We start from the raw sequence: 449,308 nt of genomic DNA, 5'->3' as shown, positions 1-449,308 counted from the left end.
CGTTGGCCGCCTCGGGCGCGCCGTTCGCCTCGACCGTTCCCGTCGCTCCGTGGAACACCACGCGCAGCGGGACCTCTCCCGCAAGATTAGCATCTCCGACCAGAAGAAACAGCGTCATGCCCGCGCAATAGCCGTGCAGCCGGGCCACGATCTCCTCCGGCTCGTCGGAAATCGCGAGCAGGGCCGAGATATCGAGCACCGCGATCTGCGGTGCCTTGACCAGCGCCTGCACCAGCGGCACGGCCTGCCGCAGCCGGGCCGGCAGGAAGCGCCCGCGGATGCCGCTCTCGGTATCGAGCCCAAGCCGGTACAGCGCATCGCCCAAGCCGGAACGGGAGAGCGCCTGCAGCACGATCTCGCCGACCTTGCGGGCGGCATCGGGCACGCCGTAGCCGATGCGCCCGAACATCAGGTTGTCGCGCACGCTGGCGCCGACCATCACCTTGTCGGGATCGTAGAAATCGACATCGTCGGCCGCATCGGCCGGCAGATGCTTGCGGAAGCTCTCGCGCGCCCGGAGGATGCGCCGTTCCAGCCGGGCGTCGATCAGGTTCAGCCTGTGCTTGGGCTCGATATAGCCGAGTGCCAGCGCCACGAGATCGCGCTCGGTCTCCTGGTCGAGCGGGTTGCGCATGTCGTGCTTGCCCAGCAGATCGGCCAGCTCGTTCAGGCGCTCGAACTCGAAATTGGCGCCGAAGGAATAGCGCTCGAACAGCGCGTGGCCCTGCGGCAGTCCCGCGAAGATTTCGACGACCGTCGCGACGATGCGCCCGCCCATCTCGGCCAAGGGTTCGACCAGCGACTCCGCCTTGAGGATCGACTGGGCATAGGGCTCGAACAGCAGGGTCGCGCTGTCGAAGCGCGTCGTCGTCCGCGTGCCGAAGATCAGGTTCTCGATGATCGGCGCATTGCGGTTGTAGCGGTCGAGCACGAAAGGCTCGATCAGGTCGCTCTGCTGAATCCGCGCGAGCTCGGCGGCGACCACGCGGCGCGCCGTGATGATGCGCTCGATCGCCTGCTCGCTGACGGGCCGTATCACCTTGCCGCCGAGACCGAGCTCGTAGACTTCCTGCGTGCAGCCGAAGACGTCGAGCAACTCATGGACCCGCCCCGCGAGCTCTGCCGCATCGGCCACGCCGACCCCTTCATAGTCGGTCCAGTCCGCCTCGAACGGAAAGGGTGAATTGCCCGAGCGGATCGCCTCGACGAAGCGGCGATGCTCCGGCTGCGAGACCGTGCCGCCCGTCTTCAGGTCGGGGCGCCGGCGCCGCAGCGGCAGCAGGATGTTGTCGCGCATCGAGCCGGCGATGATCTCGGGCTCGTCGCCGGAATAGCCGATGAGATGGCTTGCCCGCTCCACCGACATACCCGCCAGCGGCTCGCCATCGATCAGCACGCGCCCGGTATAGCTCGTCGCCTGCCGGCCGAGGATGCGGCCGAGCACGTCCTTGCCGCCGCCTTGCGGACCGACCACCGCGACCATGCCGGGTCGTTGCAGGCTGAACGAGAGCGGCGTCAGCAGCGGCTGGCCGCGATTGTCCAGCATCTGCACGGATTCGAGCCGGACCTCGCCCTTGGCCGGCAGGACCGAGACGCCGTTCTCCTCCTCGAGGACCAGCGTCTCGTCGCTGTTGAACTGCTGGATCACCTGGTCGTACTTGATCGTGACGTCGTTGCGCTGCTGGTCCCAGTCGATCAGTTCCTTGATCGGCGGCGGCAGGTCGCGATAGGCGGCGATCACCGCAACGAGCTGGCCGATATCGAGCCGCCCCTGCAGGGCGAAGAAGCCGCCGATGGCGTAGAAGAAGAACGGCGTGATCTGGGCCAGCAGGTTGTTCAGGAATTTGACCGCGAATTTGCGCTTGTAGAGCGCGTAGCGGATGTCGAAGAGCCGCCCGAGCCGACCGGCGATGTCGGACTGCACATAGGCCGTCGCGCCATGGCCCTGGATCATCGGCCCGGCATCGACGATCTCGCCGATCCGGCCCGCGAGCTGGCGCGAGGCGATCTGGCGCTCACGGCCGAGCCGGAGCTGCTCGCGCCGCAGGATCGGGATGATGATCGCCTGCGCCAGCACGATCAGCAGCGCGATCGAGCCCAGCCAGAAGCTCTGCGCCATGATGAAGACGAGCGCCGTCAGCGCCTGGCTCAGCAGGAAGACCGGCTGGATGAAGGCATCGCCGACGAAGCCGCCGATCGGCTCGACCTCGTCCTTGATCATGCTGGCGACCTCGGCCGGCTTGACCGATCGGATCTCCTCCGGCCGGAAGCGCATCAATTGGCTGAACAGGTCGTAGCGCATCCGCCTGAGCATCCGCTCGCCAAGGATGCCCTTGCGCACGTTGATGACGTATTTGAAACCGCCATTGATCAGGACCAGCACCAGGAAATAGCTGCTCAGGCCGATCAGCAGCCCGTATTGGCCGACCTGGATGCCGTCTGAAATCTTGTAGCTGGCCCCGCCCAGCCATGACGGCAGGTGCAGGGTGAAGTCCATCAGCGTGGCGGTGGTCCTGCCGTCCTTGAAGGCGCCGCCCTGGATCGCATCGTTGACGATGCGCTTGGGCACGTCGAACGAGGCCCAGTTGAAGGGAATCGAGACAAGGATGATCAGCAGGACGACGACCTGCTCTGCCCGGCTCTTCTGCCAGATGTAACGGAAGAGATTGGACTCCAAAGGGCAACCCTGTACCGAAGCGCTCGCAGCGCAAGCTCGACCGGGTCCGGCGGGCCCGAAACGACCATATGTGGTGAGGTTGCGGCCGAGTGCAATGCGCGCCACGCTGCCGCCGTGCCGGCATTGCAGGGTGGAGGCGAGGTCGATCGTCGGGGGAAGCGTGAACAGGATCGTCGCATCGGGAATGCTGTGCTGCGCGGCGATGATCGGCCTTGCCGGTGCGTTGACGGCCCCGGCGCGCGCCGAAGCCGGCGCCGATCCCAGGCAGCGCATCCTGCGCGACGGCTTCGAACAGGGCGGCTTCGCCCCGGAAGGCGGGCTTTTCTATAAGACCAACCCCGAGCAGCGTTTCGGGCGCGTGATTTTCAACGGCGCGGCGCCCTATAGCGGCGCCGGTGCCGTCACCCTGATCGCGACGCCGTCCTGTCTTCCGCATGCGGTGGGATGCAGCGAGCGGGCCGAGATCTGGGAGCGCCCGGAGGTGCTCGTCCCCTTCTACAGCACGGTCTGGTACGGCTTCGCGCTGCGCCTCAACGATCCGCTCGCCCAGGACGATCGCAGATATGTGATCGCCCAGTGGAAGCGCGAGATTCTGCCGGAGGCCGTCGGCGACTACTCGCCCTTTCTGGCTTTGCGCCTCTATCGCGGCCGGCTCGGCATCACCGTCGAGACCGATCTGATTCCCTCCTACCCGATCGGCAGCAGCGAACGCCCCGCAGGCTGCCTGCCGGGCGAAGCGCTCGTCATCAGCCGCACAGAGGCGCAGCAGACGCGCGCGCTCGTCGCCATCGAGAGCGGCACGACCACGGAGAATTACCCGAGCTATTTCAATGCCTGCGCACCTGGAATCCAGGTCCAGCATCATGCCGACCTGCCCTCGGCACAGCAGGGCTGGATCGATTTCGTCGTCCGCTCCGGGCCCGGCCCCGACGGCGATGGCCGTATCGAGATCATCGCCGACGGCGTCCATATCGTGACCGTCACGGGCCATATCGGCCATGGCGGCCCGGGGCTCGACGACAACCAGTATTTCAAGATGGGCCCCTACCGCGCACCGGCCCCCTTGCCCTGGAGCATCAGCTACGACGATTTCCGACGCGGCCCCCGTTGCAGCGATGTCATCCGCATCGGGCAATGCCCGCCCGAACCGCCACAGGCGTCGAAAGCGATTGGCAAGCCGCCGCTTTCGACGTCTAGTGACGTGAAGAAAGCCAAGGAGCCATAGGTTCCCGGGGACGTGCCGCTGCAGACCATGGATATCCTGCGCATCAACGACCTGCGTATCGGCTTCACGATCCACGGCCTCGCCCGTGACGTCGTGAAGGGCGTCAGCCTGCGCGTTCCCGCCGGCAAGACCGTCGCGCTGGTCGGCGAATCCGGTTCCGGCAAATCGGTGATCTCGCAGGCCATCATGGGGCTCCTGCCCCGCGCCGGCGGCATCACCGGCGGCGAGATCCTGTTCCGCGACCCGCAGGCGCCCGAGACCGTCGTCGACATCGCGACGCTGCCCGCCGAGGGCGAAGGCATCAGGGCGCTGCGCGGCGGCCGCATCGGCATGATCTTCCAGGAGCCGATGTCGTCGCTCTCGCCGGTCCACACCATCGGCGACCAGATCGAGGAAGCGCTGCTCCTGCACCGGCCGATGCCGAAAGCGGAAGCCCGCGAATTGATCGAGGCGATGCTGAGGCGCGTCGGCTTTAAGGACCCGAAGCGCGCCTTCGGACTCTATTCCTTCGAGCTCTCCGGCGGCCTGCGCCAGCGTGCCATGCTCGCGATGGCGCTGATCTGCCAGCCGGCCCTGCTGATCGCCGACGAGCCGACCACCGCGCTCGACGTCACCATTCAGGCCCAGGTGCTCGACCTGATGCGCGATCTCCAGGCCGAGATGGGCATGGCGATCCTGCTCATCACCCATGATCTCGGCGTCGTCGCCAACATGGCCGACGAGGTCGTCGTGATCTTCCACGGCGAAATCATGGAGCGCGGCCCGGTCGAGGACATCTTCCGGCGCCCGCGCCATCCCTATCTCAAGGCCCTGCTCGACGCCTCCCCGCATTTCGACATGCAGGATGGCGAGCGGCTGGTCGCGCTCAGAGAGGCGCGCCCGCGCCCGGTTGTCGCCGCGCCCCCGCCGAAGCCCGCTGCGGACGCAGCCCCGCTGCTCAGCGTCCGCGGCCTGCACAAGACCTATGTCACCGGGTCGCGCGGATTCTTCGGCAAAGGCAGCCAGACCAGCGTCAAGGCCGTCGATGATGTCTCTTTCGATATCAGGCGCGGCGAATGCCTTGGCCTCGTCGGCGAAAGCGGCTGCGGCAAGACCACCGTCAGCAAGATCATCATGCGCGCTGTCACGCCCGATTCCGGCGAGATCGTCTTCGACGACGGGCGCCAGCGGGTCGACGTGCTCGGGCTCGACGGCGAGGATCTCCGCAGGTTCCGCCCGCGCGTCCAGATGATCTTCCAGGACCCGGTCTCGTCGCTGTCGCCACGCATGACCGTGATGAACATCCTGCGCGAGCCGTTGGTCATTCATGACCGGGGCGATGCGGCAGAACAGGACGAGCGGGTGCGCAATCTGATGCAGGATGTCGGGCTCGATACCCGCTTCCTCAACCGCTATCCGCATTCCTTCTCGGGCGGACAGCGCCAGCGGATCGGCATCGCCCGTGCGCTCGCGCTCGATCCGGAACTGATCATCTGCGACGAGCCCGTCTCGGCGCTCGACGTCTCCGTTCAGGCCCAGATCCTCAACCTGCTCAAGGACCTGCAGGCCGAGCGCGGCCTGACCTTCCTCTTCATCTCGCACAATCTCGCCGTGGTGAACTACATGGCGGACCGGATCGCGGTGATGGCCAATGGCAGGATCGTCGAACTGGCGCCGCGCCACGCCCTCTTCACCCGTCCGACCCACCCCTACACCAAGGCATTGCTGCGCTCGGTACCCTTCGCGGATCTCGACCGCAGACTCGACTTCAAGCTGGCGGCGCCCGGCGGGGCCTCCGACGACAGCCACTGGGACAAGGCGTTCAAGGCCGGAGCGGACGAGGACGCACTGGCGCATCTGCCACTCGGCGACGGCCATTACGTGCTGGCGCGGCGCAATGCCGATATCCGGGAGCTGGTGCCATGACGCAGCGCCGCCGCCATCCGACCCGCCGCACCGCCCTGCTGCTCGGCACCGCCGCCCTGGCCGGAGCGAGCCTGCCGCGCCCGTCGCGTGCCGCGCCCTTCTCCGGCCCGGTGATCGACAGCCCGTTCTTCGCGGAGCGTGTCGCAGCCGGCACCCTGCCGCAGGCCGCGGCGCGCCTGCCCGCCAATCCGCGCATCATCGATCTCGCGCAGCGCGGCCGGCAGCCCGGCCGCCATGGCGGCAATATCCGGCTGCTCATGGGCGACCAGCGCGACATCCGCATGATGACGCTCTACGGCTACACGCGCCTGATGGTCTATGACGACAACCTGGAGCTCGTGCCCGATATCCTCGAGAGCTGCGACGTCGAGGAAGGCCGCATCTTCACGCTCAAGCTGCGTGAGGGCCATCGCTGGTCTGATGGATCGCCCTTCACCTCGGAAGATTTCCGCTACTGGTGGGAGGATATCGCCAACAACAAGCGGCTCTCGCCGGGCGGCCCTCCGCAGGCCCTGCTCTCGGCCGGCGAGCCGCCCGTCTTCGAAATCCTGAGCGAGCGGGAGATCCGCTATAGCTGGAGGGTCCCGAACCCGGTCTTCCTGCCGGCGCTGGCGGGCGCCCAGCCGACCTATCTCTTCATGCCCTCGGGCTATCTCAAGCAGTTCCACGAGAAGCACGCCCCCAAGCACGAGCTGGCCCAGCGCGTGAAGGAACACAGGGTGCGGGACTGGGGGGCGCTGCACGAGCGGCTGTCGCGCATGTACCGGCCGGAGAATCCGAAGCTGCCGACGCTGGAACCCTGGCGCAGCACCACGCCGCTCCCGGCCGAACAGTTCGTCTTCGAGCGCAACCCCTATTTCCACCGGGTCGACGAGAACGGCCGGCAATTGCCCTATGCCGACCAGGTGACGATAACGATCGGCACCAGCGCGCTCGTCCCGGCCAAGACCGCGGCCGGCGAGGCCGATCTCCAGGCCCGCTACATCCGCTTCGACAACTACACCTTCCTGAAGGAAGCCTCGAAGCGGATGAATTTCGACGTCAAGCTGTGGAAGCGGGCCGAGGGTGCCTATTTCGCCCTGCTCCCCAACCTGAACGCGATCGACCCGGTCTGGCGCGACCTCAACCGCGATATCCGCTACCGCCAGGCGATCTCGGTCGCGATCAGCCGCAAGGACGTCAACAAGGTCATCTTTTTCGGGCTGGCCCGCGAGAGCGGCAACACCGCCCTCCCTGAAAGCCCTCTCTACGATGCAAGGCTGGCGGAGCTCTGGACCCAGCACGACCCGGCGCTGGCGAACCGGCTGCTCGACGAGATCGGCCTGACCAAGCGCGATGATGACGGCATCCGCCTTTTCCCGGACGGACGCCGGCTCGAATTCACCATCGAGACCGCCGGCGAGAGCACCGAGGAGACCGACATCCTCGACCTGCTGAAGCAGGATTTCATCGATGTCGGCATCAAGATCTATCCGCGCTCGACCCAGCGCGACGTCTTCCGCCGCCGCATCCTCGCCGGCCAGACCGTGATGTCGGCCTGGGCGGGCATGGACAATGCGCTCGTCACCTCCGACATGGAACCGGACGCGCTGGCGCCGACCTCCTCGGCCCAGTTCCAGTGGCCGCGCTGGGGCCAGTTCATCGAGAGCGGCGGCCGCGAGGGCGAACGGCCCGCTTTGGCCGAGGTCAACGAGCTCGTGCGGCTCTACGAGGAATGGCGCGTGAGCTCGACCCGCGACCAGCGCCGCGCCATCTGGCACAAGATGCTGGCGATCAATGCCGAGCAGCTCTTCACCATCGGCGTGATCAACAGCACCTTGCAGCCGATCGTCGTCTCGAACGACCTTCGCAACGTGCCCGAGAAGGGCCTCTACAGCTTCGAGCCCGGCGCCTTCATCGGCCGCTACATGCCTGACACCTTCTGGTTCGACAGGCCAGAAACGAAAGCCTGACGCGTGCTGATCCGCTACATCCTCAAGCGCATCCTGATCATGATCCCGACGCTGATCGTCACCAGCGCGCTGATCTTCACCGTGATCAACCTGCCCGAAGGCGATTATTTCGAGACGCTCGCCGCCGAGATGCAGGCCCAGGGCGAGAAGGCGGACATGAGCCGCATCGAGTTCCTGAAGAAGGAATACGGCTTCGACAAGCCGCCGGTGGAACGCTATGTCCGCTGGGTCGCCGGCCTGCTCCAGGGCGACATGGGCTATTCCTTCGAGTACCAGCGCCCGGTGCGCGAGATCGTCGGCGACCGCCTGATCCTGACGATGATGGTCTCCTTCGCCACCATCATCTTCACCTGGGTCGTCGCCTTCCCGATCGGCATCTACTCGGCCACGCACCAGTATAGCTGGGGCGATTACGGCCTGACCTTCCTCGGCCTCGTCGGGCTTGCCGTGCCGCATTTCCTGCTGGCGCTGGTCTTCATGTATTTCGCCAATATCTGGTTCGGCACCTCGATCGGCGGACTCGTCGACCCCGCCTATCTCAACCAGCCGATGAGCTGGGCCAAGCTCAAGTCGGTGCTCGAGCATCTCTGGATTCCCGTCATCATCATCGGCGCCGGCGGTACCGCCGGCATGATCCGGGCGCTGCGAGCCAACCTCCTCGACGAATTGCAGAAGCAGTACTACGTCACCGCCCGCGCCAAGGGGCTGCCGCCAGGCAAGGCCCTGCGCAAGTATCCGCTGCGCATGTCGCTCAACTTCTTCATCTCGGATATCGGCGACATCCTGCCCTCCATCGTCTCGGGCGCAGAGGTCGTCGCCATCGTGCTCTCCCTGCAGACCACCGGCCCGCTGCTGATCCGCGCCCTGCAGAGCCAGGACATGTATCTTGCCGGCTCCTTCCTGATGTTCCTCTCCTTCCTGACCGTGATCGGCGTGCTGATATCGGACATTGCGCTCGCCATCCTGGATCCCCGCATCCGTCTCCAGGGAGCGGCGACCAAGTGAAGGCGACGACGCTCAACCATCTGCCACCGGACGGCGCAGCCCTGCCCCACGAGGTCTCGACGGCGCCGTTCGAGCCCTATGCCACCGAGGCGATGACGCCGGAGCAGGAGCGGGTCTACCTCGCCTCGCAATGGCAGTTGATGTGGTGGAAGTTCCGCAAGCACAAGCTCGCGGTCATCTCCGCCTTCGTGATCGTCGCCATCTACGCGATGGCGGCCTTTGCCGAATTCCTCGCGCCCTATCACTACACGACGCGCAATACCGATTTCATCCGGGCGCCGGCCCAGAGCATCAATCTCTTCCACGAAGGCAATTTCGTCGGGCCGTTCGTCTACCCGTACACGCTGCGCCTCAACATGGAGAACCTGAAGCGCGAATACGAGGTCGACACGACCCGCCCGCAGAAGCTGCGCTTTTTCTGCAAGGGCGACGACTATAATTTCTGGGGCCTGATCCCCGGCAACACGCATCTCGTCTGCGCACCCGAGGGCGGCACGCTTTACCTGCTCGGCTCCGACCGGCTCGGCCGCGACATGCTCTCGCGTATCCTCTATGGCGGGCGCATCTCGCTCTCGATCGGCCTGCTCGGCGTCTCCGTCTCCTTCGTGCTCGGCGTCATCATCGGCGGCATCGCCGGCTATTATGGCGGCCGCGTCGATCTCTTCATCCAGCGCATCATCGAGATCGTGCAGTCGTTGCCGCATATCCCGCTCTGGCTGGCGCTGGCCTCGATCCTGCCGCCGACCTGGAGCCCGCTGCTGGTCTATTTCGGCATCACCGTGATCCTCGGCCTGATGGACTGGACCGGCCTTGCCCGCTCCGTGCGCTCGAAGCTGCTCTCGCTGCGCGAGGAGGATTACGTCGTCGCCGCCCAGCTCATGGGAGCGAAGCCGCGCCGCATCATCGCACTGCATCTCGTGCCCGGCTTCATGAGCCACCTCATCGCCTCCGCCACGATCACCATCCCCAAGACCATCCTGGGCGAGACGGCGCTGTCCTTCCTCGGCTTGGGCTTGCGGCCACCGATCACGAGCTGGGGCGTGATGCTCAACGAAGCCCAGAACATCAATGTGGTGGCGCTCTATCCCTGGCTGCTCTATCCGGTCGTCCCCGTGATCGTGATCATCCTCGCCTTCAACTTCCTCGGCGACGGCCTGCGCGACGCGGCCGATCCCTACCGCTGACAGCATCACCGACCCCGAAGACCATCTTGCGCATCGCTTTCCACACCCCGCTCAATCCGGTCGGAGACGGCGGCGTCTCCGGCGACCGCCGCATGGCCAGCCAGCTCATGGCGGCGCTCGAAAGCCTCGGCCATGTCGTCGAGCCGGTCGCGGCACCGAAGACCTATTTTCGCGAACCTGATTCCGCCCGCTTCGCCAGTGCCTCGGCCGATGCCGCCCACCTGCGCGATGCCCTGCTCGCCGGCTACGGTGAGGGTCGGCCGCGCCCCGATCTCTGGTTCACATACCACAACTACTATCGCTCGCCGGACTTCCTCGGTCCCGGGATCGCGGCAGTGCTCGGCATCCCCTATGTCACCGCCGAATCCAGCGATTCCGCCCGGCGTGCCACCGGCCAATGGGCAGAGTACACCGCCGTCGTGCGACAAGCCCTGGCCGCCGGCGACGTCCATTTCTACTTCACCGACCGTGACAGGCAGGGGCTCGTGCGCTGGGAGAACGAAGGCACGGCGCTGCTCGCCCTGCCTCCCTTCGTCGCGATCGGCCCCGACCATCAGCCCCGGACCGACGGGCCAGGCCCGCCGCGCCTCGTCACGGTCGCCATGATGCGCGAGGGCGTCAAGCTGGAGAGCTATCTTACGCTCGCCCGCATCCTCGACCGCTGCCGGAAAGAAGACTGGACGCTCAGCATCATCGGCGACGGCCCGCGCCGCGCCGAGGTCGCCGGGGCTTTCGCCAGCTTCTCCGAAGGCCGCATCGACTGGCGCGGCCAGCGCGACCGCGATGCCATCCAGGCCGAGCTCGCCCGACACGACATCTTCCTTTGGCCGGGCATCGGCGAGGCCTACGGATTGGTCTATCTCGAAGCCCAGGCCGCGGGACTGCCGGTCGTCGCCTTCGACAGCGGCGGCGTCGCCGAGACGGTGAAGGCCGACGAAACTGCCTTGCTCGCCCCGGAGCGCGACGAAGAGGCTCTCGCAGCGGCACTCGCCAGCTTGCTGCGCGACAAGGCGCTGCGTGCAGACATGGGCGCCGCCGCACGCCGCTTTATCGTGACGGAGCGCACGATCGCCCGCGCCGCCGAAAGGCTGGCCCAAGGTCTCGCCCTCGCCATGAGGAATCACCGCGCCAAGTCGCAATCGTCCGCCGGGAAAGCCATGCCATGACGGCCTCGCACTGGCAGGCGCTCACCGGCGAGCTCGATCACTGGAGCACGTCCGGCCGCACGATCCGCCTCTGGCTGCGCGACGATGACGCCGTGGCGCCAAGCCCCGCACTCGACCGCCTGACTGGCCTCGCCGAGCGTTTCGCCGTCCCGGTCCTGCTCGCGGTCATTCCCCTGCTGGCCGAGTCCGCACTGGCGACGGCTTTGCGCGGCATGCCGCTGCTTCGGCCCTGCCAGCACGGCAGCAGCCACCGCAACCACGCCCCTGCCGGCAGCAAGAAATCGGAGTTCGGCGCAGAACGCGCCCCCACCGATGTCGATGCAGACATCATGCACGGCCGGCAGCGCCTGCATGATCTCCTCGGAGACGCCGTTCTGCCGGTCTTCGTGCCGCCATGGAATCGGATCGCCCAGAGCCATGCCGCGCGGCTCGGCGCCCTCGGCTTCGCCGGCCTCTCCTGCTTCCGCACCTATCGCCATGGCCCGGAGGGAGGCCCGCGCCTGCTCAACACCCATGTCGACATCATGGACTGGCATGGTGGCCGCGTCGGCCGCCCGGCGCCGGACATCCTCGCCGAACTCGTCGCTCTGCTGGCACAGCGGCGGCAAGCCGAAGCCGGCGACTGCGAGCTGGGCCTGCTCCTGCATCACCGCGACCACGATGACACCGCCTGGTCCGCCCTCGCCGACCTCCTCCAGGCCGCCAGTCACCCAGCCATCCACCTGACCGATCCGGCAAGCTTCGTCCGACCGGCGGATAGCGACCGGCAAGGCGATTCCGAGCCGCGATGACCGCTGCGACCCGCCAAGGTTTTTCTCGTTCGGCGACAGGTCGATGGGCTTGGATCGTCCCCGGCGACCCGTTATAATCACTACAGAGTTTTCCAACTGCGTTCGTCCTCGCCAAGAGGTCGTCTGGCCTTTTCCGGAGGGCGGCGTTCCGATGCCTTCAAACGTCGTCGACCTTGCCGGCGCCGAACGCGCGCCGCGTAGCCCCCATGCTCCGCGCGTCCTGATCTACAGCCACGACACCTTCGGGCTCGGCCATATCCGCCGGTGCCGCGCCATCGCCAATGCGCTGATCGCGAGCTTTCCGCATATCTCGGTGATCATCGTCTCCGGCTCGTCGGTGATCTCGAGCTTCCAGTTCGGCGACGGCGTCGACTATGTCCGCATCCCCGGCGTCGAGAAGCAGAGCGACGGCAGTTACGAGCCGCACCATCTCAATCTCGACCTCGGCGACACGATCCGCCTGCGGGCCGACATCATCAAGCAGACCGTGCTGTCCTTCGATCCCGACGTGGTCATCGTCGACAAGGAACCGGTCGGCCTGCGCGGCGAGCTCAAGCCCTCGCTCGACATCCTGCGCCGGCGCGGCGCCCGCATCGTGCTCGGCCTGCGCGACGTGCTCGACGAACCCGCCGCAGTGCTGGAGGAATGGAGCCGCAACGGCGCGCTGGAAGCGCTCGACACGGTCTATGACGACATTTTCGTCTACGGTCTGGAGAACGTCTATCAGCCCCTGATCGGCCTGCCGGACCAGCACCGCTTCGCCGACAAGCTCCGCTACATGGGCTATCTCAAGCGCGCGGTGCCGAGCCCGATGCCGCCGAACCGCTATCCGCGCATCACCAAGCAGCCCTTTATCCTCGTCACGCCGGGCGGCGGCGGCGATGGCGCCGGCGTGATCGACTGGGTGATCTCGGCCTATGAGACCGATCCGACGATCGAATTGCCTGCGCTCATCGTCTTCGGCCCCTTCATGTCGCGCGAGAAGCGCAAGGAATTCGCCGAGCGCATCGCCCGCAATCCCAAGCTCGAAGGCCTCGGCTTCGAGCCGCGCCTCGAATTGCTGATGAACCGCGCCCACTGCGTCGTGGCGATGGGCGGCTACAACACCTTCTGCGAGATCCTCTCCTTCGACAAACCGGCGCTGATCGTGCCGCGCGTCCGGCCGCGCCTCGAACAGGCGATCCGCGCCGGCCGGGCCGACGAGCTCAAGCTGGTCGATGCCCTCTACGACCCCTCCCAGACCGGCGAGGGCGAACGCGACCCGCGGGTGATGGCCGCAGCGCTCCATGCCCTGCCGCGCCGCCCGCCCCCATCGCAAGCCTTCGTGCCCGATCTGCTCGACGGCCTTCCCGCGATCAGCCGCGCTCTTGCCGGCGACCTCTCCATGCCCGTCCGTGGCCGTGCGCTCGCGCAGACGGCTGCGACGAGCTGACCCACCGTTCGGGCCACGCCGGGCGCGTCGCGGCGCTGGTCAAGCTCCTCTCATGGTCCTAAGCCTGTCGCCATGACGTTTTCCAACACCCTCGTGTCCGTCGCGGTCGGCGCCGTCGCCGTCGTCCTGCTGGTCGGGCTGATCAACATGTTGCGCGGCGGCAGCGCCAACACCTCGCAGCGATTGATGCGCCTGCGCGTCATCCTGCAGTTCGTCGCAATCGTTCTGATCGTCATCGTGCTGTGGTGGCGCAACGGCTGAGCACCTGCGACACTGCGCGCAAGCCTTTGAAATAATTGAATCGAGCTTCCTGCCCGGCTGTGGATGAGAGCCCGACTTTCCGGGCTCCGCCACATTCCGGACACGAGTATGTGTGTTTCACTAACGTCTGCTCACACACCAATTGCCGAAGGCCCATGGTCCGCGTCGCGTTGCTGTCACTTGCCGTCTGCCTGGCCGCCTCTGCCGCTCCCGCGCAGACCCGGTCCCTCTCTGGCAGTGTCTCCAGCTACGCCCCCGCCGCCGAAGCGCCCGCCCCTGCCTGGGAGGCCCGCATAGGCGCCGGCCTCGCCAATCCCGGCGGCCGGGAGAGCGGCCTGCCCAACCTGAGCGCGGACCTGCTGTCGCCACGCCTCATTCCGTTGAGCGACCGCATCGCCGCGGCCTTCATCCCGCGCTTCAACATGGGTGCGAACGTCAATCTCAACGGCACGCGCTATGCCTATGCCGGCGCGACCTGGTCCTTCGACGTGACCCGGGACATCTTCGTCGAGGCGAGCCTCGGCGCCGCCCTGAACGACGGCAAGACCGGGCTGGTCGTCCCCGAGAATCGCCTCGCCGTCGGCTGCAATAGCGGCACGCGCGAAGCCGCCGCCCTCGGTTTCCGGCTCTCGGACCGCTGGAGCCTCGTCACCACGCTCGAGCATTTCAGCACGGTCGGCTGCTCCGACAAGCCCGGCACCGGCAACCGCGGCCCCGCCAATATCGGCGCAAGGCTCGGCTACACTTTCTGACGGCCGGCCCCGGCGCAAACGCGCTTCCGTCCGGCCGCCGCCGCGTTATAAGCGTGGCATGGTCAAGCTCAACCGCATCTACACGCGCACCGGCGACAATGGCACGACCGGACTGACGAGCGGCCCGCGCCGCCCCAAGTGCGACCTGCGCGTCGCCGCCTACGGCACCGTCGACGAGACCAATGCCTGCCTAGGCCTCGCCCGCCTGCATGCAGCCACGGAAGACGCCCTGGTCGATGCCATGCTCGGCCGGATCAGCAACGACCTCTTCGATCTCGGCGCCGATCTCTCGACGCCCGAGACCGACAAGCCCCTGGCTTTCGAGCCCCTGCGCATCGTCCAGGCCCAGGTCGACCGGATCGAGGCCGAGATCGACGCGTTGAATGCCGATCTCGCTCCCTTGCGCTCTTTCGTCCTGCCGGGCGGCACGCCGGCCGCGACCCATCTTCATCTCGCCCGCACCGTGAGCCGCCGGGCCGAGCGCCTGATGACGGAGCTTGCCGCGACCGAGGGCGAGGCGGTCGCCGCGCCCGCCCTGAAATACATCAATCGCCTCTCGGACTTCCTGTTCGTCGCCTCCCGCTACCTCAATGCCAAGGCAGCCGGCGACGTGCTCTGGGTGCCCGGCCAGAACCGCTGAGATCAGCCATGTTCGTCCCCCTGCATGACGGCGTGCCGCTGCGTTTCATGCGAACGCCCTACATCACGTATGGGCTGATCGGGGCCTGCCTCGCCCTGCAGATCGTGCTGCAGCTCTGGCCGGGCCAGGAGGCGGAGCTGGCGATTATGGCCGGCTTCGGCATGATTCCCTCGGTGCTGTTCGGCACGGCGCAACTGCCGGAAGGCCTCGCCCATGTCCCGGCATGGGCGACCCTGTTCAGCAACATCCTGCTGCACGCCAATCTCGCCCATCTCGTCGGGAACATGCTGTTCCTCTGGGTCTTCGGCGACAATGTCGAGGACGCGATGGGCCACGCCCGCTTCCTCGCCTTCTTCTTCCTCTGCGGGCTCGGCGGCTCGCTCTTCCATGCCGGCATGTATCCGGATTCGCAGCAGCCGTTGATCGGCGCATCCGGCGCCATCTCCGGCGTCATCGCCTCCTATCTGATGATCTATCCGCAGGTCCGGATCTGGGGCCTCGCCTTCAACTGGATTCCGATCCACATCCCGGCGCTCTATGCGCTCGGCGGCTGGATCCTGCTGCAAGCCGCCGCCGCGCTGCTCGGCGCCGACGGCAATGTCGGCTGGTGGGCGCATCTCGGCGGGCTGGCGACGGGCGCCGCACTGACCCCGCTCTTCGTGCACCGCAGCATCGCCCTGTTCGGACGTAAGCCCGCCCGTGGCTGAAGCCGCGCTGTTTTGCCCCCGAGCCGTGTCTGGCCGGGCGTTGACAAGCGCAAACGGGCGTCGTTACGGTCCCAACGCATTCCAGCCGAGGGCCGCGATGCCGCTGTCCTGCCGTCAGGTACGCTGCGGTGTGAGGCTCATCTTTTCTGAACGGTGATCTGGCGATGAAGATCTTGGTGCCCGTCAAGCGGGTTGTCGATTACAACGTGAAGATCCGCGTGAAGGCGGACGGGTCGGGCGTCGAGCTCGCGAACGTCAAGATGTCGATGAACCCGTTCGACGAGATCGCCGTCGAGGAGGCCCTGCGCCTCAAGGAAGCCGGCAAGGCGACCGAGGTGGTCGTGGTTTCGATCGGCCCGGCGCAGGCTGCCGAGACGATCCGCACCGGCCTCGCCATGGGCGCCGATCGCGGCATCCTGGTGAAGGTCGAGGGCATCGTCGAGCCGCTCGCCGTCGCCAAGCTCCTGAAGAAGGTCGTCGAGCAGGAAGGCCCCGGCCTCGTCATCCTCGGCAAGCAGGCGATCGACGACGATTGCAACCAGACCGGCCAGATGCTCGCCGCGCTGCTCGGCTGGGGCCAGGGCACGTTCGCTTCCAAGGTCGAGCTGGCCGCGGATTCGGTCGACGTCACCCGCGAGGTCGATGGCGGCCTGCAGACGGTGACGCTCAAGCTCCCCGCGATCGTCACGACGGACCTGCGCCTGAACGAGCCGCGCTATGCCTCGCTGCCGAACATCATGAAGGCGAAGAAGAAGCCGCTCGACGAGACCACGGCCGAAGCGCTCGGCGTCGATGTCGCGCCGCGTCTCAAGGTGCTGAAGACGGTCGAGCCCGCCGGCCGCTCCGCCGGCGTCAAGGTGGCCAATGCCGCCGAACTCGTCTCCAAGCTCAAGACCGCCGGGGTGATCTGATGACCACGTTGCTGATCGCCGAACACGACAACGCCTCGATCAAGGACGCCACCGCCAAGGCGCTGACCGCTGCCGCCAAGCTCGGCGGACCGGTCCACATCCTCGTCGCCGGCCAGGGCTCGAAGGGCGCGGCCGATGCCGCCGCCAAGCTCACCGGCGTCGAGAAGGTGCTGCTCGCCGATGACGCGGCTTACGGCCATGCGCTGGCCGAGCCGCTGGCGGCGCTGATCGTCAAGCTCGCGGGGGCTTACGACGCCATCGCCGCCCCCTCGACCACCACCGGCAAGAACGTGCTGCCGCGCGTCGCCGCCCTGCTCGACGTGATGCAGGTCTCGGATGTCAGCGCGATCGTCTCGCCCGATACGTTCGAGCGCCCGGTCTATGCCGGCAATGCCATCCAGACCGTGCAGTCGACCGACGCCAAGAAGCTGCTCACCATCCGCACGGCCTCCTTCGCGGCGGCAGGCGAAGGCGGCTCGGCCCCGGTCGAGAGCGTCTCGGCCGCCGAGAACTCCGGCAACTCGTCCTTCAAGGGCGAGGAGGTCGCGAAGTCCGACCGTCCGGAGCTGGCCTCGGCCAAGATCATCATCTCGGGCGGCCGCGCGCTGGCCTCGGCCGAGAATTTCGGCAAGGTGATCGAGCCTGTCGCCGACAAGCTCGGCGCCGCGATGGGCGCCTCGCGCGCCGCGGTCGATGCCGGCTACGCTCCCAACGACTGGCAGGTCGGCCAGACCGGCAAGGTCGTCGCCCCCGAGCTCTACATCGCGGTCGGCATCTCCGGCGCGATCCAGCATCTCGCCGGCATGAAGGACTCCAAGGTCATCGTCGCCATCAACAAGGACGAGGAAGCGCCGATCTTCCAGATCGCCGATTACGGCCTCGTCGGCGACCTCTTTACCGTCCTGCCGGAGCTCGACGCAGAACTCGCCAAAGCCGGCAAGTAAGGCCGGCACCACCCTTCCGGGCCGCCCCAGGGCGGCCCGTTCCGCTCCTGCGGGAGCCTGAAAGTTCATCCGGGATCAAACCATGTCGGACCACGCGATCAAGACGATCGGCATCATCGGTGCAGGCCAGATGGGCAACGGCATCGCCCATGTCGCGGCGGCGGCCGGCTTCGATATCCGGCTGCACGACATCGCCGAGGAGCGGATCAACGCCGCGCTCGCGACGATCGACGGCAACATGGCCCGTCAGGTCTCGAAGGGCGCCCTTGCCGAGGAGGAACGCCGCGCTGCGATCGCGCGCATCCGCCCCGCCGTCGGGCTCGCCGATCTCGGCGATTGCGATCTCGTCATCGAGGCCGCGACCGAGAACGAGGAGGTCAAGCGCAAGATCTTCACGGCGGTCTGCCCGCATCTGCGCTCCGATGCGATCCTCGCCTCCAACACCTCCTCGATCTCGATCACGCGCCTCGCCGCCGCAACCGACCGGCCCGAGCACTTCATCGGCATCCATTTCATGAATCCGGTCCCGCTGATGCAGCTCGTCGAGCTGATCCGCGGCATCGCCACCGACGACGGCACCTTCGAGCGCGCCAAGAACCTCGTCGGCAGCCTGCACAAGACCGTTTCGGTCTCCGAGGATTTCCCGGCCTTCATCGTCAACCGCATCCTGCTGCCGATGATCAACGAGGCCGTCTACACGCTCTATGAGGGCGTCGGCTCGGTCGAGGCGATCGACACCGCGATGCGGCTCGGCGCCAACCATCCGATGGGCCCGCTCCAGCTCGCCGACTTCATCGGCCTCGATACCTGCCTCTCGGTGATGCAGGTGCTCCATGACGGGCTGGCCGATTCGAAATACCGCCCCTGCCCGCTGCTTGTGAAATATGTCGAGGCCGGCTGGCTCGGCCGCAAGACCAAGCGCGGTTTCTATGACTACCGCGGCGAGAAGCCGGTCCCGACCCGCTGACGAATCAGGGCGACGGCACAAGAACGGCCAGAAGCCGGCCAGAAGCCATCACAATCCTGCGTTTCACTGCCGCTGACGAGGACAATCCTCGCCGGCGCGCAGGCGCTTGTTTCAGCCGCAACAAGTTCCTTCACATTCCTGTCGTCTCGCGCTTACATTGATCCTTGGACGGGATTCGTCCCGCTCGACGAAGCGGAGGTGCGACGGGTTTGACGGCGCATGTGATGCATCCGATGGCATCGCCGGACGGCTGTCCGGCCTTGGTGCTGAACGCCGATTTCCGGCCGCTCAGCTACTATCCCCTGTCGCTGTGGAGCTGGCAGGACGCGATCAAGGCGGTCTTCATGGACCGCGTCAACATCGTCTCCGAATACGACACCGTGGTCCGCAGCCCGAGCTTCGACATGCGGCTGCCCTCGGTGGTCTCGCTCAAGAGTTATATCAAGCCCTCGCGCACCCCCGCCTTCACCCGCTTCAACGTCTTCCTGCGCGATCGCTTCGCCTGCCAGTACTGCAATACGCGCGAGGAGCTGACCTTCGACCACGTCATACCGCGCTCCAAGGGCGGCCTGACCACCTGGGAGAACGTCGTTGCCGCCTGCTCGCCCTGCAACCTGCGCAAGGGCGACAAGATGCCGGCCGCTGTCGAGATGTTTCCCGCCCAGAAGCCCTATGCGCCGACCGTCAACGACCTCCACCGCAACGGCAAGCTCTTCCCGCCGAACTACCTGCACGAGAGCTGGCTGGACTATCTCTACTGGGATTCCGAGCTGGAGCCGTAAGGCTCGCATCCCGGCTGTTGATGATTGTTACGCACCCCATAAATCCGTCATTCTCCCTATAAGAGCGTGCTGTGGTACCCGATAACTGCGTAACGATTTCGCGTGGTTTCGAGCGTCACACGCTCCGGGCACGCACTGGAACGCATGGCCGGCTGCTATCGACGAACCGACACTTTCGCCGTTGAGGCCCAGCCCCTAAATTCGGTTCCAACACCGTCACTGGCCTTGGACACCGATCAATGACCGCCGCGACCACCGAGCACCGCAGCTTTGAAGCTGACGTCTCCCGCCTTCTGCATATGATGGTTCACTCGGTCTATTCGGACCGAGACGTCTTCCTTCGGGAGCTCATCTCAAACGCCGCGGACGCCTGCGAAAAGCTGCGCTATGAGGCGATCGCCAGGCCGGAACTTCTCGGCGACGAACCTAAGCTCGCGATTACAATTTCCGCTGATGCCGAGGCAGCCAAACTGATCATCGCCGATAATGGCATCGGCATGAGCCGCGACGAGATGATCGAGGCTCTGGGGACGATCGCCCGATCGGGCACGCGCAACTTCATGGAGCGCGTCGCGGCCGCAGAGGGCAAGGAAGGCGCTCAGCTCATCGGTCAGTTCGGCGTCGGCTTCTACTCGGCTTTCATGGTCGCGGGAGAGGTCGAGGTCATCAGCCGTCGCGCGGGTAGCGACGAGGCCTGGGCCTGGTCGTCGAATGGCAAGGGTGAGTTCATCGTGGCGCCGGTCGCGGAGGACGACATCCCTTCTCGCGGCACTAAGGTGACGCTGCAGTTGCTAGACGACGCCAAGACCTATGCGGAGCGCTGGACGCTGGAGCGTATCGTCAGGGAGCAGTCTGGCCATGTCCCGGTCCCGATCACGCTGATTGAGAAGCCTGGAGCGGAGGCCACAACGCTTGCGGACGGCGCGGCGCTTTGGACCAAGCCGAAAGGACAGATCTCGAAGGAGGACTACGCCGACTTCTATCGCGGTGTTGCCGGACAATATGACGAGCCCGCTGCCACGATCCATTTTCGCGCGGAAGGCCTGCACGAATATACCGCGCTAGCCTTCGTACCGGGCGCCCGACCATTCGACCTCTTCGACGCCGACCGCAAGGGCCGGATCAAGCTTTATGTGAAGCGCGTCTTCATCACGGACGAAGCCGAGTTGATGCCGCGCTACCTGCGGTTCGTTCGCGGCATCGTCGACACGACCGATCTCCCGCTGAATGTCTCTCGCGAGATGATCCAGGATAGCCCCCTGCTCGGCGCCATCAAGAAAGGCGTGACCAATCGGGTGCTGTCCGACCTGACCAAACTCACGGACCAGGACGCAGACGCCTTCGCGAAGATCTGGGAGAACTTCGGCGCTGTCATCAAGGAAGGCCTTTACGAGGATTACGAGCGCCGCGCACAGCTGCTCGGCCTCGCGCGGTTCCGGAGCACCGCCTCAGGTGAGGGTTTGCGCAGCCTCAAGGACTATGTTGGCAGTCTCAAGGAGAACCAGACGGCGATCTACTATATCGCCGGCGATGATGCCGGCCGGATTGCGTCCTCGCCACAGCTCGAAGGGTTCCGTGCGCGTGGCATCGAGGTGCTGCTACTTTCCGATCCGGTGGACAGCTTCTGGGCCTCTGCTGCGCCTGAATTCGAAGGGAAGCCCTTCAAGTCGGCAACGCAAGGTTCGGCCGATCTCGGTCTGATTCCGCTTCTCGACGGTGTTGCACCACCCTCATCGGAAATCAGCGAGGAGATCGCATCCCTACTCGCCTCGATGAAAGAAACCTTGGCGAACGAAGTCGCAGATGTCCGATCCTCCGATCGGCTGACCGACAGCGCGGTATGCCTTGTTGCGTCGGACAAGGGCCCGGATCGTCAATTCGAACGCCTGCTCAGCGCAGCTGGCCGCATCGACAGTGCGGCCAAGCCAATCCTCGAGGTGAACCCACGCCATACGATGGTCACGGCCCTCGCGGCGGTGAAGGAAGATGCGTTGCGCACTGACATCGCTCATCTGCTCCTTGATACCGCACGCGTCCTGGACGGCGAGCGCCCAGCCGATGCAGGCGGATTCGCCGATCGGCTCGGCCGCGTGATCGCGAAAAGCCTCGGCAGTTAATCGCGTCTGGAAGCTTTGGGACAAAGTAGGCCCGCCGTCGGGAAAACGGCGGGCCTCTGACCTTCTGTCAGGACTAGGCGGATCCGGCCATCGCCGGGAAATTGGCTATGCCCTCCTGTCGGTTGCGGCCGGTACATCCGCGGCAACGCATCCAACCGGAGAGCAGGCAGGCGCCATGATGGCACCGCGCTGACAACGAGATGGTGATGCCTTTGGTTCCCGCAAGGTGTCCTGCCGCCGGTTTCGTGGACACCGAGATTGGGTGTTTCATGAAACCGGAGGTGACGTATGCAGCGACGACAGTTTGGGCGTGAGTTCAAGATCGAGGCGGTCCGCCTGATCAAGGATCGCGGAGTGAGTGTGGCGCAGGCGTCTCGGGACCTGGATGTCCATGAGAACCAGTTGCGCAAATGGGTGAAGCTCTTTTCTGCCGATCCAGCGCAAGCCTTTCCTGGCCACGGCCAGATGAAGCCGGAGCAGCTTGAGATCGAGAAGCTGCGGCGCGAGGTGGCCAAACTCAAGGCGGAGCGCGATATCCTAAAAAAGGCCGCAGCCTACTTCGCGAAGGCCGAGCGGATTAGAGGCAAGGTGTATCGGACACGTGACGATGCTCGTGCCGACGTGTTCGATTACATCGAGCGCTTCTACAATGCCGTTCGCAGGCACTCGACCATCGGCTACATCAGCCCGGTCGAGTTCGAAAAGAAGGCCGGGTTAGCTTAACTGAGCGTCCACGAGACCGGCAGCAGGACAAGATCCGACTTTTTCACGCCAGTGGTGAAGGGTGGCGGCGATCGCCATGAGTATGCGTTTCATCGCGATGACATCGAAGGGTTTCTCGAACTCCTCGGAAAGGGCGCTCCTGTGATCACTGCCTGCCCGGACGAAGCCCTGCCGCTTCAACGGGCTGCGCGCACCTACGCCACGCCCCTCGACCGGCTGTGTATGAGTATCATCATCGGCCATACTGAGCTGGCCGGGCGAATTGAAGACTCTGGCGGTCTTGGACAATTCGTCATTACGAGGGCGGCCATTAAAAACTTCAAACGCCAGTTCCGCGAGGAAAGGGAGGACTACCTCCTAGAGGGCATGTTCCAATTTCGGCATATGCAGCAGCTGGAGCTTGATCTCGGTGGAAAGGTATTGCGGCCGGTGGCCTAGGCGACGCCAAATGCAATCATGATCCGCAGCATACTGCGAGCGCCAACAGCCCCTTTCGTTCAGGTGCGGATATCTAGGCGTACGCTCGAACCCACGAGATTGATCGATCACACCGCAGGGGCGATAGCCCGAGCCTTGAAGCCCTGACAGAAGTCAGAGGCCCGCCGCCCCACCGACGGCGGGCTAAGTGATTTCCGGCCTTCCGGCGATACCCCAAAACCAAAATGGATGCTGATCGCGAAGCGGCTCGTGTTCCTAAAACCAGATATTCGTCTAACCACCACGGCCATAGGCCGTGTTAGATCGCCCCCGTTTAATGAAGCGAATTAGGTCTCGACCGGCCAGGTATCCCCGATCCGGTAGCCGACAGGGAAGGGATCTGTGGGATCAAGCACGTATTGGTGAAACGCAGTAATCCAGGCCCGACCGGTGATGCTTGGAACGATGCCGGCGAGCCCGCCGACATCGACTGTTTCTTCGATCCGACCGCGGAACTCCGTATCGATGATCGAGCGATGGACGAATGTTTCGCCCTGCTTGACCTGCCCGCGCGCGTGGAGGACGGCCAGACGCGCACTGGTTCCGGTCCCGCAAGGCGACCGATCCAGGCGGCCAGGTGAAACGATCACCGTATTCTTCGACGTGCAGCCACCTGCATTCCTCTCAAGAGGGCCAGCGAACAGCGTCTGATTGATCGTGTGGATTTCCGGATTCTCAGGATGGACCGCCGGAATCTGGATAGCGGCCGCAGCCTTGATCTTCTCGCCGATCGTGACGAGGTCACGTGCCTCGGACGGATCGATCGCAAAACCAACCGACGCGGCATCGACCAAGACATAGTTCATGCCGCCGTAGGCCGCATCCACCTTGACCGTGCCGAGCCCTTCGACCTCGATCGGGATGTCGAGTCCGAAAACGAAGCACGGGACGTTGCGGAAAGTGACGTTCTTGACCCGCCCGCCTTCACACTCGGCCCGCACGCGGATGAGGCCGCCAGGTGCCTCGAGGGTAACTTCGGTGACCGGCTCGACCATCGGAAGCATTCCGGTTTCGAGCAGCGCGGTCACTGTGCAGATTGTGTTGGAGCCGGACATTGGCGGATAGGACGCCGACTCCATGATGATGTAGCCGGCATCCGCTTCCGGATGCTGGGACGGCAGCACGAGGTTGACGCACTGGGTGACCTTCCCCCGCGGTTCGTGGAGGAGGAATTGCCGAAGCTCGTCGCCCTTCGTTTCCAGGTGACGAGCCTTCTCGAACATCGTTTTGCCCGGAACGTCGATGACGCCACCGGTGATAACCTCGTTGAGTTCGCCTTCGGCATGGACACCGACGACGTTGATCATACGGCTGAAGCGCATGGTCCACTGATCTCCATGCTATCTCGGGAGCTATTGAGCGGTCATGCCGCCGTCCACGGTGAACGTGGACCCAGTAGCGAAGACGGCGTCGTCCGAAGCGAGCCAGAGGATGATCGACGAGATATCCTCGGGTTTGCCCATCTGGTTCAGGGGCGAGCGCGCCTTGAGACCGGCGACGAAAGCATCAGGATCAGGTACCTGCGTCAGCATGCGCTCGTAGTATTTGGACCAGATAACCCCCGGGGCAACCGCGTTCACCCGGATATTGTCCTTCGCGTGGTCCAGGGCCATCGCTCTGGTCAGAGCGTCGACGCCGCCCTTGGCTGCCACATAAGCAGCGCGCTCACGAATTCCTACATGAGCGACATTCGAGGCGGTGTTGACGATCGCACCACCGCCGGCCTTGCGCATGACGGGGATGACGAATTTCGAGCAAAGATAGACGCTTTTCAGATTGATAGAGACGATATCGTCCCAATCTTCCTCAGCGATCGTCACCACATCGCCCAATGAGCCCTTGCCAGCATTGTTTACCAGCACGTCAATCCGGCCGAATGCATCAAGCGTGGCCATGACCATCTGGTCTACTGCGGCTGAATTCCGAACGTCCACCGTGACAGCAAGCGCTGAAGGCCCGATCTCGGCAGCAATGGCTTTGGCGCCCTCCCCATCCCAGTCTGCGACGACGACCTTCGCACCCTCGGCTGCAAACTGGCGCGCGGTGGCAGCACCGATGCCGGCTGCAGCGCCCGTGATGATCGCGACTTTATTCTCGAAACGCATGTGACCCTCTCAGAGAGCTAAAACTTGGGCAACTCGGCGCACTTCCAGCTCAAGGCTGAGTGCGGCGAGCATCGACGTCTTGGGGTTTTCAGGCAGGGGTACGTTGCGCAGCCGGATGTTGATCTCTCCGAAAGCCCCGCGCGCACTGATTTCGTGCTCGTTGCGATCCGCCGTTGGATCGGCAAGCAGCCGGACTGTCGTATCGTCGAAGCCCGCTCCGGCTAGAGCGACTGCTGCAGTCACATTGGCATTCTTGGGATAAAGCCTGGCCGCCTCTCGCGCAGACCCCTCGAAAATTGTCGTCGGTGAAACGATCGCATCGAGATCGAACGCATCCGACGCTGGTGTCTCAGCCCAAGCGCGCGGTGGCTTTTTCCCCGTATAGACGACGCGATCGAGGCCTGTGTCGCGAGCAGCGCGAAGCGCGTCGAGCCCACCGACCGCCCCAGAAGGCACGATCAATCGTCCACCACCGTCTTGGGAGGCTTGCATCAGGTGCGATAGCAGCCGGTCGTCCGACAAGGCTCCTACCGACGCGATTACAACGTCAATACCAGCCCCCAAGAGATGGGGAACAACATCGGTGACAGCTGAGTGCCCGGCGCACTCGGCGACGAGTGTCGGCCGCCAGTCCAGCAGCTGATCAATGCGAGAGAATTCAAGCAAAGGCGGCTCGACGACGCCAGTCTCCTGAACGAGCACCGCCCCCACATCCAGGGTTGGCGTGCCATGAGCCAACCTTTGCTGGAGGGCCCGGGCCATCGCACCGTAGCCAATGAGTGCCAGTCGGACAGGGTTTTTCACGCCGCCGACTCCGTCAGAAATGCGAGATCCTGAACAAACCGGGCCGGATCGACGCGAGGGAAAAAATGACCTCCATCTCTCGCCAACAGCCGTGCGCCCCGAATCTGCTTCGCAAGAGCCTCCGAGCGGCCAAAGGCAATAATCATGTCGTCCCGCGAGCCAATGACCAGAGTTGGCGCCACGATCCGATCCAGATCCGCAGAACGGTCAAACCGGAAAAGCATCCGTAGACGTTCCATGGCTACCGATATGGGATGCAGGTCGGCGGCGGCCGCCGCGACCGCGTCCCGAAGAATCCTGGGGTTCTGATCGATCCAATCAGGTGGGAAGCCGATCAACTGGGTCAGCCGCGCGTAGGCTTCAGGACCATCAACCTCAAGCATTCTCAGCCTTGCAGCGAAGAGAGCCTCGAAGTGAAGGGTCGGTTTGTCCCATGTCGCAGACAGGACCAAACGATTGACGCGATCGGCATGATCGATCGCCATGACCTGTGCGATGGCACCACCAGTCGAATGGCCGACAAGATGCGCGCTATCGATCGAGAGCTGGTCCAGAATATCAACCAGATCGGCGGCTAGCCCCTCGACGGAATAGGTCGCCACCGGCCGGTCGCTGCGTCCGGCGCCACGGTGGTCGAACTGCACCACGCGAAAGCGTTCGGACAGCTTCGGTGCGATACCAGACCAGAAATTCGCCGACCCACCAAGGCCAGGGATCAGGACAACGGGCTGCCCCTCCCCAGTAACCTCCACATGAAGCTTGTAGCCATCGCGCGTCTGAATAGCGGGCACGGCTGTCAGACTTTCTCGCTACCAGCGGCGAAGACGGTTCGACGCTCAATCTCCAGCACATTCTCGGGACGCGGGAATGGCGTAGGATCCTCCCCGCCCTCGACCTTTCGCCGGCCGATCGCTTCGAAGAAATCTTCGAGACCATTGGGAACAATCAACCACATCCAATGCAGTTCGACCGAACCCGTATTGATGAATTTATGGCGACGGTTCTTGCCGACGAAGATGGTTGTGCCTGGCGTAATGGCATGCTCGACACCATCGACGATCGCCGTTCCCGTGCCCGAAATGAAGTGCAGCACCTCTTCATTCTGGTCGTGCGCGTGCTCGCGGACGAACCCTCCCGGCGGCAGGGTCTGCGTGCCCAATCCGATAGGGTGCTCCATGTCGATCAGCTTCGGCGCAACACGAACCGAAATGTAGCCGTTTGCCGGCTCGGGCTGCCAATGATTGTCGCCTTCACGCGGCGAGAGAACCATTGTGGCGCCGCCGTTTTCGTCAGCAGCAGTGATGATTGGCATCGAAATGCTCCACTCGGCCCGTAGATCGGACGTTGAGGCCCTTGCAGATCTTCTCAGCGCTCCTCGGCCCAACTTATCGGAGCCAGCATCAATGTAAAGCTTTTCATTCAAACTTGAGTGCAGATTCCAACGCTGACTCGAGCGCAGTTAAAAGGGGGCGGATTGCCAGGGTGTCAGGTTTAAGCTTTTGGCCGCCCGGTGGAACTGCGGATCGCCAGCGTAGTGGGCAGGCAGACCGGCCTTAGGGCACGCTGCTCATCGAGAGCTCCGGCGATGCTCTCGCCTGCCAGCCTGCCCATTTCCTCTGCGCCGATCACGACCGTTGTCAGCGGTGGATCCATCAGCGCAGCAAAATCGAGATCGTCGAAGCCTGTCACAGACAGATCCTCAGGCACCCGGATACCGAGTTGCCGGCATGCGTGAAGAACACCGAACGCGAGGATGTCGCTGCTGCAGACCACGGCAGTTACGTCTGGATGACTGGCGTGCAGTTCCTTCATCGCCTCGATGCCGTCAGCCAATGAGTAGGCCTTCTCGATAACCGGCGCGTCTTCGCTCAGGCCATTTTTCCCAAGCGCCTCTCGGAAGGCTGCCACACGGGCCAATTGCCGGTCATTGCCCTTCAACGGCCCCGAGATCATGGCCAACCGCTCGTGCCCGAGCGCCAACAGATGATCGATCGGCTGAGAGATCGCAGCTTTGTTGTCGAACCCGATCGCTGGTTGCGCCGCGCCCGGCGTGAAGGAGTAGGTCTGCACCCAGGGCGTGCCCTTGATCCGCAGAAAATTCAGCAGATTCTCATCTTCGACCTTGCCGACGACCATGAGGGCTTCGGCACCACGCTCGACGACTTGCATGACCGCCGGCAGGATGTGCGCGTTATCAAAGCCGACCGTCAGAACGACGACAGTGTAGCCCGCCTTGGCGAGGCTGGCCTGAAATGCATTGACCAGTCGAGCATAGATCGCGTGATCGAGCGTCGGAATGACGGCGCCCACAATATGGGTCCGTTGCAGTCGCAGCGCTTTGGCCGCAGAATTGGGAACATAGCCGACGGCCGCCGCCGCCTTGATAACACGTTTGCGGACATCCTCACGGACCAGGTCCGGCTCGTTGAATGTACGCGATACCGTCGCGATCGAAACGCCAGCATCTTCCGCGACACGGAAGACCCCTCGTTTGGGCGCAGGCTTTGTTTCAACCATCACTGATCAACCATTGTCTGCGGACCATGGGGGCAGCGGCTGTCGAGGTCCGAACAATCGCTCAAAGCATAGCTTACGAAGGAATGGCAACCCGCTCGCGACATAGACCTCAGAACAGCACAGGGGCCGGCGCAACAACGGTAGCGCCACGCCAGCACCAACTCCGGCTAGCGCAGCTTATCATGTGCCGTATTCCGCAAGGTCAGAATGACCACTGTCGAAGTGGCAGCCGCCCCGGTACATACCAAGTCGGCGATAGCGGCGAGCCAGTCTGATTGTTCAGCCAGGTTGAGATGAACGTAGAGAAGCCGCCGAAGATCGCCGTCGCGAGCCCATAGCCCACCGACATACCGGTGGTGCGCAGATCGGTCGGAAACATTTCCGACATCGTCGCCGGAGCCACGCCAGCGAAGATCGTGACAAGCAGCCCCGCCCCCTCACCGCCGGGAAGGACAAAGTTGGCGAAGCCTGGGTTACGAGCATGTTGAACACGGGGTACGGAATGACCACGAACGCAGCAGCCGCGATGAGAAGGAGCGGCTCGCGGCCGATTTGATCAGACAGCCATCCCCTGAAGGGAAGGCGCCAGCCCCAGATCTCCAGATCCTGCGTCGACAGCGTCGACGTCAGCAGCGCCGCTGCACCGGAGCCAACGAGTGTTTCGAAGATCGTGCTGCATTGCTGCATGCTGCTGAACAGCGCACGACGCCTTTCCGGTGTCCATTCGACGAGGAAGGCAACGCCGTTTCCAAGCTCTCCACCGGCGGAGAAGCCCTGGGGCAACCTGCCGACGACGAGCAGTATCGGAGCCCTAACTCTAATCGCCGCATAAGGCAGCAGTATGCCCATCAGCAGCGTTCCGAGGCCCATCATGGGCATAGCGATGAGCAGGGAGAGCTTGCGACCCCGGGAATCACCCAGCCTGCCGAAGAAGACCGCTCCGAGCGGCCTGGCAACGAAGCCAATCCCGAAAGCGACAAGTGTGCTCATCAGAGCAGCCGTTTCGTTCTCGCCCGGAAGAAATTCTTCGCGATGCTGGTCGCAAGGAAGGCATAGATCGCGAAATCGAACCATTCGAGCGCGTTTCCCACCACGGTCGCGATTGCGGCTCGTTTACGCGAGACGTTGCCCTCACCCGCGCCTCCGGCGGCGCGGAATCCCGTTGGAGCCAGCACTTCCCAATCCCAACTTCAATTTATCAACACCCGCATTAATTCGGAAAACGTTTTCATTGGCCGCCAATGCGCCGCTAACCCAAAAAATCACCGTTGACTTCGTCCGTAAACGTTTTCAGAAATAGCTACTCCTGAGCTGCCGCTTAGGGGTAGCTGACGCACTCACTAGTCAGAACGATCGGCCACATGCTCGCATTTGTTATCAGGCGCATTGTCACGATTGTTGGCAGACATGCGTTGAGCTGGACGACCTGGATGTCAGACGGACCGCTCGGATCGGTATCGAGGAGGGCCATGGGGTGGACGGGCCACGAGGCCACCGGGTTGCTCCTCCTGTCGGCGATACGCGACCGCCTCAACGGTGGTGCTTGAGGATCTCGGGGCTGCTGCAATGGTAATGCCGCAGGCGTTGCACGCCGCCGCGCAGCATGGACCTGACGGCCTTCCGGCCTCCGGGTTGCCGTGCCCATGTTGGTGTTGGCTCGCTGTGATTTTCGATGCGTCGACCTGGGAGAACCCAGCCGTCGGCTCCTCCAGGCAATGGACGGGATGGGCGCTGATCGTCGGTACCGCGATCAGCACGAACGCGAGCGCCACGATCAGCGCTCTTCTCAGTCCGGCAATGGTCTTCGCCAAAGTCCGCATCCGCTCAACGGTGGATCCTCGGACCCAAAGCTAGCGCAATGCCCGACGTCGCGAATTAACCCCGATCAAGGATTCGGAGTGCCCAGGAGGCCCGCCCACTCGAAATGCGGCAAGGTGACGAATGCCGCGTAACCCAACGCAGCCGCGACGATCGTGGCGCCGATGTATGGCAACCAGAAGCGGACAGGTCCGGTTGCGATCGCGACCGAGATGCGCCCGACAGCATTGCTCGCGAGCGCCAGCAGGACAGCGTGGCCGACGGCCTCGGGCGATGCCGACTGCCCGAGAAGCCGCAAGGCGCTGAGCACGGCGACGTCCACGTCGAAAAGCCCCGAGATCGCGGAGGTCGCGATCATTCCGCGGCTGCTTCCGATCGACAGCACGGCGCTGATCGTCGAGACGACGCCGAAGAGCACGGCGAAGGCCAGGAGCGGTCCGAGCTCGAAGGGATTTCGGGGCGGTTCCGTACCGTCTCCGTCCACCCGTCCCCGCGACAGAAAGAGGGCGCCGGATGCCCCGAAGCCGACAATCGCGGCAAGCATCGCGGTGCCGGAAACGCCGAGCAGCGATGGCGCGACGATGGTCACGATCCCCGCCACGCGCAGCACGGAAACGCCCGCGGCGAGCGCAGCCGCTCCGGCGAGCGGCCAGGGACTTCCTCCCGCTGCCGCCGTTCGCGCCAGCGCGACGGTGACGGCGGTCGAGGAGACGATCGCGCCTGCCAGGCCGCCTACCAGGACGCCGCGAGCGGTACCGAGGGCCCGGACGGCGATATAGCCGAGATAGGAAATCGCGGCCGTCAGCACCGTGAACAGCCACACTTGCCGGGGGTTGAAGCCTCCCCATGGATCGATCGTACGCGCAGGCAGGAGGGGCAGGACGATCGCGGTCATCACGGCGAGCACGAGTGCCGAGCGCAGTTCGATCCAGGAAATCCTCCTGAGCAGCCCGTGCAGGAGATCGCGACTGGCAAGAACGGCCGCGAGCGCGGCTCCGCCCGCCGCCGCGACGCGTTGATCGCCCGTGACCGCGAGGGCGCCGAGCGCGAACACGCCGAGAGCGGCGATGACACCGGTCACGCTGAAGCTCTCGTCGTGCATGGATTCGCGCGCCTGGTACCACGCAAAGACGGCGGTGAAGGCCAGGAACGTGGCGATGAGGACCGCGGGCGTGTTCAGGCTGAGGCTGAGGGCCGCGGCGACGCCGCCCAGCAGTCCAGAGATCCCAAAGGTGCGTATACCCGCCGTCCGGCCGCCATCGGGCGTGTCGCGTTCTCGCCACCCACGCTCCAGTCCGACGAGCAAGCCGATGGCCAGAGCAAGGCCGAGCTGCGGGATCAACGAGTCCATTGTGCGTCCGCTCCGGAGCCGATCTCCGACGCCCGGTTCCTGGCGACGGCACGCCTCATCAGCCCTTGATCATCCTGCGCAAGACGTCGTCGCGGCGATAGAGGTGATGCCAGAGCGCAGCGACGATGTGGATGAGGACCAATGCCAGGAGCAACCAGCTCAGGTATCTATGGAGAGGCGCGACCCGGAAGGTGAGATACATCGCGATCGTTCCGGTCACCGGCAGCGCGATCAAGAGGCCGTACAGCGCTATGTGTGTGGCTGAAGCTACCCGAGCTTCCAATCGCGAGGTGCCATCGGGAGGAAGGGGCTTGCCGCGGACGAGCCGGATCGCAAGCTGTAGCAGCGCCATCAGCAGGATCAGCCATCCGCTCCAGGCGTGAACCTGATGCAGGAACAAGTCGATGGGAGCAGGCTTGAGGAAGCCGTGCGCCAGGTGCGTGCGCTGGATCGCCCAGGCCGTCGGCACCTGGATGATGCAAAGGAGCGGCACGATCCAATGCATGGTTCGTTGGTAGACGTTGAACGCCTGCGTCCCGGGACAAGCCAGCGTGGAAGGCCATAGCTCGAGCCTCACGGCTCGACCTTGACGATGTCTCCGGCACGCGAGGCGTAGTCGAGCGCGTAGGATAATTCCGAAGCCGTTTCGGCGTGGACATGCAGGAGGGGCTGGCCCCTGTCGATCGTCGCGCCCAACCGGACCTCCATATGGACGCCCGCGGCCTTGGCCTCCGGCGCTCCCGCCAGCTTGGCAAGCCTGGCGACCTTGCGGTTGTCGATATGAACCACGCGACCAGCGCTTGGGGCGACGAGCGCGTGGACGCTCGATGCCTTTGGCGGTGCGCGCAACCCGCCCTGCGCCCGGCAGATTGCCTCGAACTTCGTCCAGGCCTTGCCGCTGCTCAACGTTTCAAGGGCCATCACGGTGCCGCGTCCTTGTTCGGCCTTGCCACCGATCTCAAGGGCCGCGCCCGCGAGCAGGGCGGCACGCTGGCGCAGATCGTCGGGGGCATCGGGCGCGTTCTGGAGCACGGCGAGGACATCGAAAGCCTCGAGGGCCGGGCCGATACCTCGCCCCACGGGCTGTGCCCCGTCGGTCTGGAGACATGTCGCGCTGAGGCCGAAACGTGCCGCGACCGCGCTCATGCGATCCGCGAGATGATCGGCGGCCTCGCCGCTGCGGACCTTGGCGGTCGGCCCGACGGGGATGTCGATGACGACATGGGTCGAGCCCGCGGCGATCTTCTTCGAGAGGACCGATGCGATGAGCTGACCTTCGGTGTCGACGTCGAGTTCACGCTCGACGCGAACGAAGATGTCGTCCGCGGGGCTGAGGTGCACGGCGCCGCCCCATGCCACGCATCCGCCCTCGGCCTCGACCACTCGCCGTAGCTTCGCCATGTCGAGATCGACCGGCGCGAGCGTCTCCATGGTATCGGCCGTTCCAGCCGGAGAGGTGATGGCGCGGGAGGAGGTCTTGGGCATGACCAAGCCGTTCGCCGCAACGATGGCGACGACGATCGGGGTCGTTCGGTTGCCGGGAAGGCCGCCGACGCAGTGCTTGTCGACCACGATCGGTGCATCCCATCGCAGATGGTCACCGACCTTGACCATCGCATCCGTCAGATCGGCCGTCTCGCCCTCGTTCAGCGGCAACGCGGCACTGGCCGTCAGGAAGGCTGCGAGATGGACGTCGGTGTAGCGCCCGGCGACCACGTCCCCGACGATAGCGGAGAACGCCTGCGCATCGAGCCGGTTGCCGTAGATGCGCCGGCGCACGCTTGCCAACGACGAGATGGCGGGCGGATGGCTGACGGTGATCGCCTCGCCCTCCGTGATGCCGAGAAGGTCCCAGGCCGTCTCGGAAAGCCCGGCCTCATCGAGGGCGAGGAGCGAGTCCCCTTCGACCTGGAACAGCGTCGCCTGGACATGCCGCTCGCCATTGGAAAGCAGAACCTGTGATCGGGCGGCCAATCCCTCGGAGCGACAGACGTGGCAGTCGGTCCGCATGACGACGACCGCCTGGTGCTGCGAGTGCAGGTGTAGCCGCCTGGCTCGCAACGTCGGTTGGGTGACGGCGGGATCGTTGGGCATCGTCATAGGTCGAAGGACTGGTTCATGCGAGGGATGGTGGCGTTCCAGCCGAGCTCGCGGTCGATTCGCACGCGCAAGGCTTCCGAAGCATCATCCTCACCGTGAACGATGAAGGCGCGGCTTGGCGCGCGCCGAAAGCCCGACAACCAGCGCATCAATTCGTTCGCGTCAGCGTGCGCGGAGAGCATCGACAACTCGGCGACTTCCGCCTGGACGGGGATCCACTCGCCATGGATCTTGGTCTCGTGTGCGCCTTGCAGCATGGCGCGGCCGCGAGTGCCCGCAGACTGGAAGCCGGAGAACAGGATCGTATTCTTCGAGTCGGGGGCAAACGCCTTGAGATGGTGGAGGACGCGCCCGCCGGTCGCCATCCCGCTCGCCGAGATCACCACCTTGGGATAGGGGCTGGCCGTGATCGCCTTGGAACCCTCGACGTCCCGAGTATAGGTCGCGACCGCACAGACGGCGGTGCACACCTCCACAGGCAGCCGATGGTCGGCGCGATGGGCGTGCAGCAGATTGGTTGCATCGATCGCCATGGGGCTGTCCAGGTAGATCGGGACGTTGGCAAGCTGCCCATTCGTCTTGAGCTTCCACAGATGGTAGAGCAGCGATTGGGCGCGCCCGACCGCGAAGGCCGGGATCACCAGCGTTCCGCCCCGCTCGACCGTTCTCTTGACGATCGCACCGAGCGCTTCGGTGGGATCGGCCGGGTCATGGACGCGGTTGCCGTAGGTCGATTCCACGAGAACATAGTCCGCTTCGGGCACGGCTTCGGGGTCGGGGAGAACCGGGTCGTCATAGCGCCCTATGTCGCCGGAGAAGGCGATACGGCGTCCGCCCCATTCGATATCGGCGGTGGCGGCACCCAGGATGTGCCCGGCGTGCCGGAACCTCAGCGTGGCGCCACCGGGAAGCCGAACGACCTCGCCGAATGGAACCGATGTGAAGAATTCGAGAGCGCGCTCGGCATCATGGCTTCCGTACAGCGGCAGGGCTGGCTTGTGCTTAGAAAATCCCTTCCTGTTGGCGTATTCGGCGTCCTTCTCGTTGAGGTGGGCGCTGTCCATCAGGATCAATTCGGCGATGTCGCTCGTGGCGGCGGTCGCGAAGATCTTGCCGCGAAAGCCCTCTCGAACCAGCCTCGGCAGATAGCCGGAATGATCGAGGTGGGCGTGCGTTAGCACCACCGCATCGATGCTCGACGGGTCGATGGGCAGCGGTTCCCAGTTCAGATCGCGCAGGTTCTTGAGACCCTGGAACAGGCCGCAATCGATCAGGATGCGGGTGTCGTTGTGGGCAAGGAGATGCTTGGAGCCGGTAACCGTACCGGCGCCGCCGAGGGAGGTGAGCGTGAGCATGAGCGTGACGGCCCTTCAGGTCGTTGAGATTAGGAGGTGGGCCGGGTCGCCGCGTCCATTGATGGCGTCGCGCTCGGCGGGTGTGAGCAAGTCGACTTGGGACCAGCCAGCGAGCGGCGCCGCCGCATCCACCAGATGCGCCCACGAGCAACGATTGGCGAAGAGCATCCCGGGCACGTCGAACGTGCCGCCGCGGCTGATATAGCCGAGCGCCGTGGTCCGCCGTGGTCCGCCGTCCAGCCGCCGCAACAGGCCAAGCATGGGTTCAGGCCTCGTATGGGTCACGATCACGCGCGGCAGATCCGGCGGGAACAACGCCGCGACTGCATCGTCGCCTGCCGTAAAGGCCGCCTCGATAGGATCGCGCGGCTGACGAAAGCGTCCGGGTTCGCAGATTCCTGTGACCAGGACTCGATGACCGTGCCGTCCAAGTCGGCTGGCGGCCTTCAGCGCCTCTTCCAACTGATAGGCGCCGATCGCGACGATCTGTAGGTCGGCTGCGTCCGGCACGCCCTCGAAATGGGCCGCGCCGTCCTCCACGAACCGGGTGGCCGTCTCGGCGTCGAGCCGATGCGGCATGTCGCGCTTGGAGACGATCAGGCAGGCCACCTGTCCGCGGCCGCCATAGACCGAGCGCAAGGCGGCCATGGCGGTGTTGGCGTCGACCGGGAACAGGACGCGTGCGGTGTCCGACATCTCGCCGAGTAGTGCCTCGCCGATCGTGGGATCCTGATGCGACTGCTCGTTCTTGGAATTCTCCCAGGTGTGGGAGGTGACGACGAGCGGCACGGATATCCAGCCTGGCTGCCGTCCGATCTCGCGCTGTCGCCGGGCGAAGACGATTTCCTGTCGCAGGCCGCCGAGCATCTTCATGGCGAAGGCCTCGTAACTGACGATCAGGTTGAGGCCACCTTTGTTGGCAAGCGCCGCGCCCGCCACCGCTTCCTCGTTTAGAGCGGTGATGACCGCTCCGTCCACGGCCTCCGCGGTCCCGGGTTCGCAGACGTTCACGCGATGGCGCAGGCGATCGAGCGTAGCGCCCATGTGATTGGATCGCAGTTCGTCGGGGTTTCCGACGCGCGGCCTCAGTTCCGGGTTGTGGTCGACCAGGCGCACGAACCACCGGTCGAGCGCATGCATAGCGCAATCTGCCGGGCTGCCGGCCCTCGTCCAATCGGGCTCAGGAAGTCGAGGGGAGGGCGGGTGCCGGAACGCCAGCGGGTGCCGGCTCTCGGGCGGGCGGTTCTGTTTCCCGTGAACCGCCAGCGCGCCGATGGCACGATCGAGCTCGTCCGACGGCACGAAGAGGGACCGCGCGGCATCGTTGAACGCTTGGCGCGCGACCTCGTCGTTCGACGGGTTGCCGCCGAGCGGCAGGTTATGCGCGGCGTTGGTGCCCGCTCCAGGGAACCCGAAGCCCTTGACCGTCTCGGCGATGACGTAGGGGATCGGCGCGGGATAGCGGCGGTCCGGGCGGGCCGCGAAGCGTTCGAGCCGCTCCTCCGCCGTGAGGATCGCCCAGGCAAAGGCTGCTGGATCCCGCCCGTCGATCGTGAAAGGGTCGAACCCATTATGGCGCAGATGGGAGGCGAGCCAGTCTGAGCCACCCTGCTGTGCGATTTGGGCTCGCTCCTCGATCCTGCGACCGTTGAGGATCATCACCGGGACCGCGATGCCGGAATCCTCGGCGCGCCACCAGCGCGGCGTCCAATCGGAACCTCGTTGTTCCTCGAAGGCGCCGTCGCTCAAGAACGCGACCAGCCGCTCGCCGGGGAGCGGCATGTGAACGTATTGTACCTCGGCAAAGCCGAGGTACCCTCCCTCCGAGATCGCACCGGCCGTGTTGGGGCCGGCGTGGCTTCCGAGCGGAACCGAGGCGTGTCCGTTTCCGTCGATCGCATAGGAATAGAAGTCGGTGGCAAGCCTCGAAAGCCCGGCTTCGCTACGATCGTAGCGGCCCTTTTGGACGGCGGACACGTCGCCGGTAAGGGCGTTGATCGCCTCTATGGAGGCGACGCAATGCCCCTGTCCCATGAGCCAGGAGCGCGTCGTCGCGGTGATCGCGTTGGCGACGAGATAGCCGACGAATGCGGGAACCATATTGAGCGAGCCGCCGGTATGTCCCTCCGGTGTGGCCTTGAAGGCCTCCGGCGGCAAAGGCGCGCCGGAGAGGTCCATCCTTCGGGCATAGGTCATGTGGACGACGGCCCACATGGCGGCCGACGCGAGGCGGTCCGCCGCCGCGAGCAAGCGGTAATACGCATCCACTTCGGTCGTTCTGCCGGCCGCGATCAGCCGCGCCCCCAGGGCCCGGACGCGATCCCTGGTTTCGGACGAGTGCTCGATGACGCCATAGCCATTGGCCCAACGCAGAAATTCGGGAGATGGATCGTGGTTCACTCGCTGGACCTTTCTGCGCGGATTGCTCTCAGGAGAGAAGTGCGCCTGCTGCTGCGCGAGCGGATACCTGGACCGAAGCCGCATAGAGGAGCGCTCTCAGAATGATCGTGAGAGCCACGCCCGCCAGAACCAGCCAGCACAGCCAGTACAACGCCCTCATCCACGGCGCCTCGGGCCGTCCCAGGTCCCGCTCGATTGCGTGCTTGTCGTACATTCCCCAAGCATGCATGAGCGCTCCCGCCAGCAGTAAGGGAACCGTAAGGTCGGCAACGTAGCGGGCGACCAGCAATCCGAGGCCGCCGCCGAACAGAGCGGCGCCGAAAGTCGAGGCCAATTCGGATCGCTTGAGCCTCGCGCTCGTCACCGCATTCTGCCCGCCCGGGACCTCGATTTGCGTGCGAGGCTTCATCGGCCGGACGTCCAGGGTGGCGGGTCACTGGCCGGAAAGGAGTCATATCCGGCTTGCTCAACCTCGTCGCGCGGTTCGGGCGGCCTGCGCCGCCGCACGAGTTGTTCCGCTGCATCTTCCGCGACCGACAACTCGCCTGCAATCAGTGAGGAAAGACCGATGGCATTGCTCTCGTGCTCGACTGCGTCCGTGGAGACGATCCTTTCGGATAGCGTGCGCAGGCGAGCATAGGAATCGTCGGCGAAGATGGCATGGACGACCGCAATGACGGGCTTGGGAAATGCTTGCAGCGGGAGCTTGCGCGCCGCCTCGATCAGGGTGTGGCCGGACGAGGCGATATCGTCGACGAGAACGGGTTGGCGCCCCTGCCATGCGGACAGGTCGGGCACATCGACATCGACGCTGCGATCCCCATGCCTCACCTTGCGAAGCACCGTCCAGGGAGCGCGGGCTCGTTCGGCAATCGCCGAAACCCATTGCTCGCTTTCCTCGTCCGGGCCGATGACGAGGGGCGAATGGACTTCCGCCGCGATCCAGTCGGCGAGAAGCGGGGCCGCATGCAGCGTGCTCGTGGCGATGGAATAGAGGGAGGAAAGCGCCGGATATCGGTGCAGGTGCGGGTCGACGGTAACCAGCCTGTCGAAGCTCGACGAGATGAGCCGCGCAAAGCTTCTCGAGGTCACGGCCTCTCCGGCCCTGAAACGCCGATCCTGCCGCATATAGGAGAGGTAAGGCGCAATCAGCGTCACCGTCCGCGCTCCGAGCGAGCGAGCCGCATCCGCAGCGAAGACCAGGCGCAGGAAGCCCTCGTCGGGCCTGGCCAGCGTGCCAACGAGATCGACCGGCCTGCCTGCGACATCCGACAGGAGGCGCACATAGCTCTCACCATCGGGAAAGCGGCGCGTTTCGAGCGCGCCGAACTCCCATCCTCCGGCATCCGCCAGCCGTTGCGCGAAGGCCTCGTTGCCGGGCAGGGGAAGGATCAGCCGCATCGCGGAACGCTTTCCTGTCGGTTCGTCGAAGTCATGCCTGGCGCCTGTAGAAGCGCAGGAACTGCGCGTTGATAGCGACGATCACGGTGCTGGCGGACATGAAGACGGCAGCCACGGCCGGGGTCATCAGGAAGCCTGTGCCAAAGGAAATGCCGGCGGCCATCGGGATGGCGATGGTGTTGTACCCGGTCGCCCAGATCAGGTTCTGAACCATCTTGCGATAGGTCGCGCGCGACAGGCCCAGGATCGCCCCGACATCGCGCGGATCGCTTCTGACAAGAACCACGTCGGCCGATTCCACGGCGACGTCAGTCCCGGCGCCGATGGCGACGCCCAGATCGGCCTGGACGAGGGCCGGTGCGTCGTTGACGCCGTCGCCGACCATGGCGACCGAGAGCCCGCGCGCCTGAAGCTCCTTGATCTTCTCGGACTTCTGGTCGGGGAGCACCTCGGCGAAGAACTCGGTGATGCCGAGTTCCTTGGAGACGGTCTCTGCAACACCCCTGGCATCGCCCGTCAGCATCACCGACCTGATGCCGAGGCGGGTGAGCTCGGCTATCGCCTCCCTCGATTCCGGCCTGACGATGTCGGCGAGTGCGAACAGGGCCCGGGGTGTGCCCTCCCTGACAAGCACGACGACCGTCTTGCCCTCGGCCTCGAGTCGCTTGAGCTCCGGGTGCTCGACGGGCTGGCCCTGCCGGGCGAGATGGCCGGGACTGACGATGCGCACGCCCTGGTCGCCGACCTTGGCGACGATGCCTTCGCCGGTGATGTTGCTGACCTCGGTCGCCTTCGGCAGCACGATGTTCCGCGCCTTCGCCTCGGCAACGATCCCGTGGGCGATCGGGTGCTCGGACTGGCTTTCGGCTGCGGCCGCGAAGGCCAGCTCGTCATCGACCTTGCCCTCGCCGAGCAACACGATGTCGCTGACCCCGAAGCGGCCCTCGGTCAGGGTGCCCGTCTTGTCGAAGACAGCAGCATTGAGATTGCGCGCGCGTTCGAAGGCGGCGCGGTCGCGGATCAGCAGGCCATTGCTGGCGCTGAGCGAGGTACTGACGGCGACAACGAGCGGGACGGCCAGGCCGAGCGCATGCGGGCAGGCCACGACCATCACCGTGACCATCCGCTCGAGCGCGAATTCGAGAGGGGCGGACAGGAGGAACCACCAGACGAAGAGCGTTCCGAAGCCGACGATGAGGGCGATGTAGGTCAGCCAGGCCGCAGCCCGGTTGGCGACGTCCTGCGTGCGCGAGCGTGTCGCCTGGGCCTTCTTCACGAGATCGATGACCTGAGCGAGATAGGTCGAGTCGCCCGTCGCGGTCACCTCGATCGTCACCGCGTTGGCGCCGTTGATCGCGCCACCGATCGCCGTCGCGCCGACCGTCTTGGTGACGGGCCTGGACTCGCCCGTAAGCATGGCCTCGTTGAAGCCTGAGGAACCCTCCAGGATCCTGCCGTCGACGGGGACCTTGGCGCCCGGCCGGACGATCACGCGATCGCCCGGCTTCAGCGCCGAGATCGGAACCTCGCGCGTGCTGCCGTCGGCCTCGATCCTCGTTGCGCTGTCCGGCAGGAGCCGCACCAACTCCTCGAGGGCGCGTGAGGCGCCCATGACGGAGCGCATCTCCACCCAGTGCCCGAGCAGCATGATGACGATGAGCGTCACCAGCTCCCAGTAGAAGGCCTCTCCGGGAAAGCCGAAGGTGACGGCGGCGGAGAAGAAATAGGCTGCCGAGATCGCCAGCGCGATCAGGGTCATCATTCCGGGCTGCCCCTTACGCAGCTCGGAGGCGAAGCCTGTCAGGAACGGCCAGCCGCCGTAGAGATAGGCGGCCGTGGACAGCGCAAAGAGAACATAGCCGTCACCCGGAAAAGCGAGGGCGCTGGTAATGCCGAGCCAGTGCTGGATCATCGGCGACAGCAGCAGAACCGGCGGTGTCAGGACTAACGTTACCCAGAAACGTCGGCGAAAATCGGCGACCATGGCGCCATGGTCGTGTCCGCCATGTCCAGCATGCTCGGAATGGCTCGATCCGGCTGCCATGACCACCTTCGGGCTGTCGTGACGGTCGTGGACCGAGTGCCCGCTCGCCTGGTGACCCTCATGGCCGCGATGCCCGTGATGGCCATGGTCAGAATGCGGCGAACTCATAGTCTGTTCCTTGGCACGGCTGCGGAGGATAACGCAGGACAGCGCTACAGCGGCGAGCATTTCGGAGGCCGCGAGGGTCGCCATTTCGCGACCGGAAATCTTTGATCGAGATTAAGGTCCAGTGCCGGGGGGCTTTCTCGCACTGTCGCTGCCGCCGCAGGGATTGGTGAGGAGCAACCGCCGGCGTCGGGTGGTCCTCCTTCCGTCATGCTGCGATGGGAAGCGTTGCGGATGCACGATATCGTTTTCTCGCAACCTTGCTCCCTTTGTACGTGGAGGTCGCGGGGCGCCTACCTGCGCTTGGACCGCAAATCCGGGGCCACCGACCACTATGCAACTCTCCGAACCCGTCCTGTGCGGAGACGCTCCTCGAAAGCGGTCCCTCTATCGCTCGAGCGGAGTCCGCAGTTCGTTGTGTCCGCCGACCGAGTATCGGTTGGCGTTCCGTTGCTCACTTAGACTTGGATACAGACAGCTCGAAATTCTTAGGCAGCGGCGGAATTCCGAGGTTCGATAACGGGACCGGAGGGCCGCTCGCCTAGCTCTTCACGCTCGACTTCCGCGCGATCAGCGATCTTTTCCGTTGCACCTGCGATCCGCTTAATCGGCGTGATCACATCGGGGATATCGATCAGTGCAAGAAGCAAACCTGCGATCCAGAATATGTGCATGTGGGTGAACATGGCCAGCAGACCCAACACGCAAGTGACTTCTAACTGCACTTTATTGTGCGCGAGGCGATCGGGCAGCGCATGCAGTCGAAGATAGAGGATGCCAACCGCGAGGACGAAAAGAAGCAGAAACATGCCCATTGCAATCATGAGCCAGTCTGTCTCGCCGGGGGCCGTAATGAATGCCGGCAAGTGCGTGGAGGCTGCGGCTGGATGAACGGATTGGCCCACAAGCTCTCCTGTGCTGGAACCGATCAGCCCCCTAGGCAGATTCAGTATGAATGCTAACGCATGCACGGTGATGCCGCCAGCGCTGACGAACGGCTGCATCCCGTGAAATCCGCGTCGGGCAACTCCGGGTGCGGCGGCGTGCCGGGCTATCAAGGTCGAAGCATTGCTCGCCGTTAGACCCTCAGATCAAACCACGCCGGGAACTCGATTTGGCTAGCGGCTCGTCGTTTCGGTCGGATGGGACGAAAGTCGCGGAAAGTAGCCGGGCACGTCCTGCATGTATCGCGCATAGGCCTCGCCGTGCTCGGCTAGTGCTTCCTGCTCCTCGTGCCGCGCGAGCCGCCAGTACATGAAGGCCAGGACGGGGAACATCGCGACCGTCAGCAGCGTCGGCCATTGCAGCAGGAAGCCGAACATCACGAGGACGAAGCCGACGTATTGCGGATGCCTGATCCGGGCGTAGATGCCAGTGGTGGCGAGCGTGCCGCGTCGCTGAGCCTCGTAGAGCACCCTCCAACCGGCCGCGATCAACATGAAGCCGCCGCCGATGAACAGGAAGCTCAGCAGGTGAAAGGGGCCGAAATGCGGGTTCGCTCGCCAGCCGAAGAGTTCCTCGAGAAGATGCCCTGCGTCGTGGGAGAGCCAGTTGACGTCCGGATATCTGGACTGCAACCAACCGGATAGGAGGTAGATCGTCAGCGGGAAGCCGTACATTTCCGTAAAGAGGGCCAGGATGAAGGCGCTGAAGGCTCCGAATGAGCGCCAGTCGCGCGGTGACTTCGGCTTGAAGAAGCTGAAAGCAAAAAAGATGAAGACTGCGGAGTTCAGAAGAACAAGGGACCAAAGCCCGTAGGCGGGAACGTTGTCGTGCATGGGAGCGCTCCGAGAGCCTGATCAGTGTTCGTGCGGAGGCTGCCGCCAACCTGAGGACGGCTGGATTGATTGGTTGCCGTGGCCTCCATGTCTTCCATGCATGAACACATGAAGCAGCGGGCATGCGAGGAATATTAGCAACGGGAGCCAGCCGAGGAGATGGGCGCGGTGCTCCGCAATCAGATAGAAGGCCGCGACTGCCAGAAACCCGACGAGAGCGATCTTGAACGACGTGGATCGGCGCTTCTGATCCTGGGCGTTGGGGTGGTCTGCACTGTGTTCCATGAGGTCGCGTCCGCTGGAGGCCATCGATGGTAGGAGCTGCCTCTGCGGATCACCGTAGGGTCCCGAATCTGGCGGGCCACGGGAGCCTTCGACGTGCGGTGGCGTGATCCTGGCTCAACAGATGAGGCGAACCGGGACGCAAATCCTTGATCTCGGTTAAGCTGACGCGGCGAAGTGACCCAGCTTTCTGGAAGCCCGGATATGGCGTGCTCGGGCGGGATGTTCGAGTCGATCCTGCGCCCGGCGAAGCCTCAAGCCTTCGGCAGGACGTCAAATTCGCGTGCCAGCAGGGTCACAGGCCGTGAACAGGAGCCGAGCCGGATATCCACCCCGAACGCTGAAAGGCGGTTGCGATCGGCTTCGTCGATGAACCCGCATATGAGCTTAGTGATGCCGGTTGCGAGCACCAGGTCACAGATGGCTTCGCCGGTTCGTTCGCAGTTCGCGCGGAACTCATGTTCCTGTGCTTCGTCAGGGTCGATCAGTAGCACCCCATCGCATTTGGCGAAGAACGGACTGAGCATCGCCTTGCGTCGTCCCCGCGCGACGAGCACTGCTATCCGGTGCCTTCGATCAATTCGGGGCAGGGCTATTGGTGCCATCTTGGCCCGCGCGAGAAATCTTCTACACCGCAAGAGATCAGCACAGCTTTCTGCGCGACACCTTAATTTCGATCAATCGCGCATCCGGGCAGCGATTTCGACGTGGCCACGTGTAAGCAGCGCTTTTGACCTCGATCAAAGCAAACGGCATCCTGTCGTAGTGGAATGGATACGCGGGCTTGCACGCATCGCGTATCTGGATCACTCGACCCCCGGATCCGCGGCTGACGTTCAGCGCAAACGAACTTTCGACGGCTATGGTGCGGATGTTCAGGTTCATTGCATTGGTTGTCGTCTGCATGGTTTCCCTACTGTGGCTGGGGGAAGCATCGTGGGCGCACGAGAACCGTGCGGCACGAGAGCAGGCCAGTCCGGCGATATATTCGACCGTCATCGTGACGTCCGCGGGCGAAGACGGTTGTCTGCCCCGGCACGCTTGCTGCCGGACAGTCTGCGCGCAATGTCAGGTATCTCAGCATCCATATCGCTGTGACATCATTCGAGCGTCGCTCACGTCTGCGGTAATCGTGGTTTCTCGCGAAGATCACGTACACTCGGTTATTGTCGGTCGCGATCCGCCCGTCCCCAAAGCCTATCTCTATTAGGCCGCTGCGCTCGCCTTCGATGCGTCCCCTGCCGACATAGGTCGGCCAGCACACGATCGTGAGCCGTGTCGTGCCGACCGAGGGTGTCGGACGCGCTGAGCCGGCGAGCTCGGGATTTCATCCAGAATGCTGATGGGCTGCCAAGGCAGCCGCCGCAACGGGCCAGGTGCGCCCGGGAGGTGCAATATGAATTTGGATCGAGCGTCTATTTCTGAGGAGATGGCCCGGTCGCTCCCTCGCAACGATTGGGAAAATATCAAGTGCGAGCGGAATGGGCCGACCTTTCGTGAATTGGCATTGCGTGAACTGGCCGACGGGGCGAGTGCGTCGGTTCACGACTTGAGCAGACGTCCGCGCCGTAGCCTGACGGGCGCTGACGGTGCACCGCGGCCCGCTGCCGATGCACCTTCGTCAACCGAGGGGTATCGGTTGTTGCCGCGCTACCGATCGGGCGATCGAAAAATCGAAGCGGGCCGCGACCTCTTCAGCGTTGGGTCGACGGGCAACGCCATCTTCAACCTGATCGATGGCTGGGTGGCTCTCTATACCCAGCTTGAGGATGGCAGGCGCCAGATCGTCCAGTTCGCATTGCCCGGCGCCATACTGGGCGTCTTGCCATCAAATCGGTCGCAGGCAACGTTCGGGGCGCTGGCGCTGACCGACGTGGTGGCGTCCGTGATCCCGACCTCGATGCTTGCGACACTGTCCCGCGATGAGCCGGAGCTGACCATGCGTCTGGCGCGCTCGCTGGCCCGCGATTGCAGCCTGGCGTTTGATCACCTGACGAGCATCGGGCGCCGGTCCGCGCGAGAGCGGGTCGCCCACCTCATATTGGAGCTATTTGCCCGCTACCGCGCTCAATGGCCGGGCAATCGCATTGAGGAAATGCCGCTCCCGCTCACGCAGGAGCAGATCGGCGACGCGACGGGGCTGACGTCGGTTCACGTCAATCGGGTCCTCAGCGGGCTGCGGAAGGAACGCATCGTCGAGTTCCATTATCGTCGGCTTCGGATCCTTGATCCCGATAGGCTAATTGAAGTGGCAGGTGTTGAACCGGAAATTGTGACGGCATGGCTTGAGCGGCAGCCCTAGCCGCTCAATTTAGATTTCGGTTGCCGCCATTGACCTCGAATCATCCTGCTTGCGAGGCCGACTGGCTTGGCTGGTTCTGGCGTAATCGCGGTTCGAAGGACGTGACGCCATCGGGGCTGCGCATAGACTCTTCCCTGGCGGGCATTGCCGCAGCGGTTGCGGGGGTGAAATCCGAACCCTTAGCGCGCCGCTCTGCAAGGAGCTCGCCCGAGCGGTTTACCGCAGCAGCGGCCAGGCTCCAAGGGTGACGATGGCCAGTGCTGCGGCGATTTCCAACCCGAAGCCAACCCGCGATCGCCAGCCAGCGGTTCGGTCCAGCAAGCTTACCAACTGGGTGCGGGGCAGGATCGCGAGCAACAGGAAGGCGACGATCGTCAGGAACTTGAAATACGGAAAAAGGCGTTCAGCTTGGAAGTCGACGAGGCCCCAATCCCGTCTGCACTGAAAGCAGTGGCGGCTGAACGTGGATGGATATTAATGCAGACGTTCGCGGCGCGCGGATTACGGTCATGTGAATGATGGGCTCCTGCCGCCAACGTCCTGGTGCGGGTCACTTCGGGGCGGAGTCAGAGGCTGCGCCAGTAATGACCAATGGTAACCGAAAGCCTTCCCCTTTGGTGGCTAGAGCTCTCAGGAACTCCACGCCCCGATCTTCTAGCGCCTGCTGAACCATTGCGGCGCCCTTCAGATAGCGGTCGGAGCGAGGATGGGTTTCGACCCGCCCGAGAGTCCGTCGGCTGATGCCTGCTTGCTTGGCCAGTTCGTCTGGGCTCAATCCGAGCGCAATTCTTGCCGCTTTCAATACGTTAGCGCCAGGGACCATGCCCATGGCATCGCACGCGCGGGTCCCGGAATCCAGCTTGTCAACAATTGTCCGATATAGGACTCATGTGTCCTGAATAGGCCCTATATGGCCATTTTTGGACAAACGTTATGGACGGACCTACTGCGCTTCGATAGGGTGCGGCGAATCGCCAAGGCCCCTGAATTGGAAGGCAAGGTATGGAAGTCTTTGTTTGTGCAGGTTCCGGGCAGGGCATCGGACGGACAACGGCCAGTCTGTTGCTCGCCTGCGGATTCTTCGAGATGGGATTGGAGCCTCTGCTGATCCAGGTGTTGGCCTCCGGGGAGCCACCGGCGTTGCGGGCGGACGAAGAGGCCCCCTTTGAGACGGCTCGGCTTGTCCTTGCCGATGCATCCTCGATCGGGAGCGAAATCAAGGATCTTGCCGGTCGGCATACCGAACTCGGTCCGGTCATCGTTGATCTACCGGCCCAGCTCTTTCCCGAGGAACTTCTTTGCGATCCTAGGTCTCGGTTTCTGCTGCCGATGATGACGGATAAGGCCGCGATTCAGCGCGTTGTTGGCGACATGCTCGATGTGTGCACGGCGGTGAGAAAACCATCCAGTGGAGCGCCGGCGTTTGTGCCGGCGCGGGCGGCGTAAAAGTCGGCCACTGGATAGGCTGACCCCTTTCGGGGTTGGCGGGGATGTTCGCTGTGGAGATTTACGCGGCGGTTCGCGATTTCGTTTTCAACCAGGAGAAGAGCCGGCGGGAAGCGGCTCGCGTGTTCGGGCTGAGCCGCGAGACGGTTGCGAAGATGTGCCGGTTCTCGCTGCCGCCGGGCTACACACGCACGAAGCCGGTCGAGAAGCCGAAGCTGGGTCCGCTTCTGCCGGTGATCGAAGCGATCCTGGAGGCAGATCGGACATCACCGGTGAAGCAGCGTCATACGGCGAAGCGGATCTTCGAGCGCCTTCGTGACGAGCACGGCTTTGCCGGCGGCTACACGGTGGTGAAGGACCATGTGCGGCTCTGCCGGGCGCGGGGCCGGGAGACCTTTGTTCCGCTGGCGCATCCGCCCGGGCACGCCCAGGTCGATTTTGGCGAGGCGACCGCGGTGATTGGCGGTGTGCGGCAGAAGATCCACTTCTTCTGCTTGGACCTGCCACAGTCGGACGGCTGTTTCGTAAAGGCCTATCCACGCGAGACGACGGAAGCGTTCCTGGACGGTCACGTCTCGGCTTTTGGCTTCTTCGGCGGTGTGCCGCTGTCGATCCTCTATGACAACACGCGCATCGCGGTGGCGAAGATCTGCGGCGACGGCCGGCGTGAGCGGACGCGGGCCTTCACCGAGCTGGTGAGCCACTATCTGTTCCGGGATCGGTTCGGGCGCCCGGGCAAGGGCAACGACAAGGGCAAGGTCGAAGGGCTGGTGAAGCATGCCCGCTCGAACTTCCTGACGCCGATCCCGGTGGCGGCGAGCTTCGCCGAACTGAACGTGATGCTGGCAGAGCGCTGCCGCCGGCGGCAGGGCGAGCGGGCCGGTCGGCATGCGAAGACGATTGGCGAACGGCTCGTGGCCGATCTTGAAGCCCTGCGCTCCTTGCCGGCTGTGCCGCTGGAGCCGTGCGAGAAGCGTGGCGGGCGGGTCTCGTCGACGGCGCTGGTCCGCTATCGGTCGAACGACTACTCGGTGCCGACGGCCTATGGCTTCCAGGACGTGGTGGCGAAGGGCTTCGTCGAGGAGGTCGTGATCCTGTGCCGGGGCGAGGAGATCGCCCGGCACCCGCGCAGCTACGGGACCGGCGTGTTCGTCGCCGATCCGCTGCACTATCTGGCGCTGATTGAGAGCAAGCCGAACGCGCTCGACCAGGCGGCGGCGCTCCAGGGCTGGGACCTGCCCGAGACATTCCAGCACCTGCGCCATCTTCTGGAAGCGCGGATGGGCAATCGCGGCAAGCGTGAGTTCATCCAGGTGCTGCGGCTGATGGAGGCCCTTCCGCGCGAGGTCGTGAGCTTTGCCGTGGGCGAGGCCATCCGACTGGGTGCGATCGGCTTCGATGCAGTGAAGCTGATCGCCCTGGCGCGTCTGGAGCGGCGCCCGGCCCGTCTCAACCTGGCGGCCTATCCGCACCTGCCGAAGACGGCAGTGAAGACGACCTCGGCCGCCGATTATGCCGTTCTCCTGCCTGGAGCGGCGGCATGACGGGCCCGGCGAAGGAGGTGATGCCGGCGGGCACCACCGCGGGAACGCCGCAGGTGCTGCTGGCCCATCACCTCAAGCATCTGAAGCTGCCGACGGTCCTGCGCGAATACGACAAGGTCGCGCGGGAATGCGCCCGGGACGGCGTCGATCATCCCCGCTACCTGCTGCGGCTGGTCGAACTCGAACTGATCGACCGGGAACGGCGCATGGTCGAGCGGCGGATCCGGGCGGCGCGGTTCCCGGCGGTGAAGAGCTTCGACACCTTCGACTTCACGGCGATCCCGAGCCTCAACAAGATGCTCGTGCTGGAACTGGCGCGCTGCGGCTACATCCTGCGCCGGGAGAACATCATCGCGCTCGGCAACAGTGGCACGGGCAAGACCCATGTCGCTCTCGCGCTCGGGCTGGCCGCTTGCCAGAAGGGCTTCTCCGTCGCCTTCACCACGGCGGCTTCGCTGGTCAGCCAGCTCCTCGAGGCCCGCGACGAGAAGCGCCTGCTCAGGCTCCAGCGCGAGTTGCAGGCGGTCAAGCTGCTGATCGTTGACGAGCTCGGCTATGTGCCGCTGTCGCCGACCGGCGCCGAGCTTCTGTTCGAGGTCTTCTCGCAGCGCTACGAGCGTGGCTCGACCATCGTCACCTCGAACCTGCCCTTCGAGGACTGGACCTCGGTCCTGGGGTCGGAGCGGCTGACCGGTGCGCTTCTCGACCGGCTGACCCACCACGTCAGCATCCTGGCCATGAACGGCGACAGCTACCGCCTCAGGCAATCCGCCGGCCGTCGCCGCGCCACCGCCGCGGCGGAGCAAAACCAGGCCACCGCCGACGAAGCCGATCCCGAAACCGGCGAGATCATCGCCTGAGCAATCCCGGCAGCGCGATATGGCGAGGGCCCCGATCGGGGCCCTCGCCATATCCGCCGCTCCCCAACGCCAGTGGCCTGCTTTTACTCCGCCACGCTGGCCTGGAATCCGACCGCCGTTGACAACGGCGCCAGCCTCAACCCCTGGCTCCACAACCATCGTGACGATGCTCTCGGCGCTGACGTGGATTTCGACCGTGATGATGTCGTTAGCACCTCGCAGCCCGCGAATGATCCACTGGCGACCGAAAGCGTCGCCCTCGTCGAAGATGGACCACGTCGAGCAATTCACGGACAGCTGTCCGGGGCCGGGCTCCGGTGGCAATCCCTGGCCGCCTGCAATCTGGACTTCTGGCATGGTTTAGCTCCCTGGTCGCCCCAGCCGTCGTCAAGTTTGTTCTCTTTATGTTCCTTTTCTGTTATGCACGCAATCCCGGGGCGGCAGACAACGCACAGGGCAGCGCGACAGGCGCCACGATCGGAAGCGAACATCGGCAACCAAGATCGGCAAATGATTGCCCTTCTGCGCCGTAAGGGTATTGTTTCAAACAATATTCTTCCCGAGCGGATCCGGCAAAAATGATCGAAACTCCCAGCCGCATTGAGCCTGTCTTCTTCGAAGATCAGATCCCACAGGTTCTCGCGGACCTATCCATCGAGATTCAAAGGGAAGCGGGAAATCTTGGCCGAGGGCTTCATCCCGAGTCCGCAGCCGAGCTCGCCGACCTCGTTCGCATGATGAATTCCTACTACTCGAATCTGATTGAAGGGCACAACACCCGGCCGAAAGACATCGAGCGTGCCCTTGCCGGCGCCGAGCTGGAGCCGGAGACTCGCCCGCTTGCACTTGAGGCCAAGGCCCACGTGATGGTGCAACGCGAGATCGACGAAATGCACCTAAAAGGGACCCTATCAAGCCCAACGTCCGTAGATTTCCTACGCTGGTCGCATCGCGCATTCTACGACGAGATGCCCGAAGAGTTTAGGTTCATTAAGCGGCCGGACGGGATTCTGGCGGAAATCGTTCCGGGGGAGTTTCGTCAGAAGGCTGCCGACGACGTCGAGGTGGGGAGACATCTTCCACCCTCTTCGTCCCAGGTCCAGCCATTCATGGAGCACTTCGCAAAGCGATTTGGCGCAGCCGAGAACTGGCCCAGCACCAGGATCATCGCCATTGCCTCCGCTCACCACCGCCTGAACTACATCCATCCATTTCCCGACGGAAACGGTCGCGTCAGCCGCCTGATGTCGCATGCCATGGCACAGCGTGCGGGAATCGGGGGCTTTGGCCTCTGGTCCATTTCTCGGGGGTTGGCGCGAGGACTAAGAGATCGCGGCGAATACAAGAGGATGATGGACCACGCAGACAGCCCGCGCCGCGGCGATCTCGATGGTAGAGGAAATCTGTCGGCCGCTGCGCTGAAGGATTATTGCGAATGGTTCCTCTCGGTCGTACTCGACCAGATTCGATTTTCCGCCTTCATGTTTGACATCGAGCGGCTTGAAACCCGCTTCCGGATGCTGGTGCGCGATGTCCTCGACGATAAGCGTGCGCCGGATCTGATAGGTGTCATCCTAAAGCACGGCTCCCTGGATAGGGGTGACGCGCACCTTGCGCTGAAAACATCGGAGAGAACCGCCCGCAACACCATGGCCGACTTGCTCAAGGCTGGATTTTTAAGGTCTCCGTCGCCAAAAACGCCGGTCCGCATTGCGTTTCCACTCGACTATCGCGAAAGGCTGTTTCCAAACCTCTTCACTGATGCGGAGATATCGCCCCCAGAGCCGCCCCGCCTGAGTTCCGGGTGATCGCCACGTGGTTCCTCGTCGACGGGAGGCACTCGCGGCGCGGACGCCCTAGCGAGAATTGGCGGACTGCTCCCCGACAATGAGAGCCTGCTGTAGGGCTCTCACCTTGACCTCGTGCACCTCATCGCGAATCCGCATGATGGTCTGCCGACTGACATCGAAGCGCTTGGCCAACGGCGCGACCTTCTGGCCATCGTCTAGGGCCGATTTGATCTCGGTGCGCTGAGAGGAGGAGAGGGCGGTCGGCCTTCCGAGCTTCCTTCCCTCCGACTTCGCGCGGCGCAGGCCGGCGTTTGTCCGCTCGATGAGAAGATCTCGTTCGAATTGCGCGACGGCATTGATGACGTTCATGGTCATCTTCCCGGCCGGGCTCGCGAGGTCGACGCCTCCGAGGGCCAGGCAGTGAACGCGGACGCCCAACTCCTCGAGCTTGTGCACCGTGGAGCTGACGTCGATCGCATTTCGACCGAGCCGATCCATCTTCGTGACGATCAGGATATCGCCTCGCTCCAGTCGATCCAGCAGGCGGGTAAAGCCTGGACGGGCGGAAATTGCCACGCTCCCCGAAATGGTCTCGGAAATTACCCGGTGTGGCTCGACCCGAAAGCCGGCCGCCTCAATTTCCTGAATTTGGTTTTCGGTGGTCTGCCCGTTGGTGGAGACCCGGACATATGCGAAAGCGCGAGACATGGATTTTAGTCCGAAAAGGGTAGGGCGAGAATCGGACATGACCGGAAATCGCGCAAGCTAATTTATGAACAGCAGCGGGGGATAGTGTCCGAAATCGCTCGTTTTTGGACAGCATCAAGAGACCGGGTGACAGGGCCGGGCAAATTGCCCAGCGGATGCCACCTCGCACCCCGTTTCCCAACATGCGTGCTCCCGCTACGGTCCCGCTATGAACTACGATCGCAAGACCGTGCTTCCCGCCTTGGAAGGCATGAAATCGAAAGCGGACAAGATCCGTGCGCTCGCGTTGGCAGGCTATCTCAGGACCGAGATCGCCGAGCTGCTCGGTATCAAGTACCAGCATGCCAGGCATGTGCTCGAGCGCTCCGGCATCAGCCTCGGGCGCACACGGGACGTCGTGCTCGACCGCGAGCCCGTAGAAGTCGAGGTCGAGACCGATGTTGGCGAGCAAGGACTCCAGCCGACTCGGGCCGAATATCTGATCAAGTCCGGCGGATTCCGCCGCATCGGCGAATGGCGCCTGGTTGCTGCTGATGATGGTTTCGAGCTGAGCGGCCCTGCACCCAAGGAGCCCGGAGTCTATGCATTCGTGGTCGACGACGTGGTCAGCTATATCGGCGTCACGCTCACCACGTTGCATACGCGCTTGGGGCATTACCGGCGCGGCAACGAGGCGATGCGAACGAGCCAGCGCGTGAAGGGCCTGATCCTGGAGGCGCTCCGTGCCGGCAGCGCTGTTGACGTGCTGGTGGCAATCCCGAAGCCAGCCGAGTGGCACAGCATGCCCGTCAACATGGCGGCCGGTCTTGAGGCCGGATTGATCAGCCACATCCTACCGGCTTGGAACATCCGTGGCGCTCGGCGCTAGCACTTGACGGAGACGCCGGCGCACGCTGCTATGGTCTCGCACCCGGAAAGAAGGTGCCGGCATCTGCCGAGCTAACCGACGGCGGACCAATCCGAACGTCGAAGAGAACGAGAACAGCCCCGGCGCCAGCCGCGTAGCGCTGCCAGTCCACCATTCGAAAACAGCAACAAACTCGCGCTCGCGCGCGACTGATGTCGTATGGAGACAGCTATGCGCTTTGCCCATGTTGGCGGCGATCGAAGACTCGCATCACCCGGTCTGGTCGGCGTCTGCCCATCCTGCGAAGTTGCCGTAATTCCGAAATGCGGCCCGATCAGGGTTCATCATTGGGCTCACAGGGGCGACCGAGATTGTGATCACTGGTGGGAACCGCGGACGGAATGGCATGTTCGATGGCAGGACCAGTTCCCCGCCGTCTGGCAGGAGGTCATTAGGTACGGACCATCCGGCGAGAAGCACATCGCCGACGTCCACACTCCAAATGGCCTGACGATCGAGTTCCAATATTCACATATGCGGGCCGAGGAGCGAGCGGCGCGGGAAGCCTTCTATAGCAATCTGATATGGGTGGTCGCGTGCACCAGGCTGAAAACAGCTTTGCCGCGCTTCGCCGCAGCCGGCCAATTGTTCCGACGCGTCGACCAAGGAATTTATCTAGTTCCCAATTCCAGGGAAGCATTTCCGGCAACCTGGCTGTCATGCCGGGCTCCAGTCTTTTTTGATTTCGAGGGAGCTCCTGGTTTGGCCGACGAGACGAAATCGATTGTCGCGCCGCTGTGGTGCCTGCTCCCCACTACCAATGATGGCGAAACCGTCCTGCTCAGATTCAACCGGGATGATTTTGTTCGGCTCGCGCACCAAAGTGCGCAGATGCCGCCGGCCCGGGTACTGCAGAGGGTCACGGCGACGGTGAGTCATTGGGAGCAAGCAGAGCGCCGACGCGCCGCCCGCTTCTGGAGGGAATTCGCCCACCGAGCAAAAGAGCGCGATCGCAACCCTCGCAAGTGGCGGCCGCGGGGCCCGGCTCGATTTTGAATTGGTCTTGTTATTACCACTTTCGCAGAAGTGGTAATAACTCGCGCTGATGTGGAATGCCTGCCGGTTTGCATCGCGTCCGATCGTGCCGTTGAATAGCTCATGGCCCATCACCCCGACAGCCACGAACTCTACGACTGGCCAGAATACGGCCCAAAAAACCCGGCCATCTCCAACCTGGTCTGGCGGCTCGCCCATGATCGCGGCATGCGCGTTGTCGAGATCGAGCTCATCATTGAGCGAGCACTTCGCGACGAGCTGGCGAAAGGGCAGGGCGATGTAACAGCGGATGCGAGGGACCAGAACTCGCCTCGCTGAGCCTGTTACTGCTCGACGAACACAATCGACCTTAGAATTGGGGACGCCTTGAGCAGGGGCAGACTTCCGAGCAGTTTGCGGAAATAGGGCCCTGGGCCGCTTGAGATAGTGCGGCCTGGCCAACTATCGTGCTCCCGGAAGTGGGGGACGGAATGTTCGGCTGGTTCAAGAACAAGAAATCAGAGGCAGACGAGAAGGAGGCCATCCGTCGCCTGTTGGCGCCGATCATCGAGGCGCAATCCACCGCTGTCGCTATCGCTCAGACCGCGGCCGAGCACATAAAGCAGGTTTCGGCGGGCGCCATCTCCGCGCCTGCCGTGAACTGGAAAGGGCAGGGCAAGAACGTTCAGAGGGTCTGGAGCGCCACGAGACTTGAGACCGTGAGCCACGCGTTTAATTTCGGGCAGTCGAGCCTGATGCTCCTTGCCGACCTCAAACATCAGCACGTCCTAATCGACGCATGGCTCGATCGGCGGCCGCAGTTCGAGTTCCCCCAGCCTCGCGGCGAGCCCATCGCCGACACGCTCCAGGGCGTTTGGCAGTGCTACGTCTACCTTTCAAAACTCGGCGACGCGACCATGGATCGAGAGACCTACTCCGGCGATCTGAAACGCCGCGGAACATCGATCGAGGCCGGCTTCACCGGGCGACTAAGAGCACTGAGAGATCCTTGGCGGCTCTATGCGAACGAGACGACGCGCACCGACCCGGCGCGGATGCCGAGATTCCTGATCCACGAGTTCTGGGAGGATATCACGTTGAAATCGAAATCGCTGGCCATGAGCTCAGTCTTCGGCCCCTCGATCGAGGCAGGCATCGCAAACTTAGAGAATCTGATCGGAAACGACCCTGCTGGCCTCGCCGCACTCCGGCAGAGCGTCGCCCGCCTAAAGGTGGCTACCGATCCTGATACGATAGGGCGCTAGCCGCCGACTACCGCCCAAACCATCCCCGCTTTTTCGAGGGCTCCGCGTTGGCCGTCGTTGCTTTCGTCGCAGCCTCAGTCATCCGCGCGCGATGCGCCGCCTCCTCGTCTTGCCGGCGCCAATCCTCGAGCATCTCTTCGGTGGGCTGGTCGCCGTATCGCTGTGGATCCTCTTTGGCCATTCGCGCTAGCCGGAACTTCATGGTCCCTTGAATATCGTCGTGGTTCGTCTCAAGCCGGCGAGCCGCCGCGCGAACATCGCGCTGGATCTCGCAATTCGTCTTGAGGTAGAGGCTGTTGTTGTTGGAGATCGCGTCGAGGAAGACTAAGCCGTCGCGCTCAATGTACTCGTCGACGGGCCAACTCGGGTCAACGGTTGCGCCCTGATAGTAGCCAATCCGGAAGGCTTGATCGCGATGGTTCGCGATCCGCATCCGATCGTCGTGCGCATAGGCTGACCGAACGTAGGCTTCAGCGAAAGCTCGCCGCGCCCAGGCGAACGCCGACAGCTTATCCTCTTTCTCCAGCCCAGCCGGATCAATCCATTTCTCCTCGGCCGCCTTCCAGAGTAGCTCGCGATATGCCTCGTGGCGCCGGGTCGCCGTTTTCTTCCAGTCCTCGCGGCCCTCTTCGGTCTTCATGTCTGGCATAAAGCGCTCGGGAAGGCTGAGGATGAACGGAATCGGAGCGGCATTGATCAGCGCGTTAGCCCACTTGGGTGTCGGCTCCGCCGTCAAATAGAGATCCCATACCGCGTTTATTGGCTTTTCGTGCTCCCACACCTCGATTTGTTCATCGAAGGTGTCCGCTTCCCGCTTCTCGCGTAGGCGAGGATTCATGATCGCCGACGTGGTAGCGTTCCACCACGCCTCATCCGACAGTCCCAGCCGGTTCGAGATTACCGCCGCGAGCCAATCGGGCGGCATCGTCGGGTTCGTCATCATTCCGTGGACCAGATCGCGCGAGCCGGTTTTGAGGATCGACGAGAGATCAGCAGTACGGGGTTTGAAGATTTGGAACCGGTTGGTCAGCAGCGCCATCCGCACTACGTCACCGCGCTCCCAGAGCGGCTCGAGAACACGATCGTTCGTCGTGAAGCGGGCTAGACCTAGATCGATGAGCGGATCGTTGCGGCCGACTAGACGCTCGATCAGGAAATCGGGCAGTCGAGGGCGCCAACGATGTTCGGGAGGCTCCAGCTTCGACAGGTAGTCGTAGACCGTGTCCGGCGTCGATAGCATCAGCCGCTCGGCCTCAAGCTGCCCTTCCCAATCGTCCATCCGCTCCCCCTACGACTTTTGGCCAGCGTGCCCCGTTTACTCGGGGGCTGTCCATGTGTCGCAAGGCAGGGCCGTGGATATGTTGCTCGCCGATACGTTCCGATAGGGGAATTCGAGCGAGGAGGCAGATACGGTAATTGAGCGCTATCCGTCCTCAGGCCGGGATCTCCGCAACTAGCTCCGGGTCGAAGCTCGAATTCTCTCTGGTTCCTCCTTGCGTCGGATATCCGGCCTGGTTCGCGAGGATCCTCGTCTGGCCGACCATATAGTCATGCGATCCGTGATCGTGGCCGTGGATCCAGAGCTCGGGCTGATGCTGTGAAATGACCGCGCTTAGGTCCGACGCGAAGGCGGCCGTCAGCGGCTGCCCGGCATAGCGCTTCGCAACTGAGCCCGGGTGAGGGGCATGATGGGTGACAACGATCGTTGGGCCCGCATGCGGCTCCGACAACTGGTCGACGATGAACGACAGATCGCGACGATGAAGCATTTCAGCGTGCGACGGCGTGAACCGCATGGACCTGCCTCCCTCGGAGAAGCGGATCAGCCGGTGATCGTTGAGATCGGCCTGGGCCGTCATCTTCGCTGACCGTGCATCGCCGTTCAGGGCGTAGTCAGTCCAGAGCGTGGCGCCGATGAAGCGGACATTGCCGATCGTCACGGCGCCAGGCGCCAACAATGAAATTCCCAGCGCCTTCGCCAGTTGCTCTGCCTCCGGCATTTGCCTGGCGATATGCGATTTGTAGAACTCGTGGTTGCCGGGGACGAAGATCACCGGGCGCCCTGCGAAGGCACCGCCATCGCGTTCCCGGGCGATCCACTCGAGCGATCGCGTCAGGGGCCGATAAATGTCGCCGGCGAGCACCGCCACATCGAATTCAGCAGCAACGGGAGGAAGCCGGTATCCGTCGGGCAGGAATTCAAGGTGGAGGTCGGAGAGGACGAGAAGCTTCATGGTCCGGAATCGAAGGTGTTGTCCTGCTACAACGGCACTGGCCCATCCGGAGACGTTTCCCGCAAACAACTTTGGGAGGCCAAGGACCAAAATCGGGAATTGCCCGACAAAACTCGACCTCGTCGGTAGGGAGTCAGGCCTGGATCTTGGCCCAGGTCTCTGGGCGCCAGCGACGAATGATTTCTTTGATCTCTAGCTCGCGGTCCTCGGGATATTCCGCGTTCGACCGCGTGGCCAAATAGTTGAAAACGCGAGCCATATCTCGCGCGATCGCGGCATCGACAGCGAAGAGGTCGGCGATGTCGAAGCCACCGTGCTCTTCAGCATTCCACTAGGCGAGCAGAAAGTTGGCGATGCGTCGGGCCTGACCGGTATCGCTTTGGGCCAGCTTCAGCAGCCTGTCGACGGCATCTTGGGTGACTTCGTCCATGGGGTCCTCCTGAGTTGAGACTATGCGACGTCGCGGTGCGCGCCAAGGTCAGGAGCAAGCCAGGCCTTAGCCTCAGGGACGCGATTCGCAGAAGGTTTGTTATGGAACTAAGATATTGAAATCATTGCACATTATTGACGTAGGGCGCCAGCCTCGTCGACGGTTCGACGGCACGCTGAAAATTCGATCGAAATCAGTTTGAAGAAGCATAGGCTCAACCTGCGATACGCATGCGCAACGAGCTCCGATTTCCAGGTTGTCCGCTGAGGCAATTTGCGGGTAGCAGGGCAGAACGCACTCGCATTCTACGCCTAGCAATGAACCGCAATTTTATCCTTGGCGCTCTCATCATTTCGTTTGGCGTCGGGGCTGGCCAAATAGTCCCATGGTATGTTGATCGTCGGGACCGGATGATCCTCGCAGAGCAGCAGGAGGCCGAGCGCCTGGCCAAGGAAACGCGCCGCGTCGAACGGATTAGGCAAGCCGAGATCGAACGCGCAGCCGAAGAAGCTTCGCGGCGGGCGGACACCGCAAAGGCGAATGATCTAGCAGCCGCGGCAATTCAGGAGGCCCGGTCGAGATTTGAATACGAAGTGCGGCCGCTGACAGAGCGGTATCTCGCCGCCTATTGGCGGACCCTTGCCGAGTTGACGAACAGCCGGGAGTGGCGAAGCTTCAAGGGTCGTCTCGCGCAGGTCGAGCTCGCTGACGAAAACCTCGGCGCCGCCATCGCGAGGATGAATTTTGATCCCACCTGGGCTTCTGGTGAGAAAAATCGCATCAATGGCGAGCGGGCGGCCGCCCACCAGGACAATGCTCTGATTTCCATGATCGACGCGTTCATCGCGTCCGGGCGGGCGAAGGCCTCCCCCTCTGCGGCCGCTTCCCGCATCAACCTCGAACTGGCACGCAAGCCTGGGCAACTATATTCTCTCGGTGATTTTTCAGCCCTCTACGGCATCACCAGCCAACAGCGCGCCGTAGCGCTTCGCGATTTTAAGGCACAGATCGTCGGGAAATTAGGGACAACTTTCGATCCAAGCGCCGTGCGGACCGTGAACCGCGTTTGGCTCGCCGGCATCGTCCTTGCCGACACCACCATTGAGGTAGGCTCGGTGAAAACGCGTCTTGGGCCGGAGACACCTGACAATGTCATCGCCCCTCTCTGCGAAGATCCCCGTTTCGTCGACATGGTGAGGCCGGTCGTCAGGGGCAACGACGCGTGCTCCTATCGCCTCATTGATTTAAGTGAACGGTGAGGTCCGCGACGATGCTGCTGAATGACCTCCTCGGCAACGTAGGTATCGACCCGGCCCGCACCCTTGTGCTGCGTCACAAACCAATGGAATCTCAGCTTGCTCGTGCGCTGCCGCTAATCGCGAGCGAGCGCCCGCAACTCTTCAACGTCTTCCAGTCGTACCAGGGTCCGTCTGTCGAACGTTCGATGCTCGCTCTTCGCGGAGGCTGGCTGGCGAGCTTTATCGCTTATGGGCCGGCGAAGGCCGCTTTTGTCGGCATCTACGAAATCGGGGATGCGGAACCGCATTCCCGAGAGCAGTTCTGGGCCTGCCCTGAGAACCAGGCTTTGGCCGAGCACGGGTACTCGGGATTTACGGACGCCGAGACGAGGACGCGTCAGATGCGCTTCGATCTCCGGGAGACTGAGAACTATGCCGATTGGCGCGGCAAGCTGATTGTCGGATGGCCCCCTCCTGACCGCGGCTGGTACCGGCGCTCGCACAACAACAGGATGCCGGTGATGGCAATTCGCGAAGAGAGCGCCTTCGCGCCGCCCCTGCCGGCGTGGGATGAAGTCGAGTTCACATGGCCTGAACTCGCGATCCTGCCGCAGCGTTGGCGATCAGCCTTGGAGCAGTGGCGCGGGGTATATGCAGTCTGGGATTCCACCGACGCAAAGACCTACGTCGGCTCGGCGTACGGCAGCACGAACATCTTAGGTCGGTGGCTCGCCTACGGCGCGACGGGACACGGTGGCAATAAGCTGTTGCGTGATCGCGACCCGACAGCGTTTCGATTCTCCATCCTGCAGCGCGTGTCGCCCGACATGCTCGCCGATGACGTCATCCGCCTCGAGTCATCGTGGAAAACCCGGCTGCACACCCGCGCTCCCCACGGACTGAACGAGAATTGAGCTGACCTCTGCCATCAAAAGTAGAGCAGACCCCATTCCACCTACATCGAGAATTCAGCTTCGCGACGGGATTCGCGGCTACGATCTGGATCACGCGCCTTCGTCTGCTCGGTCTCGGCGATCCGCGTTCTAGCCGTGATAAACTGCAGGCGGCGCTCCTCGATCTCAGCCGGCGACGATTGCAGCGCCTTCGCGATGGGATTGGCCACGGCATGCCTAGTCCGTTCGCGAAGCCAGGCTACCGCCTTTTCTGGGGCGAGATCCCTTACCTTCGCAACTAGATCGGCGACGCCGCGCCTGGTCGCGTCGCTGATGGTTGACCAGGTCCACCGGCCGGTGCGCTCGGATTTTGCAATCTGCACCGGCTCCGGGTGATCGGCGAACTGAACCCGGTGGTTCCGGTTCGAATTCCAGGATCGCAGGATTCGGCCACCGAGATGTTCGGTGGCAACTTGGATCATGCTCTGGCGCTCAATGAGCAACATATCGACTGGGCTGACGCGAGCCGCCTCCACCCGGGAGAAAGGTGATCCCGTCCGCGCGGTGCCGGCTACGCGGCCGCCTTCGCTAACATCTGCTCTATTGCCATTTCCCGACCATCGCAGGCGGTCAGCGCGTTCGGCTCCTCCATGGTGTAGACTAGAACGTGCATCACCCTGCAAAAGGCTCGCAATTCGCCGGGAAGAACGTGCCAAACGGCTGCTGGACAGGTTTCGCAGACTGAGGAGGGACTTGGCCTGCGGTCCGCCGCCAAACGAGAGATCGTAGGACTCTCGTAGATATTTCCGAAGGCCGACGTCTCGCTGCTCAGGTCGCTGATAGGGACCAAGCTGGATTCGTTCATTGTTTCTGTTGTGGTCATTTCTCTCTCCATTGATGTTGTCGCGGGCCGGAATTGGTCCGTGTTTGTGATCCCTGCCTCGCAGAACCGTCGCCAGGTCGACTGGCGGCAGCGGGTATTTCGATTCCGAATGAAGCCGGGAATTCATGCGCTGTTTCAGCTGCTCCGTCGGCGAGACCGGGGGCGCCTGCTCTCCCGCTTCGGACTGTGCCCGGTTGGGCTTGCCCTCGACAAAATCCGATACGGAACGCCAATAATCCGCCGCGTTGGACTTGCGGTCCGATTTCATCGACTCCGCGATCGCGGCCTTCTTAATGGCAGCGTCCGTGACCTCAGCTGGGGGGAGATCGTCGGCGTCGAAGGTCCGCGCTATCCGCTTCCCGGTCCGAACGATGCCCGGCACCGCCGCCTCGAGGCGATCGCGAATACGGGAGGTGTCGAAATAGAGCTGCACGGTCTCCCGATGACGGGTCATCGCGACATAGGATGCCGAGCGCCCCATTCCGCGCAGGTTAGCGACGAACACGTTGTCTACCGTGATGCCCTGGCTCGCGTGAACGGTCATGGCATAGGAGTGCTGGATCTTCGGCGCGACAGGCTCGTTTCCGAAACGTTTTCCGACCAGATCGCTCAACCGGGCGGTGACCAGCTCGCTCGCATTCTTGTTCAGCCGGAACGTGAGGAGAGGGTCCGGCTCATTTGAAATGCTCTCGATCTTGGCGAGATCGGCGTTCCGGATCGTGACGGATTCGAGTTCGACCGACTCCCCGAAGATGATGTCGTCGCCTGCCGCAAATTCAATTTCCTCAGCCTTTTCGAGGCCACGAGGAATTGTCCTCACCACGACCCCGCCGCTCAGCGCGCCGCGCCGGAAGAGTTTCTCCCGGATCAGGCCGTTGATGAACCGGGCATCTGAATTCCACCCGGTCAGAATTGCCCTCGTCTTGGGTCGGCCGTCGGCAGCAACCGCACCTAGCGAGGCGAGGTAATCGGAGACGAGCTTCGCGATTGCTGCATTGCGATCATCCATCCAGTCGATTGCGCCGGCGCGATCGTACGCTTCTAGCGCCCGGTCAGTGTGGCCCGCGGCGAAATCCATCGACGCAGCGCGCATCCATTTGCCTTCGTGATCGTCACGGCCGCGCTGGCGCTGAATCTTGCTTATCCGGACTGAGCCGATCGCTTCGATCAGCAATGCCATCGGCGATCCAGCCTCGACGGACTGAAGCTGTTTCGTGTCGCCTGTGAGGATTAGTTTTGCCTTGGCCTTCACGCAGGCGACGACGAGCGCCGACAGGTCCTTTGTGCTCATCATGCCGGCTTCGTCGGCGATGATGACTGTATTCTCGTCGATCTTCACCTCACCCGTCTTGAGCATTTTCACGAGCATGCCTTGGGCGGAGTACGAGAGGTTCTCAGCCAATCCAATCTCATTGCGAAGGCTGTCGACCGCCTTCCAGGATGGCGCGATGCCCCAGACCCTTTTCCCGTTGGCGCGGGCCTCCGCGATCTCGCGAACCGCGCCCATCGAGAAGCTCTTGCCCGCGCCGGCCGACCCTTCGACGATCGAGACTATGTCGTTGTTGAGCGCGTGGCGCACGGCGACCGCCTGTTCGGCTGACATTCGCTTCGTCTGCGCGGGGTCCATCTTATCCGCGAGGACCTGTTCCAGAGACTCGGCCGTCACATAGTCACGAGCGCCCTTCCCCGCAGTCGCTGCAGCGAGCATCTCGCGCTCGGCATCGATGATGGCTTGTGTCGTGAAGACGGGGATACGGCTCTTGTCATGCCGGCCGATTTCGATGATCTGGCCACCGGCGATGACCTGCTCGACCAGCTCCTGGGCCTCGTCGGCGTCGACCTCACATTGGACTGCCTCGAAAACTTCCCGCAGAACGTCGGCACGGGTGAACACGCTTTCGGTTTCCGAGAGCGAGTCGATCGCTTCGAGAGCGAGCCGCGTCAGGCGCTCCGATCTGTCACCATCGACCAGGCGCTCGGCGCAAGCCTGAGCGGACTGGACCTCGACCGAGCGGAACAACGCTTCCGGGTTCCAGCCAGCCGCGCCGAGTTCGCCGAGCCACTGCTTCTGCAGTTCCGAGAGCGGGGTTTCTCGATCCTTATCGTCGCGAGACTGATAGGCAGCATGTTGCGCCGAGTCACGGTTTTGGGCGGTGGAAAAGCCCCGCTCACTCGCGATCCGCTCGATTTCCTTCCTGCGTTTGGAAAATTGGGTGACCAGGGTTTCTGGAACGCCCGACACCTTAAAGTTCCGGCCGTCTCGCTCGGTCTCAATGCCAAGCTGGCGACGAAGCTCAGACGCTAGCTCAGCACGATAGAGGGCAGCAATTGCTCCTCTAAAACTCATGACTGTGGCGTTATCGATGCTGCCGGTGGTTCCGTCCTCACGCACCGCTAGGTTGATTAGGACACAATGCGAATGTAGCTGCGGGTCGTTCGCACGCGACGTGAAATGTCGATAGACGGCTGCGGCAATCTCAGCCGGTGGAGCGTTGTCGCCAATGCCATCTTTACCGCGGCCGCCCTCGCCTCGCCGAGCATCGATCAACCCGGCTTCATGAACAAACCTCAGCGCTCGGCGAATAGATTTGTCGTGAGCCTGTTCGATCTTCCGGCGGGTCTCGTCATCGGCAAAGGCCGCAAGGACAGACACCGGTTTAGGCGGGCCAATCTGGATGTCAAAGCCTGCTGATCTCTTGCCGTTTGCGCTCTGGCGCACGAGAGCAGCGCCTGTCTCCGGATCGCGGCCCGCGCAAAGGTCTCGCAATAGCCGGCCATCAACTGCCTCCCCGTTCTTGCAAAACCGGAAGGGCGACAGCGTGGGGAGTGGGTAGTCATCAGCAGGACCACCCGCCCGCCACCAGACACCGCAGGTCTCGTTCTCCTGATAGTAGGCGACCTGGTCGCGTTCTTGGCCCGCGATTTCGCTCTGCTTCTCGTAGTACTCGACGCTCGCGACGCGGGTGATGCTGATGACCACTAGCCCCTCCCGACGCCGGCATTTGCGCGGTGAGCATCGACGATGAAATCGGAAATGGCCTGCAGCTGCGACGATACCTCGGACGCACTTAATTGCATCGAGCGAGCGGCGATGGCCGCATTTTTTAATAGGTCGAAGTGGTCGACCGCGACGCGTAGGGCGTCCTCGACGTACACCTGAACCGGCACGCCCTTCGCGGCCGCGGCGGCTTCAATGGCAGTCCACAGAGTAGTATCAACGCTAATTCGCTTCTGCTCTCTCGCCATAATCGAATTATCCTGCCTATTTTTGAGCTTTGAATTTCAGGTAATTAGCAATCAATCTGACTACGAACAAGGCACTAACAGTGCGTAGTGTGTCCAGAATAAATAACCGGCACTCAATTCCACTTGATTAACCACCACCATTTCATTGCCAATCTCAACTCAAATTCACCCCGCTCTCATCACTAAATCGGCCTGCGGTCACTGCGAGTCGATCACTCATTAATTTCCAATTCGCAATTGACTGAAGCGATACCAACCACTAAATGAGGAATTGCGCAACACGATTTTCAAGCGCGTTCCAATTTTTAATGAGGCACAATTCGATGTCCGCCGACGACAGCCCCCCACGCGTCGACCCGAAGGCCCTGCTTGCTGCCGTCGACAAGGCACTGGAGCGCGAGCTCAAGAAAGGGCCGGGGCGAGCGCTATCCGCCTATGAAGTGATCGTCTCGAATATCAATCGGATCCGCGAGATGAAGATCGCTCGGTTCACCGACGCCCAGATCGTCAGGTTCCTCTCCGAAATCGGGATTACCGTCTCCCTCGGCACCTTCGCCAATTACTATTCGAAGGCACTCGCCCAAACCGGCAAGGCAATCCCCCGCAAGCGCGGCCGACCTGCCCGCGACACCTACGACCCTCCCTCGAGCCGACCCGCGGTGCCGCGGCAGCCTCAAGCAAACCCGATCTCCCGGCTAGCCGCCCCGCAAAAGCCGCCAATACCGGCGCCCAGCCCAGTGTTGAGCTCAGTCACGCCCCGCACTGCCCCGTCCGTACAATCCACGACCCAGCATCAGGATCTAATGAGGCGAATTGCTGATGAAGGGGATGAAGTAGAGCAGCAGCGGAACGCCAGAATAGCTCCAAGACGCAAGCTCAGCCGCCCGCTCTAAGCAATATTGGAAAACAGTAGCCGCCTGCCGCAGTCAAACCTCCAAACCTGGTTAGGCCAGGAAGCAAACTGGCGGTCTCGCAATCACGACACAATTTGAGGACCAACCTATATGAAAATCGACCTAAACACGGATTTGAAACGCGTAATTCTGATGATCTCCGAGAAGGGCGGGGTTGGGAAGACCCACACCGCCTGCGCCCTCGTCGATTACGCTCGTAGCACCAACCAGCGCATTGCCGCCTACGACGGTGATATGCAAGGCGACTGGAAACTCTCGAAAATGTTCGCCCAATGCGATGAGGATGGCGATTTACCTGACGAGCAGAATCCAACCGCTGAGGTAGTGAGCTACGACTGTTCCAATGAGGAAGACCGCGCGATCATCGTAAACGCTTGCTCGACGGCCGATCCTGTCATTCTTCACGACATCTCCGCGGGAGGCCTTGGCCATCTCATGAAGGTTCAGGATGGCGGCGGAGGTCTCAAGCGCCTGCTCCGAGCGTTCGCTTCCGTCGGCTACCGCGTCACCATCATACACGTGGTGACGGTGGAAGATGGGACAACTAGGTCAGTTGCTGACGTTCTCGACGAGCTTGAGCTCGCTGGAGCCGCTGCCGAGATCGTAGACCACATCGTCGTCCTGAATCGAAGGGATGGAAAGAAGAATTCCGCCTTCAAGACGTGGTTCGAAGGTTCCCGCGATGCGACAACGAAAGACCGTGTGAGTGGTCCCGTAACACGGAATCGCTTTCTCGCAGCAGGTGGAAAGGAGATTGAGCTTCCAATGCTTGATCCGACGACTTGCAACGAGATTGCTGGTCTCCGTATCTCATTCTCTGAAGCGGAGAGGAGCCGGTATCTTACCCTGAATGAACAACAGTATGCGAAAAACTTTCGGATGGATTTTGCGGAAGCGATCGAGCCGGTAAAAAACCTGCTCGGCCTAGCCTAATTCGCAGCGGGCAACACCATGGTAGATCGCAATGACCCCGAGCGGCTGAAAAGCCGCTTGGATCAGGCCGCCGAAGCCTGTGGGCTCTCGAAGGAGAACCACGACCTCACCGTCAAGCAGTGTTTTGAATCGTCGATGTCACCTGATGAACCGACGATCGTTATGGCAGTGATGGCAAATTACGTGGGGCAGGTTCAGAAGCCGCTACTCACGGCGTTGAATGACGTTCCCGCGCGCATAGAGGACGCCGCCGCCCGCGCTGTCGGCCCGGTAGCGGAGGCGGCAACAGCGACGGTTGAGGCGGCTCATGCTGCCTTGACTGCGGACGTCGGCCAGCGCGTCAGCGAGCTCACTGAAAGGCGCCTCGCCATTTATGAGCGCGAGCGCGCCCGCAAGTGGAACGTCACTCTCGTCGCCGGCGGCGCAAGTCTCCTCGCCGCAGGCTGTCTGATCGGGTACGGGATCGGCGCCGCCGACGTCTCCGGCCTCGCCGCCGATATCGCGGTGTTTGCCAAGCGCGCCGATGCGGCGACCTGGCTGCAGCTGATGTCGACCACGCCCGACCTGACCGGAAATGTCGAGAAGTTCTGCACTCCTGACTCTCCTGAGACTTTCAAAGTGCTCACGGGAAGGCAGGCGTGCGGAATTTGGTTTTGGATGGATGGAAACGCGGCGCCCCAGCTAAAATCGATCGCGCGCGGTCTTACGAAAACAACATCCGACGCCGCGTCTATTTTACCCTGGTATGTCGTCGGCGTGTTTTGGATGGCGGTGCCTCTGGCAATTCGATGGGCGCTTAAGAAAATGAATGCCGGAGCCTGGCTTGAGGGCCTTTCCAAGGCGCTCAAAAACTAATATAGAAATAATTGGCCAAATTAGAAATTTTCTGGCCCAAAACCCGTTTCAGCTCCGTGGTGGGATGCTCCCCAACCTCCAATAGGAAAATTGCATAATGGCAATCGAAGACACTACCGATACCGGCTATGCGCTCAGTTCGATTTTCGAGCGACTGTCGCCAAAGGCCAAGGACCTCCTGCATTCGGGGATTACGCGATTTGACCAGCCAGCGCGCCACATCGTTGGTCGATTGGCGCACGAGGGCTTGACCCTCGAGGAGTCTGTCGAAATCTGCAAACGCCTTGCTGGTCCTTGGCGCGGTCAGTTTAACTCTGCCATTACCGATGCGGAGTTCGCTTCGGAGATCGAAACCGTATGGCGCGAAGGCGATTTCGATACGATTTACGGCGCGGAGCGCGAGAAGTTCCACGACGTTTCTGCCCGCGAGGCGATGGCCGAGGTAGTGTACCCGGTCGGCGAAAGGTCGGCATCGCAGGATCCAACAGCAGCCTGGGTGAACCAGGAAGAGGCAGCCCAGGAGATCGCAAGCGCTGCCGGCGTCCGGATCGAGCAACAGCCGGCACCTGCAAAAGCCGGGGAGGCTGAAGCTCGTCTCGGTGAGCGCGGTCAGGAGCTGGTCGAGGAGGTTGGTGATGCGACGGTGCGCGTGCCGCGCGACCGCAATTTCTTCGATCGACATGCCGTCAATCAGTTCACGGCTATTCAGTCGCAGGTGCGCCAGCGCGAGTCACAGGCGATCGCCTCGATGCTCGGCCGTGACCAACGCGATCAGGTTCGTATCGCAGACGGTAAGACCTGGGCATCCCTAATTGTCAGCGAGCGTGCAGCTCGCGAATTCAAGGCGGAGCGCCCGCGCCGAATGGACCTCGATGAGTCGACGCGGAAGGCTCACGAGGCGGCCGTTGCGAGTTCGAAGCTCAGCCAAAGCGCCATTCGGTGGATCGCCGTCGGAATGAAGGCGAAAGAGTCGTTCTTTGAGGGATTGGCTCGCGGCGACGGCCGTTATCATCGCACAGCACTGTCGCATCAGCAGCTCGCGGCAAAAATCGTCGCTCGCGAGCTCCTTCGCTATGACGTTGCCCTCGCAAAGGCCGGCATCAGCCGCGAGCAGCGCCGCGAGATGGTGGTACGTGAGGCGAGAATTCGCGCGGCAGAGTACGGTATCGGCCTCGACGTCGCCCAGAAAGGATTCGACGGCCGGTTGCGCGGGTACCAGGCCAGTGTTGCCAGATCGGAGCGCCGCCTTGCGAAGCAGGTCGAGCAGATTGACCGTCAGCTATCACGCGCGCCGGCCCGTGACCTTTCCGGTCTTTCTCCAGTAGAGTTTGAAGCGCATCGCGAGGCGAGTTTTGCTGCACTGCGGGCGCCAAAGCTCCTGACCTTGAAGGGCGTCGAAGAGCACCGAGCCTATCGCAGCGCCGATGCTGGCGAGGCAGCGATGGAAGCTCGCGGCCGTACGAAGCTCACCAGGGTCGAGGCGGCTCAGATCCTTGTCGCCACGGGAATGCAGAACTATGAAGCCAGCCTTCGTCGATCTGGTCTGGATGACAAATCCGTTTCCGCCATGGTCCAGCGCGAGCGCCAGCACCGCGAAGATGCTGTCGGCCTGAAGCCTGACCGCTCGGCCGATCGGGCGATGGCCGTCCAAAGCCTGAGCGTGAGCCAGCAGCATGGTGCAAATGCGGGTGTCACCGAGACGGAAGTCCAAATCAGCACACGCAATCATGCTCGTGTCGACGCGCTCGCGCAGCGGATTGCTCAACGCAATCCTAATGCGGCCGACCTGGCCAGCCTGAACCTGAGCGATCGCGAGCGCGGCATTCACGACCAGGCGCTCGCTACATCGCGGATCGAGACGGCGCATCTCGCCGGCATGATCAAGAACGAGGAGGTGGATCGCACCCGAATATTTCTCGGCGACCGCGAACAGACGGCCAACCGCGACTTCCTCGAGGCATGGAGTAAGAACGCGCTTTCGCAGGAAGAAGCTGCACGCATCATCCATGCAGCCGAGTTGCAGGGTTACGCCAATCACCTGAAGGCCGCTGGCCTCAGCGAAGAGCGGGTTGACCGCCTCGTGGCTTACGAGGACGAAGCCCGCCGTGCGGATCTCGGTTTGCCCAGTTTCGTGAACGATAGCCGGGCTGGCCAGCAGCAGCTTGAATCTGCTCGGGATCATTTCGACCGGTTCGAGCGATTGGCCGATCAGTCGTCGTCGATCGCGATCGGAAACGAATCTCAGGATTCTCACCGCATGAATCGAGAAGAGATCAAGAGCCTTGCGGGCGAACTCGAATTCGCCGCACGCGAGGCCTATTCTCGCGATCACAAAGTCACGCTCGGCGAGGCGGCTGCCGTTGTGAAAATCAGCCCGGAAGAGGTTCGTGCCGTTGTCGTCGATATCGAGCGCCATCGGCTAGCCGAACTGCGCGAGCAGGAGCGGTCCGCTGAAGAGGATCGGCAGATTGAGACTGAATTTCAGGCTGTCCGAGAGGACCACGTCGAGGTGATTCAAGGAAAACTAGCCGAGTTCCAGCAGTCGTACGGCGTCACCTATGACATCGGCGATCGCACCCGGCTCGCACTGCAGATTGCCACTGAGTTCGAGCGCAACGAGGCGGGAGGTGTCCTTGACGAGGCGCGAGAAGCCGAAATCGCGCGTGAGTACGAGCCCATCATCTGGAACACGGAACTCGATAAGCTCGCCGAGATGAACCGCAATGACAGCGACCTAAACCAGGCCGCCAAGATTAAAGCGGAGGCTGGCATTGCCGTCGAGTGGATGAAGGCGAACGACGTCGAACCGCGCAGCAAGGCGGCGAAGGCGCTTTACGCCGGGCTCTCCGAGACGCTTTGGGCGGATAAAGAGGCTAACATTGACAAGACTTTGCTCTCTCAGGAGACCTCCGAAGCCAATCGCACGCACATGGAGGACGCGCGAGCGCAGCACCCTGATGTGCTTGATGATCTCGAATGGAAGGCCAACGAAGTGAATCAGATGAGCGATGCCGAGCTCGCCGCTCTTGATGATGCACGCCAAACCGAGAAAGTAGAGCAGGCCAAGGCAGAATTGGCGGAATTTTGGAAGGAAAATGGCATTAGCTTCTCGAGCGATGAGCTTGAAGAGTACGCACTGCGGATGGTGAACGATACGGCCGAACACCAGCGCATTGACGAGGCGCATGAAATGTACCTCGAGAAGATCGAAATGCGCTACTCTGCGTCGAAATATTCAAATGACGCACTCGAGCGTATTGCGATCGAGCAAAAGCAGCTGGACCCTATCCGGGACGGCGCGAAGCTCCGGGAACTCGGGGCGGAGGCAAAAACGCATTACGATTGGCTGAAATTCAATGACGTCAAACCGCGGGATGGCGCTGCGAAGGAGCTCTATACGAGGTTCGAGCGCTCCGAGGCGCGAAAGGAGCGTGACCGGTCGGCCGACATGTCGATGGGCATGTGACCGTCGGACCAGGATCTGAATTGCGAGAGGGGCTGAAAAGCCCCTCTTTGCGCATCTGGCCCTGCTATCGGAGCATCCCGAATAATTGGGAATTTTCCTCGGCGACCACCCTGCACCACACTTCGCTTGTCAACCACAAATTCGGAACTTTTATCCGATTTATTTCTTGCTCTTCGCAATTTTATCCTTGATCAGCCGCCACGGCATCGCCATTATGTATTCGAGAGTTGATTAGCTCTCATCCCCCGCCACAGAGGTATAGGGAGTCTCTGATGCTTTTTATTCCGAGATTCATTGCCAACAAGATCAGCCTCCCCACCCTCATGCTTATGCTCGGCTTCGTGTTTGGTGCCGGAGCGCACGATTACCGATGGAGGCTGCCGCTCATTAATATTTCGCCTGCCGAGCTTCAGAACTCGGTGACTACGTCAATGCGTTCTGCGCAGACGTATATCCAGATCGCCCGTCGTGGGCTGGATGGGTCGGCGCTGCGCTTCTAGTGCCGACCCCGATCATTCCCCACACGAAGACAGGAAATTCGACAATGCATATTCGCCGTTCCATTGAAGGCACGATCTACGACACGAGGAAAGCCGACTGGGCTTGGAACGTGGTATCTCGGGATCTCGGGTCGGACGACTTTTACACGGAACGCACCGATCTATACCGCACTGCCGCCGGCCAATGGTTCCTCGCCGGCCGCGGCGGGGCGTGCACGCGCTGGCGCCAGGACCACCCGCACAATCGCGAAGCGACGATTGCGGGCGAAGGCATCGAACTCATCGACAGCGACGAAGCGCTCGAACTTATGATTAATTCCAACGGACCGGTCGAAGCCTACTTCGAGCTCGAAGCGGCCTGACGCGCTCCCCCGATAATTCTCATGGGAGCGCACAGACATTCGGCGTTCCCTTTCCTTTCCGGCAAATTGAGCATGAACCCTATTTTCTCAACGACCTGCGCTATCGCATCTTATATTTTCGAGATTGCTCAGACGCTTGGACGGAACCCTGCGCGGAAGACGCGAGGGGTCTTTTTTGTTCCCGAAGGCGCCAGTGAACATCTTCGTGCGTTGATCGCTGAGGCAATGCAGCGGCCAGATGAGGTATGTCACATACTTGAACCGGAGGGGGCATTCAAGAAATTCCGCTATTTGCTGCCATTCTCGGACCAGTATTCTAGTTGTGTCCGGCACTTGGCTGAGCGGATAAGCAACAGCCCTGATGCTATTGTTGAAGTCGGCGGATTCGACAATCTAAATCCATGGGAAAAGGAGTCCCTGCTCGAATCCCTTGCGGAAGGGCAGTTGGGCACCATCTTCTCCCCGAATCGGGTGTCGCTTGTAGGCGTAACCTTCGTTGTGCGCATCAACGCCGGATTTCCAGCTCAGTCGCTTTCCTTCCAAGACTTCTTGAGGAACAATCGGATTTCCCTCGACGAGGCGGCCCGGGTGCATTTTTACGGATGCTTTGAATAATTACGGCCCAGCCAACCTCTAACCTCATTTATGGCTTCGCGCACACTTTCATATCTAACCTTTCTCTTCTCTCTTCAATTTCATTCGGCAATTTCGCCAACACCACCCGGATTGATTGCCGGGCATTAAATATTCGGAGCATCATCTTGAAATCGAATTGGTTGACCGGCAGAACGTCGGTCCGCGCGCTCGCAATCGCGGGGGCGCTCCTCTCGTCGTCGGTATCTGCCGTCGCTCAGAATTCCTGGACCGGCGGCGATGGCAATTGGTCCGATCCGTTGAATTGGTCAGCCGGCGTTCCAACCTCTGCCGATCGCGTCGAAATCGGCTCTGGAACCGTGAGCGTCGACTCTGCCGCGAGCGCAGAGAAGCTGACGCTCGGCGCGGGCTCTACGCTCTTAGTTACCGCGCTCGGCATGCCCACCATTGCCGCGCTCGATATGGCAGCCGCATCCTCGATCGCGGCGAACGGTGGAACGCTGCGCTTCGCAATGACCCCGACGGCGGGCCAGACAGCCGTGAACGGGCTAATGCGAATCGAGAATGGCGGGCAACTCGTCGCGACTGGTAACGGCGCCGATCCGGCTTTGAGCTTGGCCGGTCTGCTCGTCGGGCACGGTGCCGCAGGCAGGCTTGAGCTCGATGGGTCGACCGCCTCGATAATGCCCACCCTCCAGATTGGCCGAGGGCCGGGCGGAAACGGCGTCGTGAGCGTCGAAAATGGCTCCACTGTCACCGCGTCCAGCGTGCTCGTCGGCGATGGTGGTACTGGGCGCCTGGAAATCATTGGTGGCTCGACGATGCAGGCCCAGGGCGTTTCGCTGGGTCTGAATCGCTTCGAGGCCGGCAGTCTCCGGCGCGGTGAAGGGTCGATCGACGTCGCAGGCGCAGGGTCTCGGCTGGCAACAAATTTCCTCACCGCAAATGGCGATGCCACGATGACCATTCAGTCGGGCGCGACGGTCGACGTTGGTAGTCCCGCCGTCAATTTGCCGCCCGGCTTCTCGGTTCTCGCCTTGGGCACTGTCACATTCGATCCGATGCCTGGAACGGTGGTGCCTGATGTTGTCGCCCGCAACTCGGTAGAAGTTACCGGCGCCGGGTCGTCCTTGATCGTCAATGGCGAGGCAGCGCTTGGCGACGGCGGCGAAGTTGATCTTCGCGTTGGAGCCGGCGCCAGCATGCAGGTGACCAAGCTGCTGACGCTCGGCGGCGCGACGATCACGCCGTCACATGGTGTCAGATTCGCCGGAAAGGCGGCGGTCACGGCCGCCGGCACGCTGAATGCAGCGGAAATCCAGCTTGGCCGTGACGCTGGAAGCATCGGCGAGCTGACGGCGAGCGGCGTGGTCCAGACCAGCGACCTGACCGTTGGTGTCGGCGGCACTGGCGCTGTGCGGGTCTTGGGTGGTGGCGTGCTTGATGCTTCGAACATTGTGCTCGGCCGAGACACCGGGTCGACAGGTTCGTTGCTGATCGACGGTTCTGGTTCGATTGCCCGCACTCCAAACCTCACTATTGGTGACGCCGGCGTAGGTTCTGCCCGAGTTGCAAACGCTGGCGTCCTTGAGGCTAACCAGATCGCTTTTGGCTCAACCGGCGGGCGCCTGACCATCGGCGGCGAGAGTGCACCGGAAGCGCCTGGCGTCGTTCGCTCGACCGGCATCACTGCGACCGGCGCGGGTGGGGAGGTTTTCTTCAATCACAAGAGCTCCAATTATCGCTTCGACACCCCGATCGCGGGCGGAGTGTCGGTCATTGCCGCGGCAGGCACGACGCGACTTTACGGCGATCAGGCGTTCTCTGGTGCGGTCAACATCCGAGCGGGCGCAGGGCTCGGTGTCGAAGGCTCTGTTGCAAGCAGCGTTGTCAACGCCGGAACGCTATCCGGCGGCGGTACGATCGGCGGCAACCTCTCGAATTCCGGTCGGATTGAACCAGGCGCTTTCAACGCACCTGGCCAGTTCTCGACCATGACGGTTCGCGGCGCCTATTCCAGCTTGGCGGGCAGCTCACTGGTCCTCAACACCACACTGGGTGATAGCAGCTCGCCATCGGATCGGCTTTCGGTCGGTTCGGCGGTCAAGGGCAACGGCTCGACGGAGGTGATCGTCAACAAAGCCGGAGGCCTCGGCGCAGCGACCACCGGAAAAGGAATTCAGCTGATCGAAGTGAAGGGCGGCGCTGCGGCAAGCGAGGCAGGCGTTTTCACGAGCGGCCGGCGAATTGCGGCCGGCGCCTACGACTACAACTTCGGTCGGAATGCTGAGGATGGCTCGTACTATCTGACGACCGAGCCAGAGAAGCGCATTGAGGTCCACAACTTCGCTGCGGTTCCGGACCTCGCGCGAATTTACGACCTCAACACGCTCGGCACGCTCGAGGCGAGGAAGAATGCCCTTCCCTCGGCTGGCGAGATTCCGTGGTGGGTCCGGGTGTATGGCGCTGGCGGTCTGCACAATGGCGGTCTGGAAAAGGGCCGCGGGGCACATTTCGACTACGCCTTGGGCGGGATGCAGGTCGGTGCCGATCTGTACCAGGTGGAGTCCTTCGCTGGCTCGCTCGCAACGAGTGGCCTCTATGCTGCTATCGGCACTGGCTCTGCCGATGTGTCGCGAGCTTCTGGTCGGCTTGCAAATGGCAAGTTCGATTTGAATGGCTACACGGTCGGCGGTTACACGACTTACCGTTGGGATCGGGCCTATCTCGATGTTGTGGCTCAGGCCACGCGTTTCGACGGCAAGTCGGGTTCGAACCTTGGCCAGTCGAGCTCGGTGAATGGCTGGGGTTTCACCGGCTCGGTTGAAGCCGGTTATCACCTCGGCGACATGGCCGGCTGGAAGATCGAGCCGCAGGCGCAGCTTGTCTATCAGCACATTGCGCTCAGCGACATGCAGGACGGCTTCGGCCGGGCCCGCTTTGGCGATCAGAATGTCGCCACCGGCAAACTGAGCCTGAAGGGCTCGCGTTCCTTCCTCGTCGGAGATGGCACGCTCATCAACACCTGGGGGCGCATTTCGTTCGGCTATGTCGCCGGCGACCTCGGCTCTCTCACCGTCACCAATCTCGATGGTGCCTTCCCGGCTAGATTTGCGCTGGGCAAGACCGGCGCATTCGGCAGCCTCGAGGCCGGGTTCGACACGAAGCTGTCCGAGAGCACGACGGCGTTCGCTTCGGTGAGCTACGAGGCCGGTCTATCAGCCGGGCGCCGCGGCGATCAGGCGTTCGCCGGCCGGGCTGGGCTGCAGGTGAAATTCTGACGCGACAAAAGTGGGAGCCGGCGCAAGGCCGGCTCTTCAACTCCCCGAAAACCGAGAACATAACATGACAAATCAAAATCGCGCATCGACACTGGACATGCCAAAGTCAGCAACCTCAATCGCTTTGTGGCAACTGCCAATTATGCTGACGGCACTTTCTGTAGCCGAATTCGTGATATTTGCGGCTGTCCTCTGTAATATGTTCCCCTACGACCCAGATAATCCCGAGCATCGTCCAGCCATCTATTACCACACTTATATAACGATGTTTGCACCGATTGTGTACCATGCCTTGGTTTGGGCAATCAGTTCCCACGCTTGGAGACGTGGTTTCGAACGACATCTGCTCTTCATCCAGACTGCATGTGCATTTCTTATTGGACTGCCAATCGACGCGATGGCGAGGCGGATCGACGGGATGGGATATGAGAGCTTTCACCCTGTCGGCGGGATCATACTGGTCCTCCTGGCCGCATCTATTTTTTGCGCCTGCCGCCTGATCCTGCGAGCTTCGCTGCGAGTCCTTCGGATTCTTAGGAGGTAATTTTTCGACGAGTTCGGGCGCATTGCCTAGAGCGGGAAATGCGGATCGGTTCGCGGCCTGCTTCTCATCCGAGCCGATCGCCTGGGCCGGCACACCGCCGGCTTCGGCGCAAACCTAAATCTCGAATTCCAAAGCGATTATTTTCCGCATTTCGCAATCTTTTTGATTGAGTCGCGACCGAGATCCTAGTAGGTTGGTCCTATCGAAGTGGCAAATAATTGCTTCGCTGATAGCGGCCCCGAGCGCCGCCCCAATGGATTCCCCACACTCGATATTGAGACCGCAAATGTCAGAGATCATCGCCAAACTTCATCGTCGAATTGAAACAATCGCGGCGCGCCGAAAGCCGCAACTACTCCTCCTCGTGATGCTGTGTTTTGCGACGGCTAGTCTGTGGGCGCAGCCCGGAGCAAAGCTCATTGCAATAATTCTGGCGGCCGGCGTCGTTCTAGCCTCCGCCTCACTGACCGTAGACGGCTTCGAGGCACTCGCCGCGCCAACGACGACGGAGGGCGCGGCAAATGGAATGCTCATTTCCGTGCTCTCCTACTTCGCCGCCAGGGACCTTGTCCGGGCGGTAGGCAAGTCGATCACTATCCCCGTCGCCAGCGAGCTCGCACTTATCAGCTTCATTCAGAGTTACGGCATCGCGCTGTTTATCATTTCGAGCGCATGCGCAGTGACAGCGTTCGTCTCAAGGCAGCTCGACTGGACGAGGTCTTGATTATGCGCGCGGCCCCCGAAAATCAGCGCGCGATTTCGGCTAACGACGCTATCTCGACCCCGGCCAGTAAAATTGGCTCCCCCCACAAACTCACCCGCCGCCTCGTCGGCGCCGGAGCCCTCGCCGCCGTAGCGGTCGGCGGCCTGGCGCTCATCGCCGGCAAAGGCACCAAGGCATCGTCCGGCCCGCAGCCCCTTCGACTCTCCCAAATGGAGCTCAGCGAGCGGATGAACGTCTGGGCTTCGCCTCCTGCGACGCATTACACCGCCGAGGAAATTGCACCCGGCGAGCTGGAGCGCGCCATCCTTGGTCTCGGCCTCGATCATTCGGCCGCCAATGCGCTCAGATTCAACCTGGATGACGGCACGCAGCGGGTTGGCCTTTTTTACGCGTGGGATCCCGATGGCGATCGCGGCTCGAAGGCCAGTTTCTCGACGCTCGGAAACACCACGACCGTTGAGCTCACCTCGTCGCCAACCAAGGTCTACGTGCTGCTTTCTAAAGCCGGCACCGAGACCATGTTGCTGATCAACACGCTGTCGCGGCAGATGTCCGTCGGGATGGGCTTTCGAAATGGGCAGATCGTGACGCCGTTCCGGGAAAGCCCGGACGATTTCCGCAAGAGCGTTTGGTAGGACCCTGCAATGGGAATGCTCATCGGCGGGATGGTCGCTCAGGTCATCATGGCGTTCATCCTGCCATTCATCCCCCTCCTCCTGCTGCCCTTGAAATGGGCTCGTCCTTTCATAGTCGCCTACCTGCTGTTCCTTCTGGCCCAATGGCTGGTCGGACAGTTCATCGTGGCGACGTACGCGATCTGCGCGATCGCCTGGTTGGTCACGCTCATCCTCGTGGCCCACGCCTACAAGCTCACCAGCAGCGGCCCGCTCGGGGCCATGCTCGACCGTCTCCCCGGAAGTTGGAAATTGCGAATTATGGATATTCTAGACATCATCGCTGACAAGGAAGCTCTCGAGGAGCGGCTGCAGCAAAAACCCAAGGCGGAGATCATCGACAACGTTGCAATTGCGAAGAAGATCAAGTCCGAGCTTATCGGCCAGGATCGAGTAGTCGACGATTTCACTGCTCAAATGCGGCGCGCCATGTCGAAGGAGAAGCGGAAGCTACCGGTCTCGGTTCTATTTTTCGCGGGCCCTCCCGGTGTTGGGAAGACCATGGCGGCCGAGTTGATCGCGCCAGCGCTGGGCCGCAATTTCAAGGCGTTTGCGATGTCGCGCTTTACGACCAGGGAAAACGCCTCGACCCTATTTGGCATCGGCAAAGGCTACGTTGGATCAGATTCCTGGGGGCAGTTGCCAGCTACGCTCAGAGATTACCCCGACTCGGTAATTCTCTTCGACGAAGTCGAGAAGGCGGACAAATCGATCTACGATCAGTTCCTGACGGCATTCGAAAGCGGTTTCCTCTCCGAGGCGAGCACTGGCAAGAATGTCTATGTGAACCGAGCTATATTCGTCTTCACAAGCAACTCGAAGTCCGACGAAATTGGCGACGCGGCCTTGAAATACAAGGATGATCGCGATCAGTTGCGCAAAGTCGCTACAAACTTGCTCGTTGAGGACGGATTCCGGCCGGAGTTTCTCGACCGATTTGATGGCATTTTTAGCTTCGCCCAACTCGAAGGCCTGGATGTCGCTCGCGTGGCGGCGCACTTCATCAAAAAAGAAGTAGAAAGCCACGGCCTCAAAATCAAAGCCGGGAAGGATGGCATCAATACCGACATTCTGTTCGACTTCATCGAGCGATCCAAAAAGCGCGGGACTGGCAACCGCGATATGCGACGACGCATTGAAGAGGTCATCGCGGATGGCTGCATTGATGCGAAGCAAGGTGGCTTCTCGACTGTTCGCATTGACCTGTCGGACAATCGATTCATCGTCGAGCCGGTGGCGTAAGCGCTATGGGAGAGCGACGACACTTTTTGACACGGGCGTTTGACTACGCGCCGCGGGAACTTCGGAACCTCTGGAACAAGTCGACGCTCCACATCTGGAAGGTCGCGAGCGTCACCGCCGTCGCCACCACGCTCGGCATCGCGATAGCGGATCGACCGAAGCCCCCTCCCCCGCCTGTGCCTGAGAAGCCATTTCGGGAGGATAGCTGGAGGCGAGACTATCCGCGGTCGCCGGAGCCAGCACCGCGGAAGGAACAGGTCGCACAACCCGCTCCTGCGCCTGAGCCACCCAGGGTACAACCTGCTCCGAGCGCACCACCGTCATTGCCTGCGCCGCCGGTTCGAGCAGCTCCCCTTCCCCCAGCGGTTGAACCGGTATTCCAGGCACGCCCAGCCGCCGCGGCTCAGAAGCCAAAGCAATCGCAGATGGGTAATTACAATTACGTGGGCCAGTGAGCCCTGATTTAAATTAGGACGACCCGCACATGATGCCAAAATCAATTCCGCAGGCCTTCATTTATTTGTGCCTGCTGATGCTCGCGGCCGCAGTGATTGCTTTCGGCTATAACGGGTACATTTCACCATATATCCCATACCCGTATCTTAAGCTGATCTGGGAGGCCTCGCCGGCGATCCTAGTGCTCGTCATTGCCGTTCTTGGAAACGAGAAGTTCCGGTTGGTGTCCGCCATCCTCTCCATCGTCGCCATCTGGTGGGGTATCTCGGCACTCAGCGGGCTCTATGGTGCGGCGGCCACGGTCCATGTGCGTCATAGCTACAGCTACTGGCAGATTCTGAGCTCCTATTGGTACTGGTTCCCCGCGCTCGTGTCGGCCGGCACGACAATAATCGGCGTCGGGGGCCTCATTAAATCGTCAAAGCTCCTGTCTAAGGGGTGGGACTTCGCATTGCGATCGGCGAAAGGTGTTGCTCGCGATCGCGGCCTCGTGCGCGACTCGGATAGTGATCTCTACGGCCAGGCGAAATGGATGGATCCCAAAAAGGCGATCTCGCTCTGCGAGGGTCGACGCGGGATTCTGCTGGGCCAGATCGAGTACAAGAAGAAGATGCGGCTCGTCCACTATCCACTCGAGGCACATGGAATGACCATCGCGCCGACGCGAAGCGGAAAAGGCGTCTCGGCGATCATTCCCAATATCCTCGCTGCAACCGCTAACTCGTGGGAGGGCCCCGTGGTCGTCATCGAGCCGAAAGGCGAGAGTTGGAGCGTTTGCGTGCGCCGGAGACGGGAGCTTGGGCGAAAGACAATTCTCCTCGATCCATTCGGGGTGATCAAAGGCGAGACGTCTGCGAAGTACAATCCGTTAGATTTCGTTCGGCGCTCCAAAGAAGGCGTCCGGGATTTGGCCGCAATGATCTCGCCGCTCCTCGGAGCTTCCAGCTCGAAGTCCGGTGGGGGTGACAATAGCTTCTTTGAAAAGTCGGCCCGTACCGTGATCATGGGATTTTTCGCGTGGGCCATTGTGAATCCCAATCCTGCGAATAGGAACATGGCCTATGCCCGACGCCTTCTGCAGTTGCCCTGGAGTGATCCGGACGGCGTCTCGCTTGAGGCGGAATGCGAGAAGATGTCCGCAAGCGCCGAGTTCTACAATTTGCCTGCAGACGCTGCTTCTGTTCTGGTGAAGCTGAGGGATTCCGAAAGGACGCTGGCGAGCCTCGTCGCGGAATGCCTGAACACCCTGAATTGGATGATCATCCCCGAACTCAGCGAACAGGTTTCGGAGTCCACATTCAACGTCGAGGATATTTGCGCGGGTGATACAGATCTATTCGTATTTGTTCCCCCGAGCGCCCTTGAGGAAGATAGTGAGGCTAAGCTGTGGCTAAGAATGTGGGCTTCGATTCCGCTCATTGTTGCCGAGCGAACCCGTCCAAAATCTCGACTGTTGGTGCTCCTCGACGAAGCGGCGGCGATCGGAAAATTGAACGCGGTCGTGAGTGCCTATCAATTGGCGGCTGGCTACAACATTTCCATGTGGCTGTTCTCGCAGGACTGGGCCGGTTTGAAGGAAGCCTATGGCGATAACAAAGTCGAGATTATGCGGTCAAACTCCGACTTCTTGCAGGTCTACAAGCCGTCCGACACCGCCCCGCCAAGCACTTTCAATGATATCGCCGAATCCCTTGGCAATAAGACGGTGATGGAGGTTAGCAATAGCGAAAATTCAGGCGACAGCTCTAAGATAACCGACTTCGTAGCAAACCACAGTCGGGGTACATCGACTTCTGAGAAGCAAACTAAGCGGCACCTGATGACGCCTGAAGACATTCGCGCGATGGATAGAGACGAGCTGATCGTGTTCCACCGGCACGAAAAAGAGAAAGGATCGCTGCGCCTTCGCCAGGTGCGATATTACAAGCATCCCGATTTCAAGGGGATGTTCGGCCAAAACCCGCACCACCCAGGGAAGGCAGCGTAGCTCGACCACACCTCCCTCAGCACAACAAGGGCGGGCGACCATCACGGTCATCCGCCCAACTATTTTATGAATTCGCAATATTTTTGCTGACAGACATTTCCGAATTTCGTATCGTCTGAGCGTCGCAAATGACTTGCGGCGAGCCAAGCCAACGCCATTCGCGTATGTCGGCGTACATTTCGGACTTGGCTGTGACGTTCCAATAAAATTCGCAATTAAACACCCCCTATTTCAGCGTGGATTCCAAATGCAGCAGCCCACAGAAATTGCCAGCCGAAGCCTTCGGTCGTTCCGTTCCGTGCTTCATGATCGCTGCCCCGGCCAACATGATATCGTCGACGAGATCTCCGGCGCGCTATTCCGGCGTCTCAGTGCGGACCGCGGCGATCGCCCCATCGCGACCTTTGTTCTCGCCGATGCGTTCAGCCGGCTCCGCAAGCGAACCCGGCGATTTGGCAAGCAGCTCAAGCTGTGCCTGTCCCTCGCGAATGCGCTCCGGGTGGCAACCATCGTCGAGTACATGTCGGCCGATCGCCCATCCTCTGCCGCAGACGTAGCCGAGCGGATCCGCGCCAAACCCGACGCAATCGTGGTCCTGGTCGAGCTTGAGGAGGCGCATCCCGGCGTCGTCGCGGGTTTTAAATCAGCTTGGGAGCGCGGCTTCCTGCTTGATCGCGACGGAAACGAGGTGTCCTGCCGGTCGGCAATCATCGTGCTCGTGACGGACGGCGGTGCCGAGGAATTCGCGGAGCTCGCCACGGTCAACGACCGCGATGTGCTCAACCGCTCGTCGCTGCAACTCCTGCGGAAGTCCGGATTTCCCCGCGAGATCCTTGAGCACGTCGACGGCGTGTTCCTCCCCTAATGGCCGCTCAGACAAACTGGAAACTCTACAATGATGAACATTGATCGCAGCTCACAAAGTACGCCGGCCCCCTCCTCTCATCTCCTATTTGGCCTCCAGGATCTGGTGCGCGAGGTCCGAGCCGTTGTCATCGGCAGCGGCAACCGGGACAAGCCGCTTGTCATTGCCATCACCGGCGCCCCAGGCTCCGGAAAAACGGCGGCCGCCGAGGCTATTGCCGGCAACACCGCCTTGAAACTCGTGATGGCAGATTGCAGCCACGCCGATGCGGTGCAGACCATGTTGGGTGCGAGGCGTGGTTTCGTGGGATCGGATCGCTGGGGGCGTCTGACGGACTACCTGCGCAACCATCCTAACGGCTGCATCGTCCTCGACGAGTTCGAAAAGGCACACCCCGAAGTTCAATCTGCCATTCTGAATGTCTGGACCGAGGGAGTTGCCATCGAGCGATCGTCGGGCGACGCTGTTTCCAGCGCGCGAAGCACGTTCATTCTTCCGGTGCATTCACTCAACAACCTGACGGCAGACATCCGAGCCGCAGTTTCGCGTACCTTCGCCGTCCCGGCTCTGAGCGCTCGGGACCAGGCGCAATTGATCCTCGCGCAGATTGAGCGGTCCGCCTCGACCTATCGTGTTCACGTCGACCTCCATGATCCGGCACTGATCGAAATCCTCGAGAAGCTACTCGGCACGCACGGCCTGATCACCTTCGCCGATCTGCAGCGCAAGCTTCATCGAAAGGCGGACGATCTCTTTCTCCAGGCCGCGCAGCAGGGTCGGGAATCGGCCGTTGTCACCGCCGCTGACCTCGGTCTCTCGCACTGATGCACTCATTCGGCGGTTCGACGACGCCTTGTTGTGTCGCCCCCACCGCCATCAACGCAGGCAACGCCATGAAGAACACCTCGCCCTCCCTGTACGCCCTTCGACTCGCGCTCGTCATGTCAGCATTCGCAGCAGCTTTCGCTGTCTTCGCAATCCCCCGCCTGAAGGCTGAGTCATCAAACGCCGCAAACGCCCAAGTCGATCGCTCGATGGATAGGTCGCGGCCGCCGACCCTGCTGAGTCCCAAAGATGAACCTCGTTTTCAGGCCGCTCGCGAGTGCCTCACCCACGAGCGCTCTCGCACGATCGCAGAATGCATGGATCGAGCGCTCAAGTAATTCACGGGCCAACCTTCACGACGAGATTTGCAATGACGAAACTGAGAATTGCCCTACCTACCGCCGCCGCGGCCCTCGCGTTGTCATGTGCCGCGATGGCTGCCGACAATATTCCGGGCCCCTATGGGCCGAACTCCATGGAGGAACCACAATCCGTGGCTGCGCCGACTAAAGTTCGCCCCATGGCGCAGCTACCCGGCCAGTCTCCCTCTCCCTCAAGACCGCCCCCTGTCGCGGCGCCGGTGCCAGCGGCCAACCCTGCGGTGCAAAAGACGGCACACGCTCCAGACGCCGACAAGGATGCGACGATCCAGAAATTGAAGGCCGAGATAGAAAAGCTCCGCGCCGAGAAGCCTGGCTCCGCGGCTTCGCCCACGGCGTCCGGCGACGCCAAGGCAACCGACAACTACCAGGGAGGTCTCGTCGGCCGTATTTTTAAGGTCGTGATCGGAGGCGGCACTTTCGGCACCGAGTTGTCGTACCTGCCTGAGCCGGATGCACTCTATAGCTTCCCGCTCAATGCGACCCGCTACAACCTGGGTGAGCAGCGCAAAGGCACCAATGTCCCGCGGAACGAGATGATCGCGTACCGCAACATTGGTTTCTATCATGCCAAGGAAGGCGGCCGTCACGTCTTCAGGACTACGATTGAACGCGACGGGCGCGTCACGCCGGAGCATTCCGGCCAAGCGAAATGCATGCTTGGCGTGCTGATCGGCGATCAGGCAATCTCGGCTCTATCCGGCAACATCGAATTCAATCCGCGAGCCGCGAAGACCGCGATAACGACGGCCGGCGGAATTGATCTCGAGCCTGGCTTCTACGCCATCGAGTGGGACGCGTTCTGCTCGGTCAGGAACGATTATCTCGATCTCCTGTCGACCACCCTCGAGATCCAGACGCCCTCAGATCTGTCGCCCGTGGCACCCGCACCAGGCATGCTCCAGCGCAGGGAGATCAAGCAGGCGCCGCAGCCCCAGAAGCGGATCAGCGCCAGGCGCTGATCCCGATTGCCCCAGTCCCACAATTTCTGAACCAGGAACGCAATTATGCAGACGATTAAACACGCCCTCATCGCAGCCGCAGCGGTCGCAGCAGCAATCGTGTCCCCCGCCGCCATTGCCTCTGATCGCGCATTTACGGCCCGCGAGATTTCCGAAGCAATTATGACCTCTCCGCTCCGCGCGGACCTGCAGGGGCACGCAAATATCATCGGCCGCTTCGCCGCGATTGTCGCCGGAGGCCAGCCCCGGGACGGGCGGTTTGGTGTCATGTCACTCAATCGCTCGGCCGTCGCGTCCGTCGGGTTGACTCCGGGCGAGCTCATCGCCTCAGACCTTCAACGGCAGGTAGACCTCTGGGCGGGTCTCGCGAACCATCGTTTCGAGCAGCTAACCCCGGCGCAGCGGCGCGGGCTCTCCGCAAAGGGCGGCCCCTATTGCGTTTTCGACCTCGACGCCGCCTGTCTCACCCGGAAGGGGGCACCGCTCGCACGCTGGGCGTCGCTGGAGAAAAGCAGCTATTTCCGCGCTGAGATCGCAGACGCCATCAAGGCGTCCGACCTTCATCCTGTGCTGAAGTTCCATGCCGATGCCGTAGCACGCCTGGCTCTCTCACACCGCGGAAAGGCAGATTGTTGCGTTGGCCGACTGCGGGTTCACCGCGCGGATCTGGCTGAGCACGGCCTCGGCGCCAGCGAGTTCGAGTACATGAGCCTCCAGGAGCAAGTCGACGTTTGGGCGGCGATCGCCAATAGGCGGTTTGCGGCCGACCAGATTGGCCCGATCTACGCCACCCCGGAAATGCTGCTCCGTCTCCGCTCAGGCGCGTGACGCTTGCCGCCGGTGCCCTTCGGGGCGCCCCCTTCAATTCAGTGAGCCATTTCGAATGATCAATTCCACAATCCTGCTCGCGATTGCCCTTGCGATTGCGATGTTCAGCGTCGTCAGCTGGATCATGGGTCGGATCTTCACGATCGTGAAGTACGCGGTTTTTGCGGGCGTTCTCTGGGTCGGTGCCGCCCTCTCGACCGGCTCAATGCCAAATCTGCCTGTCGCGCCGATGACTATTATGAGCTGGGCGGAAGGTCTCTCCAATCCGTTGAAGGGCAGGGACTGGACCGATCTAGCGACGACGGTTCAGGAGATGCTCGGTCTGCAGCCTGACGCCGCAGGCCAGGCGGCGGACTCTCCGCCCAAACGGTCGCCGGCTGACGATAGACGCGCCCGACATATCCAACGCGACATGCAAACGGAGTTCGACTTCCGGTAGACATCGCGTGAAAAATTGCCGATTAAAAATTACAAAATAATTGCCCGTGGTGCGGGTTTAATTTCAGATAGGTGACCATTGTCCGACGCCAATGTGGATTCGAACGAATCTGGAAAAATGCCATATCTAAAAAAGCAGCGTCGCACCGAGATCCTGGCGGAGCTGAAGGCGAAATTTCAGGATGGCGCGACATTCAACACGCATACCGTCCTGGAGCTATATCCCGAATTCCGCAACTATCACCGCGCATTTGAATTTTTGAGTGCAGCAGTCCAACGGGACGAGCTCAAGAGGATGGCCCGCGGCGAATTTGCGTTCGGTTCGCCGCCGGGCGCTGCAGCAAATGTTGAGGCGGGTGAAGCTGAGGAGCGTCAAAGGCGGCCGCGGCTCCTGAAGGCCCGGCGCATCGAGATATTCTCAGGCCTGGCCGCGCGCTTTCCGCATCCGAAGCCGTTCACCTATGACGACATGCTGACCCTTTTCCCCGAAGTAGGGCCCAGGAACAACGTCTATAGCATCGTTGCAGCGGCCATCGAACGCGGTGATCTCGTCAGGCTCGAAGACAACCGACTTGCCTTCAGCGCGAGCTTCGTTCCCGCTCCGCTGAAAGCCGCTCCTGAACTTCCAGTCGACGAGTACATGGCCGTGGTTGACTCCGTCGGGCAGCGGTACTCAAAGCCGAAACTGCTCAAGGTCGGAGACATCCTCCGCCCTGCCGAGCATTTCCGAACCGCGATCTACGGAGAGAATTTCGATTTGGGCACGCCAAGCGAGCTATATCCGCGATGTGTTGTGATCGACCTTCTAGACGATGGCTCGTCGGACGATAGAGTTCCGCCGTTCGACATTCTCGTTTGCTACCTGGATTCAAACCACCAGGCGCATGTGAAGGCCGCGGGAAGCTGGCAGTTCGACTATTTCGATTCCAAGGGTGCCTGATTGAAGCTCTGGCTCTTGTCCGATCTCCATCTTGAGACGGTTCCTTTTCCTTCCGCATTCAACCCAAAGCGCCCCGACTTCGACGTGTTGCTGTCCGCCGGCGACACTTGGCAGGGCAATATCGCCGGGGGATTTCAATTTCTCCGAGGCCTTGCCGGCCGGAAGCCCATCTTCGCTGTGCTCGGCAATCATGAGCACTTCCGAGGCGAGCTGCATCAGAACCTGGCAGCTGCGCGCCAGGCTGCCAAAAAATTTGGTGTGACTCTGCTCGAGGGCGATGCAGTCGAGCTCGGCGGCTGTCGATTCATCGGCGCCACACTCTGGTCAGACTATCAGCTGGGCGGTGATGTTGACCCCGCCAGCTTGACCGGAGAGACCATCGAGGTTCGCGACGAGGCTGGCGCTCGCGCGTTCGCCGTCGCGGATGCGAGGCGCCTCCACGCTGAAGCGGTCGCGAGCTTGCGATCGCACCTGAACGCAGTCAGCCGGTTGCCCACGGTTGTCGTGACGCACCACGCCCCGCTGGCCGACTGCCTGCCGCCGCCCATTCGAGGCAAATGGATCGCAGGGAATTCCGCGTCGGATCTCTCTGATCTGACGGACGCAGGCACGGTCACACTCTGGGTCCACGGCCATATCCACGCCAGTATCGACATTCAGCGATCGTCCGGAGCGCGGATTGTCTGCAATCCGGCGGGGCCTCTGTTCTCCAACACCCGCTTCGTCGAGGACCTAGTGCTGACAGTGGGGCAGTAGCGCGCGATGACCGCTGCGACAAACTGTCAAGGCCAACCTTCCAAAAGGATTTGACCGCGGCGGTCCAGCAGCCTACCAAAATAGCGTGAAGTTTTCACCGGAGCGGAGGCCTCCACCCAGCCCGCCCGTTAGCGCATTCGTGCGATTAAGTGGGGCGCTGAGCGGGTCCGGCTTTCTGCATTTACCCCCGCTTGATGCAAATGCACAGCGCGGCCTTCGCTGAATAAAAATGGCCATCTCAACAAACTGAGGTGGACCGTGATTCAACACTCACAATACTTCCAATCGTCGGCTGGCTCTCCAACCCTGCCCCGCAAGAGCACCGTATGGACGGGCGTCGCTCGCGCGTTCGCGGCGAGAAATTTTTGACGCTCGCCACAGATCGCCTTGCGATTCCCTTTTTTAAGGGATACTAGTCTTTCAACGGCCAGCGAGCCTACCGTCCATGGGGCAAAATATGTCTATCCGTAATATCGCACCTAGCGCGCCGACGCGCGCAGAGTGCAGAGCACTCGCAAAGCAGTATTTTGACACGCTTTCGTTTGATAATGTGATCGCCTTCGAAGGCACTAGCATAGTTACTGCTCTAGCATTTGGAAAGGCAGTTCAGTTGCCAACTTGGGATGCGGAGCGATTTGCTTTCGATGAAGAAGCTTCTCAGTTGAGGGCCGAGTTTGAGCCTCACCACCTGATTGGCGATGCCCGGGGCGAAGTGGAGGCCGAGATCGCCTATTGCGATGAGATTGAAGCGGACTGCAATTGGCAACTGGACTGCGTCCTTTTCGCGGACGAGTTTCCAGCGGCGGCTCTCCAAATGAAGCGGTTTTATTTTGAGCGCCTCCGAAAGCGCTTGGAACGGGATTTCTCGATCCGCATTTTCGAAGCTTGCCGGGGCCGAGCGACATCGCACCGGAACGACGCTAGATAGGCTTTCAGGATAGCGCTGCGAGGGGTCCGCATGGATTTTTATGCAATGGTAGATAAGGCCCTCGACGCAGCTGCAGAAGCCATTCGGAATGACATTCTAGTCTTGCGGGGCACCGAGACGGAACGAGCCAGGATCGACCTCCCCCTTGGCGAGGACACCATCTCTTTTCCAATCGGAATGACCTCTCCGGAATTCGATCGATGTGTCAATGATGCCGTTCAGTTCCTGAACGTAGATGGGCTGTCGCCGGCAGCAAAAGCTGTCGTCCGGCGAGCCGGCAAGAAGGCTTTTTTCGACTGGCGAGGACGAAACGAAAACTATGGAGAAACGATTGCCGAAGAAATTTGGAGTGCGATCTGCATCTATATTTCGTCTGGATATGACGATGAAGGCACCCTTCTTCATAACATCGGGCTCGAACTTGATGCCTACATTACGCACACATGGCAGGTTCGGGCGTTGGATGAAATCGGAAGCTGCCTATTCGGGTCTACGTGGCAAACCTCGCTAGCGCGCGCTTTGGAGCCCTATAGCCCTAAGAAGAAGCTGGACACCGCCACTTTGCGCCGGTGGCTACGCGGTGAGTATCGCGCTCCGCCCTGGGCGTGGTCCGCAATGGTCGAACTACTTCGACGGAAGGCTACGGAGCAATCGCTTTTGGCCGATCGCCTTCAGCGGCTGCAGAACCCGCCTTCTTCGCCGCCAGCACTCGCATCGCCCGCGGCTGAAACGTCAGGCCGTTAAGGATCCTCGTACCACCCCGATTCTACAACACGGACTGGCCAGCTGAGACGAATATGACCGACGACGACGACACCGCCGCAAGGCCCGCTAGCAAGCCCGACTGGACGCTCTACGGCCTGCTCGCCCTCTTGGCCCTGATCATCGGCTTCGAGAAGGGATACGGCTTTGAGCGCGCTCTCGCCGTACTCCAGGACCTCCTCGGTCAGGCGCTCGCTTGGGCGATGACGGGCGTGTGGGTTGCTCTGGCCGTCACACTGTTCTGGCCGTGGATCCGCCTCTGGATGATGTACGTCGTAATGATCGCCGTCGTTTGGGCGACTTGGCGGATCGGCGGGTACTAGGCCATGGCAGCGGGGATATCGATTGTTCGTCCGTAAAATCCGCTCGTGGGCCGTTGGGGTGACAATCGCGGTGTACGGCGCTGCGCCCCTAGCTCGAGCCGAAATGAGATCCGCAAATGCATTCGAGAATCCATTCGCCGCGTCACTCCAGATCGCGGCCGGTGAGGGGGCTCGGATGACCGGGCAGTTCCTCGACCTTCAAGCGTCGGTAGCACCGCTCTTCGCCGGGCGAACGGTCCCAGAGATCGCGGATCAGTTGCACGAGGTCCTGCTGCTCGACGCGGCCGCGCGGACCCGGAAGCTGGATAGTCGCGCGATTGAGCAAGAGCTCGCCGCAGGCCGTGAGATCGCCGTCGGCTTCTCAGCAGCGCAGATCCGGTTGATCACCAGGTCGGCCGCCATCCTCCACGATGACGACCTGATTGTGATCGTGCTGGCATCCGATCCAGCCGAGGGCACTGTCTCTGTGAAAAGCGCGACGCTGCGCAACATGACCATCTACCCCTAGTACCCGGCTCGCCCAGCCCGACAAATTTGGCAATTTATCCCCGCCGCTTCATTCGCCAAAGCGCCGAAATTACCCAAAATTCGCTCATCAAGACCTCAGATCATGATATAGATTGCTAATAGCGCTTGATCCGGCAATTAGATTGTGATGACATGTGAACATGATCGATTCCGGTGAGACTTCTCCCCTATCGCGACGCGCAGCGTGCACCGCCTCAACGAGGCGGATGCGAGCTCGGCAACGGGCAGCTGGCATGGTCAATGTCAGCTTCCCGATGAGCGGGGACGTGGTCGCGGCGGTCGATCGGTTGAAAATGCAGCTCGGAATGCCGGCCCGCGCTGAAATCTTTGAAATGGCCGTCCGGCGGCTCATCAGCTCGGAATGCAGCAAGACGTGAGTGAAAAAATTCGGCCGCCGAGCTGGTAACTCGACGGCCGCATTGACGAGTAAAACAGACTGTGCCTGCTACCGTCGTGGTGGATATGTAGTAGCGCAGCCCAGAGAATTTATCAAGGGCTCGCGTGTACCCGCATGAAAAAGCGGGACAATGCCAGTTCCAATACTTTCAATGTTCGATCCGTCCGCGCACGTCCCAGCCTATTGGGACAAAAATGCAGGAAATTGCCAACTCTGGCGCGCAAATCGCCAGGGGGATGCTGGCGCGCGCGGCGCGCACGATCGTCCTCGGCTTTGCCGCCGAACAGCTTGCGAAGGCGATCAGCGACGCCCAGACCGCCACCTCGCTCGACGAGATGATGCGTCTCGTATGGCGGGGCCTCGCCGAAGGTGCCCTCGATGACGCGGCGGCAGAGGAGTTGTCGTCGCGAATTGAAGCACGACGCCGGCCGCTATCGCAGAATGGACCAGCGCCGGGCAAACAGCCTCGTCCACTTTCAATCTTCCCGCCGCGCCGTCCTCAGCCGTCGCGCCGATCAGCAGCGTCCTTGGCCCGCCGGCGTCAGCTCGTTGCTGCTGGCCCGATGCCACCTCGCCTGGCCGCTCATTTTACGTCGGCCGAGCTCGCTGCACTGATGATCATTCGCGAGGAGGTCCGGTTGCGCGGAACATGTACCAGCTTCATCAGCGAGATTGCGGCCCGGGCTGGTGTCGGCCGCACGACGGTGCAGAACGCGACGCGGCGAGCGGCGGAGCTCGGTTTGATCACGATCCAGGAGCGGCGCCGCCCGGGTCAGAAGAACCTCACGAATGTCATCCGGATCGTGAGCCAGGAGTGGCTGGCGTGGATCGCGAGCTGGAAGGCGGCGAAGAACGGCGCCCTGATAGGGTTCAAAAGTGCGAACCCCACGGGCAAAGGAAAAAAAATAGGCTTTCCGATGGGGCCTAATCGGGTGATTGCCGGCGTCCCCCGCCATCCCGGTCGAGATAAGGGATCGCGACAGAGGCCAGGCAGTGTTCGGGGAGCAGGGTCCGCTGTTTGAAACGAACCGCCGTTGCGAAGGAATCGATCTATGGCCGAAAGTACTGAGCCTACCTCCAGCCCGACGGACGTTGTCGTTAATGTCCGCGTCGAGATCAGCCCAGAGGATCTCAAGCTAATTGATCAAGCGGCGGCCATCGAGGGAACTGATCGCGAGCTCTACCTTCGGCGCGCAGCGCCATTGGAATCCGAGACTCGCTTCGGCATGCAGCGGTTGTCGTAGGATTTTCCGACCTCGACCGCGGGTCCGCATAGAAGCCGAGGGGTTCCCTTGCCATCTGCGAGCAATCGTCCGTCTAGATTCCCGAGTTTGCCCGCATTTCCTCGACGGTCGCCGCGCTCAGCAGCTCTGCCGGCGCTACAAGAACACCACCCTTCATCACCGTGCATGCAGTGACGCCAGCCCGGGCCTGGATATCCTTGAGGCGGCGAAGGGCATCGGTCGCCGACGCGGCGCGCTCGCTAACTTTGCTGCCGCGGATCACGGCCTTGATCTGAAACACGTCAATTCCTCTGGTGTGCGAAATTCAAAGGGCGGGGAGAGTCGGCCGCCGGTGAAGCACAATCCCGGGTCCCTCGACAAGGCCGGTATAGCAACCGCCATCACCACTCCGACTCGGGACGCCCAATTTTCGATCGGCCTGGCTGCAATCCGGTACGAGCAGCAACAATCCGCGCAACTCTCGACCACAGACGGGCGGCATCGCGATCGCCAATCTCTCGAGCCTTCCGAGCAACCGACCGAGCGGTGTAATAGCCTGCGGCCCCCTCCCCTCCGATGAGATTGGTCGCCTCCATCTCGGCCAACCGAGAAATCTCCCGCCGACGGGCCAGCCAACGCAGCATCAGATGTCCACGCAACGCACTTGAACGCCGTCCACCTTTTCGAGGCGAGGATGGCGCCCGGGCTCGAAGCCAGGCGAATAGAAGAATGCGTAGCGATGGCGGGCGGGGTCTGCGGCGAGCCGCTTCAGGTCCTTGTCGAGTTTGTTGTTGGATCGCGGGCTGGTCGCGGCAAAGGCCTCGGCACCGACAAGGTCAGGTTCGACGCTCATGATATCGAGCCGCTGCGCCGCGTGAGCGCCAGGTGCGAGCGAGAAGCCGCCGGCGTCGGGATGGGCCTCGAGCAACCATCTCGCCGCGTTCAGCGCCACCAAATACGAGAACGTCTGATTGATCTGCTCGACAAAATTCAGCGCGCGGTCTTCGATCGGGTGACGTCCGACGGTCTCGAATTTCATCTGCCGCAGCGTTTCCTTGGGATTGGTGAGAGCGGCTATCCCTTCGATCGCCCGCTTCGTCGACGCATCGATCGTCGCGATATGATGCTCGATTTCCTGGATGCCCCTCACGATCATCATTCGGAATGTCCATCGCGCAGCCAATGCGGTTCGGGTTCGAAGGTGCCCGGCGCACTGATGTACCGTAAATCTCTCCGAGCAATTTTCACTATTGAATTTTGCGGCCCGTCAATCCGATCCGAATAGGTTCGCCGTGCGACAGGAGTTTTCGATGAATTTCAAGATCATTGCTGCGTTTGCATTGCTGGGAGTCTCACCCGCGCTGGCCGACGAATTTCTCACGATTCATCCAAAGATGCCGTACGCCGCCATATATGCGAAGGGCGGCTATAACGGCGAGAATGCATTTGCCAGAGCTCGCATCGGGCGGGCGGAGATGAAGGAATGGTGTGAGAACTGGCGACCGGGCGATAGGGCTTGCGTCAAGGACTTTGGCCCGGGATTCGAAAACAAGGAAATCGCGATCAGCGCTGATTGCTCAAAGGGATCTTTGACGGTGGACGCCCGTCGATACCAGGCCGACGGCGTCTGGGCAGGTGGCGACGGCCACGGTCGCGTGAAATTTCGCTCAACTGCTGGTGGCGAAATTGTCGGAACCGACAACGCTTCCGGCGGCCTTACCCTCGCCGTGCAGTTTGAGACGCTGTGTCCGCTGGGACTCGGCGGGGTGAAGCCCGTGAGCCACGAGAAGATGGTCCTCGGAGAAGACGACTACTCCGGAATGCAGAGCGTCTGGGATCACAACGGATCGCTCGTCCATGTCGATGGAGGGACTGGTATTATCGCCTATGACGAACCGAAGGCAGCGTTGAAGGGAACGGTAGCTCCCCGCGCCATCCTATTCCGCGGCACGATCGAACAGGGCGGCCGCATCGAGGGCACCGCCTACGCCTTCAAGAAGGGCTGCGCGCCGGCACCTTACAAGGTTTCGGGTCGCTATAGCGCCAGCCGCGATCAGATCGTTCTGAAGGGAGATGGGCCGACGCGAAACGGTTGCGAGGTATCGGGCTATTCAGCGCGCAGCCCGCATTCCACTCTGAAGTTTCGGAGCATGATGAGCGACTGAGGCTTCGGATGACCAGCGTTCTCCGGCATGGACATCCAATGTCCATGCCGTGGACCACTTGCCTCCTATAGTCTTATGCACGTCCGGTCCCGACATCCAAGTCTAGGTCTTCGAAATCATCAAGAATGTCTCGTGCTCGGCGGGGTAGCATTGCAAACATCTCGTCCGTTTCAAGCCTAACCTTCCTGAGGTGAAAGGTGCCCGGCATCGCAATCATCTCGTAAAGTTTGATCGGCCGCTTGCGATCGAGTAACGCGCGCGCCACAGCAAATTTGACGTCCACTTGGCATCTAATACCAAAAATAATCTCCTCGAGCTCGAGTGAAGAGTCGCGTACACCGCGCTTATCGATCAAACGCCATTCCCGCTCGTAGCTCCAACTGCGCGCCTTCACCCCCAGCACGGCCGCGTCGAGATTCCCACCTGCCTCGGGATTATCTTGAAGCATGCTTTCGACCAAGCTCGTTCGGACTGCTCGATCTCCTCCGTATTTTACCTTCAGCAACGAGCCCTCGATGCCTCCTGGCACGGAGTAGCCGATGCAAACCCCGCGATGTTGATCGCCATAATGGCTCCACATAAGCGGACACGTCGCACGTTCTCCGAGCGAAACAATTCCGCGCTCATATCGACGGAGCAATTCCGATTGGATGTAGTTCGCTAGGATCAGCGTATGGCCATCGACCCCGTCGAAATCTGGGTTTGTAGCCTCGTACTTGGCCTCTGCGATCAGTGCTGCTGCCTGACGAACTGCTTTCTCGTCGATGTGGGCGATTGTCTTCAGGCCTGAGTATCGCAGCGTTTTTGCTGCTGCGGTCATCTCTGCGCGCACGCGCCTTTGAACCAAGTCCTGTAGGATTCGCTCCAACTGATCAGGGTTGAGGTCCGGAACGACTGTTGGCTTAGTGTCGAGCGGATCATTGAATGTGCTCGGATCTGCGAAATACAACTCGTCCGATATGAGCATACTCAATGTGCGATCGCTGAACGCCCGGTATTTGTAGAGACGGCGCGGCGGTCGCGCGCCTAGGCTAATTTCAGGCTTCACGCCGCTCATCTCCAGATCAAATCTTCATCCGTATAAGGCCTGAAATCCTTGTCGATCTCATTTGGAGCCTCACCTGCCCCGTGTTCCTTGGCGAGCAAGTAACGGCGCACATCCATCAGCCCTGGATCGAAGCCCGACAGCATCAGCTCGATCGGAGCTCTGCCGTTGAAGGGATTCCCACGGTTGGCGTCTCGAAGCCAGGCTAAGCCATCGCGCTCTGAGCCGTAGAGCACGCGAAGCGACTGGTAGATGCCGAGCGCGGCCGAGATCCGCATCAGGACGTCGGTTTCAAGCGTGAGCTGCTCCTCCGCACGAGCGGCATCGTACCATGCTTGAAACTGGATCGCCGCCGGCATCCCCAACAGAGTTCGAACAGCAGCAAAATCGAGCTCCCAAACCCGCGCGATATTCAGAAAGGTTCGCATAGCAGCGCCGCTCACCCGGGCCCGATTTTCGGGGCTAGTGTCGATCGGCGTGGGTGGCTTCCAGTCCATCGTGCAATCCTCGTCAAGCAGGTCCTTTGTACCAGATTTACGCCGGCCACGATCCCGGCATGTCAGCAATCTGCGGCTCGCTTACGCCCGTTTCGGTTCGCGCCGGCGGCTTCCGATCAGCGCCATCAGCATCGGCCCAATCGAGAACTCATTGGCCTCAGCTTTTCGGGTCAGGCCGCGCAAATACCCGCCGGCGCTGGAAATCGCTTCGCCGCGCTGCAGGATCGCCGCGACCACGATCGAAGCTTCGGTTTCGCCCATTGCATTCTGCGCATCGAACCAGGCGCTGGGACTGATCCCGAGCATCGATCGCACCATGGCCGCAGTCGCGAGGAAGTCTCGCCAGTTGGAAATTCCGCCGCGGGCGTAGTCGATGATATCTGGGCAGGCGTCGAGCACCATCCCCAGGGGGAATGCCCGTTCTGGCTTCCTCACCGGCTCAGGAGCAGTCTCGACTTCGCCACCCCTGCTTTCTGGAAAGCTAGGTTCAAGATCAGTAGGAAGGTCTGGTTTTGAATTCTGTTTGTGGCGCTCAGAATGAGACTCATTGGCGCTTAGATTCTGAGCTTTTGTATGGATTTCCAGAAGGTTGAGGATTTCATCGGCCAGCATCGACAACTCATCGGCAATCGGCTCCAGCGCCTCCCGCGGAGCAGTGCGAGGAATCCGGCCAATGATAGCCCGATAGAGAGCGTGGATCTCCTGCCAAGTCGAAGGTCCCTGCCCCGCCCGGTGAGCCGGCACGCCCTCCTCCATCGCTGTCGCGATCATCTTGGCGATATCGCGCCGGCAGATGGTGATGCGCTCACGCACGAGCTTCAGGCCTCGCTCCTCGAGCCTGACGTCCTCGGCCGAGCTCTCGATCTCCGCGGATCGAACGACCAAGGGAGACAGATCGAAGCCGAAGGCGAGTTCAATGTCCCCTCCCCTGCCCTTCCGAGCGTAGCGCTTCCCGTTAGGGCTATCGCGACGAATGATCAGCCCCGCGTCGACGAGGACTGCCAGGTGCCTGCGGAGCGTCGCTGGCGACATGCCGTGTGCCCTGAGAGCCAGCTGCTGGTTCGACGGGAAGACGACGAGTTGCTCGCCCGTCAGCACCGTCTCCGGATGAAAGGTCAGCAAGGCGTCTAGAACCGCCAGGGCGCGCTCGTTCACGCCCAGCCGAGCCTTCGCCGTGCAGATATCCCGGAATAGATTCCACTTATGGACCGCCTTTTCGGGCAGCCGTTCCTTCGCGAGCGCTTGGCTAGCCACGTGGGCGAGCGTCAGCGTCCGCCGCCCAAAGGGCGTCGTTGAGATATGGGAAACCATCTTCCTTCACCTATCGCTAGGCAAAAGAAATCCGCTCGCCGAAACGGCGTTCAATCTCTCGCGAGACTCTTGACGGTGATTCGTGGAAGTGCGATTCTCGGTTTGCTTATGACTGAGAAGGGCTTCCGGAACTCCGTTTCGGGGGCCTTTTTCTTTTGCGGTTTATCTCCTGGGATTGCGGGAACGCAGCTTACGCATCTCCGCGGCGCTTAAACGACGCGTAGATTTCTGGCAGGGCTTCGACCAGGTACGCTCCAAAGTCGGCCGTGATCCTCTTATCGATGACCAGCGTTGTGGCCTTGGCGTCATCCTTGATTTTTGCAATCCGAGTGCCTTCCGATGTCGCCCAAGAGCTCGGCGCCTTGCGCCGCTCCTGCTTCGCCGAGACAGCCTTAAGGACTGCATTAAAACGTTCATCGGAGGTCAACTGAGAGAATTTGGGGTTCGCGACGGCCTGGTCGACGGACGTGAGGCTGCGCGCTTTCTCAATTTGCGCGGCCAGTTCGATCCATCGATCGCGACCCGTCTTGGGTGCCGCTCCGATCGCCTCAATAATTCGCGCGGGGATTTTTACGGCGGATGAGATCAACCGAGACAATCCGGTCTTATCCACCGACAGAGCGGACATAATCACCGATCGGTCGTACCCGCCCTCCTCCAAGCGCGACGCAAAGAGTGCGCGCTCGATAAACGACAAGTCCTTCCGCGCGCTATTCTCCTGCCCCTGCGCAACCACGAGCTCGTCATCAGAGAGAGGCTTGACGACAGAGCGCACCTTGCGGCCGAGGACACCCGCTGCTCGTACGCGCCGGCGGCCGTAAGCAATCTGATAGCGGCCCTCATTTGTCGGATGCGGTCGAACCAGAATAGGAACCTGCTGGCCTCGTTCCCTCATCGACTCGACGAGATCCTGAATATCGTCGTCCGAATTCGCCAGTCGATCCGCGATTGGCGAAGCGTCAATGAGCGCAGGATCGATCTCGATGACAGCCTGAGACAAGACCTGCTCGAAGCCTCGTGCTACGGCGCCGACTGCTCCCGGCCTCGAGGCCATTCCGCTGAGAGCAGCGAACCTGCTAGCGGGCATGGGAGCAGCCTCTTGCGAAAAGTTGCCGGCCGGCAACTCGCCCTGATTCAAGTTCGTAAAGTCGTGCTTTCGAGCCATTACTGCCGACCCCAAGCCTTCAAAATCAGATGCTCAATTTCCCCGTTCACGCTGTCGAGGGCTTCGAGAGCGCGGTCGTAGGTTGATCGAGTGAATTGCTCGCGACTTACCTCGTACAGCGTTTGCTTCGTAATGCCGGCGTCGGAAATTGCCGTGCTCTTCAGCATTGGAAAGTTGAGGACATGGTCGCCGAACATCGAGCGCATGAACGAGACCATCTGGTTCTGCGGACCGTCACCAGGCTCGTAACGCGTGATCAGGTACCGCATCCAATCGTAGCTCATATTGCCGCCGGCATTCGCCACGACACTGAGCAAGTCGGAGGTCATAATCAGAAACTGGCACATCGACATGACGTCGAGCATCTGCGGGTGCACAGTCACAAGCACCGCGGTGGCCGCGCACAGCGCCGAGATTGTCAGGAAGCCGAGTTGGGGCGGGCAATCGAAAACGACTAAGTCGTAGTTCTCAGCAACAGTGGCGAGGGCGGAATCCATCCGCGTGAAGAACATGCCATTGCCGCGGCCATCCTCGAGGAGCGCTTTCGGCGTCTCGTGTTCAAATTCCATCAGCTCGAGGTTGCCGGGGACGAGGTCCAGATTGGTGAAATAGGTTTTCTGGACGATGTCCTTCAGCTCCCGCCGCTGCCCGTCGTATCGGATCGCACCGTAGATTGTCTGATTGTCGCCGACATCGAACTCCGGCTGAAAGCCGTGCAAGGCGGAAAGGCTCGCTTGGGGATCCAGGTCAACCGCCAGAACCCGATATCCGCGGAGTGCATGGTACTGGGCGAGATGGGCAGCCGTGGTGGTCTTCCCGCTTCCACCCTTGAAGTTCACCACAGCGATAACCTGCAGGTGTTCTCGGCCGGAACGAGTTGGCACATACCTTCGGTCTGCCTTCCCGTTCGCATCGAGAAGCACGCGAAGCGCTTGGATGTCGTCGATGGTGTAGGATCGCCTGCCCTGTTTATTGACGTCGATCTCCGGCCCTTTGCCGTCGAGCGAGAGCCGCCGCAAATATCCGTCGTTGATCCCAATCAGCTTGGCCGCCTCAGTGGAGGAGAATCGGCGTAGTGTCTTCTGGGCTCGTGGAGGAAATAGCTGGACGCGGTGAGCTTGGAGCTTCGACGAAAGCTCGCGAGCATGCGCTCCCACCAGCTTGTGGATCGCACTCGCCGCCTCTTGGGCACTGGGGATCGTGTTCACATCAAACTCGCGTATACACGGAAGATGGCGAATATCGCCTTACTTGCCGTGCATAGTGTCTCCGCCGCAGTGATTCTGGCAAGCGATATTGGGTAAACGAAACCTTAACGCGAAGGCCTGCCCAGATCAGCGAACTACAAAGTTGCCGGCCGGCAACTTAGCAGGGGCGCGCCACGAATTACCCGCTGTTGCGTTCCGTCAGGTCCACGATGAGATTCGAGCGAAAGCCATTAGCCCGCCCTGGGCTGTATCCCGCTGGGTTGCACACCACTCGTGTCTCGAAAGCGCTGTAATCGACCGCCTCGTGAGTGTGCCCGTGAATCCAGATATCGGGAGATGTCTCACGAAGGAGCCATTCGAGGTTAGAGGCGAAGGTTGGATTAAGCGCTGATCCCAAAAAGCGCGCCGCGATCGAGGCGGAGGAAGGCAAATGGTGAGTGATCACGACAGTCGGGCCAGCGTGCGGCTTTGACAGTTCGTCGACGAGGAACGCGAGATCGCGGCGATGCTCTGCAGCAGCGAGCCAGGGCATAAAGCGGCTGATGTGTCCGCCGGCTTCACGATACCGGATGAGTCTGTGATCATCCAATTCCTCGCCCGCCAGCACCATTGATGCCTTTGGCGCCCCGAGCAGTCGATAATCGGTCCAGAGCGTGCAGCCCACGAAGCGGATCGCGTCGATCGTCACCTGGGCTCTATGGAGGAGGCGAACCCGCCCCGCGGTTCGGGCTGCCGCCTGGATGCCTGCGGCGAGGTTGTCCTGCAGTACCGAGCCGAAAAACTCATGGTTGCCCGGAACGAAAATGACGGCCTTTCCCTGCAACTGCGGGGCCGCCGCCAACCATTCCACGGCGGCCGTGCAACTGCCATGCACGTCGCCGGCGATCACTGCGACATCGAATTCCCCTTCAGGATTCGGAAGAGCGACGGGGGCGCTTTGCTCGGCGTGGAGATCGGATAGAATCCATAGGCGCATTCTACGGAGATACCGCGATTGGCGATTCCTGAAAATCTGCAAGCGGGCAGGGGAGGCATCAAAGCCATTTGCTTCGACGCCTTCGGCACGGTGGTTGAAATAGGCGACAAACGCCGGCCCTTCCGGACTCTTCTCCGCGAACGTCCTGAGGGCGACCTCGCCAATGTGGTCCTAACGCAGGCTCTCGATATCCGATCAGTCGCCAAGCTGCTGACGGCTGAACTCGACGAGAATCGCCTTGTCGAACTTGAGCGGGATCTTCAGGCGGAAATTGCCTCGATCCAGATGCGCAACGGCATCGGCGAAATCTGGGAGAAACTACGTGCGGAAGGAATCCGAATCGGACTTTGTTCAAATCTTGCAATGCCTTACGGAAATCCACTCGTTGCCGCGTTGCCTGGCAAACCGGATGCCTTGGTGCTTTCCTATGAGGTGGGCCTAGCCAAACCGGACCCGGCGATCTTTCACTTGGTGTGCGATCGGTTGGGGCTTTCTCCAGCGGAAATCCTGTTCGTGGGCGACACGCCGTCGGCCGATATTGAAGGCCCCAGGAAGATAGGGATGCCGGCAATGCACATTTCAGAGTTTATAGCGCGCGACCTGGCCGATAGCCTCGAGCTTGCTTCAACCTGACAAATTCGTTTTTGGCTGTCTGGGCCTCTGCCTCCGTATCGAAGAGATCGACTCGCCGCCGCCCAATCGATCCGATCCTTCCCCATTCCCGAACTAGGGAAGCGCCACCGAAGAGGGTAGGGGAGGTCGATAGCGAATAGAACCGCTGCATGTTGTGCTCGCGGTCAATTCGATAGAGCGTCGACGGGCTTGAATATTCGAAGCTTGCCATGTCCGGATGTGATCCGGGATCAGGTGGCGTGACTAATTGAATTATTGAATCAAGATTGCTGAGATGATTCAAATTGTTGATGCGCGCCGCGCGGAGAAATCGCGCGCCCATCGGGCAGTTCCACTAGCTACTTAGATTTGACATCTTTGCCCGGACTGTGCAGGAGCGCGTATCAATCCGGCTAGGGGAAACCAATGTCCGAGAACAACACTGACTTCATCGAGCTCACGGCATCCATCGTCAGCGCCTTCGTTGCCAACAATAGCGTACCGGCTTCGGAATTGCCGACGCTGATTGCGTCGACTCACGCGGCCATGCTTGGCCTCGACGGAAACACAGCCCCGGCCGTCGAGCCTGAGAAGCTCGTTCCTGCAGTCTCGGTCAAAAAGTCGATCACACCTGACTTCCTGATCTGCCTCGAGGACGGGAAGAAATTCAAATCGCTGAAGCGCCATCTTCGGACTGCCTACGGTATGTCGCCCGAGGAGTACCGCGCGAAATGGAGCCTCCCGAACGACTATCCGATGGTCGCGCCCGCCTACGCCGAGGCGCGCTCCTCCCTCGCCAAAAAGATGGGCCTGGGACAGCAGCGCCGGAAGCGCTGAGCCGCCGACAGGCCCCACAGCTCGCTTTGGGTCCCCTCGCTCTTGCAGCGAGAAGGCTTAGGCCGTTTCTTTCTGCCTCTGGAATTTTTGCCTGATGATCATCATCCCGGAAGACGCAAAAGCAAAGCTGCTCGCCAATGGCGAGCTAGCCAAGGCCCGGACCGATATCGACCCGATGCCGGTCCTGAAGCTTTTCGCGCCTTGGGATCAGCGAGTTTGGCTCATTTCTGAAATGAGCCCGGACGACAATGACGTCCTTTTCGGGCTGGTCGATCTCGGAGTGGGTGATCCTGAAGTTGGCATGATCATCTTGAGCGAGCTCGGCGCCATCGAAGGACTCGGCGGGCTCCGGGTGGAAATCGATCGCTATTTCAGACCCAATCGCACTCTAAATGCATATGCCAGCGATGCTGCAGAGGCGGGCAGGTACGTTCCTTAGGAATCTCCGACCACGGCCCTGGGTCGAAGCTCAAACACGGAAGCCTCATCCGCGCTGTCGCGCAATCCCTTGTAGGAAGCGTGGCGCAGCTTGCTGTCGTCGGTCCAGCCACGGAACGCAATTTCTGCGATTAGCTCCGGCGTGATCCATCGATAGCCGCGCCTTTGCTCTTTCATCACCGCCGCGGGCGCAGGGATGATCAGTTTATCCATCTGCTTGCGCAGGGCCTGGCCGGTAGATTGTGTGAAGCCGGTCCCGACTCCGCCGACATAGACCAAGTGGTCAGCTTCCCGCGCAGCGAGCAACACCCTTCCAATTCCGCCTAGAGCAATGCTCGATGGCTCGTAGCCGATGATGGCGAAGCTCTCGGACCGCACGCATTTGATCTTCTGCCACTCGCCACCGCGACCCGATCGATACGGAGCGGAACGCCGCTTGGCGATAATTCCTTCAAGGCCCATTTCGCATGCGAGTTTCAGAAAGGGAGCCCCTCAGCGTCGACCTCCTCGCTTAGCCGGATCGAACTGTGCTGCGGCCCGGACAATATGTCTTCCAGCATTCCGCGCCGCTCGTCCAACGACATCCCGCGGAGGTCGTGTCCGTTGAGATAGAGCAGGTCAAAGGCATAGAGCAGCGCTTCGGAGGCGAAGCGCTTGCCGCCCCGGCCGCCCAGCGCCTTCTGCAGCGCGCCGAAATCGGATGCTCCGCGCTCGTCGAGCACGACTGCCTCGCCGTCGAGGATCGCGCTATCCAAGCCCAACTCCGAGGCGTCATGCGCGATCGACGGAAACCGGCTTGTCCAGTCGTGTCCGCCGCGGGTGATAATTCGGACCGTGCGACCAGGGCCGATATGAACAGCCAGGCGGTAGCCGTCCCATTCCCTCGAACGCCCAGTCTTGGCCGCTGGGAGCCTTCGAAGCCAACAGAGCCAAGCACGGCTCAACGCGCTCAGGCATGGGGTCGGAAAATAGATCGCGTTTCGGCTTTTCCCGCCGGGTGAGCGGCCCCTTGACCGTATCCCCGCCCAGCCCGGCTCTCAGAACCCGACGCGCACACATGAACGCAACTCCGCAACGCACGACTCGAGAACTGGTCTACTGGGACCTAGTTCCGCTGCGGAGCCGCTGGCCGCGGGCGTTAGGCTGCGGCCGACTGCCTGTACTGCAGGAGCACGTTCTGCCTCAGGTCGTCTTCATCCAGCGCGAGCGGTGCGCACCCGGCTATCAGATATGCAATTCGCGTTCGCTCCCTTTCCTGCTCAGCGTCGGGAATTGTCCTCTTTACCTCGCTCCATATGGCTTCCAATGCCGCGTAAGCCCGGGCCAGATCCGCCGGATCACTCAGCGACGAGAATGGCATTTCGTATCCCTCCAATCACATTCCCAGATCCGATTTAGGACGCCACGCATCGTTCTCAAGAACCCGGAACGAACCTCAGGGCGCCAGTGTTGATGGAGCAGCTTAATATCGAATTGGACACAAGAAGATGACCCCCAGCGACGACGCGACGGTGATGCAGCCGATCATCCATAACGAAGCGGACCTCGCCGCGGCCTATGCCCGGGCTGAAGAGCTTATGGGCTGCACGCCGGATAGCGAAGAGGAGCGCGAACTCGCCGCGATCGCGGACGCAGTGGCAAAACACGAGGAAGCCATCGCGAGAATGAGGAAGATGGCCACCGGTGCAACGGGTTATTCGGCGACGTGACGCCTTGTGTGAACAAGGGATTTGATTATGCTTCCTGCGTGGCCGGCGGGCGCGGGAACGCCCACCGGCCGTTTGGCTACATATGAAGAATGGAGATCCGGACGGTGGCTTCCCAGCCCGTCCAGGTCTTTTCGCTGTCCGTCAAACACGGAAACTCGAACATCTAAGCTCGAAAACGGCGGCCTATCCTGTATCCTAAGAATGCCAATAGCGCGATCGTTCCGACGGCCCAATAGAGGGGTTGTCCTGGGAGCGCGATGCCATAGAAATCGATGTAGCTTCCCAGCGCCTTCCCCTCGCGGATTACCGCAGGGACCTGTTCTGGAGGAATGAAGCCGCTCACGATCGGCGAGCCGTCAATTGTCTGCACGATGTTTAGACCCGGCAGCCCGATCAGCATAAAGCCGAGAAGTGCTCCAAATCCGGCGAGAAGTGCCGGCAGGACCCAGTTTCTGATAATACGCATGCGTTCCCCAGGTTCATGCGGGTCCTTCCAGCCAAATCTTAAAGACAAAGGGCCTCGCTAGAACTCTAGCTGGAGCTGGTTGCTGCTGTCATGCTGCTCATCATCGAAGGTCGAGATCGTGACGCCCAGAAGCCGCACGCTGCGTCGGAACGGAAAAGCTTGGCCCAGCAGCCACTCGGAAGCCGCCTTCAGGTCGTCTAGGCTCGCGATCGGGCTCTCGGCCGTGCGGCTGCGCGTGATCTGCTCGAAATCCGAGAATTTGATTTTGACGGTGACGGTGCGGCCGCGAACGGATTTTCCCTCGCAATGCCGCCAGACCTTTTCGGCTAATTCGCCGAGCTTCTCGCGCGCCGGTTCGAGGTCGACGACGTCGACTGCGAAGGTGTCCTCGGCGCCGATCGATTTCCTCGGACGGTCGGGCTGTACAGCGCGCTCGTCGATGCCGCGGGCAATTCGATAATACCAGGCGCCTGACTTCCCGAAATGCTCCTGCAGGAAGGGGAGGGGCTTTGCTTTCAGATCGGCGCCGGTGAGAATTCCGAGCCCCTCCATTTTCGCTGCGGTCGCCGGCCCTACGCCGTGGAACTTCTTCACGGGAAGCGCTTCGACAAAACCGGGGCCCGCCCGTGGCGTGATCACGGCCTGGCCATTCGGCTTATTGAGGTCGCTCGCCATCTTCGCCAGGAATTTTACAGCCGAATTGGATATGTAAATATACCACGTAAATATCTGGAAAGAAGTTTCTTTTCGAAAAGATCTGTGGATTAACGTAAACAGTTTGGCATTTTGGACGCGTCTCGGCCCCCGGCTTTGGAGCTCGACGGCGAGGGCTGTGCACAGGCTGGCCCGGCGCGCCCCCAAATAGCGCTGTAGCCGGGCCAGCCTGTGTGCAGGCCGGATTATTGTTGCGAGCGAGTGTCGTTCGACGACTAACGCGCACAAGGCGCACAGCTCTATCGGAGCTGGGAGGCAGAATTTCATATGGGGTTTCGTCTTGTGCTCCCAAAGCGGAGGCTGCGGCCGCTGCCAGCTCGGAGCTCGAGCCGTGGATTGTCCCCTTCGATAGCCGTCGGTGGATCGAGAAAGTTTGACTGCACTCTCCCCGGAGAACGGCGCGAAGTACGGCGTCGGGCCGGAACTCAATGGCCTGTTCGGGCGGAATTCCGGATCAGTCGAGGGCTTTAGTTATTTGAGAGCCAATAAGAACTCAGGAATCACCTGGGACGAGGTGACGCTCGCCGTCAACATCAAGGATCCAAGGGGAGGACCTCAGGGATCAAAATGGTCTTTGCAGGCATCAAGGACGAACAGGAGGTCTAGGATCTGGCGGCCTTCCTCAAGCGTTCGGCAAGGATGGTAAGAAGGCTCGGCGAGCAAGTACCCCATTCGTGTTTGCCATTTCCGGACCTTGTGGATTGCGGTTCCTGGCAGATCAGCTTGGCGGCAAGTGGCAAAGTTAAATTTGAATCCTATCGCAGTTCGACATCGCACCTTGTAGATTCAAGCTTGATCCGTCGTTATCTCCCAAGCTTGATTCCTCGTTATCCAACGATACCGGCGATTGCAGCCGACAGCACGGCGGCGATCATGTGCCGGCTGATCCGCTTCAGCGAAGGCGGATTTGCGCGGCGCAACCGCATATTCCGCGCCTATCAGGGTGAGGAAGGTTATCAGAAAGGCCTGTTGTAACCCTAGAGAAAGTGGATAGTTTTTCTCTCGCGAGGATTGCGAAGGTTCGGCGCTGGGGGGCGAGTGAGCGAGATCGAGACGCGTGTCGATGAAATGTCCGTGCCGGATGCAGGTGATGACACTCAACGACGTTTCCGCTACCAGATCAACTTTACGGCGCTTAAATGCCTTCAGATCTTGAGAGACGGCTCTGATGTCAGAGCGGTCTATTGCGAGCATGTTGAAGATGTCCTCATTGAGCACGTCGACGGCAGTTTAACGGGTATTCAGGTCAAGAGCCGCGAACTCAACCAGAAGCCATTTCGATCGAACGACCAAGCCGTACGGGGGTCTTTGATTCGGTTCTGCGTCCGCGATGCTCGCTATCCCGGTCGCTTCAGACAGTTTGTCCTGGTTACAAACTTCGTCTTCTTTGCTGGTGATGGCGTCGACGACTTGCGCAACGTGCTCAAGCGCTGCCGCGAAAACCCAAGGCACGAAGGATGCGGTACTCGTGACAGGATCGTCGCCTATCTCAAGCTTGTCGCCGGCGCGGCGGGGGTTCCCGTTGAGGGTGTTGTTCGAACCCTTGCGAGGGTGGTCCTAGAGGAACGGCGAACCGGCATCGATCAGCCGGATATCGAGATCGTTCATGCCTTGGGTGAGTTTCCTGCACTTAGAGAGCTGCCGTGGGCGGAGTTGGCTGTGATGGCCAAGGGACTTCGAGCCCACGTCTGGGAAGTTTCTTCGCTCGGGTTGTCAGGCTTCATTCTCGACGTTCACGACGTCGTCGAAAACTTGCCTCAACATTTGGACCGGCTCCGGACGGCCCGAAAGCGGGTCGATGGAGAGGTCCTTCGCAGCTTGATGCAGCCGCAGTCCGTCAGCGGCGAACTGCTAGCGATCGCAGGATTCACGACGCGTGAGTCGATACCGCCGGGTCTAGGCAAAATGGAGCTCAAAATGGCAGCCGGCTCCATCAGCTATGCCGATATCGACGAAATGAAGGACGATGTGTCCTCACTCGATACCGCCTTCCTCCGTTGGAAGGAAAAGTACGGCCTGACCGAGGCAAACAAGAGGCTGGCCCATTTTCAGCACTTCGCCAAACGGGCCGCGCGCGATGCCGAGAAGACCGCCGAGCGTACCGGCGCACCGTACGGCCCGGCAATGTTCGAGGCATTGAAAGTCCAGGCGGGTGCGATCAGCCAAGCGGAAGCGAGTACCCTATTCGGCTGCCGCGCCGAGCATCTGATTGGCGCGGCCGGTCTGCTCTCCGAAGAATGCCGGGTCTGGTGGGATCCATCGCGGACGCTCCCGCTTACGGAGACGGAGTAGCGTGGCCACCTTGCCCGAGATCGTGAACTATCTGGAGGGGGACGATGCGCTTCATCTCGGGCGTCTACTTGTCCTCATCGATACGTTTGGCGGCCGCAACGGCGAGAAACAGATTGAAGGGCTGACGAAGCTCGCCAAGCTCGATTTCCTGCTCCGATACCCCGATTATCTCGAGCGGGCGCTTTTGGCCCGCGACGTGCTCGACCCGTCGACCGGCGCCCACGATTTCGAGCGCCACTCGATCGAAGCGCGCATGGTGCGGTTCAAGTATGGCCCCTGGGACCATCGATACCGCCGATTCCTCAACACTCTTGCCGGCCGTGGGCTGGTTGCGGTCGGCGCCAGTGGTCGGACGATCATGATTGGGCTCACGGAGCGCGGGCGCCGGGCGGCCTCGTCGCTGCGTGAAGAGCCTGAGTACGCCGCAATCGCTCAACGTGCGATTCTTCTCAAACGCCATCTGGACCTGTCGGCCAGTACGCTGATGGAGTTCGTCTACAAGACTTTCCCCGAACTGGCGTCACTTCGCATGGGTGAGACCATCGAGCAATGAAAATTCTGCTTGAAACGCTCAAATTATACTGCCGTAAAAGCGAAGAAATTGTCCATTTTGGACGAAATATCACATTTATACATGGAACTTTGAGTCTCGGAAAGTCGACGATCGCCCGCTTGGTCGATTTTTGTTTTGGCGGATCCCTCGAGCTCACGACCGCAGTTCAACGAGAACTTCTGTCGGTCCAGCTTACCCTCACGATTGGCGAGAGGCAGGTGCTGATCGAGCGCGACAAGGGAGACGGGGTGGCGAAGGTCTCGTGGATTGAAGACGATGGTGAGCCCATCACTCTTCTGATCCGGACGAAGGGGGATGGCCCCGTCGTGTATGGTGACGACGTGGTCAACCTGAGCGACCTTCTCTTGCGGCTGCTCGGATACCCGATCATCCGAGTTCGAAAGCGAACCGGCGATGACGACTCTCCCATGGTACGTCTCAGCTTCCGAGACTTACTGAAATTCTGCTACCTTGAGCAAGAACAACTGGACTCCTCCTTTTTTCGCCTGGGCCAACCGGTTCTTGCGGAAAAGAGCAAGGACGCTCTTAATTTTTTCGCGGGCTATTACAGTGAGCGGCTGAGCACGTTGCAGGCCGAGTTCGATCAGGCACGCACCGATCAGAGGTCGAAAACCGAAGCGGCAGAGCGTATCCGTGTGTTCCTAGCACAGTTCGGCTTTGCGTCCGCCTCCCAGATCGACGCCGAGATCGTGAAAAATCAATTCCGGCTCGTCGATGTGCAAGCCGACCTGACCGCGAGCACGAACGATTTCTTCAGGCAGACCCATTTCGTGGACGAACAACGCGTCCGCCTGCGTCAAATGTCGAACCAGCTCGATGCCGAGCAGGAGACCTTGGAAGATCTCGATCGCCGGGTCCAGGAGCAGAGAGAACTCCGCGCTGAACTCATGTCCATGAAGTTCAAGGTGGCGCGTGCAGATCGAGCTCGGTCCGTTCTATCCGGAAGCGCATTCGAAAATTGCCCGCAATGCGGCCAGCCCCTCGCGGTTCATCGGGCCACGGAGGGAAGTTGCTATCTGTGCCTTCAGGTCGTGCTTCCGAGCAGCGATGAGATCAATCCCGCGAGCATCAGCAGCGATCTGGAAGCTAGGCTTACGGACATCGAACAGGCGATTCGTCGGCACGCCATCGCACGCAAGCGGCAGTTGGAGCGGATCGTAAAGCTCGTAGAAGACAAGGACCGGCTGGACCGCGACGTGTCGGAGTTATTGAGCGGCTACGAGACGGATCGCGCTGCCCGTTCGCGGCAAGCGGAACGTGAGGTTGCTGAAATTGAAGAACGCATAAGGTTTCTCAACCGGGTCAAGGCTATGCCCGGCGCCGTTACCGAAATGCTCGCCGAAGCCGACAAGCTGTCCGAGGTTATTTCGCGGCTGGAACGTGAGATCCGACAGGAGCAGATGCGGCTCAGCAAGGCCGATGAGAATTTCAGCGCGTTGGGCGCAAACTTCCTCGAAGCGTTGATCGCGACGCATGTTCCTGGGGTGGGACCCAAGGACACCGTCAACATCAACCGCAGGACGCTGATCCCGGAGATCTGGCCCGAAGGCGACGAAACGGCCGCCTATAGCTTTTTCACGGCCGGCAGCGGGGGAAAGAAGACTCTTTTCACGATCTGTTTCGCCTTGGCTCTCCACCGAACGGCGGCGATCAAGGGCATGCCGGTGCCCTCGCTGCTCATCATCGACACTCCGCTCAAGAACATCACTCCGGACATCAATCCCGAGCTGGTGGCGGCCTTCTACAAATACCTTTATCGGATCGCCGAGACGGACCTGCTGAATCATCAGATAGTGATTATCGATCAGGCGCTGGTCGAGCCGTCGCCAGAAAGCGCGTTGGATTTCGTCGATCGGCTGATGACGGAGGACGATCCCGAACATCCGCCGCTGATTTCGTATTATCACGGACCTTGAGCATTGCTTGAGCGCGCCTGGGCGAACTGAATGGCTAACCGATGACTTTTTACGATATGCCTGACAGTTGGCTGGAGCGTGCTCGGCTTCTTGAGAACGTCATGCGGGAGAGCTGCACCGGCGGCGAACGCGACGAGCCGATGTATTCGGCCTTGCGCAGCGAATTTATGCAGGACGACCAGCTCAAAGCCTTGTTGCCGGAGATGGTGCGGACGAACCGGACCCTCGCGTCCCTCTGGGGAGAGCTCGGCGAGATCGCGGGTTATAAGGGGCGGCGAAAGCACCTCAACGACGCCTTCACCCCGATCATCGATCACCTCGAAGGAGCGAACCGTGCGCCCCTCGATGTCGTCGCTGGTGATGCGTTGTCGACTTTCGACAGCGATGGCGTGCATACGGTCTGGACCAAAGCCTTGGCGCGGCGAACAACGGATCCCGAGGGCGCGATCACCATGGCCCGAACTCTGCTGGAGACGGTCTGCAAGCGCGTGCTCGACGAGCGGAATGAGACCTATGACGATCGGGCGGATCTGCCGGATCTGTACAAGGCGGTGGCCACCTCACTAAATCTAGCGCCTGACCAGCACACTGAGGCACCGATCAAGGCGATCCTTGGCAGCGCCATGAATTTGGTCAACGGCCTCGGCACTCTGCGGAACAGGCTGTCGGATTCGCACGGCCGCGGCGGCAAGATTCCAGTGAAACCCTCGCAGCGCCATGCCAGCCTTGCAGTCAACATGGCCGGAGCCCTGGCGGCCTTCATCGTGGAGACGCATCAAGAAAAAGCAGCCACCTAAATCGGCGGCAGCCTGGATGCGAAGTAATCGAAGTCGGCTGCGGCTTTCTCAAGCTCCGACCTTGCATTGAGGCTCTTGAATTCCGCGAACGCCCGGGCCGGGCAGTTGACCTGCTTCTCGGGGTTGAACTCATGAACGTCCTGCTCGGCGGCATCCTCTGGATCCAAAGCGACCGATCGCATTCCGCATAGCGGGCCACGGCAATCGCTCGATCTGGGGAAGCGAGGCAGGGCGAGATGTTGATCTTTCCCGGAAGAGGAGAGGCGGGAACTGGCCAGCGCCTCATAGGCACCTATCGAGGTCCGCCTGACATTCCCCCGCCGGAGCCATCACCATCATCCGGTTCATCGTGGATATTGAGGTGATCTTCCAACCCCGCCACGAGCACATCCGGGCTTGGGAGTGCTCTCGCAATTTCCGGCGGCAGCACCGTGTACTCCGATACGGCCATCGGCTTGTTCACGCCCCGCAGTGCATATTCCACGACGAGGCCGTTCTTCCCCCGGCAAAGGATCAGCCCGATGCTGGGGCTATCGCCTTCGGTCCGCAGCTTGTCGTCGACCCCCGCCAGGTAAAAGTTCATCTTCCCGGCGAACTCCGGTTCGAACTCGCCCATCTTCAGGTCGATGACAACGTGGCTGTGAAGCTTGGTGTGGTAGAAAAGGAGATCGAGGTAGTAGTCCTGGCCTCCAATATCGAGATGATACTGGCTTCCCATGAAGGAGAAGCCCTTCCCGAGTTCGAGCAGAAGATCCTTGATGCGATCGATCAGTGTCTTCTCGAGATGTCGTTCGTGCGCATCGCCTGCAATCTCGACGAAGTCGAGAACGTAGGGATCCTTGAACAGATTGATCGGCATCGGCCGGGAGACGTCATGGTCGATGTGAAGTTCGTGATCGCGCGACCTTGGCGATCATAGAGCTTCGTTTCAATTTGGTGCTTAAGGATATTGCGGCTCCAGCCGTGCTCGACCGCCGCTCGTGCGTACCAGAGCCGCTGCGCTTCGTCGGGGACGCTGTCGAGAAGCAGAACGTTCTGGCCCCAAGGCAATTGTGCAACAACCTGTTGCACAATTGCGGAATCTCCCCATTCCTGGGCGAATTTCCTCATATATTTCAGATTTCTAGGGGAGAACCCTTTGACGTCCGGGAACTCCGAATGAAGATCGGCGGCGAGTTGATCGATGACGCGGGCACCCCAGCCATGGGTGGCCTGGCGCTCGAGAATCTCTCGCCCAATCCGCCAGTAAAGCAGGATCAGTTCGCTGTTGACGGCGAGGGCAGCACGATGCCGGGCCTGCTGGATCTCGCCCTTCAGGTTGCGTAGCCATTCGAGGTATTCGGGCGGGGTCGTCTGGAGAGGCATGCTTCGCTTTCGCGCTATTTTCCGCGCCATCATGCCATCCGGTTCGGCATCAGACCACGGGTCTGACCGCTGCTGGAACCGCGCTGGCAGTCTCGTGGTCGGAAAACCGCTCCATTGGCCAACCCGAAATCAGGCACTGCCTCGGCAAAGCGCCGATGCGACCCGGATCAGACGCGGTTCACGCCGCGGTAGCGCGCGAAGCTTGTCCGGCCCGACGATCCGAACAGGACGACCTCGTAGCTGTCCGGCGCCTTGCCGACGACCTCCATGCCGGGAGAACCCATCGGCATTCCCCGAACGGCGAGGCCGCGAGCCTGCGGCTTCTCGGCCAGGAGGCGCTTGACGGCGTCAGCCGGCACATGACCCTCGACGACGTAACCGGACACCTCCGCCGTGTGACAGGAGGCAAGGTCGCCCGGCACGCCGAGGCGGAGCTTCACTTGGTCGACGTCGGAGGATGTGACGACCTCGACGGGGAAGCCGGCGGCCTTCATGTGCTCCACCCAGCCACCGCAGCAGCCGCAGTTCGGATCCTTGGTCACGATCACCTTCGGCAGGTTGGCCTGCGCAAAGGCTCGTCCGGCCATCATCGCGGCCCCAGAGGTTCCGAGAACGGCGAGGAAGCTGCGGCGGTTGAGCATGAGCATCTCCTTCAGGCTGCGACCGGGGTATAGCCGGCCTTGGCGACGAGAGCCTTGATGGATGCCAGGTCGCTGCTCCCGCGGACGGACACCAACTTGGAAGCCGGATCGGCTTCGACCTGCGTGCCGGGCAGGCCCGTCTCGATCGCGTTCTTGATCGTGCCAGCGCAGTGACCGCAGGTCATGTCCTCGACCCGCAAGGTCAGGGCATTCGGATCACGTTCGGCCGCCTGATCCGGCCGGGAGGAGTGGTTGTTGCATCCGCACATGGAATGATCTCCGTTTCTCATCGACGTTGAGAGCAGCCTGCACCTTCCCATTATGGCAAGGTCAAGCGGCGTTTCATCACGACGCGCCGATGTCGCGACGGCACGTACCTTTCGAGGATGCCCTTGCGAGGCGCCAACCCCGTGTCCGCCCGCTTTCATCGGTTCGGAGCAGGACCTCGTTGCGAGCCAGGCTCCATCCGGGGTGGCGTATCAATGCTTGTTCGCGGTGTCGTCGTCAGAGCCGTCGGATCCGGGCATCATGGCGCCGCCGGGTCCCATCATTCCCCGACCCATCATGCCTTGCCCCATCATGCCTCGGCTGCCCATCCGGACGAGTGCCGGCAGCCGCCGCTTTTGGGCCTCGTCGAGGGTCGCGTGGAGCGGCGCGGCAGCGTCCGCGAGCTTGCGCATGGCGTCGGATCCCTGGCTCATATGGTCGGCCATGGTGCGCAGCATGTTCACCGGATCGTTTGCCGTCATCCCTCCTGTCTGGCGCATGGCCTGCATATGGCTGAGGTGGAGGGTCGCCAGGTTCCGGAGCGCGGTTTCGACAGGGGGCCATAGCTTTTCCTGGTCGGCGGTCAGCCTCAGCCCGGCATGGATGGACGCGATATGGGCTTCGGCGAAGGCACTCATATCCTCCGCCGAGAATTGGCCCATCATCCCTTGGCTGCCGCCGAGCATGCCTTGACCCTGCATCATCTGGCCCATGGGCATCGGCATTCCGGATTGGCCGGGCATCGCCTGAGGTTTTCCCGGCGCCGTGGATTGGGCCTGCGCCTTGGGGGCTTTACCTGGATGGTGCGGGTCACTGGAAGTCGGCGCCTGGGCCAGCGCGGGCCCGGCAAGGGTAACCAGGACGGTCGCGAGAACGGACATCTTCATGGCGGTGTCTCCTTTGAGCGGTCAAAAAGGGCAAGAACGGCGTCGGCGCAGCTTTCGCGGAATGGCCGCAGGCAGCGCCGATCAGGTTTTCGTCGGGCGCAGCCATTGGTCCCGGGGCCGCAAGGGCCCCAATGTTCCCGGCCGGGCCGCAGACGGCCCGGCCTTGGGCGGTCACTCCCGCTTGTCGTGGTGGCCGTGGCCGCCGTGCATGAACAGATGCATCAGGGGGCAGGCCAGCAGCAGGAGGTAGGGCAGTGCGGTCACGATGTGGCCGCCGTGGTTCGCGAGGAGGTAGATGCCGAGAGCGGCCAACGCGAGCGAGCAGACCCAACCCAGGGGCGTGTTGATCAGCAGGGTCCGCCAGGTTCGTGGCGACTCGGGGGCAGGAGTCGGTGTGGTGGGCATGTCGATCTCTCCCGGTGCGGAGCGTGCCGATCTTGGACCTTGCTTGCGAATGGCGCCTTGAGCGAAATCAAGCGAGGTACCGGAAAGGCTCGTTCCGCCCACCCGGTCTGCTCCCGCTTCCTGACACCTAGCGGGCGGCGATGCCGTTCGGCCCCTTGCCCACCGGATAGGCCTTCCCGGCCGAGAGGCTGCCGAGATCGATCGCGGAGATGGTGTTGGCGTAGGTGTTCGTGACGTAGGCCGTGCGACCGTCGCGAGCGATGACGATGCCGTGCGCTCCCTTGCCGACCGTCACGTTCCGGATCAGCTTGCCGTCCTCGAGCGCGACGACCGACACCCGGTTGTCCGGCTTCGCCGCCGAGCCCTGGTTCGCGACCAGGGCGGCCTTGCCGTCCGGCGTAACGTAGACCTGCACGGGTCCGTTTCCGACGGAGGCCTTCCGCAGCACCTTGCGAGCGTCGACGTCGATGATGGCGACCTTGTCCTCGCCGTTGAGCGAGACCACGAGGATGCGGCCGCTCCGGTCGAACGCGACCTGGACCGGCCGCTTTCCGACGGAGATATGCATGGCCTTCTCCGGATTGCGCGTATCCACCAACGAGACCGTGTCGCTCTTCATGTTGGCGACCGCGAGCAGGTTGCCGTCCGGCGATAGGCGCAGTCCATGCGGGTAGTTCTGCACGGGGATGCGACCGGTTACCCTACGCCCCGGGATATCGACCACCACCACCGAGTTGGTTTCGGCGTCGGTCAGGTAGGCGAAATGCCCTTGTGCGTCGGGGACGACATGCGCCGGATGCCCTCCCACGGTCACGACCTGCGGCGCGCCGGGCGCGTCGCCAGCGACGTCCATGAGAATGAGCTGCCCGCCCGCGGAGCCGTGAGCCGCATGGCTGCCGGACTGTGCCGCAGGCATGCCGGTCGCCAGGATGAGGCGGCCATCGGCGGTGACGTCGACGTTGTGCGGCGAGATCGGAATCGCCGCCGTGGTGGTTTTCGAGGTCTGGGAGTCGATGATGGAGAGGCTCTGCCCGTTCTCGTTGGCGACGACGATCGTGTCGGCCCGGGCGCCGGCGGCACCAAGGGATGTGACGAGGGCGAGTGCAATCTGGGTTCTGCGTGCGAACATCGCATTGTCCTTCCGAAATTCGAATTGAACTGGGTCCCGGTGCCCACGCAGGCCGCGACATCACGGAAGCGGCGGGGTCGGGATTCGGTTGGGTTACGCGATGGATTTTGGCGGTTTGAATCGCACCTCCGGGATTGCCCCGGCCAGCATCAGGTCATTCCCGGGCTGGAGGCAGATGGGTTCGGGCCATCCCGGGAAAGGGGCACCGGCACGGATCATCGCCGGGGGCACGACGAGGCAGCTCGAGGAAGCGCCGAGACAGTCCTGGTCACAGGAAGGGCCGCCCGCCGTTCCCTCGGCGCTGTCTTGATCCGCGTTTCGGCCGTGATGGATGGAGGCCGCCGCCGGGTCGACGTGCCCATGCTCCATGACCAAGGACAGGTGCGTGGCAGGACCGGGCGCCGAAAAGGCAGGCGTCGCCATGCGACCGACCACGAGAACCATCGCGGCGACCGCGAGGAGCATGGCCATCAGCGGAGACAGAGCTTTTTTGCGACGCCTCTTCATTGCAGGAAGTCTACCCGGTTGGCGGACCGAAACCTTGCGCTGCATCAAACAGCCGGACGGACCGGGCGGCTCCCGATGGAACTGCCCGGCCCGGCAACTACAGTCGTACCGTGCGCAGGCGGATCGCGTTGCCGATCACGCTGACCGACGACAGGGCCATCGCGGCCGCCGCGATGATCGGCGACAGCAGGATGCCGAAGAACGGGAAGAGCACTCCCGCCGCCACCGGCACGCCGAGCGCGTTGTAGATGAAGGCGAAGAACAGGTTCTGACGGATGTTGCGCATCACGGCCTGCGACAGCCGTCGCGCCCGCACGATTCCGGTCAGGTCACCTTTCAGCAGGGTCACGCCCGCACTTTCCATCGCCACGTCGGTGCCCGTGCCCATGGCGATGCCGACATCCGCCGCCGCCAGCGCCGGCGCGTCGTTGACGCCGTCGCCCGCCATGGCGACCACCCTGCCGTCCGCCTTGTAACGCTGGACCACGGCACTCTTCTGGTCGGGCAGGACCTCGGCCTCGACCTCGTCGATTCCGAGCCGCCTGGCGACCGCCTTCGCGGTCGTCCAGTTGTCGCCGGTGAGCATCACGACCCGGATGCCTTCCGCCCTGAGCCCGGCGAGCGCCTCCGGCGTCGAAGTCTTGACCGGATCCGCAATGGCGATGGCACCCGCCGCCTTCCCGCCGATTCCGGCGAAGATCACCGTGGCGCCGTCCTCGCGCAACTTGTCCGCCTGGTCCGCCAGGCGAGCGGGATCGATGCCATGCTCGGTCAGGAAGGCCGCGTTGCCGAGCACGACGCGCCGTCCCTCGACGGTACCCAGCGCTCCCTTGCCGGTGGGCGAATCGAAATCGGCGACCGGCGCAGTGGCGATGCCTTGCTTGTCGGCGGCCGCGACGATGGCCAGCGCCAACGGATGTTCGCTCGCTCGCTCCACGCTGGCTGCCAGGCGCAGGATTTCGGCTTCGTCAAAGCCCGGAGCCGGAACCACGGCAGTCACGGATGGCTTGCCCTCCGTGAGGGTTCCGGTCTTGTCGACCACGAGGGTGTCGACCTTCTCCATGTGTTCCAAGGCCTCGGCATTCTTGATCAGAACGCCCGCCTGGGCGCCGCGGCCGACCCCCACCATGATCGACATCGGCGTGGCGAGACCAAGCGCGCATGGACAGGCGATGATGAGCACCGCCACGGCCGCAACGAGGCCGTAGGAAAACCGCGGCTCGGGACCCCAGAACGCCCATGCGATGAAGGCGAGTGCCGCAATGCCGATGACCGCGGGCACGAAGTAGCCCGAGACGTGATCGGCCAATCGCTGGATCGGGGCGCGGCTGCGCTGGGCCTCCGCCACCAGTTGGACGATCCGCGACAGCATCGTGTCGTGCCCAACCTTCTGCGCCTCGATCACGAGGCCGCCGGACTGGTTCATCGTGCCCCCGATGGCCGCGGCGCCGACTTCCTTGGTGACTGGCATCGACTCGCCAGTGACCATCGACTCGTCGACCGCGCTGCGCCCCTCGACGACGACACCATCGACGGGAACCTTCTCGCCCGGCCTCACCCGCAGGCGGTCGCCGACCTGCACGGTGTCGAGCTGGACCTCCTGCTCGGTGCCGTCGGGCATGATCCTGCGGGCCGTCTTGGGCGCGAGGTCGAGCAGGGCGCGAATGGCCCCGCTGGTGCTCTCCCGGGCCCGCAGTTCGAGCACCTGCCCGAGCAGGACGAGAACCGTGATGACGGAAGCCGCTTCGAAGTACACGGCCACCGAACCGTCATGGCCTCGGAACGCGGCCGGGAAGATCCCGGGCGCCAGCGTCGCCACCATGCTGTAGATCCAGGCCACGCCCGTGCCCATGGCGATGAGCGTGAACATGTTGAGGTTGCGCGAAACCAGCGACTGCCAGCCACGCTCGAAGAACGGCCAGCCTGCCCACAGCACGACAGGAGTCGCGAGCAGCATCTGGATCCAGTTCGAGGTCTGCTGGCCGACATAGTGGCCCAGACCCGTCAGGTGCCCGCCCATTTCCAACACGACCACGGGCAGGGAAAGCGCGAGTCCGATCCAGAACCGGCGCGTCATGTCGATCAGTTCGTGGCTGGGACCGGTCTCCGCCGTCGCGAGCACGGGTTCGAGCGCCATGCCGCAGATCGGGCAGGAACCCGGTCCCACCTGTCTGATCTGGGGATGCATCGGGCAGGTGTAGATCGTGCCTTCCGGCACGGGTTCAGCCTTCCGGGCCGCCGCCGGCTCGACGTATTTGGCGGGCTCAGCCATGAATTTCGACTGGCAGCCGGAGGAGCAGAAGTAATAGGGCTTGCCCTCGTACTGCGCCCGGTGCGTGGTCGCGTGCGGGTCGACCGTCATCCCGCAGACCGGGTCCTTCACCTGCCCGGCTGCTCCCTCATGCTCATGATGATGTCCCCCATGGAGGCCATGGTCATGATGATGGCCATGGTCCTTGCTGGTTGGGGTGTCGGTCATGACGGTTCTCCGGGCAGGCATCGATAAGCTGCGGCAAGGTTGGGGCTTCCCATGATGGGAAGGTCAAGCGCGTGCCTCCGGGGCTCCAGCCATCGACGCGATCGAGGCGGGTCTCGACCTCCGTGAACCACCTCAAGACTTGCCGCATCAAGGTGTCCCGAAGGGCCGATCCAGCGCAAGCAAACCGGTGAATGCCTGTGACCCGGATCGGCCGTTTAGGTCACTTCGCCTTTTGAAGCTTGGTGACCGTGATCTGGCCGTTGACGCGGTCTGCGTCGAACTTGATCTTGTCTCCGGCCTTCAGCCCTTTGAGCATGGCGGGATCGCCCGCGCGGAACACCATGGTCATGGCATCCATGTCGAGGTTCTTGATGGCGCCGTGGTTGATGGTGAGCTTGCCCTGGGCCTCGTCGACCTTGGTGACGGTGCCATTGACCGACTGGGCGGCAGCCGGCAGCGCGACCATCAGGAATGCGAGGGTGGCGGTGGTCTTCAGCATGGGATGATCCTTTCCTCTGACGCTTACTTGACGATGATCTTGCCGGTCATGCCCGCTTCGCGATGGCCGGGGATCAGGCAGGAGAAGTCGAACTCGCCCGCCTTGGTGAAGGCCCAGACGATCTCGCCCGTCTTCTTCGGCGCGAGCCGCTTGGCGTTCGGATCGTCGTGTTCCATGTCGGGATTCTTCTGCATCTCGATGGCATGCTTGAGGTTCTCCTCCAGCGTGGCCAGCACCAGCTCGTGGTCGAGTTCGCCGTTGGGGCGTCCTACAGCCGACCTCTTATCGCCTCCATCTGCTGGATCTCCTCGCGTTGTGCCTTCGTGATCGCCTCGCACAACCTCCTCAGATCCGGATTGGCGAGCTTCGCCTCACGACACATGAGGATCGCGCCGGAGTGATGCGGGATCATCGAGTCGACGAACTGGCGATCGTCGATCAGGGTCTGGCTTCGCGTTCCGTAAAACGATGCGACGGTGAGAAACGCAAGGGCGACGTAGTGAATGGTGTTGGCACTCTTGTTCGGGAACATGCCCGGCATCGTCGCCAGCATGAGGATGCCCATCGGCGCCCACATCGTGACCGCCATGTAGAACATGTTCAGATTGTTCCGGAAGTCGCGCCAGCCGTCGATCATCGAGAACATCACGACGTACATGACGATCAGGCCGAGGATCATGTTCAGCCAGAACATCAGATAAGATCTGCCATGCGAGCCGTGACCGCCTTGGGAAGGGCTGCCGGGGGCCCGGTGGTGGTTTTGCATATCCGTCTCCACTGGGCGTGAAAGCGGACGCCACACCCGTCGCGATGAGAACGAAGGTGGCCAGCGCCCGCAGGAAGCAGGGGCTACTGGCCCTTGGCTTTCAGCCATTGCTCGATCGTTTCGACCTCGCGCTGTTGACTGCTGACGATCTCACCCGCCAGCTTTTTGACCGATGGATCCTTGCCGTTCGCGAGTACGACCTTGGCCATCTCGATCGCGCCCTGGTGGTGAGCCTTCATCTGCGTCATGAAATCGACGTCGGCATCGCCCGTGAAGGTCGTCGGCATGGACTGCATCATGTGCATCATCGCCGCCTTGTATTCCTTGGTCGACGCGGAGTCCGAGGCATCCGGCATGATCATCTTCATGGGCATGTCGTGGCCCGTATCGGGCTTGGGAGCTGGCTGGGCGAATGCCACGGTCACGATCGATGCCGCAAGGCAGGCAATCACTGTGAGGTTTCTCATGTGAGTTCTCCCTAGGATAAGGAGGCGAGCGGCTATGCCGCCATCTTCCGGCAACTTTCGGCACACCGCCGACAGGCCCGGACGCAGTCGTCCATATCTCCGATCCGTTCGCATTCGTTGGCGCAGTCCTCGCAGATATCGGCGCACTCGGCGCAGAGATGCTTGTGATGCCGCGAGCCGATGATCATGACCTGGGCGCTGGCGCGACAAGTCTCGGCACAGGCGAGCATCAATTGGATGTGATCCGGGCTGGCATGGTCGCCACCGAGCTTGAGGCAATGGTTGGTGCTCATGCCCAGGCAGGCCTGGTAGCAGCGCAAACATTCGTCAATGCATGCCTGCATCTCGGGGGACGTTTGGTGCACGATCGTTCTCCCTGAAGCTGTTGCGGTTCCATTGAAGGGCTACTCGGGGAAGACGCGTGCGACTGTGAGGAGTTCCTGTCTGAAACAATCTGTAACAATGCGGCGCGGGACGCCCTCGACGGTTATTGACGAGCCGCAACGACGACGGTCGAAGGCCCTGCGATGACGAACTGTTGAAAGTTCCCTCCTTCCTCTGTTTTGGGCGCTGTGCCATTTTCGGTGTCATGAAGCTTCGGCTCGTTGCGCATTGTCTGATTCTGGCCCTGTTCGTCGCGGCCACCACGTTGGCTGCCTTCGTCAGCCCGGCGAGGGCCGGATTCGAGCGGGCCGATACCGTTGAAATGGCGATGCTGATGGACGGTGCCATGCCGTGCTGTCCGACGGATCACGACAAGGCCAAGGACTGCACGACCAACTGTCCGGCGCTGAGCTTCTGCCTGACCAAGTGCTTCGCCAGCGAGCCGACGTCGTTCGTCACGCTCGCCAGGGCGTTCGTCGCCGAGCTCGGCCTGACCGGAGACGAGGCCACGCGTCAGTCTCGTCCGTTCGAGCCACCCGCGCGACCTCCACGAAGCTGAGGCATCGCCGGCGCGAACCGCGCTGGCTTCGTCCGCACGGGACTTCCGGGCGGACGGTGAGCCGTGGCCAACGCCACGTCCGAGGCTGTGCGCCTGTGCGGCAGCCTGATGCACTCAGGACTACGAACATGACCCTCATCAACACGTTGCGCGTGCTTGCCGCAGCGCTTCCGCTCGCCGCCGTTTCGCTCCCGGCGCTCGCGGACATCAAGGATTACGAGTTCCGGCTCGTGCAGAACGAGATCAAGCAGGGCAACGGCGTCGTCGTCGCCGTGACGCTCATCGACAAGCGTTCGGGCAAGCCCGTCCCGGACGCGGTGATCTTCGCCCAGCGCATCGACATGGCACCCGACGGGATGGAGATGATGGCCTCGCCGATCGAGACGATGCCGTCGACCGAGTCGGGCACCTACCGCTTCAAGACGAACCTGACGATGGCCGGCGGTTGGCGGCTCTCGCTCGGCGCCAAGGTCCAGGGCGAAACCGGCACGCTCGAAAACAAGCTGATCCTCAAGGCCCTGCCATGAAACCCAACGCCCTCACGGGCCTCGCTCTCGCCGCCATGCTGGCGGCGGGAGGTGCGGGCTATTGGGCCGGACATCGCGGCCTTGCGGTCGGCTGGCGTGATTGGCTCGGCATCGAAGGTTCGCTCGCGGCAAACGAGCCTGCCGGAACCGGACCGATCATCTACTATCAGGATCCGGACCGGAAGCCGGTCTATTCGGCGCAGCCGCGCCAGACCGATGACGGCAGGCCCTTCACGGCCGTCCGCGCCAGCCAGGACGTCAGCTTCGAGGTGAAGCCTCCGAGCGAGGAGCGGATGGCGCAGGCCGACCCGAAGCGCGTTCTCTACTACCGCAATCCCATGGGGCTCCCGGATACGTCGCCGGTTCCGAAGAAGGACTCGATGGGGATGGACTATCTCCCCGTCTACGAAGGCGAGGGAAACGAGGACGGCGTCATCAAGCTCTCGCCCGGGCGCATCCAGCGCAGCGGCGTGCGCTCCGAACCCGTCCGGCGTCAGAACATCGTCCAGACGATTCACGTGCCCGGCGTGGTGCAACTCGACGAGCGACGGGTTTCGGTCGTGACGATCCGGGCGGATGCCTTCGTCCAGGAGGTCGCTCCGATCACGACCGGTGACCGCGTCACGAAGGGGACCAAACTGGCGCGGATCTATTCGCCGGAGATCAGCACCGCCGGCGCGCAGTTCATCACCGAGCTCAATGCCGCCGCGCGCGGCGTGCCCGAAGGCGGCGCAAGGCAGCGTCTCGAAAACCTCGGCGTCCCGCCGGAGGTCATCGCCGAGATCGAGCGCAGCCGAAAGGTGCCGCTGACGATCAACTGGTCGGCGCCGCGCGACGGCATCGTGCTGGAACGTTCGGTCAGTGACGGCATGAAGATGACGGCCGGCGGCAGTCTGTTCCGGCTCGCCGACATCTCGACGATCTGGGTTCTGGCCGATGTTCCGGAACGCCAACTGGCGGCCGTCGGCATCGGCGCGCCAGCCACGGTGCGATTGCGCGGCCGTCCGGGGAGTTCCTTCGAGGGACGCGTCAGCGTGATCTACCCGGAGATTGCCGAGGCGACGCGCACGGCAAAGGTCCGCATCGAGATCGGCAACCGCGACGGCATGCTGCTGCCGAACATGTATGCCGACGTCGATATCGGCTCCGATGACCCAGCTCCGCAGCTCGCGGTTCCCGACAGCGCCGTGATCGACAGCGGCTCGCGCCGGGTCGTCATTCTTGATCTGGGCGAGGGTCGGTTCGAGCCGCGCGAGGTCAAGCTCGGCCGCCGCGGCGATGGCAGGGTCGCGATCACCGAGGGGGTCGCCGAGGGCGATCGCGTCGTCGTCTCGGCCAACTTCCTGATCGATGCCGAGAGCAACCTTAAGGCCGCCCTGGGCGGCTTCGCCCAGCCGGAGGCCAAGCCATGATCGCCCGCCTGATCGCCTGGTCGGCGCGCAACCTGATCCTCGTCTTCGTTGCCGCCGCCTTCGCTGTGGCGGCGGGTGTTTATGCGTTGAAGACCCTGCCGCTCGACGCGATCCCCGACCTCTCCGATGTCCAGGTCATCGTCTACACCGAGTACCCCGGCCAGGCACCTCAGGTGATCGAGGACCAGGTCACCTATCCGCTGACCACCTCGATGCTGACCGTGCCGAAGGCGCGCGTCGTGCGCGGCTTCTCCTTCTTCGGCGTCTCCTTCGTCTACGTCATCTTCGAGGACGGCACCGATCCCTATTGGGCGCGCTCGCGCGTGCTCGAATATCTCAATGCCGCCGCGCGGCGTCTCCCGACGGGCGTCTCGCCCACGCTCGGGCCCGATGCGACCGGCGTGGGCTGGGTCTACCAGTACGCGGTCCTCGCCAAGAACATGACCCTGGCGGAACTACGCTCGCTCCAGGACTGGGTCGTGCGCTTCGCGGCTTCTCGTGCCGAGGGGGTGGCCGAGGTCGCCAGCGTCGGCGGCTTCGTCAAGCAATACGCGATCATCGTCGATCCCGTGCGGCTGCGCGCCCAGGGCGTCTCGCTCGCGACGCTGCGCGAGGCGGTCCGCAGCAGCAATATGGACGTCGGCGGACGCACGGTCGAGCTTAGCGAGTTCGAGTTCATGGTTCGCGGCCGCGGCTACCTGAAGTCGATCGCCGATATCGAGAACATCGTCCTGAAGAGCGATCGGGGCGTGCCGCTGCGCCTCTCCGACGTCGCCCGTGTCGAACTCGGTCCGGATGAGCGGCGCGGCATCACCGAACTCAACGGCGAGGGGGAGGTCGCCAGCGGTATCATCCTGCAACGCTTCGGCGCCAACGCGCTCTCCGTGATCGAACACGCCAAGGCACGTCTTGCCGAGGTCGCGGCGAGCCTGCCGGGCGGGGCTGAGATCGTGCCGGTCTACGACCGCTCCGGGTTGATCGAGCGGGCGATCGAGACGCTGAAGGGCACGCTGATCGAGGAGAGCATCATCGTCGCGCTGGTCTGCATCGTCTTCCTACTGCATCTGCGCAGCGCCCTGGTCGCGATCATCATGCTGCCCGTCGGCATCCTGATGGCCTTCGCGGCGATGAAGGCTCTGGGGCTTGGCTCCAACATCATGAGCCTCGGCGGCATCGCCATCGCCGTCGGCGCGATGATCGACGCCGCCATCGTCATGATCGAGAACGCCCACAAGCACCTGGAACGGGCTCAGCCGGACAAGCCCCGCGTCGAGATCCTGATCGAGGCGGCGAGCGAGGTCGGCCCGGCGCTGTTCTTCAGCCTGCTCGTCATCACCGTCTCCTTCCTGCCGATCTTCACCCTGGAGGCCGAGGAAGGTCGCCTGTTCGGGCCGCTCGCCTTCACCAAGACCTTCGCCATGGCGGCCGCGGCGCTCCTGTCGGTGACGCTGGTCCCGGCGCTGATGGTCGTCTTCGTCAGGGGCAGGATCATCCCGGAGAGCCGGAACCCGATCAATCGCGGCCTGATCGCGCTCTACCGTCCGATGATCCGCGGCGTTCTCGGGGCCAAGACCCTGACGATCCTGCTGGCCATGGCGGTGCTGGCGCTCAGCCTCTGGCCCGCGCGGCAACTCGGCTCGGAATTCATGCCGTCCCTCGACGAGGGCACGCTGATGTACATGCCGACGACCTTGCCCGGCATCTCCGTGACCAAGGCGGCGGAGCTGCTGCAAACCCAGAACCGGATCATCCGCTCCTTTCCTGAGGTCGCCTCGGTCTACGGCAAGGCCGGGCGCGCCCAGACCGCGACCGATCCGGCGCCGACCGAGATGTTCGAGACCATCATCAACCTGAAACCGAAGGCGGAATGGCGCGAAGGCGTCACGCTCGACAGCCTCAAGGCGGAGATGGACAAGGCGCTCCAGTTCCCCGGCGTCTCCAACGCCTGGACGCAGCCCATCCGCGCGCGCATCGACATGCTCGCGACCGGCATCCGCACGCCGATCGGGGTCAAGGTGTTCGGCACCGATCTCGCCCAGATGGAGGCGATCTCTCGCCAGATCGAGACGGTGCTGAAGGCCGTCCCGGGCACGAGCAGTGCCTATGCCGAGCGCGTCATCGGCGGCTATTTTCTCGACATCGTGCCGGACCGGATCGCACTCGGCCGCTACGGGCTTTCCGTTGGCGACGTCCAGAATGCGGTCGTGATGGCGATGGGCGGCGAGACCGTGACGACGACGGTCGAAGGGCGCGAGCGCTACGGGGTGGCGATCCGCTATCCTCGCGACCTGCGCTCCGATCCGCAGGCGATCGCGCGCGAGGTCCAGGTCTCGACGCCGTCCGGCGCCAGCTTGCCGCTCGGCGAGGTCGCAAGCGTCGAGCGCAAGCGTGGCGCCACCTCGATCCGGACCGAGAATGGCGAGCTCGCGGTCTACATCTTCGTCGATACGGTCGGGCGCGACCTCGGCGGCTACGTTCGCGACGCCCAGAACGCGATCGCGCAGAGCGTCAAGCTGCCCGCGGGCTTCCGCATCGCCTGGAGCGGTCAGTTCGAATATCTCGAACGGGCCGAGGCACGCCTCAAGCTGGTCGTGCCGGTGACGCTCGCGATCATCTTCCTGCTGCTCTACCTGAATTTCCGCAGGCTGACCGAGACGTTCATCGTCATGCTCTCGCTGCCATTCGCGCTGGTCGGCGGCATCTGGCTGCTCTGGTGGCTCGGCTTCAACATGTCGGTCGCCGTTGCGGTCGGCTTCATTGCGCTCGCCGGCGTCGCTGCCGAGACCGGCGTGATCATGCTGATCTACCTCGATCACGCGCTCGGCGAGGTGCGTGCGCGCTGTGAAGCACAGGGGCGGGCGTTCACCCGCGCGGACCTGCATGAGGCAATCATGCTCGGTGCCGTCGAACGCGTGCGGCCGAAGATCATGACCGTGGTCGCGATCATGGCGGGACTGCTCCCCATCCTCTGGAACACCGGCACGGGCTCGGAGGTGATGCAGCGGATCGCCGTGCCGATGATCGGCGGAATGGTCTCCTCGACCGTGCTGACGCTGCTGGTGATCCCGGCGATCTACGGCCTGGTCAAGGGCTGGCGGCTGCCGTCGACCCTGGCGCCTGAGAAGGCAGCATCGGAAGCCGCCTCAGCGCCCCTTGTTGCTGCTGTCGAATGATGGAGGGACCAGGCATGCACGACATGATGGGTGAAATGGGCTGGGGCATGGGTCTCGCGGGCCTGCTCGGAATCGCGGTTCTGCTGCTCGTGATCGCCGCGCTCGTAAAATACGTCTTCTTCCGGTGAAGGTGCTGGACGCGCGACTGGAGAAGGACCTAACCAAGGCAAAGGAGACAATCGTGCCGATCGAGCTTTCCCTATCCCGCCGCGCGCTGTTGATCGGCGCCGCACAGGCGGTTTCAGCGTTCGCGCTGCGGCGCCCTGTTTCGGCCGCCGAGACGCCTCCGAAGATGGTCGTGACCCGGGATCCCAATTGCGGCTGTTGCCGCGGCTGGGTCACGCATATGCGGAAAGCAGGCTTTCCGGTTGAGATGGTTGAGGTTGCCGACGTCACGCCGCTTAAGACCCGGCTGGGTGTGCCCGATAGTCTGATGTCCTGCCACACCGCCGAAATCGGTGGCTATGTCGTCGAAGGCCACGTTCCGGCCGAGGCGATCAAGCGGCTTCTGATCGAGCGCCCGAAGGTGACGGGCCTCGCGGTTGCAGGGATGCCGGTCGGTTCACCAGGAATGCAGGTGCCCGGGCAGGCGCCCGAGGATTATGACGTCGTCATCTTTTCCGCCAGCAGGCAGCATGTTTTCGCGCGCTATCGGGGGCTGCAACAGATCTGATGGCAATGGCGTCCATCCTCGCCGGATTGAAGCCGGTCATTCGGGAACTCGCGGCGGGCGAGACTCTATTCGCGAGCGGGGATGCGACGCGGGGCTTCTTCCTGGTCCGCAGAGGGCAGATTCGCCTTGCGCGCTTCAGCGCCAGTGGGTGCGAGACCCTCCTCTTCGTCGCCGGACCGGGAGAGCGTTTCGCCGAAGCCTCGTTGTTCGTCGAGACATATCATTGCGATGCGCGGGCCGTGGCGGAGAGCTCGGTCGCCTGCTTTCCCAAGTCAGCGGCGCTCGCCCTGTTGGAGGGCGATGCGACCGCACGGTTGGAGCTAACGGCGGACCTTGCTCGGCAGGTGATGGAACTCCGGTCCGCCTTGACCCTGCGCGATGTTCGCTCGGCGCGAGAGCGGGTGCTCGGCTACCTCGTGGCGCGAACCGGCGTCGACGGCCGCACCATTACCATCGGCGGGCCGCTGAAGGACATCGCGGCGATGATCGGTCTGGCGCCTGAGGTTCTGTACCGGACGCTCGCGCTGTTGGAATCCGAACGGATCATTCGGAGAGGAAACGGCATTATCGAGCTGACATGATTTCAATCATGTTGCGGCGCTTCCGACACCCTTATCGGAATGATCGAGGAGACCGTTCCATGATCAAAGCAATCGCGTTCAGCCTGCTCATCCTGGCGATCTCCGGATGGGTCGCTCCCGTCTCGGCTCAATCCGTGAGTCCTTACGCTGGCCAGGAGGCGCGCGAGATCAAGGCTCTCTCACGAAATGAGATCGATGACCTGTCTTTGGGGCGCGGCATGGGTTTGGCCAAGCCCGCGGAACTCAACCGATATCCCGGTCCACTTCACGCGCTCGAACTGGCGTCCGAACTCCAGCTTTCGGCCGAACAGCGCAGCGGCTTGAAGAAATCCGAGGCGCGCATGAAAGCGGGCGCGATGGCGTTGGGCGCCGAAATCCTGGACTTGGAGCTCAAGCTCGATGTGGCCTTCGCACGGCGCACGATCGAGCCATTGCGCCTGCGTGAACTGACGGCCCAAATCGGCACCAGGCAGGGCTCATTGCGGGCGGTACATTTGCAGGCCCATATCGAGACGGCTGGCCTGCTCACCTCGGATCAGATCGCGCGATATGATGTTCTGCGTGGCTACCGCAATCCATCGCCGGCGGCGCCGAGCGGCCACCATCTGAAGCAGCACCGTTGAAGTCGTTGTCCGCGACGGCATCGCCCCTTTGCCGCAGTGGGCGCAAGACGAACCGCCTATCATCCACCGTTGGCGCACGATACGCGTGTCTGTTCCATGTAGAGTACGCCATCCCTGACGGACATCGCGAAAGCTCGACGAAGGCCGCTGTCGAACGTGACTACGATCGAATTGTCGGCGACCACATAGCTGCCAGTGGTCTGCCATAGCCCGTCATACGCGAAGTGTCCGTCGGCTCCGAACGCGAACCTCGCGCCTCCCGGCGTAGTGCATAGCTTGCCGTGAACCGCTTGCGTGATCTCTTGGGCGCCCAATCGCAATCCCGAGGGATGAGCTTGAGCGATCTCAGTGGAAGCGACGAGGAAGGGCAGCAGTCCCGCCGCTGCGAAAAGGACACCCTGGAGACCCATTCTCGCCTCCTTGGATCAAGGAACCGTGCCTCGTATATTATACCACAAGATTGGATTTCTGAGGGACCGCGGCATGGAAACTTTCGTCCACCGGACGCGGGAGCCAGGGTAGTCGAGATCGACGAGAACGCCCCACGAATGGACGCTTCAGTTCAGGCGAGCGCCCGGACAGGCCATGTGCACGGGTCCGGGCGCCGAAAGCTGAGTCCAGATGCGGTGACGCGCCGGCCGAGGCTAGCCGATCCCTTCATAGGCAAGCTGGGCCATCATGCCCGTCGCCATGTGGTAGAGGTGGTGACAATGCAACGGCCAGCGGCCGGGATTGTCGGCATCGAACGTGATCGTCACGGCTGCGTCCGGCGGCACGAGGACCGTATCGCGCACGGCTCCCGGGAGCGATACCCCGTCGATGGCGGTGACCTGGAAATGATGACCGTGCAGGTGCATCGGATGCGACATCATCGATGCGTTTCGCATCGTGACCTCGATCCTCTCGCCTTTCCGGATCCGGAGATCGTCCGCGCCGCCGATCCCCCACGTGTAGTCCTGCATCCGGCCGGTGAGGGTCAGCGCGAAGCGGCGATCGGGAGCCCGGACGGGAAGCGAATGCAGGGCCCGCAGCTTCCGCTCGAGTCCGAGTTCGACGATCGGACCGGCGTGCTCGGCGCTTCCGGCGACGCGTTGCACCGAGGCTCCCTGCGTGGCGAGGATCACCCCGGTGCGTTCGCTGGCCCCTTCACGCAGCGCGAGAACGGGATAGGCGCCCGGACCCAAAGGCAAGGACAGCCGGATGTCGAGCCGCTGGCCCATGCTGAGCGGGAAGGCCGTGCCGACGATCGGCTCGACGTCCCTGCCATCCACCGCAAAGAGCGTGCCGGGAACCGATCCAGTCTCGATGGTGAAGGCCGTCGCGGTGGCGCCGTTGATGATGCGTAGGCGGACCCGGCCGCCACGCTCCACCCGGATCACGTCGGGATCATCGAGAGCGCGATCATTGGCGAGATAGGCATCGTAGTCGATGTCGTTGAGGTCGCTGGCCGTCGCTTGGCTTGTCGTCGCAGGCTGGTGAGTGTTGCCCCCGTGGCCCATCGCGGAATGGTCCATCGGCGCGGCGTGACCTCCGCCGCCCTTCAGCTTCGCGAGCAATTCCTCGGCGGGCTTGAAGGAGAAGTCGTGCAGCAGGACGACCACCTCCTGCTCGTCGCGCGCGAGATCGGAGGCCGTCCTGACGATGAGGGGGGCCGCCAGCAGGTTCTGTTCCTGAAGCGTATGAGCGTGCATCCAATGTGTGCCGCCAGCGCCTACGGGGAAGGTGTAGCGGGCGACATCGCCCGGCTTGAGCAGTGGCTTCGGATTGTCCGGCACGCCGTCCTGGTGCCAAGGAGGGGTCAGGCCATGCCAGTGGATCATCGTGGCCTCGCCGATTTCGTTGGCAAGGCGGACGTCGAAGTTCGATCCCGCTTCCAGGATGAGCCCATGGCGGCCATCGGGTTGCAGAAGGCCGAACACGCGGGCGCTCCTCCCGTGGACTTCGATGGTCCGGCTGACGACCCGGAGGTCGATCGGTGATGGGCTGCTCGCTCCCTGGGCGAGACTGGCGGCGGGGCGCATCAAGGCGTTCGCGCCGAGCGCCGCGGCCCCGGTCATTGCGGCAGTGAGGAATCTGCGACGGTTCATGATGAATGTCCTGTTTCGGCCTGCGACGGCAGGGTCGTTGATCCGGCCGCCCCCCCCCCCAGTCGCATCTTGCGAAACGTTCGTGCAGATCATCTGTTTAAATGCCTGCTTCCAGGCAAGGCGCCATAGTCGGCTTATGGCGCGTTTCTCGCTTCGCAGCCTATTTTGGCGCGCCCCTCAGTCAGCGCGGCCCCGCGCCTCGACCGGCCATTGCGCCACGAGATCGTCGCCGCGCACGACATGCAGGATGTCATGCAGGTTGATCGTCGGATCGCAATGCGGGACGGTACATTCGACCACCGTGCCGATCGGCAGGGCTCCTTGCCCTTCCGCAGGAAGGATGCGGCCGAACTCGTCACCGCACCATTCGATCCGCCCGACCGGATCGCCTCCGAGGAAGACACGCGGCGGCGGCCCGTCGAGCGCAAAGCTCTTGCTGCCGCCATCGGTGATAGCAAAGCCGAGCGAGCTGTGGCCGATCACGGTGACGGCGATGCGCAGCGCCGATCTGAACTCCGGCCCACCGCGACCATGCATGTCAACGCTGTCATAAGCCTCGTCCATGAAGACATAGGAGCCGGCCTGGATCTCGGTCAGCAACCGGTCCTCGCCGTCGAGGAGATGGCTGCCGGTCCCGCCGCCCGAGACGATCTCCGGCGCGAAGCCGGCCACGCGCAGCGCCTCGATCATGGCGGCGAGCAGCCGGCCCATCTCCTGGTTGGCGGCGCGGCGGGCGGCGAAATCGTCGATATGCTGGACGCGGCCCTGATAGGCTTGCACGCCGCGATAGCGCAGCCCGTCCAGCCCGGAAACGAGCCTCGCCAGTTCAACCGCTTCGGCCGGGGTCGCGACGCCGCTGCGCTTCAGCCCGACATCGAGATCGACCAGCACGTCGAAGGCTGTGCCGTGCCGCTGCGCCGCCTCGGCATAGGCAGCGGCGAGATCGGCCCGATCAACCACGACGCCGATGCGCCCGCCGCCCGCTGCGGCGCGCGCCAGCGCATCGATCTTGGCGGCGCTGGCGATCGGGGCACTGAGCAGGAGATCGCGGACGCCACCCTCGAACAGTGCGAGCAATTCGCCCGGCTTGGCACAGCAGTTGCCGAGCGCTCCCGCCGCCATCTGCCGGCGGGTGATCTCGGCGCATTTGTGGGATTTCGCATGCGGTCTGAGGTTCAATCCGAACCTGCGGCAGGTCTCTGCCATCAGCGCGATATTGTGCTCGAACAAGTCGAGGTCGAGCACGGCGGCCGGCGTCTCCAGCCGGGCCCGGCTGCCGGGCTCGCCGACGAGCTTTTCATTGAGCTTGGCCGCACCGAACGTCATGGCTTGGCTCCCATTCGTAGGGCTCGCTGGCGCGTCGTGGCTACAAGATCGATGGTCGCCCCATCTGCGGCGAAGACCACGCCGTAGTCGCGCACGGCACCCTCCGCCGTGACCTTGCCCTCGCGCAGATCATCCTCGATGCGGATCGGATCGCGCCGCAGCGCATCGCCATAGCCGCCACCGCCGGCCCCGATCAGGCGGAAGACGTCGCCGGCACGGGCATTGAAGCTCTCCATCGGCATGGTCGGCAGGCTCTGCTGCGTGCCATCGGCCCGGATGACGATGTGACCGGAAGGTGAGCCCGTCCCCCCGCCCTCTAAGCCGAAGGGCGGATGGTCGCGACGGTCGCCGCGCAGCACGAAGCGGACCGGCGCCAGGAAGCGGAATTCGCGGATTAGCGAGAGCCCACCGCGGAACTCGCCGGGACCGCCCGTATCCGGCAAGAGGCCATAGCGCAGTACCTCAACCGGCATGTCGGCCTCGATCATCTCGACCGGTTGGTTGGAGAGATTGGCTGCGGGGTTGGAGATGCCCTCGATGCCGTCCTTACCGGAGCGAGCCCCCCAGGTGCCGACCACCATCTCGTTGAGCACGAAGGGCCGGCCCTCATGCGTGCCGCCGGCCGCGAGCAGATAGGGCCCGCCTTCGGAACCGCCCATGGCCCGTTCGGGCACGATCTGCGCCAGAGCCTGCATGATCGCGTCGAAAACGCGGTAGCCGACGACCCCACGCGCGCCGCAGGCCGCCGGATATCGCGGATTGACCAGGCAGCCCTCCGGTGCCCGAACCGTGATCGGCCGCAGGTATCCCTCGCAGTTGGGGATATCCTGCTGGGACAGGCAGCGTATGGCGCAGAAGGACGCGGATTCCGGCAGCGAGATCGGGCAGTTGATCGACGCCGCGACCTGGTCGGCCGTGCCGGTGAAATCGATGTCGATCGTATCGTCGGCGACGGTGACGGTCGCGACGATCGGCAGCGGCTGCGGGTTCCCGCCGACGCCATCGATATAGTCGGTGGCGCGGTAAACTCCATTCGGCAAGGCGCGGATGACATCGCGCATCATCGCCTCGGCATGGTCGTGCAGCGCTTCGATATAGGCGTCGAGCTCCTCCGCGCCGTAGCGGCTGATCAGCGTCCTCAGTCCCTCCTCCGCGACATTGCACGCGGCGATCTGGGCGCGGATGTCGCCGAGCACCTCGACCGGCGAGCGCGTGTTCGCCTCGAGGATGCGAAAGACGGCGTCGACCGGCGAGCCGGCCTCGTAGAGCTTGAGCAGCGGCAGGCGCAGGCCTTCCTGCTGTATCTCGGTGGCATAGATTGCGACCGAACCGGGCACGATGCCGCCGAGATCGGTGTGATGGGCCACCGTCGCGGCGAAGCCTGCGAGCCTGCCGGCGACGAAGATCGGTTTCAGGATGTAGATGTCAGGCAGGTGTTGCCCGCCGGAGCCATAGGGGTCGTTGGCGATCAGCACGTCGCCCGGCTTCAGCGTGTCGCCATAGCGCTCCCTGACGAAGCCCATGATGCGCGGGAAGGAGCAGAGCTGGATCGGCAGGGTCAGTCCCTGTGCGATCACTCGCCCCTTCGCATCGCAGAGTGCGGTCGAGTAGTCCATGATGTCGCGCACGACGGGCGAATAGGCGCTGCGCATCACGATCAGCGCCATCTCGTCGGCGGTCGAGGCGAGCGCATTGCGGATCACCTCGAGCGTGATCGGGTCGATCTCGCGCATCATGCAGCCTCCAGGGCGATGTCGATATTGCCGGCTTCATCGAGCCTGGCGCTCTGGCCGGGACCAACGACGCAGGTGCAGTCATATTCCTCGATGACGAAGGGACCTCGCCGCGCCGTAGCATCGAGATCGGCCCGGCCGATCACGGCGATCGAAGCGCCGCCGCCGCTGGTGTCGAAGGAGACCGGGCGGTCGGCTCGCCGCATAGGCGCCTCAGCCGCAAACTGGTGGCGCGGCGCGACGAGCGGCAGGCGCGCCGTGAGGCGGGCGTTGACGAGATGCACCGCGTCCTGCTGCGAGCGATGGCCATAGGTGCGCTCGTGCTCGCGATGGAACAGCTCGTTTAGCTCGGCGATGTCGAAGCACCTCGCCGGCACGGTCAGCTCATAGGCCTGGCCGACATAGCGCAGGTCGGCGGCATAGCGGAATTCGGCCTGCGCCAAATCATAGCCTTCCAGAGCGAGGATGCGGCGGGCATCGGCGCCGAGCTCGGCGAAGAGCTCACCCAGCCCGGCATCGTCGAGCTCGCCCGCCCGTCGTCGCGAGGGCCGCACGAACTCCTGCTCGACATCGGAGCGCAGCAGGCCGAGGGCGCTGAAGACGCCGGCGGCGCGCGGGACGATGACGCGGCGGATGCCGAGCGCATTCGCCACCTCGGCCGCGACCACCGGGCCATTGCCGCCGAAGGCGACCAGTGTCGCCTGGCGCGGGTCCCGCCCGCGATATGTCGAGACTGCCTTGACCGCCCGCGTCATCGTGGTGACCGCGAGCGTCAGCACGCCGCGCGCCGTCTGCTGGAGGTCGAGCCCGAGCGGGCGCGCGACCTGGTCGTTCAGCGCGGCACGGCCGGCATCGGCCTTGAGCGGGAAGCTGCCGCCGGCGAGTGCGACATCGTTGATGTAGCCCAGCGTCAGGAAGGCGTCCGTCAGCGTCGCCTGCGCTCCGCCGAGGCCATAGCAGACCGGCCCGGGATACGCGCCGGCGCTCTGCGGACCGACCGAGACCTGGTTCATCCGGTCGATCGCGACGATGCTGCCGCCGCCCGCCCCGATCTCGGAGACGTCGATGAACGGCATCTTGATCGGGTAGCCGCCGCCCTTGACCAGCTTGCTCGACAGGTTGATGCCGGCGCCGACCTCGTATTCGGTGGTGCGGGCCGGCTCGCCATGCTCGATCAGCGCCGCCTTGGCGGTGGTGCCGCCCATGTCGAAGGAGATGATGCTGGGCTCGTCGCTCCCCGAAACCAGCCGCGCGCAGGCGATGACGCCGGCCGCCGGGCCGGATTCGACCAGCGCCGCAGCGCGCTTCACGGCCGAGCCGAGCCGCATGATGCCGCCGCCGGAATGCATCATCTCGATCTGGCAGCCGATGCCGATCGAGGCGAGCCGCGCCGTCAGCGCGCTGGCATAGTTGCGCACGACCGGGCCAATATAGGCGTTCACCACCACGGTCGAGGTGCGCTCGTACTCCCGGATCTCCGGCAGGATCTCGGACCCACGGCAGATATAGACGCCCTCGCCGAGCTCGGCCTGCAGGATCTCCTCGGCCTCCATCTCGTGCTGCGGATTGGCATAGGCGTGCAGAAAGCTGATCGCGACAGCCTCGACCCCCTCTTCGCGGAAGCGCCGCGCGGCCGCGACGACATCCTCGCGCGAAAGCGGCACGCGGACAGAGCCATCGGGGCCGAGCCGCTCATTGACCTCGAGGCGCAGGCGCCGCGCCGCCAGTGGCTTAGGCTTGTCGTATTGCAGGTCGTAAAGCACCGGGATGCGCAGGCGGCGCATTTCGAGCACGTCACGGAAGCCCGCGGTGGTCAGGAGGCCGGTGCGGGCGCCCTTGTATTCGAGGATGGCGTTGGTCGCCACCGTCGTCGCATGGACGATGCCGGTGATGCGGTCGGGCGTGGTCTGGTAATCCTCGATCAGCGCCTTCAGCGCCTGGGCGATGCCGCGGCTGTAGTCGTCCGGCGTTGACGGCACCTTGCGGGTCTCGATCAGCCCGTCATCGCGCGCGACCACGACATCGGTGAAGGTGCCGCCGATGTCGATGCCGATCCGGTAGCTATGCTGCGCCATGGATGTCTTCCCGGGTTTCTGTGGTCGCCGCATCGGCACGCACGGGCAACGGCGTGCGCCGGCCGGCGAGGCCTTTCGGCACGGCGGCGATGAGGGCTTGGGTGTAGGGGTGTTGCGGCCGGTCGAGCACATCGAGGCAAGGGCCCTGCTCGACGATCGCGCCTTTGCGCATCACGACGATGCGGCTGCACAAAGTGCGCACCAGCGCGAGGTCGTGGCTGATGAAAAGCAGCGTCAGCCCGAGTTCGCGGGTCAGGCGCGAGAGCAGGTTGATCACCTGCGCCTGCAGCGAGACGTCGAGCGCCGAGACCGGCTCGTCGGCGATCAGCACCTCGGGCTTCATCGCCAGCGCCCGCGCCAGGCCGATGCGCTGGCGCTGCCCGCCTGAAAGCTCATGCGGCAAACGCGGTCCAATCTCGGGGCCGAGCCCGACCAGCGTCAGCAAGTCGGCGATCTCGCCTTCACGCTGCGCCCTGGGCACACCGCGCAGCGCCAACGTCTCCCCGAGGCAGCGCGCGATGCTCTTGCGCGGATTCAGCGCACTGCTCGAATCCTGGAAGACCATCTGTACGCGTCGGCGCCACGGCCCGGCATGGTCGCGCATCAGCTCGGCCATCGGCTGGCCGTCGAGCAGGACGTCGCCGGAGGTCGGCCGCGCCAGCCCGACCGCCAGGCCCGCCAGCGTCGACTTGCCCGAGCCGCTCTCGCCGACGATGCCGACGACATCGCCGCGCATCACGTCGAGGCTGACATCGTCGAGTGCGACGAGCCGAATGTCGCGCCCGAGCAGACGGTCGAGCAGCCCACCCTGCGGGAAGGATTTGGAGACGCCGCGCAGCGACAGGATCGGGCCGGTCATCGCGGCCTCCAGCAGGCGGTGCGATGCCCGGCTTCATCGATGAGAGGCGGCATCTGATGGCGGCAGCTCTCGGCAGCCTCCGGGCAGCGCGGCGAGAATGGACAGCCGGCGGGCAAGCGGCCGAGCCGCGGCGGCGCACCCTCGATCGCCGTGAGCGGGCCGACCGGTCCGGTCAGGCTCGGCACGCAGGCCTTGAGCAGTGCTGTATAGGGATGGCGCGGCGCAAGCTCGATCGCCTCGACCGGCCCGTCCTCGACAACCTTGCCGCCATACATCACGACGACACGGTCGACGATCTCGGCGACGAGCTGGAGGTTGTGCGAGATGAAAACGACGGCGAGGCCAAGTTCACGGCGCAGTTCCGCGATCAGGTCGACGATCTGCGCCTGGACGGTGACGTCGAGCGCGGTGGTCGGCTCGTCGGCGATCAACAGGCGCGGCCGGCAGGCGATCGCCATGGCGATCAGGGCGCGCTGGCGCATGCCGCCGGAGAATTCGTGCGGATAGGAAGCGAGGCGCTTGCCGGCATCGCGGATGCCGACACGCTCCAGTGCTTCCGCCGCGATACGCCGTGCCTCGGCTGACGAGACGCCACGATGCGCCCGCACCACGTCGGTGATCTGCCGGCCGATGGTCAGCGCCGGATTGAGCGAGCTCTGCGGATCCTGGAAGACCATGGCGATGTCGCGCCCGCGCAGCGCCCGCATGCGTTTTTCGTCAGCGGCGAGCAGGTTCTCGCCGTCAAAGATCACACGTCCGCCGGTCACGCGCGCCGGCGCGCCAAGCAGCCGCATCACCGCCAGCATGCTGAGGCTCTTGCCGGAGCCGGATTCACCGACAATGCCGACGGCCTCGCCCGGCGCGACGGAAAAGTCGACGCCGCGCACCGCCTCGACCACACCGCCGCCGGCCGAGCGGAAGCCGACGCGCAGACCCTCGACGCTGAGCAAGGCAGGGCTCATGCGACCAGCGTCCTGGCTTCGCTGCGGGGGTCGAAGAGTTCGCGCACCGCATCGCCCAGAAGATTGAAACCGATCACAGTCAGCGAGATGGCGAGACCCGGGAAGACCGGCAGCCACCATTCGCCGGAATAGATCGCGCTGCGGGCATCGGAGAGCATGGTGCCCCAGCTCGGCTGCGGCGGCTGCACGCCGAGGCCGACGAAGCTGATCGAGGCCTCGATGACGATGCCGATCGCGACCAGCAGCGTGCCCTGCACGATGATCGGCGACAGGCAGTTCGGCAGCACGTCACCGCTGACGATCTGCCAGTGCGAGGCGCCCTGCAGGAAGCGGGCGCGGACATAGTCGGCCCCGGCGATGCGCTTGGCCACCGCATAAGTGACGCGGGCGAAGACCGGCGAGAACAGGCAGCCGACGAGGACGACGATCTTGACCTCGTTCGGCAGCATCAGCGGCCCCACAGGCAGCGGCCCGACGCCGAGGATGCCGACGATGGCGATCGCCCAGACAAGCAGCGGGATCGAGGCGACGCCGTCGACGATGCGCATGACGATCTGCTCGCCGAGTCCGCCCTTGTAGGCGGCGAAGATCCCGGCGGAGACGCCGATCGCCGCGCCGATCAGCACCGCGCCGATCCCGACCGAGAGCGAGGCGCGGGCGCCGAACAGGATGCGGCTCAGCACGTCGCGCCCGCCCTGGTCGGTGCCGAGCCAGTACTTGATGTCAGGCGCGGCCAGCCTGTCCTCGATGTTGAGCGCGAGCGGATCATAGGGCGCGATCAGCGGCGCGAAGATCGCCGCGAGCACGATCAGCCCGACGATTCCGGCTCCGAGCCAGCCGCTCCAGTCAAGGCCCCCGAGGGCTTTGCGCAGATCGCTCATGCCGCCGCCCTCTGGCGTGGGTCGAGCACGCGATTGATCAGGTCGGCGCCGAGATTGGCGAAGACGAAGATCGCCGTGAACAGGAAGACGATGCCCTGCAGCAGCAGGAAGTCGCGCTGCGAGATCGCATTCAACAGCGCGCGCGACAGGCCGGGAATGTTGAAGACCTGCTCGATGATCAGCGCCCAGCCGAACATGTAGCCGAAGGAGAGCGCCGCGAGATTGACCACCGGCGGCAGCGCGTTGACCAACGCGTAGAACACCACCTGTCGGGAGGAGAGGCCCATGGCGCGGGCGGTGCGGACATAGTCGCCTCGCAGGGTCTCCTGCAGGCTCGCCTGCGTCATCCGCGCCAGCACGGCGATGTAGTAAACCGCGAGCGAGAGCGAGGGCATCAGGATGCTCTGCAGGTGCAGCGACAGTCCGGCCGATAGTGGAAAATAACCGCCCGGCGGCAGCAGGCGCAGGTCGACGGCGAGGAAGCGGATCAGCACGATGCCGAGCCAGAAGGCCGGAATCGACAGGCCAAGCACCGCGGCGAAGCGGCTCACCCGGTCGAAGACGCCGCCGGGCTTGAGCGCCGATAGGACGCCGATGCCGATGCCGAAGATCAGCGCGATCAGGAAGGCGAAGAGCACGATCGCCAGCGTCACCGGCAACGCATTGGCGATCTCGGCAGCGACGTCGCGGCCAGTGACGAAGGACCTGCCGAAATCCCCGCGCAGGACATCGCCGAGCCAGGCGGCGTATTGCGAGAGGAAGGGCTGGTCGAGGCCGTTCGCCTGCTCGAATTGCGCGATCTGCTCCGCGGTCGCATCCGCCCCGAGCACGATCCGGGCCGGGGAGCCCGGACCGGAGCGCGTCAGCGCGAACAGCGCGAGGCCGACGAAGAGCAGCGTGCCGATCGAGGAGACGATGCGGCCTGCGACGAGGCGGAGCATGAGCGATCAGGCCCTCAGAGTTTCACCTCGCCGACGCTCATCGTCAGCGCCTGGTTCACCTTGAAGTCCTGCACGCCCTGCCGCCAGAGATTGGAGGCATGGACGAAGCCGAGCACGCCGATCGGCGCGTCGCGGGCCAGGATCATCTGCATCTTGCCGTAGATGTCCTTGAGCTTGGCCTGCTCGCTTTCGGCGAAGGCGGCCGACATCAGTGCATTGAGCTCGGCATTATCGTAGCCGGTGCTCTTCGACAGGAATTGCCCGGGCATGACGGTATTGGCGATCGTATAAGTCGGTTCACCGGGCGACATGTAGACCTGCATCGCCATCTGATGCTCGCCGCGGGCGATCTGCTGGATCAGCACCGAGAACTCGTAAACCTTGAGGTTGAGCTTGATGCCGATCTTGGCGAGCTGCGCCTGCAGGAAGATCGCCGCATCCTTGGTGTCGAGCAGATAGGGCTCGGCCTGGATACTGATGTCGATCTCGGCGCCGTTCGGATATTTCGACTTGGCCAGGAACTGCTTGGCCCGGTCGAGGTCGAAGGCGACTTCCTTGTCGGCCTCCGGGTTGAACCACCAGCCCCGCGGCGGCGCGAGCCCGCCGGTCGGGTCGAGCAGGCCATAATAGACCTTTTCGGCGATGGTCTTGCGATCCGTGGCGCAGGCCAGCGCCTTGCGGAAGTTCACATCGTCGAACGGCGCCTTGAGATTGTTGGTGAACATCAGCAGCGAGCCGCCCAGCGTCGGCCGCGAGGCGCCGGTGATCCCCGGCATGGTCTTCAGCCGGTTGAACTCGCGCGGCGGCGGAGCACTGATGATGTCGACCTGCCCGGTGAGCAGATAGGCGACGCGCGTCGCGTCCTCGGGGATCATCTTGACCACGAGCCGGTCCCAGGCCGGGAGGCCCTTGCGCCAGTAGTTCGGATTCTTCCTGAAGCTGATGTAATCGTTCGGCTTCCATTCCTCGAAGACACCGAAACCGGTGCCGACCCCGGCGGGCTTCTGCTTGAAGTAGTCGTCCCCGTGCTCCTTGCGCGAACCGGCAGGGAAGATGCCCATGTACTTGGTGAGGAAATAGACCCACTGCCCATATGGCTCGGACAGCTCGACCTGGACCTTGAGCGGGTCGAGCACGCTGACTTTTGCGATCTTGCCGAAAATCGGTCGGCGCAGCGCCTTGTTGGCAGGGTCGAGCAGGTAGTCGAAGGAGTATTTCACATCCTCCGCCGTCATCTTCTTGCCGTTGTGGAAGGTGACGTCGTCGCGCAGCTCGAAGGTATACGTCTTCTGGTCGGCCGATACGGTCGGCAAGGCCTTGGCGAGCTGCGGCTTCAGTACGCCGTCGACATCGTACTCGACCAGGTTCTCGAACACGGTCTGGCCGAGCACCATGGCGTCGTGATTGAGCTGGTTAATCGGATCGATGGTGATGGGATTGCTCGGCAGGACGATGGTCAGCGTCTTGCCATTGTTCGGTTGAGCGTGGAGCAGGCTGGCGGGCAGAAGGCCGCCGAGAGCGCCGCCTGCTGCAGCGGCGAGAAATGCACGGCGATTTGTCGGCACGGTCAGCATCGGAATCCCCCTGTTTTATGGAATGCCTTGGCGGCGCCGGCCTCCGGCGCCGCGCCGAACATGGGGAGGCTAGAGCGGTGAGGCGGCGAATAAAAATAAGAAGTGCTTGCCGCTCGATTGTCTCCGGCTATCGTGTTGCTCGATGCGCTATACCTTCGGTCAGGCGGAAGCGTTCTACTGGGTGGCCCGGCTGGGCGGTTTCCGCGCCGCCGCCCTGCATCTCAACCTGTCGCAGCCGACGGTCAGCCTGCGGATCAAGGAACTCGAACGCACCTTGGGCGGCGAATTGTTCGACCGTTCGCTATATCGGCCGATGCCGACGACGCTGGGCAACGCAATCTATGCCGATGTCGAGCGCATGCTGGCCCATGCCGAGCAGGTCCAGCGCCACAGCAAGGAAGGGCTGCGCGGCAGGAGCCTGCTGCGTATCGGCGCCGCCGATTCCTTCGCCGCCGCCATCCTGCCCGATCTGCTTGCCCAGTTGGCGCTCCGCCATGCCGAATTGCAGGTCGACGTCACCGTCGATTTCAGCACGAAGCTGGAGCAACTATTGCTCGACCGCTCCATCGACATCGCCTTCCTGTCGCAACCTCGGGCGCATGAGGGTGTCACCATCGTTCCGCTCTGGCTGATCGATCTCGTCTGGGTGGTGGGCGAGCGGCTTGCCTTCCCCGGCAACGTCGCGACGCCCGAAAACCTCGTCGACCTGCCGATCTTCACCAACAGCTCGCCATCGGGCCTGTTCACCACCATCCAGATGTGGTTCGGCGCGCATGGCCTGAAGCCGCGCCGCCTCAACACCTGCAATCCGTTGACCGTCATCGCCCGCCTCGCCAGCGCCGGCACCGGCGCGGCGATGATTCCGCGCGAGATGATCCATCTCTCTGGAGAGAAGCTGGCATTGCGCGTGCTGGAGGCGCGTCCGGCGATCCCATCGCATAACCTGTGCGCGATGTGGTGGAATAACGAGTCTGCCGATGAATGCAGCTACCTTGCCAATCTCGCGACTGAGATCGCGAAGGTGACGCGGTAACAGCATCGTCGGTTGGCCATCAGCAATCCATCGATGTGAGCCATTGCGACTGATGCACCTGCGATGTCGCGATGTCAGCCGAAGGGTTCATCATCGAGGGCGGCTTAAAGCGGACTTCCCCAGCGGGAGCCGAAGCGCCCGACCGCATGGAATACGGGCCGGTGTAAGCGCGGTTCGAACCAGATGGCACCGGTGATGCCGGGGCGGTTTGCCGTGGCCATGGACAAAAATCCGGATCAACGGTTCCAAGCCTATCGCCAACGCCACGCTTCCGCTCGGGGGCAAGCTCGAGAGGGGTATGTAGTAAATATAAAGGAGACCGCCAGTTTCTGCGATTTCTCTCTTGTGTGCCACTGTTTTATGTAATTATTCTACATTGGGCAAAAACACGGGAAACGCGGGTTTCGGGCGGACGCGAACGACAAAAAAGGCTCCGGATGCCGCAGAATTTGAACGAGCAAGGGAGGACACCAATGCGCTTGACGAAACGGCATTTCGTCGCCGGGGCCGCGGCCGCTTGCGCGATGCCTTATGCGGTTGATCGGGCGTTCGCGCAGAGCAAGCAACTGAACGTGTTCGCCCATCGCGTCCTGCAGAATGTGTCCAATGGTACAGCAGGCGGCGACGTCATCGCGAGTTTCACGAAGGCGAATGGCGTCGGCATCAACTGGGCGACGTTCGAGACCGGGCCGCTGCATGACCGCGTGTTTCGCGAAGCTTCGCTCGACCAGTCGACCATCGATGTCGCCTTCCTGCTCAACACCTACGCGACGCCGCGCGTCGCCACGTTGTTCGAGCCGCTCGACGCGTACATGAAGAGCGATCCGATCGAGAATTTCGGTGACATCTTTCCCGGCCTCGTCAATGCGGTGAGCTTCAATGGGCAGCTTTTTGCCGTGCCGTTCCGCCATGCTTCGACCGGGCTGCACTACAACGAGGAGATCTTTGCCGAGTGCGGAGTCTCCGGCCCGCCCAAAACGATCGAAGAATTCATCGACATAGCCAAGAAGTGTACCAAGAAGCGGCCCGATGGCACGCCTGCTGTGGGCTTCATCTTGCCCGGCGTCGCTTATCCCGAGGTGATCGCCTTTGCCCGCGCCTGGGACGCCGACTTCATTACCCCCGACATGAAGGTCGTCGCCAATTCCGAGCCGATGGTAAAGGCGCTGACCGTCATCCGTCAGCTCTTCGAGGCGGGCGCTGTGCCGCGCAATCTTACCGGCATGAAGGCCGAAGACGCCAACACCTGGATGCAAACGGGCCGCGCGGCGATGGCCATGAGCTCGATGAGCCGCAACGGACTCTACAACGATCCGAAGAAGTCGCAGGCCGCTGGCAAGATCAAGACGACGTTCTTCCCGGTCGCGACGGCATTGCTGGGGAAGTACGAGGTCGCGCCCGCCAAGGTCGAGTTCTGGAGCATGGCGATCCCGAAGAATTCCCAGAACAAGGATCTAGCCTGGAAGTTCATCAAGTGGATGTCTTCGCCACAGGCGGCGCTGGGGGCCGCCCTCAACGGAAATGGCCCGGTCCGCAACTCGACCTACGACGATCCGCGCATCATCGAAGCGCTGCCCTATGCGCAGGACGAGCGGCGGGTTCTTGCCGTGTCGCGCGTGCCGCTGCCCGCTTTCAATGAAGCGGCGCGCGCCGCCGACTTCTTCAAGGAAGAAGCAGAGGCTGCTGTGCTTGGGATGAAGACGCCGCAGCGGGCGATGGACGATCTGACCGTTCGCGTACAGGCACTTCTGAAATGAAGCATGGAGGGGGAGGCCTTGGCCTCCCCCTCCATGCTAGGCGACGCCGAGCAGTTCCGCGCGCGTCGTATCTCGCCCGAGATGAAGCAGCACGTCGGCGGCAGAGCATATCGGTGGCACGCGGCGGCACACGACCATCCCATCGTCAGGTATCAGCAATTGCTCGGGGGCTTTGTCGGCGCGTTCCAGGTCCCAGAGCCACCCGGCGGTTTCGCCAACCCGTACCGTCTCCCCCAGCGCATGGCCGGGCTCAAACGCGCCGCGACCGGGCGCGCGCAGGAAGCCCTGCGGCTCGATGGCCAACAGGCGGGTCTTCCCGAGCGGCATAGCCGAGCCGATCATGCCGAGACGAGCAAGCACGTTCTCGATGCCGACCCGTGCGATTTCGATTGTTCGGGGCGTTACGCACCCGCCGCCGCCGAGTTCTGTCGCCATCGCAGGAATACCCTGCTCCAATGCAGCCGAGACCAACGTCGCGCTGGCCTCGGGACTGCGCATCACCATCGCATGAGGCGCCGCGAAGGCCAGTATCAGATCCAGCGTGCGCTCTGCCAGGCCGCGGTCGGCGGGCAGGCGTCCAAAGGCGCATGGCAGATAGTCGAGCGTTCCGCCGCCGCTGTGCAGGTCGACCACACAGTCGGCCAAAGGCAGCAGCAGCCGGAAGATGCCGTCCGCAATCTGTTCGGTGGGCTGGCCGTTCGGCCGGCCCGGAAAGCAACGGGCCAGGTTGACGCCGTCGATGGGAGATGTGCGCGTGGCGGCCGCCGATGCCGCGGGATTGGCGACTGGCAGCAGGATCACCCGTCCGCTCAGCCGATCCGGATCGAGTGTCCGGGCCAGCCGCGACAGCGCAAACTGCCCTTCGTATTCGTCGCCATGCAATCCGGCGGTGCATAGCAAGGTCGGCCCGTCGCCGCCTTTGATCACGATCACCGGAAGGATGATGCGACCATAGGCGGAGCGGTCGTGCGAGTGCGGAACGAAAAGGGCGCCGACATGGCGACCCCGTCGATCGAGCTCGACCTCCAGCCGGGCGGGGCCGCCTGCTCTCGCCATGCCGTGTTTCATCGGGGGGCGGGGCGTTCGAAGGCGGAGGCGTGCGTGAACAGCCCAGGCGCACCGCCGGAGTGCAGGAAGACGATGGACGATGCCTTGCCGAACAGGCCTTTCTCGGCTGCGCCGATCAGGGCAGCCATGCCTTTGCCCGTATAGACGGGATCGAGCACCAGCCCTTCGAGCCGTCCAGCCGTGTTGACGGCGGCGAGGCTTGCGGCGGAGGGGAGGCCGTAGCCCGGACCGATCTCGCTGTCGACGATGTCGAAATCCTGCCCCGACAGGCGCGTCTCGATGCCCATCCAGGCGGCTGCAACGTTGGCGGTCTCGATGATCCACTTGCGTAGCCGCGCCTCCGGCTGCTGGGCGCTGACGCCCATGACCCTTGTCGGGACACCCAGATGCTTGAAGCCAAGCGCCAATCCGGCCGCCGTCAGCCCGGAGCCGCAGACCGCGACGACGATGTCGGGCGCCTGCCCGATCGTCTTGAAATCTTCGGCCAGCTCAGCAGCGCCCGACATCCAGCCTGCGACGCCGACATTGGCACTTACGCCCGTCAGTTGCACGACGAAGGGGGACCGCCCCTGCCTGCGGTAGTCCGCGGCGATCGCCTCGATTTCATCCTTGATGGCCGGGTGCCAGGGGTCGGCATTCTGGGTGAAGGTAACCTCCGCCCCAAAGATGTCGTTCAGGAGCAGATTTCCGACACGCTCCGTGCCCATCCTGGCGCGCAGATGCAGGTGGCAGCCGAGACCGAGCTTGGCTGCTGCGCCCGCCAGCGACCGGCAGAAATTGGACTGGCTGCCGGCGGTTGCGATCAGCAGGTCAGCTCCCGCCGCAATTGCTTCGGCAAGGATGAAGTCGAGCTGGCGAAGCTTGTTGCCGCCGAGCGCATAGCCGGCCATGTCCTCACGTTTGACGTAGACCGATGCAACGTCGAGGTGCTCGGCCAGTCGTGGCGCCGGCTCGAAAGGTGTCGGCAGGCGCGCGAGCTCGAGGCGCGGGCGACCGGAGACGGGGTCAATCGAAACGGCAGGTGGGCAAGGTACCAACATCGCAGCATCCTGCAGGGCATCGGCGGCAGCCGGATGTTGCGTAGATAAATTACGGAAATACTCTCGTCAACGCGCCTTGAACCGGATAGGAAGGGCCGGGTCTGCCAAATCACAGACTGGGGCAACAACGGTCATGGCATGGAGGCGGATACCTTGATCACCGGCATTTCCATTGAGTCCCGCGTGGTTAGCCTCAATGTCGATCTTCCGTATGTATCGGAATCAAAAGGGAATTATACGCCCTACAACATCATCGGCGACCTGCTTTATGTCTTCGGGCAGCTCTGCGTGGGACCGGACGGCAAGATACCTGCAGCTTATCGAGGCAAGTTAGGGAGTAAAATTACGGAAGCGGACGGTTATGCTGCTGCGCGCCTCTGCATGCTGCAGGCGCTCGCCCATGCGAAGCTGGCGCTGGGGTCGCTCGACCGGATCACGAAATGCGTTCGGCTAGGTGGTTTCGTCAACGCCGAACCGGACTTCGTCGCGCCCCGCGCCGCGATGAATGGCGCCTCCGACATGATCGTGAAGATCATGGGCGAGCCCGGCCGACATAGCCGTACCGCCATCGGTGTTGCCACGCTCCCGCTCGGAGCCTGCATCGAGGTAGAGGCTTTGTTCGCGTTGAATAGGAGAACGGAATGACGATATGTGAAGCGTCGGACCATGCGGGAGGGGATGACCGCTTCCTTGACGTCTTGACTGCCCGCAAGGCCGAGCTTTCGCCATCCGAGCGCCGGGTGGCAGAGTTCGTGCTCGAGGCGCCGGACAAGGTCATCCATATGTCGATCGCGACATTGGCCGAAGAGGTCGGCGTCAGCCAGCCGACCGTGCTGCGCCTGGTGCGCACGATGGGGCTGGCCAGCTATCCGGAACTCAAGCTGCGCACCGGACAAAGCATCGTTGCCGGGACCCCTTATGTGCATAGCGAGGTCGCCTCCAGCGACCCGCTCGATCAGATCGTCGACAAGCTTGTCGATTCCTCGATCTACACGCTGACGATGCTGCGCCGTTCCATCGATCAGAAGGTGCTTGCGCGCGTCATCGACATACTCTCCAACGCCCCCCGTATCGATTGCTACGGGGCCGGTGCGGCACGCATCCTGGCCATGGAGGCGCAGCACAAGTTGATGCGCTTCGGCATACCGGTCGTGGCGTATGACGATACCCACTTGCAGCGCCTTGCCGCCGCTACCCTGCGCAAGGGCGACGTGGCGCTCTGCTTCTCCCACACTGGCATGGTGCGCGACATCGAGGCGATGGCGCTGAAGGCGCGCGAATGCGGTGCCACGGTCATCGCCGTCACCCGGCAGAATACAGCGCTCTCGGCTGCTGCCGACATCGTTCTCGAGATCGACGCGCATGAGAACACTGAAATCTACGCACCCATGACGTCTCGCGTGGCCCACGCCGTGCTGATCGACATCATCGCGACGGCGATGGCCCTCCGTGGCGGGCCGGCACTCTTCGATCGCCTGCGCGAGGCGAAGAACAGCCTCGCCGATCTACGCATTCCGCCGGACCCTGGCAAAAGCAGATGAGGGTCTTTGTCGCTTCGCTGGCCACCGAAACGAACACGTTTTCGCCGATCCGCATCGACCGCAGCGCTTTTGAAGACGCCTTCTACGCCCCGCCCGGCGGACATCCCGAGACACCTACTCTCTGTTCGGCGCCCTTTATTGCCGCCCGCAGGCGCGCCAGCGAGCAGGGATTTACCTTGATCGAGGGGACGGCGGCCTGGGCCGAGCCTGCCGGCCTGGTTTCCCGGGAGGCCTATGAGGGATTACGGGACGAGATCCTTGACCAGTTGCGCGCCGCGATGCCCGTCGACGTGGTGCTTTTCGGCCTGCATGGCGCGATGATCGCCGAGGGTTACGACGATTGTGAGGGCGATCTGCTGACTCAGGCTCGCGCCATCGCAGGGCGGGACGCGGTCATCGGGGTCGAACTCGATCCGCATTGCCATCTCACGCAGGCCATGATCGGCGCGGCCACGATCCTGGTCACCTTCAAGGAGGTGCCGCACAGCGATTTCCTCGAGCGCGCGGAAGATATGGTGGATCTCTCCTTGCGCGCCGCCCGGAAGGAAATCACGCCGGTGATGAGTGTCCTCGACTGCCGCGCCATCGCCAACTTTCTGACGAGCCGCGAACCGGGCAGGACCCTTGTCGACGACATGCTCGCCCGCGAGGGCAGGGACGGCGTGTTGAGCATCTCCGTCGTGCATGGCTTTCCGGCGGCCGACATCCACGATGTTGGCACCAAGGTCATCGTCATCACTGACGATGCGCAGGGCACGGGGCGATCCGTGGCGGCTGAATTTGGTGCCCGCATCCTTGCTTTCGGCGCCAACCGCATGCCGTACATGCCCGGTCCGGCCGAGGCGATCGACATGGCCCTGGCAGTGGCCGGTCAACCTGTCGTGCTTGCCGACCGTTGGGACAATCCGGGCGGCGGCGTAGCTGGCGACAGCACGTTTCTTGTTCATGCGCTGCGCGAGCGCGCGGATATCGATGCCGCGGTCGGGGCGCTCTGGGATCCGGTCGCTGTCTCGTTCTGCCTGGCGGCAGGCCCTGGCGCGCGCCTGCAACTGCGCTTCGGCGGCAAGGCGGCGCCGAGTTCGGGCATGCCTGTCGATGCTGAAGTCGAGGTCGTCGCCACGACACGCGATCTCGTCATTCCGTTTCAACAGAGCCGTGTTTCCCTGGGGGCGGCAGCTTCGTTGCGACTAGGCAAGCTGGATGTGGTGCTGGCGAGCAAACGCGCCCAGACGTTCCACCCCGCCGTCTTCGAATTGCTCGGGATCGACCTGTCGAAGAAAAAGATCGTCGTGGTCAAATCCGCAAGCCATTTTCACACAGCCTTCGCGCCGATCGCCGCTGACGTGATCTTCGTGAATTGCGGCGGTCCTTATCCGCCCGATGCCGCCGCAATTCCGTATCGCCGCATTCGCCGGCCTATCGCTCCCCTCGATGCAGATGTCTCACCCGTCTGGATGACGTAATTACCCGCCTTCTCCGTCGCGGTGCGGGGAGGTCGCGATCCGCGCGCCAATCGGCACAGACGCTTTGAGGCGAGGTGAAGCGGTCATGCCAGCGCGCCACTGGCGAAGGGCCGATTTCGAGCAGATGTCGCCCCGTGCCTGCCGCTGGCGCTTGCTGCCCTTGCGCGGTCAGACCTTGAGATGAAGCGTCACCAGTACGGTGATCTCAGCGCCATCGGGCAACGTCGCGGCGACGCGCAGGAAATTGCCGAAGTGGCTGACCCGCTGGAAGGTGACGGCATCCTTTGCCACCGGCAGATCGAATTCCGAGCCTTCGTGGCACCAGTGCAGGCCGTCGGCGGAAATCTCGATCCGTGCCTTCGGCAGTTGCCCCTTCGGCTGCTTCAGCGCCCGAACGAAGAAGATCGCTTCCTTCGCCCAGCCGGCCTCGTATGGTTCGGTCGCGCTTTCAGCCGTCCAGCTTTCGTTGCGAGCGACGACGGCGGTCAGGTTCTCGGGCAGCATCAGAAATCCCCCGACAGGCAAACGGAGTCGAGATAGGCGAAAGCGCGCTTGTCGGTATCCGTCTCGGCGAAGAAGGCGAGGTTCAGCATGCACCACAGATTCTTCATCGCGGGGATGCGGATGCAGTCGAAGCCATCCATGGCAAAGACGCGGTCATTGACCTGGAATCTTGTCGCCTGCATCGCCGCGAGGTCGAAATCGAAGCGCAGATAATGCCAGTTCACCTTGGTCGGAATCTCGTTGTAGCAGAGCCTTTGCTCGCCGCCGGGCAGGTCCTCCCAATCGCTGGGGGCGAGATGGTAATGCGTGATCGTCTTGCCGGCAGTGCCGATCGGCTTGATCGGCGTCGTCCGGCGTTTGAACTGCCATTTCTGGATGTGCTGCCCGTCCTGCGCATTGAGGAAACGCAGATGCGGCATCACCCGGTCGCCCGGCCCTGACGTATCGCCGATCTGGAGATCATAGAGGAAGCCGAAGGAGCGGATGTCGGTCTCCGACAGCGCGAGCTCGGTCGCCTCGGGCTTGAAGGTGAAATAGGCCTCCAGCCGGATCGGCCCGGCCTTGCGGAAGGTCAGCCGCTTGATCGCGACGTTCTGAGCGCCTTTTCTCGCCCGCGTCGCGATCTTCAGCGCATAGGAACCGTCGACGCCGCCATGCGAGCCGAAATCCCAATTCGGCAAGGTCGAGAGCATGGCGTGGCTGTGCTGGGCATAGCCCGGCAGCATCGCGTCAAGCGTATCCTCGTAATTGCCGACGAGCTGCGTCCAGCCGCACATGCCGCGGTCGAAATCGTCCAGGCAGATGATACGCGGCAGCGGGTCGAACCGGCTGAGTTGGGGGTCGCTCTCGCGGATGGCGCGTCTGAGATCGTCGAGCTGGGGCATGGCTTATCCCTTCACCGCGCCGGCGGTGAGCCCCGCCACGAGATGCTTCTGCATGAGGATGACGAAGGCGAGCACCGGCACGAGTTGCACGGTGGAGGCTGCGAAGAGCACGCCCCATTCGACGCCTTCGACGGCGCCGATCATCTCGGAGATCACCAGCGGCGCGGTCTTCGCCTTGGTGGTTGTGAAGATGAAAGCGAAGAGGAACTCGTTCCAGGCGTAGACGATGACGAAGACCGAGACGGCGAGCATTCCCTGCGCCGCCATTGGCAGGATGACACGGGCGATGATCTGCATCTGCGAGGCGCCGTCGACCATCGCGGCTTCGTCGAGTTCGCGCGGAATCTGGTCGATGAAGGTCCGCATCACCACCGTGCCCAGCGAGACGAAGAAGGTGGCGTAGAGCAGGATCAGGATGAAATGCGTATCGTTCAAGCCCAGCCAGTTCACCACCGGGAAGAGCGGCAGGGTGATGACGATCGGTGGGATCAGGCGGATGAAGATCAGGAAGAAGGCCGAGGCCTGCAAACCGCGCGAGGCGAAGCGCGAATAGGCGAAGCCCGCAAGCAGCGAGACGCCGACCGCGAGGACAGTCGCGCCAGCCGTGACCAGGAGGCTGTTCCACAGGCCAAAGAAGAAGTCGCCCCAGCGGCTCCAGAGCGCCTGATAGTTCGCCAGCGTCGGCGCGAAGGAGAAGGCGCCTGTGGTCGAGAATATGTCGCGATCGGACTTGAACGACGACATTGCGATCAGTCCGATCGGCACCAGAGACCAGGCGACGACAGCGAGGACGCCGACGAGCTTCAGGAGATGGCGCAAAAGCCTGGGCAGGGAGGATTTAGGCACGCGCGAACGTCTCCCGGTAGAGCCGGCGCAGATAGAACAGCGCGAGCAGGAGCGAGGCCAATACGAGCAGCCAGCCGGTCGCGGCGGCCGAGCCGAAGGCGTTGTAGCGGAAGGCTTCGAGATAGAGATAGACCGCCATCACTTCGGTCGAGCGTGCTGGCCCACCGCCGGTCATCAGCCAGACCTCGGAGAAGAGCCGGAAGGCGAAGATGTAGCGGAACAGGGCGGCGATCAGCAGAGCCGGCATCAGCAGCGGCAACGTGATCCGACGGAACGAGGTCCAGGCCGTGGCGCCGTCGATGGAAGCCGCCTCATAGAGATCGCTTGGGATCGAGAGCCGCGCCGCATAAAGGATGATGAACGAGAACGGCAGGTGCAGCCAGATCGAGAGCAGGCTGATCATGGCGAGGCCATGGCTCGGGTTCACGGCCCATTCGATCGGCGGCAGGCCGATCGTGGCCAGCAAGCGGCTCATCATCCCGACATCGGGCTCGAACAGGTAGCGCCACATCACCACGGCCGAGACCTCGCTCACCGCATAGGGCGCCAGCACGATAGCGAGCAGAAGCGGCCGGAACGGCACGCCGGACGCAAAGAACAAGGCCATGCCGAGGCCGATCAGCAACTCGACATGCACGACGATCGCGACGACGATCACCGTGTTGAGCAGCGCCTTCCAGAAATAGGGGTCGGCCAGCACCTTGGCGTAGTTGGCGAGCCCCACGAATGTCGCCGCCTGCCCAAAGGAGGACTGGTTGAGGCTGAGCCAGAAGACATAGAGCGCCGGCACGAGGATGATGCCGCCGATCATCAACTGGACCGGAGTGACCAGCGCTATCGCCGAGAGAGGTGTGCGGGCGCTCATCGGGCGATCCTGAAGCGCTTCAGCGCCTCGCGGTCGATCTCGACTCCGAGGCCCGCCCCCTGCGGGATTGCGAGCTTGCCTTCGATGAGCTGCGATCCCTCGCCGACGAGCGGCCGGGTGAAGGCGTCGCGCAGCGGGTTCTCGTAGACCATGCATTCGAAGGTGCGGAAGCTTTCCGCCGCCGCCGCCAATTGCAGGCTCGCCGCGACGCAGATCGCGCCGGACCAGCCGACATGCGGCGCATAGGCCGTGTTGAAACTCGCGGCGAGTTCGGCAATCCGCCAGGTCTCGGTGATGCCGCCGGAGCGGGTGACGTCGGGCTGGAGCAGCCCGAGAGAACGGTCCTGCAGCATGGTCAACGCCTCGCTCGCGACGAAATCGCTTTCGCCGGCTGCGAGACGGATCGGCAGATGCTGGGCGAGGCGGCGATAGCCCTCGCGATCATGGGGCGCAATCGGCTCCTCGAAGAAGCCATAGTTGAGATCGGCAAGCGCCCGGCCGACGATCATCGCGTCGTCGACATCATAGGCCCAGTTTGCATCGACATAGAGGGCGATAGCGTCGCCCGCGAGCCGGCGGACAAGCTTGGCGCGAGCCACCGCATCGCGCAGCGGATGACCGAGCTTGACCTTGATCTCGCGGAAGCCGGCCTTGAGCGCCGCCGTCACTTCGGCCTCGACGGTCGCATCGTCGAGCCAGTTGATCGAGGAGGCATAGGCCGCGACCTCCTTGCGCCCCATGCCGCCAAGCAACTTATGGACCGGCTGACCTGCCTGCTTTCCGGCAATATCCCAGAGCGCGATATCGATCGCCGCGATCGCTTCGACGATCTGCCCGCCCGGTCGGCCGGACAACGCCGCGCGCATCGTCTTCCACAGCGCGCGCCGGTCGGCAGCGTCGCGCCCGGCAAGGCGCGGCACCAGCGCCTCCTCGATGAAGCGTGCATAGCCGGCTGCGCCGCGCCGGCAGAGCCCCTCGCCGAAGCCGATCGTGCCGTCCTCGGTCTCGACCTCGACGACGACGATCTCGATCGCCGGATAATCGCCCTGCGAGGTCCGCTGGACCTTCGGCAGCGTCGCCCGCAGCGGATGGACGTCAACTTTGACGATACGGCTGGCCGACATGCGGCAATGCCCTCCCGAGGCGTGCCGCTGAACGGCATCTACTTATCTGATAGGTTGAATAGTTGCCAAGGAACACGGCATCTGTCAATGATCACTGCCGGAGGATTTTGATGAACGATCTCGCCCGCGCCGTGCTCGATGCAGAAGACCCTTTCGCGGGCGGCGATGTCGTGCCGATGCGCCTCGGCGATGCGGTGATCCAACGCATCACGCAGGCGATCCACGAGGGGCGGCTCAAGCCGGGCGACTCCCTGCCTTCCGAATCGCGCATCGCGGCCTCCTTCGGCGTCAGCAAGCCGATCGCGCGTGAGGCCATCCGCCAGCTCGCAGCGATGGGCGTGGTCCATATCCAGCAGGGCAAGCCGACGCGGGTGCAGGCGCTCGATGCCGCCCCGCTCGACCGCTTTTACCGTTTCGCGGTGCGCGGGCGCGCCAACGGCCTGACCGAGGCCGTGGAACTCCGTCGCATTCTCGAGCCACCGATCGCCGCGCATAGCGCGGAGCGCCGTTCGGACGAGGATATCGAGAAGCTCGATCTCATTCTGGCCCGGATGGAAGACGCACTCGGCAGCGTGCCCCGCTGGATCGAGGCCGATCTCGATTTTCACGAGGCCGTCGCCGCGTCCTCGGGCAACCGCCTGCTCGATTTCCAGATCCGGGGCCTGCGCCCGGTCATCCGCGAGGTGATGGAGATCTTCAATTCACGCGAGGCCCGCGGGCCGGAAGACTGGCAGCGCACCTTCGAGCGTCATGTCCGTATCGTCGGGGCGATCAAGGCGAGCGATCCCGTCGCGGCGTCTGCCGCCATGAACAAGCATTTCGAAGCGGCAGAAGCCGCCATCGCGGAACTCGCGAGCCAGAGGGAGGATCGACATGAACCAAGGGGCGACACTCGACCGTAGGCAGTTCGGCGCGGGCATCCTCGGACTGAGCTTCGCCGGGCTGGGCCACGCCGCGCAGGCGCAGAGCGGCCCGTTCAATGTCTTCACCCATCGCGTGATGCAGACGGTCTCGACGGGCGCGCAGGGCGGCGACATCACCAGGGATTGGGCACAGAAGAACGGCGTTACCGTCCAGTGGACGACCTTCGACACCGGTCCGTTGCAAGAGCGCCTGTTCCGCGAGGCGAGCCTCGGGGAGACCTCGGTCGATGTCGGTTTCGTCGTCAACACCCAGGTCGTGCCGCGCGCCGCGAGCCTTTTCGAGCCGCTCGACGACTACCTGAAGAAGGATCCGGTCGAGGACGTCGCCGACATCTTTCCCGGGTTGATGGAAGGCATGAAGGTCGGCGGCAAGCAATTGGCCATCCCGTTCCGCCATGCCTCTTCCGGCTTGCACTACAACGAGGAGATCCTGGCCGAGAAGGGCTTCTCCAAGCCGCCCGCGACCATCGAAGAGATGATCGAGATCGCCAAGGCCTGCAGCTATCGCCGCGCCGACGGCACGCAGGTCGTGGGCCTGTGTACGCCGGGCGCGACCTATCCCAACGTGATCGACCTCGCCCGCGCCTGGGATGGCGAGTTCATCACGCCGGACTTCAAATGCGTCGCCGACCAGCCGCCGATGCTGAACGCCGTCCGCACCTTGCGCGAGCTTTTCCAGGCCAATGCCTTCCCGCGCAATTTCGCGACGCTTTCGCCCGAGGACGTCAATGTCTGGATGCAGCAGGGCCGCGCCGCGATGAGCCTGCAGAGCATGGGCCGCAACCGCATCTACAACGACCCGCAGAAGTCGAAATTCCCCGGCAAGATCAAGACGATCGCGGTGCCGGCCTCGAAGACGCTCGCCGGCAAGTACGACGCCGCGCCGGCCAAGGTCGAGTTCTGGGGCATGGTCATCCCCAAGAACGCCAAGCGCAAGGACCTCGCCTGGAGCTTCATCAAGGCGATGGCCTCCAAGGATGCGACGCTCAAGGCCGCGCTTAACGGCAACGGCCCGGTCCGCGCCTCGACCTATGCCGACCAGGGGTTTGCGGGAACGGTGCCCTATGCCGCCGAGGAACTGAAGGTGCTCAAGGTCGCGCGCGTGCCGATGCCGGCATTCGACGAGGCGGCGCGGGCCGGCGACCTGTTCAAGGAAGAGGCGGAAGCCGCGGTGCTCGGCATGAAGACGCCGGAGGAGGCAATGGCTTCGCTGGTCAAGCGCGTGCAGCCGCTGCTTCCAGCCTGAGCGTTCGCGAAAACGACACGACAAGAACGATCACCGGAGGACCATCGATGACATCCCGCATCTCGCGCCGCCGGTTCGGCGTGCTCGCTGGCGCCGCAGTCGCCTCGACATGTCTCCCGCGCGGCGCCTTCGCCCAGGCGAAGACGCTGACCGCCCTCGGCCACCGCGTCCACCAGAACGCAGCCACGACCGGGCCCGGCGGCGACGCGACCGAAGCCTTTCGCAAGGCGAATGGCGCTGACGTGAACTGGGTCACCTTCGGCGACGTCAACGCCGTGCATGAGCGGCTGCTGCGCGAGGCTTCTCTGTCGGAGACCTCGATCGACGTCGCCTATCTCGTCAATGGCCGCGCAGTGCCGCGCAATCTCCAGCTTTTCGAGCCGCTCGATGCGCTGATGAAGCAGGCGCCGATCGAGGCCTTCGACGATTTCGCGCCGGGGTTGCTCGCGCCGCTCAAGGTCGGCGATGCCCTGCACGGTATCCCGGTTCGCCACGCGACCAATGCCCTGATCTATAACGAGGCCCTGTTGGAAGAGCGCGGCGTCACCAAGCTGCCGACGACATTCGAGGAGCTGGCGGAGCTTGCCCGCAAGCTCACCTTCAAGCGCGAGGACGGCACACAGGTCTATGGCCTCGCCTTCACCGCGGTCTTCGCCTCGAACTTCCTGACGCTCGCCCGCTGCCTCGGCGGCGACTACATGACGACCGACGGCAAGATCGTCGCGGCCGAGCCGCCGATGGTGAAGACGCTCACCCTGCTGGCCGATTTCTACAAGGCCGGCGTGCTGCCGCGGAATTTCGCGACGGTGAACAACGAGGAGATCACCACCTGGATGCAGCAGGGCCGGGCGGCGATGACGATCAATCCCTTCGCCCGGCTCGTGACCTACAACGACCCCTCCAAAGGCAAGTACGGCGGGCGCTTCAAATCGCTGCTGCCGCCGATGGCGGCCGATCTAGCCGGCAAGGTCGCCTTTGCGCCGACGACCGAGTTCTGGGCGCTGATGATCCCGAAGAACGCCAAGCAGAAGCCCTTGAGCTGGGAGTTCATCCGCGCGCTGTCCTCCAAGGCCGGCACGACCGCGATGGCGCTGAACGGCAACGGCCCGGTCCGCATCTCGACCTATGCCGACGAGAAGCTGAAGGCGGCGATGCCCTATGCCGCCGACGAGGCTGCCGCGCTCAAGGCATCGCGCATCCATCTGCCCGCCTTCGACGAGCAGGCCCGTGCCCATGACATCTTCATCGAGGAGACGCAGGCGGCCGTGCTCGGTCGTAAGCCGGCGCAGCAGGCGATGGACGATGCGGCGGCCCGCGTGAAGCCGCTGCTCGGCTGATGACGGAACCACTTTCGGGCCGCGTCGCCCTCGTCACCGGTGCGGCGCGCGGCATCGGCCTTGCCGTCGCGGCGCGCCTAGCGGAAGCTGGCGCGCATGCGATCATCCACGACCGGGACGCGTCTGCCGCCGGCGCTGCGGTGGCCGATTTGCGCGGGAGAAGCCTCTCGGCCACGCCCCTGATCGCTGACCTCGTCGAGGCGAGAGCCCCTACCGCGATGGCAGCCGAGTTGAAAGCGAGCGGAACCGAGCCCGATATCCTCGTGCTCTGCGCTTCGGTCGAGACACTGGAAACCTGGGATGCGATCTCGGAAGCCGCCATGGCCGCGCAGACCGCGATCAATCTCCATGCGACCGTGCGGCTGCTGCAGGCTTTCCTGCCGGGCATGCTGGCGCGCGGCTTCGGCCGGGTGATCGCGATCGGCAGCGTGCAGGAAGCGCGTCCCAATGCCACCCATTTCTACTACGCGGCCACCAAGGCGGCGCAGACCAACATGATCCTGAACCTCGCCCGCACAACGCAGGCACCGGGGGTCACCTTCAACGTCATCATGCCGGGCGCGATCCTGACCGACCGCAACCGCGCGGTCCTCGCGCAGCCCGGTCGGGAGAGGCAGGTGCTTGCCCGCATTCCCCTGGGCCGGATCGGCAGTCCCGAGGACTGCGCCGGCATCGCCCTGCTGCTCTGCTCACCCGAGGGCAGCTATATCAACGGCGCCGAGATCGCGGTGGATGGTGGCTTGCGTCTGTGACAGGCACCGCGGCCACTTTATGAGGCTCCGGCGTGGAGATCAGCCAAGGTCCGCTTTCCGGCGTACATCACGCCCGGTGTTCGTGGGCTCGCGACAGGCGTTTCCTGGTTGACTTGAGGACCAAGCGGCCCCTTACCCCCGCCGCTGTCCCACCGTCGTCAGCTCAACGTCGCCTGCCGGGAGGGATCCTCGAGCGCTCTAGCGCGTAGTGGTCTGGAGGCGCCGAGAGAACGGTCGCCCATCGCCAGGGGAGCCGCCATGAAATCGCTTCTGCTTGCCGCCGTCGCCGCTCTGTCGCTTGCCGGGTGCGCCGGAAACTCGATGACGCAGGCGCAGAAGGCGCCCGAACCGCGCAAAGGGATCGATGTTCAGCGCTTTTACACCGGGACCTGGCGCGAGATCGCCCGCCGCCCGATGACGATCACGGATGGCTGCGTCGCCGGCGCGACGGAATATGGGCCAGATCGCGCCGGCGGCATTCAGGTGCTTGATTCTTGCCGGATAGGCAGCCCGCGCGGCGAGCTCAAGACGATTGGCGGCCCCGGCACCATCCTCGACCCCGGCACCAATGCGAAACTTAGAGTTGATTACAAGCTCTACGGCTTTGTACCGGTGCAGCGCGACTACTGGGTACTCGACCGGGCCGACGACTATAGATGGTTCATCTCCGCCGATCCGACATTGCGCGATCTCTATATCTTTACACGCAATCCGCAGATCAGCTCCGCACAGCGCAAGCGGCTGGTCGCCCGTGCGGCTGCGCTGGGCTACGACGTCACCAAGCTCGAATTCCCCGAGCAGCCGCGACGTTGAGGCTCACGAGCCTGCGCGCTTTCATGAGGAAGGCCGCCACCCGTCATGACGTAGCGGCATAAGGCGTCCATCGGGTGCTTGTCAGTCCTCCTGACATTGATCTGCTGCCAATAGGGCTAGCTTCAACCTTTGCTGAAAGTGGGTGGTGTCGGACCAGCCATTCGCGCCACTATCAGCATCGGTACAACGGAGCACCTCATGACCCGCGAAGCAGGCAAGATCCATATCGGCATCGGCGGCTGGGTGTTCGAGCCGTGGCGCGGGGCATTCTATCCGGACGGGCTGCCGCAGAAGCGCGAGCTGGAATATGCCGCGAGCAAGCTCACCTCGATCGAGATCAACGGCACCTATTACGGATCCCAGAAGCCGGAGAGCTTCGCCAAGTGGCGCGCGGAGACGCCTGATGATTTCGTCTTCGCGCTGAAAGGCTCTCGCTTCTGCACCAACCGGCGCGTGCTGGCGGAAGCCGGCCCTTCGGTGGAGAAATTCCTGACCAGCGGTCTGACCGAGCTCAAACACAAGCTCGGCCCGATCAACTGGCAGTTCATGCCGACGAAGCGATTCGATCCCGCTGATTTCGAGGCTTTCCTGAAGCTGTTGCCGAAGGAGCTGGACGGAATCACGCTGCGCCATGCCGTCGAGGTTCGGCATGACAGCTTCCGTTCGCCTGATTTCATCGCGCTTTTGCGGGAGTATGGCGTGGCCGTCATCACCTCGGCCGATGCGGACTACACCCAGATCGCAGACGTGACGGCGCCTTTCGTCTATGCGCGGATCATGGGGACCCAGGAGGCCGAGCCGAAAGGCTATGCCGAGGCCGGGCTCGATCGCTGGACCAAGGCCGCGCAGGCCTGGGCCAAGGGCGGCGTGCCGGAAGGGCTGGAACCGGTCGGGCCGGCCGCCAAGGCCGAGAAGCGCGACGTGTTTCTCTATGTGATCAGCGGCGACAAGGTGCGCAATCCCGCCGCCGCAATGGAATTGATCGCGCGGACGAAGGGCTGACGCTTACTCCGCCGCTGCTGCCTCTTGAGCCGCTTCCTGGCAGGTATCGACCCACTCGGCTCTGGTCAGCTCGGCCATGCGGTCAGGTGCGATCCGCAGCGCGCTATGGGTCGATCCGGCGGCCGGCACGACGATGTCGAAGGCCCTGAGCGAGACGTCGCAATAGACCTTGAGCGGCGTTGCGAGTCCGAAGGGGCAGACGCCGCCGACGGGATGGCCGGTGAGGGCCTCGACCTCTTCCTGGCCGAGCATGCGAGGCTTGCCGCCGAGCGCCGCCTTGGCCTTCCGGTTGTCGAGACGGGCATCGCCGCGGGTGACGACCAGAACGACCTCCTCGCCGATGCGCAAGGAGAGCGTCTTGGCGATCTGGCCGGGCTCGACGCCATGGGCCGCTGCGGCGAGCGGAACCGTGGCGCTGCTCTCAGGCGTCACGATGACGGCGATGTCGGGAGCGTGTTCGGCGAAGAAGGCGCGGACGGATTCGAGGCTCATCGGGTCATTCGCGAGGTCAGCCAGAGGATCAGCAGGCTGGCCACCGCCGGCACGCCGAAGACGACGAGGAAGATCGGCGCTTCCTCCATCACGGTATAGCCCGCGCTGGCGACGCCGATCCAGAGATTGATCAAGGCGCCGGCCAACCAAAGCGGCAGGAAGAGCTTCACCGCGAAGGGGATCGGCCGCCCGGCGGAGACGGAGAGGCGCGGCGCCAGGACGAGCAGGATGCCGAGCAGGGCGAAGCCGATGCCGATGACCTTGATGGTATGCATGGATCAGGTTTCCTTCGGCCGCAGCGAGATCGCTTCCCAGGCCGCGACCAGGATCAGGATCGCGGTTGCCGACAGGCTGAAGCCCAGCGGCGGCAGTACCGTCCAGGCCGGCGTTAGAATGGCGAGCAGGCCCAGGCCGACGAGATGGGAGAGGGGGTACCAGCCGGCCGTTATGCGCTTGAACAACAGATTGCCGAGCAGGTAGAAGGCCGGGCCGGCCAGGACCGCGATCGCCGTTCTGCCATCGGTATGGCCGGTGGGATGCGCGATCACCAGTTCGTCGCCCACGGCGACGAGGATGATGCCGGCGACCAGCAGGACATGCAGATAGGTATAGGCGATGCGTGCGATCCGGCCGGGATCGTTTGAGCGGGCGATATGGTGGCTCGCCCGCTCGGCGCCGATATGGAAATAGATCCACCACATCGCGACCGAGCTCAGGAAGGCATTGAAGAAGGCCGTCAGGTTGACGGCCGTCACCGGCAACTTCGCGGCGGTCGCGCCGGTCATCAGGACGGATTCGCCGAGCGCGATGATGATGAAGAGAGCGCAGCGTTCCGAGAGATGGCCGCCCTCGACATTCCAGTCGCTGGTGCGCGAGTGCCCAAGGCCCGGAACGCGGAAGCCTGCGGCCGGGCCGACATATTCGATGCCGAGGGCGACCAGCCAGAGACCGAAGCGCAGGGGGCCTTCGCTCAAGCCGCCGGCGATCCAGAATACGGCCGAGCAGGCGAGCCAGATCGTGATGCGCTGGAAGTTGCGATAGTTCGCCGGCGAGGCGCCCTTCAGGCTCACCATCGTGAAGATCGAGCGGACGAGCTGGGCGGTGACATAAGCGCCGGCGAAAGCGAGGCCGTTCGCGCCGAAGGCCTCGGGCAATGCGCTGGACATAACCAGGCCGAGGAACATCAGGACGAAGAGCAGGATGCGAACCGGGGAACGTTCGGGATCGAGCCAGTTCGTCACCCAGCTCGTGTAGATCCAAATCCACCAGACGGCGCCGAGCAGGAAGGCGGCCTGGGCCACGCCGAGCGGGCTGAAATGCTCGAGAAGCGTGTGCGAGATCTGGGTGATCGCGAAGACGAAGACCAGGTCGAAGAACAGCTCGACGTAGGAAACCCTCGCATGCTGGTGTTCGACGCGCTCCCTGAGCAGCGCGCCGGATTTGTGAGCTTTCGCCATGCAAGCCCCTGTCCCCCGCTGCGCGGCTTAACGCGCAGCTTGTCAGCGAGGGTGTCCCGCGGCCGGTGCCGCCGTCAATGGCGGAAGTGGCGGTGCCCGGTGAAGACCATGGCGAGGCCGGCCTCGTCGGCGGCCTTGATGACCTCGTCGTCGCGCATCGAGCCGCCGGGCTGGATCACCGCGGTCGCGCCGGCTTCCGCCGCGGCGAGCAGGCCGTCGGCGAAGGGGAAGAAGGCATCGGAGGCGACGACCGAGCCCTTGGCGAGGCTTTCCGCGACGCCGGCAGCCTTCGCGGCCTCGGCGGCCTTCCAGGCGGCGATGCGCGAGGAATCGACGCGGCTCATCTGGCCGGCGCCGATGCCGACGGTGGCGAGGTTCTTGGCATAGACGATGGCGTTCGACTTGACGTGCTTGGCGACGCGGAAGGCGAAGCGCAGGTCGGCAAGCTCGCGCTCGCTCGGCTGGCGCTTTGTCACGACCTTCAGCTCCATGTCGTCGACGACGGCATTGTCGCGCGACTGGGCGAGGAAGCCGCCGGAGACGGTGCGCAGCGACAGGCCGGGTGCGCGGACATCCGGCAGGCCGCCGGTGAGCAGCAGGCGCAGGTTTTTCTTGGCGGCGATCATGGCAATCGCCTCCTCGTCGGCATCCGGCGCGATGATGACTTCGGTGAAGATCTCGACGATCTTCTTGGCCGCGGTGGCGTCGAGCTTGCGGTTCAGCGCGACGATGCCGCCGAAGGCCGAAACGGGGTCGCAGGCCAGTGCGCGCTCATAGGCTTCGAGCAGCGAGCCGCCAGCGGCGACGCCGCAAGGGTTGGCGTGTTTGACGATGACACAGGCGGCCGAGGCCTCGGGGACGAACTCGGCGACGCATTCGAAGGCGGCGTCGGTGTCGTTGATGTTGTTGTAGGAGAGCTGCTTGCCCTGGACCTGGCGCGCGGTCGAGACGCCCGGCCGGTTCTCCGGGGTGCGGTAGAAGGCGGCCCATTGATGCGGGTTCTCGCCATAGCGCATCGTCTCGGCGAGCGCGCCGCCGAGCGCGCGGAAATGCGGGGCCGTGTCGCCGAGCTCATTGGCGAACCAGTTCGAGATCGCCGCGTCATAGGCCGCCGTGCGGGCATAGGCCTTCTGGGCGAGCTTGCGGCGCAGCGTCAGCGTGGTCGCACCCTTCTGGGCCTCGAGATCGGCGAGGACGGAGGGGTAATCGGCCGGCTCGACCACGACGGCGACGTCGTGGTGGTTCTTGGCAGCGGCGCGGATCATCGCGGGGCCGCCGATATCGATATTCTCGATGCAGTCGTCATAGGCCTTGCCGGCGGCGACGGTCGCTTCGAACGGATAGAGGTTCACGACCAGCAGGTCGATCGGCTGGATGCCGTGGCCGAGCATCGAGGCCTGGTGCTCGGGATGCGAGCGGATGGCGAGCAGGCCGCCATGGACCTTCGGATGCAGGGTTTTGACCCGGCCGTCCATCATCTCGGGGAAGCCGGTGAGGTCGGAGACGTCCGAAACCGGCAGACCGGCCTCGGCGATCGCCTTGGCGGTGCCGCCGGTCGAGACCAGCGCGATGCCGAGCTGGTGGAGGGCGCGCGCGAAGTCGATCAGACCCGTCTTGTCGGAAACGGAAAGGAGCGCGCGTTCGACGCGGCGAAGCTCATTCGGCATCGGGATAAGGTCCGGCTTTGATTGCAGGAAGGCAGTTTCGGCAGACGCGCGCGGGCTATCATGCTGCGCTGCAAAAGGCAAAAGCCGCCGTCGCAGAACCGTCACGCGTCGGATGCGGGTTCCGCTGCAGCGCGCTCGGCGATCACGTCGGCGATCGACCTGCCGGCGCGGGGATGGGCGGTGCTGATCCGGCTGAGGCGCCAGGCGACGCGCGGGGTCGCCAGGGCATCGAAGCTGATGACGAGTTGTTCGGTACGGCGCCTGCCATCGGAGCCGGCGAGGAAGATGCTCTCCTCGATGGCGATGATCCGCCCTCCGGCCTCGAAGCTCCAGACTTCTCCGGAGGCGAGCGCCAGAAGGGCGCCGCTGCCCTCGCGGACGAGGCTGGCGCGGACATTCGGATGCAGATGGAAGCGCAGGGCGGCAGTGAGTTCCGTGCGCGTGCCGGTCAGGGCGACCTCGTCCTCGCCTGAGAGGGCGGCGCCGTCGCGGGCGAGCGTCAGGCGACGAGTATGGGTTGCGCCGAGGCCGCGGCGATAGCCGTCATGGCTCGCGACCCATTCGGCACCGTCCGCGCCGTCCTGGCGGGCGACGCGGACATCGCGCGGACCGGAGACGACGCGCATCTCGCCGAGCACCATACCGAAATTGGCGCTGGAGCGATCGTCGAGGACGAGCGTCGAATGGGCGGCGGTGCTGCGCGCGGCGAGCCTCAGCTCCCGCGGGCCGAAGCGGCTGGCCCCGCAATTGACGATGATGCGCTGCGCGCCGCTGGAGAATTCGAAGGCGAGGCAGCCGGCATGGGCCTCGACCGAATAGGCGCCGCGCGGCGGCGCGCCGGCATCGGTGACGACGATGCTGCGCTCGGCGGCGAGGCGGCTATAGCCGGAATAGGCGGCGTGCTCGGTCGGCCGGCCGCGGGCATCGTCATAGGCGGCGAGCGTCGCCATCAGGTCGGGCGGGGTCGTGCCCATGCCGTTGAACAGGGCCAGCGCCCCATCGCCATGCCGGAACAGGCGCAAATGCGGCATCATCCGCTCGATCGCGGTCAGCATCCCGCGCGGCGGTTCGAGGCCGCGGGCGGCGAAGGTCTCGCGCAGGGGCAAGAGATCGAGCAGGAATTCGATCAGCAGGCGCGGATTGCGCGAGAGATGGCCGCCATCGGGCAGGATCTGCTCGTCGAGCTCTTCGGAGAGCACGGTCTCGATCCGGCGGCGTCGAGCATCCTGCCCATCGAGGCAGATCGCGGCGAAGGCGATGGCGATCAGGCCGTTCAGCCGGTCGGCGCCCTCGACGGCACCGGCAAGCGCCAGGCTGACCCGGTCGGTGAGGCGCGAGACATGGCGCAGATAGCGCTCGTAGAAGGCGTGGTCGGCGCCTTCGAGCAGCAATGGCGAATGCGAGAGGAAGGAGATCAGCCGGCGTGCCATCACGGCCGGGCGGCGGGCGATGTCGTGGCGATCCCGGCGTCGGGCGATGAAATCCTCGACGAGGCTGCGGGCATTGGCGCGGGCGATGGCGGTGTCGGCGGCGCGCATATGGCGCAGCCAGCCGAAACCGTAGAGCGCTTCGGCCCAGGCCTCGCTCGGCGGTGTCGCGTCGAAGGGCGATTCGCCGTGGCTGCGCAAGGTCCGCCCGGCGAAGGCGTAATACCCTGCATAGAAATCGCTGGCCGTCGTCGGATCGGCGGTGCGCAGGTCGTGCGGGGCGAAGAGCAGGCGCGTGGCGTTGCTGCGGCCGAAGGGCCAGAGCTTGCGGGTGGCCCCGATGAACTGGCCACGGGTTCGCCGCGCCGCCCGTCCGATCGCGGCCTGGGCCAATCCCCGTCGCTCAGCCCACCCGCTCAAATCCCCCGTCAGCTCCGTGTCCGGGCGCGGCGGCGTGCCGCGCGAATCCCGGCTCCGTCATAGCCTGATCAGGCGGGTTGCGTAAAATCCCGCCCATCCGGAAAGGCGTGGCGTTTCGCCCTGCAATTGATGCGGCAGGGTCCGGATATCGCCGTTGGCGTCGATTGCTTCCGTCAAACCGCCGATTTCCTCCGGGCGAACCGCTTCGCGACGAAACTGGGGATTGCGGGCGAGAAAGGCTGTGGTCTGCTCCTCGCCTTCCTGCGGTTCGAGCGAACAGGTGCAATAGACGAGGCGTCCGCCGGGCTTCGTCAGCGCGGCGGCGGCGTCGAACAAGCGTGCCTGCAGGGCGGCGAGCCGGTCGCGATCTTCGGGCAGCTTGGTCCAGGCGACGTCGGGGTGACGGCGGATCGTGCCGGTCGCGCTGCAGGGCGCATCGAGCAGCACGGCGTCGAAGGGCTCGGCCTTCCAGGTCACGGCATCGGCGGTCACCACCTCGGCGGTGAGGCCGAGCCGGGCCAAATTGGCCTTGAGGCGGCGCAGGCGCGGGCCGGAGCGATCGAGCGCGGTGACATTGGCGCCGGCCGCTGCGATCTGGGCGGTTTTGCCGCCCGGCGCTGCGCAGAGATCGGCGATGCGTTCGCCCGGTTTTGGAGCGAGGAGCTTCACCGGCAGGGCGGCGGCGGCATCCTGCACCCACCAGTCGCCTTCGTCGAAGCCGGGCAGGCCGGCGATGGCCTGGCGCTCGCGCAGGCGCACCGAGCCGATCGGCAAGGCGATGCCGTCGAGCTTCTCGGCCCAGCCGGCAGCGCCGGCCTTGACGGAGAGGTCGAGCGGCGGCTCCTCGCGGTGGCTCTGCGCTATCGCGGCAGCGGTGTCCTCGCCATAGGCCGCGCACCAGCTCTCGATCAGCCAGTCGGGCGTATCGCCGAAGACTTCCGCCTGAGCTTCGGCCAGAACGGCGTCGCGCTCGCGGGCGAGGCGGCGCAGCACGGCATTGCCGAGCGCGGCGTAGCGGGCCGAGCGCGGGTCCTCGTGCAATTGCCGGATGGCGATATCGACGGCGGCATGGTCCGGCACGTCGAGGAAGAGGATCTGGGCGGCTGCGGCCGTCACGATCGGCTCGAACGGCCCGGATTTGCGCGGGCTGCCGCGGTCGAGCCGCGCATTGATCGCCTGCTGGACCGTGCCGAGGCGGCGGAAGGCCGTCACCACGATGGCGCGGGCGAGGCTCGCATCGGCCGCGTCGAGCCCGGATTCCGGCAGCATCCGTTCCAGTGTCTCGTCGAGCGCAACGCGGGCGCGCAGGACTTCGTCGATGACCGCGGCTGCGAGACGGCGAGCGGGCAGGCCCGGCGCATCGTCGAGCTTGACCGGCGTCTCCGGCTGGGGCGGGCGGTGCGAGGAGGATTGGCTGGCCATCTCAGCCCCACGGGCCAGGCTGGCGCGGAGAATTACCCCACGGGCTGTCGCTGGCCTGGGCGGTGAAGCCGGTGCCAGCATTGCGGCGGCCGATACCGAGCGCACGCGCCTGTTCCATCAGGGCGGCGATACGGTTGCCGGTGTCGGGATGAGTCGAAAACAGATTATCCATGCCGCCGCCGGTCAAGGGATTGATGATGAACATGTGCGCCGTAGCAGGCTTGGCCTCGGCTGTCTCGTTGGGGATGTTCTGGACGCCGGCCGCGATCTTGGCGAGCGCGTCGGCAAGCCAGACCGGATTGCCGCAGATTTCGCCGCCGAGCTTGTCCGCTTCGTACTCGCGCGAGCGCGAGATCGCCATCTGAATGAGGGCGGCGGCCATCGGGGCGAGGATCGAGAGCAGGATCTGGACGATGAAGTTCGGGCGGTTGTCGCGCGAGCCGAAGAACATGCCGAAGGTGACGAGCGAGGAGATCGCGCCCGCGAAGGTCGCGGTGATCGTCATGGTCAGCGTGTCGTGGTTCTTGATATGCGCGAGTTCGTGCGCCATCACGCCGGCCAGTTCCTCATAGGTCAGCGTGCGCAGGATGCCGGTCGTCGCCGCGACGGCCGCGTTCTGCGGGTTGCGGCCGGTGGCAAAGGCGTTGGGCTGGTCTTCCTGGATCAGGTAGACGCGCGGCATCGGCATGTTCGCGCGGGCGGCGAGGTCGCGCACCATCCCATAGAGCTCCGGCGCGCTACGCTCGTCGACCTCCTGGGCATTCTGGGCGGCGAGCGCCAGACGGTCGGAATTCCAGTAGCTGAAGAGATTGGTCACGGCGGCAAAGCCGAGCGCCATCAGCATGCCGCCCCCGCCGCCGAGCAGATAGCCGACCGCGCCGAACAGCGCCGTCAGGCCCGCCATCAACATGCCGGTGCGAACGTAATTCATCGAAGCCCCTTCTCTGGCGCGTGTCTGCGCGGACCCTCGCATCTGCGAGCGTCGTGCCCTATGTGGTGAGGGCTATCCCGATCCTGCAAGAGAATCCTGCAAGGAAGCGCGCCGAAATGCCCGAGAAGACCGATCAGGACAGGCCGGCGGATGCCGCTGAGACCAAGGCTCTGTCCCCCGCCGCGCAGCGCGCCCTGGCGGAGGCGGTCGCGCGCCGCGCCGCGATCGACGCCCATGCAGCCGAGGTCGCCAAACAGCGTGAGGTCAACGGCCGCGGCGGGTTGGAGCCGGTGCGCTATGACGACTGGGAAGTGAAGGGCATCGCCAGCGACTTCTGATGCGCCAGCGCGGCGTAACCTTGCCCGAACATTGCCAATTTGTGCTCTTGCGTCCAAACAGCAGCCGGATAGCAGCGGATTCGCCTGATGGACAGCAATGACAAGCGCCTCGCGGCCCTGCGCCGCCTTCTTGCCGAGGCGCATGAGAAGCTCGGCCTGAAACTCGGCTTCCGGCTCTGGGACGGCAGCATGGTTCCGGCCTCCTGGCCGAGCGACGGGCTGGCCATCGGCATCGCCGATGCCGGCGTGATGGCCGCGCTGATCCGCAAGCCGAAGCTCGACACCGTGCTCCACCTGCATATCGCCGACCGGCTCTCGATCCTGAACGGCTCGATCTTCGATCTCGCGGCGGCGCGGCCGGAGGGCAAGGTCGGCAGGCTCGCGCGCAACATCCCGAAAAGCGCTGTCTTCGACTTCGTCCGCCGCTTCCTCTTCGCGCCCGGCAAGGCCGATGATGCGGTCAACCACCGCAAGGGCGACGAGATCGCGCGCGACGGCGACCCGGCGACGAACAAGGCCAATGTCGCCTATCACTACGACGTCTCGAACGATTTCTACCGGCTCTTCCTCGATGAGGAGATGGTCTACACCTGCGCCTATTTCACGGGGGAGCACGGCGATATCGGCCGGGCGCAGCAGGACAAGCTCGACATGATCTGCCGCAAGCTGCGGCTGAAGCCCGGCGACCGCTTCCTCGATATCGGTTGCGGCTGGGGCGCGCTGGTCTGCCATGCCGCGCGCTATTACGGCGTCGAGGCCCATGGCGTGACGCTGGCCGAGGAGCAGCTCAAATACGCGCGTGAAAAGGTCGAGCGCTGGGGCCTGCAGGACAAGGTGACGCTGCACCTGCGGGACTACACGCAGATGGAGGGCGAGTTCGACAAGATCTCCTCGATCGGCATGTTCGAGCAGGTCGGCATCCGCAACTATCCCGCGTATTTCAGCACGGTGAACCGTTTGCTCCGGCCGCGGGGGCTCTACCTGCACCACACCATCTCGCGCCGCGCCAAGAAGACCGAGAAGGCCTTCAACAAGATGCCGGCGGAGTATCGCGCGCTGGTGCGCTACATCTTTCCGGGCGGCGAGCTCGATCATCTGGGCATGTCGATCGCCAATCTCGAGCGCCACGGCTTCGAGGTCCACGACGTCGAGGGCTGGCGCGAGCATTACCAGCGCACGACGCGGCTGTGGTGGGAGCGGCTGGAGGCCAACAAGGCCAAGGCCGAGGCCGAGATCGGGCCGGAACGGACGCGGATGTGGCTGCTTTATCTCGCCGGGTGCTCGCTTGCCTTCGAGCGCGGCGGGGCGCTGATCAACCAGACGCTGGTCTCGAAGCGCCGCAAGGGCGCGTCCAGCCTGCCGCTGACGCGCGCAGACCTTTATCGCGATTGACGGGAATTCGGCCGGCTTCGGTGCCGGCCTCCCGTCTTGTCGAATGTCGGGGAAGTCGCCCGGCGCGTCGCCGGGCTGCGGCCCTACTTCTTGACGAAGAGGTCGAGCTTTCCGTGATGTTCGGCCAGCAGGTAGTAGAAGGTCAGGCGGGACTTGGTCTTGTCGGCCTTCATGTGCTCGCAGATCGCCTTGACGGAGCCGTCGAGATCGCCGGACTTGAGGCCGAGCTTCTTCTTCAGGAAGTTTTCACGGACGCGATCGAGCTCGGCCGGATCCGAGCAGGCGACGTAGCGGGTGTCGGGCTTGCTCATCACGAGCGCATAGGATTTCGACATGCCGGCAAAGGCCGCTTCGTTGAGCGGCTTCCTGGCGAATTTCTTCACGTCGGCGAGATGGTCCATCTGATAGCCCCTTCCTGACCCGCACGAGCGTACGGGTGGTTACGTGTCGCGGGGCGGAGGTTAACGCGGTTCTGCGCGGTCGGCGAGAGGGCAACGCCGACGATTTCGGGATTTTGGAACAGCTTGGCCCAATCTTTGGTCGAAGGCCGGAATGCGCGGTGCGGATGACGGGGCCAACGCCAGCATGGGTTGAGCAAAGTTCCGCGCGGTGCTGCGATGCAGCATCTCCCGGAGCCTTGTGATGAAGCCGACGATCCTGATGATGCCGCGCCTTGCCGATGATGCGATCGCAAGCCTGAAGCAGAGTTACACGGTGATCGGACCAGTTTATGGCGACGATGCCGCGGGTATTCCGGTCGAGGCGAAGGAAGCACGCGCGCTGGTGACCTATGGCGGGCGCCGGACCAGCGCGGAGCTGATGGACGCCCTGCCGAAACTCGAACTGATCGCCTGCTATGGCACGGGGATCGAAGGGGTCGATGCCGCGGCGGCCAAGGCGCGTGGCATCCAGCTTTGCAACGCTGCCGATGCCAATGCGCGCAGCGTCGCGGAATTCGCGGTCGGTCTCATGCTCAATGCGATGCGCGGCATCGGACGCGGCGACCGCTTCGTGCGCGACGGTCTGTGGACGGGCCGGGGGATCGAGCCGGTCTCGAATACGCCGGATCTCGCCGGCCGCAGGGTCGGCATCTATGGGCTCGGCGCCATCGGCAGCAAGATCGCGAGCCGGGCGGCGGCCTTCGAGATGGAGGTCGGCTATCACAGCCGCTCGCCCAAGCCGGATCTACCGTACCAGTTCCATGACAGCCTGCTCGGCCTCGCCATCTGGGCGGACGTGCTGATGATCGCCGTCCGGGCCAGCGCCGAGACGCGCCATGCCGTCGACGATACCGTCCTGAACGCGCTCGGGTCGGAGGGCTATGTCGTGAACATCTCGCGCGGCCTCGTCATCGACGAAGAGGCGCTCTGCCTTGCCCTCGAACAGAAACGGATCGGCGGCGCGGCGCTGGATGTCTTCGCTGTGGAGCCGCATGTGCCGGAGCGGCTGCGTAAGCTCGACAACGTCGTGCTGACGCCGCATATCGCCGCGAGCTCGCAGGACGCCAAGAAGGCCCAGTTGCGAACGCTCCTCGGCAATCTCAAGGCGTTCTTTGCGGGCCGCCCGATGCCTGCCGGCGTGCCTCTCTGACGGTTCAGGGCAGGACGACGACCGGCGTGCCCATGCGGACGCGGGCGTAGAGGTCGATCACGTCCTGGTTGTGCATGCGGAAGCAGCCATAGGATGCGGCGGTGCCGATGGTGTTGGGCATGTTGGTGCCGTGGATGGCGTATTGCCCGGTCGGCCCGAGCCCGATGACGCGGGCGCCCATCGGGTTGCGCGGCGAGCCGCCGGGGATGACGTCGGGCAGGCGCGGATTGTCGCGCTTGACCTCGGCCGGCGGGCTCCAGGCCGGATCGACCTGCAATTCCTCGACATATTTGACGCCGCGCCACTGCTTGCCGGCCTTGCCGACGGCGATGGTGTAGCGGATGGCCTCGCCGGGCGAGACGACATAGTAGAGCTTCCGCTCGCCGGTGCGGATCACGATGGTGCCGGGGTCGAAGCGCCCGTCACGCATGCCGACGACCTCGCGCGCCTCAGCGGGCGGCGCGGCCGCGCCGGCTGCCGACAGGGCGATGGTGGCAACGGCGATATGTCTGAGCATGTCCGGAACTCCCGCTCGAAACTGCGAGAGTTCTGGTGCCGCAGCCGTGAAGTGCGGGTTGAGCGATATGGTGAAGCGACGATTCAGGATGAATCGCCGGTGAATCAGCTTCTCAGGCCGCCGGCCGGGCGCGGTGCTGCTGCGGCAGCAGGAAGGGCAGGCCGGGAGCAGGCGCCCGGCTCAATGTCAGGTCGACCTTGAAGACCTGGCGCAGAAGGGCATCGTCGAGCGTTTTCGCCGGCGGCCCCTGCGCGATGATGTGGCCCTGATCCATCACCACGAGATGATCGGCATAGGTCACCGCGAGGTTGAGATCGTGCAGCACGATCAGTACCGCGACGCCGCGCGCGGCGATGCTGCGGGCCATGTCGAGCAGGGCGAGCTGGTGGCAGAGGTCGAGGCTGGCGATCGGCTCGTCGAGGAAGAGCACCTGCCGCTCGGCGACGCTGCGGCCGGCCTCGAGCTGGCAGAGCACGCGGGCGAACTGCACGCGCTGCTGCTCACCGCCGGAGAGCGTCTGGTAGCGCCGGCCGGCGAGGTCGATCACGCCGGCTGCCGCAAGGCTCTCGGCGACGATCGTCTCGCGCCGCTGGCGCGTCAGCGCCCGGCCGATGCCGTCGACGCCGAGGCTCGCGACTTCGTAGACGCTGAAGGGAAAGACGAGGCGGGCATGCTGGGCCATCACCGCGCGCAGGCAGGCGAGGCGCCAGGCCGGAACCGCCGTGAGCGGCTCGCCGGCGATACGGATCTCGCCGCCGGCCGGCTTGGTTTCGCCGGTCAGGAGCTTGAGCAGGGTCGATTTACCGGCGCCGTTCGGGCCGATCAGGATCGTGGTCGTGCCGCCGTTGAGTTCCAGGCTGGCATCGGCGACGAGCTTGCGCCCGCTTGCGAGGAAGCTGACGCCGTGGCCGGAGAGGATCGGGTTCGCGTCAGACATCGATCAGGCTCGTGCGGCGCAGCAGCAGCCAGAGGAAGAAGGGCGCGCCGATCGTGGCGGTGACGATGCCGATCGGCAGTTCCGCGGGCACGACGACGAGGCGGGCGACGATATCGGCACCGACCAGCAGCATTGCGCCGCCCAGAGCCGAGAGCGGCAGCAGCAGGCGGTGATCCGGGCCGACCGAGAGACGGATCAGGTGCGGTACGACGATGCCGACGAAGCCGACCATACCCGCGGAGGCGACGCTGGCGCCGACCGCGAGCGCGACCAGCAGGATCGCCAGCGCCTTGATGCGCTGGACGGGGATGCCGAGGTGATAGGCCTCGGCCTCTCCGAGCATCAGCCCGTTCAGGCCGCGCGCCAGCAGCGGCATCAGCAGGAGCAGCGGCACGATGATCGGCGCGACCACGGAGAGCTTCGTCCAGCTCGCGCCGCCGAGGCTTCCCAGCGACCAGAAGGTCAGGTCGCGCAACTGCCGGTCGTCCGAGATGAAGGAGAGCAGGCCGGTGAGGGCGCCCGCCATGGCGCCGAGCGCGACACCGGCAAGCAACATGGTCGCGACCGAGGTCCGGCCGCCGCGCGTCGCGATCAGATAAAGCGCGAGCGTCGTGATCAGGCCACCGCAGAAGGCGCCGACCGGAAGAGCGGCGAAGGGCAGCTTCATCATCGTGCCGGCGAGGAAACGGTCGCCGAGGACGATGGTGGCGGCCGCCGCAAGCCCGGCGCCGCTGGAGACGCCGACGAGGCCGGGATCGGCGAGCGGGTTGCGGAACAGGCCCTGCATCAGCGCGCCGGACACGGCGAGACCGGCACCGACGAGCAGGCCGAGCAGCACGCGCGGCAGGCGGATATTGAGGACAACGAGGACGTCGCGTCCTTCGAGCAGGCTTGTGTCACCTGTGAGACGCGCCATCAGGATCTCGGCGACACGGCCCGGCGCGATCGAGATCGCGCCCTGGCCGACGGCGACGATGGTGAGGAGCAGGCAGGCGAGCGTGAGCCCGACGACCGCGAGCAGGCCGGTGCGGCGCCGGCCCGCGATCAGCGTCGTCAGGGTTGTCGTGGCCATGGTCGGGGACGGTGCCGCGAGGGTCACGGTGCGGCTGCGGTCTTGAGCGGCGGGATCGAGGCTTCCGGATGGATCGCCGCCATCAGGTCGCGGGCCGCCATCGGCGTGCGCGGTCCGAAGCCGAGCAGGTAGAGCCCGTCCATATGCACCAGCCGCTTGTTGCTGGCGGCCGGGACCTGGGAGAAGGCGGGCATCGCGAAGAGCTCGTCCGGCGTGACGTTATGGGCGCTGCTGTTGCGCATCATCAGGACCATGTCGGGAGCCGCGGCGGCGATCGCCTCGTCCGTCATCGGCTTGTAGCCTTCGATCGCGTCGGCGGCATTGATGCCGCCCGCGAGCGCGATGATGCCGTCGGCCGAGCTGTTGCGGCCGCCGACCATGGCGCGGCCGTTCTGCAGCGAGAGCAGGAAGAGGACGCGCTTCTTCTTCGCAATGCCGGAGCGCAGGGTCGCCAGCTCGTCGAAGCGTGCCTTGGTCTGTGCTGCCAGGCGTTCGGCCGGAGCCCCGGCGCCGATCGCGGCGCCGATCGCCGCGATCTTGGCGGTGACGCCTTCCGGTGTCAGCCCGTCGGCGATGCGCGCGATCTTCACGCCGGATTCGGTGAGCAACGAGACCGCGTCCGGCGGGCCGGCGCCATCGATGAGCATGATCAGCGACGGCTTCAGCGAGAGCACGCCCTCGGCCGAGAGCGCGCGGACATAGCCGACATTGGCCTTCTGCTTCAGCGCTTCGGGCGGGAACTGGCTGGTCGAGTCGATGCCGACGATGCGGTTCTGCAGGCCGAGCGCGTAGATCACCTCGGTGATGACGCCGCCGGCGACGACGATGCGGTCCGGCGTCTGGGCAAGGGCTGCGCCCGGCAGGGCGGGGGAGAGCGCGAGTCCACCGAGGCCGAAGGCACTCAAGGCTAGTGCTGCCGTCAGCTCGCGGCGGTTCGGCTGCCGAAGGCCGCGATGCGCTGAGGTGGTGCGCGAGCCGGACATATCGCAACTCCATTGGGGCGCAAACGGCGGGATTTACCGGCAGGGGCGCCCGGGCAAGAAGGTCGTAGGCAGTTTAAAGTGATTCAATACAAGGTAGATCCTGTTTTTAATTATTCAAAACAAGATCTGCTTTGTAGTATTATTGACGCTGATATGAGGCTTTACTACAAGGGGTCAAGGGCAATGCCGATGCGCAACCGGCCTCGTCAGGCGATATCGTCGGGCGGTCGGTTTCCGGTGACGCGCATGTCCGGGGCGAGCCTCCGTTCCGGAGGCGCTCGATCAGGATGGCCATTGCCCGGCTTCGTTCGTTCGTTTCCGCCATTTCCGGCGCGTCAGATGCAGGGTTTACCGATGTTCATCGCCATGAATCGCTTCAAGGTCGTCAAGGGCGAGGAAGCCGCCTTCGAGACGGTCTGGTCCTCGCGCAAGACCCGTCTCGACGAGATGCCGGGCTTCCTCTCCTTCCACCTGCTCAAGGGGCCGGAAAAGGACGATCACACGCTCTATTCCTCGCATACGAGCTGGGCATCGAAGGAGGATTTCACGGCCTGGACCAAGTCCGAGCAGTTCCGAGAATCGCATCGCAATGCCGGCCAGCCGCGCCCGAAGCCGATGTATCTCGGCCATCCCGAATTCGAGGGCTTCGAGACCGTCCTGAGCGAGAGCAACCCGCATCTGCCCCGCCAGGCGGCCGAGTGAGGCCCGGGCGATGACGACCTCCGACACCATCGCGCGCGATCCGATGGAGCATGCGCGCGCCCTGCTTGCCGCCAAGCCGGAAGGCCTGATCGAGGCTGTCGCGCGCGAGGCCAAGGTCTCGACGCGCGCCGTGCTCGAACTCCTGCCCGAGGCGCAGCGCCAGCTCGTCGCGCCCGAGCGCTTCGAGGATGTCTGGAAGGAGCTGGCGACCTGGGGCACCGTGCTGTTCCTGATGCACACGCCCGACATCGTGCTGGAATGCGAGGGCTCGCTGCCCGTCGGCAGCTTCGGCCACGGCTACTACAACATCCATGGCGATAGCCCGATCGGCGGGCATATCAAGGCCGAGAACTGCCGCGCGATCTATCTGGTCGACCGGTCGACGGCGCAGGGCCGGCGCGCCTGCTCGGTGCAGTTCTTCAACGGCGCCGGCGAGGTGATGTTCAAGGTCTTCGTGCGGCGCGATGCCGCGCGGCAACTGCTGCCGGATCAACTGGCGCGGTTCGAGGCGCTCAAGACGACATTCGCCTGAGTCGTAAAAACGACACGGTGTCCGGTTCATGCATCGCGCGGCAGAAACCGCGCGATGCGGCCACCGATGAAGGCGATGAGCGAAATTCACCATTCGTTAACCATGTTGACGCAGCCTTCGCGGCAGAAGGCCCGTCGGGCATGACCGTTTCCCGCGACCGAGACCCTTCGGACGGCGTGGCGGACATGGCCGGCGAGAGCCAGTCCAACGGTACGACGATGGGGGTCTCGATGGCCGCACATGTCACCATGGACCGGGCCCATCTGCCGCATGGACGCCCGGGGCTGACCATCGCGGCCGGCCGCAGGTTCGTGGCGAGGCGGGCTCCGGCTCTGGGCTCGGCGCTCCTGCTCGGCCTGCGCTTCATCCAGGCACGGCTGATCTCGGTCTGGGGCCTGATCATCGCGGCCGCCTTGTGCCCGCCTTTCGTCTTCGCTGCCTTTGCGGTCTTTTCCTCGGCTGCGAACTTCATCTCGATCGCCTCGCTGCTGCGGCTGGAAGCCGTGTTCTTCCAGAACAGCGACCGCGCCCGGCTCGGCCTCGCCTTCCGGCTCGCGGCGGCCGTCGGCGTGGCCTTCCTTGCCGTTACCAGCCTCGTTCTGGTCGGGCTTGTCGCGACCGGCTGGGTCGCGCCAGCGGTCGCCTTCTTCTTCCTGGTGTCGTTGGCGGCGCGCTCGGTGCTGCGCCTGCTCTGGTCGGAAGCGACGGCGGAGGGAGATTTCCGCGCCATCGGCAACAGCAATGTCGTCCAGGCGATGGTGCAGCCGGCGATCATGCTCGCTCTGATCGCGATCTTCGGGCCGAAGGCGCTGACGCTGTTCATGGCCGATGCGCTCGGGCATGTCCTGGCGGCGGCCTATCTCCTGTGGCGGCGCCGGGATTCGATCGCTGCGCTGGTCCGCCCGGCGCTCTGGTCCTGGCGCAGCCTTGCCGAGGCGGCGGTCCGCTGGCGGGACGCGCCGCGGGCCCTGCTGCCGTCGGCGCTTCTGGCCTATGGTTTCGCGATCGCGCCGCTCCTGGCGCTGCCCTATGCCAGCAATACCGTGCTCGCGGCGCAGGTCGCGCTCTCGATGCGGCTGCTGGACATGCCGAGCCAGATGTTCGCCACCGTGTCGATCCCGCTCGTACTCAACCGGCTGCGCTCCTATGCCGGCCGGCGCCGGCGCTTCTGGGCGCGGCTCATGGCGCTTGGCCTGATCATCGGCGCGACCGTCCTGTTCAGCGTCATCGCCGTTGCTTCGCTCGTGGCCGATCACTGGCTGATCGGAACGCAGTGGCAGGACCTCGGCGACGTCATCGCGCTGCTGGCGGCGTTCTACATCGGAATCGCCGTCCTCGCGCCGCTTCAGGAAGTCGCGACGCTGTCGCGCCAGCCCTTCTGGCAGGTGGCGATCAATGCGGCGGCACTGGTCGCGATCCTGGCGGCAATGGCTTGGTTCCGCGCCCTGTCGCCGGAGCTGCTTCTGACGATCGGCGCCATCTCGATCCTGCGGACGCTGACGCATACCGTCTTCATCTGGCTGCATCTCGACGATTCCACCGAGGCGCCATCCGATGGTCTCGCTGCTTCGGGGGCTACCCGCTGAGGGCTATTCGCGCCGGATCAGTCTGTCGGCGACCAGTGAGGAAAAGAGTCCGGGCTTGAATTCGCGCTCTAGCCGCTCGGGGTCGTAGACGGTCGCGACCCAATCCAGGAAGGCGATGCCCTTCGCCTCGCCTTCGCGGCCATAGGCCTCGAAGAAGGCGTCGAGGATGCCGGTCTTGGCGAAGCGGAAATGGCCGTAGCGCAGCGAGAGCTGGCGCATGGCCTCGTCGAGCGGGCGCCCCTCATGGACCAGCAGGTAGAGCGCCGAGAAGAACCCGGCCCGGTCGGCGCCCGACTTGCAATGCACCAGTGCCGGCTCGTCGAGGCTTTCAAAAAATGCCTTGGCGGCGAGGATGGTCTCGCGATCCGGCGCGCCGCGCGAGCGCAGCACGAAATCGACGAGCTTGATGCCGTGGCGCTCGCAGGCTTCCTTCTGCAGCGGCCAGGAGCCGTGCTCGCGTCCGCCACGCAGGTTGACGATGGTCTTCACGCCCTTGCGGCCGAAGGCCGCGATCTGGCCCGGCGCCGGCTGGGCCGCGCGCCAGAGCCGCGGCGTGACGCGATGCGCGTTGAGATAGGCGAGCCGAAAGATGCCGTGATCGACCAGCAGCATGTTGGCCCAGGCGCGCAGGCGCTGGCCGCGACCCTCGATCGGCCGGTCCCAGCGGGCGATGCGGGCCATGCGGCGGGCATAGCGCTCTTCGTCGGGGCGCAGGCGGCTCAGCACGGCCTGGTCTCGGGGCTGTTCATGGGGCGCCGGATAGCAGCGCGGGCGCGTCTGCGCAAATCGTCCGGTCACCAAGCGCGACGGAAGGACTTGGCGTTTTCGCCGCGAACTTGCATAAGGCCCGGCGAAATTCCCAAGCGACAGGTTCCAGCATGCGCATCGACGCCATCTCCATCGGCAAGAACCCGCCCGAAGAAGTGAATGTCCTGATCGAAGTGGCGATCGGCGGCGAGCCGATCAAGTACGAGATGGACAAGGACGCCGGCACGCTCTTCGTCGACCGCTTCCTCTACACGCCGATGCGCTATCCCGGGAACTATGGCTTCATTCCGCATACGCTCTCGGAAGACGGCGATCCCTGCGATGTGCTGGTCGCCAATACCCGCCCGCTGGTGCCGGGCTCCTATATCGCGGTGCGGCCGATCGGCGTGATGCTGATGGAGGACGAGGCCGGCGGCGACGAGAAAATCCTCGCCGTGCCGGTGCCGAAGCTGACCAAGCGCTACGAGAACGTCCATAACTATACCGACCTGCCGAAGATCACGCTCGACCAGATCCAGCACTTCTTCGAGCACTACAAGGATCTCGAGCCCGGCAAATGGGTGAAGCTCAAGGGCTGGGGTGATGCCGCCCATGCCAAGAAGCTGATCGTCGAGGGCATCCAGCGGGCGAAGGCTGCGAAGGGCTGAGGTCGCCGCGTTGGAGGCAGATCCTTGATTATGACCTCTCTCGTCGCGTTTCTTGAGACTGGCAGGCTGGGGCCGTTGGCTCCGGGTATGGCGCTGAACGAGGTGGCAAAGATACTCGGACCACCGATGTGGTGGGAGGTGGCCGGCAGCCAAGACGGTGACGCTCCGTTCCCCCACTATTGGTACTATCGCGATCACCTCGAAGTCTCGATCAGCTTTGAGGGGCCGCCGCATTGCGAATGGTTTCAGATCGAGAGTGCCAGCAGTTTGTCGGGGCAAGCCGCCAAGGTCACCAATGACATTGTTATGTCATTGGACGGGCTAACCGGAAAGTCCCGTGTTTCCGCGTTTGTTTCTGCGATCGCCGACATTGATCGGGTCCGTGTTAAATTGATTGATGATGCGGGCTACCCAAGCCCGTCGATAGTCATCGATGACGTGGAAATCTCATTCTATTGCGATGACGAAGGCTTTCGCAGTGACATGTCGGCGGATGACCTCGTAAACTTCGTCGAATCTGGAGCCGGACTCGATTCGATCTACTCCTTCAATAGAGACCATTATCGCTTGAAGCGGCTTGCCCACTATCTAGAGGGCGAGAAACATCGCTTTGTGAGCGGGCGGGAGTATCTGGGCGCGTGCCATAGTTGATACAAAGCGCGTATCAGGCTCCTCACGGATAAGTTACTCTTTCGCCGCGCTACGCGGCAATCGCTTCCGCCAGCGCGACCGTGCGTCTCGCCATATCGGCGTGCAGCAGCTCGACCATGCGGCCGTCGAGCTGGATCGCGCCCTTGCCGGCATTCTCCGGCAGATCGAAGGCGGCGATCACGGCCCGAGCCTTCACCAGCTCGGCCTCGTCCGGCGCGAAGGCCGCATTGGCCACCGCGACCTGCGAGGGATGAATCAGCGTGCGGCCGTCGAAGCCGAGATCGCGGCCCTGCTCGCATTCGGCCAGGAAACCGGCCTCGTCCTTGATGTCGTTATAGACGCCGTCGAGGATGTCGATGCCATGGGCGCGAGCGGCGAGCAGCGCGCTGGTCAGCCAGGGCAGCATCGGCGCGCGGCCGGGCACGAAGCGGGCACGGGTTTCCTTGGCGAGATCGTTGGTGCCCATCACGAAGCAGGCGAGCCGCGTGACGGAATCGAGCGCCGCGCGGGCGATGCGCTCGACATCGAGGATGGCGAGCGGTGTCTCGATCATCGCCCAGACCGCGATGGCGGGGTCGGCCCAGAGGCCGTTCAACTGGTTGCCGACCTCGTGCAGCGTCTCCGGGCTTGAAACCTTCGGGATCAGGATCGCCTGCGGCTTCGCTTCCGCGGCGGCGGCGAGATCGTCGGCAAACCAGGGCGTGCCGACACCGTTGACGCGGATCACCAGCTCGCGCCGGCCATAGCCGCCGGCCTTCACCGCGGCGCAGACGCGCGCGCGGGCTTCAGCTTTTGCTTCTGGCGCGACGGCGTCCTCGAGGTCGAGGATCAGGACATCGGCCGCGATCTCGCGGGCCTTTTCGAGCGCGCGGGCGTTCGAGCCCGGCATATAGAGGGCGCTGCGGCGGGGGCGTATCGTGCTCATGCTCTCTCCTGACACGGGCCGGGCATAGCTCTCGCATTTTCTTCACGCGAACCGGTGTCCACTTCGCTTGAAAATGCTTGGTGTTGCACCGCACAGTAGAGCAACGCAGATGCAATGCCAGCGCTGCGAAAGGCGGAGGAAACGGATGGCGTGGCTGGCCGGCGTTGATGGCTGCAAGGGCGGCTGGATCGCCGCTTTCGCTTCGGATGAAAGGTCGGAAGCGCCGCTGATCCGCGTCGTGCCGCGCTTCGCCGATCTGTTCGTGGGCGAAATCGTGCCTGATCTGGTGGCGGTCGACATGCCCATCGGCCTGCCGGAGAGGGTGCAAGGTTCCGGACGCGGGCCGGAGCAGGCGGTGCGGGCGCTGCTGGGCGACAGGCAATCCTCGGTGTTTTCGATCCCCGCGCGAGGGGCGGTCGAAGCAACCGATTATTGGGAGGCCTGCGCGCTGGCGTTTGCCGCCTCCGATCCGCCGCGCAAGGTCTCGAAGCAGGGCTTTCACCTGTTCCCGAAAATCCGCGAGATCGACGGGCTGCTGCGATCCGAGCCCGGCCTGCGCGAGCGCGTCTTCGAGATTCATCCCGAACTCGCCTTCCGCACGATGCGGGGTGCGCCGCTGCTTCACCCCAAGAAGATCAAGGGCGTGGTCAATCCCGAAGGGTTGGCCGAGCGTCGGAACCTGTTGGTCGCGGCCGGTATTCCGGCCGAGACGGCGAATTCGTGCCCGCCGCGCGAGGCAGCCGCCGACGACCTGCTCGATGCGCTGGCGGCGCTGGTCGTCGCCCGGAACATTGCCGCCGGGCGCGGGCGGCCCTTCCCGGATCCGCCGGGACGCGATAGCCACGGGCTTCCGATTGCGATCTGGACCTATCGTCCAGTGTCCGAGCCTGAGCAGGATATCGCCATGAGCGCACGCCCCGTCACCCGTCCGATGATCGAGGAAGCGGCGGCGCGCATCGCCGCCCATGCGCGGGTCACGCCCGTGATGCGGCTGGGCACGGGCGCCTTCGGCACCGCGGCGGATGTCTCGCTCAAGCTCGAATGCCTGCAGCATGCCGGCTCGTTCAAGACGCGCGGCGCCTTCAACAACCTGCTTTCGCTGCCGGTGCCAGCGGCAGGCGTCTCGGCCGCGTCCGGCGGCAATCACGGCGCGGCCGTGGCCTATGCCGCGATGAAGCGCGGGGTGAAGGCGACGATCTTCGTGCCGGAAATCTCGCCTGCGGCCAAGATCGAGGCGATCAAGCGCTTCGGTGCCGATGTCGTGGTCGGCGGCGCGCAGTACGACGATGCGCAGGCGGCCTGCGACCGTTTCGTCGCGGAGTCCGGCGCGCTCAAGATTCATCCCTTTGCGGCAGGGGAGACCATCACCGGGCAGGGCACGCTTGGCCGCGAATGGGACCTGCAGGAGCCTGATCTCGACACGGTGCTCGTGGCTGTCGGCGGCGGTGGCCTGATCTCCGGTATCGCGAGCTGGTTCGCCGGCAGCAAGGTCAAGGTCGTCGGCGTCGAGCCGGAGGGATCGCGCGCCCTGCAGGCGGCCTTCGATGCCAAGGGCCCGGTCGAGGTCAAGGTCGCGTCGGTCGCGGCGGATTCGCTGGGCGCCCGCAATGTCGGCCAACTCGTCTATGACGTCACGAAGGACAGCGTCGACCATGTCGCGCTCGTGCCGGATGCGGCGATCACCGAGGCGCAAGGCGTGCTCTGGCGCGATTTCCGCCTCGCAGTCGAGCCGGGCGGGGCGGCGGCGCTTGGTGCCCTGCTCTGCGGGGCCTACAAGCCTGCCAAGGGCGAGCGGCTCGGCGTTCTCGTCTGCGGCGCCAATGTCGACCTGGCGAAGCTCGCTGCCATCGTCGGCTGATGCTTCAGGTTGCGTAGGGCTGGACGCGGCCCTTGGTTGCAACGCACACTCGCCGTCCATCAGGAGGCGATGCATGTCCGGCTCTACGCCCAAGACCAGTCCCGGCCGTTTCTTCGAGGATTTCCGCCTCGGCGACAGCATCGTTCATGCGACGCCGCGCACGGTGCGGGCCGGCGACGCAGCGCTCTATTCGGCGCTCTACGGTTCGCGCTTCGCGGTGCAGTCCTCGGACGCTTTCGCGGGTGCGATCGGCTATCCCACGGCGCCGGTCGACGACCTGCTCGTCTTCCACATTGTCTTCGGCAAGACGGTGCCGGATATCTCGCTGAATGCAGTCGCCAATCTCGGCTATGCCGATGGGCGCTTCCTCAAGCCGGTCTATCCCGGCGACACGCTCTCGACGACCTCCGAAGTCATCGGGCTGAAGCAGACCTCGGCCGGCGATGCCGGCATCGTCTATGTCCGCTCGATCGGCCGCAACCAGCATGGCGAGATCGTGCTGAGCTATGCGCGCTGGGTGCTGGTGCGCAAGCGCGAGCCCGGCACGCCGGCCCATGCCGAGCAGGTGCCCGAGCTGGCCAAGGCCGTGCTGCCGGAACAGCTCGGCGAGGGCTGCCCGCGGATCGAGCTTGCAGGTTATGACGATGCGCTCGCCGGTTCGCGCTTCCGCTGGGCCGATTATGCCGTCGGAGAGCGGATCGACCATGTCGACGGCATGACCGTCGAGGAGGCCGAGCATCAGCTCGCGACGCGGCTCTACCAGAACACGGCACGGGTGCATTTCGACGCCCATGCGGCGCAAGGGACCCGCTTCGGCAAGCGCCTGATCTATGGCGGCCATGTCATCAGCCTGGCGCGGGCGCTGTCCTTCAACGGGCTCGGCAATGCCTTTCATATCGCCGCGATCAATGGCGGACGCCATATCGCGCCGCTCTTCGCCGGCGACACGGTCTATGCCTGGAGCGAAGTGCTGGGCAGCGCCGAAATTCCGGGGCGCGGCGATGTCGGCGCGCTCCGGCTCCGGCTGGTCGCGACCAAGAACCGGCCTTGCGGCGATTACCCGCTCAAGGCCGGAGATCAGTACGATCCCAGCGTGATTCTCGATTTCGACTACTGGGCGCTGCTGCCGCGGTAAGCTTTTCGTAAGAAAATGACGATTTTCAGAATCTGTAACTTCGTTATGCGCATGCCGCATTGCAGCGCCGGAACGGTTTCGTTAGACAACCAGTCACTCTAGAATGATCCCAAATGGGTCCGTCCTTGTCGACGGGCCGCTTGATCGGAGAACGATATTGGCCGAGGTCAAGCCCCAAGCCCGCCCGCTTTCGCCCCACCTCCAGATCTACCGCTGGTCCTGGACGATGGCGATGTCGATCGCCCACCGCGTCACCGGTACGGGGCTCTATCTCGGCACGGTGCTGATCGCCGCCTGGCTGGTCGCCGCCGCGTCCGGTCCTGCTGCCTTCGATACGGCCCAGGCGATCGCCGGCTCCTTCCTCGGCCGGCTCGTGCTTTTCCTCTACAGCTTCTCGCTGATCCACCACATGGTCGGCGGTCTCAGGCATTTCGTCTGGGACATGGGCAAGGGCTACGAACCCGAAACCCGTATGAACATGGCGAAGTTCTCGCTCGTCGTCTCGGCGTGCCTGACGGTCCTGATCTGGATCGCCGCCCTGGTCCTGCGCTGAGGAGCCCCGCCATGCTGTCCAATTCCTCGATGCGCACCCCGCTCGGCCGCGTCCGCGGCCTCGGCTCCGCCAAGTCCGGCACCGGCCATTTCTGGCTGCAGCGCGTCACCGCCGTCTCGAACCTGATCCTGACGGTGATCTTCGTCGGCATCGTCATCGCGCTGGTCGGCCGGCCCTATCCGGGCGCCGTCGCGCTTCTGTCGCACCCTCTCGTCGCGATCCTGATGCTGCTCTTCATCCTCTCGGCCTGCATCCATATGCGGCTGGGCATGCAGGTCATCATCGAGGATTACGTCACGAGCGAAGGGCTCAAGGTCCTCGCCGTGATCGGCAACACCTTCTTCGCCATCGCGGTGGGCGCGGCCAGCGTCTACGCGGTGCTGAAGCTGTCTTTTGGAGGCTGATCCGATGGCGATCACAAAATCCCGTCCGGTTCCGGCCTATGCCGGCACCGCCTATCCGATCACCGACCACACCTTCGACGTCGTCGTCGTCGGCGCCGGTGGCGCGGGCCTTCGCGCCACGGTCGGCTGTTCGCAGGCCGGCCTGCGCACCGCCTGCATCTCGAAGGTGTTCCCGACCCGCTCGCACACCGTCGCGGCCCAGGGCGGCGTCGCCGCCTCGCTCGGCAACATGGGCAAGGATACCTGGCAGTGGCATATGTACGACACCGTGAAGGGGTCGGACTGGCTCGGCGACCAGGACGCCATCGAGTATCTCGTGCGCAACGCGCCGGCCGCCGTCTACGAGCTCGAGCACTGGGGCGTGCCCTTCTCGCGCACCGAGGACGGCCGCATCTACCAGCGCCCCTTCGGCGGCATGACCACCGAATTCGGCGAAGGCCCGCCGGCCCAGCGCACCTGCGCCGCTGCCGACCGCACCGGCCACGCCATGCTGCACACACTTTACGGCCAGGCGCTGCGCTACAATACCGAGTTCTTCATCGAGTATTTCGCCATCGACCTGATCATGGACGAGGATGGCCATTGCCGTGGCGTGATCGCGCTCAAGCTCGATGACGGCACGCTGCACCGCTTCCGGTCGCAGCAGACGATCCTGGCGACCGGCGGCTATGGCCGCGCCTATTTCTCGGCGACCTCGGCCCATACCTGCACCGGCGACGGCGGCGGCATGGTGCTGCGCGCCGGCCTGCCGATGCAGGACATGGAGTTCGTGCAGTTCCACCCGACCGGCATCTACGGCTCGGGCTGCCTGATCACCGAAGGCGCGCGCGGCGAGGGCGGCTATCTCACCAATTCCGAGGGCGAGCGCTTCATGGAGCGCTATGCCCCCTCGGCCAAGGACCTCGCCTCGCGCGACGTCGTCTCGCGCTCGATGACGATGGAGATCCGGGCTGGCCGCGGCGTCGGCAAGGACAAGGACCACATCTACCTGCATCTCGACCATCTCGATCCGAAGATCCTGCACGAGCGCCTGCCGGGCATCTCGGAAAGCGCCAAGATATTCGCTGGCGTCGACGTGACCCGCGAGCCGATCCCGGTGCTGCCGACCGTGCACTACAACATGGGCGGCATCCCCACGAACTATCACGGGGAAGTGCTGACCAAGGTCGGCGGCGATCCGGACACCGTGGTGCCGGGCCTGATGGCGATCGGCGAGGCGGCTTGCGTCTCCGTCCACGGCGCCAACCGCCTCGGCTCCAACTCGCTGATCGACCTCGTGGTCTTCGGCCGCGCGGCCGGCCTGCGCTGCGCCGACACTGTGACGGCGGGCGAGAAGCAGCCTGAGCTGCCCAAGGGCTCCTCGGACCTCGCGCTCAGCCGCCTCGACAAGTACCGCAACGCCTCCGGCGGCACGCCGACCGCGGTGCTGCGCGACCGGATGCAGCGGACGATGCAGAACAACTGCGCCGTCTATCGCGAGGGCGCCACGCTGGAAGAGGGCCACAAGCTCATCCACGAGGTCTGGAACGGCATCACCGATATCGGCACCAAGGACCGTTCGCTGATCTGGAATTCCGACCTGATCGAGACCCTGGAATTCGACAACCTGATCACCCAGGCGGTCGTGACCATGGACTCGGCGCTGAACCGTCCGGAAAGCCGCGGCGCCCATGCGCGCGAGGACTATCCGAACCGCGACGACAAGGACTGGATGAAGCACACGCTCGCCTGGATCGACGACGAGAAGCGCACGATCACGCTCGATGACCGGCCGGTTCACACTTACACGATGTCCAACGACATCGAGTACATCAAGCCCAAGGCGCGGGTGTACTGAGGGACTCTTCCGATGGCTGAATTCAATCTCCCGAAGAACTCCCGCCTCGTCGAGGGCAAGGCCTGGCCGAAGCCGGCCGGCGCCAAGAAGCTGACCGAATTCAAGGTCTATCGCTGGAGCCCGGACGACACCGAGAATCCGCGCACCGACACCTATTATGTCGACCGCGACGATTGCGGGCCGATGGTTCTCGATGCGCTGATCTGGATCAAGAACAAGGTCGACCCGACGCTGACCTTCCGGCGCTCCTGCCGCGAGGGCATCTGCGGTTCCTGCGCCATGAACATGGACGGCAAGAACGGTCTCGCCTGCACCACCGGCATCGACGAATGCGGCGCCAAGGGCAAGGTCGCGATCTACCCTCTGCCGCATATGCCAGTCGTCAAGGACCTTGTGCCGGACCTGACGCGCTTCTACGCCCAGCACGCCTCGATCGAGCCCTGGCTGAAGACCACGACGCCGGCGCCCGAGAAGGAATGGCGCCAGGCCAAGGACGACCGCGAGAAGCTCGACGGGCTCTACGAGTGCATCCTGTGCGCCTGCTGCTCGACCTCCTGCCCGAGCTACTGGTGGAACGGCGACCGCTATCTCGGCCCGGCCGCGCTGCTGCAGGCCTATCGCTGGCTGATCGATAGCCGCGACGAGGCGACCGGCGAGCGGCTCGACAATCTGGAAGACCCCTTCCGGCTCTATCGCTGCCACACCATCATGAACTGCGCGAATGCCTGCCCGAAGGGCCTGAACCCGGCCAAGGCGATCGCGGAAGTGAAGAAGATGATGGTGGCGCGCCAGGTCTGAGCCGGCGCGAATGCTACTGGCGCGGCCGTCTGACGCGGCGGCCTGCGCTTCCGGTGCTCACGTACTGATGTACGCTCCGCTCCGGTTCTCGGCCGCCACGTCAGCCGACTCACGCCAGCGCATTCGCGCTCGGCTCAGTCAGGGTGTCATCCCGTGCGCGCAGCAGCACTTCGTGCCGCAGCGCGTGCGAGAAGACACGCTTCATCAGCGGATATAGCGCCCCGGCCGGAACGGCATCGGGTCGATAGGCGGCTTCTCGCCGCAAACCATCGCGGCAATCATCTCGCCGGTGATCGGACCGGTCGAGAAGCCGATATGCTGGTTGCCGAAGGCGAGCCAGAGGCCGGGATTGCGGGGTGCCTCGCCGATCATCGGCAGGGAATCCGGCAGGGTCGGCCGGGCGCCGCGCCAGGTTTCGCCGACGACCTCGCCGAGCGGGAAGGCCTCGCGTGCCGCGGCGGTCGCGCCATCGATCTGGCGGTGCTCGTCGGGCGCGTCGCGAAATGACAGGTCGACGCCGCTGGTGACGCGAAAACCCTGCTCCATCGGTGCCATGTAATAGGCACCGTCGACATCGTAGATCGGCCGCGACAGGCCGGTGCCGGCTTCCGGCTTGAGATGGCGGTGATAGCCGCGCTCGACATCGAGCTTCGGATCGATCCCAAGCGGCTTCAGCAGGTCGCCGCTCCAGGGGCCGAGCGCGACGACCGCGATATCGGCCTCGAAGCCGCCCGACGCGGTGCTCGCGCGCCAGCCCTTGCCGTTGCGGGCGAGTCCGGTGATCGCGGCCTGCTCGATCCGGCCGCCGCGCTCGGCGAAGAGCGCGGCATAAGCTTCGGTGACGGCGCCGGGTGAATCGACCGAGCCGACGCAGGGGATCAGCAGCCCTGCCGGAAAGATCGGGTTCAGGTCGGGCTCGATGCCGGAAATGGCCTGCCGGTCTAGAATCTGCGACTCGATGCCGTGACGCTTCAGGAAATCATGCTCGGCCCGGGCAGCCTCATGGCCGGCTTCGGTGCGCCAGAGCTTGATCGTCCCGGTCTCGCGCAGGCGGTGTGACACGCCGGCCTCCGCCATCAGGGCGCGGTGGCGCTCGACCGTGCTCGCCGTCAGCGCCTGCAAGGCGGTGATACGGGCCTTGGCCTGCGACGGGCGGGCCTCCCAGAGGAAGCGCAGCAGCCAGCCCGGCCGTGTGAGGGCACGGGCCCAGCTCAGGTTGAGCGCCGGGTGGCGGTTGCCGAGATAGCCGGTGATCTTGGCGTAGAGCGAGGGGTTGTTGAGCGGAACGATCGAGGAGGCCGCGAGCACGCCGGCATTGCCGTAGGAGGTTTCGCAGCCGGGCGCTTTGCGGTCGATCAGCGTGACCGCCAGCCCACGCTTCTGGAGTGCGAGCGCGCAGGAGACGCCGACCATGCCGGCGCCGAGAACGAGAGCTGTACGGGTCAAGGCGATGTCGTTCCGGCTGCTGCCGGCTCCTTCAGCCAATGGTCGAGGAAGGCGTCGAGCCAGAGCCGGATCGCCGGATCGTGCTGGAACCAGCCGGGAATATGGGTATGGCCGAGCTGGGCGCCCGGCATCAGCGTGCGCTCATAGCCGCGCACCGACCAGCGATACATCATCGCCGGCGTCACTTCCGGGTGGAACTGGATGCCGTAGGCCTTGGAACCGGCGCGGATGGCCTGCACCGGGAAATCGCCACCGGTCGCGAGGCACTCCGCCCCGGTCGGGCAGTCGAAGCCGTCGCGGTGCCATTGGTAGACGGTGCCGGGCCAGGTGAAACCGGCGGTCGCCGCATGGGAATGGCCGCTTTCCGTGATCGCGAGCGGGTAATAACCGACCTCGGCCCGGCCCTCGCCATGGGTATAGACCCGCGCGCCCATATGCTTGGCCAGCATCTGCGCGCCCAGGCAGATGCCAAGGAAGGCGGCATCCTCCTTGAGACAGGTGCCGATCCAGTCGATCTCGGCCTTGACGAAATTCTCGGGATCGTTCGCGCCCATCGGGCCGCCGAAGATCACCGCGCCGGCATGCTCGCGCATGGTCGTCGGCAGCGCATCGCCGAAGCGCGGCTTTCGGATGTCGAGCGCATGGCCTCGGGCTTGCAGCAGGCGGCCGACGCGGCCGGGCGTCGAGTGCTCCTGATGCAGCACGACCAGCACCGGCTTCGGCGCGGGAATCGGCTTGCGGGCGGTGAGGGGAGAGCGGGTGCGGCGAGCCGGACGCAAGGGGAAGGCGTGGTCGTTCATCACGGACTTCAAGGTCGCTCGCGCGTGACATCCGGGAGTGGCGGCGCGCGAAGCCATGCCAGATCGCTCCCGAGCATGCGGTTCCAGACGGAACGAAGCAAGCGATTTATGCGCAGGAATGCGGCAATCGTCCGGCAATCTTCGGCCTGCTTGTCGCTGCAGCCAAGGGGCGCGAGAGACGCTCAACTTGACGTCGGCGATGATATCTGAAATGAGAATGAACGTTCATTCTCATCGTTTCGAGTTCTCATGTCACCCGTGGTTCCCGCATCGTCGCCCGAGTCCGCCCTGTCGGAGCGGCATATCCGCATCCTCGACGCGGCGGAGCGCGTCTTCGCGCGCGCCGGTTTCCATGCGGCGACGATGCAGGATGTCGCGGCTGAGGCTGGCATGAGCCCGGGCAATCTCTATCGCTACTTCTCCTCGAAGGACGCGATCATCGAGGGCATGACCGAACGCGATCGCAGCCTGATCGCGGAGGATTTCGGCAAACTCTGCCCGGATAACGGCTCGCTTCTCGATCAGCTCGAGGCGCTCGGCCGCAAGCATCTCGTGGAGCAGCCGCGCGAGAAGGCGGTGATCGCCGTGCAGATCTGGGCCGAGGCCGCGCGCAATCCGGGCATGGCGCGGATGTGCGCGGATATCGAGGGCACCGTGATCGAGGGCCTGGCCGCGGCGATCCGCAAGGCCAAGGAGAATGGCGAATTGCCGCCGCGCCTCGACGAAGGCCGCTTCCTGATGGCGATCTCGATGATGGCGGACGGCTTCTTCTGCCGGCGGGCGATGGACCCGAATTTCGAGGTACCCGCCGCCGCCGATACGCTTTTCACCGGCATGCGCCAGCTCTCGCAGACCATGCTCCTGCCCGAAACGGAGACGCAGTCGTGATTTCTGCTTCCGCCGGGCTTTCCCCATTTCCGTCTGGCCTGATGGCCGCAACAGGACCCTTTCCGATGTCTCTTCGCTCGATCGTTCCGCTGAATGCGATGATCGCCCTCGCGCTGCTCGCTGCGCCGTTGCCGCTGCGGGCCCAGACCGCCGCTCCGGCCGCGCCGGCGGCTGCCGGGCCTTCCGTCACGGTGACACAGGCGCAGACGACCGAGATCGTCCAGAGCGTGGTCGTCTCCGGCTCGATCGTCGCGCGCGACGAAATCCTGGTCGCACCGGAGGTCGACGGGCTCGCGATCGTCGAATTGCTGGTGCAGGAGGGGGACAAGGTGGCTCAGGGGCAGGTGCTCGCCCGGCTGAACCGTACGACGCTCGAGGTTCAGAAGTCGCAGAACGACGCCCAGATCGCCCGTGCCGAGGCTCTGATCGCGCAGGCCAGAGCCCAGATCGCCGAGGCCGACGCCAATCTCGTCCAGGCCAACAATGCCTTCGACCGGACCAAGGCCCTGCGCGAGAGCGGCAATACCAGCGTCGAGACGTTCGACCAGCGCGCCGCCGCTGCCCGTTCCGGACAAGCCCGCGCCAATTCGGCGCGGCAGGCGCTGGCGATCGCCAGTGCCGACCTCGCCCTGGCACAGGCACAAGGCAAGGACATCGCGGTCAAACTGGCGCGCACCGAGATCAAGGCCCCGCGCGCCGGCATCGTCAGCCGGCGGACGGCGCGGCTCGGCGCGATGGCGAGCATGCTGCCGCAGACCGATCCGCTGTTCCGGATCATCGCCGATGGCGCGGTGGAGCTTGAGGCGCAGGTCGCCGAGGTCGAGCTTCCCAAGCTCAAGCTCGGGCAGGCCGTCGCCGTGACCCCCGCAGGTGCCAATGATGCGCTGGCCGGCACGATCCGCCTGATCATGCCGGAGGTCGACAAGGCCTCGCGCCTCGGCCGTGTCCTCGTCGCGCTCGACGGCAACCCGCCGGTCGCCATCGGCTCCTTCTCGCGCGGGATCATCGAGACCGGCCGCAAGCGCGCCGTCACCCTGCCGCTTTCGGCCATCACCTATAACCGCGCCGGCGCGACCGTTCAGTCCGTGAAGGACGGCAAGGTCACGACCAAGCCGGTGACGCTCGGGCTTGTCGGCCATGGCCGCGCCGAGATCGCGAGCGGCATCAGCGAGGGCGAGACGGTCGTCGCGCGCGCCGGCACATTCGTGCGCGACGGCGACATCGTCACGCCAGTCGCGACGAACTGACGGGCGCTGCGCATGAACGTCAATTTCTCCGCCTGGTCGATCCGGAAGCCGGTTCCGGCCATCCTGCTCTTCGTCGTGCTCTGCGTGCTCGGGCTGCTCGCCTTCTCGAAGCTGCCGGTCACACGCTTCCCGAACATCGATATCCCGCTGGTCTCCGTCACCGTGACGCAGTCCGGCGCGGCGCCGGCCGAGCTGGAAAGCCAGGTCAGCAAGCGCGTCGAGGACACGGTCGCGAACATCACCGGCGTCAAGCACGTCACCTCGACGCTGACCGACGGCCAGTCGTTGACGCTGATCGAGTTCCGGCTGGAAACCAATACCGACCGGGCCGTCAACGACGTCAAGGACGCCATCGCCAAGATCCGGGCCGACCTGCCGCGCACCATCGACGAGCCGATCATCCAGCGCATCGATGTCGAGGGCCAGTCGATCCTGACCTATGGCGCGGCTTCGGCCGGCATGACGCTGGAACAGCTCTCCTGGCATGTCGACGATGTCGTCGCGCGCGAATTGCAGGGGCTGAAGGGCGTTGGCCGGGTCGAGCGCTATGGCGGCGTCGATCGCGAGATCCGCATCTCGCTCGATCCCGACCGCCTGCTCGCGCTCGGCATCACCGCAGGCGAGGTCAATCGCCAGATCCGCGCGACCAATGTCGATCTGGCCGGTGGCCGCGGCGAGGTCGGCGGGCAGGAGCAGGCGATCCGCACGCTCGCCGGCGCGCGCACCGTCGCGGACCTCGCGGAGACCAAGATCACGCTTTCGGGCGGGCGCGAGGTGCGCCTGAAGGAACTCGGCCGCGTCGAGGATTCCAATTCCGAGCCGCGTGCCTTCGGCCGCCTGAACAAGAGCCCGGTCGTGACCTTCGCGGTGTTCCGCTCGAAGGGATCGAGCGAGCTTTCGGTGAAGGATGTCGTGGCGCAGCGCGTGGAGGAGCTGAACAAGCGCTTCCCGGACATCAAGCTCACGCCGATCGACGACGCCGTCGCCTATACCTACGGCAACTACAAGGCGGCGATGGAGACGCTGCTGGAAGGCGCCGGGCTCGCCGTCCTCGTCGTCTTCCTGTTCCTGCGCAACTGGCGGGCGACGCTGATCACGGCGGTGGCGCTGCCGCTTTCGGCGATCCCGACCTTCTGGGCGATGGAGCTGATGGGCTTCTCGCTCAACCTCGTCAGCCTGCTCGGCATCACGCTGGTGACGGGCATCCTGGTCGACGACGCCATCGTCGAGATCGAGAATATCGTCCGGCACATGAAGATGGGCAAATCGCCCTATCGCGCCGCGATGGAGGCGGCCGACGAGATCGGCCTTGCGGTCATTGCGATCACGCTGACCATCGTCGCGATCTTCGCGCCGGTCTCGTTCATGGGTGGCGTCGCCGGCCAGTATTTCAGGCAGTTCGGCCTGACGGTCGCGGTCGCCGTGCTGTTCTCGCTCCTGGTCGCGCGCCTGATCACGCCGATGATGGCGGCCTATCTGATGAAGCCCGTCAACCATGCCGATCCCAAGGATGGCTGGATCATGCGTGGCTATGTCGGCCTGCTCAAGGGCACGCTGAAGAAGCGGCGCATGCCGTTCTTCCCGCGCTTCGACGGTTCCGGGCGCTGGCGGACCATGCCGTTCAACACGGCCTATGCGACGCTGGTGATCGGCTTCATGTTCCTGATCGGCTCGATCCAGGCGACGCAGATGCTGCCGACCGGCTTCATCCCCGACGAGGATACCTCGCGCGTCGTCGCCTCGGTGGAGCTGCCGCCGGGTTCGACGCTGGAGGATACCCGCGTCACCACCGACAAGCTCGTCGATGTCCTGAAGACGATTCCGGAAGTGCGCGACGTTTTCGTGCTCGGCGGGTCGTCGCCGACCGGCCAGCGCGAGGTGCGCCGCGCCTCCGTCTTTATCCTGCTCAAGCCCAAGGCCGAGCGCGACATCGCCCAGAAGGAGCTGAAGGTCACGATCGCCGAGAAGCTCGCCAGCGTGCCGGATGTGCGCGCCTGGTATGTCAACGAGCGCGGCGAGCGCGAGATGGCCTTCTCGATCCTGTCGAAGGACGGTGAGGCGCTCGACGCTGCGGTGGCCAAGATCGAGGCGCGGATGCGCCAGGTCGACGGCTATCTCAATGTCGCGACCGCGGGCTCGCTGAGCCGGCCGGAATTGCGCGTCACGCCGAAGCTGGAGGAGGCAGCCAATCTCGGCGTCACGCCGGAGGCGATCTCGGAAGCCGTGCGCGTCGCCACGATCGGCGATGTCGGGCCCAACCTCGCCAAGTTCAATGCCGGCGACCGGCTGGTGCCGATCCGCGTCCAGCTCGACGAGGCCGCCCGCACCGACATGCGCAACATAGCAGCGCTTCGCGTGACCAATGCGAACGGTGTCTCGATCCCGCTGACGGCGGTGGCCGAGATCGGCTTCGGCGAAGGCCCGAGCTCGATCGACCGCTATGACCGCGTCCGCCGCGCCCAGATCGGCGCCGACCTGAAGCGCGGCTTCGAGCTCGGCACCGCCCAGGACAAGTTCCAGGAGATCGTCAAGGAGGTCGGCCTGCCTGATGGCGTCTGGATCGCCGCGACCGGCGATGCCGAGATCCAGGGCGAGGTCGTGCAGGGCTTCGTCACCGCGATGACCACCGGCCTGATGCTGGTGCTGGCGGTGCTGATCCTGCTGTTCGGCTCGGTCTTCCAGCCGATCACGATCCTGCTCTCGCTGCCGCTCTCCTTCGGCGGCGTGGTGATCGCGCTGCTTGCGACCAACAACGCCGTGTCGATGCCGGTCTATATCGGCCTGCTCATGCTGATGGGCATCGTCACCAAGAACGCGATCATGCTGGTCGATTTCGCGGTCGAGGAGGTCGGGCGCGGCAAGGACCGCTTCACGGCGTTGATCGAGGCCGGCCGCAAGCGGGCGCGGCCGATCCTGATGACCACGATCGCGATGGCGGCGGGCATGCTGCCCTCGGCCTATGGCGTCGGCGACGGCGGCGAGTTCCGCGCGCCGATGGCGATCGCGGTGATCGGCGGCCTGATCGTCTCGACCGTGCTCTCGCTGGTCTTCGTGCCGTCCTTCTACATGGTGATGGACGATCTCTCGCGGGCGACGGCCTGGCTCTTCGGCCGCTTCTTCGGCAAGGCCGAGGATGAGAGCCAGTGGGAGCCGATCGAGGAGCACGCGGCGCCGGCGATAGCGACGGCGGAAGCGATGTCGAAGCCGGCCGCGCCGCGCATGGCGGCGGAGTGAGGGGTCAGGGCTGGAGTTCGAGCGGGAAGGGCGTGCGCTCGTAGATGTCTTCGAGGCCGTTGCGGGCGACGAAGTCGTCTTCCCACCCGTGGAGAAGGGAGGCGACTCCAGCACGGTCTCCATCGGCGATCAACGCGCCAAGTTCTGAAGCTTTCTCGTAATCGGGGCGCGGCCATGACGTCATGCGGAGATAGAAGTCCTTGATCTCCCCGTAGATGGTGAGGGATTCGTCCCAGCGCCCCAAGGCTACCGCGATGGCGAGGCGATAGGGTGCGTAATGATTGAGCGAACCGTCATATTCATGAGATCGCGGCACTCCCTCGATTCGAAACATGTCCTCGATGGTTTGTACGCGGCGCAGCATGGGCAGAATATTCGTCTCGATCTCCTCGACTGCCGTTTCGATGAAACCGGTTTCCGACCACCGCCTCGGCTTGCCGCGGGGCAGCACGAACCATTCGGCAGCGAGACCTCCCAGCGAGCCGAAAGGCCTGAAGCAATGCCCGACATGCCAAAAAAAATTCGGATCATCGGCGCGTGACGTGCGGTCGATCGAGATAGAGCGGGAAACATGCTGCATCGGCCTCAGCATGAGGTAGGGCACCTTGAAGACGTAATGATCTTTCACGATAAGATCGTCGTTGCGAGCCACCAGTCGGTCGAACAGCGTCTTGATCTGCTTCTTGGTTGTCATTGTCTCGGCCTTACCTCCATGACAATGACCCGTCGAACCGAGTTGAACCCCAACTTGATGGCATTGGCGAGGATATCAGCTCGCCTGTCGGCCAAACCGGCTTTACCGGTTTTGAGATCATAGACGCAAAGCGTGCCATCATCGCGATATTCATAAGCGTCCACACGGATCGGCCGCGGATACCCGTAGGGTACTTTCTGGCTATCGACTCCTTCAATCTGCTCTTTGAGAAATGATCGTTCGGCTCGGAAGCGGAAGTCGTTCAGGTCATTGACATATTGCGCGAAGCGCGTGTGGACATCCGTTCCATAAACAGTTCGTGACGGGTAGAGTTCAGGAGAACCGGTCGCGTTGGCTGCACGATCGGCCAGTTCCCGGACATCGGGCAAACGCCGACAAGCCAGCTCGGCTTGTTCCTCCGCTATGCGTCCGGAAAAGCTGAGGTCGAGCTTGCCGCTTGTGGCGTCTCCCAGTTGATAGTCGCGGGCGTTGAAGCCCATGACGGCTTGCTGGCCGTCGATGCCGTTGAACGGCGACATCCAGCCGAACAGAATAGCTCCGCCGGTGATGATGGTCGGCGTGGCGACTAGGGGCGCAAAAGCCGGCTGCACTGTCGCGTCAGGCTCGGGTCCGGATGCGGTCCAGGTCGTACGGGCAACGAGGTCGCCGTCGGGGCCGCCGTCATAGATCGACTGGACGTTGCCGGTCGTCTCGAAGCTGGTCTTGTTGCCATCGGGCTGGATGACGGTCTGGCGTTCGTCGAAGCTGGCTTCGCGCGAGGCGGCGTATTCCGACCGGATCGTCGTGCCCTCGCCGTCCGTGACGGTCTGCTCGAAGATGGAGCCATCCTCGTTCCAACCCTCGCCGAGCGAGGACCAGCCGGTATCGGCATCCAGCGAGCTGCCATCGGGAGACAGCGGATCTCCTCCGTCTGTGCCGCCGCCGGAGCTGCCGCCTCCGCCCGCGCCGCTGGTCCATTGCCCACCACCGGCATTGCCGGAGGGCACGCGCGGCTGGTTGGGGTTGTATTTGCGGTAGAAGTGGTCGCGCCGGATCAGGCAAAGCTCGTCGCGTAGCCGCAACAGGCGAAGCCGGGCGGCGCGCAGTTCGCGATCGGCATAGGGGCGGAGGATCGGCATGAGGGGCTCCTAGACGGAGCACCAGTGTGATGTCGCTACGGCATACGGGGATAAGTTCTGGTGGGCTTCAGCCCGCCATGGCCTGACGCCGTGCCAGCGCGTCCCGATAGGCCTGCGTCAGCTCGGCGAGCACGGATTGCTCGGGCTTGGGGGCGTCGAGATGGAGATGCCTCAGCTCCTGCATGAAGCGCTCCCAGAGCGCCGGGCCGCCTTCGCTCAGCAGTTCGGCGCGGATCGAGAGTTCCTCGGTTACCGGCAGGAAGTTTCGGCCCCATTCACCCATCGCGGCGAAGACGGGGACGAGCGCGATGCCCATCTCGGTCAGGCTGTAGATCGCCTTCTGCTTGTGGGTGGCGTCGTCGCGGCGCGAGAGCAGGCCCTTCTCGACCAGGCGCTTCAGGCGGTCGGCGAGGATGTTCGAGGCGATGCCCTCGTCCGACTTCGCCAGCATCTCGCGAAAATGCCGGCGGTTGCCGAACATGATGTCGCGGAGCACGATCAGGCTCCAGCGATCGCCCAGGATTTCCAGCGTCAGATTGATCGGACAGCCCGAACGGCTGGTCTCGCGCATGCTCGTCTCCAAAACCGCTTGCAATATAAGATCAGTTTCGCTATCCAGCAACTGATTGTAAATCGAAACTGGTTTTAACCGGACATATCAGGAGGATGCGATGGCCAAGGTGATCGTCTGGAATCTGATGACGCTGGAAGGGTTCTTCGAGGGCAAGGAGAAATGGGATCTCGGCTTCCATGGCGATGCCTGGGGCGATGAGCTCTCCGAACTCAGCAGCGATTTCGGCCGCAAGGCCGGTCTGCTGGTCTTCGGCCGCGTCACCTATGAGGGCATGAAGGCCTATTGGACCTCGGCCGAGGAGGAGGGCGAGACCAAGGTCTTCATGAACGCCCTGCCGAAGCTCGTGGCCTCACGCAGCCTCACCGGCTCCGACTGGAACAACACCACGGTGACGGCGGATATCGTCGGTGAGATCACGCGCCGGAAGGCGGAGGCCGGCAAGGACATCTATGTCTTCGGCAGCGCCGAATTGGCGGAGTCGCTTTTGGCTGCCGGCCTCGTCGACGAGATCATGATCGCGGTCGCGCCGGTCACGATCGGGCGGGGCACGCCCTTGTTCAAGCCGAACACGGAAAAGCGCCACTATGCGCTAATCGCGGCCCGTCCGCTCAAGAACGGAACCGTGATCCTGCACTATGGTGTTAAGCCGGCGGCCTGAGCGCGGAATCAGCCGCGCCGGACCAGCAATACGGCGGCAAGGATGGCGACGCCGCCGAAGGCCTGGACCGGGGTCGGCTGCTCGCCGAACAGCGCCCAGGCAGCGAGCACGCTGACCAGAGCCGGCCAGACCATGACGAGCGAGGCGGCGCCGGCGCCATAGCTGCCGAGCGAGAGCGTGATCAGGCCCTGGCCCAGCGCATGCGAGACGAGACCGAGCGCCGCGACTGCGAGCCAGCCCTGCAGGCTCATTGGAATGATCCGCTCGCCGAGCACCAGTGCGGCCACGAGGCAGAACACGGCGCAGATCGCGCTGGAGACGAGGCTGACATAGCCGGCGCCGGCTCCGTCGCGGGCGCGGCGCACCGCGAGGATATAGGCGGCATAGGACAGGGCGGCACCGAAGGCGAGGCCGTCGCCGAAGAGATTGCCGGTGACCTGCCCGGTGCCGATGAATTTCGGCAGCACCAGCAGGATCGCGCCGGCGACGGCGAGCATCAGCGCGCCGAGGATGCGCCGCGAGGGCTTGTCGCCGAGCAGAAGCCAGCCGCCAAGCACGACGCCGACCGGCGAGAGATTGCCGAGCAGCGAGGCATTGGCGATCGTCGTGTGTCCGAGCGCGGCATTGTAGAGCGTGACGTCGATGCCGAAGGTCAGGCCCGCCAGCGCGACCGCGATGAAGGCGCCGCGACCGATCTTCTCGTTCGCCGGCCTGCGCTGCTCCAGCGCCGTCCAGGCCACCAGCACCGGTAGCGCGAAGAGCATGCGCCAGAAGCCGGCGGCGGCCGGGCCGACATCGGCGAGGCGCACGAAGATGCCGGAAAAGCCGATGCAGGTCGCGCCGGCGAGCAGGGCGAGGAACATCGCCAGCGCGGGCGATGCGGGCCGGACGGGAATGGCAGGGGCGGACATGGTGTCTTCTGACAAAAGGTGAAGCCAGCTTCGGCCGCGACGGCGCGGTCTGCTCGGCCTCGTTCAGCCGATGCTATAGGCCGCTTCCTTCAATCGGAAAAACGGATTATTCTGATTTAACCATTCTTAAAACCGATCGATCGCGAACGCCCGAAGGAGGCACGTCATAACCGCTCATTTCGACCTCGCCGCGCTCGGCATGCTGGTGGCCGTGGCGGAGACCGGCGGCTTCACGGCGGCGAGCGCCCGGCTCGGCCGGACGCAATCGGCGATCTCGGTGCGCATCCAGGATCTGGAGAGCCAGCTCGGCCACAAGCTGCTGGAGCGTTCGCGCCGCGGCGTGACGCCGACCGATGCCGGCGAGCGCCTGATCGCCCATGCGCGCCGCCTGCTCGCGGTCGAGCGCGAGGCGTTGGCCGATCTCGCCGGGGAGACGCCGACCGGCCGCCTGCGCATCGGCGTGCCCGACGACTACATGGATGCCTATCTCAGGCCGCTGATCGCGCGTTTCGCGGTGGAGCATCCCAAGGTCGAGCTCGAGGTGCATTGCGACCTTTCGAAACGGATCGAGCCGGCGCTCAAGGCTGGCGACCTCGATCTCGCCGTGGTCTCGCAGGACCCGAGCCGGCCGATGGGCGAGGTGCTCCGGCGCGAGCCGATGATCTGGGTCGCGGCGCGCGGCCACCGGCCGGAACTGCAGGAGACGCTGCCGCTCGCCCTGTTCTCGGAGGGCTGCCGGGCACGCTCGCGTGTGCTGGGGGCGCTGAGCAGCGCGGGGCGGGCATATCGGCTGGTCTTTTCCTGCTCGCATACCTCGGGCGTGCTCTCAGCGGTGGAAGGAGGGTTCTGCGTCACGGCGATCACCGAGAGTGCCGTGCCGCCGTCGCTGCGCCGCCTCGGGGCGGCTGAAGGGCTGCCGCCGCTGTTCGAGCTGACGGTCGGCTTGCTCATGGCGCCGCGCCCGGGACTGGCAGCGCAGCGCTTCGCCGACGCGCTCCGCGAGGAGATGAGCGCTTTCCGGCAGGCGGCGTGATCCGGTCCATTGCCCTTTCCTCCGCGCATCACTAGTGAAACAGCATGAAATTCCTCGACCAGGCCAAGATCTATGTGAAGGCGGGTGACGGCGGCGCCGGCTGCGTCTCCTTCCGCCGCGAAAAATTCATCGAGTTCGGCGGGCCCAATGGCGGCGATGGCGGGCGCGGCGGCGATATCGTCATCGAATGCGTGCAGGGCCTCAACACGCTGATCGATTTCCGCTTCCAGCAACATTTCAAGGCCAAGACCGGCGAGCACGGCATGGGCAAGGATCGACATGGCGCGAATTCGCCAGCGATCGTGCTGAAAGTGCCGCCGGGCACCGAGATCCTCGACGAGGACGGCGAGACCAAGGTTGCCGACCTGACCGAGCCCGGCCAGCGCTTCGTCTTGTGCAAGGGCGGCAATGGCGGCTTCGGCAACGCCTATTTCAAGACCGCGACCAACCAGGCGCCGCGCCATGCCAATCCCGGCCTGCCGGGCGAAGAGCGCTGGGTCTGGCTGCGCCTGAAGCTGATCGCCGATGCCGGCCTCGTCGGCATGCCCAATGCCGGCAAGTCGACCTTCCTTGCCACCGTCACGGCGGCGAAGCCGAAGATCGCCGATTATCCGTTCACGACCCTGCATCCCGGGCTCGGCGTCGTCCGTGTCGACGGGCGCGAGATGGTGCTCGCCGATATCCCCGGCCTGATCGAGGGGGCGCATGAGGGCCATGGGCTGGGCGACCGCTTCCTCGGCCATATCGAGCGCTGCCGCGTGCTGCTGCATCTGGTCGAGGGCACCAGCGAGCATGCCGGCAAGGCCTACAAGACCGTGCGGGAGGAACTGGAGGCCTATGGCGAGGGGCTGGCCGAGAAGCCGGAGATCGTCGCGCTCTCCAAGGTCGATGCGCTGACGCCGGAAGCGCTCAAGGAGCAGGTCGCGCGCCTGAAGCGGGCGGCCAAGCGCATGCCGATCATCCTCTCGGCGGCTTCGGGCGAGGGCGTCGATGCGGCGCTGCGCGCGCTTTTCGCCATCGTCGAGGAGGCCCGCCGCGAGGAAGAGCGCGAGAACGCTCCGGTTCAGGAGACCGGCTGGCGACCTTAAGGCGGAGCCGGTTCTTTAACGGAAATCCCTCCAGGCGCCGACGCGGTGGATGCTTTCGCGGTCGCGCTCGGCTTCGCCGAAGGGCGCGACTGGCCAGTCCCAGCTTTCATCAGGTGGCGGCAGTGCGACCCCGCGCGTGAGATCGAAGCGGTCGGTGACCGCGCCCGCCCGGTCACGCTCGATCATCTCGACATCGCTCAGCAGGACGACACGGCCGGGGAAGCGGCGGAGGTCGGCGAGATGCCAGGCAATGCATTGCGCCGGCAGGCCAGCCGGGAGCTGCTTCGCGCGAGCAGGATGATCGTCCAGCCAGTCCTCTATCGGCCAGGCAAGCTGCGACATCAGATTGGCGGAGATGACGAGATCGATGGCCGGATCGGCGATCAGGTCGGCCAGCGGGCCGATACGTCCGCCGTCTTCTTCGGCAAGCCAGCCCATGATGCCGGTGAGGTCGCGGGTCAGGAGTGTGACCTTTGGCCGGAAGCGCATGCGCAAGCGGATCTGCGGCAGGTGGACGGCATCGACCAGTAGAACCTGCTCGAAGCGCTCGCAGAGCAGGTCGAGCGGGATGTCGCGCAGCAGGCCCGAGCCAAGGACCACGGCCTTCCGATGTTGCGGCAGCTCTGCCATGACCCCTGTCAGCACCGCGCGACAGCGCTCGTGATGGGAGCTCCAGGCCCGATGCTGCCGGTTGCCGCGCGCCCAGAGCGCGACGCTTTCCCCGACGAGGCCGAGCCGGCGCGTCATCCGCGCGGCCGGTGTAGCCAGGCTCAGGACAAGCTCGGCGAGCATCGCCTGCTCAGATCAGGGCACCGCGGGCGGCGACGGGCCAGAGCGCCTCGACATGGGCATCGGGCCCGTGCAGGCCGCGGACGCAGACATACCAGTCGTGCAGGTTGACCGTCGGGTCGCAATGGCCGGGGATCAGCAGCAGGCGGTCGCCGCGATGCGGCACCGCGACCGGATCGCCGGTCAGGATGCCGTGCTCGTCGGATGGCTTGGTATAGATCACGCCCTCGCGGCGGAATGGCACCGGCATGCCGGAATCGACCGCCGCCGATTTGTGGCCCGCATCGACGATCGCGCGGTCCGGCACTGGCTTGCTCATCACGCCGGCGAGCACGAAGAGCGCATGCTCGAAGCTGCGGAAGGGCGTGCCGTCGGCCTGGCGATTGCGGGCGTAATCGGCGTCCATGAAGATGTAGGAGCCGGGCTGGATCTCGTTCCAGACGCCGGACTGGGTCTCCAGCTCATGGGTGCCGGTTCCGGCGCCGGTGACGATTTCGCAAGGCAGGCCGTGATGCTTGAGCCGTTCGATCGTGTTGCGGGCGGCGAGGCCGGATCGCTCGATCGCCTCACGGCGCTCGTCGATCGAGCGCATGTGCTGGGCCGAGCCGTGATAGGCATGGATACCGGCGAAGCGCAGCGTGTTGGAGCGCGCGATCGCTTCCGCCAGACGGACGGCTGCTTCGCCGGGCGCGGCGCCGCAGCGCCGGCCGCCGACATCGATCTCGACATAGACATCGAGCGTCACGTCGTTGCGGGCCGCGGCCTCCGCCGCCTCGCGCACGCCGTCGGGATGGTCGACGCAGAGACCGATCTTCGCCGAGCGGGCGATGCGGGCGAGACGATCGAGCTTGGACGCGCCGACGATCTCGTTGGTGACCAGCACGTCGCCGACGCCGCCGGCGACCAGTATTTCCGCTTCCCCGACCTTCTGGCAGCATTGCCCGACCGCGCCATGGGCGATCTGGCGCAGCGCGATCTCCGGGCTCTTGTGCGACTTGGCATGGGGCCGGAGCCGGATGCCATGGGCCTGGGTGAAAGCCGCCATGGCGACGAGATTGCGCTCGAACGCATCGAGATCGAGCACGAGGGCGGGGGTTTCGATCTCGGCGAAGCTCTGGCCGGGCTGGGCCGGCGGGGATAGCGGCATGAAGTCTCCTGAGTCGGTTGTGGCCATGGGAAGACAGCTTCGTGTCGGTAGCAAGGCCCCTCATTCAGGCCCCGCCATGCGCCAGTGGCGCTTGCAGGTCTGCCATGATAGGCCCCCGGCATGAAGATCGGCCGCGTCACCGACGATACCCTCGCGCTCTTTGCCCGTGTCTGGCGCGAGCAGGTCAGGTCCTATCTCCCGCAGATGCTGATGATTCTCGGGCTCGTCGTGGTCATCGCGGCGACGACGAGCTTCTACCCGCTATTGATCAAGGCGGCGTTCGACGCCTTCGCCGACCCGCTGACGGCCGAATCGACCGGCTTCGTCCGGCGCATGGAACGGCTGGTCTCGAAATCGATCGGCTACGATATCGGCGTCATCAACGCGGTCGCGACCGTCGTGGTGATCGTTACTGCGATCAAGGGTTTCTCCCTGCTCGCCCAGACGGTGATGACCAATAATGTCGTGAGCCGCATCGAGGCGAACATGCAGACGGCGCTCTACGGCCATCTGATCGATGCCGATCTGGCGCAGCTTCAACGCGAGAACCCGGCCTCGCTGACCCAGCGCTTCACGACGGACTTCACCTTCGTCAAGGAAGCGCTGACCCGCATCGTCAATATCGCGATCCGTGACGTGGTCACGGCGATCGCGCTGGTCGGCGCGCTGATCTGGATCGACTGGCAGATGACGCTGGTCGTGCTGCTGATCGCGCCGGTGATCGCTCATCCGATCGGCAAGATCGGCCGCAAGCTCCGGCGCATGGCCAATTCCCAACAGGAACAGACTGGCCTGATGGCCAATCTCGTCACCGAGAGCCTGCAGGGCGCCCGCGTCGCCAAGACCGACCGTCTCGAACCCTATCTGAAGAGCCGCGCCGCCAACGCCTTCGAGGCGATCCGGGCGCTGAAGATGAAGGCGGCCAATGCGCGCGGCCGGCTCGATCCGCTGCTCGAGGTCGGCGGCGGCCTTGCGGTTGCAGGCGTGCTGGCCGCCATCGGTGTGCGCATCACCTCCGGCAATTCGACGGTCGGCGATTTCACCGGCTATGTCTCGGCGCTGCTGCTCGCGGCCCAGCCAATGCGCTCGCTCGGCAATCTCAACGCCATCGTCCAGGAGGCCGGGGCTTCATTGAAGCGCTACTACGCGCTGATGGACGAGAAGCCGCAGGTGCTGGACCGCCCCGATGCGAAGCCGCTTTCGGTCGGGGCCGGCGAGGTCGCCTTCCGCCATCTGCGCTTCCGTTATCGCGAGGACCAGCGCGCGCTGGAAGGCATCGATCTCGTTGCGCAGGGCGGCAAGACCATGGCTCTGGTCGGCCGCTCGGGCTCGGGCAAGTCGACGCTGCTCGCGCTGGTGCCGCGCCTCTACGACCCGAACGAGGGTCGGATCGAGATCGACGGGCAGGACCTGCGCAACGTCACGCTGCGGAGCTTGCGCCGGCAGGTCGGCGTCGTCAGCCAGGACGTCGTGCTCTTCGACGACAGCGTGCGGGCGAATATCACCTTCGGGCGACCGGAAGCCTCGGAGGAGGAGATCATCGCTGCCGCGAAGGCTGCCGCCGCGCATGACTTCATCATGGCTATGCCTGGCGGCTACGACGCCCCGGTCGGCGAGCGCGGCCACAAGCTCTCGGGCGGCGAGCGCCAGCGCATCGCGATCGCGCGCGCTATCCTGAAGAACGCGCCGATCCTGCTGCTCGACGAGGCGACAAGCGCGCTCGACACGGAATCGGAGCGGCTCGTCCAGCAGGCCCTGGCGTCGCTGATGAAGGGGCGCACGACCATCGTCATCGCGCACCGGCTGTCGACCATCCGCGAGGCCGACATGATCGTGGTCATGGACGAGGGCAAGGTCGTCGAGACCGGCAGCCACGACGAGTTGCTGGCGCGCGACGGCGCCTATGCCCGGCTGCACCGGATGCAGTTTCTGGAAGGCTGAGCCTGCCGATTTGGCCGTGGATCCATGCCGTCATCCCGGGGCAAGCCCGGGGATGACGGCGTGTTTCAGAGCAGAATCAGTATGTGCTATCCGGCGGGCCGCTGCAGCGCCGCGTTCAACTCCCCTGCAAAGCTCACATCCAAGGGCGCGCCATCGCTCCAGCAATGGCGGACGATGGCGATGCGGCCTGAATCGATCAAGCTGTTCTCGTCGCCGGGACGGCTCGTGTGCGGCCGGCCGCGTCGGATGCGCCAGACGATCTTCACGCCTTCTTCCGAGACGATATCAGCCGCGCCCGCGATCTTGTCGCGTCCGATGCCGGCGAGTCCCACCTTGGCCGGCAGCTCTTTCGGGAGGTTCACGCTCAGGAACGTGCCCTCCCGGGTCCATTCAGCGCGCATCCGCCAGAGATTCTCGATCAGGGCGGCGAGCGCGGCGACGTCGCGCTCCTCGGAGGTTCCGCCCTTGGTGCGGGAGAAGCCGATGGCCGGAAGGTTCCAGAAGCTTGCCTCGCGGGCGATCGAGAGCGTGCCGGAATAGGCGGCATCCTCGGCGGCGTTGCGCCCGTCATTGACGCCGGAGAGCACGAGATCGGGCTGGCCGCCCTCGCGGAACAGCGCGGTCATCGCCGCGACGACGCAATCGGCCGGTGTACCGTTCAGCGCGTAGACCTGCGGTTCGCGCCGGCTCAGCGTCAATTCCCTATCGAAGGAGAGATGATGGCTCGCGGCCGTCCATTTCCGCTCGGGCGCGACGATCCAGATGTCGGAAGCGACGCGCGCGGCGGCCTTGCGCAGCAGGGCGATGCCGGGAGCGTCGATGCCGTCGTCATTGGCGATGAGGATGCGCATGGTCAGATCTCGATGGTATCGCCTGGCTTCAAGCCGGTGACGAGCTTGGGAATGTCGGCCGCGAGCGCGGCAGCGGTCGCGGCATTGCAGGAATGGGCGAGGATGCGGCCGGCGCCGCTGGCCGCGGCGAGCGCGATGTTCTCCGGGAGGGTTGGGTGGGTCGGGAAGCGCAGCCATTCGGCCTCGCTCGCGGCCAGCATGAGATCGGCCGGGCTGTCCTTGGGAATCCCGCCGGTCAGCAGGACCGGATGACGCTCGCGGCGGGCGTGGGCGAGTGCGGCCTTGGAGGGGCCGGCAAGCCCCATGCCGTCATCGACGAGCAGGGCGGCCTCCGGCAGGGGCTGTCCTTCCTCCCAGAGCAGCGCTTCGGCAAACCGTGCCGAGAGAATGTCGGCTGCACCTGGCTTGAGCCACGTCGAAGCCGCGATCTGCTGGGCGAGCGCCTCGCGCATCGAGGGGTGGATCGCGATCGGTGTGTCGATCAGTCCGATCAGCTCGACGGAGCGGCCGGAAAGCGGTGTCGGCAGCACGGCGCCTTGCGGATGATTGGCGAGCCAGCGCTTGATGGCTGCGCCGCGTTCGGCGGCGGGAGTGTGGTCGGCGCCGTAGGAGGCATCGACCAGCAGCAGGTCGCAGGAGGGCAGCGCGTCCATGGCGAAGACCGGGCTATCCGGCACGATGTCGCCGCAATAGCCGAGGCTGCGCCCGTCTGCGCTCAGGTGACACCAGATGCCGCCAACGACATGGCCGCTGCGGCCGGTGTGGATCGCGATCGGCCCTATGGCGAAGTCCATGCCGGCGTTGACGATCTCGACGGGGGCTTGTCCGGCGAGCTTCCGCTCCTCCGGCGTCGCATAGGCGGCCAGCGTCGCATCCGCTTCGCTCGCGGATTCGGCCGACATCAGGATCCGGCCGGCAAAGCCGTTGGCGAGGCACCAGCCCAGCGCTGCGACATGGTCCTCATGGGCGTGGGTCACGATGATCGCGTCGATGCGTTCGAGTTCGGCTCGCGTGATCGCCGGGTGGTAGGCGATCCCTCGTGCGCTGGTGTCGACGCCGGCATCGAGGAGGAGCCGGGTTCCGCCATGCTCGACGCCGATGCAGGTCCGGCCCTTCTCGCCGACCCCGCCATAAATCGTCAGTCTCATGCCGCCGGTCTCACGCAGCCTTGTCCAGGGGGATGCTCTCCGGGATGACCCAGCCGTCGGTGATGGCGATGCGGATCGTCTCCCCGGCCTGGGCTGGAGCGGGCTCGGCCGCGTCGAGATGCAGGACGATGTCCTGGTTGTTGGCGGGCCGCGCCTCCATGCGGAAGAAGCCACCCTGATAGGACAGGCGCTCGACCGTGGCCGGGAGGCCTTCCTGCCCGGTTGAGGCGATACCGATATCGCGGGCGCGCAGGCAGAGTTTTGCCTGGCCGGTAACGGCTTGGTCGGGCCGGCAGCGCACCATCGCCTCGACGCCGAGCACGCTGACCTTGCAATGGCCAGCTTGAGGCGCGGTGAGGATCGTTGCCGGCAGCACCATGCCTTCGCCGATGAAGCCGGCGACGGTCACGTTGGCGGGTTCGCGATAGAGCAGCGAGGGCGTCGCAAGCTGGAGCAGGCGACCGCGATCCATCACGGCGATGCGATCGGCCAGCGCCATGGCCTCGGCCTGGTCATGGGTGATGTAGACCATGGTCGTGCCGGTGCGCTCGTGGAAGCGCGAGAACTCCTCCTCCATCGAGGCGCGCAGATGGACATCGAGATTGGCGAGCGGCTCGTCGAGCAGCACCAGCGAAGGCTCGGTGACAAGGCAGCGGGCGAGCGCGACGCGCTGGCGCTGGCCGCCGGAGAGCAGGCCGGGCCGGCGTTCCGCAAAACCGTTCAGCCCGACGAGGTCGAGCGCCGCGGCGACGCGCTTGGCCCGTTCGGGGTCACGCACGCCGGCGACGGTGAGTCCATAGGCGACGTTCTCCGCCACCGTCATATGCGGCCAGAGCGCATAGGACTGGAAGACGATACCGAGCTTGCGATGCTCGGGCGGAATATGGGTTTCGGCCGAGGAGACGAGCCGGTCGCCGATGCTGATCCGGCCGCCGTCGAGCTTGTCGAAGCCCGCGATCTGGCGCAGCAGCGTGGTCTTGCCGCAACCGGAGGGGCCGAGCACGGCCAGGAACTCGCCGTCCTCGACCGCGATCGAGACGTCGTCGAGCGCGAGATAGGAGCCGAAGCGCTTCTGCGCGCGGTCGATGGTCAGTCGCGCCACGGCAGGACTCCCTGGGGCAGTTTCTGGGCGAAGAGGGTCGTCGATGCCATCAGGCCGATCGTGACGAGCACGGTCACGGCGGCCAGCGCCGAGGCATAGGTGGAATCGCCGCCCTGCTCGAAGGAGAAGACGACGACGCCCAGCGTTTCCGCGCCTGACGACCAGAGCAGGGCCGAGACGGTGAGCTCGTTGAAGGCGGTGAGGAAGACCAGGAGCGCGCCCGCCACGGCCGCCGGCGCGACCAACGGAAAGATGATGGTGACGAGCCGGCGCGGCAGGCCGGCTCCCGCGATCTGGGCGGCCTCCTCCAGGGTGCGGTCGATCTGGAGGTAGCCGCTGATGACGGGGCGCAGGCCCAGCACCAGGAAGCGGGCGAGATAGGCGAAGACGATGATCCAGATCGTGTTGTAGAGCGAGACGTTCAGCACCGGCAGCGGCTTGAGGAAGAGCAGGATCGCGGCGATGGCGAGCACGACGCCCGGCATGGCGTAGGGCAGTTCGGCCGCGAGATTGAGCAGGCGCAGGGCGCGGGATTTCTTCCAGACGATGAAATAGCCGAGCGGCACGCAGATCAGCACGATCAGGGTCGCCGCGCCCGCCGACATCAGGAAGGAATTGACGAAGGCGCGCTTCGAGGCGGCGTGCTCGAACAGCACATAGGCGTAGTTGGCGAGCGTCGCGGTCTTCGCGTTGAGCGGCACGCCGAAGGCGGGGATCAGCGAGGTCGAGAGCAGGCCGAGGAACGGCATGGCGAGCACGAGGATCGCGAAGCTCCACAAGCCGATCTCGACCGGCCGGCGCCAGCGGCCGAGTTCGAAGGGGCGTGCGGCGCTCGAGGTCGTGGTGATCCGGAAATCGCGGCGGCGCAGCATCAGGTCCTGCAGGAGGATGCCGGCCATCGCGATCACGCCGATCAGCAGGGAGAGGATCGCGACCTCGGAGAGCACGCCGGGGCCGAGGCCCGCGAGGCGCTGGTAGATCAGCGTCGGCAGGACCAGGAAATTGCCGGGAATGCCGAGGAATGCCGGAATGCCGAAATTGCCGAGACTGGAGACGAAGCAAAGCGCAATGCCGGCGACGAGCGGCGGCGTCATCAGCGGCAGGACGACTGTGCGCAGGACCGTGAACGGGCTCGCACCGGCGGCGAGGCCGGCCTCGATCAGCTCCTTCGGCAGGGCGCGCAGGCCCGCGCGCAGGGTCAGGAAGACCAGAGGCGCATATTGCAGGCCGAGCAGCAGGATGATGCCTTCGCGCGAATAGAGCGGGTTGCGGCTGCCGAGCGGCGGCGCCATGCCGATGAGCTTGAGCAGCGTGCTCGACGGGCCGAAGAGCTGGAGCCAGGCGAGCGCCGTGACCTGCGGCGCGATCATCAGCGGCAGGACGAAGCAGAAGGTGAAGGCGTTGCGGGCGCGGATATCGGTCAGCGTCGCCAGCAGTGCCACCGTGCCACCGATCAACGTCGCGAGGATCGTACCGGCAATGGCGGTGGTGAGGCTGTTCCAGGTCGCCGTCCAGGTCGCCGGGCTTGCCATGACCTTGCCGAGCGCCGTCGCCGAGAGCTGGCCGCCGGGGGCGAGGCCCTCGACGATCAGGCGCCCGATCGGCAGCAGCGACAGCAGCGCGACGAGGCCGACGAGCCCCCAGAGGAGGCCCGTCTCCTCGACGCGCGTGCGCAGCGTCGCGGGATCGGCGAGGGACATGCGCACTGCGTCCGGGCTCAGTTGCCGAACATCGTGGCGAAGCGAGCCTTGTCGGCCTCGGTCGCCTTGACCACGGCCGCGATATCGGAGGCCATGACGTTGATCTTGGTGCCTTCCGGCAGCCAGGCGGGCGAGCCAATGCCGGGCTTGGCGGGGATATAGCCCATGGCGAGCGCGAGCTTCTGGCCGTCATCGGAGAGGATGAAGTCGACGAAGGCTTTTGCGGCGGCCTCGTTCTTCGTGGTCTTCACGATCGCGACGGGCTCGGTCACCGCAGGCGCGCCTTCCTTCGGGAAGACGAACTCGATCGGCGAGCCCTGCTTCTTGGCGTTGAAGGCCATGAAGTCGACCAGAACGCCATAGGCCTTCTCGCCGGTCGCGACGGATTTCAAGACGGCGCCGTTGCCGCGCACGGCGACGGCCTCGTTGGCCTTCAGCCCCTCGAACAGCTTCCAGCCGAGATCGGGGCGCGCCGTCATGGTCGAGAGCATGATCGCGGCCGCGCCGGAATAGAGCGGGCTCGGCATCGAGATCTGGCCCTTGTAGGCGGGCTTGTCGAGATCGGTCCAGGAGGACGGCTTCTCCTTGGCGCCGGTGTTGTAGGCGATGCCGGTGGTGATCAGCTTCGAGCCGAAATAGGTCTTGTCGGCGTCGAAGGAGCCGGGCTGGAGGCCGTCGGTCCTGGCGCCGGGATAGGCGAGGAGCTGCTTCTGGCCCTTCAGGATTTCCATGCTCGCGGCATCGGCGATCAGGAGGACATCGGCACCGGGCTGACCCGCCGAAATTTCGGCGGCGAGCTTGCCCATCACCTCGGTCGTGCCGGAGCGGAAGATCTCGATCTCGACATTGGGATAGGCCTTCTTGAAGGCGGCGGTGGTCTGCGCCGCGTCCTTCTCGGGCTGGGAGGTGTAGAGCACCAGCTTGCCCGAGGGAACCTGTGCGAGGGCGGGTGCGGCGGCGAGCAGGGCGGCCGCGGCGGTCATCATCAGGCCGTGTCGCGTGAAGCGGCGTCGTGTCAGGGTCATGATCTCGTCTCCTCCGTTGTCGCGATGCCAACCTTTACGCCAGATGCGCCGGTCGATCTTCGTGTCAGTTCGTTTCCTGCCGATCATCCGCGCTGCGGCGACCGGCTGCCATCTTCCTTCACAGAAGCAGCTCGGGATTTTCAAGGGCCTCGCGCAGATCGGCCATGAATCTGGCCGCCGCGACGCCGTCGACGATGCGGTGATCCGAGGACAGCGTGAAATTCGCCATCGGCCTGAGCACGATCTGGCCATTGCGCCCGACCGGCTTGTCGACGGTGCGGCCGACGGCGAGGATCGCGCCCTGCGGCGGATTGATGATCGCGGTGAACGAGTCGACGCCGTACATGCCGAGATTGGAGATGGTGAAGGTGCCGCCGCCGAGTTCGGCCGGGGTCAGCGTGCGCTTGGCCATGCCCTCGCGCAATCTGGCGAATTCGCGGGTCATGGCCGGCATGTCCATGCCGCCGGCATCGCGCAGCACGGGCACGACGAGGTCGCCGTCGCGCTCCATGGCAATGCCGATATCGATACGCTCATGGAAGCGGGTCGCCTCACCTTCGACGGATGCGTTGATGACCGGGTGGTCGCGCAGGGCGCGGGCGACGATGCGGGCAATCAGCACGGTGAGGCTGGGCTTCGGCGCGCCGATGCGCTCGTGACGTTTGGCGAGGCGCCCGAGCAGGTCGCGCGCGGCGCTCATCTCGATCTCGGAGGTGAGATAGAAATGCGGCGCGGTGCGCATGCTCTCGGAGAGCCGGTTCGCGACGATGCGACGGATCGCTGAGAAGGGTTGCAGGCGACCTTCGGAAACATTCGTTGAAAGAGTCGGCGCGGGGCGCGCGTCCTGTGCCGGAGTGCAGCGAGGCCGTTGTTCCAGATGGCGTGTCACATCCGCTTCGCCGATGCGTCCGCGTGGGCCGGTGCCGGTCACGGTCTTCAGGTCGAGCGCGTTCTGGCGGGCGATGCGGCGGGCGAGCGGGGTGGCGCGCAGCCCTGACGAAGTGGGAGCAGCCGCCATCACTGGAGCGACCTGCGCCTCTGCTTTCGGAAGCGATGTGGCAGCCGCCACGGTAGCCGCAGCGGCTGCCGGCTCGGACGGCGTGGTGGCGGCCTCACCGTCGAGGTAGATCCACGCAACGGGGGTTCCGACCGAGATCGGCACGCCGGTCTCAGCCTTGATGTTCCGGATCGCGCCGCTGGCGGGGGCCTCGACCTCCATCACGGCCTTGTTGGTGCCGATCTCGAAGATGGTGTCGCCCTGGCGGACCAGATCGCCTTCCTTGACATGCCAGGCCTCGATCGTGCCCGTCTCCATGTCCATGTCGACCTTGGGAAGGATGACCTCGATGGGCATCAGGCTTCCCCGCGGCGGACGAGGTTGGTGGCGGCGGTGACGATGTCGTCCTCCTGCGGGACGGCCGCCTTCTCCAGCACAGGGTTGTAGGGGATCGGCGCATCGGCGCCGCCGAGCCGGATGATCGGCGCGTCGAGGAAATCGAAGACCTCGCTCTCGGCGATCATCGCCGAAATCTCGGCACCGATGCCCATGGTTTTCACGCCCTCGTAGACGACGAGCAGGCGATGCGTCTTGCGCACGCTCTCGGCGATGGTGGTGAAGTCGATCGGGCGGATCGAGCGCAGGTCGATCACTTCGGCCGAGATGCCTTCGCTGGCCAGACGCTCGGCGGCGGCCTCCGCCTTGAGGGCCATGATCGAGGAGCCGACGATGGTGAGGTCCGTGCCCTCGCGGCGGATCGCGGCCTTGCCGATCGGAACGCGATAGGCCTCGGCGGGAACGTGGCCCTTGGTCTTGTAGAGCAGCTTATGCTCGAAGATCAGGACGGGGTTGGGATCGTCGATCGCGGCGAGCAGCATGCCCTTGGCGTCATGCGGTGTGCTCGGCTGGAGAACCTTGAGGCCCGGCACATGGGCGAACCAGGCTTCCAGGCTCTGGCTGTGCTGGGCGGCCGCACCCGTACCTGAACCGCCGGGCAAGCGCACCACCATCGGCACACTCGCCTTGCCGCCGAACATGAAGCGGATCTTGGCCGCCTGATTGACGAGCTGCTCCATCGCGAGCGTGACGAAATCCGAGAACTGGATCTCCAGCACCGGGCGCATGCCGGTGATGGCCGCGCCGACCGCTGCCCCGGCGATACCGAGCTCGCTGATCGGCGTGTCGATGACCCGCTCCTTGCCGAAGCGGTGGACGAGATCACCGGAGACGCCGAAGGCGCCGCCATAGACGCCGACATCCTCCCCGAACAGGAAGACGCGCTCGTCTGCCTCCATGGCCTGAGCGAGCGCCTCGCGCACGGCCTCGGCATAGGAGAGCTCGCGGATCTCGCTCACGGCTTCGAGCGTGTCAGAGGGCATAGACGTCACGGGTCAGGTCTTTCGGATCGGGGTCCGGGCAGGCGCGGGCGAATTCGACGGCGGCGTCGATGTCGCGCTGGGCGTCCTCTTCGAGCTTCATCAGCGCGGCAGCGTCGAAGCGGTCATGCGCCTTGAGCTCGTCCTCCAGCCGCCGGATCGGGTCCTGGTTGCGCCATTCCTCGATCTCCTCCTTGGAGCGGTAGAGGTTCCGGTCGCTCTTGGAATGGCCGCGCCAGCGATAGGTCTTGCACTCGATCAGCGAGGGGCCTTCGCCGGAGCGGGCACGCGCGATCGCGACCTTCGCGACGGCCGCGACGCCGGCAAGGTCGTTACCATCGAGGCAATGGCCGGGCATGCCGTAGGCGCTCGCGCGGTCGGCGACGTTCGGCACCGCCATGGCGCGGCCGATATCCATCGACATGCCGTATTTGTTGTTCTCGCAGACGAAGACGACCGGTAGCTTCCAGATCGAGGCCATGTTGAGCGCCTCGTGGAAGGCGCCCTCGTTCGAGGCGCCGTCGCCGAAGAAGACCATGCAGACCCGGCCGTTCTTCTGGGCCTTGATGCTCATACCGACGCCGACCGCGATCGGCAGGCCGCCGCCGACGATGCCGTTGGCGCCGAGATTGCCGCCCTCGACATCGGCGATATGCATCGAGCCGCCGCGGCCCTTGCAGTAGCCGGTCTCCTTGCCGAAGAACTCGGCGAACATCAGCCTGGGCTCGGCGCCGCGGGCAATGCAGTGGCCATGGCCGCGATGGGTCGAGAGGATGTAGTCGTGCGCTTCGAGCGGCAGCGTCGTGCCGACGGCGCTGGCTTCCTGGCCGATCGACAGATGCATCGTGCCGTGGATCAGGCCGCGCATATAGCTCGCCTCGGCCGCCTCCTCGAACTTGCGGATCAGGTGCATCCGGGTCAGCGCCTGCGCCACCGTCGCGTCGTCGAGCGCGGCGAGTTCCGGCCGCTGGTTCGGCTTCTGGTCAGCGCTCATGAATGGGCTCCGGTGGTCAGCGCGGCGATCATCGCGTCCTGGGCGCGGCGCACTTCGACGATCTTCAATCGCTCGTCGGGCGTGGCGTCGGACAGCGTGATGAGTTCGCCCTTGCGGACGGGCCGCGTCATGGTCGCGCCCTGGGCGAGGCCGATCGGCAGCGCCTTGCGCGCCTGGGCATCGGCGCGGGAGAGGGCGAAGCCGCGATAGCCGTATTCGCCGATGGCATCGAGCGTCTCGCCGGCCGCGAGATCGCGCTTGGCGACGCAGCCGACTTCCGAGGTCGGCACCGGCAGCGGGCGCATATGGCTCTGGTTGAAGATGACGGCGGCGGCGGCCGAGAGCGGCACTTCCAGGCTCGTCAGGTGATAGGGCCGGAAGAAGGAATAATAGGGGCCGGGGCCGAGATGCAGGTCGCTCATCCGCTCGCGGACGCGGGGATGGCGCATCTCGGTGATGGCGAAGACGCCGGGCGCGACGCCCTTTGCCACCGAGAAATCGACGATGCCCTTCCGGGAGAGCAGGCCGCCTTCCTCCTTCGGGCAGAAATAGTTCTGGAGTTCGTCCTTGGGAGCGGCCGGGCCGTGCATGCCGGGGATATCCGGCACGAAGCCGCAGGCATTGGCGATGGCGACCATCTCGACCATCGTCTTCGAGCCGTCGACGAACTCGACGAGCATGCGGGGATTCATGTTCCGGCGCGTGGCTTCCTCGACATAATCGGCCGGTACGGCGTCGATGCGGAACGGGTTGTTCTTGCCCTTGCCGGCAGCGACCACCGGATAGCCCATGGCGCGGACGAAATTGATCAGCTCCATCGCGGCGGCGGGCTCGTCGCCGGCGCCGAGCGTGTAGACGACGCCGGCCTTGGCCGCCTCGACCGCGAGATAGGAGCCGATGGTGATGTCGGCCTCGACATTCATCATCACGATATGCTTGCGCGCGGCGATGGCCGTCAGCGCGACGCGCGAGCCGGCTTCGGGATTGCCGGTGGCGTCAATGATGACGTCAACGTTGGGCGAGCGGCAGATCAGGTCGAGCGAGGTCGTGGCGGCGATGCGGCGCTTGCGTCTGCTGGCATCGAGCCCGGCCTCGTCTCTGACGTTGTCGACATCGCCCTTGCGCCCGGCAAGCGCGGCAGCCTCGGCGACGCGATCCGGTGCGATATCGGCGACGGCGGCGATCTCGATGCCGGTCATCTGCGAGATCTGGACGACGATGTCGGTGCCCATCTGGCCGGCGCCGATCAGGCCGACGCGGACCGGCTTGCCGGCCCTGGCGCGCAATTCGAGGGCTTCGGCCAGGGACAGACCGGCGACGGGCGCGCCCAAAGGCGGCTGCGGCTGGATCGCGGCCATCGTCGATATCACTCCCTAGGACATATGTTCTTATGTAGGAACAAAAGAACATGTCATTCGTCCTGTCAAGCGCACAGATGTTCAAACGGGTTGCCTTGGACCGTGGGATGCGGTGATGCTGGCGGAAGCGCCCGAGACGGCGCGGCAGGGAGCGCTCGTGGAAGACGCATTCGGAGCAGGGCTGGTTCAGGGTGAGATGCCGGTGGCGGAGGCGAAGGTCCGCGCCGCCTGGCTCTATTATGTCGAGGGCCTGACCCAGGAGCAGATCGCCGAGGCGCTCGGCCTGAGCCGGATCAAGGTGATCCGCATGCTGGCGGCGGCGCGCAGCGAGGGGCTCGTCAAGATCAGAATCGATGCGCGCTCGGCCCGGCAGGCGGGGCTTGAACGTGGGCTCGTCACGGCTTTTGGCCTGAAGGAGGCGGTGGTCGTACCGGCGGCGCGCGATGCGGCCAGCGTCTCGGCGCTGGTCGGCTATGCCGCCGGCTTGTGGCTCTCCGACAAGCTCACCGACAACATGTCGCTGGCAGTCGGCTGGGGGCAGACCCTGCATCTGGCGCTCCGGGGCATGCAGCCGCGCCAGGTCGAGGCGATGTCGGTGGTGTCCCTGCTCGGTGGCCTCACCCATTCGCGCAGCATCAATCCCTCGGCGGTGGCGCGCCGCGTCGCCGACATGTTCGGTGCCGACTGCTTCCAGCTAACTGCGCCGGTCTTCGTCTCGAATGCCGAGATCCGCGATGCGCTCTGGCGCGAGCCGACCCTGCGGGACCTGCTCGACCGGGCACGCGCAGCCGATGTCGCGCTGGTGAGCGTCGGCGATCTGGTGCCGGACTCGACGCTGTTCCGCGAGGGGCTCTTGCCGCAATCGGATCTGGCCGGCTTGAGGAAGGCCGGGGCGGTCGGCGACCTCGTCTGCCATTTCATCGATGCCGAGGGCGAGCTGGTGGACCATCCGGTGAACCGGCGTATCATGGCGGTAAGCCCGGCCGATCTCAGGGGCATCGGCCTTGTCGCGATTGCGGCCGGCGGCGCCCATAAGGAACACGCGATCCGCGCGGCCTTGCGGGCGAGTGCCGCGAAGGTGCTGATAACCGATGAAGGCGCTGCCGAGGCCCTGCTGGCCGGTAGCGGGAAACAGGCGGCAGAGGGAGCCGAACCGGAGAGACGCCATGGCCAATAATTTCGAGCAGTTCGCGCGCAACTCCCTGCAGTTCCGGCCCTCCGACATCCGCCTCATGCTGGAGCGGGTGCATTCCCATGTCGTGAAGCCGCGCATGTCGGCCGAGGAATTGCTTGAGGTGGTGCAGGGCCTCGGCTTCGAGACGGTCGAGGCTTTCGGCGACCAGATCGGGCTGGAGCGTCGTACCTCCGAAAGCTGGGCGCGCTATGGATTGTCGCGCGATGCGGCGCAGTTGCTGCTGGCGCTGCTCAACTATCGCCAGCGCCTGCTCGACGCGATGGACGATTTCGAGAAGACGACCCAGATCCCGCTGGACGGCTTTTTCGAGAACCAGCGGCTGCCGTAACGCTCTTCGAGCTGCGTGAGGTTATCGCTGGTCATCCCGGGCGGAGCGCAGCGGAGACCCGGGATCCATTCCCGAACCTCCAACGGAAGCGCTCCGGNGCTCTTCGAGCTGCGTGAGGTTATCGCTGGTCATCCCGGGCGGAGCGCAGCGGAGACCCGGGATCCATTCCCGAACCTCCAACGGAAGCGCTCCGGAATGGATCCCGGATCGGCGCCGCTTCGCGGCTTGTCCGGGATGACGGCGTGTTGCTCTTACAAACGGCTCAGCGGCAGAAGTCGGCGCAGCCGGCTTCCCAAAATGCTTTGCCGGATTCAAGCGTCAGCACGGACGGGCGCGGCTTGCGGCCGGGCAGGTCGGCGGGGACGGGCTTGACCTGCTCCCACCAGCCATGGGCGCATTGCGAGCGGAAGGCCATCTGGTCGGAGATCGAGGTTCCCTCCTGCTCCAGCACGGTGTCGAGCGTTGCGCAGGCTTCCTGCAGGCGAATGTCATGCGCATCGCTCGAATCATTGGCGTAATCGTGGAAGGCCTCGGTGAAGGCCTCCATCTCGCGCGCGATATGCGGCCAGTCGCTGCGGCCGAGATTCCAGGCGTCCATCCATTCGCCCACGACGGTCTCGACGGCCTCGGCCTTCGGCTTGTCTTTCACCTTGCGAGCCGTGGTCAGCATGTGACGCATCAGTTCGGCGCGGGCATGGGCGTGGCGGGCACGCAAAGCCGCTTCCTGCATCTGCGCAATGGCTTCCGCCGCTTCCTGCTGCAGCGCTTCGACGAAATGCGGCATGGTCTGATCTCTCAAGGCAACGTGGCGAGGCGTTCGATCATCCGCTCGAACAGGTCATGGGCCTTCACGGTCGCGACGACATGGGCGTTGGGCTCGCGTCTGAGGCGGCCGTTCCAGTCGATCGTGGTGCGCCCGCGCAAGGGGCCGTCGCCGGTCTCGATGGCGACGAAGCAGTCGCGGCCCTCGAACAATTCCGGCCAGAGCAGGTAGGCGATGACGCAGGGGTCGTGCATCGGGTGGCCGTTCGAGCCGAGCCCGCCGGGGCGCGGGCGCGTCAGCATGCCGTGAACGGCTTTTCCCGTGGCGGTGCCGAGCGCGCCGATGCGGGCGACCTGATCATGGCTGGCGATGGCCTGCAGCGTGACGCCGAGGCCGAACATCACGATAGGCCGGCCGGAATCGAACACGACCGCTGCAGCATGCGGATCGACATAGGTGTTGAATTCGGCGGCGGGCGTCATGTTGCCGATGCCGATGGCGCCGCCCATCAGGATGATACGCTTCACCTTGGGCAGGATGTCGGGCGCCAGCCGGAACGCGAGCGCCAGATTGGTCAGCGGCCCGAGCGGGCAGAGCGTGATGCCATCCGCGGGAGCCGCACGGCAGATGTCGATGATCGCCTGCACGGCATGGCCGGGTGCTGCCTCGCTCCTCGGCTGGGGCAGACCGGCACCGGCGAGCCCGTCGGGGCCGCAGACGAACTCAGCGGTTTCCAGCGCGAAGACCAGTGGGCCTTCGGCGCCGCGATGGAGAGGGATGTCGCCACGGCCGGCGAGATCGCGAATGCGCAGGGCATTCACTGTCGTCTGCGCGACAGGGACATTGCCGGCGACGGTGGTGATCGCCCTGAGATCGATCCGCCCGGCGCTGGCGAAGGCGAGGAGCAGGGCGACGGCATCGTCCTGGCCGGGATCGGTATCGATGATGATGGTCTCACGCATCTCAGGCCGCCCTGGCGTTGCCGGCCATGATCAGATGGGCGATGTCGTCGGCGCCGAGGTCGCCGAGTGGTCGGTCGACATATTTGCGGCCGGCGCCCATGATCACGACGCGATCGGCCAGCGCGACCACGTCGCGCATGTTGTGGCTGATCAGGATGACGGTGCGCCCGTCGGCCTTGAGCTTGCGGATGAGGTCTAGAACCAGCGCGCTTTCCTTGACGCCGAGCGCGGCGGTGGGTTCATCCATGATGATGATCTCGGCGTTCCAGCGCAGCGCGCGCGAGATCGCGACGGCCTGGCGCTGGCCGCCGGAGAGGCGTTCGACCGGGCGCGTCATGTCGGTGACGGCGGCCGAGAGCTGCGCGAGATAGCGCTGAGATTCCGCGATCATCTTCTTCTTGTCGAGGATGCGCAGGAAGGGCAGCAGCACGGGCTTGGTCAATTCCGAGCCCATGAAGACGTTCTGGGCGATGGAGAGACGCGAGGCGAGCGCCAGATCCTGGTAGATCGTCGCGACGCCGTTCTCCAGCGCGTCATGCGGCGAGGCGAAGGTGACCGGCTTGCCGCGCAGGCTGATCGTTCCGCTCGTCGCCTCCTCGGCGCCGGAAATGACCTTGATCAGGCTCGACTTGCCGGCGCCGTTGTCGCCGCAGAGCGCCACGACCTCGCCCTTGAAGATGTCGAGATCGACATCGCGCACGGCGACGACAGGGCCATAGGCCTTGCCGATGCCGCGCAGCGAGAGGAGGGGGGTGGGATCGGTCATGGTCTGTCCGGGAATTGGCAGCCGCAAGGTTCCGCCACGCCCGGGGCAGGCCCGGGCATGACGGTTGCTGTCCTCACTTCTTGAGGAACTGCTGGACGTTGTTCTTGTCGACCAGCACGGCTTCCGTGAAGAGATAGGGACCCGAGGTGATGCTCTCCTTCGGCTTCTTCTCGACGACGATCGCCTGGATCGCGTCGACCGCCTGCTTGCCCATCTCGTCGAAGGGCACCGCGACGGTCGCCATGAAGGTCGAGTTCGGGTCGGCGATGCGCTCATAGCTTTCCTTGCCGCCATCGACCGAGACCAGCGGGATCTGGCCCTTCTTCACGCCCTGAGCCTGCAGCAGGTCGTCGATGATATAGGCCTGGCCATCGAACGAGGCCCAGATGCCGTTGATCTTGCCCTGGTTCTGCAGGAGCAGCGCCTGCATGCCGGCGCGGACGTCGTCGCGCCAGCTCTGGGTGCGGGCCATCGAGAACTTGCCGAGCTCCTTCACCGCCTGGTTCTCGGCGAGGACGGCGTCGAGCAGGCGGCCGCGGATTCGCGAGGCGACGTTGAGGTCGAAGCGGGCAGAGACGATGTTGCCCTGATAGCCAAGCTGGCCCAGCAGGTAGAGCGCGGCATCGGCGCCGACCTTGTACTCGTTGGTCTGGATGTCGAAGAGCGCATGCGGGCTCGAACCCGACTGCACGGTGATGACCGGGATCTTGGCATCCTTCGCCGCCTTGAACTGGGCATCGGCCTCGACCGGCTTACCCATGGCGATGATGATCGCATCGACCTTCTTGGCGATCAGCGCGTCGAACTGCTCGGCATGCTTGGGCAGCGCGCCTTCCGAGTTCAGCAGCGTGACGTTCCAGCCCTTGGCCTTGGCGGCCGCCGCCGCGGCATTGGCGACGCGGGCATGCGTCTCCGAGGTGAACTGGAACCCGATGATGCCGAGCTCGAAGGCTCCGGCCGATTGGCTGAGCGCGATGAGCGCCGCGGCGGCCATCAGTATTTTCCTGAAACCGAACATGAAACCCACTCCCCTCATTCTGTTTGTCGTTGTCGAAATCAGACCTTGAACGCCGCCTTCTTCATCGCGCTGGCCGAGAAGGCGACAGAGCCGATGATGATCGCGCCGAGCACGATGTCCTGGATGTAATAGGGCGCGCCCATCAGCACCAAGCCGTTGCCGAGCACCTTGAGTACGAGTGCCGCAAAGACCGTGCCGGGGATGTTGGGTTTGCCCGGCTCGAACATGGTCATCCCCAGCAGGACGGCGGCGATGGCATAGAGCAGGTAGTCGCCGGCCATGTTCGGCGCGGCCGAGGACAGGTTGGCGGCGAGCAGCATGGCCATCAGGCCAGCGAAGACGCCCGAGAGCAAGAGTCCGATGCGCTTCATCCGGGCGGTGGCGATGCCGGCGAGCCGCGCCGCCTCGTCCGCCTCGCCGGTCGCGACCATATGGGCGCCGGTCCGCGTCCATTTGACGAGCCCGTAGGCGAAGAGCGTGGCGCCGGCCATCCAGAGCACGAGATTGGGGATGCCGAAGGTGTACCCGCGGGCAAGCCCGGTGAAGCCGACCGGCCAGCGCCCGACGAAGGCGACGCCCTGCGTAATCATGAAGGCGAAGCCCTTGGCGATCGCCGCAGTGCCGAGCGTCATGATCAGCGAGGGAATGCGCAGCACGGTGACGCCGTAGCCGTTCAGCGTGCCCAGCACGATGCCGACACCGATGGCGGCCGAGACCGCGACGGCCGGCGGATACTGCGCATGGACGAGCCAGCCGCAGACGACCGCCGCGAGGCTCGCCATCTCCGCGACGGAAAGGTCGAGCTCTGCGACGGTGAAGGCCAGCGCGAAGCCGAGCGCGAGGATGGCGAGGAAGCTCGTATCCTTCAGCACGTTGATGATGTTCATCGTGCTGGCGAAATTCGGGGCGAAGATCAGGAAGAACAGGATCAGCGCGAGGCCGGCGAGCGCCGTGCCGTAGCGTCCGATCAGTTCGCGCGGGTCGATGCGGCCCAAGCTCAGCTTTCCTTCTTCGCCATCATACGCGCCGGCGTCAGTCCTCGAATCGTCGGCATGACCAGTCCTTTACGTCGCGCTTGCCAGGTTGGCGAGGCCGGGCAACGCGGCGGTGTTCTGCGCCAGCGCCACGAGATCGGCCGAGATCGGCGCGAGTGCCGCCTCGCTCTGCCGATAGAGGGCATAGAGCGCGTTATAGGCCGGCAGGCGCGCCGGGTCGGGTTCGTAGCGCCGGGCGATCGTGACAAGCGCGCCCTGCGCGGCTTCCAGCGACGTGAAACGGCCAAGGCCCGTCCAGGCGATGATCGCGGCGCCGAGCAGGCCGGGTTCCCTGGCCGTGCCGACCGCGATGGGACGGCCGCAGATATCGGCCTTGACCTGTGCCCAGACGGGGTTGGCGGCGGCGCCGCCGCCGAAACGGATCTCGTCGACGCGGCTGCCGAGCGCGCCTTCCGCTCGTTCCAGCACGAGCCGGTTCTGGCAGGCGACGCCTTCGAGCACGGCATAGGCGAGGTCGGTCGGGCCGTGCTGGCGGCCGAGCCCGATGAAGGCGCCGCGCAGGTTCGGGTCCCAATAAGGCACGCGCTCGCCCTGCAGATAGGGCAGGAAGATCAGCGGCTGCGGATGGCGTGGGCCGGCGAGCAGGCGCTCGATGGTGTCGCCGACGGGGCCATTGCCGCCGAGCAGGCCGGCGAGCCAGGCAGCGGTGTCGGCGCCGTTCTGGCTGGGGCCGCCGAGATGCCAGAGGCCGCGCCAGTCGACGGAGATCAGCCCCTCGGCTTCCGCCTGCTCGGGGCCGAGCACGCCGAGCACCTCGGTGGTGCCGGAGATGTTGTAGGCATAGCCCGGTCGCAGCGCGCCGAGCCCCGCGACCGCTGCCCAGGTGTCGTTGCAGCCGCAGAAGACGGGGATGCCGGCGAGCTTGTCGAAGGGTGCGGGCAGATCGGATTGAACGGAGGCGACGATCTCGGTGGGCTCGAGGATGGCCGGGATCACGCTTGCCGACAGGTCGATGGCATCAAGTCCCGAGCGGCCATTGGCGCTGTCGGTGCAGGCGATCAGGCGTGCCAGCGAGACCGGGTCGCTTGCCTGTCGGCCGGTCAGCCGGAAGTTCAGATAATCCTTGGGCTCCAGCACACAGGTTAGCGCGCGGACGTTCTCCGGCTCGGCCTCGGTCAGCCAGGCGAGGCGCGCGAGCGGGTGGAAGGCATTGATGCGGGGGGCCTCGGGATGATCGGCCAGTTCTTTGCGCAAGCGGGCGGCGGTGCCGTCCGAGCGCGCATCCTTCCAGGTCATGGCCGGACGCAGTTCCTGACCATTCCGGTCGAGGAAAACCTGGGTCCGGGTCACGCCGCAGATCGCGATGCCCTGGATGCTCGCGAACAGCTCCGGCGCCTGTTCGGCGAGTTTGCCGGTGGCTTCGAGCAATAGCGCCCACCAAGCCTGTGCTGACACTTCCGAGCGGTCGAGATGGTCGTTCAGGAGGGGGCCGGGGACAGCATGCTCTGCTCTCGTCACACCATGCCCATCGATCAGCGCGGCGCGGAAGCTGCTGCCACCGAGATCGCAGGCGAGGACCATGCTCATCGTCCAGCCCTGACCGAGGCGAGACGATGATCGGGCGGAAGAGCGGATTTCACGAGGCAACCTTCAGGCATCGACCCTTGGAGCGTCATAAATCGCCTGCGAGTCAAGGACCGCCCATTCAGGCGCTGCGCTTGGCAGCCTTCAAGATATCGTCGACCAGCCTTTGCGAGGCCAGCGCTTCCTCTCCGGTGACGACCGGGTCGCGGCCCTGCTCGATCGCATCGAGGAAATCGGCGATGACGGCGCGGTGCGCGTCATGCGGGAAATCCATGATGTTGGCGCCGCTGCCGGTCGAGCCCTCGGCCTCGACGATCTCCTCGCGCCCGTCGAGATAGGCGAGGCGCAGGCGACCGCCGATCAGGGCGGCAAAGCCCTTGGTGCCGGTGATCTCGATGCGTTCGGGATAGCCGGGATAGGCGGCCGTGGTCGTCACCAGTGTGGCGGGGGCGCCGTTGCCGGTTTCCAGCAGGGCCGAGACGTAGTCCTCGGTCTCCATGCGGTGGAGAGCCGTGGTGCGGGCCTGCGCCGCGACGACCTTGGAAACCCCGACGAGCGAGCGGAACAGGTCGAGCGAATGGATCGCCTGCGTCAGCAACACGCCGCCGCCGTCGCGGGCCAGCGTGCCTCGGCCGGGCTCGTCGTAATAGCTCTGCGGGCGCCACCACGGCACGGAGAGGAAGGCGGCTTCGATCGTGCCGAGCTCGCCGGAATCGAGGGCGGCTTTGAGGCGCAGGCTTGCCGGGCGGAAGCGATGCTGAAGCGTCACGCCGAAGGTCTTGGCCGTCCGGCGGGCGGTATCGACGAGGCGCTGGCCGCGTTCACTGGTCAGCTCCAGCGGCTTCTCGGCGAGAACATGTTTGCCGGCTTCAAGGCACAAGGCGGAAACGTCGAGATGGCTCGATGGCGGCGTCAGTACGATGCACGCGTCCACCGCAGGATCAGCCAGTACGGCATCGAGATCGGTCGTGGTCGGGAAGGGGAACTGTGCGGCATAGGCCTTGGCCCGGTCCGGCGTGCGGCTGACCGCCCATCGCGTCTCGGCGCGATCGGCGAGGTCGAGCAGGCTCTTCGAATGCGGCAGGGAGGCGGGGCCGAGCCCGATCACGGCGATGCCGAGCTTGCGTGTCATGATGGGAGTTTCCTCAAGCGCGAGCGGCTGGTTTCGCCGGCAACCATGCCGCTTTCGCCTGCGCTTCCAGTGCGAGCCGGCAGACGGTGAAGGCGTGGCGCTGGCTCATCGCGGTTTCGCTGCGGTTGGCGATATCGGCGACGAGATTGCGAAAATAGGTCAATGGCTCACTGGCGGCATCGATATGACGGGTGCCGGCCTTGTCGACGAGAAAGACATGGTCTGTGCCGGGGCGGCCGGCGATGTCGACATATTTACGCAGTTCGATCGTGCCTTCGGTGCCGAGGATGGTGAGGCGGCCGTCACCCCAGGTCGGCAGGCCGTCGGCCGTGAACCAGTCGACGCGGACATAGCCGCCGGCCCTGTCGCTGCGCAGCAGAATCTCGCCGAAGTCCTCGAAATCGGGGAAGTCCGGCCCGCCGAAATGGCCGACGCCCGAGGCGATGATTTCCGCATCGTCGGAGCCGGTAAAATGCAGGAACTGGTCGATCTGGTGTGAGGCGATATCGGTGAGGATGCCGCCATAATGGCGCTTGTCGAAGAACCAGTCCGGCCGGATCGCGCGGTTGAAACGGTGTGGACCCATCCCGAGCGTCTGCACGACCCGGCCGATCGCGCCGTCGGCGATCAGCTTGCCTGTGATGATCGTCGCGGGGACTATGAAGCGCTCGGAGAAGCAGATCGAGAAGATGCGCCGGGTCTCGGCGACCGCCTGCTCAACCGCGGCGAGCTGGTCGAAGGAGGTGACGCCGGGCTTGTCGACCATGACGTCCTTGCCGGCCCGCATGGCCTGGATGGCGATGGCGGCCCGTTCGGCGGGAATGGCGGCGCAGACGATCAGGTCGATCGTGGGATCGTCGATCAGCCGATCGGCCGTGCTCTCCGCCAGATCCGGGAAGCGCTCGCGAAAGCCGGTGAGGACACGCTCGTCGCTGGTCGCGGGATCGAAGCCGACGCAGGTCGCGCCGGCTTCGAGGAGACCACCGACCATATGATAGATATGGCGGTGGTCGAGGCCGATGGCGGCGAAGCGCATGGAAGGGTCTGTTCTCGTCATGGACGTGGCTCTGATCGGGCCAAAACGTCCGAGAGCAAGGAGGAGCCCGCCGCCCGATGCCTTATGGCATCGGGCAAGGGACCGACACGGCTGTCGGGCGTTTTCGCCCGACCCCGCAGGGGCGCGGGCCTTTTGGGTGGCTGGTGCGTCGCATAGCCTTGCAAACCGGGCGGTTTGCTGCGGCTAAGCTCCTGCCCGCCGCCCAAAATGCCCAGCGTCAGAACCGCGTCCATGACGAGTACAGACCCTTATTGCGGTGCGTTGTGGCCGACGCCGATTTCCTGGTCCCAGCGCCGGAAAGCGGCGACGAGACGCTCGGGCGTCAGCGGGGGCCTCGTCGGCAGACTGGTGATCAGCCCGTCATATTCCGGCCGGCCGTATTCGGCGAGGATGTCGCGGCTTTCCTGCGGCGCCATGGCGAGCGTCACGCCCTTGATCGCCGGGCCCGGATAGAAATAGCCCTTGTCGTAGGTCACCGCCTGCGCCTCAGGCTTCAGCATATGGGCCATCAGCGCGACCAGCGCCGGCATCTTGTCGGCCGGGACGCCCTTGGGGATGCACATGAACTGGGTGTCGGGAATCCAGTGCGTATTGGCGAGGACGAAGACCTTGGCTTCCTTCGGCACGATTCCGAGGACGCGCGGGTTGATGTCCCAGCCCAAAGTCGAGACGATGACGTCGCGGGTGCCTTCGCCGAGCTCCTTCATCGTCGCGGCCGTACCGCCGGGATAATAGTCGACGCCGGTGCCGAGTTCCTTGAGATAGGCCCAGGTCTTGTCCCAGCCCTTCATCGGGTCGGTCGGGTCGGCATCGCCGAGAATGTAGGGCAGGCCCTGCAGCCAGGTCCAGCCGGGGCCGGAATTGACGGGGCGGGCATAGGTGAAGCGCTTCGGGTTCTGCTTGACATAGGCGAGCAGTTCCTCGGCCGTCTTCGGTACGGTCTTGAGACGCTCGGGGGCGTATTCGAAGAGCGGGCCGGAGGGCGAATAGACCACCGCGACGCCTTCGTTCTGGCCGAAATTGCGCTGCATCATCAGCGCCTGCTCGTGATAGACCTCCTCTGGCTTCGGCAGGTCCTTGGCATGGGACTTCCAGACATCGACCCAGAGCCCCTGCTGGATGCCGTCCGACATGGCGCCGGGGCCGGTCAGCACGAGATCGATATCGACGCGGTTGGCTGCCTGCTGGGCCTTGAGCTTGGCCGGCAGTTCCGGAGAGGGCGCACGCGAGAAATTCAGGCGCGAGATCAGCTTCGGGTTGTCCTTGGCGAATTTCTCGATGGCCGCCTGCGTGAGCTGAAGATTGCCGGCGACATCGATGATGTTGAGCGCGACGGGCGCGCTCTGCGCCAGCGCTCCGCCGGCCTTCAGCGCGGCGAGGCCGGCCGCTCCGGCCATGACGGTACGACGTGTCAGGTGGTTCATGATCTCTCCCTGGGTGCGCGCTCTCTTGTGGCGATGCCGTGGGGCATCCGGAGCATTTCGCTGGGATACTAGTACACCACTTTTCGGCGCGCCAGCGGATTCCAGGGCATGGCAGGCACCGCTCTGCGGCATGGGAGACCGGCCGGCTCAGGCCTGTTCCAGCAGCAGAGCTTCAGTCGCGCGGCTGAGCAGCGGCGCGGCGGCGCCATGGATCTCGTAGAGATGGCTGGCAGGCGCGCCGGCGAGATCAGGCACGGCGAAGCCGTCCATCGTGCCTTCGGCCCGGAACAGCGTGTTGAACCGGGCCCAGAGCTGTGGATTGGCTGAGAAGGGGCCGCTGATGGCGACGCGGGCCGGAAACAGCATGCGGCAGGCATTGGCGAGTGCGCGGGCTACCAGTCCCACCGCCGTTTCGATCTCTGGCAATGACAGGAGATCGAGGCCGGCGAGCTGCCGTGCGAGACGTATCTCATCCTGATCCAGATCAGGCCAGCGCCGGCGCAGCATGGGGAGCAGCGACCAGAGCGCGGCACCGGTTTCAAGGCAGGCAGTGTTGCCGCAGCCGCAGCGCCGTCCGTTCAGCGCCGCGAGGCGCCAATGACCGATCTCGCCGAAGGAGCCTGTCGGCGCGAAGGGTTCGCCATCGACGGCATAGGCAAGGCCGACGCCCCAACCCCAGTGCAGCAGGATCGTCCCGCCTGCGAAATTCTCGGGCTCGCGGGCGGCGCGTGCGCGCAATTCGGCATCGAGGTTGCGGCAGATCGTGACCGGCCCAGCCACGGGTTCGAGCACCGAGGCGATGTCGAGCCCGCGCATGCGCGGCCAGCGCGAGGCCAGCAGCCATTGGCCCTGCTTCAGATCGATCAGGCCGGAGAGCGAGACGGCCGTGCCGGCATGGCTCATGCCCGGCGGCATCGCGCCGAGAAGGTCTCGCGCCAGCTCGGCCATCACCGCGGCGATGGCGGCATTGTCCGCATCGGCTGCGATGGCGCGGCGGCGCTCGGCGACGAGATGGCCGTTGAGATCGACCAGCGCGCCGGAGAGCGACTGGCTGGAGACATAGATCACGGAGGCGCCGATGCGGCGGGTATGGGCGACGAGGATCGCGGGGGGCCGCCCGCGTCCGCTCGCCTCGCCAACGGCCTCGATGACGAGGCGGCGCGCGATGAGATCGCCGACGACGCGCGAGACGCTGGTCGAGCGCAATTGCAGGATGCGGCCGATATCGGTGCGCGAATGCGCCTCGCCGTTGAGGATCAGTCGGTAGATCCGGGCGCAGTCACGGTCATGGGCAAGCGCGAGGCGGGATTCGTCGAGCGTCAGCAGGGACAAGGTGGGCTCTATTCGGAACGGTTGCGTTCAAAATTAATCGTTGCGTTTCGGACGAAGCTTCATAAGCTCTATCTCAGAATATCGGAAAATTACTGGCGTAAAAGGTTCAAAATTCGATGATCGAGATGCATCTCGCCTCCGACAAGGACGAGCTCGGCCGGCAGGCGGCGGCGCTGGGCGCCCAGGCGATCCGCGACGAGCTCGCCCGTAACGGCACCGCGACGATCATCGTGGCGACCGGCGCGAGCCAGTTCGAGATGCTGAACCATCTCGTGGTGGCGGAGGGCATCGACTGGTCGAAGGTCACGGCCTTCCATCTCGACGAATATGTCGGCCTGCCCGAGAGCCATCCGGCGAGCTTCCGTCGCTATCTGCGCGAGCGCTTCATGGCGCCGCTGAAGAATGCGCCGAGCTTCATCCCGGTCGATGGCGAGGGCGATCCCGCGGCGGCGGTGAAGCAGCTCAACCAGCAGATCGCCGGCAAGCGCATCGCGGTCTGCTTCGCGGGCTTCGGCGAGAATTGCCATCTCGCCTTCAACGACCCGCCGGCCGATTTCGACACCGAAGAGCCTTATCTCGTCGTCAATCTCGACGATGCCTGCCGGCAGCAGCAATTCGGCGAAGGCTGGTTCCCGAGCTTCGCAGACGTGCCGCAGCAGGCGATCTCGATGAGCATCCGCCAGATCCTGAAGAGCGAACTGATCGTGCTTTCCGTCTCCGACACGCGCAAGGCGGCGGCGACGAAGGCGGCGCTGGAAGGGCCGGTGAGCAATCTCGCTCCCGCCTCGATCCTGCAGACGCATAAGCGCACCGTCCTGTTCATCGATCCGCCGGCCGCCTCCCTGCTGACCCGGAAGGGCTGACCATGCGGACGCCCGGTCTCATCGATCTCCAGGTCAACGGCTTTGCCGGGTTGGATTTCAATTCCGGCACGGTCACCGCGGCCGAACTCGACCGGGCGCTGGAGGCGATGCTGGCGACGGGTGTCACCACCTGCCTGCCGACCATCATCACCGCCCATCCGCATGAGCTGGAGGAGCGCTTTCGCGCGCTCGACGCGGCGGTGAACGGCAGCCGGCTCGGGCCCTTGATGTGCCCGGGCTACCATCTCGAAGGCCCGTTCCTGAATCCGGCCGCCGGCTATTGCGGCTGCCATCCGCCGGAAGCGATGACGGCGGCCACCCCCGACCTCATCGCACATCTCGAAGGGCTGTTGTCGCGGCCGATCCTGATGGTGACGCTGGCGCCGGAGATCGCGGGCGGCATCACGCTCGCCGGCCAGCTCGCCCGCATGGGCAAGGTCGTAGCCATCGGCCATTCCGCCGTCGATTTCGAGATCGTCGCGGCGGCGGCCGATGCAGGGGTGACGCTCTCGACCCATCTCGGCAATGGCCTGCCGCAGGATTTGCCCAAGCTGTCGAATTCGCTGTTCGCGCAGCTCGGCGAGGACCGGTTGATGGCGGGCTTCATCGCCGACGGCATCCATCTGCCTCCGAAAGCGCTGAAGAGCCTGATCCGGGCCAAAGGTTTCGAGCGCTCGATCCTCGTGACCGATGCGGTGGTCGCGGCGGGCGCGGTGCCCGGCCGTTACAGCTTCGCCGGGATGCCAGTTGAGCTTTCCATCGACGGCTCGGTGCATCAGGTGAACGGCGGCTCGCTGGCGGGTTCGGCACTCAAGCTCGACGACGCCGTCCGCAATGTCGTCGCCTGGGGCATCGTGACGCCGGACGAGGCGGTCGCCATGGCCTCGAGCCATGCGTTGGCCTGCATCGCCGATGCGCTCGCCGGGGCGGGCATCAACTTGCCGGAGAGCGCGATCGACTGGTCGCCGGAACTCCGGGTTCGGAGCGTGCGCGTCGGCGACGAGCGCCGTGACTTCGCCGCCGAGGCGGCTGCCTGAAGACGTCATCAACCAACGAAAAGGGGAGAAGCATGAGTGAATTTTCGAAAGGCGTGGATCGCCGCACCGTCCTAGGCGGGCTCGGCGCGCTGACCTTGGGCGGCAGCGGTGCTCTTGCCGCCGTGCCGGCCCTGCCGTCGGCCCCGGTCGGCATCAACATCATCGATGTCGGCGGGGCGCTCGCCCTGATGCAGCAGGCTTTCGACGACTACCGCACGAACAATCCCAAGCTGGTCTCGCGCATCACCTATGTGAAGGCGCCGGCGCCGGAACTGGCGAGCAAGATCAAGGCGCAGCAGGATGCCGGCCGCTCCGATCTCGACCTCGTCCTGACCGGCTCGGACGGGCTCGCGGCCGGCCTCGAGCAGAATCTCTGGCTCAAGATCTTCCCGGATTTCGCCGAGAAATTCCCGAATATCGAGCAGAATTACGAGCCGGCGGCGCTGAACCTGCACAAGGTGCAGGGCGCAGGCTTCGGCACGGTGGTGAATTACTATCCGTCCGGCCCGCTGCTCGAATACATGCCGGATCGCGTCAAGCAGGTGCCGACCACGGCCGAGGAACTGCTCGCCTGGGCCAAGGCCAACCCCAACAAGTTCATGTATGCGCGCCCGACCAATTCCGGCCCGGGTCGCACCTTCATGATGGGCCTGCCCTATATCCTCGGCGACAAGGACCCGCAGGACCCGGTCAACGGCTGGGACAAGACCTGGGCCTATCTGCAGGAGATCGGCGAGTACATCGAGTACTATCCGGCCGGCACCGGCGCGACGATGAAGGAGTTCGGCGACGGCTCGCGCGACATCATCATCTCGACAACGGGCTGGGACATCAACCCGCGCGCGCTCGGCATCGTGCCGAAGGAAGCGAAGATCCAGACGCTGAAAGGCTTCCACTGGGTCTCGGACGCCTTCTTCATGTGCGTGCCGAAGGGTATCCCGAACGATCGCCTCGCCGTCGTGCTCGACATCATGGCGCATGTGCTGACGCCGAAGATGCAGGCCTATTCCTATGACGAGGGCTATCTCTACCCGGGCCCGGCGGTGAAGGACGTGCCGCTCTCGCTAGCGCCGAAGCGCAGCCAGGAGGTGATCGCGGAGTTCGGCCGGACGGAATATGCCGACCTCATCGCCAAGAACCCGATCGAACTGCCGCTGAAGCCCGACAAGATGGTCGTCGCCTTCCGCAAATGGGACGAGCTGGTCGGCGCCAAGCGCAAGCGCTGATCGATATTGCCTATCTTCGCTCCGCCCAGCGGCGGAGCGAAAGAAAAGCCCGGAACCCATCGACGGTGCCGCCACCGAGAATGGGTTCCGGGCTTGTTTGTTTAGACCTCAGCCGGCGATTGCCTTGTCGTTTTCGGCTCGTCTCCAGACCATCCCAGCTCGCACGGGCCGGCATCCGAAACCCTTCACAATTGCGGACATCGAGTGTCGGCCCGCAAGCAGACATTCGGGTGGGCTTCGGCGAATTACTCCCACTGATGCCGGTCTCAAAGACGTTCTACTTCTTCTTCAGATCCATCGCCGCGGACATCCGGGAGAACGCGCTCTCGCAGGCCGACATTGAGATGACACGGGCTCACGGTAGGTGCCAAACTAACTCCAGCCGCAAGCATGTCAGGAATCGCCGTGAACGTTCCCGTCGTAGGACGCTTCGTCTTCAGGCGCGCCGAGCTCTGGGCTGACGGCGTGATCCATGTCCTTGGCGTCGCCCTTGGGTTGGCTGCCGTTGCGACGTTGATCGTCCAGGTCGCGAACAGCGCCCCGCTGTTCGACCTGCTGCCCGTTTCGATCTATGGCGCCGCGCTGCTCGCCGTTCTGATCGTCTCGGCCACCTACAACATGTGGCCGATCTCACCGCGCAAATGGTTCATCAGGCGGTTCGACCATTCGGCGATCTACGTGCTGATCGCCGGCACCTACACCCCGTTCCTGATGAAGCTGAGCGCCAGCATTTTCGCCCAGGTTCTGCTCGTCATCGTGTGGCTCGCGGCCGCTGCCGGCGTCACGATCAAAGTGGCTTTGCCCGGCCGGTTCGACCGGCTGTCGATTGCGCTCTATCTCCTGATCGGCTGGAGCGGGCTCCTGATCTGGGAGAGCGTCAGCCTCCTGCCCGCGATGACCCTCTGGCTGATCGTCGCAGGCGGCATCCTCTATTCGATCGGCGTCATCTTCCATATCTGGGAAAGCCTGCCGTTCCAGAATGCGATCTGGCACGGTTTCGTTCTGGTGGCTTCCGGCTGCTTCTATGGGGCCGTGTTTCGGGCGTATGCGATAGCGCCCGCTGCGTGAACTGTGGTCGTCACGGACAGCCGGCCCTCATCCCGATATCTCTCCGATAATCTGGCGAAGCTCTTCGCGCGCGCCAGCAAGGCTCGTGCCTCCAATGGGCGGGGCTCCACGAAAGGCCGCATCGCCTTCAGGCAACGGCAGATTGTCGGTATCGCTCGATGGCCCGCCGTGCCAGGTCATCTTCATCTTCGGCGATCGCCACCAGCGCAGCCACGATATATGCCAGCCTGGTTCGCTCTCGCTCATCGAACGCATCAGGAATGGTCGATCTGACTTCGTTCCACGCGGCCTCCAGGGCTGCCTGCGCCCGGGCGAGGTCAACTGGATCACTCAATGACGAGAACGGCATGCTCCTTCCTCCGAGGGGTTTCTTTCGCCGGGGATTTTATGAAGGCGGAGCTCGCCGGCAATATCAAAAGCTAAGGCGGCCCGCGCGAGAAACCGAGGTATCAGGTGAGAGGCGTTCGATCAGGGTATCGATCTATCGTTCGTTGAATGCGTTTGTGATCGTCAGAATGGAAATAATTGCTCCTTGCCTTGCAAGATTATCCTGCGCGCACCATTTTAAGGCAGTCTCGAAACGCATCGGGATTTTACTTCAGAGCATTTGCGCGAAGCGCCCCGATCTGGGCCAAACGGAGCCCAGCCATGACAAATATTTCCGGGCAGTGGTTCATTTATCGCGTTTGGGCCGCAGATCGCTATCTGGTTTGGTTCGCGCATGGTGGCCTCATCGCCGCGTTCGCACTGGCCTTCGCACTCGTGCTGAAATGATGCCTCCCATGGAACCGCATCTGGAAAAGGCTCGGTTTGCAGCCGCTGGCTGTGCCCCGGCGCCGGAGGCGTCGGCGCTGACCTATGGAATGATCGGCATGGCGCTCTTCAGCGTCGGCATGTGGGGAGCGGGCAGGTTTTATGACGTGCCTCTGATCCCCCATTTGTCGTTGATTGTTGTTGGCTCGCTGATCGCATTTCCCGTTGGCATCTGGCTGCAAAAGAAGCGGAAGCGGCGCCATGTCGATGCCTATCGGGCTGAGTTGGTGCGTCTTGGCGCAAGGCGCAGGTCATGAGCCTCGACTTTCCCAACTCGATCCGGCGTTACGAACCCGGCCGCGGCTGCGTAAGCTTCTGGGGCTCTGAAGCGTCATTGGAAGTGATGTTCCAGATCGAGCTCGACGTTCTGCGGACTTTAAGCCCCGCTGTCATCGACGGAAGCGAGGGGTCGTTCCTCGTCGCATTCGACCTCAATCGCTCAGCCATATTGCGGGCCGCTCGCTCCGCCTATCTGAAGAAGCGCGGGGGCTATCATCGGCTCTCGGCCGGCGACTTCCGCTAGCAGGGGCCGGAGCTTTTGGCCGCGCGTGAAGGGCCTGCGAGGACAGCGGATTGACTTCGGCCTGCCTCACGTGGCGACCTCGCATTTGTCCAGCCATCGTCAATCGCAGGAGCACGCGACATCATGAGCGAACGGCGAGAGCTATATCGCAGCCCCACCGGTGACTGCTGGTTTCTGGGGCGGGAGCCGACGAGCGGTGCAGCCTTCGTGATCCATCAACCGAACGGTCCGGGAGGCGGGCAGCTGTCGCATATCGAATTGGGAGCCTTCCTCGTCTCCGGAAAGTCGGACCGTCCCGAGCAACAGGCCTTGCTCCGCCTCATCGGGACGCTCGTCGATGTGCCTCCCTACGCAAATCGGGCCTGACGTCGTGATCCCGGTTCCGGCCGCCAACCAAGCTTCGGCTGTTACGCTATCGCTTTCATCGAGGTCAGCATCTGCAGATTTTCCTTCGTACCCGAAACGTGACTTGCGATGTCCGGCGAAAGGGCGCTTTGTTCAACTACAGTTGTCTCCATACCGCTTCTGGAAATGACCGTCGCGGCGCCTGTCACGCCGCCAAGCGGAGACACAATCCATGCTCAACGGAACCGGGTCGGTCACTTTACGCAGTGGCCGAAGGCTGCACGCCAAATATCAGTTCGGCACGCATCAGGAGCATCATTGGGTCGGATATCTGATCTGCGATACGGAAACTGCCGATCCGAGCGAGTTCTCCTACAAAATCCTTCTTCAATGTGAAGGCGGGATAGCGATCGAGCTTGCCGTTACCAACTGGACGGATCACTACATGGCAGTCGTGGGGCGCCCGTTGCCGGAGTTCAATCAAGTCGCTTGAAAGAAACGCGTGGCGCGCTCCCGCTGGATGTGGCCTCGCAGGGACCTCAAACGGCCACAATGATCGACTAATAATAAATGATCGACGGAGTCGCTTAGCTGGCATCGCGAACTCGCGGTTTGCCCGACTTCTTTTCTCTTTCGACATCGCTCGCCGCTTTGCGGCATCCGCTGCCGGCATTGTGCCGACTGCCTGACACGTCGCGTGGCCGAGCCGCGCGCCATGGGATTCATATGAACAAGACCATCGACAAGACCAAAAAAGAACACCGTATCGGCAAGGCAGCGCCGGCACCCCTGTCTCCGCTCCCTGCACCGATCTGCAAACCCGTTTCCGGCGGTCTCTCACGCGCTGAATTGCGTGAGATCGTCGCTGAGATCCTGGGTTAAGGGGAAAAGAACCATGGATTTGCATCATCGCGCGCGGCGCCCTCAGAATCGAGGTGGCCTGGCCGAGGCACCGCGAACGCCCAACCTTCAGGCAAGATACGAGCGCACGCTCACCCTCGCACGCGGGTCGGAAATGATCGGTGACAAAGTTGAAGCCGAGCGCTTCTATCAGCAGGCCGATCACTATCGCCGCCTGTTGAACAACCAAGCCGCTTAGCAGGGCTGACGATCGACGATCGCGATGCCGCGTCGAGAGCTCAGCGGCTTCACGGCAGATTCTTCGACGGGACTGTCGCGCCGCCTGCGCGCTCATCAGCCTCCTTGCGCAGCCGCTGTTCCTTCAGCCGGACCGTCTTCGCGTCGCGCTCCTGGTTGAGGCTTTCAGTCTCCGACAGAAGGCGATTCCGCGACAGCGATTGCGTCTGCGTCTTCAGGAATGCAGCCTCTGCCTGGGTGCGTGATTTCGAGCGTTCGGTCATTCTGCTTTCCTCCTGATGGGCGGCGACAGCCTCCTGGTCGATGCCGGGCCGCTCCTGATCATTCCCGAGAGCCGGATACCGGCGATTTGGCCTTTGCTTTTGAAACAATGATCTGGTTGTGACCGATCGCCCTTTCGCGGCCGTCGATGCCTCGAACCCGGTAATGACGCTCACCGCTCTCCCGCGCCGGCATCACGCGAATAATCTCGTAATCGCCCTCTCCAGAGCGATCGGCGAAGCCGAACGACAGGCGCACGGTGTCGCCGACCTTGATGGGACGTTCGGTCATGGCTTTTCGCTTTCGAGAGTGGGTTGTCCGGCGTAAGGCCGCTTGTCTTTGCCGGGCGCATTTATGACCGCGCAGCCCGGCTCCATCGCTTCCAGTAGTGCTGCGACCTTCACCGTGGCGAAATGGCAGAAGGTGTCCGAGACCGCATAAGGCAGGACGATCATGTCGCTGTGGCGTATCGCGCCGCAGGTGTAGACGACGTTCGGTACGTAGCCCTCCCGTTCCGAGGACTCGGGCTGGACGAAAGGCTGGCACAGGCGCCCCAGCACTTTCGAAGGGTCCGCCTTGTCGAGCAGGACCGCACCGATCGTGTATTTTCGCACCGCCCCGACGCCGTGGATCAGGAGCAGCCAGCCTTCGTCGAGCTCGATCGGCGAACCGCAGGTGCCGATCTGCACGAACTCCCACGGATACTGTGGCTTCAGGATGGCGACTCCGCCGTTCCAGGTCAGGAGATCATCCGAATAGATCAGGTAGAGGTTTTCATTGTCCTGCCGGGAGATCATTGCGTAGCGACCGCCCAGCTTGCGCGGGAACAACGCCATGCCCTTGTTCACGGCGGCGGAGCCGCGTAGCGGCGACAGCCGGAACGACAGGAAGTCGCGGGTCTCGATCAGCTCCGAGCGGATCGACCTGCCGTCATAGGCCGTATAGGTGGCGCGATAGACGGTGCCGTCATTCTCCTCGAACGCGACAAAGCGCGCGTCCTCGATGCCGTTCGACTGCGACGTGGTCACGGGAAAGATCACCCGCTCGCTGATGTCGCTGTCGGCCGCGAAGACGACCTCGACGTCCTCGCCATCGAGCCGCGCCATCCGGTTGTGCAGGGTGGCGATCGTCGCCAGGCGCGAGGTTGGGTCGATGCTGACGCCACCACCGGCCGCGATCGATCCGGAGCGGAATGTCAGAGACGAGATGTGCCCCTCGCCAACCGCGCGAACGCTGAGGATGAAGCGAAGCCCGCCGGCTGGAGCATCGGACTGGTCGGGATGCGCGACAATGCTCGGGTTGAAGAGCGCTGCCGCCTCGAACGAATACTCGTGCAGGAAATAGGCCCCGACCAGCTGGCGCTGGACCTTGGTGAAGGCGCCGTGAGCGGCGAAGGCATCCTCCATCTCATCGGCACGCGTCTCGAACCGCTCCAGCAGGTTGCGGTGCCGGCCGTTGAAATTCTCCAGCACCTCGGCAAGCAGGTTCGTCGCCTCCTCCGGGGCGAGCGACAGAACCCGGTCGACGATATGGTTCGCCTTCGCCTTCTCGGCGGGAATGAAATCCCGTGGCTCGCCCGCGGGGCCGAACCGACGCACGACGACCCGGGAGGGGTCGGGATGCAGGTACAGGGTCTGCCGGTTCAGGAAACTGGGCTGGGACAAGATGTCCGCCGATCTGTTTTGAGCAAGGTCGCCGAAAGCTCAGGCGTGCAAGATACGAAGTGGCGTTAGTTTCGGGCGATCCCCGCTGACGCGGGCAAGCTGGCGAATCTCGGCGAGGCTGAGCAGGTACGATACGACGGATTCACCACCGCGGTTCTCATTTGGCCGATCGCGATGGAGGCCGTCACGGCAGGCGCCGGCGTCCAGGTCGACCAGGGGCGTGGAGAGATCATTGTCGCCCAGGAACCAGGCGAAAGCGCGCGCAGCTTCGTTACGCCATTGCGGATCGCCGTCGGCCCGCCAGGCTGCGAGGCAGGCCGAAATCGCCGCCGTCGCTTCCAGCGGCTGCTGGTCGAAAGCCTTCGGCGTGCTGCGCCTGTCGCCAAAGCTCTCCGAGCCGACCGGCCTGAACAGGCCTGCCCGCGTCGTCTGGAGATGCGTGAGCCAACGCAGCGAGCGCAGGCCGGCCTCGACATAGGCCGGTACCTTCATCGCCAATCCCGTCGCGATCAGCGCCTGGGGCAGGCGTGCATTGTCGTAGGAGAGCCCGTCCTCGAACCAGACCCAATCCGGTGTTTCGACCGCCGCGATCAAGCTGAGCAAGCGGTCGGCGAGAAGTGTGCGGAGCGAGACGGCAACCGCCGTGGTGCAATGGGCGTCGAGGCCCAGCAGGGCAAAGGCCCAGGCGCGCGGGGAGCTGAAACGCTCGATGGCGGGCAACGCTTCGGTGAACAGGGCGGCAGCCCATCGCCGCCGCGAAGCGCTCGCATCATCGCGCGCGCAGACACCCAACGCCCAGAGTGTGCGCCCGTGGCTGTCTTCCGACCCGGCTTCCTCGAGCCAGCGCCGATCGAAGCTCATGAAATTGCGGAAGCGCTGCCGATCGGGATTCCAGGCGTGCTGCACGAATGAGGCGAAGCGCGCCGCGAGCGCGTCCGGCAGGCGCGACTCGCCGGTGCCGTTCAGGGCACAGGCCAGGAGCAGAGCGCGAGCATTGTCATCGACGCAATAGCCATGCGAGCGGTCCGGCACGGAATGGACGGCATGCTGGAACAACCCGGTATCGTCGCACATGGACAGAAGGTGGCCGGTCTGCATCTCCGGCGGCGGGACCGTTGTCGGCAGGGCCCTCGGCTGGCTTGAGCCCGCAACAGCGCTCAGCACACGACCGCGGCGGGCCGTCTCGAAGGTGGCGAGATAGCGTTTCGCGGTCCGCTCCCAGGTCATCGAACGGCTGCTCGCATAGGCGCGCAGCCTCATGGCCTGGCGCCTGGGCGCATCGGTCAGCAAGCCTGCAATCTCGTTACCAATGGCGACGACATCGCCGAAGGGCACGAGGATGCCGCGCCCGTCCGCAAGCAATTCCCTGGCATGCCAATAGGGCGTCGAAACCACCGCCTTGCCCAGCCCGAAGCTGTAGGACAGCGTGCCCGATGTCATCTGCGCCTCGTTGAGATAGGGCGTGACATAGACATCGCACATCGAGATGAAGCCGAGCAGCGTAGCCTGATCAACGAACCGGTCGAGGAAGACGACGTGGTCTTCGACCCCGAGCTCGCGCACACGCGCCATCAGGCTTTCGCGATATGCCTCGCCATGCTCGCGGACGAGATGAGGATGCGTCGCGCCCAGAACGACATACATTGCATCGGGGCGGCGCCTCAGGATCGAGGGCATCGCGTCGATCATCACCTCGATGCCCTTGTTGGGCGACAGCAGGCCGAATGTCAGGATGACGGAGTGACCGCCAAAGCCCAGCCTTTCCTTGGCTTCATCGGGCTCGACAAAGGCAAATTCGGGAATGCCGTGCGCGATCACCTCGATCTTGTCCGCCGGCAACCGATAGACGGTCCGCAACAGGTCGCGCCCCTTCTCCGCCATGACGACTACGCGAGCCGAGGCATCGACGATCCGTTCCATCACGTCGCGCTGCGCGGCATTCGGTTCGGCCAGGACAGTGTGCAACGTCGTGACGACGGGCATGGTCAGGCGCGAAAGCAGCGCCATGATATGGCTCCCGGCTTCACCGCCGAAGATGCCGAACTCGTGCTGAAGGGAAACGACGTCGAAGCGGCCCTCGTTCAGGAAGTCGGCGGCACGCGCATAGTCTTCGAGCCGCTGGTCGGAAATCTGGCAGTGCACGGAAAACGGATAGTCGTAAGCCTCAGCATGGTCATTCATGGCGACGATGGAGGTATCGACGTCGGAGGATGCGATCGCCTGCTGCAGATCGGTCGTGAAGGTCGCGATCCCGCAGCGGCGGGGCAGCGAATTGCCGATGAAGGCGATGCGTTTGGTCGGGCTCATGATCGTGCCTCCGTGGACGGAACTGGCGAATTCAAAACGGCCTGCGGCGGCCCCGTCGGCGGTGAAACCGTCTCGCGGAACCGGGGCATGCCGTCGCCGTCGACACGGCGCAGGAGATCTCGGCTTGGTGCCGCAGCGTCATAGGCGATGAGGCAGGACAGGCCGGCTTCGCCGGGCGCGATGCGCGCGCCCTGCGCCTCGACGAACCAGCCTTGGCCAACGCCGATTTGAAGCGCGCCGATAGCAGCAGCGCCGGCGATAGCGACCAGCCAAGTCTCGCATCGCGCATCGAGCTCCCAGATCGATCCGGCAGGCAGGTCGACCCGCTCGAAGACGAAGCAGGGGTTTGCGACGAGCAGCGTCCGGACGTCGCTCAGGCGCCGCGGCGGCACAGCGCGTTTCGGGGGGCCAGAATGAGCGACCGCAACACCTTGCTCGATGTGCAGTTCGCGGGCACGGCCGTGGTCGAAAAGCCGGAACGTCGTGTCGCTGCGCTGCTGTATCTCGGCGAGCACGAGACCTGCGCCGATCGCGTGGATCGTCCCGGCCGGGACTGTGATAACCTCTCCCGCATGCGGCTTGTGCCATGAGACAAGCTCGGCGATCGAGCCATCGGCAATGGCCGCCCGCAGTTGCTCGGGGGTAACGGCCGCTGTGAGCCCAACTCCCACTGTGGCATCAGAGGCCGCGGACAGGATGTACCAGGCTTCCGTCTTACCGCGCGGCAGCCCCATCCCACGAGCGGCAACGTCGTCCGGATGCACCTGGATCGACAGGACCTCCTGCGTGAACAGGAGCTTGAGCAGCAAGGCTGGCTCCGGCGCATGCTTCTCGCAGCGCTGGAAACAGAGTTCACCGATCGGAACGCCGGGATGCCCGATTCCGCTCCAGGGTAGAAGGTCAGTCGATCCCCAGGGCTTGGGGATCATCTCGATGCAGGCTTGTTCGAGCGCCATCATAGGGCTCCTGGTTCGTACGGCCGGAAATCGACCGACGGATCGTCGCGCGCCGGCCTTGGGCAGCGGCGGTTCGTGGGGGCGCCGGCGCACGCACTCGCGAACTACTTCGGCTGGTTGGCGCGCGTCAGAAGGGCGCTAGCCGCACTCCCGGTTTTGCAGCAATCTTCCGAACGATCGAGCCGCTCGACGCAGCATTGAAACGCGCCAAGGCTGAGATCAGGCGTCAAATGCGCCGCCGCGACAGCCTGGTGGATCAGCGCAGGCCGGCGCGTGAGCCTCCTCGCCGGCGTCGTTTAAGCGCTAATATCAGCCTCCAACGCACTGGCCAGTTCGCCCGGGCTCACCGTGAACACCTGGGAGCTGCCAGACGAAGACAACGACGGCGTGTGCAGCATGGTGGCGATCTGGCGGTAAGCCAGGAACGAGGTGGCTGGAATCTCCTCCTCGTCGACCACCACGCGGTAGGTGCCGGCAGGCTGCATATGATCTATCGCGCTCAGCCTGAAGGGCCTCCTGAACGTGACCGTGGTTTCGCGACTGCGAATGTTCACGTCAGCTCTTCTTCTTCGGCTTTCCCGCAAGTTCGAGCGCTGCCGGCAGACCCTTCGCCGATACGGGCACTGCCACCGCTTCCTTTTTCTTCTTGGGCTTCTTGGCCTCTCGGTTGCCGCGCGTCTGTCCCTTAGCCATGTGAAACTCCTCTTGCCGAGCAGGGAGGTGACATGAACGCCATCATTTCCGCGCTGCTCACGCGGAATGGTTCATGATCGACGGACGATGTCGCTGCGTACGGCTTTCGCCGTTGCGATCGGACTCAGGTCTTCGGCATGCCGAGCGTTTCGGCGCAGGCCTTGGCGACGGCCGAGTCCGGAGAGGTGCTGCCGATCATCGTGGCCCAGCCGCCCTTGGCAATGAAATCGCCCTGGCTCCACGAGCTGATCTTCTTCAGCTCGGCGAGGGCGGCATCGGCATTGGGCTGCTTTTGGAAGTTGCTCACGCAGATCGGAGACAAGGCAGCGACAACAGCATTCTCAGCCCTGAGCTTCGCCATGCGTTCGCTCGACGAAGCCGTCGACCACCCACCCCAGGTGAAGCCGAGAACGGCAATAGCAACAGCACCGCCAACGGCACCCCAGATGGCAGGTTTGGTTTGAGAGGGGATTTTCATGGAAAAAACCTTCCGATTTGCGGAAGGAAAACCTCCCGTAAAATAATGTATCATAGATTTAGAAAATAATCCTGCTTATTTATCTCACGAAGGTGAGATCGAATATTATTTCCGTTCCGCGATTTACGTAATTTTTTGATACTGGAAATTCCGTTTCAGCTGCGAGGAAATGAGATCATACAGTTCCCAAGCCTTGCTTATTCGAGATGATGCGCTCGACCGCCTGCCGCCCCCGTTGTCTCCGCGAACTGAAGGCACAACCGGCAGATACCTCGAAGTGACGTTTCCACGTCGTCGGCGAGCGAGGGCCCCTTGATATCCGCCAACGGACTGGAAACTTGCGACAGTTCGCCGAGGACGAGGATCGCCGTTGGCAGACGGCGCCGAAGGCGCCGAAGCGCATACTTCACGTGAGCGGCATTGTGAGGCCCGATATAGCAAAGGCAGATCAGAGCCGGAGCACGCGCGACAAGTCGCTCCATACCGGGAGCCAGCAGTGCGGTGGGAGGCAATGCCTCCGCCGCCAATCCATGCTTCTCCAGGATCTGGCCCAGCATCAGCGCGGCTGCCTCATCCAGTTGCGATCGCGCGCCGATGCAGACCACCCCACCTCCGTCTCGAAACGTGTCCTTCAGCTCAGCCGCCGTAAGTACGGGCAGATCGGACGCACCTTCCTGTTCGTTGGTCTGTTCAACGGTCGCCTCGGTCTCGGGGTCTGCCGTGCCAGCGTCGCGCGAGGGGCGGCGGTCATCGTGATCCGACAAGTCCTCGACGACCTCGCGAATTGTCGCGAGAATCTGATTTCGCCTAGGAGTATCGAGAACCCCGCGCGCCTCGTCTGCAGCAGCGAGCCGCAAGCCTTCGAGCGCGACCTCGTCGTAATAAGCGGATAGCGAGCGCTCTTTCAGTACCTCCTCAGCCTTGTCGGCTGCTTCCGCGGGATCGCCCGCGAGAATCCGCTGATAGAAGATCTCCGGCGCCGATAGGGCGGGTCGATCTCCCAGCATGACGTCCAGAAATTCCAGTCTTTCGACATGCCGGCCGAGCACAACGAGACATACGGTCAAGGGTGTGGCCAAGACCAGTCCGATGGGCCCCCATAGCCAGGTCCAGAATGTCGCGGCGACCACGATGGCGATCGGCGAGAGCCCAGTGGAGCGGCCATAGGCCAACGGCTCGATCACATGCCCGGCCAGCGGTTCGGCGATCACGAACAAGGCCGCCGTCAGTGCGAGCATCATCCAGCCGGGATCGACGGATGCGGCGATCACCATCGGAAAAACGGCCGAGAGAACAGCGCCAAGATAGGGAATGAAGCGCAGGATCGCCGCCAGAATTCCCCAAAGCAAGGCGCTGGGAACGCCGATGGCGGCAAGCCCGCAACCAATCACCACACCGAAGCCGGCGTTGACGATGAGCTGCGTCAGAAACAGCCGGCTGAGGCGCTTGCCGGCGTCATCAAACGCGGCCGTGGTCTTCTGCAGATCGTAGGTCCCGGTCAATCGGATGAACCGATTTCGAAGGTCCTCGCGCTTCAATAGAATGAAGACGACGNACGCGGCCGTGGTCTTCTGCAGATCGTAGGTCCCGGTCAATCGGATGAACCGATTTCGAAGGTCCTCGCGCTTCAATAGAATGAAGACGACGAAGATCAGCACGATTCCGGTTGTGGTCAGAGGGTGGATCAGCGGAGCCAGAAAGGCCTGCAGCGTTTCGATAGCGCCGGGTTCCGGTTGATGCACCTCGACGGGGATCGGGCGTCCGTCCCGTGCAAGGCCTGGCGTTTCGCTTGGGACTGGAGATTCCGCCTTGGGACGGTCGAGTTCCTTGCCCAGGTCTTGCAGCACATCCGAGGCGCGGCTCAAAACCCCGCTACCTGCTCCCGAGCCTTTCAAGGCGGCAATCTTGGCGCGGATGGTGCTCTGATAGGTTGGCAGCTCGCTCGCCAATTGAGTTGCCTGGCCAACCATCGCCATCGTCAAGGCCGCCAAGGTCGCGAACGCAATCAAGACGACGACAAAAACCGCCAACGCCCGCGGGGCACGCAGCTTCTGCAATCCTTTGACCAGTGGCGCCAGGACAAAGCTGAACAGGATCGCGAGCGCCACCGGGACGAAAACCTCACGCCCGAAATAGAGCGCGGCGATGATGAAGACGCCGATGGCTACATTCGAGACGACGTCAGCGGGCGACCGTGTCGATGGAGCTGCGACAGTGGAGGGAACCTCAATCGCCGGCATCGATCAGTTTCCTTGAAGCTGGACGCCGGAGTGAAATCGGTCGACGGAAGGGTCGCCGTCATCGTGACGAACTCAAGGCACTTGGACGGTGCGGACAAAACTTCCCCCGACCCAACGCGCCGCAGCCCACGTGGTTTCGGGTGGGCAAATTTAGAACGCTGGCAGTTCGTTGGAGTTCCCGGGCATACAGGGGGCGACGCCCTCAGCCGGGTGATCCATCGCCGCCGAGGAATGCGATCAAAGCTGGGCTACCTGCTGGACCTCCTCCGCCGGATGAAAACCGCGGTCTGCGCCACAGGCGAATCCCCCTCCTGAAACCTGATGTTTCCCGGAAGCATAGCGCCCGCCTCGTCGCGCAGGCCAAAGTTGGCCATCGTAACCAAGTGCTAAGGACAAAAAGCGCAATTCTTTACAATGAGAGGCAACAAGAGCTCGCGTCGGCAGTTGGCTGAGGGTCACTCTCGAAAGTACATGATGTCGAAGCTGGTTGTCCTGATCGTCGAAGACGAGCCGCTCCTTCGGATGGACGCCATCGACTTCATCGAGGAGGCTGGTTTCGAGGTGGTCGAGGCTGCCCATGCCGAGGAAGCAATCGCGATCCTCAAAGCCCGCCACGACATCGCCGTCGTGTTCACCGACATCGAGATGCCAGGCTCCATGGATGGCATGAAGCTGGCGCATGTCGTGCGACTGGGGTGGCCGCCCATCCTCATCGTCGTCGCAAGCGGGCGCGTCATGCCGCGCGAAGGCGAGCTGCCTGAGAACGTTCAGCATATCAGAAAGCCATACCGGGCAGCCGAAGTCATCGCAGCCTTCCGGCCGACGGCCTGATCAGTCGGCAATGAGCGCGTCGATGGGGCCGCGAAGCGAGAAGACCACACCGGCCGGCTGATAGTCCATGGCGGCTGCACCGCTGAAATATCTCGCCAAAGCGCGCTCGATCATGCGCGATCCGAAGCCGCGGCGGGTTGGCGGCTCGACCAGCGGGCCGCCGCTCTCACGCCACTCGAATGCGAACTGACCGTCTTCAACCGACCAGGTTATGTCGATTCGTCCACCATCCTGCCTGAGAGCGCCGTATTTCGCGGCATTGGTCGCCAGCTCATGGAGCGCGAGCGCCATCGCCAGGGCAGTCTTGGACGAGAGTTCAACCGGCGGGCCGTCGATGCGGAAGCGCGACAGGTCGCTTTGCCCCTTCAGAGACTCTTCGACGAGATATGCTAGGCTCGCTCTGGCCCAAACGGTCTGGGTCAGGATGTCCTGTGCCGAGGCCATCGTGTTCAGCCTTGCGATGAAGGCCTCCTTGAGCGCATCCACCTCGGGACCACCACGGATCGTCTGATTGGCGATCGCCTGAATCATGGCGACGGTGTTCTTCATCCGATGCTTGAGTTCAAGCGCGAGCAGACGCTGGCGTTGCTCGGCCTCCTTGATGGCCGTGATATCTCGCGACACGGACAGGATCGCCTCGGGTTTGCCATCCGGGCCCAGGATCGGACCAACTTGGACGTCCCAGAACCGTGGATTGCCGGCGGCCGTGTCGGCTGCACCCTGGAAGCGATAGCTGTGACCAGCACGCGCCTCCTCGATCGCGAACTTGGCTTCGGCGTTGCCCTGATCAGCCCAGAAATCCGGCCAGGGGCAGCCCTTGATGGCGTTGAAATCGCTGACTTCCATGACGCGCTGGCCGCCCTCGCTCATGAAGGAGAGCTTGCCGTCGAGGTCTATGACCTTGATGCAATCGTCCGACGCCGCCAGCAGGCTGCGCATGAAACGGGCGTCCCGAAGTTCCGGCGTCGGCAAAATGTCCCCGATCTCGTTCCCGTCTAGGGAGCGTTCCCATTTATGCCACGTGCTGCCACGCGGCCAAATGCCTGTCTCTGTCTTTTGACGTTTTGGATTGGTCGCTGGGCGCGGGCCCTCTTGATATGCATCCAATAACATCCATATGACATCCAATTGGATGGTACATGGATTGGCGATGAAAACTCCTGAGAGCGAGAAACTAACGCTGAACCTCGGCTTCGTGGATCTCGGCCGCATCGACCTACTGGTCCGGGACGGCTTCTACTCCAACCGCTCGGACTTCATCCGCACGGCGATCCGCAACCAGCTTTCGACCCATTCCGACATCGCCGCGAAGGCCACAACGCGCCTGGCACTCGAATTGGGCCTTCGGACTTTCACACGCGGGGACCTGGAAGCCGTGGTCGCAGCCGGCGAGCAGCTTGAGATCCGGGTTCTCGGCCTCGCCGTGATCGATAGCGACGTCCCCCCGGAGCTGGCCCGGCAGGCCATCGCCTCCCTCACCATCCTCGGGGCCCTGCACGCATCCCCCGAGATCAAGGCCGCCCTGGCCGATCGATTGACATGACCCAAAGGACCTTCGCCATGAACCCGCGTTTTCACGCCGCCATCGGCGAAGCCATGAACCGCCTGCGAACATCCGACGTAACGGGCGCAGCGGCTGCGATTCAGCACGCTCTCGCCGGACGCGGGTCTATGCCCTCAGCTGCCGCGGATAGCGGCACACAAAGCGGTGACAGCCCCGAAGCACCGCCGGCGCGCGGTCTGCGGGCGATCCTGCAAAAGCTACGACAGGAGCAGGCGAGCTTCATCCACGCGCCGAGCCAAGGCGACACGGTTACGGAAGATGAGCGGGACCGTGAAAACTTCCGTGCGCGCAGATTCCAATCGGCGGTCGGCTCGCTGGCCTACAAGCTCTACGTGCCGTCCGATCACGCTGATCGCAACCTTGCGCTGGTGGTGATGCTTCACGGCTGCACACAAAGCCCGAATGACTTCGCGCATGGGACCCGGATGAATGTCTTAGCCGATGAGTTCGGCCTGATCGTCGCCTATCCCGTGCAGCCAAAATCGGCCAACGCGCAGGGTTGCTGGAACTGGTTCGATCCTCGTCATCAGCGGCGTGGCGCCGGTGAGCCGGCCCTTCTGGCAGGACTTGCCCAGGAACTGGCTTCGGAATTCAAGATCGACCGAAATCGGGTTTTCGTGGCCGGCCTGTCGGCGGGCGGAGCCATGGCCGACGTCCTGGCGTCGACCTATCCCGAGGTCTTTTCCGCAGCTGGCATTCATTCCGGCCTGCCTCACGGCGCGGCTTGCGACGTCATGTCCGCATTCGCTGCAATGAAGGGAAATGCGAAAGCAACGGCACAAGGCCGTTCGCCCATCAGGAAGATCATTTTCCACGGAACCGCCGATGCCACGGTTCATCCATCGAACGGCAAGGCTGTTTTCGATCTAGCGGGTTCCGCGCAGGGGACGCCAGCAGAGTTTCAGACCGATGCGGTGATCAATGGCAAACGCGTAACCCGGTCGCTGATCGGGCATGGCGATGCTCCTGCACTCGCCGAGCACTGGCTGATCCATGGGGGCACCCATGCCTGGTCGGGAGGTGATCGCAGCGGAAGCTATACCGATGCCACGGGCCCTGATGCTTCTCGCGAGATGATCCGCTTTTTCCTCGAGGCCTGAGGAGGTTTCGCGCGAGCGCGGAACGCACTCGCTTAGAGACCGGCAGTTCCGGGCCGCCCTGTCATGGCGGCCCGGGTCCGAACAGCCATGAATGTTGCAACTCAAGGACATGAGCGCAGTGAAGCCCTCTCTCCCGTGAGGAGAGAGGGGCCCAGGCAGCGATCGGATCACGCCGCCTTGGCTTGCGCGACAGCCGCCGAGTTTGCTGGCCCGCCGAGCTGCGTGAGAAGCTTGTCGGTCTTGGTCTCCTCGGCAAGCGTAGCATCGAGCAGCGCCGCCGCGTCGTTGTGGCCGAGCTGCTTTGCCCATGACTTCAACGTCCCATAGCGGGTCATCTCGTAATGCTCGACCGCCTGGGCGGACGCCACGAGACCGGCATCGAGGGCGGGACTGTCGGCGTAGTCTTCCATGACGGCCTTGCCTTCCTCAAGGATGCCGAGGATGGCGTCGCAGGTCTTGCCGCGAGGCGCCTTGCCGATCACCTCGAAGACCTCGCCAAGGCGCTCGACATGCCCCTCCGTTTCCTCGCGATGCGTCTCGAAGGCCTTCTTGAGCTCGGGCGACTTGGCCGCCTTGGCCATCTTGGGCAACGCCTTCAGAATCTGCCTCTCGGCGTAGTAGACGTCCTTGAGCATGTCATAGAACATGTCGTCGAGAGCCTTTGGTGCATTCGTAGCCATTGGAATTCTCCGGTTGTCGGGGTTGCAGGCGTGGATCAGGCGTGGACCTTGTCCCGGGCGCGGCCGCCGAGCGTCGCGCCATAGCTGGCGGCCAGCGCGCCGATGAGCATCGCGATGAAGGTCGCCAGAGCGAATGAGGCGGCAGCCTTGCGGGCTATGTCAGCCGTCTCGCGAGCGGTCTGCTCGGTCTTGGCGGCGGTTTCCTTGGTCTTCGCGATTGCGTCTGTGATGCGCTTTTCGGCGTCAGGCTGGCTGATGCCGGTCTGGGCGGCGATGACGCTGGCGACGTAGGACTTGTCGGCAGGAGACATGTCGCCGTTGCGAATGCTCATTGCGATGATACGGCCGACTTCGGCACGAGCCGGAGCCGCGTCTGCCGACGAGGGAGCCGGTCGCTCGGCGCGAAACAGCATGTCGGTGACATATGCTGACGGGTCGAGACTCGACAGGTCAAGGCGACCGGCAGCCTGGTTCGCTGCGCCGGTGACGGCAGAGCCAACACTGGACGCCGCGCTGGCACCAAGGCGAGCGCTGCCGCCGATGACTGCCGATGCGGCTGAGGCCAGCAGGATCGAGCTGATGATCGCGCCGACGGCCCAGGTCATGAAGCCGTGAGCGGTGTCGCGGAAGGCAACCTCCTCGGAATGAAGACCCACACGCTTGGTGCGGAGACGACCGGCGATATAGCCGCCGGCGCCCGCAGAGACAAAATGCACAACAGCAAGCCAGATCATGGCAGCGATGCCGAAGGTGGCGGTAGTGACCCCCGCATTCGTCCAAGGCGAGACCGAGACGAAGCCGAACCCGGAACCCGCTGCGAGGAGCATCAGGGAGATCGACGCGCTGACAACGGCACCTCCGAGGACGGCGCCCCAGGAGACTGCGGAACACGCGCGATCGGTCGTGGCGTCGGGGACGCCTCGTAGGGTGGTATCGGTCATGAACGATGAACTTTAAGGGCGCGGACAAGGTGCCGGCGCGTTGCGGACGGTGCGGTCCGCTCGATGTCAACGAAACAAGGGAAGAGGCGATATGTTCCGCCGATCCAAAGCGTTTCAATCTTGTCCGGCGATTACCCATGCGCCTTGAGGGAGGGTACTGCGCCGCTAGTTACTCTGGCTCGCCTCCAGTCAAATTGGGTAGCGGAAAGCAGACATACTGAATGTCTGCAAAGGGCCAAGACCTGACGGTCACTTCACGGCTGTGAGGAGCCGCTAGCTAGAAAGATCGTAATTTCGCGGAATGAGAGCATACGGCCCTGCTCTGTTCCACCGGCATCGGTCTGAACGCCCATCCCAACTCTGATCTCTACCTGGCGCCCTTTGAGCCCCGCGGGAATTGCCGCAGCCTTGTTCCAAGCTTCGCAGGCCGGCGCGACGCAAAGGCCATCGTGCTTCTTGCCGAAATCGTCGACGATGGTGAGGTAGCAATTGTCGCCGCATGCGAATTCAGCAATCCAGCCCTTGAGCGTTTCGCCCACACTAGCTGCCATGGCTGGCGCGGACTTTGGAGCGACACGGCTCGCGACTTCCGGCAGCCACCTAGCTCCGAGCTGCGCCTTGAGGTCGTTCGAGGTCAGCACGGTGCCCAGATAACGGAACTGCCCGTCTAAAAGATGGAAGTAGTGAGAGCCGATCGGGCCCTCTTCGTTTACCTGGCCCGATAGAACGATGAGCGAGCTGTTCAGACGGTACTCGGCTGCCTTGAAATTCGGATCAACCAGCCCCCAGCCCGAGAAGGTCCCCGGCAGGAACACGACATCTCCAGCTTGCAGATCGACGATGGCGCCGGTCATGCACGACGTACCGCAGCCCCATTCCGCAACGGCAAATTTGTCCCCGAAATTTGGTCGCCCGTTGGCGGCAGCACGAAGTCTGATGCGATAAGCCCTCTTCTCTGGCGTGTCGAGAACGGGCCTGGTCCGCGGCCCTGGAAGGACAGCTGATGGATACTCACCGAACGTTCCCGGTGGCGAGCGAACTGGTCTGGCGTCGGGAGCCGCGGTTGAAGCTGATGGCACTGACGGGCGCTCGGAGGCGGCACAGGCGGCTGTAATGATGGATTGCTAGGCGACCGCGAAACGAGGTCAGGTCCTTTGCTCGACGAACAGGGTCGAATCTTCGAGCTTCAATCCCGTTCTGTCGAGCGTAGGCCAGATTGAGCCAGCGCATGCCTTCGGGTGGCGCTGACGTGATGTGGATCACCGCCGAAGTAGGCAGGTTGAGTTGGTTCAGGTAGGCGCCAACGAGGGCATTGCCGGTCGCTGTGAGGCATCAGCTTCCCATCCGACTCCAGATAGGCCGCATGGACGCCTACCCGACCGCTCGGAGATAGCAGCCGAGGCGTGCCCGCGAGCCAAGCCCGCGCGCACGCAGAAGCGCATTGAAAGCCTTCGGAACGACTGTCGCAAAACCCTTCAGCCGGATCGCCTTCCCAATCTCAAGCCACGGCAGGAGCAGCCCGCCATTGCTATCAAGAACGACGACTGCCGAAGAATGTACGAGTGCGACATTGGCGAAGGCTTTGTCATCGCCGATCGCCAGTTCGCCGCGAACGAGAATGATCGCCGGCCCACCGTTCGTTCCCGGGATGGCCGAGATGTCAGCTGCACCCGATAGATTGGTGAAGGCCAGGCTGATGGCCAAAAGGCCGACCACCCAAGTCAATACTGCACGCATGGTCCCCAGCCCAACGACCGAACTGACTGCATCTGCGCAGAAAGACACGCCTCCTAAAAGAGCATCCCTCCTTCGTGGTTTATGTCAGGCGCGAGCACAGCACAAAGAACAGTCAGGCAAGTCGAATCTGGGAAAGATCCTCTCAAGCCCAATTCCGGGCGTCCAAATGGCAGAGCAATCGGCACACGGAGGCCACTTGGTCGGGGGCAGTGAGGCCAGTTCTGCCCGCCAAGCTTGACGTTGCGCCTGTTTGTTATACGCCGTATTACAAGCATGGATTTTCCAGATGAGCAAAGTCGAGCTATCCGACCCGATCGCGTTGAGGATCCCGGTCGACGTCCTGGGTGATATCGAGAAAATAGCCGCGGTTTCTGAGCGCACGCGCTCTTGGGTAATCGTACGGGCGCTGAGGCTGTATCTGGCCAGCGAGGGAGCCGATTGCCTCGCGATCATTTGTGGTCGTGAAGAGGCCGCAGAAGGGGGCGGTCACGATGCTGACGATGTCCTCGGGGAACTGGAAAGCATCGTCCGCGGCAAGCTCGCTTGATAAAAGGCCCGGCTGTCGTCTGAAGCGAGAGCCAACATCATCCAGGAAGCACGAAGCCGCTATTGGAGCGTGCACGAGCAAGGCGAGATTCTAGAATCACGATCCAATCCTTGTCGGGGACCGACCGAGAGCAAAAAATACGACCAGAATTGGGTACATGACCGGGTACAGCAATGGGTACGAGGAGATTTTCCCCGCTTCCCGTAAGCGCATGAATTTGCTATGCTAATTCAGCTTCGGTCGCACACCGATTTGGCCTGGTGGAGCTGAGGGGATTCGAACCCCTGACCTCTGCAGTGCGATTGCAGCGCTCTCCCATCTGAGCTACAGCCCCAAGGCGCTGGCCTTCTAGGCTGTGCGTCGCGTGGATGTCAATCACTTCCGCCATCTGATTTTGGCGCGAGCAGGGGATATTCCGCGTCACCTTTCCGGACAGGCCTAAAAGGAACATCGATGCGTGCCGTTCTCGACGTGGTTCTGCTCGCCCTGCAGATCTATGTGTGGATCCTGATCGCCTCGGCGGTGCTGAGCTGGCTGATCGCCTTCAACGTCATCAATACGCGCAATCAGTTCGTCTCCACCGTCTGGGACGCCCTCTATCGCGTCACCGAGCCCGTGCTGCGGCCGATTCGCGAGCGCCTGCCCAATCTCGGTGGCCTCGACATCTCCCCGATCATCCTGCTGCTGATCATCTATTTCATCCAGAGCGTGATCATCCGCTACATCTACCCCAACGTGTTCTGACCAGTCATCGGACCGAAAAGTGGAATGCACTTTTCGGACAGATCCGATGCCAGAACCAGGAGAAGGATCGTCACGTTGTGCCCGAGAAGGCGCATGACGATCCGCCCGCGCCCTGCACGGGGCGCGGCCCATGATCCGCCACGACGCATTCGACGCCATGGCGCACGGCATGCAGTATGGCCGCCTCGCCAACGCTTCGAGGTTTACGCATGGCCGCTGCCGCCCTCCCCTATCGCAGCCAGAACTGGGCTCTGACCAAACCCGCCGCGCGCGGCAAGCACGGCATCGTCGTCTCGCAGAGCCGTGAGGCTGCAGAGGCCGGAACCGCGATCCTCGAACAGGGCGGCAATGCGGCCGACGCCGCCGTCGCCGCCTGCTTCGCGCTCGCCGCAGTCGAACCCTGGAACAGCGGGCTCGGCGGCATCGGCTTCGCGGTTGTGCTGAAAGCCGGAGACAGCCGCGCGCAGGTCGTCGATTTCGGACCGGTGGCACCGCGCCGCGCCGATCCCGCCGACTATCCGCTGACCGGCGAGATGAAGAAGGACCTCTTCACCTGGCCGGAAGTGGTCGATGATCGCAACATCCACGGCCCGCTCTCCTTCGTCACGCCCTCCTCCGTCGCCGGCTATGCGAAGCTCAAGGATGCGTTTGGCTCGAAGTTGCCGCTAGCCGATATTCTTGCCCCGGCCATCGCGCTCGCCAAGCGCGGCCTGCCGGCCGATTGGTACACGACGCTGAAGATCGCCTCGTCCGCCTCGGTCCTCAGGCTCTATGCGGAAAGCGCCCGCATCTATCTGCCCGGAGGCCTGCCGCCAGTGCCGCCCTATCAGGGCATCCCGGGCTTCATGAAGCTGGGGAACCTCGGCGACACGATCGAGCGGCTGGCGAAGGCCGGGCTCGGCGACTTCTACCGCGGCGATGTCGCGAACCGGCTCGTGGCGGATATCGCCGCTGCCGGCGGCGTGGTGGATGCCCAGGATCTGGCGAACTGCAAGGCCGAGTTGCGCGACGCCCCGATGATCGACTGGCGCGGCAGCCATCTCATCCACACCGCCGGCGGACTGACCGCCGCCCCGACGCTTGAGCGCGTCGTCGCCGGCATGGCCGATGCCACGCTCGACGGTGGCGGTCCCTCCGCCGAATGGTACGCCAAGCTCTCGCAGGTGATGCGACAGGCCTACAAGGAGCGGCTCGACGGCCTCGGCGCCGCCGTGACCGCCAAGGAGCCGGGCGATACCTGCACGACCCATCTCACCGTGGTCGATGGCGAGGGTAATCTCGTCACCGTCACCACGACGCTGCTCTCCTCGATGGGCAGCCGCGTCGTGCTGCCCTCGACCGGCGTGCTGATGAACAACGGCATGATGTGGTTCGATCCGCGCCCCGGCAGCGCCAATGCGATCGCACCCGGCGCCCGGCCGCTCTGCAACATGTGCCCGGTCGTGGTGACGCCGAAGGATGGCGGCTGGCCGCGCCAGGCAATGGGCTCCTCCGGCGGGCGCCGCATCCTCGCCAGCATCTACCAGACGCTGGCCTGGCAGCTCGATTTCGGCATGGATACCGAGGCAACCGCGCATCAGCCGCGCATCGACGTCTCCGGCCCGGATTCGGCCAGCGCCGATCTGCGCCTGCCGGCCGAGACGCTGGCTGCGCTGGAAGCGGCAGGGCCGACCGCGATCGTCGAGCACAGCGTGCTGCCGATCAATTTCGCCTGCCCGAACTTCGTCCGCGTCGACAAGAGCGGCGCGGAGGGATCGAGCGACGCTGCCTCGCCCTGGTCGGCGGCCGTGGCGGCCGCGCGCTGAAACAAAAAAGGGCGGCCTTGTCGGCCGCCCTTCGGTCTCGTGTTTGACGATCAGCCGCGCTTCAGTCCCCACGGATAGGGCGCCGAACCGGCGAGCATCCCGGTCATGTCCTTGCGATAGGCCGTGCGGCTGACGAACTGGCCGAGCGGGATGGTCGCGACCTCCTCGAGCGCCAGCCGGGCCAGCGCCTTGGCGCTCTTGCGCTGAGCGGCCTCGTCGGGAGCGTAGAGCCATTCCTCGGCCAGGGCCTCGGCGGCATCGCTCTTCCACCAGCCGAACCAGCCCTTGTCGCCCTGCCCGCGCACCAGCGTCGACATGGCCGGGTTGCCCCAGCTCGTCGCCGATCCCGTGGTGTGGAAGATGCTCCAGCCGCCCTTCTCGGTGGATTCGCGGCTGCCGCGGCGCTGCACGACCGTGCCCCAGTCGCTCGCCGCCATCTCGACATTCATGCCGAGTTGCTTGAGCAATTCGAAGGTCACCTCGCCGAGCGGGCCGATATCCGGGAAGTCGGTCGGGTTGATGATGACGACCTTCTCGCCATTGTAGCCGGATTCCTTGAGCGCCGCCTTCGCCTTCTCCAGGCTCTGCGGCATCAGGTCCTCCTGCTCTCCGTCGAAATAGGGCGTGCCGCGCCACCACAGGCTGCGGCAGGTCTGCCAGAGCGTGGTGTCGTCGCCTTGCGCGGCGCGCATGTAATCTTCCTGCTTCACCGCCATCCGGACGGCCGCACGCACCTTCGGGTTGTTGAAGGGGGCCTGTAGATGATTGAGCCGGATGATCGCGCCGCGCCCGGCCTTGTCGATGATCTCCTGCTTGATATCCTTATTGCTGGCCAGCATCGGCTGCAGGTCGGTGAGAGGGCGCTCCCACCAATCGATCTCGCCGCGCGTCAGCGCCGCCCCGGCCGTCGCCGGGTCGGGCAGGATGTTCCACTCGATCCGCTTGAAATGCGCGACCTTGCCGCCGGCATTGCGGCTGGGCGGTTCGGCTCTCGGCTTGTAGCCCTCGAATTTCTCGTAGACGACCTTGCTGCCGGACACATATTCGGACGCGACGAACTTGTAGGGGCCCGAGCCCATCATCTCGGTGACCTGCGTATTCGCATCGGTCTTGGCCAGGCGCTCCGGCATCATGATCGGCGGCTGGTCGGATTTCGCCAGGCAGTCGAGCATCATCGGGAAGGGGCGCTTGAGCTTGATCTCGACGGTGCGCTCGTCCGGCGCGCCCCATTCCTCGACCGCACGGCCGAGCAACTGGCCGTAGGGGTCGCGCTGCGTCCAGCGCTTCAGGCTGGCGGCGCAGTCGACCGCCTTGACCGGCGTGCCGTCATGGAAGCTGAGGCCCTCGCGCAGCTTGATGCGCCAGGTCTTGCCGTCGGCCGAGACCTCGTGCCCCTCCGCCATCTGCGGCTGCGGCTTCAGGTTCTCGTCCGCCCCGTAAAGCATGTCGAAGACGTAGTAGCCGTGGTTGTTGGTGACGGTCGCGGTCGTCCAGACCGGGTCCAGCGCCGACAGATTGGCCTGCGGCACGAACTTCATCACCGTGCTGCTGGCCTGCGCCGCAGCCAGCCGCGGCAGAGCCGGCCCGGCCAGGCCGAGCGCAGCCGTCCCCATCAGAAAATCACGACGCTTCATCCGTATTCTCCCCATTATGATTGGCTAGGAATGCAGGTCCGGCTTCAGGCGAAGCCCATGAAGTTCGAGCTCTCGCTGAGCGGTCGCGCCTTGGCGAGCCTGGCGAGATCAGGCACCGGGCGCGCGGTCAGCGGGTCGCCGGCAAGCGCCGCTTCCAGCGCCGCCGCGACCGCCAGGACCTTGGCGTCGCCACCGCGCGGCCCGACGATCTGCAGGCCGAAGGGCATGCCGTTGCGGTCGAGCCCGACCGGCAGCGAGATCGCGGGATGGCCGACGATGGTGACGGCATAGGCGGCCGCCAGCCAGTGGAAATAAGTCCGCGTCGGCTTGCCGTCGATCTCGGACGGGAAGAGCTCGGTCCAGGGCCGCGGGCTCAACGTCACCGCTGGCGAGAGGATGACGTCGTAATCGTTGAAGAAGCGCTGCCAGCGCTGGTAGATCACCGTTTGCTGCTTCATCGCGCGGGTCACGTCGAGCGCCGAATAACGCAGGCCCTCCTCGACATTGGCACGCACGTTGGGCCCGACCATGTCCGGCGTATCGCGCACCTTGTCGAGATGCGCCGCGAGGAAGTTGCTGGCGCGCAGGATCTCGAAGACCTCGTCCGTGCCTTCGCAATCCGGCGTCGCCTCCTCGGCGGCCTGGAAGAGATGGCTGAAGGCCTTGGTCTTGTCGAAGAAGGTGTCGCGGATCAGCCGCTCGGTCGGCGCGAAGCCGAAATCGGGCGTCAGCGCCACCTTGAGCGAGGCGAGATCGATCGCATCGGGACGTGCGAAATCCTCCGGCCGTCGCACGGTCTTGCCGTGGATCGTGGTCGCCAGAGGATCGGCGGCGGCATCCGAGACCATGGTCGAGAGCAGCAGGCAGAGATCCGGCAGGTTGCGCGCCATCGGGCCGAGCACCGGTAGCGGCGACCAGCCGAGCTGGCGCTTCTCGCTCGGCACGAGGCCAGGCGTGGGCCGAAAGCCGACGATGCCGTTGAAGGCGGCCGGATTGCGCAGCGAGCCACCGGTATCGGAGCCCGTCGCGAGCGGCACCATATTGGTCGCCAGCACGACGCCGGAGCCACCGGAGGAGCCGGCCGCGCTCTTCGAGGGATCGAAAGGGTTGCCGGTCGCGCCATAGACGGCGTTGCGGGTATTGGCGCCGGCGCCCCATTCCGGCGTGTTGGTCTTGCCGGCGATGATCGCGCCGGCCTTGCGCACGGAGGAGACGATGAGCTGGTCTTCCTTCGGCACGAAATCGCGATAGAGCGCGCTGCCATAGGTGGTGCGCAGGCCAGCGGTGTTCTCGAGGTCCTTGATCCCGATCGGCAGGCCATGCAGGGGCCCAAGCGCATCGCCGCGCGCCGTTGCCTCGTCGGCAGCAAGGGCATCCTTGCGCGCCTTGTCGTCGTCGCGCGCGACCATCGCGTTCACGGCGGGATCGATCGCATCCATGCGGCGGATACAACTATCGAGCAGTTCGCGGGCCGAGAGTTTCTTGGCGCCGATCAGGGCGCGCGCGGCAACGGCGCTGAGGTCGCAGGGTTCGGTCAAGGCAGGTCACTCCGTTGCGCTCAGCCCCACGCAAGCGCTATGCCGCGCCGGGCGATCCAGCCAGACTAGGCAACGAGGCCGAGATGTCCATGACCCGGCGGCGCATGCGGCCCCTTCCTCATCCGCGGGTTCGTGATCGTTGCGGCCGCCTCGGAAAGGCGTTGGGCAAGGTCCGGCAGGCGGGCTGAGCGATACCGCACCGCAACATCGACTTGACGAAGCCGACGGATTCCTGTTCCACAGGGGCCATGGACAAGCCTGCAGAGCCATTCCCGCAGCGCCTGACGGAAGGCTACCGCGCCTTCCTCGACGATCGTTTCATCCGAGAGCAGAGCCGCTACGAAGAGCTCGGCGAACACGGCCAGACGCCGCAGATCATGCTGATCGGCTGCTGCGACTCGCGCGTTTCGCCCGAAGTCATCTTCGACGCGAAGCCCGGCGAAATGTTCGTCGCGCGCAACATCGCCAATCTCGTGCCGCCCTTCCAGCCGGACGACCAGCTCCACGGCACCTCGGCGGCGCTCGAATACGCCATCCAGGCGCTCAAGGTCCGGCATATCGTCGTGCTCGGCCATGGCCGCTGCGGCGGCATCCGCGCCTTTGCCGACGACAGCCAGCAGGCGCTCTCGCCGGGCGACTTCATCGGCAAATGGATCACGCTGATCGGCCCCGCCGCCGAACGCACCGGCGGGCGCGGGCGCAACGAGAATTTCGAGGACTATCTCCAGCGGCTGGAACTGGCCTCGATCCAGCAGTCGCTCGCCAATCTGCGCACCTTCCCTTGCGTGCAGATCCTCGAAAGCAAAGGCCGCCTGCACCTGCACGGCGCGTATTTTGCGGTCGCCACCGGCGTACTGATGATCCTCGACAACGCGACCGGTCAGTTCATCCCGGCCGTCGGCGAGATGCCCAAGCGCGTCCAGCAGATCCGCTGCTCCGAGGCCTGATTTCCGCGCGTCATCCCGCATCACTCTCCATCCGCGAGGGGATGGAGATCGCGCACCATGCTCTTCAATCGCTCGTCGAGGACATGGGTGTAGATCTGCGTCGTGGCGATATCGGCATGCCCCAGCAATTCCTGCACCACCCTGAGATCGGCGCCGTTCTGGAGCAGATGGCTGGCGAAGGCATGGCGCAGGACGTGCGGGCTCAAGGCCGCCGCCGATAGCCCGGCCGCCCCGGCCAGTGACTTGAGGTCCCTGGCGAAGACCTGACGGGTCAGATGCCCGCTTTCGCCCTCCGAGGGAAAGAGCCAGCGCCCATCCGCCGCTCCGGCCTCTTTCAGCGCCTCCAGCCAATCCCGCGCTGCGCCGCGTGCGGCATCGTTCAGCGGCACCAATCGCTCCTTGTCGCCCTTGCCGCGCACAATCAGGAAGCGCTCGCGCGTTGTCGCAGCCGACAGGGGCAGTGCGATCAGCTCGGAGACGCGCAGGCCCGTGGCATAGAGCATCTCGACGAGACAGCGCATGCGCAGGGCCTTCAGCCGCGCTGTCTTCGATAGCCCCTCGCCTTCGCAAGCAACCCGCGCCGCCTCCATCAGCCGGTCGACGTCCCCGACTGTCGCCACCTTCGGCAAAGGCCGACCGAGCCGCGGCCCCGAGATCGCCGCCGAGGGATCGGTGCCGGCAAGCCCTTCCGTGTAGAGGAAGCGGTGGAACTGACGCACGGCCGAAAGCCGCCGCGCCGCCGAGGAGGCCTTGAGCCCGCGCGCCGCCAGATCCGCGAGCCAGCCGCGGATATCCTCCGCCGTGGCATCGCCGGGGGCCTTGCCGCCGAGGAACTCCAGATAATCCGCAATGTCGCGCTCATAGGCGTCGAGCGTATTGCGCGCCGCGCCGCGCTCGGCGGCCAGCATGTCGAGGAAGGCGTTCAGTCGCTGGCGCCCCAGCCGGCTCATTTCGGTTGCAGCTTGGAGGGCGGCACGATCTCGATCATCTCGCGCTGGACCGGTTCGACGAAGGTGACGAGCGCGATCATGCCCCCGAAGATCAGCCCGGCGATGATCGCGATGAAAGCCAGGAAACGGAACAGCGTCGGCACGTCGGGCGGACTCTCGCAATCGCTTGGCGGTGCGCGCGATCCCGGCACCGGACTTGGTTATCCCTGATCGCAGCCGGCTCGCGCAAGAGCACGCTGGCCACAGCTCCGTGCAAAGCCGCTCCGAACGCATGACAGGGGCATGACGCAGCGGCTGGCCGGTGCTACAGCCGTCCGAAGGACCGAAATCACCATGACCGCCGCCGCTGCCATTGTTGCCTCCGACATGACCGATCTCCGCTCCATCATCGGCCAGCGCGCGATCGTGCTCGTCGGCATGATGGGCTCCGGCAAGAGCTCGGTCGGCCGCCGGCTGGCCGGGCGCCTCGGCCTGCCCTTCGTCGATGCCGATACCGAGATCGAGACGGCGGCGCATATGACGATCCCCGAGATCTTCGCGCAGCGCGGCGAAGCCGAGTTCCGCGAGGGCGAGCGCCGCGTCATCGCCCGCGTCCTGACGACCCGCGCCCCGCTGGTGCTGGCGACCGGCGGCGGCGCCTTCATGAATGCCGAGACGCGCGCCCGGGTGAAGGAGCTCGGCATCTCGGTCTGGCTCAAGGCCGAGCCCGACGTGCTGATGCGCCGCGTCCGCCGGAATTCGAAACGGCCGCTGCTCCAGACCGCCGATCCCGAGGCGACCTTGCGCCGGATGCTGGCCGAGCGCGAGCCGGTCTATGCGCTGGCCGACATCACCATTCTGTCGAGCGACGAGCCTCACGAAGTCGTGGTCGGCGAAACCATCGCCGCATTAGGCGGCTATCTCGGGCCGGCAGCCGGAGCGACATCATCATGAACGTCACCACGCCCGGGAAGAGCGGTGCCCGCATCGTCGTCCCTGTCGCGCTCGAAGGCCGCGGCTACGACATCCATATCGGCCGCCACCAGCTCTGCGAAGCCGCGGCCCTGATCGCCGCCTTTGCACCCGGCGCCAAGGCCGCGCTCGTCACCGACGAGAGCGTCGCCGCCCTGCATGGCGCCGCCTTCGAGACCTGCCTGCAGCAGGAAGGCATTACGGCCACCCGCATCACCATCCCGCCGGGCGAGGCCTCCAAGTCCTATGCCCAGTTCGTCGCCCTCTGCGACGCGCTGCTGGCGGCCAGGATCGAACGCAATGACCTCGTCATCGCCTTCGGTGGCGGCGTCGTCGGCGATCTCACCGGCTTCGCGGCGGCGTGCCTTCGACGCGGCGTGCGCTTCGTGCAGGTGCCGACCACCCTGCTCGCCCAGGTCGATTCCTCGGTCGGTGGCAAGACCGGCATCAACTCGCCGCACGGCAAGAACCTGATCGGCGCCTTCCACCAGCCGGCGCTGGTCATCGCCGACACCGCGCTCCTCGACACGCTGAGCGAGCGAGAGTTCAAGGCCGGCTATGCCGAGGTCGTGAAGTACGGGCTGATCGACGACCCCGCCTTCTTCGACTGGTGCGAGGCGAACTGGAGCCGCGTCATTGCCGGCGGCCCGGAGCGCGACCATGCGGTTGCCGTCTCCTGCCGTGCCAAGGCCGCCATCGTTGCCCGCGACGAGCGTGAGGAAGGCGACCGCGCCCTGCTCAATCTCGGCCATACCTTCGCCCATGCGCTGGAACGGCTGACGAATTACGATTCCGCCCGCCTGGTCCATGGCGAGGCGGTGGCGATCGGTCTCGCACTGGCCTTCCGCTTCTCGCAGAGGCTGGACTTGTGCTCGGGGCAGGATGCCGGCCGCGTCTCGCGCCATCTCGACCATGTCGGCCTGCCCAGCCGCTTGCAGCAGGTACCGGGTGGCGCCGGCAGCGCCGAGGAGATCGTCAACGCCATGGCTCAGGACAAGAAGGTCAAGCGCGGCGTGCTGACCTTCATCCTCGCCCGCGGCATCGGCAAGAGCTTCATTGCGCCCGGCGTCGCGGCGGACGAGGTGCGCGCCTTCATCGAGGCCGAACTCGCAGCCTGAGCGAAGTCAGGCGAGGCCGACCTTCGCCAGGAAGTGGGCGGCGCGATAACCGGGCTCCACGCCCCTCACCAGCATCGTCACGCCGCGCGAATTCTCCGTCCTGAGCGGCAGGATTTCGCGATAGGCCGGTGAATCGTACCAGGCGCGCGCCCGTTCCATGTCGGGAAAGGCGATGATCACGAGATCGCCGGGCCAGGGCCCCTCGACGATCTCCGGTGTCGCGCCATGGATCAGGAACTGGCCGTCATAGGGCGCAATCGTCTCGTCGATGCGCGCGATATAGTCGATGATCTCGGCGCCGAGGCGGACATCCTGCAGATGGGCGATGGCATAGGCGGTCATGGTTCTCTCCTGCAAATCCCGGCCGGAAGGCCGTTCGTTGCGGAGGACCATGACCTGCGGGCTGCATGAGGTCGATTACCACAGGGGTAATCACGCAGCCGTCAGGGGCTGAAAACCAGCACCAGGAAGACGAAGAACACCGCGAGATGCACCGCGCCCTCCAGCATGGTGGTGCGCGTGCCGGTGAAGGTCAGCGTCGAGAGCAGCAGCGTCATGGCGAGGATCACCATATTGGTCGCCGACAGGCCGAGGACGACAGACTGCCCCGTCATGATGCCGATGACCAGAACGGCAGGCACCGTCAATCCCAGCGTCGAGGCCGCAGCGCCCAGGCACAGATTGATGGCGCGCTGCAACTGGTTCGAGGTGATCGCCCGCAGCGCGGCGATGCACTCCGGCGTGAACACCACCGCCGCGATCAGGATGCCGCCGAGCGCCGCCGGCGCACCGAGCCGCGCGATACCGAAATCGAGCACCGTCGCGAGGCTCTTGGCCAGGATCACGATCGGCAGGATATTGGCGAGCAGCAGAAAGACGTGGAAGGGCGTCGAATTGGTCGACATCGCATGGGCGAGGCCGGTCGCTTCCTCGCCATCGGCAGCCGCCCCGGCGGGCTGCTCCTTTTCCGGCTCCAGGAAGAAGGCGCTGTGGCGCCCGGTCTGCAGGATCAGGAAGGCACCGTAGAGCGCCACCGTGAACAGCGAGAAGGCGATGGCCTGGAACGATGTGAGCGTGCCGTCCGGCGTCGACGTGGTGAAGTTGGGCAGGATCAGCGGGATCACCGTCAAGGGGATGATCACCGAGAGATAGGAGCCAGCCCCTTTCAGGTTGTAGCGCTGCGAGAAGTGGCGCAGGCCCCCGATCAGCAGGCCGATGCCGACGACACCGTTGAGCACGATCATCAGCACCGCGAACATGGTGTCGCGCCCCAGTGTCGGCGCGCCCTTGGCGCCGAGCATCACCGCCGCGATCAGGGCGACCTCGATGATCACGATCGAAAGCGTGAGGATCAGCGTGCCATAGGGTTCGCCGAGGCGATGCGCCAGCTCCTCCGCCTCATGCACCACGCCGAAGGCCGTCCAGACGATGATCGCCATGAGCCACATGAAGATCGCCAGCGAGGGCAGCGGCGCGCCAAGCTGGGCGAGCAGGCTCGCGCCAAAAAGCTGGAAGATCAGAACGGTGCCCCAGGCGGCGGCAAGGCGGATCATCATCGTCTTCACGGGGCGGCATTCCTCGTGCGGCGGTGGTGGGTGCGCCGCGGCAAGGCGGCACGACTGATGGGAAGCGGCCGAGGGAAGCCCCCCGAAATGGCTGCAGAACCCTATAAGCATGCCCACGCCGCCGAGGCGAGCCTGAAATGCCCGCGATCTCTTCGCTCAGCCGGGCGCGAGCTTGCCGGCCAGCGGGCTAGCCTCACCTTCGGCGAGCGTCGTCGGCTTGTCGGCGACGAGATACTGCGCCCGCGCCAGCGCCGCGAAACGCCCGCCCTTGGCGACGAGCTCATCGAAGGTGCCCATCTCCTCGACCTGCCCCTGCTCGAAGACGAGGATGCGATCGGCATTGCGGATCGTCGCGAGCCGGTGCGCGATGACAAAGGTGGTGCGCCCCTTCATCACCTCCTCCAGCGCCTTCTGCAGCTTGACCTCGGTCGCCGCGTCGAGCGCCGAAGTGGCCTCGTCGAGGATCAGCACGGGCGGGTTCTTGAGCAGCGCCCGCGCGATCGAGAAGCGCTGACGCTCGCCGCCGGAAAGGGTGCGGCCGCGCTCGCCGACCAGCGTGTCGAGCCCGTCCGCCTGGCGTGCCATGACCTCGGCGGCCTGGGCGCGCTCCAGCGCCTTCATCATCTCGGCATCGGTCGCATCCGGCTTGCCGACGAGCAGGTTCTCGCGGATCGAGCGGGCGAACAGCATCGGCTCCTGAAAGACGACGCCGATATTGCGCCGGAGCGAGAGCAGCGAAATCTCGCGGATATCGGTGCCGTCGACGGTGATCCGGCCCGATTGCGGATCGAAGGCGCGGTGCAGCAGGCCGAGCGTCGTCGACTTGCCCGAACCAGTCGAGCCGACGACGGCGATGGTCTCGCCGGGCTTCACGGTGAAGGATACGTCGCGCACGGCCGCGCGCTTGCCGTCATAGGAGAAGGAGACATCCTCGAAGGCGACCGCGCCTTCGAGCCGGCCGGGGTCCTTGGCGTTCGGCAGGTCGCGCACGCTCGGCAGAGTGTCGAGGACCTCGAAGAACTCCCGCATCTTCGGCGCCTGCATGAAGATGAAGTTCACGAATCCGACGATCTGCTCGAGACGCCCGACCAGCATGGTCGCGAAGCCCATGAAGGTGACGATCTCGCCGACCGTGGTCTGGCCATGCATCAGGAGCCAGGTGCCGACGATGAAGATCAGGAGCACGGTCAGCGTCGCGGAGGCGCGCGTCGCGACATTGGCGACCGCCCACCAGGACAGGACCGGCAGTTGCGCCGCCAGCACATTGGCGATGGTCGTACGCAGGCCGCGCACCTCGGCCTCGATGCGGGTGAAGCTCTGGATCACCGGCACGTTGCCGAGCGCGTCCGAGGCTCGTTCGGCGAGATTCGAGTGATAGGTCTCGACATTGCTCTGCAAGCGGTCGGTCTTGCGCAGCACATAGGCGGTCAGCGAGCCGAACAGCACCACCAGCGCGACCAGGAGCAGGCCAAGCTGCCAGTTCTTCCAGATCGTGAAGGGCAACAGCACGAACAGCGCGACGGCCGAGGCGCAATGCTCGCGGAAGAACGACAGCCACAGCCCCCACATCGCGTTGGTGCCGTCGAGCATGATCTTGAGCACGCGGCCGGAATGGGTCTGGCTGTGATAGGCGAGCGGCAGCGACAGCGCGTGCTCGAAATACTGGGCCATCACCATCAGGCGCGCACGATGGGCGAGCCGGTCCGCATGCAGCGCGACGAAGACGCCGAGCGCGATATTGGTCAGGCCGAAGCCGACCCAGGCGACGATCAAGAGATTGATGCTGGCCCAGGTCAGCGCGCCGCCCGAGGCCTGGATCGTGGTCAGACGGTCGATCAGCGCGCCGAACAGCATCGGCTCGGCGAAGGCGACCGCCGCCAGCACGATATTGGCCAACGCCAGGATGACGCCCAAACGCCTTTCCGGGCCGAGTTCGCCGAGGACGCGGGCATAGAGCGAGAGCAGAGACATCGAAAGGAGCTTTAGCGAAACCGGCGCTGGCGGCAAGCGGTCATCCAGCTCGCTTGATCAGGAGGGTCGCGCTATGTTCGCCCCGGCGGCCTTGCCGAACGACTTCAAGCCCTAAGGCCGCAGGGCTTCGGCCAGCGCTTCCGCCGTCACCTCGGCCATCGCCATCTGCAATTTGTAGGCGCGGGTCTTCTCGCCCGGCTTCATCACGAGAATCACCGTCTCGTTGCCCGGACAGGCGGGATCGGCGCAGATGATCTCGTTGACCGCTATGGCAGCCGTCTCGGGCAGGTCGAGCAGTTCCCGGACCTGCGCCTTCAGTCGTTCGGCCGTGGCCTTGGCTTCGGCCTTCGCATCGCCGCCCTTGCGGGCATCCGGCTTGCCGAAGAGACCGAAGCGCATCGCCGCTCAGTTCGGCAGTGTCAGCACGCCGGCGGCGCCGTCCTCGGCGCCGAAGGCGAGCCGCTTGCCGGCCTTGTCCCAGGCAAAGGCGCTGATGCCGCTGCCGCGCAGGGCCGGGCGCACCAGCAATTCGGAGCCGTCGGTCAGCCGGACCATCAGGATGCAGCCATCATCGTAGCCGATCGCCAGCACCAGCGCGCCCGGATGGAAGGCGACGCGCGTGACGCGGGCATGGCGCACGCCACATTCGCGCGGCGCCTTGCCCTGCGGCCCGTCGCCCTGGAACGGCCAGACGATGGCGCCATCCGCCCCGCTGGAGGCGAGCCAGAGCCCGTCATGCGACCAGGACAGCGAGCGCGGCTTCGCCGGATAGCCGGTCATCCGCATATGGCCGGGCTTGTCGCCGAGCTTCCAGCCATGCAGCGCGTTCTCCTGCATTGAGGAGACGACGAAGCGCCCGTCCGGCGACCAGGCGACGTCGATATGCGAGCCCTTCCATTCCAGGAATTCCGGCTTCGCTTCGGTGTTCGGATACCAGAGCGAGACGCCGTTCATCTGGGCGATGGCGAGGCGATAGCCTTTCGGGGCGAAGACGAGACCCTGCGGCGTGCTCGCCGCCTCCAGCGTGCGGACGCGGCCTTTCTCGTCGCGGGCCTGCACGGTCTTGCCGGTGTTCCAGGCGAGATTGCCGGAGGGCGACAGCGTGATCGCATCGATCCAGCGGCGCTTCTGGTCCTTCGCCAGCTCTTCCGGCTCACCCTCGGAGCGGGTGGCGACGACACGTCCGTCATCGCCGCCTGTGATCAGGCGATCGCCGTCGCCGGTCGCGCAGAGGATGCCGCCGGCATGAGCCTCGACGCTATCCACGACGGCGCCGTCGCGCCAGCGCAGCACGCGCCCATCGGCCAGCGCGAGCACCAGCCCCTGCTTCAGCCAGTGAACCGCGACGACATGCGTCTCGGCAGTGATCGGGGTGACATGCTCGCGCAGCGAGACGGGTGGGGTCATCGTCGTCATGACGCGGCTTTAACTCAGGCCGCGCAGGCTTCAAACCCCCGACGCAATTCGTTCTCGTTGAGATTGCGCCCGATGAAGACGAGGCGGCTCTCGCGGGTCTCGCCATCCTTCCAGTCGCGCTGCAGGTCACCGTCCAGGATCATGTGAACGCCCTGGAAGACGAAGCGGCGCGGCTCGTTCTTGAACGCCAGGATGCCCTTGGAGCGCAGGATGTTCGGCCCCTGGATCTGCGTGAGGTCATTGATCCACGGCATGAACTTCTCGGGATCGACATCGCCCGCCACGGTCAGCGAGATCGAGCGTACGTCCTCGGCATGGTGATGATGGTGGCCTGCCTCGAGGAAATCCGGCTCGATGTCGAGAATGCGGTCGAGATCGAAGGCTTTGCGATCGAGCAGCGCCGCGATATCGACATTGGCGCGCTCGGCCTTGTGCAGCTTGGCATAGGGGTTGATGGCGCGGATCGCGGCCTCGACATCGGCGAGCTCTTCCGCCGTCACGAGATCGGTCTTGTTGAGCACGATGACGTCGGCGAAGGCGATCTGGTTCTTGGCTTCCGGCGCATCCTTCAAACGGTCCTTCAGCCACTTGGCGTCGGTCACAGTGACGACCGCGTCGAGGCGGGTGGCGTCGCCGACATCCTGGTCGACGAAGAAGGTCTGCGCGACCGGCGCGGGATCGGCGAGGCCGGTGGTCTCGACGATGATCGCGTCGAACTTGCCCTTGCGCTTCATCAGGCCGTCGAGAATGCGGATCAGGTCGCCGCGCACGGTGCAGCAGATGCAGCCGTTGTTCATCTCGAAGATTTCCTCGTCGGCCCCGACGATGAGGTCGCCGTCGATGCCGGCCTCGCCGAACTCGTTGACGATCACCGCGAATTTCTTGCCGTGGTCCTCGGTCAGGATGCGGTTGAGGAGCGTGGTCTTGCCGGCGCCCAGATAGCCGGTGAGCACCGTGACGGGGATTTTCTCGGACATGGCTTGACCTGAATGACTGCGACGCGAGGAGGACACCGCCCGGTCAAACCGGGCCGGCGGTCAGCGCCTTTTCGATTTCGCTTATATTGTGCTTCATCATCCGGATGTAAGTCCCCGCCGGCCCGGTTGCGGCCGAGAGGGCATCCGAATAGAGCCGGCCGCCGACCTTGGCGCCGCTCTCGCGGGCGATCTGCTCGACGAGGCGCGGATTGGTGACGTTTTCGAGGAATACGGCGGGGATTTTCTGCGTCTTCACCTGCCGGATGATGCGGGCGACGTCCCTCGCGGAGGCCTCGGCCTCGGTCGAGACGCCCTGCGGCGCCACGAAGGCGATGCCATAGGCCTTCACGAAATAGCCGAAGGCGTCGTGAGTGGTGATCGCCTTGCGCCGCTCGGCCGGAATGCGGGCGATGGCAGCCTTCACCTCGCTTTCGAGCTTGTCGAGTTCGGCGAGATAGGCCGTGGCATTGGCCTCGTAGCTGGCCTTGCCGGCCGGATCGGCCGCGCTCAGCGCGTCCCGGATATTCGCGACATAGATCTTGGCGTTGGCAACGCTCTGCCAGGCATGCGGATCGTCATGACCATGGGCATGCGCATGGCCGCCCTTGGCCTTCTCGTCATGGTCGTCATCGGCTTCGAGCGGGGTGATGCCCTTCGTCGCCTCCGCCATGGTCGCCTTGGTGCCGGAGGATTTCACGAGGCGTGGCAGCCAGCCTTCGAAATGCAGGCCGTTGACGAGGACCAGCTTGGCGGCAGCCATCGCCTTCGCATCGGCAGGCGTCGGCGAATAGACATGCGTATCGCCGTCCGGACCGACCAGCGTGGTCACGCTGACGCGATCACCCCCGACCTGTCGAACGAAATCGCCGAGGATCGAGAAGCTCGCCACCACCGGCAGCTTCTCCTGCGCGAAGGCGCCGAACGGCGCGGCAGCCATGGCAAGCCCGAAAGCGAGGCTGGCGACGAGGGCGCGACGGGTGGGCATGGACGACTCCAATTATGTAACGATATAACGTTTCTATCTCTGAAAATGGGCACGAGGCAAGAGGCGTCGCGCAAGTCCGTCCTGCGAGCCGAACAGGAGTGAGCCGATATAGATCGCGCCAGCAGCCAGGATGATCGAAGGCCCCGCCGGCAGGCTTGACCCCGCCGCGTAGGACGTCACGAGCCCGGCATAGCCGGAGACGATGCCGAAACCGGCCGCGAGCAGCAGCAGGCGGGTGATGTCAGCCGTCCAGAAGCGCGCGGCGGCGGCCGGCAGCATCATCATGCCGACGGCGAGCAAGGTCCCCAGCGCATGGAAACCGGCGACGAGATTGAGCACGACGAGCGCGAGAAAGGTCAGATGCACGACGCCGCCTGAACGGCTGACCGAGCGCAGGAAGCCGGGATCGACGCATTCGAGCACCAGCGGCCGATAAAGCGCCGCCAGCGACAGCAGCGACACGGTCGCGACACCGGCGAGCAGGATCAGCACCTGATCGTCGAGCGCCAGTACATTGCCGAACAGCACATGCAGGAGATCGATCGCCGAACCGCGCAGCGAAACGATGGTGACGCCGAGCGCCAGCGAGATCAGGTAGAAGGCCGCAAGCGAGGCGTCCTCCTTGAGCACGGTCGCGCGGGCCACGGCGCCGGCCGCCAGCGCCACCGCGAAGCCAGCCGCGAGTCCGCCGATCGTCATCGCCGGCAGGGAGAAGCCGGCGACGAGATAGCCCAGCGCCGCACCGGGCAGGATCGCATGCGCCATGGCGTCGCCGGTCAGGCTCATCCGCCGGAGCATCAGGAAGACTCCGATCGGCGCGCCCGAGACGGAGAGCGCAACCACGCCGACGAGGGCACGGCGCATGAAGTCGAATTCGGCGAAGGGGCCGATGAGGAGGTCGTAGAGCATCGGCTTGGCCTGGCTGGGCGGATCAGGCGGCGTCGCGCTGACAGGGAGCGGCGTGGCTGTCGAAAGACTCGACCATGCGCCGCGCCTTCAGCAGATTCTCAGGCGTCAGCACCGTCGCGGTCTCACCCCAGGCCACGGCCTCGCGCGCCAGCAGCAACGTCTGCGGAAAGGCCTGCCGGACCGTCTCGATATCGTGCAGCACTGCGACCACGGTACGGCTCTCGCCATGCCAGCGCCGGACGAGTTCGAGCAGATCGGCGGTCGTGCGCGCATCGATCGCGGTGAAAGGCTCGTCGAGCAGAATCACGTCGGCATCCTGCAGCAGAAGCCGCGCGAACAAGGCCCGCTGCATCTGCCCACCGGAGAGCGTGCCGATCGGGCGGCGCTCGAAGCCGGTCAGGCCGACCGCCGCGATGGCATGCTCGATCTTATGGGCCGCGCCGGCGCCGATGCGACCGAAAATGCCGGCCCGGTTCCACAGGCCCATGGCGACGAGATCATAAACATGGATCGGGAAGGAGCGGTCGAGATCGGCCGATTGCGGGAGATAGGCGAGGCGCTTGCCCTTGGCGAGCACAACACCGCCCGAGAGTGGTGCGAGAGCACCCGCGATGCCCTTGAGCAAGGTCGACTTGCCGGCGCCGTTCGGCCCGACGATGGCGGTCAAGCTCCCGGTTTTGATCTCGCCGGAGAGATGATGCACCGCTGGGTGACGGTCATAGCCCAGTGTCAGATCGGTCAGGCGGACGGCGGACATCAACGCAAACTCACAGGATCACGGCCAGCGTCACCAGCCAGAGCAGGGCGATGACGGCAGCGGCCAATCCCACGCGCGTTCCCGCCGACAGGCGCAAGAGCGACCACCCCGGAGCTTCCGAGGCGGCGCGATGCGTGTGGTGGGCGTGCGCGTGAGCCATAAGAAACGATATAATGTTACGCTCACGCTGGAGCAAGCGTGATTCCGCGCCTGTCCCCAATGCTTGGCAGAGGCATGCTCCGTCACTCTTGTCATTCCGGGGCGCGCCGCAGGCGCGAACCCGGAACCCACGACTGGGTGAGACCTTCCACGCTGCATGATAGGTGGTTCACCCGGTCGTGGGTTCCGGGTTCTTCGCTGACACGAAGCCCCGGAATGACAAGGGTAGCTCCACGAGTACAGCCGGCGCCTGTTCCCGCTCAGAACGGCAGGTACTGATAGAGCCAGGTCTCGGTCAGCACGGTATCGCCCGCCTTGAGATAGCAGCGCATCTCGACCGGCTCGCTGCCGGCGACAGAGAGATCGAACTGGGCGCGCCAATGACCAGGCACCTCGTCCGGCACCGCCTCGGTAAAGACATAGGAGAAGCTGCCCCGCGAGGTGGACAGGATCACCTCAGGCTTCACGCCAAAGGGGATCGTCTCCAGCGCCGGCCCCAGAAATTCGACCATGAACTTGCGCACGCCGCGCGGCCGCACGGTTCCCGGCTGGCCGCCATTGCCGAGCCGCGTCGCGACGACCCGGCCGAGCTGGGTCGGGAACGGCTCGTCGGAGAGCCAGTGCAGCGTGTAGCGGAAATTGTAGACGTTACCGGCCTTTGCAGGGCCTTCAGGCACCCACATCGCGACGATATTGTCGTGGATCTCGTCATCGGTGGGGATTTCGACGAGCTGGACGGAGCCTCTGCCCCATTGCCCGTCGGTCTCGACCCAGAGGCTCGGGCGGCGCTCGTAATGCACGCCGTCGAGATAGTGACCGGTCTCGCGGTCGCGCTGCATCAGCCCGAAGCCGCGCGGATCGCTGTCGACGAAGGACGAGGCCATGGTGTGCGGGGGATTGTTCAGGGGGCGCCAGGCCCGCTCGCCCGGTCCGGTCCAGAGCGCGAGCCCGTCGGAATCATGCACCTCGGGGCGCCAGTCGATCGCCGTCTGCTTCGCGGTCTCGGAATACCAGAACATCGAGGTCAGCGGCGCGATGCCGAGCCGCGAGACGTCCTTGCGCAGGTGCAGCGCAGTCTCGATCTCCATGGTAACGCCCTTGCCGCGATTCATGCGGAAGCGGTAGGCGCCGGCCAGGCTCGGCCCCGAGAGCAGCGCATGGATCACGACATACTCGGCGCCGGCCTGCGGCGTTTCCAGCCAGATATGGGTGAAATCCGGGAATTCCTCCACCTTCCCGGAGACGGCCGGATCGATCGCGACGCCGCGCGCCGACAGGCCGTACTGGTAGAGCTCGCCGATGGCGCGGAAATAGGAGGCGCCGAGGAAGGCGACCCAGTCATTCGTCTTCCAGTCGAGCGCCTCGCCATTGCGGCCGGGATGGCCGCTGCGGCTTTCCTGCAGGCGGAAACCCGCAAAGCCCGCCCCGGCCGGCAGGTCGCGCGCCGGGGAATTCGCCGGCATCTCGAAATAGCTGGCATCGTAGACGATCTCCCGGGCCTTGCCGTCCTCGACGACATGCATCCTGACCGGCTTCTGGAAGAAGCGGCCGAGATGGAAGAAGGTCACCGGCCAGGGCGAGGGGCCGTTGGCCCAGAGCGCCGATTCCGGCTTGAACCGGATCTTGCCATGGGCGTCGTAATCGATCCGCTGCATCACCTCGGGCCGCGGGTTGGGCGGCGCCTCATAGGGCTTGGCCGCCATCTCCTTCGCCCGCGCCTTCAGCGTCTCGAAGGTGAAATCCTTGCTGTCGCCGAGCTTGAGCCCCTGCTGCGCCAGCGCTTCCGGCGCGAATCCGAGCGCGGCCAGCGTCGCTGTCGCACCCGCACCTGCGAGAAGAGTTCGTCGGTCGAGGCGAAGCCCCTGGCTGCTACCCTGCTCGGCGCGGTCCTGCATGTCGTTCCTGATCGCTCGTTGCTCGGAGACACGGCCGATCCGCCCCTGGCGAGCTGACCGTGCGAAACCGGAGATAGGCAGCCAATCATGGCGAAACCAGTCCGGTCCTTCGGCTAAAGGTGGAGTGCTGCCGGTCGTCGAGCGCTTTCCCTTTCGGGTTCAGCATGCTCTAAAAACGCGACAACTGGCCGCATGAGCCGGACCGCATCAGGGAGACATCATGACATCGCTGTTCCGCAGCCGCCTTGCCGGCTTTGCCGCTGCCGTCACGCTCATTGCCGCGCCGGCCGCGGCAAGCGCCCAGGACTTCATCAACATCCTGACCGGCGGCACCTCGGGCGTTTATTACCCGATGGGCGTCGCGCTCTCGAAGATCTATGGCGAGAAGATCCAGAACGTCCGCCCCACCGTGCAGGCCACCAAGGCTTCGGTCGAGAACCTCGTTCTGCTCCAGCAGGGCCGCGGCGAGATCGCGTTCACGCTCGGCGACTCGCTCGATGCCGCCTGGAAGGGCGACGAGGAAGCCGGCTTCAAGGCGCCGCTGAAGAAGCTGCGCGGCATCGCCGCCGTCTATCCGAACTATGTCCAGATCGTCGCCTCCAAGGAGAGCGGCATCAAGACGCTGGCCGATCTCAAGGGCAAGCGCCTCTCGGTCGGCGCGCCGAAATCCGGCACGGAGCTCAACGCCCGCGCGATCCTCGCCGCCGCCGGCATCACCTATAAGGACCTCGGCAAGATCGAGTACCTGCCCTTCGCCGAGTCTGTCGAGCTCATGAAGAACCGCCAGCTCGACGCCACCCTGCAATCGGCCGGCCTCGGCGTCGCCTCGCTGCGCGACCTCTCGACCTCGGTCGAGATCAATGTCGTCGAGGTGCCTAAGGCCGTGATCGACAAGGCCGGCCCGCCCTTCATCAGCGCCCCTATCCCGGCCAACACCTATACCGGCCAGAACGCCGACGTGAACACGGCTGCCGTCGTCAACTACCTCGTCACCCATGAGGGCGTGAAGGAGGAACTGGTCTACCAGATGACCAAGAACATCTTCGAAAACCTCGGTGAGCTCGCCGCCTCGCATTCGGCCGGCAAGGAGATCAAGCTGGAGAAGGCGACCGACGGCATGCCGGTCCCGCTCCATCCGGGCGCCGCGCGCTACCTGAAGGAAAAGGGCCTCAAGGTCGGCTCGTAACGTGCGTGTCATCCCGTGCGCGCCGCAGCGTGAAACGCTGCTGCGCAGACACGGGACCGCGCGACGAGAAGGCGCCCCTTTCTGAAGATGATCCCGCATCTGCACCGCAGCACTGACGTGCCGCGGCGCGTGCGGGGTGACATATGACACCGGCAGGACCTGGACGATGACCACCACCGCCGAGACCGACCAGTTGGAAACCCTCTCCGGCGCCAAGCCGGGCGAGGTCGAGCATGCCGATCTCGACAATTTCGAGCATGGCTTCCCGCCCGGTTTCGGCCCCGGTGCCTGGGGCGTGTTCGCCTATGGGCTGGCGCTCGCCTTCGCCGGTTTCCAGATCGCGGTCTCCGCCTGGAACTTCCTGCCGAGCCAGGCGGCACGCGGCGTCCATGTCGGCTTCCTGCTGCTGCTGTCCTTCGGCCTCATCGCCAATTTCCGGGCGAAGGATACGCCCGGCCGCCTGCTCGGCTGGGCGCTCGGCATCCTCGGCTTCGGCATCGGCCTCTATCAGTGGATCTTCTACGCCGACCTGATCCTGCGCGACGGTGATCCCTCGACACTCGACCTCGTGGTCGGCACTTTGCTGATCGTGCTGATCTTCGAGGCGGCGCGCCGGTTGATGGGCAACGCCCTGCCGATCATGTGCGGCGTCTGCCTGCTCTACTGGTTCTTCGGCCAGTATCTGCCATCGCCCTTCAACCATCGCGGCTATGGCTTCGACCAGATCATCGGCCATCTCTCCTTCGGCACCGAGGGCTTCTACGGCACGCCGATCTACGTCTCCGCGACCTATATCTTCCTGTTCATCGTATTCGGCTCCTTCCTCGAGAAGGCCGGGATGATCCATCTCTTCAACGACGTCTCGCTCGGCATCTTCGGCGGCGCGCGCGGCGGGCCGGCCAAGGTCGCCGTGGTCTCGTCGGGCATGATGGGCATGATTTCCGGCTCCGGCGTCGCCAATGTCGTCACCGTCGGCCAGTTCACCATTCCGCTGATGATCAAGTTCGGCTACCGGCGCGCCTTCGCCGCCGGTGTCGAGGCCACGGCCTCGATGGGCGGCCAGATCATGCCACCGGTGATGGGTGCCGTCGCCTTCATCATGGCCGAGACGCTCGGTGTGCCCTATGCCGAGATCGTCAAGGCGGCCGCAATCCCCGCCGTGCTCTACTTCGCCTCGGCCTTCTGGATGGTGCATCTGGAGGCCGGCAAATACGGCCTGAGGGGCATCGAGCGCTCCATGCTGCCGAGCCCGCTGAAGGCCCTGCGCGAGCGCTGGTATCTGGCCCTGCCGCTCGCCGTGCTGGTCTTCATGCTGTTCCACGGCTTCACGCCCCTCTTCGCAGGCACGATGGGCCTGGCACTGACGGTCGGCCTCCTGCTGGGCGCCGGCATTACCGCCGGTTTCAGCACGCAGACCCTGCGGATCATCTTCTGGGTCGGGCTCGGGCTGATCGCCGCCGCGCTCTTCCGCGACGGCATGGATATCCGCATCGTCGCGGGGCTGATCGCAGTCCTGATCCTCGCCAATGCCTTCACGCTGGGTGGCCGCACGACGCTGGCGATCAGCCGCGACGCGCTGGCCGACAGCGCCAAGACGGCGCTGCCGGTCGGCATCGCCTGCGCCATCGTCGGCACCATCATCGGCCTGATGACGCAGACCGGCATCGGCACCACCTTCGGCGCCTGGATCATCGGGCTAGGCCAGCACAGCCTGTTCCTGGCCCTGATCCTGACGATGATCCTGTCGATCCTGCTCGGCACGGGCATTCCGACGATCCCGACCTACATCATCGTCGCCGCACTCGCAGCACCAGCGCTGGAAAAGCTCGGCGTGCCGCTGATCGTCAGCCACATGTTCGCCTTCTACTACGGCATCATGGCTGATCTTTCGCCGCCGGTGGCGCTGGCCGCCCTCGCCGCGGCCCCGATCGCCAAGGAAAACCCCGACAAGATCGGCTGGGAGGCGATGCGCGTCGCGCTGGCCGGCTACGTCATACCCTTCATCGCGGTCTATTCGCCGGCGCTGATGCTGCAGTCCGGCGATCCCATGGCCAATGTCATCGGCTTCTGGCCGGCCGTTGTCTACGCCACCTTCAAGGCGACAATCGCCATCGGCCTCTTCGGCATGGTCGCGATCGGCTATCTCTTCGGCCGCCTCACGGTGATCGAGCGCGTGCTCTGCTTCGGCGCGGCCGTGCTGCTCTTCGGCGAATTCGCCTACAGCGACCCGCTCGGCTACGTGCTGGCCACAGCGATCGTCGGGCGGCACTGGCTGGCCGCACGCAAGGCCGAGACCGCGCCCGCATGAGCCTGTGCCTCGCGGCCGGTGCGCTCGTGGTAGTGCTCGGCCGCGGCGAGATCACGCTGGGCTGGCGCCATTCGGTGCAGAAGACGCTGTGGGAAGAGGTCTGGCGCGAGACGCCCGCCGGCCTCGAAATCGTCGAGGCGCGGATCGAAGGCTCGGGCGCCGGGATGGACCCACCCGATGGGGCGAAGCTCGTCGACGGCTTCTGGCGCTGGCACCCGGCCTTGCCGCCGCTGAGGGAAGTCGTGATGCGCCGCTCGGGTGCGACGGCCGACTGGCGCATCTGCGCGGCGTCGGGCTGCCGCCCGATGGGCGACTACCTGCCGGCGGATGCCGATCCGGTCACGTTGAAGATCTGCGACTGACGGGAGAGGCCGAAGGCCTCAATCGACCTCGGTCAGATGCTCGATCTTGAGCATGCGGCGCATCAGGTTGACGAGGCCGTAGCCGGCGAAGACCGAGAAGATCGCCATCATGATGTATTCGAAGATGGTGCCGAGCTCGAACAGGCCGGCCAATGCCCAGCCGGCCGCCAGCGCCACGCCGAAGAGTTCGACGGCGATCAGAATCCCGAACGAGGTGACCATGATCAGGTTGCGCCAGTTGGTGTGCCGTCCGGCCATGCTGTCCTTCCTTCATGCGCGGGCCGCCTTGCGCGGCCATGCGCCTCACGCACCTAGCGGAGCTTGCCGCCCCATGCAACAAATTCGCGCCCTTCGCGCAGATGGGCATGACCTCCGCGCTTGAAAAGTCCTGATGCTGGATACGCCTGTCTTCGCTTCCGCCGCCGTGGCGGCCCCTCATCGTCTCGCCTCCGAGGCGGGCCGAGCCATTCTGGCCGAAGGTGGCAATGCGATCGAGGCCGTCGTCGCGATGGCTGCGACGCTCGCCGTTGTCTACCCGCATCTCAACGGCATCGGCGGCGATGGCTTCTGGCTGGTGCATGAGCCTGGCGGCCGCCTGCACGGCATCGAGGCCTGCGGCCCGGCCGGCACGTTTGCCACGATCGAGCGCTATCGCGGCAAGGACTACGACTTTCTGCCTTCGCGCGGGCCGGAGGCGGCGCTGACCGTCGCGGGCGTTGTCGCGGGCTGGCAGCTCGCGCTTGAGCTTTCACGCTCGCTTGGCGGGCGCGTGCCGCTGCGCGAATTGCTGCTGGATGCGATCAGCCATTGCCGCGAAGGCTACGCGGTCTCGGATTCCGAGCTCGGCAACAAGCCCGACGAGCTGGAGGCGCTGAAGGCCGCGCCCGGCTTTCTCTCGGGCTTCTGGGTCGATGGCGCCCCGCCGAAGCCCGGCGCCCGCCGCAAGCCGGAGACGCTCGGCGCCACCCTGCAGCAGCTCGCCGATGCCGGGCTCTCGGATTTCTATCGCGGCGATGTCGGCCGCGAGATCGCCGCCGATCTCGAACGCATCGGCGCGCCCGTCACGCGCACCGACCTCGAACGCTATGATGCGCGATCCGTCACGCCGTTGAAGCTGAAGCTGCACCGCCTCAGCGTGGCCAATCTGCCGCCGCCGACGCAAGGCCTTGCTTCGCTGCTGATCCTCGGCATCGTCGAACGGCTGGACGAGGCACGGCTCGACAGTTTCGAACAGCATCACGGCCTGATCGAGGCGTCGAAGCGCGCCTTCATTATCCGCGACCGCTATATCGCCGACCCGAGCCATCTCTCCCACCCGCCGGCCGACTTCCTGAGCGATGCCGCGCTGATGCGCGAAGTCGCAGCGATCGATGCGAAGCGGGCCGCGAAGCTGCCGCTGCGCGACGGCGATGACGATGGCGGCGCGGTCTGGATGGGCGCGATCGATGGAAAGGGCCTCGCCGTCTCCTATGTCCAGTCGAACGGCCGGGCTTACGGCTCCGGCTGCGTGCTGCCGACGACCGGCATCCTCTGGCAGAGCCGCGACGCCTCCTTCTCGCTGGACAGGGATGCCACCAATCCGCTCGCACCCGGCCGCAAGCCCTTTCATAGCCTGAACCCGGCCCTGGCCAGCTTCGACGACGGGCGCGTCCTGCCTTATGGCGCGACCGGCGGCGACGGTCAGCCGCAGGTCCAGGCGCAGATCCTGTCGCGTTACCGCGCCGGCCAAAGCCTCGCCACGGCCCTCGACGCGCCGCGCTGGCTCCTCGGCAAAGGCCGGGACACCGGTTCGGCCAGCCTCAAGGTCGAGAACCGCTTCGACCCGTCGCTGCTTGAGCGACTCGATAGCGCAGGTCATCCGATCGCGGAAAGCGGCCGCGCCTATTGCGAAGGCTTCGGCCATGCCGGCATGCTGGTGAAGCACGCGAAGGGGCAGGTCGAGGCCGCGCATGACCCGCGTTCCGACGGCGATTCCAGGGGGATTTGACGCCAGATGACTTTCGACGATCCGTTCCGCTGCTTCGTTCCCTATCCCGATGCGCCCGTGAAGCACGCCGTCGCCGGCCCGCTTGCCGGCCTGACGCTGGCGGTCAAGGACCTCTTCGACATCAAGGGCTATCCGACCGGTGCGGGCTCGCCGCTGGTACTCGCGCAGTCCGGCATCAAGACCAAGACCGCGCCGATCGTGAAGGACCTGCTCCAGGCCGGCGCCCGCTTCGTCGGCAAGACCCATACCGATGAGCTCGCCTTCTCGCTCAACGGCCAGAACGCCCATTTCGGCTCGCCGATCAATCCGGCCGCGCCCGATCGCATCACCGGCGGCTCGTCCTGCGGCTCGATGGCCGCGGTGGCCGGGCGCCTCGCCGATATCGCGCTCGGCTCCGACACGGGCGGCTCTGTCCGCGCTCCCGCAAGCTATGGCGGCCTCTTCGGCATCCGGCCGAGCCATGGCCGGCTTTCGCTGAAGCGCGCCTGGCCATTGGCGGAAAGCCTCGACACGCCCGGCTGGTTCGCCCGCGACGGCGACATCTTCGCCCGCGTCGCCAATGCCCTCTTCGGCCCGGACAAGACCGAACTGCCGGAAGCCCCACGCCTCCTGATGGCTGACGACATGTTCGCCCAGGCCGTACCCGAGGCCGAGACCATCCTGCGCAATGTCGTGCAGCGCACGATTCCCGCGCTCGGCCAGCCCGAGGGCGTCAAGCTCGTCCGCGATCTCGACGCGCTTTATTGGGCCTTCCGCTGGATCCAGGGCCGCGAAGCCTGGCTGTCCGATGGCCCGATGATCGAGCGCTTCAATCCGCCGCTCGGGCCGGGCGTGAAGGAGCGCTTCGCCTTCTCGAAGGCCGTGACCGACACCGAATACGCCAAGGGCGAATCCACCAGGAAATCCTTCCGCACCAGGCTCTCGCGCCTGCTCGGGCAGGACGGCGTGCTGATCCTGCCGACCATGCCGGACGTCGCCCCGCTCATCGCCGCGAAGGAATCGGAGCTGGAGGATTTCCGCAACCGGGCGCTGCGCCTGCTCTGCCTTGCAGGGCTCTCCGGCTTCCCACAGGTCACGATCCCCGTGGCGCAGCGCGAGGGCGCCCCGCTCGGCCTGTCGTTGATCGGTCCGAAGGGCTCCGACCGCTCGCTCGTCGCCTTCGCGGTGCGCTACGAGCGCGCCGCCCGCATCCGGATCGCCTGAGAGGAGACCGCCATGAGCGGACATCACCACCACGATCACGACCATGACAACCACTTCACCGCCATCGAGGCGCGTGTGAAGGCGCTGGAAACGCTGATGGTCGAGAAGGGCTATGTCGACCCGGCCGCGCTGGACGCGATCATCGACACCTACGAGACGAAGATCGGCCCGCGCGACGGCGCCCGCATCGTCGCAAAAGCCTGGACCGACCCGGCCTTTGCCGAGCGCCTGAAGGTGGACGGCACCGCGGCCGTCGGCGAGCTCGGCTATGGCGGGCGCGGCGGCGAGCATATCGTCGCCTGCTTCAACACGCCCGAGCAGCACAACCTGATCGTCTGCACGCTCTGCTCCTGCTATCCGTGGCCGGTGCTGGGGCTGCCGCCGGTCTGGTACAAATCCCCGCCCTACCGCGCCAAGGCGGTGATCGACCCGCGCGGCACCATCGCCGATTTCGGCGTGACGCTGCCGGAGAGCCAGCGCGTCCGCGTCTGGGATTCGACCGCCGAGACCCGCTTCATCGTCATCCCGATGCGGCCCGCCGGCACCGAGGGCTGGAGCGAGGAGAAGCTCGCCAGCATCGTCTCGCGCGATTCGATGATCGGCACCGGCCTGCCCCGCGTGGAGGACGCGGCATGAACAGCGCCCACGACCTCGGCGGCCAGATGGGTTTCGGCCCGGTCGTTCCCGAGCCGAACGAGCCGGTCTTCCATGGTGACTGGGAGAAGCGCGTGCTCGCGATCAACGTCGCGGCTGGGGCGATGGGCGCCTGGAGCATCGACGAGATCCGCCACGCCCGCGAGAGCCTGCCGCCGGCACAATACCTCTCCTCGACCTATTACGAGATCTGGCTCGCCGCGCTCGACAAGGTGCTGGTCAAGCACGGCTTCCTGAGCGCGGACGAACTCGCCAGCGGCAAGCCCTCAGCCCAGCGCCGCGAGCCGAAGCGCGTGCTCAAGGGCGAAGAGGTCGCAGGCGTCCTGCGTCGCGGTTTCCCCTATGAACGCAAGGCCGAGGCCCCGGCCCGCTTCGCCATCGGCGACAAGGTCCGCACCATCGTGATGCACCCGCATCATCACACCCGCTTGCCGCGCTATGCCCGCGGCAAGACCGGCGTGATCGAGCGCATCATCGGCTGCCATGTCTTCCCGGATACCGGCGCGCAGGGACAGTCCGAAACGGCGCAATGGCTCTACACAGTCGTGTTCGACGGCCGCGAGCTCTGGGGCCGCGACGCCGATCCGACCTCCACCGTCAGCATCGAGGCCTGGGAGAGCTATCTTGAGCCGGCCTGAGACCGATCTGGCGGCAACGCTCGCCGCGAATACGCCGATCCCGCGCGATGCAGAAGGCCCGATCTTCGCCGAACCCTGGCAGGCGCAGGCCTTCGCGCTGGTCGTCGAGCTCCAGAACAAGGGCGTCTTCACCGCCGACGAATGGGCACAGGCGCTCGGCGCCGAAATCCGCGAGGCTCTGGCCGACGGCGGCTGCCGCGACGGTTCGGATTATTACGAGCGCTGGTGCGAGGCGCTGGAGCACCTGCTGATCGCGAAGGGACTGACCTCGCATGATGGCGTCGACGCGCTCGCCGCCTCCTGGACCCGCGCTGCCGAAGCGACGCCGCATGGCAAGCCGATCCTGCTGGAGAACGATCCGCTGCGGTAAATTGCAGTAAGACAAAATAAAAAGGGGGAATTAATGAAATTAAGCCGCATTCAAATTCAAGAAATTGGCTTGAAAATACTTGCAAACTCGCAAGGTGGGATCAGATGGGTCGAGATTCTGACAGCTATAAAGCAGCAAAATCCTGAGACACCTCATAATTCGATACAGGGCGCAGTTCATCACATGCTTGTAAATAATCCCGACATTATAAAGGTGGCAAGAGGAACTTATCAGCTATCTGTAAAGAATGACGCGGAGTCTCAAGTCGCTATACAGGCCGAAAAAGTCGAATCTGAGAAGATTGTATCTATAGTAGATTCAGAGAATAAATTAGTGAATTTGATCGAGTCAGATTTTTACCTATCATTCGCAGAATGGCTAAAAGATACCGCCGAAGAAGTCAGTGAAGCCGTAGTTGTTGGAGGCAATATTCTAAAAGGAAAATGGGGAACACCCGATGTTATTGGAATATTGAAGCCAGATTTTTCCTATTTCTTGAAATTTGAACCTCAGATAATCACTGCAGAAATAAAGATTGATCCTAGTCAACCTGTGGTTGCTTTTGGTCAAGCTATAGCATATAGATTGTTTTCCCATAAAAGTTACATCGTCATGCCCGAAACGATAGGCGAGGATGATTTAAGTAGGCTGAAGGCACTCTGCTCGATACATGGGGTAGGATTGGTTATATATAAATTGGACAAAGACAATCCAGGATATCGCACAGTAATAACTCCCGCCCTCGCATCGCCAGACATGTTTTATGCAAACCAAGCAATGACCCGCCTTCACACGGCCGATCCAACCGCGTTCAAACGCCTATTCGGCTAGGCAGCTATAGGTCGGGATTGGCTGCTAACTCCCCGCCCCGCCCATCCAAAGTCCGGTGAACAGCGCCGCGCCGAGCACGGCGACGAAGGCAGCGGCGAGAAGCTCAAGCCCGGCGATCAGGCGGGCCGAGCGCAGGCTACCGCCCCCGGCAAATTTCAGCGCCGCGAACTTGAAGAACACCGCGAAGGCGGCCAGCACCCCGGTGGTGATCGCCGTGCCCAGCGCCATGGCGAAGGTCGCGGCGATACCGGCCCAGAACAGCCCTTGCGCATTGGCGAAGACGAGGATGATAAGCGCGCCCGCACAGGGTCGCGCACCGGCCGCAACGATGACTCCGGCCATGTCCCGCCAGCCGGCAAGTCGCGAGACCTGCTCGGCATCAGGCATATGGACATGGTCGCAGGCCGCCGGATCATGCGCCCCGCCCGATTCCAGCCGGACCAGCGCGCCCCCCTTGCGCCAGAGCATCAGCAGCCCGACCAGCGCGACCAGCAGGAAGCTGCCCTGCTCGATCACGGTCGTCGCGGCGTTCATCTGCATCGCGGTCACCCGCAGCAGCAGCGTCGCCACCGTCACGATCGCGATGGCGACCACGGCCTGCAGGAGCGCCGCGGCGAAACTCAAGCCCAGGCCACGCTTCAGGCTGCGATTATCGGCGACGATATAACCGGAGATCACCGCCTTGCCGTGGCCAGGCCCCGCCGCATGGAAGACACCATAGCCGAAGGAGAGCCCGAGCAGCCCCCAGAGCGCGCCCGGCGCGGTCGCAATCGCTTTCAGCGTCGCCGTCAGCTCGCGATAGAAGCTCGATTGCCAGGCGACCAGCACCGCACCGAACCCGGTCGTCGACGGCATCGCTTCGCGCGGCAGCGCGGTGCCGAAAGGGTTGCGCGGCGGGGGCGGAGGCGGCGGGCTGACGCTCGCGATCAGCAGGGCGATCAGCGCAACCATGCCCCCGACCAGCAGCAGCGCCAGCGCGCAGGCGATCAGGCGTCGCGACAGCGTGGCTCCGGCAGGGCGCGCTGTAGCGGTCGCAGTCACGGACATGCCACCAGCGCCCGCGTCACGATCTCGAGCCCGCTGACATCGGGCGTCGCGGTGATGTCGGCTTCGGCGAGGCGCTTCTGCGTGGCGTCGTCGAGCTTGGGCGGGCGGTTGACCCGCACCACGCAGCCCTGCGGCGCGTCCTTGGTCACGACGGCGTCGGGCGCGTCGACGATGCTGAAGGCGACGAAATAGGTGGGGTCGCCGATCTCGATGCCGAAGGAGCGCGCCTTCGCCGGGGTCTTCAAAGGCAGCGTGAAGACCAGCGTCAGCACCTTGTTGTCGAAGGACATGACCTGCTCGCCCGGCGTGCCGAATTCCTGCTTGCGCCCGTTGAGCTTGGCGGCAGTGAAGAACTCGACATCGGGCAGCGATTCGACATTGATCTTGGCGAGCTCAGCCAGTTCGTCCGAGCTCAGCTTGCCGTCGCCGTTCTTGTCGAGGCCTTGGGTGATATAGGCCGAATAGGCCTCATCGAAACTCCAATGATGCCGGATCGCCTGGACCGAACCGTCGGCCGCGAAGACGATCTCGGCCTTGGCGTTGACGAAGACATGCGGATGCGCAGCCGCCGGCCCAGCCACGGTGGCCGCCAGCAGGAGCCCGAAAAAGGCCGTAAGATGCGCGCGTCGCGTCAAAAGCGAACCTCCGTGATCCCGGCAGCCTTGCGTGGATCATGGTTAAGCGATCGTCAACGGGCGCTTCGTCACGCCTGATCGTTGCGACAGCCATCCCCGCCAAACAGGGCCAAATCGCGGCGCCTCCCGCACGGCGCGCATCGGCCGCGCCCGTAAAACTCTGGACCCGGCCTCGAAAACTGGAATGATACCAGATCAATTGACCGCCTCCGGACGATATGTCAGCATCACTGACATATTTGCCGCGGAGACGGCGAAGCATGAGGCCGGGACCACCGGCCCGTCGGCGGGAACGACGATCCGGGAGGCCGAACATGGCCGAGACACCACGGAAATCCGACACCGAGGCGGGAGCGCTGCGGAACGTCGCGCTCGACGACAAATACGATCTCGACAAGCGCGAGGTCTTCCTCACCGGCACGCAGGCCGTCGCCCGCATGCTGCTGATGCAGCGCGAGCGCGACCGGCAGGCTGGGCTCGACACGGCCGGCTTCGTCTCCGGTTATCGCGGCTCGCCGCTCGGCGGGCTCGACCAGCAGTTGATGCGGGCGTCCAAGCCCCTCAAGGCCGCGAACATCGTCTTCCAGCCGGGGCTCAACGAGGACCTCGCCGCGACCGCGATCTGGGGCACGCAGCAGGCGGGCTTGAGCGGCGAAGGCAAGCACGATGGCGTTTTCGCGCTCTGGTACGGCAAGGGGCCGGGCGTCGACCGCTCCGGCGACGTCTTCCGCCACGGCAACATGGCCGGCACCGACCCGAAGGGCGGCGTCATCTGCCTGATGGGCGACGACCACACTGCGGAATCCTCGACCAACGCCCACCAGACCGAATTTGTTCTGGTCGACCGGATGATGCCGATCCTCAACCCGGCCGGCGTGCAGGAGATCATCGATTACGGGCTGCACGGCATCGCGCTCTCGCGCTTCGCCTCGGTCTGGGTCGGCATCAAATGCGTCAAGGACAATATCGAATCGACGGCCTCGATCGATGGCTCGCTCAACCGCGTCAACATCGTCATGCCGACCGATTACACCCCGCCGCCCGGCGGCCTCGCCATCCGCCGCGAGCTCGATTTCGTCGAGCAGGAACGCCGGATGCATCTCTACAAGCGCGAGGCGATGCTGGCCTATCTGCGCGCCAACAGGCTGAACCGCATCGTCACGCAGGGCGGCAAGTCGCCCCGCATCGGCATCGCCACCGTCGGCAAATCCTATCTCGACGTACAGCAGGCCCTAGTCGATCTCGGCATCGACGAGGTCCGCGCCAATGATCTGGGCATCCGCCTGTTCAAGCTCGCCTGCCCCTGGCCGATCGACCCGGCCGAGCTGAAGGCCTTCGCCGAGGGGCTCGACCTCATCATGGTGGTCGAGGAGAAGCGCTCGCTGATCGAGGTCCAGGTCCGCGAGGAGCTGTACGGCGCCAAGCACCAGCCGATGGTGATCGGCAAGAAGGACGAGAACGGCGACTGGCTCTTCCCGGTCCATGGCGCGCTCGATCCCAACGATATCGCGATCGCATTGGGCGGCCGCCTGCTGCAATACCGCGACGATCCCGCCCTGCGCGCCCGGCTGGAGGAAATCGCTGCGGCGCAGGGCCGCCTCGCCGAGGCGCAGGAAATCGCGAAACGCACGCCCTATTTCTGCTCGGGCTGCCCGCATAACTCCTCGACCGTCGTGCCCGAGGGTTCGCGCGCCTATGCCGGCATCGGCTGCCACTACATGGTTCAGTGGATGGACCGCGACACGGCGGGCTTCACCCAGATGGGCGGCGAGGGCGCGAACTGGGTCGGCGAGGCGCCATTCTCGAAGCGCGGCCATGTCTTCCAGAATCTCGGCGACGGCACCTATACCCATTCCGGCTCGCTCGCGATCCGCTGGGCCGTCGCCTCGGGCGTCACCCTCACCTACAAGCTGCTCTACAACGACGCCGTCGCCATGACCGGCGGCCAGCAGGCCGAAGGCCATCTCTCGCCCGACCAGATGGCAAGGCAGGTCGCAGCCGAGGGCGTCGCCCGCATCGCCGTGGTCAGCGACGACCCCGGCAAATATCCGCCGGGTACGCAATGGCCGGCCGGCACCACGCTCCACCACCGCGACGAGCTCGACACCGTCCAGCGCGAGCTCGCCGGAACCTCCGGCGTCTCGCTCCTGCTCTATGACCAGACCTGCGCCACCGAGAAGCGCCGCCGCCGCAAGCGCGGAGCCTACCCCGACCCCGACAAGCGCGTGATCGTCAACGAGCTGGTCTGCGAGGGCTGCGGCGATTGCGGCGTGCAGTCGAACTGCGTCTCGGTGCAGCCGCTGGAAACCGAATTCGGCCGCAAGCGGCAGATCGACCAGTCGAACTGCAACAAGGATTTTTCCTGCGTGAAGGGCTTCTGCCCGTCCTTCGTCACGGTCCACGGTGCCAGGCCGAAGAAGGCCGATCCGCTCCGGCTCGATGCCGCCGCACTCGGAGAGAATGAACTGCCCGAACCGATTGTGCCAGCGCTCGACCGCAGCTTCGCAGTCATCGTCACCGGCGTCGGCGGTACCGGCGTCGTCACCATCGGCGCGATCCTCGGCATGGCCGCACATCTCGAGGGCAAGGGCTGCGGCATGATCGACATGGCCGGCCTCGCCCAGAAGGGCGGCGCGGTCTTCAGCCATGTGAAACTCGCGCCACATCCGGACGACATCCACGCCATCCGCGTCACGGCTGGACAGGCCGATCTCGTGCTCGGCTGCGACCTCACCGTCACCGGCTCGAAGAAGGTGCTGGGCGCCATCCGCCCCGAGCGCGGCACCGTCATCGTCAACACGGCCGAGAGCCTGCCGGGCGATTTCACCCGCAATGCCGATTTCTCCCTGCCGACCGAGCGCCTGAAGCGCGCGATCCTCTCGGCCGCCGGCCGCGAACAGACGCATTTCATCGATGCGACCGCGGCTGCGGTAGCCTTCCTCGGCAATGCCATCGCCGCCAACATGTTCATGCTCGGCCATGCCTGGCAGCTCGGCGCTGTCCCGCTTTCGCGCGAGGCGCTGGTCAAGGCGATCGAACTCAATGGCGAGGCCGTCGCCATGAACAAGCAAGCCTTCGAGCTCGGCCGCCGCGCCGCACATGACCCCGAAGCGCTTGCCGGTCTCCTCTCGCAAAGCAAGGCCGCGACGCCCGCCCGCCAGCTCTCGCAGACGCTTGAGGAGATCATCGAGCGCCGCGTCGCCTTCCTCACGGCCTATCAGAACGCGGCCTATGCGGCGCGGTATCGCCATCTCGTCGCGCGCGCCCAGACGCGGGAGGCTGCGGTGATGCCGGGCCAGACAGCCCTCAGCGAGGCCGTCGCCCGCAACCTCTTCAAGCTGATGGCCTACAAGGACGAATACGAGGTCGCCCGGCTCTACAGTGACGGCGCCTTCCGCAAGCAGGTCGCCGCGACCTTCGAGGCCGAGGGCAGCGAGGGCAAGCCGCTGCTCTACGAGTTCCACCTCGCCCCGCCGCTGCTGGCCCGGCGCGATCCGAACACGGGCTTGCCGCGCAAGATGAGCTTCGGCCCCTGGATGATGGGCGCCTTCTCTATGCTCGCGAAGCTCAAGGGCCTGCGCGGCACCGCCTTCGACCTCTTCGGTTACACCGAGGAGCGCCGCACGGAGCGCCGGCTGATCGCGGATTACGAGGCGCTACTGAACGAGCTGCTGACCAGGCTCACGCCGGACAACCACGCGCTCGGCGTGGCGCTGGCCGCGATGCCCGAAAAGATCCGCGGCTTCGGCCATGTCAAGGAACGGCATCTCAAGGCGGCGAAGGCGGAAGAAGCGACGCTGCTGGCTCAATTGCGCGATGGGCCGGCTTCGGCCGCGCTGCCGCAGGCTGCGGAATGAGACACGGGGCGTTCGGCGCCTTTGGTTCAACTTGAGTCTGTTCGCCGTCGCACGCCATATTGAGCCGACGTTTGGCTTCAAGGACTGCTTGTGATCACCCCTGAGGAACTGCGCGCCATCGCCTCCTGGTCCCGTGACCTGTCCGAGGCGGAATTCGAGGAGGCGCGACGCGGCATCTCCTTCAAGAGCTACGGCAAGGGTGCCTCGATCTGCCATGTCGGCGACCGGCTCGAGGCATGGACCGGCGTGGCCGAGGGGCTGGTCAAGATGGCGACGACCTCGAAGACCGGGAAATCCGCGACCCTCGCCGGCCTGCGCGCCGGCGCCTGGTTCGGAGAAGGCACCGTGATCAAGGCCGAGGCGCGCCGCTACGAGCTGGTGGCGCTGCGCGAGTCCCGGATCGCCCTGATGCGGCGCTCGACCTTCCTGTGGCTGTTCGAGCATTCGGCGGCCTTCAACCGCTTCCTCGTCCACCAGTTCAACGAGCGCCTCGCCCAGTTCATCTCGCTGGCCGAGACCGAGCGCACGCTGGATTCAACGGGCCGCCTCGCGCGCAATCTCGCCTGGCTGTTCAACCCGATCCTCTATCCCGATCTCGGCCGCACACTGGCGATCTCGCAGGAGGAGCTCGGCATGCTCGCCGGCATTTCCCGCCAGATGGCGAACCAGGGCCTGGCGAAGCTCGCCGATCTCGGCCTGATCGAGCTCGGCCATGGCAGCGTCACCATCCGTGACCTCGACAGGCTCGCCCGCTACGAAGGTTGAAAATTGCTGCAGGGCACCAAATCGCGTCTCGCGCGTTCCTTCTCCCGAACAGCCCGGGCTGAGAAAGGAACCGCCGCCATGTTTGGCCTCCTCGACCTCATGACGAAACGGGTCACCGACCAGATCGTCGAATATGCCGCCGCGCAGTCCGACATCGCCCGCCGTCTCTGGGGAAACTGGATCGATCCGTTCCAGGCCTGCAAGCCGGTTAGGATTGGGACAGAGAGACATCCGCACGGCGGGATTCCTCGCGAAATCTCGCACCGTCGCTGAATTCGAGCGCTTCATCCGCGCTACGGATCGCCCGTCGTCCCCCGGGAATGGCGGGCGTTCTCGTTCGGCAGTGATAGCAGCGCCTGACGTCCGAAGTGACTACACCGGCGCGTTGAACACCGCCTCGATCGCATGGCCGTCGGGATCGATCACGAAGGCCGCGTAGTAATGCGGCCCGTAATGCGCGCGCAGACCTGGCGCGCCATTGTCGCGCCCGCCCTGTCGAAGCGCCGCTTCATGGAACCGGTCGACCGCCATCCGATCCGGCGCGGCGAAGGCGAGATGGAAGCCCGCCCCCGGTGGCCTCTGCCCGTCCGGCCGGTGCTTCAGCGCGAGCTTGTCGCCTCCTCCGGGCACACCGTACCCGACCGCCTGCCCAGCCTCACCAGGGCGCAGATCCTGCCAGACATAGCCGAGCGGCGCCAGCACCGCGTCGTAGAAGGCACAGGCACGCTCGATATCGGCAACGCCGAAAGACAGATGATGAAGCATGAGTCGGTCCGCCACCGTCGCAGGCACGGTTCCGCCCGCCGATTCAATCTATCGAATTCGTGAGGAAAATCAGGGCCGAAGCAAAAAGCCACGCAACACATCCGCGTGAAAAGCAAACTTCGGCGGGACAATAGTCACCAAAAGGCGAATTGTCTGTCAAGCGGGTCCTTGCAAGGATGATGGCCGCCTGCAAGTCTTGCATGAGAACGAGGCCGGAAACCGGCCCGCGGAAGTCGCCACGACGCATGGCGGCTCGATAGGGAGAACGCAATCGTGGCAAGCGGCACCGCCGGCCAGGCGGATACCTTTCCGAAATTGCTGTTGCGCAACGCGAAGGAGCGCGCCTCGCGCGTCGCCTTCCGCCACAAGGATCTCGGCATCTGGCAGTCCTGGAACTGGGCCGAGGTCGCGGAACACGTCCGCAATTTCGCCAAGGGCCTGCACGACCTCGGCCTGAAGCGCGGCGAGAAGGTCGCAATCATCGGCCAGAACCGGCCGCGTCTCTACTGGTCGATGTGCGCCGCGCAATGGATCGGCGCGATTCCCGTCCCGGTCTATGCCGATGGCGTCGCCGAGGAGATGGCCTATGTCCTCGACCATGCCGAGGCGGTCTTCGCCGTGGTTCAGGACCAGGAGCAGGTCGACAAGCTGCTCTCGATCGCCGATCGCCTGCCGCATCTCCGGCATATGCTCTATGACGAACCCCGCGGCTTGCGCGACTACGACCACAGCAAGCTCCACGCCATCGAGACGGTGATCGCGGATGGCGCCAAGGCACTGAAGGACCCGCAGGCGCAGGCCGCGCTCACCCGCGAAATGGAGGAGGGCCAGGGCTCCGATCTCGGCATCATCCTCTACACCTCCGGCACCACCGGGCGGCCCAAGGGCGTGATGCTCAGCCATTACAACGTGCTGATCGCCGCCGAGATCGGCTGCGGCTTCGACGGGCTGAACGAAACCGACGAGGTCATCGCCTATCTGCCGATCGCCTGGGTCGGCGACCACGTCTTCTCCTATGCGCAGGCGATGCTGGCCGGCTTCTGCGTCAACTGCCCCGAAAGCCCGGACACGGTGATCGACGACCGCCGCGAGGTCGGCACCACCTACGCCTTCGCCCCGCCGCGCGTCTTCGAGAACATGCTGACCGTGACCATGGTCCGCATGGAGGATGCCGGCGCCCTGAAGCGGAAGATGTTCCACTACTTTCTCGACGTCGCGAAGCGCTATGGCGAGCAGATCCTGAACGGCGAGAGCGTGCCGCTGAAGGGCCGCCTGCTCTACAAGCTCGGCGACTGGCTGGTCTACGGCCCCCTGCGCAACCGCTTCGGCCTGACCAATATCAAGGTCGGCTATACGGCGGGCGAGGCGATCGGCCCCGAGCTCTTCCGCTTCTACCGCTCGATCGGCGTCAACCTGAAGCAGCTCTACGGCCAGACCGAGGCCGGCGTCTACATCACCATGCAGCCGAACGGCGAGATCAAGGCCGACACGGTCGGCAAGCCCGCGCCGATGGTCGAGATCCGCATCGACGACAATGGCGAGGTGCTCTACCGCTCGCCCTCGATCTTCGGCGGCTACTACAAGGACCCCGACAAGACCGCCGAGACGATGACAGAAGACGGCTATGTCCGCTCCGGCGATGCCGGCTTCTTCGACGATGGCGGCCATCTCAAGATTATTGACCGCGCCAAGGATGTCGGCAAGCTCGCGAGCGGCGACCTGTTCCCGCCGAAATACATCGAGAACAAGCTGAAATTCTATCCGAACATCAAGGAGGCCGTCGCCTTCGGCCAGGGCCGCGACCACGCGACCGTGGCGCTCAATATCGACCTCATCGCCGTCGGCAACTGGGCCGAGCGCAACAACGTGGTCTATGCCTCCTATCAGGAGCTCGCCGGCCACGACCTCGTCTATGACATGATCGCCAGACATGTCGACGAGGTGAACCGCTCGCTCGCCTCCGAGCCGATGATGGGCGGCGCGCAGATCAAGCGCTTCCTGATCCTGCACAAGGAGCTCGACGCCGACGACGGCGAGTTGACCCGCACCCAGAAGGTCCGCCGCGGCTTCATCGCGGAGCGCTACGCCCCGCTGGTCACCGCGCTCTATGACGGTTCGGACGCCGCCGACATCTCGACCGAAGTCACCTTCGAGGACGGGCGCAAGGGCGTGATCGCGGCCCGCGTCAAGGTGCGCGACGCCAAGATCTACCCGACCGGACAGGAGGCGCCGTCCTCGGCGAAGGCGGCATGAACGCGGAACCGATCAACGTGACCGGCACCCCCATCCGCGCCAAGGGCGAGGTCCTGCTCTCGGTCGAAAACATCTCGCTGCGCTTCGGCGGCGTGAAGGCGATCACCGATGTCTCCTTCGACATCCGCAAGGGCGAGATCCGCGCCATCATCGGCCCGAACGGCGCCGGCAAGACCTCGATGCTGAACTGCATCAACGGCTTCTACCAGCCGCAGGAAGGCCAGATCGTCTTCAAGGGCGAGCGCCGCGCCAAGATGCGCCCGCACCGCGCCGCTGCCGGGGGCATCGCCCGCACCTTCCAAAACGTCGCGCTGTTCAAGGGCATGTCGACGCTCGACAACATCATGACCGGCCGCACGCTCAAGATGAAGAAGGGCTTTTTCTGGCAGGCCCTGCGCCATGGCCCCGCAATGCAGGAGGAGATCGCGCATCGCCGCGTCGTCGAGGACATCATCGACTTCCTGCAGATCGAGCACATCCGCAAATTGCCGGTCGGCAAACTCCCTTATGGCCTGCAGAAGCGCGTCGAGCTCGGCCGTGCGCTCGCCATGGAGCCGGAGCTCCTCCTGCTCGACGAGCCGATGGCCGGCATGAACCTCGAGGAGAAGGAGGACATGTGCCGCTTCATCCTCGACGTGAACAACCAGTTCGGCACCACCATTGCGTTGATCGAGCACGACATGGGGGTCGTCATGGACCTGTCCGACCGCGTCGTCGTGCTCGAATACGGCCGCAAGATCGCTGACGGCACGCCTGACGAAGTCAAGGCGAACCAGAAGGTCATCGACGCCTATCTCGGCGTGGCGCATTGAGGAGCGTGGAGACATGAGCGACATCGCCACCCGCCCCGCAGGCGTCAATTTCGGCAGCTTCCGTGTCCGGGCCGCGCTGATCCTCGGCGCCATCCTGCTCGCCGGCATCATCGGCATCCGCTTCGATTCCTCAAACACGCTCTACGCGATCTTCGTCGATCCGTTCCAGCAGATGGTCCAGGCACCGGACCTGCTGGTCCAGACCGTCTGGGAAGGGCTCGTCTCCGGCGTGCTCTACGCCCTGATCGCCCTCGGTTTCGTGCTGATCTTCAAGGCCTCCGGCGTCTTCAACTTCGCCCAGGGCATCATGGTGGTGTTCGCGGCGCTGACGCTGGTCGGTCTCTACGAGAAGGGCGTTCCGGCCTTCCTTGCGGTCATCCTGACGCTCGGCGTGATGTTCGCGCTCGCCGTCACCATCGAGCGCGTGGTGCTGCGCCCGCTGGTCAACCAGCCCGACATCATCCTGTTCATGGCGACCTTCGGCATCACCTATTTCCTGATCGGCTTCGGCGAATCGCTCTTCGGCGGCAATCCCAAGCAGATGATTGCCGAGCAACTTTATCTGCCGAAAGGCGCGGTCGATCTGCAGATCCTCGGCGGGCTGGTCTCGTTGCAGAAGATCGACATCGCCGCAGCCGTCATCGCCTCGCTGATGATCGCCGCGCTCGCCGTCTTCTTCCAGTACACCCGCATCGGCCGCGCGCTCCGCGCGGTCGCCGACAGCCACAAGGCGGCGCTCTCGGTCGGCATCTCGCTCAACCAGATCTGGGTCATCGTCTGGTTCACCGCCGGCATCGTCGCGCTGATCACCGGCATCATGTGGGGCGCCCGCTCGGACGTCTCCTTCGCGCTGGAAATCGTGGCGCTGAAGGCCCTGCCGGTGCTGATCCTCGGCGGCTTCACCTCGATCCCCGGCGCCATCGTCGGCGGCCTGATCATCGGCATCGGCGAGAAGCTCGGCGAGTTCTACTGGGGCCCGCTGATCGGCGGCGGCATCGAGAGCTGGCTCGCCTATTTCATCGCCCTTGGCTTCCTGCTGTTCCGGCCGCAGGGCCTGTTCGGCGACAAGATCATCGAACGCATCTGAGGAGCCGGACGACATGCTCTACCGCGAGGCCGGCCAATACAAATCCAGCTACGCCAGCGACATGGCGGTCTTCCCCCTCAAGGAGGACCGGATCGGCATCGCCGTCATCCTGGCGATCGCCCTGGTCGCGATCCCCTTCCTGGGCAGCGATTTCTTCATCGCCTCGGTGATGATCCCCTTCCTGGTCTTCTCGCTGGCGGCGATCGGGCTCAACATCCTCACCGGCTATACCGGGCTGATCTCGCTCGGCACCGCTGCCTTCATGGGTGTCGGCGCCTATAGCTGCTACAAGCTCACCACGCTCTTCCCGGGCGTGAACATCATCGTCCTGATCCTTGTCTCGGGGTTGTTCTCGGCAGGCATCGGCGTGCTCTTCGGCCTGCCCTCTTTGCGTATCAAGGGCTTCTACCTCGCCGTCGCGACGCTCGCCGCGCAGTTCTTCCTGCAATGGGCCTTCGTGCGCGTGCCCTGGCTGTTCAACTACAATGCCTCGGGCGCGATCGAGGTGCCGCAGCGCACGCTCTTCAACATCCCCCTGACGGGTGCCGCCGCGACGCCGGAGACACGCTATTTCGTCTGCCTCGGCCTCGTCGTCGTGCTGACCTGGTTCGCCTCCAACATCGTCCACGGCAAGCTCGGCCGCTCCTGGATGGCGGTGCGCGACATGGACATCGCCGCCGAGCTGATGGGCATCAAGCTGCTCAACGCCAAGCTCGCCGCCTTCGCCGTCTCCTCCTATTTCTGCGGCGTCGCCGGCGCGATGATGATCTTCCTCTGGTACGGCGGCGGCGAGGCGGCGGACGTGTTCTCGATCCGCCTCTCCTTCAACATCCTGTTCATGGTCATCATCGGCGGCCTCGGTTCCCTGATCGGCTCCTTCTTCGGCGCGGCCTTCCTCTCGATCCTGCCGACCGCGCTGAAATTCGGCCTGCCGGCGCTAGGCATCCCGATCCAGGGCGCAGCCGCCGAGCATGTGACCTTCATGCTGGTCGGCGCGCTGATCATCACCTTCCTGATCGTCGAGCCACACGGGCTCGCCAGGCTCTGGCAGATCGGGAAGCAGAAATTGCGCACATGGCCTTTCCCTTATTGAATCGGCCTTTCCCGTATTGAGGCTGCGGGAAAGGCCCAAGAAACGACCGGCGACAGTGAAGCGCCGGCGGATAAAGACCGATCCGACAGCAGTCTGGTCGGGAGGAAACGAACGGAGGAAGTCCATGAAGACCAGCAATCTGTTGAAGGGTGCAGCGCTCGGAGCCCTGTTCGCCGCCGGCGCGCTTGCCCCGGCGATGGCGCAGGACAGCGTCTATTTCGCCAACAACGCCTATCGCACCGGCCCGTTCTCGGGCTCGGGCATCCCGATCGGCGACGGCATGCGCGACTACATCACGATGATCAACGAGCGCGACGGCGGCGTGAACGGCGTCAAGGTCGTCTACGAGGAATGCGAGACCGGCTACGACACCAAGAAGTCGATCGAGTGCTACGAGCAGGCCAAGTCGAAGAACACCATCGTCTATTCGCCCTGGTCGACCGGCGCGACGCTGGCCGCGATCCCGCGCGCCCATGTCGACAAGATCCCGATCCTGTCGATGGCCTACGGCCTGTCCTCCTCGGCGGACGGCACGAACTTCCCCTGGGTCTTCATCCCGCCCTTCACCTATTGGGACGGCGCCTCCGTCATGGTCCGGCACATGGCGGCCGAGCTCGGTGGCATGGACAAGCTCAAGGGCAAGAAGCTCGGCCTGATCCATCTCGACGCGCCTTTCGGCAAGGAGCCGATCCCGGTTCTCGAGAACCTCGCCAAGAAATACGGCTTCGAGCTGAAGCTCTATCCGGTGGCCGCAGCCGACATGCAGAACCAGGGTTCGCTCTGGCTCTCGATCCGCCGCGACCGGCCGGACTACCTCTACAACCAGGGCTGGGGCGCGATGAACCCGACCGCGGTCAAGGAAGCGGCCAAGAACAACTTCCCGATGAACAAGTTCGTCGGCGTCTGGTGGGCCGGCGGTGACGACGACGCCCGTGCCGGCGGCGATCAGGCCAAGGGCTACAAGTCGCTGAGCTGGACCTTGAGCGGCACCGAGGCGCCCGCGATGCAGGACATCGTCAAGTTCGTGGTCGACAAGGGCAAGAGCACGACGCCGAAGGAGAAGGTCGGCGAGGCCCTCTACAACCGCGGCGTCTACAACGCGATGCTCGTCGTCGAAGGCATCCGCAACGCGCAGAAGCTTACCGGCAAGAAGGTGATCAATTCCGAGGACATGCGCCGTGGCCTCGAATCGCTCAACCTGACCGAGGCTCGCCTCAAGGAGATCGGCCTCGGCGGTTTCGTCACGCCGACCACGATCTCCTGCACCGACCATTCCGGCCACAGCAAGATGTTCGTCTCCGAGTGGGACGGCGCCAAGTGGACCAAGAAGGGCGACTGGGTCGAGCCCCTGAAGGACGAGGTCCGGCCGCTGATCGAGTCCAACGCCAAGGACTATGTCGAGAAGGCCGGCAATTGGCCCAAGCGCACCGAGCCCTGCGAAAAGTCGTCCTGATCTGACGGCAGCCGGCGGCGGTCCCCGCCGCCGGCACCCCATCGCTACCGATTGCCCGGGAGAGGCCGATGTCGACCGCGACCCTCGAAAAGCAGGCCGCCGCGACCGCGAGCGACACCATCCTGTCGCTCAACAATATCGAGGTCATCTACGACCATGTCGTGCTGGTGTTGAAGGGCGTCTCGCTCACCGTGCCGCGCGCCGGCATCGTCGCGATCCTCGGTGCCAACGGCGCCGGCAAGACCACGACGCTGAAGGCGATCTCCAACCTGCTCAAGGCCGAGCGCGGCGAGGTCACCAAGGGCTCGATCGTCTTCGACGGCGAGCGCGTCGACAAGATGTCTCCGAACGAACTGGTCCGGCGCGGCTGCATCCAGGTCATGGAAGGCCGGCACTGTTTCGGTCATCTCTCGATCGAGGAAAACCTGCTGACCGGCGCCTTCACCCGTCGCGACGGCAATGCCGCGATCAAGCGCGACCTCGAGAAGATCTACACCCTGTTCCCGCGCCTGAAGCAGCGGCGGACCTCGCAGGCCGGCTACACCTCCGGCGGCGAGCAGCAGATGTGCGCCATCGGCCGCGCCATGATGTCGAACCCCAAGATGATCCTGCTCGACGAGCCCTCGATGGGCCTCGCCCCGCAGATCGTCGAGGAGATCTTCGAGATCGTCCGCCAGCTCAATGCCGACGAGGGGGTCTCCTTCCTCGTCGCCGAGCAGAACACCAACATGGCGTTGCGCTACGCGACCTATGGCTACATCATGGAAACCGGCCGCGTCGTCATGGACGGCGAGGCGAAGATGCTGCGCGAGAACGAGGACGTGAAGGAATTCTACCTCGGCGTCGCCGAGGGCAACAAGAAGTCCTTCCGCGAGGTGAAGAGCTACAAGCGCCGCAAGCGCTGGCTGTCCTGAGACGGCTCCCGGAGCGATCGGCTCGATGCTCTATGTCGTGGCAGCCCTGCTCGTGCTCCTGCTGGTCTTCGGACCGCAGGCCTGGGTCCGCAGCGAGATGAACCGGCATGCGGTGGCGCGCGCCGATCTGCCCGGGACCGGCGGCGAACTGGCACGCCACCTGCTCGACCGCTTCCAGCTCGGAGCCGTGACTGTCGAGACGACCGAGGGCGGCGACCATTACGACCCGCAGGCGCGCGCAGTCAGGCTGTCGCGCGACAACCATGACGGCCGCTCGATCACGGCCGTTGCAGTTGCCGCGCATGAGGTCGGCCACGCCATCCAGCACGCTCAGGGCAGCAGCCTGCTCGCCGCCCGCAGCATGCTGGCCCGCACTCTCTTCATCGTCGACAAGGTGGCGATGGCCGTGATGATCACCGCCCCCCTCGTCGCGGTGGTGACGCATGTGCCGGCGGTCGGCCTGATGCAGGTCGGGCTGGCGATCGCCCTGCTCGGCATTGGCCTCGTCGTGCATCTCGTCACCTTGCCGCTGGAGCTCGACGCCAGCTTCGGCAAGGCGCTGCCGATCCTCGCCGGCGACGGCTATCTCGACCAGCGCGATCTTCCGGCCGCGCGCGGCGTGCTGCGGGCAGCGGCCTTCACCTATGTCGCCGGCGCGCTGGTCGGCCTGCTCAATTTCCTGCGCATCCTGCGGATCATCCGCTGAAGGCGCCTTCCGAGATCAAGACCCTGGGACCCGACAGATGAACACACATCACGATGGTCTGGAGACCCGCCCGCCCGAAGCCCGCGAGGCCGATCTCTTCGCCCGCCTGCCGGCAGTGCTGGCCGCAGCCCTGAAGGCCCCGGCCTATGCCGAGCGGCTCGCCGGTATCGACCCCGCCGCGATCACCGATCGCAAAGCACTGGCCGGCCTGCCGATCCTGCGCAAGGCGGAATTGCCTGCGCTGCAAAAGGCATCCCTCCCCTTCGGCGGCTTCGTCACTGAGAAGCCCGGCTCCTTCGGCCGGCTCTTCACCTCGCCCGGCCCGATCTTCGAGCCGGAGGGCACCGCGACCGATAGCTGGGGCGCCGCGCGCGGCCTTTACGCCGCCGGCTTCCGGCCGGGCGACATCGTGCTGAACACGTTGAGCTATCACCTGACGCCGGGCGGCTTCATCATGGATTCGGCTGCCCGCGCGCTCGGCTGCGCCGTCATTCCGGCTGGCCCTGGCAATACCGAGCAGCAGATGGAGGTGATCTCGGCCTATCGGCCGAGCGCCTATGCCGGCACGCCCGATTTCCTGAAGATCCTGATCGAAGCGGCCGATGCGCGCGGCGTCGACATCTCCTCGATCAGGCGCGCGGTCGTCTCCGGCGCCGCCTTCCCGCCCTCGCTGCAGGCCTGGGTGAAAGAACGCGGCATCGATGCCTACCAGCTCTATGCCACCGCCGATGTCGGCGTCATCGCCTATGAGACCTCGGCGCGCGAGGGCATGGTGCTGAACGAGAACCTGATCGTCGAGATCGTTCGACCAGGCACCGGCGATCCGGTTCCCGAGGGCGAGGTCGGCGAAGTCGTCATCACCAATCTCGATCCGCATCATCCGCAGATCAGGCTCGCCGTCGGCGATCTCACCGCCATTCTCCCTGGCGTCAGCGCCTGCGGGCGCAGCAACACCCGGATCAAGGGCTGGATGGGCCGCGCCGACCAGACTGCCAAGATCAAGGGCATGTTTGTGCGGCCCGAGCAGGTCGCCGAGATCGCCAAGCGCCATGCCGAGATCGCGAAACTTCGCCTCGTCGTCGGCCGCGCCAACGAGACCGACACGATGACGCTGAAAGCCGAGATCTACGCCGAGCCCGCCGGCCTGATCGACGCGGTCTCCTCGACCTTGCAGCAGGTGACCAAGCTGAAGGGGGCGGTTGAAATCCTGCCGCTCGGCGCGTTGCCGAACGACGGCAAGGTCATCGCGGACGAGCGGCCGGTGGGATAAGCTCTTTCGCCGACCTCACCACGCGATCGTCTGCTCCCCCTGTCCCTTCAGCCAGGCATTGGCCCGGCTGAACGGCTTGGAGCCGAAGAAGCCCCGCCGCGCCGACAGCGGCGACGGATGGGCGCTCGCGATGACCAGATGCCGGCTCTCGTCGATCAGGGGCCGTTTCGCCTGCGCCGGCGCGCCCCAGAGCAGGAAGACGGCATGCGGCCGCTCGCGCGAGACCGCCCCAATCACAGCATCGGTCACCGCGCCCCAGCCGAGCGAGAGATGAGAGCCTGCCTTGCTCGCACCTTCCCGCACGGTCAGCGCGGTATTCAGCAGCAGCACGCCTTGCTTGGCCCAGCGCGTCAGGTCGCCATCGGCCGGCGCGGGCTCGCTGAGATCGGCAGCCCGCTCCTTGTAGATATTGACGAGCGAGCGCGGCAGCGGCGGCGGGCCGACATAGGAGAAGGCGAGCCCGTTGGCATGGCCCGGCGTCGGATAGGGATCCTGGCCCAGGATGACGGCACGGACCGTGTCGAGCGGCGTCAACGCCAGCGCTGCGAAAACACGTTCCGGCGCCGGCGCCACGACATGTCCGGCCATCCGCTCGGCATCGACGGCGGCACAGGCGCGCGCGGCGGCTCCGCCTGCGGCGAAAACCGGCAGCTCACGCCAGCCCATTGAAGTTTCGCTCGCGAGGAAGGCTGCGAGCGCGTCGCGGCAACTCACTTCAGGACCGCCCGGCCCTCGACCTTGGCATCGACCGTGCCGAGCCTGCGGACATAGACCATCACCTCATTCGCCATCAGCTTGCCGTCGGTGAGGCCGACCAGCGTCCGGCCGCGGCCGAGCGCCGTATATCCATCGCCGCCTTCCAGCATGAAATTGTTGGAAGCGACGGTGTACTTCGCCGCAGGATCGATCGGCTTGCCGTCGACCGTGACCGAAATCACGCGCGAGCCCTGAGGCTGCTTGAGATCGGCCTCGAATGTCAGGCCGGAGACCACCGGAAAGCGCCCCGCGCCCTGCGGCGCATCGCGCAGGCCGTTCTCGATCGCGTCCTTCACGTCCTTTCCGGTGATCTCGACCATCACCGTCGCGTTGCCGAAGGGCAATTCGCTCAGCACGTCGCGGCGCGTCAGCTTCTGCCCGGCCGCATATTGCTTGTTGGCGCGGATGCCGCCGGCATTGGTGATGGCGAGTTGGGCGCCGGTCGCGGAGCGGAGCGCATCGGCGATCAGGTTGCCGATCGCGGTCTCCTGGGTTCGGATGACGCCGGTGCGGGAATCCAGCGGCGCGGCCAGCGTCGCGATATCGACATCGAGTTCCTTCGACAGCTCGCTCTCGTAGCCCTTCACAATGGCGGCGACTTCCGGATCGGGCGTCGCCGAACGGGAATCGTTGACGCGGAAGGTTGGCGTCCACGAGACCTGTCGCCCCGCGCCCTCGCCCCGCACATTGACGGCGATGTCGATCGCGGTGACGTAGTTGCCCTCCTCGTTCGACTCGACCATGACCACCTTGCCGTCATAGGCGATGGCGAGATCGTGGTCGTGGCCGGTGAGCACGATATCGACGACGCGCGAGCGCACGATCTCGTAATCCATCGCCCTGTCGGCATGGACGACCGCGACGAGGATATCGGCGCCCTGCCCCTTCAACGCCTTCGCCTCGCGGCGCAGCGCCTCCATGGTCGAGGAGAATTTCAGGTCGCCCGGGAAGGAGACCTGCGGCGTCGGATCGAAGGCCGTTCCGATGACGCCGACCTTGATGCCACCGAGCTCGAAGATCTGCGAATCCTTGTGATGCGGCAGGATGCTGCCGGCGGCATCGCGCAGATTCGCGGCGAAGGTCGGATAGCTCTGCGCCGCCGTCAGCTTGAGATAGTTCTCCTTGCCGAAATCGAACTCGTGATTACCGGGCACGAAGACGTCGATGCCCATCTTGTTCTGCATCGCGACAACATGCGCGCCCTGATCGAAGCCCGACATCAGCGAGGGCGAGTAGCAATCGCCGGCATGGCAGAACAGCACCGGCACGCCCTTCGCCCGCTCGGCCTTGGCGATGCCGGCGGCGCGCGCGAAGCCGCCGCGACCCTTGTCGTCGCTCATCTTGTAGATGTCGTTGACCAGCAGCAGCGTGAAGCTCGGCGCCGGCTGCTGGGCCATCGCCACAGGCGCGGTCGCAGCGAGTGTCGCCGGGGCCGCCAGGACGCCGAGAGCCTTGCGGCGGGTAAGCTTCGTCATGCGGGCGCCTTACGTTCTGAGAACCGCTCCAGACTAGCAAAACTGCGGGCGGGCTGACCAGAGGACGGCACAGCGGGAAAAGCCGGTGGCGGCAGTGTCGCACCTCACCTTTCGGAGGGTTTCAAGGCTGGACGAAAGCGCGAACTCGTCTAAACCACGGGTTCAAGGAGAGCCTGCGCTCATGACTGCTGACATTGCCGCGGCACCGGGCCGTGAAGCCGCATCCCTGCCACCCGACCATCCCAAGGTGCAATACGGGCGCATCGGCGTGCTCCTGATGAATCTCGGCACGCCCGAGGGCACCGGCTACTGGCCGATGCGCGCCTATCTCAAGGAATTCCTCTCGGATCGTCGCGTCATCGAGGAGCCCCGCTGGAAATGGTGGCCGATCCTCAACCTGATCATCCTGTCGACCCGGCCCGGCCGGAAGGGCAAGGATTACGCCTTGATCTGGAACAAGGAGCGCGACGAAGGCCCGCTCAAGACGATCACCCGCTCGCAGACCGAACAGCTCGCCGAGCGCCTGAAGCCGCTGGCCGGCGAGCGGGTCGTCTTCGACTGGGCGATGCGCTACGGTTTTCCTGACGTGAAGAGCCGGCTGAAAGCCCTGCTCGACCAGGGCTGCGACCGCATCCTGCTGGTGCCGCTCTATCCGCAATATGCCGCGCCGACCTCGGCCACCGCCTGCGACCAGGCGTTTCGCGCGCTGATGCAGATGCGCTGGCAGCCTTCGGTGCGCGTCGCCCCGCCCTATCACGACGACCCCGTCTATATCGGCGCGCTCGCCCGCTCGATGCGCGCCTCGCTGGCGAAGCTCGATTTCGAGCCCGAGGTCACCCTCTGCTCCTTCCACGGCATGCCCAAGGAATACCTGCTGAAGGGCGACCCCTATTACTGCCAGTGCGTGAAGACCTGGCGCCTGCTGCGCGCCGAACTCGGCCTCTCCGAGGAACAGTTCCCGCTGACCTTCCAGTCGCGCTTCGGTCCGGACGAGTGGCTCCAGCCCTATACCGACGAGACGGTGAAGGCGCTGGCCCGGGCCGGCAGGAAGTCGATGGCCATCGTCGCGCCGGGCTTCTCTGCCGATTGCCTGGAGACGCTGGAGGAACTCGACGGCGAGAACCGCGAGATCTTCCTGCACAATGGCGGCGAGAAATTCGCCTATCTGCCCTGTCTCAACGATTCCCCTGAAGGCATCGACGCCATCGCCGAGGTCGTCCAGCGCGAATTGATGGGCTGGCTCTGAGCTAGCCCTCGCCTGCGACGAAGCGGACCACGCTCTCGGCCACCGGCCGCGCCTTCAGGATGCGGCGGTGGCCCAGCCCCTCCGTCGCCTCAAGCCGGACGAACGGGCCGGCCTGCTCCAATGCCTGCGCATGCTGGAAGCCGAGCTCGCGATCCTGCCGATCGTGGATCACCAGCGTCGGCAAACCGATCGCCTTGAGCTGTGCCGGCGCCTCGAAGGCCTCGACCGGGTTACCCGCGACGATATGGATGCGCCGTTCCAACGCCGCCTGCCCGCGCCTGCCAAGCCCGATCGCATGGCCGAACTGCCGGGTGATTCCAGTGATCGAGGAGGGCGCCGAGATCAGAACGAGCCGGTCGGCGCTCACCGTCGGCTGGCCCCTGACCGAGCCGGCCAGCGCCGCAAGCGTGATCGCGCCGCCGAAGGAATGCGTGACGATCGCATGGAACGGCCCGAATACCCGCGCCACGGCGGCGAGGCTCGCGACGCCGAGCGGGATATTGAGCTCGCGCCCGGTCGAAGCGCCATGGCCGGGCAGATCGAAGGCGACGACCCGGAAACCCGCCGCCAGGAGTGGCTCGACGAAGCCGGTCATCGAGGCGGCATCCCCGGTCCAGCCATGAACCAGCAGCACCGTCCGGGTCGGCGCGCGTTCCTCGGGCTCGAAGACATAGGCCTGCACGCTCCCGCAGGGGAAGGGAATCGCCCGCGGGCTCGCCTGCCGCAGCTTCGCCGGGAGCGCCTGCTCGCCCGTGCCGCCGTTTCCGTTTCGCTTTGCCGGCCGCGGCGGGGTACAGAAGAGGCGGAAGGCCAGCCGGCCGGCCGTGCGCGGCGCGACGAAGCTCGCGGCCCGGACCAGCGGGCGCATGTAACGGAGGGCGGAAGCGCTCATGGCGAAGATCCGATTTTGTTCAACGCTGAACTATTATGTTCAGCCATGAACAAAAAGCAAGAGCTTTCCGAGACGCAAGTCCTGCCCTGGGATCTGCCGCGCTTCCGCAACTGGGTTTCCATCGCCCGCGCCCACAACATGTGGGAGAAGGTGCTCACCGAGTCGCTGGCGCCGCTTGGCATCCAGCTCGCGCATTACGACGTGCTCGCCAACATCTTCCACGTCCCCGGCCTGTCGCAGCAGGCGCTGGCCGAGAAGCTCCTGGTCGGGCGCAGCGCGATGAGCATGCTGCTGCCGGTGCTGGAGAAGCGCGGCCTGATCGAGCGGCGCAACGACGCCGCCGACCGGCGCTTGCGGCGCCTCTGGCTGACCCCCGCGGGCGAGACTGTCACCCGCAAGGCGATGGCGATCCATGTCGCCGAGATCGAAGCGATGATGCAGGTCCTCACCGACGAGGAATGCAATGCCGCGGGCGAAGCGATGCGCCGCGTCGGCAAGGCGCTGGAAGCGCGCAGCGCCGCCGTTGCCAGCCGCTCAGAAAAGCCGTGAAACTCGGCGCTCAGAGCGCCAGGATCACGCGCGCCACCGCATCGAGTGCCGCTTCCGCGTCAGTGCAGGCCTGCGCGCCATCGACCGAAGGCGCATCCTCCAGCAGGAAGACCGGTCGCTTGAACTGCAGGGCGAAAGCGATTTCGGACAGGGTGCCGTAGCCGCCGCCGATCGCGACGAGGCAGCAGGCCGCCCGGGCGATCAAAGCATTGCGGGCGACGCCGATCCCGGTCGCCAATGGAACGGTGACGAAAGGGTTGGCCGCTTCCGGCTCGTCATCGGGCAGAAGGCCGATCGACAGGCCGCCGGCTTCCGCCACGCCGCGGCAGACCTCTTCCATCACCCCGGCGCGGCCGCCGCACAGCACGGTCACGCCATGCCCTGCAAGCAAACGCCCGATCGTGGCAGCGGCAGCGGCTTGCGAAGCCGTCGGCGTGCGCGTCCCGATCACGGCGACCGGCGTCCGCAGCGGATTACCGCTCTCGCGCTGCAGCCAGTCCAGGGCGCCGGCCGGAGAGACAGGCTCGCCCTGCACCGCATCCGTCGTCTCGCGCCAGCGTCGCGCCGCCGGATCGAAGACCCGGCCGCGTCCATCATGCAACTGCCCGCTCTCGCGATCGAATCGCAGTTGCAGGTCCGAAGCCATGGCTCAGGCCGGCTTCTTTTCCTCGCCGAAAGCGGAGATGCCGCCATGCTTGGCCGACCAGGTCGCCGGGTCGTTCAGGAAGCTCTCGACCTCGGCCAGGATCTTCGGCTCGAAATGGCCGCTATCCTTGGCGACGGCGAGCACGTCCCACCAGGTGGTGAGATAATGCAGGTTGATGCCGATCTCGGTCATCAATTCGCGGCTCTTCGGGAAGATGTCGTAATAGAACAGCACGAAGCAGTGCTGCACATCGGCGCCGGCATTGCGCAGCGCTTCGGCGAAATTGACCTTGCTGCGCCCGTCCGTGGCGAGGTCCTCGACCAGCAGCGTGCGCGCACCCTCGACGACCGAGCCTTCGATCTGGGCATTGCGGCCAAAGCCCTTCGGCTTCTTGCGGACATACTGCATCGGCAACGACAGGCGGTCGGAGATCCAGGCCGCGAAGGGGATGCCCGCCGTCTCGCCGCCGGCAATGATGTCGAGCGACTCATAGCCGATATCGCGCACGATCGTGGTCGCCGCGAAATCGATCAGCGTCGAGCGCAGGCGCGGGTAGGAGATGATCTTGCGGCAATCGATATAGACCGGGCTCGCCCAACCCGAGGTGAAAAAGAAGGGCTTGTCGCTGTAGAAATGCACCGCCTTGATCTCGAGCAGCATCTTGGCCGCTTCGCGCGCGATCACGGCCCTGTCGGTCGGGGTGAACAGGTTGGACATGGCGGTGTCTCCGGGCTGAGCGACGCCGCTCGCCGGCAACGGCAAGGGGCGCAGGGCAAGTCGAATTGGCAAACGGCCCCTTCTGATCGCGTGCGCCCGGCAGGTCAATCCCTCCGCGCGGCGATTTTAGCCGCCACCCGCAGTCCGGTTTCGCCACATCTCCTCTCCGAACGCCGGCTCCGCCGCAGGATCGCCCCGGCGTTGCCGAAAAACGATCGTTGCAGGGTTTCCCCCGGCATCCACAGGCTGGAGCACAGGCGCTCATTGCGCCGGCTCAGGCACCATGAGATGCGACATGATCTGAACAAGAGCGATGCCGTGCCGACATCGCCGCTCCGCGGGGCCTGGCTGGAGCAGACAAGGGGCTTTCATCATGAGCAATCTTCAGGCGGCAGCAGCCGCAGCACCCACGGAAGTCGATAGCAAGGCGCGCAAGGCCTTGTGGGGGGCGGCGATCGGCTACGCGATGGACGGCTTCGACCTGCTGATCCTCGGCTTCATGCTGCGCGCGATCTCGGCCGATCTCCAGCTCAGCCAGGCTCAGGCCGCCTCGCTCGTCACCGCGACGCTGGTCGGCGCCGTGCTCGGCGGCATCGGCTTCGGCATGCTTTCGGACCGCATCGGCCGCGTCCGCGTCTTGACCTGGACCATCGTCCTCTTCGCCGTCTTCACCGGCATGTGCGCCCTGGCGCAGGGCTACTGGGACCTGCTGATCTACCGCACCATCGCCGGCCTCGGCCTCGGCGGCGAGTTCGGCATCGGCATGGCGCTCGTCGCCGAGGCCTGGCCGGCCTCGAAGCGCGCCCGCGCTTCCTCTTATGTCGGCCTCGGCTGGCAGGTCGGCGTGCTCGCCGCCGCGCTGGCCACCCCGCTGCTGCTGCCCTCGATCGGCTGGCGCGGCATGTTCGCCATCGGCATCCTGCCGGCGGTCGCGGCCTATTTCATCCGCCACTCCCTGCACGAGCCCGAGGTCTTCGTCGCCCGTTCCAAGGACCGGCCGAAGGAATCCGCGCTTGGCCTGCTGGTCAAGGATCGCGAGACCGCCAAGCTCAGCCTCGGCATGGTCATACTCTGCTCGGTCCAGAATTTCGGCTATTACGGCGTGATGATCTGGCTGCCGAACTATCTCGCCACGCGGTTCGGCTTTGCGCTCACCCAGTCGGCGGTGTGGACGGCGGTGACCATCGGCGGCATGGCGCTCGGCATCTTCGCCTTCGGCCATATCGCGGATCGGATCGGCCGACGCCCAGCCTTCTTCGGCTACATGATCGGCGCCGCCGTGATGGTGATGGTCTATTCGCGCCTGACCGACCCGTTCCAGCTTCTGGTCGGCGGCGCCGTCATGGGCTTCTTCGTCAACGGCATGCTCGGCGGCTATGGCGCGCTGATCAGCGAGCTCTTCCCGACGGCGGCGCGCGCCACCGCGCAGAACGTGCTGTTCAACATCGGCCGCGGAGTCGGCGGCTTCGGCCCGGTCGTGGTCGGCGCGATCGCAGCGACGCACGGCTTCCAGACTGCCATCGCGCTGCTGGCGGCCCTCTACATCCTCGACCTTCTCGCGATGTGGCTCCTCATCCCCGAGAAGCGTGGCGCGGAACTGACCTGAGGCAAGCTGAACAGCACGGCCGAAATACAAAGGGCGCCGGACGGCGCCCTTTTTCGTTCGCAGCCGGATAGCTTCCGGCCAGGAAGCTCAGGCCCAAAAAGCAAAAAGCGCCGGAAGATCCGACGCTCGCATGCTTCTCAAGCCTTGAGATTGTCTGGAGCGGGCGAAGGGATTCGAACCCTCGACCCCAACCTTGGCAAGGTTGTGCTCTACCCCTGAGCTACACCCGCATCCGAGACAGTCGCGCCGTGCTGGCGGCGCGGCCGGGTTATTGCCCCAAAGCGCCGCGAAGCGCAAGCACCCCGGCGAAAGTTTTTTTGCCGCCTTCCACAAAACTCCTAATTCGCCGCCCCCGTCTTGCTGTCGACGCCATGCAGAGCTAGGCATTTTCCGGCCCGCTCCTGCCGCCCGGCAGGCATTTTCATTGCCGCCTCGAACCCTGCCGCTGTCGATCGCCTCACCATGACCGCGCCCATCACACCCGAACAGCTCTGTGCCTATCTCGCCGAGAAGGGCATCGCCTTCCATCGTACCGACCATCCGGCGGTCTTCACCGTCGCCGAGACGGCGCCGCATCGTGACGAGATGGTCGGCCATCACACCAAGAACCTGTTCCTCAAGGACAAGAAGGGCCGAATCTTCCTGGTCTCGGCCGAAGCCCACGCGCGCATCGATCTGAAGCGGCTGCATGAGCGCATCGGCGCCAGCGGCCGGCTCTCCTTCGGCTCGGCCGAATTGCTGCTGGAGAAGCTCGGCGTCACGCCGGGCTCCGTCACGGCCTTCGCCGTGATCAACGACCGCGCGGGCGACGTCACAATGGTATTGGATGCGACGCTCGCGACCGGCGAGGACGTCAATTTCCATCCTTTGATCAACACCGCAACCTTGCGAGTCAGCCGCGACGATCTGCTGGCCTTCTTCCGGAGCACGGGGCACGAACCGCTGATCGTCGATTTGCCCGTCCCGCCCGATGGACAGAACGGCTGAAGCACCCCATCTATGGCGCAACTGCGCAGGCGGACCGACGGCGAAGCCTGCGCCTCCAGGATATCTCACGAAGGACGACCCATGCTGGTCAATGGCGATGCGGCCGAGCAACCCGGCTTGATCAAGGACACCACGACCCAGGGCTTCCGCGAGGACGTCATCGCGGAATCGATGAAGCAGCCGGTGCTGATCGATTTCTGGGCGCCCTGGTGCGGCCCCTGCAAGCAGCTCACCCCCGTCATCGAGAAGGTGGTCAAGGCGGCCGGCGGAAAGGTCAAGCTCGTCAAGATGAACATCGACGAGCACCCGCAGATTCCCGGCCAGCTCGGCATCCAGTCGATTCCTGCCGTCATCGCCTTCAAGCAGGGTCAGCCGATCGACGGCTTCATGGGCGCCCAGCCCGAAAGCCAGATCAAGGTCTTCATCGAGCGCCTGGTCGGGCCGATGGGTCCGGGCGAGACCGCGGAGCTGATCGAGGCTGCGGCCGCCGCCATCGCGGCAGGCGACCCTGCCGGGGCGAGCGAGCTCTATGCCGGCGTACTCGAGATCGAGCCCGACAACCTCGCTGCGATCGCCGGCCTGGCCCGGCTGCATCTCGACAGCGGCGATATCGAGGGCGCCAAGGGCATTCTCGGCATGGCGCCCCAGGACAAGGCCGCCGATCCGGCGATCACGGCAATCCGCGCGGCGATCGAGCTCGCCGAGCAGGCCGCCTCGCTCGGCGATACCGCCGAGCTTGAAACCAAGGTCGCCGCCAACCCGAAGGACCATCAGGCCCGGTTCGATCTGGCGCTGGCGCTCAACGCCCGCGACAGGCGCGAGGAGGCGGTCGATCATCTCGTCGCCATCATCAAGGCCGATAGGAAGTGGAACGACGACGGCGCGCGCAAGCAGCTCCTGCAGTTCTTCGAGGCCTGGGGCCCGATGGACGAGGCAAGCGTCGCCGGGCGCCGCAAGCTTTCGACCCTGCTGTTCGCCTGATCGGCGACAAGGACGAGGCGCGCATGGGCATGAACGCCGTCTACGAGGGAGCCAGGGATTGCCCGGAGGCGATCCCGCTCTTTCCGCTCGGCGGCGCGCTGCTCCTGCCGCGCGGCCAGATGCCGCTCAATATCTTCGAGCCGCGTTATCTCGCCATGATCGATGACGCTCTTAAGGGCGATCGCGTCATCGGCATCATCCAGCCCGAGCCGGAAACCGGCCGCCAGCCCGAAATCCCGCCGCTGCTCAAGGTGGGCTGCCTCGGCCGCATCACCCAGTTCTCCGAGACCGGCGACGGCCGCTACATCATCACGCTGACCGGGATCAGCCGCTTCCGGCTGCTCGATGAACTGGCGGTGACAACCCCTTATCGCCAGGGCCGCGTCGGCTATGACGCCTTCGCCGCCGATTTCGTCGCCCGGACCGGCGAGGACGAGGTCGACCGCAAGGGCCTGCTCAAGGCACTCCGCGACTTCGCCAAGGCCAACGACCTCAAGATCGACTGGAAGGGCGTCAACGAGGCGCCGAACGAGGCGCTCGTCAACGCGCTCTCGATGATGTGCCCGTTCGGGCCGCGCGAGAAGCAGGCGCTCCTGGAAGCGCCGACGCTGAAGGACCGGGCCGAGGTGCTGGTGGCGATCACCGAGATCGAGCTCGCGCGGGGCGGCGGCGACCCGGACACGACCTTGCAGTGACGCCCGCGACGCCGCCTGCCGAAGCGCCACCGACAGTCTGGCCGCCGCGCCACGCGGTCACCGCCTGGCTGTTCTTCGACTGGTCGGCCCAGCCCTTCTTCACGCTGATCACAACTTTCGTCTTCGCGCCTTTCTTCGCCTCGGCTCTGGCGAAGGACGCCGCCGACGGCCAGGCGCTCTGGGGCTATGCGACGGGCTTCGCCGGCCTGTGCATCGCCCTGCTCTCGCCTTTGCTTGGCGGCATCGCCGACCGGACCGGGCCGCGCAAACCCTGGATCGCCGCTTTCGGCGCGTTGCTGGTCATCGGCTCCGCGATGCTCTGGTTCGCCGTGCCGGGATCGGCCGCCGCCGTGCCGATCGCGCTCGCCGGCTTCGTCATCGCAACGATCGGTGCCGAATTCGCCACCACCTTCAACAATGCGATGATGACGCGGCTGGTGCCGCCGGAGCGGCTCGGCTGGCTTTCCGGCACCGGCTGGGCGATCGGGTATCTCGGTGGTCTGCTCTCGCTCGCGATCACGCTCGGCCTGCTGGCCGCCGACCCACAGACCGGCAAGACGCTCATTGGCATAGCGCCGATCTTCGGGCTCGACGCCGCCGCGCGCGAGGGCGACCGCTTCTCCGGCCCGCTGACAGCGCTCTGGTTCATCGTCTTCGTCACGCCGATGTTCCTGCTGACGCCGGATTCCGGCAGGACCGGCCTGAGCCTTGCCGAGGCCGCCAGGGGCGGCGTCGGACGCCTGAAGGATACGCTGGCCGAATTGCCGAAGCTGCCTTCGCTCGGCCGTTTCCTGCTCGCCAACATGATCTACCAGGATGCGCTGGTCGCGCTCTTCGCCTTCGGCGGCATCTATGCGGCCGGCGTCTTCGGCTGGCAGACGATCGAGCTCGGCATCTTCGGCATCCTACTGACCGTCACCGGTACGCTGGGCGCCTGGGCCGGCGGCAAGCTCGACGACCGCATCGGCGGCAAGCCGGTGGTGCTCGGCGCGATCGCCTGCCTGCTCTTCGCCTGTATCGGCATCCTCTCGCTCGGTACCGACCGCATCCTGTTCGTGATCCCGGCTTCACCGCCTGTACCGGGCGACGGACTGTTCGCCTCGCTGCCGGAGCGGGTTTATCTCGGCCTCGGCCTGCTGATCGGCCTCGTCGCCGGACCGATGCAGGCCGCCTCGCGCAGCCTGATGGCGCGATTGGCGCCGGAGGGGCGCATCGGCGAATTCTTCGGGCTGTTTGCGCTCTCGGGCAAGGTCACGTCCTTCATGGGACCGACGCTGGTTGCGCTGGCGACGACGATCTTCGCCAGCCAGCGCGCGGGCCTGGCCGTGCTGATCGTGTTCTTCCTCGCGGGCGCAGCGCTGCTGGCCGGCGTGAAGGTCGCCCGCAAGTCATAAAGTGTCTTAGGTCATAGAGTGTCATCCCGCACGCGCTGCGGCATGAAGTGCTGCTGCGCAGATGCGGGACCGCGCGACGAGAAGGCGCACCTCAAAGGAAAGGGCGCCCCTGCATGAGAAGGCGCCCTTATCGGAAAACGATCCCGCAACTGCGCAGCAGCACTACGTGCCGCAGCGCGTGCGGGATGACAGCTTTCACCGAACCAGGATGTTCTTGAACTGCCAGGGGTCGCTGGTGTCGATATCCTCCGGGAACAGGCCCGGGCGTCCATCGAGCGGCGTCCAGTCGGTGTAGTAGCCCTTCACCGGCCCGAGATAAGGCTGCTGGATCTCGAGGCAGCGGTTGAAATCGAGTTCCTCGACCTCGACGATTCCCGCGCGCGGGTTCTCCAGCGCCCAGACCATGCCGGCCAGCACGGAAGAGGTCACTTGCAGACCGGTCGCGGTCTGGTAGGGCGCGAGCGAACGCGCTTCCTCGGTCGAAAGCTGCGAGCCGAACCAGTAGGCGCCCTTCTCGTGGCCGTAGAGCAGCACGCCGAGCTCGTCGATGCCGTCGACGACCTCGTTCTCCTCGAGGATGTGCTGTTCGTCCTGCGGCCGGCCGGCATTGCCGAACATCTCGTGCAGCGAGAGCACCGCGTCGTTCGCCGGGTGGTAGGCATAGTGGCAGGTCGGCCGGAAGATCGCCTTGCCGGCCTCGTCGCGCACGGTGAAATAGTCCGCGATCGAGATCGACTCGTTATGCGTGACCAGGAACCCGTACTGGGGACCGGGCGTCGGGCACCAGCTCCGGACCTTGGTCTCGGCGCCGGCCTGCATCAGATAGATCGCGGCCTGCGAGCCGGTCTCGTGGCCATGGGCATTCGCCGGCATCCACTTCTCGTGGGTACCCCAGCCGAGTTCGGCAGGCTGCACGGCTTCCGCGATGAAGCCTTCAACCGACCAGGTGTTGACGAACACGCCCGGCGGCTTGGGGTTCTTCGAACGCTGGGTGTCGCGCTCGGCGATATGGACGCCCTTGACGCCGACGCGCTGCATCAGCGCGGCCCATTCCTCGCGGGTGTTCGGCTGCGTCGCGTTGAGACGCATGTCGGCGGCGAGGTTCGTCAGCGCCCGCTTCACCAGCGAGGAGACCATGCCGGGATTGGCGCCGCAGCAGGAGACGGCCGTCGGCGTGCCGGCCGGGCGCGCCCGCTTGGCGGCGAGCGTCATCTCGCGCAGCGCATAGTTCGAGCGCTCGGCCGGGCCCTTGCTCTCGTCGAAATAGAAGCCGAGCCAGGGTTCGTTGACCGTGTCGATATAGAGCGCGCCGAGGCTGGAGCAGAGCTCCATGATGTCGCGCGAGCCAGTGTCGCAGGAGAGATTGACGCAGAAGCCCTGTCCGCCGCCGGCGGTCAGCAGCGGCTCCAGCATCGTCTTGTAGTTCTCGATGGTGACGGCTTCCTGGATGAAGCGGATGCCGCGCTCGTCGAGCAGGTGGCGATTGGAATCATCGGGAGCAATGACGACGAACCGGCTCTTGTCGAACTTGAAGTGCCGTTCGAGCAGCGGCAGCGTACCGCGGCCGATCGAGCCGAAGCCGATCATCACGATCGGGCCGGTGATCTCGCCGTAGACGGGCCAATTCGTCATTCTCTGTAACTCCTGGGTTCTTGGGGAAAAAGGTCGAAAGGGTCGTATGAGCGCAAAATCGCGCCGTCAATCGCGAGGCGCCTTCCACGCGGGTGAGCGCATGGAAAGCGCCGGGCGATGACGGCGCGATGACGATGGATGGGAAGGGTCAGGCGGCCTGCGCCACCTGATCCGCCTCGAAGGTCTCAAGGGTCATGGTACCGCTCGCGACAAGCACGCCGCTGGCGCCATCGAGCGCGCCCTCGCGCAATTCGATCGCGAGGAAGCGCTCGCGCTCGACCGGGCCGGGCATGGCGAGCTCGCGGGTCAGCGCCGGATCGAAGCCGAAGCGGGCGTAGTAGGGCGCGTCGCCGACGAGGATGACGGCGCCATGCCCGCGGCAGGCCGCACGCCAGAGCGCCTCGCGCATCATCGCCTTGCCGAGCCCCTCGCCCTGCAATTCGGGCTTCACCGCAAGCGGGCCGAGCAGCAGCGCCGGCACGCCATTGGCTTCCACATGCCAGAGGCGGACGGTCGCGAGCACTTCGCCGTCGCGCTCGGCAGTGAGCGCCAGACCTTCGGCCGGCAGCCGGCCTTCGCGCAGGCGCTCGCTCGACTTGGCGGTGCGGCGCTCGCCCAGGCAACGGTCGAGCAGCGCCTCGCGGGCGGGAATGTCGTTGGCGATCTCGTCGCGGATCGTGATCATGACGCACCTCCGGCCGGAGCGCCCATCCTCATGGACCTACCCGGCGCCACGCTCACGCGCGGCCACAATGAAACGATGTGGGGAAGAGGGGTCCGGCGGGAGCCACGCGCATACCTCCGTTCTGGAGATACGAACGCTCCGCCCGTTTGACCGGGCAGCCTGCCGTCTCAGACAGGGCGCTTCGCCGGACCCGATTGGCATAGGGGCGGCGGAAGCCGCCCCGTACTTTCCGTCAGATGACGTACTGCTTCAGCGGCGGGAAGCCGTTGAAGGCGACGGCCGAATAGGTCGTCGTATAGGCGCCCGTGCCCTCGATCAGCACCTTGTCGCCGATCTCCAGCGAGAAGGGCAGCATGTACGGGGTCTTCTCGTACATGACGTCGACCGAATCGCAGGTCGGGCCGGCGAGCACGCAGGGAACCGTCGCATCGCCGTCATGGGCGGTGCGGATCGGGTAGCGGATCGCCTCGTCCATGGTCTCGGCGAGACCGTTGAACTTGCCGATGTCGAGATAGACCCAGCGGACCTCGTCTGTTTCGGCCTTCTTCGAGATCAGCACGACCTCGGCCTCGATCAGGCCGGCCTCGCCGACCATGCCGCGGCCCGGCTCGATGATCGTCTCGGGCAGCTGGTTGCCGAAATGCTTCGACAGCGCCCGGAAGATCGCGTCGCCATAGGACGGCACGCCCGGAATCGGCTTCAGGTAGCGCGCCGGGAAACCGCCGCCGAGGTTGACCATCGACAGCGAGATGCCGCGGGTGGCGCATTCCTTGAAGATCGCCGAGGCCGAGGCCAGGGCCGAATCCCAAGCGTTCACGTTCGCCTGCTGCGAGCCGACATGGAACGAGATGCCATAGGCCAGCAGGCCCATGCGGTGGCCGTGCTCGAGCACGTCCGCGGCCATTTCGGGCACGCAGCCGAACTTGCGCGAGAGCGGCCAGTCGGCGCCGGCTCCGTCGCAGAGGATGCGGCAGAAGATGCGTGCGTCCTTCGTGCCGGTCCTCTCGGCGGAACGGGCGACCTTCTCGACCTCGGCCGTGCAGTCGACGGCGAACAGGCGCACGCCAAGCTCCATGGCGCGGACGACGTCGCGCTCCTTCTTGATGGTGTTGCCGAAGGAGATGCGATCGGCCGTGGCGCCAGCCGCGAGCGCGAGCTCGATCTCGACGACCGAGGCGCAATCGAAGCAGGAGCCGAGCTTGGCGAGCAGGGCGAGCACCTCCGCCGCCGGGTTGGCCTTCACCGCGTAGAAGACGCGGGTGTCGGGCAGCGCACGGGCGAAGGCATGATAGTTCTCGCGCACGACATCGGTGTCGATGACGACGCAGGGCCCGTCCTCGCGGCGGGTACGAAGAAACTCACGGATGCGGTCGGTCATGAGACGCGACTCCCCTGCGACGCAAGCGGCGTCGATGCGATGTATCGCCAGAATGAATCGTCGCTGTCGCGCGGCGCTGTGGAGACGCCTGCTACAACGGACGAGTCGTCCGGACCCGAAACACCGTTCGATTGGGGAAGACCCCGCACGGCCGGCAATGAAGGACAAGCCTCTTCGGTGCCGGCCTGTGGAAAGCCGGCGAGACCAAAAAAGCCCGCTCCGTCGTTGCTTTAAGCTGCGTCCCCCGTGGAGATTCGGGGTTCGCCGGTTTTGCCTCCGGCTGCCGGTCTGTGTCGGGGAACAATCTCCTTGCGGAGACTGGGAGGCGTGATTTGAGGGATGTCCATCCCCTCCATCCGTCCTCCAACCCCTGGCGGCTGTCCGGCCTCTTGTCCGGATGCCCACCGACCAGCACGCGGCCACAGGCACGTGCGAATTGGGTGAACGCGATATACGGACGCTCGCCCCCGACCACAAGTGTTTTATGCACCCGGAGCCGCATTTTTTTGCAGAGCCGATCCGCGTTCGGTCGGGAGCGGGTTAACGGCGGAAAGCGCTTTGCCGGCTATGGCTTAGCCATGGCCCGCGCAGACGTCACGGAACCTTGCGGGATGTTCATCTGCCGTCAATGCCGGATGCCCTAGACCGGCCCCATTCAATGGCCTTAACTCTCGCTCGATCATCGCGCGTCCAACAGGACGCGGTAACGATGATCTGTGGAATTGTTATCGCATCGGATTGATCCGAAAAGTGGATCCCACTTTTCGGTCCGATGCTATAGCCGCCTATCTTGAAAAGCCCGGAAAACGGGGAAGACGGACCACGCATGACCACGACAGACCGCCGCCGCGTCCTGGGCGGACTTTCAGCCGCGCTTTGCCTCTCGGCGGCGCCCTCCGTCCTCCTGGCTCAGCAGCCCCAGCCGCAGCAGCAAGGCCCGCAACCGCCGCCGGCCCCGCAGAACGCGGCGCCGCAGCCGCGCTTCGGCTTCGAGGACGTGCAGCGCCGCGCCCGTGAGATCGCCGCCGTTCCCTATGAGCCGATCGCGCCGCTGCCGGAGGCGCTGGCCAAGCTCGACTACGATTCCTGGCGCGACATCCGCTTCCGCCCCGACCGGGCCCTGCTGCAGCAGAACGGCTCGCCCTTCCGCATGCAGATGTTCCACCCGGGCTTCCTCTTCACCCGCCCGGTCACGGTGAACGTGGTGCGCGACGGCGTGCCCATGCCGGTGCCCTATGCCGCGAACCTCTTCGACTACGGCAAGGTCAAGTTCGAAAAGCCGCTGCCCGTCAATCTCGGCTTCGCCGGCTTCCGCCTGCATTACCCGCTCAACGACCCCCGCGTCTTCGACGAGCTGATCTCCTTCATCGGCGCGAGCTATTTCCGCGTGCTCGGCCGCGGCCAGCGCTACGGCCTTTCGGCGCGCGGCCTGTCCATCGGCGCCGGCACGGCCGCCGAGGAATTCCCGGTCTTCCGCGAATTCTGGGTCGAGGCACCCGCTGCCGGCGCCGAGCGCATCGTCATCCACACCCTGCTCGATTCGCCGGCGGTGACCGGCGCCTATCGCTTCACCATCTATCCCGATCTCGACACCGTCATGGAGGTCGCGGCGACGCTCTATCCACGCGCGCCGATCGAGAAGCTCGGCCTCGCACCACTGACCTCGATGTTCTTCACCGGCGAGAACGACCGCCGCTTCTTCGACGATTTCCGCAGCGAGCTGCACGATTCCGACGGTCTGATGATCCATTCCGGCAGTGGCGAATGGATCTGGCGTCCGCTGCGCAATCCGAAGCAACAGGCGGTCTCCTCCTTCGTCGAGCGCGGCATCCGCGGCTTCGGCCTGATGCAGCGGGACCGGACCTTCGAGCACTACCAGGATCTCGATCTCAACTACGAACTGCGCCCCTCATATTGGGTCGAGCCGCAGGGCGACTGGGGCGAGGGTGTCGTCGAACTGATCGAGATGCCGACGACCGACGAGACCAACGACAATATCGTCGCGCTCTGGGCGCCGAAGACGCCGCTGGAGCCGGGCAAGGAATTCTCCTTCGGCTACAAGCTGATCTCGATGCTCGATTCCGGCGACCTTCATCCGGGCGGCCGCGTGGTCAATACCTACCAGGCCAAGCCCAAGGCACTGGGCTCGGGCGAGCCCGTCACCGAGGGCTCCCGCCGCTTCATCATCGATTTCGCCGGCGGCGATCTCGACTACCAACTGAAGCAGCCCGAGAAGGTCGAGATCGTGCCGTCGATCGCCTATGGCCGGATTGACCGCGCCTTCATCGTGCCGAACCGCAAGACCGAGGGTTTTCGCGCCTTCATCGACGTCGTGGTCGAGCCCGGTCAGTTAGCCGAGATGCGCGCCTTCCTGCGTGCCGGCGGCAAGACGCTCACCGAAACCTGGAGCTATCCCTGGCGTGCCGAAGCGCAGGGGTGAGCCCGAAAGGAGCCCGCAATGGACGTCGTCGAGAACGCCGCAGAGAACCGTTTCGAACTGGTGCTCGACGGCGGCACCGCGCTCGTTGCCTATCGCCGCGACGGCGAGCGTCTGGTGCTGGTCCATACCGAAGTGCCCTCCCAGTTCGCGGGACAGGGCATCGGATCAAAGCTGGCGAAGGGTGTCTTCGAATTGCTCAGGGCGAGCGGGCGCAAGGCGGTGATCCGCTGCGAATTCCTCAAGGGCTGGATCGCGAAGCACCCGGACTATAACGACGTCGTCGACGGCTAATCGGGCCGGTCAGGACGTCTTGCGGCCACTCCGGCGCGCCGGCTGCTTCTTGCGGCCGTAGAGCTCCAGGCGGTGGCGCACGAGTTCATAGCCGAGCTCCGCCGCGATCCGCCGTTGCAATTCCTCGATCGCATCCGAGGAGAACTCGATCACCTCGCCCGAATCGACGTCGATCAGGTGGTCGTGATGCTCCTGGTCAGCATGCTCGTAGCGCGAGATGCCGTCCTCGAAGGCGTGCCGCTCGATTGCGCCCTGCGATTCCAGCACCTTCATCGTCCGGTAGACCGTCGAAAGCGACAGCGTCGGATCATGCGCGAAGGCGCGGGTGAAGATGCCCTTCGCGTCGGGATGGTCGTCGGCTTCCGCCAATACGCGCAAGATCAGGCGCCGCTGCTGCGTCATCCGCAGCCCGGCGTTCTTCAACTGGCTCTCGAAAACGGCAATGCGCCGGTCGGTTTCGGTCATGCCTTGCCATAGCAACGCCGCCAGCTAATTGCAAAAGCGATTACATGAAAATCATTCTCATTTGCATTAATTATGCAAATGAGTTTCAATAGCGATAATACTGTTTGCCGCCGACCGCTCCACCTTTCCTGATGCAGCCGGTGGGCAGCGGCCCCGCTACCTCTTCAGGTCGGCTGCAACCTCCGCGGCGAGCTCATAGGAGCGCTTGCGCTTTTCGTGATCGAAGATCGGCGCGGTGATCATGATCTCGTCGGCCTGCGTCTCTCTGACGAAGGCGCCGAGATTGCGCTTCAGCGTCTCCGGCGAGCCGATGAAGGCATAGCGCAGCATCCCCGAGACATGCGCCTTCTCGGCCGGCGACCAGTATTGCTCGATATCGTCGATCGGTGGCTGCAGCTTGCCCCGTGCGCCGCGGACCATGCCGACGAAACGTTGCTGCAGCGAGGTCGCGAGATGGCGCGCCTCCTCGTCCGTATCCGCCGCCACGACATTGATGCCCGGCATCGCATGCGGCGTCGCGAGCTGCTCGGACGGCTTGAAGCGCTCGCGATAGACGGCGAGCGCCTGCATCAGCGCATCCGGCGCGAAATGCGAGGCGAAGCTGTAGGGCAGGCCGAGCTCGGCGGCGAGCTGCGCACCGAACAGGCTCGACCCGAGAATCCAGAGCGGGACCTCGAGCCCCTCGCCCGGCACGGCGCGGATCGCCTGGTTCGGGCCTGCCGGCGCGAACAGCGCCTGCAGTTCCAGCACGTCCTGAGGAAAACTGTCCGACGACATCGGGCTGCGACGCAGCGCCCGGAGCGTGAGCTGGTCGGTGCCGGGCGCCCGGCCGAGGCCGAGGTCGATGCGCCCCGGGAAGAGCGCCTCCAGCGTCCCGAACTGCTCGGCAATGACGAGCGGCGAATGGTTCGGCAGCATGATGCCGCCGGCTCCGACCCGGATCGTGCTGGTCGCGGCCGCGAGCTGGCCTATCACCACCGAGGTCGCAGCGCTGGCGATGCCGACCATGTTGTGATGCTCGGCCACCCAATAGCGGGTGTAGCCGAGCCGCTCGGCATGGCGGATCAGGTCGGTGGATTTCAGCAATGCGTCGCGCGGCCCCTCCCCTTCGACGACGGGAACGAGATCGAGGACGGAGATCGCGACCATGACGGCCCCTGCTGGCTGGCGCCGGCAACGGGCCGGCGGGAAGGCTAGGCTTCACCAGATGGGAAGGCTGGGCGCCCCGGTCCAGAGGGTGACGAGCTTCGTCATGGCGCGCCTGCGCTGGCGTTCTGGCGGAACGGCGATGGCGCTGCCGCGTTGCTCGCAGGAACCGCCACGCCGAAGGGAGCATCCCATGACCGCCACCGCCAACCCCGCCAAGGAAAGCCTGCGCAAGGAGCAGAAGGAGCAGCGCCAGGCCGCGCGCGAGCACGGCAAGGATGCCGAGCTCAACCGGGCCTTGAAGGGCACCTTCCCCGCCAGTGACCCGGTCGCGGCCCAGACGCCGATCAAGCCCGGCGCCAAGACCAAGAAGCCGGCATGAGGCTCAGTCGCGCTGGTGAAGCAGCCGGGCGCGGATCGTGCCGTCGAGCCCGCGGATATCCTTGAGGATATCGCGCGCCTCGGCGCTTGAGACGCCATCCGCCTCCATCACGACATAGCCGACCTCGCCGTCGGTCTGGTAGTTCTGGGCGGCGATATTGACCTGCCGGCTGGCGAAGACGTCGTTGAGCCGCCGCAGCATGCCCGGTACGTTGCGCTGGACATGGATGAAGCGTGTGCCGATGGCCCGCGCCGGCAACTGGACCTGCGGGAAATTGACCGCGCCGACCGTCGAGCCGACATCGGAATAATCGACGAGCTTGCGCGCGACTTCAGCGCCGATGCGCTCCTGCGCCTCCTCGGTCGAGCCACCGATATGCGGGGTGAGGATGACATTGCCGCAGCCCTGGAGCGGCGAGACGAAGCGGTCGGAATTGGAGGCGGGTTCGATCGGGAAGACATCGACCGCGGCGCCGGCGAGGTGGCCACTCTTCAGCGCCGCCGCGACCGCGTCGAGATCGACGACAGTGCCGCGCGAATTGTTGATGAGATAAGCGCCCTTCTTCATCGCCGCGATCTGGGCGGCCCCGATCATGCCCGCGGTCTGCGCCGTCTCCGGCACATGCAGCGAGACGATATCGGCCGTGCCGAGCAAAGCGTTGAGGCTGATCGTCGGCTCGGTATTGCCGTGGCGCAGCCGGTCGGTGTGATCGTAATAGATCACACGCATGCCCATCGCCTCGGCCAGTGTCGAAAGCTGGCTGCCGATATTGCCGTAGCCGACGATGCCGAGCGTTTTGCCGCGCACCTCGAAGGAGCCGTTGGCCGACTTGTCCCAGCCGCCGTCATGGGCGGAGCGGGAGCGGTCGGGAATGCGCCGGAGCAGCATGACGATCTCGCCGATGGTGAGCTCGGCGACGCTGCGCGTGTTCGAGAACGGCGCGTTGAACACCGGCACGCCGCGCAGGCGCGCAGCCTCGAGATCGACCTGGTTCGTACCGACCGAGAAGCAGCCGACGGCGAAGAGTCGGTCGGCCCCGGCGAAGATCTCCGGCGTCAATTGCGTGCGCGAGCGGATGCCGAGCACATGCACGCCCTGGATCGCCTTGAGCAGCGCCTCGCGGTCGAGCGCCTTCGGCAGCCTTTCGAGATTGCTGTAGCCGGCCTGCTCCAGCAGTTCGACGGCGGAATCGTTGATACCTTCCAGCAGCAGGACCTTGATCCGGTCCTTCGGAAGGGAAAGGCGTTCGCTGGGGCTGGTCATGACGATGCGCTCACGGAGGAGCGGCTGCTATAGTCCCCGCAGCGCCGGAGGCCAACGCCCTGAACGCAACGCTGTCGCTAGAATCGACACGACTGATGCAAAAATCTCATGGCGGCTTCAGGCCTTCTCGACGACCAGCGTCGAGCCCTCGACCCTGACGACCTTGACCTCGGCCCCGGCCAGCAATTCCGGGCCGACGATCCGCCAGGACGAATCGCCGACGCGCACGCGCCCTTCGCCGCCCGTCATGGTCGTTTCCAGCCGGAAGACCTTGCCGATGAGCTGGCGGCCACGATCGTTGAGGCCGGTCGCGGCATCCGGCTCCTCGCCCTTGCGGCGCGTCAGCATCCGGCCGGCGGCGACACAGGCGACGGCGAAGATCGCGAAGACGATGCAGGCCGCCTGCCAGCCGAGACCGAAGAGACCGACCACCGCACCGGTGATGAGCGCCGCCAATCCCAGCCAGATCAGGAAGACGCCCGGCGCCAGCATCTCGCCGCCGATGAGCAGCAGGCCGAGGATCGCCCAGAGCCAGCCATTATGTGTCGAAAGCCAGTCGGGCATCGCAATGTGCCTCAGCCGCTCGTGCGCCCGGAGACCGGCACCGAACCGGCCCCGTTGCGGCGTTGCGCCGTTGCGTCCTCGCCGAACACGGCCTTGGTGAGCTGCGCGATGCCGCCGACCGTGCCGGCAAGCGAAGCGGCCTCGATCGGTACGATCACGACCTTGCTGTTATGGCTCGACGCGATCGATTTCAGCGCATCGGTATAGCGCTCGGCGATCAGGAAGTTCGCGGCCTGGATATCGCCCTTGCCGATCGCCTCGGAGACCATGGCCGTCGCCGCTGCTTCGGCCTGCGCCAGCCGCTCGCGGGCTTCGGCATCGCGCAGCGCCGCTTCCTTGCGCCCCTCCGCGGCAAGAATCTGGGACTGCTTGGCGCCTTCAGCCTTCAGAATCTCCGCCTGCCGCAGGCCTTCCGCTTCGAGCACGGCGGCGCGCTTTTCACGTTCGGCCTTCATCTGCCGGTTCATCGCGCCGGCGATATCGGCCGGCGGCAGAATGTCCCGGATCTCGATGCGCGTGACCTTGACCCCCCAGGGCGAGGCGGCGGCGTCCATCACCCGCAGCAGCCGCTCGTTGATCTCGTCGCGATGCGAGAGCAACTGGTCGAGGTCCATCGAGCCGACGACGGTGCGGATATTGGTCATGGTCAGGACCATCAGCGCATCGTTGAGCGACGACACCTCGTAGCAAGCCTTGGCGGCGTCGAGCACCTGGTAGAAGGCAGCGGCGTCGATGCGTACGCCGGCATTGTCCTTGGTGATCGCCTCCTGCGAGGGAATGTCGAGCACCTGCTCCATGACATTCACCTTGTGGCCGATACGGTCGATCCAGGGCCAGATCAGCCCGAGGCCGGCGCTCAGCGTCCGCGAATAGCGGCCGAAGCGCTCGACGGTGTAGTTGTAGCCTTGGGGAACGGTGCGAACACCGCGTGCGATCGTCAGGATGACCAGCGCCACGATGACGATCACGGCGATGTTGAAGCCCGACAAGTCCATCTCGTCCCCCGCTGCGCCGATGCGCCGTCCTGCTCATTCGAGCATCAAACTGGCGCCTGCGAGGGCCGGATGCAAGCGGAGGTATCGAGGGGCAAGCCATCCGCAGCGGCGGCTCGCCCCAAAAACCCGCGTCAGCTCTGCGTCGCGTCCGTATCGCAGCGCGCCAGCATGCGCGAGGCCGCGGTGACGCCCGCGAGCGAGAACTGATAGGTCGTGACGTTGCCGCGCAGCGAGCGTGCTTCGAGCGTCATGGTGCTTCCCGCCCGCATCGCGGCGAGCAGCGCCGGTTCCCGTTCCAGCCGTTCGAGCCAGGCATTGCTGCCCTCGGTCAGCATGCGGAAGCTGTCATCGCCGATCGTGACGGTGACCACGGAATTCCGGGCGAAGTCATAACCGGCCTGGAAGCTCGATTCCGTATCCGAGGCTTTATCGCCCGTCTGCACGAAGAAGAAGACTTCGCCGTGACGCAAACTCGACGGTTCTTCCGACGAAGGCTTGCTCATGATGAAGCAACGCGCCAGATCGCCCTTTGCGTAAGTAGCCGCGTTCCAGTCGCCGAACTGCCCCAGAGATTTAGGGCTCGCCGCCTGTACGGCCGTGCCTGCCAGAATGGTGAGGCAGGCAGCCGAAAGCGCTGTCTTGAACATGATCTCATCTCCTTTCATCGCGGCCAACTTGGAAAGGAGAGTGTTACCGGGGCGTAAATAAGGTCCAAACAATTCATGCGTCGATCCGGCGCAGGATGATTGTCATTCCGGGGCTTCGCGGAGCGAAGAGCCCGGAAGCCACGACTGGGTGAGCCGCTCGCAACCGGGCATGGGACCTTTCACCCAGTCGTGGGTTCCGGGTTCGCGCCTTCGGCGCGCCCCGGAATGACAAGGGTTTCCGCTTCCCAAAACGACGATGCCCGGCACAGGGCCGGGCATCGGACATACGTCAGGAAGGCGATGCCTCAGGCGAACTGGCCGTGGCAGTGCTTGAACTTCTTGCCGGAGCCGCAGGGACAGGGTTCGTTGCGGCCGACCTTGCCCCAGCTTTCCGGGTCCTCGGGATTGCGGTCGAGCACGGCCGTGTCGGCATCGGCGGCAGCGAACTGCACGCCGGTGCCGCCGTAATCGCCGAAGCCCGAGCCCGCGCCGTCCTGCGCCTGGATCGGCGCCTGATCCTCGGGCTGGTCGAAGCGCACCTCGATGCGCGAGAGATGTCCGGTGACCTGCTGGCGCAGATGGCCGATCAGCCCGTCGAACAGCTCGAACGCCTCCTGCTTGTATTCCTGCAGCGGGTCGCGCTGGGCAAGGCCGCGCCAGCCGATGACCTGGCGGAGATGGTCGAGCGTGACCAGATGCTCGCGCCAGAGGTGGTCGAGCGACTGCAGCAGGACCTGCTTCTCGACATAGGTCATGACTTCTTCGGTGTTGCGCTCGATCCGGCCGGCATAATCCTCGTCGGCGAGCTTGCGGATACGCTCGCGGATTTCGCTGTCGGCAATGCCCTCTTCCTTGGCCCAGTCCTCGATCGGCAGATCGAGGTTCAGGTGCTGGATCACCTCCTGCTTCAGGCCGGGGGAGTCCCACTGCTCGGGATAGGCTTCTTCCGGAATATGACGGGCGACGACATCCTCGACCACGCCATGGCGCATGTCGTCGATGGTCTCGCGCACGGTCGCCTGGCGCATGAAGTCGCGGCGCTGCTCGAACACGACCTTGCGCTGGTCGTTCATCACGTCGTCGTATTTCAGGATGTTCTTGCGGATGTCGAAATTGCGCGCCTCGACTTTGCCCTGCGCCTTCTCGACCGCCTTGTTGATCCAGGGGTGGACGATCGCCTCGTCTTCCTTGAGGCCGAGCTTGGTCAGCATGCCGTCCATCCGGTCGGAACCGAAAATGCGCATCAGGTCGTCCTGCAGCGACAGGAAGAACTTGGAGCGGCCGGGATCGCCCTGGCGGCCGGCACGGCCGCGGAGCTGGTTGTCGATGCGCCGGCTCTCGTGGCGCTCGGTGCCGACGATGTAGAGCCCGCCGGACTTGAGCACGCGCTGCTTGAAATCGGCAACCTCGGCGCGGATGGCGGCCGCCTTCGCGTCGCGCTCCGGCCCCTCTTCCATGCCGGCGAGATCATGGGAGATCCGCATGTCGGCATTGCCGCCGAGCTGGATGTCGGTGCCGCGGCCGGCCATGTTGGTCGCGATGGTGATCGCGCCGGGCACGCCGGCCTGCGCGACGATATAGGCTTCCTGCTCGTGGAAGCGGGCGTTCAGCACGGCGAAGGCCTTGGTCGTCTTGCCCTCGCGCGCCGCCTGGTAGATCGGCTCCAGCGCCTTCGGATCGGTGAAATCGAGGAGCTTGTAGCCCTCCTTCTCCAGCATCTCGGCGATCAGCTCCGAGCGCTCGATCGAGGTGGTGCCGACCAGCAGCGGCTGGCCATTGGCCTGCGCCGCCTGGATCTCGCGGATCACGCCGCGCACCTTCTCCTCGAAGGTGCGGTAGACCTCGTCATCCTCGTCCTTGCGGGAGATCGGGACGTTCGTCGGGATTTCGACGACCTCGAGCTTGTAGATCTGGAAGAACTCGTCGGCCTCGGTCGCGGCCGTGCCGGTCATGCCGGCAAGCTTCGCATAGAGGCGGAAATAGTTCTGGAAGGTGATCGAGGCCAGCGTCGCGTTCTCGGGCTGGACGGTGACGTGCTCCTTGGCTTCCAGCGCCTGGTGCAGGCCTTCCGAATAGCGCCGGCCCGGCATCATGCGGCCGGTGAACTCGTCGATGATCACGACCTCGTCGCCGCGGACGATATAGTCCTTGTCGCGGGTGAACAGCGTGTGGGCCCGCAGCGCCTGGTTGACGTGATGGACCAGCGTGACGTTGTGCGCGTCGTAGAGATCGCCCTCGTTGAGCAGGCCGGCCTCGCGCAGCAATTCCTCGATATGCTCGTTGCCGGCTTCCGTCAGCGCCACCGTGCGCTGCTTCTCGTCGACCTCGTAATCGGCCGGAACGAGGCCCGGCAGAACCTTGTCGATCGAAACATAGAGGTCCGACTTGTCGTCGAGCGGGCCGGAGATGATCAGCGGCGTGCGGGCCTCGTCGACCAGGATCGAGTCGACCTCGTCGACGATCGCGAAATGGTGGCCGCGCTGACTCATCTGCGCGACGTCGTATTTCATGTTGTCGCGGAGATAGTCGAAGCCGAATTCGTTGTTCGTGCCGTAGGTAATGTCGCAGGCATAGGCGCGCTGGCGTTCCTCGTCGTCGAGGCCGTGGACGATGATGCCGACGGTCAGGCCGAGGAAATTGTAGAGTTTCGCCATCCACTCGGCGTCGCGCCGGGCGAGATAGTCGTTGACGGTGACGACATGGACGCCCTTGCCTTCGAGGGCGTTGAGATAGGTCGGCAGGGTCGCGACCAGCGTCTTGCCTTCGCCGGTCTTCATCTCGGCGATGGCGCCCTCATGCAGCACCATGCCGCCGACGAGTTGGACATCGTAGGGGCGCTGGCCGAGCACGCGCTTGGCCGCCTCGCGCACCGTGGCGAAGGCCGGGACCAGGAGATCGTCGAGCTTCTTGCCCTCCGTGATCTGCTTCTTGAACTCTTCGGTGCGCGCCTTCAGGGCCTCGTCGCTCAGCGCGGCGATCTCTTTTTCCAGCGCGTTTATCGCGGCGACACGGGGCTGGTAGCCCTTGACGCGGCGGTCATTCGACGAGCCGAAGAGTTTCTTTGCGAGCGCGCCAAGCATGTTGGGCCTTTCAGGTGATGCGTTGAGCCCCCGGCTGGCGCGTACCGCTTGTCGCGCGCGAACCGGAGGTTCGGTATTCTCGAAATGCGACCGCGTGTTTAGACGCGAGCGCGGGCAGGGTCCAGCGTGCGTTTCGACCAATAGGCAGTGAAACGGCAAGTGAATTCGGCTCCGGATGTGGGGTTTTTCCGGGCAGCTTCCAAGAGCCGGCGCTTGAGATCATCAGACGCTGCGGCATCGCGTCCGGTGCAAAGCTGCGTGATCGGCCGGCGCAGCCGCTTGAACCGCCTTGCCTTTGCCGCGTTCATCGGGCAGTGCAGCCGCCAAACCGCCTCGGTTTCCGACGAAAGGTCGTCATTCATGAGCTCAGTCCGTTTCATTGCCGTCCTCGGCTTCGCGCTGCTGGCGGGCCCGGCCTTCGCCCAGTCCGACAAGGTCGTCGCCAAGGTCGACGGCATCGCGATCACCGAGAAGGACGTCCAGCTCGCAACCGAGGATCTAGGCGAGCGCCTGGCCCAGCTCCCCGAGGAGCGCAAGCGCGACGAGGTCATCAACTATCTCGTCGACCTCAAGCTCGGCGCAAAGGCCGCGGCCGAGGCCAAGATCGGAGACACCCCCGATTTCGCCGCCCGCCTCGCCTATTACCGCGAGAAGGTGCTGCTCGACGAATACCTGACCCGCGAGGGCAAGAAGGCCGTCACCGCCGAGGCCGCCAAGAAGCTCTTCGACGACACCACCAAGGCGATGGCGCCCGAGGAAGAGGTCAATGCCCGCCACATCCTCGTCGAGGACGAGGCGCAGGCCAAGGCCGCGGTCGAGCGGCTGAAGAAGGGCGAGGATTTCGCCAAGGTTGCGGCCGAACTCTCCAAGGACCCGGGCTCGGGCAAGGAGGGCGGCGATCTCGGCTGGTTCACCAAGGACCGCATGGTGCCTGAATTCGCCGAAGCCGCGTTCAAGCTGAAGAAGGGCGAGATTTCCGAGCCGGTGAAGAGCCAGTTCGGCTGGCATGTCATCAAGCTCGAGGACAAGCGCTCCAAGCCGCTGCCGGATTTCGCCGCCGTGAAGCCGCAGATCGACCAGTATCTCGAGCGCAAGGCCCAGCAGGACCTCGTCCTCGCCATGCGCGAGAAGGCCAAGGTCGAGCGTCTCGACAAGCCGGCAGCGCCTGCCGCCCCGGCTCCGGACGCCGCCAAACCGGCCGAGCCGAAGAAGAACTGAGCGTTTCGCTCCCGACTACGCGATTTTTGAGGGCGGCCCTTGCGGCCGCCCTTCTTGTTTTCGTCATCGGCCTGCGGCAGAGGGGCTTTCGAACGAGACGCGCTGCCCGGCAAACGCACGATTCGCCGGTGATCCAGCAGCGCTCCGCAGGAGGAAGTCGCGATGGCCGGCAAGGATGTCCCCGTTTCCCCGCTCGCGCCGAAGCGCCAGCCCAAGGTTCCGCCGATCCCGGGCGTGCGCTTTGCCACCGCCGAGGCCGGCATCCGCTACAAGGGCCGCCAGGACGTCTGGTTCGCGCTGCTCGACGAGGGCACGCAGGTCGCCGGCGTCTTCACGCGCTCGAAATGCCCCTCCGCCCCGGTCGACTGGTGCCGCGAGAACCTGAAGCAGGGTTCGGCCCGCGCCGTGGTCGTCAATTCCGGCAATGCCAACGCCTTCACCGGTCTGAAGGGCCGTGACGCGGTCAAGCTCACCGCCGAGATCGCCGCCAAGGCTGCCGGCTGCAAGCCCCACGAGGTCTTCATCGCCTCGACCGGCGTGATCGGCGAGCCGCTCGACGCGACCAAGTTCAAGGGCGTGCTCGACGAATGTGCCAGGCGCGCCGCCGATGGCCCCTGGATCGACGCCGCCCGCGCGATCATGACCACCGACACCTTCCCGAAGGCCCTGACCCGCAAGGCCAAGATCGACGGCAAGGAGGTCGTCATCGCCGGCATCGCCAAGGGCGCCGGCATGATCGCGCCGGACATGGCGACGATGCTCTCCTTCGTCTTCACCGACGCCTCGATCGCCGCCCCGGTCCTGCAGGCTCTGCTCTCCAAGGGCGTGAAGGGCTCGTTCAACGCCGTCACCGTCGACAGCGACACCTCGACCTCGGACACGCTGATGCTGTTCGCGACCGGCAAGGCCGCCGCGCGCAGCGTGCCGGCGATCACCGAAATCAACGATCCCCGCCTGTCCGGCTTCAAGCGCGCGCTGAATTCGATCCTGCTGGAGCTCGCCCATCTCGTCTGCAAGGACGGCGAAGGCGCCCGCAAATTCGTCGAGGTGCGCGTTACCGGCGCGGCGTCCGCCCGCTCGGCCAAGCGCGTCGCGCTCTCCATCGCCAACTCGCCGCTGGTCAAGACCGCCATCGCCGGCGAGGACGCCAATTGGGGCCGTGTCGTCATGGCCGTCGGCAAGGCCGGCGAGCCCGCGGACCGCGACAGGCTCGATATCGGCTTCGGCGACATCGTCGTGGCGAAGCAGGGCGCGCGCGCGCCGTCCTATGACGAGGTCGCGGTCTCCGACTACATGAAGGGCGACAATATCGTCATCACCGCCGATCTCGGGCTGGGACGCGGCAAGGCTACGGTCTGGACCTGCGACCTGACCAAGGCCTATGTCGAAATCAATGGCGATTACCGCTCCTGAGGCTTCGGCCGCGCCCGAGCCGAGCCACGGCTTCATCGCCACCCATCTGCTCGTCACGGCCTTCTTCTGGGGCTCCAGCTTCCTGTTCATCAAGCTGATGGCCGGACAGGTCTCGCCCTTCGCCATCGCGGCGGGGCGCGGCCTGCTCGGCGCGGTCTCGCTCTCGCTCTGGCTGCTTTGGCTCGGCCAGAGCCCATTGCCGCGCCGTCATGAGATCCGCCACTGGCTGATGCTCGGCGCGACCAATGGCTGGATACCCAATATCCTGATCGCCTACGCCCTGATCCAGCTCGCAAGCGGCCCGGCGGCGATGATCCAGGCGGCTGGCCCGCTGGTCACGGCGATCGTCGCCCATCTGATCTTCGCCGAGGAGCGCCTGAGCGGACGGCGGCTCGGCGGCATCCTGATCGGGCTCGCCGGCGTCGCCCTGCTGATCGGCCCGCGCCTCTTCGAAGGCGGCGCTACGAGCCTCAGCGTGCTGGCCATGGCCGCGAGCATGCTGAGCTATGCGGCGGGCAATATCTATGTCCGGGCGGTGCCGGCGCCGGCCGGTGATCCGATGCGCCTCGCGCTCGGCCAGCAGGTCGTCTCCGGCCTCAGCGCCTCGTTGCTGGCGCTGCTCTTAGCCGGGCCGGCGGCCTTTCTGCCGCTGCGCGATCATTGGGCCGCCATGCTCGCCCTTGGGGTCGTCTGCACGGCCATCCCGATGACCGTGTTCATGCGCCTGATCCGCGCCGCCGGCCCGACGCGCGCGGCGATGACCGGTTATCTCGTGCCGACGGTCGCCGCTGTCATGGGCATGCTCGTTCTCGGCGAAACACTGGAGTTGCGGCAGATCGCCGCCGGCTGCATCATCCTGATCGGCGTCTTCCTGGTGACGATGGCGCCGCGTCGGGTGGGGGCTGCATGAGGATCGGGATCGTCGCGGCGACCGTGCTGGTCGGCGCCATCATGACAGGCTGCGTCGAGCGCAAGCCGGCGACCGTGGCCTTCTCCACCGAGGAGGCCGCCTTCATCAAGAAGAGCGGCACCGGCGTCATCACCGGCCATGCCTTCCGGACCAAGCCGAGCGGTGTGGTCGTTAACGCCGCCGGCCAGGTCGTGCGCCTGATCCCCGCCACGGCCTTTGCCCGCGAGCGCTTCGCCAATTTCTACGGCAAGGGGAAATATGTCCCCCATAGTGGCTATCCGCGCGAGGACGAGGTCGACCCCGCCTATTCGGAATACACCCGCACGACCAAGGCCGAGGCCAATGGCCGCTTCGCTTTCGACAAGGTCGCGCCCGGCAGCTATTTCCTGACCACTCAGGTGATCTGGGGCGAGGAAACCGCCTTCACCCGCGAGGGCGGCTCGGTCTATGACAGCGTCACGCTGACGGGCAAGGAAACCGAACCCGTTCAGGTCATCCTCTCCGGCAACTGAGTCCCCCGTGAAGCTGCTTCTCGTCGTCGCCTGCGCCCTGATCGATGCCGATAACCGCGTCCTCGTCACCCAGCGCCCGGAAGGCAAGGCGCTGGCGGGCCTGTGGGAATTCCCCGGCGGCAAGCTCGAAGCCGGCGAGCGGCCGGAACCGGCATTGATCCGCGAGCTCTCCGAGGAGCTCGGCATCACCGTGAAGGAGGATTGCCTCGCGCCGCTGACCTTCGCGAGCTACGCCTATCCCGAATTCCACCTGCTGATGCCGCTCTATATCTGCCGGCGCTGGCAGGGCACGCCCATGTCCCGCGAGGGCCAGGCGCTGAAATGGGTTCGCCCCGGCAAGCTACGCGATCTCGCCATGCCGCCCGCCGACGAGCCGCTGATCCCGCCCTTGATCGACCTGCTCGGCACCTGAAGCTCAATGCACGGCGGGCAGGCCCAGCGCCTCCCAGCGTTCCCGCGGGATCGGCTCGCCGACATGGAAGGCGAAGGCCGTGACGCGCTTCAGGTCGGCCGAGACGGTGCAGGAGAAGCGCAACCCGTACCAGTGCCGCTTGCTGCGAAAGGCTGCGCCCTCGGCCGTCAGTACCCGGTCCGAAAGCTTGGTACTGGCCAATGCATAGGCAGTGACGCGATCCGGCTCGAAATCGCGCTGCCAATCATGGATCTGGCCCATCGCCTCCAGCCCGCAGAGCTGTTCGACGCGCTCGTCCGGTGCGAGGCGCGGTAGCAGGGCAACGGTCTCGCGGCTGCGCGGATCGGCCAGCACCCGCTGAGACAGCATGCGCGGCGGGTGGATCATGCCATCCGCTTCGACGGTGGCTTTCGGCGGGCTCGGAGCGGGCGGCTGCGGCGACGGAGCCGGCTCGTCCGGCTTTGGTGGAGCGTCCGGCAGCACCGGCGCCGCAAGTGCGGGGGCGACGACCGGCGGCCGCTTCGGCCGGGTCAGAGCCTCGAACTCCTCCGGCGTCTGCAGCTCGACCTCGACGCTTTGCTCGGCGATCGGAACGTTTTCGAAAGTCTGGATCGCGACCGAGGCCAGCCAGGCCAGCAGCGCCGCATGCAGGATCGCGGCAATCGGCAGGCCCGGAGATGGCATCGCAGGCCGAGCCGGGATCGCAGCAGCCACCATGGCTCAGGCGACGATTCTGCCGCGGGCATCCGCCGCCGGTCGCGATATCCTTGTCATCCGGCGCTGCCCTCTGCTCCCGGTCGAGCAACAGCGACGATCAAGCCGGCATTTTTGTGATCTCGGGCGCGGGCTCCACCGCCACCTCGTCGAGCGCGAGCTGGAAGCGCTCGAAGCGCTGCAACTCCTCCTCGATCGCCGCCTTCAGCGCCGGTGTCTCGCAGCCGTCGAGCCATGTCCATTGCTGCATCAGGAGCTTGCCGGCCGCCCGGTCGGTCTTGAGGTCGAGCACCGCGACGACGCGCTCGCCCGCGAGAACCGGCAGGCCGAAATAGCCATAGGCACGCTTCTCCTTCGGCAGATAGGCCTCGAAGACATGGGCGTAATCGAGCAGGAGTTTCGCCCGCTTGCGCTGGATCATCAGCGGATCGAAGGGCGAGAGGATATGAATCAGCGTCTCGTCCGGCGCCGCGAGCGGCTCGAGCGCGGCGGGGGAGGCCCAGTGCTGCGTCTTGCCGGCGCCTTCCACCGCGACCGGAACGAGGTCCTTGCGCTTGACGCGCGCGGCGATCAGTTCCGCCACCGCCTTCTTCGAGGGCGCGTCGAGATGGCAGATCGAATCGAGGCTGACCAGCCCCTGTGACGTCAGCGCCCGGTCGAGCAGATAGGCGGTGATCTGTCGTTCGTTTGCCGGCGTCGGCTTCTTCTCCCACTGGAAGTGCCGATCGAATAGCTCGTATGTCTTGACCATGCCGGCCCGCGCCGAGATCGCCAGCTCGCCATCGTAGAAGGCCCGTTCCAGCAGCCCCTTGGACGGCTTCTTGCTGGCCCAGAGATGCGCCTTCTCGATCAGCTCCTCCTCGATGTCGCGGATCGAAAGCGCCCCGTCCTTGCGGATGCGGCGGAGCAGCTTGCGCGTCTCGTCTCGGGCGCCGACCGCCGACCAGCGCTTCGGCTCCTCGCGATGCGCCTTCATCGCCGGCAGGAAATAGCGGATGTCGCGGGTGGGTACATAGGCCAGCGCATGCGTCCAGTATTCGAAGACGCTCTTCCCGACCGATTGCAGATGCGCCAGATCGGCCCGGCGATAGGCCGGGATGCGGGCGTAGAGGATATGGTGGTGACAGCGCTCGATCACGTTGATCGTGTCGATCTGGACATAGCCGAGATGCTCGATCGCGGCGCGCGCGGCTTCCGGCCCAGCCCCGAACGGATCGCGCCGATCAAGCCGTTGCGCCTTCAGCCAGAGGCGGCGGGCCTGTTCGACAGGAAGCGGGGTCGGCTTGCGTGGGCGCGGAGGCATGACATGCAGGCTAGCCGCACCAGCCGCTCCGGGTAAGAGGCGCAAGACGCAGCCGCTGACAGGATCTGGCGGGAGCGTGACAGTGGTCGTTGCGGGTCTCGACCGCTAGCCTTTCAGAACTCGCCGCTCAAGCCCATCCGGGCGCCGCCGAAGCTGTTGCCTGTCAGGCTGATACCGGCATTGATCGCGACGGGGATGGCGACGTCGAGCCGATGCGCCACGGCGAAACCCGCCGCCCATTCGCCCTTATAGGTCGCGGTGTTGCCGCTCCAGCTCGTCTTGCCGGGGCGGGACGGCATTGCCGCCGCGGTCATCGCCATCGCAGCCGCGACGCCTTGCCGGGCTTCGCGCCGCCCCTCCCGCGCATAGGCCGCGACGCCGTCGATGCGCTGGTCGAGGCCGGCGAGATCGATCGGGAGCGTCGCGAGATTGCCGGCCGCATCGGTGGTCACGACCTGCGTCGGTCCGGATTGTGCGGCACGGCTCGCCGCCGAGGTCAGGCCGGGCAGCGAATAGGTGCTGGCGGCCGTGCCGATCGCCACTTGCCGCGGTCGGGAGGCGACCGCACCGGCACCGATCGCGACGCTTTCCTCGCCGCTGGCCTGCGCCTGCGTGCCGATCGCCGTCGCGCGCGCACCGTCGGCCCGTGCGCCATAGCCCGCCGCCATCGCATCGTTGCCGGCGGCGGAGGCCAGCGCATAGCCGCTGCTATTATTGCCGGCGATCACGCCGTTCTGCTGGTCGAGTGCGATCAATGCTGCACCAACGGTCGTGTAGATCCCGCCGCGCAAGGCATAGCTCGGGCCGGTGAAGCTGCCATTCGCATCGAAGCCTGCTCCGCCACCGAGCGCCGAAGCCGCGCCATTGGCGACTGAGCGGAGCTGGCGCAGGTTGACCGCATCGGTATCCTGTGTGCCGCCGGCGACATGCGTGATCTGGCGCTCGTTTCCGGCCGAGCCGATCGACAGCGCCCCTTGCATCGAGGCGACCGCGACTCCGCTGAAGGCCTCGGCCCCGCCCGCGAGCCCGGCCCGCAGAGCAACCGAGTCAGCCCCCAGCGCAATGCCGCCCGCAGCCGAGACCGAGCTGTCGCGCCCGATCGCCACCCCGTCCGCCGCCGTGACCGCCCCGCGCAAGCCGATCGCGACCGCGCCAGTCGCAGCCCCCGATGTCGCCGCGCCATTGCCGAAGGCGATGGCGTTGGAATCGGCCGCGCTTGCCTTCGGGCTGGTCGTCCCGCCCAGTCCGCTGACTTCGCCGCCGCCGATCGCGATGCCGCCCGGTCCCTCGACCGTGACGCCGTCCGTCTTGAGCTTGCAGTTCCCCGGCAGGGTGACGAGATTGCCATTCTGATCGCGGATACTCAGGCCGATATTCCGGCCGCTCAGCGCATCGCGCAAATTTAGGTTCACATCGCCGACGATGCCGTTCAAGACGGGATCAAGCAGGCCGGCGAGCAATCCGGATGCGGCCCCCGCCACAGGCTGAAGCACCGGGAGATTGACGCCGAGGCCGGTACAGACGTCGATGAGGCCGCCCGACTGGGCGCTGGCAGCTCCCGGCAGGGCAAAGGCGGCGAACAGGGCAAGCGCAAGCGGACGGCGTGACATCGGCACCCTCCAGAACGATCCCAAAGCGGGAAATCTTGGATGGGCACAAGAATAGGTTGCATATGGTTGCGCAACCGTAAATTCACAACCAATAGTTGTGACGCGAGCCTTGATGACCCGCCGACCGGTGGGGCCCGACCGGCCCCCGCCCGTAAAACGCCGCTACGGCGCGACGATCAGCGCCCAATAGACCTGATATTTCGAGCCGGGCGCATAGGCTGTCGCAATGCCCATGCGCTTCGCCTTCGCGTCCTTCATGACGCGATCATGCTGCGGCGAATCCCGCCAGCCCGAGAAGGCCTCGGCCAGGCGGCGATAGCCGGCCGAGAGATTGGCCTCGGCCCCTGCCTGCCCGTCGCGGACAAGGCGCGCCTTGACGGCCTCGGCCTGGGCCGGCTTGTCCGAGCCTGCCATCGCTGCGGCTTCGCGCCGGGCGGCCTCGACCAATGCGGGATCGAGCACGAGGGTGCCGAGCCCGGCATTGAGGCGATAGGCCGAGATCATCGCCCGCGCCTGTTCCGTATCGACCTGCGCCGAGGCCGAGCCGAGATCGCGATAGAAGGCCGGCTGTGCCTGGCGCTGCGGCTCGGCACAGCCGGCAACGCCGAGGACGGCAAGCGCGCCGGCAAGAGCGGCCGGGCAGGTCATCGCGCGCGAGGCCGCGGCACGGCGGAAAAGGCTGGGCATCCGATCATTCCTTGCTGTCATCCTTGGCCGGCTCGGGCGCCGGGGCGGAAGCGGGCTTGTTGGCCTCGGCCTCTTCCTCCTCGGGCTCCTCCGCCACGACCGGCTTGCGCGCGCGGCGTGCCGACGCGGCCGGAGCCGGTTTCGGCACGTCCCGCTTCGTGCGGCTGCGCCCACCGTCGCGCTGTCCAACGGCGTCGGCGATGCTGCCGAGCGAATGCTCGACGCCCTCGAGCCCGCGCACCATCAGCTCCGGAACCGGAGCAGCCGGCTCCATTTCGGCGAGGCGCTTGTGGATCGCGAAATTCAGGTCGCTGTTGACCCGTCCGGTGATCTCGACATCGCCGACCACGCAAATCAGCTCGAAATCCATCGTCGTGGTGCCGAGCTTCTTGAACATCACCGCCGGCGGCGGCTTCTGCATGACGTCGCCATGGTTCGAGGCGACTTCGGACAGCATCGCCCTGACCTGGCCGGCATCGAGCGAGCGCGGTACGGTAAGCGCGATCAGCACGCGCCCGGTCCGGTCGTTGCGGACGCGGTTGCGCACCACACCCGAGATCAGGTTCGAGTTCGGGACGATCACCGTCGCCCGGTCGAAGGTCGCGATCTCCGTCGAGCGGACGTTGATGCGCTTGACGATGCCCTCGATATCGCCGACCAGCACCTGGTCGCCGACCCGGATCGGACGCTCCCAGAGCAGGATCAGGCCCGAGACGAAGTTCGACACGACCGATTGCAGGCCGAAACCGATACCGACCGACAGCGCCGACGCCACCAGCGTCAGGCGCTCCAGGCTGAGGCCCACCGCCGTGACCGTGATCGCCGCCGCCGCGATATAGCCGATATAGCCGGCCGCCGTGGTGATCGAGTTGCGCAGACCCGGGTCGAGCGCCGTCGTCGGCAGAAACTGGTTCTCGAGCCAGCGCTGCATCGCCCGCGTCGCGCCGATGCCGATCGCGAAGACGATCGCGCCGACGACGATGGTCGAGAGCGAGACCGTGACGCCGCCGACCTGGAAACCGAAGAAGGCGGCCCGCAGCGACACCAGGAAATCGCTCGATTCCAGCCCCCAGGGCGCGAGCACGAGCAGCAGCGTCACCGCGATCAGCAGGAGCTTCAGCATGCCGACGCCGATGACCGAGATCTTGTCGAGCGTCGCGCTCCGCAGGCCCATGCCGGCCTTGAGCGTCAGCGCGAAACGGCCCTTGCCGCCGAACAGGCGGGGAATGCCGAGATCGATGAACTGGAAGACCAGCAGGAACAGGCAGGCGACGATACCGACCCAGAGCGCCTGCTCGGCCAGGAAGGCGGCGAAGATGACATAGCCACCGAGAGTCGCGGCGATGATCGAGAAGCCGATGATCCAGCCGAGGATGCGCACCGGCCCCAGACTCGCACCGTCCACCGGGACATAGGGGCCGAGACAGGCCTCCTCCTCGACCTCTTCGTCATCGCGGATCTGGTAGAGCCCGGCGATCAGGGCGAGCGCGAACAGGATGGCGAAGAACGCCTTCACGATGATCGAGATGGCAAGGCCCGCGGCGATGGCCTGCAGCCAGGCCTCGAAGACCTTGCCGACGGACATCACCGCCGCGAGCGAGCTTGCGATCCAGACGACGCTGCGCGCGGTCGTATCCATCACCTTGACGAGACGACGCTGCGGACTCGACGGCGCGAACAGCGCATCGGCCAGCGCCTGCACGAAGGCGAAGAAGGCGAGACCGACGACCACCGCCCAGATCACCGGCTGGATGCGCGGCGGCAGCAGCCCCGTCGTGTTGAGGGCCTTGTAGATCAGCCAGCTCGCCAGCACCGGCGGCGCCGCACCGGCTATGATATGGGCAAGCGCGACATAGAGGCAGTGCAGGTTGCCGGTGTCCTGCGTGTGGCTGAAGCGCGCCTTGAAGCGCGGCAGATAGCGCGCCCGCGCGACGTAGAGCAGGATCGCGCCCATCAGGGCGAAGGCGACCACGGCCCCGCGCGTGCCGGAGAAGGCGTCGCGGACGCCCTCCAGCCAGCCGCCGAAGATATAGCCGGAGGCGCGCAGGTCTTCGGGCGCCGTCGCGATCGCGTTGCCCCAGACCTCCGGATTCGCCACGGATGGACCGGCGGCGAACAGCTCCCTCGCAAAGATTTCCCGACGCTTGTCGCCGATGCTGCTCTGCAATTGCTCCGCCTGGAGCAGCGAGGCCTTGGCGAGCTTCAGCGTCTCGTCCGCATCGGCGAAGGCCTTGGCCCGCGCCTCGCGGTCGCGCGTGATCTCGGCGCTCTCGGCCGGGGCACTGGCTTCGGGCTTGGGACCGAGTTGCTCGAGCCGGAGCTTGGCCTGATCGACGCGTGGCGTCTGCTCGTCGATGATCAGGCGCAATTGATCGAGCGAGGGCTGCAGGCGCAGGCGCTGCCGCTGCAATTCGGCGTCGCTCGGGCTGGGCGAGGCCATCGTCGTTTCGATCTGGGCGAGATCGGCGCGGACGCCATCCAGCCGGGCGCGAAGGCTGCCCGGCTCCGCCGCGGTTTGCGCCAGGGATGTGCCGGCCACGGCAAAAGCCATGGCGACGAGCATCAGGCAGAGTGCCAGGAAGCCCCTCAGGCTCGAAAACGACGCTCGCGTCCTGCGCGTTGTCATGGGGATGCGGCCCTGCCCGTCCAGGTGATTCGGCTCCGGCTCGACCCTCGGCACAGCCATGCGCGCAAGGCAAGATGAAGAGCGGGATTCGGCCGGCACGGAGGGCTCCCGGGCTTGCGGATGAAACAGGGCGGGGAGACGGGCCCCGCCGCCTCATCACCGCAAAACACGACCTGAAGATGGCGAAAGCATCGCTTTCAGCCACGCGCCGCTCAAGCCCGCTCCTTGCTCCTCGCCTTGGCGCGGTTGTGATAGCTCGCATTGCCAAGGCCGGTACCGATGGTCAGTACCGCCCAGTTCGCGACATCCTGCATCGCCGGCATCTCGCTCAGGCCCTGGATCACCGCATCATTGTGCATCACCACTTCGGTCTCGTGCTCGCCGATCTCCGGCACGAGGTCGCGGATGCTGTCGACGAGATTGAAGCGGCTGCTTTCCCAATTGCCGGGCAGGTTCTGCGCCCCGCGATCGATCGCGCCGTCCGGCTGGATCAAGCCGGGACAGCCGACGCCGATGAAGGGCGCCACGCGCAAGCCCTCCTTCTCCGCGTTGCCGATCTGCTCGCGCAGCATCTTGCCCAGTCGCTTGATCGCCTCGTCGCGGCTGGGCTCCTCGTCGGCATGGCGCCAAAGGTCGGATTTCCAGACCCGCGCCTTGCTCAGGTCCGGAACCTTCTTCTGCCGGAGCTCGACGATGCCGGCGCGGATGTTCGAGCCGCCGATATCGACGGCGACGAGGCTGTCATAGGCCTCGAAGATCCATTTCGGCGCGAGATGGGCACTGCCGACCAGCCCGGCCTCGTCGGGGTGGTGGCTGACGGGCACGAGATCGAGGTCGCGCCCGTCGGTGCGCAGGATGATGGCGGCGCGCGCAATGGCGAGCTCGCCGACCCGGCTCTCGCGGAAGCCTCCACCCACGACGATGCGCTCGATCTCCGCCCAGCTCTTCAATCGCGCGAACCGGCGGATGACGAAGGCCAGCGACTGAGCGAAGCCTTCGACGGCGCTGAGCACCAATGCGGCCTCTTTCGCATCGCCGTCCTTGATCAGCGCATCGAGCTCCTTCTTGCTGATCTCGGCGGTCTTGCCCTCGAGCGGATCGTCGCCGTTGCGCTTGAGATGGCTGCGCAATGCGTCGAGATGCTCGATGAAGGCGCCGCGGCTCGCCTTGTCGCCGACGAAGCCGTCATCGTCACGGACCTCCAGATTGTAGCTGGTGACCACGACGGAGGGCAGCTCTGCGGCACCATGCGGCCCGGTCGCGGCCTTGGTCGCGCTGCGTGACGTCTCGGCGGTCGCCGTGGCCATGATCTTCCCCCTCGGTCGATGCGGATCAGCGGAGGCAACCCGTCGGCAGCGGCCGCGGTTCCCCGGCGGGGCGATGCGCCGCATGCAGCCCACCCGCGCTTCATCGGCTCGGAGTGGCGGTTGACCGCCGCCGCGAACGCCGCTCCAACAGGAGGGACGCTGCCTCGATGCGGCCTGGGGGATGGAACGTGTCGGATCTGATCTTGCGGATGGTCGTCATCGGCGTCGGCGCGACCGCGCTCACCGATATCTGGGCTCAGTTTCTGCGTCTCTTCGGCTTCCTCAAGCCGAACTGGGCGATGCCCGGCCGCTGGTTTGCCCATCTGCCGCGCGGGCGCGTCTGGCATGACGACATCGCCAAATCCGAACCTGTCGCCGGCGAGCTCGCGATCGGCTGGATCTGCCATTATCTCGTCGGCATCGCCTTCGCCGGGATCGTGCTGGCGATCGCCGGAGCCGGCTGGGCCCGCAACCCGACCTTCCTGCCGGCCCTCATCGTCGGCTGGGCGACGATCGGCTGCGGCTGGTTCCTCCTGCAGCCGGGCATGGGCATGGGCATCGCCGCCTCGAAGAAGCCGAACGCGAACCAGATCCGCCTGCTGAATTTCGTCAGCCACACCCTCTTCGCCATCGGCCTCTACGGCACGGCGCTGCTGACGCGCTGAAACGCCTCAGTCGAGGATGCGCGTCTCGTACTGGTAGAGCTCGCGAAAGCCGAGGCTGCCATAGAGGTTGATCGCGACCGCGTTGCTCCGCTCGACCTGCAGATAGGCGCTGTGGCAGCCCATCGCCGCCGCCCAGCCCATCAGCCCCCGCACGATCCTGCGACCATAGCCATGGCCGCGATGGCCGGGCTGGACGCAGATCAGGCCGATCTCGGCCATGCCGCGCTCGGCGACGCTCATGCCGAAGGCGACCGCCTCGCCCTCGACCAGCCAGGTCGCGAAACCGGCCGGCAACCTCACCTTCTCGATGATCGCTGCGAGATTGCCGGCATGGGTCTTGTTGCCGCTCTGCAGGGCTGCGGCGCCCGCTATCCATTCCTGGCTCGGCCGCGCCTCGATCTGCAGCTCCGCCTCCTCGGATGGTGAAAAGCCGGCAACCGGCGCAATCTGGCCGAAGGACTGGTCCTTGATCCTGTAGCCACGCTCCAGCACCGCCGTGCGCGTCGCATCCGCCACCAGTGGTGTCAGGCGGATGGCGGGGATCAGCCCATCCGCGCGATAGAGCTCCTCGATCAGGTCCAGCATCGTGCCGTCGAGCTCGGCGCCATAGCTCAGCGGCGTCGCGGAATTCGCCCGGCCCGAATAGCCGTTGGCAAAGCGCAGCACCCAATCGCCGACGATGAGCGTCGATAGCGCCGGCCAGGCATTGATGATGCGCCGCTCGCAGCCGAGCACGAATTCGCTGTCGTCCGTCTTGGTCAGCATCCTATCCCCCGGAAGGCTTGCGTGGTGTCGGCCGCCAGCCCGGCGGCGCCATCTCGAAGCCCTTGAATTCGAAACCCGGCGCGACCGTGCAACCGACCAGCGTCCAGGCGCCGAGCGAGGTCGCGCTCTGCCACCAGCCGGCCGGCACCACGAATTGCGGCCGCTGGCCGGCGGCAAGCTCGGTGCCGAGATGATGGGCCGAGGCATCGTGCCCGTTCGGCGAGACCGTGATCACCAATGGCGCCCCGGCATAATGGTGCCAGATCTCGGCCGCATCGACGCGATGCCATTCCGAGGTCTCGCCCGTATCGAGCAGATAATAGATCGCGGTCGAGAAGCCCCTCCCCTCCGGCCCGGCCGGATCGCGAAACGTCTCGCGATAATGGCCGCCTTCGGGGTGGGGCTTGAGGTCGAGCAGGCGGATGACCTCCGCCGCCGTCAGCCCGTCCAACCGCATCGTCATGGTCAGAACCGGTTCTTGGCTTCGCGAAGCGCGGCGAAGACCTCGCCCGGTGCGGCGCCTGCCAGCCCGACCGCTTTTGCCAGCGCCGGTTCGGCCGCCCGGAAGAACGGATTGGTCGCCTTTTCCTCGGCGACCGTGGTCAGCGCCCAGAATCGGCCCTCGGCCTTGGCCTTCTCGGCCTCCGCAAAGCGCGCCTTCAGCGCATCGTTGGTGGAATCGACCGACCGGGCGAAGCGGGCATTGGACAGGGTATAGTCGTGGCCGCCTAGCAGACGGACATCGCCCGGCAGCGCCATCAGCCGCGACAGCGAGGTCCACATCCGCTCCATCTGGCCGGGCTGGACCCGTCCGCAGCCCATCACGAAGACGACATCCCCGACCAGCGCGAGCTTGGCCCCGCGCCCAATGAGGCTGAGATGCCCGTCGGAATGACCGGGCGTATGCCAGATCTCGAAGCTCTCGCCGCCGAAGCCGACGGTATCGCCCTCGCCGAGAACCCGATCGAGCGGCGCGCTGGTCCGCGCATCGGCCGGGCCGACGACATTCGCCCCGGTCGCCTGCTTCACCTCGGCCACGCCTTGCGTGTGGTCGTGATGGGCATGGGTGATGAAGATGTCGCTGATCGTCCAGCCCTTGGCCCTGGCAGCGGCGAGCGTCTCGCCGGCATCGGGAACGTCGACGGCCGCGCAGGCGCCACTCGCGGGATCGTGGAGCAGCGCGCCCGCATTGTCGTTGAGCGTACGGAAGACGTGAAGGTCGAGCGGCATGGCTTCCTCCGGCAGGGTCGGCCCGCCGGAACGGCGAGCGGTCATGTGCCCTGCATGAGCCATGCCCGGCCGCCGATCAACCCGGCATCGCCTCGGGACACCCTTGCGTTCAGGCCTTGCGCGTTCCATCTCAGGCGCGATGCCTCTCGACGTCGTCGACCTGCGCGCCTTCTATGCAAGCCCGCTCGGCCATGTGGCCCGGCGCTTCATCGGCCGGGCGATGCTCCGCTTCTGGCCGGATTGCGCGCGCCAGCGCGTGCTGGGCCTCGGCTACTCGACGCCCTATCTCTCGGTGCTCGGCATGCAGGCCGAGCGGACCATCGCCTTCATGCCGGCGGCGCAGGGCGTGGTGAACTGGCCCTCGTCCGGCCTCTCCGCCTCCGCTCTGGTCGAGCCCACGCTTCTGCCGCTGCCGACCGCTTCGATCGACCGCGTCGTGCTCGTCCATGCGCTGGAAGAGACCGAAAGCCCCGACGACCTGCTGGAAGAGGTCTCGCGCGTGCTCAATCCCGGCGGGCGGATGATTTTGGTCGTGCCCAACCGGCGCGGGCTCTGGGCCCGGATGGACGGCACGCCCTTCGGCCAGGGCAGACCCTTCAGCCGCCGCCAGCTTTCCGCCCTGATGCGCGGCGCCGAATTCTCGCCCGAGCACTGGACCGAGGCGCTCTATGTTCCGCCCCTGCAAAGGCGGCTGCTGATGCGCTCGGCGCTGGCCTGGGAGCAGATCGGCGCGGGCCTCTCGCTGCCCTTCGCCGGCGTCCATATCATCGACGCCACCAAACAGTTCTACCGGCGCGCGCCCCTGCGCGCGACAAGACGCAGCTTCGCGCTGAGACCCGTCCTGCTGCCGCAACCTTCACCCACGCCACGTGCGGCAAACCCGCCTGCGAAGCCACGAACGGGTTGACAATTTCGCCGGGGCGCGGCCAAGGTCCGCCGCTTTTCAAGCCCGGTTTCGCTGTAAACCGCCGCTCCGCCCGCCCAAGGCGCGGAATCTGAACTGGATCACGATGCGTAGCTATCTGGATTTCGAGAAACCGGTCGCCGAGCTGGAGGCGAAGGCGGATGAGCTGCGGGCCCTGGAGGCACGCGGCGACGGCATCTCCCTGTCCGAGGAGATCGGCAAGCTCGACGCGCGCGCCAGCCAGGCGCTGAAGGAGCTCTATGCCGCGCTGACGCCCTGGCAGAAGACTCTGGTGGCGCGCCATCCGCAGCGCCCGCATTTCAAGGATTACTGCGCCGGGCTGATCACCGAGTTCACCCCGCTCGCCGGCGACCGCGCCTTCGGCGAGGACGAGGCCATCGTCGGCGGCTTCGGCCGCTTCCGCGGCGAGCCCGTCTGCGTCATCGGCCAGGAGAAGGGCGATTCGACCGAGACCCGCATCCGGCACAATTTCGGCATGCCCAAGCCCGAGGGCTACCGCAAGGCCGTGCGCCTGACCGAGCTCGCCGACCGCTTCGGCCTGCCGGTTCTGAGCTTCGTCGACACCGCCGGCGCCTATCCCGGCATCGAGGCGGAGGAGCGCGGCCAGGCCGAGGCCATCGCTCGCTCGACCGAGGCCTGGCTCGGCCTGCGCAGCCCGAGCGTTGCGCTCGTCATCGGCGAAGGCGGCTCGGGTGGTGCGATCGCGATTGCCGCCGCCAGCCGCGTCATGATGATGGAGCACGCGATCTATTCGGTGATCTCGCCGGAAGGCGCGGCCTCGATCCTCTGGCGCGACACGGCGCGCGCGCAGGACGCCGCGACCGGCATGAAGATCACGGCGCAGGACCTTTTGAAGTTCGGCATCATCGACCGGATCGTGCAGGAGCCGACCGGCGGCGCCCATCGCGACGGCCAGGCCGCGATCACCCGCGCGGGCGACGCCATTTCCGCAGCGCTCGGTGAGCTGGCCGGCCTGAGCGCTGACGACATCGTCAACAAGCGGGCCGACAAGTTCCTGGCGATCGGCCGCAATCTCTGAGCAATCTCGGGAAGCGAGTATCCCGCATCTGCGAAGACAGGGCTTCTTTACCCCGCGTTGACCATGTGGCCAGACGCGGGAGGCCTATGGTAAGGAACCCTCAAGGCTAACGCATCTAAAACGAGTCGGCGGGCACAATTTGGCCGCCTTGCGAAGTCACAGGTCGCGCCCCGGCCTGCCGATCAATGGGATTGACGACGTGGCAATCAAGCAACTCGCACTCGTGGCTTTTGTTGCATTGACGCTGGGTGCCTGCGAGGAAGACCGTTATCGCGGTTCCGCCCGGCACACCATCCCGATCCCGAACGCGACCTATGCGCTGATGTCCGAGAAGGGCATGAGCAAGGACCAGCCGATCATCATCCGCTCGTTCAAGAAGGAGTCGGAGCTCGAGGTCTGGAAGCGCAGGGCCGACGGGCAATATGCACTGCTGAAGACCTATCCGATGTGCCGCTGGTCCGGCCAGCTCGGCCCGAAGGTCCGCGAGGGCGATCGCATGGCGCCGGAGGGCTTCTATGCCATTGGGCCGCAGCAGATGAACCCGAACTCGTCCTATTACGTCTCGTTCAACATGGGCTATCCCAATGCCTATGATCGCTCCTATGGTCGCACCGGCGCGCATCTGATGGTGCATGGCGCCTGCTCCTCGGCCGGCTGCTATTCGATGACGGACGACCAGATCGGCGAGATCTATGCGCTGGTTCGCGAGGCCCAGAATGCCGGCCAGCGCGCCGTGCAGATGCAGGCCTATCCGTTTCGGATGACCGCGCAGAACCTCGCCAAGCACCGGCTCGACCCCAATATCGCCTTCTGGAAGAACCTGAAGGAAGGCTCGGACTATTTCGAGGTCACCAAGGACGAGCCGGCGATTTCCGTTGCCGGCGGCCGCTATGTCTTCAATGGCGGCCAGGCCCCGGCCGCCGTCGCCGAGAAGCGTCGCGAGGATGAAGTCCAGGTCGCCGCGCTCGTCGCCAAGGGCACGCCCGCGATCAAGCTGATCTATGAAGATGGCGACCAGCACGCCTCGTTCAAGCGCGCGCTGGCCTCGAACGGCGCCGATGCCCTGAACCGCTCGGCCTCCTGGGCTTCGCGCGATGTCGGCATCAGCCGCGAGGATGCGCTCGCCTCCGGCCCGCGTGTCGTCGTGCTCGACAACGCAGGCAAGGCCAAGGCGACCGTGCGCGCCGCATCCGCCGATAACGACGCCATCCTCGCCGCCGTCGCCGCCGCGCCTGTCGAGGAGCCGGCCGCCACGCAGCTCGCCAAGGTCGCTCCGGGCAATGCCCAGCAGGCGCCGGTGCTGGCCAGCGCTTCTTCCACCCCGGTCGCCCCCGCCGCTCCCGCCGAGGACAAGCCGTTCCTGCAGCGCGCGCTCAGCTTCATGCCGACCTTCGGCGGCACCGCCGACCAGAGCGTCGCCACCGCCTCGGCCCCGGTCGTTTCGGTGGTCCCGGCTGCGCCGACCGCGACCAGTGCCCCGCTGCCGCCGCGCCGTGCCACCGGGCTCAGGACCTCCAGCCTCGACCAGACGACTGCGGCTTACGCCAGCCAGCCTGCGCAGCGCTGAGACGTTCGGAACACGCCGCGCGAGCGTGACAAAAATGTCGCGGCGCCCCGGATAATCCGGACTGCCTTTTTTGCAGGCGCGAAGGCCCCCGTTTCGGGGGCCTTTGCTTTTTGGCTGTGCGTTCAGCCCAAAAGCTCGTCTTGCCGGAAAACCGGCCTCATCCGCTTGATGGCGTGACAGCGCGATCACGGCGCGGCGAGGGGTTCCAGCAGATGTCCGATCTCTTCCGATCCTCGATACTCGGGCTGGCCCTGGCGGCCGGCATCACCGGGACTCATGCCTCCGACCTGCCGAGCAGGAAGGGCGCACCCCCGGTCCCGGTCGTCCCGGCGATCACCTGGTTCGACATTGCCGTCAATGTGAAGGCCCAGACCGACTATAATTTCCGCGGCATTTCGCAGACCGACCGCAAGCCCGGCATCGGCGGCGGCGCCGAGCTGCAGGTCTACAACAACCTGTTCTATGCCGGCGTCTACGGTGCCAGCGTCGATCTCGCCACGCGCCCCGATGCGGAAATCGACTTCTACGCCGGTATCCGGCCGAAATTCGGCGATCTCGCCTTCGATTTCGGCGTGATGCAATACTACTATCCGAGCGAGAAGCAGCTCATCGATGTCGCCGGCGTATTCTGGACGCCGAAGAACACGGATTTCACCGAGGTCTATGGCAAGGTCTCCTATACCTTCGCGGAGAGCCTGACGCTCGGCGCCAACGCCTATCATGCCTGGGACTGGCTCGGCACCGGCGCGAGCGGCACCTATGCCTCGGTCACCGCCAAATACAACCTGCCCTTCCTGGAGGGCCTTTCGGTCTCCGGCGAGCTCGGCCATTACTGGCTCGGAACCACCAATCTCGCGATCTGGTCGACGGTTCCGGCGACCAATCTGCCGGACTACACCTACTGGAATGCCGGCGTGTCCTATAACTGGAAGAACCTGACCGCCGACCTGCGCTACCACGACACCACGCTGTCGAAGACCGAGTGTTTCCTGCTGACGGCCGACCCGCGCGGCATCACGACCGGCAGCGGCCGCTCGAAATGGTGCGGCGCCGCCGTCGTCGCGACGCTGTCCTTCGACATCACCGCGAGCAGCGTCGGCGTCTTCGCCTCGAAGTAAGTCCTGCGCCTTCCGCGAACGAGAAAGGCCGCCTGAAAGGCGGCCTTTCTGTCATAGCGGCACCCACCGCCGTCAAACGATCTCGGAGACCAGCTTGGCGATCAGGCTGTTGGAGAGGATGACCGGCAGCCCGGCTTCGGCCGCCTCGCGGCGATGCCGCTCGACGAAGCCCATGCAATCCATCAGCAGGATTTCGGCACCGCGCCCGTTGAGATCACGGGCCGCTTCCGCGACCGACGCCCCTTCCCCGCCATAAGGCGAGGCGGCGGCATAGAGCGGCGCACGACCAAGCGGCGCCCATTTTCCGGCCTCCGATGAAATCTGCTCGGCGAGCGGCACGATGATGCCGAGCTGGGCGCCCTGCACCAGTGCTGCCACCGTCGGCGGCAAGATGCGGTCCGGCTCGATCAAGCGCGCTGTCTGCGTATGCAAGCTCGCGAAATGCCCGGTGCAGAGCATCAGGATCGTCGAGCAGCCCTCGGCTTCCAGCATGGCGAGCTTCGTTTGGGCCGCCGCCTCGGTGCGCGCCCGGTCGATGACGACCGCGCTGCCGTCGAGGAGCTTGGTGATCAGCACCGGCTTTCCGGCCTCGGCCGCGAAACCCCGTTCGATCTCGGCACGGCTCAGGCCGTCCAGTACACCGGCATGGCGCCGTGCCAGACGCGCATCCAGCACGTCGTCGAGGATCGGCGTGATGTCGGCGCGCGGCGCCTGGCCGATGGTCAGCGTGCCCAGCTTGCTCATGGCAACCTCTTTTCCGAAATGAAGCGGCCCCGGGGCGATCGCCCCGGGGCCTGTCTCGTTCAGCGCTTCCAGAAGTTCTTCGAGACGGAGTCGAAGAAGGAGAAGATCGCATCGCCCGCGATCACACCCGCGGCGAAGACCTCCATGTCGCCCTCGCCGCTCGCACCGCGCAGCTTCTCCCAGATGATCCGGCAGAGGATGCCGGCCAGCACCGCCCAGCCCGCCATCGGGAAGTTGATCAACAGGCCGGTGGCGAAGAGCACGCCGATCTGCCGCTTCGGCCCGCCGATGAACTGCAGGATCGCGCCGGGGATAGCCCAAAGGAAGAGCTGCCAGGCCACGCCTGGCGCGACGCCGGCCTTGATCGTCGCGGCATAGACCTTGTCGACGGGGGCCACCAGGTTCTGGTCGAAATAGGACTGGTAGGAGAACAGCACGACCGCGCCCGCCACGACGAAGGCGAACATCGCCGCGAAGAGCTGCTGGCGGCGGCCCTCGCGCTCGAAGGCGGGGTTGGCGCCGTTGCCGCGCAGCAGGTAGCCGGCCTTGAGGTCATAGCCCATGTCGGCGAAGGCAGGTCCCGTCGCGGCGGAGAAGCCGACGAGCAGCGCCAGAGCCGGCATCGGGAAGCCCATCAGCATGCCGATGATCAGCGTGATCAGCGCCACCGCGAAGGCCGGGAACCAGCCGGAATGCATCGCCGCCAGGCCGACGATCAGCTCGTGGACATAGGCCGCGAAGGCGGCGTAAAGCACGAACAGGATCAGCATGCCCATCGACATGTCGGTCATCAACCCGCCGACAATGGCGATGAAGACGGCAATCACGAGATAGCCAACCGTGCCCAGCCCAAGCGCGCGCTTGACCTCGACATCCGAGACGCCAGCAGTCGCCTCGCCCGCCTTGGCCTCGCCGCGGCGGAACAGCAGCGACGCGACCTGCAGCAGCGCGACGAGGCCCGCACCGATCATAAAGCCGTGCGGGATATAGGCGGCCATCAGGTCGCCCTTCGGGATGATGCTGGCGAAGGTCGGGCCGCTGAAGAGCTGGCCTGAATAGCCGCGCAGCAGGAGGCCGACGCCGAACATCAGCAGCGCCCAGATATTGCCGATGAAGGCAACGCCGAAGGCCGACATCGGAATGCCGGAGACGGCGGTCGAGCCGGCAAAGCCGATCCAGGCCAGCGGGATCTTGACGAAGGAAGCGGCGATGCCGGTGCCGAAGCCGATGCCCATCAGCACCGCCTTGCGGCCGCCCTCGTCGCCGGCCTTGATTGCCTCGGCGGCGGCCACGCCCGGAGGCCAGGCGCCCGTCGCCGGGAAGACGCGGGAATCGAACATCCGGTAGAGCAGATAGGCATCGAGCAACATGGCGAAGAAGGCGCCCGCCAGCATCGGCAGGACGAGATCCGGCCGGCCGAGCAGCCAGGGAATGCCGACCGGCAGCAGCAGGCTGTTCGCCGCGCCGAACGTGGCCGAAGAGATCGCGCTCTGGGCCAGGTTCTGGACATGGATCGAGCGGTAGCGCGCGAAGATCGCGAGCGGCACCCGCGCCAGCGCCATGGCGGCGAGCGCGCCGATCAGCGAGGTATTGGCGGTGATGCCGAGCGACACCAGAAGCTGCATGCCGATGATCGCGCCGAAGACGCAGAGCGCGGCGATGAGCAGCAGCGTCGCCGGCTCGAACAAGCTGGGGTGCTTCTGAGGCACCCCCTCAGTTGGATTGGTCATGCCTCACTCCCCATTGATGCCCTTGTCGGGCTGTTGGCGTTTCGTCCCTGGTGATCAAGCAACCAGGATGCCGGCCTTGGCTTCGCCGACATCCTGCGTGGCATGCGCCCCCTGCACGCCGTAATCGCGCTTGGCCGCATCCGGGGAGACCAGCCCGAGCGCGATGTCGCGGGCGATGGCGTCCCGCGAACGCTCGGAGGCCGGGCCGTAGCCGGCGCCGCCGGCGAGCACGAGCTCGACGATCTCATGCGGCTGCCGGACCTGGACCAGCTCTCCGGTGCCGACGTCCTTCAGAACATGGCCTTGCTCGTCGATCACCCGGCCGGACGCCCCGCCGCCGGCCTTGCCGCCGAACAGGCCCGGAATCGGGTTGTCGACCCCTTCCGGATAGAGTGAGACCAGCGTCGGCAGGCCGTCATCGGCGAGCTTGCGCAGACGCACGCGCTGGCCGAGGCCGCCGCGATGCTCGCCGGCGCCGCCGGAGTCGGTGAGATAGGCCTTCTCGACCACCAGCACCGGCACCCGCGACTCGAAGGTCTCGATCGAGGTATTCGCCGCCGAGGTCGGGTAGAGCAGGCCCGACTTGCCATCGCCCTGCGCCGAGCCGCCCTGGCCGCCGCCGCAGAAGAGCATGTCGGAATAGGTGTCGCCCGCCGCATCGCGACCATAGACGCTCGCCGCCACCGGCAGGCCGGTGAAGGCCTGAACCTGCTTCGGCGCCGCTTCCGACAAGGCACGGAAAATGTTCGGCGCCAGATACCAGCCGGTGCGGGTGCGCAGGTTCACCGCCAGCGGCTTGTCGCAGTTCAGGATCGAGCCCTTGGGCGCATCGACCGAGAAGGCGCGGTAGCAGCCGGCATTGCCGCGCACCGACGGCGTCAGCATGCATTTCAGCGGATAGGTCGCATGCGCCATCGTGTAGTTGAGCGTGCAGTTCAGCCCACCCTGCGGCAGTTGCGGCGGCGCGCCGGCGAAGTCGAGATGGATCGTGTCGTCCTTCACCGTCAGCGCCAGCGGATAGTGCATCGGCGTGCCCAGCGGGTTGTTCGAGGCGGTGCCGTGATAGACGCCGTCCGGAATGGCGCGGATGGCGTCGCGCATCGCCTTCTCCGAGCGGCTCTGCACGACATGGGCGAGCGCCCTGAGATCCTGCATGCCGTAATCGGTGAGGAAGGATTGCAAGCGCTCGGCACCGATGGCGTTGGCCGCGACGAAGGAGTGCAGGTCGCCCAGCACCTGCTCGGAATTGCGCACGTTCTCAGCCAGCAGGCGGACCAGCGTCTCGTTGATCCGGCCGGCCTCGTAGAGCTTCATCGGCGGGATCTGGAAACCTTCCTCGTAGATCTCGCGGGCCCGGAGCGAATCCTTGGTGCCGCCGATATCCGAGACATGGCCGACCGTGCCCATCAGCCCGACGACGCGGTCGCCTAGGAAGACCGGCGTCACCACCGCGATGTCGAAGAGATGGCCGGCGCAGAGCCAGGGGTCGTTGGTGATCAGCACGTCGCCCGGCTTCAGCGTCTCGGCCGGATAGCGCTCCAGCAGCGCCTTGACCGCGCGCGGCAGCGTCAGGTTGAACACCGGCATGGCGCGGGGCGAATGCGCCAGCGTCTCGCCTTCCGGGTCGAGCAGTTCGCAGGCGAAGTCCTGCGCTTCCGAGATCACCAGCGAGAAGGCGGTGCGGCACACCGTCAGCCACATCTCCTCGACGACGTTGATCATCCGGCTCCACATGATCTCCAGCGAGATCGGATCGGCCTCGATCCGGCGCGCGGCCTCGGCCAGCGGCATGTCGGCGGTGATCGTCGTCTCGGCCGCATTGGCCTGGCCGACATGGATGATGAGGTTCAGGACATCGTCGATACTGACGCTGTCGCCGGGCGGCACGATCGTGGTCGCCTCGCGCTCCTCGATGATCGCCGGGCCCTTGACGGTGTCGCCGGAACGCAGGGCATAGCGGTCATAGACCGAAGCCTCGCTCCAGCCACCCTCGAACCAGGCCTTGCGGGCGCCCTTGATCTTGTTGGTGGCGTCGCCGCCACCGGCCGCGCCGGAGAGCGAGAGCGTCGGCACCGGGCCGGCGCAGCGGACGCGGAAGTTGATGGCTTCCAGCCGTGCGCCCTCATAGACCGAGGTGTAGCGGGCGGAATAGGCCTTGCTGAACGCCGCGCGAATGGCCTCCAGGCTCGACGCATCGATGGTCCCGGCCGGCAGCGGCACGGAGATGTCGTGCATCTGGCCGACGAGGCGCATGTCGGCCGTGCGCTCGACCGTGACGTCGGCGGGCTTCACGCCGGCCTCGGTCAGGTGCTTGCGGCCCTCGACTTCGAGGTCGCGGAGCACGGCATTGACGGAAGCCGCATCGAAGCCCTCGGAGAACTCGACCGGCAGCGAGCGCACCATGTCGAAGGAGAGCGGCGCGGCGAGGAAGCCGAGCGCGGAAGCGGCGCCCGAGGCCGGTGGGATGATGACCTGCTTGACGCCGAGCACGCGGGCGACGTCGACGGCATGGGCCGGACCGGCTCCGCCGAAACCGACCATGGCGTAATGGCGCGGGTCCTTGCCCTTCTCGACGAGATGGACGCGGGCGGCGGCGCCCATGCTCTCGACCACGACCTTGTGGATGCCCCAGGCGGCTTCCTCGATCGAGAGGCCGAGCGGCGCGGCGACGGTCGAGACGGCCTTGCGGGCAGCTTCGAGGTCGAGCGCCATGCGCCCGCCCAGGAAGAAGCCGGGATCGTAATAGCCGAGCACGAGATTGGCGTCGGTCACGGTCGGCTTGGTGCCGCCCATGCCGTAGCAGGCCGGGCCCGGATCGGAACCGGCCGAATGCGGGCCGACCTTGAGCAGGCCGACCTCGTCGATCGCAGCGATCGAGCCGCCACCGGCGCCGATCTCGATCATGTCGATGACGGGCGCCTTGATCGGCAGGCCGGAGCCCTTGGCGAAGCGGTTGACGCGGCCGGCCTCCAGCATCGGCGCGATCTCGGCGCGGCCGTCCTCGATCATGCAGGCCTTGGCAGTGGTGCCGCCCATGTCGAATGAGATCACGTCCTTATGCCCGGCAAGCTCGCCGAACAGGGCAGTGGCAAGGCCGCCGCCGGCCGGGCCGCTCTCCAGCAGGCGGATCGGGAAGGTGCGCGCCGTCTCGGGTGAGACGAGGCCACCGGCCGAGTGCATCAAGCGGAGCGCGCCGGTGAAGGCGCGGGCGGCAAGCTCGCGCTCCAGCCGGTGCAGGTAGCGGCGCATCAGCGGCTGGACATAGGCGTTGGCGGCGGTGGTGACGAAGCGCTGGTATTCCCAGATTTCGGCGACGACCTCGCTCGACAGCGAGACGGTCAGCTCCGGGCAGATCTCGCGGACGATGCGGCCGGCTTCCTGCTCATGAGCGGGATTGCGATAGCTGTTGAGGAAGCAGATCGCGATCGCCTCGCAGCCGGCGGCTTCGAGTTCACGGGCGGCCTTGCGCACCGCATCCGCATCGAGCGCGGTGACGACATTGCCGTCGCGGTCGATGCGCTCGGCCACTTCGAGGCGATGCTCGCGCGAAACCAGCGGGTCGGGAAAGGTCAGGAACAGGTCGTAGATGTCGTAGCGTTGCTCCGTCCCCATTTCGAGGATGTCGCGGAAGCCCTTCGTGGTGATCAGGCCGAGCTTGGAGCCCTTGCGCTCGATCACGGCATTGGTGACCAGCGTCGTGCCGTGAACGATGTCGCCGACATCGGCCAGCGTGATCCCGGCCATCTCGGTGAGTTCGCCGAGGCCGATCAGTGCCGCTTCCGACGGATCATGCGGGGTGGTCAGGCGCTTGTGCAGCCGGACCGAACGCTCCTGCGAATCGTACAGGATGAAGTCGGTGAAGGTGCCGCCGATGTCGAAGCCGATACGCCAACGATTGCTCATGGAGCGGTCTCCGCGATTGAGAGGTTCAAGGGGTAGAAGCGGTTGTCACGGGTCAGGGCCGCGATCTCGGCAGCGCCTTCTCCCAGGGAACGGATGATCGAAATGCGCTCGGCCGGCTCGACGGTGGCGGCCGGGAAGGACAGGCAGAGCGCGACCTCGTCGCCGGTCGTGGGATCACCGACCGCGACAGAGAGCGCGCGCACGCCGCGCACGGCTTCGTCGCGGGATTCGGCGAAACCCTCCTCGCGCACCCGGGCGAGGCGATCGAGCAGATCGCTCATGTCGCGCGGCGCGGTCTCGGAGGGCGAAGTGAAGCCGGCCGGATAAAGCGTGCGAACCTGATCGTCCGGCAGGCGGGCAAGCAGCGCGCGGCCGGTGCTGGAGGCGAAAGCTGGAATGCGGTCGCCGATCGAGGTGACGACCCTGAGGGCATGGCGGCCGGGATGGGCAGTGACGGCGACGATCTCGGTGCCGCGCCGGACGCTGACATAGCCGGTATGGCCGATCCGGTCCGAAATGGTGCCGACCACGGCATCGGCACGGTCGATCAGCGAAGCGGCGAAGCGATAGAGATGGCCGACCTGATTGAGCAAAAGCGAGGGCCGGTAGCGCTTGCTCTCGCCGACCGTCTCCAGCAACCCCTCGTCTCGCATGGCCCGCAGCAGGCGAGAGGCATTGCTTTTCGGCATGCCCAGCAGCGTGACCAGATCCGTCACTGTCACGTCATGGCGTGTGCTGGAAAAGCAGCGAAGCACATCCACGGCCGATGACAGGATGGACATCGTGGTTGGCCCTTAAAGTTCCATTAAATGGAACTTGAGTTGCAATAAAAGGAAAAATACGCCAGTTAAGGAAGATGTCAATCCTGTGACTGCGATTCCGCTTTCGTAGGGGACCCGGAACGCGCCTCGACGCCGGTCCGCCTTGGCTGTATCCCGGCTTCCTTGCCTGTTCGGGCCTCGCCCGCCCGCCGTCATGGAGATCGCCGGATGAGCGACAGCCTGCTCTATCTCTCGCGCAACGATGTCCGGACGCTGGCGATCTCGCCCGACGAAGCGCGCGAGGCCGTGCTGCAGGGCTTTCGCGATCATGCCGCCGGCCTGAACCGGAGCATTCCGAAGACGGCTCTGATGCTCGGCCCGGGCCATGGCTTCCAGGCCATGACGGCGGCCTCCTCCGCCCAGCAGATCGCCACGGTGAAATGGGTAGCAATGGCCCCGGTCGCAGCGGGCTCGTCCCTGCCGGCCGTCAGCGGGCTGATCTGCGTCAACGACTATGCGACCGGGATGCCACGCGCGATTCTCGATGGCGACGAGATCACCCTGATCCGCACCGCCGCGATCACCGCCGCGGCGGCCTCACGCCTCGCCCCGCCTCAACCGCGCACCATCGGCTTCGTCGGCTGCGGCTTGCAGGCCCATGCCCATCTCGCCGCTTTCCAAGCGCTCTATCCGGGCCTGACCACGGCGCTGGCGATGAGCCGCAGCCGCGCCTCGGCCGAGCGTCTCGCGGAAGCGGCACGCGCGACCGGCCTCACAGCGCAGGTGCTTGATGATGCCGATGCCCTGCTGGCGCAGAGCGATATCGTGATCTCGATGGTGCCGGGCGGCCCCGGCATGACGCCCTTCCTCGACGCCCGTCGCCTGAAGCCCGTCGCCTTCGCCGCTGCGGTCGATACCGGCCGGAGCTGGCTGCCGGAGACATTGCCGGCCTTCGACATCCTAGCCACCGACAGCCTGGAGCAGTCGCACGCGCCCTATGACGCGGCGGGCAATCCTGTCACGACCGTCTCCTTCGGGCACGACATGACCGGGTTGGCGGGGGCCCCGCACCCGACGGCGCCAACCGGCCGCTCCTTCTTCTGCTTCCGCGGCGTGGCATTGGCCGATCTCGCGCTCGCTCATCTCGTCATCGAGAAAGCCCGCGCGCAGGAGCTCGGCACGAGCCTGCCGCGCTGATCAGCCCCGCTTCCTTGGACCACGCCATGACCCAGCGCCTCCGCGATTTCGGCCTCATCTGCGGGATCATGCAGCCCGGCCCGCTCAACGCGATCACCGACGTGGCCGGCGTCCGGCTCGGTCATTTCACCCTGAACGCCGGCGACCTCCGGACCGGATTCACCGCCGTGCTGCCGCATGATGGCAATCTCTTCCGCTGCAAGGTTCGCGCCGCGGTCGATGTCATCAACGGCTTCGGCAAGAGCGCCGGCCTGATGCAGCTTGCCGAGCTCGGCCAGATCGAGACACCGCTCCTGCTCGGCAACACCCTGAGCGTCGGCACCGGCTTCGATGCGCTTGTGACGCGTGCGCTCACGGCCAACCCCGACATCGGCCGCGAGACCGGCACGGTCAATCCGGTCGTGCTCGAATGCAATGACGGCTATCTCTCCGACATCCGCGCCCGCGCGCTGACCCAGGAACAGGCCTTCGCCGCGCTCGACGCCGCTACTTCAGGGCCCATAGCGGAAGGCGCTGTCGGCGCCGGCACTGGCATGAGCGCCTTCGGCTTCAAGGGCGGCATCGGCACGGCCTCGCGCCGTTTCGCGCTCGACGGCGCCGATTACACGCTTGGCCTGCTCGCGCTCGCCAATTTCGGCAATGCCGGCGATCTCGTCCTGCCCGACGGCCGGCGTCCGGTTCCGCCGGAGACGAAGCCGCAGGCCGAGCGCGGCTCGGTCATCCTGGTCATTGCCACCGACGTCCCGCTGGAATCACGGCAGTTGCAGCGCATCGCGCGGCGCGGCGGTGCCGGCCTCGCCCGGCTCGGCGCCTTCTGGGGCAATGGCAGCGGCGACATCGCCGTCGCCTTCACCACGGCCTGTCCCGTCGATCACGACCAGCCTGACGATCTCGTGCCGCTGCGCGCGCTGAACGAGAACCGCATCGACACGCTCTTCCGCGCCGCCGCCGAGGCGACGCAGGAAGCCGTGCTCAACGCGATGGTCGCAGCGGCCGCCACGACCGGGCGCGACGGGCATCACCGCCCGTCGCTGGGGGATTGGCTACGGGCGAACGCCGGCTGAGGCCGTTCAGGCCCACTCGCCCTTGCGGAACACCGGCACGCGCCGGCCGTCCTCATGGACGCCGTCGATATCGACCTCGCCCGAGCCGATCATCCAGTCGATATGGATCAGGCTCTTGTTGCCGCCCTGCGCCGCGATCTGCTCCGGCGTCAGGTTCGCGCCATCGACGAAGCATTTCGAATAGCACTGCCCGAGCGCGATATGGCAGGAGGCGTTCTCGTCGAAGAGCGTGTTGTAGAACAGGATGCCGCTCTTCGAGATCGGCGAGGAATTCGGCACGAGCGCCACTTCGCCTAACCGGCGCGCGCCTTCGTCGGTGTCGAGCACCTTGTTCAGCACGGCTTCTCCGCGCGAGGCCTTGGCCTCGACGATCCGCCCACCCTCGAAGCGCACGCGGATCTCGTCGATCAGCGAGCCCTGATAGGAGAGCGGCTTGGTGCTGGAGACATGGCCCTCGACCCGGCGCGCATGCGGCGTCGTGAAAACCTCCTCGGTCGGGATGTTCGGGTTGCAGACGATGCCGTTCTTGGCCGGCGAGGCGCCGCCCTGCCAATCATGGCCATCGGCCAGGCCAACCGTCAGATCGGTGCCCGGCCCGGTGAAATGCAGCGAGGCGAAACGCTGGCCGTTCAGCCAGTCGCGCCGTGCCCGCAAAGCCGCGTTATGCGCCGCCCATGCCGCGACCGGATCGGCCTGGTCGATGCGCGATGCGGAGAAGATCGCCTCCGCCAGCTTGCCGACAGCCACCTCCTCGGCGTCGTCCGGAAACACCTGCCTGGCCCAGGCCGCGCTCGGATAGGCCAGGATGTTCCAGTTGATGTCGAAGCCGGCGATTTTCTCGAGCGCCGGCTGATAGGCCAGCGAATTCGCCTTGCTGGCGCGCCCGTTCGCCAGCAGCATCGGGTTGTCGCCGACGATGGCGAGCCGCGCGGTATTGGCGGCGAAGGCCTCGGCGACGCCCTTGTAGAGCCAGGCCGGCGCCTTGTCGAAGCTCGCATCCGGCGCATGGCGATAGCGCGCCAGCGTCACCTCCTCGTCCGCCAGCATCGGCGTGACGATGCCGGCACCCGCCTTGTAGGCATGGGCGGCGATCAATCGAACCAGCGGCAGCGCCGCGACCGGCGCGGTCAGGAACAGGTCCTGTCCCGGCTGAAGATTGAGACCGACGCGGATCGCGACCTCGGCCAGCTTGTCCAGCTTGGCGGGGTCGATGGCTTGCGGGCGCTGGTGAACAGTCATGGCACTGGACCTGTCGGATTCGGGGTTGCCACCATTGCTGGCCCAAATCGTCGCCGGGTCAACCGCTGCAATGGCAGGGCAGCCATCCCGTGCCGAGCGGGACGCGCTCAGTCGGCCGCATCGGCTTGCAGCGTGCCGAGCCTGAGCTTGCTGGCGCGCAGCAGGTGGCTGCGCATCAGCGCCGAAGCCACCTCGTTCTCGCCGGCTTCCAGATGGTCGAGCATGGCGAGATGCTCGGTGCAGTTCACCCGCACGCGCTCGAAGCCCAGGCCCCAGTCATAGTTCGACAGGCGCCGGAGCTGGTTCTGGCGCCGCACCGCGGAATGGAAGTAGCGATTGCCCGTCGCAGCGGCCAGGCCTTCATGAAAGGCGGCGTTCATCTCGTAGAAGGCGATGCTGGAAGCTTCGCGCCAGGGCTGCTGCAAGGTCTCGCGATGCCGCGCCCGCATCTCCACGATCCAGGCGGGGTCGAGATCGAAGCCTGGCTCCAGCATGCACATCGGCTCGACCACCATCCGGAAGCGGTAGCTTTCGTCGCGCAGGCGCCGGTCGCGCGGCTCGTGAAGGAAGCGCCAGCCATAACCCGGCTTGCGCTCGACCATGTCGAGATCGGCGAGGCGCGCAAGCAGCTTCTGCGCCTCGGGCCGGCCGAGCTCGTAGCGGCGCATGACCTCCAGCTCCGAAACCTCGTCCGGCAACAGGCCGTTCTCGCGCTCGTGCGCCAGTTTCACCATCGCAAGTTCGAGCGTCTCCGGCGGACGGGCGCCGTCGGTCGCAGCGGGCAGGCTGATCAGCTCGATGCCCTTGTTGAGATGCCGGCGCACCACGCCCTGCTCGGCAAGGTGATCCAGCGCCGCACGCACCGGCGTGCGCGAGACGCCGAGCCGCTTCGCCGTCGCGTTCTCGTTGAGCCAGGCACCGGCCGCCAGCGCGTCGTCGCGCACGAGCTGCAGGATGCGGTCGGCGATCTCCTGTTGCAGCCGGGTCGGCGCAGTCATCGGAAGGGCCTTGATTGTTTTAGTTGATGATGAAATACACTATAGCACGATCTCCCGCCAGCATACCGGAAAGATGTGCGCCATGGTCCAGCCCTGCCCCTTCGTCGACGTGTCGGGCACGCCCTATGAGCGCGGCCGCCAGCATGGCGCCGCCGTACCAGGTCGTGTGAAGCGCTCGATCGAGCTCTATGGCGGCCAGCTTGGCGAGCTCGGCTACGACGCCGCCGCGAAATCGGCGCTGATCGCCGAGTTCGCGAAGGAGATCGAGGCTTTCGGCGCGCATTACATCGAGGAGATGCGCGGCATCGCCGACGGCGCCGGCGTCGCGCTCGAAGACATCGTCATGGTCAATGCCCGCACCGAAGTCATCGCCAAGGCTCGCCTCGTCAAGAACAAGCCGATCGAGGCCCAGGAAGAGCTCGACGACGGCTGCACCGGCGCGATCATCCTGCCGGAGCGCAGCGCCTCGGGCGAACTGATCCACGGCCAGAACTGGGACTGGAAGGCCGAATGCGCGGAAACCGCGATCGTGCTGCGCGTGCGCCGCACCGACGGCCCGGATTTCCTGACCTTCGTCGAGGCCGGCGGCCTCGCCCGCTGCGGCATGAATGCCGCCGGCATCTCGATCACCGCCAACTATCTCGAATCCGAGCGTGATTTCACCCAGGCCGGCGTGCCCCTCGCACTGATCCGCCGCAAGGTGCTGGAGCAGGAGCATCTCGCCTTTGCGATCAAGGCCGTGGCGACGACGCCGAAGGCCTGTTCGAACAACATGATGCTCTCGACCGTGAAGGGTTTTGGCATCGATTTCGAGTGCGCCCCGGACGAGGCCTTCCCGCTCTATCCGCAGGACGGCATGATCGTGCATGCCAATCACTGGGTCGGCCAGATCGCGCTGACCAAGATCAAGGATACCGGCATTCCGCGCGTGCCGGAGAGCTTCTATCGCGACTGGCGCGTCCGCAAGCTGCTCGACGAAGCCGGCCGCAAGCTGACCGTCGACGACCTCAAGCAGGCCTTCTTCGACGATTTCCTGGCGCCTCACTCGGTCTGCCGTCCGGTGCGCCCGAACGAGGCCGGCAATCTCTCGGCCACCGTCGCCATGGTGATTATGCAGCCGGCCAAGGGGATCATGGAGGTCGCGCCGCTGCCGGCCCAGAACCGCGTCTTCACCCGCTACAGCCTGACCGAGGAGCCCGTGCTGCTCGCCGAAGCGGCGGAATAACAGCCAGCACCGCGTCACAACCGAAAAAACAACAGGGGAACATGATGCGCCGAACCACCACCACCGCCCTCGCCGCCGCGCTGCTGTGCGGCGGCCTCGTCCAGGCCGCGGGGGCGAGCACGCTCAAGATCCAGCTCCGCGCCGACATCCGCTCGATCAATCCGGGCGTCAACCGCGACGCCAATACCGACGGCGTCGTCGTGCAGATGGTCGAGGGCCTCGTCGCCTATGGCGAGGATGCCCTGCCGAAGCCATTGCTGGCCGAGAAGGTCGATATCTCTCCGGACGGCAAGAGCTATACCTTCACGCTCCGCCAGGGCGTGAAGTTCCATAACGGTGCGCCGCTCACCGCGGCCGACGTGCTGTGGAGCTGGAATCGCTACATGGACCCGAAGACCGACTGGCGCTGCCTCTCGGAATTCGACGGCCGCGGCCAGGTCAAGGTCGAGAAGATCTCGGCCCCGAACGACAAGACCGTCGTCTTCGAGCTGGACAAGCCGAGCGCGCTCTTCCTCTCGGCTCTGGCCCGCACCGACTGCGCCATGACCGGCATCCTGCACAAGGACTCGGTCAAGGCCGACGGCTCCTTCGACAAGCCGATCGGCACAGGCCCGTTCAAGTTCGCGGAATGGAAGCGCGGCGAATACATCAAGCTGGATCGCTTCGCCGACTATGCCTCGCTGCCCGGCAAGATCGACGGCCTGACCGGCGCCAAGAAGCCGCTGGTCGACGAGGTCCGCTTCCTCGTCATCCCCGATAACTCGACCGCCAAGGCCGCCCTGCTGAAGGGCGATATCGATGTCGTCCCGGATATCGCCAATACCGACATCGCCGAGCTCAAGAAGAACGACAAGGTCAAGACCTCGGTCGTCACCAGCATGGGTCTCGTCGGCCTGATCATCCAGACCCGCGACCCGCTGCTGCAGAACGTCAAGCTGCGCCAGGCCATGGCCGCGGCGATCGACTCCAAGGAGCTGGTCGGCGCCGTCACCGACGGTATCGGCTCGCCCAACAACTCGATCGTGCCGGCGCTCTCCGCCTATTACGGCCCGGTCCAGAAGCAGGGCTGGAAATACGATCCCGCCGCCGCCAAGAAGCTCCTCGCGGAGGCCGGCTACAAGGGCGAGAAGATCGTGATGCTCGCCAACAAGCGCTATCCCGAGAGCTTCGACGCCGCTGTCGTCGCCCAGCAGATGCTGCAGGCCGTCGGCTTCAACATCGAGATCGAGGTGCTGGAATGGGCGACGCAGCTCGACCGCTACAGCAAGGGCAACTACACGATCCAGGCCTTCCCCTATTCCGGCCGCATGGACCCCGCCCTGAGCTACGAGTCGATGACCGGCCCGAAGGACAAGCAGCCGCGCAAGCTCTGGGACAATCCCGAAGTGCAGGCCCTGCTCGACAAGTCCATGGTCGTGAACGACAAGGCCGAGCGCCAGAAGATCTTCGATGAGCTGCACAAGCGCTTCATCGCCGAAGTGCCGATGGTGATGCTCTATAACGGCATCGTCGGCGGCGCGATGGGCGCCAAGACCCAGGGCTATGTCTCGACGCTGAGCTCGCTGCCCCGCGCCTGGGAAGTCAGCACCGGCCAGTAAAGCCGTCACCTCGCCTTCGCGACCTCCGACAGCAGGGCATGCCCCACGGGGCATGCCCGAACGACAAGACAACGAGGGAACGGGAATGATCCGCTTTTCGGCCTCTGCGCTGGCGCTCGCGCTTCTTGGCGGCGCGGCACAGGCACAGACCATCAATGTCGCGCTCAACGCCGACATCCGTTCGACCAATCCGGGCGTCAACCGCGACGACAACACCGACGCCGTCGTGCTGCACATGGTCGAGGGCCTCGTCGGATATCGCGAGAACGGCGCCGTCGCGCCCCTCCTTGCCGAGAAGGTCGACGTCTCCCAAGACGGGCTGACCTACACCTTCCACCTGCGCAAGGGCGTGAAGTTCCATAACGGCGCCGAGATGAGTTCGGCCGACGTGCTGTGGAGCTGGAACCGCTACATGGACGCGAAGACCGACTGGCGCTGCAAGCCGGAATTCGACGGCCGCATCGGGCTCAAGGTCACGGAAGCGACCGCGCCCGACGCTGCGACCTTCGTGATGAAGCTGGAGAAGCCGAGCGCGCTTTTCCTGGAAACCATGGCCCGCACCGATTGCGCCATGGTCGCAATCCTGCACAAGGACTCGCTCAAGGCCGATGGCAGTTGGGACAAGCCGGTCGGCACCGGGCCCTTCCAGCTTGCCGACTGGCGCCGCGGCGAATTCGTGCTGCTGAAGCGCTTCGACGCCTATGCCTCCCCGCCCGGCGACAAGCGCGACGGCTATGTCGGCTCCAAGCGCCCGCTCGCGGCCGAGGTGAAGTTTCTCGCAATCGCCGATGGCGCGACCGTCAAGGCCGGCTTGATGTCGGGCGCGCTCGACGTCGCCGACGTGCCGGACGAGGACGTGCCGGAGATGAAGAAGAGCGGCCTGCAGGTGCTGACCGCGCCGAGCGCCACCAAGCACGGCATCCTGCTCCAGAGCCGCGACCCGCTGCTCAGCGATGTCCGCATGCGGCAGGCGATCATGGCGGCGCTCGATCAGGACGAGATCGTCGGCGCCGTCTCGAACGGGCTTGGCAAGGTCAACAACTCGGCGGTCTACATCACCTCTCCCTATTACGACGAGGTCCAGAAGAAGCGCTACACGCACGACCCCGCGCGCGTGAAGAAGCTGCTCGCCGAGGCCGGCTACAAGGGTGAGACGATCAAGCTGATCGCCAACAAGCGCTCGACCGTGCCGAGCTACCCGATCGCGATCATGGCGCAGGCGATGCTGCAGGCCGCCGGCATCAAGGCCGATATCGAGATCCTGGAATGGGCGACGCAGCTCGACCGCTTCTCGAAGGGCAACTACCAGATGATGTCCTTCAGCTATTCCGCCCGCATCGACCCGGCCCAGAGCTACAACCAGTTCTCCGGTCCGAAGGACAAATTGCCTTCCAAGGTCTGGGACAATCGCGAGGCCGATGCGCTGATCGAGAAGGCGACGCTGATCAGCGACGAGGCCGAACGGAAGAAGATCTTCGACCAGCTCCATGTGATGATGCTGGCCGATGCGCCGCTGATCTTCCTCTACAATCAGGTCGATACGGCGGTCGTCTCGAAGCGCCTGCAGGGCTTCGCGCCCTGGGTCGCCTCCAAGCCGCGCCTCTGGGAAGTCGCCGTCGCCAAGTAAGGGCGGCGGTCGTTCAGCCCGGCTCGACCGGAGCCGGGCCGACGGGCGCGCCCTTGATGATATGGGTCGCGATCAGGGCCGCCAGCGCTCCTGCGTCGCGCGCCTTCAGAGCCGCCATCATCTCGTAATGCTCGCGATCGCTCTTCTGGAGCAGCTCATGCGAACTCCACACCGTGATCTGCGAACCGCGCCCGCGGTCACGCAGGCCCCAGATCATCTCCTCCAGCACGGCGTTGCCGCAGAAGGAGTACATGAATTGATGGAAGGCGCGGTTGATCTCGCTCTGCTCGGTCCGGCTCCCGGTCGTGACCGCGGCGGAGAACTGCGCCGCGAGTTCGTCCAGCCGCGCGATCGCGGCGGCGTCGATCCGCGCGACCACGCCCTCGGCCGTGGCCCTCTCCAGGATGATGCGCGTCGCGAGGATCTCCTCATAGGTCTTCATGTCGACCTCGGCGACGCGATAGCCCCGGTTCGGAACATGTTCGATCGTCTTGCGCACGGCGAGCTCGTCGAGCGCACTGCGCACGTCGAAGCGCGTCGCCTCGAAGCGCTCTTCGAGGTCGATCTGGCGCAGCCACTCGCCCGGCCTGAAGGCGCGCAGACGGATCGCCTGCGCGATCTCGTTGGCGAGCATGGCGCGCCGCGTGCTGGTGTTCTTGCGTTTCCGCTCGGACGTCATGGCAGGCTCTCTAAAGCATTTTCGAGCGGCTTGAACATCGGTTCGGGTTGAGAATCGATGGTCGGCATCAGCGAATATGCGCCGAAGCGATGCTCTAGCAGGATTCGCGCAGGCTGGAAGAAGATGGTTGCGAAGCCAACCATATCATGCAACATAATTGGCGCCAATAATTTCGCCAGAGGAGAGACGCCGTGAACGTCGTGGCAGAACAGACCGCCAAGCCCGATGCCGAGGCGGCCGCCCGCGCCAAGGCGCTCTACGAGTACGGCCCGACCTCGATCTATTCCTCGAAGCACGACGCGCGCTTCCCGTATTGCCTCTATGTCCCGCCGAGCCTCGGCGAAGGCGGCGAGAAGCCGGAGCTGATCGTCGCGATGCATGGTACCGGTCGCGGCTTCACCGGCTATCGCGACGCCTTCTCGTCCTTCGCCCGCTGGAACAACTGCATCATCCTGGCGCCGCTCTTCCCGATCGGCGTGATGGGTGACGGCTATCGCGACGGCTTCAAGTACATGCGCGAGGGCAACCTCCGCTACGACCATGTCCTGCTCGCCATCGTCGAGGAAATCTCCGAGCGCTATGGCATCGCCTTCGACCGTTTCGGCCTGTTCGGCTATTCCGGCGGCGGGCATTTCGCCCATCGCTTCCTGATGCTGCAGCCGCACAAGCTCTGGGGCGTCTCGATCGGCGCGCCGGGCTCGGTCACCCTGCTCGACCCCAGCCGCGACTGGTGGGTCGGCACGCGCAACTTCGCCGAACTCTTCGGCCAGGAACTCGACATCCCCGCGATGAAGCAGGTCGCGGTGCAGATGGTCGTTGGCGCCGCCGATCTTGAGACCTGGGAGATCACGCACAAGCCGGGTGGCCGCAACTGGATGCCGGACGCCAACCATGCCGGCACCAACCGGCCGGAGCGGCTGGCGAGCCTGCGCGACAACTTCGCCGAGCACGGCATCGCCGCCCGCTTCGACCTCGTGCCGAACACGCCGCATGACGGCGTCAAGGTCGTGCCGGTCGTCGAGGATTTCTTCGCCGGCGAGCTTCGCCGCATCCGCGCCGCCCGCAAGGCTGGCTGAACGGTCATAAGAACAACAGGGGAAAACACCATGAAGCGCTTCCTTGTCTCCGCCACCGCACTGGCCCTCTCGGCCGGCGCCCTGCAGGCCCAGACGCTGACGGCCGTGCTCAACGCCGACATCCGCTCGACCAATCCGGGCGTGAACCGCGACGGCAACACCGATTCCGTCGTGCTGCACATGGTCGAGGGCCTCGTCGGCTATGCCGAGGACGGCTCCGTCGGCCCGCTGCTCGCCGAGAAGGTCGATATCTCGCCTGACGGCAAGACCTACACCTTCCGCCTGCGCAAGGGCGTGAAGTTCCACAATGGCGCGACCATGACCTCGGCCGACGTGCTGTGGAGCTGGAACCGCTACATGGATCCGAAGACCGACTGGCGCTGCATCTCCGATTTCGACGGCCGCAACGGCCTCAAGGTCGAGAAGGCCACCGCCCCCGATGCCGACACGGTCGTGATGGAGATCAACGAGCCCAACGGCCTCTTTCTCGACTCGCTCGCCCGCGCCGATTGCGGCGGCACCGCCGTGCTTCACAAGGACTCGGTCAAGGCCGATGGCAGTTGGGACAAGCCGATCGGCACCGGCCCCTTCATGCTCGGCGAGTGGAAGCGCGCCCAATCGGTCCAGCTTCTCGCCTTCGACCAGTATGTCTCGCCCAAGGGTGACAAGCGCGATGGCTATATCGGCTCGAAGCGCCCGCTGGTGAAGGAAGCCCGCTTCATGGTCATCCCTGACGCGGCGACGGTGAAGGCCGGCCTGCTCGCGGGCTCGCTCGACATGGCACTGATGCCGGAATCGGACGTTCCCGATCTCAAGAATGCTCAGAACCTGACCCTCGCGATCGCCCCGAACCCCGTCCGGCACAGCCTGATCATCCAGACGCGTGACCCGGTGATGAAGAACCAGGCCCTGCGCCAGGCGATCGCCGCCGCGATCGACTTCCCCGAGCTCGTCGCCAATGTCTCGAACGGCCTTGGCAAACCCAACAACTCGCCGGTGTACACGACCTCGAAATACTATGGCGATGTCGAGAAGCAGGGCTTCAAATACGACCCCGCCGCCGCCAAGGCGCTACTGCAGAAGGCCGGCTACAAGGGCGAGAAGATCGTGATCCTCGCCAACAAGCGCTCGTCGGTGCCGAGCTTCAACACCGCCGTCATCGCCCAGGCGATGATGCAGGCGGTCGGCATCAATGCCGAGATCGAGGTCCTTGAATGGGCGACGCAGCTCGATCGCTACAACAAGGGCAACTACCAGATGCAGTCCTTCTCCTATTCGAGCCGCTTCGACCCCGCGCTCGGATTCGAGCAGATTGCCGGCCCGAAGGACAAGCAGCCGCGCAAGATCTGGGAAGAGCCGGAGGCGCTCGCCCTGATCCAGAAGTCGATGGTGGTGACCGATACCACTGAGCGCCAGAAGATTTTCGACGAGCTGAACAAGCGCTTCATCAACGAGGTCCCGAGCATCTTCACCCATAACGACCTCGACATCATCGCCCATTCCAAGAAGGTGAGCGGCGTGACACCCTGGGCATCCCAATTGCGCCTCTGGGAAGTCAGCGTCGCGAAGTGAGGCGGTTTCCGGCTCCGCCACCCGGCGGGGCCGGCTTTGAGCATGTTCGAACGAAGCGGACGCTGGTTCGGAGAAACGAAGATGCTCGGACGCACTGAGGCTTGGGAGGGCCTTTGATGTTTCGATTTGCGCTGAGGAAGACCGAGACGACCCGTGTCATCGCATGCCTCCAACTCAAAATCCGCGCTTTCGCCTGCCCGGGCCCTAATCAATTCAACAAGCCAGCGTGACCGCCCTACCCCCGGCACCGGCAGCGCTGTCGATGGAAGCACCGAGATCCGCCATCGGGTCATCGCCGCCGTGGGCTGGCCAAAATCAGAGGCGTCGACCTCGCGTCGCCATCGTCGCAGCGCAATGCCGATCGCTCCTGTGCCCTCCGCGGCGAGCTGAAGGCGACGCGACGCTGTCATGGGCAAGCGGGCTACCTCGCCGACGACGGAGCCCAGCCCGNAATGCCGATCGCTCCTGTGCCCTCCGCGGCGAGCTGAAGGCGACGCGACGCTGTCATGGGCAAGCGGGCTACCTCGCCGACGACGGAGCCCAGCCCGCCATGGCGCAGGCCCTCTTCCATGCAGGCGAGCACCGTCTTGTCATCGCCGGCCTCGACATAGATCACGCGGTCAGGGAACAACCCCGCCTGCGCCATCGCCGGCGCGAACAGATCGGCTCGGGTGAGGCACCAGAGCACCTTGCCGCGACTCCTCGCGGCAACCCCGGCGCTGAACAATGCCGCCGCTGCACGGTCAATCGCGCCGTTGCCGCCGCCCGCGACCTCATGCAGTGCTCCTAGCGCGAGGCCTCCACCAGGCAAGCGTGCGTCGACTGTCGCGATACCGAACGGCAGCACCGTCCGGCCGCGGGCGCCTCGGCCCTCGATCCGCTCGATCTGGTCGCGGAGCGACTGAAATAACGGCTGTGGCCGCAACGGACTTTACCTGCTAGAACGACACTTGATGTTCCCTTTATGTTCTCAGAGAGAGGCTGAGAGTCAAGCTCGGTGTTTGGCGGGAACACAGCGACGCGACGGGAGGTTGCCGAGAAGCAGCCTGTGCATCCGAGCAGGAGAACCAAATGTCCGAGGATCCAACCGAAATCGTCCAGCAGTCATACGAGGTGGTCGCTTGGCGAGGGCTGGCGCTAGCCCTTCTGGCGCAGATCCTGGTTCCAGCGCCGGAGAACGAGGAGGAGTGCTCCCAGTTCCTTCACACCGTGCTGGCAGATATTCTCGATCAGACGGTCAACAGCGAGGCAATGCCTGCAGAACTTGATCGAGGCGCCTTGCGGGCCGAACTGGAAGGCGTGAACGAGCGCCTTCGCGAGGAGCTCGCCGAAGCACAGCTCGATCGACACAAGCTCAGAAAGGAGTGGCTGAAGTCGGGAGCGAACTGATCGCCCACAGAGTATCGACGACCTTCAGCAAGCTCACGTACTAAGGAGCAGCGTATGTGCAGCAGCCGCCAGGAATGTAGAAGCTGGGAACACGCGATTGTTCCATGCGATTAATCCCGACCCGCAATCCTGAGCAGAGCATTATGTGAAGCGCACCTCAACGCACCTCGCCGAATGGCCTCTTCCGTCAACGACAACCCTTGGATCCTCGGTCCGAGCCAAGGGAATCGAGCGGGAAATCAAGCGGCGGCTTCCTTGGTCGACGCGGAAGCACCTGACGGTCGAAACTGGCAAAGCGATCCTTCGCATGCCGGACGCCGAAACTGCTGAGTTTGACGCTCTATCTGCGATCGTAGCGGATATGTTGGCCGAAATTGCCGAATTACCCATCCTCCCCAGCGAGGCTGAGGATATTCTCTCCATCTCATCTCGCGAGCGCCACAAGTGGCTCGACGACGGCCGGCTCCAGAGCGCGGGGACAAAGACAGTTAAGCTACGTGGCCGGGCCAAGGCGGTCACTTTCCACGTGTTCACCCCGCGTTTCATCGAACATGTCCTCGACAGCGGCCTGCCCGAAATCTGGCGGGAAGAGGATATCGCGACGACAGCGGAGAACCGGCGGCGAGCAGCTGGAAAAGCGGCTTTGACGCGCGCGGGAAAGCGCTCAGCCAAACCTCGTGAGGCAGCGCCCGGCCCGGACGAACAGGAAACTGGCCTCGATGGCTGGGACGAGTTTGAGGCTGAAGGTCTGCTTCGGTGAGGTATGCCGTCCGAACGGGCGGGAGAAAAGCTATTCAGCTATCGGCTGAACCTGTCGACATGGCAACACGCTGTCTGTTCAAAGCCTCCATGGGGCAGGATCGCAGTCTCTTTCACGGAGCGCCCCGGAGTCATGTCCAACCGAGGTCGGCCGGAACGGTTAGTGATGAGGAGCGTTTTCCTAGCGAGGAAAGCACATGGCAGAAAATGAAACGAAGCAGGGTCCGGACCTGGGGGGCGCAATCCTGGATGGAGCGCCGCTGTTTGGCTCTGGGGACACAAGGGTCGGCACCATCGTCCAAATCCACGGTGCCGGGCCATCCATGCAAGTGATCGTTAGCATGGGAGGCATTCTTGGGATCGGCGAGACGGTTGTCGTCGTCACTCACGAGCACATTAAATTTACTCGGGCCGACGATGGCTCTTTGCGAGCGACAACCACGCTTTCAGTGGGCGAGCTAAAAACGATGACCCCGCATTCCCCCGAATGAGCGTTCACTCATCCAACCGTTTTGCTGCCTTCATAAGGTTGCGAAGCTGCTCGAAAAGCGCAGGCCCTGAATGCTGCTGCAGTGAAAATCCTTCCGCAGAAAGGGCGCGCTGCAACTGCTTCAGCGTCTCAAATTTTCCCGAGCGTGCCAGCTCAAAAGCTCGCTCCAAAGTCGTCTTCATCGATCGATAAGAGCACCTCAGTCATCGTAGCGCGTTAGCATTTGACGGGTCGGCTCGATCAGGAAGTAGCCCTCGTCCTCAGAATGTACGGGCGTTCCTGTCTTCCAAGGTGTAGCAGATCAGGCTTGTGCCGGGCGCCTCCCCCAAAACATGACGGTGTAGGGGTTGCCATTTTCGTCGCTACATCGCTTCGATATTGGCTAGGCATCGCTGCGTTGCCTGTCCTCCTCGGTGAAGCTGAGGACATTCTAGCCATCTCTCTCGCGAGCGCCACAAATGGCTCGACGACGGTCGCCTTCAGAGTGCGGGAACCAAAACGATCAAGCTGCGTGGCCGCGCCAAGGCCGTCACATTCCACGTATTCGAGCCTCGCTTCATTGAGCATGTCCTTGACAGCCGCATGACAGAAATCTGGCGGGACGAGGATATCGCCGCGGCAGCGGAGAACAGGCGGCGTGCCGCGGGAAAGGCGGCGCAGACCCGCGCGAGCGAACGGTCTGGCAAAGCGCGGAAGGCCGTCAGTAGCCCGAGCGACGAAGTCCCGCCGGACCTAGCCGGCTGGGATGAATTCGATGCTGAGGGACTGCTTCGCTAGCACTCCAGCGGCGGCGATCACAGGTCGAATGAGCTGCCAGCTCGCGGTTTTAATCAGCCAAAGGTGTTTCGATACGGAGCTGGTTGATTTCCCTGGTCGGCATGGAGCGCGACTCAAGCGGATTTTCGATCGGCGGATCCACCACCGCCGGGGTCGCGCAGACCTTGAGGGGAATAGCGGCCGCTCGGAGGACAGGAACCTCGTCCTCGCCTTGAGGCGCGGCTGCGTGGGCGAACGAGCTCCAGCCCATCGAGATTGCGGCGAGAAGAAGAAGCGATTTCATGCGGAGACCTCGAAGGCGGGACGGATCACAACCGGCCGCCTCAGTCAGAGTTCCCCTCGCCCGTCAGCAGCATCCGCCGCGGCTCGAAAATTCGTCTCCGGGCCCTGGGAACCAGCGTTTTCCCGCCGCGTTCATGCGCTCAAAGTGGAGGCGAAAATGTTGCGTCTTTCGTTTCTTTCGGCGCTGTTCTCCATAGTCGGCATCACCTCGGTCCTGGCATCCCCCGCGATGCGCGCTCCTTGGGTCGGCGATCTGGCGTGGCTTATCATCGCAGCGACTTGCGTCGTCGCCGTTATGGCTTCCGAGAGTGAGAGCGCGTAACCCACCTGGTGCACCGCTCGACAACCACGCCGCCGACGAACCCCAGCGCTACGCCCGAGGGCCAATGCGCGAGCATGCCCACCCGGGCTGACGCCAAACCCAAAGCAGCTGACCACAGAGGAGCGGGATAGGCCACGCGGTCAGCGAAGAAGGCCGCCATCGCACCGGCATGCATCGCATGGCCCGAAGGCATCGCGTCAAGCGCTCGGCCGGTCTTCAATCGCCCGGATCCAATCACTCGGTCAGGCCGTATCTGGTCGACGATCTGCTTGATGGCGTGATGCAAGGTCGTCGTGGCCGCAATAGTCGACAGAAAGCGAACAGCATGACTGCGGGCAGCGCTTTGGCCCGGCGTCGTCAGAAGCCAAAGTGCGCCCCCTCCCAGCAGCACGCGCGCATCGGCTACCCACCCGAGTGAGAACGCGACACGCGCACCCGGCGAAGGCAAACGGGCGGCTCGCGTGACTGCGCGATCAATCTCAGACACTGGCAGTGCAATGCGCGGCACCTAGCGACTCAGTTCTTTTTCGTACGCGGCTTGCGAATGGGCGTTTCAGGGTCGGCACCGGCTTGCTGCTCGCTTACAGCGTGCAGCCCGTGCCTCTGCATGGCCCACGCAGCTTTTGCTGCGGCCCAGTGTTCTCGATCTCGCCCGTCTGGCTGCCCCTCCTTCAACCAAATTTGGTAGGCCAGTCGGCGGATTTCTGCGTGGTCAGCGTCGTGGTTCATCGGTGTCGTCTCCGGAGTCTTCGCGGCGGAAAACGCCCTCGGTCGACCTGCAGTTCCGCCTGCGTTGCCCACTTGCCGACCAGTTGCGAATGCAGCGCGCCCAGGTGCTCCTCAGATCTTCCTTACCGCGCTTCACCTCGCGCGTCCCTGACGGCCATCTGCCGGGACTGCCTAATCCCGCTCGCGGGGCGCCCGTCGTTTCGCGTCCGGCGGCCTTGTCGAGCGACGGTGGCGGACGGCGACCCTTTCGCTAGGCTCTAAGCAGACCGGAACTGGAGCGGAACGGCGACAGTTGACCTGTTTCAGGGGATCGAACGATTCCCGGAGCTTTCGGCCGCCGCCAGGACACCAGTGAGGACGATCGAATTGGCCGAGGAAGAAGCCCCAAAACTGCCCAGAGACCTTCATTGGGCGGCCCGCGATTTTCCCCTCTGCGTGGCGTGCTGAAATTGCTCGTCGAGGCAGACGGTTCCCGTGTGGGGCTGAGCCACCTGCGAGCGGCCACCATTTGGTCGCGGCTCTGTCGGTCTTTGCATTCCTCGGATACCAGCCGACCTTTTTCCACTGCAAGCTCGGGGTCGTCGACGACGCCTGGGCCTCGGTGGGCTCGACCGCGATGTCTTGGCCCATTTCCCGCATGCAGGGCTAGGCTATCAGAATCGGATCAACGAGGCGCTTCGGAAGGGGATGCCGGCCCCGGCAGACGAAGGGCTCAGGCCCGAGGATCTCAACTCGTCGAATGACGGTTGATCGCGGCTCCCCGATCTTGGAGCGCTTCGAGGCAACGTGAGGCGGCGGCGCCACAGCCGGCAAATTTTACGACGCGAATATGGTTAGCGATTTCCTAATAATCCGCCCCCGATAACCTGTAGCGGGGGAATCGCTGGGAACGCTGCCATGTGCCGTGCGCTGACTTGCCTTGCCTTCGCCCTGTGTCTTCTGATTGGCGCTCCTTGGGAAGCGAGCGCGGCTGACCTCGCCAACCCTCTCGCATATGCCCCGCCCGTCGTAGCCCGTTCACTAATCTCCGAAATTCGCGGAGGAGTGTTCGCCCATGCCGTTGGCACTCGCGAGGATGGATCAGTCGACATCAACGGCGAGATCCTGTTCTCGAAGCCGCTAATGCCGGCCGACCCGCTCATGGCTTTTCTTGTGCCGCGGCTCCACCTTGGCACCACGATCAACACCGCCGGCGATACGAGCCAGTTTTACGCCGGTTTCACCTGGACCTACGACCTCACGTCCAAGGTCTTTGTCGAGGCCAGCGTTGGTTCGGCCTTCCACACCGGGGAGACCGGGCGCTTCCGTGTGCCAGATCGACTGAGCCTCGGCTGCTCGCCTTTGATCCGAGGGACTGGTTCGGTCGGCTACCGCTTCAACGAAAATTGGTCGATCATGGCAACCGTCGAGCACATCTCGAACGCCAATCTCTGTCATGCCAACCAAGGCCTGACGAATTACGGCGTCCGAGTCGGCTATACCTTCTAGACCGGGTTCGTCACCATTCGTCGCTAGGCTTCGTATCACAGCGCCAAGGCGCAGGGAGATGGCAATGGTTATGGCGTCGAGCGTAGCCGCACCCATCTTCGGAGCCATGCTCTGCATCACCGCAGGACCAGTGAGCGCTCAGCAGGCGCCACTCCCCGCGGGAGCTCAAGCCTGTAAGTTTCACGCATTCATCGTCGATGGCGAAGGCAAGACAAATGTGCGATCGGCGCCGTCCGCTCGGGCGGCCGTTGTCGGCACGTTGCCGGCTGCAAGCAAGCGCCTGCAAAGCCCGAACGAGGGCGCGCAGGTCGACGTCATCGCGACCAAGGACGGCTTCTTCCTGATCGAGAATGCCAACGTCGATGACATCGTGACCGCCGACGAGAAGCGGAAGCTGGGGAAATGGCATCGAGGCCGAGGCTGGGTGCATGGATCGCGGCTCGACTTCCACATTCAATCTGGCGACGGCCTGCGAGACACTCCCTCAGCAGAAGCCCGAGTCTCAGTTCCTTTCCCGGGCGGAGATGGCGAACCAGGCGTTCATGTCGCCGTCATTCACGCTTGCCGAGGGAAGAACGTCGATGTGATTATAAACGCCCTCGAAGGGAAGCCGCTCGGGAGGGGCTGGATTGTACCCGGTGCCGCGTCCGGCAGCTCTCCGCCCATCACTATCTGCTCGGCGCAGTTGACCACTTGCAGCTGATCTAGCCACACGCGGCGAGTTGAAAGGGATCCGAGCTGCGCTCTCACACGTAATGCTCGTGAGGCGCCACGAGAAAGGCCGCCCGGCTCCAGGGAGGCCACTATGAAATCTATGCTGCTCGTTGCCGTCGCCACCGTTTCGCTCGCCGGTTGCGCTGGTCCCTCGTTCACTGAGACGCAGAAGGCGCCAGAGCCGCGCAAGCGGATCGATGTTCAGCGCTTCTATACGGGGACTTGGCACGAGATCGCGCGGCGCCCCATGACGATCACGGATGGCTGCGTCGCCGGCGCTACGGAATACGGGCCGATCGGGACCGGCGGCATCCAGGTTCTCGACTCCTGTCGGATGCGTAGCCCGGGCGGCGAGCTGAAATCAGTCGGCGGGCCCGGCACGATCCTCGATCCCGGCATCAACGCCAAGCTTCGGGTCGACTACAAGCTCTACGGCTTTGTGACCGTGCAGCGCGAATACTGGGTGCTGGACCGGGCGAACGACTACAGCTGGTTCATATCGGCCGACCCGACTCTGCGCGATCTGTATATCTTCACGCGCGATCCGCGGATCAGTCCGGCGCAGCGCAACCAGTTGGTCGCGCGGGCGGTTGCGCTGGGATATGACGTTAGGAAGCTCGAATTTCCCGAGCAACCGCGGCACTAGTCGAAAAGGGGCAACCGGAAGTGCGGAGTCGGGCAAATTCGCGGCGACGCGGCCGTGGCCTACAAGCCGGGAATACCTTTTACGCCGCGCCCTGTCGCAGCACTACAGCAGCCACCGGCGCGAAGCGACCCAGGCGATCGCAGTTATCGCCATCATCCCCGCAGCAACGACGAGCGGGTCGTCCATCGGATCATTCCTGCGGATCGGTGATGTAAAAGCCGAAAGCCGATGCACAGGCCAGAACGACGCTAATCTCAAGCAATCCCATTGTTGCCTCCTACCTGACGATGGAGAAGCAACAAGCTGAGGCTTGCCATTGTTCCGCCATGAGTATGACCACGTCGCGGCTGGCTGTCAGGGCTGCCAATAGCGTTCCAAGCAACGCTCGATCAGCTCCTGCTCGTCATGGGTTGCTGGCACCAGCGACGCAATAATGAAGGTGAGGGCATGCGCGCGTTCCAGATCGGGATCATCGAGCAATGGCTTCAGAAGCCGCCAAGTGGCTTCGAGCGCACCCTGTGCGCGAGAGAGGTCAGCGGGTTCCTTGAACGAGAACAGCGGCATCGTGACCCCATGCATTACCGTTCGCGAGCCCTAGCGAACGGCGCCTGACGAACCGTTGACGCAAGACCACGTTCCTTCGCGAAAACAAAACCCGCCGGGATCTCCGACGGGTTTGTGGGCCTCCAGCCCTTTGCTCTGCCGCGAGGACGAGCACTACCGAATTTCGCGCCAGGCGTAGATCGGGAGCTGCCGGTACATCCGCGGCTCGCTTTCCGATCGGGGCAGAAGAAGCGAGCCGGCCGGCTGGGGGAAGTTACGCCGGCTCGCTTCTGGTGGTCATCTTGGCATAGGATCCACGGCTGTCGTCGATGGGTGCAACGACGATAGCGGCTTACAAACCAGCTTGTGCGTCTTGAATTCCGCCGCGTGGCAAATAGTTCGCCACCCAATGCGCCGGACTGGCTTGGAGACAGGCTGAGACGAAGCACCTGCGCTATTGGCGCAGAGGAACGATGCCAAGCGGCCGGCCACGGCGCCGATGATGAGGAGCTTCAGCTATTACGCGGCAGGAAAACATCCCGGTCATCATGTGCAGGAGGCGGGACACGTCGGCTGCGAAACTGCGGTGCTTAGTCGTGGCGGCGGTCATTGGTGCGGTCCAGGGAACTTCCGACGATGAGTGACGCGAATTTAGGTTCTGTGCCCGGGCGGCGGAAGTGGCATCCGAGCCAGACGCGGGCGACTGAGGGAGCGTCGGCGTGGAACTGCCCCTACCGCGAACCGGCGCCCTCCAGCGAGCAGAGAACCAACGCAGCAGAGGAGCGTTACAAACCGGGATGCGCCGCGACGCGCAAATTGCAGAGGTTTGATATGATCAGATTGATCTTGGCTGGCGCCGCTGGGTGGATGCTCGCGACACACCCCGAATTCCGTGAACGGGTATTCGGCGTAGCGAGGGATATCTTCCAGCGACTAACCGCCCGCTGAGCGGCCAACTATCGTGCCCTTTAACCCCTCATCCTCGCTCACGAAGCTTCTGAATGCACAGGTGAGATCGGGGCAGGTTGTTTGGCTTGGTGTCCGCCCCGGCCGCCGAGAACCCATGCTGGCGATCGAGAGCGTGGATCTCCATGTCGAACGAGGGCTTGTCGGCGATCGTTACACTCGCCCGGCCGGCAGCCGACAGGTCACGTTGATCCAGGCTGAACACTTGGCGGCTATCGCCAGTCATTTGGGCCGCGATCAGATCCTTCCCGCGGATTTGCGGCGCAATATCGTTACCCGAGGTATCAACCTGGTTGCTCTCAAAGAAAAGCGCTTCAGGCTGGGCTCAGCCATTCTGGAGACGACCGGCGAGTGTCATCCGTGCTCTCGAATGGAAGAGATACTGGGCGTCGGCGGATACAACGCCGTGCGGGGCCTCGGCGGCATCACAGCGCGGATCATTCAAGGTGGAAGCGCCGATGTCGGCGACGACCTCGTCGCTCTGCCCTCGGTCACATAGGCAGCTTTCCACGTCGACGTGTTGCGGCCGATCAGGCCTCAGGCGATTGTCGACATCAGGAACGTGGATCGACAGTGTCGGCCACCGCCTCCTTCTTAGCTCGGGGCAGCAGCGTCATCATGAGGATGAAGGCAGACAGCACGAAGCATATGTTGTTCGTGACGATCAACGGCCACTCGCCCAAGCCGATGCCATAGGCTGCCCACAGAGCGAAACCAGTCACGGTCAAGCTGTAAGTCAATGGAGATATCGCCTCTGTATCGCGTGTCCTGACGATCCGCCACGCTTGGGGAACGAAGCTGATAGTCGAGCATAGCGCGGCGAGAGTGCCGGCCACCGCGATCCAGTTCACGGCGGGTTCCTATTTGGACAAGCGCCTGACATTGGCTCGGACCTTGAGTCGATAGCCCCGGGCAATACTGGCGGGCGCCGTTCCGGTAGCGGCCTGCAGGACAGCATTCTGAGCGGCGGAGACCTTCTCGGTCACCATCAATCTTGCCTCACGATCTGCAGAGCGACCGCCGGCGGCGATCTTCATGCTTCGCAGCCAGATGGCCTGCTGCGCCTCGAATGCCAACATCAACATTTCCAGCCAGACCTTAAACATCGGCAGCCCCCTCAGGTGAGGGCTTTCGAGACCGCGGCGTGCTCCTTCGCGCTGGGCCTGAGCGGGCCGGCCGTTCAGGCTGCTCACCTTCCGTCGTCGCCGTCGCTCGCGTCTCCTGGCTCATGCGATACCAAGCGTAGCCGACGGCGCCAGCGAGGATGAGTGGCGTTGGAAGCCGTGTCGCGAGAAGCGTCAGAGGAACCGCAAGCCGCTCGGGAATTTCGCCCCGCCCGACTTTCCCGGCGACCCAGGCGCCGGCCAGGCTGAAGACTGCGGCGCGGATCATTTCTGCTCCTCCGCGGCGCCCGGTGTCACCGGCACCTGCTGGGCAACCGGATCGCTTGCTGAAAAGGTATCCTTGCGTGCCCTTTCGAGCTTTTGATCGGGGGTCAGCTCCCGCTCTGCTTTCTCCTGAGACTTTTGCTCACTATGGACGCTTTGGACTGCCGGGCTCTGGTCATTCGCCATGGGTGCCTCCCACCAAGTGTGCGCGCGGAGGATGAACGCTGCCCGGCCCGATGCCGTTCCTCAGCGGACGAAGATCGCCGCCCGTAGCCTTGTCGGAACCAAACCCGCGCTTATCTCATTGTCCGCGCGGTGCCATCGGGGCACCGGCTGCTCTCCAGTCGGATGCGCCGCCGCGGATGTACCGGCCGCAGCCGACAGGGGCGCAAAGTCAGTTCCCGGCGATTGCCGGAACCGCCTAGTCCTGACAAAAGTCAGAGGCCCGCCGTTCTCCGAGCGGCGGGCTTTTATTTCCCCTCCACAGCCCAAATGCGATGCTGAACAGTAGAACCGATGGCGAACTGCGGGAAAGGCGGCATTGACGCGCGCTGGAAAGCATCCGGCTAAGCCGCGCAAGGCCGCCCCACCGGATGAAGAAGCGACCGGCTTGGAACGGTGGGAGGAGTTCGAGGCTGAAGGCCTGCTTCGGTGCGCCCGCCCAACCGCCACGAGTTACTCAGCTATCGCCTTGAGCGCCTTATCCATGCTGAACAGTATCAATGCCCCGGTTGGCGTCAAAACCGCGTAGGCTTTGACGGCTTGGGCGTAGTTTCCGCCCGGACGCTGTTTCTCATCCATGACGACGGTTACATCCGCGGCGACCTCCGCAGTTTGCCCAGTCGCGCGACAGTACCTCTGGTAGATGTCGATGATGTCCGACCGTTCGGGCTCGCCTAGCGGAGATTTGAGCGGGGTGCGCTCCCTCAGCCCGCTGAAATAGGCCTTTGCCGACGTCACTGGCTTAAACTCGCGCCCGCTTAGCACTATTACGCGTTTTGCCATTCGCACATCAATCCGAGGCGGGGCGCCGACAGCTGCACGAGATATCGCCAGGCCTGTGCCGATTGGAACTCAATGCCATGAAGTCGCATCGTCGTGAGCTCGGTCCCATTCCATGATCGCTTGGACCAAGCTTGCGAGCTCGACGGCCTCGGGGGAGCCTCCAGGAAAATCTGCAAGCTGCCGCGCGCGCTCGGTCGCGACTTCATAATCATCCAGATTCTCGATACGAGCCGCGTCTTTCGTTCCGGGCAGCGCTGGTGGAAGCGGCGTTGTCACATGTTCGAACGGCATCGTTGATCTCCTTTCGCTGCTGATCCAACAGAGCTACGACACTCGCTGTTCCCGTGCGGCTCCATCCCGATCGCTATGCGCGATAGTTCATGATCGTGCCCTGCCAGCGAAAGTCGGACGGCGAATGGATTTGAGGAGGGTAGCGATGCCTGCGGAGGCGACCGTATTTGCCAGATCCTATTTTCACGGCACCAAGGCGGACCTGAGGCCTGGCGATCTGGTTACCGTCGGGTATCAATCCAACTTCAAAGCTGGTCAGCTTTCCTGGGTTTATTTTGCAGGCACGCTAGATGCCGCGATCTGGGGTGCTGAGTTGGCGGCCGGTAACGGTCGGGAACGAATCTATGTGGTGGAACCAGGCGGACCGATTGAGGACGACCCAAACCTCACAGACAAGAAGTTTCCTGGCAACCCGACGCTGTCCTATCGATCTCGGTATCCACTGCGCATCATTGCAGAGGTCACGAACTGGAACGGGCACACGCCCCAACAACTGCGTGACATGAAAGATGGACTCGCCCGACTTTCCGCAGAAGGGGCCAGCATCCTCGACTGAGCTTGCTGCCGCGTCGGCGTCAGATAATCGCTTGTGCTACGGGTGATACCGTACGCATTCCGGGGGGCGGTTAGCGGCAGGATGCCCCGCGGCGTGCCGGACGATGGCCGACAAGGTGGGGGCTTAAGGGCTGGCGCGCTCATCTGCTGGAGCGCTGCCAGCTATCTTTAATCGTTCCCCTGTTGATGCAAGGTGGCTCGGGTCAGACTTTCAAGGCAATCCAACCATGGTTGCAATTGCGAGAGACCGCCTTTCGTTGCAGCTCCATCGCCCAGGGTTTTGGGACAGGATGGCCTGCTCGGCCCGCGCTCATTGCATGGGCTGGTCATCCAAATAGCGGATTGCGATTGTGGCTGCGCACTCCATATCCAGTGAACGGTTCGCTGGCCGCTGCGGCCCCCTCCCGCCGGTGTCTGGTCGCATCCGTTCCCCTCGAGGCTTTTGGCGTATTGCCTAGGCTTCCCCTTGGCCGGCTCCCTCTGGGAAGCCGGCCTTTTTTCTGGCTCGATGCGAGGCGCTTCGATCACTGCGTGAACTCTTGCCTCGGCGGTTCGTTAAGTCGGCGTCCGCACCGGGATGGGAGATGCAGAGTGATCAAACCGAGCATCCTGAGACGTTGGGCGTCCAAAATCCGCACCGAGGATCGTGCCGCCTACGTCGAGTATGTCCGCTCGACCGGCGGACACGACTACAGCAGCACTCCGGGCAATTTGGGCTTCCAGATGCTGCTTCGGGATGTGCCGGACGGAACCACCGAGATCGAGACTCTGAGCTGGTGGACATCCATCGAGGCCATCGTCGCGTTCGCAGGCGAAGAGTACAAGAAGGCCCGCTACTATCCTGATGACGACCGCTTCCTGCTCACCAAGCCAGAGTTCGTGACGCATTTCGAGGTGATGGTCGACGCCCGCCATGACAGATAGGTCCGCCTATCCCACAACACCCGACGGCCGTTACTTTCTCGTCGGGGGCAGGCTCTGGCGCGCGACCAATCCGGCACTTCCAGAAGAGCAACGTCATCAGCTTGTCGCTGAACTCATGGATGCTCGGCGAGCTGTCAAAGATGCAAAGCGCGGACGCGGCGAACTGGAAGTCGCCCGTGCTCGTGTCGATTCCGCCAAGGTGAAGCTGGGTGAGCGAGGTCCTGCATGGTGGACCGATGGCGCACCGGACCTCAATCGCCACCTCGTCAAAAACACCGGTTATGCCGAGTGGGCTTTGCGCTTGAAGACGGCGGAAAGGCAAGCGTAGCGTGAAGCGATCCGCAGCAAAGACCTTCGATCCTGACCATACAGGAGCTTCAGCGCCAGACCTCCGACCAGGAGTGCACGACCAACGTAACGTCCCGAGGCCGCTAGACCGCCGACGATCTTTCGTTCCTGGCTTTGCGATAGGAACTCCGCGCCATGCCGTGCCACCGGCATCAGACGCTAGCGACGTCCTCCAATCCGACCGGTGATATTGCCGACGTTGGATTTAAGCTCAGAATGTGCTACGTGAAATGTTCGTCACTTGACCACTTGGCTTTCACACCTGAATTTGTCGGATACCAAAAAAACCGTTTATTTTCAACGTGTAGTGACCCGCATTGGAGTTTCGAGTCCTCTCCTGGGCACCACTCTTTCTCTCAGCAAGGGAAAGAGTGCCGGTTTTGTAAGGCGTTACTGCGCACCCGCTCCCACATGGCGGCTTAGCACATGGCCCTTGCGTTACCTTATCCCTTCGCTACCAAGTCGGGATATATGGCCTCGTGTTCGCGCTCCGAGCGAACGAGGCGGGACCGCTGAAGGTCACTCCGCGACCCAGCCGGTCTTTACCGAGCTAGCCACCGTCATCATCGGCACGACCTGCGTCTCGCTCCGCGCGAGAACGCGTGCGCGCTACACGAGCGGCCATCGCGTAGGTGACGGCATCGGGATGCGTTGCACCCTCTCCGACCTGCCCTGTTCGAGAGCACGGCGAATAGGGCAAGCCGGGCAGCCGGTAGGGCTGCCCGAGCACTCACGTTCGAGAGCGCGCCATATCAATAGCGTTGGCCCGCCCTGACTCACGCGCCTCGACGGTCGCGGATGCGGTCAATCCTCGCTGGCGCTCCTGGCATCCAGGAGGTCCTGCACCTCATCGGAAAAGCGATAGCGCCTGAACTGCTCCGGCGGGACGCCGTGGTCGAGCAGGGCCTCCGCGCAGCCGGCGTGATCACCCGGTGCCGGCTCGCCGAGGTCATCGGCCTGCGACGCGAAGGACAGCGTGCCCAGGGCATTGTCGCCATAGCCGTGGCGCGTCTGCCAGTCGGCTCCGCTTTCGAGCAGGAGGCGCGTCATGGCGGCGTCGCCGGCGAAGATGGCCAGGTTGAGCGCCGTCGCCTGCCAGGCCGTCTTGACCTCGCGTGGCCAGCCGAGCGCGAGCATCGTCCGCACAGCATCCAGCCTGCCGATCGCCGCGAGCTGCGGCATGATCGTCAGCAGGCCCTCTTCCAGTCCCGCGATAAGACCAGGGTCATCCCGCAGGAAGGCGCGCGCGGCCGCTTCGTCGGCACGGCTGCAGGCGGCGACGAAGGACTCTGCCTGCGACAGCGGCTCTGCCGTTCCGGCCTGCTCCAGCAGTTCGGCGACATCCTCCCGTCCGAAAAGGCGGGCCAGCCGATAGGCGCTGCGACCCCGCCGATCGGCATTTCCGTTATCGACGCCAGCCGCGATCAGAGCCGCGACATGCTCCTTCGAACGGCCGCGCCGGATCGCATGGTGCAGCCAGTGCCCCTCGCCGCCCGCGGAGCCGTGAGAAAGCAGCAATCGCAGCCCGTCGATGCGATCGTAGTCGAGCGCGCGCCCGATCGCGTTCGTTCCCGCGACCCTGGCGCCGGCTTCGAGAAGCAGGCGTGCGCAGGCCGGGTCGGAACTCTCCATCGCATGATAGAGCGACTCGTTGTCGTTGGGATCGGCCCCCGCTTCGAGGAGAAGCTGCGTCATGCCGGGGTGATGGGTACGCCCGGCAGCGCCATAGAGCACGGAGAGCGGATTGTCCGGATAGCGTGGATCGGTCCAACGGCCATCAACGTCGGCGCCGCGATCGATCAGCAGCCGGGCGCTCGCGAGCAGTCTCGACGCAAAGGCCGGCTCCCAGATCAACTGGGAATTCGCGACCAGAGCCAGCGGCGGCATCGCGTAGGGGCCGGCCGGCCGGCTGGCGAAATCGGGGTCCGAGTCGAGCGCGGCTGCCAGCCTGCCGGCATCGCCGGTGAGACAGGCGAGCCAGGGGGGGCCGAGCGCCAACCCGGGCTCCGCCTCCAGCATGCGCAGCGAGAGCGTGCGTTCGCGCGCCCGTTCCGAGAAGATGAGTTCGAGCCAGCGGGCACGTCGCTCGGCTTCCGAACTGCGGCACCAGTCGACATGGCGCTTGAGCTCCAGCCAGGAGCGGAAGCCATGCTCGCGGGCGAGCACGGACTGGGAGTCGTGGAGCCGATAAGGCTGTCCGGCGACGAATGCGGCGGAGCGGCCCTGGGCCGCCGGCAACGTGGCCCGGAAGCGGGCGATCGCCGCGCCATCGCCGAAGCGGAATGCGCGCAAGAGCTGCTTGGCCTGCTTGCGCAGATGATCGAGATCAGGGGATGCGGGTAGTCTGGACATGACGCCTCCTGTGCATCAGGCCGAGAACCCGCAATCGGCTGCACGGAGGGCAGACAGGACGGTCGATCGTCGAGCGAGCAGGTTGAACCTTTTCCGCGGGTCCGGAGGCGTCTCGTTCCGCCTGCGTCTTGGATAGAGCTTGTCGCCCCCGCGCTCAAGCCCCCCGCATGGGGACAATCGTCATGCCCGCGACGTCGGCGCCATGGTCATGCCAAAACGTCATGATCGGGTAAGTTGTCGAGGCTGTGCATGAGACCGGCAAGGCTTTCAACCTTAAATTAGCATCACTCTAATCTATTGATCTTGAAGCATTTTTGCTTGTTACTCCGATAGCCTTCGCAGCATAAGCGCGGTTCCAGCCACGAGCCGCGCGGGTATGAGCGACAAGACAGCCGGGATCGCTGCGATCTATGCCGCCGAGCAGCACAAGCTGCAGCTACGGCTGATCCGGCGCGGGCTCGACGCGCAACAGGCCTCCGACGCCGTGCAGGACATCTTCCTGCGGCTGCTGCGTTCGCCGCCGGCCGAATTGCGCGATCCGGGAGCCTATCTGCGCCGTTCGGCCGATACGATGGCGGTCGATCACTGGCGCCGCCAGCAGCGCCATACCGCCCTGTTCGAGCCGTTGCCGCCCGAGGCACCGGCGGTCAGTGACGATACAGCATCGCTCGAGGGGCAGCTTCTCGCAGGCGAGCGCGACAGGCGCCTGCGCTGGGCGATCGAAGAATTGCCGCCGCGCAGCCGCGAGGTCCTGCTGCTGCACAAATACGAGGGGCTGAGCTATGTCGAGATCGGCTTGCGGCTCGGCATCGCCCGCAACACCGTCATGGTCCATCTCGCGAATGCCATGCGCAGCCTTCGTGCCGCGATGCGCGCTTCCGACTAATGCATACGGCGGCGCGGATCGTCTAATGAGAAAGGCTTCGTCCGGTTGCCAGAGCGGCCCTCGGCCGCAATGGTGGATTCGGCTTGGGATAGGTCGATGGCAGATCAGGCTGAGGAAACACCGGACGAGCAGGCCTTGCACTGGTTCGTGCGGCTGCGCGATGGCGAGGCCGAAGCGGACGCGCGCCGGAGTTTCGATGCCTGGCTGGCGGCGAGCCCCGACCATGCCCGCGCCTGGGCGGAGCTCGAAGCACTCTGGACCGATCTCGATCGCCTCGCGGCCCTGAAGGCGCCTGTGGCAACGCCGCCCAGTCGCGCAGTCGCTCCGGCGAGGCCACGGCGCTGGCGGCAGATCGCTTTCGCCCTGGCGGCATCGCTGGTGCTGGCCGCCGGGATCATGGGCATCCTTGCCCAATCCGGCCGGTTCGCGGATTTCCGGACGGCGGCGGGCGAGCGCAGCACGATCGCGCTCGCCGATGGTTCGCAGGTCGAGCTCGCGCCGGCCTCCGCGATCGATGTCGATCTGACGGGCTCGCGCCGGATGATCAGGCTCGTCTCCGGCCAGGCCTTCTTCACCGTCGCGAAGGATCCGGCGCGCCCGTTCTCGGTCGCGGCGCGCGGCGGCACCGTGACGGCGCTCGGCACAGCCTTCGACGTCAAGCTCGGTCTCGGTGCAGCGGTTGCCGTCGCGGTCGATGAAAGCCGGGTCAAGGTCGAGGTGCCCGGCGTGTCCGGCGTCGTCGTCGGCCAGGGCCAGGGCGTCGGCTACGAGGGCGAGGCCATCTCGCCGCCGGGACCGCTCGATCCCGGCGAGATCGGCGACTGGCGCCGGGGCCGGCTGGTCTTCCACGATGTCCGGCTGGCGGAGGCCGTGGCCGATCTCGAACGCTATGGCGGCGGGCGCATCGGCATCCTGTCACGCGAGGCGGGCCAGCGCCGCGTGACGGCCGTGCTGGATGCGCGCGATCCGGCCAAAGGGCTGGACATGCTCGCCGGCGGCCTGGGGCTGCGCGTGATCCGCCCCTTCGCCTGGCTGACGCTGCTGCTTCCAGCCTGAAAAATTTTTGCGGCGCCCTAATGAGTCGGGCCGCGGCCGGCGTCTTACCCTTGCGAGGGCCTGAATCGTTTCGACCCTCTTGTTAATTTTGGGGATCGACAATGGGTACTCGGGTCGGAGCGCGGCTTGTCCGCCAGGCGAGACTGGCTGCGGCTTTGTGCGCGACCGCCTTGGCGGCGGGAGCGGTCACGCTGCCGGCGATGGCGCAATCCGTCCGCACGCTCGATATCCCCGCTCAATCCGTTTCCTCCGCGCTGATCGCGTTCTCGCGCCAGACCGGCGTCGCGGTCGTCGCCCCGGCCTCGGCCACGGCCGGGAAGCGCTCCGCCGCCGTCAACGGCGCCTTGTCGTCCGAAGCGGCGCTGTCCCGGCTTCTGGCCGGCACCGGCCTCAGTTTCCGCTTCACCGGCGCGACGAGCGTGACGGTCAACGCCGGAACACCCCCCGCCGCGGCAGGCGGAGCGGTGCCCGAAGGCACCATCGCGCTCGATACCATCGACGTCATGGGCAATCCGCTGGTGCGCGGTGGGGTCGGCGAATTCGTCATCGGCCCGCGCGAGCTGGAGCGCAGGAATCCGTCCGATGCCCGGGACGTCTTCGCCGGCGAGCCGCGCGTGAAGGTCGGCGGCTCAACGCCGATGTCGCAGAAGATCTATGTCAACGGCGTCGAGGAAACCAATCTGGCCGTCACGGTCGACGGCAGCCGGCAGAACAACAAGGTCTTCCACCATAACGGCACGAACCTGATCGACCCCGCCTTCATCAAGGCCGCGCGGGTCGATGCCGGCGTTGCCCCGGCCGATGCCGGCCCCGGCGCACTGGCTGGTGCCATCGCCTACGAGACCAAGGATGCGCGCGATTTCCTCTCCGGCAACGGCGTCGGCGCCTTCGCGAAGACGCAGTTCAACAGCAACGGCTCGATCTTCACCAACAGCCTGTCCGGCTATGGCCGCTACGAGGGCTTCGATATCCTCGCCTATGGCACGCTCGGCAAGGGCGGCACCTACAAGGCGGGCGACGGCCGCGAGGTGCTCGGCACCAAGACGGATCTGCTGAGCGGGCTGTTCAAGCTCGGCTGGGAAGCCCCCTCAGGCGACCGCTTCCAGATCAGCCACGAGCGCGTCCGCGACGACGCGATCCGCCCGTTCCGCGGCAATATCGGCTTCATCACCGGCCGCCCGGCCTGGGAGCCGCGGGTGCGCCGCTACGAGATCGACCGGCAGAACACGGTCTTCACCTATAGCCGGACATCACCGATCGGCCTGTGGGACCCGAAGGCCGTCCTTGCCTATAGCCGCACCGAGATCGACACGCCGATCTTCGAGCGGCCGGTGGGTGGGAACCCGCTGCCCGTCACCTATCCCGGCACCGGCGTCACCGACAGCTTCAACGGCAAGTTCGAGAACCGCTTCGGCTTCGGCGATTTCGGCAGCGTCACCGCCGGCGTCGATTTCTACAAGGACAAGGCGCTATACAAGGACCGTAACTTCCGCGTCAGCGAGAAGGCCAGCAATCTCGGCATATATGCGCAGGCGCGGCTGAAGCCGTTCGAGCGCATGCGCCTGTCCTTCGGCCTGCGCGGCGACCGCCAATGGTTCACCGGGACGACGGGAGAGGAATTCGACAATGCCGGCCTCTCCCGGAATATCTCGGGCGAGTTCGACATCATCCCCGAGCATCTGACGGTTCGCGCCGGCTATTCCCATGTCTGGGGCGGTGTCGCGCTGGCCGAGAACTTCATCATGAACACCGCCTGGCGTTATGGCCGCGGCGTCCGGCCGGTCCATTCGGACAACCTGATCGCCGGCCTGGTCGGGCGCTGGAACGGCTTCACGCTCGAAGGTTCGGTCTTCCGCATCGAGGTCGAGAATGCCCGCGCGGCACGCTTCGCCGTCGCCAGCGCCGCGCTGGTGCGCGAGATCGAATCGCAGGGCTACGAGATCGGCCTCGGCTATGCCTGGGAAGACGGCTTCATCCGCGCGAAATATGCCAGCGTCGATGTCCGGATCGACAACCAGCGCGCCGACTCCGATACCGGCACCTATCTGGCGACCCCAATCGGCGACGTCTTCACGGTGACGGCGGCGCATACCTTCAAGCAATGGGGTGTGACCGTCGGCGCCGATGTCGAGATCGTGCGCGACTACAAGAAGGTCGCGCCGGGCAACCTGCCGCTCAAGGGCTACGAGGTGGTCAACCTCTTCGCCGAATACAAGCCGGTGCAGATTCCCAACCTGACCTTCCGCGCCGAGGTCAAGAACCTGCTCGACAGGACCTATGCCGACCGCGCCACCTACGGCCAGGAATTCGGCACGGTGACGCCGCTCTACCAGCCCGGCCGCGCGGTCGTGCTGAGCGCCTCGGCGCGGTTCTGATGCGCATCCTCGGCCTTCTCGCCCTGATGGCGCTGCTGCTGCCGTCGCTGGCGAGCGGGCGGGAGCTCGTCGACCTCGCCGGCCGCAAGGTCAGCGTTCCCGACAAGGTCGAGCGCATCATCATCGGCGAAGGGAGGCATCTGCCGGCCCTCGCCATCCTCGACCGCGCCGACCCGGTCGCGCGGCTTGTCGGCATGATGGGCGATTACGAGGCGGTCGATCCGATCAGCTACCGGCGCTATCGCGAGCGCTTTCCGGCGCTCGACGCGGTCAAGCGGATCGGGCGCAACACGCGCGACACTTTCAGCATCGAGCAGGCGATCTCGGCTGCGCCGCAGGTCGCGATCTTCGGTCTCTACGGCCATGGCCCGGATACCCGCTCCGGCGAGGTCATCCGGGCGCTGGAGGCAGCCGGTGTTGCCATCGTCTTCATCGATTTCCGCAGCGACCCGCTGGCCAACACGCCGAAATCCATGGAGTTGCTCGGCGCATTGCTCGGCCGCGAGGCCGAGGCCGCCGAATTCATCGCGGCCTGGCGGGCGGCCCTGGCCACCGTCACCGACCGTCTGGCCACGGCCAAGCCGAAGCCCGCGCGCGTCTTCGTCGAGAGCCGCGTCGGGCTCGGCACCGGCTGCTGCGAGACCATGACGCGCGGCATGATGGGCCGCTTCGTCACCGCGGCCGGCGGCGTCAACATCGCCGACGACCTCATCCCGGGCGAGGCCGGCGTGGTCAATCTGGAATGGCTGATCTCGAACCCGCCCGAAATCTATATCGGCACGGCGATCGGCAACGGCTTGCAGCCCCCCGATGCGCCCTGGCTGGCGCTCGGCCCCGGCGTCGATGCGGCAAGGGCCCGCGAACTGCTCGTCCGCTCGATGACACGCACCGGCATCGCCGGGCTCGAACCGGTCCGACAGGGGCGCGTCCACGCCGTCTGGCACCATTTCTACAACTCGCCGTTCAACGTCGTCGCCGTGCAGGCCTTCGCGCAATGGCTGCATCCGCAGCTCTTCGCCGATCTTGATCCGAAGGCGCTGCTGGCGACGCTGCAGCAGCGCTTCCAGCCCGTAGCGCTGGACGGCACCTACTGGACGAGCCTGCGCTGAGGTGAATGCAATGACCGGGACGGACAATTGCCAGCACAGCCATGCGGAGGTCGCGACCGCCAGTGCCTCGCGCTATCTCCAGCAACTTTGCAAGCATTTCGGCCACAAGGTCGAAGCCAGCTTCGACGAGAAGGCGGGCATCGTCAGGTTCTCGATCGGCGATTGCCGGCTCCTGGCGGAGGCCGATGTGCTTCGCCTCTCCCTCGATGCGCCGGATGGCGAGGCGCTGCTGCAATTGCAGGATGTCGTCGCGAGCCACCTCGTCCGCTTCGCCTTCCGTGAGCCCCTCACGGTCGAATGGCGGGCCGGGCCTGCCGGCTCCCGGCCCTTGCAGGGCTGATGCCGCCATCGGCGAGATGGCGGGGCGCGGGGTTCAGCTCTCGAAATAGCTGGTGTTGCGCCCACCGATCACGATGTCCCATCGGTACAGAGCCTCGCCATCGGCCCCCTGCCCGGCGGCTTGCCCGAAATGTCGCTGTTGCGCCTCGCCGAGCAGGATGAACATCGGGTCGCGGGCGAGATGGGAATCGCCTGCGAAATACATCTGCGCGATCAGGCGAGCAGAGCCGCCGCGGACCGAGACATGGACATGGGACGGCCGCCAGCGATCGATGTCGGGGCGCGCCAGGTAGGAGCCGGGCCGGATCGTGCGGAAGCGGTAGCGCCCCTGATCGTCCGTCATCGTTCGGCCGAAGCCGAGGAAGTTCGGATCGAGGCGCTCGCGGACAGGGTCCTTCACATGGGTGTAGCGCCCCCATCTGTTGGCGTTCCAGATCTCGACCAGCGTGTTGCGGACGGGGCGCCCGAACTCGTCGAGGACATGGCCCGAAATCTCGATGACCTCGCCTTCGGCCTGCGGGCGACCGGGCGCGATGCGGGTCAGGTCGCTCTCGCCGATCTTGAGGCCCGGCAGATCGGCGACCCACGGAACGAAGCTCAGGCGCGCCGCCTGGGGAATGAGATGCAGGCGTTCGCTCGGCACGCGCCGTTCCGCCGCCCCGTCGGTCGGTCCGGGCAGCATCAGGCGTCCTCGGTTCATGATCATGAGCGTGCTCCGCCGTTCGTCAGCTCGAGAGATCGTCGAAGAATGGGGTCTCGCCCGCACCGCGCATCACGATCGCGATCTCGTAGATCGCGGGACTGCTGCTCGGGGCGGATGCCAGTCTGGCGACAAGGCGGCCGCGCAGCTCCGCCGGGAGGCTTTCGAGCAGGGGGTCGCGCGCATTCGCTTCGGGCTCGTCGTCGAAGAAGATCTGCGTGACCAGCCGGGTGATCCCGTCCGAGAAGATCGTCAGGGTGATATGCGGCGCGCGTGCGCCCGTGCCCTTTTCCGCGGCGATCGCGCCGGGCTTGATGGTCTTGAAGGCGAACGGCTCCAGGGTCGTGATCAGCCGGCCGTACCCGTCGAAATACGGATCGAGCAGAGGGTGATCCTGCAGGCCGGGCGTCCGCAGGATTCCCGCCGCGTTGGCCTGCCAGAATTCCAGCAATGCGTCGTCGACCGGCTGCCCCTCGCAATCGAGAAGGCGCCCCCGCAGGATGATCGGCTTGCCCTGCGGCCCGACGCTGAGCCCGTGATGCAGCCGCGTCAGGTCGCTCCGGTCGCCGTCGACGAAGGAATAGGGATAGTAGGGACCGACCGTATCCTCCGCGAGAGGCGCCAGACGATTGGTGGAGAAAGACGGGCCAGTCATGTCGTTGTCTCCAATAGCGGCGACCGCCGCCCTCCATCTCTCCGGCGCTGATCCACTGCCTCCGAATCAGCCGCTTGCCTGCGCATTGCGTTACGCATCGACCATCCGTGAACGTGTGCGCCTGAAGGATGGGACAAGGATCATCACAAGCAGCGCAGCCGCTGCGACAAGGAGGACAATGCAGATCGGGCTCGTGAAAATCTGGACGTCGCCGCCCGAGATGAGCATCGCACGGCGCAGGTTCTCCTCCATGGCTGGCCCCAGGATGAAAGCGAGCACCAACGGCGCCAACGGGCAATCCAGAAGGGTGAGCAGGATGCCGGCAAGGCCGAACGCGGCCAGCATCGCGACTTCAAAGACGCTCATGTTCACCGAGTATATACCGATGCAGCAGAACAGCAGGATTGCCGGAAACATCAGCCGGTAGGGCACCTGCAGCAAGCGAACCCACAGACCGATCAGCGGCAGGTTGATGACGAGCAGCATCAGGTTGCCGACCCACATCGACGCGATCAAACCCCAGAACAAGGTGGGCTGCGCCGTGGACAGGTTCGGGCTCGGCGCGATGCCATGGATCAGCATGGCGCCGGCCATCATCGCCATGACCGAATTGCTGGGGATGCCGAGCGCGAGCAGCGGGATGAAGGAGGCCTGCGCCCCGGCATTGTTGGCGGCCTCCGGGCCTGCCACGCCTTCGATCGCGCCCTGACCGAACTGGTCCGGCGACGAAGACAGCTTCTTCTCCGTCGAATAGGCGGCGAAGGAGGCCAGCATCGCACTGCCGCCGGGAAGGATGCCGAGCACCGCGCCGATCCCGGTGCCGCGCAGGGCTGCCGGCCAGGCCCGGCGCCAGTCCTCCGCGGTGAGACGCAAGGCCGAGACGGGCTGCGCCCGCCCACCCTCCTCCTGCGGCCGCGCCAGATTGAGCGCAACCTCGGCAATGCCGAAGACTCCCATCGACAGGGCGGCGATGCCGATGCCGTCCCGCAGTTCGTTAACACCGAACGTGAAGCGATCGAGGCCGGTATTGACGTCGGCTCCGACCGACCCGAGGAGCAATCCGAGCAGGATCATCCCGATCGACTTCAGCAGCGAGCCTTGCGCGAAGACGATGGCGGCGATCAACCCGAGGACCATCAGGCAGAAATATTCGGCCGGGCCGAAGCGCTGCGCGGCGACAGTCAAGACCGGACTGAAAAAGGCGATCAGCAGCGTCGTGATCGTGCCGGCCAGGAAGGAGGAGAGCGCCGCGGTGGCAAGCGCCGTGCCTGCCCTGCCCCTGCGCGCCATCTCGTAGCCGTCGAGACAGGTGACGACGGAGGACGATTCTCCGGGCAATCGCATCAGAATGGCGGTGGTCGAGCCCCCGTACTGCGCGCCGTAATAGATGCCGGCCAGCATGATCAGGGCGCCGGTCGGCTCAAGGTAATAGGTCAGCGGCAACAGCATCGCCATGGTGGCGATCGGCCCCAGGCCGGGAAGCACGCCGATCAGCGTTCCGATCAGCGCGCCGACAAAGCAGTACCAGAGATTGATCGGGGTCGCTGCGACGGCCAGCCCGCCTGCGATGGAGGAAACGATCTCGCTCACAGCGGCCAGACCTGAACCGAGAGCCTGAGGACATAGCCGAACAGCACGGCAGCAAAGCCTGCAAAGACCAGCGCGACGACCGGGACCTCCCGCCAGCGCGCCTGCGGATCGCCGAGCGCCGCGGCCAGGACGCAGGCGAGGCAGGCGACGAACAGGCCGGCGCGCTCGATCAGCAGGCCGAACAGCAGGATCGCCAGGCTGACACTGAAGGCGGCGCGCAGCGGGAAGGCGGGCCACCTCCTCGGGCGCCATCCAGCTCCCCGCACGGCGAGCAGGAGCCCGATGACCAGCAAGCCCGCGGCAACGGCGCGCGGGATATAGCCCGGCCCCATGTCCAGCGAGCTGCCGGCCGGATAGTCGCGGCCGATGAAGAGCGCCAGGAGCCCGAAAACGGCGAACAGGAGCCCGGCCGCGAGATCTCCGCCCGTGCTTGCCGACGCGACACCGGGCTCCCCTGCTCGCGCCGGCCCGGCTTCGTTCTTTTCCTGCATGCCTCATCGCTCCGCGAAACGGCTGCCACGCCCATTATACCTATAGGCTAGTTTTATAGACTATTGCCAAGCAAGCAAGCTGCACGATACGATCTGCGCCGTGCGAACCGCTCCGGAGACGAGATGCCCATCGAGACGATCAGGACGGTCGCGATCGACCAGCGGTTGACCGATCCCGAATGGCGCTTTGCGCAGGGGCCGCTCGCAGGGATACGGGGCTTCGCCATCATCGTGACAGATGCGCAGGGCGTGGAAGGCTACGGCTACATCCGCGCGATGCCGCCCTGGACGGAGCCGCTCGCCGTGGTGAAGGCGACCTTCGACTATCTCTGCGAGGGACTGGTCGGACAGGACGAGACCGCGATCGGCGCCATCATGGACGGGCTGGATCGACGGCTCCATGGCGCCCTGCCGGTCAAGGCCGGAATCGAATGCGCCTTGCTCGACCTGCGCGCCCGTGCGCTCGGCGTACCCTTGCACGACCTGTATGGCGGCAAGCGGCAGGAGCGTTTCGCCAATACCCGGATCATTCCCCTGAAATCGCCGCAACGCATGGCGGAGGTTGCCGTCGAGCTGGCGGAGGCCGGCTTCCGGCACCTGAAGGTCAAGGTTTCCGGCGAGCCCGAGCTCGATATCGCGCGCGTCCGCGATGTGCGCTCGGCTGTCGGGCCGGATGTCGCGCTGATGATCGATGCCAATGAGTCCTACCCGCCCAAGCTCGCGGTGCGCACCATCAACGCCATGGCCCGCTACGGCCTGGAGCTGGTCGAGCAGCCCACCTCCGCCCGCGACTTCAAGAGCCTGATCGCCGTGGCCTCCGCCCTCGACATACCCGTCGAAGCGGACGAGAGCGCCCAGGACCTGCAGTCGATCCTGCGGATCGTGGAAACGGGCCATGTCGCCTCGATCAACCTGCGCATCCTCAATCATGGCGGCCCTAGCCGCACCGCGCAGGCGATCGCGATCTGCCGCGCCGCGCATGTCGATTTCCGCTTCGGCGCCGTCTTCGGTTCGAGCATCGTCCATGCCCATACCCTGCATCTGGCAGCCAGCCTGCCGCCGCCCCGCTTCCCCCACGAATTCTCCGAGATGGCGCTGCTGGACAACGACCTCTTCTCGGGGCTGCACCTGGAGGCCGGAACGATCGCCGTGCCGGACGGTGTCGGCACGGGTCTCGTGTTCGACGGCTGAGCGCCGCGGGCTCAATCGAACTTCAGCCCGGCCTTGGCGATGATCTCGGCATAGATGTCGCGATCCTGCGCGACGGTCTTTCCGAAATCGGCAGCCGGCTGATAGGCCGGCTCGCCGCCGAGCCCGCGCAGCTTCTCCTGCGTGGCCGGATCGGCCATCACCCGCGCCAGCGTCACGTTCAGCTTGTCGGCGATGCCTGCTGGCATGTTCGCGGGACCGACGAGGCCGACCCAGGAATGAGCGACGAACTGCGGAAAGCCGCTTTCCTTCATCGTCGGCACATCCGGGAATTCCGGCGAGCGCTTCTCGTTGGTGGTGGCGAGGATGCGGATCTTGCCGGCCTTGGCGAGCTCCCCGAGTTCGCCGCCGATCATCAGCGGGATGTGGCCCGCGACGATATCGTTCAGGGCCGGGCCGCTGCCGCGATAGGGAACATGCTTGAGCGCCGCGCCGGATGCGATGCTGACGAGTTCACCCGCCAGATGGCTATAGGTTCCGACGCCGCTGGAGGCGTAGCCGATGCTGTTCGGCTTCTGCTTCGCGAGCGCCACGAGCTCGGCCATCGACTTGGCCGGCAGGCCGGGATAGGCGCCGATGAAGGTGAAGCCCTCGATGAGCCGCGCCACCGGCGTGAAATCCTTGACCGGGTCATAGGGCAGCTTCTTGTCGACATTGGGCAGGATGGAGAGCACGCCGGCCGAGCAGAGCAGCAGCGTATGGCCATCGGGCTGCGCCTTGGCGACGAAATCAGCGCCCGTCGCGCCTCCGGCGCCGGGACGGCTTTCGACCAGGAAGGGCTGACCGAGATCCTTGCTGAGGGCGTCCGCGATCAGGCGCGCCACGGCCTCGACCCGCCCGCCCGGGGCGAAGGGAACGATCATGCGGACAGGTTTCGTCGGGTAGCTCTGGGCGGCCGCCTCCGTCGCTGCGGTGCCCAGCAAGGCGGCGATGATCGCCAGGAATTTCAAGCTCGACGCTCTCATTTCAAGTCTCCCCTTCTATTGTTGTCGTTTTTGGATCTGTCGCGCTGGCTTGGCGCCTGTCTCGACGCATCGCCCGGTCCCCACCGGGCGCGAAAGAGCAAGCGCACCCTGCTTTCGCAGGGCGCTTCAGGAAGCAGCGCGTCTGTCAGCGGACCGGCGGGGCATATTGCAGGCCGCCCTTCGACCAGAGATTGTTGGCGCCGCGCGGAATGCCCAGCGGCGAAGACGGTCCGAGATATGTCTCGTAGCTCTCGCCGTAATTGCCGACCTGCTTGACGATCCGGTAGGCCCAGTCCTTGGTCAGCCCGAGGCCCTCGCCGAGATTGCCGTCGACGCCGAGGAAACGCTTGATCTCCGGATTGGCCGATTTCAGTTGCTCGTCGACATTGCCCGAGGTGAGGCCCAGTTCCTCGGCATTGACCATCGCGTAATGCGCCCAGCGGACGATGTTCGCCCAGGCTTCGTCACCGCGGCGCACGGCCGGCCCGAGCGGCTCCTTCGAGATGAGCTCTGGCAGGATCACGAAATCCTGCCCGTTGGCGACCTTCAGGCGGTAGGCGTAGAGCGCCGATGCGTCGGTCGTGAAGACGTCGCAGCGGCCGGTCTCGAAGGCCTTGATGGCCTCATCGCCCGAGGCAAAGCTCACCGGCTCGTATTTCATCCCGTTCTTCTGGAAGAAGTCGGCGATGTTCAGTTCGGTCGTCGTGCCGCCCTGGACACAGACGGTCGCGCCGCCCAGGTCCTTCGCGGATTTGATGTTCATCGACTTTTTGACCATCAGCGCCTGGCCGTCAAAATAGGTGATCGCCGAGAAGGACAGGCCGAGCGTCGTATCGCGCGACAATGACCAGGTGGTCTGGCGCGAGAGCACGTCGACCTCGCCGGATTGCACGACCGCGAAACGGTCCTTTGGATTGAGCGAGATGTATTTGACCTTCTTGGCATCGCCCAGGACCGTCGCAGCGACGGCGCGGCAGAGGTCGACATCGAGCCCGCCCCATTGTCCCTGCGCATTCGGCAGCGAGAAACCGGGGACACCCGGGCTCGTCCCGCAAATCAGCTCGCCACGCTCCTTGACCTTCTCGAGCGTGCCGGCCTGCGCGGTCGCGGCCAACCCCACGATCGCCGCTGCCGCGAAAGCAGCATGAAATGCCTTCATCGTTTCCTCCCGCTTATTTTTAAAAGGACATAAGACTAGCCTATTGATGCAATAGACCGCCGTCAACCGCGACCGCCATTCGCCCCTGAAAGCGCTGCGCTACGAGTTTCGTTATAATTTGCAGGCTTGTAGCGATCCAATGCCGCCAACCTCAATATGCCATCCCGCTCGACAGGTCAGCCTCAGGTTGTTATAGGCCATAAAACTGAACTAATAGATTTGCGCCGATAGGCCGGGAGCGTGCAATGGGCGATATGACACTTCACTGGTCGCCTCGGTCGCCTTTCGTGCGGAAAGTGATGCTGGCCGCGCATGAACTGGGCCTCACCGACCGGCTGACGCTGCGGCGCACGGTCGTGCAGATGACGAAGCCGAACCCGGACCTGCTGCCCGACAATCCGCTGAGCAAGATTCCGACGCTGGTCCTGGCCGATGGATCGGCGCTGATCGATTCCGGGGTGATCTGCGAGTATCTCGATTCACTCGCCGGTGGCGGGCTCATCATTCCCGTTGCGGGACCAGAGCGCTGGAGCGAACTCAGCCGTCACGCGTTGGCGACCGGATTTCTCGACCTGCTGATTCTCTGGCGCAACGAGCGCAACAAGCCCACGGAGAAGCAGACTGAGGAGTGGCTGTCGAGCTTCGCCACCAAGGCATCGGCCTCTCTGGCACGTTTCGAGAACGAGGCCGGTCCGATCGCGCCGGGGCCGCTGCCGCTTTCAGGGATAGCGCTCGGCTGCTGCCTGTCCTATCTCGACTTCCGCTTCACCGATCTGGACTGGCGGGCAGGCCATCCCCGGCTCGCGCAATGGCACGACGCTTTCCGCCAGCGGCCCTCTGCCATCGCCACGGAGGTTCGGGACGATGGCTGATGTCCGGCGCCAGGGGCCCCTCTCCCATGTCCGGGTCCTCGATCTCAGCCGAATCATGGCCGGTCCATGGGCGACCCAAATCCTCGCCGATCTCGGCGCCGACGTGATCAAGGTCGAGCGCCCGGAGGCCGGCGACGACACGCGGGCCTGGGGGCCACCCTATCTCAGGGACGAGGCCGGCAATCCGACCAGCGAAGCCGGCTATTATCTCTCGGTCAATCGCGGGAAGCGCTCGATCACCGTCGATATCACCAGCGCGAAAGGGCAGGACATCATCCGCCGGCTCGCTGCCAAAAGCGACATCGTCGTCGAGAACTACAAGGTCGGGACGCTCAAGCGCTATGGCCTCGATTACGAGGCGCTGAACGCGATCAATCCGCGCCTGATCTTCGCCTCGGTGACCGGTTTCGGGCAGAGCGGCCCGCGCAAATCCGCCGCGGCCTATGATTTCGCGATCCAGGCCATGGGCGGCCTGATGAGCGTCACCGGCGAACGCGACGGCATGCCCGGCGCCGGGCCGCAGAAGGTCGGCGTCCCCATCGTCGACATCATGACCGGCATGTATACCGCGGTCGGCGTGCTGGCAGCGCTCGTCCGGCGCAACGAGACCGGCAAGGGCGACAATATCGATCTCGCCATGCTGGACGTTCAGACCGGCTTCCTCGCCAACCAGGCAATGAACTGGCTGGTTTCGGGCCGCGCGCCGGTGCGCGGCGGCAATCGCCATCCCAATATCCAGCCTCAGGACGTCTTCCCCTGCGCCGACGGCTTCATCGTGCTGGCGGTCGGCAATGACGGGCAGTTCGCCAAGCTCTGCGAGGCCCTGGGCGAGGCGCAATGGGCGCGCGATCCGCGCTTCGCCACCAATCCGGCGCGCGTGACCAACCATGGCTTGCTCGATCCGCTGCTGCGGACGGCTTTCGGCCAGCTCAACCGCGACACGCTCATCGCCGCGCTCGATGCGGCCGGCGTGCCCTGCGCACCGATCAACACGGTGCCGGAGGTGTTCGACGATCCTCAGGTCAAGCACCGCGGCATGCTGCGCCAGTTGCCGCATCCGCTCGCCGGCAAGGTTCCGCAGATCGTGAGCCCGCTGAACTTCGAGAACGAGCCGCTCTCATTCGACCGCCCCCCGCCCTTGCTCGGGGAGCATACCGACGAGATCCTCCGCGACATCGGCCTGGCCGAACAAGCTTGATGGAACACAGCATGGGGCGCCTTCACCTCCCGGCCGTCGACGAGATGACGCCCGATCAGCGCAAGGTCTATGACGAGGTCGTCTCCGGGCCGCGCGGGCGATTGGTCGGACCGCTGCGCGCCGTCATCCATAGCCCGGAGCTTGCCACGCGCTGGTCCCGCCTCGGCGAGTTCCTGCGCTATTCGACGCTGCTGCCGGCCAGACTCAACGAGCTCGCCATCATCGTGGTCGGGCGCCACTGGAACAGCCAGCTCGAATTCCACATCCATGCGGAAGCGGCGAAGGTCGCGGGCCTGGGTGCCGATTGCATCGAAGCCATCCGGCTGGGCAAGGCCCCGGTCTTCGCCGAGGACGAGGAGCGCGAGATCTACGACTATGCCCGCCTGCTCGTGCAGACCGGCACCGTTCCCGACGGCGTGCATGCGGCGATCGTCGAGCGCTGGGGTGAGCGCGGGGCGGTCGAGCTCACCGGCGTGATCGGCTATTACACGATGGTGTCGATGACGCTGAACGCCCACGGAATTCCCCTGCCGGACGGAGCGACGCCGCCTCTGCCCCTGTTGCAGGGCGGGCCGACGCGCCTGCCGGCTTCCGTACCGGTGTCTGAGGAAACCCGTCGTGACTGAAACGGTCGACCCGCGATCGCATCGGGCGCCCGGTTGGACGCTGCCGGCCGGCGCCTGCGACTGCCACGCGCATGTCTTTGGACCTTACGAACGTTTTTCAGTCTCGCACCAGATGCATTACGCTGCGCCTCTGGCTCCGGCCGCAGCGCATCGCGACATGCTGGCGACCACCGGCTTGAGCCGCGGCATTCTCGTCCAGCCGGGTGCCTATGGCGAAGATCCCGCTCCGATCGTCGACGCCCTGGCGCAAGGTGAAGGCCGCTTGCGCGGTATCGCTGCCGCGAGCGAGCGCGTGCCTCAGGCCGATCTCAACGCCTGGCATGCAGCGGGCATCCGCGGCCTGCGTTTCAACGACATGACCGTGCCCGGTGGAACCGGCCCCTTCCCGGGCTCGGTCGGGACCGCGTCTCTTGCAGCTATGGCGCCCGGCATGCGGGCGAGGGGCTGGCATGCGGAGGTCTGGGCGGGAATCGACCGCCATGCCGCCAACCTGCCGCTCTACCGCGCCAGCGGCCTGCCGATCGTGCTGGACCATATGGCCGGCCTGCAGATCGCACGCGGACTGGACGATCCGTCGTTCAGGGTGATCCTCGACGCGCTTCGGGAAGGCTGGCTCTGGGTCAAGCTCGTCCTGTGCCGCTGCTCGCAGGACTTTCCGGACTATGCCGATGCCCGGCCGTTCCACGATGCCTTGATCGCGGCCAACCCCGATCGCGTGATCTGGGGTTCGGACTGGCCGCACTTACGCCTCGCCGAGCGGGCGCCCGATATCGGGCACCTGCTCGACCTCTTCGCAGAATGGGTTCCGGATGCGGAATTGCGGCACCGGATTCTCGTCGACAATCCTCGTGAACTCTACGGGTTCTGATGCCGGCCCGTCCGGGTTCGTTACGGAGTTTCAGATGGCCAACGCCCTAGAGTGCCTGACGGTCGAGGTCAGCGATTTCGTCGCGACGGTGACGATCGACCGGCCCCCGGTCAACGCGCAGAATCGCCAGTTCCGGGAGGAGATCGTCGCCGTTTTCGACAGCCTGAGCGACCGCGCCGACGTGCGGGCGATCGTGCTGACCGGCGCCGGCAAGACCTTCTCGGCCGGCGCGGACCTGAAGGAGCGGCCGGGCCTCGCGGAGGAAGCCGGAGCCTATCCGCGCCATAACCGTCTGGTGCGCGCCTCCTTCGACACCGTGATGGAATGCGCCAAGCCGGTCATCGCCGCGGTCAATGGCGCGGCCATTGGCGCCGGCTGCGTGCTCGCCCTGTGCTGCGACGTCATCCTCGTGGCGGAGGAAGCCTTCTTCGCGATGACCGAGGTCGATGTCGGGCTCGCCGGCGGCGTCAGCCATGTCCGCCGCTTCTTCCGCGAATCCGATGCGCGGATGCTGATCTATACGGCGCGCCGGGTGCGTGGCGCGGAGCTCTACCGGATGGGCGTTGCCTCGGATTGCGTGCCGGGCGAGCGCCTGCTCGGCTTGGCGCAGGAGATCGCGCGCGAGATCGCGTCGAAAAGCCCTTCGGCGGTCCAGGCGGCCAAGCGCTCCTTCAACGTCACCGAGGGCCTCGAACTGCGCGACGGCTATCGCTTCGAGCAGTCGCAGACCGTGGCGCTGGCATCCTCCGATGATACGAAGGAGGCGCAGCGCGCTTTCGCCGAGAAGCGCAAGCCGGTTTTCGAGGGCTAGATGGACATGGCGGAGATCGTCACCCTGCACCATGCCTCCGACGGCGTCGCGGTCATCACGCTGAACCGCCCGGAGCGGCGCAACGCGCTGAACCTAGACATCAAAGCGCGCATCGCCGACGCGGTGCTGGCGCTCGAGGCGGATGCGAGCGTGCGGGTCATCGTGCTGACCGGCGCGGGCGGCTATTTCATCGCCGGCACGGATATCGCCGAGATGGAGCCGATGAGCCCGGCCCAGCACCAGGCCCTCGCGACCGACCGGATGTTCACGGTGCTGCGGCGCTGCCCGAAGATCCTGATCGCGGCGGTCGAGGGCTATGCCCTCGGCGGCGGCTGCGAGACCGCGCTGTGCTGCGACATGATCATCGCCGGCGAAGGGGCGCGTTTCGGCCAGCCGGAAATCCGCGTCGGCATCATGCCCGGTGCCGGCGGCACGCAACGCCTGCTGCGGACCATCGGCAAGTATCGCACGATGAAGCTCGCCCTGACAGGCGACCCGTTGACCGCGACCGAAGCGTTCCAGGCCGGCCTGCTCTCGGAGGTCGTGCCCGATGGCAGCGCCCTCGACCGCGCCCTCGCCATCGCCGGGACCGTCGCCGCGATGCCGCCGCTTGCGGTCCAGGCGATCAAGGAAGCCGTGCAGCTCGGACAGGACGTGCCGCTGGAGACGGCGCTCGCGCTGGAGCGCAAGGCCTTCGTCCAGCTTTTCGACACGCAGGACCAGAAGGAAGGCATGCGCGCCTTTCTGGAAAAGCGGCCGCCGCAATTCAAGGGAGGCTGACCGCTAGCGCAGCTTCACGTCAAATTTGACGACATCGCCGCGATAGATGCCCTTGGCGTCGAGCACCAGCACGTCGTTCTGGTCCAGCGCCTGCCGATGGACGAAGGCGACCGGAGAATCCAGGGAGATTCCGAGCGCCTCGCTGGTCTCGATATCCGCCGTGCCGATGGTCAGGGTCTGGCGCGCATCGGCGATCTCGACGCCCTCGACTTCGGAGACCAGGCGCAGCGCCGTCTTCGATTCGAGGTCGCGCTGGGTGATGCGATCGCGAAGCCGCTCGTCGACATGCAGATCGGCGAGAAGGAAGGGCTGTCCGTGCCGCCAGTGCCGGCGCCGGACATGTCGATAGACGGGCGCGAGCGTTCCGATCTGCCCCTCGAAGGCATTCAGCACTTGATCGGGCTCGTCATGGAGGATTTCGATCGTCGCGTCGTAATTCGGGCGCAGCAGCCCGGACCAGTCCGTACCGACCGCGCACCACAGATTCTCCGCCGGCCGCCGACGCACGAATGTCCCGCGCGCCCGGTAGCGCTCGATCAGCTCCTCGCCCTCGAGCAGGTCCAGCGCCTGACGGATCGTCGCGCGTGCGACGCCGCATTCGGTCGCGAGCTCGTCGACGGTCGGGATCTGCTCCCCGACCTGCCATTGCCCGGCCTCGATCCGGCGCCGGAACAGCGTGGCGAGCTGGTGATAGCGGGAAATGCCGGTGCGTTTGAAATCCAACGGCTTCGAAGAAACGCTGCGAACGATCATGCGGCTCCCAATGCGACCTGCGTCGCTCGACACGCTACCGCAATGGCGGGCGATTGACGAGCAGCAAGCCTGCTATTAATTCAATGAACTAGCTTATTGTCCTTTTTGAGCAGCCTGACAGCATCGCGGGCAAGCTCCAGATCGCCGCCGAGACGGATCACCATGCAGACTATCGTCGAGATCACCGGCCGCAACCTGTCTCCGGCGGCGATCGTCCAGGTCGCTCGTTCCGGAGCGCGCGTGGCTCTCGCGCCAGAGGCGATCGAACGTATCGGCCGTGCCCGCGCGGTCGTCGACGAGGTCGTCCGCAAGGGTGAGAAGATCTATGGCGTCACCAGCAGCGTCGGCGCCAAGACCGGCACGATGCTCGCTCCCGACCGAATTCCGGAGTTCAACCGCCGCCTGCTCCTGACGCACAACATGGGGCACGGCCCCCTCGCCTCGCGGGAAACCGTACGGGCGATGATGGTCGTCCTGCTGAACAGCATGGCGACCGGTTATCTCGGCGTGCGGCAGGTCATGGCCGAGATTCTGGTCGAGGCGCTGAACACAGATCGCCGGATCGACGTCCATCTCTGGGGCTCGATGGGCCAGAGCGACATGTCGCCGATCGCCGATCTCGCGCTGGAGCTCTACAAGGATCACGATTTCGCAGCCGGCGAGGCGCTCGCCCTGCTCAATTCCAGCGCGCTGTCGATCGGCACGGCCGCCCTCGCCTTCCACGACCTGGCACGCATGCTCGACCTCGCGACGCTGGCCGGCGCCTTCAGCATGGAGGGCTTTGCCGCGAATCCGTCGATCGTCTCGGAAGCGGCGCTGAACTCCCGCCCCTTCGACGGCGTGCTGCGCCATGGCCGCGCGATCCGGACCTATCTGGACGGCAGCTACCTGACGCAACCCGGCGGGCCGCGCCACATCCAGGACCCGCTGAGCTTCCGTTCGTTGCCGCTGATCCATGGCTCGGCCGCCGACAGCTTCGCCTTCGCCGGCAAGCAGCTCGCCATCGAACTGGGCGCGAGCCAGAATAATCCCATCGTCGCGATCGAACAGCGCCAACTGGTCTCGGTCGCCAATTTCGACATGGTCGCGCTGGCGATGGCGCTGGATGTCGCCCGGCTCGCCATGGTGCCGGTCGTGACCAGCTCCACCGAACGCCTGGCCAAGCAAGCGGATTCATTCTGGTCGGGGTTGAGCGTCGGCCTGATCGAGGAAGACGGCGTCGGCCTGCCGGGCTTTAACGGCCTCGCCCAATTCCACAAGTCGATCACCTCGGAGGCGCGGCTTCTCGGCGCTCCGGTCGTGAGCGAACTGGCCAGCTCCAGCCATTCCAACGGCAATCTCGATCGCGCGAGCATGGCCGGCCTCGCAGCCCGTCGGATGGCGGATATGGTGACGCTCTGCCGCTCGATCTTCGGCATGGAGCTCATGGTGGCGGCCCAGGCCGTCGAGATGCGGAAGGCCAAGCCGCTCGGCGCCGTCACCAGCCAGCTCTTCGCCTTCGTCCGGCAGGCTGTTCCCTACGCAGGCGCCGGGCAGCGCGTGCCGCATGCCGGAAAGCTGGTCGATCATCTCACCGACAACGGCGCCGAGATCGATCGCCTGCTCAAGATCGGCTCCGCTTCCGCGGGGTGATCGATCACGGCGTTGTTGCCGGCGTCACGGCTGCCTCGATCGGGCTCATGCCCTCATGGAAAGCCCGCCAACCTGCTTCCCGTCAGGCGCCCGGCCCAGGCAGAAGCAGCATCGGCCATGGTCCCGAGATGATCGGACACCGAAAACCCTGAGATCCGCTTGCGGGGCTTCAGGTCGTGATCGCCATCCTCCAGCCAGCGGAGGTCGATCGCCGGAGAGAGCCGATAGGCCGAGACTTCCTCCCGGGTGCCGAACTCGTCCCGCGTGCCCTGCACGATGAGCGTCGGAGTCTTCAGATCGACGAGATGCCCGGTTCGCAATTGCTCCGGCTTGGCGGGCGGATGGAAGGGGTAGCCGAGACAGAGCAGGCCGCCGATCCGGCCGCTTTTGAACAGCCCGTCGGCCACCATGCTGGCGACGCGACCGCCCATCGATTTGCCGCCGATGACAAGCGTTCCCGTGGCGGCGAGTGCTTCGATGGCGGCGAGATATTGCGGGTTCAGCTTTTCGGCGCGCGGCGGTGGCGGGCGAGAGGCTCCCTCGCGCCGCGCCGCCATGTAGTCGAACTCGAAGCGGGCGACGCGAAACCCAACCCCGGCCAGCGCCTTCGCTGCGGCCGTCATCGATGGCGAGTCCATCGGGGCTCCGGCGCCGTGAGCCAGGAGAATGGTCACATCGGCCTTGTCCGGGCCGTCGAAAAGAAACATCGCGTTGTCCTGCTTCGATGAACCGGCGGCTGCTCCGGGCCTCCTCAGCCTAGATCGCCTTTGTCACGCCCGATAGGACGCTCCCGTCTTCAGATGCACGAAGCCGCTGCCAGTGCGTGCTCGCCGGAACACTGAACCATCAGTCGATATTGACAGTTCCTGTATCCTGGATACCATTTTGCGGATCTTGGAGAAATCGATGGACCAAGTGCTCGAGTGGCGTAGCCAGTCGCGCCTTCTCGACGAGGTGGCACAGGTGCTGCGCGAGCGCATCTATGCCGGCGTCTACGCGCCCGGCGCGACGCTCCGGCAGGAGCGGATCGCCGTCGAGTTCGGCATCAGCCGGACGCCGTTACGGGAAGCGCTCCGCGTCCTGGAGCGCGATGGGCTCGTGGTCAACAAGCCGGGCAGCGGTGTCCGGGTCGCAACGGCCGACTTGCCGAAGCTGCTCGATGCCTATGCCGTGCGCGAGGCAATGGACGGCGTCGCGGCACGCAACGCCGCCGAGCGCGCGACCCCGGACGAGATCGAGAAGCTCGCCAAGCTGGTCGAGCTGCAGAAGAGGCTGATCAAGGACTGGAATCCGAGCGCCTATGTCCAGTCGAACGTCGACTTTCATCTGGCCATCATCGGCGTGGCCCGCAATGCCTCTCTGGCATCGCTGGTGCCGCTGCTGCATCTGACATCCCAGGTTTTCGCGCCGGCCCTCGCGCTGTCGAGCGAACGCGCTGGCACCGCGGTGGCCGAGCACATCGAGATCCTCGACGCGATCCGGAAGCGCAAGCCCGACGAGGCCGAGCGCGTCGCGCGCTCTCATATTCATGCGACCGCTGTCCGCCTCCAGGCACAGCTCGCCAAGCAACAGACGAAGACCGAGGCGTAACGTGAAGACCTATCGCAATTTCATCGCCAACGAATGGCGCGATTCCATCGATGGCGAGCTTATCGATGTGCGCAATCCCTCGACCGGCCAGGTCCTGGCCAGGCTGGCGCGAGGCCGGCGGGAGGACGTCGATCTCGCGGTCGCCGCCGCCCGGCAGGCGCTGTCCAGCGAATGGGGCCGGATGACCGCGACCGAGCGCGGGCGCATCCTGACCCGGATCGGGGCCGGCGTGCTCAGGAATATCGACCTCCTGACCGAGATCGAGGCGCGTGATGTCGGCAAACCGCTGACGCAGGCACGGGCCGATGTCGTCGCGCTCGCCCGCTATCTCGAGTTCTATGGCGCCTCAGCCGACAAGGTGCATGGCGATACCATCCCCTACCAGAACGGCTTCACCGTCCTGACGGTCTACGAGCCGCATGGCGTCACCGGGCATATCATCCCGTGGAACTACCCGATGCAGATCCTCGGGCGCAGCCTCGGCGCGGCGCTCGCCATGGGCAATGCCGCCGTGGTCAAGCCGGCGGAGGAAGCCTGCCTCACCATCCTCGAATTCGCGCGGATCGCGCAGGAAGAGGGGCTGCCTGCCGGTGCGCTGAACATCGTCACGGGCTTCGGGGCCGAGGCCGGCGCCGCGCTTTCCGAGCATACGGACATCAACCACATCTCCTTCACCGGCTCGGCCCGGACAGGCGAGATGGTGCAGACCGCCGCAGCCCGCAACGCCGTGCCGGTGACGCTCGAACTCGGCGGCAAATCGGCCCAAATCGTCTTCGCCGATGCCGATCTCGACCGCGCCGTGCCGTTCCTGGTCAATGCCGGCATCCAGAATGCCGGCCAGACCTGCTCGGCCTCCTCGCGCATCCTCGTCGAGCGCGCGGTCTACGAGGATGTCGTCGCGCGGATGAGCGAGCGTTACCGCGCGCTGAAAGTCGGACCGGCCGAGTCCGACCTCTCCGTCGGCCCTGTCGTCTCGCAGCGCCAGAAGGCGATTATCGAAGACTTCCTCGGCGTCGCCCGCAAGGACGGCCTGAAGGTCGCGGCGCAGGGCACGATCGTTGCCGATGCACCGGCGGAAGGCGCCTATGTGGCGCCGACCCTGCTGCGCGACGTTCCGCCCGATCACCGGCTGGCGCAGGAAGAGATCTTCGGCCCGGTGCAGGTGATCATGCCCTTCGATACCGAGGAAGAGGCCTTGGCGCTCGCCAACGGCACGCCTTACGGCCTGGTCTGCGGCGTCTGGACGCGCGATGGCGGCCGGCAGTTGCGCATGGCGCGCGCCGCGCAGGCCGGCCAGGTCTTCATCAACAATTACGGTGCCGGCGGCGGCGTCGAGCTGCCCTTCGGCGGCGTCAAGAAATCGGGCCATGGCCGCGAGAAGGGCTTCGAGGCCCTCTACGGCTTCGCCAGCATGAAGACGATCTCGATCTATCACGGCTGAGGCTGCCCCGCGCGACTTCACCGTGTTGGAAGACTGGACCTGACGAGAGCTGCCCCATGACCGACCTTGCTGATCTGACGGCCGTCGAACTCGTCGACGCCTATCGTGCCCGCAGGCTTTCGCCCGTCGAGGTGATCGACGCCGTCATCGCGCGCGCCGATGCCTGGGAGCCGCAACTCAATGCGCTCTGGGCCTATGATCCGGAGGCGGCGCGGGAGAACGCGAAGCAGTCCGAGGCGCGCTGGGCCAAGGGAGAGCCGCTCGGGGCGATCGACGGCGTGCCGGTCACGATCAAGGAGAACATCGCGACGAAGGGGACGCCGGTGCCGCTCGGTACCGCGGCCATGACGCTGGTGCCGGCAGCGGCCGATGCGCCGCCATCAGCCCGCACGCGCGAAGCCGGCGGCATCATCTTCGCGAAGACCACCATGCCGGATTACGGCATGCTGTCCTCCGGACTGTCGAGCTTCCACAAGCTGGCACGCAATCCGTGGGACCTCTCGACCAATCCCGGCGGCTCAAGCGCGGGCGCCGCCGCCGCCGCCGCCGCCGGCTACGGCCCCTTGCATGTCGGCACCGATATCGGCGGGTCGATCCGCCTGCCCGCGGGCTGGTGCGGCCTCGTCGGCCTGAAGCCTTCGGCCGGACGCCTGCCGATCGACCCGCCCTTCATCGGGCGCGCCGCCGGACCGATGACGCGCACGGTCGCGGACACCGCACTCTACATGTCGGTGCTGACCAGACCGGATCGCCGCGACACGATGGCCATACCCTACCAGCAGCTCGACTGGCTCGATCTTGCGGGATCGCTGAAAGGTATGAAGATCGGCCTGTGGCTGGACGCGGGCTTCGGCCAGGCCGTCGGCGACGAGACGCGGGCGGCCGTGCAGAGCGCCGCCGCGATCCTCGCCGGTGCCGGCGCGACCATCGTGCCGATCGCTCCGTTCCTGACCCGCACCATGATCGACGGGCTCGACCGCTTCTGGCGGGCGCGCGGCTATGAGGACGTCTCGCGCCTGCCGCCGGAGCAGCAGGCCAAGATCCTGCCCTATATCTTCAACTGGATCGTGACGGCCAAGGACTTCTCGGGGCGTGACGTCTATACCGGCTTCGCCCAGATCGAGGCGATGCGCAACGCGATCCACGGCGCGCTCAAGGACGTCGACTTCATCATCTCGCCGACGGCGCCGGAACCGTCCTATCCGGCGGAATGGGCGTCGCCCTATAACGATCCGCAGCGGCCTTTCGAGCATATCGCCTTCACGGTCTCGGCCAATATGGGCGGCCAGCCGGCGCTGTCGATCAATTGCGGCTACTCGAGCGGCGGGCTGCCGATCGGCCTCCAGATCATCGGCCAGTCCTTCGACGATCTCGGCGTGCTTCGCGTCGCCCACGCGTTCGAGGAGATGCGCGCCTCGGCACGGCCCTGGCCCAAGCTCGCCGCCTGACGCCTCAAGCGCAGGCCACCGGGGCGCGCAACGGCATGCGTTTCTGCGGGCCCGGGAACCGCGCGAAGTCTCAGGTCCCGCAAAACGTCGCCAGCACGCGCTCATGCACGGCCGGCGGGCGTTCGTAGTCCTCACGGTTCTGCTGCGCCTCGAAAGGCCTCGCCAACACCTCGATGAGCGTTTCGAAGGGGGCGAAATCGTCGCGTTCGACGGCGGCCTCGATCACCGCTTCGACCTGATGGTTGCGCGGGATATAGAGCGGATTGATCCGCAGCATCGCGTCCTGGCGGGCGTCGGCCGATGCCGGCTCCCGCTGCAAGCGCTCACGCCAGCGCCCCTCCCAGGCATCGAAGGCCGCCGGGTCCTTGAAGAGATCGCGGCAGGTCTCCGCGCTGTCCTGCCCGGCCGCCTCGCTCAGGCGACGGAAGACTAGGGTGAAATCAGCCTCGCCGGCCTGCATCGCATCGAGCAGGCTCTTGATGAGCTCGACATCCTCCGCCTCTTCGGCGGCAAGCCCGAGCTTGCGGCGGAAGCCGGCGATCAGATGTGCCTGGAACTGCGGATCGAACCGGTCGAGCGCTCCTTGCGCGATCGGCACGGCCTTGTCGATGTTCTCGTCCAGCAACGGCAGCAGCGTCTCGGCGAAGCGGGTCAGGTTCCAGCGGGCCATCGGCGGCTGGTTGGCATAGGCGTAGCGGCCATGCTCGTCGATCGAGCTGAACACGGTCGTCGGATGATAGGCGTCCATGAAGGCGCAGGGGCCGTAATCGATGGTTTCGCCGGCGATCGACATGTTGTCCGTGTTCATCACGCCGTGGATGAAGCCGATCGTCATCCATTGCGCGATGAGCGCGGCCTGCGCGGCGACCACGGCCTCCAGTAGAGCCAGATAGCGTCCCTCCCCGGTGCAGGCCGGATAATGCCTGGCGATGACGTGGTCGGCGAGCAGGCGCAGCGCCTCGACATCGCCGCGCGCGGCGAAATACTGGAAGGTGCCGATCCGGATATGGCTGGAGGCAACGCGGGTCAGGACGGCGCCGGGCAACAAGGTCTCGCGCCGGACGGGCTCGCCGGTCAGGACCGCGGCGAGCGCACGCGTCGTCGGCACGCCCAGCGCCGCCATTGCCTCGCTGACGATGTATTCGCGCAGCACGGGCCCGAGCGCGGCACGGCCATCGCCCCTGCGGGAGAACGGGGTCGGCCCTGCGCCCTTGAGCTGGAGATCATGGCGCCTGCCGTCGCGGTCGACCACCTCGCCGAGCAGGATGGCGCGGCCATCGCCGAGCTGGGGACTGAAGCCGCCGAACTGATGGCCGGCATAGGCGGTCGCGATCGAAGCGGCTCCGGCCGGCACGCCGTTGCCCGACAGCATCGCCACGCCCTCCGGCCCCTTCAGCCAGTCGGGATCGAGGCCGAGCCGCGTTGCGAGCGGCGCGTTCAACCGGATCAACCGTGGCCCGGCGACCGGCGTCGGGGCGACCACCGCGTAGAAGCGCTCCGGCAGGCGCGCATAGGAATTGTCGAAGGCGATCGGGTTCATCGATGGAAGATAGGCCGGGAATGCGGGCATGCAACACGCGGACCCGGCCTGCCGCCCATGCGATCAGCTCGCATGGGCTCCTCTTCGCCTAGCGCGCGGCCCGTCCGGGCCCCGTCAGCCGGATTGCTTGCCCCAGTCGGCCGGCGGGAAGCTCGGACTGCCATAGGGATAGTAGTCAGTCAGGGTCAGGTTCTCGTAAGCGAGCGCATCGAGATGGACCGTGCCCATGAAGGGCTCGGGCGGCTCGACCAGCAGGATCGTGGGCGTGAAGCCGCTATCGTCGAAGCCCCGGCGGAAATGGACCCGCGACTTGATCGCGATCACATCGAATTCGTCCGGTGCGAGCCCGAGCTGCCAGAGCTCCGAAGGCTCCATGATCTGGACGAGATAGGGGCTGAGCACCAGCAGGTTGCCCTTGCCGAATTCGACGCAGATCCAGTCCTTGCCATTGCCGCGCGCGGTCGTCGCCGGCCCGACGGAGCGCAGCTTGCCGGAGATGCGGATGGGGGCTCCGGCCGATTCATCGAAGAGGCCGCCGATCTCGGCATCGAACGGATCGCCCGGCTTCGCACCGGTTTCGATCACGGCGCGAACCACATCGGGCGAGGCGATCGTGGCGACCAGCGTGCGCTCGAGCTTCTGCGCGACGATCTCCTGGAGGAGCCAGGTCGCATAGCCGGAACGATCGCTGTAATCGGCGAGGAGGACCGGCCCCTTGCCTGCGGCCACCGCGGTGCGGGCCTCGGCGACCGCCTCCTTCGTCTTGTAGATCTTGACGGTGTCGAGCAGCGCCTGGCGCCGGCGCCAGGTCCATTCCGCCATGTCGCGGATGACGCGCTCGGCGAGGTCCGGGTCGTCATCGGTCAGCACCTGCAGCGACATGCCGGCATCCGGAACGTCGGACCAGGGGAAGCCGAAGAACACGTTGACGAAGACATCCGGCTCGCGCGCCTCCCAGATCAGGGCGCGCTGGATCAGATCGGACCAGGGCGAGGCGCCGGTCCACATCACCACGGTCGGCGCGATGATCGGGATGCGCAGGGTGCGATGCACCGGCTTGAAGCTGCCGCGGATCGCCCGGACCAGCATGCGCGCCGCGCGCTCGCCCTGCAGATGCATGTCGTAATGCGGGAAATACTTCACGCAGAACGCCATGTCGGCATGGGCGAGGAAGTTCTCGTCCTCGTTGCCATGCGGATCGAAGGTCGCGGTGATGAAGGCCTTCCTGCCCACTGCCTCGCGCACGCGCCGGGCGATGTCGGCCTCCGGCCGGAGCACGCCACGCACCGCGAGCGCGCCATGAAGCGCGAGATAGACGCCGTCGAGATCAGGCTGCGCCTTCAATTCCGCGACGATGGTGCCCATGAAATGCTCATAGGCGTCCTCGGTCACCCAGCCCGAGCCCGTGCCGGTGCGCGGAAAGAGCGGCGAGGTGATGCCGATCAGTTCGACATCCTCGAACTCGCGGGCAACCTGGACGAAACCACCCATGTAGCCCTTGGGGTCGGTGGCGAGGAGCGCTTCGCCGGTGGCCGGGGAGCCGGGATAGATAAAATCCTCCCGCGTCGTGTCGTTAGGGAGGAAGGTGACCGTCTCGTGGGAGAACTGGAGAACGGCGATACGAAGCTTGGAATGTGTCACGGCGGCCTTACGTCGTAGAATTGAGCGAACCCGATAGGCATGCCGCGCAGGAAGCGCGCTGCGATCCCAATCCGTCGATCCTAGGATGGTGGAAATGGCAGGGGCAAGCATCTTGGCCCTGCCCTGAACGCAGGGCCGCTCCTCGCCGGAGCCCCCCTGTGCCCTGTACACGTGAGCCCAGCGCATGGCCGGCCTGATCCATTCGCGCGTTGAGATCGCGCCGAGGCAACCCATATCCGGGGTGCGGTCGACGGCCCCTCCGCTTTCTCCTCCCCGCGGAGCCTTGCCGTCCCGTTCCCCTCGAGACCTCTTGGCCGCGTGCCAACGGTTTCCCCTTGGCCGGCTCCTTTCGAGGATGCCGGCCTTTTTTTGCCTTGGGGCCCTTCGCGCACTGCAAGGCCAGGCCATTGACGAACCGATGCCAGCCCGTTGTGGCTTCTCTCCAGCCCCGTTCTGCCGCGCGTGTGATCTTGACGACCAAACCGCCTTCATCGACCGCCCATTCCCGCGGCGTCCTGCTCGTCTTCGCCGCGACCGTCGCCTGGAGCGCCAGCGGCATCTATGCGCGCCTGCTGACGACGGATGCCTGGACGGCGATCGCCTGGCGCTCGCTCTTCGCGGCAATCTTCCTGATCGTCCCGATGGTGCTGTTCGGCGGCGCGGGAACGCGGCGGCAGTGGAAAAAGACGTTCGCTCCCGCCGGCCTTGCCCTGATCGCCTGCCAGACGATCAGCCAGGCCGCCTTCATCGGCGCCTATTACACGACCAGCGTGGCGAATGTGGCGGTGATCTACGCGACCGCGCCGTTCATCGCCGCGATCCTGGGTTGGCTCCTGCTGAAGGAGCCGATCGCATGGCGCGCGATGGTGGCGGGCCTCGGCTGCCTGATCGGGGTCGGCATCATCATCTCAGCCTCGATGGGTGCCGGGCGGATCGTCGGCGACCTGCTTGCGCTGCTGATGACTGTGACCTTCGCCGTGGTCATCGTCGTGCCGCGGCTGGACCCGGAGCTGCCGGCCATGCCGCCGATCTTCGTCAGCGCATTGCTCGCCTTCGCGATCTTCGCGCCGTTCGGCTCCTGGGAGTCGCTCGATGCCCATAACATGCTGGTGCTGGCAGCCTTCGGCGCGACGAATTTCTCGATCGCGCTGGTGCTGTTCATCATGGGTGCGCGACACCTGCCGCCAGCCGAATCCGCCCTGATCGGCACCACCGAGATCGTCATGACGCCTGTCTGGGTCTGGCTGCTGTTCTCCGAGCAGCCGCCGGTCGCGACCCTCGTCGGCGGCACGGTGATCCTCGCGGCAGTGCTCTGGTACACGCTTTCCGAACTCAGGCGCAGCAAGAAGCGCGGCTGAGGCGCGCGCCGGGCGAAACCGAGCCCGGCACGGCCTGGCCGAAGCTTTCCGGCGGAACTCAGGCAGCCAGCGCGGCCTGCGCCGGCTCGTAGGATTGGCGCAGGCTCTCTGCGACCTGCGCATTGGTGATCCGGCCGCGATGGATGTTCAGCCCTGCCGCCAGATGCGGATCGCTGCGAATGGCATCCAGGCCGCGCGCGGCCAGCGCCATGCCGAAGGGAAGCGTGGCGTTGTTCAGCGCATAGCTAGACGTCAGCGGCACGGCACCCGGCATGTTGGCGACGCAGTAATGGATCACGCCATCGACCTCGAAGGTCGGGTCGGCATGCGTCGTCGCTCGCGAGGTTTCGAAGCAGCCGCCCTGGTCGATCGCGACATCGACGAGGACCGCGCCGCGCTTCATCCGGGAGAGCTGCGCGCGTGATACGAGGCGCGGCGCCGCCGCACCTGGGATGAGCACGGCGCCGATCACGACATCGGCGGCGAGGATCTCCTCCTCGATCGCATGGAGCGTCGAGAAGCGCGTGCGCGCCCGGCCCCCGAAATGCTCGTCGAGCTGCCGCAGTCGCGGCAGAGAACGGTCGAGAATCACGACATCGGCGCCGAGCCCGGCCGCCATGCGCGCCGCATGCGTGCCGACGACGCCGCCGCCGATGATGGCGATGCGGGCCGGCGGCACGCCGGGCACGCCGCCGATCAGCACGCCACGGCCGCCGGCATGGCGCTGCAGGCAGCGCCCAGCAGCCTCGATCGCCAGCCGCCCGGCGACCTCGCTCATCGGCGCCAGCAGGGGCAGCCCGCCGGCCCTGTCGGTCACGGTTTCATAGGCGACCGCCGTCACGCCGGATTTCAGGAGGCCTTCCGTCTGCTCAGGATCGGGCGCGAGATGGAGATAGGTGAAGAGGATCTGGCCCTCGCGGAGCTGCACCCATTCCCCGGGCTGCGGTTCCTTGACCTTTACGACCAGCTCCGCCCTGGCGAAGACCTCGGCTGCGCTCGGAACGACCTTCGCGCCGGCCGCTTCATAAGCTGCATCGGTGGCGGATATGCCGGCCCCTGCGCCGGTCTCGACCAGAACCTCGTGACCAGCCGCCGCGTATTCGCGCACGGCTTCAGGGGTCAGGCCGACCCGGTATTCATGGACCTTGATCTCCTTGGGCACACCGACGCGCATCACTTCTCCTCCCCGTTATCGTTGGAACATTGCGATCCTGCGCCGGTGCCGGCGCACCGTCAGGCCTTCGCGTGTATCGCTCTCCAGATCGCCAGCGGCGTCGCCGGCATGTCGATATGGCGGACGCCATGCGGCGCGAGAGCATCGACGACCGCGTTCATCACCGAAGGCAACGAACCGGCGCAGCCGGCTTCGCCGCAGCCCTTGGCGCCGACCGGATTGGTGCGGGTCGGCACGCCCTCGCTGATGAAACTGAAGAAGGGCACGTCGGCGGCGCGCGGCATGGCATAGTCCATGTAGGAGCCGGTCAGGAGCTGGCCGTTCTCGTCATAGGAGGTCATCTCGCAGAGCGCCTGGCCGATGCCCTGAACGACACCGCCATGGAGCTGGCCCTCGACGATCATCGGGTTCACCAGCACGCCGAAATCGTTGACCATGACGTAGCTCGCGATCGCGACATGGCCGGTATCCGGGTCGATCTCGACCTCGGCAATGTGGCAGCCATTGGGATAGGCTGAAGGAGCGGCCTTGAAGACATGGTCGACATCCAGCGTCCTGGGCAGATCCTCCGGCAGCGACGCGCCGGCCTGCAGCTTGCGGGCGAGCTCCATGATGCCGATCGAGCGGTCGGTTCCGGCGATGCCGAAGCGGCCATCGGTGAACTCGATATCGGCAACGGCCGCCTCCAGTAAATGGGCGCTGAGCAGCTTGCCCTTCTCGATGACGCGCTCGCTCGCCTCGATGATGGCCGAGCCGCTCGCCATGATCGATTTCGAGCCGCCGGTGCCGCCGCCCGCGATCAGGCGGTCGCTGTCGCCCTGCACCAGCTTGATCTTGTCGAAGGGCACGCCGAGCTGGCTGGTCAGCACCTGCGCGAAGGGCGTCCAGTGGCCCTGCCCGTAATCGAGCGTGCCGGTGACGATCGTGACCGTGCCGTCCGCCTCGAAATGGATGCCGCCCATCTCGTTCGTCGGCGGGGCGGTGACTTCGAGATAGCAGCCGATGCCGCGGCCGCGCAGCTTGCCGGCCTTGCGGCTGGCGCGCTCGCGTGCCCGGTAGCCCTTCCAGTCGGCCGCCTCCAGCGCCCTTGCGAAGAGCGCCGGGAAATCGCCGCTGTCATAGACCGTCCCGATCGGGGTCTTCCACGGCAGTTGCGCGGGCGCGATCAGGTTGCGGCTCCGGATGACGGCCCTGTCGATCCCCATCTCACGGGCGGCGGTATCGATCAGTCGCTCCATGAAATAGTTGCCCTCCGGGCGCCCGGCGCCACGATAGGCCGCGATCGGCACGGTGTTGGTGACGGCACAGCGCGTCTGCACCTCGACCAGCGGTGTGCGGTACATGCCGACGCTGTTCTTGCCGATATTCAGCGTCGCCATCAGCGGGCCGGGCTGGGAGAGATAGCCGCCCATATTGCCGAAGCCGGTGAAGCGCGTGGCGAGAAAGCGCCCGCGCGCATCGAGGGCGAGTTCGGCCTCGAACACCATGTCGCGGCCGTGGTGGTCTGAGACGAAGCTCTCGGAGCGCTGGTCGGCCCATTTCACCGGCTTCTTCAAGAGCCGCGCCGCGTGGAGCAGCACGACATATTCCGGGAACACCGCCGATTTCATGCCGAAGGAGCCGCCGACATGGCCGGTCAGCAGGTGCATCCGCTCCTGCGGCACGCCCATCGCCGCCGCGAGATTGTTGCGCATGCCGAAGGCGCCCTGGCTCGGGGCACGCAGCGTGTAGCGCTTCGTCTTGCGGTCATAGGTGCCGATCGCCGCGCGCGGCTCGATCGGGTTCACGATGATGCGGTTGTTGACGATCCGCACCCTGGCGACATGCGCGGCTTCGGCAAAGGCCGCGGCGACCTTGCCGGCATCGCCGAAATGATAGTCGAGGATGAGATTGCCCGGCACGTCGTCAAAAAGCTGGGGCGCATCGGGAGCTAGCGCTGCCTCGGCCGAGGTCACCGCGGGCAGGATATCGATATCGAGCGACACGGCCTCGGCGGCATCGCGCGCCTGCTGCACTGTCCGGGCGACGACCATGGCGACGGGATCGCCGACGAAGCGCACCTTGTCCGCCGTCAGCGCGTGCCGGACCGGCTTCTTCATCGCGCTTCCATCGCGGTTCGTCAGGTCCACGGCGCATTTCAGCGCGCCATAGCCCTGACCTTCGAGGTCCTCGGCCGTGTAGATCGCGACGACTCCCTTCATCGCCCTGGCGTCGGCGGAGTCGATGCCGCGAATGATGCCATGCGCATGCGGGCTGCGGACGAAGGCGGCATAAAGCTGGCCATCCAGCGCGAGATCGTCGGTATAACGCCCCTCCCCGCGCACCAGCGTCGCGTCCTCCTTGCGGGGAAGCGACTGGCCGATGCCGGCAGCGCGATCGACCAGGCGGTCAGGCTTGGAAACATGCATGTTCATTGCAAGGCACCACAATCGCATGACGGCCGCAGCGATGATCCCGAGCGGATCGGCAAGGAGCGCTGAGGCCTCACGCCGGCAGCGCCGCCTTGTTCAGCAGCAGCTCCGGCCGGCGGCGATCATAGGCATGCTCTGACGAATTGGCGCCTGTGCCCGCGACATGGCTCCCCTGATCTTGAGGTAGCCCTCGCATGCCTGGGCTGCCGGCCCGACGATCCGGCCGGGATCGCAGGCCGCGCCATTCGCCGGTGTCAGCCCTTCGGCTGCCAATCGCCCGCGGGAATGGTGTTGATCATCCAGGGGATGCCGAATTTGTCGATCAGCGAGCCGAAGCCCGGCGACCAGAAGGTTTCGGAAAACGGCATGACGGCGCGCCCGCCGGCCGAGAGTTGATCGAACCAGCGCTGGCCCTCGGCCTTGTCGCCGGTGTGCAGGGTGACGTCGAAGCCGTTCTTGGGCTTGTCGACGTTCGGTGCCCAGGCGGTATCCATGTCGGCGCCCATCAGCGCCTGGTCGCCGACCTCCAGCCAGCAATGCATCAGCCAGGTCTTGTACTTCTCGTCGGTGATCGGCATGCCGGGCGGCGCATCGCCATAGGGCATGGCCGCGGTGATCTTCCCGCCGAGGACCTTTGCGTAGAACTCGAAAGCTTCGCGGCATCGGCCCTGGAAGCTCAGGCTGGTCACGATCTTCATGCTCGTCTCCTCGTGGTCGAAGCGCGATGGAGGCCCGCGCGGCAACAGATTGACGCCTGCCGAGATCGGTTGACACCAACCTATATCACGCGCCGCTGTCAACCAGCGATGGCGCCGGCACCGGGCGCTCCTCCAAACAACGCCTATGGTTGCGTGGTGCCTGCATGTGCAGCGAGCCCCGCGCCTGTCCGATACTTCGATGCCGCGTCGAAACCTGTCAGCACCACCAGCGGGGAGATCGACGGGCGATCGACCGGACAGCGGCGATGCCTTCGCTCGCGACGCGCGCCGCCGCGATTCACCATGGCGACACTTCGCATCTTTACGTAGCGACTACAATTTGAACGTATAAGTTGCATCAACTCAGGGAGGCATCTGCCTGATGGTGTCCTCCTGCCGCTCCCGGTCGCGATCGCGCCCGGCCATGGCGAGGTCCATCACGATGTCCGGCCGTCGAAATCCCACGTCGCATTCATGCCCCGCCTCGAGCGCGAGGGTCCGGGGCTGATGTCGCAGATCCAGCAGCAAGTCTTCGCAGACGCACGGCCCCTGCAAAAGGGCGCGCTCAGACCGATCAGGCCCTCTGACGTGCCGGCGGTGGCACGGCTGTTCCTGAAGATATTCAGGCGCATCGACAAGCCGGCTGGTCCCGATCTGCAGAACTATCTGCGGACGCTGCTGCTGGCTTCGCCATCCTACAGCGAGACGGCGGGCACGCAGGTCTACGAGCAGCAGGACGGGCGGATCCGGAGCGCGCTGCTCGCCGTGCCGATGCGCTTCGTGGCCTGCGGCACCATCGTGCCCGGGCGATTGCTCGGGGTCTTCATGACCGATGCCGAGAGGGAGGCGCTCGGCGCGGCGCAGCTCATCCTCGCGCTGCGGCCGAAGCGGGCCGACTTCGCCTTCTGCGACAGCGCTTCGCCGGCGAGCTGCAATCATCTCCTCGCCATCGGGGGCAAGCCGGTCACCTTGCAGAACCTCGAATGGTCGCGCAGCTTCCGCCCCTTCGGGGCCCTGGCCGCGCGCTTCGACACGCGCTTCCTGGGCGGCAGACTCCCCGGCCTGCCCACTCTCGCGCGCCCGCTCGACGGCCTGCTGCGCCGCCTTAAGCCGCAACGGCGCGCGCCGGACCGCAGCGGCATACGGGTCGCGGAGATGCCGGTGCCGACGTTCCTCGTAAACGCGCCGCGACTCATCGCGCATTACGCGGTGCGGCCGCTCTGGACGGAGGAGGAGCTGTTCTGGCTGGTGTCGCTCGCGGCGCAGAACACCAGGCTCGGCGCCTTCACGATCTGCTCGGTGCTGGACCGGGCCAACGCGATCATCGGCTGCTTCGTCTATTACGCGTCGCCGGGACGGACCGCGCATGTGCTCAACGTCCTGGCACTGCCCGGCCGCGAAGCCGCCGTGCTCGATGCGATGTTCCGCCATCTCGACGAGACCGGCCATGTCGAGGCGCGCGGCCGCGCGCAACCCGCCCTGATGGCCGGGCTCTCGCTGCAGCGCTGGCTCGTCTTCCGGCACCGGGCCTTCACCGTCGCGCTGACGCGAATCCCCGAGATCAACGACGCGATCGCGCGCGGCGACATCTATCTCGGCGGGCTCGCCGGCGAGGACTGGAGCCGGCTCCTCACCGATTTCGATTGAGCGAACGCCATGACGGTCTCGGTCATCCTCAAGACGCTCAACGAGGAGGCGCGGATCGGCGCCGCCATCGAGAGCGTGCTCACCGCGCTCGATGGCATCGGCGGCGAGATCATCGTGGCCGATGGCGGCTCGCGCGACCGCACGCTCGCGATCGCCGCAGGCTATCCTGTCCGTATCGTGCAGCTCGACCCGGCCACGGCCCCGAGCTGTGGCATCGGCCCCCAGCTCGGCTTCCAGTACAGCCGCGCGCCCTTCATCTGCCTGATGGATGGCGACATGCTGCTCGATCCCGGCTTCCTGCCCGAGGCGCTCGCCTTCCTCGCCGCTCATCCGCGCATCGCCGGGGTCACCGGCCATGTCGAGGAGATGAACCGGACGAGCCTCGAATATGTCCGGCGCAACCGCCGCGCCTCGCCGGAGAACCGCACGGGTGCGATCGACCGCATGAACGGTGGCGGGCTTTATCGGCGGGACGCCATCGAGCAGGCCGGCTATCTCTCCGACCGTAACCTGCACGGCTATGAGGAATTCGATCTCGGCGTGAGATTGCGGAGCCAGGACTGGACGCTGCACCGGCTCGACCGCCGCTTCGTCCGTCATTTCGGCCACGCGCTCAATGCCTATGCGCTGCTCTTGCGGCGCTGGAAGTCGGGATACCTGCGCGGGATCGGGGAATTGCTGCGCGGGGCGCTGGGCCAGCCACGATGGCGCCACCTCGTCCGGGAGCTGCCGGAGCTGAAGCTCTGGGCCGGCGTCTATGTCTGGCTCGCCGTGATGATCGCGCTACTTTTCGCGATGCCGAGCCCGCTGGCCGGGCTTGCCGCCGGTGCTGCGCTGACCGCCGGCATCGTCGGCGCGATGAGCCTGCGACAGCGCAGCCTGTCACTCGGGCTCTATGCGGTCGTCGCCTGGCTGTTCCACGCCGCCGCCTTGCCGCTCGGCTTCCTGCAGGCGCGCAAGGCTCCGGAAGCCTGGATCGAGAGCCGGATCGTCAAGGACGTTTCATAGAACCCGGCCAGCTTCCGCCGCCTGCAAGCGGCTACGCCGCGCCAGCCGCAGCAGCGCCCGCCAGGCGGCCATGACGATCGCGCCCTCGACGAGATAGAGCGCAATGAACGTGCCTAGCGGCGCGGCGAGCCATGTCGCCACCACGATCACGGCGCTGCCCAGCAAGTTGGCCCCGTTCAGGATCCAGGCCCGCACGTCCTGCCGTCCGGACGCCCCGAGCAGGTCGACCGCTGCAGCCCAGGCGCCGACCAGAACGACGGTGCCCGACAGGCAGCGGACGAAGAAAGACAGCTCCTCGTATTGACGGCCGAACACCGCCGGCAATTCAGGGGCGAGTACGAACAGGGCAAGGCAGGTCGTCAGGCCGAGAGCGAGCGCCGCGACCAATGCCCGCTGAGCCAGGGGCAGCGCGAGATGCAGGCCATCGCGGCTTTCCCTCGCCAGGCGCGGATAGAGCAGGCGGTTGAGGGCATCGATCGCGAGATAGCTGGAATCCACGATCCGCCGGGCGACGCCGTAGCTGCCCACCGTCGCCAGCGGAGCGAACAGGCCGATCACCAGCAGGTCGACATTGGCGCGCACGGCCCGCATCACGAATTGCGAGCTGAACAGGAGGCCGGGCTTCAGCTCCTCGCGCAGGATCGCGAAGCGAGGCCGCCCGAGAGGGCGGAGCCAGGCGGCGCCGATTGCCGCGTAGAGCAAATTTCCCGCGGATTGCCAGAGCGCCCATTCCGACAAGGTCGAGATCCCGAACGCGAGGCACGCCAATGCCGCGGTCGTCATGCGCGCCAGTGCAAAGCCGACCACCGCCCGATTGGCCTGGTGGAACCGGCCGAGGCCGAGGAAGGCGGTCTCGACGAGCAGGATCACCCTGACGACGACGACATTGCCAGAGAGCAGCAGCACCAGGGTTGCCGTCTCGACGGAAGGACCCGAGCTCAACCGAAGCCAGCCCGAGAGGGCGGCGGTGCCAGCGACGACGAGCACGGCGCCGGTGAGGCCGATCAGGCTGAGATTATGGCCGAGCAGGGCCGGATAGCTCCCAGGCTCGCGCGAGACCCGTCGCAGCAGGCAGTCGGAAGCGCCGAGGCCGCAGAGCTGAACCGCGATGCTGACGACCGCCGATATCTGCACGAACAGGCCGAACTCGATCGGCCCGAGCGCTCGCGCCAGGATAGCGAATGTCACGAGTTGCGAGAGCCCCGCCGAAGCCAGCGCCCCACTCGACATGAGATAGCTGACGAGAGCCGGACGCATGCGCCGCAACCTCCCGCCCCCGGCCAATCCAGACATCCCCTGCGCCACCACCAAGTTAAGGTTAACGTTTAATTGAAAGCACTATCTGAGGTTGTATTTCACTACCATAAAAGGATTACTTCAATCTGAAGATGTGATTTCGCAGGTAACGCCAGCTCGGGTGAGAGATGCTCCAGATTGCCGCCACCAGCCTTTCCAGCGCCCCCGGCAAGCCGCTCGAACCGGTCCCGGCCAGGCACGCAGCCAACCTCCACGCTCACTGACGCAGACCGCCATGTATGTCACGACCGAGACCAGCCCGATGCCGGGCGGGAACGATGCCGCCTATCGACGCGCCGTCGACAGGGCTCTCCCGCCGCCCTATGCGATCAGCCCCACGAGAGTCCTTGGCTGGGTCCTGAGCGGCTGGCCCTGGCTGGCGACCGCAGCGCTCGCCGGTGCCGTCGCGGCCGTCGGTGCCGGACAGATCGTCACGCCGCGCTTCACCGCAACGACCGAGCTGACGATCGCGCCGTCCAACCTGCTGATCGCGCCGAACGACCTCTACGCGACCAATATCCAGAGCGACAGCCAGATCCTGGATGTCGAGAGCAAGATGCGGATGATCACCTCGGGCAATGTCCTGCAGCGGGTCGTCGAAGAGCTCGCTCTCGGGGATGATCCCGAGTTCGCGCCCAGTCCGTGGCTGCCCGGCTTTCTGCAGGCGTCTGACCAGCCTCCCGGCGCAGCCGAGCTCGCCCGCACCATCGCGCGGCGCATCACCGTCACCCGGCAGGAGCGCTCCTATGTCGTGTCCGTCTCGGCCTGGGCGAGCGATGCGGCGTTGTCGGCACGGCTCGCAAACGCCGTCGCCGAAACCTTCCGCGCCGAGATCGTGCGGGCCGATGCCGAGCGGGTGGGGCGTGCGGCGCAAGGGCTGTCCTCCCGGCTCGGCGAGATCAAGGCGGCTGCGACCGCGGCGGAAGACCGGGTCGAGGATTTCCGCCGCGCGCGCGGTCTGCAGCAGGGCCTGTCGAAGCAGCCGCTGAGTTCCGAAGCACTGGAGCGGATGAGCGCCAAGCTGACCGACGCCAAGGCCCGCCTGGCCGAGGCGGAAGCGCGCCATAACGAGGTGTCGCGCTCGGTCTCGGCGCAAGGCGTGCAAGGCGGCGCCGTGCAGTCACCGACGCTGGCCGGCCTGCTCGCCGACGAGGCTGGCCTGCGCCGGCAGGTCGCCGTGCTCTCAAAGACGCTCGGGCCGCGTCACCCCTCCCTGGCGAACGTGCTGGCCGAGGCCGAGGCGCTGGCCAAGGCGATCAGATCCGAGACGGAGCGCCTGCGCCGCGCGGCCCGCATCGAGCTCGATCAGGCGCGGCGCGCACTCGACACGCTGAACGGCGAGACGAAGGCGCTGCGCGGCAGCGTCTCGGTCGACGACCAGGCCCTGGTCAAGCTGCGCGAGCTGGAGCGCGAGGCCGCCGCCCGGACCGCGCTCTACCAGACCTTCCTGACCCGTGCCGGCGAGACCGCCCAGCGCCAGCAGATCGACGCGACGGATGTGCGCGTGATCACCCCGGCCACCGCGCCCTCGCGGACGACCTGGCCACCCCGCCCGCTCGTCGCCGCTGCGGCCGGGCTGGCGCTCGGCCTGCTGCTGGCCGCGAGCACGCTCGTGGCGCGCGGCTATCTCCGCGCCATCCGCAGGAGCGCAACGCCATGATGGACCATACCCAGACACGCCCGGTGGCCGGCATCGCCGCCCCCGTGCTCTTCATGGCGACGCTGCTGTTCTATCTGGTCACGCTGACACCATTCATCGATCTCTCGGCCGTCGCCACGGGTGATGCCGCGACCGCCAAGTCCAATACGCTCAACCAGATCGTCTATCTCGGACTGACGGCGGCACTCTGGCTCACCACTTTCCGGTCGAGCGCGCGCCATCTCGTCGCCCGCCCGCGCGGCATCCTGATCGTGATGCTCATCTGGTTCGGCATCGTCTCGGCCATCTCCGCGCAACCCGATCTGGCGCTGAAGCGTGTCTTCCTGGCGATGCTGACGATCGTGAACGGCAGCGTCCTGCTCCTGCTGCCGCGCTCCGAGCGCCAGTTCGCGGGCATGCTGACGCTGTGCTGCCTTGGGGCGCTGGCACTCGCCTATCTCGGCGTCGCCCTGATGCCGCAACTGGCGATCCATCAGGCCAGCGAAATCCGCGAGCCGATGAACGCCGGGCTGTGGCGCGGCCATTTCGCCCATAAGAACGTCGCCGCCGCGGCAATGGTGCTGATCAGCTTCGTCGGTCTCTACCTGTTCGGCACGGGTCGCCGGGTCGTCGGCGCCGCGATGGTCCTGCTCGCAGCCCTGTTCCTTGCCCGGACCGGCGGCAAATCCGCGATCGCCGCGCTGCCCGGCATCCTCGCCATCGCCTGGGTATTCGAGCGCTGGCGCCCCCTGCGGATTCCGATGCTCGTCCTCGGGATCGCCGCCATCAACATCCTGACAATCGGCTGCGCGATGTCGCCGACCATGCGCGGCCTCGTCGCCGGGCTCGGTATCGACCCGACCTTCACCAACCGCATCGACATCTGGAAGATCGGCGCCACCGCCGTCCTGGACAAGCCCCTGACCGGCCATGGCTTCCAGTTGTTCTGGCAGACCGACGCGATGGTCCATAAGGGCGGCGCGGCGGCGGGCTGGGCCTACGCGGCCTTCAACGGCCACAACGCCTATCTCGACATGGCGGTCACGACAGGCCTTCCCGGCCTTGTCCTGACGCTCGTCCTCATCGTCTGGCTGCCGCTGCGCGCCATCGCGCGGGCCGAGGCTACAACCAACGACCCGGCGCTGACCCGCCTGTTCGTCCGGATCTGGCTCTACGGGATCCTCGCCGCCTGCGTCGAGAGCCTGTTCTTCCAGTCCGGCAGCCTGATCTGGTTCATGCTCGTCGTCGCGATCTTCGGCCTGCATCTCCAGGCCAGCGCGCACGAAATCCGGGAGCCCGCGAACCATCTCCGCAGCCTGGAGCCGGCCCATGCCTGATCCATCCGCAGCGAACCCTGCAACCCGCCTGCCCAAGCTGATCGACAGCTATGCCGCGCGCCTGGAGAACCGCCTGATCCGCACGCTTCCGCGGGAGGTCATGCAGGTGCCGACGCAGGAGCCGATCGTCTCCTTCACCTTCGACGACGTGCCGGCTTCTGCCCTCGATGCCGGCGCAGCGACCCTCGAAGCCAATGGCGCGCGCGGCACCTTCTACATCTCAGGCGGCCTGGAGGGCCGGATCGAGCCCGGCCGCAGGCTGATCGACCGGGCCGGCTGCCGGGAACTCGCGGCCCGCGGCCACGAGATCGGCTGCCACAGCTTCGCGCACCACGACCTGCGCCATCTGAGAATCGACGCCCTCGCCGAGGACCTTGCCCGCAATGCACGTTACCTCGACGCGATCGATCCGCGCCGGGCACCGCGCAACTTCGCTTACCCCTACAATAGCGGCTCGCTGGGGAAGCGCTCGCTGCTCGCCCGCAGCTTCCGCACGTGCCGGGCCGGCGGCGAAGGGATCAATCGCGGGCCGACGGACCCGGTCTTCCTGCGCGCGGTCGAGATCCGGCAACCGCAGCAGCATGTGCTGGGACTGGCTCGCTGGATCGACGCGCTGGTCGCCGATCCCGGCTGGCTGATCTTCTTCACCCACGACGTCTCGCCACAGCCGACGCCGTATGGCTGCACGCCCCCCAGCTTCCACCTGCTCGTCGGCTACGCGATCGCGCGCGGCTGCCGGGTGCTGAGCGTCGATGCGGCGCTCGATCACATCGGCTTCAGGGAGCGGGCGCGATGACCGGCACAAGACGGCTTCTGGCCATCAACAATTACTTCTACCGGCGAGGCGGCGCCGAGAGCGTCTTCCTCGACCATATCGACCTGTTCACCGCCGCCGGCTGGGACGTCGTGCCCTTCGCGATGCAGCACTCCGCGAACCTTCCGAGCCCCTGGTCCGGGCATTTCGTCTCCGAGATCGAATATGGCGGCGCCGGCGGGCCCCTCACCAAGGCGCGGCAGGCCGCCAAGATCATCTTCTCGCTGGAGGCGCGCCGGAAAATCCGCGCACTGATCGGCCAGGCACGCCCGAACGTGGCCCACGCCCATAACGTCTACCACCATATCTCGCCGTCGATCTTCAGCGCGCTGAAGGCCGAAGGCGTGCCGCTGGTGATGACGGCGCATGATCTCAAGATCGCCTGCCCGGCCTACACGATGCTGAGCCACGGCAGCGTCTGCGAGCGCTGCCGCGACGGGCACATCCACAACGTCCTGCTGCATCGCTGCGTCAAGGATTCGGCCTTGGTGAGCGGGCTCGTCCTGATGGAGACGCTGGTCCATCGCAGCCTCGGACTCTATCGCGGCACCCTCGACCGCCTGATCGCGCCGAGCCGCTTCTACCGCGACAAGCTCATCGCCTGGGGCTGGGACGCGGATCGCATCGCCCATATCCCGAACTGCATCGACACGAGCGGATTTGCGCCGGCAACCGAGGAAGGCGGGTATTTCGTCTATGCGGGCCGGCTCGCACCGGAAAAGGGGCTGGCCACGCTGCTGCGCGCCACGGCTCTCGCCCGCCAGAAACTGGTCCTGGCCGGCAGCGGCCCCGAAGAACCGCGCCTGCGCCGGCTCGCCGTGGATTTCGGCGCCGATGTCAGCTTCGCCGGCCATCTCGGCAAGCCGGAGCTGCAGCGCCTGATCGCGGAAGCGCTGGCGCTGGTCCTCCCCTCCGAATGGTACGAGAACGCCCCGATCAGCCTACTCGAAGCCTACGCGCTCGGGCGCCCGGTCATCGGCGCACGCATCGGCGGCATTCCCGAACTGGTCGCTGATGGCGAGACCGGCCGGCTCGTCGAACCCGGCCATGCTTCCGCCCTCGCCGAGGCGCTTGTCGCCCTGGCTGCCTTGCCGCCGACCGCCCGCGCTGCGATGGGCGCCGCCGGCCGCGACTGGGTCCGCCGCGAATTCTCGCCCGAGCGCTACCGCGAACGCACCCTCAACCTCTACGAGGCGATCTGCTGATGTACACCCTCATCCCACCGATCGGCGCCCGTCCGCCGGACAGAAAAGTCGTCTTCGTCGGCCTGCGCGGCGTGCCCGAGATCCAGGGCGGGATCGAGACCCATGTCGCCGCGATCTCGACGCGCCTGGCGGAACGCGGCTGGCGCGTCGAAGTGCTCGGCCGCTCGCCCTATCTCAGCTCGCACAAGCCCTATCGCTGGAAAGGCGTCACCGTCACGCCGGTCTGGTCGCCCCGCTCCCGCAGCTTCGAGACGCTGCTGCACACGGCCCTGAGCCTGCTCGTCGCGGCCCGGCAGAACCCCGATCTGGTGCATATCCATGCAATCGGGCCGGCCTTGCTGACCCCGCTCGCGCGCCTGCTCGGCCTCCATGTCGTGGTGACGCATCACGGCTTCGACTACGAGCGCCAAAAATGGGGTCCGGTCGCCAGATCCATCCTGCGGGCGGGCGAGGCGATGGGGATGCTGTTTTCCCACGCGAATATCGGCGTGTCCAAGGCGATCGCCGACAGCGTCCGCCGCCGGTTCAGCGTCGGCGCGACCTTCATCCCGAACGGCGTCGAGGCGCCGCTGCCGAACCCCGACAGATCCTATCTCGACCGCATCCGGGTGACGCCGCAGCGCTACATCCTCTCCGTCGGCCGGATCGTCGAGGAGAAACGGCATCTCGACCTGATCAGAGCCTTCGCACGCCTGGACGATCCAGGCTTCAAGCTCGTCATCACCGGCGCGGCCGATCATGCCGGCAGCTACCAACGCGAGGTCGAAGCCGTGGCGATGGCGACGCCCGGCGTGGTCATGACCGGATTTCAACATGGCGACGCGCTGTTCCAGCTCTATCGGCACGCGGCCCTGTTCGTCCTGCCCTCGAGCCATGAAGGCATGCCGATGGTGCTGCTCGAAGCCCTCAGCTACGGCGTGCCCTGTCTCGTGAGCGATATCGACGCCCATCTCGCGCTCGATCTCGGGCAGGACAGCTATTTCCCGCTCGGCGCCGTGGACCGGCTCGCCAGCGCGATGCGCGCGAAGCTGGCAGCGCCCGACCCCGCGCTGAAGGCGCAGCACGCCGCCCGGGTCCTCGCCGCCTTCGGCTGGGGCGCGATCGTCGACCGGACCATGGAGGTCTACGAAAGCGCGCTGCGCGGCTGGAAGCCGGGCGGGACGCGCCAGCCCGGCGCCGGCCTCCGCAAACATGTCGAGCTCGGAGGCTGACGATGAACTCCGTCCTGCGCAATCTCGAAATGACCGTGCTTGGCCTCGGCTTCCTGGGCCTGGCCTGGGGCAAGAACAAGCTGAACGGCTACACCACGCCGAACGGCGTGGCGAAATCCGACCCCGAAGGCCAGATCGCCTATCTGCTCGACATCTTCGCAGCGCTGCGCCGCTTCATGCCGCCGGATGTCGACCTGCGCGGGCGGGACGTGCTCGAACTGAGCCCAGGCGCCTCGCGCGGCAACGGCGTGCTCTTCCTCGCACTGGGCGCGCGGTCCTACCATGCGATCGACGTGTTCGACCTTGCGGGCGGCGAAGAACCCGGGTTCTACGAGCGGCTGCTCGACCGGTTTCCCGAAGGCCGCATCGCCGACCGGGCACGGGCGCGAGCTTTCGCCAGCACGCCCGGCTTGCGCGAATTCGGCTATGCCGTCGGGCGGGATTTCGACATCCCGCGCCTGGCCGAAGGCAGGACATTCGACCTGATCGTCAGTTGCGCGGCCTTCGAGCACTACGATCATCCTGCGAGCGCGATCGCGGCCATGACGCAGGTCGCGCGGCCGGGTTGCGAAACGGTCCATATCATCGACCTGCAGACGCATTCGCGCTGGATCCGCGAGCATGACCCGAACAACATCTACCGCTATCCCGAGCCGCTCTACCGGCTCTTCGCCTTTCCCGGGCAGCCGAACCGGCAGCGGCCCGCCGACTATGTCAGCGACTTCGAAAGCCGAGGCTGGAGCGATGTCCGCTTCGTGCCGTCACGGACGGTCGATCCCGCCCTGCGCGAGGCTTCGCTGCGCGGCCTGGCTGCTCCCTTCGCCGGCCAGGCCGACATGGCCGTCCTCGATGGCGCCCTGACGGCGCGCTATCCGGGCAAGACCGGTGTTTCGGGCGCATCGTCATGACGAGCCGCCGCTCCGTTCTCTCCGGCATGGCCGGCCTTGCGACGCTTGCCTGTCTCGGCGCGGAACGAACCGCAATGGGAGCCGGCGCGGATATCCCGCTGTTTCGCCGCGGCATCGGCGTCTCGCATGCGCTGGGCTGGGCGGAGGTCAGCGCCGACGGCAGCTATGGGAATGCACCCTTCTCGGCGCCGCGCTTCCGCTTCGATGCGATGCAGCGGCAGGCGATCCGCGCCGCCGGTTTCGATTTCGTGCGCCTCGCCGTCGATCTCGGGCCTTTCCTCGCCTTTCGCGACGCGGCCCGCGACATGCTGGACGCGCTTCTCCTGGCCACGGTTCGCGACCTGCTCGATGCCGATCTCGGCGTGATCGTCGACCTGCATCCGAGTGCGATGAACCCGGCCTACCGGCCCGTCGCTTTGACCGCAGGCGTGGACGCGCCGGCATTCCGTGCCGTGCTCGCCCTGCAGCAACGCCTCGCGAGGCTGCTGGGACAACTGGCTCACGATCGGGCAGGCGCCTCGGCGCCGCGGCTCGCCTTCGAGCTGATGAACGAGCCGGAGATGCCGCAGCCGGCCTGGCAGCCGATGCTGGAAGCCTGCTACCGGGCAGCCCGCAAGGGCTCTGCGCGGCTCCCGCTGGTGCTGGGCGGCGGATCGATGAATGCGGCGGCCGCGCTGACGACGATCGACATGCGCCCGTTCGCGGGGGATCCGCGCCTGATCTACACCTATCACGACTATGCGCCCTGGCAGTTCACGCATCAGGCCGTACGCGGCAGCCCGGCCCACGCGCTGGAGGCGATCCCCTATCCGGCGCCGCCCTCGGCCGAGGCGATGATCGCCGCGACCGAGGGCCGCATCGCCAGCCTCGGTCTCGACGGCGCCGCGCTGGAGCAGGCGCACAAGGCGAAACGATCGCTGGCACGTTACGCAAGCTTCGCCCGGCCGAGCCTTGAGAAGACCTTTCGGCAGGTCGACGCCTGGCGCAGCGCCCAAGGCCTGCCCGCCCATGCCGTCCTGCTTGGCGAGTTCGGCGTTCATCGGACGCCCTATATGTCTACACCCGAAGGCGCCGCCGCCCGCGGAACCTGGCTGCGCGACATGCGCGAGCTCGCCGAGGCACATGGCTTCGCCTGGTCCGCATGGACCTACGCGGGAGCCGGCGGATTCGCGCTCGCCGAAAGCGAGACCGGGCCGGGTTTCGATGCTGCCACGCGCCGCGCGCTCGGCCTCCGGTGAGGCCGGCATGACCCGACAGCGCTATGCCCATCTCGACGGATTGCGGGCCATCGCGGCGCTCGCCGTGATGGTCGAGCATCTGTTCGGCGACCTGCTCAGGCAGGCTCCTTCCGCAACCGGCCCGATGGGCGCGGTCGCCCGGTCGATCGTCGAGAACCTGAGCCTCGGCCGGTTCGGGGTGGCGCTGTTCTTCCTGGTCAGCGGCTTCGTCGTGCCGTTCAGCATTCAGGGCGAGCGACCGCTCCGGCACTTCGCGATCTCCCGGCTGTTCAGGCTCTATCCGGCGCTCTGGCTGGCGCTGGCCCTGCTCGCATTCATGGCCTGGCTGTCCGGCGACAGGGCGCCGATGGCAACCGTACTGGCCAATATGACGATGGCGCCGCCGCTTTTCGGCCAGCCCTGGCTCTCGCCGATCTACTGGACCCTCTTCGTCGAACTCGTCTTCTACGGTCTCGTCACATTGCTGTTCGCGACGGGAATGCTGCGCAACACCGGCGCCCTGCTCGGCCTCGGCCTGGGCTTGATCGCAGCGACCGTCCTGCCTGTGCAGTTACAAGCGCACGGGATCGCCGGACTGCCGGTACAGTATCTCGGCATGCATCTGTCTTTCCTGTTGCTCGGACTGCTGCTGCGGCTCTGGCTGGTGGAACGGCGGCCCGGCGCGCAGCTTTCGACCGTGGTTCTCGGCTTCGCGCAGCTCGCAGCGGTCGCTGCGGTCTCATCGTTTTCGCTGGCGCGCGGCGACCATTTCATCATGGAAGGTCTAAGACCCGTCCTCGGCGCCTATCTCGCCGCTTTCGCGGTCTTTTTCGCTGCGATCAGACTGGAGCGACCGCGATCGCCCCTGCTCGCCCGGATCGGGCTGATCAGCTATGCGATGTATCTATTCCACGGGCCGGTCAACGCCGCGGTCTATCGCGCCCTGCCCCTGACCGGGCTGCTCAGCGATCTCGCGACGATGCTGATCTGCATCGGCCTGACGCTCGCGCTGTCCTGGCTCGTCTATCGTCTGGTCGAGCGACCGATGATACAGCTCGGGCGCTCGCTATCGGCGGGGCGAGTAGGCCCCGCTACCTACTCCATCGCCTTGAAGCGGTTGAGATAGGTTTCCTTGTTCGTCGCCGCCTGCGATGCCGGCAGCCTGAACTTCCAGGTCTCGGTGAGCGTGCGGTCGCCGAGCTTCAGGACCGCGTCGAGATCCGACGAGACCGCCGGGTTCTTGACCTTGATCCGATAGCTCAGGCGCCAGCCCTGGATGGCCGGATTGGGCTGCAACTCGGTGCCGACGATCTCGATATTGTCATTGGCGCCAACCACGGCCGTGGGGCGGGCGTCCTTCGGCAGCTTGCGCAGCGAGGGGCCCTTGAAGTCGATCAGGAAGGCCAGCGTGCCGTCGCCGGCGCGGATCAAGTTGGACTGGTAGAACTCGCCGGCCGAGCGCATCGTCTGCCAGACATAGGCGATATCCCCCTTCATCAGGGCCGGCTCGTCCATGGTCCAGTGCATGCGGTAGTCGAAGCGCATCGGCTCGCCGAACGGAGGCCGGCTGTCGGGCACCCAGAGCGTGACGATATTGTCGTTGGTCTCGTCGGCGGTCGGGATCTCGACGAGGCGGACATTGCCCTTGCCCCAATCGTTGGTCGGCTCGATCCAGGCGCTCGGGCGCAGATCGTAGCGATCCTTCAGGTCCTCGTAGCGCGAGAAGTCGCGCCCGCGCTGGAGCAGGCCAAAGCCCTTCGGGTTCTCGGCCGCGATATCGCTGATCGCGACCATGGACGGGTTGACCAGCGGCCGCCAGATCCACTCGCCATTGCCGCCGCGGACGGCGAGCCCGTTGGAATCATGGATCGCGGGGCGGAAACTCGGGGTCGGTGAAGGCTGCTGCGGGCCGTAGAGGAACATGCTCGTCAAGGGCGCGATGCCGAGCGTCGTCGGCGAGGCACCTTGCCGCAGGAAGATGCGCGCCTTGACGCTGAGCACGGCGTCGGAGCCGGGCGTCAGCGTGAACTCATAGGCGCCCGACGCGCGCACCGAATCCATCAATGCGTAGAAGGTCAGTTGCTTGTCCTTCGGCTTCGGACGGCGCAGCCAGAACTCGCGGAAAGCCGGGAACTCCTCGGCGATCGGCAGGCCGGTATCGATCGCCAGCCCCCGCCCGGACAGGCCATAAATCTGGTTCTTGCCGATGACGCGGAAATAGCTCGCGCCGAGGACGCTCATGATCTCGTCGAGCTTGCCGGCCTGGTTGATCGGATAGACCACACGGAAGCCGGCCCAGCCGAGCTTGCTCGTCGCCTCGCGGTCGAAATGCAGGTCGGCGAAGTCGAAACGCCCGGAATCATAGGGGATTTCGTGGGCAGCGCCATCGACGATCTCGCTGATCTTCACCGGCGTATTGAACTGCATGCCCTGGTGATAGAAGGCCAGCTTGAACGGCGTCTTGTATTCCATCCAGGCGAAGCGATCGCGCTTCGGCTGCATCTTCTGGTAGTCGGCGAACTGCATCTTGCTGAAGACGTCGGGCAGGTTGCTGACCGGCGCGACATAGGCCGCATCCGCCAGCGCCTTCGCCTTGGCGACGACGTCGTCGAGCCCGAATTTCGGACGCTGCTGCGCGAAGGCCGACGGCCCCGCGACGGCCGCGACGGCGAGCAAGCCGAGCGCCATGCCCAGCCGCGCCAAGCCCGATCTGCTCCGGACCGTGTCGCATTGGTCCAGCAGCCGCATCAGCATGGGTCGGGCTGAAGAGGAAGATCGGGCCATGAGCGGGGCCCCGTCGGCAGAACGGGTCGACAAGTTCACACTACCTCCTTAAAAGTGGGCGTCGGCGGGACGGAGCGCCCGTCCTCTCCAGGCAGCGGCGCACCGAACACATGCCCATCATCGAGACAAGGGTCAAGGAATGAGCGTCGTTCTCCTCGAACCACGCGACCCTTTGCCACCCTCCATCCAGCCGCCCTCAATTCGCAAGTGAACGAACTCAGCATGGATCACGAGAACGCTGCGCCGGTCGTCGAAGGACTGGAGACGGTGTCCCCTGAGCAGGCCGCTGCCGGCCTCTCCCGCCGGCAGACGCTCGGCGCCATGGCCTCGGCCGCCTTCGTTGCCGGAATGGCCGCACTTCCCGCGGCGGCCAAGACCAGACAGGCGCGCACCGCCGGTTCCGCTGCGACGAAGAAGGCTTTCGTCGACAAGCTGATCGCGCAGATGACCGTGGACGAGAAGGTCGGGCAGCTCCGCCTGATCAGCATCGGCCCGGAAATGCCCTTCGCCAAAATCGTCGAGGAGATCGCCGCCGGGCGCATCGCCGGCTCGTTCAACACGGTCGTCCGGCGCGACAACCGGCCGATGCAGGAAGCCGCGGTCAAGCGCTCGCGCCTGAAGATCCCGCTCTTCTTCGCCTATGACGTGGTGCATGGCCACCGCACCACCTTCCCGATCCCGCTCGGCCTCGCGTCGAGCTTCGACATGGCCGTGATCGAGCGGATGGCCCGCGTCTCGGCGGTCGAGGCCTGCAATGACGGCGTCGACATGACCTTCGCGCCGATGGTCGACATCAGCCACGACCCGCGCTGGGGCCGCACCTCCGAGGGCTTCGGCGAGGACCCCTATCTCGTCAGCGAATGCGCGCGGGCCAGCGTGCGCGGCTTCCAGGGCACATCGCCCAACCAGCCCAACACGATCATGGCCGCGGTCAAGCATTTCGCGCTCTACGGCGCGGTCGAGGGCGGGCGCGACTACAACACGGTCGACATGAGTCCGCTGCGCATGCACCAGATCTACCTGCCGCCCTACAAGGCGGCGATCGACGCCGGCTCCGGCGGCGTCATGGTCGCGCTGAACTCGGTCAACGGCGTGCCGGCGACCTCCAATACCTGGCTGATGCAGGACCTGCTGCGCAAGCAATGGGGCTTCAAGGGCGTCACCATCAGCGACCACGGCGCAATCACGGAACTGACGCGCCACGGCGTCGCCCGCGACAACCGCGAGGCCGCCAAGCTCGCGATCAAGGCCGGCATCGACCTCAGCATGGCCGACCAGGTCTATCTCGCCGAAGTGCCCGGCCTGATCGCATCGGGCGAGATCAAGATGGCCGAGCTCGACGCCTGCGTGCGCGAGGTGCTCGGCGCCAAATACGACATGGGCCTCTTCGCCAACCCGTTCCTGCGGATGGGCAAGCAGGAGGACGATCCCGTCGACGTGCGCTCCAACGACCGGCTGCATCGGGAACCGGCCCGCGAGATCGCGCGCGAATCCATCGTGCTGCTGGAAAACCGCAACCAGACACTGCCGCTGAAGAAGCAGGGCACGATCGCACTCGTCGGTCCGCTGGCCGATTCAGGCCTCGACATCCTCGGGAGCTGGTCGGCGCAGGGCGTCGCCGAACAGGCCGTCACGATCAAGGCCGGTATCGAGAAGGCGATCGGCGACAAGGCCAGGCTGCTGACCGCACGCGGCGCCAACGTGCTCGACGACCAGAAGGTGGTCGACTACCTGAATTTCCTGAACTGGGACAAGCCCGAGGTCATCCAGGATCCCCGCCCGCTCGACGTGATGATCGAGGAGGCCGTCGCCGTCGCCAACCAGTCCGACGTGGTGATCGCCGTCGTCGGCGAGGTGCGCGGCATGTCGCATGAATCCTCGAGCCGCGTCACGATCGAGATGCCGGGCTCGCAGCGCAAGCTGCTGCAGGCGCTGAAAGCGACCGGCAAGCCGCTCGTCGTCCTGCTGATGAACGGGCGCCCGCTCGCCATCGGCTGGGAAAAGGACAATGCCGACGCGCTGCTGGAGACCTGGTATTCCGGCACCGAGGGTGGCAACGCGATCGCCGACATCCTGTTCGGCGACCACAACCCCTCCGCCAAGCTGCCGATCAGCTTTCCGCGCTCGGCCGGCCAGATCCCGACCTATTACAACGCGCTGCGGATCGGGCGCCCCTACACGCCGGGCAAGCCCGGCAACTACACCTCGCAATATTTCGAGGAGGAGCAGGGCGCTCTCTATCCGTTCGGCTTCGGCCTGAGCTTCAGCAGCTTTACCCTGACCGACCTCAAGCTCTCGGCCAGCCGCATCAAGCGCGGCGAGAAGCTGACGGCCGAGGCAACGCTGACCAATACCGGCAGCTTCGAAGGGGCGAATGTCGTGCAGCTCTACATCGCCGACCCCTATGCCTCGATCGCACGGCCGGTGAAGGAGCTGAAGGGCTTCCAGAAGGTAACGCTGAAGCCTGGCGAAGCCAGAGTGGTGCGCTTCGAGATCGGCCCGGAGCAGCTCAAGTTCGTCAATGGCGAGCTGAAAGAGGTGATCGAGAGCGGCCAGTTCGACGTCCAGGTCGGGCTGGATTCACGTGAGGTGCTGCAGCAGTCTTTCCACCTCGCCTGAACGAGCAGCCCCGAGGCTTCCGGCGGGGCGAGCCTGAAACCACGATCAGCCCCTGACGGCTCCCGACCGGCTGGGGGGCCACCAGCGCCGGGGGGCATGACGGCCGCCTCGCTTCCTAAAGCCGATCGAACCAGCGACTAACCCTCAGCTCGTAAAACGTATGCGGAGCGACGTTCACGGGCTCAATCCTGAGTGCAGTGCCCCGAGAGCGTTGGGTCACAACGACACCCAACCCGCTTCAGCGGCCATGCATGCTGCTGGCCGCGCTCAATCGACCTGTACGATTGTGCGATGCGGCCGATCCCCTTAGGAAAAGCGATATGGATTTTGTCGCTGTCGGCTACCCCAGCCCCCTGGCCAAGTGGGCTTTCCTTTTCCTTGAGCAGGCACTCCGTCGCATCGTGCCGAATTTGTCAGTCGTCCGCCTCGATCGCTTCGACACGCTCGCTGAACAGCCGGAGCATGCGGGCAAGCGACTTGTCCTCTCGATGTTTCCGAATCCGGCATTCGCCGAGGCCTGCTTTCGGAGCGGAAGGCCATGCTTGGTCTTCGCCGACGATCTTGTCGAATCGGTGCGGCACACCCAGGCCACACATCGCATCTCGCCCTATGCCGCGCTTCGCCCGATTTCAGCGGGATTGGTTCTGGCCCGCCCCTTCGCGCAAACCGATCTGGGAAAGGTCATCAGAAGGGATATTCGCGGTACCCCGGCCGATATTCTCAGGATCTTTCTCGAGCATTTCGCGATCGATATCTCCAGCGATATCGCCGAAGACATTTGCCAGGGTATTGGCTTCGAAGATGTCAGCTTGTCCGCCAAACTCCGCCAGGACACGCGCGACCTGCCAGAACCGAGCGACGCGGATCGCGATGTCATCGCCCAGGTGCTCGGTGGATTACATGAAAACCTGGGGCAGCCGACGCCTGGAGAGGTTACCTGGCCGAGGCAGTGCTTCTTGCTCGGAGACCAGCCGAACTCGGCAGTTCCCGTCGCCATCGATCTGACAGGCCGCGCCCGCATCATCTTTTATGGACCCTATTTTCACCTTCCGCGTGGCTACTGGAATGCACGGGTCCTGATCGGTTTCTCGCGAGACATCCGAGGCATGCCCTTTTCAATCGAGGCACATAGCACCGAATTGCTCGGTAAAGCTCGAGTCTTCGCCGAGCTTGGCGGCATTTTCGAATTCGAGTTCGCAGCGCGCGTGGCGAAACCTCATGAACCGATCGAGATCAGGATCATGAGCGAACAAGGCGCCATAGAAGGGCATATGGGGCTGATCAGCGTTGGCTTCCGGGATTGGCGCCCGCTATCGGATGATCCGGCCTCCACCGCATAGCCGTGAGAGGCCGGGTACCGGCAGCATCGGGCTATAGAGTACCTGACCGCCTATCGTATTCGGTCCGGTACTCCAGCTCTTTGATCTTGCATCGGCTTTGTCCGAAAACCGCATGCCACTTTCGGAGCAATGCTCTATCCGGCATGAGCGGCGGAGTGCTCCCTGATGCCGGAACTCACCAGCCAGAAAATCAGGTAGAACAACAGAGACCACCCGAACACGGTGATCACGCTCACCAGACGGCGCGGCACCGTCGATTGATCCGGCAGGTTGGGCTCCACGATCCGCTGCAAGAAAACCTGCTGCCGGCGTGCATCGTTCTGAGCGAGGGTCAATCCGGCAACGGCCGCCGCAAGCCGCCGGGTGGCGAATTGCTGCTGCAACGTCAGGCGTTCATACTGCGCAACCTTGTCGGCGAGCCCGGCGCCACTGGCTGCGACCTGGTCACGCTGGGAGGCAATTTGCTGCTGAAGAGAGGAAGCGTGCGCAATCAACGGCGCCAGTTGCGGACTGTTGGGGGCGCCCTGACGCAACTGCTCGATCTGCGCGACCGTGTTGGCGAGCTCCGTGTTCAACTTGCCAATCAACTCAGTCAGCAAGATCGCATTGCGCTGCGGATCGAGGAGCAACTCTCGATTCCGAAACTGCGTCAGAGAAATCTGACTAAGGACAAGGGCCTCCTCGCTTCGCGCCACTTCGTCGCTGGCCGTCTTGATCGCATCGTTCCTGATGCGCTCGTTGAGGCGGTTGACCATCTCTTCGGCCAGATCGAGAAGCGTCGTAGTCATGAGCTTGGCGGCCGTTGGCTCGAAGGCTTCGATCGATATGGTCAGGACACCTGTCTCTCGACTGGGTACGGCACTCGCCATGCGCTTGTAGTAGCGGTAGAATTCTTCATTCGAACGCCCGTATAGCCAAGATGGCCAGCGTGACAGGAAATCGGCCTGCGCCACGTCGAAATAGGTCTTCACCGGCAATTTGGCGCTCAGCGCATCCAAGGCATCTCGGGATAGGATATAGGCCTGCACGGTGCTGGTCTCGTCAGCTCCGCCCGCAAGTCCAGTTGTCTTGAGAAAGGAAGCAAGCCCTCCGGTCGGCGCCGGCTCGGCAGCCCTGCGCACGACAACCTGCGCCTCCGAAACGTAACGGTCAGATGCGATCCATCCGTAATACAGCACTGTGAGCAAATTCGGCAGGATCACCAGCAACGCGAACAATTTGTATCGAAGAAGCTTTTCCAACCGGAAGCGCGGCTTCGCCGAGCGGCTGGCCGATATCTCAGCAGGACGCCGGGCATTCTGCTGCGAAACGATACGGGGAGATCCATCCTGAAGCATATTGGCCTATATCAGCGGCCTCAGCCGCGTTCTCCTGCCGTCAGAGCGATGTGTATATTTCGGCGGCGAGATCGAGGTCCCGAAACACGCGCCCCCTCCCCCCCTTCAGGATCAGGGCAGCCGTGCAGTGCTCTCGCACGAATGCTGCATCGTGGATGGCAATGATCATCGCGCAATGCCTTCTACGAACGAACAGTTCTTCATAACATCGTTCCTGGAAACGACGGTCTCCTACGGCGAGCACCTCGTCGATCAGGATGCAGTCGAAATCGATGGCAAAGGATAGCGCGAAAGCCAGCCTTGCACGCATGCCGGTGGAGTAGAATCGCATCGGCAGATGAAGCTGCTTACCCAAAGCCGCGAATGACTGGATGTAATCGAGCTTTTGTTCGAAAGGGGCATTGTAGACCCGCAAGAGGAACCGGGCATAGTCATAGCCGGTCATCTCACCTTGAACGACTCCGTCGATTGCAATGGGCCACGACATCGACAAGCCGCGATGAATGGTACCGGTATTCGGAAGCTGCAACCCGCACAGGAGGCTGATCAAAGTCGACTTGCCAGCGCCGTTCCGACCGAGGATCGCCAAGCGCTCTCCCATGCAGACTTCAAAGGAAATCCCGTCGAGCACGCGTCTCCGGCCGATCTCCGTGTTGAATTCCATGACGACACCATCGGCGACGATGGCACGCCGACCCGCGGCTTGAGCATGCTCCTCTTCCACCCCATGGCTTTGCCGGGCATTGCCGCCCCACGGCCTCAAGCGGCGCTGGGCTCCTTCCCTGAGGTCCCGCAGCCATTGCGTTTGACGCACGATATTCATCGCCCGTGGTGAAGCCGGGAATCGCGTACGACCCACCTCAGAATGCCAAATAAAGAAACGGCGATGCCCCCGATCAGCAGCGTCAGAAGCAGGCGCCGTGGCTCTGTTGCGTAATCAGCCAGTGTCGGACCTGAAATGCGTTCGATGAAGATGTGCTGACGCGCTTCCTGCAATCGCGCCGTTTCGGCCTGCTCCAATGCCGCGGCATAGATCCGATCGGCAAACTCGCGTTGAAGGCTCAACTTCTGATATTCGGCCAAGGTCGGCGCCAGCGAACCATCCGGCCCGGCAAGCTTGCGCTGCTGAACGGAAATCTGCTCTTCAAGCGCAGCTATCTGGCCGCGCAGCAGAGACACCTGGTTGCTCGCCGGAGCGGTTTTCGTCAGGTCGGAAAGCTGCGCCTTGAGCGCGACGCTCTGGGTGGCCAACCCGGCGATCGTCTCAACGATGACAGCCGACATCGCAATGGGATCGATCATCCTTTCGCGCAACCGAAAGGCCGTCAGGTTGGCCTGGGCGTCCACCACCTCCTTATGGGCAACAGCCACCTGGTCCGAAGCGGCCCGGACCGCATCCTGCCGCGCGCGCGCATCCATCCTATTGACCAGGGCCTCCGCTCCCGCCAGCAAGCTGTCCCCCACGGACTTGGCGTCTTCGGGACGGAAGCCCTCCGCCGTCAACTTGATGACCCCTGTCATCGGATCGTAGTCGACATTGACCATTCGCGAAAAATACTGCTTCAGCCGGTGCTTGCTGTCGCTCCGAAACGGGCCGGGATAGGCTGCCAGGAAATCCGCCTCGTCACGCGAGAACAGCTTCCGCAGATCGAGCGCCCGGTCGACCGTATCCATGCCGTCTTCGGATTTCATGAAAGTAACGACCACATTGGCATCGCTGTCGCCAGCGCTCGCTCCCATGCTGGTCGATCCCGCCGCGCCGGATTGCGCCGATATCATCGACGCCAACCGACCACTCCCCGAACTATCCGTGTTGCGAACGATGAATTCACTTTGCGAAACGTAGCGATCCGCCGCGATCACGCCGAAATAGAGCGCCCCACAGAGAACAGGTAACGCGACCAGCGCTCCCCATCCCAGGGCGCCATCGATATCCGTCCATCGCCGCCGGCGCGGCACGCCTCCGTACAGATCGTAGACTTCACCATCTGCGGCGGTACGCAGAGGGCGCAGAAGCACGAACTCCGAAGCCGGCTGATCCGCGACCTGCCGAACGGCCATCTGCCTGCGGAGAGAAATACCACGCGCCGCGATAAACTTATGGATTCCCGGCAGCTTGAAGGGTCCCAACATATCTCCGACATCGCCTAGCGAAGTTGAAATCTGAACTGTCCGAAGGACTCATACCAGATTCACCGCACGACCGTCATGTTATCCCAAGCCAGCAGGCAGCGCTCGCGAGCACGAAAAGCCAGCCGCGGCCTCCGCGGAAGCTGGAGCCATCGTCGAGCCGTGATCGGCTGCAACACGTCCCAGGATTGACAAGAGGCTTCGGTCAAACGCAAAGCTGATGATCCCTGGCCGGATGACGAAGCCCCGCGCAGTGCACGACCCAACGTTGACGACCAGAGTGTCCGTGCAGTTGCAAGTCATCGCCGCGCTGATGATTCGCAATGTGATGGCGAAATATGGGCGAGGCAACCTGGGCTTTCTATGGCTGGTCGTCGAGCCGATCTTTCTCGTCGGTGGTGTCATCCTGGTATGGGTCTTTCTCCACCGTGGGGGGTACGGCGTTTCCGTGGCCGCGTTTGTCCTGAGCGGCTACATGCCCCTGACGCTGTGGCGCCATCTTTCCAACGCCGTTCGTGTCATGTCGGGAAACTACGGCTTGCTCTATCATCGCCGCATTACGATCTTCGACATCATGATCGCGCGAGCCTTGACGGAGATCGCCGGAGTCAGCGCGGCCGGGATCATCGTCTATCTGATCCTGCTGTCGGTTGGGAGCCTGAACTGGATCGCGGAACCCTCGTTGCTGCTTGCCGGATGGCTCATCATGAGCGCTTTCGCCTTCGGTTTCGGCTGCATTACCGCTGGCCTCTCAGAACGATCGGAAGTTCTCGAAAACCTGATTCAGCCAACCCAATACCTCCTCATGCCGCTTTCGGGGTGCTTTTTCATGGTATCCTGGCTCCCGAAACAAGCTCAAGAACTGGCGCTCCTCATACCCATGGTCCATATGTATGAGCTGATCCGGGCCGGCATTTTTGGAAAAGACGTCACAACGTATTATAGTTTTGAATATATGGCTATCTGGACATTTTCTATCATTTTCTTGGGAATTTTAAGTATAAATTCATCCAGAAAAATATTGACTTTTCGTTAAAATCTAATTTTACTTAGATTTATATTGGATAAATTTTTTATAATCAGAGCATACTCTTATCGATATCATTTTAGAACATTTTGCTATTTACCTCGGAAGCCATCGTTGACGAAAATGCAATCTATCTCCATGATCCCACTTTGCGTGAAGAGACGCTGCCCCCTACGGCATTTTTGAGAACAACTGATGCGCCTACCCTCTAAATCTCCGCGGGGCGCCTCTCCACTAAGCCTTCGACCGTACCTTGGCTCCCTGGCCGTGGTTGGGGTGTTTTCCGGCCTGATCAATGCAGCGATGCTGGCCGGCTCAATTTACATGCTCCAGGTTTATGATCGCGTACTCAGTTCACGCAGCGTTCCAACGCTGATTGGCATCAGCCTGCTATTGTTGTTCACTTATCTTCTACAAGGCCTCCTCGATGCCGTCCGCGCCCGCATGCTCGCGCGAATAGGCGCGAGCTTCGATGAACGCATCTCGCCCCTCGCCTTTACCGCATCCAGGAAACTGCCGTTGATGGGCGTCAGTTCGGACAATGCCTTGCAGCCGCTGCGCGACGTTGATGCGATCCGAAGCTTCCTCGCCTCGATCGGCCCGACGGCCCTGTTCGATCTACCTTGGATGCCCCTCTTCTTCATCGGCTGCTTTCTGCTTCATCCGTGGCTCGGATGGCTCGCCGTTGCGGGCGGAGGCGTGATCATACTCATCACCGCGCTCAGCGAATGGGCTACGCGAAAGAACGGCAAGGACCTGATGGAAAGCGGCAGCCTTCGGCGCAGCATCGCCGATGCCAGCCGACGAAACGCCGAAATCTTGGCCGCCATGGGAATGGGTGCCGCCTTTGACGGAAACTGGCAACGGGCCAACGCCCGGCATCTTCGCAATCTTATTCGCGGCGCCGATGCAGTGAGCGGCATCAGTTCATTCGCCAAGATATTTCGCCTAGCCTTACAGTCGACCGTCCTGGGGCTCGGCGCCTATCTCGTGATCAAAGGCGACGCCTCCGGCGGAGCGATGATCGCAGCCTCGATCATGACTTCTCGCGCCCTGGCCCCCATAGAGACTGCAGTTGCGAATTGGCGCGGCTTCGTCACCGCCCGGCAAGGCTATACCCGCCTCGCGCGCCTATTCGGTGAGAATTCATTCGGACCCGGCCCGCAAACAACCTTGCCCCCGCCAGAACAGGGAATCGAGATCGAGAATCTGGCCGTCAGAGCTCCCGGACGACAGAACACCATCCTGAACGGCATTTCATTTCGATTACAAGCTGGCGCTGGACTTGGCGTCATCGGTCCGAGCGGCTCGGGCAAGTCGACACTCGCACGGGCCCTCGTTGGCGCCTGGCCTCCTCTTCACGGAGAGGTTCGCCTCGACGGAGCCGCACTCCATCAATGGGAAGCCGCGAATCTGGGGCGCCACATCGGCTATTTGCCCCAGGATATCGAGTTGCTCGACGGCACGGTTGCAGAGAACATTGCCCGCTTCAGCCCAGACGCGAATGATGAAGCCATCGTTGCAGCAGCCAAGGCCGCAGGAGCACACGGCATGATCGTGAAGCTCGACAACGGCTACGATACGCGAATTGGCGAAGAGGGAGCTTCCCTGTCGGGAGGGCAGCGCCAGCGGATCGGCCTTGCAAGAGCCCTCTATGGCATGCCGTTTCTCGTCGTCCTCGACGAACCAAACTCGAATCTCGATCACGCCGGTGATGAAGCTTTGAATTTCGCGATCAAGGGTATTCGCGCGCGCGGCGGCATCGTCGTGATCATAACCCACCGCCCTGCTGCCATAGCCGGCGTCGACCAAATCGCGATTCTGGCGGACGGGCGGTTGCAAGCGATCGGCCCGCGCGACCAGATTCTCAAGAATGTCATCCAGCAGACCACCGCTCCGGGCGCTCAGCGTCAAAGCCTGGTCTCATGACGGCAACGACCATCGCACCGTCCGAGTTTGATCGATCTCTCAGCAAACTGCGCTTGATCGGCGCTACGAGCGTTCTCGCCTTTTTCGGGATCGTAGGCACCTGGGCCTGCACAACCGGTATTTCGGGAGCGGTCATCGCCTCAGGACAGTTCGTGGTCGAAGGCAACACGAAAAAGATACAACACCCTACAGGCGGGGTCGTTGCAGCGTTGCTAGTCAAGGAAGGCGATCACGTTCAGGAAAACCAGATCGTCATCAGACTTGATGGAACACTTGCTCGCGTCGGGCTCCACGTCGTAACTCGGCAACTTGATGAGCTTTTCGCGCGACGCCAGCGTCTCATCGCAGAGGCCGACGAGCAATCCACGGTCTCGCACGCTCCCGAATTCGCCGATCGCACGAAAGAAGCAGGCATTGCCAGCCTGTTCACTGCCGAACAGAAGCTGTTCACCGCGCGCCGCACAGCTCGTGACGGACAGAGGGCCCAACTCGAGCAACGCATCATTCAGTTCGAGAATGAAATCGAGGGACTACAGGCCCAATTGACGTCACGGGACGAACAGATCGTTCTGGTAGCGCAGGAACTGGTTGCCGCGCGCGAATTATACACAAAAAACCTGGTGTCTCTGGCCCGAAAGATCGCGCTTGAACGCGAAGCAGTTAACATTGCCGGTCAGAAGGGGCAAATCATAGCGGCGCTAGCACAATCGCGCGGCAAGATCGCTGAAATACGCCTTCAAATCTTCCAGATCGAAGACAGCTTCCGTGAGGAAGTCCTGAAAGACCTTCGTGAAACACAAGCAAAGATAGCGGAACTGACCGAGCGACGCATCGCCGCTGAAGACCAACTCAAGCGGGTCGACATCCGGGCCAGCACCGCTGGCGTCGTCCATCAACTCGCCGTTCATACCGTGGGCGGTGTGATCAGCCCTGCCGAACCCGCGATGCTCATCGTCCCCGACAACGAACCGCTTCAGATCGAGGCTCGCGTCACTCCCGCCGACATCGACCAAGTCCGACCGGGTGGCGCAGCTCAAATCAAGCTGCATGCCTTTAATCAGCGCATTACGCCAGAATTAACCGGCACAGTCAGCCATGTATCTGCCGACACAAGCCGAGATCAGATCAACGGCCCCTCGTTCTATATCGTGCGAATCGTCGTACCGCCCAGTCAACTCGATAAATTTGGCGGGCAACGCCTGAGCCCCGGCATGACAGCCGACGTTTTTATTACTACAGAAAATAGAACTCCACTCGAATTTATCGCCAAGCCGCTGAAGGAACAATTCAACAAAGCATTTCGTGAGCGATAGAATTTGATCTTTTATTTTGATAATTTTTTATAGAAACTTATACTAATAATTTATTTTATTCAGATTTGCATTATTTGATCTTTTCTCAATTCTTGGGAATTTTCACTACACATCTCCCAAGAATAACTTGATAAAAATCCGACCTCGAGAAAGCCGTGCGCTGCCGCACAACAATGCGCGCACCGCCCCCCCCAAATGGGACTTGCTTAACCATAGGTTTCGTCAGACAAAAATCGCTACCAATAAACCTTCTGAACCATGGCGGTTTTCTACGGAATTCCGCAACGGAACAAACAATAGTCGAGGCGCCTATAGGGGCGCGGGAGGAAATGATGGCGGTTACCCAATCTGGCGACGTCGTCGACACAATCGCCACCGACGGCGATCTCTGGGTCGGCAACACCGGTACAGGCTCCCTCACCGTCGACGGCGGCAGCGTCAAATCCATCACGGCGGCAGGTGCAGGCTCGGCCTCGGCGGAAGCTCGACTTTGGATAGGCCGCCCCTCGGCGGGCGGAGGCGCCCCAGCCGGCAACGGCACGGTGACGGTCAGCGGCACGGGTTCCGTCTTGGAGGTCGTGAGCGCCGGGCGCCCCGACGGCGGCGCCAGTGTTCAAATCGGACGGGGCGGAACCGGCAATGTTTCGATCACGTCGGGGGCTACGCTTCGGGTCATCGATCCTGTGGGCACGGCCTACGACTATGCTGGCGGCGTCGGGAATGAAGGTATGAATGTCGGCCGCGATCCCGGCGGCAATGGCTCCCTGACAGTCGATAATGGCCATGTCGTGCTTGCCGGAACCGGCACCATCATGACCGTTGGCCGGGGTGGCGGTACCGGCACGGCAAACTTTGTCAACGGCTCGACGCTGGATCTGTCCGCAACCATTGCAACTGCTGATGTGGGCATTCACATCGGGCGCGGCAGCAAGGGTACCATGACCCTCAACGCCTCCTCGGCAACGATTACCGGCGGCGGTGCTGCTGCGGTGCCGGGAGAAGATTACGGAGCATACGTTAACGTCGGCCGTGAGATCGGCGGTGACGGAACACTATCGCTCACGGCAGCGACGATGACGCTGTCTGGGGATAGCAGCCTGCCTGATACACCCGGCTCGTACGCGTCCATCAATGTTGGCCGGGACGGCGGCACCGGGCTGATGACGCTAAATGGTTCGTCGCTCACGCTCAATAATTCGGCGGAATCGTCCGGAGTTCACGTAGGACGCAGTTCGATCAGCGGCGCGACGTCTAAGGGCACATTGTCGATGTCCGGATCGACCTTGACGCTAGACACGAAGGACTTTGCCAATTTCGGTGTAGGCCGCGGAACCGGCGCCGAAGGATCAGCGACCGTGAGTTCGGGATCCACGGTGACGATGCAGGGCGACCTTGGCTCAACACTTTGGCTTGGCACGACCAATAACGCGGCCAACAGCACGGGCGGCATCGGCACGCTCAATATCCAAGGAGCGACAAGCACGGTTGTCTTTCAAGGTGACAACTCCGGTAGTTACGCGGTCGCCAATATCGGCCAGTTCGGCGGTACAGGTACCCTGAACATCGATGGCGGAACGCTCCGGATGCAGGGCGCCGTCGGCGCAATTATGAATATCGGCTTCCAGTTCGATTCTGCCCGACCCGGTAATGTCGCGGCGAACTCCGCGGGCTCGGGCTCCCTCATCCTGACGAACGGTGCCAAGTTCGAGATGATCGATGGCAGCGGTTCCAACGGTCTGCGCCTTGGCAATGGCGCCGGAACCGCCACGATGGAAGTGCGGTCGGGCAGCGTCGCTGATCTCGATGACGACGCGGCGGGCGGGACCTATGTCGCCGTTGGGAGCGGCCTAGCCGGGTCCGGCGTAGCGACCTTGCTTGTCAATGGCTCTGGGTCCCGAGTAGAGGGCGCCAGCTTCGTGATGGTTGGACGAAATACCTTCGAAACCAACAATTCCGGCGGAAATGGACGCCTGATCATAGAGAACGGCGGTACGGTCGTCGCTGATGGCGGGGCGCGTATCGGCTCAGGCGGCCGCTTGTCGGGCGATGGCGGCACGCTGTCGATGCAGCCGGACAGATGGCTGATTGTTGCCGACGACGGGGCAATCGGCGACGCGGCCGGTGCCGTGCAAAAGCTGACCGTAAGTGGCAATCTGGGCGTCCAGGAAGGTGCAAACGCACGTTTTGACATCACAAGTACCGGAAACGACCAGATTGTCGTGCAAAGCTCGACCGGCAATACGGGCAATGCCTTTCTCGGCGCGACTGATTTCGACCTGAACGTTCTCGGTGGGTATAAGTTCTCAGCAGGGGAAACCCGGACCCTCATCACCAGCGGGACCGGCAAATTCGTCGGCTTAGATCCCGCTAATTTTGCTTCAAGCACGGTTGCTCTAAACGGCCAGCATGCCGATTTCAGCTACTATTTGGGGGTGTTGAGTGGAGGCTCGAGCTTTGGCCTGTCGGCGCTGAATTCCGGCACGACAGGCGGCCTCGCTACGCTGGATTTCGGCGCAGCATCCACCATCGGTGCCAGCTTCATGTTCAACGGAGCCGCGAATTTCGCGCGCGTCTTCGGCGGTTTCCAGGGCGGCCCGGGCGGCCTGACTGTCGGGGTCGATGCAGTTTTGGGAACGTCGAACGGTGATGCGTTCGACGCATCCCAGTCGTCCCTGGCGATGGTGCTCGACGGCCGCGGCGGAAGCGACACGCTTATCGGCGGGGCGGGCGGCGACGCTCTGCGCGGCGGCATCGGCGCGGATACTCTGACCGGCAACGCCGGCACGGACCTCTACTACTTTGCGTCGGCCGATCTTCAGTCCGGTGTACGCGATACGATCAATGATTACGCGGCAGGCGAGACGGTGCGCTTCGGCGCGGTCAATTCTGCCTCCGTTACGGCTGCGCTGTCGGGAAGCGACAGGCTGTTGACCATTGCGGTCTCGGGCGGCAACGCGGAAATCCTGGTCAAGGGCAACGGTGTTCTGACGACCGTATTCGGATCGGAGCCGGCCAGCCTTGCGACCGACTTCGCATCGAACTATGCGAACGTGACCACGAAAGCCTTCGATCTCGCTAATGCCAATGCCTGGCTCACCGACACGCGGGTCTACGACGCCCTGCAGCGACTCGATACGGTCGACGTGTTCAACGACGACGGAACCCGCGTTTTCACCGATTTCGACCAAGGGAATGCGCGCACCGACACCTCCACGCAGACGATCTATGATAGTCTCGGGCGCACCGACATAGTTGACGTTCGCAACGATAACGGTACCCGAATCTATACCGATTTCGACCAGGGGAGCACGCGCACCGATATCTCCACGCTGACGGCTTATGACAATCTGAGCCGGGTGGACTATGTCGACGTGCGCAACGACAACGCAACGCGGATATTCACCGATTTCGACCAAGCCAATGCCAGGGTGGACACCTCGACGCTGACTGCCTACGACAATCTGAGCCGGGTGGACTATGTCGACGTGCGCAACGACAACGCAACGCGGATATTCACCGATTTCGACCAAGCCAATGCCAGGGTGGACACCTCGACGCTGACTGCCTACGACAATCTGAGCCGGGTGGACTATGTCGACGTGCGCAACGACAACGCAACGCGGATATTCACCGATTTCGACCAAGCCAATGCCAGGGTGGACACCTCGACGCTGACTGCCTACGACAATCTGAGCCGGGTGGACTATGTCGACGTGCGCAACGACAACGCAACGCGGATATTCACCGATTTCGACCAAGCCAATGCCAGGGTGGACACCTCGACGCTGACTGCCTACGACAATCTGAGCCGGGTGGACTATGTCGACGTGCGCAACGACAACGCAACGCGGATATTCACCGATTTCGACCAAGCCAATGCCAGGGTGGACACCTCGACGCTGACTGCCTACGACAATCTGAGCCGCATCGACTATGTCGATGTCCGCAACGATGATGGAACCCGTGTCTTCACCGATTTCGACCAAGCGGGTGCGAGGGCCGATGCTTCCACCCGCACGCTCTACGACACTCTGGGACGGGTCGACATCGTGGACGTGCTCAACGACGATGGGACCCGGGTCTTCACTGATTTCGACCAGGCCAATGCGAATGCGATCGCTTCGACACGCACGGTTTACGATACACTCGCGCGGATCGACTACATCGACATTATTCGCGACGATGGGACACGGCAGTTCACCGATCTCGACCAGGCCGGCATCTACAGCTGGTCATCCACACGCACCGAGTATGCGGCAAACGGTAGTGTCATCTCCGTAACCACCATTCCTGATTGAAGTGTGCTGGCCACAGAATTGGCATCGACGTACCAGATACCTCTCTAGAAGCGCCCGAATGATTTCGGGCGCTTGCTTTTGAGTTCAGACTGGAGACGGCCATGCAGCGTCGGACCTTTCTCAAGCAGATGAGCCTATCAATAGCGGCGTCTGTGTCAGGCCTGAGCGGCATTGCAAGCGCCTGGGGGCAGAGTCCCTCCGCAGCTCTTCCGGCCGCTCCGCTGGGGCGGAGCCTGCTGGATTTCATTTCACCAGACCTGCATCAACGGGTCGCCGAGGGGCGGAGCAATGAAGACCTCTCCGATTCCTTTCGTCGCGCGCTCACGGCCGGCGGACGCATCGTTGTTCCCGGCGGAACCTATGTCATCGGCAGCGCCATACGCGTTCTGCTCCAACGCTCCACGGCTCTGATCTGCGCCCCCGATGCGCGCATCGTTTTCTCAGGAGGCCTCGGGAGCCAGGCGTTTCGGATAGAAGGAGCCGGGCTTTACTCCTTCGATGTCGAAGGAGGCACCTTCGACATGAGCGCGGTCACGGCGAAGACTGTTACCGGAGATGTTGGCACCGTGTTCGACCTGTTTCGCACGCGTCGCTGGAGTCTCGAACGCTGCGAATTTATCGCAGGCACAAGCTTATCCGAACTCAACGGCGACAGCGCACTCGACGCGGTCGATTGCGGGCCCGGCGCCGTCATGAACTGCATATTTCAAGGCTGGGCCGATGGCGGCCTCTATCTAAGCGGCGGCAACGATCTGAAAGCGAATGACGACGGCGATACGACGGTGATATCCAACTGCGTTTTCCGCTTCTGTTCGACGGGCGTCCAAGTCAAACGCCGCAACCGGCATGTCCGCGTCCATACAAGCCACTTCCATCGCTGCCATGTCGGCGTCGGTGCCTTCGCGGTCGGCGCCGGAGAGGTTCGCCCTGGCGATCGCATGACCATCATCGCCAACAGCTTTGTCGATTGCGTCACCCCAATCGAGATGCGGGGGGGCGAGGGTCTTTCAATGATCAACGAGAACCGAATAGAAGATTTCGGCTATCTGGATTCGGGCCGCGCCGTTTCGCCCCCTTGCGCGATCCTGCTCAAAGGCGCTTCCGACTGCATGATTTCGGGCAATATGATCACATTATCCAACAGGAAGCGAACCCACCACCGCGGCATCTCCATCGAACCCTACTCCGTCGGGCAGAATATTTACGCTGCTACCAACAACGTCGTTCGATCGAACACCTTCATGCGCTTGGCAACGGGCGTCTATGCCTCAGGCACCGGCCCGACACAGGTCGGAGGCAACGGCTTTATCGACGTGTTGCAAGAACAGGACATAGCCGCTCCTCCTTGATGACACCCTCGGAATAGGAGGAGCCTCCGGGGCGTCCGCCCCTTTCTCGCAAGGTGCAGGGCACGCGTCTCGACCGTCTGGCTCGCGAGCTCCGATCCAATACGCCCGCATCTTGCAAAAGACTTCCCGCTGGTTCATTTCGTAATTCAAGCGGTGCGCGTAGCGCTCCGCCACTAGAAGTACGCTACGGAAGAGAGATACTGATGCCGTTCATCGGTACCGATACAAACGACGGCCCCTCGTCGAACCTCCTGGCAAAATTCCAGCAATTGACCTCGCGGTGGAAGAAAGTCGACGCCGACACCTACATTCAAAACCTGATTCTCACCTCGCAAAGCCGCTTCGAGATCGCTACATTCACTCGCCAAGTCGCGAATCAACACAGTGTCTTCATGCATTACGCGCAACGCGGCGATGCACTTCGCGATCAACGCGATTGGCACCGTGCCTTCTTGGAGTACCGAGCCGGCCTGAATGTCCTGCCTCTGCATTCGGGCTATCTCGTGCAGGCTGGGCATATGCTCAAGGAGATGGGGAGTTCCGTCGCCGCCGAAGGGTATTATCGTTCGGCCGTCCTGATCGGGAGCCCCATCGCCGAGGTTGGCGAACATCTCCTCCATGTCTCTCACCGCAACGGCTTTGCCGAAACGGCCAGCAACCTGACCGCGCTCGTAGGAGCAGCAGCTTCCGGCGATGCTGGCATGGCATTGCGCCCGACATTCGACGACCTTACGACCTTGGTCACAACCTTTGTCGGAACGGACGAAAGTGACTCCGAATACTTGGTCGAGTGGATGCGCCAGGGTTTGAGCTTTGCTGGGGTCGTCGACGAAATTACACGGCAAGCCCCTCCCGCCGCGCTCTTATGGAATGCACGACATTCCGCCCACACCGCCAATGGCACTTCAACCCCGCACAGCCGGAAGAAGAGCCCTTTCTGGCAGCGCATGTTCACCGGTTTTGAGGCGGTTTCCACGCCCGCTTCGCCCCGCCTGAAAAGCGAGGCGCCCGGAGGCTCAGTCGTACGGCCGGCTCCGCTCCCCCAGAGCACGACCCCTCCCCGGCCAGGAGCCTCTACCTCGCCAGCGCCGACGACCTCTGCGATGCCTGCGGCCAACCGGCAAGCCAACACGTCCTCGGTTAGCCAAGCGCGACCAGCCCAAAAGCTGATGGCCCCATCCAGTTGGCGATCTCCTTGGGAACGGCGAGTTCCACTCTTGAGTGCAATTGGCTCCCGCAGCGTCATAGAAGGCGATACGGTTCCCGCAAGCGCCATCGAGCTTTGTCGCCGCGCCTTGAAAGGGGCGCCGCAGAAGGTTTCCGTCGTCATGCCGGCCTGGAACCGCGCTCATGTCGTCAAGCGAGCCATCGAATCCGTCATTGCTCAATCCTACAGGGCCCACGAACTCATCGTCGTTGATGATGGCAGCACTGACGAAACGATCTCCGTCATCGAGACCGGCTTCCCGGAATTAATCAAGTCGGGATGGCTGACCCTCGTGAAGGCCGAGCATGGCGGCATCTCGAAGGCGCGCAACGCCGGTCTGTCCCGCGCCAGCGGGGACCTCGTGGCGTATCTCGACAGCGACAACCACTGGCACAAACACTTTCTGTGCATCATGGCAGCCGCTTTCGCTCAATGCGAAGCGTTGGGCACCGCCTATTGCGCCGAACATATCAACGACCTCGATAAAGGCACCGATAGCGTCCTAGGCGTCGGCTACCAGCGCGAGAACCTCGTCCATCGCAACTTTATCGATCTCAATTGTTTCGTGCACAAACGGAGTATCGTCACCCAGCAAGGTCTGTTCGACGACTCCATGACGCGGCTCGTCGACTGGGACCTGATCATCCGCTATACGCGCTTCAATCCACCAGCTTTCATTCCCGTCTCCCTGGTCGAGTACTATCTCGACAAGAAAACGCTCAACAACGTCACCCTGACAGAGAAGTGGGACATCAACTTCGCGCGGGTTGCGACCAAAAACCTTCGCGAGCGCGTGGCACTTGGGATCGACCCTCCGCGTATCGCCTATATGGTCTGGGACTGGCCTGCTCTGTCGCAAACCTTCGTGCTTAATGAGCTGCGCTGGCTCGTTTCCAATCATTTCGACGTCAAGGTATACTACAAGACCGCTCCGGACCTCGCCGCGTCTCTCGATTTCAAGATTTCAGCCAAGCAGATCTTGACTGCCGAAGAATTGGCAGAAGCACTGAAAGCCGACAGGCGCAACATTCTTCATTCGCCCTTCGCTTATCCCGCGACCACGCAACTCACCTGGCCTGCCGCGCAGATGACCGGCATTCCCTTCACCTTCATGCCGGGCGGCGTCGATATCAGCCACCATTCCAACCGCCTCCGCAATCGCGTCGGCGAAGTCGCAAGCGATCCGTTGTGCTCGGGCGTGATCACTCTGGGCACCTATCACGAACGTTTCCTGCGCGAGTGCGGCGTCCCAAGCACCAAGATTGTTCCGGAACGCCAAGCGGTCGGGCTTCCCGAAGCCAAGGCCCGCCCATTCTCCCGGGCGGAGCGCCCTCGCGTCATCTCGATCGGCCGCATGATCGAAAAGAAGGGCTTCAGGTACCTGATCGAAGCCGCGGCGCTTACGCCCGAACTGGATTTCGTGATCTACGGCTATGGTCCACTCGAGGCCGAGTTGCGCGAGCAGGTTACGGCAGCCAGGATCAACAACGTCGCGTTCGCCGGAACGCTCGATGACACGGCCTCGCTGCACCAGGCGTATTTCGATGCCGATATTTTCGCCCTGCCCTGTGTCGAAGCCCTGAATGGTGACATGGACGGGCTTCCGACAGTACTGATCGAAGCGATGGCGGCAGGCGTACCCGTCGTCACAAGCCGGCTGGCGAATATCCCCGATCTCATCACCCATCGCGTCGATGGCTTGTTGACGGCTCCGAAGGATGTCGAAGCGCTGACGACAGCCATCCGCGAACTCTGCACGATGCCGGACGCGCAACGCCGGAGGCTCATCAACGCAGCGCGCTCCAAATCCACGCACTACGCCAGCACGGATCGGATGATGCATACGATGCTGGACGTCTGGCGCGGCCGGATGCTCGACATCGTCCTGGTGACGTACGACACCCCGAAATATGATGACTGGGCAACGACCAGTGAGATCATCGACCGAATTTATGCTCATACCTCCTTGCCGTTCAACCTGATCGTTGTCGACAACAATAGCCAACAGAGCTTCCGAGACCGCATGAAGGAGCGTTATGGCGCTCGCTCGAATTTTACCTTCATTGAGTCCCGCAAGAATCTTTTCTGCGGCCCCGGCACTAATCTCGGAATCGATGCCGGTACATCCGAGTACATTGTCTACATCTGCTCAAAGGAGGGCTTCATCCTGAAGAACGGCTGGGACCGTGAACTCGTCAGGGCGATGGACGATAACTCCCAGGCTGCACTCGGTGGCTATCGCATTTCGCTACCCAAGTTCCGCAACGGAGCGGAATACGCGAACTATCCTTCGTTTGAAAAATGGCGAAGGCAGGATTTTGCGCGCGCGAATCCGCGGCGACGCTTCCAGCATATTCAGGGCGGCTTGTTCATTCTGCGGCGCAGCGCATACAACGCCGTCGGCGGCTTCAGCGACGAAGTAGCCCAGGACGGCACGGATATCGAGTACAGCTACTTCCTTGAGAGCAAAGGCTACGAACTGGCCGATATTCCGGCGATCCGCTCGATCAGTTCCAAGACCTTGCCTGCACCACATACGCTCGTCGACGAAAACGCCTACATCATGCACCCGTTGACTCTGGCGAGTGCGCCCGGCTTTGATCAGGCCGCCTTGGGAACGGGGATGTTGTGCAGCCTTTGCGGCGGCCACACCATTGAAGATCGCAAGGTCGGCAAAGAGCGCGTTCCGGTGTGCGTCGATTGCGGCAGCATGCCTTTCGATCGTTCGACCATGCGCTACCTCAGCCTGTCCGGCGTCCTGCAACGCCGGCCACCGGTCACCATGATCGGCCGAAGCCATGCGCTCGAAACAGCCAACAAGCGGCTGTGCCCGGCCTTCGCGACCCTCAGCGGGAGCGCTCCGGACGTGGCGGCACTGGTTGCCGGGATCAAGAACCCGGAGGCCCATGTGCTGATCGTCGAACCGCAACGCTGGCGCTCGAAGACTCAAGCGGCAAGTGCGGCGGCAAGCATTGCGGCTTACGTGGCTGCGGGAGGACGGGTCATCGCCGGCGCTGGGCGCGACGCCTCGGGCAACTCTGACCTCCTGATAAGAGCGCTGCAGGAACAGGCTCTTGGCTTCGACGAGGTGGCCTACGCCAGCAACGCCTGCGCCTTCGATACGCAACCGATCATCGCTATCGGTTTTCCGCAGACTCGCGGCGGAACTCCCGTCGGAGATGGCACCATCGGGCGCTCGCTTAACCACGCCAACCTGTAGAGGTTACGCATTCGACTCTGCCGGAAAGTTCACGATCCGCCGGCAGCAAACAACGACAGCAAGCACCGGGAGCGATAGCGATATTGCGCCCGGCATACCACCAAAATTCAGACACGCCTGACAGCGCCCAATTCAGATGCCTTTCGACAATTCACGAGAACGATAGTCCTCATCATGTCCATCGAATTGCTTTCAGTCCACGTACCTAAATGTGGTGGGATCACGCTGAAATCATATCTTACCGACTTCTATGGCCCATCTCAAATTCTCCTCGACTATGTCGGAACCCCGTGCGCCTCCCTCCAAGAAGAACCCCATTCTGTTGATAAATATGTCGACCTAGAAAACATAAAATGCATCCACGGCCATTTCAATCTCAGAAAGTATGAATATTATAACGTCGATTTTGCGACGACATGCTTGCGGGATCCCGTACTTCGGCTGATATCGCATTATTGGCACTGCATTGATAACGACAACGACTTGTCCAGTAAAATGGTACAAAATTTGCGTTCGGGCGAGATGTCCATTATTGACCTCGCCCGACACCCACGCGTGTCCGGTCTTTACACACAGTCAACATTTTTAAACGTTGACATGACTGCGTTCGACCTCATTGGCGATGTCGACGACTTCGATGCTTATGCAGAGCGTTTAGGCAACATGCTCGGCGCATGTTTTACGAAACGTCCTGCAATGAACAAGAACCCGGTAGCAAACTATGAAACTCTGGTAGGCGAGCTTCTCAGCGATCAAAAAATGGTTGCCGCCATCAAAGACGCTCTAAAAGATGAAATTCGCTTTTTCGAGCGTCACGTTGGGCGTGGCTCTATCGGCAGCAAGTCGGCAGGAGCACCGATCCGCGCGGCATACCGCGCGGAACGCTTACAGAAAAGCGCGGAAAGCCTGCATAATTGGCCACCGAGGCTGCATCAGCGTGCAGGGCTCGCGCAAGATCTCCATTCCAAGATTGGACAGCGAGATCGCTTCGTGAGGCGTCACGAAATGATGCAATCCCTGCTCGACCGAGATATCACCCGTTTCGAGATGAGCAGTTACGATTTCGCAGCCGGGAATGAAGTCGACCTTATCAAAGTCGACGGCATCCCTGCTAATGCTCGTTTCCTGGACATCGGCGCAGGCGTGTTGCGATTGCTTCCAGAGTTCGCACCAGCTTTGGAACCCGGCCAATACTACGCAGTCGAACGCAATGGCCGAGCACTTGAATGGGGTTGGGAAAACCTCGCGGACAACCGCCAGCTTCGCGACCTGGTTTCGCCCCAAAACCTTATTGAGGATGGCAGTTTCGACTTCAGCTGGGCCGAGGATTCGTTCGACATTGCCCTGGCCAGCTTCCTTTTTGAAAACCTACCCCTGCCGGCCCTGGAGCGCTGTCTCGCGAATCTCGGCGCAGCCATGAAACCGGGAGGCCGCTTTTATGCGAGCCTCATCATCGCCCCCGAGGGTGAGGCGGCCTTTCGCCCGTTGATGCGCCCCGATAGTTCGATGACCTTTCATGACCGGGCGCCGTTCCATTTCCGCCTGTCCGAGCTCACGACTCTTGCTCAACGCCACGGCTGGACGCTCGAGAGTTGCACTCCTCTGACAGATTCCATCAGCGGCCATCACGAACTTGCGCGCTTTACCTTCAACGGCGCAGAAAGTGCCCAGGAGCATGTAGCGCTGCCCGCCCCGGCAGCCCCCTCTTCTTCGCCTACGCCCGCTTTTGCCAACTGGTGGAGTTCACCCCGCATCTGGCAGCATATCAACGATATGCTCGGCTCGCCGCGTTCCCAAGCGGCCTCTGCCGGTTTTCACACGCTGATCGCCCGCTCGGCCAAGCCGAGCTTCAAGCAAGCGGTGTCGCTCGACAGCGAAGACGGAGCACAAGCATTGCGACTGGCACTTACCGGCACCGTCGAGCATTTCGACATCTGGAGCCAATCCGAAGCCGGCATCGAGGCGGGACGAGCCGAAGCCGAGCGCTTTGGACTTTCCGATAAAATTTCCTGGAACCTCGGCACAGGCCTGTCGGAAGAGAAGCGCAAAACGTTCGACCTCGTCTACTGGAACAACAGACTGCACATGCAGCCGGATGTTGAAGTCGCGCTTCAGTGGAGCCTGAAGCATCTACGCCCCGGCGGCCTTCTCGCGGTTGACGGCTATGTAGGTCCCTCGCGCTTCCAGTATAAAGACCTCGTCCTCGCGGCAGCATCGCGCTTCCGCGCAATGCTGCCTCGTCAGCTTCTCCGTGTTCACGGCAGCGAGATTTCACCAGAGCTCCAGCGCGTCCCAGAAGAGGCTATGCGGGAGAAGAGCCCCCATCTCACGCCCGACAGCGGACGAATCCTCAATCTCGCTGCTGCGATGTTCCCGGGCGCGAGCGTCACGCCGACCGGCGGCTGCATCTATCAGCTCGGTCTCTCCGGCATCTATCCCAACCTCGACCCCATCGCCGACTCCTGGGTTGTCGAAGCGGCCTTGATGCTGGATCGTGTTCTCGTGGAGCTCGGCCATACGCATTACGCTACGATCCTGGCGACCAAGCCATTGTCGCGGTAACAAACTCGGGCAAAGCGGACATGACCTCAGACATTCTTGCCAGAGCCGCAGAGCATTGGGCGCGAAACACGCAGCCCCAGCAACACAGTGGCATACGCAACTGGTGGCAAAGCCCTCATATCTGGCGGCACATCAACGGCCTGCTCGGCGCCGAGAACGATGCCGGTCAACATGCCGGCTTCAGCGCCTTGATCAAGCGGACTGCCGG

At 64.7% G+C, this 449,308-nt stretch carries 427 protein-coding genes, 2 tRNA genes and 8 pseudogenes (2 of these 437 running past the window's edge); 222 read left to right on the top strand and 215 right to left on the bottom strand.

Annotated features, from left to right (window positions below):
- Positions 1–2,677 carry the 5' portion of an ABC transporter ATP-binding protein/permease gene (locus Q9235_RS21670; protein ID WP_306223862.1) on the bottom strand. The gene continues 50 nt to the left of window position 1, outside the view, so only the first 2,677 of its 2,727 coding nucleotides appear in the window; the start codon lies at positions 2,675–2,677; the stop codon falls past the left edge of the window.
- A gap of 160 nt (positions 2,678–2,837) precedes the next feature.
- On the opposite strand from Q9235_RS21670, the gene Q9235_RS21665 reads away from it, so the two are divergent.
- The 20 genes and pseudogenes from Q9235_RS21665 (at position 2,838) to Q9235_RS21570 (ending at position 22,579) form a co-directional block, all read left to right on the top strand.
- Positions 2,838–3,902 (top strand): heparin lyase I family protein, encoded by a 1,065-nt coding sequence (locus Q9235_RS21665; protein ID WP_306223861.1) that lies wholly within the window; start codon positions 2,838–2,840, stop codon positions 3,900–3,902.
- A 27-nt stretch (positions 3,903–3,929) separates the two neighbouring features.
- A complete protein-coding gene (locus tag Q9235_RS21660; protein WP_306228391.1) occupies positions 3,930–5,807 on the top strand; it encodes an ABC transporter ATP-binding protein in 1,878 nt (625 codons plus the stop codon).
- Entirely contained in the window at positions 5,804–7,759 is a 1,956-nt protein-coding gene (locus Q9235_RS21655; protein ID WP_306223860.1) for an ABC transporter substrate-binding protein, read from the top strand. The genes Q9235_RS21660 and Q9235_RS21655 overlap by 4 nt, the downstream gene beginning before the upstream one ends.
- A gap of 6 nt (positions 7,760–7,765) precedes the next feature.
- On the top strand, positions 7,766–8,764 hold the full coding sequence (locus Q9235_RS21650; protein WP_306228389.1) for an ABC transporter permease: 999 nt from the start codon (positions 7,766–7,768) through the stop codon (positions 8,762–8,764).
- Positions 8,761–9,948 carry an ABC transporter permease gene (locus Q9235_RS21645; protein ID WP_306223858.1) on the top strand — a complete coding sequence of 396 codons (1,188 nt, stop codon included), beginning with the start codon at positions 8,761–8,763 and terminating at the stop codon, positions 9,946–9,948. Before Q9235_RS21650 ends, Q9235_RS21645 begins: the two co-directional genes overlap by 4 nt.
- Before the next feature lie 26 nt (positions 9,949–9,974).
- Positions 9,975–11,114 carry a glycosyltransferase family 4 protein gene (locus Q9235_RS21640; protein ID WP_306223857.1) on the top strand — a complete coding sequence of 380 codons (1,140 nt, stop codon included), beginning with the start codon at positions 9,975–9,977 and terminating at the stop codon, positions 11,112–11,114.
- Entirely contained in the window at positions 11,111–11,905 is a 795-nt protein-coding gene (locus Q9235_RS21635) for a polysaccharide deacetylase family protein (protein WP_306223855.1), read from the top strand. Before Q9235_RS21640 ends, Q9235_RS21635 begins: the two co-directional genes overlap by 4 nt.
- Positions 11,906–12,056: 151 nt before the next feature.
- The gene (locus tag Q9235_RS21630) at positions 12,057–13,337 is read left to right on the top strand and encodes a glycosyltransferase family protein (RefSeq protein ID WP_306223854.1); all 1,281 of its coding nucleotides are present in this window, start codon (positions 12,057–12,059) and stop codon (positions 13,335–13,337) included.
- A gap of 72 nt (positions 13,338–13,409) precedes the next feature.
- A complete protein-coding gene (locus Q9235_RS21625; RefSeq protein ID WP_306223852.1) occupies positions 13,410–13,598 on the top strand; it encodes a twin transmembrane helix small protein in 189 nt (62 codons plus the stop codon).
- A 155-nt stretch (positions 13,599–13,753) separates the two neighbouring features.
- Positions 13,754–14,350: an acyloxyacyl hydrolase gene (locus Q9235_RS21620; RefSeq protein ID WP_306223850.1), complete on the top strand. Its 597-nt coding sequence runs from the start codon at positions 13,754–13,756 to the stop codon at positions 14,348–14,350.
- Positions 14,351–14,408: 58 nt separating this feature from the next.
- On the top strand, positions 14,409–14,990 hold the full coding sequence (locus Q9235_RS21615) for a cob(I)yrinic acid a,c-diamide adenosyltransferase (RefSeq protein WP_306223848.1): 582 nt from the start codon (positions 14,409–14,411) through the stop codon (positions 14,988–14,990).
- Between the two features lie 8 nt (positions 14,991–14,998).
- On the top strand, positions 14,999–15,697 hold the full coding sequence (locus Q9235_RS21610; protein ID WP_306223846.1) for a rhomboid family intramembrane serine protease: 699 nt from the start codon (positions 14,999–15,001) through the stop codon (positions 15,695–15,697).
- A 164-nt stretch (positions 15,698–15,861) separates the two neighbouring features.
- Positions 15,862–16,608 (top strand): electron transfer flavoprotein subunit beta/FixA family protein, encoded by a 747-nt coding sequence (locus Q9235_RS21605; RefSeq protein ID WP_306223844.1) that lies wholly within the window; start codon positions 15,862–15,864, stop codon positions 16,606–16,608.
- A complete protein-coding gene (locus Q9235_RS21600; protein WP_306223842.1) occupies positions 16,608–17,552 on the top strand; it encodes an electron transfer flavoprotein subunit alpha/FixB family protein in 945 nt (314 codons plus the stop codon). The genes Q9235_RS21605 and Q9235_RS21600 overlap by 1 nt, the downstream gene beginning before the upstream one ends.
- 82 nt (positions 17,553–17,634) lie before the next feature.
- Positions 17,635–18,519, top strand: a complete 885-nt coding sequence (locus Q9235_RS21595; protein WP_306223839.1) for a 3-hydroxybutyryl-CoA dehydrogenase — start codon at positions 17,635–17,637, stop codon at positions 18,517–18,519.
- Between the two features lie 224 nt (positions 18,520–18,743).
- Positions 18,744–19,301, top strand: coding sequence for an HNH endonuclease (locus Q9235_RS21590; RefSeq protein WP_173044100.1), 558 nt, complete (start codon positions 18,744–18,746; stop codon positions 19,299–19,301).
- A gap of 239 nt (positions 19,302–19,540) precedes the next feature.
- Positions 19,541–21,418, top strand: coding sequence for a molecular chaperone HtpG (gene htpG, locus Q9235_RS21585; RefSeq protein WP_306223836.1), 1,878 nt, complete (start codon positions 19,541–19,543; stop codon positions 21,416–21,418).
- 288 nt (positions 21,419–21,706) lie between these two features.
- Positions 21,707–21,987 (top strand): annotated as a pseudogene (locus Q9235_RS21580) (transposase); the annotation flags it as partial.
- Positions 21,983–22,141, top strand: a pseudogene (locus tag Q9235_RS21575) (IS3 family transposase); the annotation flags it as partial. The pseudogenes Q9235_RS21580 and Q9235_RS21575, both read left to right, overlap by 5 nt.
- A gap of 51 nt (positions 22,142–22,192) precedes the next feature.
- Positions 22,193–22,579, top strand: a complete 387-nt coding sequence (locus tag Q9235_RS21570) for a hypothetical protein (protein ID WP_306223835.1) — start codon at positions 22,193–22,195, stop codon at positions 22,577–22,579.
- 326 nt (positions 22,580–22,905) lie between these two features.
- On the opposite strand, the gene Q9235_RS21565 is transcribed toward Q9235_RS21570, so the two are convergent.
- The 21 genes from Q9235_RS21565 to Q9235_RS21465 all read right to left on the bottom strand — a co-directional run bounded on the left by Q9235_RS21565 (position 22,906) and on the right by Q9235_RS21465 (position 43,677).
- Positions 22,906–23,940, bottom strand: a complete 1,035-nt coding sequence (locus tag Q9235_RS21565; RefSeq protein WP_306223834.1) for a proline racemase family protein — start codon at positions 23,938–23,940, stop codon at positions 22,906–22,908.
- 30 nt (positions 23,941–23,970) lie between these two features.
- Positions 23,971–24,723, bottom strand: coding sequence for an SDR family oxidoreductase (locus Q9235_RS21560; protein WP_306223833.1), 753 nt, complete (start codon positions 24,721–24,723; stop codon positions 23,971–23,973).
- Between the two features lie 9 nt (positions 24,724–24,732).
- Positions 24,733–25,527: an aspartate dehydrogenase gene (locus Q9235_RS21555; RefSeq protein WP_306223831.1), complete on the bottom strand. Its 795-nt coding sequence runs from the start codon at positions 25,525–25,527 to the stop codon at positions 24,733–24,735.
- The gene (locus Q9235_RS21550; RefSeq protein ID WP_306223830.1) at positions 25,524–26,318 is read right to left on the bottom strand and encodes an alpha/beta fold hydrolase; all 795 of its coding nucleotides are present in this window, start codon (positions 26,316–26,318) and stop codon (positions 25,524–25,526) included. The genes Q9235_RS21555 and Q9235_RS21550 overlap by 4 nt, the downstream gene beginning before the upstream one ends.
- 5 nt (positions 26,319–26,323) lie before the next feature.
- Positions 26,324–26,839 (bottom strand): cupin domain-containing protein, encoded by a 516-nt coding sequence (locus tag Q9235_RS21545; protein WP_306223829.1) that lies wholly within the window; start codon positions 26,837–26,839, stop codon positions 26,324–26,326.
- A 179-nt stretch (positions 26,840–27,018) separates the two neighbouring features.
- Positions 27,019–28,044 carry a LacI family DNA-binding transcriptional regulator gene (locus Q9235_RS21540; protein WP_306223828.1) on the bottom strand — a complete coding sequence of 342 codons (1,026 nt, stop codon included), beginning with the start codon at positions 28,042–28,044 and terminating at the stop codon, positions 27,019–27,021.
- A gap of 279 nt (positions 28,045–28,323) precedes the next feature.
- Positions 28,324–29,034 carry an MFS transporter gene (locus Q9235_RS21535; RefSeq protein ID WP_306223826.1) on the bottom strand — a complete coding sequence of 237 codons (711 nt, stop codon included), beginning with the start codon at positions 29,032–29,034 and terminating at the stop codon, positions 28,324–28,326.
- Positions 29,034–29,219 (bottom strand): hypothetical protein, encoded by a 186-nt coding sequence (locus tag Q9235_RS21530; RefSeq protein WP_306223825.1) that lies wholly within the window; start codon positions 29,217–29,219, stop codon positions 29,034–29,036. Before Q9235_RS21530 ends, Q9235_RS21535 begins: the two co-directional genes overlap by 1 nt.
- A 710-nt stretch (positions 29,220–29,929) precedes the next feature.
- Positions 29,930–31,213 carry an MgtC/SapB family protein gene (locus Q9235_RS21525; RefSeq protein ID WP_054211506.1) on the bottom strand — a complete coding sequence of 428 codons (1,284 nt, stop codon included), beginning with the start codon at positions 31,211–31,213 and terminating at the stop codon, positions 29,930–29,932.
- Positions 31,214–31,271: 58 nt separating this feature from the next.
- Entirely contained in the window at positions 31,272–31,718 is a 447-nt protein-coding gene (locus Q9235_RS21520) for a cytochrome b (protein ID WP_054211505.1), read from the bottom strand.
- A 68-nt stretch (positions 31,719–31,786) separates the two neighbouring features.
- Positions 31,787–33,313 (bottom strand): thymidine phosphorylase family protein, encoded by a 1,527-nt coding sequence (locus tag Q9235_RS21515; protein WP_082365521.1) that lies wholly within the window; start codon positions 33,311–33,313, stop codon positions 31,787–31,789.
- The gene (locus tag Q9235_RS21510) at positions 33,310–34,668 is read right to left on the bottom strand and encodes an MBL fold metallo-hydrolase RNA specificity domain-containing protein (RefSeq protein WP_054211504.1); all 1,359 of its coding nucleotides are present in this window, start codon (positions 34,666–34,668) and stop codon (positions 33,310–33,312) included. The genes Q9235_RS21515 and Q9235_RS21510 overlap by 4 nt, the downstream gene beginning before the upstream one ends.
- Before the next feature lie 15 nt (positions 34,669–34,683).
- Positions 34,684–37,068 (bottom strand): phosphoketolase family protein, encoded by a 2,385-nt coding sequence (locus Q9235_RS21505; RefSeq protein WP_245282479.1) that lies wholly within the window; start codon positions 37,066–37,068, stop codon positions 34,684–34,686.
- Positions 37,069–37,096: 28 nt separating this feature from the next.
- Positions 37,097–37,477, bottom strand: a complete 381-nt coding sequence (locus Q9235_RS21500) for a hypothetical protein (protein ID WP_054211503.1) — start codon at positions 37,475–37,477, stop codon at positions 37,097–37,099.
- Positions 37,474–38,469, bottom strand: a complete 996-nt coding sequence (locus Q9235_RS21495; RefSeq protein ID WP_054211502.1) for a ribose-phosphate pyrophosphokinase — start codon at positions 38,467–38,469, stop codon at positions 37,474–37,476. The genes Q9235_RS21500 and Q9235_RS21495 overlap by 4 nt, the downstream gene beginning before the upstream one ends.
- A 31-nt stretch (positions 38,470–38,500) precedes the next feature.
- A complete protein-coding gene (locus tag Q9235_RS21490; protein ID WP_082737605.1) occupies positions 38,501–40,621 on the bottom strand; it encodes a heavy metal translocating P-type ATPase in 2,121 nt (706 codons plus the stop codon).
- 485 nt (positions 40,622–41,106) lie between these two features.
- On the bottom strand, positions 41,107–41,622 hold the full coding sequence (locus Q9235_RS21485; RefSeq protein ID WP_054211497.1) for a hypothetical protein: 516 nt from the start codon (positions 41,620–41,622) through the stop codon (positions 41,107–41,109).
- A gap of 114 nt (positions 41,623–41,736) precedes the next feature.
- On the bottom strand, positions 41,737–42,396 hold the full coding sequence (locus Q9235_RS21480; RefSeq protein ID WP_054211496.1) for a methyltransferase family protein: 660 nt from the start codon (positions 42,394–42,396) through the stop codon (positions 41,737–41,739).
- Positions 42,397–42,417: 21 nt separating this feature from the next.
- Positions 42,418–42,681 carry a DUF2933 domain-containing protein gene (locus Q9235_RS21475; RefSeq protein WP_054211512.1) on the bottom strand — a complete coding sequence of 88 codons (264 nt, stop codon included), beginning with the start codon at positions 42,679–42,681 and terminating at the stop codon, positions 42,418–42,420.
- Between the two features lie 251 nt (positions 42,682–42,932).
- The gene (locus Q9235_RS21470; RefSeq protein ID WP_054211495.1) at positions 42,933–43,205 is read right to left on the bottom strand and encodes a hypothetical protein; all 273 of its coding nucleotides are present in this window, start codon (positions 43,203–43,205) and stop codon (positions 42,933–42,935) included.
- Between the two features lie 115 nt (positions 43,206–43,320).
- Positions 43,321–43,677 (bottom strand): hypothetical protein, encoded by a 357-nt coding sequence (locus Q9235_RS21465; RefSeq protein ID WP_306223822.1) that lies wholly within the window; start codon positions 43,675–43,677, stop codon positions 43,321–43,323.
- A gap of 397 nt (positions 43,678–44,074) precedes the next feature.
- On the opposite strand from Q9235_RS21465, the gene Q9235_RS21460 reads away from it, so the two are divergent.
- Entirely contained in the window at positions 44,075–44,980 is a 906-nt protein-coding gene (locus tag Q9235_RS21460; RefSeq protein ID WP_248307366.1) for a Crp/Fnr family transcriptional regulator, read from the top strand.
- A 550-nt stretch (positions 44,981–45,530) separates the two neighbouring features.
- Here the strand turns inward: Q9235_RS21460 and Q9235_RS26910 are convergent.
- Positions 45,531–45,803 (bottom strand): helix-turn-helix transcriptional regulator, encoded by a 273-nt coding sequence (locus Q9235_RS26910; protein WP_377801839.1) that lies wholly within the window; start codon positions 45,801–45,803, stop codon positions 45,531–45,533.
- 179 nt (positions 45,804–45,982) lie between these two features.
- Here Q9235_RS26910 and Q9235_RS21455 point away from each other — a divergent pair, with 179 nt between their 5' ends.
- From Q9235_RS21455 to Q9235_RS21440, 4 genes are all read left to right on the top strand, one after another.
- Positions 45,983–46,426, top strand: a complete 444-nt coding sequence (locus Q9235_RS21455; protein ID WP_054211494.1) for a hypothetical protein — start codon at positions 45,983–45,985, stop codon at positions 46,424–46,426.
- Between the two features lie 44 nt (positions 46,427–46,470).
- On the top strand, positions 46,471–47,970 hold the full coding sequence (gene istA / locus Q9235_RS21450) for an IS21 family transposase (protein ID WP_054211493.1): 1,500 nt from the start codon (positions 46,471–46,473) through the stop codon (positions 47,968–47,970).
- Complete coding sequence (istB, locus tag Q9235_RS21445) at positions 47,967–48,830, top strand: IS21-like element helper ATPase IstB (protein ID WP_054211492.1); 864 nt, start codon at positions 47,967–47,969, stop codon at positions 48,828–48,830. The genes istA and istB overlap by 4 nt, the downstream gene beginning before the upstream one ends.
- Positions 48,831–49,408: 578 nt before the next feature.
- On the top strand, positions 49,409–50,638 hold the full coding sequence (locus Q9235_RS21440; RefSeq protein WP_054207545.1) for a Fic family protein: 1,230 nt from the start codon (positions 49,409–49,411) through the stop codon (positions 50,636–50,638).
- 48 nt (positions 50,639–50,686) lie between these two features.
- Here Q9235_RS21440 and Q9235_RS21435 read toward each other — a convergent pair whose 3' ends face one another.
- Positions 50,687–51,328, bottom strand: a complete 642-nt coding sequence (locus tag Q9235_RS21435) for a recombinase family protein (protein WP_306223821.1) — start codon at positions 51,326–51,328, stop codon at positions 50,687–50,689.
- A gap of 208 nt (positions 51,329–51,536) precedes the next feature.
- On the opposite strand from Q9235_RS21435, the gene Q9235_RS21430 reads away from it, so the two are divergent.
- From Q9235_RS21430 to Q9235_RS21415, 4 genes are all read left to right on the top strand, one after another.
- A complete protein-coding gene (locus Q9235_RS21430) occupies positions 51,537–52,196 on the top strand; it encodes a GIY-YIG nuclease family protein (RefSeq protein WP_306223820.1) in 660 nt (219 codons plus the stop codon).
- 210 nt (positions 52,197–52,406) lie between these two features.
- Complete coding sequence (locus tag Q9235_RS21425; RefSeq protein WP_306223819.1) at positions 52,407–53,231, top strand: competence protein CoiA family protein; 825 nt, start codon at positions 52,407–52,409, stop codon at positions 53,229–53,231.
- Between the two features lie 102 nt (positions 53,232–53,333).
- Positions 53,334–53,549, top strand: coding sequence for a hypothetical protein (locus tag Q9235_RS21420; protein WP_306223818.1), 216 nt, complete (start codon positions 53,334–53,336; stop codon positions 53,547–53,549).
- A 152-nt stretch (positions 53,550–53,701) separates the two neighbouring features.
- Positions 53,702–54,475 (top strand): hypothetical protein, encoded by a 774-nt coding sequence (locus Q9235_RS21415; protein ID WP_306223817.1) that lies wholly within the window; start codon positions 53,702–53,704, stop codon positions 54,473–54,475.
- A gap of 7 nt (positions 54,476–54,482) precedes the next feature.
- Here Q9235_RS21415 and Q9235_RS21410 read toward each other — a convergent pair whose 3' ends face one another.
- From Q9235_RS21410 to Q9235_RS26905, 3 genes and pseudogenes are all read right to left on the bottom strand, one after another.
- Positions 54,483–55,754: a hypothetical protein gene (locus Q9235_RS21410; RefSeq protein WP_306223816.1), complete on the bottom strand. Its 1,272-nt coding sequence runs from the start codon at positions 55,752–55,754 to the stop codon at positions 54,483–54,485.
- Between the two features lie 154 nt (positions 55,755–55,908).
- Positions 55,909–56,709 carry a metallophosphoesterase gene (locus Q9235_RS21405; protein ID WP_306223815.1) on the bottom strand — a complete coding sequence of 267 codons (801 nt, stop codon included), beginning with the start codon at positions 56,707–56,709 and terminating at the stop codon, positions 55,909–55,911.
- Positions 56,710–56,842: 133 nt separating this feature from the next.
- Positions 56,843–57,139 (bottom strand): annotated as a pseudogene (locus Q9235_RS26905) (DUF7673 family protein).
- 410 nt (positions 57,140–57,549) lie between these two features.
- On the opposite strand from Q9235_RS26905, the gene Q9235_RS21400 reads away from it, so the two are divergent.
- Positions 57,550–58,398 (top strand): hypothetical protein, encoded by an 849-nt coding sequence (locus tag Q9235_RS21400; protein ID WP_306223814.1) that lies wholly within the window; start codon positions 57,550–57,552, stop codon positions 58,396–58,398.
- Positions 58,399–58,409: 11 nt separating this feature from the next.
- Positions 58,410–59,291, top strand: a complete 882-nt coding sequence (locus tag Q9235_RS21395; protein WP_306223813.1) for a GIY-YIG nuclease family protein — start codon at positions 58,410–58,412, stop codon at positions 59,289–59,291.
- A gap of 41 nt (positions 59,292–59,332) precedes the next feature.
- Here the strand turns inward: Q9235_RS21395 and mobF are convergent, their stop codons facing one another.
- The gene (mobF, locus tag Q9235_RS21390; protein WP_306223812.1) at positions 59,333–63,133 is read right to left on the bottom strand and encodes a MobF family relaxase; all 3,801 of its coding nucleotides are present in this window, start codon (positions 63,131–63,133) and stop codon (positions 59,333–59,335) included.
- On the bottom strand, positions 63,133–63,399 hold the full coding sequence (locus Q9235_RS21385) for a hypothetical protein (protein WP_306223811.1): 267 nt from the start codon (positions 63,397–63,399) through the stop codon (positions 63,133–63,135). Before Q9235_RS21385 ends, mobF begins: the two co-directional genes overlap by 1 nt.
- Before the next feature lie 323 nt (positions 63,400–63,722).
- On the opposite strand from Q9235_RS21385, the gene Q9235_RS21380 reads away from it, so the two are divergent.
- The 8 genes from Q9235_RS21380 to Q9235_RS21345 all read left to right on the top strand — a co-directional run bounded on the left by Q9235_RS21380 (position 63,723) and on the right by Q9235_RS21345 (position 74,304).
- Entirely contained in the window at positions 63,723–64,292 is a 570-nt protein-coding gene (locus Q9235_RS21380) for a hypothetical protein (protein WP_306223810.1), read from the top strand.
- A gap of 111 nt (positions 64,293–64,403) precedes the next feature.
- Positions 64,404–65,246, top strand: a complete 843-nt coding sequence (locus Q9235_RS21375; protein ID WP_306223808.1) for a nucleotide-binding protein — start codon at positions 64,404–64,406, stop codon at positions 65,244–65,246.
- An 18-nt stretch (positions 65,247–65,264) separates the two neighbouring features.
- A complete protein-coding gene (locus Q9235_RS21370) occupies positions 65,265–66,101 on the top strand; it encodes a hypothetical protein (RefSeq protein ID WP_306223806.1) in 837 nt (278 codons plus the stop codon).
- Between the two features lie 97 nt (positions 66,102–66,198).
- Positions 66,199–69,567: a hypothetical protein gene (locus tag Q9235_RS21365; RefSeq protein ID WP_306223804.1), complete on the top strand. Its 3,369-nt coding sequence runs from the start codon at positions 66,199–66,201 to the stop codon at positions 69,565–69,567.
- 272 nt (positions 69,568–69,839) lie between these two features.
- Positions 69,840–70,067 carry a hypothetical protein gene (locus Q9235_RS21360; RefSeq protein WP_306223803.1) on the top strand — a complete coding sequence of 76 codons (228 nt, stop codon included), beginning with the start codon at positions 69,840–69,842 and terminating at the stop codon, positions 70,065–70,067.
- Positions 70,068–70,111: 44 nt separating this feature from the next.
- Complete coding sequence (locus Q9235_RS21355) at positions 70,112–70,429, top strand: hypothetical protein (RefSeq protein ID WP_306223802.1); 318 nt, start codon at positions 70,112–70,114, stop codon at positions 70,427–70,429.
- Positions 70,430–70,501: 72 nt separating this feature from the next.
- Positions 70,502–71,044, top strand: coding sequence for a hypothetical protein (locus Q9235_RS21350; protein ID WP_306223801.1), 543 nt, complete (start codon positions 70,502–70,504; stop codon positions 71,042–71,044).
- Between the two features lie 146 nt (positions 71,045–71,190).
- Positions 71,191–74,304, top strand: a complete 3,114-nt coding sequence (locus Q9235_RS21345) for an autotransporter domain-containing protein (RefSeq protein ID WP_306223800.1) — start codon at positions 71,191–71,193, stop codon at positions 74,302–74,304.
- A gap of 115 nt (positions 74,305–74,419) precedes the next feature.
- Here the strand turns inward: Q9235_RS21345 and Q9235_RS21340 are convergent, their stop codons facing one another.
- A complete protein-coding gene (locus Q9235_RS21340; RefSeq protein WP_306223799.1) occupies positions 74,420–74,941 on the bottom strand; it encodes a hypothetical protein in 522 nt (173 codons plus the stop codon).
- Between the two features lie 193 nt (positions 74,942–75,134).
- Between Q9235_RS21340 and Q9235_RS21335 the strand changes: the two genes are divergently transcribed.
- The 17 genes from Q9235_RS21335 (at position 75,135) to Q9235_RS21255 (ending at position 89,885) form a co-directional block, all read left to right on the top strand.
- Entirely contained in the window at positions 75,135–75,572 is a 438-nt protein-coding gene (locus Q9235_RS21335) for a hypothetical protein (RefSeq protein WP_306223798.1), read from the top strand.
- Positions 75,521–76,207: a hypothetical protein gene (locus Q9235_RS21330; RefSeq protein ID WP_306223797.1), complete on the top strand. Its 687-nt coding sequence runs from the start codon at positions 75,521–75,523 to the stop codon at positions 76,205–76,207. The genes Q9235_RS21335 and Q9235_RS21330 overlap by 52 nt, the downstream gene beginning before the upstream one ends.
- 9 nt (positions 76,208–76,216) lie before the next feature.
- Positions 76,217–77,488, top strand: coding sequence for an AAA family ATPase (locus tag Q9235_RS21325; protein WP_306223796.1), 1,272 nt, complete (start codon positions 76,217–76,219; stop codon positions 77,486–77,488).
- 484 nt (positions 77,489–77,972) lie between these two features.
- Entirely contained in the window at positions 77,973–79,931 is a 1,959-nt protein-coding gene (locus Q9235_RS21320; protein WP_306223794.1) for a type IV secretory system conjugative DNA transfer family protein, read from the top strand.
- A 247-nt stretch (positions 79,932–80,178) separates the two neighbouring features.
- Positions 80,179–80,796 (top strand): AAA family ATPase, encoded by a 618-nt coding sequence (locus Q9235_RS21315; RefSeq protein ID WP_306223793.1) that lies wholly within the window; start codon positions 80,179–80,181, stop codon positions 80,794–80,796.
- 30 nt (positions 80,797–80,826) lie between these two features.
- On the top strand, positions 80,827–81,621 hold the full coding sequence (locus Q9235_RS21310; protein WP_306223792.1) for an AAA family ATPase: 795 nt from the start codon (positions 80,827–80,829) through the stop codon (positions 81,619–81,621).
- 370 nt (positions 81,622–81,991) lie between these two features.
- Positions 81,992–82,963, top strand: coding sequence for a hypothetical protein (locus Q9235_RS21305; RefSeq protein ID WP_306223791.1), 972 nt, complete (start codon positions 81,992–81,994; stop codon positions 82,961–82,963).
- A 45-nt stretch (positions 82,964–83,008) separates the two neighbouring features.
- Complete coding sequence (locus Q9235_RS21300; protein WP_306223790.1) at positions 83,009–83,791, top strand: hypothetical protein; 783 nt, start codon at positions 83,009–83,011, stop codon at positions 83,789–83,791.
- Between the two features lie 55 nt (positions 83,792–83,846).
- Positions 83,847–84,230, top strand: coding sequence for a hypothetical protein (locus Q9235_RS21295; protein WP_306223789.1), 384 nt, complete (start codon positions 83,847–83,849; stop codon positions 84,228–84,230).
- Between the two features lie 78 nt (positions 84,231–84,308).
- A complete protein-coding gene (locus Q9235_RS21290; protein ID WP_306223788.1) occupies positions 84,309–85,169 on the top strand; it encodes a hypothetical protein in 861 nt (286 codons plus the stop codon).
- Positions 85,170–85,925: a metallophosphoesterase gene (locus Q9235_RS21285; protein ID WP_306223787.1), complete on the top strand. Its 756-nt coding sequence runs from the start codon at positions 85,170–85,172 to the stop codon at positions 85,923–85,925.
- 457 nt (positions 85,926–86,382) lie between these two features.
- A complete protein-coding gene (locus Q9235_RS21280; RefSeq protein ID WP_306223786.1) occupies positions 86,383–86,853 on the top strand; it encodes a hypothetical protein in 471 nt (156 codons plus the stop codon).
- Positions 86,854–86,883: 30 nt separating this feature from the next.
- A complete protein-coding gene (locus Q9235_RS21275) occupies positions 86,884–87,597 on the top strand; it encodes a hypothetical protein (protein WP_306223785.1) in 714 nt (237 codons plus the stop codon).
- Between the two features lie 53 nt (positions 87,598–87,650).
- Positions 87,651–87,938 (top strand): hypothetical protein, encoded by a 288-nt coding sequence (locus Q9235_RS21270; RefSeq protein ID WP_306223784.1) that lies wholly within the window; start codon positions 87,651–87,653, stop codon positions 87,936–87,938.
- 175 nt (positions 87,939–88,113) lie between these two features.
- Entirely contained in the window at positions 88,114–88,446 is a 333-nt protein-coding gene (locus Q9235_RS21265) for a hypothetical protein (RefSeq protein WP_306223783.1), read from the top strand.
- Between the two features lie 253 nt (positions 88,447–88,699).
- Positions 88,700–88,843: a hypothetical protein gene (locus tag Q9235_RS21260; RefSeq protein ID WP_306223782.1), complete on the top strand. Its 144-nt coding sequence runs from the start codon at positions 88,700–88,702 to the stop codon at positions 88,841–88,843.
- Between the two features lie 214 nt (positions 88,844–89,057).
- Positions 89,058–89,885 carry a hypothetical protein gene (locus tag Q9235_RS21255; RefSeq protein WP_306223781.1) on the top strand — a complete coding sequence of 276 codons (828 nt, stop codon included), beginning with the start codon at positions 89,058–89,060 and terminating at the stop codon, positions 89,883–89,885.
- A gap of 295 nt (positions 89,886–90,180) precedes the next feature.
- Here Q9235_RS21255 and Q9235_RS21250 read toward each other — a convergent pair whose 3' ends face one another.
- Together Q9235_RS21250 and Q9235_RS21245 are read right to left on the bottom strand one after the other, a co-directional pair.
- Positions 90,181–90,387: a hypothetical protein gene (locus Q9235_RS21250; protein ID WP_306223780.1), complete on the bottom strand. Its 207-nt coding sequence runs from the start codon at positions 90,385–90,387 to the stop codon at positions 90,181–90,183.
- 342 nt (positions 90,388–90,729) lie between these two features.
- Positions 90,730–91,245 carry a hypothetical protein gene (locus tag Q9235_RS21245; protein WP_306223779.1) on the bottom strand — a complete coding sequence of 172 codons (516 nt, stop codon included), beginning with the start codon at positions 91,243–91,245 and terminating at the stop codon, positions 90,730–90,732.
- A gap of 151 nt (positions 91,246–91,396) precedes the next feature.
- Between Q9235_RS21245 and Q9235_RS21240 the strand changes: the two genes are divergently transcribed.
- Positions 91,397–92,251, top strand: a complete 855-nt coding sequence (locus tag Q9235_RS21240; RefSeq protein WP_306223778.1) for a hypothetical protein — start codon at positions 91,397–91,399, stop codon at positions 92,249–92,251.
- A 73-nt stretch (positions 92,252–92,324) separates the two neighbouring features.
- On the opposite strand, the gene Q9235_RS21235 is transcribed toward Q9235_RS21240, so the two are convergent.
- From Q9235_RS21235 to Q9235_RS21210, 6 genes are all read right to left on the bottom strand, one after another.
- Complete coding sequence (locus tag Q9235_RS21235) at positions 92,325–93,308, bottom strand: DUF2971 domain-containing protein (protein WP_306223777.1); 984 nt, start codon at positions 93,306–93,308, stop codon at positions 92,325–92,327.
- Positions 93,305–93,793 carry an MbcA/ParS/Xre antitoxin family protein gene (locus Q9235_RS21230; protein ID WP_306223776.1) on the bottom strand — a complete coding sequence of 163 codons (489 nt, stop codon included), beginning with the start codon at positions 93,791–93,793 and terminating at the stop codon, positions 93,305–93,307. Before Q9235_RS21230 ends, Q9235_RS21235 begins: the two co-directional genes overlap by 4 nt.
- 81 nt (positions 93,794–93,874) lie before the next feature.
- Positions 93,875–95,104 (bottom strand): plasmid replication protein RepC, encoded by a 1,230-nt coding sequence (gene repC / locus Q9235_RS21225; RefSeq protein ID WP_306223775.1) that lies wholly within the window; start codon positions 95,102–95,104, stop codon positions 93,875–93,877.
- Positions 95,105–95,294: 190 nt separating this feature from the next.
- Entirely contained in the window at positions 95,295–96,104 is an 810-nt protein-coding gene (gene repB / locus Q9235_RS21220; RefSeq protein ID WP_422678225.1) for a plasmid partitioning protein RepB, read from the bottom strand.
- Between the two features lie 164 nt (positions 96,105–96,268).
- A complete protein-coding gene (gene repA, locus Q9235_RS21215; protein WP_306223773.1) occupies positions 96,269–97,477 on the bottom strand; it encodes a plasmid partitioning protein RepA in 1,209 nt (402 codons plus the stop codon).
- A gap of 178 nt (positions 97,478–97,655) precedes the next feature.
- A complete protein-coding gene (locus Q9235_RS21210; protein ID WP_306223772.1) occupies positions 97,656–98,453 on the bottom strand; it encodes a metallophosphoesterase in 798 nt (265 codons plus the stop codon).
- Positions 98,454–98,471: 18 nt separating this feature from the next.
- Between Q9235_RS21210 and Q9235_RS21205 the strand changes: the two genes are divergently transcribed.
- Positions 98,472–99,086 (top strand): HAD family hydrolase, encoded by a 615-nt coding sequence (locus tag Q9235_RS21205; protein WP_306223771.1) that lies wholly within the window; start codon positions 98,472–98,474, stop codon positions 99,084–99,086.
- Here the strand turns inward: Q9235_RS21205 and Q9235_RS21200 are convergent.
- A complete protein-coding gene (locus tag Q9235_RS21200) occupies positions 99,040–99,237 on the bottom strand; it encodes a WGR domain-containing protein (protein WP_306228386.1) in 198 nt (65 codons plus the stop codon). The genes Q9235_RS21205 and Q9235_RS21200 overlap by 47 nt on opposite strands.
- A 254-nt stretch (positions 99,238–99,491) precedes the next feature.
- Here Q9235_RS21200 and Q9235_RS21195 point away from each other — a divergent pair, with 254 nt between their 5' ends.
- Positions 99,492–99,902: a Ros/MucR family transcriptional regulator gene (locus Q9235_RS21195; protein ID WP_306223770.1), complete on the top strand. Its 411-nt coding sequence runs from the start codon at positions 99,492–99,494 to the stop codon at positions 99,900–99,902.
- 94 nt (positions 99,903–99,996) lie between these two features.
- Positions 99,997–100,341, top strand: a complete 345-nt coding sequence (locus Q9235_RS21190; protein ID WP_306223769.1) for a DUF2958 domain-containing protein — start codon at positions 99,997–99,999, stop codon at positions 100,339–100,341.
- On the opposite strand, the gene Q9235_RS26900 is transcribed toward Q9235_RS21190, so the two are convergent.
- Together Q9235_RS26900 and Q9235_RS26895 are read right to left on the bottom strand one after the other, a co-directional pair.
- Positions 100,338–100,802, bottom strand: a complete 465-nt coding sequence (locus Q9235_RS26900; protein WP_422678224.1) for an ATP dependent DNA ligase — start codon at positions 100,800–100,802, stop codon at positions 100,338–100,340. The two genes, Q9235_RS21190 and Q9235_RS26900, sit on opposite strands and share 4 nt — an antisense overlap.
- A 14-nt stretch (positions 100,803–100,816) precedes the next feature.
- On the bottom strand, positions 100,817–101,284 hold the full coding sequence (locus Q9235_RS26895) for an ATP-dependent DNA ligase (protein WP_422678223.1): 468 nt from the start codon (positions 101,282–101,284) through the stop codon (positions 100,817–100,819).
- 543 nt (positions 101,285–101,827) lie between these two features.
- On the opposite strand from Q9235_RS26895, the gene Q9235_RS21180 reads away from it, so the two are divergent.
- Positions 101,828–102,049 carry a hypothetical protein gene (locus Q9235_RS21180; protein WP_306223768.1) on the top strand — a complete coding sequence of 74 codons (222 nt, stop codon included), beginning with the start codon at positions 101,828–101,830 and terminating at the stop codon, positions 102,047–102,049.
- Positions 102,050–102,212: 163 nt separating this feature from the next.
- On the opposite strand, the gene Q9235_RS21175 is transcribed toward Q9235_RS21180, so the two are convergent.
- The gene (locus tag Q9235_RS21175; protein WP_306223767.1) at positions 102,213–102,515 is read right to left on the bottom strand and encodes a hypothetical protein; all 303 of its coding nucleotides are present in this window, start codon (positions 102,513–102,515) and stop codon (positions 102,213–102,215) included.
- 57 nt (positions 102,516–102,572) lie between these two features.
- Positions 102,573–103,205, bottom strand: a pseudogene (locus Q9235_RS21170) (DinB/UmuC family translesion DNA polymerase); the annotation flags it as partial.
- A gap of 816 nt (positions 103,206–104,021) precedes the next feature.
- On the opposite strand from Q9235_RS21170, the gene Q9235_RS21165 reads away from it, so the two are divergent.
- The 5 genes from Q9235_RS21165 (at position 104,022) to Q9235_RS21145 (ending at position 108,808) form a co-directional block, all read left to right on the top strand.
- Positions 104,022–104,204, top strand: a complete 183-nt coding sequence (locus tag Q9235_RS21165) for a hypothetical protein (RefSeq protein WP_156134741.1) — start codon at positions 104,022–104,024, stop codon at positions 104,202–104,204.
- 63 nt (positions 104,205–104,267) lie between these two features.
- Positions 104,268–105,521, top strand: coding sequence for a dsDNA nuclease domain-containing protein (locus Q9235_RS21160; RefSeq protein ID WP_306223766.1), 1,254 nt, complete (start codon positions 104,268–104,270; stop codon positions 105,519–105,521).
- 1 nt (position 105,522) lies between these two features.
- The gene (locus tag Q9235_RS21155) at positions 105,523–106,074 is read left to right on the top strand and encodes a hypothetical protein (RefSeq protein ID WP_156134742.1); all 552 of its coding nucleotides are present in this window, start codon (positions 105,523–105,525) and stop codon (positions 106,072–106,074) included.
- On the top strand, positions 106,071–108,011 hold the full coding sequence (locus tag Q9235_RS21150) for a hypothetical protein (RefSeq protein ID WP_156134743.1): 1,941 nt from the start codon (positions 106,071–106,073) through the stop codon (positions 108,009–108,011). The genes Q9235_RS21155 and Q9235_RS21150 overlap by 4 nt, the downstream gene beginning before the upstream one ends.
- 41 nt (positions 108,012–108,052) lie before the next feature.
- The gene (locus tag Q9235_RS21145; protein WP_054207539.1) at positions 108,053–108,808 is read left to right on the top strand and encodes an abortive infection family protein; all 756 of its coding nucleotides are present in this window, start codon (positions 108,053–108,055) and stop codon (positions 108,806–108,808) included.
- Here Q9235_RS21145 and Q9235_RS21140 read toward each other — a convergent pair.
- From Q9235_RS21140 to Q9235_RS21075, 14 genes and pseudogenes are all read right to left on the bottom strand, one after another.
- Positions 108,805–108,990, bottom strand: coding sequence for a DarT1-associated NADAR antitoxin family protein (locus Q9235_RS21140; RefSeq protein ID WP_047579392.1), 186 nt, complete (start codon positions 108,988–108,990; stop codon positions 108,805–108,807). The genes Q9235_RS21145 and Q9235_RS21140 overlap by 4 nt on opposite strands.
- A 110-nt stretch (positions 108,991–109,100) precedes the next feature.
- On the bottom strand, positions 109,101–109,667 hold the full coding sequence (locus Q9235_RS21135; RefSeq protein ID WP_197064358.1) for a DUF1016 domain-containing protein: 567 nt from the start codon (positions 109,665–109,667) through the stop codon (positions 109,101–109,103).
- Positions 109,577–110,173 (bottom strand): DUF1016 N-terminal domain-containing protein, encoded by a 597-nt coding sequence (locus Q9235_RS21130; protein WP_197064359.1) that lies wholly within the window; start codon positions 110,171–110,173, stop codon positions 109,577–109,579. Before Q9235_RS21130 ends, Q9235_RS21135 begins: the two co-directional genes overlap by 91 nt.
- Before the next feature lie 167 nt (positions 110,174–110,340).
- On the bottom strand, positions 110,341–110,820 hold the full coding sequence (locus tag Q9235_RS21125) for a DUF411 domain-containing protein (RefSeq protein ID WP_047579394.1): 480 nt from the start codon (positions 110,818–110,820) through the stop codon (positions 110,341–110,343).
- A gap of 5 nt (positions 110,821–110,825) precedes the next feature.
- A complete protein-coding gene (locus Q9235_RS21120) occupies positions 110,826–111,083 on the bottom strand; it encodes a heavy-metal-associated domain-containing protein (protein ID WP_047579395.1) in 258 nt (85 codons plus the stop codon).
- Between the two features lie 210 nt (positions 111,084–111,293).
- Positions 111,294–111,968, bottom strand: a complete 675-nt coding sequence (locus Q9235_RS21115; protein WP_054207538.1) for a Spy/CpxP family protein refolding chaperone — start codon at positions 111,966–111,968, stop codon at positions 111,294–111,296.
- A gap of 171 nt (positions 111,969–112,139) precedes the next feature.
- Entirely contained in the window at positions 112,140–112,373 is a 234-nt protein-coding gene (locus Q9235_RS21110) for a DUF2933 domain-containing protein (RefSeq protein ID WP_067255018.1), read from the bottom strand.
- A 127-nt stretch (positions 112,374–112,500) separates the two neighbouring features.
- Complete coding sequence (locus tag Q9235_RS21105) at positions 112,501–113,502, bottom strand: YVTN family beta-propeller repeat protein (protein WP_054207537.1); 1,002 nt, start codon at positions 113,500–113,502, stop codon at positions 112,501–112,503.
- Positions 113,503–114,106: 604 nt separating this feature from the next.
- Positions 114,107–116,488, bottom strand: coding sequence for a heavy metal translocating P-type ATPase (locus tag Q9235_RS21100; RefSeq protein ID WP_054207536.1), 2,382 nt, complete (start codon positions 116,486–116,488; stop codon positions 114,107–114,109).
- A 220-nt stretch (positions 116,489–116,708) separates the two neighbouring features.
- Entirely contained in the window at positions 116,709–116,987 is a 279-nt protein-coding gene (locus Q9235_RS21095) for a copper-binding protein (protein ID WP_054207535.1), read from the bottom strand.
- A gap of 23 nt (positions 116,988–117,010) precedes the next feature.
- Positions 117,011–117,253, bottom strand: a pseudogene (locus tag Q9235_RS21090) (cupredoxin domain-containing protein); the annotation flags it as partial.
- A 2-nt stretch (positions 117,254–117,255) separates the two neighbouring features.
- On the bottom strand, positions 117,256–117,681 hold the full coding sequence (locus Q9235_RS21085; protein ID WP_100959625.1) for a DUF305 domain-containing protein: 426 nt from the start codon (positions 117,679–117,681) through the stop codon (positions 117,256–117,258).
- Between the two features lie 155 nt (positions 117,682–117,836).
- On the bottom strand, positions 117,837–118,220 hold the full coding sequence (gene copM, locus Q9235_RS21080; protein ID WP_067255015.1) for a CopM family metallochaperone: 384 nt from the start codon (positions 118,218–118,220) through the stop codon (positions 117,837–117,839).
- 32 nt (positions 118,221–118,252) lie between these two features.
- Entirely contained in the window at positions 118,253–118,585 is a 333-nt protein-coding gene (locus Q9235_RS21075) for a four-helix bundle copper-binding protein (RefSeq protein WP_054207532.1), read from the bottom strand.
- 125 nt (positions 118,586–118,710) lie between these two features.
- Between Q9235_RS21075 and Q9235_RS21070 the strand changes: the two genes are divergently transcribed.
- The 7 genes from Q9235_RS21070 to Q9235_RS21040 all read left to right on the top strand — a co-directional run bounded on the left by Q9235_RS21070 (position 118,711) and on the right by Q9235_RS21040 (position 126,152).
- A complete protein-coding gene (locus Q9235_RS21070; RefSeq protein WP_156450861.1) occupies positions 118,711–119,163 on the top strand; it encodes a hypothetical protein in 453 nt (150 codons plus the stop codon).
- A gap of 128 nt (positions 119,164–119,291) precedes the next feature.
- On the top strand, positions 119,292–119,690 hold the full coding sequence (locus Q9235_RS21065; protein ID WP_054207530.1) for a FixH family protein: 399 nt from the start codon (positions 119,292–119,294) through the stop codon (positions 119,688–119,690).
- Positions 119,687–121,102, top strand: a complete 1,416-nt coding sequence (locus Q9235_RS21060; RefSeq protein WP_054207529.1) for an efflux RND transporter periplasmic adaptor subunit — start codon at positions 119,687–119,689, stop codon at positions 121,100–121,102. Before Q9235_RS21065 ends, Q9235_RS21060 begins: the two co-directional genes overlap by 4 nt.
- A complete protein-coding gene (locus tag Q9235_RS21055; RefSeq protein ID WP_306223764.1) occupies positions 121,099–124,275 on the top strand; it encodes an efflux RND transporter permease subunit in 3,177 nt (1,058 codons plus the stop codon). The genes Q9235_RS21060 and Q9235_RS21055 overlap by 4 nt, the downstream gene beginning before the upstream one ends.
- Before the next feature lie 181 nt (positions 124,276–124,456).
- Positions 124,457–124,948 carry a DUF411 domain-containing protein gene (locus tag Q9235_RS21050; protein WP_100959631.1) on the top strand — a complete coding sequence of 164 codons (492 nt, stop codon included), beginning with the start codon at positions 124,457–124,459 and terminating at the stop codon, positions 124,946–124,948.
- A 5-nt stretch (positions 124,949–124,953) separates the two neighbouring features.
- Entirely contained in the window at positions 124,954–125,529 is a 576-nt protein-coding gene (locus Q9235_RS21045) for a Crp/Fnr family transcriptional regulator (RefSeq protein ID WP_068072574.1), read from the top strand.
- Between the two features lie 59 nt (positions 125,530–125,588).
- Positions 125,589–126,152, top strand: coding sequence for a hypothetical protein (locus tag Q9235_RS21040; protein WP_054211509.1), 564 nt, complete (start codon positions 125,589–125,591; stop codon positions 126,150–126,152).
- Positions 126,153–126,211: 59 nt separating this feature from the next.
- Here the strand turns inward: Q9235_RS21040 and Q9235_RS21035 are convergent, their stop codons facing one another.
- The 10 genes from Q9235_RS21035 to Q9235_RS20990 all read right to left on the bottom strand — a co-directional run bounded on the left by Q9235_RS21035 (position 126,212) and on the right by Q9235_RS20990 (position 138,590).
- A complete protein-coding gene (locus Q9235_RS21035; RefSeq protein ID WP_054211508.1) occupies positions 126,212–126,562 on the bottom strand; it encodes a hypothetical protein in 351 nt (116 codons plus the stop codon).
- A 234-nt stretch (positions 126,563–126,796) separates the two neighbouring features.
- On the bottom strand, positions 126,797–128,239 hold the full coding sequence (locus Q9235_RS21030; protein WP_306228383.1) for a multicopper oxidase family protein: 1,443 nt from the start codon (positions 128,237–128,239) through the stop codon (positions 126,797–126,799).
- A gap of 177 nt (positions 128,240–128,416) precedes the next feature.
- On the bottom strand, positions 128,417–129,565 hold the full coding sequence (locus tag Q9235_RS21025; protein WP_306223763.1) for a DSD1 family PLP-dependent enzyme: 1,149 nt from the start codon (positions 129,563–129,565) through the stop codon (positions 128,417–128,419).
- Positions 129,562–131,301 (bottom strand): hydantoinase B/oxoprolinase family protein, encoded by a 1,740-nt coding sequence (locus Q9235_RS21020; RefSeq protein ID WP_306223762.1) that lies wholly within the window; start codon positions 131,299–131,301, stop codon positions 129,562–129,564. Before Q9235_RS21020 ends, Q9235_RS21025 begins: the two co-directional genes overlap by 4 nt.
- Positions 131,298–133,373, bottom strand: a complete 2,076-nt coding sequence (locus Q9235_RS21015; protein WP_306223761.1) for a hydantoinase/oxoprolinase family protein — start codon at positions 133,371–133,373, stop codon at positions 131,298–131,300. Before Q9235_RS21015 ends, Q9235_RS21020 begins: the two co-directional genes overlap by 4 nt.
- Positions 133,360–134,232, bottom strand: coding sequence for an ATP-binding cassette domain-containing protein (locus Q9235_RS21010; protein WP_306223760.1), 873 nt, complete (start codon positions 134,230–134,232; stop codon positions 133,360–133,362). The genes Q9235_RS21015 and Q9235_RS21010 overlap by 14 nt, the downstream gene beginning before the upstream one ends.
- Positions 134,229–135,194, bottom strand: coding sequence for an ABC transporter ATP-binding protein (locus Q9235_RS21005; protein WP_306223759.1), 966 nt, complete (start codon positions 135,192–135,194; stop codon positions 134,229–134,231). Before Q9235_RS21005 ends, Q9235_RS21010 begins: the two co-directional genes overlap by 4 nt.
- Positions 135,191–136,075, bottom strand: a complete 885-nt coding sequence (locus tag Q9235_RS21000; RefSeq protein ID WP_306223758.1) for an ABC transporter permease — start codon at positions 136,073–136,075, stop codon at positions 135,191–135,193. Before Q9235_RS21000 ends, Q9235_RS21005 begins: the two co-directional genes overlap by 4 nt.
- Positions 136,072–137,016 (bottom strand): ABC transporter permease, encoded by a 945-nt coding sequence (locus Q9235_RS20995; RefSeq protein ID WP_306223757.1) that lies wholly within the window; start codon positions 137,014–137,016, stop codon positions 136,072–136,074. Before Q9235_RS20995 ends, Q9235_RS21000 begins: the two co-directional genes overlap by 4 nt.
- 14 nt (positions 137,017–137,030) lie before the next feature.
- A complete protein-coding gene (locus Q9235_RS20990; RefSeq protein ID WP_306223756.1) occupies positions 137,031–138,590 on the bottom strand; it encodes an ABC transporter substrate-binding protein in 1,560 nt (519 codons plus the stop codon).
- A gap of 142 nt (positions 138,591–138,732) precedes the next feature.
- On the opposite strand from Q9235_RS20990, the gene Q9235_RS20985 reads away from it, so the two are divergent.
- Positions 138,733–139,623 carry a LysR family transcriptional regulator gene (locus Q9235_RS20985; protein WP_306223755.1) on the top strand — a complete coding sequence of 297 codons (891 nt, stop codon included), beginning with the start codon at positions 138,733–138,735 and terminating at the stop codon, positions 139,621–139,623.
- Positions 139,624–140,096: 473 nt separating this feature from the next.
- Positions 140,097–141,380 carry an ABC transporter substrate-binding protein gene (locus Q9235_RS20980; RefSeq protein ID WP_306228381.1) on the top strand — a complete coding sequence of 428 codons (1,284 nt, stop codon included), beginning with the start codon at positions 140,097–140,099 and terminating at the stop codon, positions 141,378–141,380.
- A 36-nt stretch (positions 141,381–141,416) separates the two neighbouring features.
- Here the strand turns inward: Q9235_RS20980 and Q9235_RS20975 are convergent, their stop codons facing one another.
- A complete protein-coding gene (locus Q9235_RS20975) occupies positions 141,417–142,448 on the bottom strand; it encodes a succinylglutamate desuccinylase/aspartoacylase family protein (protein ID WP_306223754.1) in 1,032 nt (343 codons plus the stop codon).
- A complete protein-coding gene (locus Q9235_RS20970; RefSeq protein ID WP_306223753.1) occupies positions 142,445–143,488 on the bottom strand; it encodes a pyridoxal-phosphate dependent enzyme in 1,044 nt (347 codons plus the stop codon). The genes Q9235_RS20975 and Q9235_RS20970 overlap by 4 nt, the downstream gene beginning before the upstream one ends.
- A 138-nt stretch (positions 143,489–143,626) precedes the next feature.
- Here Q9235_RS20970 and Q9235_RS20965 point away from each other — a divergent pair, with 138 nt between their 5' ends.
- The 3 genes from Q9235_RS20965 to Q9235_RS20955 are packed head-to-tail and all read left to right on the top strand — an operon-like array spanning position 143,627 to position 146,492.
- Positions 143,627–144,133 carry a RidA family protein gene (locus Q9235_RS20965; RefSeq protein WP_306223752.1) on the top strand — a complete coding sequence of 169 codons (507 nt, stop codon included), beginning with the start codon at positions 143,627–143,629 and terminating at the stop codon, positions 144,131–144,133.
- Positions 144,130–145,029 (top strand): SIS domain-containing protein, encoded by a 900-nt coding sequence (locus tag Q9235_RS20960; RefSeq protein ID WP_306223751.1) that lies wholly within the window; start codon positions 144,130–144,132, stop codon positions 145,027–145,029. Before Q9235_RS20965 ends, Q9235_RS20960 begins: the two co-directional genes overlap by 4 nt.
- Entirely contained in the window at positions 145,026–146,492 is a 1,467-nt protein-coding gene (locus Q9235_RS20955) for a M81 family metallopeptidase (protein ID WP_306223750.1), read from the top strand. The genes Q9235_RS20960 and Q9235_RS20955 overlap by 4 nt, the downstream gene beginning before the upstream one ends.
- Before the next feature lie 168 nt (positions 146,493–146,660).
- Here Q9235_RS20955 and Q9235_RS20950 read toward each other — a convergent pair whose 3' ends face one another.
- Genes Q9235_RS20950 through Q9235_RS20930 form a run of 5 tightly spaced genes read right to left on the bottom strand, consistent with a single transcriptional unit; the run spans position 146,661 to position 150,715 of the window.
- A complete protein-coding gene (locus Q9235_RS20950; protein ID WP_306223749.1) occupies positions 146,661–146,996 on the bottom strand; it encodes a hypothetical protein in 336 nt (111 codons plus the stop codon).
- Positions 146,996–147,880 carry a DUF6772 family protein gene (locus Q9235_RS20945; protein WP_306223748.1) on the bottom strand — a complete coding sequence of 295 codons (885 nt, stop codon included), beginning with the start codon at positions 147,878–147,880 and terminating at the stop codon, positions 146,996–146,998. Before Q9235_RS20945 ends, Q9235_RS20950 begins: the two co-directional genes overlap by 1 nt.
- 3 nt (positions 147,881–147,883) lie before the next feature.
- The gene (locus Q9235_RS20940) at positions 147,884–148,726 is read right to left on the bottom strand and encodes a carbohydrate ABC transporter permease (protein WP_306223747.1); all 843 of its coding nucleotides are present in this window, start codon (positions 148,724–148,726) and stop codon (positions 147,884–147,886) included.
- Positions 148,719–149,591, bottom strand: a complete 873-nt coding sequence (locus Q9235_RS20935) for a carbohydrate ABC transporter permease (protein ID WP_306223746.1) — start codon at positions 149,589–149,591, stop codon at positions 148,719–148,721. Before Q9235_RS20935 ends, Q9235_RS20940 begins: the two co-directional genes overlap by 8 nt.
- A complete protein-coding gene (locus tag Q9235_RS20930) occupies positions 149,588–150,715 on the bottom strand; it encodes a mandelate racemase/muconate lactonizing enzyme family protein (protein WP_306223745.1) in 1,128 nt (375 codons plus the stop codon). The genes Q9235_RS20935 and Q9235_RS20930 overlap by 4 nt, the downstream gene beginning before the upstream one ends.
- A 110-nt stretch (positions 150,716–150,825) precedes the next feature.
- Between Q9235_RS20930 and Q9235_RS20925 the strand changes: the two genes are divergently transcribed.
- The 6 genes from Q9235_RS20925 (at position 150,826) to Q9235_RS20900 (ending at position 156,788) form a co-directional block, all read left to right on the top strand.
- Complete coding sequence (locus Q9235_RS20925) at positions 150,826–151,617, top strand: FadR/GntR family transcriptional regulator (protein WP_306223744.1); 792 nt, start codon at positions 150,826–150,828, stop codon at positions 151,615–151,617.
- Positions 151,589–152,884 (top strand): ABC transporter substrate-binding protein, encoded by a 1,296-nt coding sequence (locus Q9235_RS20920; protein ID WP_306223743.1) that lies wholly within the window; start codon positions 151,589–151,591, stop codon positions 152,882–152,884. The genes Q9235_RS20925 and Q9235_RS20920 overlap by 29 nt, the downstream gene beginning before the upstream one ends.
- Before the next feature lie 47 nt (positions 152,885–152,931).
- The gene (locus Q9235_RS20915; RefSeq protein WP_306223742.1) at positions 152,932–154,221 is read left to right on the top strand and encodes an ABC transporter substrate-binding protein; all 1,290 of its coding nucleotides are present in this window, start codon (positions 152,932–152,934) and stop codon (positions 154,219–154,221) included.
- The gene (locus Q9235_RS20910) at positions 154,221–154,973 is read left to right on the top strand and encodes an SDR family NAD(P)-dependent oxidoreductase (RefSeq protein ID WP_306223741.1); all 753 of its coding nucleotides are present in this window, start codon (positions 154,221–154,223) and stop codon (positions 154,971–154,973) included. Before Q9235_RS20915 ends, Q9235_RS20910 begins: the two co-directional genes overlap by 1 nt.
- A 321-nt stretch (positions 154,974–155,294) precedes the next feature.
- Positions 155,295–155,786, top strand: coding sequence for a lipocalin family protein (locus Q9235_RS20905; protein ID WP_306223740.1), 492 nt, complete (start codon positions 155,295–155,297; stop codon positions 155,784–155,786).
- Positions 155,787–155,984: 198 nt separating this feature from the next.
- A complete protein-coding gene (locus tag Q9235_RS20900) occupies positions 155,985–156,788 on the top strand; it encodes a DUF72 domain-containing protein (protein ID WP_306228379.1) in 804 nt (267 codons plus the stop codon).
- A 3-nt stretch (positions 156,789–156,791) separates the two neighbouring features.
- Here Q9235_RS20900 and Q9235_RS20895 read toward each other — a convergent pair whose 3' ends face one another.
- From Q9235_RS20895 to htpX, 7 genes are all read right to left on the bottom strand, one after another.
- Positions 156,792–157,280 carry a YbaK/EbsC family protein gene (locus Q9235_RS20895; RefSeq protein ID WP_306223739.1) on the bottom strand — a complete coding sequence of 163 codons (489 nt, stop codon included), beginning with the start codon at positions 157,278–157,280 and terminating at the stop codon, positions 156,792–156,794.
- On the bottom strand, positions 157,277–157,555 hold the full coding sequence (locus tag Q9235_RS20890; RefSeq protein WP_306223738.1) for a hypothetical protein: 279 nt from the start codon (positions 157,553–157,555) through the stop codon (positions 157,277–157,279). The genes Q9235_RS20895 and Q9235_RS20890 overlap by 4 nt, the downstream gene beginning before the upstream one ends.
- Positions 157,556–157,558: 3 nt before the next feature.
- On the bottom strand, positions 157,559–158,737 hold the full coding sequence (locus tag Q9235_RS20885) for a low temperature requirement protein A (RefSeq protein ID WP_306223737.1): 1,179 nt from the start codon (positions 158,735–158,737) through the stop codon (positions 157,559–157,561).
- 74 nt (positions 158,738–158,811) lie between these two features.
- Positions 158,812–160,404: a bifunctional phosphoribosylaminoimidazolecarboxamide formyltransferase/IMP cyclohydrolase gene (gene purH, locus Q9235_RS20880; protein ID WP_306223736.1), complete on the bottom strand. Its 1,593-nt coding sequence runs from the start codon at positions 160,402–160,404 to the stop codon at positions 158,812–158,814.
- Between the two features lie 101 nt (positions 160,405–160,505).
- Entirely contained in the window at positions 160,506–162,224 is a 1,719-nt protein-coding gene (locus tag Q9235_RS20875; protein WP_306223735.1) for a heparinase II/III family protein, read from the bottom strand.
- A gap of 84 nt (positions 162,225–162,308) precedes the next feature.
- Positions 162,309–163,673 (bottom strand): RsmB/NOP family class I SAM-dependent RNA methyltransferase, encoded by a 1,365-nt coding sequence (locus tag Q9235_RS20870; RefSeq protein WP_306223734.1) that lies wholly within the window; start codon positions 163,671–163,673, stop codon positions 162,309–162,311.
- Between the two features lies 1 nt (position 163,674).
- The gene (gene htpX / locus Q9235_RS20865) at positions 163,675–164,604 is read right to left on the bottom strand and encodes a zinc metalloprotease HtpX (protein ID WP_306223733.1); all 930 of its coding nucleotides are present in this window, start codon (positions 164,602–164,604) and stop codon (positions 163,675–163,677) included.
- Between the two features lie 116 nt (positions 164,605–164,720).
- On the opposite strand from htpX, the gene Q9235_RS20860 reads away from it, so the two are divergent.
- Positions 164,721–164,942, top strand: a complete 222-nt coding sequence (locus Q9235_RS20860) for a DUF1674 domain-containing protein (protein ID WP_306223731.1) — start codon at positions 164,721–164,723, stop codon at positions 164,940–164,942.
- 87 nt (positions 164,943–165,029) lie between these two features.
- Positions 165,030–166,334, top strand: coding sequence for a class I SAM-dependent methyltransferase (locus Q9235_RS20855; RefSeq protein WP_306223730.1), 1,305 nt, complete (start codon positions 165,030–165,032; stop codon positions 166,332–166,334).
- An 83-nt stretch (positions 166,335–166,417) separates the two neighbouring features.
- Here the strand turns inward: Q9235_RS20855 and Q9235_RS20850 are convergent, their stop codons facing one another.
- Positions 166,418–166,735 (bottom strand): DUF2853 family protein, encoded by a 318-nt coding sequence (locus Q9235_RS20850; RefSeq protein ID WP_306223729.1) that lies wholly within the window; start codon positions 166,733–166,735, stop codon positions 166,418–166,420.
- Between the two features lie 241 nt (positions 166,736–166,976).
- Between Q9235_RS20850 and Q9235_RS20845 the strand changes: the two genes are divergently transcribed.
- Positions 166,977–167,924, top strand: coding sequence for a 2-hydroxyacid dehydrogenase (locus tag Q9235_RS20845; RefSeq protein ID WP_306223728.1), 948 nt, complete (start codon positions 166,977–166,979; stop codon positions 167,922–167,924).
- A 4-nt stretch (positions 167,925–167,928) separates the two neighbouring features.
- Here Q9235_RS20845 and Q9235_RS20840 read toward each other — a convergent pair whose 3' ends face one another.
- The 4 genes from Q9235_RS20840 to Q9235_RS20825 form a co-directional block, all read right to left on the bottom strand.
- Positions 167,929–168,441 (bottom strand): L,D-transpeptidase, encoded by a 513-nt coding sequence (locus tag Q9235_RS20840; protein ID WP_306223727.1) that lies wholly within the window; start codon positions 168,439–168,441, stop codon positions 167,929–167,931.
- Positions 168,442–168,553: 112 nt separating this feature from the next.
- Positions 168,554–169,378: a heme ABC transporter ATP-binding protein gene (locus Q9235_RS20835; protein WP_306223726.1), complete on the bottom strand. Its 825-nt coding sequence runs from the start codon at positions 169,376–169,378 to the stop codon at positions 168,554–168,556.
- Positions 169,371–170,450 (bottom strand): FecCD family ABC transporter permease, encoded by a 1,080-nt coding sequence (locus Q9235_RS20830; protein ID WP_306223725.1) that lies wholly within the window; start codon positions 170,448–170,450, stop codon positions 169,371–169,373. The genes Q9235_RS20835 and Q9235_RS20830 overlap by 8 nt, the downstream gene beginning before the upstream one ends.
- Before the next feature lie 23 nt (positions 170,451–170,473).
- Positions 170,474–171,433 carry a heme/hemin ABC transporter substrate-binding protein gene (locus Q9235_RS20825; protein WP_306223724.1) on the bottom strand — a complete coding sequence of 320 codons (960 nt, stop codon included), beginning with the start codon at positions 171,431–171,433 and terminating at the stop codon, positions 170,474–170,476.
- A gap of 354 nt (positions 171,434–171,787) precedes the next feature.
- Here Q9235_RS20825 and hmuQ point away from each other — a divergent pair, with 354 nt between their 5' ends.
- The 3 genes from hmuQ (at position 171,788) to Q9235_RS20810 (ending at position 174,253) form a co-directional block, all read left to right on the top strand.
- Positions 171,788–172,135: a heme-degrading protein HmuQ gene (hmuQ, locus tag Q9235_RS20820; protein ID WP_306223723.1), complete on the top strand. Its 348-nt coding sequence runs from the start codon at positions 171,788–171,790 to the stop codon at positions 172,133–172,135.
- A 10-nt stretch (positions 172,136–172,145) separates the two neighbouring features.
- Complete coding sequence (hutX, locus tag Q9235_RS20815; protein ID WP_306223722.1) at positions 172,146–172,667, top strand: heme utilization cystosolic carrier protein HutX; 522 nt, start codon at positions 172,146–172,148, stop codon at positions 172,665–172,667.
- Between the two features lie 140 nt (positions 172,668–172,807).
- On the top strand, positions 172,808–174,253 hold the full coding sequence (locus Q9235_RS20810) for a hypothetical protein (RefSeq protein WP_306223721.1): 1,446 nt from the start codon (positions 172,808–172,810) through the stop codon (positions 174,251–174,253).
- Positions 174,254–174,256: 3 nt separating this feature from the next.
- Here the strand turns inward: Q9235_RS20810 and Q9235_RS20805 are convergent, their stop codons facing one another.
- Complete coding sequence (locus Q9235_RS20805; protein WP_306223720.1) at positions 174,257–174,979, bottom strand: fused DSP-PTPase phosphatase/NAD kinase-like protein; 723 nt, start codon at positions 174,977–174,979, stop codon at positions 174,257–174,259.
- 152 nt (positions 174,980–175,131) lie between these two features.
- Here Q9235_RS20805 and ppa point away from each other — a divergent pair, with 152 nt between their 5' ends.
- Positions 175,132–175,668 carry an inorganic diphosphatase gene (ppa, locus tag Q9235_RS20800; RefSeq protein ID WP_306223719.1) on the top strand — a complete coding sequence of 179 codons (537 nt, stop codon included), beginning with the start codon at positions 175,132–175,134 and terminating at the stop codon, positions 175,666–175,668.
- A gap of 30 nt (positions 175,669–175,698) precedes the next feature.
- Positions 175,699–176,319 carry a hypothetical protein gene (locus tag Q9235_RS20795; protein ID WP_306223718.1) on the top strand — a complete coding sequence of 207 codons (621 nt, stop codon included), beginning with the start codon at positions 175,699–175,701 and terminating at the stop codon, positions 176,317–176,319.
- Between the two features lie 49 nt (positions 176,320–176,368).
- On the opposite strand, the gene Q9235_RS20790 is transcribed toward Q9235_RS20795, so the two are convergent.
- Complete coding sequence (locus Q9235_RS20790; RefSeq protein WP_306223717.1) at positions 176,369–177,244, bottom strand: HpcH/HpaI aldolase/citrate lyase family protein; 876 nt, start codon at positions 177,242–177,244, stop codon at positions 176,369–176,371.
- A 73-nt stretch (positions 177,245–177,317) separates the two neighbouring features.
- On the opposite strand from Q9235_RS20790, the gene Q9235_RS20785 reads away from it, so the two are divergent.
- From Q9235_RS20785 to Q9235_RS20760, 6 genes are all read left to right on the top strand, one after another.
- Positions 177,318–179,102 (top strand): serine/threonine dehydratase, encoded by a 1,785-nt coding sequence (locus tag Q9235_RS20785; RefSeq protein ID WP_306228377.1) that lies wholly within the window; start codon positions 177,318–177,320, stop codon positions 179,100–179,102.
- A gap of 73 nt (positions 179,103–179,175) precedes the next feature.
- Complete coding sequence (locus tag Q9235_RS20780; protein ID WP_306223716.1) at positions 179,176–180,237, top strand: MaoC family dehydratase; 1,062 nt, start codon at positions 179,176–179,178, stop codon at positions 180,235–180,237.
- A gap of 154 nt (positions 180,238–180,391) precedes the next feature.
- Positions 180,392–180,790, top strand: a complete 399-nt coding sequence (gene sdhC / locus Q9235_RS20775; RefSeq protein WP_306228376.1) for a succinate dehydrogenase, cytochrome b556 subunit — start codon at positions 180,392–180,394, stop codon at positions 180,788–180,790.
- A gap of 11 nt (positions 180,791–180,801) precedes the next feature.
- Positions 180,802–181,194: a succinate dehydrogenase, hydrophobic membrane anchor protein gene (gene sdhD / locus Q9235_RS20770; protein ID WP_306223715.1), complete on the top strand. Its 393-nt coding sequence runs from the start codon at positions 180,802–180,804 to the stop codon at positions 181,192–181,194.
- 4 nt (positions 181,195–181,198) lie between these two features.
- Positions 181,199–183,031 carry a succinate dehydrogenase flavoprotein subunit gene (gene sdhA / locus Q9235_RS20765; protein ID WP_306223714.1) on the top strand — a complete coding sequence of 611 codons (1,833 nt, stop codon included), beginning with the start codon at positions 181,199–181,201 and terminating at the stop codon, positions 183,029–183,031.
- Positions 183,032–183,043: 12 nt separating this feature from the next.
- Complete coding sequence (locus tag Q9235_RS20760; protein WP_293795214.1) at positions 183,044–183,829, top strand: succinate dehydrogenase iron-sulfur subunit; 786 nt, start codon at positions 183,044–183,046, stop codon at positions 183,827–183,829.
- A gap of 204 nt (positions 183,830–184,033) precedes the next feature.
- On the opposite strand, the gene Q9235_RS20755 is transcribed toward Q9235_RS20760, so the two are convergent.
- Both Q9235_RS20755 and Q9235_RS20750 read right to left on the bottom strand, forming a co-directional pair.
- Entirely contained in the window at positions 184,034–185,275 is a 1,242-nt protein-coding gene (locus tag Q9235_RS20755; RefSeq protein WP_306223713.1) for an NAD(P)/FAD-dependent oxidoreductase, read from the bottom strand.
- A complete protein-coding gene (locus tag Q9235_RS20750) occupies positions 185,272–186,075 on the bottom strand; it encodes a glutamine amidotransferase (RefSeq protein WP_306223712.1) in 804 nt (267 codons plus the stop codon). The genes Q9235_RS20755 and Q9235_RS20750 overlap by 4 nt, the downstream gene beginning before the upstream one ends.
- A 249-nt stretch (positions 186,076–186,324) precedes the next feature.
- On the opposite strand from Q9235_RS20750, the gene Q9235_RS20745 reads away from it, so the two are divergent.
- The 3 genes from Q9235_RS20745 to Q9235_RS20735 all read left to right on the top strand — a co-directional run bounded on the left by Q9235_RS20745 (position 186,325) and on the right by Q9235_RS20735 (position 191,444).
- Positions 186,325–186,963 (top strand): TetR/AcrR family transcriptional regulator, encoded by a 639-nt coding sequence (locus Q9235_RS20745; protein ID WP_306223711.1) that lies wholly within the window; start codon positions 186,325–186,327, stop codon positions 186,961–186,963.
- A gap of 65 nt (positions 186,964–187,028) precedes the next feature.
- On the top strand, positions 187,029–188,210 hold the full coding sequence (locus Q9235_RS20740) for an efflux RND transporter periplasmic adaptor subunit (protein ID WP_306223710.1): 1,182 nt from the start codon (positions 187,029–187,031) through the stop codon (positions 188,208–188,210).
- A gap of 12 nt (positions 188,211–188,222) precedes the next feature.
- Positions 188,223–191,444 (top strand): efflux RND transporter permease subunit, encoded by a 3,222-nt coding sequence (locus tag Q9235_RS20735; RefSeq protein ID WP_306223709.1) that lies wholly within the window; start codon positions 188,223–188,225, stop codon positions 191,442–191,444.
- 4 nt (positions 191,445–191,448) lie between these two features.
- On the opposite strand, the gene Q9235_RS20730 is transcribed toward Q9235_RS20735, so the two are convergent.
- The 3 genes from Q9235_RS20730 to Q9235_RS20720 all read right to left on the bottom strand — a co-directional run bounded on the left by Q9235_RS20730 (position 191,449) and on the right by Q9235_RS20720 (position 193,848).
- Positions 191,449–192,138: a hypothetical protein gene (locus tag Q9235_RS20730; RefSeq protein ID WP_306223707.1), complete on the bottom strand. Its 690-nt coding sequence runs from the start codon at positions 192,136–192,138 to the stop codon at positions 191,449–191,451.
- Positions 192,135–193,277, bottom strand: coding sequence for a hypothetical protein (locus Q9235_RS20725; protein ID WP_306223705.1), 1,143 nt, complete (start codon positions 193,275–193,277; stop codon positions 192,135–192,137). The genes Q9235_RS20730 and Q9235_RS20725 overlap by 4 nt, the downstream gene beginning before the upstream one ends.
- A gap of 67 nt (positions 193,278–193,344) precedes the next feature.
- The gene (locus Q9235_RS20720; protein WP_306223704.1) at positions 193,345–193,848 is read right to left on the bottom strand and encodes a winged helix-turn-helix transcriptional regulator; all 504 of its coding nucleotides are present in this window, start codon (positions 193,846–193,848) and stop codon (positions 193,345–193,347) included.
- 100 nt (positions 193,849–193,948) lie between these two features.
- Here Q9235_RS20720 and Q9235_RS20715 point away from each other — a divergent pair, with 100 nt between their 5' ends.
- On the top strand, positions 193,949–194,509 hold the full coding sequence (locus Q9235_RS20715) for a dihydrofolate reductase family protein (RefSeq protein ID WP_306223702.1): 561 nt from the start codon (positions 193,949–193,951) through the stop codon (positions 194,507–194,509).
- Between the two features lie 8 nt (positions 194,510–194,517).
- On the opposite strand, the gene Q9235_RS20710 is transcribed toward Q9235_RS20715, so the two are convergent.
- On the bottom strand, positions 194,518–195,420 hold the full coding sequence (locus Q9235_RS20710) for a DMT family transporter (RefSeq protein ID WP_306223701.1): 903 nt from the start codon (positions 195,418–195,420) through the stop codon (positions 194,518–194,520).
- Between the two features lie 199 nt (positions 195,421–195,619).
- Here Q9235_RS20710 and Q9235_RS20705 point away from each other — a divergent pair, with 199 nt between their 5' ends.
- Complete coding sequence (locus Q9235_RS20705; RefSeq protein WP_306223699.1) at positions 195,620–196,453, top strand: LysR family transcriptional regulator; 834 nt, start codon at positions 195,620–195,622, stop codon at positions 196,451–196,453.
- A gap of 44 nt (positions 196,454–196,497) precedes the next feature.
- Positions 196,498–197,541 carry a GTPase ObgE gene (obgE, locus tag Q9235_RS20700; RefSeq protein ID WP_306223698.1) on the top strand — a complete coding sequence of 348 codons (1,044 nt, stop codon included), beginning with the start codon at positions 196,498–196,500 and terminating at the stop codon, positions 197,539–197,541.
- 15 nt (positions 197,542–197,556) lie between these two features.
- Here the strand turns inward: obgE and Q9235_RS20695 are convergent, their stop codons facing one another.
- Together Q9235_RS20695 and Q9235_RS20690 are read right to left on the bottom strand one after the other, a co-directional pair.
- Positions 197,557–198,333, bottom strand: a complete 777-nt coding sequence (locus tag Q9235_RS20695) for a hypothetical protein (RefSeq protein ID WP_306223697.1) — start codon at positions 198,331–198,333, stop codon at positions 197,557–197,559.
- A gap of 7 nt (positions 198,334–198,340) precedes the next feature.
- Positions 198,341–199,477 (bottom strand): DSD1 family PLP-dependent enzyme, encoded by a 1,137-nt coding sequence (locus Q9235_RS20690; RefSeq protein WP_306223696.1) that lies wholly within the window; start codon positions 199,475–199,477, stop codon positions 198,341–198,343.
- A 120-nt stretch (positions 199,478–199,597) separates the two neighbouring features.
- Here Q9235_RS20690 and Q9235_RS20685 point away from each other — a divergent pair, with 120 nt between their 5' ends.
- Entirely contained in the window at positions 199,598–201,418 is a 1,821-nt protein-coding gene (locus Q9235_RS20685; protein ID WP_306223695.1) for an ABC transporter ATP-binding protein, read from the top strand.
- Positions 201,419–201,504: 86 nt separating this feature from the next.
- Here the strand turns inward: Q9235_RS20685 and surE are convergent, their stop codons facing one another.
- The 9 genes from surE to Q9235_RS20640 all read right to left on the bottom strand — a co-directional run bounded on the left by surE (position 201,505) and on the right by Q9235_RS20640 (position 211,969).
- Entirely contained in the window at positions 201,505–202,269 is a 765-nt protein-coding gene (gene surE / locus Q9235_RS20680; RefSeq protein WP_306223694.1) for a 5'/3'-nucleotidase SurE, read from the bottom strand.
- 2 nt (positions 202,270–202,271) lie between these two features.
- On the bottom strand, positions 202,272–203,417 hold the full coding sequence (locus Q9235_RS20675; RefSeq protein ID WP_306223693.1) for an MBL fold metallo-hydrolase: 1,146 nt from the start codon (positions 203,415–203,417) through the stop codon (positions 202,272–202,274).
- A gap of 10 nt (positions 203,418–203,427) precedes the next feature.
- Positions 203,428–204,519, bottom strand: a complete 1,092-nt coding sequence (locus Q9235_RS20670; protein WP_306223692.1) for an ABC transporter ATP-binding protein — start codon at positions 204,517–204,519, stop codon at positions 203,428–203,430.
- A complete protein-coding gene (locus tag Q9235_RS20665; RefSeq protein ID WP_306223691.1) occupies positions 204,507–206,219 on the bottom strand; it encodes an ABC transporter permease in 1,713 nt (570 codons plus the stop codon). The genes Q9235_RS20670 and Q9235_RS20665 overlap by 13 nt, the downstream gene beginning before the upstream one ends.
- 17 nt (positions 206,220–206,236) lie before the next feature.
- Entirely contained in the window at positions 206,237–207,244 is a 1,008-nt protein-coding gene (locus Q9235_RS20660) for an ABC transporter substrate-binding protein (protein WP_306223690.1), read from the bottom strand.
- 118 nt (positions 207,245–207,362) lie between these two features.
- Positions 207,363–208,598 (bottom strand): dihydrolipoamide acetyltransferase family protein, encoded by a 1,236-nt coding sequence (locus Q9235_RS20655; RefSeq protein WP_306223689.1) that lies wholly within the window; start codon positions 208,596–208,598, stop codon positions 207,363–207,365.
- Positions 208,598–209,620, bottom strand: a complete 1,023-nt coding sequence (locus tag Q9235_RS20650) for an alpha-ketoacid dehydrogenase subunit beta (RefSeq protein WP_306223688.1) — start codon at positions 209,618–209,620, stop codon at positions 208,598–208,600. Before Q9235_RS20650 ends, Q9235_RS20655 begins: the two co-directional genes overlap by 1 nt.
- A complete protein-coding gene (locus tag Q9235_RS20645; RefSeq protein WP_306223687.1) occupies positions 209,610–210,611 on the bottom strand; it encodes a thiamine pyrophosphate-dependent dehydrogenase E1 component subunit alpha in 1,002 nt (333 codons plus the stop codon). Before Q9235_RS20645 ends, Q9235_RS20650 begins: the two co-directional genes overlap by 11 nt.
- On the bottom strand, positions 210,608–211,969 hold the full coding sequence (locus Q9235_RS20640) for an NAD(P)H-dependent oxidoreductase (protein WP_306223686.1): 1,362 nt from the start codon (positions 211,967–211,969) through the stop codon (positions 210,608–210,610). Before Q9235_RS20640 ends, Q9235_RS20645 begins: the two co-directional genes overlap by 4 nt.
- A gap of 115 nt (positions 211,970–212,084) precedes the next feature.
- On the opposite strand from Q9235_RS20640, the gene Q9235_RS20635 reads away from it, so the two are divergent.
- Together Q9235_RS20635 and Q9235_RS20630 are read left to right on the top strand one after the other, a co-directional pair.
- A complete protein-coding gene (locus tag Q9235_RS20635; protein WP_306223685.1) occupies positions 212,085–213,146 on the top strand; it encodes a sugar-binding transcriptional regulator in 1,062 nt (353 codons plus the stop codon).
- A complete protein-coding gene (locus tag Q9235_RS20630) occupies positions 213,136–213,492 on the top strand; it encodes a hypothetical protein (RefSeq protein WP_306223684.1) in 357 nt (118 codons plus the stop codon). Before Q9235_RS20635 ends, Q9235_RS20630 begins: the two co-directional genes overlap by 11 nt.
- A gap of 262 nt (positions 213,493–213,754) precedes the next feature.
- On the opposite strand, the gene Q9235_RS20625 is transcribed toward Q9235_RS20630, so the two are convergent.
- The 10 genes from Q9235_RS20625 to Q9235_RS20580 form a co-directional block, all read right to left on the bottom strand.
- Positions 213,755–214,276, bottom strand: a complete 522-nt coding sequence (locus Q9235_RS20625) for a hypothetical protein (RefSeq protein WP_306223683.1) — start codon at positions 214,274–214,276, stop codon at positions 213,755–213,757.
- An 11-nt stretch (positions 214,277–214,287) separates the two neighbouring features.
- Positions 214,288–215,217 carry a nucleoside hydrolase gene (locus Q9235_RS20620; RefSeq protein ID WP_306223682.1) on the bottom strand — a complete coding sequence of 310 codons (930 nt, stop codon included), beginning with the start codon at positions 215,215–215,217 and terminating at the stop codon, positions 214,288–214,290.
- A gap of 1 nt (position 215,218) precedes the next feature.
- Positions 215,219–215,983 carry an ATP-binding cassette domain-containing protein gene (locus Q9235_RS20615; protein WP_306223681.1) on the bottom strand — a complete coding sequence of 255 codons (765 nt, stop codon included), beginning with the start codon at positions 215,981–215,983 and terminating at the stop codon, positions 215,219–215,221.
- Between the two features lie 73 nt (positions 215,984–216,056).
- Positions 216,057–216,977, bottom strand: a complete 921-nt coding sequence (locus tag Q9235_RS20610) for a sugar ABC transporter substrate-binding protein (RefSeq protein WP_306223680.1) — start codon at positions 216,975–216,977, stop codon at positions 216,057–216,059.
- Between the two features lie 62 nt (positions 216,978–217,039).
- Positions 217,040–217,996 carry an ABC transporter permease gene (locus Q9235_RS20605; RefSeq protein WP_306223679.1) on the bottom strand — a complete coding sequence of 319 codons (957 nt, stop codon included), beginning with the start codon at positions 217,994–217,996 and terminating at the stop codon, positions 217,040–217,042.
- Positions 217,997–218,065: 69 nt separating this feature from the next.
- Entirely contained in the window at positions 218,066–219,583 is a 1,518-nt protein-coding gene (locus tag Q9235_RS20600) for a xylulokinase (RefSeq protein WP_306223678.1), read from the bottom strand.
- Between the two features lie 118 nt (positions 219,584–219,701).
- Positions 219,702–220,712, bottom strand: a complete 1,011-nt coding sequence (locus tag Q9235_RS20595; RefSeq protein ID WP_306223677.1) for a Gfo/Idh/MocA family protein — start codon at positions 220,710–220,712, stop codon at positions 219,702–219,704.
- A gap of 13 nt (positions 220,713–220,725) precedes the next feature.
- Positions 220,726–221,769 (bottom strand): Gfo/Idh/MocA family protein, encoded by a 1,044-nt coding sequence (locus Q9235_RS20590; protein WP_306223676.1) that lies wholly within the window; start codon positions 221,767–221,769, stop codon positions 220,726–220,728.
- Between the two features lie 248 nt (positions 221,770–222,017).
- Positions 222,018–223,193, bottom strand: a complete 1,176-nt coding sequence (locus Q9235_RS20585; RefSeq protein WP_306223675.1) for an extracellular solute-binding protein — start codon at positions 223,191–223,193, stop codon at positions 222,018–222,020.
- Positions 223,194–223,340: 147 nt separating this feature from the next.
- Positions 223,341–224,525, bottom strand: coding sequence for an ROK family protein (locus Q9235_RS20580; protein ID WP_306223674.1), 1,185 nt, complete (start codon positions 224,523–224,525; stop codon positions 223,341–223,343).
- Positions 224,526–224,641: 116 nt separating this feature from the next.
- On the opposite strand from Q9235_RS20580, the gene Q9235_RS20575 reads away from it, so the two are divergent.
- The 4 genes from Q9235_RS20575 to trhA all read left to right on the top strand — a co-directional run bounded on the left by Q9235_RS20575 (position 224,642) and on the right by trhA (position 228,719).
- Positions 224,642–225,388: a glucosamine-6-phosphate deaminase gene (locus tag Q9235_RS20575; protein ID WP_306223673.1), complete on the top strand. Its 747-nt coding sequence runs from the start codon at positions 224,642–224,644 to the stop codon at positions 225,386–225,388.
- A 2-nt stretch (positions 225,389–225,390) separates the two neighbouring features.
- On the top strand, positions 225,391–226,425 hold the full coding sequence (locus Q9235_RS20570) for an N-acetylglucosamine-6-phosphate deacetylase (RefSeq protein WP_306223672.1): 1,035 nt from the start codon (positions 225,391–225,393) through the stop codon (positions 226,423–226,425).
- A gap of 32 nt (positions 226,426–226,457) precedes the next feature.
- On the top strand, positions 226,458–227,651 hold the full coding sequence (locus Q9235_RS20565) for an extracellular solute-binding protein (protein ID WP_306223670.1): 1,194 nt from the start codon (positions 226,458–226,460) through the stop codon (positions 227,649–227,651).
- A gap of 399 nt (positions 227,652–228,050) precedes the next feature.
- Positions 228,051–228,719: a PAQR family membrane homeostasis protein TrhA gene (gene trhA, locus Q9235_RS20560; RefSeq protein ID WP_422678390.1), complete on the top strand. Its 669-nt coding sequence runs from the start codon at positions 228,051–228,053 to the stop codon at positions 228,717–228,719.
- 127 nt (positions 228,720–228,846) lie between these two features.
- Here trhA and Q9235_RS20555 read toward each other — a convergent pair whose 3' ends face one another.
- Positions 228,847–229,068, bottom strand: coding sequence for a hypothetical protein (locus tag Q9235_RS20555; protein ID WP_297255746.1), 222 nt, complete (start codon positions 229,066–229,068; stop codon positions 228,847–228,849).
- Between the two features lie 299 nt (positions 229,069–229,367).
- On the opposite strand from Q9235_RS20555, the gene Q9235_RS20550 reads away from it, so the two are divergent.
- The 7 genes from Q9235_RS20550 to Q9235_RS20520 all read left to right on the top strand — a co-directional run bounded on the left by Q9235_RS20550 (position 229,368) and on the right by Q9235_RS20520 (position 231,499).
- The gene (locus Q9235_RS20550; protein ID WP_306223668.1) at positions 229,368–229,493 is read left to right on the top strand and encodes a hypothetical protein; all 126 of its coding nucleotides are present in this window, start codon (positions 229,368–229,370) and stop codon (positions 229,491–229,493) included.
- Positions 229,494–229,501: 8 nt separating this feature from the next.
- Positions 229,502–229,789 carry a hypothetical protein gene (locus tag Q9235_RS20545; RefSeq protein ID WP_306223666.1) on the top strand — a complete coding sequence of 96 codons (288 nt, stop codon included), beginning with the start codon at positions 229,502–229,504 and terminating at the stop codon, positions 229,787–229,789.
- The gene (locus Q9235_RS20540) at positions 229,786–230,055 is read left to right on the top strand and encodes a DUF1488 family protein (protein ID WP_306223665.1); all 270 of its coding nucleotides are present in this window, start codon (positions 229,786–229,788) and stop codon (positions 230,053–230,055) included. The genes Q9235_RS20545 and Q9235_RS20540 overlap by 4 nt, the downstream gene beginning before the upstream one ends.
- A 123-nt stretch (positions 230,056–230,178) precedes the next feature.
- Positions 230,179–230,421, top strand: a complete 243-nt coding sequence (locus Q9235_RS20535) for a hypothetical protein (RefSeq protein WP_297255753.1) — start codon at positions 230,179–230,181, stop codon at positions 230,419–230,421.
- Positions 230,422–230,632: 211 nt separating this feature from the next.
- A complete protein-coding gene (locus Q9235_RS20530) occupies positions 230,633–230,893 on the top strand; it encodes a hypothetical protein (protein WP_306223664.1) in 261 nt (86 codons plus the stop codon).
- Positions 230,894–231,126: 233 nt separating this feature from the next.
- The gene (locus Q9235_RS20525) at positions 231,127–231,282 is read left to right on the top strand and encodes a hypothetical protein (RefSeq protein ID WP_297255758.1); all 156 of its coding nucleotides are present in this window, start codon (positions 231,127–231,129) and stop codon (positions 231,280–231,282) included.
- A 13-nt stretch (positions 231,283–231,295) separates the two neighbouring features.
- Positions 231,296–231,499 carry a DUF4167 domain-containing protein gene (locus Q9235_RS20520; protein ID WP_306223663.1) on the top strand — a complete coding sequence of 68 codons (204 nt, stop codon included), beginning with the start codon at positions 231,296–231,298 and terminating at the stop codon, positions 231,497–231,499.
- A gap of 49 nt (positions 231,500–231,548) precedes the next feature.
- On the opposite strand, the gene Q9235_RS20515 is transcribed toward Q9235_RS20520, so the two are convergent.
- From Q9235_RS20515 to Q9235_RS20475, 9 genes are all read right to left on the bottom strand, one after another.
- Entirely contained in the window at positions 231,549–231,761 is a 213-nt protein-coding gene (locus Q9235_RS20515) for a hypothetical protein (RefSeq protein ID WP_306223662.1), read from the bottom strand.
- Positions 231,762–231,819: 58 nt separating this feature from the next.
- Positions 231,820–232,050 carry a hypothetical protein gene (locus Q9235_RS20510; protein WP_297255763.1) on the bottom strand — a complete coding sequence of 77 codons (231 nt, stop codon included), beginning with the start codon at positions 232,048–232,050 and terminating at the stop codon, positions 231,820–231,822.
- On the bottom strand, positions 232,047–233,423 hold the full coding sequence (locus Q9235_RS20505; RefSeq protein WP_306223661.1) for a glycoside hydrolase family 130 protein: 1,377 nt from the start codon (positions 233,421–233,423) through the stop codon (positions 232,047–232,049). The genes Q9235_RS20510 and Q9235_RS20505 overlap by 4 nt, the downstream gene beginning before the upstream one ends.
- Before the next feature lie 39 nt (positions 233,424–233,462).
- A complete protein-coding gene (locus Q9235_RS20500; protein WP_306223660.1) occupies positions 233,463–235,730 on the bottom strand; it encodes a glycosyltransferase family 4 protein in 2,268 nt (755 codons plus the stop codon).
- A complete protein-coding gene (locus Q9235_RS20495) occupies positions 235,727–236,689 on the bottom strand; it encodes a class I mannose-6-phosphate isomerase (protein ID WP_306223659.1) in 963 nt (320 codons plus the stop codon). The genes Q9235_RS20500 and Q9235_RS20495 overlap by 4 nt, the downstream gene beginning before the upstream one ends.
- Before the next feature lie 293 nt (positions 236,690–236,982).
- Positions 236,983–237,240, bottom strand: a complete 258-nt coding sequence (locus Q9235_RS20490; protein WP_306223658.1) for a hypothetical protein — start codon at positions 237,238–237,240, stop codon at positions 236,983–236,985.
- 1 nt (position 237,241) lies between these two features.
- The gene (locus tag Q9235_RS20485) at positions 237,242–237,379 is read right to left on the bottom strand and encodes a hypothetical protein (protein WP_306223656.1); all 138 of its coding nucleotides are present in this window, start codon (positions 237,377–237,379) and stop codon (positions 237,242–237,244) included.
- 124 nt (positions 237,380–237,503) lie between these two features.
- A complete protein-coding gene (locus Q9235_RS20480; RefSeq protein WP_306223655.1) occupies positions 237,504–237,857 on the bottom strand; it encodes a hypothetical protein in 354 nt (117 codons plus the stop codon).
- A gap of 197 nt (positions 237,858–238,054) precedes the next feature.
- On the bottom strand, positions 238,055–240,097 hold the full coding sequence (locus tag Q9235_RS20475; protein WP_306223654.1) for an AI-2E family transporter: 2,043 nt from the start codon (positions 240,095–240,097) through the stop codon (positions 238,055–238,057).
- 471 nt (positions 240,098–240,568) lie between these two features.
- Between Q9235_RS20475 and Q9235_RS20470 the strand changes: the two genes are divergently transcribed.
- A complete protein-coding gene (locus Q9235_RS20470; RefSeq protein WP_306223653.1) occupies positions 240,569–240,928 on the top strand; it encodes a response regulator in 360 nt (119 codons plus the stop codon).
- Here Q9235_RS20470 and Q9235_RS20465 read toward each other — a convergent pair whose 3' ends face one another.
- Positions 240,929–241,867, bottom strand: coding sequence for a sensor histidine kinase (locus Q9235_RS20465; RefSeq protein ID WP_306223652.1), 939 nt, complete (start codon positions 241,865–241,867; stop codon positions 240,929–240,931).
- 211 nt (positions 241,868–242,078) lie between these two features.
- Between Q9235_RS20465 and Q9235_RS20460 the strand changes: the two genes are divergently transcribed.
- Both Q9235_RS20460 and Q9235_RS20455 read left to right on the top strand, forming a co-directional pair.
- Positions 242,079–242,471: a CopG family transcriptional regulator gene (locus Q9235_RS20460; protein WP_297255782.1), complete on the top strand. Its 393-nt coding sequence runs from the start codon at positions 242,079–242,081 to the stop codon at positions 242,469–242,471.
- Positions 242,468–243,592: an extracellular catalytic domain type 1 short-chain-length polyhydroxyalkanoate depolymerase gene (locus Q9235_RS20455; RefSeq protein WP_306223650.1), complete on the top strand. Its 1,125-nt coding sequence runs from the start codon at positions 242,468–242,470 to the stop codon at positions 243,590–243,592. The genes Q9235_RS20460 and Q9235_RS20455 overlap by 4 nt, the downstream gene beginning before the upstream one ends.
- A 167-nt stretch (positions 243,593–243,759) precedes the next feature.
- Here Q9235_RS20455 and Q9235_RS20450 read toward each other — a convergent pair whose 3' ends face one another.
- The 4 genes from Q9235_RS20450 to Q9235_RS20435 form a co-directional block, all read right to left on the bottom strand.
- Positions 243,760–244,272 (bottom strand): YciE/YciF ferroxidase family protein, encoded by a 513-nt coding sequence (locus Q9235_RS20450; protein WP_306223649.1) that lies wholly within the window; start codon positions 244,270–244,272, stop codon positions 243,760–243,762.
- A gap of 35 nt (positions 244,273–244,307) precedes the next feature.
- Entirely contained in the window at positions 244,308–245,213 is a 906-nt protein-coding gene (locus tag Q9235_RS20445) for a hypothetical protein (RefSeq protein ID WP_297255787.1), read from the bottom strand.
- Between the two features lie 254 nt (positions 245,214–245,467).
- Positions 245,468–246,067: a hypothetical protein gene (locus Q9235_RS20440; protein ID WP_306223648.1), complete on the bottom strand. Its 600-nt coding sequence runs from the start codon at positions 246,065–246,067 to the stop codon at positions 245,468–245,470.
- 517 nt (positions 246,068–246,584) lie between these two features.
- Positions 246,585–246,950: a hypothetical protein gene (locus Q9235_RS20435; RefSeq protein WP_306223647.1), complete on the bottom strand. Its 366-nt coding sequence runs from the start codon at positions 246,948–246,950 to the stop codon at positions 246,585–246,587.
- Between the two features lie 286 nt (positions 246,951–247,236).
- Between Q9235_RS20435 and Q9235_RS20430 the strand changes: the two genes are divergently transcribed.
- Positions 247,237–247,497 (top strand): CopG family ribbon-helix-helix protein, encoded by a 261-nt coding sequence (locus tag Q9235_RS20430; protein WP_306223646.1) that lies wholly within the window; start codon positions 247,237–247,239, stop codon positions 247,495–247,497.
- 258 nt (positions 247,498–247,755) lie between these two features.
- Here Q9235_RS20430 and Q9235_RS20425 read toward each other — a convergent pair.
- Positions 247,756–247,831: transfer RNA gene (locus Q9235_RS20425), tRNA-Ala, on the bottom strand.
- 119 nt (positions 247,832–247,950) lie between these two features.
- Between Q9235_RS20425 and Q9235_RS20420 the strand changes: the two genes are divergently transcribed.
- Positions 247,951–248,241 (top strand): YggT family protein, encoded by a 291-nt coding sequence (locus Q9235_RS20420; protein ID WP_047573508.1) that lies wholly within the window; start codon positions 247,951–247,953, stop codon positions 248,239–248,241.
- A gap of 209 nt (positions 248,242–248,450) precedes the next feature.
- Positions 248,451–250,046, top strand: coding sequence for a gamma-glutamyltransferase (locus Q9235_RS20415; RefSeq protein WP_306223645.1), 1,596 nt, complete (start codon positions 248,451–248,453; stop codon positions 250,044–250,046).
- A 50-nt stretch (positions 250,047–250,096) separates the two neighbouring features.
- Here the strand turns inward: Q9235_RS20415 and Q9235_RS20410 are convergent, their stop codons facing one another.
- Both Q9235_RS20410 and Q9235_RS20405 read right to left on the bottom strand, forming a co-directional pair.
- Positions 250,097–251,680 (bottom strand): ABC transporter substrate-binding protein, encoded by a 1,584-nt coding sequence (locus Q9235_RS20410; protein WP_306223644.1) that lies wholly within the window; start codon positions 251,678–251,680, stop codon positions 250,097–250,099.
- A 44-nt stretch (positions 251,681–251,724) separates the two neighbouring features.
- Complete coding sequence (locus Q9235_RS20405; protein WP_306223643.1) at positions 251,725–253,218, bottom strand: amidase; 1,494 nt, start codon at positions 253,216–253,218, stop codon at positions 251,725–251,727.
- Positions 253,219–253,466: 248 nt separating this feature from the next.
- Between Q9235_RS20405 and Q9235_RS20400 the strand changes: the two genes are divergently transcribed.
- Complete coding sequence (locus Q9235_RS20400) at positions 253,467–254,165, top strand: carbonic anhydrase (RefSeq protein ID WP_306223642.1); 699 nt, start codon at positions 253,467–253,469, stop codon at positions 254,163–254,165.
- A 20-nt stretch (positions 254,166–254,185) separates the two neighbouring features.
- Here the strand turns inward: Q9235_RS20400 and Q9235_RS20395 are convergent, their stop codons facing one another.
- Positions 254,186–255,115: a site-specific tyrosine recombinase XerD gene (locus Q9235_RS20395; RefSeq protein WP_306223641.1), complete on the bottom strand. Its 930-nt coding sequence runs from the start codon at positions 255,113–255,115 to the stop codon at positions 254,186–254,188.
- The gene (locus Q9235_RS20390; protein WP_291654263.1) at positions 255,112–255,258 is read right to left on the bottom strand and encodes a histidine kinase; all 147 of its coding nucleotides are present in this window, start codon (positions 255,256–255,258) and stop codon (positions 255,112–255,114) included. Before Q9235_RS20390 ends, Q9235_RS20395 begins: the two co-directional genes overlap by 4 nt.
- Positions 255,259–255,448: 190 nt before the next feature.
- Here Q9235_RS20390 and Q9235_RS20385 point away from each other — a divergent pair, with 190 nt between their 5' ends.
- Together Q9235_RS20385 and aroB are read left to right on the top strand one after the other, a co-directional pair.
- Positions 255,449–256,048, top strand: coding sequence for a shikimate kinase (locus Q9235_RS20385; RefSeq protein WP_306223639.1), 600 nt, complete (start codon positions 255,449–255,451; stop codon positions 256,046–256,048).
- Entirely contained in the window at positions 256,045–257,184 is a 1,140-nt protein-coding gene (aroB, locus tag Q9235_RS20380; RefSeq protein WP_306223638.1) for a 3-dehydroquinate synthase, read from the top strand. Before Q9235_RS20385 ends, aroB begins: the two co-directional genes overlap by 4 nt.
- 6 nt (positions 257,185–257,190) lie before the next feature.
- Here aroB and Q9235_RS20375 read toward each other — a convergent pair whose 3' ends face one another.
- The 11 genes from Q9235_RS20375 to Q9235_RS20325 form a co-directional block, all read right to left on the bottom strand.
- Positions 257,191–257,526, bottom strand: coding sequence for a DUF1330 domain-containing protein (locus Q9235_RS20375; protein ID WP_306223637.1), 336 nt, complete (start codon positions 257,524–257,526; stop codon positions 257,191–257,193).
- A gap of 101 nt (positions 257,527–257,627) precedes the next feature.
- The gene (locus tag Q9235_RS20370) at positions 257,628–258,740 is read right to left on the bottom strand and encodes a calcium:cation antiporter (protein ID WP_306228375.1); all 1,113 of its coding nucleotides are present in this window, start codon (positions 258,738–258,740) and stop codon (positions 257,628–257,630) included.
- A 165-nt stretch (positions 258,741–258,905) separates the two neighbouring features.
- Positions 258,906–260,720: a glucan ABC transporter ATP-binding protein/ permease gene (locus Q9235_RS20365; RefSeq protein ID WP_306223636.1), complete on the bottom strand. Its 1,815-nt coding sequence runs from the start codon at positions 260,718–260,720 to the stop codon at positions 258,906–258,908.
- 111 nt (positions 260,721–260,831) lie between these two features.
- Entirely contained in the window at positions 260,832–261,119 is a 288-nt protein-coding gene (locus Q9235_RS20360) for a hypothetical protein (RefSeq protein ID WP_306223634.1), read from the bottom strand.
- A gap of 6 nt (positions 261,120–261,125) precedes the next feature.
- Complete coding sequence (locus tag Q9235_RS20355; protein WP_306223633.1) at positions 261,126–262,136, bottom strand: WD40 repeat domain-containing protein; 1,011 nt, start codon at positions 262,134–262,136, stop codon at positions 261,126–261,128.
- A 14-nt stretch (positions 262,137–262,150) separates the two neighbouring features.
- Positions 262,151–263,113 carry a CobW family GTP-binding protein gene (locus Q9235_RS20350; protein WP_306223632.1) on the bottom strand — a complete coding sequence of 321 codons (963 nt, stop codon included), beginning with the start codon at positions 263,111–263,113 and terminating at the stop codon, positions 262,151–262,153.
- A gap of 43 nt (positions 263,114–263,156) precedes the next feature.
- The gene (locus Q9235_RS20345) at positions 263,157–264,098 is read right to left on the bottom strand and encodes a metal ABC transporter substrate-binding protein (RefSeq protein ID WP_306223631.1); all 942 of its coding nucleotides are present in this window, start codon (positions 264,096–264,098) and stop codon (positions 263,157–263,159) included.
- 33 nt (positions 264,099–264,131) lie between these two features.
- Complete coding sequence (locus tag Q9235_RS20340) at positions 264,132–265,007, bottom strand: metal ABC transporter permease (protein ID WP_306223630.1); 876 nt, start codon at positions 265,005–265,007, stop codon at positions 264,132–264,134.
- Positions 265,008–265,029: 22 nt separating this feature from the next.
- The gene (gene aztA, locus Q9235_RS20335) at positions 265,030–265,764 is read right to left on the bottom strand and encodes a zinc ABC transporter ATP-binding protein AztA (RefSeq protein ID WP_306223629.1); all 735 of its coding nucleotides are present in this window, start codon (positions 265,762–265,764) and stop codon (positions 265,030–265,032) included.
- Between the two features lie 10 nt (positions 265,765–265,774).
- A complete protein-coding gene (locus Q9235_RS20330) occupies positions 265,775–265,924 on the bottom strand; it encodes a hypothetical protein (protein ID WP_306223628.1) in 150 nt (49 codons plus the stop codon).
- Positions 265,925–266,183: 259 nt separating this feature from the next.
- The gene (locus tag Q9235_RS20325) at positions 266,184–267,818 is read right to left on the bottom strand and encodes an OpgD/OpgG family glucan biosynthesis protein (protein ID WP_306223627.1); all 1,635 of its coding nucleotides are present in this window, start codon (positions 267,816–267,818) and stop codon (positions 266,184–266,186) included.
- A 220-nt stretch (positions 267,819–268,038) separates the two neighbouring features.
- Between Q9235_RS20325 and Q9235_RS20320 the strand changes: the two genes are divergently transcribed.
- From Q9235_RS20320 to Q9235_RS20310, 3 genes are all read left to right on the top strand, one after another.
- The gene (locus Q9235_RS20320) at positions 268,039–269,004 is read left to right on the top strand and encodes a TAXI family TRAP transporter solute-binding subunit (protein ID WP_306223626.1); all 966 of its coding nucleotides are present in this window, start codon (positions 268,039–268,041) and stop codon (positions 269,002–269,004) included.
- A 166-nt stretch (positions 269,005–269,170) separates the two neighbouring features.
- Positions 269,171–271,312 (top strand): TRAP transporter permease, encoded by a 2,142-nt coding sequence (locus tag Q9235_RS20315; protein ID WP_306223625.1) that lies wholly within the window; start codon positions 269,171–269,173, stop codon positions 271,310–271,312.
- The gene (locus Q9235_RS20310; protein WP_306223624.1) at positions 271,309–271,674 is read left to right on the top strand and encodes a DUF1850 domain-containing protein; all 366 of its coding nucleotides are present in this window, start codon (positions 271,309–271,311) and stop codon (positions 271,672–271,674) included. The genes Q9235_RS20315 and Q9235_RS20310 overlap by 4 nt, the downstream gene beginning before the upstream one ends.
- An 18-nt stretch (positions 271,675–271,692) precedes the next feature.
- On the opposite strand, the gene Q9235_RS20305 is transcribed toward Q9235_RS20310, so the two are convergent.
- Positions 271,693–271,932 carry a hypothetical protein gene (locus tag Q9235_RS20305; protein WP_306223623.1) on the bottom strand — a complete coding sequence of 80 codons (240 nt, stop codon included), beginning with the start codon at positions 271,930–271,932 and terminating at the stop codon, positions 271,693–271,695.
- Between the two features lie 133 nt (positions 271,933–272,065).
- Here Q9235_RS20305 and Q9235_RS20300 point away from each other — a divergent pair, with 133 nt between their 5' ends.
- The 6 genes from Q9235_RS20300 to Q9235_RS20275 are packed head-to-tail and all read left to right on the top strand — an operon-like array spanning position 272,066 to position 277,357.
- A complete protein-coding gene (locus Q9235_RS20300; RefSeq protein WP_306223622.1) occupies positions 272,066–273,661 on the top strand; it encodes a gamma-glutamyltransferase family protein in 1,596 nt (531 codons plus the stop codon).
- Positions 273,662–273,667: 6 nt separating this feature from the next.
- Positions 273,668–274,864, top strand: coding sequence for an amidase (locus tag Q9235_RS20295; protein ID WP_306223621.1), 1,197 nt, complete (start codon positions 273,668–273,670; stop codon positions 274,862–274,864).
- A 12-nt stretch (positions 274,865–274,876) separates the two neighbouring features.
- On the top strand, positions 274,877–275,500 hold the full coding sequence (nthA, locus tag Q9235_RS20290) for a nitrile hydratase subunit alpha (protein ID WP_306223620.1): 624 nt from the start codon (positions 274,877–274,879) through the stop codon (positions 275,498–275,500).
- Positions 275,497–276,156 carry a nitrile hydratase subunit beta gene (nthB, locus tag Q9235_RS20285; RefSeq protein WP_306223619.1) on the top strand — a complete coding sequence of 220 codons (660 nt, stop codon included), beginning with the start codon at positions 275,497–275,499 and terminating at the stop codon, positions 276,154–276,156. Before nthA ends, nthB begins: the two co-directional genes overlap by 4 nt.
- Positions 276,143–276,526, top strand: a complete 384-nt coding sequence (locus tag Q9235_RS20280) for a nitrile hydratase accessory protein (RefSeq protein ID WP_306223618.1) — start codon at positions 276,143–276,145, stop codon at positions 276,524–276,526. Before nthB ends, Q9235_RS20280 begins: the two co-directional genes overlap by 14 nt.
- A gap of 33 nt (positions 276,527–276,559) precedes the next feature.
- Complete coding sequence (locus Q9235_RS20275; RefSeq protein WP_306223616.1) at positions 276,560–277,357, top strand: hypothetical protein; 798 nt, start codon at positions 276,560–276,562, stop codon at positions 277,355–277,357.
- 24 nt (positions 277,358–277,381) lie between these two features.
- Here the strand turns inward: Q9235_RS20275 and Q9235_RS20270 are convergent, their stop codons facing one another.
- The gene (locus Q9235_RS20270) at positions 277,382–278,404 is read right to left on the bottom strand and encodes a nickel/cobalt transporter (protein ID WP_306223615.1); all 1,023 of its coding nucleotides are present in this window, start codon (positions 278,402–278,404) and stop codon (positions 277,382–277,384) included.
- A complete protein-coding gene (locus tag Q9235_RS20265) occupies positions 278,395–279,039 on the bottom strand; it encodes a DUF1007 family protein (RefSeq protein WP_306223614.1) in 645 nt (214 codons plus the stop codon). The genes Q9235_RS20270 and Q9235_RS20265 overlap by 10 nt, the downstream gene beginning before the upstream one ends.
- A gap of 314 nt (positions 279,040–279,353) precedes the next feature.
- On the opposite strand from Q9235_RS20265, the gene Q9235_RS20260 reads away from it, so the two are divergent.
- The 3 genes from Q9235_RS20260 to Q9235_RS20250 all read left to right on the top strand — a co-directional run bounded on the left by Q9235_RS20260 (position 279,354) and on the right by Q9235_RS20250 (position 283,934).
- Positions 279,354–282,896, top strand: a complete 3,543-nt coding sequence (locus tag Q9235_RS20260) for an indolepyruvate ferredoxin oxidoreductase family protein (protein WP_306223613.1) — start codon at positions 279,354–279,356, stop codon at positions 282,894–282,896.
- A gap of 90 nt (positions 282,897–282,986) precedes the next feature.
- Complete coding sequence (locus tag Q9235_RS20255) at positions 282,987–283,661, top strand: Crp/Fnr family transcriptional regulator (protein ID WP_306223612.1); 675 nt, start codon at positions 282,987–282,989, stop codon at positions 283,659–283,661.
- A gap of 78 nt (positions 283,662–283,739) precedes the next feature.
- The gene (locus Q9235_RS20250) at positions 283,740–283,934 is read left to right on the top strand and encodes a hypothetical protein (RefSeq protein ID WP_306223611.1); all 195 of its coding nucleotides are present in this window, start codon (positions 283,740–283,742) and stop codon (positions 283,932–283,934) included.
- 99 nt (positions 283,935–284,033) lie between these two features.
- Here Q9235_RS20250 and Q9235_RS20245 read toward each other — a convergent pair whose 3' ends face one another.
- Positions 284,034–284,426, bottom strand: a complete 393-nt coding sequence (locus Q9235_RS20245; RefSeq protein ID WP_306223610.1) for a VOC family protein — start codon at positions 284,424–284,426, stop codon at positions 284,034–284,036.
- Between the two features lie 270 nt (positions 284,427–284,696).
- Between Q9235_RS20245 and Q9235_RS20240 the strand changes: the two genes are divergently transcribed.
- The 8 genes from Q9235_RS20240 (at position 284,697) to Q9235_RS20205 (ending at position 294,014) form a co-directional block, all read left to right on the top strand.
- On the top strand, positions 284,697–286,679 hold the full coding sequence (locus Q9235_RS20240) for an AMP-dependent synthetase/ligase (protein ID WP_422678388.1): 1,983 nt from the start codon (positions 284,697–284,699) through the stop codon (positions 286,677–286,679).
- Positions 286,676–287,491, top strand: coding sequence for an ABC transporter ATP-binding protein (locus Q9235_RS20235; RefSeq protein ID WP_306223608.1), 816 nt, complete (start codon positions 286,676–286,678; stop codon positions 287,489–287,491). The genes Q9235_RS20240 and Q9235_RS20235 overlap by 4 nt, the downstream gene beginning before the upstream one ends.
- A 172-nt stretch (positions 287,492–287,663) precedes the next feature.
- Positions 287,664–288,578 (top strand): branched-chain amino acid ABC transporter permease, encoded by a 915-nt coding sequence (locus Q9235_RS20230; RefSeq protein WP_306228373.1) that lies wholly within the window; start codon positions 287,664–287,666, stop codon positions 288,576–288,578.
- Positions 288,579–288,591: 13 nt separating this feature from the next.
- Complete coding sequence (locus Q9235_RS20225; protein ID WP_306223607.1) at positions 288,592–289,671, top strand: branched-chain amino acid ABC transporter permease; 1,080 nt, start codon at positions 288,592–288,594, stop codon at positions 289,669–289,671.
- A gap of 124 nt (positions 289,672–289,795) precedes the next feature.
- The gene (locus tag Q9235_RS20220) at positions 289,796–291,124 is read left to right on the top strand and encodes an ABC transporter substrate-binding protein (protein WP_306223606.1); all 1,329 of its coding nucleotides are present in this window, start codon (positions 289,796–289,798) and stop codon (positions 291,122–291,124) included.
- A gap of 68 nt (positions 291,125–291,192) precedes the next feature.
- Positions 291,193–292,038, top strand: coding sequence for an ABC transporter ATP-binding protein (locus Q9235_RS20215; RefSeq protein ID WP_306223605.1), 846 nt, complete (start codon positions 291,193–291,195; stop codon positions 292,036–292,038).
- Between the two features lie 25 nt (positions 292,039–292,063).
- Complete coding sequence (locus Q9235_RS20210; protein ID WP_306223604.1) at positions 292,064–292,744, top strand: zinc metallopeptidase; 681 nt, start codon at positions 292,064–292,066, stop codon at positions 292,742–292,744.
- Positions 292,745–292,781: 37 nt separating this feature from the next.
- On the top strand, positions 292,782–294,014 hold the full coding sequence (locus Q9235_RS20205; protein WP_306223603.1) for a phenylacetate--CoA ligase family protein: 1,233 nt from the start codon (positions 292,782–292,784) through the stop codon (positions 294,012–294,014).
- Between the two features lie 15 nt (positions 294,015–294,029).
- Here Q9235_RS20205 and ung read toward each other — a convergent pair whose 3' ends face one another.
- Together ung and Q9235_RS20195 are read right to left on the bottom strand one after the other, a co-directional pair.
- Positions 294,030–294,680, bottom strand: coding sequence for a uracil-DNA glycosylase (gene ung / locus Q9235_RS20200; RefSeq protein WP_306223602.1), 651 nt, complete (start codon positions 294,678–294,680; stop codon positions 294,030–294,032).
- Between the two features lie 44 nt (positions 294,681–294,724).
- The gene (locus tag Q9235_RS20195; RefSeq protein ID WP_306223601.1) at positions 294,725–296,245 is read right to left on the bottom strand and encodes a bifunctional metallophosphatase/5'-nucleotidase; all 1,521 of its coding nucleotides are present in this window, start codon (positions 296,243–296,245) and stop codon (positions 294,725–294,727) included.
- A gap of 181 nt (positions 296,246–296,426) precedes the next feature.
- On the opposite strand from Q9235_RS20195, the gene hemH reads away from it, so the two are divergent.
- Positions 296,427–297,491: a ferrochelatase gene (gene hemH / locus Q9235_RS20190; RefSeq protein WP_306223600.1), complete on the top strand. Its 1,065-nt coding sequence runs from the start codon at positions 296,427–296,429 to the stop codon at positions 297,489–297,491.
- 1 nt (position 297,492) lies between these two features.
- Here hemH and Q9235_RS20185 read toward each other — a convergent pair whose 3' ends face one another.
- Positions 297,493–298,383 (bottom strand): alpha/beta fold hydrolase, encoded by an 891-nt coding sequence (locus tag Q9235_RS20185; RefSeq protein WP_306223599.1) that lies wholly within the window; start codon positions 298,381–298,383, stop codon positions 297,493–297,495.
- Positions 298,384–298,398: 15 nt separating this feature from the next.
- Between Q9235_RS20185 and Q9235_RS20180 the strand changes: the two genes are divergently transcribed.
- A complete protein-coding gene (locus Q9235_RS20180; RefSeq protein ID WP_306223598.1) occupies positions 298,399–298,932 on the top strand; it encodes a MarR family winged helix-turn-helix transcriptional regulator in 534 nt (177 codons plus the stop codon).
- 10 nt (positions 298,933–298,942) lie between these two features.
- On the opposite strand, the gene Q9235_RS20175 is transcribed toward Q9235_RS20180, so the two are convergent.
- Positions 298,943–299,578: a TIGR00725 family protein gene (locus Q9235_RS20175; RefSeq protein ID WP_306223597.1), complete on the bottom strand. Its 636-nt coding sequence runs from the start codon at positions 299,576–299,578 to the stop codon at positions 298,943–298,945.
- A 3-nt stretch (positions 299,579–299,581) separates the two neighbouring features.
- Positions 299,582–300,295: an orotate phosphoribosyltransferase gene (locus Q9235_RS20170; protein WP_306223596.1), complete on the bottom strand. Its 714-nt coding sequence runs from the start codon at positions 300,293–300,295 to the stop codon at positions 299,582–299,584.
- 373 nt (positions 300,296–300,668) lie between these two features.
- Between Q9235_RS20170 and Q9235_RS20165 the strand changes: the two genes are divergently transcribed.
- A complete protein-coding gene (locus Q9235_RS20165; RefSeq protein WP_306223595.1) occupies positions 300,669–301,901 on the top strand; it encodes an MFS transporter in 1,233 nt (410 codons plus the stop codon).
- 155 nt (positions 301,902–302,056) lie between these two features.
- Here the strand turns inward: Q9235_RS20165 and Q9235_RS20160 are convergent.
- Positions 302,057–302,131, bottom strand: a tRNA-Gly gene (locus Q9235_RS20160).
- 232 nt (positions 302,132–302,363) lie between these two features.
- Between Q9235_RS20160 and Q9235_RS20155 the strand changes: the two genes are divergently transcribed.
- From Q9235_RS20155 to Q9235_RS20140, 4 genes are all read left to right on the top strand, one after another.
- Entirely contained in the window at positions 302,364–302,888 is a 525-nt protein-coding gene (locus Q9235_RS20155) for a prolyl-tRNA synthetase associated domain-containing protein (RefSeq protein WP_306223594.1), read from the top strand.
- Between the two features lie 81 nt (positions 302,889–302,969).
- The gene (trxA, locus tag Q9235_RS20150; protein ID WP_306223593.1) at positions 302,970–303,869 is read left to right on the top strand and encodes a thioredoxin; all 900 of its coding nucleotides are present in this window, start codon (positions 302,970–302,972) and stop codon (positions 303,867–303,869) included.
- Positions 303,870–303,892: 23 nt separating this feature from the next.
- Positions 303,893–304,564 (top strand): LON peptidase substrate-binding domain-containing protein, encoded by a 672-nt coding sequence (locus tag Q9235_RS20145; RefSeq protein ID WP_306223592.1) that lies wholly within the window; start codon positions 303,893–303,895, stop codon positions 304,562–304,564.
- Positions 304,561–305,958 (top strand): MFS transporter, encoded by a 1,398-nt coding sequence (locus Q9235_RS20140; protein ID WP_306223591.1) that lies wholly within the window; start codon positions 304,561–304,563, stop codon positions 305,956–305,958. Before Q9235_RS20145 ends, Q9235_RS20140 begins: the two co-directional genes overlap by 4 nt.
- Before the next feature lie 195 nt (positions 305,959–306,153).
- On the opposite strand, the gene Q9235_RS20135 is transcribed toward Q9235_RS20140, so the two are convergent.
- The 3 genes from Q9235_RS20135 to Q9235_RS20125 all read right to left on the bottom strand — a co-directional run bounded on the left by Q9235_RS20135 (position 306,154) and on the right by Q9235_RS20125 (position 309,653).
- Positions 306,154–307,590 carry a homospermidine synthase gene (locus Q9235_RS20135; RefSeq protein ID WP_306223589.1) on the bottom strand — a complete coding sequence of 479 codons (1,437 nt, stop codon included), beginning with the start codon at positions 307,588–307,590 and terminating at the stop codon, positions 306,154–306,156.
- Between the two features lie 148 nt (positions 307,591–307,738).
- The gene (locus Q9235_RS20130) at positions 307,739–308,275 is read right to left on the bottom strand and encodes a GNAT family N-acetyltransferase (RefSeq protein WP_306223588.1); all 537 of its coding nucleotides are present in this window, start codon (positions 308,273–308,275) and stop codon (positions 307,739–307,741) included.
- Positions 308,276–308,507: 232 nt separating this feature from the next.
- A complete protein-coding gene (locus Q9235_RS20125; protein ID WP_306223587.1) occupies positions 308,508–309,653 on the bottom strand; it encodes a type III PLP-dependent enzyme in 1,146 nt (381 codons plus the stop codon).
- A gap of 826 nt (positions 309,654–310,479) precedes the next feature.
- Between Q9235_RS20125 and Q9235_RS20120 the strand changes: the two genes are divergently transcribed.
- Together Q9235_RS20120 and Q9235_RS20115 are read left to right on the top strand one after the other, a co-directional pair.
- Positions 310,480–312,093, top strand: a complete 1,614-nt coding sequence (locus Q9235_RS20120) for an OpgD/OpgG family glucan biosynthesis protein (RefSeq protein WP_306223586.1) — start codon at positions 310,480–310,482, stop codon at positions 312,091–312,093.
- Positions 312,094–312,111: 18 nt separating this feature from the next.
- The gene (locus Q9235_RS20115; RefSeq protein WP_306223585.1) at positions 312,112–312,384 is read left to right on the top strand and encodes a GNAT family N-acetyltransferase; all 273 of its coding nucleotides are present in this window, start codon (positions 312,112–312,114) and stop codon (positions 312,382–312,384) included.
- Positions 312,385–312,393: 9 nt separating this feature from the next.
- On the opposite strand, the gene Q9235_RS20110 is transcribed toward Q9235_RS20115, so the two are convergent.
- Both Q9235_RS20110 and Q9235_RS20105 read right to left on the bottom strand, forming a co-directional pair.
- Positions 312,394–312,849: a Fur family transcriptional regulator gene (locus Q9235_RS20110; protein WP_306223584.1), complete on the bottom strand. Its 456-nt coding sequence runs from the start codon at positions 312,847–312,849 to the stop codon at positions 312,394–312,396.
- A 156-nt stretch (positions 312,850–313,005) separates the two neighbouring features.
- Entirely contained in the window at positions 313,006–313,998 is a 993-nt protein-coding gene (locus Q9235_RS20105) for an LLM class flavin-dependent oxidoreductase (RefSeq protein ID WP_306223582.1), read from the bottom strand.
- A 190-nt stretch (positions 313,999–314,188) separates the two neighbouring features.
- On the opposite strand from Q9235_RS20105, the gene Q9235_RS20100 reads away from it, so the two are divergent.
- Entirely contained in the window at positions 314,189–314,377 is a 189-nt protein-coding gene (locus Q9235_RS20100; protein WP_306228481.1) for a hypothetical protein, read from the top strand.
- A gap of 3 nt (positions 314,378–314,380) precedes the next feature.
- On the opposite strand, the gene serA is transcribed toward Q9235_RS20100, so the two are convergent.
- The 7 genes and pseudogenes from serA to Q9235_RS20070 all read right to left on the bottom strand — a co-directional run bounded on the left by serA (position 314,381) and on the right by Q9235_RS20070 (position 321,288).
- Complete coding sequence (gene serA / locus Q9235_RS20095) at positions 314,381–315,640, bottom strand: phosphoglycerate dehydrogenase (RefSeq protein WP_306223581.1); 1,260 nt, start codon at positions 315,638–315,640, stop codon at positions 314,381–314,383.
- Positions 315,641–315,757: 117 nt separating this feature from the next.
- A complete protein-coding gene (locus Q9235_RS20090) occupies positions 315,758–316,204 on the bottom strand; it encodes an NfeD family protein (protein ID WP_306223580.1) in 447 nt (148 codons plus the stop codon).
- A gap of 11 nt (positions 316,205–316,215) precedes the next feature.
- Positions 316,216–317,199: an SPFH domain-containing protein gene (locus tag Q9235_RS20085; protein ID WP_306223579.1), complete on the bottom strand. Its 984-nt coding sequence runs from the start codon at positions 317,197–317,199 to the stop codon at positions 316,216–316,218.
- A 131-nt stretch (positions 317,200–317,330) separates the two neighbouring features.
- Positions 317,331–317,864: an invasion associated locus B family protein gene (locus tag Q9235_RS20080; RefSeq protein WP_306228371.1), complete on the bottom strand. Its 534-nt coding sequence runs from the start codon at positions 317,862–317,864 to the stop codon at positions 317,331–317,333.
- A gap of 287 nt (positions 317,865–318,151) precedes the next feature.
- A pseudogene (locus Q9235_RS26890) lies at positions 318,152–318,319 on the bottom strand (SEC-C metal-binding domain-containing protein); the annotation flags it as partial.
- Between the two features lie 62 nt (positions 318,320–318,381).
- A pseudogene (secA, locus tag Q9235_RS20075) lies at positions 318,382–320,926 on the bottom strand (preprotein translocase subunit SecA); the annotation flags it as partial.
- A 98-nt stretch (positions 320,927–321,024) separates the two neighbouring features.
- Entirely contained in the window at positions 321,025–321,288 is a 264-nt protein-coding gene (locus Q9235_RS20070; RefSeq protein ID WP_306223577.1) for a hypothetical protein, read from the bottom strand.
- On the opposite strand from Q9235_RS20070, the gene Q9235_RS20065 reads away from it, so the two are divergent.
- From Q9235_RS20065 to mutT, 5 genes are all read left to right on the top strand, one after another.
- On the top strand, positions 321,287–322,144 hold the full coding sequence (locus Q9235_RS20065; protein WP_306223576.1) for a peptidylprolyl isomerase: 858 nt from the start codon (positions 321,287–321,289) through the stop codon (positions 322,142–322,144). The two genes, Q9235_RS20070 and Q9235_RS20065, sit on opposite strands and share 2 nt — an antisense overlap.
- A gap of 162 nt (positions 322,145–322,306) precedes the next feature.
- Positions 322,307–323,557 carry a bifunctional glutamate N-acetyltransferase/amino-acid acetyltransferase ArgJ gene (gene argJ / locus Q9235_RS20060; protein WP_306223575.1) on the top strand — a complete coding sequence of 417 codons (1,251 nt, stop codon included), beginning with the start codon at positions 322,307–322,309 and terminating at the stop codon, positions 323,555–323,557.
- Entirely contained in the window at positions 323,538–324,467 is a 930-nt protein-coding gene (locus Q9235_RS20055) for a DMT family transporter (protein WP_306223574.1), read from the top strand. The genes argJ and Q9235_RS20055 overlap by 20 nt, the downstream gene beginning before the upstream one ends.
- Positions 324,464–324,979: a carboxypeptidase regulatory-like domain-containing protein gene (locus tag Q9235_RS20050; protein WP_306223573.1), complete on the top strand. Its 516-nt coding sequence runs from the start codon at positions 324,464–324,466 to the stop codon at positions 324,977–324,979. Before Q9235_RS20055 ends, Q9235_RS20050 begins: the two co-directional genes overlap by 4 nt.
- Positions 324,980–324,986: 7 nt before the next feature.
- Entirely contained in the window at positions 324,987–325,391 is a 405-nt protein-coding gene (gene mutT / locus Q9235_RS20045; protein WP_306223571.1) for an 8-oxo-dGTP diphosphatase MutT, read from the top strand.
- Between the two features lie 3 nt (positions 325,392–325,394).
- Here mutT and Q9235_RS20040 read toward each other — a convergent pair whose 3' ends face one another.
- From Q9235_RS20040 to Q9235_RS20015, 6 genes are all read right to left on the bottom strand, one after another.
- The gene (locus Q9235_RS20040; protein WP_306223570.1) at positions 325,395–326,075 is read right to left on the bottom strand and encodes a DUF930 domain-containing protein; all 681 of its coding nucleotides are present in this window, start codon (positions 326,073–326,075) and stop codon (positions 325,395–325,397) included.
- A 130-nt stretch (positions 326,076–326,205) separates the two neighbouring features.
- The gene (locus Q9235_RS20035; RefSeq protein WP_306223569.1) at positions 326,206–327,408 is read right to left on the bottom strand and encodes a winged helix-turn-helix domain-containing protein; all 1,203 of its coding nucleotides are present in this window, start codon (positions 327,406–327,408) and stop codon (positions 326,206–326,208) included.
- 113 nt (positions 327,409–327,521) lie between these two features.
- A complete protein-coding gene (locus tag Q9235_RS20030) occupies positions 327,522–329,018 on the bottom strand; it encodes a hypothetical protein (RefSeq protein WP_306223568.1) in 1,497 nt (498 codons plus the stop codon).
- Positions 329,019–329,180: 162 nt separating this feature from the next.
- The gene (locus Q9235_RS20025) at positions 329,181–329,705 is read right to left on the bottom strand and encodes a CAP domain-containing protein (protein ID WP_306223567.1); all 525 of its coding nucleotides are present in this window, start codon (positions 329,703–329,705) and stop codon (positions 329,181–329,183) included.
- A 4-nt stretch (positions 329,706–329,709) separates the two neighbouring features.
- A complete protein-coding gene (locus Q9235_RS20020) occupies positions 329,710–332,331 on the bottom strand; it encodes a DUF3772 domain-containing protein (RefSeq protein WP_306223566.1) in 2,622 nt (873 codons plus the stop codon).
- A 212-nt stretch (positions 332,332–332,543) separates the two neighbouring features.
- A complete protein-coding gene (locus Q9235_RS20015; RefSeq protein ID WP_306223565.1) occupies positions 332,544–333,638 on the bottom strand; it encodes an ROK family protein in 1,095 nt (364 codons plus the stop codon).
- A 167-nt stretch (positions 333,639–333,805) separates the two neighbouring features.
- Here Q9235_RS20015 and Q9235_RS20010 point away from each other — a divergent pair, with 167 nt between their 5' ends.
- Positions 333,806–334,303 carry a DUF2938 domain-containing protein gene (locus Q9235_RS20010; protein ID WP_422678222.1) on the top strand — a complete coding sequence of 166 codons (498 nt, stop codon included), beginning with the start codon at positions 333,806–333,808 and terminating at the stop codon, positions 334,301–334,303.
- 6 nt (positions 334,304–334,309) lie between these two features.
- Here the strand turns inward: Q9235_RS20010 and Q9235_RS20005 are convergent, their stop codons facing one another.
- Genes Q9235_RS20005 through gloB form a run of 3 tightly spaced genes read right to left on the bottom strand, consistent with a single transcriptional unit; the run spans position 334,310 to position 336,298 of the window.
- Positions 334,310–335,068 carry a GNAT family N-acetyltransferase gene (locus Q9235_RS20005; RefSeq protein ID WP_306223562.1) on the bottom strand — a complete coding sequence of 253 codons (759 nt, stop codon included), beginning with the start codon at positions 335,066–335,068 and terminating at the stop codon, positions 334,310–334,312.
- A 1-nt stretch (position 335,069) separates the two neighbouring features.
- Positions 335,070–335,525, bottom strand: a complete 456-nt coding sequence (locus Q9235_RS20000) for a cupin domain-containing protein (RefSeq protein WP_422678386.1) — start codon at positions 335,523–335,525, stop codon at positions 335,070–335,072.
- A gap of 8 nt (positions 335,526–335,533) precedes the next feature.
- Entirely contained in the window at positions 335,534–336,298 is a 765-nt protein-coding gene (gene gloB / locus Q9235_RS19995) for a hydroxyacylglutathione hydrolase (RefSeq protein ID WP_306228369.1), read from the bottom strand.
- Positions 336,299–336,437: 139 nt separating this feature from the next.
- Between gloB and Q9235_RS19990 the strand changes: the two genes are divergently transcribed.
- From Q9235_RS19990 to Q9235_RS19975, 4 genes are all read left to right on the top strand, one after another.
- Positions 336,438–337,205, top strand: a complete 768-nt coding sequence (locus Q9235_RS19990) for a class I SAM-dependent methyltransferase (protein WP_306223560.1) — start codon at positions 336,438–336,440, stop codon at positions 337,203–337,205.
- 103 nt (positions 337,206–337,308) lie between these two features.
- On the top strand, positions 337,309–338,262 hold the full coding sequence (locus tag Q9235_RS19985; protein ID WP_306223559.1) for an acetyl-CoA carboxylase carboxyltransferase subunit alpha: 954 nt from the start codon (positions 337,309–337,311) through the stop codon (positions 338,260–338,262).
- 199 nt (positions 338,263–338,461) lie between these two features.
- On the top strand, positions 338,462–339,829 hold the full coding sequence (locus tag Q9235_RS19980) for a hypothetical protein (RefSeq protein ID WP_306223558.1): 1,368 nt from the start codon (positions 338,462–338,464) through the stop codon (positions 339,827–339,829).
- 212 nt (positions 339,830–340,041) lie between these two features.
- Complete coding sequence (locus Q9235_RS19975; RefSeq protein ID WP_306223557.1) at positions 340,042–340,947, top strand: TorF family putative porin; 906 nt, start codon at positions 340,042–340,044, stop codon at positions 340,945–340,947.
- 72 nt (positions 340,948–341,019) lie between these two features.
- On the opposite strand, the gene Q9235_RS19970 is transcribed toward Q9235_RS19975, so the two are convergent.
- Genes Q9235_RS19970 through Q9235_RS19955 form a run of 4 tightly spaced genes read right to left on the bottom strand, consistent with a single transcriptional unit; the run spans position 341,020 to position 348,046 of the window.
- A complete protein-coding gene (locus tag Q9235_RS19970) occupies positions 341,020–341,691 on the bottom strand; it encodes an AroM family protein (RefSeq protein ID WP_306223556.1) in 672 nt (223 codons plus the stop codon).
- 59 nt (positions 341,692–341,750) lie between these two features.
- The gene (locus Q9235_RS19965) at positions 341,751–343,421 is read right to left on the bottom strand and encodes an OPT/YSL family transporter (RefSeq protein ID WP_306223555.1); all 1,671 of its coding nucleotides are present in this window, start codon (positions 343,419–343,421) and stop codon (positions 341,751–341,753) included.
- Between the two features lie 54 nt (positions 343,422–343,475).
- Complete coding sequence (locus Q9235_RS19960) at positions 343,476–347,324, bottom strand: hydantoinase B/oxoprolinase family protein (RefSeq protein WP_306223554.1); 3,849 nt, start codon at positions 347,322–347,324, stop codon at positions 343,476–343,478.
- A complete protein-coding gene (locus Q9235_RS19955) occupies positions 347,321–348,046 on the bottom strand; it encodes an IclR family transcriptional regulator (RefSeq protein ID WP_422678221.1) in 726 nt (241 codons plus the stop codon). Before Q9235_RS19955 ends, Q9235_RS19960 begins: the two co-directional genes overlap by 4 nt.
- 267 nt (positions 348,047–348,313) lie before the next feature.
- Between Q9235_RS19955 and Q9235_RS19950 the strand changes: the two genes are divergently transcribed.
- Together Q9235_RS19950 and Q9235_RS19945 are read left to right on the top strand one after the other, a co-directional pair.
- A complete protein-coding gene (locus Q9235_RS19950) occupies positions 348,314–349,282 on the top strand; it encodes a hypothetical protein (RefSeq protein WP_306223552.1) in 969 nt (322 codons plus the stop codon).
- 26 nt (positions 349,283–349,308) lie between these two features.
- Entirely contained in the window at positions 349,309–350,346 is a 1,038-nt protein-coding gene (locus Q9235_RS19945; protein WP_306223550.1) for a DmpA family aminopeptidase, read from the top strand.
- A gap of 6 nt (positions 350,347–350,352) precedes the next feature.
- Here Q9235_RS19945 and Q9235_RS19940 read toward each other — a convergent pair whose 3' ends face one another.
- Positions 350,353–351,585 carry an aminopeptidase gene (locus Q9235_RS19940; protein ID WP_306223549.1) on the bottom strand — a complete coding sequence of 411 codons (1,233 nt, stop codon included), beginning with the start codon at positions 351,583–351,585 and terminating at the stop codon, positions 350,353–350,355.
- A gap of 107 nt (positions 351,586–351,692) precedes the next feature.
- The gene (locus Q9235_RS19935) at positions 351,693–352,583 is read right to left on the bottom strand and encodes a GntR family transcriptional regulator (RefSeq protein WP_306223548.1); all 891 of its coding nucleotides are present in this window, start codon (positions 352,581–352,583) and stop codon (positions 351,693–351,695) included.
- 82 nt (positions 352,584–352,665) lie between these two features.
- On the opposite strand from Q9235_RS19935, the gene Q9235_RS19930 reads away from it, so the two are divergent.
- The 3 genes from Q9235_RS19930 (at position 352,666) to Q9235_RS19920 (ending at position 357,033) form a co-directional block, all read left to right on the top strand.
- Positions 352,666–353,808, top strand: a complete 1,143-nt coding sequence (locus tag Q9235_RS19930; protein ID WP_306223546.1) for a C45 family autoproteolytic acyltransferase/hydolase — start codon at positions 352,666–352,668, stop codon at positions 353,806–353,808.
- 41 nt (positions 353,809–353,849) lie between these two features.
- A complete protein-coding gene (locus Q9235_RS19925) occupies positions 353,850–355,406 on the top strand; it encodes an ABC transporter substrate-binding protein (protein ID WP_306223544.1) in 1,557 nt (518 codons plus the stop codon).
- Between the two features lie 85 nt (positions 355,407–355,491).
- Positions 355,492–357,033 carry an ABC transporter substrate-binding protein gene (locus Q9235_RS19920; protein WP_306223543.1) on the top strand — a complete coding sequence of 514 codons (1,542 nt, stop codon included), beginning with the start codon at positions 355,492–355,494 and terminating at the stop codon, positions 357,031–357,033.
- A gap of 13 nt (positions 357,034–357,046) precedes the next feature.
- Here Q9235_RS19920 and Q9235_RS19915 read toward each other — a convergent pair whose 3' ends face one another.
- Positions 357,047–357,712, bottom strand: coding sequence for a GntR family transcriptional regulator (locus tag Q9235_RS19915; protein ID WP_306223542.1), 666 nt, complete (start codon positions 357,710–357,712; stop codon positions 357,047–357,049).
- The gene (locus Q9235_RS19910; RefSeq protein WP_306223541.1) at positions 357,709–357,867 is read right to left on the bottom strand and encodes a hypothetical protein; all 159 of its coding nucleotides are present in this window, start codon (positions 357,865–357,867) and stop codon (positions 357,709–357,711) included. Before Q9235_RS19910 ends, Q9235_RS19915 begins: the two co-directional genes overlap by 4 nt.
- A 36-nt stretch (positions 357,868–357,903) precedes the next feature.
- On the opposite strand from Q9235_RS19910, the gene Q9235_RS19905 reads away from it, so the two are divergent.
- Together Q9235_RS19905 and Q9235_RS19900 are read left to right on the top strand one after the other, a co-directional pair.
- A complete protein-coding gene (locus Q9235_RS19905) occupies positions 357,904–358,788 on the top strand; it encodes an alpha/beta hydrolase (RefSeq protein WP_306223540.1) in 885 nt (294 codons plus the stop codon).
- Positions 358,789–358,818: 30 nt separating this feature from the next.
- A complete protein-coding gene (locus Q9235_RS19900; RefSeq protein ID WP_306223539.1) occupies positions 358,819–360,360 on the top strand; it encodes an ABC transporter substrate-binding protein in 1,542 nt (513 codons plus the stop codon).
- A gap of 134 nt (positions 360,361–360,494) precedes the next feature.
- Here the strand turns inward: Q9235_RS19900 and Q9235_RS19895 are convergent.
- Positions 360,495–361,285, bottom strand: a pseudogene (locus tag Q9235_RS19895) (ImuA family protein); the annotation flags it as partial.
- Positions 361,286–361,431: 146 nt separating this feature from the next.
- On the opposite strand from Q9235_RS19895, the gene Q9235_RS19890 reads away from it, so the two are divergent.
- The 3 genes from Q9235_RS19890 to Q9235_RS19880 all read left to right on the top strand — a co-directional run bounded on the left by Q9235_RS19890 (position 361,432) and on the right by Q9235_RS19880 (position 362,999).
- Positions 361,432–361,749, top strand: coding sequence for a hypothetical protein (locus Q9235_RS19890; RefSeq protein WP_306223538.1), 318 nt, complete (start codon positions 361,432–361,434; stop codon positions 361,747–361,749).
- A gap of 145 nt (positions 361,750–361,894) precedes the next feature.
- Positions 361,895–362,509: a hypothetical protein gene (locus tag Q9235_RS19885; RefSeq protein WP_306223537.1), complete on the top strand. Its 615-nt coding sequence runs from the start codon at positions 361,895–361,897 to the stop codon at positions 362,507–362,509.
- Positions 362,510–362,705: 196 nt separating this feature from the next.
- Positions 362,706–362,999, top strand: a complete 294-nt coding sequence (locus tag Q9235_RS19880) for a PRC-barrel domain containing protein (protein WP_306223536.1) — start codon at positions 362,706–362,708, stop codon at positions 362,997–362,999.
- Between the two features lie 4 nt (positions 363,000–363,003).
- On the opposite strand, the gene Q9235_RS19875 is transcribed toward Q9235_RS19880, so the two are convergent.
- From Q9235_RS19875 to Q9235_RS19865, 4 genes are all read right to left on the bottom strand, one after another.
- Positions 363,004–363,180, bottom strand: coding sequence for a hypothetical protein (locus Q9235_RS19875; protein WP_306223535.1), 177 nt, complete (start codon positions 363,178–363,180; stop codon positions 363,004–363,006).
- Positions 363,181–363,824: 644 nt separating this feature from the next.
- Positions 363,825–364,058, bottom strand: a complete 234-nt coding sequence (locus Q9235_RS19870; RefSeq protein ID WP_306223534.1) for a hypothetical protein — start codon at positions 364,056–364,058, stop codon at positions 363,825–363,827.
- A 292-nt stretch (positions 364,059–364,350) separates the two neighbouring features.
- Positions 364,351–364,770 carry a phosphatase PAP2 family protein gene (locus tag Q9235_RS26885; RefSeq protein WP_422678220.1) on the bottom strand — a complete coding sequence of 140 codons (420 nt, stop codon included), beginning with the start codon at positions 364,768–364,770 and terminating at the stop codon, positions 364,351–364,353.
- Positions 364,771–364,895: 125 nt separating this feature from the next.
- The gene (locus tag Q9235_RS19865) at positions 364,896–365,108 is read right to left on the bottom strand and encodes a DUF2934 domain-containing protein (RefSeq protein ID WP_306223532.1); all 213 of its coding nucleotides are present in this window, start codon (positions 365,106–365,108) and stop codon (positions 364,896–364,898) included.
- A gap of 621 nt (positions 365,109–365,729) precedes the next feature.
- Here Q9235_RS19865 and Q9235_RS26880 point away from each other — a divergent pair.
- From Q9235_RS26880 to Q9235_RS19850, 4 genes are all read left to right on the top strand, one after another.
- Entirely contained in the window at positions 365,730–365,858 is a 129-nt protein-coding gene (locus Q9235_RS26880; protein WP_422678219.1) for a hypothetical protein, read from the top strand.
- Positions 365,859–366,152: 294 nt separating this feature from the next.
- Positions 366,153–366,596 carry an acyloxyacyl hydrolase gene (locus tag Q9235_RS19860; RefSeq protein WP_306223531.1) on the top strand — a complete coding sequence of 148 codons (444 nt, stop codon included), beginning with the start codon at positions 366,153–366,155 and terminating at the stop codon, positions 366,594–366,596.
- A gap of 58 nt (positions 366,597–366,654) precedes the next feature.
- Positions 366,655–367,299 (top strand): SH3 domain-containing protein, encoded by a 645-nt coding sequence (locus tag Q9235_RS19855; RefSeq protein WP_306223529.1) that lies wholly within the window; start codon positions 366,655–366,657, stop codon positions 367,297–367,299.
- A gap of 111 nt (positions 367,300–367,410) precedes the next feature.
- Positions 367,411–367,956 (top strand): lipocalin family protein, encoded by a 546-nt coding sequence (locus Q9235_RS19850; RefSeq protein WP_306223528.1) that lies wholly within the window; start codon positions 367,411–367,413, stop codon positions 367,954–367,956.
- 354 nt (positions 367,957–368,310) lie between these two features.
- Here Q9235_RS19850 and Q9235_RS19845 read toward each other — a convergent pair whose 3' ends face one another.
- Entirely contained in the window at positions 368,311–368,520 is a 210-nt protein-coding gene (locus Q9235_RS19845) for a hypothetical protein (protein ID WP_306223527.1), read from the bottom strand.
- A 1,042-nt stretch (positions 368,521–369,562) separates the two neighbouring features.
- On the opposite strand from Q9235_RS19845, the gene Q9235_RS19840 reads away from it, so the two are divergent.
- Positions 369,563–369,964, top strand: coding sequence for an MOSC domain-containing protein (locus Q9235_RS19840; protein ID WP_306223526.1), 402 nt, complete (start codon positions 369,563–369,565; stop codon positions 369,962–369,964).
- Positions 369,965–370,019: 55 nt separating this feature from the next.
- Here the strand turns inward: Q9235_RS19840 and Q9235_RS19835 are convergent, their stop codons facing one another.
- From Q9235_RS19835 to Q9235_RS19815, 5 genes are all read right to left on the bottom strand, one after another.
- Entirely contained in the window at positions 370,020–370,316 is a 297-nt protein-coding gene (locus Q9235_RS19835) for a SemiSWEET family sugar transporter (RefSeq protein ID WP_306223524.1), read from the bottom strand.
- Positions 370,317–370,325: 9 nt separating this feature from the next.
- A complete protein-coding gene (locus Q9235_RS19830; RefSeq protein ID WP_306223523.1) occupies positions 370,326–370,658 on the bottom strand; it encodes a hypothetical protein in 333 nt (110 codons plus the stop codon).
- A gap of 195 nt (positions 370,659–370,853) precedes the next feature.
- Positions 370,854–371,039: a hypothetical protein gene (locus Q9235_RS19825; protein WP_306223522.1), complete on the bottom strand. Its 186-nt coding sequence runs from the start codon at positions 371,037–371,039 to the stop codon at positions 370,854–370,856.
- 489 nt (positions 371,040–371,528) lie between these two features.
- Positions 371,529–371,858 (bottom strand): hypothetical protein, encoded by a 330-nt coding sequence (locus Q9235_RS19820; RefSeq protein WP_306223521.1) that lies wholly within the window; start codon positions 371,856–371,858, stop codon positions 371,529–371,531.
- A gap of 69 nt (positions 371,859–371,927) precedes the next feature.
- Complete coding sequence (locus Q9235_RS19815) at positions 371,928–372,149, bottom strand: hypothetical protein (protein ID WP_306223520.1); 222 nt, start codon at positions 372,147–372,149, stop codon at positions 371,928–371,930.
- Positions 372,150–372,294: 145 nt separating this feature from the next.
- Here Q9235_RS19815 and arr point away from each other — a divergent pair, with 145 nt between their 5' ends.
- The 3 genes from arr (at position 372,295) to Q9235_RS19800 (ending at position 373,956) form a co-directional block, all read left to right on the top strand.
- On the top strand, positions 372,295–372,705 hold the full coding sequence (gene arr / locus Q9235_RS19810; protein WP_306223519.1) for an NAD(+)--rifampin ADP-ribosyltransferase: 411 nt from the start codon (positions 372,295–372,297) through the stop codon (positions 372,703–372,705).
- A gap of 590 nt (positions 372,706–373,295) precedes the next feature.
- The gene (locus Q9235_RS19805) at positions 373,296–373,628 is read left to right on the top strand and encodes an antibiotic biosynthesis monooxygenase family protein (protein ID WP_306223518.1); all 333 of its coding nucleotides are present in this window, start codon (positions 373,296–373,298) and stop codon (positions 373,626–373,628) included.
- Entirely contained in the window at positions 373,618–373,956 is a 339-nt protein-coding gene (locus Q9235_RS19800; protein WP_306223516.1) for a hypothetical protein, read from the top strand. Before Q9235_RS19805 ends, Q9235_RS19800 begins: the two co-directional genes overlap by 11 nt.
- An 824-nt stretch (positions 373,957–374,780) precedes the next feature.
- On the opposite strand, the gene Q9235_RS19795 is transcribed toward Q9235_RS19800, so the two are convergent.
- A complete protein-coding gene (locus Q9235_RS19795; RefSeq protein WP_306223515.1) occupies positions 374,781–376,328 on the bottom strand; it encodes an ankyrin repeat domain-containing protein in 1,548 nt (515 codons plus the stop codon).
- Between the two features lie 376 nt (positions 376,329–376,704).
- On the opposite strand from Q9235_RS19795, the gene Q9235_RS19790 reads away from it, so the two are divergent.
- The 5 genes from Q9235_RS19790 to Q9235_RS19770 all read left to right on the top strand — a co-directional run bounded on the left by Q9235_RS19790 (position 376,705) and on the right by Q9235_RS19770 (position 382,094).
- On the top strand, positions 376,705–377,214 hold the full coding sequence (locus Q9235_RS19790) for an RNA polymerase sigma factor (protein WP_306223514.1): 510 nt from the start codon (positions 376,705–376,707) through the stop codon (positions 377,212–377,214).
- Positions 377,215–377,310: 96 nt separating this feature from the next.
- Positions 377,311–378,270 carry a FecR family protein gene (locus Q9235_RS19785; RefSeq protein ID WP_306223513.1) on the top strand — a complete coding sequence of 320 codons (960 nt, stop codon included), beginning with the start codon at positions 377,311–377,313 and terminating at the stop codon, positions 378,268–378,270.
- Between the two features lie 101 nt (positions 378,271–378,371).
- Entirely contained in the window at positions 378,372–380,645 is a 2,274-nt protein-coding gene (locus tag Q9235_RS19780) for a TonB-dependent receptor (RefSeq protein ID WP_306223511.1), read from the top strand.
- Positions 380,645–381,754 carry an ABC transporter substrate-binding protein gene (locus tag Q9235_RS19775; protein ID WP_306223510.1) on the top strand — a complete coding sequence of 370 codons (1,110 nt, stop codon included), beginning with the start codon at positions 380,645–380,647 and terminating at the stop codon, positions 381,752–381,754. The genes Q9235_RS19780 and Q9235_RS19775 overlap by 1 nt, the downstream gene beginning before the upstream one ends.
- A 10-nt stretch (positions 381,755–381,764) precedes the next feature.
- Positions 381,765–382,094, top strand: coding sequence for a DUF2218 domain-containing protein (locus Q9235_RS19770; protein ID WP_306223509.1), 330 nt, complete (start codon positions 381,765–381,767; stop codon positions 382,092–382,094).
- 33 nt (positions 382,095–382,127) lie between these two features.
- On the opposite strand, the gene Q9235_RS19765 is transcribed toward Q9235_RS19770, so the two are convergent.
- The 4 genes from Q9235_RS19765 to Q9235_RS19750 form a co-directional block, all read right to left on the bottom strand.
- On the bottom strand, positions 382,128–382,799 hold the full coding sequence (locus Q9235_RS19765) for a dioxygenase family protein (protein ID WP_306223507.1): 672 nt from the start codon (positions 382,797–382,799) through the stop codon (positions 382,128–382,130).
- Positions 382,800–382,818: 19 nt separating this feature from the next.
- Positions 382,819–383,448 (bottom strand): protocatechuate 3,4-dioxygenase subunit alpha, encoded by a 630-nt coding sequence (pcaG, locus tag Q9235_RS19760; protein WP_306223506.1) that lies wholly within the window; start codon positions 383,446–383,448, stop codon positions 382,819–382,821.
- Between the two features lie 90 nt (positions 383,449–383,538).
- Positions 383,539–385,038, bottom strand: a complete 1,500-nt coding sequence (locus Q9235_RS19755; RefSeq protein WP_306223505.1) for a tripartite tricarboxylate transporter permease — start codon at positions 385,036–385,038, stop codon at positions 383,539–383,541.
- Positions 385,035–385,529 (bottom strand): tripartite tricarboxylate transporter TctB family protein, encoded by a 495-nt coding sequence (locus tag Q9235_RS19750; protein ID WP_306223504.1) that lies wholly within the window; start codon positions 385,527–385,529, stop codon positions 385,035–385,037. Before Q9235_RS19750 ends, Q9235_RS19755 begins: the two co-directional genes overlap by 4 nt.
- Before the next feature lie 123 nt (positions 385,530–385,652).
- Between Q9235_RS19750 and Q9235_RS19745 the strand changes: the two genes are divergently transcribed.
- Complete coding sequence (locus Q9235_RS19745; RefSeq protein ID WP_306223503.1) at positions 385,653–386,720, top strand: mandelate racemase/muconate lactonizing enzyme family protein; 1,068 nt, start codon at positions 385,653–385,655, stop codon at positions 386,718–386,720.
- An 11-nt stretch (positions 386,721–386,731) separates the two neighbouring features.
- Here Q9235_RS19745 and Q9235_RS19740 read toward each other — a convergent pair whose 3' ends face one another.
- Positions 386,732–387,703 carry a Bug family tripartite tricarboxylate transporter substrate binding protein gene (locus tag Q9235_RS19740; RefSeq protein ID WP_306223501.1) on the bottom strand — a complete coding sequence of 324 codons (972 nt, stop codon included), beginning with the start codon at positions 387,701–387,703 and terminating at the stop codon, positions 386,732–386,734.
- 145 nt (positions 387,704–387,848) lie between these two features.
- A complete protein-coding gene (locus Q9235_RS19735) occupies positions 387,849–388,862 on the bottom strand; it encodes an amino acid ABC transporter substrate-binding protein (RefSeq protein WP_306223500.1) in 1,014 nt (337 codons plus the stop codon).
- A gap of 299 nt (positions 388,863–389,161) precedes the next feature.
- Between Q9235_RS19735 and Q9235_RS19730 the strand changes: the two genes are divergently transcribed.
- Genes Q9235_RS19730 through Q9235_RS19705 form a run of 6 tightly spaced genes read left to right on the top strand, consistent with a single transcriptional unit; the run spans position 389,162 to position 394,017 of the window.
- Positions 389,162–389,734 (top strand): glutathione S-transferase family protein, encoded by a 573-nt coding sequence (locus tag Q9235_RS19730; RefSeq protein WP_422678218.1) that lies wholly within the window; start codon positions 389,162–389,164, stop codon positions 389,732–389,734.
- Positions 389,727–390,932 (top strand): CaiB/BaiF CoA transferase family protein, encoded by a 1,206-nt coding sequence (locus tag Q9235_RS19725; RefSeq protein WP_306223498.1) that lies wholly within the window; start codon positions 389,727–389,729, stop codon positions 390,930–390,932. The genes Q9235_RS19730 and Q9235_RS19725 overlap by 8 nt, the downstream gene beginning before the upstream one ends.
- An 11-nt stretch (positions 390,933–390,943) precedes the next feature.
- Positions 390,944–391,558 carry a carboxymuconolactone decarboxylase family protein gene (locus tag Q9235_RS19720; protein WP_306223497.1) on the top strand — a complete coding sequence of 205 codons (615 nt, stop codon included), beginning with the start codon at positions 390,944–390,946 and terminating at the stop codon, positions 391,556–391,558.
- Entirely contained in the window at positions 391,551–392,426 is an 876-nt protein-coding gene (locus Q9235_RS19715; protein ID WP_306223496.1) for an amidohydrolase family protein, read from the top strand. The genes Q9235_RS19720 and Q9235_RS19715 overlap by 8 nt, the downstream gene beginning before the upstream one ends.
- Positions 392,427–392,460: 34 nt before the next feature.
- The gene (locus Q9235_RS19710; protein ID WP_306223494.1) at positions 392,461–393,237 is read left to right on the top strand and encodes an enoyl-CoA hydratase/isomerase family protein; all 777 of its coding nucleotides are present in this window, start codon (positions 392,461–392,463) and stop codon (positions 393,235–393,237) included.
- Positions 393,238–394,017, top strand: a complete 780-nt coding sequence (locus tag Q9235_RS19705) for an enoyl-CoA hydratase-related protein (RefSeq protein WP_306223492.1) — start codon at positions 393,238–393,240, stop codon at positions 394,015–394,017. It abuts the gene before it with no gap.
- A 3-nt stretch (positions 394,018–394,020) separates the two neighbouring features.
- Here the strand turns inward: Q9235_RS19705 and Q9235_RS19700 are convergent, their stop codons facing one another.
- On the bottom strand, positions 394,021–394,770 hold the full coding sequence (locus Q9235_RS19700; RefSeq protein WP_306223491.1) for a GntR family transcriptional regulator: 750 nt from the start codon (positions 394,768–394,770) through the stop codon (positions 394,021–394,023).
- 162 nt (positions 394,771–394,932) lie between these two features.
- Here Q9235_RS19700 and Q9235_RS19695 point away from each other — a divergent pair, with 162 nt between their 5' ends.
- A complete protein-coding gene (locus Q9235_RS19695; protein ID WP_306223490.1) occupies positions 394,933–396,402 on the top strand; it encodes an aromatic amino acid ammonia-lyase in 1,470 nt (489 codons plus the stop codon).
- A gap of 53 nt (positions 396,403–396,455) precedes the next feature.
- Here the strand turns inward: Q9235_RS19695 and Q9235_RS19690 are convergent, their stop codons facing one another.
- Positions 396,456–397,109, bottom strand: a complete 654-nt coding sequence (locus Q9235_RS19690; protein ID WP_306223489.1) for an alpha/beta hydrolase family protein — start codon at positions 397,107–397,109, stop codon at positions 396,456–396,458.
- 199 nt (positions 397,110–397,308) lie between these two features.
- On the opposite strand from Q9235_RS19690, the gene Q9235_RS19685 reads away from it, so the two are divergent.
- From Q9235_RS19685 to Q9235_RS19675, 3 genes are read left to right on the top strand one after another with little or no spacing between them, the layout of a single operon-like run.
- Entirely contained in the window at positions 397,309–397,992 is a 684-nt protein-coding gene (locus Q9235_RS19685) for a GntR family transcriptional regulator (RefSeq protein WP_306223488.1), read from the top strand.
- 1 nt (position 397,993) lies between these two features.
- Positions 397,994–399,433 (top strand): aldehyde dehydrogenase family protein, encoded by a 1,440-nt coding sequence (locus tag Q9235_RS19680; protein WP_422678217.1) that lies wholly within the window; start codon positions 397,994–397,996, stop codon positions 399,431–399,433.
- A 56-nt stretch (positions 399,434–399,489) separates the two neighbouring features.
- Positions 399,490–400,881 (top strand): amidase, encoded by a 1,392-nt coding sequence (locus Q9235_RS19675; protein ID WP_306223485.1) that lies wholly within the window; start codon positions 399,490–399,492, stop codon positions 400,879–400,881.
- A gap of 70 nt (positions 400,882–400,951) precedes the next feature.
- Here the strand turns inward: Q9235_RS19675 and Q9235_RS19670 are convergent, their stop codons facing one another.
- A complete protein-coding gene (locus tag Q9235_RS19670; protein ID WP_306228366.1) occupies positions 400,952–402,421 on the bottom strand; it encodes a protein adenylyltransferase SelO in 1,470 nt (489 codons plus the stop codon).
- A gap of 114 nt (positions 402,422–402,535) precedes the next feature.
- Complete coding sequence (locus Q9235_RS19665) at positions 402,536–404,062, bottom strand: M81 family metallopeptidase (RefSeq protein WP_306223484.1); 1,527 nt, start codon at positions 404,060–404,062, stop codon at positions 402,536–402,538.
- A 470-nt stretch (positions 404,063–404,532) separates the two neighbouring features.
- On the opposite strand from Q9235_RS19665, the gene Q9235_RS19660 reads away from it, so the two are divergent.
- Positions 404,533–405,420 (top strand): DMT family transporter, encoded by an 888-nt coding sequence (locus Q9235_RS19660; protein WP_306223483.1) that lies wholly within the window; start codon positions 404,533–404,535, stop codon positions 405,418–405,420.
- Between the two features lie 58 nt (positions 405,421–405,478).
- Here Q9235_RS19660 and ald read toward each other — a convergent pair whose 3' ends face one another.
- The 3 genes from ald to Q9235_RS19645 form a co-directional block, all read right to left on the bottom strand.
- Positions 405,479–406,594: an alanine dehydrogenase gene (gene ald, locus Q9235_RS19655; protein WP_306223481.1), complete on the bottom strand. Its 1,116-nt coding sequence runs from the start codon at positions 406,592–406,594 to the stop codon at positions 405,479–405,481.
- Positions 406,595–406,653: 59 nt separating this feature from the next.
- On the bottom strand, positions 406,654–409,008 hold the full coding sequence (locus Q9235_RS19650; RefSeq protein ID WP_306223480.1) for a xanthine dehydrogenase family protein molybdopterin-binding subunit: 2,355 nt from the start codon (positions 409,006–409,008) through the stop codon (positions 406,654–406,656).
- Positions 409,009–409,259: 251 nt separating this feature from the next.
- On the bottom strand, positions 409,260–409,703 hold the full coding sequence (locus Q9235_RS19645; protein ID WP_306223479.1) for a VOC family protein: 444 nt from the start codon (positions 409,701–409,703) through the stop codon (positions 409,260–409,262).
- 474 nt (positions 409,704–410,177) lie between these two features.
- Between Q9235_RS19645 and Q9235_RS19640 the strand changes: the two genes are divergently transcribed.
- On the top strand, positions 410,178–411,350 hold the full coding sequence (locus Q9235_RS19640; protein ID WP_306223478.1) for a GNAT family N-acetyltransferase: 1,173 nt from the start codon (positions 410,178–410,180) through the stop codon (positions 411,348–411,350).
- A 9-nt stretch (positions 411,351–411,359) separates the two neighbouring features.
- Complete coding sequence (locus tag Q9235_RS19635) at positions 411,360–412,358, top strand: glycosyltransferase family 2 protein (protein ID WP_306223477.1); 999 nt, start codon at positions 411,360–411,362, stop codon at positions 412,356–412,358.
- Here Q9235_RS19635 and Q9235_RS19630 read toward each other — a convergent pair.
- Positions 412,353–413,615 carry a lipopolysaccharide biosynthesis protein gene (locus Q9235_RS19630; protein WP_306223476.1) on the bottom strand — a complete coding sequence of 421 codons (1,263 nt, stop codon included), beginning with the start codon at positions 413,613–413,615 and terminating at the stop codon, positions 412,353–412,355. The two genes, Q9235_RS19635 and Q9235_RS19630, sit on opposite strands and share 6 nt — an antisense overlap.
- A 274-nt stretch (positions 413,616–413,889) precedes the next feature.
- Between Q9235_RS19630 and Q9235_RS19625 the strand changes: the two genes are divergently transcribed.
- The 8 genes from Q9235_RS19625 to Q9235_RS19590 are packed head-to-tail and all read left to right on the top strand — an operon-like array spanning position 413,890 to position 423,111.
- On the top strand, positions 413,890–415,314 hold the full coding sequence (locus tag Q9235_RS19625) for a GumC family protein (protein WP_306223475.1): 1,425 nt from the start codon (positions 413,890–413,892) through the stop codon (positions 415,312–415,314).
- A complete protein-coding gene (locus Q9235_RS19620) occupies positions 415,311–416,630 on the top strand; it encodes an O-antigen ligase family protein (protein WP_306223474.1) in 1,320 nt (439 codons plus the stop codon). Before Q9235_RS19625 ends, Q9235_RS19620 begins: the two co-directional genes overlap by 4 nt.
- The gene (locus Q9235_RS19615; RefSeq protein ID WP_306223473.1) at positions 416,623–417,426 is read left to right on the top strand and encodes a polysaccharide deacetylase family protein; all 804 of its coding nucleotides are present in this window, start codon (positions 416,623–416,625) and stop codon (positions 417,424–417,426) included. Before Q9235_RS19620 ends, Q9235_RS19615 begins: the two co-directional genes overlap by 8 nt.
- Positions 417,423–418,649 (top strand): glycosyltransferase family 4 protein, encoded by a 1,227-nt coding sequence (locus tag Q9235_RS19610; RefSeq protein WP_306223472.1) that lies wholly within the window; start codon positions 417,423–417,425, stop codon positions 418,647–418,649. Before Q9235_RS19615 ends, Q9235_RS19610 begins: the two co-directional genes overlap by 4 nt.
- On the top strand, positions 418,649–419,860 hold the full coding sequence (locus Q9235_RS19605; protein ID WP_306223471.1) for a glycosyltransferase family 4 protein: 1,212 nt from the start codon (positions 418,649–418,651) through the stop codon (positions 419,858–419,860). Before Q9235_RS19610 ends, Q9235_RS19605 begins: the two co-directional genes overlap by 1 nt.
- Positions 419,861–419,862: 2 nt before the next feature.
- Positions 419,863–420,768 carry a methyltransferase domain-containing protein gene (locus Q9235_RS19600; RefSeq protein ID WP_306223470.1) on the top strand — a complete coding sequence of 302 codons (906 nt, stop codon included), beginning with the start codon at positions 419,863–419,865 and terminating at the stop codon, positions 420,766–420,768.
- On the top strand, positions 420,765–422,006 hold the full coding sequence (locus tag Q9235_RS19595) for a glycoside hydrolase family 5 protein (RefSeq protein WP_306223469.1): 1,242 nt from the start codon (positions 420,765–420,767) through the stop codon (positions 422,004–422,006). The genes Q9235_RS19600 and Q9235_RS19595 overlap by 4 nt, the downstream gene beginning before the upstream one ends.
- Before the next feature lie 7 nt (positions 422,007–422,013).
- Positions 422,014–423,111, top strand: a complete 1,098-nt coding sequence (locus tag Q9235_RS19590; protein ID WP_306223468.1) for an acyltransferase family protein — start codon at positions 422,014–422,016, stop codon at positions 423,109–423,111.
- On the opposite strand, the gene Q9235_RS19585 is transcribed toward Q9235_RS19590, so the two are convergent.
- Positions 423,081–424,688 (bottom strand): glucan biosynthesis protein G, encoded by a 1,608-nt coding sequence (locus Q9235_RS19585; RefSeq protein ID WP_306223467.1) that lies wholly within the window; start codon positions 424,686–424,688, stop codon positions 423,081–423,083. The genes Q9235_RS19590 and Q9235_RS19585 overlap by 31 nt on opposite strands.
- Positions 424,689–424,991: 303 nt before the next feature.
- Here Q9235_RS19585 and bglX point away from each other — a divergent pair, with 303 nt between their 5' ends.
- Positions 424,992–427,388, top strand: a complete 2,397-nt coding sequence (gene bglX, locus Q9235_RS19580) for a beta-glucosidase BglX (RefSeq protein WP_306223466.1) — start codon at positions 424,992–424,994, stop codon at positions 427,386–427,388.
- A 251-nt stretch (positions 427,389–427,639) separates the two neighbouring features.
- The gene (locus tag Q9235_RS19575) at positions 427,640–428,728 is read left to right on the top strand and encodes a hypothetical protein (RefSeq protein WP_306223465.1); all 1,089 of its coding nucleotides are present in this window, start codon (positions 427,640–427,642) and stop codon (positions 428,726–428,728) included.
- Positions 428,729–428,862: 134 nt separating this feature from the next.
- Here Q9235_RS19575 and Q9235_RS19570 read toward each other — a convergent pair whose 3' ends face one another.
- The 3 genes from Q9235_RS19570 to Q9235_RS19560 are packed head-to-tail and all read right to left on the bottom strand — an operon-like array spanning position 428,863 to position 432,198.
- Entirely contained in the window at positions 428,863–430,065 is a 1,203-nt protein-coding gene (locus tag Q9235_RS19570; RefSeq protein ID WP_306223464.1) for a KpsE/RkpR family capsule polysaccharide export protein, read from the bottom strand.
- A gap of 40 nt (positions 430,066–430,105) precedes the next feature.
- The gene (locus Q9235_RS19565; protein ID WP_306223463.1) at positions 430,106–430,888 is read right to left on the bottom strand and encodes an ABC transporter ATP-binding protein; all 783 of its coding nucleotides are present in this window, start codon (positions 430,886–430,888) and stop codon (positions 430,106–430,108) included.
- Entirely contained in the window at positions 430,885–432,198 is a 1,314-nt protein-coding gene (locus Q9235_RS19560) for a KpsE/RkpR family capsule polysaccharide export protein (RefSeq protein ID WP_306223462.1), read from the bottom strand. Before Q9235_RS19560 ends, Q9235_RS19565 begins: the two co-directional genes overlap by 4 nt.
- A 232-nt stretch (positions 432,199–432,430) precedes the next feature.
- On the opposite strand from Q9235_RS19560, the gene Q9235_RS19555 reads away from it, so the two are divergent.
- From Q9235_RS19555 to Q9235_RS19520, 8 genes are all read left to right on the top strand, one after another.
- Positions 432,431–433,231, top strand: coding sequence for an ABC transporter permease (locus Q9235_RS19555; protein WP_306223461.1), 801 nt, complete (start codon positions 432,431–432,433; stop codon positions 433,229–433,231).
- A 258-nt stretch (positions 433,232–433,489) separates the two neighbouring features.
- Entirely contained in the window at positions 433,490–435,151 is a 1,662-nt protein-coding gene (locus Q9235_RS19550) for a type I secretion system permease/ATPase (protein ID WP_306223460.1), read from the top strand.
- Positions 435,148–436,464, top strand: a complete 1,317-nt coding sequence (locus tag Q9235_RS19545; protein ID WP_306223459.1) for an HlyD family type I secretion periplasmic adaptor subunit — start codon at positions 435,148–435,150, stop codon at positions 436,462–436,464. The genes Q9235_RS19550 and Q9235_RS19545 overlap by 4 nt, the downstream gene beginning before the upstream one ends.
- A gap of 329 nt (positions 436,465–436,793) precedes the next feature.
- Positions 436,794–440,762, top strand: coding sequence for a beta strand repeat-containing protein (locus tag Q9235_RS19540; protein ID WP_306223458.1), 3,969 nt, complete (start codon positions 436,794–436,796; stop codon positions 440,760–440,762).
- A gap of 101 nt (positions 440,763–440,863) precedes the next feature.
- Positions 440,864–442,111 carry a right-handed parallel beta-helix repeat-containing protein gene (locus tag Q9235_RS19535; protein WP_306223457.1) on the top strand — a complete coding sequence of 416 codons (1,248 nt, stop codon included), beginning with the start codon at positions 440,864–440,866 and terminating at the stop codon, positions 442,109–442,111.
- Between the two features lie 203 nt (positions 442,112–442,314).
- Complete coding sequence (locus Q9235_RS19530) at positions 442,315–446,538, top strand: glycosyltransferase (RefSeq protein ID WP_306223456.1); 4,224 nt, start codon at positions 442,315–442,317, stop codon at positions 446,536–446,538.
- Positions 446,539–446,712: 174 nt separating this feature from the next.
- Positions 446,713–449,100: a methyltransferase gene (locus tag Q9235_RS19525; RefSeq protein ID WP_306223455.1), complete on the top strand. Its 2,388-nt coding sequence runs from the start codon at positions 446,713–446,715 to the stop codon at positions 449,098–449,100.
- Positions 449,101–449,120: 20 nt separating this feature from the next.
- On the top strand, positions 449,121–449,308 hold the start of the coding sequence (locus Q9235_RS19520) for a class I SAM-dependent methyltransferase (protein WP_306223454.1). Its footprint extends 724 nt past the window's final position; the window shows 188 of its 912 coding nt (coding positions 1–188); it begins with the start codon at positions 449,121–449,123; its stop codon lies off the right edge, out of view.

It is taken from the genome of Bosea beijingensis, from assembly GCF_030758975.1.
In the GTDB taxonomy this organism is placed as follows: domain Bacteria; phylum Pseudomonadota; class Alphaproteobacteria; order Rhizobiales; family Beijerinckiaceae; genus Allobosea; species Allobosea beijingensis.
The sequence above is the reverse complement of the archived record's forward strand: the minus strand, read 5'-3'. Positions and strand labels throughout refer to the sequence as shown.

What these genes read in the sequence shown, in the direction of transcription:
- Q9235_RS21660 (WP_306228391.1), top strand. Translation starts at nt 3,930, where the DNA reads ATGGATATCCTGCGCATCAACGACCTGCGTATCGGCTTCACGATCCAC.
- Q9235_RS21655 (WP_306223860.1), top strand. Translation starts at nt 5,804, where the DNA reads ATGACGCAGCGCCGCCGCCATCCGACCCGCCGCACCGCCCTGCTGCTC.
- Q9235_RS21635 (WP_306223855.1), top strand. Translation starts at nt 11,111, where the DNA reads ATGACGGCCTCGCACTGGCAGGCGCTCACCGGCGAGCTCGATCACTGG.
- Q9235_RS21630 (WP_306223854.1), top strand. Translation starts at nt 12,057, where the DNA reads ATGCCTTCAAACGTCGTCGACCTTGCCGGCGCCGAACGCGCGCCGCGT.
- Q9235_RS21625 (WP_306223852.1), top strand. Translation starts at nt 13,410, where the DNA reads ATGACGTTTTCCAACACCCTCGTGTCCGTCGCGGTCGGCGCCGTCGCC.
- Q9235_RS21620 (WP_306223850.1), top strand. Translation starts at nt 13,754, where the DNA reads ATGGTCCGCGTCGCGTTGCTGTCACTTGCCGTCTGCCTGGCCGCCTCT.
- Q9235_RS21615 (WP_306223848.1), top strand. Translation starts at nt 14,409, where the DNA reads ATGGTCAAGCTCAACCGCATCTACACGCGCACCGGCGACAATGGCACG.
- Q9235_RS21610 (WP_306223846.1), top strand. Translation starts at nt 14,999, where the DNA reads ATGTTCGTCCCCCTGCATGACGGCGTGCCGCTGCGTTTCATGCGAACG.
- Q9235_RS21605 (WP_306223844.1), top strand. Translation starts at nt 15,862, where the DNA reads ATGAAGATCTTGGTGCCCGTCAAGCGGGTTGTCGATTACAACGTGAAG.
- Q9235_RS21600 (WP_306223842.1), top strand. Translation starts at nt 16,608, where the DNA reads ATGACCACGTTGCTGATCGCCGAACACGACAACGCCTCGATCAAGGAC.
- Q9235_RS21595 (WP_306223839.1), top strand. Translation starts at nt 17,635, where the DNA reads ATGTCGGACCACGCGATCAAGACGATCGGCATCATCGGTGCAGGCCAG.
- Q9235_RS21590 (WP_173044100.1), top strand. Translation starts at nt 18,744, where the DNA reads ATGCATCCGATGGCATCGCCGGACGGCTGTCCGGCCTTGGTGCTGAAC.
- htpG (WP_306223836.1), top strand. Translation starts at nt 19,541, where the DNA reads ATGACCGCCGCGACCACCGAGCACCGCAGCTTTGAAGCTGACGTCTCC.
- Q9235_RS21565 (WP_306223834.1), bottom strand. Translation starts at nt 23,940, where the DNA reads ATGCGCTTCAGCCGTATGATCAACGTCGTCGGTGTCCATGCCGAAGGC.
- Q9235_RS21560 (WP_306223833.1), bottom strand. Translation starts at nt 24,723, where the DNA reads ATGCGTTTCGAGAATAAAGTCGCGATCATCACGGGCGCTGCAGCCGGC.
- Q9235_RS21545 (WP_306223829.1), bottom strand. Translation starts at nt 26,839, where the DNA reads ATGCCAATCATCACTGCTGCTGACGAAAACGGCGGCGCCACAATGGTT.
- Q9235_RS21540 (WP_306223828.1), bottom strand. Translation starts at nt 28,044, where the DNA reads ATGGTTGAAACAAAGCCTGCGCCCAAACGAGGGGTCTTCCGTGTCGCG.
- Q9235_RS21535 (WP_306223826.1), bottom strand. Translation starts at nt 29,034, where the DNA reads ATGAGCACACTTGTCGCTTTCGGGATTGGCTTCGTTGCCAGGCCGCTC.
- Q9235_RS21525 (WP_054211506.1), bottom strand. Translation starts at nt 31,213, where the DNA reads ATGGACTCGTTGATCCCGCAGCTCGGCCTTGCTCTGGCCATCGGCTTG.
- Q9235_RS21520 (WP_054211505.1), bottom strand. Translation starts at nt 31,718, where the DNA reads ATGCATTGGATCGTGCCGCTCCTTTGCATCATCCAGGTGCCGACGGCC.
- Q9235_RS21515 (WP_082365521.1), bottom strand. Translation starts at nt 33,313, where the DNA reads ATGACGATGCCCAACGATCCCGCCGTCACCCAACCGACGTTGCGAGCC.
- Q9235_RS21510 (WP_054211504.1), bottom strand. Translation starts at nt 34,668, where the DNA reads ATGCTCACGCTCACCTCCCTCGGCGGCGCCGGTACGGTTACCGGCTCC.
- Q9235_RS21500 (WP_054211503.1), bottom strand. Translation starts at nt 37,477, where the DNA reads ATGAAGCCTCGCACGCAAATCGAGGTCCCGGGCGGGCAGAATGCGGTG.
- Q9235_RS21495 (WP_054211502.1), bottom strand. Translation starts at nt 38,469, where the DNA reads ATGCGGCTGATCCTTCCCCTGCCCGGCAACGAGGCCTTCGCGCAACGG.
- Q9235_RS21490 (WP_082737605.1), bottom strand. Translation starts at nt 40,621, where the DNA reads ATGAGTTCGCCGCATTCTGACCATGGCCATCACGGGCATCGCGGCCAT.
- Q9235_RS21485 (WP_054211497.1), bottom strand. Translation starts at nt 41,622, where the DNA reads ATGCAGCCGTTCGTCAGCGCTGGCGGCATCACCGTGCATGCGTTAGCA.
- Q9235_RS21480 (WP_054211496.1), bottom strand. Translation starts at nt 42,396, where the DNA reads ATGCACGACAACGTTCCCGCCTACGGGCTTTGGTCCCTTGTTCTTCTG.
- Q9235_RS21475 (WP_054211512.1), bottom strand. Translation starts at nt 42,681, where the DNA reads ATGGAACACAGTGCAGACCACCCCAACGCCCAGGATCAGAAGCGCCGA.
- Q9235_RS21470 (WP_054211495.1), bottom strand. Translation starts at nt 43,205, where the DNA reads ATGCTCAGTCCGTTCTTCGCCAAATGCGATGGGGTGCTACTGATCGAC.
- Q9235_RS21465 (WP_306223822.1), bottom strand. Translation starts at nt 43,677, where the DNA reads ATGACGGTCGAATATATCGCCGGACTGGCCTGCTCTCGTGCCGCACGG.
- Q9235_RS21460 (WP_248307366.1), top strand. Translation starts at nt 44,075, where the DNA reads ATGAATTTGGATCGAGCGTCTATTTCTGAGGAGATGGCCCGGTCGCTC.
- Q9235_RS26910 (WP_377801839.1), bottom strand. Translation starts at nt 45,803, where the DNA reads ATGGTCCCTGGCGCTAACGTATTGAAAGCGGCAAGAATTGCGCTCGGA.
- Q9235_RS21455 (WP_054211494.1), top strand. Translation starts at nt 45,983, where the DNA reads ATGGAAGTCTTTGTTTGTGCAGGTTCCGGGCAGGGCATCGGACGGACA.
- istA (WP_054211493.1), top strand. Translation starts at nt 46,471, where the DNA reads ATGTTCGCTGTGGAGATTTACGCGGCGGTTCGCGATTTCGTTTTCAAC.
- istB (WP_054211492.1), top strand. Translation starts at nt 47,967, where the DNA reads ATGACGGGCCCGGCGAAGGAGGTGATGCCGGCGGGCACCACCGCGGGA.
- Q9235_RS21440 (WP_054207545.1), top strand. Translation starts at nt 49,409, where the DNA reads ATGATCGAAACTCCCAGCCGCATTGAGCCTGTCTTCTTCGAAGATCAG.
- Q9235_RS21435 (WP_306223821.1), bottom strand. Translation starts at nt 51,328, where the DNA reads ATGTCTCGCGCTTTCGCATATGTCCGGGTCTCCACCAACGGGCAGACC.
- Q9235_RS21430 (WP_306223820.1), top strand. Translation starts at nt 51,537, where the DNA reads ATGAACTACGATCGCAAGACCGTGCTTCCCGCCTTGGAAGGCATGAAA.
- Q9235_RS21425 (WP_306223819.1), top strand. Translation starts at nt 52,407, where the DNA reads ATGCGCTTTGCCCATGTTGGCGGCGATCGAAGACTCGCATCACCCGGT.
- Q9235_RS21420 (WP_306223818.1), top strand. Translation starts at nt 53,334, where the DNA reads ATGGCCCATCACCCCGACAGCCACGAACTCTACGACTGGCCAGAATAC.
- Q9235_RS21415 (WP_306223817.1), top strand. Translation starts at nt 53,702, where the DNA reads ATGTTCGGCTGGTTCAAGAACAAGAAATCAGAGGCAGACGAGAAGGAG.
- Q9235_RS21410 (WP_306223816.1), bottom strand. Translation starts at nt 55,754, where the DNA reads ATGGACGATTGGGAAGGGCAGCTTGAGGCCGAGCGGCTGATGCTATCG.
- Q9235_RS21405 (WP_306223815.1), bottom strand. Translation starts at nt 56,709, where the DNA reads ATGAAGCTTCTCGTCCTCTCCGACCTCCACCTTGAATTCCTGCCCGAC.
- Q9235_RS21400 (WP_306223814.1), top strand. Translation starts at nt 57,550, where the DNA reads ATGATCCTCGCAGAGCAGCAGGAGGCCGAGCGCCTGGCCAAGGAAACG.
- Q9235_RS21395 (WP_306223813.1), top strand. Translation starts at nt 58,410, where the DNA reads ATGCTGCTGAATGACCTCCTCGGCAACGTAGGTATCGACCCGGCCCGC.
- Q9235_RS21385 (WP_306223811.1), bottom strand. Translation starts at nt 63,399, where the DNA reads ATGGCGAGAGAGCAGAAGCGAATTAGCGTTGATACTACTCTGTGGACT.
- Q9235_RS21380 (WP_306223810.1), top strand. Translation starts at nt 63,723, where the DNA reads ATGTCCGCCGACGACAGCCCCCCACGCGTCGACCCGAAGGCCCTGCTT.
- Q9235_RS21375 (WP_306223808.1), top strand. Translation starts at nt 64,404, where the DNA reads ATGAAAATCGACCTAAACACGGATTTGAAACGCGTAATTCTGATGATC.
- Q9235_RS21370 (WP_306223806.1), top strand. Translation starts at nt 65,265, where the DNA reads ATGGTAGATCGCAATGACCCCGAGCGGCTGAAAAGCCGCTTGGATCAG.
- Q9235_RS21365 (WP_306223804.1), top strand. Translation starts at nt 66,199, where the DNA reads ATGGCAATCGAAGACACTACCGATACCGGCTATGCGCTCAGTTCGATT.
- Q9235_RS21360 (WP_306223803.1), top strand. Translation starts at nt 69,840, where the DNA reads ATGCTTTTTATTCCGAGATTCATTGCCAACAAGATCAGCCTCCCCACC.
- Q9235_RS21355 (WP_306223802.1), top strand. Translation starts at nt 70,112, where the DNA reads ATGCATATTCGCCGTTCCATTGAAGGCACGATCTACGACACGAGGAAA.
- Q9235_RS21350 (WP_306223801.1), top strand. Translation starts at nt 70,502, where the DNA reads ATGAACCCTATTTTCTCAACGACCTGCGCTATCGCATCTTATATTTTC.
- Q9235_RS21335 (WP_306223798.1), top strand. Translation starts at nt 75,135, where the DNA reads ATGTCAGAGATCATCGCCAAACTTCATCGTCGAATTGAAACAATCGCG.
- Q9235_RS21330 (WP_306223797.1), top strand. Translation starts at nt 75,521, where the DNA reads ATGCGCAGTGACAGCGTTCGTCTCAAGGCAGCTCGACTGGACGAGGTC.
- Q9235_RS21325 (WP_306223796.1), top strand. Translation starts at nt 76,217, where the DNA reads ATGGGAATGCTCATCGGCGGGATGGTCGCTCAGGTCATCATGGCGTTC.
- Q9235_RS21320 (WP_306223794.1), top strand. Translation starts at nt 77,973, where the DNA reads ATGATGCCAAAATCAATTCCGCAGGCCTTCATTTATTTGTGCCTGCTG.
- Q9235_RS21315 (WP_306223793.1), top strand. Translation starts at nt 80,179, where the DNA reads ATGCAGCAGCCCACAGAAATTGCCAGCCGAAGCCTTCGGTCGTTCCGT.
- Q9235_RS21310 (WP_306223792.1), top strand. Translation starts at nt 80,827, where the DNA reads ATGATGAACATTGATCGCAGCTCACAAAGTACGCCGGCCCCCTCCTCT.
- Q9235_RS21305 (WP_306223791.1), top strand. Translation starts at nt 81,992, where the DNA reads ATGACGAAACTGAGAATTGCCCTACCTACCGCCGCCGCGGCCCTCGCG.
- Q9235_RS21300 (WP_306223790.1), top strand. Translation starts at nt 83,009, where the DNA reads ATGCAGACGATTAAACACGCCCTCATCGCAGCCGCAGCGGTCGCAGCA.
- Q9235_RS21295 (WP_306223789.1), top strand. Translation starts at nt 83,847, where the DNA reads ATGATCAATTCCACAATCCTGCTCGCGATTGCCCTTGCGATTGCGATG.
- Q9235_RS21280 (WP_306223786.1), top strand. Translation starts at nt 86,383, where the DNA reads ATGTCTATCCGTAATATCGCACCTAGCGCGCCGACGCGCGCAGAGTGC.
- Q9235_RS21275 (WP_306223785.1), top strand. Translation starts at nt 86,884, where the DNA reads ATGGATTTTTATGCAATGGTAGATAAGGCCCTCGACGCAGCTGCAGAA.
- Q9235_RS21270 (WP_306223784.1), top strand. Translation starts at nt 87,651, where the DNA reads ATGACCGACGACGACGACACCGCCGCAAGGCCCGCTAGCAAGCCCGAC.
- Q9235_RS21265 (WP_306223783.1), top strand. Translation starts at nt 88,114, where the DNA reads ATGACCGGGCAGTTCCTCGACCTTCAAGCGTCGGTAGCACCGCTCTTC.
- Q9235_RS21260 (WP_306223782.1), top strand. Translation starts at nt 88,700, where the DNA reads ATGGTCAATGTCAGCTTCCCGATGAGCGGGGACGTGGTCGCGGCGGTC.
- Q9235_RS21255 (WP_306223781.1), top strand. Translation starts at nt 89,058, where the DNA reads ATGCAGGAAATTGCCAACTCTGGCGCGCAAATCGCCAGGGGGATGCTG.
- Q9235_RS21245 (WP_306223779.1), bottom strand. Translation starts at nt 91,245, where the DNA reads ATGATGATCGTGAGGGGCATCCAGGAAATCGAGCATCATATCGCGACG.
- Q9235_RS21240 (WP_306223778.1), top strand. Translation starts at nt 91,397, where the DNA reads ATGAATTTCAAGATCATTGCTGCGTTTGCATTGCTGGGAGTCTCACCC.
- Q9235_RS21235 (WP_306223777.1), bottom strand. Translation starts at nt 93,308, where the DNA reads ATGAGCGGCGTGAAGCCTGAAATTAGCCTAGGCGCGCGACCGCCGCGC.
- Q9235_RS21230 (WP_306223776.1), bottom strand. Translation starts at nt 93,793, where the DNA reads ATGGACTGGAAGCCACCCACGCCGATCGACACTAGCCCCGAAAATCGG.
- repC (WP_306223775.1), bottom strand. Translation starts at nt 95,104, where the DNA reads ATGGTTTCCCATATCTCAACGACGCCCTTTGGGCGGCGGACGCTGACG.
- Q9235_RS21210 (WP_306223772.1), bottom strand. Translation starts at nt 98,453, where the DNA reads ATGCGCCTATGGATTCTATCCGATCTCCACGCCGAGCAAAGCGCCCCC.
- Q9235_RS21200 (WP_306228386.1), bottom strand. Translation starts at nt 99,237, where the DNA reads ATGCAGCGGTTCTATTCGCTATCGACCTCCCCTACCCTCTTCGGTGGC.
- Q9235_RS21195 (WP_306223770.1), top strand. Translation starts at nt 99,492, where the DNA reads ATGTCCGAGAACAACACTGACTTCATCGAGCTCACGGCATCCATCGTC.
- Q9235_RS21190 (WP_306223769.1), top strand. Translation starts at nt 99,997, where the DNA reads ATGATCATCATCCCGGAAGACGCAAAAGCAAAGCTGCTCGCCAATGGC.
- Q9235_RS26900 (WP_422678224.1), bottom strand. Translation starts at nt 100,802, where the DNA reads ATGGGCCTTGAAGGAATTATCGCCAAGCGGCGTTCCGCTCCGTATCGA.
- Q9235_RS21180 (WP_306223768.1), top strand. Translation starts at nt 101,828, where the DNA reads ATGACCCCCAGCGACGACGCGACGGTGATGCAGCCGATCATCCATAAC.
- Q9235_RS21175 (WP_306223767.1), bottom strand. Translation starts at nt 102,515, where the DNA reads ATGCGTATTATCAGAAACTGGGTCCTGCCGGCACTTCTCGCCGGATTT.
- Q9235_RS21150 (WP_156134743.1), top strand. Translation starts at nt 106,071, where the DNA reads ATGAAAATTCTGCTTGAAACGCTCAAATTATACTGCCGTAAAAGCGAA.
- Q9235_RS21145 (WP_054207539.1), top strand. Translation starts at nt 108,053, where the DNA reads ATGACTTTTTACGATATGCCTGACAGTTGGCTGGAGCGTGCTCGGCTT.
- Q9235_RS21140 (WP_047579392.1), bottom strand. Translation starts at nt 108,990, where the DNA reads ATGCGATCGGTCGCTTTGGATCCAGAGGATGCCGCCGAGCAGGACGTT.
- Q9235_RS21135 (WP_197064358.1), bottom strand. Translation starts at nt 109,667, where the DNA reads ATGCCGATCAATCTGTTCAAGGATCCCTACGTTCTCGACTTCGTCGAG.
- Q9235_RS21130 (WP_197064359.1), bottom strand. Translation starts at nt 110,173, where the DNA reads ATGCCTCTCCAGACGACCCCGCCCGAATACCTCGAATGGCTACGCAAC.
- Q9235_RS21125 (WP_047579394.1), bottom strand. Translation starts at nt 110,820, where the DNA reads ATGCTCATGCTCAACCGCCGCAGCTTCCTCGCCGTTCTCGGAACCTCT.
- Q9235_RS21120 (WP_047579395.1), bottom strand. Translation starts at nt 111,083, where the DNA reads ATGTGCGGATGCAACAACCACTCCTCCCGGCCGGATCAGGCGGCCGAA.
- Q9235_RS21115 (WP_054207538.1), bottom strand. Translation starts at nt 111,968, where the DNA reads ATGAAGATGTCCGTTCTCGCGACCGTCCTGGTTACCCTTGCCGGGCCC.
- Q9235_RS21110 (WP_067255018.1), bottom strand. Translation starts at nt 112,373, where the DNA reads ATGCCCACCACACCGACTCCTGCCCCCGAGTCGCCACGAACCTGGCGG.
- Q9235_RS21105 (WP_054207537.1), bottom strand. Translation starts at nt 113,502, where the DNA reads ATGTTCGCACGCAGAACCCAGATTGCACTCGCCCTCGTCACATCCCTT.
- Q9235_RS21100 (WP_054207536.1), bottom strand. Translation starts at nt 116,488, where the DNA reads ATGACCGACACCCCAACCAGCAAGGACCATGGCCATCATCATGACCAT.
- Q9235_RS21095 (WP_054207535.1), bottom strand. Translation starts at nt 116,987, where the DNA reads ATGCTGAAGACCACCGCCACCCTCGCATTCCTGATGGTCGCGCTGCCG.
- Q9235_RS21085 (WP_100959625.1), bottom strand. Translation starts at nt 117,681, where the DNA reads ATGTTCTGGCTGAACATGATCCTCGGCCTGATCGTCATGTACGTCGTG.
- copM (WP_067255015.1), bottom strand. Translation starts at nt 118,220, where the DNA reads ATGAGAAACCTCACAGTGATTGCCTGCCTTGCGGCATCGATCGTGACC.
- Q9235_RS21065 (WP_054207530.1), top strand. Translation starts at nt 119,292, where the DNA reads ATGACCCTCATCAACACGTTGCGCGTGCTTGCCGCAGCGCTTCCGCTC.
- Q9235_RS21060 (WP_054207529.1), top strand. Translation starts at nt 119,687, where the DNA reads ATGAAACCCAACGCCCTCACGGGCCTCGCTCTCGCCGCCATGCTGGCG.
- Q9235_RS21055 (WP_306223764.1), top strand. Translation starts at nt 121,099, where the DNA reads ATGATCGCCCGCCTGATCGCCTGGTCGGCGCGCAACCTGATCCTCGTC.
- Q9235_RS21045 (WP_068072574.1), top strand. Translation starts at nt 124,954, where the DNA reads ATGGCGTCCATCCTCGCCGGATTGAAGCCGGTCATTCGGGAACTCGCG.
- Q9235_RS21040 (WP_054211509.1), top strand. Translation starts at nt 125,589, where the DNA reads ATGATCAAAGCAATCGCGTTCAGCCTGCTCATCCTGGCGATCTCCGGA.
- Q9235_RS21035 (WP_054211508.1), bottom strand. Translation starts at nt 126,562, where the DNA reads ATGGGTCTCCAGGGTGTCCTTTTCGCAGCGGCGGGACTGCTGCCCTTC.
- Q9235_RS21030 (WP_306228383.1), bottom strand. Translation starts at nt 128,239, where the DNA reads ATGAACCGTCGCAGATTCCTCACTGCCGCAATGACCGGGGCCGCGGCG.
- Q9235_RS21025 (WP_306223763.1), bottom strand. Translation starts at nt 129,565, where the DNA reads ATGACGTTCGGTGCGGCCAAGCTCAATGAAAAGCTCGTCGGCGAGCCC.
- Q9235_RS21020 (WP_306223762.1), bottom strand. Translation starts at nt 131,301, where the DNA reads ATGATGCGCGAGATCGACCCGATCACGCTCGAGGTGATCCGCAATGCG.
- Q9235_RS21015 (WP_306223761.1), bottom strand. Translation starts at nt 133,373, where the DNA reads ATGGCGCAGCATAGCTACCGGATCGGCATCGACATCGGCGGCACCTTC.
- Q9235_RS21010 (WP_306223760.1), bottom strand. Translation starts at nt 134,232, where the DNA reads ATGACCGGCCCGATCCTGTCGCTGCGCGGCGTCTCCAAATCCTTCCCG.
- Q9235_RS21005 (WP_306223759.1), bottom strand. Translation starts at nt 135,194, where the DNA reads ATGAGCCCTGCCTTGCTCAGCGTCGAGGGTCTGCGCGTCGGCTTCCGC.
- Q9235_RS21000 (WP_306223758.1), bottom strand. Translation starts at nt 136,075, where the DNA reads ATGAGCGATCTGCGCAAAGCCCTCGGGGGCCTTGACTGGAGCGGCTGG.
- Q9235_RS20995 (WP_306223757.1), bottom strand. Translation starts at nt 137,016, where the DNA reads ATGCTCCGCCTCGTCGCAGGCCGCATCGTCTCCTCGATCGGCACGCTG.
- Q9235_RS20990 (WP_306223756.1), bottom strand. Translation starts at nt 138,590, where the DNA reads ATGCTGACCGTGCCGACAAATCGCCGTGCATTTCTCGCCGCTGCAGCA.
- Q9235_RS20985 (WP_306223755.1), top strand. Translation starts at nt 138,733, where the DNA reads ATGCGCTATACCTTCGGTCAGGCGGAAGCGTTCTACTGGGTGGCCCGG.
- Q9235_RS20980 (WP_306228381.1), top strand. Translation starts at nt 140,097, where the DNA reads ATGCGCTTGACGAAACGGCATTTCGTCGCCGGGGCCGCGGCCGCTTGC.
- Q9235_RS20975 (WP_306223754.1), bottom strand. Translation starts at nt 142,448, where the DNA reads ATGAAACACGGCATGGCGAGAGCAGGCGGCCCCGCCCGGCTGGAGGTC.
- Q9235_RS20970 (WP_306223753.1), bottom strand. Translation starts at nt 143,488, where the DNA reads ATGTTGGTACCTTGCCCACCTGCCGTTTCGATTGACCCCGTCTCCGGT.
- Q9235_RS20965 (WP_306223752.1), top strand. Translation starts at nt 143,627, where the DNA reads ATGGAGGCGGATACCTTGATCACCGGCATTTCCATTGAGTCCCGCGTG.
- Q9235_RS20960 (WP_306223751.1), top strand. Translation starts at nt 144,130, where the DNA reads ATGACGATATGTGAAGCGTCGGACCATGCGGGAGGGGATGACCGCTTC.
- Q9235_RS20955 (WP_306223750.1), top strand. Translation starts at nt 145,026, where the DNA reads ATGAGGGTCTTTGTCGCTTCGCTGGCCACCGAAACGAACACGTTTTCG.
- Q9235_RS20950 (WP_306223749.1), bottom strand. Translation starts at nt 146,996, where the DNA reads ATGCTGCCCGAGAACCTGACCGCCGTCGTCGCTCGCAACGAAAGCTGG.
- Q9235_RS20945 (WP_306223748.1), bottom strand. Translation starts at nt 147,880, where the DNA reads ATGCCCCAGCTCGACGATCTCAGACGCGCCATCCGCGAGAGCGACCCC.
- Q9235_RS20935 (WP_306223746.1), bottom strand. Translation starts at nt 149,591, where the DNA reads ATGAGCGCCCGCACACCTCTCTCGGCGATAGCGCTGGTCACTCCGGTC.
- Q9235_RS20930 (WP_306223745.1), bottom strand. Translation starts at nt 150,715, where the DNA reads ATGTCGGCCAGCCGTATCGTCAAAGTTGACGTCCATCCGCTGCGGGCG.
- Q9235_RS20925 (WP_306223744.1), top strand. Translation starts at nt 150,826, where the DNA reads ATGAACGATCTCGCCCGCGCCGTGCTCGATGCAGAAGACCCTTTCGCG.
- Q9235_RS20920 (WP_306223743.1), top strand. Translation starts at nt 151,589, where the DNA reads ATGAACCAAGGGGCGACACTCGACCGTAGGCAGTTCGGCGCGGGCATC.
- Q9235_RS20915 (WP_306223742.1), top strand. Translation starts at nt 152,932, where the DNA reads ATGACATCCCGCATCTCGCGCCGCCGGTTCGGCGTGCTCGCTGGCGCC.
- Q9235_RS20910 (WP_306223741.1), top strand. Translation starts at nt 154,221, where the DNA reads ATGACGGAACCACTTTCGGGCCGCGTCGCCCTCGTCACCGGTGCGGCG.
- Q9235_RS20905 (WP_306223740.1), top strand. Translation starts at nt 155,295, where the DNA reads ATGACGCAGGCGCAGAAGGCGCCCGAACCGCGCAAAGGGATCGATGTT.
- Q9235_RS20900 (WP_306228379.1), top strand. Translation starts at nt 155,985, where the DNA reads ATGACCCGCGAAGCAGGCAAGATCCATATCGGCATCGGCGGCTGGGTG.
- Q9235_RS20895 (WP_306223739.1), bottom strand. Translation starts at nt 157,280, where the DNA reads ATGAGCCTCGAATCCGTCCGCGCCTTCTTCGCCGAACACGCTCCCGAC.
- Q9235_RS20890 (WP_306223738.1), bottom strand. Translation starts at nt 157,555, where the DNA reads ATGCATACCATCAAGGTCATCGGCATCGGCTTCGCCCTGCTCGGCATC.
- Q9235_RS20885 (WP_306223737.1), bottom strand. Translation starts at nt 158,737, where the DNA reads ATGGCGAAAGCTCACAAATCCGGCGCGCTGCTCAGGGAGCGCGTCGAA.
- purH (WP_306223736.1), bottom strand. Translation starts at nt 160,404, where the DNA reads ATGCCGAATGAGCTTCGCCGCGTCGAACGCGCGCTCCTTTCCGTTTCC.
- Q9235_RS20870 (WP_306223734.1), bottom strand. Translation starts at nt 163,673, where the DNA reads ATGGCCAGCCAATCCTCCTCGCACCGCCCGCCCCAGCCGGAGACGCCG.
- htpX (WP_306223733.1), bottom strand. Translation starts at nt 164,604, where the DNA reads ATGAATTACGTTCGCACCGGCATGTTGATGGCGGGCCTGACGGCGCTG.
- Q9235_RS20860 (WP_306223731.1), top strand. Translation starts at nt 164,721, where the DNA reads ATGCCCGAGAAGACCGATCAGGACAGGCCGGCGGATGCCGCTGAGACC.
- Q9235_RS20855 (WP_306223730.1), top strand. Translation starts at nt 165,030, where the DNA reads ATGGACAGCAATGACAAGCGCCTCGCGGCCCTGCGCCGCCTTCTTGCC.
- Q9235_RS20850 (WP_306223729.1), bottom strand. Translation starts at nt 166,735, where the DNA reads ATGGACCATCTCGCCGACGTGAAGAAATTCGCCAGGAAGCCGCTCAAC.
- Q9235_RS20845 (WP_306223728.1), top strand. Translation starts at nt 166,977, where the DNA reads ATGAAGCCGACGATCCTGATGATGCCGCGCCTTGCCGATGATGCGATC.
- Q9235_RS20840 (WP_306223727.1), bottom strand. Translation starts at nt 168,441, where the DNA reads ATGCTCAGACATATCGCCGTTGCCACCATCGCCCTGTCGGCAGCCGGC.
- Q9235_RS20835 (WP_306223726.1), bottom strand. Translation starts at nt 169,378, where the DNA reads ATGTCTGACGCGAACCCGATCCTCTCCGGCCACGGCGTCAGCTTCCTC.
- Q9235_RS20830 (WP_306223725.1), bottom strand. Translation starts at nt 170,450, where the DNA reads ATGGCCACGACAACCCTGACGACGCTGATCGCGGGCCGGCGCCGCACC.
- Q9235_RS20825 (WP_306223724.1), bottom strand. Translation starts at nt 171,433, where the DNA reads ATGTCCGGCTCGCGCACCACCTCAGCGCATCGCGGCCTTCGGCAGCCG.
- hmuQ (WP_306223723.1), top strand. Translation starts at nt 171,788, where the DNA reads ATGTTCATCGCCATGAATCGCTTCAAGGTCGTCAAGGGCGAGGAAGCC.
- hutX (WP_306223722.1), top strand. Translation starts at nt 172,146, where the DNA reads ATGACGACCTCCGACACCATCGCGCGCGATCCGATGGAGCATGCGCGC.
- Q9235_RS20810 (WP_306223721.1), top strand. Translation starts at nt 172,808, where the DNA reads ATGACCGTTTCCCGCGACCGAGACCCTTCGGACGGCGTGGCGGACATG.
- ppa (WP_306223719.1), top strand. Translation starts at nt 175,132, where the DNA reads ATGCGCATCGACGCCATCTCCATCGGCAAGAACCCGCCCGAAGAAGTG.
- Q9235_RS20795 (WP_306223718.1), top strand. Translation starts at nt 175,699, where the DNA reads ATGACCTCTCTCGTCGCGTTTCTTGAGACTGGCAGGCTGGGGCCGTTG.
- Q9235_RS20790 (WP_306223717.1), bottom strand. Translation starts at nt 177,244, where the DNA reads ATGAGCACGATACGCCCCCGCCGCAGCGCCCTCTATATGCCGGGCTCG.
- Q9235_RS20785 (WP_306228377.1), top strand. Translation starts at nt 177,318, where the DNA reads ATGCTTGGTGTTGCACCGCACAGTAGAGCAACGCAGATGCAATGCCAG.
- Q9235_RS20780 (WP_306223716.1), top strand. Translation starts at nt 179,176, where the DNA reads ATGTCCGGCTCTACGCCCAAGACCAGTCCCGGCCGTTTCTTCGAGGAT.
- sdhD (WP_306223715.1), top strand. Translation starts at nt 180,802, where the DNA reads ATGCTGTCCAATTCCTCGATGCGCACCCCGCTCGGCCGCGTCCGCGGC.
- sdhA (WP_306223714.1), top strand. Translation starts at nt 181,199, where the DNA reads ATGGCGATCACAAAATCCCGTCCGGTTCCGGCCTATGCCGGCACCGCC.
- Q9235_RS20760 (WP_293795214.1), top strand. Translation starts at nt 183,044, where the DNA reads ATGGCTGAATTCAATCTCCCGAAGAACTCCCGCCTCGTCGAGGGCAAG.
- Q9235_RS20750 (WP_306223712.1), bottom strand. Translation starts at nt 186,075, where the DNA reads ATGAACGACCACGCCTTCCCCTTGCGTCCGGCTCGCCGCACCCGCTCT.
- Q9235_RS20745 (WP_306223711.1), top strand. Translation starts at nt 186,325, where the DNA reads ATGTCACCCGTGGTTCCCGCATCGTCGCCCGAGTCCGCCCTGTCGGAG.
- Q9235_RS20740 (WP_306223710.1), top strand. Translation starts at nt 187,029, where the DNA reads ATGTCTCTTCGCTCGATCGTTCCGCTGAATGCGATGATCGCCCTCGCG.
- Q9235_RS20735 (WP_306223709.1), top strand. Translation starts at nt 188,223, where the DNA reads ATGAACGTCAATTTCTCCGCCTGGTCGATCCGGAAGCCGGTTCCGGCC.
- Q9235_RS20730 (WP_306223707.1), bottom strand. Translation starts at nt 192,138, where the DNA reads ATGACAACCAAGAAGCAGATCAAGACGCTGTTCGACCGACTGGTGGCT.
- Q9235_RS20725 (WP_306223705.1), bottom strand. Translation starts at nt 193,277, where the DNA reads ATGCCGATCCTCCGCCCCTATGCCGATCGCGAACTGCGCGCCGCCCGG.
- Q9235_RS20720 (WP_306223704.1), bottom strand. Translation starts at nt 193,848, where the DNA reads ATGCGCGAGACCAGCCGTTCGGGCTGTCCGATCAATCTGACGCTGGAA.
- Q9235_RS20715 (WP_306223702.1), top strand. Translation starts at nt 193,949, where the DNA reads ATGGCCAAGGTGATCGTCTGGAATCTGATGACGCTGGAAGGGTTCTTC.
- Q9235_RS20710 (WP_306223701.1), bottom strand. Translation starts at nt 195,420, where the DNA reads ATGTCCGCCCCTGCCATTCCCGTCCGGCCCGCATCGCCCGCGCTGGCG.
- Q9235_RS20705 (WP_306223699.1), top strand. Translation starts at nt 195,620, where the DNA reads ATGCTGGTGGCCGTGGCGGAGACCGGCGGCTTCACGGCGGCGAGCGCC.
- obgE (WP_306223698.1), top strand. Translation starts at nt 196,498, where the DNA reads ATGAAATTCCTCGACCAGGCCAAGATCTATGTGAAGGCGGGTGACGGC.
- Q9235_RS20695 (WP_306223697.1), bottom strand. Translation starts at nt 198,333, where the DNA reads ATGCTCGCCGAGCTTGTCCTGAGCCTGGCTACACCGGCCGCGCGGATG.
- Q9235_RS20690 (WP_306223696.1), bottom strand. Translation starts at nt 199,477, where the DNA reads ATGCCGCTATCCCCGCCGGCCCAGCCCGGCCAGAGCTTCGCCGAGATC.
- Q9235_RS20685 (WP_306223695.1), top strand. Translation starts at nt 199,598, where the DNA reads ATGAAGATCGGCCGCGTCACCGACGATACCCTCGCGCTCTTTGCCCGT.
- surE (WP_306223694.1), bottom strand. Translation starts at nt 202,269, where the DNA reads ATGCGCATCCTCATCGCCAATGACGACGGCATCGACGCTCCCGGCATC.
- Q9235_RS20675 (WP_306223693.1), bottom strand. Translation starts at nt 203,417, where the DNA reads ATGAGACTGACGATTTATGGCGGGGTCGGCGAGAAGGGCCGGACCTGC.
- Q9235_RS20665 (WP_306223691.1), bottom strand. Translation starts at nt 206,219, where the DNA reads ATGTCCCTCGCCGATCCCGCGACGCTGCGCACGCGCGTCGAGGAGACG.
- Q9235_RS20660 (WP_306223690.1), bottom strand. Translation starts at nt 207,244, where the DNA reads ATGACCCTGACACGACGCCGCTTCACGCGACACGGCCTGATGATGACC.
- Q9235_RS20655 (WP_306223689.1), bottom strand. Translation starts at nt 208,598, where the DNA reads ATGCCCATCGAGGTCATCCTTCCCAAGGTCGACATGGACATGGAGACG.
- Q9235_RS20650 (WP_306223688.1), bottom strand. Translation starts at nt 209,620, where the DNA reads ATGCCCTCTGACACGCTCGAAGCCGTGAGCGAGATCCGCGAGCTCTCC.
- Q9235_RS20645 (WP_306223687.1), bottom strand. Translation starts at nt 210,611, where the DNA reads ATGAGCGCTGACCAGAAGCCGAACCAGCGGCCGGAACTCGCCGCGCTC.
- Q9235_RS20640 (WP_306223686.1), bottom strand. Translation starts at nt 211,969, where the DNA reads ATGGCCGCGATCCAGCCGCAGCCGCCTTTGGGCGCGCCCGTCGCCGGT.
- Q9235_RS20635 (WP_306223685.1), top strand. Translation starts at nt 212,085, where the DNA reads ATGCTGGCGGAAGCGCCCGAGACGGCGCGGCAGGGAGCGCTCGTGGAA.
- Q9235_RS20630 (WP_306223684.1), top strand. Translation starts at nt 213,136, where the DNA reads ATGGCCAATAATTTCGAGCAGTTCGCGCGCAACTCCCTGCAGTTCCGG.
- Q9235_RS20625 (WP_306223683.1), bottom strand. Translation starts at nt 214,276, where the DNA reads ATGCCGCATTTCGTCGAAGCGCTGCAGCAGGAAGCGGCGGAAGCCATT.
- Q9235_RS20620 (WP_306223682.1), bottom strand. Translation starts at nt 215,217, where the DNA reads ATGCGTGAGACCATCATCATCGATACCGATCCCGGCCAGGACGATGCC.
- Q9235_RS20615 (WP_306223681.1), bottom strand. Translation starts at nt 215,983, where the DNA reads ATGACCGATCCCACCCCCCTCCTCTCGCTGCGCGGCATCGGCAAGGCC.
- Q9235_RS20610 (WP_306223680.1), bottom strand. Translation starts at nt 216,977, where the DNA reads ATGGCCGCCGCGGCGCTCATCGCGCTCAGCCAATCGGCCGGAGCCTTC.
- Q9235_RS20600 (WP_306223678.1), bottom strand. Translation starts at nt 219,583, where the DNA reads ATGAGCATGGTCCTCGCCTGCGATCTCGGTGGCAGCAGCTTCCGCGCC.
- Q9235_RS20595 (WP_306223677.1), bottom strand. Translation starts at nt 220,712, where the DNA reads ATGACACGCAAGCTCGGCATCGCCGTGATCGGGCTCGGCCCCGCCTCC.
- Q9235_RS20590 (WP_306223676.1), bottom strand. Translation starts at nt 221,769, where the DNA reads ATGACGAGAACAGACCCTTCCATGCGCTTCGCCGCCATCGGCCTCGAC.
- Q9235_RS20585 (WP_306223675.1), bottom strand. Translation starts at nt 223,193, where the DNA reads ATGAACCACCTGACACGTCGTACCGTCATGGCCGGAGCGGCCGGCCTC.
- Q9235_RS20575 (WP_306223673.1), top strand. Translation starts at nt 224,642, where the DNA reads ATGATCGAGATGCATCTCGCCTCCGACAAGGACGAGCTCGGCCGGCAG.
- Q9235_RS20570 (WP_306223672.1), top strand. Translation starts at nt 225,391, where the DNA reads ATGCGGACGCCCGGTCTCATCGATCTCCAGGTCAACGGCTTTGCCGGG.
- Q9235_RS20565 (WP_306223670.1), top strand. Translation starts at nt 226,458, where the DNA reads ATGAGTGAATTTTCGAAAGGCGTGGATCGCCGCACCGTCCTAGGCGGG.
- Q9235_RS20555 (WP_297255746.1), bottom strand. Translation starts at nt 229,068, where the DNA reads ATGCCGTTCTCGTCATTGAGTGATCCAGTTGACCTCGCCCGGGCGCAG.
- Q9235_RS20550 (WP_306223668.1), top strand. Translation starts at nt 229,368, where the DNA reads ATGACAAATATTTCCGGGCAGTGGTTCATTTATCGCGTTTGGGCCGCA.
- Q9235_RS20545 (WP_306223666.1), top strand. Translation starts at nt 229,502, where the DNA reads ATGGAACCGCATCTGGAAAAGGCTCGGTTTGCAGCCGCTGGCTGTGCC.
- Q9235_RS20540 (WP_306223665.1), top strand. Translation starts at nt 229,786, where the DNA reads ATGAGCCTCGACTTTCCCAACTCGATCCGGCGTTACGAACCCGGCCGC.
- Q9235_RS20535 (WP_297255753.1), top strand. Translation starts at nt 230,179, where the DNA reads ATGAGCGAACGGCGAGAGCTATATCGCAGCCCCACCGGTGACTGCTGG.
- Q9235_RS20530 (WP_306223664.1), top strand. Translation starts at nt 230,633, where the DNA reads ATGCTCAACGGAACCGGGTCGGTCACTTTACGCAGTGGCCGAAGGCTG.
- Q9235_RS20525 (WP_297255758.1), top strand. Translation starts at nt 231,127, where the DNA reads ATGAACAAGACCATCGACAAGACCAAAAAAGAACACCGTATCGGCAAG.
- Q9235_RS20520 (WP_306223663.1), top strand. Translation starts at nt 231,296, where the DNA reads ATGGATTTGCATCATCGCGCGCGGCGCCCTCAGAATCGAGGTGGCCTG.
- Q9235_RS20515 (WP_306223662.1), bottom strand. Translation starts at nt 231,761, where the DNA reads ATGACCGAACGCTCGAAATCACGCACCCAGGCAGAGGCTGCATTCCTG.
- Q9235_RS20510 (WP_297255763.1), bottom strand. Translation starts at nt 232,050, where the DNA reads ATGACCGAACGTCCCATCAAGGTCGGCGACACCGTGCGCCTGTCGTTC.
- Q9235_RS20500 (WP_306223660.1), bottom strand. Translation starts at nt 235,730, where the DNA reads ATGAGCCCGACCAAACGCATCGCCTTCATCGGCAATTCGCTGCCCCGC.
- Q9235_RS20495 (WP_306223659.1), bottom strand. Translation starts at nt 236,689, where the DNA reads ATGATGGCGCTCGAACAAGCCTGCATCGAGATGATCCCCAAGCCCTGG.
- Q9235_RS20485 (WP_306223656.1), bottom strand. Translation starts at nt 237,379, where the DNA reads ATGGCTAAGGGACAGACGCGCGGCAACCGAGAGGCCAAGAAGCCCAAG.
- Q9235_RS20480 (WP_306223655.1), bottom strand. Translation starts at nt 237,857, where the DNA reads ATGAAAATCCCCTCTCAAACCAAACCTGCCATCTGGGGTGCCGTTGGC.
- Q9235_RS20470 (WP_306223653.1), top strand. Translation starts at nt 240,569, where the DNA reads ATGATGTCGAAGCTGGTTGTCCTGATCGTCGAAGACGAGCCGCTCCTT.
- Q9235_RS20465 (WP_306223652.1), bottom strand. Translation starts at nt 241,867, where the DNA reads ATGCGCAGCCTGCTGGCGGCGTCGGACGATTGCATCAAGGTCATAGAC.
- Q9235_RS20460 (WP_297255782.1), top strand. Translation starts at nt 242,079, where the DNA reads ATGAAAACTCCTGAGAGCGAGAAACTAACGCTGAACCTCGGCTTCGTG.
- Q9235_RS20455 (WP_306223650.1), top strand. Translation starts at nt 242,468, where the DNA reads ATGACCCAAAGGACCTTCGCCATGAACCCGCGTTTTCACGCCGCCATC.
- Q9235_RS20450 (WP_306223649.1), bottom strand. Translation starts at nt 244,272, where the DNA reads ATGGCTACGAATGCACCAAAGGCTCTCGACGACATGTTCTATGACATG.
- Q9235_RS20445 (WP_297255787.1), bottom strand. Translation starts at nt 245,213, where the DNA reads ATGACCGATACCACCCTACGAGGCGTCCCCGACGCCACGACCGATCGC.
- Q9235_RS20440 (WP_306223648.1), bottom strand. Translation starts at nt 246,067, where the DNA reads ATGACCGGCGCCATCGTCGATCTGCAAGCTGGAGATGTCGTGTTCCTG.
- Q9235_RS20435 (WP_306223647.1), bottom strand. Translation starts at nt 246,950, where the DNA reads ATGCGTGCAGTATTGACTTGGGTGGTCGGCCTTTTGGCCATCAGCCTG.
- Q9235_RS20430 (WP_306223646.1), top strand. Translation starts at nt 247,237, where the DNA reads ATGAGCAAAGTCGAGCTATCCGACCCGATCGCGTTGAGGATCCCGGTC.
- Q9235_RS20420 (WP_047573508.1), top strand. Translation starts at nt 247,951, where the DNA reads ATGCGTGCCGTTCTCGACGTGGTTCTGCTCGCCCTGCAGATCTATGTG.
- Q9235_RS20415 (WP_306223645.1), top strand. Translation starts at nt 248,451, where the DNA reads ATGGCCGCTGCCGCCCTCCCCTATCGCAGCCAGAACTGGGCTCTGACC.
- Q9235_RS20410 (WP_306223644.1), bottom strand. Translation starts at nt 251,680, where the DNA reads ATGAAGCGTCGTGATTTTCTGATGGGGACGGCTGCGCTCGGCCTGGCC.
- Q9235_RS20400 (WP_306223642.1), top strand. Translation starts at nt 253,467, where the DNA reads ATGGACAAGCCTGCAGAGCCATTCCCGCAGCGCCTGACGGAAGGCTAC.
- Q9235_RS20395 (WP_306223641.1), bottom strand. Translation starts at nt 255,115, where the DNA reads ATGAGCCGGCTGGGGCGCCAGCGACTGAACGCCTTCCTCGACATGCTG.
- Q9235_RS20385 (WP_306223639.1), top strand. Translation starts at nt 255,449, where the DNA reads ATGACCGCCGCCGCTGCCATTGTTGCCTCCGACATGACCGATCTCCGC.
- aroB (WP_306223638.1), top strand. Translation starts at nt 256,045, where the DNA reads ATGAACGTCACCACGCCCGGGAAGAGCGGTGCCCGCATCGTCGTCCCT.
- Q9235_RS20375 (WP_306223637.1), bottom strand. Translation starts at nt 257,526, where the DNA reads ATGACCGCCTATGCCATCGCCCATCTGCAGGATGTCCGCCTCGGCGCC.
- Q9235_RS20370 (WP_306228375.1), bottom strand. Translation starts at nt 258,740, where the DNA reads ATGATGATCCGCCTTGCCGCCGCCTGGGGCACCGTTCTGATCTTCCAG.
- Q9235_RS20365 (WP_306223636.1), bottom strand. Translation starts at nt 260,720, where the DNA reads ATGTCTCTGCTCTCGCTCTATGCCCGCGTCCTCGGCGAACTCGGCCCG.
- Q9235_RS20360 (WP_306223634.1), bottom strand. Translation starts at nt 261,119, where the DNA reads ATGCGCTTCGGTCTCTTCGGCAAGCCGGATGCCCGCAAGGGCGGCGAT.
- Q9235_RS20355 (WP_306223633.1), bottom strand. Translation starts at nt 262,136, where the DNA reads ATGACGACGATGACCCCACCCGTCTCGCTGCGCGAGCATGTCACCCCG.
- Q9235_RS20350 (WP_306223632.1), bottom strand. Translation starts at nt 263,113, where the DNA reads ATGTCCGAGAAAATCCCCGTCACGGTGCTCACCGGCTATCTGGGCGCC.
- Q9235_RS20345 (WP_306223631.1), bottom strand. Translation starts at nt 264,098, where the DNA reads ATGCCCACCCGTCGCGCCCTCGTCGCCAGCCTCGCTTTCGGGCTTGCC.
- Q9235_RS20340 (WP_306223630.1), bottom strand. Translation starts at nt 265,007, where the DNA reads ATGCTCTACGACCTCCTCATCGGCCCCTTCGCCGAATTCGACTTCATG.
- aztA (WP_306223629.1), bottom strand. Translation starts at nt 265,764, where the DNA reads ATGTCCGCCGTCCGCCTGACCGATCTGACACTGGGCTATGACCGTCAC.
- Q9235_RS20330 (WP_306223628.1), bottom strand. Translation starts at nt 265,924, where the DNA reads ATGGCTCACGCGCACGCCCACCACACGCATCGCGCCGCCTCGGAAGCT.
- Q9235_RS20325 (WP_306223627.1), bottom strand. Translation starts at nt 267,818, where the DNA reads ATGCAGGACCGCGCCGAGCAGGGTAGCAGCCAGGGGCTTCGCCTCGAC.
- Q9235_RS20320 (WP_306223626.1), top strand. Translation starts at nt 268,039, where the DNA reads ATGACATCGCTGTTCCGCAGCCGCCTTGCCGGCTTTGCCGCTGCCGTC.
- Q9235_RS20315 (WP_306223625.1), top strand. Translation starts at nt 269,171, where the DNA reads ATGACCACCACCGCCGAGACCGACCAGTTGGAAACCCTCTCCGGCGCC.
- Q9235_RS20310 (WP_306223624.1), top strand. Translation starts at nt 271,309, where the DNA reads ATGAGCCTGTGCCTCGCGGCCGGTGCGCTCGTGGTAGTGCTCGGCCGC.
- Q9235_RS20305 (WP_306223623.1), bottom strand. Translation starts at nt 271,932, where the DNA reads ATGGCCGGACGGCACACCAACTGGCGCAACCTGATCATGGTCACCTCG.
- Q9235_RS20300 (WP_306223622.1), top strand. Translation starts at nt 272,066, where the DNA reads ATGCTGGATACGCCTGTCTTCGCTTCCGCCGCCGTGGCGGCCCCTCAT.
- Q9235_RS20295 (WP_306223621.1), top strand. Translation starts at nt 273,668, where the DNA reads ATGACTTTCGACGATCCGTTCCGCTGCTTCGTTCCCTATCCCGATGCG.
- nthA (WP_306223620.1), top strand. Translation starts at nt 274,877, where the DNA reads ATGAGCGGACATCACCACCACGATCACGACCATGACAACCACTTCACC.
- nthB (WP_306223619.1), top strand. Translation starts at nt 275,497, where the DNA reads ATGAACAGCGCCCACGACCTCGGCGGCCAGATGGGTTTCGGCCCGGTC.
- Q9235_RS20275 (WP_306223616.1), top strand. Translation starts at nt 276,560, where the DNA reads ATGAAATTAAGCCGCATTCAAATTCAAGAAATTGGCTTGAAAATACTT.
- Q9235_RS20270 (WP_306223615.1), bottom strand. Translation starts at nt 278,404, where the DNA reads ATGTCCGTGACTGCGACCGCTACAGCGCGCCCTGCCGGAGCCACGCTG.
- Q9235_RS20260 (WP_306223613.1), top strand. Translation starts at nt 279,354, where the DNA reads ATGGCCGAGACACCACGGAAATCCGACACCGAGGCGGGAGCGCTGCGG.
- Q9235_RS20250 (WP_306223611.1), top strand. Translation starts at nt 283,740, where the DNA reads ATGTTTGGCCTCCTCGACCTCATGACGAAACGGGTCACCGACCAGATC.
- Q9235_RS20245 (WP_306223610.1), bottom strand. Translation starts at nt 284,426, where the DNA reads ATGCTTCATCATCTGTCTTTCGGCGTTGCCGATATCGAGCGTGCCTGT.
- Q9235_RS20235 (WP_306223608.1), top strand. Translation starts at nt 286,676, where the DNA reads ATGAACGCGGAACCGATCAACGTGACCGGCACCCCCATCCGCGCCAAG.
- Q9235_RS20230 (WP_306228373.1), top strand. Translation starts at nt 287,664, where the DNA reads ATGGTCCAGGCACCGGACCTGCTGGTCCAGACCGTCTGGGAAGGGCTC.
- Q9235_RS20225 (WP_306223607.1), top strand. Translation starts at nt 288,592, where the DNA reads ATGCTCTACCGCGAGGCCGGCCAATACAAATCCAGCTACGCCAGCGAC.
- Q9235_RS20220 (WP_306223606.1), top strand. Translation starts at nt 289,796, where the DNA reads ATGAAGACCAGCAATCTGTTGAAGGGTGCAGCGCTCGGAGCCCTGTTC.
- Q9235_RS20215 (WP_306223605.1), top strand. Translation starts at nt 291,193, where the DNA reads ATGTCGACCGCGACCCTCGAAAAGCAGGCCGCCGCGACCGCGAGCGAC.
- Q9235_RS20210 (WP_306223604.1), top strand. Translation starts at nt 292,064, where the DNA reads ATGCTCTATGTCGTGGCAGCCCTGCTCGTGCTCCTGCTGGTCTTCGGA.
- Q9235_RS20205 (WP_306223603.1), top strand. Translation starts at nt 292,782, where the DNA reads ATGAACACACATCACGATGGTCTGGAGACCCGCCCGCCCGAAGCCCGC.
- ung (WP_306223602.1), bottom strand. Translation starts at nt 294,680, where the DNA reads ATGGGCTGGCGTGAGCTGCCGGTTTTCGCCGCAGGCGGAGCCGCCGCG.
- Q9235_RS20195 (WP_306223601.1), bottom strand. Translation starts at nt 296,245, where the DNA reads ATGACGAAGCTTACCCGCCGCAAGGCTCTCGGCGTCCTGGCGGCCCCG.
- hemH (WP_306223600.1), top strand. Translation starts at nt 296,427, where the DNA reads ATGACTGCTGACATTGCCGCGGCACCGGGCCGTGAAGCCGCATCCCTG.
- Q9235_RS20185 (WP_306223599.1), bottom strand. Translation starts at nt 298,383, where the DNA reads ATGAGCGCTTCCGCCCTCCGTTACATGCGCCCGCTGGTCCGGGCCGCG.
- Q9235_RS20175 (WP_306223597.1), bottom strand. Translation starts at nt 299,578, where the DNA reads ATGGCTTCGGACCTGCAACTGCGATTCGATCGCGAGAGCGGGCAGTTG.
- Q9235_RS20170 (WP_306223596.1), bottom strand. Translation starts at nt 300,295, where the DNA reads ATGTCCAACCTGTTCACCCCGACCGACAGGGCCGTGATCGCGCGCGAA.
- Q9235_RS20165 (WP_306223595.1), top strand. Translation starts at nt 300,669, where the DNA reads ATGAGCAATCTTCAGGCGGCAGCAGCCGCAGCACCCACGGAAGTCGAT.
- Q9235_RS20155 (WP_306223594.1), top strand. Translation starts at nt 302,364, where the DNA reads ATGACCGCGCCCATCACACCCGAACAGCTCTGTGCCTATCTCGCCGAG.
- trxA (WP_306223593.1), top strand. Translation starts at nt 302,970, where the DNA reads ATGCTGGTCAATGGCGATGCGGCCGAGCAACCCGGCTTGATCAAGGAC.
- Q9235_RS20145 (WP_306223592.1), top strand. Translation starts at nt 303,893, where the DNA reads ATGGGCATGAACGCCGTCTACGAGGGAGCCAGGGATTGCCCGGAGGCG.
- Q9235_RS20135 (WP_306223589.1), bottom strand. Translation starts at nt 307,590, where the DNA reads ATGACGAATTGGCCCGTCTACGGCGAGATCACCGGCCCGATCGTGATG.
- Q9235_RS20130 (WP_306223588.1), bottom strand. Translation starts at nt 308,275, where the DNA reads ATGATCACGATCCGCGACGAGATCGCCAACGACATTCCCGCCCGCGAG.
- Q9235_RS20125 (WP_306223587.1), bottom strand. Translation starts at nt 309,653, where the DNA reads ATGACCGACCGCATCCGTGAGTTTCTTCGTACCCGCCGCGAGGACGGG.
- Q9235_RS20120 (WP_306223586.1), top strand. Translation starts at nt 310,480, where the DNA reads ATGACCACGACAGACCGCCGCCGCGTCCTGGGCGGACTTTCAGCCGCG.
- Q9235_RS20115 (WP_306223585.1), top strand. Translation starts at nt 312,112, where the DNA reads ATGGACGTCGTCGAGAACGCCGCAGAGAACCGTTTCGAACTGGTGCTC.
- Q9235_RS20110 (WP_306223584.1), bottom strand. Translation starts at nt 312,849, where the DNA reads ATGACCGAAACCGACCGGCGCATTGCCGTTTTCGAGAGCCAGTTGAAG.
- Q9235_RS20105 (WP_306223582.1), bottom strand. Translation starts at nt 313,998, where the DNA reads ATGGTCGCGATCTCCGTCCTCGATCTCGTTCCCGTCGTCGAAGGGGAG.
- Q9235_RS20100 (WP_306228481.1), top strand. Translation starts at nt 314,189, where the DNA reads ATGACCGCCACCGCCAACCCCGCCAAGGAAAGCCTGCGCAAGGAGCAG.
- serA (WP_306223581.1), bottom strand. Translation starts at nt 315,640, where the DNA reads ATGACCAGCCCCAGCGAACGCCTTTCCCTTCCGAAGGACCGGATCAAG.
- Q9235_RS20090 (WP_306223580.1), bottom strand. Translation starts at nt 316,204, where the DNA reads ATGCCCGACTGGCTTTCGACACATAATGGCTGGCTCTGGGCGATCCTC.
- Q9235_RS20085 (WP_306223579.1), bottom strand. Translation starts at nt 317,199, where the DNA reads ATGGACTTGTCGGGCTTCAACATCGCCGTGATCGTCATCGTGGCGCTG.
- Q9235_RS20080 (WP_306228371.1), bottom strand. Translation starts at nt 317,864, where the DNA reads ATGAAAGGAGATGAGATCATGTTCAAGACAGCGCTTTCGGCTGCCTGC.
- Q9235_RS20065 (WP_306223576.1), top strand. Translation starts at nt 321,287, where the DNA reads ATGAGCTCAGTCCGTTTCATTGCCGTCCTCGGCTTCGCGCTGCTGGCG.
- Q9235_RS20070 (WP_306223577.1), bottom strand. Translation starts at nt 321,288, where the DNA reads ATGAATGACGACCTTTCGTCGGAAACCGAGGCGGTTTGGCGGCTGCAC.
- argJ (WP_306223575.1), top strand. Translation starts at nt 322,307, where the DNA reads ATGGCCGGCAAGGATGTCCCCGTTTCCCCGCTCGCGCCGAAGCGCCAG.
- Q9235_RS20055 (WP_306223574.1), top strand. Translation starts at nt 323,538, where the DNA reads ATGGCGATTACCGCTCCTGAGGCTTCGGCCGCGCCCGAGCCGAGCCAC.
- Q9235_RS20050 (WP_306223573.1), top strand. Translation starts at nt 324,464, where the DNA reads ATGAGGATCGGGATCGTCGCGGCGACCGTGCTGGTCGGCGCCATCATG.
- Q9235_RS20040 (WP_306223570.1), bottom strand. Translation starts at nt 326,075, where the DNA reads ATGCCATCTCCGGGCCTGCCGATTGCCGCGATCCTGCATGCGGCGCTG.
- Q9235_RS20035 (WP_306223569.1), bottom strand. Translation starts at nt 327,408, where the DNA reads ATGCCTCCGCGCCCACGCAAGCCGACCCCGCTTCCTGTCGAACAGGCC.
- Q9235_RS20030 (WP_306223568.1), bottom strand. Translation starts at nt 329,018, where the DNA reads ATGTCACGCCGTCCGCTTGCGCTTGCCCTGTTCGCCGCCTTTGCCCTG.
- Q9235_RS20025 (WP_306223567.1), bottom strand. Translation starts at nt 329,705, where the DNA reads ATGCCCAGCCTTTTCCGCCGTGCCGCGGCCTCGCGCGCGATGACCTGC.
- Q9235_RS20020 (WP_306223566.1), bottom strand. Translation starts at nt 332,331, where the DNA reads ATGACAACGCGCAGGACGCGAGCGTCGTTTTCGAGCCTGAGGGGCTTC.
- Q9235_RS20015 (WP_306223565.1), bottom strand. Translation starts at nt 333,638, where the DNA reads ATGGCCACGGCGACCGCCGAGACGTCACGCAGCGCGACCAAGGCCGCG.
- Q9235_RS20010 (WP_422678222.1), top strand. Translation starts at nt 333,806, where the DNA reads ATGCGGCCTGGGGGATGGAACGTGTCGGATCTGATCTTGCGGATGGTC.
- Q9235_RS20005 (WP_306223562.1), bottom strand. Translation starts at nt 335,068, where the DNA reads ATGCTGACCAAGACGGACGACAGCGAATTCGTGCTCGGCTGCGAGCGG.
- Q9235_RS20000 (WP_422678386.1), bottom strand. Translation starts at nt 335,525, where the DNA reads ATGCGGTTGGACGGGCTGACGGCGGCGGAGGTCATCCGCCTGCTCGAC.
- gloB (WP_306228369.1), bottom strand. Translation starts at nt 336,298, where the DNA reads ATGCCGCTCGACCTTCACGTCTTCCGTACGCTCAACGACAATGCGGGC.
- Q9235_RS19990 (WP_306223560.1), top strand. Translation starts at nt 336,438, where the DNA reads ATGCCTCTCGACGTCGTCGACCTGCGCGCCTTCTATGCAAGCCCGCTC.
- Q9235_RS19985 (WP_306223559.1), top strand. Translation starts at nt 337,309, where the DNA reads ATGCGTAGCTATCTGGATTTCGAGAAACCGGTCGCCGAGCTGGAGGCG.
- Q9235_RS19975 (WP_306223557.1), top strand. Translation starts at nt 340,042, where the DNA reads ATGTCCGATCTCTTCCGATCCTCGATACTCGGGCTGGCCCTGGCGGCC.
- Q9235_RS19970 (WP_306223556.1), bottom strand. Translation starts at nt 341,691, where the DNA reads ATGAGCAAGCTGGGCACGCTGACCATCGGCCAGGCGCCGCGCGCCGAC.
- Q9235_RS19965 (WP_306223555.1), bottom strand. Translation starts at nt 343,421, where the DNA reads ATGACCAATCCAACTGAGGGGGTGCCTCAGAAGCACCCCAGCTTGTTC.
- Q9235_RS19960 (WP_306223554.1), bottom strand. Translation starts at nt 347,324, where the DNA reads ATGAGCAATCGTTGGCGTATCGGCTTCGACATCGGCGGCACCTTCACC.
- Q9235_RS19950 (WP_306223552.1), top strand. Translation starts at nt 348,314, where the DNA reads ATGAGCGACAGCCTGCTCTATCTCTCGCGCAACGATGTCCGGACGCTG.
- Q9235_RS19945 (WP_306223550.1), top strand. Translation starts at nt 349,309, where the DNA reads ATGACCCAGCGCCTCCGCGATTTCGGCCTCATCTGCGGGATCATGCAG.
- Q9235_RS19940 (WP_306223549.1), bottom strand. Translation starts at nt 351,585, where the DNA reads ATGACTGTTCACCAGCGCCCGCAAGCCATCGACCCCGCCAAGCTGGAC.
- Q9235_RS19935 (WP_306223548.1), bottom strand. Translation starts at nt 352,583, where the DNA reads ATGACTGCGCCGACCCGGCTGCAACAGGAGATCGCCGACCGCATCCTG.
- Q9235_RS19930 (WP_306223546.1), top strand. Translation starts at nt 352,666, where the DNA reads ATGGTCCAGCCCTGCCCCTTCGTCGACGTGTCGGGCACGCCCTATGAG.
- Q9235_RS19925 (WP_306223544.1), top strand. Translation starts at nt 353,850, where the DNA reads ATGATGCGCCGAACCACCACCACCGCCCTCGCCGCCGCGCTGCTGTGC.
- Q9235_RS19920 (WP_306223543.1), top strand. Translation starts at nt 355,492, where the DNA reads ATGATCCGCTTTTCGGCCTCTGCGCTGGCGCTCGCGCTTCTTGGCGGC.
- Q9235_RS19915 (WP_306223542.1), bottom strand. Translation starts at nt 357,712, where the DNA reads ATGACGTCCGAGCGGAAACGCAAGAACACCAGCACGCGGCGCGCCATG.
- Q9235_RS19910 (WP_306223541.1), bottom strand. Translation starts at nt 357,867, where the DNA reads ATGTTGCATGATATGGTTGGCTTCGCAACCATCTTCTTCCAGCCTGCG.
- Q9235_RS19900 (WP_306223539.1), top strand. Translation starts at nt 358,819, where the DNA reads ATGAAGCGCTTCCTTGTCTCCGCCACCGCACTGGCCCTCTCGGCCGGC.
- Q9235_RS19890 (WP_306223538.1), top strand. Translation starts at nt 361,432, where the DNA reads ATGTCCGAGGATCCAACCGAAATCGTCCAGCAGTCATACGAGGTGGTC.
- Q9235_RS19880 (WP_306223536.1), top strand. Translation starts at nt 362,706, where the DNA reads ATGGCAGAAAATGAAACGAAGCAGGGTCCGGACCTGGGGGGCGCAATC.
- Q9235_RS19875 (WP_306223535.1), bottom strand. Translation starts at nt 363,180, where the DNA reads ATGAAGACGACTTTGGAGCGAGCTTTTGAGCTGGCACGCTCGGGAAAA.
- Q9235_RS19870 (WP_306223534.1), bottom strand. Translation starts at nt 364,058, where the DNA reads ATGAAATCGCTTCTTCTTCTCGCCGCAATCTCGATGGGCTGGAGCTCG.
- Q9235_RS19865 (WP_306223532.1), bottom strand. Translation starts at nt 365,108, where the DNA reads ATGAACCACGACGCTGACCACGCAGAAATCCGCCGACTGGCCTACCAA.
- Q9235_RS19855 (WP_306223529.1), top strand. Translation starts at nt 366,655, where the DNA reads ATGGCAATGGTTATGGCGTCGAGCGTAGCCGCACCCATCTTCGGAGCC.
- Q9235_RS19850 (WP_306223528.1), top strand. Translation starts at nt 367,411, where the DNA reads ATGCTGCTCGTTGCCGTCGCCACCGTTTCGCTCGCCGGTTGCGCTGGT.
- Q9235_RS19845 (WP_306223527.1), bottom strand. Translation starts at nt 368,520, where the DNA reads ATGCCGCTGTTCTCGTTCAAGGAACCCGCTGACCTCTCTCGCGCACAG.
- Q9235_RS19840 (WP_306223526.1), top strand. Translation starts at nt 369,563, where the DNA reads ATGCTGGCGATCGAGAGCGTGGATCTCCATGTCGAACGAGGGCTTGTC.
- Q9235_RS19825 (WP_306223522.1), bottom strand. Translation starts at nt 371,039, where the DNA reads ATGGCGAATGACCAGAGCCCGGCAGTCCAAAGCGTCCATAGTGAGCAA.
- Q9235_RS19820 (WP_306223521.1), bottom strand. Translation starts at nt 371,858, where the DNA reads ATGGCAAAACGCGTAATAGTGCTAAGCGGGCGCGAGTTTAAGCCAGTG.
- Q9235_RS19815 (WP_306223520.1), bottom strand. Translation starts at nt 372,149, where the DNA reads ATGCCGTTCGAACATGTGACAACGCCGCTTCCACCAGCGCTGCCCGGA.
- arr (WP_306223519.1), top strand. Translation starts at nt 372,295, where the DNA reads ATGCCTGCGGAGGCGACCGTATTTGCCAGATCCTATTTTCACGGCACC.
- Q9235_RS19800 (WP_306223516.1), top strand. Translation starts at nt 373,618, where the DNA reads ATGACAGATAGGTCCGCCTATCCCACAACACCCGACGGCCGTTACTTT.
- Q9235_RS19795 (WP_306223515.1), bottom strand. Translation starts at nt 376,328, where the DNA reads ATGTCCAGACTACCCGCATCCCCTGATCTCGATCATCTGCGCAAGCAG.
- Q9235_RS19790 (WP_306223514.1), top strand. Translation starts at nt 376,705, where the DNA reads ATGAGCGACAAGACAGCCGGGATCGCTGCGATCTATGCCGCCGAGCAG.
- Q9235_RS19785 (WP_306223513.1), top strand. Translation starts at nt 377,311, where the DNA reads ATGGCAGATCAGGCTGAGGAAACACCGGACGAGCAGGCCTTGCACTGG.
- Q9235_RS19780 (WP_306223511.1), top strand. Translation starts at nt 378,372, where the DNA reads ATGGGTACTCGGGTCGGAGCGCGGCTTGTCCGCCAGGCGAGACTGGCT.
- Q9235_RS19775 (WP_306223510.1), top strand. Translation starts at nt 380,645, where the DNA reads ATGCGCATCCTCGGCCTTCTCGCCCTGATGGCGCTGCTGCTGCCGTCG.
- Q9235_RS19770 (WP_306223509.1), top strand. Translation starts at nt 381,765, where the DNA reads ATGACCGGGACGGACAATTGCCAGCACAGCCATGCGGAGGTCGCGACC.
- Q9235_RS19765 (WP_306223507.1), bottom strand. Translation starts at nt 382,799, where the DNA reads ATGATCATGAACCGAGGACGCCTGATGCTGCCCGGACCGACCGACGGG.
- pcaG (WP_306223506.1), bottom strand. Translation starts at nt 383,448, where the DNA reads ATGACTGGCCCGTCTTTCTCCACCAATCGTCTGGCGCCTCTCGCGGAG.
- Q9235_RS19750 (WP_306223504.1), bottom strand. Translation starts at nt 385,529, where the DNA reads ATGCAGGAAAAGAACGAAGCCGGGCCGGCGCGAGCAGGGGAGCCCGGT.
- Q9235_RS19745 (WP_306223503.1), top strand. Translation starts at nt 385,653, where the DNA reads ATGCCCATCGAGACGATCAGGACGGTCGCGATCGACCAGCGGTTGACC.
- Q9235_RS19740 (WP_306223501.1), bottom strand. Translation starts at nt 387,703, where the DNA reads ATGAGAGCGTCGAGCTTGAAATTCCTGGCGATCATCGCCGCCTTGCTG.
- Q9235_RS19735 (WP_306223500.1), bottom strand. Translation starts at nt 388,862, where the DNA reads ATGAAGGCATTTCATGCTGCTTTCGCGGCAGCGGCGATCGTGGGGTTG.
- Q9235_RS19730 (WP_422678218.1), top strand. Translation starts at nt 389,162, where the DNA reads ATGCTGGCCGCGCATGAACTGGGCCTCACCGACCGGCTGACGCTGCGG.
- Q9235_RS19725 (WP_306223498.1), top strand. Translation starts at nt 389,727, where the DNA reads ATGGCTGATGTCCGGCGCCAGGGGCCCCTCTCCCATGTCCGGGTCCTC.
- Q9235_RS19720 (WP_306223497.1), top strand. Translation starts at nt 390,944, where the DNA reads ATGGGGCGCCTTCACCTCCCGGCCGTCGACGAGATGACGCCCGATCAG.
- Q9235_RS19710 (WP_306223494.1), top strand. Translation starts at nt 392,461, where the DNA reads ATGGCCAACGCCCTAGAGTGCCTGACGGTCGAGGTCAGCGATTTCGTC.
- Q9235_RS19705 (WP_306223492.1), top strand. Translation starts at nt 393,238, where the DNA reads ATGGACATGGCGGAGATCGTCACCCTGCACCATGCCTCCGACGGCGTC.
- Q9235_RS19700 (WP_306223491.1), bottom strand. Translation starts at nt 394,770, where the DNA reads ATGATCGTTCGCAGCGTTTCTTCGAAGCCGTTGGATTTCAAACGCACC.
- Q9235_RS19695 (WP_306223490.1), top strand. Translation starts at nt 394,933, where the DNA reads ATGCAGACTATCGTCGAGATCACCGGCCGCAACCTGTCTCCGGCGGCG.
- Q9235_RS19690 (WP_306223489.1), bottom strand. Translation starts at nt 397,109, where the DNA reads ATGTTTCTTTTCGACGGCCCGGACAAGGCCGATGTGACCATTCTCCTG.
- Q9235_RS19685 (WP_306223488.1), top strand. Translation starts at nt 397,309, where the DNA reads ATGGACCAAGTGCTCGAGTGGCGTAGCCAGTCGCGCCTTCTCGACGAG.
- Q9235_RS19675 (WP_306223485.1), top strand. Translation starts at nt 399,490, where the DNA reads ATGACCGACCTTGCTGATCTGACGGCCGTCGAACTCGTCGACGCCTAT.
- Q9235_RS19670 (WP_306228366.1), bottom strand. Translation starts at nt 402,421, where the DNA reads ATGAACCCGATCGCCTTCGACAATTCCTATGCGCGCCTGCCGGAGCGC.
- ald (WP_306223481.1), bottom strand. Translation starts at nt 406,594, where the DNA reads ATGCGCGTCGGTGTGCCCAAGGAGATCAAGGTCCATGAATACCGGGTC.
- Q9235_RS19650 (WP_306223480.1), bottom strand. Translation starts at nt 409,008, where the DNA reads ATGAACATGCATGTTTCCAAGCCTGACCGCCTGGTCGATCGCGCTGCC.
- Q9235_RS19645 (WP_306223479.1), bottom strand. Translation starts at nt 409,703, where the DNA reads ATGAAGATCGTGACCAGCCTGAGCTTCCAGGGCCGATGCCGCGAAGCT.
- Q9235_RS19640 (WP_306223478.1), top strand. Translation starts at nt 410,178, where the DNA reads ATGCCCCGCCTCGAGCGCGAGGGTCCGGGGCTGATGTCGCAGATCCAG.
- Q9235_RS19635 (WP_306223477.1), top strand. Translation starts at nt 411,360, where the DNA reads ATGACGGTCTCGGTCATCCTCAAGACGCTCAACGAGGAGGCGCGGATC.
- Q9235_RS19630 (WP_306223476.1), bottom strand. Translation starts at nt 413,615, where the DNA reads ATGCGTCCGGCTCTCGTCAGCTATCTCATGTCGAGTGGGGCGCTGGCT.
- Q9235_RS19625 (WP_306223475.1), top strand. Translation starts at nt 413,890, where the DNA reads ATGTATGTCACGACCGAGACCAGCCCGATGCCGGGCGGGAACGATGCC.
- Q9235_RS19620 (WP_306223474.1), top strand. Translation starts at nt 415,311, where the DNA reads ATGATGGACCATACCCAGACACGCCCGGTGGCCGGCATCGCCGCCCCC.
- Q9235_RS19615 (WP_306223473.1), top strand. Translation starts at nt 416,623, where the DNA reads ATGCCTGATCCATCCGCAGCGAACCCTGCAACCCGCCTGCCCAAGCTG.
- Q9235_RS19610 (WP_306223472.1), top strand. Translation starts at nt 417,423, where the DNA reads ATGACCGGCACAAGACGGCTTCTGGCCATCAACAATTACTTCTACCGG.
- Q9235_RS19605 (WP_306223471.1), top strand. Translation starts at nt 418,649, where the DNA reads ATGTACACCCTCATCCCACCGATCGGCGCCCGTCCGCCGGACAGAAAA.
- Q9235_RS19600 (WP_306223470.1), top strand. Translation starts at nt 419,863, where the DNA reads ATGAACTCCGTCCTGCGCAATCTCGAAATGACCGTGCTTGGCCTCGGC.
- Q9235_RS19595 (WP_306223469.1), top strand. Translation starts at nt 420,765, where the DNA reads ATGACGAGCCGCCGCTCCGTTCTCTCCGGCATGGCCGGCCTTGCGACG.
- Q9235_RS19590 (WP_306223468.1), top strand. Translation starts at nt 422,014, where the DNA reads ATGACCCGACAGCGCTATGCCCATCTCGACGGATTGCGGGCCATCGCG.
- bglX (WP_306223466.1), top strand. Translation starts at nt 424,992, where the DNA reads ATGGATCACGAGAACGCTGCGCCGGTCGTCGAAGGACTGGAGACGGTG.
- Q9235_RS19575 (WP_306223465.1), top strand. Translation starts at nt 427,640, where the DNA reads ATGCTGCTGGCCGCGCTCAATCGACCTGTACGATTGTGCGATGCGGCC.
- Q9235_RS19570 (WP_306223464.1), bottom strand. Translation starts at nt 430,065, where the DNA reads ATGCTTCAGGATGGATCTCCCCGTATCGTTTCGCAGCAGAATGCCCGG.
- Q9235_RS19565 (WP_306223463.1), bottom strand. Translation starts at nt 430,888, where the DNA reads ATGAATATCGTGCGTCAAACGCAATGGCTGCGGGACCTCAGGGAAGGA.
- Q9235_RS19560 (WP_306223462.1), bottom strand. Translation starts at nt 432,198, where the DNA reads ATGTTGGGACCCTTCAAGCTGCCGGGAATCCATAAGTTTATCGCGGCG.
- Q9235_RS19555 (WP_306223461.1), top strand. Translation starts at nt 432,431, where the DNA reads ATGACGAAGCCCCGCGCAGTGCACGACCCAACGTTGACGACCAGAGTG.
- Q9235_RS19545 (WP_306223459.1), top strand. Translation starts at nt 435,148, where the DNA reads ATGACGGCAACGACCATCGCACCGTCCGAGTTTGATCGATCTCTCAGC.
- Q9235_RS19540 (WP_306223458.1), top strand. Translation starts at nt 436,794, where the DNA reads ATGATGGCGGTTACCCAATCTGGCGACGTCGTCGACACAATCGCCACC.
- Q9235_RS19535 (WP_306223457.1), top strand. Translation starts at nt 440,864, where the DNA reads ATGCAGCGTCGGACCTTTCTCAAGCAGATGAGCCTATCAATAGCGGCG.
- Q9235_RS19530 (WP_306223456.1), top strand. Translation starts at nt 442,315, where the DNA reads ATGCCGTTCATCGGTACCGATACAAACGACGGCCCCTCGTCGAACCTC.
- Q9235_RS19525 (WP_306223455.1), top strand. Translation starts at nt 446,713, where the DNA reads ATGTCCATCGAATTGCTTTCAGTCCACGTACCTAAATGTGGTGGGATC.